Source organism: Sideroxydans sp. (assembly GCF_054604835.1).
In genome coordinates, this window is record NZ_JBTSFG010000001.1 from 1 (window position 1) to 457038 (window position 457038).

General features: G+C 57.7%; 431 protein-coding genes, 5 tRNA genes and 4 pseudogenes (1 of these 440 only partly in view). 282 read left to right on the forward strand and 158 right to left on the reverse strand.

Translation table 11 applies throughout. The annotated features are described in order from the left end of the window. Positions 1 to 414: 414 nt before the first annotated feature. The gene (locus tag ACYCZ5_RS00005) at positions 415 to 1014 is read right to left on the reverse strand and encodes a toll/interleukin-1 receptor domain-containing protein (RefSeq protein ID WP_461542718.1); all 600 of its coding nucleotides are present in this window, start codon (positions 1012 to 1014) and stop codon (positions 415 to 417) included. 429 nt (positions 1015 to 1443) lie between these two features. On the opposite strand from ACYCZ5_RS00005, the gene ACYCZ5_RS00010 reads away from it, so the two are divergent. Continuing rightward, on the forward strand, positions 1444 to 3945 hold the full coding sequence (locus tag ACYCZ5_RS00010; protein WP_461542719.1) for a patatin-like phospholipase family protein: 2502 nt from the start codon (positions 1444 to 1446) through the stop codon (positions 3943 to 3945). 121 nt (positions 3946 to 4066) lie between these two features. Here ACYCZ5_RS00010 and ACYCZ5_RS00015 read toward each other — a convergent pair whose 3' ends face one another. The 5 genes from ACYCZ5_RS00015 to ACYCZ5_RS00035 all read right to left on the reverse strand — a co-directional run bounded on the left by ACYCZ5_RS00015 (position 4067) and on the right by ACYCZ5_RS00035 (position 8479). Further along, on the reverse strand, positions 4067 to 4711 hold the full coding sequence (locus tag ACYCZ5_RS00015) for an Nmad2 family putative nucleotide modification protein (protein WP_461542720.1): 645 nt from the start codon (positions 4709 to 4711) through the stop codon (positions 4067 to 4069). Positions 4712 to 4713: 2 nt separating this feature from the next. Next, entirely contained in the window at positions 4714 to 5211 is a 498-nt protein-coding gene (locus tag ACYCZ5_RS00020) for a TIR domain-containing protein (protein ID WP_461542721.1), read from the reverse strand. A gap of 53 nt (positions 5212 to 5264) precedes the next feature. Further along, positions 5265 to 5933 (reverse strand): uracil-DNA glycosylase, encoded by a 669-nt coding sequence (locus ACYCZ5_RS00025; protein WP_461542722.1) that lies wholly within the window; start codon positions 5931 to 5933, stop codon positions 5265 to 5267. Continuing rightward, positions 5930 to 7186: a hypothetical protein gene (locus ACYCZ5_RS00030; RefSeq protein WP_461542723.1), complete on the reverse strand. Its 1257-nt coding sequence runs from the start codon at positions 7184 to 7186 to the stop codon at positions 5930 to 5932. The genes ACYCZ5_RS00025 and ACYCZ5_RS00030 overlap by 4 nt, the downstream gene beginning before the upstream one ends. A 759-nt stretch (positions 7187 to 7945) precedes the next feature. Then, positions 7946 to 8479 (reverse strand): 3'-5' exonuclease family protein, encoded by a 534-nt coding sequence (locus ACYCZ5_RS00035; protein ID WP_461542724.1) that lies wholly within the window; start codon positions 8477 to 8479, stop codon positions 7946 to 7948. Positions 8480 to 8760: 281 nt separating this feature from the next. Between ACYCZ5_RS00035 and ACYCZ5_RS00040 the strand changes: the two genes are divergently transcribed. From ACYCZ5_RS00040 to ACYCZ5_RS00090, 11 genes are all read left to right on the forward strand, one after another. Beyond that, entirely contained in the window at positions 8761 to 9120 is a 360-nt protein-coding gene (locus tag ACYCZ5_RS00040) for a helix-turn-helix transcriptional regulator (protein WP_461542725.1), read from the forward strand. Further along, positions 9120 to 9458, forward strand: coding sequence for a plasmid mobilization relaxosome protein MobC (gene mobC / locus ACYCZ5_RS00045; RefSeq protein WP_461542726.1), 339 nt, complete (start codon positions 9120 to 9122; stop codon positions 9456 to 9458). The genes ACYCZ5_RS00040 and mobC overlap by 1 nt, the downstream gene beginning before the upstream one ends. Next, on the forward strand, positions 9455 to 10870 hold the full coding sequence (locus ACYCZ5_RS00050) for a relaxase/mobilization nuclease domain-containing protein (protein ID WP_461542727.1): 1416 nt from the start codon (positions 9455 to 9457) through the stop codon (positions 10868 to 10870). The genes mobC and ACYCZ5_RS00050 overlap by 4 nt, the downstream gene beginning before the upstream one ends. Before the next feature lie 598 nt (positions 10871 to 11468). Continuing rightward, positions 11469 to 12437, forward strand: a complete 969-nt coding sequence (locus tag ACYCZ5_RS00055; RefSeq protein WP_461542728.1) for a DNA adenine methylase — start codon at positions 11469 to 11471, stop codon at positions 12435 to 12437. A 25-nt stretch (positions 12438 to 12462) separates the two neighbouring features. Continuing rightward, the gene (locus tag ACYCZ5_RS00060) at positions 12463 to 14562 is read left to right on the forward strand and encodes an ATP-binding protein (RefSeq protein ID WP_461542729.1); all 2100 of its coding nucleotides are present in this window, start codon (positions 12463 to 12465) and stop codon (positions 14560 to 14562) included. A gap of 28 nt (positions 14563 to 14590) precedes the next feature. Continuing rightward, a complete protein-coding gene (locus ACYCZ5_RS00065) occupies positions 14591 to 15919 on the forward strand; it encodes a hypothetical protein (RefSeq protein WP_461542730.1) in 1329 nt (442 codons plus the stop codon). A gap of 205 nt (positions 15920 to 16124) precedes the next feature. After that, positions 16125 to 21059, forward strand: a complete 4935-nt coding sequence (locus ACYCZ5_RS00070) for a DEAD/DEAH box helicase (protein ID WP_461542731.1) — start codon at positions 16125 to 16127, stop codon at positions 21057 to 21059. Between the two features lie 51 nt (positions 21060 to 21110). Further along, a complete protein-coding gene (locus ACYCZ5_RS00075; protein ID WP_461542732.1) occupies positions 21111 to 21647 on the forward strand; it encodes a hypothetical protein in 537 nt (178 codons plus the stop codon). Between the two features lie 797 nt (positions 21648 to 22444). Continuing rightward, positions 22445 to 23776: a tRNA (N6-isopentenyl adenosine(37)-C2)-methylthiotransferase MiaB gene (miaB, locus tag ACYCZ5_RS00080; protein ID WP_461543341.1), complete on the forward strand. Its 1332-nt coding sequence runs from the start codon at positions 22445 to 22447 to the stop codon at positions 23774 to 23776. Beyond that, positions 23773 to 24222 (forward strand): rRNA maturation RNase YbeY, encoded by a 450-nt coding sequence (ybeY, locus tag ACYCZ5_RS00085; RefSeq protein WP_461542733.1) that lies wholly within the window; start codon positions 23773 to 23775, stop codon positions 24220 to 24222. Before miaB ends, ybeY begins: the two co-directional genes overlap by 4 nt. Positions 24223 to 24229: 7 nt before the next feature. Then, on the forward strand, positions 24230 to 25090 hold the full coding sequence (locus ACYCZ5_RS00090) for an HlyC/CorC family transporter (RefSeq protein WP_461542734.1): 861 nt from the start codon (positions 24230 to 24232) through the stop codon (positions 25088 to 25090). Here the strand turns inward: ACYCZ5_RS00090 and ACYCZ5_RS00095 are convergent. The 3 genes from ACYCZ5_RS00095 to ACYCZ5_RS00105 are packed head-to-tail and all read right to left on the reverse strand — an operon-like array spanning position 25087 to position 26928. Further along, positions 25087 to 25818 carry a pseudouridine synthase gene (locus ACYCZ5_RS00095; protein ID WP_461542735.1) on the reverse strand — a complete coding sequence of 244 codons (732 nt, stop codon included), beginning with the start codon at positions 25816 to 25818 and terminating at the stop codon, positions 25087 to 25089. The two genes, ACYCZ5_RS00090 and ACYCZ5_RS00095, sit on opposite strands and share 4 nt — an antisense overlap. A 2-nt stretch (positions 25819 to 25820) precedes the next feature. Beyond that, on the reverse strand, positions 25821 to 26447 hold the full coding sequence (locus tag ACYCZ5_RS00100; RefSeq protein WP_461542736.1) for a MarC family protein: 627 nt from the start codon (positions 26445 to 26447) through the stop codon (positions 25821 to 25823). A gap of 7 nt (positions 26448 to 26454) precedes the next feature. Next, positions 26455 to 26928, reverse strand: a complete 474-nt coding sequence (locus ACYCZ5_RS00105) for a Crp/Fnr family transcriptional regulator (RefSeq protein WP_461542737.1) — start codon at positions 26926 to 26928, stop codon at positions 26455 to 26457. A 106-nt stretch (positions 26929 to 27034) separates the two neighbouring features. Here ACYCZ5_RS00105 and lnt point away from each other — a divergent pair, with 106 nt between their 5' ends. Genes lnt through ACYCZ5_RS00140 form a run of 7 tightly spaced genes read left to right on the forward strand, consistent with a single transcriptional unit; the run spans position 27035 to position 33867 of the window. Continuing rightward, on the forward strand, positions 27035 to 28495 hold the full coding sequence (gene lnt, locus ACYCZ5_RS00110) for an apolipoprotein N-acyltransferase (RefSeq protein ID WP_461543342.1): 1461 nt from the start codon (positions 27035 to 27037) through the stop codon (positions 28493 to 28495). Next, positions 28492 to 28755, forward strand: coding sequence for a GIY-YIG nuclease family protein (locus ACYCZ5_RS00115; protein ID WP_461542738.1), 264 nt, complete (start codon positions 28492 to 28494; stop codon positions 28753 to 28755). Before lnt ends, ACYCZ5_RS00115 begins: the two co-directional genes overlap by 4 nt. A 40-nt stretch (positions 28756 to 28795) precedes the next feature. After that, the gene (gene glyQ, locus ACYCZ5_RS00120) at positions 28796 to 29758 is read left to right on the forward strand and encodes a glycine--tRNA ligase subunit alpha (protein ID WP_461542739.1); all 963 of its coding nucleotides are present in this window, start codon (positions 28796 to 28798) and stop codon (positions 29756 to 29758) included. Continuing rightward, a complete protein-coding gene (gene glyS / locus ACYCZ5_RS00125; protein ID WP_461543343.1) occupies positions 29758 to 31902 on the forward strand; it encodes a glycine--tRNA ligase subunit beta in 2145 nt (714 codons plus the stop codon). The genes glyQ and glyS overlap by 1 nt, the downstream gene beginning before the upstream one ends. After that, complete coding sequence (gmhB, locus tag ACYCZ5_RS00130; protein ID WP_461542740.1) at positions 31899 to 32429, forward strand: D-glycero-beta-D-manno-heptose 1,7-bisphosphate 7-phosphatase; 531 nt, start codon at positions 31899 to 31901, stop codon at positions 32427 to 32429. The genes glyS and gmhB overlap by 4 nt, the downstream gene beginning before the upstream one ends. Then, on the forward strand, positions 32426 to 33130 hold the full coding sequence (locus tag ACYCZ5_RS00135) for a lysophospholipid acyltransferase family protein (RefSeq protein ID WP_461542741.1): 705 nt from the start codon (positions 32426 to 32428) through the stop codon (positions 33128 to 33130). Before gmhB ends, ACYCZ5_RS00135 begins: the two co-directional genes overlap by 4 nt. Continuing rightward, entirely contained in the window at positions 33127 to 33867 is a 741-nt protein-coding gene (locus tag ACYCZ5_RS00140) for a M48 family metallopeptidase (protein ID WP_461542742.1), read from the forward strand. Before ACYCZ5_RS00135 ends, ACYCZ5_RS00140 begins: the two co-directional genes overlap by 4 nt. Positions 33868 to 33999: 132 nt before the next feature. On the opposite strand, the gene cyaY is transcribed toward ACYCZ5_RS00140, so the two are convergent. Both cyaY and ACYCZ5_RS00150 read right to left on the reverse strand, forming a co-directional pair. Beyond that, positions 34000 to 34305 carry an iron donor protein CyaY gene (cyaY, locus tag ACYCZ5_RS00145; protein ID WP_461542743.1) on the reverse strand — a complete coding sequence of 102 codons (306 nt, stop codon included), beginning with the start codon at positions 34303 to 34305 and terminating at the stop codon, positions 34000 to 34002. Positions 34306 to 34318: 13 nt separating this feature from the next. After that, positions 34319 to 35623, reverse strand: coding sequence for a TIGR02281 family clan AA aspartic protease (locus ACYCZ5_RS00150; protein WP_461542744.1), 1305 nt, complete (start codon positions 35621 to 35623; stop codon positions 34319 to 34321). A gap of 38 nt (positions 35624 to 35661) precedes the next feature. Here ACYCZ5_RS00150 and lptM point away from each other — a divergent pair, with 38 nt between their 5' ends. From lptM to ACYCZ5_RS00165, 3 genes are all read left to right on the forward strand, one after another. After that, positions 35662 to 35805: an LPS translocon maturation chaperone LptM gene (gene lptM / locus ACYCZ5_RS00155; protein ID WP_459724234.1), complete on the forward strand. Its 144-nt coding sequence runs from the start codon at positions 35662 to 35664 to the stop codon at positions 35803 to 35805. Further along, the gene (gene lysA, locus ACYCZ5_RS00160; RefSeq protein WP_461542745.1) at positions 35798 to 37045 is read left to right on the forward strand and encodes a diaminopimelate decarboxylase; all 1248 of its coding nucleotides are present in this window, start codon (positions 35798 to 35800) and stop codon (positions 37043 to 37045) included. Before lptM ends, lysA begins: the two co-directional genes overlap by 8 nt. A gap of 173 nt (positions 37046 to 37218) precedes the next feature. Then, a complete protein-coding gene (locus ACYCZ5_RS00165) occupies positions 37219 to 37671 on the forward strand; it encodes a histone H1-like repetitive region-containing protein (RefSeq protein ID WP_461542746.1) in 453 nt (150 codons plus the stop codon). 189 nt (positions 37672 to 37860) lie between these two features. Here the strand turns inward: ACYCZ5_RS00165 and mgtE are convergent, their stop codons facing one another. The 18 genes and pseudogenes from mgtE to ACYCZ5_RS00255 form a co-directional block, all read right to left on the reverse strand. After that, on the reverse strand, positions 37861 to 39312 hold the full coding sequence (mgtE, locus tag ACYCZ5_RS00170; RefSeq protein ID WP_461542747.1) for a magnesium transporter: 1452 nt from the start codon (positions 39310 to 39312) through the stop codon (positions 37861 to 37863). Between the two features lie 51 nt (positions 39313 to 39363). Further along, positions 39364 to 40050 (reverse strand): annotated as a pseudogene (mtgA, locus tag ACYCZ5_RS00175) (monofunctional biosynthetic peptidoglycan transglycosylase). 8 nt (positions 40051 to 40058) lie between these two features. Beyond that, positions 40059 to 40928, reverse strand: a complete 870-nt coding sequence (gene aroE / locus ACYCZ5_RS00180; protein ID WP_461542748.1) for a shikimate dehydrogenase — start codon at positions 40926 to 40928, stop codon at positions 40059 to 40061. A gap of 11 nt (positions 40929 to 40939) precedes the next feature. After that, on the reverse strand, positions 40940 to 41698 hold the full coding sequence (gene gspN / locus ACYCZ5_RS00185) for a type II secretion system protein N (protein WP_461542749.1): 759 nt from the start codon (positions 41696 to 41698) through the stop codon (positions 40940 to 40942). Beyond that, positions 41695 to 42198 carry a type II secretion system protein GspM gene (gene gspM, locus ACYCZ5_RS00190; RefSeq protein WP_461542750.1) on the reverse strand — a complete coding sequence of 168 codons (504 nt, stop codon included), beginning with the start codon at positions 42196 to 42198 and terminating at the stop codon, positions 41695 to 41697. The genes gspN and gspM overlap by 4 nt, the downstream gene beginning before the upstream one ends. After that, the gene (gene gspL / locus ACYCZ5_RS00195) at positions 42195 to 43403 is read right to left on the reverse strand and encodes a type II secretion system protein GspL (protein ID WP_461542751.1); all 1209 of its coding nucleotides are present in this window, start codon (positions 43401 to 43403) and stop codon (positions 42195 to 42197) included. Before gspL ends, gspM begins: the two co-directional genes overlap by 4 nt. After that, positions 43400 to 44311: a type II secretion system minor pseudopilin GspK gene (gene gspK, locus ACYCZ5_RS00200; RefSeq protein ID WP_461542752.1), complete on the reverse strand. Its 912-nt coding sequence runs from the start codon at positions 44309 to 44311 to the stop codon at positions 43400 to 43402. Before gspK ends, gspL begins: the two co-directional genes overlap by 4 nt. Then, positions 44308 to 44913 (reverse strand): type II secretion system minor pseudopilin GspJ, encoded by a 606-nt coding sequence (gspJ, locus tag ACYCZ5_RS00205; RefSeq protein WP_461542753.1) that lies wholly within the window; start codon positions 44911 to 44913, stop codon positions 44308 to 44310. Before gspJ ends, gspK begins: the two co-directional genes overlap by 4 nt. Beyond that, positions 44910 to 45287, reverse strand: a complete 378-nt coding sequence (gene gspI, locus ACYCZ5_RS00210; protein WP_461542754.1) for a type II secretion system minor pseudopilin GspI — start codon at positions 45285 to 45287, stop codon at positions 44910 to 44912. The genes gspJ and gspI overlap by 4 nt, the downstream gene beginning before the upstream one ends. Continuing rightward, the gene (locus tag ACYCZ5_RS00215) at positions 45284 to 45754 is read right to left on the reverse strand and encodes a prepilin-type N-terminal cleavage/methylation domain-containing protein (protein ID WP_461542755.1); all 471 of its coding nucleotides are present in this window, start codon (positions 45752 to 45754) and stop codon (positions 45284 to 45286) included. The genes gspI and ACYCZ5_RS00215 overlap by 4 nt, the downstream gene beginning before the upstream one ends. Positions 45755 to 45768: 14 nt before the next feature. Next, positions 45769 to 46197: a type II secretion system major pseudopilin GspG gene (gene gspG, locus ACYCZ5_RS00220; RefSeq protein WP_461542756.1), complete on the reverse strand. Its 429-nt coding sequence runs from the start codon at positions 46195 to 46197 to the stop codon at positions 45769 to 45771. Between the two features lie 43 nt (positions 46198 to 46240). Further along, the gene (gene gspF, locus ACYCZ5_RS00225; protein WP_461542757.1) at positions 46241 to 47464 is read right to left on the reverse strand and encodes a type II secretion system inner membrane protein GspF; all 1224 of its coding nucleotides are present in this window, start codon (positions 47462 to 47464) and stop codon (positions 46241 to 46243) included. A 142-nt stretch (positions 47465 to 47606) separates the two neighbouring features. After that, positions 47607 to 49097: a type II secretion system ATPase GspE gene (gspE, locus tag ACYCZ5_RS00230; protein ID WP_461542758.1), complete on the reverse strand. Its 1491-nt coding sequence runs from the start codon at positions 49095 to 49097 to the stop codon at positions 47607 to 47609. Beyond that, complete coding sequence (gene gspD, locus ACYCZ5_RS00235) at positions 49094 to 51109, reverse strand: type II secretion system secretin GspD (RefSeq protein WP_461542759.1); 2016 nt, start codon at positions 51107 to 51109, stop codon at positions 49094 to 49096. Before gspD ends, gspE begins: the two co-directional genes overlap by 4 nt. Next, a complete protein-coding gene (locus tag ACYCZ5_RS00240; protein WP_461542760.1) occupies positions 51106 to 51633 on the reverse strand; it encodes a hypothetical protein in 528 nt (175 codons plus the stop codon). The genes gspD and ACYCZ5_RS00240 overlap by 4 nt, the downstream gene beginning before the upstream one ends. Positions 51634 to 51757: 124 nt before the next feature. Then, entirely contained in the window at positions 51758 to 52501 is a 744-nt protein-coding gene (locus ACYCZ5_RS00245) for a metal ABC transporter permease (protein ID WP_461542761.1), read from the reverse strand. Beyond that, positions 52498 to 53394, reverse strand: a complete 897-nt coding sequence (locus ACYCZ5_RS00250) for a metal ABC transporter substrate-binding protein (protein ID WP_461542762.1) — start codon at positions 53392 to 53394, stop codon at positions 52498 to 52500. The genes ACYCZ5_RS00245 and ACYCZ5_RS00250 overlap by 4 nt, the downstream gene beginning before the upstream one ends. 9 nt (positions 53395 to 53403) lie before the next feature. Beyond that, the gene (locus ACYCZ5_RS00255; RefSeq protein ID WP_461542763.1) at positions 53404 to 54591 is read right to left on the reverse strand and encodes a hypothetical protein; all 1188 of its coding nucleotides are present in this window, start codon (positions 54589 to 54591) and stop codon (positions 53404 to 53406) included. A gap of 14 nt (positions 54592 to 54605) precedes the next feature. Here ACYCZ5_RS00255 and ACYCZ5_RS00260 point away from each other — a divergent pair, with 14 nt between their 5' ends. Together ACYCZ5_RS00260 and ACYCZ5_RS00265 are read left to right on the forward strand one after the other, a co-directional pair. Continuing rightward, positions 54606 to 54983, forward strand: coding sequence for a hypothetical protein (locus tag ACYCZ5_RS00260; protein ID WP_461542764.1), 378 nt, complete (start codon positions 54606 to 54608; stop codon positions 54981 to 54983). Between the two features lie 116 nt (positions 54984 to 55099). Next, positions 55100 to 57877: a sensor domain-containing diguanylate cyclase gene (locus tag ACYCZ5_RS00265; protein WP_461542765.1), complete on the forward strand. Its 2778-nt coding sequence runs from the start codon at positions 55100 to 55102 to the stop codon at positions 57875 to 57877. A 14-nt stretch (positions 57878 to 57891) separates the two neighbouring features. Here the strand turns inward: ACYCZ5_RS00265 and ACYCZ5_RS00270 are convergent, their stop codons facing one another. Beyond that, positions 57892 to 58758, reverse strand: a complete 867-nt coding sequence (locus ACYCZ5_RS00270; protein ID WP_461542766.1) for an energy transducer TonB — start codon at positions 58756 to 58758, stop codon at positions 57892 to 57894. Then, a complete protein-coding gene (locus tag ACYCZ5_RS00275; protein WP_461542767.1) occupies positions 58755 to 60602 on the reverse strand; it encodes a ribonuclease catalytic domain-containing protein in 1848 nt (615 codons plus the stop codon). The genes ACYCZ5_RS00270 and ACYCZ5_RS00275 overlap by 4 nt, the downstream gene beginning before the upstream one ends. 128 nt (positions 60603 to 60730) lie before the next feature. Here ACYCZ5_RS00275 and ACYCZ5_RS00280 point away from each other — a divergent pair, with 128 nt between their 5' ends. Continuing rightward, positions 60731 to 61219 (forward strand): EF-hand domain-containing protein, encoded by a 489-nt coding sequence (locus tag ACYCZ5_RS00280; RefSeq protein ID WP_461542768.1) that lies wholly within the window; start codon positions 60731 to 60733, stop codon positions 61217 to 61219. Positions 61220 to 61285: 66 nt separating this feature from the next. Here ACYCZ5_RS00280 and ACYCZ5_RS00285 read toward each other — a convergent pair whose 3' ends face one another. Continuing rightward, positions 61286 to 61603 (reverse strand): c-type cytochrome, encoded by a 318-nt coding sequence (locus tag ACYCZ5_RS00285; protein ID WP_461542769.1) that lies wholly within the window; start codon positions 61601 to 61603, stop codon positions 61286 to 61288. Between the two features lie 154 nt (positions 61604 to 61757). Between ACYCZ5_RS00285 and ACYCZ5_RS00290 the strand changes: the two genes are divergently transcribed. The 21 genes from ACYCZ5_RS00290 to ACYCZ5_RS00390 all read left to right on the forward strand — a co-directional run bounded on the left by ACYCZ5_RS00290 (position 61758) and on the right by ACYCZ5_RS00390 (position 76517). After that, positions 61758 to 62483, forward strand: a complete 726-nt coding sequence (locus tag ACYCZ5_RS00290) for a YebC/PmpR family DNA-binding transcriptional regulator (protein WP_461542770.1) — start codon at positions 61758 to 61760, stop codon at positions 62481 to 62483. Further along, the gene (gene ruvC, locus ACYCZ5_RS00295) at positions 62483 to 63004 is read left to right on the forward strand and encodes a crossover junction endodeoxyribonuclease RuvC (protein WP_461542771.1); all 522 of its coding nucleotides are present in this window, start codon (positions 62483 to 62485) and stop codon (positions 63002 to 63004) included. The genes ACYCZ5_RS00290 and ruvC overlap by 1 nt, the downstream gene beginning before the upstream one ends. Further along, a complete protein-coding gene (locus tag ACYCZ5_RS00300; protein ID WP_461542772.1) occupies positions 63001 to 63951 on the forward strand; it encodes a UbiA family prenyltransferase in 951 nt (316 codons plus the stop codon). The genes ruvC and ACYCZ5_RS00300 overlap by 4 nt, the downstream gene beginning before the upstream one ends. Next, positions 63948 to 64529 (forward strand): Holliday junction branch migration protein RuvA, encoded by a 582-nt coding sequence (ruvA, locus tag ACYCZ5_RS00305; protein WP_461542773.1) that lies wholly within the window; start codon positions 63948 to 63950, stop codon positions 64527 to 64529. Before ACYCZ5_RS00300 ends, ruvA begins: the two co-directional genes overlap by 4 nt. Beyond that, a complete protein-coding gene (gene ruvB, locus ACYCZ5_RS00310; RefSeq protein ID WP_461542774.1) occupies positions 64526 to 65578 on the forward strand; it encodes a Holliday junction branch migration DNA helicase RuvB in 1053 nt (350 codons plus the stop codon). The genes ruvA and ruvB overlap by 4 nt, the downstream gene beginning before the upstream one ends. Next, complete coding sequence (ybgC, locus tag ACYCZ5_RS00315) at positions 65571 to 65978, forward strand: tol-pal system-associated acyl-CoA thioesterase (RefSeq protein ID WP_461542775.1); 408 nt, start codon at positions 65571 to 65573, stop codon at positions 65976 to 65978. The genes ruvB and ybgC overlap by 8 nt, the downstream gene beginning before the upstream one ends. Before the next feature lie 4 nt (positions 65979 to 65982). Continuing rightward, positions 65983 to 66660 (forward strand): protein TolQ, encoded by a 678-nt coding sequence (gene tolQ / locus ACYCZ5_RS00320; protein ID WP_461542776.1) that lies wholly within the window; start codon positions 65983 to 65985, stop codon positions 66658 to 66660. Positions 66661 to 66725: 65 nt separating this feature from the next. Further along, positions 66726 to 67076, forward strand: a complete 351-nt coding sequence (locus ACYCZ5_RS00325; RefSeq protein WP_461543344.1) for a biopolymer transporter ExbD — start codon at positions 66726 to 66728, stop codon at positions 67074 to 67076. Beyond that, the gene (gene tolA / locus ACYCZ5_RS00330; RefSeq protein WP_461542777.1) at positions 67073 to 67777 is read left to right on the forward strand and encodes a cell envelope integrity protein TolA; all 705 of its coding nucleotides are present in this window, start codon (positions 67073 to 67075) and stop codon (positions 67775 to 67777) included. The genes ACYCZ5_RS00325 and tolA overlap by 4 nt, the downstream gene beginning before the upstream one ends. Positions 67778 to 67780: 3 nt before the next feature. Further along, positions 67781 to 69034 carry a Tol-Pal system beta propeller repeat protein TolB gene (gene tolB, locus ACYCZ5_RS00335; RefSeq protein ID WP_461542778.1) on the forward strand — a complete coding sequence of 418 codons (1254 nt, stop codon included), beginning with the start codon at positions 67781 to 67783 and terminating at the stop codon, positions 69032 to 69034. Positions 69035 to 69057: 23 nt separating this feature from the next. Continuing rightward, the gene (gene pal / locus ACYCZ5_RS00340; protein WP_461542779.1) at positions 69058 to 69597 is read left to right on the forward strand and encodes a peptidoglycan-associated lipoprotein Pal; all 540 of its coding nucleotides are present in this window, start codon (positions 69058 to 69060) and stop codon (positions 69595 to 69597) included. Positions 69598 to 69599: 2 nt separating this feature from the next. Continuing rightward, on the forward strand, positions 69600 to 70376 hold the full coding sequence (ybgF, locus tag ACYCZ5_RS00345; protein WP_461542780.1) for a tol-pal system protein YbgF: 777 nt from the start codon (positions 69600 to 69602) through the stop codon (positions 70374 to 70376). Between the two features lie 13 nt (positions 70377 to 70389). Beyond that, positions 70390 to 71046 carry a 7-carboxy-7-deazaguanine synthase QueE gene (gene queE, locus ACYCZ5_RS00350; protein ID WP_461542781.1) on the forward strand — a complete coding sequence of 219 codons (657 nt, stop codon included), beginning with the start codon at positions 70390 to 70392 and terminating at the stop codon, positions 71044 to 71046. Further along, positions 71043 to 71723, forward strand: coding sequence for a 7-cyano-7-deazaguanine synthase QueC (gene queC / locus ACYCZ5_RS00355; RefSeq protein ID WP_461542782.1), 681 nt, complete (start codon positions 71043 to 71045; stop codon positions 71721 to 71723). Before queE ends, queC begins: the two co-directional genes overlap by 4 nt. Before the next feature lie 61 nt (positions 71724 to 71784). Further along, a tRNA-Lys gene (locus tag ACYCZ5_RS00360) sits at positions 71785 to 71860 on the forward strand. Between the two features lie 15 nt (positions 71861 to 71875). After that, a tRNA-Thr gene (locus ACYCZ5_RS00365) sits at positions 71876 to 71951 on the forward strand. A 176-nt stretch (positions 71952 to 72127) separates the two neighbouring features. Further along, on the forward strand, positions 72128 to 73402 hold the full coding sequence (locus ACYCZ5_RS00370) for a tyrosine-type recombinase/integrase (RefSeq protein ID WP_461542783.1): 1275 nt from the start codon (positions 72128 to 72130) through the stop codon (positions 73400 to 73402). Between the two features lie 39 nt (positions 73403 to 73441). Next, the gene (locus tag ACYCZ5_RS00375) at positions 73442 to 74635 is read left to right on the forward strand and encodes a tetratricopeptide repeat protein (protein WP_461542784.1); all 1194 of its coding nucleotides are present in this window, start codon (positions 73442 to 73444) and stop codon (positions 74633 to 74635) included. 54 nt (positions 74636 to 74689) lie between these two features. Continuing rightward, positions 74690 to 75250, forward strand: a complete 561-nt coding sequence (locus ACYCZ5_RS00380; protein WP_461542785.1) for a hypothetical protein — start codon at positions 74690 to 74692, stop codon at positions 75248 to 75250. Positions 75251 to 75385: 135 nt separating this feature from the next. Beyond that, positions 75386 to 75586 carry a helix-turn-helix transcriptional regulator gene (locus ACYCZ5_RS00385; protein ID WP_461543345.1) on the forward strand — a complete coding sequence of 67 codons (201 nt, stop codon included), beginning with the start codon at positions 75386 to 75388 and terminating at the stop codon, positions 75584 to 75586. 160 nt (positions 75587 to 75746) lie between these two features. Further along, positions 75747 to 76517 carry a plasmid recombination protein gene (locus tag ACYCZ5_RS00390; protein WP_461542786.1) on the forward strand — a complete coding sequence of 257 codons (771 nt, stop codon included), beginning with the start codon at positions 75747 to 75749 and terminating at the stop codon, positions 76515 to 76517. A gap of 274 nt (positions 76518 to 76791) precedes the next feature. On the opposite strand, the gene ACYCZ5_RS00395 is transcribed toward ACYCZ5_RS00390, so the two are convergent. After that, complete coding sequence (locus tag ACYCZ5_RS00395) at positions 76792 to 78099, reverse strand: NAD(P)-binding domain-containing protein (RefSeq protein ID WP_461542787.1); 1308 nt, start codon at positions 78097 to 78099, stop codon at positions 76792 to 76794. A gap of 223 nt (positions 78100 to 78322) precedes the next feature. Between ACYCZ5_RS00395 and ACYCZ5_RS00400 the strand changes: the two genes are divergently transcribed. Next, positions 78323 to 79219: a hypothetical protein gene (locus tag ACYCZ5_RS00400; RefSeq protein ID WP_461542788.1), complete on the forward strand. Its 897-nt coding sequence runs from the start codon at positions 78323 to 78325 to the stop codon at positions 79217 to 79219. A gap of 17 nt (positions 79220 to 79236) precedes the next feature. Continuing rightward, the gene (locus ACYCZ5_RS00405) at positions 79237 to 80289 is read left to right on the forward strand and encodes a hypothetical protein (RefSeq protein ID WP_461542789.1); all 1053 of its coding nucleotides are present in this window, start codon (positions 79237 to 79239) and stop codon (positions 80287 to 80289) included. A 3-nt stretch (positions 80290 to 80292) separates the two neighbouring features. On the opposite strand, the gene ACYCZ5_RS00410 is transcribed toward ACYCZ5_RS00405, so the two are convergent. Further along, on the reverse strand, positions 80293 to 80646 hold the full coding sequence (locus ACYCZ5_RS00410; protein ID WP_461542790.1) for a hypothetical protein: 354 nt from the start codon (positions 80644 to 80646) through the stop codon (positions 80293 to 80295). Here ACYCZ5_RS00410 and ACYCZ5_RS00415 point away from each other — a divergent pair. The 31 genes from ACYCZ5_RS00415 (at position 80617) to ACYCZ5_RS00565 (ending at position 119215) form a co-directional block, all read left to right on the forward strand. Next, positions 80617 to 81048: a cytochrome c3 family protein gene (locus tag ACYCZ5_RS00415; RefSeq protein WP_461542791.1), complete on the forward strand. Its 432-nt coding sequence runs from the start codon at positions 80617 to 80619 to the stop codon at positions 81046 to 81048. The two genes, ACYCZ5_RS00410 and ACYCZ5_RS00415, sit on opposite strands and share 30 nt — an antisense overlap. Positions 81049 to 82311: 1263 nt before the next feature. Continuing rightward, positions 82312 to 84384, forward strand: coding sequence for a tetratricopeptide repeat protein (locus ACYCZ5_RS00420; RefSeq protein WP_461542792.1), 2073 nt, complete (start codon positions 82312 to 82314; stop codon positions 84382 to 84384). Between the two features lie 122 nt (positions 84385 to 84506). After that, entirely contained in the window at positions 84507 to 85676 is a 1170-nt protein-coding gene (gene sucC, locus ACYCZ5_RS00425) for an ADP-forming succinate--CoA ligase subunit beta (RefSeq protein WP_461542793.1), read from the forward strand. Further along, the gene (gene sucD, locus ACYCZ5_RS00430) at positions 85673 to 86554 is read left to right on the forward strand and encodes a succinate--CoA ligase subunit alpha (protein ID WP_461542794.1); all 882 of its coding nucleotides are present in this window, start codon (positions 85673 to 85675) and stop codon (positions 86552 to 86554) included. Before sucC ends, sucD begins: the two co-directional genes overlap by 4 nt. 1 nt (position 86555) lies before the next feature. Continuing rightward, positions 86556 to 87308 carry a TerC family protein gene (locus ACYCZ5_RS00435; protein WP_461542795.1) on the forward strand — a complete coding sequence of 251 codons (753 nt, stop codon included), beginning with the start codon at positions 86556 to 86558 and terminating at the stop codon, positions 87306 to 87308. Continuing rightward, complete coding sequence (locus ACYCZ5_RS00440) at positions 87305 to 87733, forward strand: universal stress protein (protein WP_461542796.1); 429 nt, start codon at positions 87305 to 87307, stop codon at positions 87731 to 87733. The genes ACYCZ5_RS00435 and ACYCZ5_RS00440 overlap by 4 nt, the downstream gene beginning before the upstream one ends. Positions 87734 to 87835: 102 nt before the next feature. Next, the gene (locus ACYCZ5_RS00445; protein WP_461542797.1) at positions 87836 to 90358 is read left to right on the forward strand and encodes a CHASE2 domain-containing serine/threonine-protein kinase; all 2523 of its coding nucleotides are present in this window, start codon (positions 87836 to 87838) and stop codon (positions 90356 to 90358) included. 16 nt (positions 90359 to 90374) lie between these two features. Then, positions 90375 to 91202, forward strand: a complete 828-nt coding sequence (locus tag ACYCZ5_RS00450) for a Stp1/IreP family PP2C-type Ser/Thr phosphatase (RefSeq protein ID WP_461542798.1) — start codon at positions 90375 to 90377, stop codon at positions 91200 to 91202. Positions 91203 to 91227: 25 nt separating this feature from the next. Beyond that, a complete protein-coding gene (locus tag ACYCZ5_RS00455; RefSeq protein WP_461542799.1) occupies positions 91228 to 91962 on the forward strand; it encodes an FHA domain-containing protein in 735 nt (244 codons plus the stop codon). Positions 91963 to 92023: 61 nt separating this feature from the next. Next, a complete protein-coding gene (locus tag ACYCZ5_RS00460) occupies positions 92024 to 94255 on the forward strand; it encodes a CHASE2 domain-containing protein (protein WP_461542800.1) in 2232 nt (743 codons plus the stop codon). 11 nt (positions 94256 to 94266) lie between these two features. Further along, complete coding sequence (locus ACYCZ5_RS00465; RefSeq protein ID WP_461542801.1) at positions 94267 to 95031, forward strand: MBL fold metallo-hydrolase; 765 nt, start codon at positions 94267 to 94269, stop codon at positions 95029 to 95031. Between the two features lie 12 nt (positions 95032 to 95043). Beyond that, entirely contained in the window at positions 95044 to 96120 is a 1077-nt protein-coding gene (locus ACYCZ5_RS00470; RefSeq protein WP_461542802.1) for a cyclic nucleotide-binding domain-containing protein, read from the forward strand. 12 nt (positions 96121 to 96132) lie between these two features. After that, positions 96133 to 98529: an ATPase, T2SS/T4P/T4SS family gene (locus ACYCZ5_RS00475; RefSeq protein WP_461542803.1), complete on the forward strand. Its 2397-nt coding sequence runs from the start codon at positions 96133 to 96135 to the stop codon at positions 98527 to 98529. Between the two features lie 69 nt (positions 98530 to 98598). Beyond that, a complete protein-coding gene (locus tag ACYCZ5_RS00480; protein WP_461543346.1) occupies positions 98599 to 100206 on the forward strand; it encodes an HD domain-containing phosphohydrolase in 1608 nt (535 codons plus the stop codon). A 171-nt stretch (positions 100207 to 100377) separates the two neighbouring features. Beyond that, positions 100378 to 100827, forward strand: a complete 450-nt coding sequence (locus ACYCZ5_RS00485) for a pilin (RefSeq protein WP_461542804.1) — start codon at positions 100378 to 100380, stop codon at positions 100825 to 100827. A gap of 135 nt (positions 100828 to 100962) precedes the next feature. Further along, positions 100963 to 102582 (forward strand): tetratricopeptide repeat protein, encoded by a 1620-nt coding sequence (locus tag ACYCZ5_RS00490; protein WP_461542805.1) that lies wholly within the window; start codon positions 100963 to 100965, stop codon positions 102580 to 102582. 553 nt (positions 102583 to 103135) lie between these two features. After that, a complete protein-coding gene (flhD, locus tag ACYCZ5_RS00495) occupies positions 103136 to 103456 on the forward strand; it encodes a flagellar transcriptional regulator FlhD (RefSeq protein WP_461542806.1) in 321 nt (106 codons plus the stop codon). Positions 103457 to 103468: 12 nt separating this feature from the next. Next, positions 103469 to 104011 (forward strand): flagellar transcriptional regulator FlhC, encoded by a 543-nt coding sequence (gene flhC / locus ACYCZ5_RS00500; RefSeq protein ID WP_461542807.1) that lies wholly within the window; start codon positions 103469 to 103471, stop codon positions 104009 to 104011. 196 nt (positions 104012 to 104207) lie between these two features. Continuing rightward, on the forward strand, positions 104208 to 105062 hold the full coding sequence (gene motA / locus ACYCZ5_RS00505) for a flagellar motor stator protein MotA (protein ID WP_461542808.1): 855 nt from the start codon (positions 104208 to 104210) through the stop codon (positions 105060 to 105062). Positions 105063 to 105080: 18 nt separating this feature from the next. Continuing rightward, on the forward strand, positions 105081 to 106109 hold the full coding sequence (gene motB, locus ACYCZ5_RS00510; protein WP_461542809.1) for a flagellar motor protein MotB: 1029 nt from the start codon (positions 105081 to 105083) through the stop codon (positions 106107 to 106109). A 55-nt stretch (positions 106110 to 106164) separates the two neighbouring features. Beyond that, complete coding sequence (locus ACYCZ5_RS00515) at positions 106165 to 107796, forward strand: methyl-accepting chemotaxis protein (RefSeq protein ID WP_461542810.1); 1632 nt, start codon at positions 106165 to 106167, stop codon at positions 107794 to 107796. Between the two features lie 27 nt (positions 107797 to 107823). Then, on the forward strand, positions 107824 to 109908 hold the full coding sequence (locus ACYCZ5_RS00520; RefSeq protein WP_461542811.1) for a methyl-accepting chemotaxis protein: 2085 nt from the start codon (positions 107824 to 107826) through the stop codon (positions 109906 to 109908). Positions 109909 to 109922: 14 nt separating this feature from the next. Beyond that, the gene (locus ACYCZ5_RS00525; RefSeq protein ID WP_461542812.1) at positions 109923 to 110867 is read left to right on the forward strand and encodes a chemotaxis protein; all 945 of its coding nucleotides are present in this window, start codon (positions 109923 to 109925) and stop codon (positions 110865 to 110867) included. A 12-nt stretch (positions 110868 to 110879) separates the two neighbouring features. After that, positions 110880 to 111830, forward strand: a complete 951-nt coding sequence (locus tag ACYCZ5_RS00530; RefSeq protein WP_461542813.1) for a chemotaxis protein — start codon at positions 110880 to 110882, stop codon at positions 111828 to 111830. Positions 111831 to 111864: 34 nt separating this feature from the next. Then, positions 111865 to 112263, forward strand: coding sequence for a chemotaxis response regulator CheY (gene cheY, locus ACYCZ5_RS00535; RefSeq protein ID WP_461542814.1), 399 nt, complete (start codon positions 111865 to 111867; stop codon positions 112261 to 112263). A gap of 8 nt (positions 112264 to 112271) precedes the next feature. Next, positions 112272 to 112994: a protein phosphatase CheZ gene (gene cheZ, locus ACYCZ5_RS00540; RefSeq protein WP_461542815.1), complete on the forward strand. Its 723-nt coding sequence runs from the start codon at positions 112272 to 112274 to the stop codon at positions 112992 to 112994. Positions 112995 to 113047: 53 nt separating this feature from the next. Then, positions 113048 to 114901 carry a chemotaxis protein CheA gene (locus tag ACYCZ5_RS00545; RefSeq protein ID WP_461542816.1) on the forward strand — a complete coding sequence of 618 codons (1854 nt, stop codon included), beginning with the start codon at positions 113048 to 113050 and terminating at the stop codon, positions 114899 to 114901. 32 nt (positions 114902 to 114933) lie between these two features. Further along, on the forward strand, positions 114934 to 116598 hold the full coding sequence (locus ACYCZ5_RS00550) for a methyl-accepting chemotaxis protein (RefSeq protein WP_461542817.1): 1665 nt from the start codon (positions 114934 to 114936) through the stop codon (positions 116596 to 116598). A gap of 42 nt (positions 116599 to 116640) precedes the next feature. After that, the gene (locus ACYCZ5_RS00555; RefSeq protein ID WP_461542818.1) at positions 116641 to 117768 is read left to right on the forward strand and encodes a methyl-accepting chemotaxis protein; all 1128 of its coding nucleotides are present in this window, start codon (positions 116641 to 116643) and stop codon (positions 117766 to 117768) included. Positions 117769 to 117828: 60 nt separating this feature from the next. Beyond that, complete coding sequence (locus ACYCZ5_RS00560) at positions 117829 to 118644, forward strand: CheR family methyltransferase (protein ID WP_461542819.1); 816 nt, start codon at positions 117829 to 117831, stop codon at positions 118642 to 118644. After that, positions 118637 to 119215 (forward strand): CheB methylesterase domain-containing protein, encoded by a 579-nt coding sequence (locus tag ACYCZ5_RS00565; protein WP_461542820.1) that lies wholly within the window; start codon positions 118637 to 118639, stop codon positions 119213 to 119215. The genes ACYCZ5_RS00560 and ACYCZ5_RS00565 overlap by 8 nt, the downstream gene beginning before the upstream one ends. Before the next feature lie 40 nt (positions 119216 to 119255). Here ACYCZ5_RS00565 and ACYCZ5_RS00570 read toward each other — a convergent pair whose 3' ends face one another. The 4 genes and pseudogenes from ACYCZ5_RS00570 to ACYCZ5_RS00585 all read right to left on the reverse strand — a co-directional run bounded on the left by ACYCZ5_RS00570 (position 119256) and on the right by ACYCZ5_RS00585 (position 121218). Then, the gene (locus tag ACYCZ5_RS00570; RefSeq protein WP_461543347.1) at positions 119256 to 119780 is read right to left on the reverse strand and encodes a CZB domain-containing protein; all 525 of its coding nucleotides are present in this window, start codon (positions 119778 to 119780) and stop codon (positions 119256 to 119258) included. Further along, positions 119763 to 120446, reverse strand: a pseudogene (locus ACYCZ5_RS00575) (methyl-accepting chemotaxis protein); the annotation flags it as partial. The pseudogene ACYCZ5_RS00575 and the gene ACYCZ5_RS00570, both read right to left, overlap by 18 nt. Then, positions 120420 to 120725, reverse strand: a pseudogene (locus ACYCZ5_RS00580) (HAMP domain-containing protein); the annotation flags it as partial. The pseudogenes ACYCZ5_RS00580 and ACYCZ5_RS00575, both read right to left, overlap by 27 nt. Beyond that, positions 120700 to 121218 carry a PAS domain-containing protein gene (locus ACYCZ5_RS00585; protein WP_461542821.1) on the reverse strand — a complete coding sequence of 173 codons (519 nt, stop codon included), beginning with the start codon at positions 121216 to 121218 and terminating at the stop codon, positions 120700 to 120702. The pseudogene ACYCZ5_RS00580 and the gene ACYCZ5_RS00585, both read right to left, overlap by 26 nt. A gap of 190 nt (positions 121219 to 121408) precedes the next feature. Here ACYCZ5_RS00585 and flhB point away from each other — a divergent pair, with 190 nt between their 5' ends. The 7 genes from flhB to motD all read left to right on the forward strand — a co-directional run bounded on the left by flhB (position 121409) and on the right by motD (position 129311). After that, positions 121409 to 122581, forward strand: coding sequence for a flagellar biosynthesis protein FlhB (flhB, locus tag ACYCZ5_RS00590; protein WP_461542822.1), 1173 nt, complete (start codon positions 121409 to 121411; stop codon positions 122579 to 122581). 143 nt (positions 122582 to 122724) lie between these two features. Beyond that, the gene (gene flhA, locus ACYCZ5_RS00595) at positions 122725 to 124809 is read left to right on the forward strand and encodes a flagellar biosynthesis protein FlhA (RefSeq protein ID WP_461542823.1); all 2085 of its coding nucleotides are present in this window, start codon (positions 122725 to 122727) and stop codon (positions 124807 to 124809) included. Then, positions 124806 to 126098, forward strand: a complete 1293-nt coding sequence (gene flhF / locus ACYCZ5_RS00600) for a flagellar biosynthesis protein FlhF (RefSeq protein ID WP_461542824.1) — start codon at positions 124806 to 124808, stop codon at positions 126096 to 126098. The genes flhA and flhF overlap by 4 nt, the downstream gene beginning before the upstream one ends. After that, positions 126088 to 127017: a MinD/ParA family ATP-binding protein gene (locus ACYCZ5_RS00605; RefSeq protein ID WP_461542825.1), complete on the forward strand. Its 930-nt coding sequence runs from the start codon at positions 126088 to 126090 to the stop codon at positions 127015 to 127017. Before flhF ends, ACYCZ5_RS00605 begins: the two co-directional genes overlap by 11 nt. A gap of 77 nt (positions 127018 to 127094) precedes the next feature. After that, complete coding sequence (locus ACYCZ5_RS00610) at positions 127095 to 127805, forward strand: RNA polymerase sigma factor FliA (RefSeq protein ID WP_461543348.1); 711 nt, start codon at positions 127095 to 127097, stop codon at positions 127803 to 127805. Next, positions 127805 to 128545 (forward strand): flagellar motor protein, encoded by a 741-nt coding sequence (locus ACYCZ5_RS00615; RefSeq protein WP_461542826.1) that lies wholly within the window; start codon positions 127805 to 127807, stop codon positions 128543 to 128545. The genes ACYCZ5_RS00610 and ACYCZ5_RS00615 overlap by 1 nt, the downstream gene beginning before the upstream one ends. A gap of 1 nt (position 128546) precedes the next feature. Beyond that, a complete protein-coding gene (gene motD, locus ACYCZ5_RS00620) occupies positions 128547 to 129311 on the forward strand; it encodes a flagellar motor protein MotD (RefSeq protein ID WP_461542827.1) in 765 nt (254 codons plus the stop codon). Here the strand turns inward: motD and lipB are convergent. Genes lipB through ACYCZ5_RS00640 form a run of 4 tightly spaced genes read right to left on the reverse strand, consistent with a single transcriptional unit; the run spans position 129294 to position 132207 of the window. Continuing rightward, entirely contained in the window at positions 129294 to 129941 is a 648-nt protein-coding gene (gene lipB / locus ACYCZ5_RS00625) for a lipoyl(octanoyl) transferase LipB (RefSeq protein ID WP_461542828.1), read from the reverse strand. The genes motD and lipB overlap by 18 nt on opposite strands. Further along, on the reverse strand, positions 129938 to 130207 hold the full coding sequence (locus tag ACYCZ5_RS00630; protein WP_461542829.1) for an HP0495 family protein: 270 nt from the start codon (positions 130205 to 130207) through the stop codon (positions 129938 to 129940). The genes lipB and ACYCZ5_RS00630 overlap by 4 nt, the downstream gene beginning before the upstream one ends. Beyond that, complete coding sequence (locus tag ACYCZ5_RS00635; RefSeq protein ID WP_461542830.1) at positions 130204 to 131058, reverse strand: D-amino acid aminotransferase; 855 nt, start codon at positions 131056 to 131058, stop codon at positions 130204 to 130206. The genes ACYCZ5_RS00630 and ACYCZ5_RS00635 overlap by 4 nt, the downstream gene beginning before the upstream one ends. Before the next feature lie 9 nt (positions 131059 to 131067). Then, the gene (locus ACYCZ5_RS00640; protein WP_461542831.1) at positions 131068 to 132207 is read right to left on the reverse strand and encodes a D-alanyl-D-alanine carboxypeptidase family protein; all 1140 of its coding nucleotides are present in this window, start codon (positions 132205 to 132207) and stop codon (positions 131068 to 131070) included. Between the two features lie 205 nt (positions 132208 to 132412). On the opposite strand from ACYCZ5_RS00640, the gene ACYCZ5_RS00645 reads away from it, so the two are divergent. Beyond that, complete coding sequence (locus ACYCZ5_RS00645) at positions 132413 to 133216, forward strand: HDOD domain-containing protein (RefSeq protein WP_461543349.1); 804 nt, start codon at positions 132413 to 132415, stop codon at positions 133214 to 133216. Between the two features lie 12 nt (positions 133217 to 133228). Here the strand turns inward: ACYCZ5_RS00645 and ACYCZ5_RS00650 are convergent, their stop codons facing one another. Then, a complete protein-coding gene (locus ACYCZ5_RS00650; protein WP_461542832.1) occupies positions 133229 to 133762 on the reverse strand; it encodes a response regulator transcription factor in 534 nt (177 codons plus the stop codon). After that, positions 133759 to 135129, reverse strand: coding sequence for an ATP-binding protein (locus ACYCZ5_RS00655; RefSeq protein WP_461542833.1), 1371 nt, complete (start codon positions 135127 to 135129; stop codon positions 133759 to 133761). Before ACYCZ5_RS00655 ends, ACYCZ5_RS00650 begins: the two co-directional genes overlap by 4 nt. A 118-nt stretch (positions 135130 to 135247) precedes the next feature. On the opposite strand from ACYCZ5_RS00655, the gene ACYCZ5_RS00660 reads away from it, so the two are divergent. The 9 genes from ACYCZ5_RS00660 (at position 135248) to ACYCZ5_RS00700 (ending at position 143125) form a co-directional block, all read left to right on the forward strand. Continuing rightward, entirely contained in the window at positions 135248 to 137269 is a 2022-nt protein-coding gene (locus tag ACYCZ5_RS00660; protein WP_461542834.1) for a TonB-dependent copper receptor, read from the forward strand. A gap of 64 nt (positions 137270 to 137333) precedes the next feature. Further along, positions 137334 to 137840 (forward strand): copper chaperone PCu(A)C, encoded by a 507-nt coding sequence (locus tag ACYCZ5_RS00665; protein WP_461542835.1) that lies wholly within the window; start codon positions 137334 to 137336, stop codon positions 137838 to 137840. A 14-nt stretch (positions 137841 to 137854) separates the two neighbouring features. Next, positions 137855 to 138328 (forward strand): copper chaperone PCu(A)C, encoded by a 474-nt coding sequence (locus tag ACYCZ5_RS00670; protein ID WP_461542836.1) that lies wholly within the window; start codon positions 137855 to 137857, stop codon positions 138326 to 138328. A gap of 133 nt (positions 138329 to 138461) precedes the next feature. Next, entirely contained in the window at positions 138462 to 138884 is a 423-nt protein-coding gene (locus tag ACYCZ5_RS00675) for an Hsp20/alpha crystallin family protein (RefSeq protein ID WP_461542837.1), read from the forward strand. A gap of 94 nt (positions 138885 to 138978) precedes the next feature. Further along, complete coding sequence (argB, locus tag ACYCZ5_RS00680; protein ID WP_461542838.1) at positions 138979 to 139863, forward strand: acetylglutamate kinase; 885 nt, start codon at positions 138979 to 138981, stop codon at positions 139861 to 139863. After that, positions 139860 to 140498, forward strand: a complete 639-nt coding sequence (locus tag ACYCZ5_RS00685) for a pyrimidine 5'-nucleotidase (protein WP_461542839.1) — start codon at positions 139860 to 139862, stop codon at positions 140496 to 140498. Before argB ends, ACYCZ5_RS00685 begins: the two co-directional genes overlap by 4 nt. Before the next feature lie 13 nt (positions 140499 to 140511). After that, the gene (slmA, locus tag ACYCZ5_RS00690) at positions 140512 to 141099 is read left to right on the forward strand and encodes a nucleoid occlusion factor SlmA (protein WP_461542840.1); all 588 of its coding nucleotides are present in this window, start codon (positions 140512 to 140514) and stop codon (positions 141097 to 141099) included. A gap of 206 nt (positions 141100 to 141305) precedes the next feature. Then, positions 141306 to 142841: a 2-isopropylmalate synthase gene (locus ACYCZ5_RS00695; RefSeq protein WP_461542841.1), complete on the forward strand. Its 1536-nt coding sequence runs from the start codon at positions 141306 to 141308 to the stop codon at positions 142839 to 142841. 5 nt (positions 142842 to 142846) lie between these two features. Beyond that, positions 142847 to 143125 carry a hypothetical protein gene (locus ACYCZ5_RS00700; RefSeq protein ID WP_461542842.1) on the forward strand — a complete coding sequence of 93 codons (279 nt, stop codon included), beginning with the start codon at positions 142847 to 142849 and terminating at the stop codon, positions 143123 to 143125. Here ACYCZ5_RS00700 and ACYCZ5_RS00705 read toward each other — a convergent pair. After that, positions 143122 to 143790: a HugZ family pyridoxamine 5'-phosphate oxidase gene (locus ACYCZ5_RS00705; RefSeq protein ID WP_461542843.1), complete on the reverse strand. Its 669-nt coding sequence runs from the start codon at positions 143788 to 143790 to the stop codon at positions 143122 to 143124. The two genes, ACYCZ5_RS00700 and ACYCZ5_RS00705, sit on opposite strands and share 4 nt — an antisense overlap. Positions 143791 to 143819: 29 nt before the next feature. Here ACYCZ5_RS00705 and ACYCZ5_RS00710 point away from each other — a divergent pair, with 29 nt between their 5' ends. From ACYCZ5_RS00710 to ACYCZ5_RS00720, 3 genes are all read left to right on the forward strand, one after another. After that, positions 143820 to 145037: a YihY family inner membrane protein gene (locus tag ACYCZ5_RS00710; protein ID WP_461542844.1), complete on the forward strand. Its 1218-nt coding sequence runs from the start codon at positions 143820 to 143822 to the stop codon at positions 145035 to 145037. 79 nt (positions 145038 to 145116) lie between these two features. After that, on the forward strand, positions 145117 to 145680 hold the full coding sequence (locus tag ACYCZ5_RS00715; RefSeq protein ID WP_461542845.1) for a YqhA family protein: 564 nt from the start codon (positions 145117 to 145119) through the stop codon (positions 145678 to 145680). Then, positions 145680 to 146138 carry a TlpA family protein disulfide reductase gene (locus tag ACYCZ5_RS00720; RefSeq protein WP_461542846.1) on the forward strand — a complete coding sequence of 153 codons (459 nt, stop codon included), beginning with the start codon at positions 145680 to 145682 and terminating at the stop codon, positions 146136 to 146138. The genes ACYCZ5_RS00715 and ACYCZ5_RS00720 overlap by 1 nt, the downstream gene beginning before the upstream one ends. A gap of 1 nt (position 146139) precedes the next feature. Here the strand turns inward: ACYCZ5_RS00720 and ACYCZ5_RS00725 are convergent, their stop codons facing one another. Both ACYCZ5_RS00725 and ACYCZ5_RS00730 read right to left on the reverse strand, forming a co-directional pair. Next, positions 146140 to 146775: a lytic transglycosylase domain-containing protein gene (locus ACYCZ5_RS00725; RefSeq protein WP_461542847.1), complete on the reverse strand. Its 636-nt coding sequence runs from the start codon at positions 146773 to 146775 to the stop codon at positions 146140 to 146142. Further along, on the reverse strand, positions 146772 to 148481 hold the full coding sequence (locus ACYCZ5_RS00730; protein WP_461542848.1) for a proline--tRNA ligase: 1710 nt from the start codon (positions 148479 to 148481) through the stop codon (positions 146772 to 146774). Before ACYCZ5_RS00730 ends, ACYCZ5_RS00725 begins: the two co-directional genes overlap by 4 nt. A gap of 121 nt (positions 148482 to 148602) precedes the next feature. On the opposite strand from ACYCZ5_RS00730, the gene ACYCZ5_RS00735 reads away from it, so the two are divergent. From ACYCZ5_RS00735 to ACYCZ5_RS00745, 3 genes are read left to right on the forward strand one after another with little or no spacing between them, the layout of a single operon-like run. Further along, complete coding sequence (locus ACYCZ5_RS00735; protein ID WP_461542849.1) at positions 148603 to 149103, forward strand: RNA pyrophosphohydrolase; 501 nt, start codon at positions 148603 to 148605, stop codon at positions 149101 to 149103. 28 nt (positions 149104 to 149131) lie between these two features. Further along, on the forward strand, positions 149132 to 149728 hold the full coding sequence (locus tag ACYCZ5_RS00740) for a CBS domain-containing protein (RefSeq protein WP_461542850.1): 597 nt from the start codon (positions 149132 to 149134) through the stop codon (positions 149726 to 149728). Between the two features lie 52 nt (positions 149729 to 149780). Beyond that, positions 149781 to 150710, forward strand: a complete 930-nt coding sequence (locus ACYCZ5_RS00745; RefSeq protein ID WP_461542851.1) for a PEGA domain-containing protein — start codon at positions 149781 to 149783, stop codon at positions 150708 to 150710. Between the two features lie 68 nt (positions 150711 to 150778). On the opposite strand, the gene dut is transcribed toward ACYCZ5_RS00745, so the two are convergent. Genes dut through ACYCZ5_RS00775 form a run of 6 tightly spaced genes read right to left on the reverse strand, consistent with a single transcriptional unit; the run spans position 150779 to position 156122 of the window. Next, positions 150779 to 151228, reverse strand: a complete 450-nt coding sequence (gene dut / locus ACYCZ5_RS00750; protein ID WP_461542852.1) for a dUTP diphosphatase — start codon at positions 151226 to 151228, stop codon at positions 150779 to 150781. Continuing rightward, positions 151225 to 152469, reverse strand: a complete 1245-nt coding sequence (gene coaBC, locus ACYCZ5_RS00755; protein WP_461542853.1) for a bifunctional phosphopantothenoylcysteine decarboxylase/phosphopantothenate--cysteine ligase CoaBC — start codon at positions 152467 to 152469, stop codon at positions 151225 to 151227. Before coaBC ends, dut begins: the two co-directional genes overlap by 4 nt. Positions 152470 to 152516: 47 nt before the next feature. Further along, positions 152517 to 153332 carry a bifunctional DNA-formamidopyrimidine glycosylase/DNA-(apurinic or apyrimidinic site) lyase gene (gene mutM / locus ACYCZ5_RS00760; RefSeq protein ID WP_461543350.1) on the reverse strand — a complete coding sequence of 272 codons (816 nt, stop codon included), beginning with the start codon at positions 153330 to 153332 and terminating at the stop codon, positions 152517 to 152519. Next, positions 153332 to 154657 carry a GldG family protein gene (locus ACYCZ5_RS00765; protein ID WP_461542854.1) on the reverse strand — a complete coding sequence of 442 codons (1326 nt, stop codon included), beginning with the start codon at positions 154655 to 154657 and terminating at the stop codon, positions 153332 to 153334. Before ACYCZ5_RS00765 ends, mutM begins: the two co-directional genes overlap by 1 nt. After that, positions 154657 to 155388, reverse strand: a complete 732-nt coding sequence (locus tag ACYCZ5_RS00770) for an ABC transporter permease (protein ID WP_461542855.1) — start codon at positions 155386 to 155388, stop codon at positions 154657 to 154659. Before ACYCZ5_RS00770 ends, ACYCZ5_RS00765 begins: the two co-directional genes overlap by 1 nt. Continuing rightward, a complete protein-coding gene (locus ACYCZ5_RS00775; RefSeq protein WP_461542856.1) occupies positions 155385 to 156122 on the reverse strand; it encodes an ABC transporter ATP-binding protein in 738 nt (245 codons plus the stop codon). Before ACYCZ5_RS00775 ends, ACYCZ5_RS00770 begins: the two co-directional genes overlap by 4 nt. Before the next feature lie 81 nt (positions 156123 to 156203). Here ACYCZ5_RS00775 and ACYCZ5_RS00780 point away from each other — a divergent pair, with 81 nt between their 5' ends. The 8 genes from ACYCZ5_RS00780 (at position 156204) to ychF (ending at position 162929) form a co-directional block, all read left to right on the forward strand. Next, positions 156204 to 157949: a tetratricopeptide repeat protein gene (locus ACYCZ5_RS00780; RefSeq protein ID WP_461542857.1), complete on the forward strand. Its 1746-nt coding sequence runs from the start codon at positions 156204 to 156206 to the stop codon at positions 157947 to 157949. A 4-nt stretch (positions 157950 to 157953) separates the two neighbouring features. Then, positions 157954 to 158502, forward strand: a complete 549-nt coding sequence (gene lolB, locus ACYCZ5_RS00785; protein WP_461542858.1) for a lipoprotein insertase outer membrane protein LolB — start codon at positions 157954 to 157956, stop codon at positions 158500 to 158502. Further along, complete coding sequence (ispE, locus tag ACYCZ5_RS00790; RefSeq protein WP_461542859.1) at positions 158499 to 159362, forward strand: 4-(cytidine 5'-diphospho)-2-C-methyl-D-erythritol kinase; 864 nt, start codon at positions 158499 to 158501, stop codon at positions 159360 to 159362. Before lolB ends, ispE begins: the two co-directional genes overlap by 4 nt. A 6-nt stretch (positions 159363 to 159368) precedes the next feature. Beyond that, positions 159369 to 159443: transfer RNA gene (locus ACYCZ5_RS00795), tRNA-Gln, on the forward strand. Between the two features lie 61 nt (positions 159444 to 159504). Next, a complete protein-coding gene (locus tag ACYCZ5_RS00800; protein ID WP_461542860.1) occupies positions 159505 to 160452 on the forward strand; it encodes a ribose-phosphate diphosphokinase in 948 nt (315 codons plus the stop codon). Between the two features lie 84 nt (positions 160453 to 160536). Beyond that, positions 160537 to 161187 (forward strand): 50S ribosomal protein L25/general stress protein Ctc, encoded by a 651-nt coding sequence (locus ACYCZ5_RS00805; RefSeq protein WP_461542861.1) that lies wholly within the window; start codon positions 160537 to 160539, stop codon positions 161185 to 161187. 57 nt (positions 161188 to 161244) lie between these two features. Further along, complete coding sequence (gene pth, locus ACYCZ5_RS00810) at positions 161245 to 161823, forward strand: aminoacyl-tRNA hydrolase (protein WP_461542862.1); 579 nt, start codon at positions 161245 to 161247, stop codon at positions 161821 to 161823. A 14-nt stretch (positions 161824 to 161837) separates the two neighbouring features. Then, entirely contained in the window at positions 161838 to 162929 is a 1092-nt protein-coding gene (gene ychF / locus ACYCZ5_RS00815) for a redox-regulated ATPase YchF (protein ID WP_461542863.1), read from the forward strand. 78 nt (positions 162930 to 163007) lie between these two features. Here the strand turns inward: ychF and ACYCZ5_RS00820 are convergent, their stop codons facing one another. Next, on the reverse strand, positions 163008 to 163853 hold the full coding sequence (locus ACYCZ5_RS00820) for an HDOD domain-containing protein (RefSeq protein WP_461542864.1): 846 nt from the start codon (positions 163851 to 163853) through the stop codon (positions 163008 to 163010). 277 nt (positions 163854 to 164130) lie between these two features. Here ACYCZ5_RS00820 and ACYCZ5_RS00825 point away from each other — a divergent pair, with 277 nt between their 5' ends. From ACYCZ5_RS00825 to ACYCZ5_RS00885, 13 genes are all read left to right on the forward strand, one after another. After that, the gene (locus tag ACYCZ5_RS00825) at positions 164131 to 165477 is read left to right on the forward strand and encodes a DEAD/DEAH box helicase (protein ID WP_461542865.1); all 1347 of its coding nucleotides are present in this window, start codon (positions 164131 to 164133) and stop codon (positions 165475 to 165477) included. 93 nt (positions 165478 to 165570) lie between these two features. Then, positions 165571 to 166143, forward strand: coding sequence for a DUF1415 domain-containing protein (locus ACYCZ5_RS00830; RefSeq protein ID WP_461542866.1), 573 nt, complete (start codon positions 165571 to 165573; stop codon positions 166141 to 166143). Positions 166144 to 166202: 59 nt separating this feature from the next. Next, a complete protein-coding gene (nfsB, locus tag ACYCZ5_RS00835) occupies positions 166203 to 166859 on the forward strand; it encodes an oxygen-insensitive NAD(P)H nitroreductase (RefSeq protein ID WP_461542867.1) in 657 nt (218 codons plus the stop codon). A 26-nt stretch (positions 166860 to 166885) separates the two neighbouring features. Then, a complete protein-coding gene (locus tag ACYCZ5_RS00840; RefSeq protein ID WP_461542868.1) occupies positions 166886 to 167866 on the forward strand; it encodes a serine/threonine protein kinase in 981 nt (326 codons plus the stop codon). Beyond that, positions 167863 to 168240, forward strand: coding sequence for a YchJ family protein (locus ACYCZ5_RS00845; protein WP_461543351.1), 378 nt, complete (start codon positions 167863 to 167865; stop codon positions 168238 to 168240). Before ACYCZ5_RS00840 ends, ACYCZ5_RS00845 begins: the two co-directional genes overlap by 4 nt. Before the next feature lie 28 nt (positions 168241 to 168268). Beyond that, positions 168269 to 168847, forward strand: a complete 579-nt coding sequence (locus ACYCZ5_RS00850) for a glycine cleavage system transcriptional repressor (protein WP_461542869.1) — start codon at positions 168269 to 168271, stop codon at positions 168845 to 168847. A gap of 48 nt (positions 168848 to 168895) precedes the next feature. Continuing rightward, positions 168896 to 170245, forward strand: a complete 1350-nt coding sequence (locus ACYCZ5_RS00855) for an FAD-dependent oxidoreductase (protein ID WP_461542870.1) — start codon at positions 168896 to 168898, stop codon at positions 170243 to 170245. Positions 170246 to 170661: 416 nt separating this feature from the next. Beyond that, a complete protein-coding gene (phnC, locus tag ACYCZ5_RS00860; RefSeq protein ID WP_013294819.1) occupies positions 170662 to 171465 on the forward strand; it encodes a phosphonate ABC transporter ATP-binding protein in 804 nt (267 codons plus the stop codon). 3 nt (positions 171466 to 171468) lie between these two features. Further along, positions 171469 to 172329, forward strand: a complete 861-nt coding sequence (gene phnD, locus ACYCZ5_RS00865) for a phosphate/phosphite/phosphonate ABC transporter substrate-binding protein (RefSeq protein WP_013294820.1) — start codon at positions 171469 to 171471, stop codon at positions 172327 to 172329. 13 nt (positions 172330 to 172342) lie between these two features. Then, a complete protein-coding gene (gene phnE, locus ACYCZ5_RS00870) occupies positions 172343 to 173149 on the forward strand; it encodes a phosphonate ABC transporter, permease protein PhnE (RefSeq protein WP_013294821.1) in 807 nt (268 codons plus the stop codon). 11 nt (positions 173150 to 173160) lie between these two features. Continuing rightward, the gene (locus ACYCZ5_RS00875; RefSeq protein WP_461542871.1) at positions 173161 to 174168 is read left to right on the forward strand and encodes a phosphonate dehydrogenase; all 1008 of its coding nucleotides are present in this window, start codon (positions 173161 to 173163) and stop codon (positions 174166 to 174168) included. A 5-nt stretch (positions 174169 to 174173) separates the two neighbouring features. Further along, positions 174174 to 175043, forward strand: coding sequence for a LysR family transcriptional regulator (locus ACYCZ5_RS00880; RefSeq protein ID WP_013294823.1), 870 nt, complete (start codon positions 174174 to 174176; stop codon positions 175041 to 175043). Positions 175044 to 175332: 289 nt separating this feature from the next. Further along, on the forward strand, positions 175333 to 176802 hold the full coding sequence (locus ACYCZ5_RS00885; RefSeq protein ID WP_461542872.1) for a hypothetical protein: 1470 nt from the start codon (positions 175333 to 175335) through the stop codon (positions 176800 to 176802). A gap of 417 nt (positions 176803 to 177219) precedes the next feature. Here ACYCZ5_RS00885 and ACYCZ5_RS00890 read toward each other — a convergent pair whose 3' ends face one another. The 4 genes from ACYCZ5_RS00890 to ACYCZ5_RS00905 all read right to left on the reverse strand — a co-directional run bounded on the left by ACYCZ5_RS00890 (position 177220) and on the right by ACYCZ5_RS00905 (position 183147). Then, the gene (locus tag ACYCZ5_RS00890) at positions 177220 to 178830 is read right to left on the reverse strand and encodes a hypothetical protein (RefSeq protein WP_461542873.1); all 1611 of its coding nucleotides are present in this window, start codon (positions 178828 to 178830) and stop codon (positions 177220 to 177222) included. 79 nt (positions 178831 to 178909) lie between these two features. Beyond that, positions 178910 to 180487, reverse strand: a complete 1578-nt coding sequence (locus tag ACYCZ5_RS00895; protein ID WP_461542874.1) for an EH signature domain-containing protein — start codon at positions 180485 to 180487, stop codon at positions 178910 to 178912. Next, complete coding sequence (locus ACYCZ5_RS00900) at positions 180484 to 181203, reverse strand: flagellar motor protein MotB (protein WP_461542875.1); 720 nt, start codon at positions 181201 to 181203, stop codon at positions 180484 to 180486. Before ACYCZ5_RS00900 ends, ACYCZ5_RS00895 begins: the two co-directional genes overlap by 4 nt. A 15-nt stretch (positions 181204 to 181218) precedes the next feature. Next, positions 181219 to 183147, reverse strand: coding sequence for a hypothetical protein (locus ACYCZ5_RS00905; protein WP_461542876.1), 1929 nt, complete (start codon positions 183145 to 183147; stop codon positions 181219 to 181221). A gap of 74 nt (positions 183148 to 183221) precedes the next feature. On the opposite strand from ACYCZ5_RS00905, the gene ACYCZ5_RS00910 reads away from it, so the two are divergent. Next, a complete protein-coding gene (locus tag ACYCZ5_RS00910) occupies positions 183222 to 184139 on the forward strand; it encodes an adenylate/guanylate cyclase domain-containing protein (protein ID WP_461542877.1) in 918 nt (305 codons plus the stop codon). A 3-nt stretch (positions 184140 to 184142) separates the two neighbouring features. Here ACYCZ5_RS00910 and ACYCZ5_RS00915 read toward each other — a convergent pair whose 3' ends face one another. Continuing rightward, entirely contained in the window at positions 184143 to 185633 is a 1491-nt protein-coding gene (locus ACYCZ5_RS00915; protein WP_461542878.1) for a serine/threonine protein kinase, read from the reverse strand. A gap of 174 nt (positions 185634 to 185807) precedes the next feature. On the opposite strand from ACYCZ5_RS00915, the gene ACYCZ5_RS00920 reads away from it, so the two are divergent. Genes ACYCZ5_RS00920 through arfB form a run of 3 tightly spaced genes read left to right on the forward strand, consistent with a single transcriptional unit; the run spans position 185808 to position 188080 of the window. Continuing rightward, positions 185808 to 187448 carry a peptide chain release factor 3 gene (locus ACYCZ5_RS00920; RefSeq protein WP_461542879.1) on the forward strand — a complete coding sequence of 547 codons (1641 nt, stop codon included), beginning with the start codon at positions 185808 to 185810 and terminating at the stop codon, positions 187446 to 187448. Further along, a complete protein-coding gene (locus ACYCZ5_RS00925) occupies positions 187448 to 187663 on the forward strand; it encodes an RNA-binding S4 domain-containing protein (protein WP_461542880.1) in 216 nt (71 codons plus the stop codon). Before ACYCZ5_RS00920 ends, ACYCZ5_RS00925 begins: the two co-directional genes overlap by 1 nt. Before the next feature lie 3 nt (positions 187664 to 187666). Then, complete coding sequence (gene arfB / locus ACYCZ5_RS00930; RefSeq protein WP_461542881.1) at positions 187667 to 188080, forward strand: alternative ribosome rescue aminoacyl-tRNA hydrolase ArfB; 414 nt, start codon at positions 187667 to 187669, stop codon at positions 188078 to 188080. Positions 188081 to 188092: 12 nt separating this feature from the next. On the opposite strand, the gene ACYCZ5_RS00935 is transcribed toward arfB, so the two are convergent. The 3 genes from ACYCZ5_RS00935 to ACYCZ5_RS00945 are packed head-to-tail and all read right to left on the reverse strand — an operon-like array spanning position 188093 to position 190266. After that, a complete protein-coding gene (locus ACYCZ5_RS00935; protein ID WP_461542882.1) occupies positions 188093 to 188866 on the reverse strand; it encodes an endonuclease/exonuclease/phosphatase family protein in 774 nt (257 codons plus the stop codon). 54 nt (positions 188867 to 188920) lie between these two features. Next, a complete protein-coding gene (locus ACYCZ5_RS00940; RefSeq protein WP_461542883.1) occupies positions 188921 to 189637 on the reverse strand; it encodes a DNA alkylation repair protein in 717 nt (238 codons plus the stop codon). Then, positions 189634 to 190266 carry a class I SAM-dependent methyltransferase gene (locus ACYCZ5_RS00945; protein ID WP_461542884.1) on the reverse strand — a complete coding sequence of 211 codons (633 nt, stop codon included), beginning with the start codon at positions 190264 to 190266 and terminating at the stop codon, positions 189634 to 189636. The genes ACYCZ5_RS00940 and ACYCZ5_RS00945 overlap by 4 nt, the downstream gene beginning before the upstream one ends. Positions 190267 to 190412: 146 nt before the next feature. Between ACYCZ5_RS00945 and ACYCZ5_RS00950 the strand changes: the two genes are divergently transcribed. Further along, positions 190413 to 192629 (forward strand): TonB-dependent receptor, encoded by a 2217-nt coding sequence (locus ACYCZ5_RS00950; RefSeq protein WP_461542885.1) that lies wholly within the window; start codon positions 190413 to 190415, stop codon positions 192627 to 192629. Between the two features lie 101 nt (positions 192630 to 192730). Beyond that, positions 192731 to 192934, forward strand: coding sequence for a hypothetical protein (locus ACYCZ5_RS00955; protein ID WP_461542886.1), 204 nt, complete (start codon positions 192731 to 192733; stop codon positions 192932 to 192934). A 51-nt stretch (positions 192935 to 192985) separates the two neighbouring features. Here ACYCZ5_RS00955 and lipA read toward each other — a convergent pair whose 3' ends face one another. After that, positions 192986 to 193927, reverse strand: a complete 942-nt coding sequence (lipA, locus tag ACYCZ5_RS00960) for a lipoyl synthase (RefSeq protein ID WP_461542887.1) — start codon at positions 193925 to 193927, stop codon at positions 192986 to 192988. Positions 193928 to 194034: 107 nt separating this feature from the next. On the opposite strand from lipA, the gene ACYCZ5_RS00965 reads away from it, so the two are divergent. After that, on the forward strand, positions 194035 to 194619 hold the full coding sequence (locus ACYCZ5_RS00965) for a superoxide dismutase (RefSeq protein WP_461542888.1): 585 nt from the start codon (positions 194035 to 194037) through the stop codon (positions 194617 to 194619). 23 nt (positions 194620 to 194642) lie between these two features. Here ACYCZ5_RS00965 and ACYCZ5_RS00970 read toward each other — a convergent pair whose 3' ends face one another. Genes ACYCZ5_RS00970 through ACYCZ5_RS00980 form a run of 3 tightly spaced genes read right to left on the reverse strand, consistent with a single transcriptional unit; the run spans position 194643 to position 197714 of the window. Beyond that, positions 194643 to 196022 (reverse strand): hypothetical protein, encoded by a 1380-nt coding sequence (locus ACYCZ5_RS00970; protein ID WP_461542889.1) that lies wholly within the window; start codon positions 196020 to 196022, stop codon positions 194643 to 194645. Beyond that, complete coding sequence (locus ACYCZ5_RS00975; protein WP_461542890.1) at positions 195988 to 196785, reverse strand: D-alanyl-D-alanine carboxypeptidase family protein; 798 nt, start codon at positions 196783 to 196785, stop codon at positions 195988 to 195990. Before ACYCZ5_RS00975 ends, ACYCZ5_RS00970 begins: the two co-directional genes overlap by 35 nt. A gap of 2 nt (positions 196786 to 196787) precedes the next feature. Continuing rightward, positions 196788 to 197714, reverse strand: coding sequence for a DUF3617 domain-containing protein (locus ACYCZ5_RS00980; RefSeq protein WP_461542891.1), 927 nt, complete (start codon positions 197712 to 197714; stop codon positions 196788 to 196790). 143 nt (positions 197715 to 197857) lie between these two features. On the opposite strand from ACYCZ5_RS00980, the gene ACYCZ5_RS00985 reads away from it, so the two are divergent. Genes ACYCZ5_RS00985 through ACYCZ5_RS01000 form a run of 4 tightly spaced genes read left to right on the forward strand, consistent with a single transcriptional unit; the run spans position 197858 to position 200787 of the window. Next, complete coding sequence (locus ACYCZ5_RS00985; RefSeq protein WP_461542892.1) at positions 197858 to 198631, forward strand: 3'-5' exonuclease; 774 nt, start codon at positions 197858 to 197860, stop codon at positions 198629 to 198631. A gap of 2 nt (positions 198632 to 198633) precedes the next feature. Next, positions 198634 to 199011: a VanZ family protein gene (locus ACYCZ5_RS00990; RefSeq protein ID WP_461542893.1), complete on the forward strand. Its 378-nt coding sequence runs from the start codon at positions 198634 to 198636 to the stop codon at positions 199009 to 199011. Continuing rightward, positions 198998 to 200326, forward strand: a complete 1329-nt coding sequence (rlmD, locus tag ACYCZ5_RS00995) for a 23S rRNA (uracil(1939)-C(5))-methyltransferase RlmD (RefSeq protein ID WP_461542894.1) — start codon at positions 198998 to 199000, stop codon at positions 200324 to 200326. Before ACYCZ5_RS00990 ends, rlmD begins: the two co-directional genes overlap by 14 nt. Then, positions 200323 to 200787 carry a rhodanese-like domain-containing protein gene (locus ACYCZ5_RS01000; RefSeq protein WP_461542895.1) on the forward strand — a complete coding sequence of 155 codons (465 nt, stop codon included), beginning with the start codon at positions 200323 to 200325 and terminating at the stop codon, positions 200785 to 200787. The genes rlmD and ACYCZ5_RS01000 overlap by 4 nt, the downstream gene beginning before the upstream one ends. On the opposite strand, the gene ACYCZ5_RS01005 is transcribed toward ACYCZ5_RS01000, so the two are convergent. Both ACYCZ5_RS01005 and ACYCZ5_RS01010 read right to left on the reverse strand, forming a co-directional pair. Beyond that, positions 200788 to 201138, reverse strand: coding sequence for a HopJ type III effector protein (locus ACYCZ5_RS01005; RefSeq protein WP_461542896.1), 351 nt, complete (start codon positions 201136 to 201138; stop codon positions 200788 to 200790). 59 nt (positions 201139 to 201197) lie between these two features. Continuing rightward, positions 201198 to 201884: a Bax inhibitor-1/YccA family protein gene (locus ACYCZ5_RS01010; RefSeq protein ID WP_461542897.1), complete on the reverse strand. Its 687-nt coding sequence runs from the start codon at positions 201882 to 201884 to the stop codon at positions 201198 to 201200. A gap of 181 nt (positions 201885 to 202065) precedes the next feature. Here ACYCZ5_RS01010 and ACYCZ5_RS01015 point away from each other — a divergent pair. Next, positions 202066 to 202155 (forward strand) — tRNA-Ser (locus ACYCZ5_RS01015). Positions 202156 to 202178: 23 nt separating this feature from the next. After that, positions 202179 to 202748, forward strand: coding sequence for a YfaZ family outer membrane protein (locus ACYCZ5_RS01020; protein WP_461542898.1), 570 nt, complete (start codon positions 202179 to 202181; stop codon positions 202746 to 202748). Positions 202749 to 202824: 76 nt separating this feature from the next. Here ACYCZ5_RS01020 and feoB read toward each other — a convergent pair whose 3' ends face one another. Together feoB and ACYCZ5_RS01030 are read right to left on the reverse strand one after the other, a co-directional pair. Further along, positions 202825 to 204612 (reverse strand): ferrous iron transport protein B, encoded by a 1788-nt coding sequence (gene feoB / locus ACYCZ5_RS01025; RefSeq protein ID WP_461542899.1) that lies wholly within the window; start codon positions 204610 to 204612, stop codon positions 202825 to 202827. Further along, a complete protein-coding gene (locus ACYCZ5_RS01030) occupies positions 204609 to 204854 on the reverse strand; it encodes a FeoA family protein (protein ID WP_461542900.1) in 246 nt (81 codons plus the stop codon). The genes feoB and ACYCZ5_RS01030 overlap by 4 nt, the downstream gene beginning before the upstream one ends. 94 nt (positions 204855 to 204948) lie before the next feature. Between ACYCZ5_RS01030 and dapA the strand changes: the two genes are divergently transcribed. From dapA to ACYCZ5_RS01045, 3 genes are read left to right on the forward strand one after another with little or no spacing between them, the layout of a single operon-like run. Then, positions 204949 to 205824 (forward strand): 4-hydroxy-tetrahydrodipicolinate synthase, encoded by an 876-nt coding sequence (dapA, locus tag ACYCZ5_RS01035; RefSeq protein ID WP_461542901.1) that lies wholly within the window; start codon positions 204949 to 204951, stop codon positions 205822 to 205824. A 16-nt stretch (positions 205825 to 205840) separates the two neighbouring features. After that, entirely contained in the window at positions 205841 to 206422 is a 582-nt protein-coding gene (locus ACYCZ5_RS01040) for a hypothetical protein (RefSeq protein ID WP_461542902.1), read from the forward strand. Positions 206423 to 206431: 9 nt separating this feature from the next. Next, entirely contained in the window at positions 206432 to 207196 is a 765-nt protein-coding gene (locus ACYCZ5_RS01045; protein WP_461542903.1) for an MBL fold metallo-hydrolase, read from the forward strand. Between the two features lie 56 nt (positions 207197 to 207252). Here the strand turns inward: ACYCZ5_RS01045 and ACYCZ5_RS01050 are convergent, their stop codons facing one another. From ACYCZ5_RS01050 to ACYCZ5_RS01065, 4 genes are all read right to left on the reverse strand, one after another. Beyond that, on the reverse strand, positions 207253 to 207438 hold the full coding sequence (locus tag ACYCZ5_RS01050; RefSeq protein WP_461542904.1) for a hypothetical protein: 186 nt from the start codon (positions 207436 to 207438) through the stop codon (positions 207253 to 207255). Positions 207439 to 207725: 287 nt separating this feature from the next. Then, complete coding sequence (locus ACYCZ5_RS01055; protein ID WP_461542905.1) at positions 207726 to 208022, reverse strand: hypothetical protein; 297 nt, start codon at positions 208020 to 208022, stop codon at positions 207726 to 207728. Positions 208023 to 208104: 82 nt separating this feature from the next. Then, positions 208105 to 208596: a DUF7931 domain-containing protein gene (locus ACYCZ5_RS01060; protein ID WP_461542906.1), complete on the reverse strand. Its 492-nt coding sequence runs from the start codon at positions 208594 to 208596 to the stop codon at positions 208105 to 208107. Between the two features lie 2 nt (positions 208597 to 208598). Further along, entirely contained in the window at positions 208599 to 209732 is a 1134-nt protein-coding gene (locus tag ACYCZ5_RS01065; protein WP_461542907.1) for a JmjC domain-containing protein, read from the reverse strand. 103 nt (positions 209733 to 209835) lie between these two features. Between ACYCZ5_RS01065 and ACYCZ5_RS01070 the strand changes: the two genes are divergently transcribed. Next, positions 209836 to 210321 (forward strand): peroxiredoxin, encoded by a 486-nt coding sequence (locus tag ACYCZ5_RS01070; protein WP_461542908.1) that lies wholly within the window; start codon positions 209836 to 209838, stop codon positions 210319 to 210321. After that, entirely contained in the window at positions 210318 to 210803 is a 486-nt protein-coding gene (locus ACYCZ5_RS01075; protein ID WP_461542909.1) for an FKBP-type peptidyl-prolyl cis-trans isomerase, read from the forward strand. Before ACYCZ5_RS01070 ends, ACYCZ5_RS01075 begins: the two co-directional genes overlap by 4 nt. Before the next feature lie 62 nt (positions 210804 to 210865). Here the strand turns inward: ACYCZ5_RS01075 and ACYCZ5_RS01080 are convergent, their stop codons facing one another. Beyond that, on the reverse strand, positions 210866 to 211288 hold the full coding sequence (locus ACYCZ5_RS01080; protein WP_461542910.1) for a hypothetical protein: 423 nt from the start codon (positions 211286 to 211288) through the stop codon (positions 210866 to 210868). A 181-nt stretch (positions 211289 to 211469) separates the two neighbouring features. On the opposite strand from ACYCZ5_RS01080, the gene ACYCZ5_RS01085 reads away from it, so the two are divergent. Beyond that, positions 211470 to 211985 carry a hypothetical protein gene (locus tag ACYCZ5_RS01085; RefSeq protein ID WP_461542911.1) on the forward strand — a complete coding sequence of 172 codons (516 nt, stop codon included), beginning with the start codon at positions 211470 to 211472 and terminating at the stop codon, positions 211983 to 211985. Positions 211986 to 212000: 15 nt separating this feature from the next. Here ACYCZ5_RS01085 and ACYCZ5_RS01090 read toward each other — a convergent pair whose 3' ends face one another. Continuing rightward, positions 212001 to 212915 (reverse strand): hypothetical protein, encoded by a 915-nt coding sequence (locus ACYCZ5_RS01090; RefSeq protein ID WP_461542912.1) that lies wholly within the window; start codon positions 212913 to 212915, stop codon positions 212001 to 212003. A 138-nt stretch (positions 212916 to 213053) separates the two neighbouring features. On the opposite strand from ACYCZ5_RS01090, the gene ACYCZ5_RS01095 reads away from it, so the two are divergent. Further along, a complete protein-coding gene (locus ACYCZ5_RS01095) occupies positions 213054 to 213620 on the forward strand; it encodes a hypothetical protein (protein ID WP_461542913.1) in 567 nt (188 codons plus the stop codon). Here the strand turns inward: ACYCZ5_RS01095 and ACYCZ5_RS01100 are convergent, their stop codons facing one another. From ACYCZ5_RS01100 to ACYCZ5_RS01115, 4 genes are all read right to left on the reverse strand, one after another. Continuing rightward, positions 213621 to 214424 (reverse strand): dienelactone hydrolase family protein, encoded by an 804-nt coding sequence (locus ACYCZ5_RS01100; RefSeq protein ID WP_461542914.1) that lies wholly within the window; start codon positions 214422 to 214424, stop codon positions 213621 to 213623. It lies immediately after the preceding gene. A gap of 81 nt (positions 214425 to 214505) precedes the next feature. Further along, the gene (locus ACYCZ5_RS01105) at positions 214506 to 214736 is read right to left on the reverse strand and encodes a hypothetical protein (protein ID WP_461542915.1); all 231 of its coding nucleotides are present in this window, start codon (positions 214734 to 214736) and stop codon (positions 214506 to 214508) included. Positions 214737 to 214856: 120 nt separating this feature from the next. Further along, positions 214857 to 215543, reverse strand: a complete 687-nt coding sequence (locus tag ACYCZ5_RS01110) for a DUF2461 domain-containing protein (protein ID WP_461542916.1) — start codon at positions 215541 to 215543, stop codon at positions 214857 to 214859. A gap of 61 nt (positions 215544 to 215604) precedes the next feature. Then, on the reverse strand, positions 215605 to 216897 hold the full coding sequence (locus ACYCZ5_RS01115) for an MFS transporter (protein WP_461542917.1): 1293 nt from the start codon (positions 216895 to 216897) through the stop codon (positions 215605 to 215607). 100 nt (positions 216898 to 216997) lie between these two features. Between ACYCZ5_RS01115 and ACYCZ5_RS01120 the strand changes: the two genes are divergently transcribed. The 3 genes from ACYCZ5_RS01120 (at position 216998) to ACYCZ5_RS01130 (ending at position 218369) form a co-directional block, all read left to right on the forward strand. Then, positions 216998 to 217189 (forward strand): DUF1653 domain-containing protein, encoded by a 192-nt coding sequence (locus tag ACYCZ5_RS01120; protein ID WP_461542918.1) that lies wholly within the window; start codon positions 216998 to 217000, stop codon positions 217187 to 217189. Positions 217190 to 217200: 11 nt separating this feature from the next. Then, on the forward strand, positions 217201 to 217518 hold the full coding sequence (locus ACYCZ5_RS01125; RefSeq protein WP_461542919.1) for a DUF3301 domain-containing protein: 318 nt from the start codon (positions 217201 to 217203) through the stop codon (positions 217516 to 217518). A gap of 86 nt (positions 217519 to 217604) precedes the next feature. After that, complete coding sequence (locus tag ACYCZ5_RS01130) at positions 217605 to 218369, forward strand: GGDEF domain-containing protein (RefSeq protein WP_461542920.1); 765 nt, start codon at positions 217605 to 217607, stop codon at positions 218367 to 218369. A 58-nt stretch (positions 218370 to 218427) separates the two neighbouring features. Here ACYCZ5_RS01130 and ACYCZ5_RS01135 read toward each other — a convergent pair whose 3' ends face one another. Beyond that, positions 218428 to 219021, reverse strand: coding sequence for a 2OG-Fe(II) oxygenase (locus tag ACYCZ5_RS01135; protein ID WP_461542921.1), 594 nt, complete (start codon positions 219019 to 219021; stop codon positions 218428 to 218430). 140 nt (positions 219022 to 219161) lie between these two features. Between ACYCZ5_RS01135 and ACYCZ5_RS01140 the strand changes: the two are divergent. Continuing rightward, positions 219162 to 220271 (forward strand): annotated as a pseudogene (locus ACYCZ5_RS01140) (PilT/PilU family type 4a pilus ATPase); the annotation flags it as partial. Positions 220272 to 220553: 282 nt separating this feature from the next. Here ACYCZ5_RS01140 and ACYCZ5_RS01145 read toward each other — a convergent pair. The 6 genes from ACYCZ5_RS01145 to ACYCZ5_RS01170 form a co-directional block, all read right to left on the reverse strand. After that, complete coding sequence (locus tag ACYCZ5_RS01145; RefSeq protein ID WP_461542922.1) at positions 220554 to 221606, reverse strand: M29 family metallopeptidase; 1053 nt, start codon at positions 221604 to 221606, stop codon at positions 220554 to 220556. A gap of 123 nt (positions 221607 to 221729) precedes the next feature. After that, positions 221730 to 222671, reverse strand: coding sequence for a bestrophin family protein (locus ACYCZ5_RS01150; RefSeq protein ID WP_461542923.1), 942 nt, complete (start codon positions 222669 to 222671; stop codon positions 221730 to 221732). A 356-nt stretch (positions 222672 to 223027) separates the two neighbouring features. Further along, positions 223028 to 223423, reverse strand: coding sequence for a hypothetical protein (locus ACYCZ5_RS01155; RefSeq protein WP_461542924.1), 396 nt, complete (start codon positions 223421 to 223423; stop codon positions 223028 to 223030). A 149-nt stretch (positions 223424 to 223572) separates the two neighbouring features. Further along, on the reverse strand, positions 223573 to 224484 hold the full coding sequence (locus ACYCZ5_RS01160) for a restriction endonuclease (protein WP_461542925.1): 912 nt from the start codon (positions 224482 to 224484) through the stop codon (positions 223573 to 223575). Between the two features lie 9 nt (positions 224485 to 224493). Further along, a complete protein-coding gene (mutS, locus tag ACYCZ5_RS01165) occupies positions 224494 to 227037 on the reverse strand; it encodes a DNA mismatch repair protein MutS (RefSeq protein WP_461542926.1) in 2544 nt (847 codons plus the stop codon). A gap of 4 nt (positions 227038 to 227041) precedes the next feature. After that, complete coding sequence (locus ACYCZ5_RS01170) at positions 227042 to 227503, reverse strand: thioesterase domain-containing protein (protein ID WP_461542927.1); 462 nt, start codon at positions 227501 to 227503, stop codon at positions 227042 to 227044. A gap of 99 nt (positions 227504 to 227602) precedes the next feature. Between ACYCZ5_RS01170 and ACYCZ5_RS01175 the strand changes: the two genes are divergently transcribed. From ACYCZ5_RS01175 to ACYCZ5_RS01190, 4 genes are read left to right on the forward strand one after another with little or no spacing between them, the layout of a single operon-like run. Continuing rightward, entirely contained in the window at positions 227603 to 229759 is a 2157-nt protein-coding gene (locus ACYCZ5_RS01175; protein ID WP_461542928.1) for an HAD-IIB family hydrolase, read from the forward strand. A 30-nt stretch (positions 229760 to 229789) separates the two neighbouring features. Beyond that, a complete protein-coding gene (locus ACYCZ5_RS01180; RefSeq protein ID WP_461542929.1) occupies positions 229790 to 231049 on the forward strand; it encodes a glycosyltransferase in 1260 nt (419 codons plus the stop codon). Positions 231050 to 231062: 13 nt separating this feature from the next. Beyond that, the gene (locus ACYCZ5_RS01185) at positions 231063 to 231767 is read left to right on the forward strand and encodes a mechanosensitive ion channel family protein (RefSeq protein ID WP_461542930.1); all 705 of its coding nucleotides are present in this window, start codon (positions 231063 to 231065) and stop codon (positions 231765 to 231767) included. A gap of 16 nt (positions 231768 to 231783) precedes the next feature. Next, positions 231784 to 232992, forward strand: coding sequence for a glycosyltransferase family protein (locus ACYCZ5_RS01190; protein ID WP_461542931.1), 1209 nt, complete (start codon positions 231784 to 231786; stop codon positions 232990 to 232992). A 17-nt stretch (positions 232993 to 233009) separates the two neighbouring features. Here the strand turns inward: ACYCZ5_RS01190 and ACYCZ5_RS01195 are convergent, their stop codons facing one another. Genes ACYCZ5_RS01195 through ACYCZ5_RS01205 form a run of 3 tightly spaced genes read right to left on the reverse strand, consistent with a single transcriptional unit; the run spans position 233010 to position 235525 of the window. After that, positions 233010 to 233660, reverse strand: coding sequence for a DUF47 domain-containing protein (locus tag ACYCZ5_RS01195; protein ID WP_461542932.1), 651 nt, complete (start codon positions 233658 to 233660; stop codon positions 233010 to 233012). A 12-nt stretch (positions 233661 to 233672) separates the two neighbouring features. Further along, on the reverse strand, positions 233673 to 234707 hold the full coding sequence (locus ACYCZ5_RS01200; RefSeq protein ID WP_461542933.1) for an inorganic phosphate transporter: 1035 nt from the start codon (positions 234705 to 234707) through the stop codon (positions 233673 to 233675). Between the two features lie 20 nt (positions 234708 to 234727). After that, positions 234728 to 235525 carry an inositol monophosphatase family protein gene (locus ACYCZ5_RS01205; RefSeq protein WP_461542934.1) on the reverse strand — a complete coding sequence of 266 codons (798 nt, stop codon included), beginning with the start codon at positions 235523 to 235525 and terminating at the stop codon, positions 234728 to 234730. A gap of 62 nt (positions 235526 to 235587) precedes the next feature. Here ACYCZ5_RS01205 and ACYCZ5_RS01210 point away from each other — a divergent pair, with 62 nt between their 5' ends. The 11 genes from ACYCZ5_RS01210 (at position 235588) to ACYCZ5_RS01260 (ending at position 243216) form a co-directional block, all read left to right on the forward strand. Then, positions 235588 to 236352 carry an RNA methyltransferase gene (locus tag ACYCZ5_RS01210; protein ID WP_461542935.1) on the forward strand — a complete coding sequence of 255 codons (765 nt, stop codon included), beginning with the start codon at positions 235588 to 235590 and terminating at the stop codon, positions 236350 to 236352. After that, entirely contained in the window at positions 236345 to 237073 is a 729-nt protein-coding gene (gene cysE, locus ACYCZ5_RS01215) for a serine O-acetyltransferase (protein ID WP_461542936.1), read from the forward strand. Before ACYCZ5_RS01210 ends, cysE begins: the two co-directional genes overlap by 8 nt. Positions 237074 to 237171: 98 nt before the next feature. Next, positions 237172 to 237642 (forward strand): Rrf2 family transcriptional regulator, encoded by a 471-nt coding sequence (locus ACYCZ5_RS01220; protein ID WP_461542937.1) that lies wholly within the window; start codon positions 237172 to 237174, stop codon positions 237640 to 237642. Positions 237643 to 237664: 22 nt separating this feature from the next. Beyond that, complete coding sequence (locus ACYCZ5_RS01225) at positions 237665 to 238873, forward strand: IscS subfamily cysteine desulfurase (RefSeq protein ID WP_461542938.1); 1209 nt, start codon at positions 237665 to 237667, stop codon at positions 238871 to 238873. Between the two features lie 125 nt (positions 238874 to 238998). Then, positions 238999 to 239415 carry a Fe-S cluster assembly scaffold IscU gene (iscU, locus tag ACYCZ5_RS01230; protein ID WP_461542939.1) on the forward strand — a complete coding sequence of 139 codons (417 nt, stop codon included), beginning with the start codon at positions 238999 to 239001 and terminating at the stop codon, positions 239413 to 239415. A 9-nt stretch (positions 239416 to 239424) separates the two neighbouring features. After that, positions 239425 to 239748, forward strand: coding sequence for an iron-sulfur cluster assembly protein IscA (gene iscA / locus ACYCZ5_RS01235; protein WP_461542940.1), 324 nt, complete (start codon positions 239425 to 239427; stop codon positions 239746 to 239748). Further along, the gene (gene hscB / locus ACYCZ5_RS01240) at positions 239748 to 240290 is read left to right on the forward strand and encodes a Fe-S protein assembly co-chaperone HscB (protein ID WP_461542941.1); all 543 of its coding nucleotides are present in this window, start codon (positions 239748 to 239750) and stop codon (positions 240288 to 240290) included. The genes iscA and hscB overlap by 1 nt, the downstream gene beginning before the upstream one ends. Positions 240291 to 240292: 2 nt before the next feature. Beyond that, positions 240293 to 242158: a Fe-S protein assembly chaperone HscA gene (gene hscA / locus ACYCZ5_RS01245; RefSeq protein WP_461542942.1), complete on the forward strand. Its 1866-nt coding sequence runs from the start codon at positions 240293 to 240295 to the stop codon at positions 242156 to 242158. A gap of 1 nt (position 242159) precedes the next feature. Beyond that, the gene (fdx, locus tag ACYCZ5_RS01250) at positions 242160 to 242504 is read left to right on the forward strand and encodes an ISC system 2Fe-2S type ferredoxin (RefSeq protein WP_461542943.1); all 345 of its coding nucleotides are present in this window, start codon (positions 242160 to 242162) and stop codon (positions 242502 to 242504) included. Continuing rightward, complete coding sequence (gene iscX / locus ACYCZ5_RS01255; protein ID WP_461542944.1) at positions 242501 to 242695, forward strand: Fe-S cluster assembly protein IscX; 195 nt, start codon at positions 242501 to 242503, stop codon at positions 242693 to 242695. The genes fdx and iscX overlap by 4 nt, the downstream gene beginning before the upstream one ends. After that, positions 242692 to 243216 carry a disulfide bond formation protein B gene (locus ACYCZ5_RS01260; protein WP_461542945.1) on the forward strand — a complete coding sequence of 175 codons (525 nt, stop codon included), beginning with the start codon at positions 242692 to 242694 and terminating at the stop codon, positions 243214 to 243216. The genes iscX and ACYCZ5_RS01260 overlap by 4 nt, the downstream gene beginning before the upstream one ends. Before the next feature lie 117 nt (positions 243217 to 243333). Here ACYCZ5_RS01260 and ACYCZ5_RS01265 read toward each other — a convergent pair whose 3' ends face one another. From ACYCZ5_RS01265 to ACYCZ5_RS01300, 8 genes are all read right to left on the reverse strand, one after another. Then, a complete protein-coding gene (locus ACYCZ5_RS01265) occupies positions 243334 to 243558 on the reverse strand; it encodes a DUF2798 domain-containing protein (RefSeq protein WP_461542946.1) in 225 nt (74 codons plus the stop codon). A gap of 62 nt (positions 243559 to 243620) precedes the next feature. After that, complete coding sequence (locus ACYCZ5_RS01270; RefSeq protein ID WP_461542947.1) at positions 243621 to 245564, reverse strand: ATP-binding protein; 1944 nt, start codon at positions 245562 to 245564, stop codon at positions 243621 to 243623. A 144-nt stretch (positions 245565 to 245708) separates the two neighbouring features. Then, positions 245709 to 246230, reverse strand: coding sequence for a cytochrome b (locus ACYCZ5_RS01275; RefSeq protein WP_461542948.1), 522 nt, complete (start codon positions 246228 to 246230; stop codon positions 245709 to 245711). Between the two features lie 80 nt (positions 246231 to 246310). Further along, positions 246311 to 247525: a TIGR03862 family flavoprotein gene (locus ACYCZ5_RS01280; protein WP_461542949.1), complete on the reverse strand. Its 1215-nt coding sequence runs from the start codon at positions 247523 to 247525 to the stop codon at positions 246311 to 246313. Further along, positions 247522 to 248049, reverse strand: coding sequence for a hemerythrin domain-containing protein (locus ACYCZ5_RS01285; RefSeq protein WP_461542950.1), 528 nt, complete (start codon positions 248047 to 248049; stop codon positions 247522 to 247524). The genes ACYCZ5_RS01280 and ACYCZ5_RS01285 overlap by 4 nt, the downstream gene beginning before the upstream one ends. 10 nt (positions 248050 to 248059) lie before the next feature. Continuing rightward, on the reverse strand, positions 248060 to 248434 hold the full coding sequence (locus tag ACYCZ5_RS01290; protein ID WP_461542951.1) for a SirB2 family protein: 375 nt from the start codon (positions 248432 to 248434) through the stop codon (positions 248060 to 248062). Between the two features lie 2 nt (positions 248435 to 248436). Then, complete coding sequence (locus ACYCZ5_RS01295; protein WP_461542952.1) at positions 248437 to 249144, reverse strand: HPP family protein; 708 nt, start codon at positions 249142 to 249144, stop codon at positions 248437 to 248439. Next, positions 249141 to 249566 carry an RrF2 family transcriptional regulator gene (locus ACYCZ5_RS01300; protein ID WP_461542953.1) on the reverse strand — a complete coding sequence of 142 codons (426 nt, stop codon included), beginning with the start codon at positions 249564 to 249566 and terminating at the stop codon, positions 249141 to 249143. The genes ACYCZ5_RS01295 and ACYCZ5_RS01300 overlap by 4 nt, the downstream gene beginning before the upstream one ends. 176 nt (positions 249567 to 249742) lie before the next feature. Here ACYCZ5_RS01300 and ACYCZ5_RS01305 point away from each other — a divergent pair, with 176 nt between their 5' ends. From ACYCZ5_RS01305 to ACYCZ5_RS01410, 22 genes are all read left to right on the forward strand, one after another. Next, complete coding sequence (locus tag ACYCZ5_RS01305; protein ID WP_461542954.1) at positions 249743 to 250102, forward strand: hypothetical protein; 360 nt, start codon at positions 249743 to 249745, stop codon at positions 250100 to 250102. Further along, positions 250103 to 250696 carry a c-type cytochrome gene (locus tag ACYCZ5_RS01310; RefSeq protein ID WP_461542955.1) on the forward strand — a complete coding sequence of 198 codons (594 nt, stop codon included), beginning with the start codon at positions 250103 to 250105 and terminating at the stop codon, positions 250694 to 250696. Between the two features lie 2 nt (positions 250697 to 250698). After that, positions 250699 to 252144 carry a cbb3-type cytochrome c oxidase subunit I gene (locus ACYCZ5_RS01315; RefSeq protein WP_461542956.1) on the forward strand — a complete coding sequence of 482 codons (1446 nt, stop codon included), beginning with the start codon at positions 250699 to 250701 and terminating at the stop codon, positions 252142 to 252144. Positions 252145 to 252223: 79 nt separating this feature from the next. Continuing rightward, positions 252224 to 253939, forward strand: coding sequence for a cytochrome D1 domain-containing protein (locus tag ACYCZ5_RS01320; RefSeq protein WP_461542957.1), 1716 nt, complete (start codon positions 252224 to 252226; stop codon positions 253937 to 253939). A gap of 46 nt (positions 253940 to 253985) precedes the next feature. Then, positions 253986 to 256235 (forward strand): TonB-dependent receptor, encoded by a 2250-nt coding sequence (locus ACYCZ5_RS01325; RefSeq protein ID WP_461542958.1) that lies wholly within the window; start codon positions 253986 to 253988, stop codon positions 256233 to 256235. A gap of 17 nt (positions 256236 to 256252) precedes the next feature. Continuing rightward, entirely contained in the window at positions 256253 to 257464 is a 1212-nt protein-coding gene (locus ACYCZ5_RS01330; protein WP_461542959.1) for an NnrS family protein, read from the forward strand. A 3-nt stretch (positions 257465 to 257467) separates the two neighbouring features. Beyond that, positions 257468 to 257851 (forward strand): hemerythrin domain-containing protein, encoded by a 384-nt coding sequence (locus tag ACYCZ5_RS01335; protein ID WP_461542960.1) that lies wholly within the window; start codon positions 257468 to 257470, stop codon positions 257849 to 257851. 150 nt (positions 257852 to 258001) lie between these two features. Next, on the forward strand, positions 258002 to 258577 hold the full coding sequence (locus ACYCZ5_RS01340; protein ID WP_461542961.1) for an ANTAR domain-containing response regulator: 576 nt from the start codon (positions 258002 to 258004) through the stop codon (positions 258575 to 258577). Between the two features lie 297 nt (positions 258578 to 258874). Continuing rightward, entirely contained in the window at positions 258875 to 260164 is a 1290-nt protein-coding gene (locus tag ACYCZ5_RS01345) for a CmpA/NrtA family ABC transporter substrate-binding protein (RefSeq protein WP_461542962.1), read from the forward strand. Further along, a complete protein-coding gene (ntrB, locus tag ACYCZ5_RS01350; protein WP_461542963.1) occupies positions 260161 to 260934 on the forward strand; it encodes a nitrate ABC transporter permease in 774 nt (257 codons plus the stop codon). The genes ACYCZ5_RS01345 and ntrB overlap by 4 nt, the downstream gene beginning before the upstream one ends. An 11-nt stretch (positions 260935 to 260945) precedes the next feature. Further along, positions 260946 to 261737, forward strand: coding sequence for an ABC transporter ATP-binding protein (locus ACYCZ5_RS01355; RefSeq protein ID WP_461542964.1), 792 nt, complete (start codon positions 260946 to 260948; stop codon positions 261735 to 261737). Positions 261738 to 261747: 10 nt separating this feature from the next. After that, complete coding sequence (locus ACYCZ5_RS01360) at positions 261748 to 262017, forward strand: MoaD/ThiS family protein (RefSeq protein WP_461542965.1); 270 nt, start codon at positions 261748 to 261750, stop codon at positions 262015 to 262017. A gap of 161 nt (positions 262018 to 262178) precedes the next feature. After that, complete coding sequence (nirB, locus tag ACYCZ5_RS01365; RefSeq protein ID WP_461542966.1) at positions 262179 to 264623, forward strand: nitrite reductase large subunit NirB; 2445 nt, start codon at positions 262179 to 262181, stop codon at positions 264621 to 264623. Positions 264624 to 264634: 11 nt separating this feature from the next. Next, positions 264635 to 264961 (forward strand): nitrite reductase small subunit NirD, encoded by a 327-nt coding sequence (gene nirD, locus ACYCZ5_RS01370; RefSeq protein ID WP_461542967.1) that lies wholly within the window; start codon positions 264635 to 264637, stop codon positions 264959 to 264961. Beyond that, positions 264949 to 267615: a molybdopterin-dependent oxidoreductase gene (locus tag ACYCZ5_RS01375; RefSeq protein ID WP_461542968.1), complete on the forward strand. Its 2667-nt coding sequence runs from the start codon at positions 264949 to 264951 to the stop codon at positions 267613 to 267615. The genes nirD and ACYCZ5_RS01375 overlap by 13 nt, the downstream gene beginning before the upstream one ends. Positions 267616 to 267739: 124 nt before the next feature. Next, entirely contained in the window at positions 267740 to 268903 is a 1164-nt protein-coding gene (locus ACYCZ5_RS01380) for an efflux RND transporter periplasmic adaptor subunit (protein ID WP_461542969.1), read from the forward strand. Between the two features lie 3 nt (positions 268904 to 268906). Next, complete coding sequence (locus ACYCZ5_RS01385) at positions 268907 to 270088, forward strand: ABC transporter permease (protein ID WP_461542970.1); 1182 nt, start codon at positions 268907 to 268909, stop codon at positions 270086 to 270088. A 5-nt stretch (positions 270089 to 270093) separates the two neighbouring features. Beyond that, positions 270094 to 270801 (forward strand): ABC transporter ATP-binding protein, encoded by a 708-nt coding sequence (locus ACYCZ5_RS01390; protein WP_461542971.1) that lies wholly within the window; start codon positions 270094 to 270096, stop codon positions 270799 to 270801. Positions 270802 to 270812: 11 nt separating this feature from the next. Continuing rightward, positions 270813 to 271427: a TetR/AcrR family transcriptional regulator gene (locus tag ACYCZ5_RS01395; protein WP_461542972.1), complete on the forward strand. Its 615-nt coding sequence runs from the start codon at positions 270813 to 270815 to the stop codon at positions 271425 to 271427. A 34-nt stretch (positions 271428 to 271461) separates the two neighbouring features. Beyond that, complete coding sequence (locus ACYCZ5_RS01400; RefSeq protein ID WP_461542973.1) at positions 271462 to 271863, forward strand: hypothetical protein; 402 nt, start codon at positions 271462 to 271464, stop codon at positions 271861 to 271863. An 88-nt stretch (positions 271864 to 271951) separates the two neighbouring features. After that, positions 271952 to 273337, forward strand: a complete 1386-nt coding sequence (locus tag ACYCZ5_RS01405) for a DEAD/DEAH box helicase (RefSeq protein ID WP_461542974.1) — start codon at positions 271952 to 271954, stop codon at positions 273335 to 273337. Positions 273338 to 273367: 30 nt separating this feature from the next. Continuing rightward, on the forward strand, positions 273368 to 274264 hold the full coding sequence (locus ACYCZ5_RS01410; RefSeq protein WP_461542975.1) for an AEC family transporter: 897 nt from the start codon (positions 273368 to 273370) through the stop codon (positions 274262 to 274264). On the opposite strand, the gene ACYCZ5_RS01415 is transcribed toward ACYCZ5_RS01410, so the two are convergent. Both ACYCZ5_RS01415 and ACYCZ5_RS01420 read right to left on the reverse strand, forming a co-directional pair. Next, positions 274238 to 275572 (reverse strand): ATP-binding protein, encoded by a 1335-nt coding sequence (locus ACYCZ5_RS01415; RefSeq protein WP_461542976.1) that lies wholly within the window; start codon positions 275570 to 275572, stop codon positions 274238 to 274240. The two genes, ACYCZ5_RS01410 and ACYCZ5_RS01415, sit on opposite strands and share 27 nt — an antisense overlap. Before the next feature lie 2 nt (positions 275573 to 275574). After that, on the reverse strand, positions 275575 to 276279 hold the full coding sequence (locus ACYCZ5_RS01420) for a response regulator (protein WP_461542977.1): 705 nt from the start codon (positions 276277 to 276279) through the stop codon (positions 275575 to 275577). Positions 276280 to 276442: 163 nt separating this feature from the next. Here ACYCZ5_RS01420 and ACYCZ5_RS01425 point away from each other — a divergent pair, with 163 nt between their 5' ends. The 3 genes from ACYCZ5_RS01425 to ACYCZ5_RS01435 are packed head-to-tail and all read left to right on the forward strand — an operon-like array spanning position 276443 to position 277977. Then, entirely contained in the window at positions 276443 to 276805 is a 363-nt protein-coding gene (locus ACYCZ5_RS01425; protein ID WP_461542978.1) for a hypothetical protein, read from the forward strand. Positions 276806 to 276864: 59 nt separating this feature from the next. Further along, complete coding sequence (locus ACYCZ5_RS01430) at positions 276865 to 277176, forward strand: hypothetical protein (protein ID WP_461542979.1); 312 nt, start codon at positions 276865 to 276867, stop codon at positions 277174 to 277176. Positions 277177 to 277191: 15 nt separating this feature from the next. Next, on the forward strand, positions 277192 to 277977 hold the full coding sequence (locus ACYCZ5_RS01435; RefSeq protein WP_461542980.1) for a hypothetical protein: 786 nt from the start codon (positions 277192 to 277194) through the stop codon (positions 277975 to 277977). A 5-nt stretch (positions 277978 to 277982) separates the two neighbouring features. Here the strand turns inward: ACYCZ5_RS01435 and ACYCZ5_RS01440 are convergent, their stop codons facing one another. Further along, complete coding sequence (locus ACYCZ5_RS01440) at positions 277983 to 278348, reverse strand: YajD family HNH nuclease (protein WP_461542981.1); 366 nt, start codon at positions 278346 to 278348, stop codon at positions 277983 to 277985. 66 nt (positions 278349 to 278414) lie between these two features. Here ACYCZ5_RS01440 and dbpA point away from each other — a divergent pair, with 66 nt between their 5' ends. Beyond that, on the forward strand, positions 278415 to 279833 hold the full coding sequence (dbpA, locus tag ACYCZ5_RS01445; RefSeq protein WP_461542982.1) for an ATP-dependent RNA helicase DbpA: 1419 nt from the start codon (positions 278415 to 278417) through the stop codon (positions 279831 to 279833). A 194-nt stretch (positions 279834 to 280027) separates the two neighbouring features. On the opposite strand, the gene ACYCZ5_RS01450 is transcribed toward dbpA, so the two are convergent. Beyond that, complete coding sequence (locus ACYCZ5_RS01450; protein ID WP_461542983.1) at positions 280028 to 281371, reverse strand: hypothetical protein; 1344 nt, start codon at positions 281369 to 281371, stop codon at positions 280028 to 280030. A gap of 851 nt (positions 281372 to 282222) precedes the next feature. Here ACYCZ5_RS01450 and ACYCZ5_RS01455 point away from each other — a divergent pair. The 3 genes from ACYCZ5_RS01455 (at position 282223) to ACYCZ5_RS01465 (ending at position 284443) form a co-directional block, all read left to right on the forward strand. Further along, positions 282223 to 282945 carry a hypothetical protein gene (locus ACYCZ5_RS01455; protein WP_461542984.1) on the forward strand — a complete coding sequence of 241 codons (723 nt, stop codon included), beginning with the start codon at positions 282223 to 282225 and terminating at the stop codon, positions 282943 to 282945. 394 nt (positions 282946 to 283339) lie between these two features. Then, positions 283340 to 283846, forward strand: a complete 507-nt coding sequence (locus tag ACYCZ5_RS01460; RefSeq protein WP_461542985.1) for an outer membrane beta-barrel protein — start codon at positions 283340 to 283342, stop codon at positions 283844 to 283846. 27 nt (positions 283847 to 283873) lie between these two features. Then, positions 283874 to 284443 (forward strand): hypothetical protein, encoded by a 570-nt coding sequence (locus ACYCZ5_RS01465; RefSeq protein WP_461542986.1) that lies wholly within the window; start codon positions 283874 to 283876, stop codon positions 284441 to 284443. Positions 284444 to 284626: 183 nt separating this feature from the next. Here ACYCZ5_RS01465 and katG read toward each other — a convergent pair whose 3' ends face one another. The 6 genes from katG to ACYCZ5_RS01495 form a co-directional block, all read right to left on the reverse strand. Further along, entirely contained in the window at positions 284627 to 286822 is a 2196-nt protein-coding gene (katG, locus tag ACYCZ5_RS01470; RefSeq protein ID WP_461542987.1) for a catalase/peroxidase HPI, read from the reverse strand. Between the two features lie 213 nt (positions 286823 to 287035). Further along, complete coding sequence (locus ACYCZ5_RS01475; protein ID WP_461542988.1) at positions 287036 to 287566, reverse strand: M48 metallopeptidase family protein; 531 nt, start codon at positions 287564 to 287566, stop codon at positions 287036 to 287038. Between the two features lie 19 nt (positions 287567 to 287585). Next, positions 287586 to 288446 (reverse strand): HDOD domain-containing protein, encoded by an 861-nt coding sequence (locus ACYCZ5_RS01480; protein ID WP_461542989.1) that lies wholly within the window; start codon positions 288444 to 288446, stop codon positions 287586 to 287588. 85 nt (positions 288447 to 288531) lie between these two features. After that, positions 288532 to 291729: an EAL domain-containing protein gene (locus ACYCZ5_RS01485; protein ID WP_461542990.1), complete on the reverse strand. Its 3198-nt coding sequence runs from the start codon at positions 291727 to 291729 to the stop codon at positions 288532 to 288534. A gap of 188 nt (positions 291730 to 291917) precedes the next feature. Further along, entirely contained in the window at positions 291918 to 292754 is an 837-nt protein-coding gene (locus tag ACYCZ5_RS01490) for a peptidoglycan DD-metalloendopeptidase family protein (RefSeq protein ID WP_461542991.1), read from the reverse strand. A 77-nt stretch (positions 292755 to 292831) separates the two neighbouring features. Beyond that, a complete protein-coding gene (locus tag ACYCZ5_RS01495; protein ID WP_461542992.1) occupies positions 292832 to 296797 on the reverse strand; it encodes an LAGLIDADG family homing endonuclease in 3966 nt (1321 codons plus the stop codon). A 163-nt stretch (positions 296798 to 296960) separates the two neighbouring features. Here ACYCZ5_RS01495 and ACYCZ5_RS01500 point away from each other — a divergent pair, with 163 nt between their 5' ends. Both ACYCZ5_RS01500 and ACYCZ5_RS01505 read left to right on the forward strand, forming a co-directional pair. Beyond that, positions 296961 to 300299, forward strand: coding sequence for an ABC transporter substrate-binding protein (locus tag ACYCZ5_RS01500; RefSeq protein WP_461542993.1), 3339 nt, complete (start codon positions 296961 to 296963; stop codon positions 300297 to 300299). Between the two features lie 113 nt (positions 300300 to 300412). After that, positions 300413 to 301126 (forward strand): diguanylate cyclase domain-containing protein, encoded by a 714-nt coding sequence (locus tag ACYCZ5_RS01505; RefSeq protein WP_461542994.1) that lies wholly within the window; start codon positions 300413 to 300415, stop codon positions 301124 to 301126. A gap of 69 nt (positions 301127 to 301195) precedes the next feature. On the opposite strand, the gene serB is transcribed toward ACYCZ5_RS01505, so the two are convergent. After that, a complete protein-coding gene (gene serB, locus ACYCZ5_RS01510) occupies positions 301196 to 302035 on the reverse strand; it encodes a phosphoserine phosphatase SerB (RefSeq protein ID WP_461542995.1) in 840 nt (279 codons plus the stop codon). A 250-nt stretch (positions 302036 to 302285) separates the two neighbouring features. Here serB and ACYCZ5_RS01515 point away from each other — a divergent pair, with 250 nt between their 5' ends. Both ACYCZ5_RS01515 and rlmF read left to right on the forward strand, forming a co-directional pair. Beyond that, positions 302286 to 303101 (forward strand): GGDEF domain-containing protein, encoded by an 816-nt coding sequence (locus ACYCZ5_RS01515; RefSeq protein ID WP_461542996.1) that lies wholly within the window; start codon positions 302286 to 302288, stop codon positions 303099 to 303101. 220 nt (positions 303102 to 303321) lie between these two features. Then, complete coding sequence (gene rlmF / locus ACYCZ5_RS01520) at positions 303322 to 304290, forward strand: 23S rRNA (adenine(1618)-N(6))-methyltransferase RlmF (RefSeq protein ID WP_461542997.1); 969 nt, start codon at positions 303322 to 303324, stop codon at positions 304288 to 304290. A gap of 4 nt (positions 304291 to 304294) precedes the next feature. Here the strand turns inward: rlmF and ACYCZ5_RS01525 are convergent, their stop codons facing one another. Both ACYCZ5_RS01525 and mfd read right to left on the reverse strand, forming a co-directional pair. Then, positions 304295 to 304549, reverse strand: a complete 255-nt coding sequence (locus tag ACYCZ5_RS01525) for a SemiSWEET transporter (RefSeq protein WP_461542998.1) — start codon at positions 304547 to 304549, stop codon at positions 304295 to 304297. Positions 304550 to 304592: 43 nt separating this feature from the next. Then, positions 304593 to 307997 (reverse strand): transcription-repair coupling factor, encoded by a 3405-nt coding sequence (mfd, locus tag ACYCZ5_RS01530; RefSeq protein WP_461542999.1) that lies wholly within the window; start codon positions 307995 to 307997, stop codon positions 304593 to 304595. Between the two features lie 111 nt (positions 307998 to 308108). Here mfd and ACYCZ5_RS01535 point away from each other — a divergent pair, with 111 nt between their 5' ends. The 10 genes from ACYCZ5_RS01535 (at position 308109) to ACYCZ5_RS01580 (ending at position 323399) form a co-directional block, all read left to right on the forward strand. Beyond that, positions 308109 to 310616, forward strand: a complete 2508-nt coding sequence (locus ACYCZ5_RS01535; RefSeq protein WP_461543000.1) for an HD domain-containing phosphohydrolase — start codon at positions 308109 to 308111, stop codon at positions 310614 to 310616. 20 nt (positions 310617 to 310636) lie between these two features. Further along, entirely contained in the window at positions 310637 to 311320 is a 684-nt protein-coding gene (gene ispD, locus ACYCZ5_RS01540; RefSeq protein WP_461543001.1) for a 2-C-methyl-D-erythritol 4-phosphate cytidylyltransferase, read from the forward strand. A gap of 98 nt (positions 311321 to 311418) precedes the next feature. Next, positions 311419 to 311892 (forward strand): 2-C-methyl-D-erythritol 2,4-cyclodiphosphate synthase, encoded by a 474-nt coding sequence (ispF, locus tag ACYCZ5_RS01545; protein WP_461543002.1) that lies wholly within the window; start codon positions 311419 to 311421, stop codon positions 311890 to 311892. Then, positions 311889 to 312563 (forward strand): tRNA (adenosine(37)-N6)-threonylcarbamoyltransferase complex dimerization subunit type 1 TsaB, encoded by a 675-nt coding sequence (gene tsaB / locus ACYCZ5_RS01550; protein ID WP_461543003.1) that lies wholly within the window; start codon positions 311889 to 311891, stop codon positions 312561 to 312563. The genes ispF and tsaB overlap by 4 nt, the downstream gene beginning before the upstream one ends. After that, entirely contained in the window at positions 312560 to 313000 is a 441-nt protein-coding gene (rimI, locus tag ACYCZ5_RS01555; protein ID WP_461543004.1) for a ribosomal protein S18-alanine N-acetyltransferase, read from the forward strand. The genes tsaB and rimI overlap by 4 nt, the downstream gene beginning before the upstream one ends. Beyond that, positions 312997 to 313743 carry a uracil-DNA glycosylase gene (locus tag ACYCZ5_RS01560; RefSeq protein ID WP_461543005.1) on the forward strand — a complete coding sequence of 249 codons (747 nt, stop codon included), beginning with the start codon at positions 312997 to 312999 and terminating at the stop codon, positions 313741 to 313743. The genes rimI and ACYCZ5_RS01560 overlap by 4 nt, the downstream gene beginning before the upstream one ends. Positions 313744 to 313750: 7 nt before the next feature. Further along, positions 313751 to 318112 (forward strand): bifunctional diguanylate cyclase/phosphodiesterase, encoded by a 4362-nt coding sequence (locus ACYCZ5_RS01565; RefSeq protein ID WP_461543006.1) that lies wholly within the window; start codon positions 313751 to 313753, stop codon positions 318110 to 318112. A gap of 97 nt (positions 318113 to 318209) precedes the next feature. Then, on the forward strand, positions 318210 to 319193 hold the full coding sequence (locus ACYCZ5_RS01570) for an ABC transporter substrate-binding protein (RefSeq protein WP_461543007.1): 984 nt from the start codon (positions 318210 to 318212) through the stop codon (positions 319191 to 319193). Positions 319194 to 319204: 11 nt separating this feature from the next. Continuing rightward, positions 319205 to 322390: an EAL domain-containing protein gene (locus ACYCZ5_RS01575; RefSeq protein WP_461543008.1), complete on the forward strand. Its 3186-nt coding sequence runs from the start codon at positions 319205 to 319207 to the stop codon at positions 322388 to 322390. A 37-nt stretch (positions 322391 to 322427) separates the two neighbouring features. Beyond that, on the forward strand, positions 322428 to 323399 hold the full coding sequence (locus tag ACYCZ5_RS01580) for a diguanylate cyclase (RefSeq protein WP_461543009.1): 972 nt from the start codon (positions 322428 to 322430) through the stop codon (positions 323397 to 323399). On the opposite strand, the gene queD is transcribed toward ACYCZ5_RS01580, so the two are convergent. Genes queD through ACYCZ5_RS01605 form a run of 5 tightly spaced genes read right to left on the reverse strand, consistent with a single transcriptional unit; the run spans position 323396 to position 328076 of the window. Next, positions 323396 to 323836 carry a 6-carboxytetrahydropterin synthase QueD gene (gene queD, locus ACYCZ5_RS01585; protein ID WP_461543010.1) on the reverse strand — a complete coding sequence of 147 codons (441 nt, stop codon included), beginning with the start codon at positions 323834 to 323836 and terminating at the stop codon, positions 323396 to 323398. The genes ACYCZ5_RS01580 and queD overlap by 4 nt on opposite strands. 29 nt (positions 323837 to 323865) lie before the next feature. Then, complete coding sequence (locus ACYCZ5_RS01590; RefSeq protein WP_461543011.1) at positions 323866 to 325803, reverse strand: transglutaminase TgpA family protein; 1938 nt, start codon at positions 325801 to 325803, stop codon at positions 323866 to 323868. Beyond that, entirely contained in the window at positions 325800 to 326768 is a 969-nt protein-coding gene (locus ACYCZ5_RS01595; protein WP_461543012.1) for a DUF58 domain-containing protein, read from the reverse strand. Before ACYCZ5_RS01595 ends, ACYCZ5_RS01590 begins: the two co-directional genes overlap by 4 nt. Positions 326769 to 326777: 9 nt before the next feature. Further along, entirely contained in the window at positions 326778 to 327695 is a 918-nt protein-coding gene (locus ACYCZ5_RS01600) for an AAA family ATPase (protein WP_461543013.1), read from the reverse strand. Between the two features lie 9 nt (positions 327696 to 327704). Then, positions 327705 to 328076, reverse strand: a complete 372-nt coding sequence (locus ACYCZ5_RS01605) for an Mth938-like domain-containing protein (protein WP_461543014.1) — start codon at positions 328074 to 328076, stop codon at positions 327705 to 327707. A 132-nt stretch (positions 328077 to 328208) separates the two neighbouring features. On the opposite strand from ACYCZ5_RS01605, the gene ACYCZ5_RS01610 reads away from it, so the two are divergent. Genes ACYCZ5_RS01610 through ACYCZ5_RS01630 form a run of 5 tightly spaced genes read left to right on the forward strand, consistent with a single transcriptional unit; the run spans position 328209 to position 333740 of the window. Beyond that, positions 328209 to 329438, forward strand: a complete 1230-nt coding sequence (locus tag ACYCZ5_RS01610; RefSeq protein WP_461543015.1) for a pyridoxal phosphate-dependent aminotransferase — start codon at positions 328209 to 328211, stop codon at positions 329436 to 329438. A gap of 19 nt (positions 329439 to 329457) precedes the next feature. Beyond that, complete coding sequence (locus ACYCZ5_RS01615; protein ID WP_461543352.1) at positions 329458 to 330771, forward strand: homoserine dehydrogenase; 1314 nt, start codon at positions 329458 to 329460, stop codon at positions 330769 to 330771. A gap of 3 nt (positions 330772 to 330774) precedes the next feature. Beyond that, complete coding sequence (gene thrC / locus ACYCZ5_RS01620; RefSeq protein WP_461543016.1) at positions 330775 to 332223, forward strand: threonine synthase; 1449 nt, start codon at positions 330775 to 330777, stop codon at positions 332221 to 332223. 18 nt (positions 332224 to 332241) lie between these two features. Further along, positions 332242 to 333147 carry an AEC family transporter gene (locus ACYCZ5_RS01625; RefSeq protein ID WP_461543017.1) on the forward strand — a complete coding sequence of 302 codons (906 nt, stop codon included), beginning with the start codon at positions 332242 to 332244 and terminating at the stop codon, positions 333145 to 333147. After that, positions 333144 to 333740: an SAM-dependent methyltransferase gene (locus ACYCZ5_RS01630; RefSeq protein WP_461543018.1), complete on the forward strand. Its 597-nt coding sequence runs from the start codon at positions 333144 to 333146 to the stop codon at positions 333738 to 333740. The genes ACYCZ5_RS01625 and ACYCZ5_RS01630 overlap by 4 nt, the downstream gene beginning before the upstream one ends. 9 nt (positions 333741 to 333749) lie before the next feature. On the opposite strand, the gene ACYCZ5_RS01635 is transcribed toward ACYCZ5_RS01630, so the two are convergent. Then, positions 333750 to 334775 carry a GGDEF domain-containing protein gene (locus tag ACYCZ5_RS01635; protein ID WP_461543019.1) on the reverse strand — a complete coding sequence of 342 codons (1026 nt, stop codon included), beginning with the start codon at positions 334773 to 334775 and terminating at the stop codon, positions 333750 to 333752. A gap of 291 nt (positions 334776 to 335066) precedes the next feature. Here ACYCZ5_RS01635 and ACYCZ5_RS01640 point away from each other — a divergent pair, with 291 nt between their 5' ends. The 3 genes from ACYCZ5_RS01640 to ACYCZ5_RS01650 are packed head-to-tail and all read left to right on the forward strand — an operon-like array spanning position 335067 to position 342275. Further along, entirely contained in the window at positions 335067 to 339134 is a 4068-nt protein-coding gene (locus ACYCZ5_RS01640; RefSeq protein ID WP_461543020.1) for a two-partner secretion domain-containing protein, read from the forward strand. A 10-nt stretch (positions 339135 to 339144) separates the two neighbouring features. Next, entirely contained in the window at positions 339145 to 340740 is a 1596-nt protein-coding gene (locus ACYCZ5_RS01645; protein WP_461543021.1) for a ShlB/FhaC/HecB family hemolysin secretion/activation protein, read from the forward strand. Between the two features lie 14 nt (positions 340741 to 340754). Beyond that, positions 340755 to 342275, forward strand: a complete 1521-nt coding sequence (locus tag ACYCZ5_RS01650; RefSeq protein WP_461543022.1) for a FecR family protein — start codon at positions 340755 to 340757, stop codon at positions 342273 to 342275. 52 nt (positions 342276 to 342327) lie between these two features. On the opposite strand, the gene ACYCZ5_RS01655 is transcribed toward ACYCZ5_RS01650, so the two are convergent. The 5 genes from ACYCZ5_RS01655 to ACYCZ5_RS01675 all read right to left on the reverse strand — a co-directional run bounded on the left by ACYCZ5_RS01655 (position 342328) and on the right by ACYCZ5_RS01675 (position 345428). Beyond that, a complete protein-coding gene (locus tag ACYCZ5_RS01655) occupies positions 342328 to 342510 on the reverse strand; it encodes a hypothetical protein (protein WP_461543023.1) in 183 nt (60 codons plus the stop codon). Further along, complete coding sequence (trxC, locus tag ACYCZ5_RS01660; RefSeq protein ID WP_461543024.1) at positions 342507 to 342941, reverse strand: thioredoxin TrxC; 435 nt, start codon at positions 342939 to 342941, stop codon at positions 342507 to 342509. The genes ACYCZ5_RS01655 and trxC overlap by 4 nt, the downstream gene beginning before the upstream one ends. Before the next feature lie 179 nt (positions 342942 to 343120). Next, positions 343121 to 343957, reverse strand: a complete 837-nt coding sequence (gene nadC / locus ACYCZ5_RS01665; RefSeq protein ID WP_461543025.1) for a carboxylating nicotinate-nucleotide diphosphorylase — start codon at positions 343955 to 343957, stop codon at positions 343121 to 343123. A gap of 2 nt (positions 343958 to 343959) precedes the next feature. Then, positions 343960 to 344895, reverse strand: a complete 936-nt coding sequence (locus ACYCZ5_RS01670) for a bile acid:sodium symporter family protein (protein ID WP_461543026.1) — start codon at positions 344893 to 344895, stop codon at positions 343960 to 343962. Between the two features lie 62 nt (positions 344896 to 344957). Continuing rightward, complete coding sequence (locus ACYCZ5_RS01675; RefSeq protein WP_461543027.1) at positions 344958 to 345428, reverse strand: hypothetical protein; 471 nt, start codon at positions 345426 to 345428, stop codon at positions 344958 to 344960. Positions 345429 to 345533: 105 nt separating this feature from the next. On the opposite strand from ACYCZ5_RS01675, the gene clpB reads away from it, so the two are divergent. The 3 genes from clpB (at position 345534) to ACYCZ5_RS01690 (ending at position 349299) form a co-directional block, all read left to right on the forward strand. Further along, on the forward strand, positions 345534 to 348116 hold the full coding sequence (gene clpB, locus ACYCZ5_RS01680) for an ATP-dependent chaperone ClpB (RefSeq protein WP_461543028.1): 2583 nt from the start codon (positions 345534 to 345536) through the stop codon (positions 348114 to 348116). Between the two features lie 130 nt (positions 348117 to 348246). Next, complete coding sequence (locus ACYCZ5_RS01685) at positions 348247 to 348555, forward strand: hypothetical protein (RefSeq protein ID WP_461543029.1); 309 nt, start codon at positions 348247 to 348249, stop codon at positions 348553 to 348555. A 165-nt stretch (positions 348556 to 348720) separates the two neighbouring features. Continuing rightward, positions 348721 to 349299: a CZB domain-containing protein gene (locus tag ACYCZ5_RS01690; protein WP_461543030.1), complete on the forward strand. Its 579-nt coding sequence runs from the start codon at positions 348721 to 348723 to the stop codon at positions 349297 to 349299. 23 nt (positions 349300 to 349322) lie between these two features. On the opposite strand, the gene ACYCZ5_RS01695 is transcribed toward ACYCZ5_RS01690, so the two are convergent. Continuing rightward, positions 349323 to 350393, reverse strand: a complete 1071-nt coding sequence (locus ACYCZ5_RS01695) for an RNA methyltransferase (RefSeq protein ID WP_461543031.1) — start codon at positions 350391 to 350393, stop codon at positions 349323 to 349325. Beyond that, positions 350390 to 351064, reverse strand: coding sequence for an SIMPL domain-containing protein (locus ACYCZ5_RS01700; RefSeq protein ID WP_461543032.1), 675 nt, complete (start codon positions 351062 to 351064; stop codon positions 350390 to 350392). The genes ACYCZ5_RS01695 and ACYCZ5_RS01700 overlap by 4 nt, the downstream gene beginning before the upstream one ends. A 133-nt stretch (positions 351065 to 351197) precedes the next feature. Between ACYCZ5_RS01700 and ACYCZ5_RS01705 the strand changes: the two genes are divergently transcribed. Then, positions 351198 to 351596: a S24 family peptidase gene (locus tag ACYCZ5_RS01705; protein WP_461543033.1), complete on the forward strand. Its 399-nt coding sequence runs from the start codon at positions 351198 to 351200 to the stop codon at positions 351594 to 351596. Between the two features lie 137 nt (positions 351597 to 351733). Here the strand turns inward: ACYCZ5_RS01705 and ACYCZ5_RS01710 are convergent, their stop codons facing one another. The 3 genes from ACYCZ5_RS01710 to ACYCZ5_RS01720 all read right to left on the reverse strand — a co-directional run bounded on the left by ACYCZ5_RS01710 (position 351734) and on the right by ACYCZ5_RS01720 (position 356141). Continuing rightward, a complete protein-coding gene (locus ACYCZ5_RS01710) occupies positions 351734 to 354043 on the reverse strand; it encodes a hypothetical protein (protein ID WP_461543034.1) in 2310 nt (769 codons plus the stop codon). Positions 354044 to 354049: 6 nt separating this feature from the next. Further along, on the reverse strand, positions 354050 to 355105 hold the full coding sequence (locus tag ACYCZ5_RS01715; protein ID WP_461543035.1) for a hypothetical protein: 1056 nt from the start codon (positions 355103 to 355105) through the stop codon (positions 354050 to 354052). 76 nt (positions 355106 to 355181) lie between these two features. Further along, a complete protein-coding gene (locus ACYCZ5_RS01720) occupies positions 355182 to 356141 on the reverse strand; it encodes a class I SAM-dependent methyltransferase (protein ID WP_461543036.1) in 960 nt (319 codons plus the stop codon). 179 nt (positions 356142 to 356320) lie between these two features. Between ACYCZ5_RS01720 and ACYCZ5_RS01725 the strand changes: the two genes are divergently transcribed. Then, positions 356321 to 357781: a bacteriohemerythrin gene (locus tag ACYCZ5_RS01725; protein WP_461543037.1), complete on the forward strand. Its 1461-nt coding sequence runs from the start codon at positions 356321 to 356323 to the stop codon at positions 357779 to 357781. A 26-nt stretch (positions 357782 to 357807) separates the two neighbouring features. Here ACYCZ5_RS01725 and ACYCZ5_RS01730 read toward each other — a convergent pair whose 3' ends face one another. The 3 genes from ACYCZ5_RS01730 to ACYCZ5_RS01740 all read right to left on the reverse strand — a co-directional run bounded on the left by ACYCZ5_RS01730 (position 357808) and on the right by ACYCZ5_RS01740 (position 359457). After that, positions 357808 to 358086, reverse strand: coding sequence for a segregation and condensation protein A (locus ACYCZ5_RS01730; RefSeq protein ID WP_461543038.1), 279 nt, complete (start codon positions 358084 to 358086; stop codon positions 357808 to 357810). A 100-nt stretch (positions 358087 to 358186) separates the two neighbouring features. Further along, positions 358187 to 359068, reverse strand: a complete 882-nt coding sequence (locus tag ACYCZ5_RS01735) for a radical SAM protein (RefSeq protein WP_461543039.1) — start codon at positions 359066 to 359068, stop codon at positions 358187 to 358189. After that, positions 359065 to 359457, reverse strand: coding sequence for a hypothetical protein (locus ACYCZ5_RS01740; RefSeq protein WP_461543040.1), 393 nt, complete (start codon positions 359455 to 359457; stop codon positions 359065 to 359067). Before ACYCZ5_RS01740 ends, ACYCZ5_RS01735 begins: the two co-directional genes overlap by 4 nt. Before the next feature lie 201 nt (positions 359458 to 359658). On the opposite strand from ACYCZ5_RS01740, the gene ACYCZ5_RS01745 reads away from it, so the two are divergent. The 3 genes from ACYCZ5_RS01745 (at position 359659) to ACYCZ5_RS01755 (ending at position 362252) form a co-directional block, all read left to right on the forward strand. Then, positions 359659 to 360237: a Spy/CpxP family protein refolding chaperone gene (locus tag ACYCZ5_RS01745; protein ID WP_461543041.1), complete on the forward strand. Its 579-nt coding sequence runs from the start codon at positions 359659 to 359661 to the stop codon at positions 360235 to 360237. Positions 360238 to 360306: 69 nt separating this feature from the next. Next, positions 360307 to 361002 carry a response regulator gene (locus ACYCZ5_RS01750; protein WP_461543042.1) on the forward strand — a complete coding sequence of 232 codons (696 nt, stop codon included), beginning with the start codon at positions 360307 to 360309 and terminating at the stop codon, positions 361000 to 361002. Further along, positions 360999 to 362252: a sensor histidine kinase gene (locus ACYCZ5_RS01755; protein WP_461543043.1), complete on the forward strand. Its 1254-nt coding sequence runs from the start codon at positions 360999 to 361001 to the stop codon at positions 362250 to 362252. The genes ACYCZ5_RS01750 and ACYCZ5_RS01755 overlap by 4 nt, the downstream gene beginning before the upstream one ends. A 14-nt stretch (positions 362253 to 362266) precedes the next feature. Here ACYCZ5_RS01755 and ACYCZ5_RS01760 read toward each other — a convergent pair whose 3' ends face one another. Genes ACYCZ5_RS01760 through ACYCZ5_RS01770 form a run of 3 tightly spaced genes read right to left on the reverse strand, consistent with a single transcriptional unit; the run spans position 362267 to position 364141 of the window. Further along, a complete protein-coding gene (locus ACYCZ5_RS01760) occupies positions 362267 to 362596 on the reverse strand; it encodes a putative signal transducing protein (protein ID WP_461543044.1) in 330 nt (109 codons plus the stop codon). 16 nt (positions 362597 to 362612) lie between these two features. After that, positions 362613 to 362927: a hypothetical protein gene (locus ACYCZ5_RS01765; protein ID WP_461543045.1), complete on the reverse strand. Its 315-nt coding sequence runs from the start codon at positions 362925 to 362927 to the stop codon at positions 362613 to 362615. A 44-nt stretch (positions 362928 to 362971) separates the two neighbouring features. After that, on the reverse strand, positions 362972 to 364141 hold the full coding sequence (locus ACYCZ5_RS01770) for a GGDEF domain-containing protein (protein ID WP_461543046.1): 1170 nt from the start codon (positions 364139 to 364141) through the stop codon (positions 362972 to 362974). A gap of 165 nt (positions 364142 to 364306) precedes the next feature. Between ACYCZ5_RS01770 and ACYCZ5_RS01775 the strand changes: the two genes are divergently transcribed. From ACYCZ5_RS01775 to ACYCZ5_RS01790, 4 genes are read left to right on the forward strand one after another with little or no spacing between them, the layout of a single operon-like run. Beyond that, positions 364307 to 364735 carry a secondary thiamine-phosphate synthase enzyme YjbQ gene (locus ACYCZ5_RS01775; protein ID WP_461543047.1) on the forward strand — a complete coding sequence of 143 codons (429 nt, stop codon included), beginning with the start codon at positions 364307 to 364309 and terminating at the stop codon, positions 364733 to 364735. Continuing rightward, entirely contained in the window at positions 364728 to 365012 is a 285-nt protein-coding gene (locus ACYCZ5_RS01780) for an acylphosphatase (RefSeq protein WP_461543048.1), read from the forward strand. Before ACYCZ5_RS01775 ends, ACYCZ5_RS01780 begins: the two co-directional genes overlap by 8 nt. After that, positions 365009 to 365812: an SDR family oxidoreductase gene (locus ACYCZ5_RS01785; RefSeq protein WP_461543049.1), complete on the forward strand. Its 804-nt coding sequence runs from the start codon at positions 365009 to 365011 to the stop codon at positions 365810 to 365812. Before ACYCZ5_RS01780 ends, ACYCZ5_RS01785 begins: the two co-directional genes overlap by 4 nt. After that, the gene (locus ACYCZ5_RS01790) at positions 365809 to 366462 is read left to right on the forward strand and encodes a HEAT repeat domain-containing protein (RefSeq protein WP_461543050.1); all 654 of its coding nucleotides are present in this window, start codon (positions 365809 to 365811) and stop codon (positions 366460 to 366462) included. Before ACYCZ5_RS01785 ends, ACYCZ5_RS01790 begins: the two co-directional genes overlap by 4 nt. A 3-nt stretch (positions 366463 to 366465) precedes the next feature. Here ACYCZ5_RS01790 and ACYCZ5_RS01795 read toward each other — a convergent pair whose 3' ends face one another. Genes ACYCZ5_RS01795 through ACYCZ5_RS01815 form a run of 5 tightly spaced genes read right to left on the reverse strand, consistent with a single transcriptional unit; the run spans position 366466 to position 370580 of the window. Further along, positions 366466 to 367095, reverse strand: coding sequence for a 3'-5' exonuclease (locus ACYCZ5_RS01795; RefSeq protein WP_461543051.1), 630 nt, complete (start codon positions 367093 to 367095; stop codon positions 366466 to 366468). Beyond that, positions 367092 to 368411 (reverse strand): leucine-rich repeat-containing protein kinase family protein, encoded by a 1320-nt coding sequence (locus ACYCZ5_RS01800; protein WP_461543052.1) that lies wholly within the window; start codon positions 368409 to 368411, stop codon positions 367092 to 367094. The genes ACYCZ5_RS01795 and ACYCZ5_RS01800 overlap by 4 nt, the downstream gene beginning before the upstream one ends. 19 nt (positions 368412 to 368430) lie before the next feature. Beyond that, the gene (locus ACYCZ5_RS01805; RefSeq protein WP_461543053.1) at positions 368431 to 368850 is read right to left on the reverse strand and encodes an NfeD family protein; all 420 of its coding nucleotides are present in this window, start codon (positions 368848 to 368850) and stop codon (positions 368431 to 368433) included. 49 nt (positions 368851 to 368899) lie between these two features. Continuing rightward, positions 368900 to 370372, reverse strand: coding sequence for a 2Fe-2S iron-sulfur cluster-binding protein (locus ACYCZ5_RS01810; RefSeq protein ID WP_461543054.1), 1473 nt, complete (start codon positions 370370 to 370372; stop codon positions 368900 to 368902). Positions 370373 to 370385: 13 nt separating this feature from the next. Further along, positions 370386 to 370580: a hypothetical protein gene (locus ACYCZ5_RS01815; protein ID WP_461543055.1), complete on the reverse strand. Its 195-nt coding sequence runs from the start codon at positions 370578 to 370580 to the stop codon at positions 370386 to 370388. Positions 370581 to 370778: 198 nt separating this feature from the next. Here ACYCZ5_RS01815 and ACYCZ5_RS01820 point away from each other — a divergent pair, with 198 nt between their 5' ends. Further along, positions 370779 to 372038, forward strand: coding sequence for a diguanylate cyclase domain-containing protein (locus tag ACYCZ5_RS01820; RefSeq protein ID WP_461543056.1), 1260 nt, complete (start codon positions 370779 to 370781; stop codon positions 372036 to 372038). Positions 372039 to 372057: 19 nt separating this feature from the next. Here the strand turns inward: ACYCZ5_RS01820 and ACYCZ5_RS01825 are convergent, their stop codons facing one another. Continuing rightward, positions 372058 to 373227, reverse strand: a complete 1170-nt coding sequence (locus ACYCZ5_RS01825; protein ID WP_461543057.1) for an EAL domain-containing protein — start codon at positions 373225 to 373227, stop codon at positions 372058 to 372060. 126 nt (positions 373228 to 373353) lie between these two features. Here ACYCZ5_RS01825 and ggt point away from each other — a divergent pair, with 126 nt between their 5' ends. Continuing rightward, positions 373354 to 375075 (forward strand): gamma-glutamyltransferase, encoded by a 1722-nt coding sequence (gene ggt, locus ACYCZ5_RS01830; RefSeq protein WP_461543058.1) that lies wholly within the window; start codon positions 373354 to 373356, stop codon positions 375073 to 375075. A gap of 28 nt (positions 375076 to 375103) precedes the next feature. On the opposite strand, the gene lplT is transcribed toward ggt, so the two are convergent. Then, a complete protein-coding gene (gene lplT, locus ACYCZ5_RS01835; RefSeq protein WP_461543059.1) occupies positions 375104 to 376330 on the reverse strand; it encodes a lysophospholipid transporter LplT in 1227 nt (408 codons plus the stop codon). Positions 376331 to 376477: 147 nt separating this feature from the next. On the opposite strand from lplT, the gene alr reads away from it, so the two are divergent. Beyond that, on the forward strand, positions 376478 to 377542 hold the full coding sequence (gene alr, locus ACYCZ5_RS01840) for an alanine racemase (RefSeq protein ID WP_461543060.1): 1065 nt from the start codon (positions 376478 to 376480) through the stop codon (positions 377540 to 377542). A gap of 64 nt (positions 377543 to 377606) precedes the next feature. Here alr and ACYCZ5_RS01845 read toward each other — a convergent pair whose 3' ends face one another. Both ACYCZ5_RS01845 and mnmH read right to left on the reverse strand, forming a co-directional pair. After that, a complete protein-coding gene (locus ACYCZ5_RS01845) occupies positions 377607 to 379721 on the reverse strand; it encodes a methyl-accepting chemotaxis protein (RefSeq protein ID WP_461543061.1) in 2115 nt (704 codons plus the stop codon). Positions 379722 to 379973: 252 nt separating this feature from the next. After that, complete coding sequence (gene mnmH / locus ACYCZ5_RS01850; protein WP_461543062.1) at positions 379974 to 381026, reverse strand: tRNA 2-selenouridine(34) synthase MnmH; 1053 nt, start codon at positions 381024 to 381026, stop codon at positions 379974 to 379976. Positions 381027 to 381043: 17 nt separating this feature from the next. Here mnmH and selD point away from each other — a divergent pair, with 17 nt between their 5' ends. Further along, entirely contained in the window at positions 381044 to 382084 is a 1041-nt protein-coding gene (gene selD, locus ACYCZ5_RS01855) for a selenide, water dikinase SelD (protein ID WP_461543063.1), read from the forward strand. Positions 382085 to 382160: 76 nt separating this feature from the next. Here the strand turns inward: selD and ACYCZ5_RS01860 are convergent, their stop codons facing one another. Then, positions 382161 to 385607, reverse strand: coding sequence for a PAS domain S-box protein (locus tag ACYCZ5_RS01860; RefSeq protein WP_461543064.1), 3447 nt, complete (start codon positions 385605 to 385607; stop codon positions 382161 to 382163). A 27-nt stretch (positions 385608 to 385634) separates the two neighbouring features. Beyond that, positions 385635 to 385709, reverse strand: a tRNA-Arg gene (locus ACYCZ5_RS01865). A gap of 78 nt (positions 385710 to 385787) precedes the next feature. On the opposite strand from ACYCZ5_RS01865, the gene ACYCZ5_RS01870 reads away from it, so the two are divergent. The 4 genes from ACYCZ5_RS01870 to ACYCZ5_RS01885 are packed head-to-tail and all read left to right on the forward strand — an operon-like array spanning position 385788 to position 389896. Next, on the forward strand, positions 385788 to 386327 hold the full coding sequence (locus ACYCZ5_RS01870; protein ID WP_461543065.1) for a peroxiredoxin: 540 nt from the start codon (positions 385788 to 385790) through the stop codon (positions 386325 to 386327). Continuing rightward, a complete protein-coding gene (locus ACYCZ5_RS01875) occupies positions 386327 to 386773 on the forward strand; it encodes a hypothetical protein (protein WP_461543066.1) in 447 nt (148 codons plus the stop codon). The genes ACYCZ5_RS01870 and ACYCZ5_RS01875 overlap by 1 nt, the downstream gene beginning before the upstream one ends. Next, positions 386773 to 388671 carry a ribosomal protection-like ABC-F family protein gene (abc-f, locus tag ACYCZ5_RS01880; RefSeq protein WP_461543067.1) on the forward strand — a complete coding sequence of 633 codons (1899 nt, stop codon included), beginning with the start codon at positions 386773 to 386775 and terminating at the stop codon, positions 388669 to 388671. Before ACYCZ5_RS01875 ends, abc-f begins: the two co-directional genes overlap by 1 nt. A gap of 22 nt (positions 388672 to 388693) precedes the next feature. Next, a complete protein-coding gene (locus tag ACYCZ5_RS01885) occupies positions 388694 to 389896 on the forward strand; it encodes a murein transglycosylase domain-containing protein (protein ID WP_461543068.1) in 1203 nt (400 codons plus the stop codon). A 4-nt stretch (positions 389897 to 389900) separates the two neighbouring features. On the opposite strand, the gene ACYCZ5_RS01890 is transcribed toward ACYCZ5_RS01885, so the two are convergent. Next, on the reverse strand, positions 389901 to 390347 hold the full coding sequence (locus tag ACYCZ5_RS01890) for a bacteriohemerythrin (RefSeq protein WP_461543069.1): 447 nt from the start codon (positions 390345 to 390347) through the stop codon (positions 389901 to 389903). A 185-nt stretch (positions 390348 to 390532) separates the two neighbouring features. Here ACYCZ5_RS01890 and ACYCZ5_RS01895 point away from each other — a divergent pair, with 185 nt between their 5' ends. Continuing rightward, entirely contained in the window at positions 390533 to 390727 is a 195-nt protein-coding gene (locus ACYCZ5_RS01895) for a DUF3330 domain-containing protein (RefSeq protein ID WP_461543070.1), read from the forward strand. Between the two features lie 9 nt (positions 390728 to 390736). Here ACYCZ5_RS01895 and ACYCZ5_RS01900 read toward each other — a convergent pair whose 3' ends face one another. From ACYCZ5_RS01900 to ACYCZ5_RS01910, 3 genes are read right to left on the reverse strand one after another with little or no spacing between them, the layout of a single operon-like run. Continuing rightward, complete coding sequence (locus ACYCZ5_RS01900; protein ID WP_461543071.1) at positions 390737 to 391186, reverse strand: YaiI/YqxD family protein; 450 nt, start codon at positions 391184 to 391186, stop codon at positions 390737 to 390739. Between the two features lie 13 nt (positions 391187 to 391199). Next, positions 391200 to 391613 carry a hypothetical protein gene (locus ACYCZ5_RS01905; RefSeq protein WP_461543072.1) on the reverse strand — a complete coding sequence of 138 codons (414 nt, stop codon included), beginning with the start codon at positions 391611 to 391613 and terminating at the stop codon, positions 391200 to 391202. Beyond that, positions 391610 to 392146, reverse strand: a complete 537-nt coding sequence (locus ACYCZ5_RS01910; RefSeq protein ID WP_461543073.1) for a flavin reductase family protein — start codon at positions 392144 to 392146, stop codon at positions 391610 to 391612. The genes ACYCZ5_RS01905 and ACYCZ5_RS01910 overlap by 4 nt, the downstream gene beginning before the upstream one ends. 69 nt (positions 392147 to 392215) lie before the next feature. Here ACYCZ5_RS01910 and ACYCZ5_RS01915 point away from each other — a divergent pair, with 69 nt between their 5' ends. The 38 genes from ACYCZ5_RS01915 to tatC all read left to right on the forward strand — a co-directional run bounded on the left by ACYCZ5_RS01915 (position 392216) and on the right by tatC (position 435664). Then, on the forward strand, positions 392216 to 394141 hold the full coding sequence (locus tag ACYCZ5_RS01915) for an ATP-dependent DNA helicase (protein ID WP_461543074.1): 1926 nt from the start codon (positions 392216 to 392218) through the stop codon (positions 394139 to 394141). A 114-nt stretch (positions 394142 to 394255) separates the two neighbouring features. After that, complete coding sequence (locus tag ACYCZ5_RS01920; RefSeq protein WP_461543075.1) at positions 394256 to 395578, forward strand: HD-GYP domain-containing protein; 1323 nt, start codon at positions 394256 to 394258, stop codon at positions 395576 to 395578. Beyond that, on the forward strand, positions 395578 to 395700 hold the full coding sequence (locus ACYCZ5_RS01925) for a hypothetical protein (protein ID WP_461543076.1): 123 nt from the start codon (positions 395578 to 395580) through the stop codon (positions 395698 to 395700). The genes ACYCZ5_RS01920 and ACYCZ5_RS01925 overlap by 1 nt, the downstream gene beginning before the upstream one ends. A 288-nt stretch (positions 395701 to 395988) precedes the next feature. Beyond that, positions 395989 to 397443, forward strand: coding sequence for a DNA methyltransferase (locus ACYCZ5_RS01930; protein ID WP_461543077.1), 1455 nt, complete (start codon positions 395989 to 395991; stop codon positions 397441 to 397443). A gap of 3 nt (positions 397444 to 397446) precedes the next feature. Then, on the forward strand, positions 397447 to 398472 hold the full coding sequence (locus tag ACYCZ5_RS01935) for a phosphoribosyltransferase-like protein (RefSeq protein WP_461543078.1): 1026 nt from the start codon (positions 397447 to 397449) through the stop codon (positions 398470 to 398472). Continuing rightward, complete coding sequence (locus ACYCZ5_RS01940; RefSeq protein ID WP_461543079.1) at positions 398469 to 400517, forward strand: ORC-CDC6 family AAA ATPase; 2049 nt, start codon at positions 398469 to 398471, stop codon at positions 400515 to 400517. The genes ACYCZ5_RS01935 and ACYCZ5_RS01940 overlap by 4 nt, the downstream gene beginning before the upstream one ends. A gap of 118 nt (positions 400518 to 400635) precedes the next feature. Then, complete coding sequence (locus tag ACYCZ5_RS01945) at positions 400636 to 401481, forward strand: hypothetical protein (RefSeq protein ID WP_461543080.1); 846 nt, start codon at positions 400636 to 400638, stop codon at positions 401479 to 401481. Positions 401482 to 401605: 124 nt separating this feature from the next. After that, on the forward strand, positions 401606 to 403834 hold the full coding sequence (locus tag ACYCZ5_RS01950) for a class I SAM-dependent DNA methyltransferase (RefSeq protein WP_461543081.1): 2229 nt from the start codon (positions 401606 to 401608) through the stop codon (positions 403832 to 403834). Beyond that, the gene (locus ACYCZ5_RS01955) at positions 403831 to 405018 is read left to right on the forward strand and encodes a restriction endonuclease subunit S (protein WP_461543082.1); all 1188 of its coding nucleotides are present in this window, start codon (positions 403831 to 403833) and stop codon (positions 405016 to 405018) included. The genes ACYCZ5_RS01950 and ACYCZ5_RS01955 overlap by 4 nt, the downstream gene beginning before the upstream one ends. After that, complete coding sequence (locus ACYCZ5_RS01960) at positions 405015 to 408245, forward strand: type I restriction endonuclease subunit R (RefSeq protein WP_461543083.1); 3231 nt, start codon at positions 405015 to 405017, stop codon at positions 408243 to 408245. The genes ACYCZ5_RS01955 and ACYCZ5_RS01960 overlap by 4 nt, the downstream gene beginning before the upstream one ends. A gap of 804 nt (positions 408246 to 409049) precedes the next feature. After that, the gene (locus tag ACYCZ5_RS01965) at positions 409050 to 410138 is read left to right on the forward strand and encodes a hydrogenase small subunit (RefSeq protein WP_461543084.1); all 1089 of its coding nucleotides are present in this window, start codon (positions 409050 to 409052) and stop codon (positions 410136 to 410138) included. Between the two features lie 2 nt (positions 410139 to 410140). Continuing rightward, complete coding sequence (locus ACYCZ5_RS01970; protein WP_461543085.1) at positions 410141 to 411940, forward strand: nickel-dependent hydrogenase large subunit; 1800 nt, start codon at positions 410141 to 410143, stop codon at positions 411938 to 411940. Between the two features lie 20 nt (positions 411941 to 411960). Further along, the gene (cybH, locus tag ACYCZ5_RS01975) at positions 411961 to 412668 is read left to right on the forward strand and encodes a Ni/Fe-hydrogenase, b-type cytochrome subunit (RefSeq protein WP_461543086.1); all 708 of its coding nucleotides are present in this window, start codon (positions 411961 to 411963) and stop codon (positions 412666 to 412668) included. Between the two features lie 9 nt (positions 412669 to 412677). Continuing rightward, entirely contained in the window at positions 412678 to 413034 is a 357-nt protein-coding gene (locus tag ACYCZ5_RS01980; RefSeq protein ID WP_461543087.1) for a HigA family addiction module antitoxin, read from the forward strand. A 150-nt stretch (positions 413035 to 413184) separates the two neighbouring features. Continuing rightward, complete coding sequence (locus tag ACYCZ5_RS01985) at positions 413185 to 413796, forward strand: HyaD/HybD family hydrogenase maturation endopeptidase (RefSeq protein WP_461543088.1); 612 nt, start codon at positions 413185 to 413187, stop codon at positions 413794 to 413796. A gap of 2 nt (positions 413797 to 413798) precedes the next feature. After that, positions 413799 to 414107, forward strand: coding sequence for a HypC/HybG/HupF family hydrogenase formation chaperone (gene hypC, locus ACYCZ5_RS01990; protein ID WP_461543089.1), 309 nt, complete (start codon positions 413799 to 413801; stop codon positions 414105 to 414107). Continuing rightward, a complete protein-coding gene (locus ACYCZ5_RS01995) occupies positions 414104 to 414586 on the forward strand; it encodes a hydrogenase (RefSeq protein ID WP_461543090.1) in 483 nt (160 codons plus the stop codon). The genes hypC and ACYCZ5_RS01995 overlap by 4 nt, the downstream gene beginning before the upstream one ends. Positions 414587 to 414608: 22 nt before the next feature. Then, entirely contained in the window at positions 414609 to 415478 is an 870-nt protein-coding gene (locus ACYCZ5_RS02000) for a hydrogenase expression/formation protein (RefSeq protein WP_461543091.1), read from the forward strand. Positions 415479 to 415542: 64 nt separating this feature from the next. After that, a complete protein-coding gene (locus ACYCZ5_RS02005; RefSeq protein ID WP_461543353.1) occupies positions 415543 to 415698 on the forward strand; it encodes a rubredoxin in 156 nt (51 codons plus the stop codon). Then, entirely contained in the window at positions 415695 to 416213 is a 519-nt protein-coding gene (hybE, locus tag ACYCZ5_RS02010) for a [NiFe]-hydrogenase assembly chaperone HybE (protein ID WP_461543092.1), read from the forward strand. The genes ACYCZ5_RS02005 and hybE overlap by 4 nt, the downstream gene beginning before the upstream one ends. A gap of 4 nt (positions 416214 to 416217) precedes the next feature. Continuing rightward, positions 416218 to 417297, forward strand: a complete 1080-nt coding sequence (locus ACYCZ5_RS02015) for a nickel-dependent hydrogenase large subunit (RefSeq protein WP_461543093.1) — start codon at positions 416218 to 416220, stop codon at positions 417295 to 417297. Continuing rightward, complete coding sequence (gene hypA, locus ACYCZ5_RS02020) at positions 417290 to 417631, forward strand: hydrogenase maturation nickel metallochaperone HypA (RefSeq protein WP_461543094.1); 342 nt, start codon at positions 417290 to 417292, stop codon at positions 417629 to 417631. Before ACYCZ5_RS02015 ends, hypA begins: the two co-directional genes overlap by 8 nt. Before the next feature lie 9 nt (positions 417632 to 417640). Further along, positions 417641 to 418666, forward strand: coding sequence for a hydrogenase nickel incorporation protein HypB (gene hypB, locus ACYCZ5_RS02025; RefSeq protein WP_461543095.1), 1026 nt, complete (start codon positions 417641 to 417643; stop codon positions 418664 to 418666). 12 nt (positions 418667 to 418678) lie between these two features. Further along, positions 418679 to 420982 carry a carbamoyltransferase HypF gene (gene hypF, locus ACYCZ5_RS02030; protein WP_461543096.1) on the forward strand — a complete coding sequence of 768 codons (2304 nt, stop codon included), beginning with the start codon at positions 418679 to 418681 and terminating at the stop codon, positions 420980 to 420982. Between the two features lies 1 nt (position 420983). After that, positions 420984 to 421238 carry a HypC/HybG/HupF family hydrogenase formation chaperone gene (locus tag ACYCZ5_RS02035; protein ID WP_461543097.1) on the forward strand — a complete coding sequence of 85 codons (255 nt, stop codon included), beginning with the start codon at positions 420984 to 420986 and terminating at the stop codon, positions 421236 to 421238. Next, positions 421235 to 422374, forward strand: a complete 1140-nt coding sequence (hypD, locus tag ACYCZ5_RS02040) for a hydrogenase formation protein HypD (protein WP_461543098.1) — start codon at positions 421235 to 421237, stop codon at positions 422372 to 422374. Before ACYCZ5_RS02035 ends, hypD begins: the two co-directional genes overlap by 4 nt. Next, positions 422371 to 423423, forward strand: a complete 1053-nt coding sequence (gene hypE, locus ACYCZ5_RS02045) for a hydrogenase expression/formation protein HypE (RefSeq protein WP_461543099.1) — start codon at positions 422371 to 422373, stop codon at positions 423421 to 423423. Before hypD ends, hypE begins: the two co-directional genes overlap by 4 nt. Then, a complete protein-coding gene (locus ACYCZ5_RS02050; RefSeq protein ID WP_461543100.1) occupies positions 423423 to 425126 on the forward strand; it encodes a hydrogenase maturation protein in 1704 nt (567 codons plus the stop codon). Before hypE ends, ACYCZ5_RS02050 begins: the two co-directional genes overlap by 1 nt. 47 nt (positions 425127 to 425173) lie before the next feature. Next, positions 425174 to 426622 carry a sigma-54-dependent transcriptional regulator gene (locus tag ACYCZ5_RS02055; RefSeq protein ID WP_461543101.1) on the forward strand — a complete coding sequence of 483 codons (1449 nt, stop codon included), beginning with the start codon at positions 425174 to 425176 and terminating at the stop codon, positions 426620 to 426622. After that, positions 426615 to 427637, forward strand: a complete 1023-nt coding sequence (locus ACYCZ5_RS02060; RefSeq protein WP_461543102.1) for an NADH-quinone oxidoreductase subunit B family protein — start codon at positions 426615 to 426617, stop codon at positions 427635 to 427637. Before ACYCZ5_RS02055 ends, ACYCZ5_RS02060 begins: the two co-directional genes overlap by 8 nt. Before the next feature lie 109 nt (positions 427638 to 427746). Continuing rightward, positions 427747 to 429195, forward strand: coding sequence for a nickel-dependent hydrogenase large subunit (locus ACYCZ5_RS02065; protein WP_461543103.1), 1449 nt, complete (start codon positions 427747 to 427749; stop codon positions 429193 to 429195). 9 nt (positions 429196 to 429204) lie between these two features. Continuing rightward, positions 429205 to 429648: a nickel-responsive transcriptional regulator NikR gene (gene nikR, locus ACYCZ5_RS02070; protein ID WP_461543104.1), complete on the forward strand. Its 444-nt coding sequence runs from the start codon at positions 429205 to 429207 to the stop codon at positions 429646 to 429648. A gap of 12 nt (positions 429649 to 429660) precedes the next feature. Then, positions 429661 to 431007, forward strand: a complete 1347-nt coding sequence (locus tag ACYCZ5_RS02075) for a PAS domain-containing sensor histidine kinase (protein ID WP_461543105.1) — start codon at positions 429661 to 429663, stop codon at positions 431005 to 431007. Between the two features lie 177 nt (positions 431008 to 431184). Further along, complete coding sequence (locus tag ACYCZ5_RS02080; protein ID WP_461543106.1) at positions 431185 to 432000, forward strand: HoxN/HupN/NixA family nickel/cobalt transporter; 816 nt, start codon at positions 431185 to 431187, stop codon at positions 431998 to 432000. Between the two features lie 46 nt (positions 432001 to 432046). Beyond that, a complete protein-coding gene (locus tag ACYCZ5_RS02085) occupies positions 432047 to 434125 on the forward strand; it encodes a TonB-dependent receptor (RefSeq protein WP_461543107.1) in 2079 nt (692 codons plus the stop codon). A 194-nt stretch (positions 434126 to 434319) separates the two neighbouring features. After that, positions 434320 to 434538, forward strand: a complete 219-nt coding sequence (tatA, locus tag ACYCZ5_RS02090; RefSeq protein WP_461543108.1) for a Sec-independent protein translocase subunit TatA — start codon at positions 434320 to 434322, stop codon at positions 434536 to 434538. Between the two features lie 38 nt (positions 434539 to 434576). Continuing rightward, the gene (gene tatB / locus ACYCZ5_RS02095; RefSeq protein ID WP_461543109.1) at positions 434577 to 434936 is read left to right on the forward strand and encodes a Sec-independent protein translocase protein TatB; all 360 of its coding nucleotides are present in this window, start codon (positions 434577 to 434579) and stop codon (positions 434934 to 434936) included. Then, the gene (gene tatC, locus ACYCZ5_RS02100) at positions 434933 to 435664 is read left to right on the forward strand and encodes a twin-arginine translocase subunit TatC (protein ID WP_461543110.1); all 732 of its coding nucleotides are present in this window, start codon (positions 434933 to 434935) and stop codon (positions 435662 to 435664) included. Before tatB ends, tatC begins: the two co-directional genes overlap by 4 nt. Before the next feature lie 382 nt (positions 435665 to 436046). Here tatC and ACYCZ5_RS02105 read toward each other — a convergent pair whose 3' ends face one another. The 3 genes from ACYCZ5_RS02105 to ACYCZ5_RS02115 all read right to left on the reverse strand — a co-directional run bounded on the left by ACYCZ5_RS02105 (position 436047) and on the right by ACYCZ5_RS02115 (position 438577). After that, positions 436047 to 436766 (reverse strand): hypothetical protein, encoded by a 720-nt coding sequence (locus ACYCZ5_RS02105; protein WP_461543111.1) that lies wholly within the window; start codon positions 436764 to 436766, stop codon positions 436047 to 436049. After that, positions 436763 to 437512, reverse strand: coding sequence for a hypothetical protein (locus ACYCZ5_RS02110; RefSeq protein ID WP_461543112.1), 750 nt, complete (start codon positions 437510 to 437512; stop codon positions 436763 to 436765). Before ACYCZ5_RS02110 ends, ACYCZ5_RS02105 begins: the two co-directional genes overlap by 4 nt. Before the next feature lie 63 nt (positions 437513 to 437575). Beyond that, on the reverse strand, positions 437576 to 438577 hold the full coding sequence (locus ACYCZ5_RS02115; RefSeq protein ID WP_461543113.1) for a transposase: 1002 nt from the start codon (positions 438575 to 438577) through the stop codon (positions 437576 to 437578). A gap of 207 nt (positions 438578 to 438784) precedes the next feature. Here ACYCZ5_RS02115 and ACYCZ5_RS02120 point away from each other — a divergent pair, with 207 nt between their 5' ends. The 7 genes from ACYCZ5_RS02120 (at position 438785) to ACYCZ5_RS02150 (ending at position 447077) form a co-directional block, all read left to right on the forward strand. Next, positions 438785 to 439225, forward strand: a complete 441-nt coding sequence (locus tag ACYCZ5_RS02120; RefSeq protein WP_461543114.1) for a helix-turn-helix domain-containing protein — start codon at positions 438785 to 438787, stop codon at positions 439223 to 439225. A 214-nt stretch (positions 439226 to 439439) separates the two neighbouring features. Further along, positions 439440 to 440336, forward strand: coding sequence for a PDDEXK family nuclease (locus tag ACYCZ5_RS02125; RefSeq protein ID WP_461543115.1), 897 nt, complete (start codon positions 439440 to 439442; stop codon positions 440334 to 440336). Beyond that, on the forward strand, positions 440333 to 442363 hold the full coding sequence (locus ACYCZ5_RS02130) for a transposase family protein (RefSeq protein WP_461543116.1): 2031 nt from the start codon (positions 440333 to 440335) through the stop codon (positions 442361 to 442363). The genes ACYCZ5_RS02125 and ACYCZ5_RS02130 overlap by 4 nt, the downstream gene beginning before the upstream one ends. Positions 442364 to 442366: 3 nt before the next feature. Then, the gene (locus ACYCZ5_RS02135; protein ID WP_461543117.1) at positions 442367 to 443368 is read left to right on the forward strand and encodes a TniB family NTP-binding protein; all 1002 of its coding nucleotides are present in this window, start codon (positions 442367 to 442369) and stop codon (positions 443366 to 443368) included. Beyond that, a complete protein-coding gene (locus ACYCZ5_RS02140) occupies positions 443368 to 445470 on the forward strand; it encodes a TniQ family protein (protein WP_461543118.1) in 2103 nt (700 codons plus the stop codon). Before ACYCZ5_RS02135 ends, ACYCZ5_RS02140 begins: the two co-directional genes overlap by 1 nt. A 150-nt stretch (positions 445471 to 445620) precedes the next feature. Next, entirely contained in the window at positions 445621 to 445980 is a 360-nt protein-coding gene (locus ACYCZ5_RS02145; protein ID WP_461543119.1) for a hypothetical protein, read from the forward strand. Between the two features lie 299 nt (positions 445981 to 446279). After that, positions 446280 to 447077: an ankyrin repeat domain-containing protein gene (locus ACYCZ5_RS02150; protein ID WP_461543120.1), complete on the forward strand. Its 798-nt coding sequence runs from the start codon at positions 446280 to 446282 to the stop codon at positions 447075 to 447077. Here the strand turns inward: ACYCZ5_RS02150 and ACYCZ5_RS02155 are convergent, their stop codons facing one another. The 7 genes from ACYCZ5_RS02155 to grpE all read right to left on the reverse strand — a co-directional run bounded on the left by ACYCZ5_RS02155 (position 447078) and on the right by grpE (position 453810). Next, the gene (locus ACYCZ5_RS02155; protein ID WP_461543121.1) at positions 447078 to 447974 is read right to left on the reverse strand and encodes a hypothetical protein; all 897 of its coding nucleotides are present in this window, start codon (positions 447972 to 447974) and stop codon (positions 447078 to 447080) included. 163 nt (positions 447975 to 448137) lie between these two features. Next, positions 448138 to 448851, reverse strand: coding sequence for a hypothetical protein (locus tag ACYCZ5_RS02160; protein ID WP_461543122.1), 714 nt, complete (start codon positions 448849 to 448851; stop codon positions 448138 to 448140). A gap of 90 nt (positions 448852 to 448941) precedes the next feature. After that, positions 448942 to 449511, reverse strand: a complete 570-nt coding sequence (locus ACYCZ5_RS02165; RefSeq protein ID WP_461543123.1) for a LemA family protein — start codon at positions 449509 to 449511, stop codon at positions 448942 to 448944. Positions 449512 to 449576: 65 nt separating this feature from the next. Continuing rightward, entirely contained in the window at positions 449577 to 450017 is a 441-nt protein-coding gene (locus ACYCZ5_RS02170) for a VOC family protein (RefSeq protein ID WP_461543124.1), read from the reverse strand. Positions 450018 to 450050: 33 nt separating this feature from the next. Continuing rightward, on the reverse strand, positions 450051 to 451178 hold the full coding sequence (gene dnaJ / locus ACYCZ5_RS02175; protein ID WP_461543125.1) for a molecular chaperone DnaJ: 1128 nt from the start codon (positions 451176 to 451178) through the stop codon (positions 450051 to 450053). A gap of 64 nt (positions 451179 to 451242) precedes the next feature. Next, entirely contained in the window at positions 451243 to 453171 is a 1929-nt protein-coding gene (dnaK, locus tag ACYCZ5_RS02180) for a molecular chaperone DnaK (RefSeq protein WP_461543126.1), read from the reverse strand. A 90-nt stretch (positions 453172 to 453261) separates the two neighbouring features. Continuing rightward, positions 453262 to 453810, reverse strand: a complete 549-nt coding sequence (gene grpE, locus ACYCZ5_RS02185) for a nucleotide exchange factor GrpE (protein WP_461543127.1) — start codon at positions 453808 to 453810, stop codon at positions 453262 to 453264. A gap of 110 nt (positions 453811 to 453920) precedes the next feature. On the opposite strand from grpE, the gene ACYCZ5_RS02190 reads away from it, so the two are divergent. The 3 genes in view from ACYCZ5_RS02190 to leuD are tightly spaced (at most 26 nt apart) and all read left to right on the forward strand, a layout consistent with a single transcriptional unit that may run on beyond the window. After that, positions 453921 to 455087 carry an MFS transporter gene (locus ACYCZ5_RS02190; protein ID WP_461543128.1) on the forward strand — a complete coding sequence of 389 codons (1167 nt, stop codon included), beginning with the start codon at positions 453921 to 453923 and terminating at the stop codon, positions 455085 to 455087. Between the two features lie 26 nt (positions 455088 to 455113). Further along, positions 455114 to 456520 carry a 3-isopropylmalate dehydratase large subunit gene (gene leuC, locus ACYCZ5_RS02195; RefSeq protein ID WP_461543129.1) on the forward strand — a complete coding sequence of 469 codons (1407 nt, stop codon included), beginning with the start codon at positions 455114 to 455116 and terminating at the stop codon, positions 456518 to 456520. Beyond that, on the forward strand, positions 456517 to 457038 hold the 5' portion of the coding sequence (leuD, locus tag ACYCZ5_RS02200; RefSeq protein ID WP_461543130.1) for a 3-isopropylmalate dehydratase small subunit. 117 nt of this gene lie beyond the right edge of the window; only the first 522 of its 639 coding nucleotides appear in the window; its start codon is at positions 456517 to 456519; its stop codon lies beyond the right edge, outside the window. The genes leuC and leuD overlap by 4 nt, the downstream gene beginning before the upstream one ends.

The following is a 457038-nucleotide window of genomic DNA, read 5'->3' on the forward strand; positions in this document are numbered from 1 at the left end:
GGCGAAGGCTTCTTCTGTAATACGGTCATTTCCACTCCTTTCAATGTGATGGCAGTTTCCTGCCTTATGACCGTTTACACAAAATCTTTTACACCCCCACAAAGTTTAAGTTAGATTGCGGTTATAGCTTTAAAATCTTCATGTACGTCGTTTCATCGGCCTAAGCGGGCCTTGGCAATTTTATGAAAAGGTTGTCGGCCCATTCTGCTGCAATGTCTGCTTCCAACTTATTTTTGAATCGTTGCATTCGACGTCTTCCTGCTATTCGCAATTCCCATAATGGACTTTCAACCAAGACCGCGCAATCTGGATTCACCTAACTCTTAAGAAGATCACGGTTTCTGAATGGGGTATGGGAAAGATTTCATTAATCAGAGCAATCCAGAGTAGGCTTTCGCGAACCATTCAGGTCGTTTAGTTGCGGGTGTATTGCATCCAATTTGGTTGGCCTTTCCCAAAGTTCTTAAGCGTTGACCATTTGTTGCCGACGTCTTCAACGAAGACATCGCTCCGTCCATCCGAATATGTACTCTTTTGTACTACAGGGTAGAGGGCAAGATATTCTTGACTAGGGTAAGGATCACCTTCGTTGTCGAGAATAGGAAGCACGGCAACATTTTCCGGTTTGAAGCCATCAAAATATCCCAACTCCCAAGGCATCCATTTTGAGGAACTCGCACTTTCCGTAGCTACGTAAATTAATGATTTCGATTGCCTCATGCGCCGCCGCAAGACCATGGCAGTCTCCTTCGACACTGCGCTACGATCGAGTTGGGGGTCATCTACCCAGTCAACGTATACCTTAAATCCTTGCTTCTCCAGCAATCTTTTTACGCCGGCAATAATTTCGGCATCACGAATGGAGTGCGACAGAAATATGTCGAAGGTGTCAGTGTTTTTGGCAGCAGCCTTCTCCTCATTCAAAATTCGGCTGTAGGTCATGCCTGCACTCTTTTGAAGTGTCATAGCACTAGTTGCCGCAGCTCGTGCCTCTGATTTTGTATAGAACGACATACGACTCTCCTACTCAAAAGTTTGACAGACACATGAAGCCTCGTCCTTGGTTGATCAACCAAGGTCAATATGGCATCACGCAGCGATATTGAAATGCCGCGTACTGCTTCGAATTACTCCGTTTTAACTTTGGAAGTTTATATGCTACCAGCATTGCTGGGTAAATCGCCGGTAGTAGTCCATGAATCGCAGTAACATAATCAGCATCATTCGTATCGATTCCAGCATGCTATTGAATTAGCTGCGTAGCGTATCCTTGTCATACTTTTCAACCTATAAATTAAGTAATATCACCGTATATTCTTCAGGCAATTTCGGTGTAAGGGTAGGAAGACGCATGGTCACGAGAGAAGCAAAATATTCTGAGCGCATAGGGGGAAAGCGTCCGACTGCCGATTAGGATATCCCTGAATTGAGGAGATAATTAGGATGATCAGTACAACACCACTTTCACCGGATCAACTTGCGGCGCATTGCCTGCTTTCTGAATTGCGAACGCGTATCGCGGTGCAACCGTTGCCTTATCAATACGGTGTGGAGACGAGGGCGCTCGAAAGCCTCTGGGAAATCTTTGGCTTAGCGAGGAAAGCGATGAAAGAAAATCCTGGCTGTCAAGAGTTCGCACGGATTACGACCAACATGTTGAATGTTGATCTAAGACCCGTCACAGCGAAGTGGCATCGCGCGCACAAAACAGGTCTATTGGATTCAAAGGATGGAGCGAATGAATTCCGTGCCGATCTCGCTACGCTGCAGATTAGGCTCGTCGAATTTTCTCAAGCCTTGCAAATGATGGCCTATGGAAAAAGTTTGCCCGATGAAGTGACTCCAGCCGTCATCAGCGAAGAGGAGATTAATCTTTGTTTCTCGCCTGTTACGTTTGGATTGGAAATCTCTGCTGCAAGTGCCATTTCAAATTCAGCTGAGATTAACAATGCGGAAGCAAAGGAGATCGCCGCCCGTCGCAAGTTTTACCAGATTGAAAAAGCGGACAGGACAGACGCTGTAGGAATATCACTCTCAGGCGGCGGTATTCGGTCGGCGACCTTCTGCCTAGGAGTCGTCCAAGTGCTTGCTGAGCGTGGCCTCATGAGAGATTTTGATTACATCTCAACCGTTTCAGGTGGCGGTTATACCGGAACCTTGATTACCTCTAGCGTAGGAGGAGGTAACGATTTCAAGGACATTGGCAAACCTTATGGTCCCGATACCGATTCAATCCGACATGTTCGTCAAAATGCGAAGTATTTGAGTGCGGACGACTTGAAGCAGCGCTGGCTGATGGTTACTGGCACGATTGCAGGACTATTGCTCAACTGGACAGCGCCGCTCTGCATCCTTTCAATCTTAGCATTGGCAAGTAACTATGTTGCGCTGCACTTATCAGCGGAAATATGGCTGGTTGCCGCTGCAATGCTAGGAGCTATAACGGTCATTTCAGTGATGGTCTATGGCATAGCGCTACGATGTGGCGCCAGTGCAAGGTTGGGAAGTCTGATGCTCGCATGGGGCGCTGGACTAACGCTGCTGGCGTTAGCGTTTTATTCAGTTGAACGGGGTTATTCCTTGTTTGCAACCACCTTGGCCGCGAACTTTTCGCTCTCTGTATATATGCTTGCCTTGGTTATTACAGCCCCAGCAATCGTTCGGTTTGTGCCAATATTCAACACTCCTTCCGCCAAGAAGGTAATTTTGAATGGAGTTCTTTTGGCAGCAGGCGTTATTGTCCCTTTGCTCGCATTGGCGGCTTTCTACCTGCTCCGCATTTTAGGCAACAAACCTATTGACCCAACGTCATGGGGCCCCCTTCACTATGTAAATGGAAACCTTATCCTGATTGCACTCGCAACTTTATCTGGAGCTGTAGCTTTATTACTTCTGAACGTGAATTTAACCGGGCTTCACAAACTGTATCGGGATCAGCTTTCAAAGACTTTCGTTCAAGATACTGACGGTGCAGCCATAAATCTGCCACTAAGCGCTGTCAACTCGGAGCATCGAGCTCCTTATCATCTGATAAATACAACTATTAATTTGCCCTCTAGTGAAAATCGCGTTCTAAGGGATCGCAGAGGGGATTTCTTTCTATTTTCTAAATGCTGGTCTGGTGCGCCATCAGTTGGGTACACCCAGACTGCTGAATGGAAAAGCAATGGAAAAGAAGTAGACCTTGCGACAGCCATGGCCATTTCTGGAGCAGCTGCGTCACCCCAGATGGGGCGAAGTACGCTACGAAGTCTCTCCGCAATATTGACGTTGCTCAATGTTCGTTTAGGCTTCTGGATTGCAAATCCAAAAACTATGCAGAAAGGGGTGCCAGGTTTTTTGTGTCTTCTGCGTGAAATGACTGGCGCTGGAATGACTGAGAAAAGCTCTTGGCTGAACCTATCTGACGGAGGACATATAGAAAACATGGGGATTTATGAACTGCTCAGACGACGATGCAAGTTCATCGTCTGCGTGGATGGTGAAGCAGATTCCCAGTCCACCTTCGAGGGGCAGTTGACGCTAGTACGACATGCACAGATAGATTTCGGTGTTCGCCTAGAGCCGAGGCTTGATGATATACGGCTGGATCCTCAGTCGAAATACAGCCGAACGCATTCACATCTACTCAGAATTCATTATCCAGCAACAGGACCAGAACAACCAGCGGAGATTGGGCTCATGCTATATCTCAAACTTTCGCTTACAGGAGATGAGACAGAGATTCTCAAACGTTATCGCACGATAAATCCCGAGTTTCCTCATCAATCCACTATTGATCAATTCTACGACGAGGAACAGTTTGAAGCCTATCGACAATTAGGTGTGCACGTAGCAGAAGGTGCATTTTCGCCTGCACTACTCACCAAAGATAAACACCCTAAAGATGTCGCTAGTTGGTTCAGACAGCTTGCCAGTAACATGCTCGAGCCGACTAAGGCATAGTGTTCTCAGCCATCGATTCGTCGGTCTCACATTGCTTGCAAGAAACAAGTCGAGTACCTGTGCCCTAGGCGCTGATATGGCTAAACCCACAAACAAGAGTAAATCTCTTAGGTTATTTCATTTAACCATCAACTGTGACTTTGTTGTCTGCAGAAGAGTATCTTGAGCTTGCTGCCTCAAAATCAAAAGGATCTCCAAGTAATTTATTGGGCGTAAAGTTATTTTCAATATATGAAATTAGGAGCCGCGCATCCGCAAGAACGTAGACTCTGTGATTACGCCTATTTACATAATCCATTCCCCGAAGTATATCTGGAGGGATTTCGATGGCGGCAGCGCCAAAATAGAAGAAATATTCTGATACGAGGACGGCGTTGGTCTGGGTATCATTTTCTACATTATGAGGATTTGGAGAGCCGTCCGGATAACTATGATGAGAATTCAGTTGCTGCCAAATACCAGTCTCTAGGTGGTAAATATTATCTCCAACCATCATTTTCTTGCTGCCGTTGCGCACTGGCTTTTTGTCTCGATAGAGTGGGTTTGTCCAATACTCGTTGAAAGTAATCGACTTAGATACTTTCATCGCAAATATGCAGCGGCCGGTTGCACGTAACCGCCCCCCTCCCATTCCAATAATCCAGTCGTCCTTCTTGGCTACTCGCCGTATTCTTGGCTTACATGTCGCCAGTGTGCATAAATTGTGAAATGGATTCGGGGCAAATCCGAAATCTCGATCCACCACGTACATATATGCCTTCGACATGTTTAACACTTAGATGTTACGGATACGTTTACAGGTGAGCGAGTTGAACCATCTGGATTTTCGAATGAATTTTCCCCTCCATCGACTGCTTTTTGAATACTGTTCGCGTTCCACCCAACTATTGCTGAAGCATATTTTTCGAGACTCTTTGGAATGTCTGACGCCTTTCCTCCTTTTTCAAACACTCCAACAATTCTTTTACCTTGGGCATTCGCTTGATCAATTTCCCAATTAACCCATGGCCTTGTGTGTGTCTTTTCACCTATCAAGACTACAACTGTAGATGCCCAAGATATCTTCATGCGGAGTAAGCGTTGAATTACTACATCTTTGACCATACCTCGATCCAACCGGTCTTGGTTTGCCGGCTTCGCGCGAATCGAACTATTACGGACGTCCCAGCCTTTTCCGCCGAGTAGGCTGGTAAATTTATCGACCAATGAATCATCTTGATGATGATGGCTGATAAAGAGATGTCTTCGCTGGCCAGATGTAGTCATTTCAATATAACCTCGTAGTTGCTCTCGTACATTTATCGAATAGCGTTACGTCGTTAAAACAGGACTTTTTGCCACGCTTGCGGTGGGCGCAATTCTTTTCCATACAAATATTGTATACCTGCTCGAAATTCTCTGATGCCGCCGTAACTAGGATGTCTGACGCATTCAACTTCGACACCAAAACTTGACGCGTACGTTGCTGCATCTCGTCCAATAGAGATGATTTGTCGAATGCCCAACCAAGCGATCAGCTCATGATTTAGGTCGTTCACGATGGCAAGTTCGCGTGCATTAAAGCGCCGGTTTGAAAATTGCTGGTCAGCTTCATGCGGATGAAACGGAAAGACGTTCCAAAGCAATGGTGGATGCTCGATTTGTCTAACCATCGCCCATATTTCTGCAGCTGTGCGCTCGGCGATAGGGGGGCCACGAGTCGCACGACCTGGAGACGTACCGGGGTAGCTGCAGGAGACTTCGGATAAATGCCGCTCGTCGGTCAGCGCCAACCCAGTCCTTCGCCCGCCGCGATAGCCTAGATCACGCCCCATCCAAATCGTGTCAGTTCCAAGGGCCTCAATGGCTGCTAAGTATCCTCGTAGATTGCTTCTTCGAACAGCGGGGCCGTTGGCAAGGTCGTGTATAGAGCATCGATCAGCATAAGGATTAAAGACGCTCTCCAAACGAATATCAGCCAGAGCATTAACAAATTTACGAGGATTCATTGACCAGTCTCTTCGACGCTGCCACTGGTGGTTGGGGAGACGGCCTCCAATGAAGCTGATTCAAACCGTATGGTGCGTTGGTTTAGATCGACATGTACGAAGCCTCCCCCAGCATCTCGAAGCTGCCTGAAAATGTTAAAGCCGTCTAAAATTGCAAGTTCCCACTGCCACAAGGGACAACTTTGCACTTCATACCCCTTCACCATGTCTTGTACCTGCTTCAATAGACCATATTCCAGCTTCCCTTTCGTCACACCGGCATAGTAATCACGTTGGAATGCGTGGTTGAAGATCCAGGTCGCGATTCCTTCTTCAATAATCATTGCGCGTGCCCCATCCTCATTCTCATCTTTGATTGGATCGCTTTTCCGCTTGTACCTGAGTAGGCCGCGCAGCACCGGAGACCAACCAAGATGGGCGACGTAGGCCAAATGAAAAACATCGTGAAAACGATATCCATCAGGCTCAATACGATTGTCAGTCAATCTGTCACCGATGTTGACGTCATTGAGTTGTTGAACGACAAACTTTTTACCATTGAGCTCGCGCTCAATGAAATGGACAGTCATTTTCCGAGGCAGTTGTTCGTAAGGCTGAAAATTCATATCGAAAAGATCGATATGCTTTGCACCAGCGGGCGGCCAGCGCGATTCAATTTTCTTCAGATTCGACTCCGCCACATCATCAATCTTCAAATTGAAGATTGCAGCGACCATCATCATGTCTGCCAATATTTGAGATAGCAGTTTATTGGGCGAATGAGTGCCAGGATTACTTCCTTTGGATGCATCATGCGCAACCACCTCGCCGGTATGAGCGGCTAGGTTGCACAGAAGTCTGTCCTTTGATTCTGGCAATTTGCCATGACAAAAATCAAGCAATTCATCAAACTCATAAAATGTCAAAGGTTCGGCTGCACTCTGGTGGTCCAGCACATTCAAGCGTCGTTGCAGATCCAGAAGTGTCGCTTCGCCGACGGCCTCCAATTGGAGGTGGTGCAGTCGAACGATAGTTGCGAAATACCAGAGTGCATCTCCGAGTTCCTCCATGACCGTATCCCGCTCTTTGGCACCTAGTTCACGACGCGATTTCTTTACAGCCGAAAGCAATCCACCAACTTCGCCGAAAAACCCGTATCTGAGTTGGTTCATCGCATCAGGAGCCTGGAGAAACTGATTCGAAGCGTTCGCGCGAACTTCATATGCCGTGAGGCTAAGCTTCGGTAAAGTCACATTTCTTGCGTGTGTGGACATGTTTTGGCACCTTAAGAAGGTGAGCTATTATCCAATAAAAATGCTCGGGAGCTGAGCCTTCAACTATTTTGGAGATTTATATTTTGGGCCATGATAGTAAATCATAAACCCAGTTTTCATTTTGGTTGTGCTCCGCTTTCCTGGCGAGTCATGGGCTCTATCTGCAAGTCACATTAACATGAATGATTGAGAGAATACCTAAGGAGATTTAAATCAAGTAATACTGAGCTGCGCTCAAAATGGATGACTGCCCCTCCGAAATAGAAATAGCGCGAATTTCAGGTCACACTCAATCTTTCAACAAACTGCCAAAGTCCGGTATGGCCAAAAAATAGGACTGCTGTCTAACGAACTCTGGTGTGCAGCAGATAAGGCACTCTCGCCTAGAGGGGATAAAAGCCATTCATATCTACCTTGGTGCGTTTTAGGCATATCGACCACAGAGGGGGGGCGCAAAAGGAGTCTTCTCGGCAATCAGCGTCGGAAGAATCTGAGAATAACAATCATGAACCCGCTCCGAAATTCCGCTCTCTCAGCCTTCGTACTCCCGCGAAGGGGCAGTGAAATGAAGATTAAGACAATCAACAATGCAGACGCTGCTACCAGAGGAAATGCTTGGTATATAGGCCAGCCCTCTCTGATTACTATGAAAGCGGCAGCTGATGTAAGGTCGAGAGCGGAATTTTTATTTCCAGCTCACAGTTCCTCCAAGTTTCCTTTAAACGCCTGTGCCACCACCTGCTCAAGAAAAGTCCAGTTTCATTGGGAGTCAGCTAGCCCATAATTCCATGCATAGCGCATCGACCTTGCATCAATCAGAGCGTGATGCATTTGTTCAGAGTTACCCTTCCAGAATATAGCCAATCCGATTTGATAGCGATGCGTCTGCCGTGCTTTGTCAAAATCGACAGTGCCGCACTTCTTGCGCAGATTTGAAGGCCAGTCGTAAAAGTTAAACAAACCTGCAACGAGCTCCCAGTCGTAACTTGGTGAGTTGCAGCGCAGCACCACCTCTTCCGCCACCAGTCCTTCGATCCAGACTTTCAACTTAGAAGCCAATTGTGCTTCCATCAGCAGGTTATTGCCATCCAAAAGCGGCAACACAACGTCAAGCACGAAATCGCTGCAATCACTCTTTTGATAGGTGTCAGTCAGCTCGCAATAGAACTCGCGACCGTCTTCAGACACAAGGCCGATGCTGATCAGCTTCGGCTCATGTTCCATGTCCCTGAACTGCGTGAATTCTGTATCAAAGAAAACACTCAGAGACTTCACTTTCTTCTCATGCTCCATACCCATTTCCTTATCAATTTAGGTGTAGGCCCAGCTCCGAGGACGTCCGGAATTTTGTGTAGATCGGCCATTGGATTTTTCATTCAGACCGACAGCTTTAACCGAACTTCTGTCTTTATTACTTCGGCTGAATGGTGCTACCGACACAGGTTCAGAACATTAAAAAATAGTTTGTTGAAGCTGTGGCCCGGAATAATCTCTCACAAACTTTACAAATATTTTAGGTCCCTGTATGCCTGTCTACATGCGAATGATTTTCGCGCAATGACAAGGGATACATCATGCAGGAAAAAAACGAATGCGAGAGGACGGACAGGCTTCTCCGATTGCCAGAAGTTGAACGCATCTGTGGTCTTCGCAAAACCACTATTTACCAGCTTATCAATGATGGACGGTTCCCACCGGGATTTCGGGTCGGAAGGTCTCGTCTTTGGCGCTGGTCTGTCATTCAGGAGTGGGTAAAGAGTCATCATGACGAATGGTCGGTTAGCCCAACAGGTTCTGTCGAATATAGAGGGGTAGAAACTCACCAGAAGGTAGCTAGGCAAGTCGTAGGCGTGGTCCCTGCTGGGACGCGCCTGACTTGCCCATCCTCCCTTCGGTCGGATGGGGATGCATCGTGTTGGAAGGAGACATCCTGATGGGTAACTTTCTTTCCAAGCGCAAGCAGGATGAACCGTCCGTAGAGGAGGTTCGCTCGCATCAGGTGAAGGTCATGCTGAACGATGAGGAGCTTCGCCTTCTGGATGATATCCGGGGGCGATTGAGTCGCGCTGAGGTGTTGAGGTATCTGCTCATGAACAAGATGCCTCCAGCGATTCCTGCGCTGAATCAAACTGCATGGACGGAACTATCTCGTGCATCAGCGAACTTGAATCAATTGGTCCGCCATCTCAATACGGGTGGAGCGCTCGACGTGGAGCAGATCATCGTAATGTTGGATCAGCTCCGTGCCGCGTTGATCGGGGCAGCCAAGTGAAGCGCGGTAAAAACTCAGATGCGCGTCAAAAGCTACGTAATGCATCAGGTAGCTCACAGGGTCGAGGCCGTGGGATTGCCATTAAGGGATTCAAGAACGGCAAACAATTCGGTGCGCGTGTCGCCTATGCCACGAATCCAAAGAAAGGGGGAGAGGTCGTACTCACGAACTGCCCTCGCGATGCAATCACCAGGACGATGATGGTCGCTGCACGATTACGCCCTGATATCCAGAGTCCGGTTGGGCATCTCTCGTTGAGCCTGCCACCGGTTGTCACACCTAGAAGCTTGGAAGAGTGGCAAGGGATAGTCCAAACACTTCTGGATGAGATCGGTTTGGACGAAGCCTTTCCATATGTATGCGCCCGACACAACGATGCGAATCATGATCACGTGCATCTGGTGTTCTGTCGAGTCTCAGTGGATGGTCGGGTGCATGACCAAGCCAATCTTGGTTTGCGATTACAGGCGGCAGAGGCCGTCATCGAAGACCAGTTCAATCTACAGCTATTTCCGCGTGGTGAGGTATTGGTCGATGTGACCAAGAACGAAATCGAGATGGGGCAGCGGACGGGCAAGCTCCCACCCAGATTGGAGATCAGACGGTCGCTGGAAGAAGCACTCATCGACAAACCGACCATTGAACAACTCATCGATCGTTTGGCATTAGCGGGTATCTCGGCGCGGCTGAATGCATCGGCCACGACTGGAAAGGTATCTGGCTTCTCGTTCGTATACGAAGGGATACCGTTCCCAGCTTCAAAGGTCGGCAAGGAGTTTGGATGGGCAAGTCTTCAGAAAAGGATAACTTATGAGCAAATTACAGCAACTGAACAAGCTGCCAAGCAACGCAGCGCAGAAAGTACAGCAAGCAATGACACTGCAGGAACAGATCGACCGACTGAATGCAACGATGAAGTCAGAGATGAGCCGCATGTTCAAAGCGCAGGAAGAGAGGTTAACCAATCGCCACCAAGCAATACTCGTCCAAATGGGAAAGAGACTAGGTTGGAAAATCGCGCTTTGGATAATGGGAGCGACCTTCGTCAATATTTTGACAATCTGCCTTGTGGCGTACGTAGCTCACAAGGGCTCATAAGAGTACACAACGCTGGCTTCAAAACGCCTGCCTGGTTCGTGGCCGGAAATGTGAGTCCCGTCGCAATAGGCAGAAGTGATGGCGGGATTACATTTCCACAGCATAAGCGGCTGACCGATGAGCAACTGGGTGAGTTGATTAAGTCTGTAGGTGATCCGGTGGAATTGTTCGGGGATGATGCTTATCTGGAGCGGGCAGCCAGAATATGCGACCAGCTCGGTGTGAAGTATGACTTCGCCAACCATCAGCGCAAGCCAGCTGAATTGAATATCAAGCCGGATGTGGGTGATACGTCATGGGATATGGGAGTGTAGTGACGGTCAAGGAATCGGTGGCGATGGTGCGGCGTGCGCGCAGGCCGAAGGCCGAGCACACCCACGGTCGCCAAGCCGAGCGGCGAAGCCGCCTGTCCTTGACGGTCATGAAACGACCTATGCTTATGGCTGGTGGGGTGGGTTGGTTTTTAACCCGCCCCGGCTGCCTTGCGGCGAGCAACGCTTGTGGTGGGAATAATATGTAAGCAAATGGTGGTAGTAAGATGCGGTCACTTTTTTCATGGTGGTGCGAGGCCGGTAGAGGCCGAATCTGTCACCCTGAACCGGCAGCTATAGCTATATATATAAACAAGGCTGAGCCGGTCTATATATTTCGGCATATGGTTATTAGGAGATATTGCTGCTAGTGTTCAATCTTGATGTATTGGATGCTGGTGTTACTTGTCCAGAAAATTAAGAGCTATTGCGGCAAGTAGTTGACGGCCGTACCTTACCCGACTGCGGGTTGATTGCTTCTTAGTAGGCAATTCTGCTTGCCATTTTTTAATTTGAATATTGCTGAATTTACATGTCAGATTGACATCGCAATAATTTACGTCCTGGATTGATTGATAGTCCAACGGTATACGGAGAAAAATTGTCAACTGCTACTAGAAGTATCCTTCGTTATCCGGGCAGCAAAGCTCGTTTTGTTGATTTTATTAGACGAGCTATAAGTCTTAATGGGCTTCGCGGTTGTGTTTTTGTGGAGCCATTTTGTGGTGGAGCAAGTGCATCCATTGCGCTTCTTGAATCCGGCTCGGTTGATTATGTTGCAATCAACGATGCAGACCCTCTGATTGCTCATCTTTGGGATGTGGTTTTTTCAGAAACACATTCGGACTGGCTTATAGATCAAGTCTTGAGGGTCCCACTTACGATTGATGAGTGGCGCCGGCAAAAATCCCTTGAGCCAGCCAACCCAAGAGAATCGGCGCTGAAATGCCTATTTCTCAATCGCACCTCGTTTAACGGCATTCTCCATCGAGCAGGCCCACTAGGCGGCTGGAATCAAATCAAGCGGACAGTTGGTGTCAGGTTCAACCGTGAGCGACTCGCAGCTAGGATACGTGAATTAAATAAGCTGAGGGACAGAGTCATAGTTGTCGGCAACAAGAGTTGGGAGACATTCTGCGAAGAGATGATTCCGGAAGACAACACCTTTTTTTATTTGGATCCTCCTTACTATCATAAAGCGGAGAAGCTCTACGGCTACTATTTCGATAGTGCAGAACACGACCGATTGCGCGACTATCTGATTGCTATGGAAGCTTCTTGGATGCTTTCCTATGATGACGCACCAGCGGTCAGGGCGCTTTATCAAGGTCACGCATTGAACGCGAGAATTATTGATAGCACTTATTCTACGCACCCCATGGGGGGCGCATCACATGTTGGCAGGGAGGTTCTCTATTCAAATCTATATAAACTGCCAGCACCTGATCAACGAGATGTGATTCATAGTGGACTAACCGTTAGGAATTCAACTTTTGTAAAACCCAACGAAGTCAAACTAACTCGTATTCCTTTCATCGATCCTAACGTTATCGATTTTGCCTTAGCCTAGATAGCCAATGAAAAAAGGGACTAGCATGGAACTTCTGAATAAGATTATGGCGGACGTAAATCCGCTGGCCACTCTACTTGCGGATCCGAAAACAAACCATATCGGATATGTCTACGGCATGGGATTCAAAGAAGCTTTAGTTTTGACGAACGATGCATGGAAAGAGCGGGTTGCAGGTATACCTCACAACAGCTTCCTAATTGCAGCCTCATTTGACCCCGAAAAATTTGCGAATGCTCTTGAATTCGATAAAGAAGTGGTTCTGCTGCGAGTTCTTGGTCCATCTAATCTTCCTCAAGATATGGATATGGTTAGGACGCGCATCGAGCACAGTCAACGCCGGACTGCTGAGGAATTGTTCGGAGACGACGTTCATGACGGGCTAGATCCATTGACGCACGCGGAACTCCAATATGGTGGACTCAAGTGCCGTGTTTTGGGCACCTTCTATTTAGATAATGGACAGCTTCGATTAGGTAGTGATGTTGAAAACTACATGTGCTCCACCCGCCTTCGCGTATTTAAGCCTCGTGGCGATGCACTTTCCAAGATAGTCAATCACGTTAACCAGGAAGTGCTTGCCAAGAGCATAGAGGAGGCAAAGAAGTCTGGTTTTAAAGGACTTCCAACGCCGATTGAAATTGGAGATGTTAGATATACGTCTACAGCGCGACTGCATAGAAGTGCTACTGAACCAAAGGTGCCGGTAAAAATTCAGCCTTCTGATTTTCTGGCCCGTAGAACAGCGGTTCTGGGCATGACAAGAACAGGTAAATCCAACACTGTTAAAACCACTGTTGCAGCTGTAACCATAGCTGCAAAACGCGACGGGATAAAAGTTGGGCAGATTATTTTTGACATCAATGGTGAATATGCCAATGCAAACCATCAGGATGATGGGAGTTCCATTGCTGATGTATTTGGCTCTGACTGTGTTCGATATCGTGCAATCGAGACTGTTGGTTTTGAGGATTTACGCACCAACTTTTATGCTGAAACGGAGCAAGGTCTTAACCTGATTCAAGCCTTATTTCGGGCAGATACGTCACCATTTTCTGGGCAGGATTTGGACAATTTCATGTCTTCTACCCTTGAGGAGCCGGATGCCGCAGATCGAGGCGAGCATAATAGGTGGGAGGTGCTGCAAGCGGTTTTTCAATGCATCTTGCATAAAGCGCAATACCCAGCGCCAAGCGCATTTTTGGTAAAAATTCCAAAATCTAAAAATATCGTTAAGCAGATAGAAGATTTTGCGGCCACCCAAACGCCGCCAATCCAAGTTTCTATTCCAGCATCTGACAAAGTAAGTCTTTCAGAGGCGAATGGCTGGTTTGAAACCATAAGAACTTTCAATTTGCGCCTTAAGGAAGCTCAGAAGGAAGCTAATCAAACACCTCTGGGACTTAAGTCCAGCACAGCCGGAAACTCATGGGTGGATCCTAACCTCGAATCGTTCTTGAATATTTTAGCTCGCGAAAATAGTAAGGGCATGTCTTTTGGCGGATACCGAGCGATTGTGAAATACAAACCTTACCATTCAAGTCGCCGCTCCGCAGATGTTACCTCGGAAGTAATTCAGCACCTTCTGAATGGGAAAGTCGTAATTTTGGACCTTTCAGCCGGCCCTGTTGAAGTCAGATCTGTACTCTCTGAAAGGATCGCCCGCCAGATATTCGAGCGTTCATTTAAAGAAATGAATGAGGGCAAGGTGCCACAGAATATGGTCATTTACGTGGAGGAGGCGCATAACCTCATTGGCAAGAAAGAGGCGCTAACCACCACTTGGCCAAGAATCGCCAAGGAGGGTGCTAAGGCCAAAATTGCATTTGTGTATGCGACACAGGAGCCCTCCTCGATTCACCCAAATATTCTGGCTAACACTGAAAACTGGTTTGTGACGCATCTCAATAATGATGACGAGTTAAAAGCGTTGGGCAAGTTTTACGATTTCGCTGATTTCCAAGATTCACTCAAAACGGCCCAGGATGTTGGATTCGCGCGCATTAAAACACTTTCATCTCCATTTGTTGTGCCGACGCAAATCAAACGTTTCACGCCGGCAGACTTAATAGCCGAACTGCAAATGATTGCAGCAGCAAATTCCGGAGCTCCAAGTGCCATATAACAGGGAGCGGGGTAGTAAGAGCGGCCACATGGATTTGGTTAAGAATCCGGACGTAGAAAGTTTCCTACAAAATTGTGTCTACATGCGAGAGCCCAGTGAGGCTGATGGTCAGGAAATCGCTAATGCTTTTATTCCAGCACCACACTCTGACAGGCTGCCAGTAAAGGTCGTAGCATCAGATGCAAGTCCATATTCGGAGCCATTGACGGACAAATTTCCAAGCACTCAGCTTGGCTATGTGAAAGTTAGCTTGGTTTTAGTGGATCTTAAGGAATTTGATGCATTGACCCAACCTGGCACAAGATATGTGGACCCATTTAAGGCAGCAAAACTGCACCGAAACGCAAATGGGATCGCCTTCACGCTGCCTGGTAGCAATATTCGGTATAAAGGTGCCAATACAGTCAGGGACGGCTTCCGAAAGGCTGTTTATGAGCAATACAAAGATAGTCGCACCAATTTCAAGACAGATGGACGCTACTCACTAGCGGATACGCTTCTCTTTATTAGTGCCGGGCAGATGGAGTTGAAGAAATGTCCATCCTGCGGAGATGCTCCTGCCAGTCCGTTCAAATTCACGTCCGTCGATTCCGTACATGTATGCACAATTTGCTCTGAAGAGGTATTCCTCACCGACACACTACGTCTGCACGAGCAGCTGAGCGATTTTGGTGACAATACTTCAGCCATGACTAGATTCATGAATGTGACTGAACACTTGTTGGTTGCAAGCTGCATTAGGACGTTATTGGATGTTGATCCAGTGGGGTTATCCAATATGGGTTTCATCGTTGATGGCCCCTTGGCGATCTTTGGACAGCCTGCAAAGGTTCACGCCCCCTTGATGGCTTTCTATCATCATGTATCCACCGAGCTAATTCGCATGGGATTGACGCCCCCGATAATAGTCGGCCTACAAAAAGATGGGCAGGTGATGGAACACGCAAGATCGATAAGTCGCTTTGTCGCCCCAGGTTCATATCGCCCCGTTGATGATGATTACCGTGCCGAATTCATCAGGGGTAATGAGATGCTCAATGCCAACTTTGGCCATGAAACCTACTACGGACAAGATTTTATTTTCAAGACTGAATCTGGTCGTATTTTCACTGTTGGGATTCCATATCCGTTCTCCAATAAGCAGAACGCGGCTGAGTTTGCCAAGGAAAAGGTGGATTCTGTTAATTATGGTGAGTCACTCGCTAGAGCCTTTTCGTTAGTCAGATACTTTGAGTTTGATCTTTACGAAAATGCTGTAGTGCCTATTGCACTGGCTCATCGCCATGCGTCCATCAGTCTTGTTCCAGGAGGGAAGGTATTAGATCTTGTTACGCGTGCGGGGCTTGGAGTTCATTGACGTTCAACTTTCGATAGGAAAAGGATTTAGGCAGTTACAAAAGGAGTTGGAGCTTTTAGAAAGATTTGAGTGGTCTCCCCAATGCGGCTGCTACATTCGCACGATGCTGGTTATTGCCTAAAATTGGTGCGATATACTGGCTTGCCAGTGCGCAATACTCGCCATAACTCATGCTTCAGAATTATCTAACCTACCAAACATACAGATGATGACTTCACTGCAAAAGCTGCTCGATTCCTATCGCCAAGCTGCCACCACCGAACGCGAAAAGGGTACTTACTTTGAAGAGTTGATTCTCTGCTACTTGCGCAACGAAGCCACCTATCGCGACCTATACAGCGAAGTTTGGATGTATAGCGATTGGGCGGAGTTGCAAGGACTGGATAAGCGCGACACCGGCATTGACCTTGTCGCCAAAACAAGCGGCACGGCTGAATATCACGCCATCCAGTGCAAACTTTATGCTGAAGATTACCGCCTGCAAAAAGGCGACATCGACAGCTTCTTTACTGCCTCTGGCAAAAAGCCCTTCACGCATCGCATCATCATCGCCACCACAGACAAGTGGAGCGAACATGCCGAGGATGCGCTACAAAACCAGCAGCCCCCCGTCAGCAAGATAGACTTGCACGATTTAGAGAGCAGCCAGATTGATTGGAGCTACTACCACGCAAAATCGAAGCCGACGCTCAAGACAAAGAAGCAACTGCGCGACCACCAACGCTTTGCCCTTGATGCGGCAAAGCGCGGCTTATCAGATGCAGATCGTGGCAAGCTCATCATGGCGTGCGGTACGGGCAAAACCTTTACCGCTCTGAAAATAGCCGAAGAGTTGGCAGGCGCAGGTAAGCGCGTGCTGTTCCTAGTTCCAAGTCTTAATCTACTGTCGCAAACGCTGACAGAATGGACGCAGGAAAGCGCAACTCCGCTGCACAGCTTTGCCGTATGTTCCGATAGTGACGTGGGAAAGAAGCGCAAGAAGGATGACGACACTGTTCAAACCTTCACGCATGAACTGCGTTACCCAGCAACCACCGAACCGGCGAGGCTGGTGACAGAAATGAGAAAGCGCCATGATGCCCAGCACATGAGCGTCGTTTATAGCACCTACCATTCCATTGACGTAATCAGCCGTGCGCAGCACGAACACGGGTTAGAGAACTTCGACCTGATTATTTGCGACGAAGCTCATCGCACTACGGGCGCGACGTTTGATACCGAAGATGAAAGCAATTTCGTCAGGGTTCACGATGCTGCATACATTCGCTCAGCCAAGCGGCTCTACATGACCGCCACGCCGCGCATCTATGGGGAAGTTGCCAAGGCTAGCGCCGAGAAGGACAACGTGGCACTGTGCTCGATGGATGATGAAAACCTGTATGGCAAAGAGCTATTCGTTATCACTTTCTCGGAAGCGGTAAAGCGCGGCTTGCTGGTGGACTACAAGGTGATTGTGTTGGCCGTAGAAGAAACGCACGTCAATCGCCGCATTCAGAACTTATTAAAAGACCCTGACAATCAGCTCAAGGTGGACGATGCTGCAAAAATCATCGGCTGCTGGAAGGCTTTGTCTAAACAAGGGCTGGCTGATGATCTCGTGGGCGATTATGCCGCCATGCAACGTGCCGTCGCATTCTGTCAGGTAATTGAAGTCGCCAAGGGGGGCAAGACACACAAGGTTAGTTCCAAGCAAATCGCTGGCATGTTTCAGGCCGTAGTCGAAGCCTATCAGGAGACAGAGGAATTTGAGCAAGTCGCTCGCCTTACCTGCGAAGCGGAGCATGTGGACGGCAGCATGAATGCCGGTCAAAAGGAAACCAAACTTGACTGGCTAAAATCTGAAGTGCCAGATAACACCTGCCGCATTCTGTCCAATGTACGTTGTTTGTCCGAAGGCGTGGATGTGCCAGCTTTGGACGCAGTGCTGTTCCTGACTCCTCGCAATTCGCAAGTGGACGTGGTGCAATCCGTTGGCCGTGTCATGCGTAATGCACCCGGCAAAAAACGCGGTTATGTCATCCTGCCAGTTGTCATTCCGGTAGGCGTTGAGCCACATGAGGCATTGAATGACAACCAGACCTACAAAGTGGTGTGGCAAGTGTTGCAAGCCTTGCGTTCGCACGATGACAGATTTGATGCGATGGTGAACAAGCTGGACTTAATAGGCCGCGACACCAGTAAGATGGAAGTCATTGCTATTACCGATAAGGTCCAGAAGAAGCAAGAGAGGGCGCCTAAGGGTAAGAACAACGGCAACGCAGGAAAAAGTGGTTATGTCATTGGAGCAACACCTGAGGAAAGAAAAAATAGAGGGGAATTTTCAGAAAAATCTAAACTGGAATTCGAGATTGGCGAAATTGAGAGAGCCATCTACGCAAAACTGGTACAAAAGGTTGGCAACCGCCACCACTGGGAAGACTGGGCAAATGACATCGCCAAAATTGCCCGCACCCACATCGACCGCATCACCGCTATTCTGGAAAACTTGGACAACACAATAGAGCGGGAAGCCTTCTCCGCCTTTGCCGCAGAACTTCGCGATGACCTGAACGATAGCATCACTGATGGCGAAATCATTGAAATGCTGGCGCAGCACCTTATCACTAAGCCCGTATTTGATGCACTGTTTGAAGGCTACAGTTTCGCCAAGCACAATCCCATGTCATTGGCTATGCAAGCCGTGCTGGACATCTTACAAGAGCATAATCTGGATAAAGAAGCCGACACGCTGCAAAAGTTCTACGACAGCGTGAAGATGCGTGCCGAGGGTATCGAGAACGCCGCCGGCAAGCAAAAAATCGTGGTAGAGCTTTACGACAAGTTCTTCCGCAACGCTTTTCCCCGGATGACAGAGCGGCTGGGTATAGTCTATACGCCGGTGGAGGTGGTGGACTTCATCATTCATAGCATTAACCACATCTTGAAAACTGAATTCGGCCAGTCATTAGGTAGTGAAGGCGTTCATATCCTAGATCCGTTTACAGGCACCGGAACGTTCATCACGCGTCTGTTGCAGAGTGGGTTAATTTCTCCGGAACAACTGCCGTACAAATACCGGAACGAAATCCACGCCAATGAAATCGTGCTGTTGGCTTACTACATCGCTGCCATAAATATCGAAGCTGTGTATCACAGCATCGTCGGCGGCAACTACCAGCCTTTCGAAGGCATCTGTCTTACCGACACCTTTCAACTCTACGAAAAAGAAGACTTGGTGGACACACTGCTGGTGCAGAACAGTGCCCGTCGCAAGCGGCAGAAGAAGCTCGATATTCGGGTGGTTATGGGGAATCCACCGTATTCTTCCGGTCAAAAAAATGAGAATGATAATAACCAAAATGTCTCTTATCACTCTCTAGATCAGCGCATTGCTCAGACCTATCTAAAGGATGCTGGCAAGGGGGGTAAGAAGTCGCTCTATGACACCTATGTTAAAGCAATAAGTTGGGCGACTGAGAGAATTGGGGAGAGTGGTGTTGTTGGTTATGTTTCTGGTAGTGGCTTTATTGAGAAGCCTGCTATGGAAGGTATGCGTAAGTGTTTGCAGCAAGAGTTTTCCAATATTTACGTGCTCAACTTGCGAGGTGATATTCGTAAGAACATGCTGAGCAAGGGAGCCGCCAAGGAGGGCCAAAATATTTTTGGGAGTGGCAGCATGACTGGCATTTCCATTACCCTGTTTGTTAAAAATCCCAATGCAAATATGCCCTGTCAAATTCACTATTGCGACATTGGTGACGACCTTGGTCGTGATGAGAAGTTAAAGAAAATTGACTCGTTTGTTCGTTTTGGAGGTGTTGGTGGTGTAGAAAACTGGCAGAAAATTTCTCCAGATGAACACAATGACTGGATAAATCAACGGGAATCAGGATTCGACAATTACATTCTGCTGGGAAGTAAAAAAGATATTACGCAAGCTACACTGTTTGAAATTTATTCAAATGGCGTGGTGACTAATCGAGACGCATGGTGTTATAACTTCTCTCGACAAGACCTGTCCGCGAATATGAATGAAACCGTAAAATTCTATAATTTAGAGATGGTGCGGTACCAAAAGGCGATTGAAGGTTTGTCAAAGGATAAATATCCAGACGTCAATAGTTTCGTTAGTAATGACGCCTCTAAGATTAGCTGGTCGTTGGCTGCGAAAAATGCGATCGTCAGTGGTCGAGTTAAATCATTTAGTAATAAATCGATTGTTCGCTCTTTGTATCGTCCATTTACAAAGCAATGGATGTATTTCAATCGAGAATTCAATGAAGTTGTTTATCAAATGCCCAAGCTATTTCCTAGTCAGGAGGCCGAAAACCGATTGATTTGCGTGAGTGGTGTTGGTGCAAGAAGTGGCTTTTCTACATTGATTACGGATACATTACCTAATCTTGATAATTTAGAAAAAGGGCAATGTTTTCCTCTGTATTTCTATGACGAGTCAGAAGTAACTGAGACTTCTACGGCACAAGCAGGACTTTTTGCCACACCACCCTCTCATGCCGAAAGACTACGCCGCTACGCTCTTACTGACGGGGGGCTAGCGCATTTCCAGTCAGCATATTCTGGCGAGAAGATCGGCAAGGAGGACGTGTTCTATTACGTCTATGGATTATTGCATTCTCCAGACTACCGCGAACGCTACGCCGACAACTTAAGCAAGGAAGTCCCACGCATCCCACCCGTGAGAGCCGCCGCCGATTTCTGGTTGTTCTCCAAGGCGGGTCGCAAACTGGCCGAGCTGCACCTGAACTACGAAAAGGTAGAGCCTTATCCGCTCAAGATTGAAAGCAGCGGCAAGCTAGCTGATGTTGACTATCGCGTGGAGAAAATGAAGTACGGCAAAGCCGGCAAGGTCAAGGATCTCACTACGCTGCACTACAACGATAAGATCACCTTGACTGGCATCCCACTAGAAGCCTACGACTACATCGTAAACGGCAAGCCCGCACTGGATTGGGTGGTGGAGCGTCAATGTGTGAAGACAGACAAGGATAGCGGCATCGTCAATGACGCGAACGAATGGGCAGTGGAAACGATGATAAACCCGCGTTATCCGCTGGAACTATTCATGCGCGTGGTAACGGTGAGTCTGGAGACGATGAAGATCGTGGGCGGGTTACCCAAGCTTGATATTCTGGAAAAGTGAAATTAGTAATCTTTAAAGCCGAATTTGTACTACTTATTGGCAAGTGACTTTATGTTTGATGATATTTATTACCACGGTTCTAAACATACCTCTTTGTCGAAGCTAGATATGTCCTTTGCGTCGACAAAACTTCCATTTGGTCCTGCTGTGTACCTTACAAAGGATAAAGTTGTGGCAGGTTATTACACTGGTAATGATGGGGTGATTTATTGTGTAAGAATTTCTGGTGATGTCGAATGCACAATTAATCTTGATGAGCGGGTTGAAAGTCAGTCCGCGAAGGCAATTGAGGCTATCCAAAAACTATCCAAAATTCGTTACAAAACTATCGATATCCTTGGGAAAAATGTACGAAATGTTATTCATCCAGAATACGAATGCAGAATGTTGGCCAATTCCTTTTTGAGAAATCGTGGCATTTGGATGCTCTATGGTCATCTTGACGTGTATGAAGATAGTGGACTAATGGATAGGGGGCCGCAGTTCGCCGTGATTAACGACAATCACCTTTCTATTGCAGGTTTAATTTTGAGAAACGAAATGTTTGATGAGGTTGGTAGCTTTGACCGTAATTCAATGTCAATTTAGGTATTATTTTGACTACTAGAAGAGTGTATTATTTAGTCAGCTGAAAGTGAGCGTGGTCTAAGGTTCAAGTGCGTGTTCGTTTGAATTACGATTTGGGGGCAACTTTGGGGGCAACTGACGACTTTGCGACATATTTAATTTAATTAAATCAATCGCATCGGAAAAGTGTTTAAGTCCACCTATCCCACCAAATAAAAAAAACTCCAGCCGAAGCTGGAGTTTTTCATTTGTACCGACTGTAAAGTCGATTACTCGGAATCAGAGAACAGTTGCTTCAGCATCCACAGTGAGAAGCCGACTGCCAGGATTGCGGTGCCGACGGAAGCGAGATCTGCGACGAAAGACATATTTACCCCTCCTATTGAAGTTGAACATACCAACAAAAACTACGGGGGTAATGCTAGCACAAACTATGCGTGGCACAAATGCTTTGTGCATAGGGATACCAGCCCGGCGTGTCTGAACGCAGGCAGGTTATGGGTAACCCTGTGATTTTTTGGACCGGGCGGGAGAGCCCGGTCAAAGCTGGAGCTGCTTACTCTTTGGCGAGCAGTTGCATCACCATCCAGATGGAGAATCCAACGGAGAAGATTGCGACGCCGATGGATGCGAAATCTGCGATGAACGACATATTGTTATTCCTTTCCCTGAATAATAATGCTGGCTGCCGTACGAAACATTCGTATGGCTCGAAGCCGCAGCGATTATATTAGTGAAATAGTCGGGAATGGCCCTTGTTTGAAAAGGCTGTTTGCTTGAAGGTTATTACGGCATCGGATGCCGCAAGAAGGTGAGAGATTTTGAAGAAACTGTTTATCAAGACCTATGGCTGCCAGATGAACGAGTATGACTCGGACAAGATGGTGGATGTGATGCTGGCGGGTGCGGGGCTGGAGCAGACGGACAAGCAGGAAGAGGCGGACATCATCCTGTTCAACACCTGTTCCATTCGTGAGAATGCAGAGAATAAAGTGTTCTCAGACCTTGGCCGTGCACGGTCTTTGAAACAATCGAATCCGAATTTATTGATCGGTGTCGGCGGTTGTGTGGCGAGTCAGGAAGGCGATGCCATCGTCAAACGAGCACCTTATGTGGATGTGGTGTTCGGGCCGCAGACCTTGCATCGCTTGCCCGAGTTGATCAAAGCGCGCATCGCCAGCGGCAAGCCGCAGATCGATGTCAGTTTTCCCGAGATCGAGAAGTTCGACCATCTGCCTGCTTCGCAGACCGCGCATGGCACGGCATTCGTTTCCATCATGGAAGGCTGCAGCAAATACTGCACGTTCTGCGTGGTGCCGTTTACGCGCGGCGAGGAAGTGTCGCGTCCGTTCGAAGATGTGATGCGCGAAGTGGAAAAACTGCTTGCACAGGGCGTGGGTGAGATCACCCTGCTGGGACAGAATGTGAACGCCTATCAGGGCGTGACTGACGACGGCGACACGGTGGACTTCGCCTTCCTGTTGCGCGCCGTCGCCGCGCTGGATGGTATTCAGCGCTTGCGCTATACCACTTCGCACCCGCGCGAGATGTCGCAGCGCGTGATCGATGTCTATGCGGATACGCCCAAGCTGGTGAGTCATTTACATCTGCCGGTGCAGTCCGGTTCGGATCGTGTGCTGGCTGCGATGAAGCGCGGCTACACTGTTTTGGAATACAAATCCGTTGTGCGCAGGCTGCGTGCCGCGCGGCCTGACATCGCTATCTCTTCGGACTTCATCATCGGTTTCCCCGGCGAGACGGATGCCGATTTCGAGGCGACTATGAAACTGATTGAAGAAGTCGGTTTCGATGCGAGCTTCAGCTTCTTGTTCAGCCCGCGTCCGGGCACACCTGCGGCCGAGATGCTGGATGACACGCCGGAAGAGGTGAAGATGGCGCGCTTGCACCGCTTGCAGGCGCGCATCAGCGAACTGGAACAGGAACACAACCAGCGCATGGTGGGCACGGTGCAGCGTGTGGTGGCGGAGGGTATCTCCAAGAAGAGTGCGGGTGAATTGGCGGGGCGCTCCGAGAATAACCGGGTAGTGAACTTTGCGGGTTCGCCCGGCATGTTGGGCCGCTATTTGAATGTGCGTATCACGGCGGTTTCAAACCATACATTGCGCGGCGAAGTAGTGGAGGCGGCATGAGCGAAGCACACAAACTTTCGCTGTCTGTGCAATACGCCAGCAATGCCGGGAAGTTGCCGACACGTCAGCAGTTCCGGCGCTGGGTGAAGGTGGCGCTGGAGCAGGATGTGCACATGGCGCTGCGCATCGTGGACGAGATCGAAGGCCGTGCGCTGAACGCGAGTTATCGCGGTAAGGACTACGCCACCAACGTGCTGACATTCGTCTACGACGATACCGATCCCTTGTACGGGGATGTGGTCATCTGCGCACCCGTCGTGGCCCGCGAAGCGAAGGAGCAGGGCAAGGAATTGCTCGCGCACTATGCCCATCTCACGCTGCATGCCGCCTTGCATCTGCAAGGCTATGACCATGAAAAACAAAGGGAAGCCGTGGCGATGGAGGCGCGCGAGACTGCATTGATGCTCAAATTGCGGTATCCTGCGCCCTATCTTGTTAGTAAGTAGTCAGGTAATGGACGGTTCAGACAGTAGCAGTAGCAAACCCACCTTTTTTGAACGGCTCTCCACGATGTTGCTGCGTGAGCCGGAAGATAGCGAACAACTCATCGCTTTGTTATACAGCGCCTACCAGCGCAACTTGCTGGATGCCGACGCGCTATCCATGATGGAAGGTGTCATCCAGGTGTCGGAGCGCCAGGTGCGCGAGATCATGATCCCGCGTGCGCAAATGGATGTCATCGACATCAGTCAGCCACCCGAGCAATTCATTCCCTTCGTGGTCGAGCGTGCGCACTCCCGTTTCCCGGTTGTGGACGGCGACAAAGACAACATCATCGGTATTCTGCTGGCCAAGGATCTGCTGCGTTACTACGCCGGCGAGGAATTCAACGTGCGCGACATGCTGCGTCCCGCCGTGTTCGTGCCCGAATCGAAACGCCTCAACGTGTTGCTGCGCGACTTCCGTAGCAACCATAACCACCTTGCACTGGTGGTGGATGAATACGGCGGCGTATGCGGCATGGCCACCATCGAAGACGTGCTGGAGCAGATCGTTGGCGACATCTCCGACGAGTATGACTTCGATGAAGATGAAGACAACATCATCCGTCAGGACGATACCCACTGGCGCGTCAAAGCCGACACCGAGATCGACGACTTCAACGAACAGGCGGGGGCGGAATTCAGCGATGAGGAATACGATACCGTCGGCGGGCTGGTGCTCAAGGCTGCCGGTCAGCTACCCAAACGCGGCAGCATTTTCGTGATCGACGGTTGGCAGTTCACCGTGTTGCATGCAGACAGCCGCCGCTTGCATGCATTGCTGGTGGCGAAAGTGCCCTCAACTCAGCAGGGCGCGGAAGCGGCTTCCTAGAACTTCTCGTCCTCGCGCAGATAGCGCCACTGACCCATCGGCAGTTTTTCCAGCTTCACATTGCCGATGCGCACGCGCTTGAGGCCGGTGACTTTCAGGCCGACCAGTTCGCACATGCGGCGGATCTGGCGTTTCTTGCCTTCCTTGAGGATGAACTTCAACTGGTCATCGTTCTGCCAGCTCACATTGGCGGGCTTGAGTTGCTTGCCGTCCAGTGACAGGCCGAAGTTTAGTTTCTCCAGGCCGCCTGCCGCGAGGCGTCCCGCTACACGTACCAGATATTCCTTTTCGATGTCCGAATCTTCGCCGATCAGTTGCTTGGCGATGCGGCCGTCCTGCGTGAGCACCAACAGGCCGGTGGAGTCGATGTCCAGCCGACCGGCGGGGACGAGGCTTTTCAGATGGCGCGGTTCGAAACGTAGCGATGAGGGGTCGAGTTTCCAGTGCTTCTCCGGTTTCACCAACACGACGGCAGGCTGGTAGCCGTCCTCGGCCTGACCCGATACATAGCCCACAGGCTTGTGCAGGATCACGGTCACCTGATCCTGCTGCTGCGATTGGGCGGCCTTCTTCAGCGTGATCTTCTGTGTCGGCAATATCTTGCTGCCGAGTTCGCTGACCACTTCGCCGTCCACTAGTACCCAGCCTTTGGCGATGTAGTCGTCGGCTTCGCGGCGCGAGCAGATCCCCTGTTCGGACATCAGTTTTGAGAGTCGTATCTTTTCCATGTTCAACCTAGTGACGGGAACAGGCCGCGCAGGCCGCCCGCGATGAATTCGACCGCGATGGCTGCCAGCAGCAGCCCCATCAGTCGGGTGACGATGGTGCTGCCGATCTTGCCCAGCCGTTGTGAGACCCATGGTGCGGCGAGGAAGGTCAGCCAGACGGTCAGGCCCAAAGCGACGAGTACCAGCGACATCATGCCGTAATGGCCGGCGCTATCCGCCTTGTGCGCGTCGACGATCACTGCGCTGATCGCGCCGGGGCCGGCCAGCAACGGTGTGGACAACGGCACGATGGCGATGGACTGCGTCGAATCGGTGTCGTTGTTCTCTTCGGGGGCCGGTGGTGCCTTGTGACCGATCAGCATATTGACCGCCATCAGCAGCAACAGGATGCCACCCGCCGTGCGGAAAGAGTGGATGCTGATGCCGAAGAAAGACAGGATGGCTTCGCCCAATAAAAGGGCCGCGAGCAGGATGCCGAACATGGTGACCGAAGCGATGCGCCCCACGCGTTCTCGTCGCTGGTCGCTCATGCCGGCGGTGAACGCGATGATGAGCGGGATGATGCCGACCGGATCGATGATCGCGAACAGGCTGATGAAGATCTTGGTGTATGCGGTGAATTCGAGCATCGGCAGCCTAATCGATGTAGTCGACCAGTTGCCCCACCGCCATGCGCAGGCGGCGCGACAGACTGACCGCGATGGCGCGGATGATGCGGGCGGCCATGCGCGGGTGTTCTTCCAGCATCTTGTCCAGTGCTTCCTTGGAGAGCGTCAGCACCACGCTGTCTTCGGCCGCTTTGCAGGTGGCCGAGCGTCGTTCGCCGTCCAGAACGGCCATCTCACCAAAGGCGCGGCCGTTGCCGAGTTTCACCACTTCTATCTGTTCTTCGTTCTGGTTGCTCTTGATCACGTGCACGCTGCCTTCATGCACGATGCACATGAAGTTGCCGATCTCTCCTTCATTGAAGATCACTTCTTCGGCGGCGAGTTTGGTGATGCTGAAATAGTGCGCGGCGGTGCGCAGCTCTGCCGATGGCAGATGGTTGAAAAGGTCGCTTTCGACCAGCATGGTGCTGATCTCGTCATACAGGGCGGATTGGACGGCCATGGTGCGCAGGAGCAGGGGTTGAAGTGCGGCGGAAGTTACACCGTATAATCCTGCGAATCAACCTAATCGCCCACTCATTGTGAACAGACTCATCACCTCTCCCTCCATGCAGACCTTGCTCGCCGGTGTGCTGGCCGTATTCGGCTTCGCACCGTTCGGCATGTTTCCCCTGAGCGTGGTTGCGCTGCTCGTTCTGTTCCGCGTGTGGCATCGCTGCGAGCGTGCGGCACAGGCGGCCAAGGCCGGTTTCACTTTCGGCATGGGGCTGTTCAGCTTCGGCGTCGGCTGGATATATGTCGCGCTGCATGATTACGGCTATATGCATCCGCTGCTGGCGATCACGGCTACGCTGCTGTTCGCCGCACTGGCCTCGACGCCGCTGGTGCTGGCAGGTTATGCGCTGATGCGTTTCCGTGTATCGCCGAACGTGAAGATGTTGCTGGTCATGCCCGCGCTGTGGGTGCTGGCTGAATGGTTCAGAGGGCTGTTGTTCACGGGCTTCCCCTGGCTGGCCTCCGGTTATGCGCAAGTGCCCGACAGTCCGCTGATCGGTTATGCGCCGCTATTCGGCGTCTATGGTGTGTCGCTGGCGGTGGCGGTGAGCGCTGGTCTGTTGCTCTTCGTGTCACAGGTGCGCTGGAACGCAGCAGGGAAGCTGGCGCTCGGCGGTCTGGTCGCCCTGTGGCTGGCCGGTGCGGCGCTGCAGCAGGCGGCATGGACGCAGCCGATCGGAGAGCCGTTCAAGGTGAGCTTGCTGCAGGGCAATATCCCGCAGGATGAGAAGTTCTCGCAGGAGAAGCTGGTCTCCACCTTGGAGACATACCGGCGTCTGGCGCAGGGTAGTGATGCGCGGCTGATCGTGCTGCCCGAGACGGCGATCCCGCTATTGCGCCACAACGTGCCTGCTTATTACCAGGAGATATTGCGCGACCACGTGCGGCAGAACGGTGGCGACATATTGATCGGCGCGTTCGAGAAGGAAGGCGGCCACTATTTCAATAGCGTGTACTCGCTCGGCACTGCCGAGAGCCAGCATTACCGCAAGGATCACCTCGTGCCCTTCGGCGAGTTCATTCCGCTGCGTGGCGTGCTGGGTTGGTTCATCAACGATGTGCTGCAGATACCGATGGGTGATCTAACTAGTGGCGGTGACGCGCAAGTGCCGCTGGCCGTGGCCGGACAATTGGTAGCGGTGAACATCTGCTACGAAGACGTGTTCGGTGAGGAGATCATCCGGCCGTTGCCGCAGGCCACGCTGCTGGTCAACGTCACCAACGATGCGTGGTATGGTGGATCGAACGCCGCTGTGCAGCACAACCAGATGTCGCAGATGCGCGCGCTGGAGAGCGGGCGCATGATGTTACGTGCCACCAATACGGGGGTCACATCCGTCATCGGCACGGATGGACAGGTATTGGCGCAACTCCCGCAACACGAAGAGGGGGTGCTCACGGCCCAGGTGCAGGGATATTCCGGCAGCACGCCCTATGTGCGCTGGGGCAACATCGCAGTGTTGTTATTGCTGGCTTTGATGTTGGGCGCTGCGCTCAGCTATCCGCGCAGATGAGCTGGCACTGCTATCTTTTGCAATGCGCGGATGGCACGCTCTACTGCGGTATCACCAACGATATCGACAAGCGCCTCGCCGCACATAATGCGGGCGAGGGGGCGAAATACACGCGCAGCCGTTTGCCGGTAAAGTTGGCGTATAGCGAAGCATGCGCGGATCGCTCCGCCGCATCAAAGCGCGAACGGGCGGTCAAAACCCTGCCAAGAATGGCGAAGCTGGCCTTATGCGGGGTGACGCAAGTGCCCGAAAACCCGTAAAATGCGTTCCTTTGAAAAATCCAGCCGGTAATTAATGCATATGAGCACATTTGGCTCCGACATCACGCCCGCAAGCGGGCATGAGTCTTCACCGAAAGTCAGCCGTGGGCTGACTTTTCAGCAAGTCATCTTAACGTTGCAAAATTTCTGGGATAAGCAGGGCTGTTCCCTGCTGCAACCCTACGACATCGAGGTCGGCGCGGGCACCTTCCATACGGCGACTTTTTTGCGCGCCATCGGGCCCGAGCCTTGGCGTGCTGCTTATGTGCAACCGTCGCGCCGTCCCAAGGACGGCCGCTACGGCGAGAATCCGAACCGTTTGCAGCATTACTACCAGTATCAGGTGGTGCTCAAGCCTTCCCCCGACAACATCCAGGAACTCTATCTCGATAGCCTGCGCGCGCTGGGCATCGACACCAACCAGCACGATATCCGTTTCGTCGAGGACGACTGGGAGTCTCCGACTTTGGGCGCGTGGGGCTTGGGCTGGGAAGTGTGGCTGGACGGCATGGAAGTCACGCAGTTCACCTATTTTCAGGAAGTCGGTTCGCTCACCTGCAAGCCAGTGCTGGGCGAGATCACCTATGGTCTGGAACGTCTGGCCATGTATCTGCAGGGCGTAGAGAACGTGTTCGACCTGGTGTGGGCGAAGAACGGCGACAGCGTGGTGACCTACGGTGACGTGTACCATCAGAACGAGGTGGAGCAGTCGAAGTACAACTTCGAGCATTCCAACGTCGAGATGCTGTTCCGCCACTTCAACGAATACGAAGGCGAAGCCAAACGTCTGATGGATATCGGTCTGCCGCTGCCCGGTTTCGAGATGGTGATGAAGTGCTCGCACACCTTCAACTTACTGGATGCGCGCGGCGCGATCTCGGTGACGGAGCGTGCGGCGTATATCGGCCGTGTGCGTGCGCTGTCGCGTCAGGTGGCGCAGGCTTATTTTGATTCGCGCGAGGCGCTGGGCTTCCCCATGTGCAAGAAAGGGGAGGGCGCATGATGAAACAGACACTGTTGATCGAACTGCTCACCGAAGAGCTGCCGCCGAAGGTGCTGGAGAAACTCTCCACCACCTTCGCCAACGAAGTGTTCGCCGCGCTGAAAGAACAGGCGCTGCTGGGTGACGACAGCGCATGCACGCCGTATTGCACGCCGCGCCGCCTGGCGGTGAGCATCACCGAAGTGGAAGCGCAGCAGGCCGACCGCATCATCGAACGCAAGGGCCCGGCCGTGGCGGCGGGGCTGGATGCGGATGGAAAACCGACCAAGGCGCTGGAAGGCTTCATGCGTTCGGCCAATGTCACGCTGGCGCAATTGCAGCGTGCGGGTGAAGGCAAGGCGGAATGTTTCGTGGCGCGCATCGAGCAGAAGGGCAAGCCGCTGGATGAATATATCTCCGCCATCATCATGCAGGCATTGAAGAAACTGCCGGTGCCCAAGCTGATGCGCTGGGGTGATCAGGAACACCAGTTCGTGCGCCCGGTCCACGGTTTGACCGTGTTGCTTGGCAGCAGCGTGGTGCCTGCCGAAGTGCTGGGTCTCACCAGTGGCAACGTCACCAGTGGACACCGTTTCCTGTGCAGCGAGCGTGTCAGTATCGAGCATGCCGATGATTACGAAGCCACGCTGGCTCGCGACGGGCGCGTGGTCGCCAGCTACGCCAATCGCCGCGAAAGTATCGCGGCGCGTCTGGAGCAACTGGCGGGGGAGAACAAGGCGATCTGGATCGGTCATGCCAACTTCGACCAGTCCAGGCTGATGTCCATGTCGAACGAGGAGCGCAGCCTGCTCTCTTCCTTGCTGGACGAAGTGACCGCGCTGGTGGAATGGCCGGAAGTGTATGTCGGGCAGTTCGAAGAGGAGTATCTGGAAGTGCCGCAGGAATGTCTGATCCTTACCATGCAGCAGAACCAGAAATACTTCCCGCTGCTGGATGCGCAGACGGGCAAGCTGCTGAACAAGTTCCTGATCGTGTCCAACATGCAGATCGCCGATCCGCATCACATCATCGAGGGTAACGAGCGCGTGGTGCGTCCACGTCTGGCCGATGCCCGATTCTTCTTCAATCAGGATCGCAAGCAGAAACTGGAAACGCGCGTCGAGAAGCTGGGCAACGTGGTTTACCACAACAAGCTGGGCTCGCAGTTGCAGCGCGTGGAACGCATCACCACGCTGGCCGGCACCATCGCGCGCCTGCTCGGTGCGGACAAGGCGGATGCCGAACTGGCTGCACGTTTGAGCAAGGCCGACCTGATCACCGACATGGTTGGCGAGTTCCCGGAACTGCAAGGCATCATCGGCCATTATTACGCCCTGCATGATGGCGAGAAGCCGGAAGTGGCGAGTGCCATCGAGGCGCATTACCACCCGCGCTTTGCCGGTGATACCTTGCCGCAGGGGCCGCTGGCTTGCGCTGTGGCGCTGGCCGACAAACTGGAGACGCTGGTCGGCATCTACGGTATCGGTCAGGTGCCGACCGGCGACAAGGACCCGTTCGGTCTGCGCCGTCAGGCACTGGGCATCCTGCGTATCCTGATCGAGACGCCGCTGGATCTGACTTTGCCCGCACTGTTGAAAGCGACCGCCGACAATTTCCCGCAAGGCATGTTGAGCGCGACCGTGGCAACGGATGTGGAAGGCTTCATGATCGATCGCCTGCGTGGCTATCTGCGTGACCAGAGTTTTGAAGGCACGCATATCGAAGCGGTGCTGGCGGTGTTGGGCGGACGTTTGCACGAGGTGTTGCCCCGCTTGCAGGGCGTGCGCGCCTTTGCTGCCATGGCGGCGGCCAAGGACCTGGCGGCTGCCAACAAGCGCGTGCAGAACATCATGCGCAAGAACGCCGAAGAGTTGGGCGAGTTGTCTGCCTCCATCGATGTGACATTGTTCCAGGATGAAGCGGAGCGCGAGCTGTATCAGGCCATGCTGGATATCACGCCGATGGCGCGCGGCTATTTCGAACGCGGCGATTACAGCAACAACCTGAAGACGCTTGTCACGCTGAAATCCTTCGTCGACGATTTCTTCGACAAGGTGATGGTGATGTGCGAGGACAAGGCGCTGCGTATCAACCGTGCCTTGCTGTTGCAACAATTGGGCCGGTTGATGAACCAGTCGGCCGATATCTCCAAGCTCGCGGCATGAAACTCATCATCCTCGACCGCGACGGTGTCATCAACTACGACTCCGATCAGTTCATCAAAAGCCCGGATGAATGGAAGCCCATCCCCGGTAGCCTTGAGGCCATCGCGCGCCTGAATCAAGAGGGTTATCGCGTGGTGGTCGCCACCAACCAGTCTGGTATCGGCCGCGGTCTGTTCGATATGCCCACGCTGAATGCCATCCACGACAAGATGCACAAGTCGCTGGCGCAGGTGGGCGGTCGCATCGATGCGATCTTCTTCTGTCCGCATACCAATGAGGCCGAGTGCAGTTGCCGCAAACCCAAGAGCGGCATGATGCTGGAGATATCGGCCCGCTATGGTGTCGGTCTGGGCGACGTACCCGCGGTGGGAGATTCTTTGCGCGATCTGGAATCCGCCGCCCGGCTGGGTGCCATCCCCTATCTGGTGCTGACCGGTAAGGGAAATAGAACGAAAGAGAAGGGCGGGCTGCCGGAAGGCACACGGATATTCGCCGATCTCGCCGCGGTGACGGCCAGCCTGTTATGAATCTGATCCGTTCCGTCATCTTTGCGCTGGCCCAAGCGCTGTACACATTGTCCTATGCGCTGTTCTCGCCGTTCATCTTCCCGTTCGGCCAGCATATGCGTCACCGCCTGCTGTCCGGTTTCGCGCCCGGCATGTTGTGGCTGCTGAAAGTGATCTGCGGTATCCGTATGGAAGTGCGTGGGCGGGAGAACATCCCGCAACAGGCGTGCGTGGTGTTGAGCAAGCACCAGTCGGCCTGGGAGACGCTTGCGCTGCAACTGGTGTTGCCGGCCCATGCCTGGGTGGCCAAACGCGAGTTGTTGTGGATCCCCTTCTTCGGCTGGTTGCTGGCATTGTCCAGTCCCATCTCTCTGGACCGTAGCAAGGGCAAGGCGGCGATGAAACAGTTGCTGCAGAAGGGCAAGGAAAAGCTGGAACAGGGCTTCAGCATCGTGTTGTTCCCGGAAGGCACGCGCATCCCTTACGGGCAGCGCGGCAAATACAAGATCGGCGGGGCGATGCTGGCATCCCATGCCGGGGTGCCGGTATTGCCGGTGGCGCATAACGCGGGCAAGTTCTGGGGGCGCAATGCCTTCATCAAGAAGCCGGGCACCATCGTCATGGTGATCGGTCCGGTCATCGATACCACGGGACTCAAGGCGGAAGAGATCAATGCCCGTACAGAAGCGTGGATCGAAGACGAGATGACGCGTTTGGGATGATGTTCCTGCGCTCCCGCAGCAAGCCTGTCCCTCCCGCTGTCGAGCAGCGTTCGCTGCAACTCTCCGACCAACACATCACTTACATATTGAAGCGTAGCGGCAAGCGCCGCAGTATCGGCCTGCGCATCGACGAGCGCGGGCTGACGGTGAGCATGCCTTTGCGTGCCTCGGAGCAGTGGCTGCACAGTGTGTTGCAGGACAAGGCGAGCTGGGTGCTGGACAAGCTGGAGAACTGGCAGGTCGCCAAGGTGATGCCCATCGTCTGGCAGGATGGGGCATCCATCCCGTTTCGCGGCGAGGAGATCACCTTGCGTGTCGTGCCCGACCTGTTCGGCGCGCCGCTATGTTTGCAGGGCGAGAGCTTGCTGCTGCAATTGAATGGCGTCGCCACGCCGCAGCGTATCGAGAAACTCGTCAGTCAGTGGTATCGCGAACAGGCTTTACAGGTGTTCGAGGAATGTGTGGCGCATTTCGCGCCGCTGATGGAAGTCGCCCCGCGCACCATACGCTTGTCTTCGGCGCGTACCCAGTGGGGCAGCTGCAGTGCGCGCGGCGTGATCAGTCTGAACTGGCAACTGGTGAAGTTGTCGCTGCCCTTGATCGATTACGTGGTGATACACGAACTGGCCCACTTGAAGGAGATGAACCATTCCGCCGCATTCTGGCGTGTCGTGGCATCGGTCTGTCCGGATCACAAGGAACTCAGGACCGCGTTGCGCGATATCAGGGTCGGCTGAAGCGATCCTGACCGGATGCGACAATATGCCGCATTCCATCGCTGGGCGTGCCGGGTTACATTCCTTCCGTCAGGTGTCCGAAACTAAAGGCCCCCTCCTTGCGGATCGCACCGCCGGACATCTGGCAACCTCTCAGAATTCGAATGCGCTTCCCGATCCGGTCTGTATCAGTGCGGCCAGTTTGGTATACAGCTCGTCGCCATCGCGCTGGTTGATCCAGCTATCGTCCTGCCAGCCGAAATGAAAGCCGCCTGAACGGGCCGCCAGCCAGATCTCACGGTTGGGTACATGGCGGTTCACGATGACCTTGCTGCCGTCATCGAACTCGATCTCCATCACCATGCCGTTGCTGTCGTAGTCGATGTCGGTCGCATCCAGCGCGTGTTCGATGCGCTGGAAGACCTGGTCGGCCAGGGTGTTGAATTCGCTCTCTGTCATCATCTCTCCGTTATCAGTTGCGCCCGATCAGCAGGGTGTCTTCGTCCTGTCCGACGCGGAAGTTGCGCAGTACGTTCGCGCCGAGCAGATTGGTATCCATGTTCGGCATCACTGCCACCGTGATGTTCTTCAGTGTGAAGTTACCCAGTGTCATCTGCGGGACCAGCGCGATGCAGCCGGTCGTGCTGCCGTTGGCGGTCTGCACCTGTATCTCCTTGCAGTTGCGCACACCGGCCTCGCGCGCGATCTCGCTGGTGATGGAGGTCACCGAGGCGCCGGTATCCAGCATGAAGGTGACAGGTACGCCCGCGATGCTGCCGGGCAGATAGAAGTGGCCGTTGCCATGGCGTTTGACAGCCATGCTGCCGTCACCGCTGAACGATGGGGTGGGCAGCGGTGTTGCGGCTACAAAGGTGGAGATCAGCGCGCGAAAATCTTCCGGCCCGGCACCGGAGGATTGCATAGCGATGCGCACCGGCGCGTCATGCTGAACCGAGAGCGAGTCGTTGAACTTCAGCATGCGCCCATCGGAGAATCCGCTGCGCGCATCACACCAACGCGTACCGGCAGCGAACATCAGGTCGTATTGTCCGGGCGGTATGCGTACGCTTGCATGTTGGCGTGCATGCACCAGTACCGACAAGGAGGGGATGACGGTGCGCGGGGCGGTCAGTACCAGCAGCAGAGGGTGGGCATGCTCGTTGTGCAGGGTGAGTTCGGTGCCTGTGCCACCGATCTGCAAGCCACTCTCGGGAAAGACGGTGGTGCTGCCATTTTGCGGGAAGCCACTTTCACAGCGACGTTCGCTATCTGCGAATGCCGCAGGTTCTGCCTGAACAGCGGCAGGCTCTCCGGCAGGGGATGGCTGACCCGGTCGTTGCGTCAGCAAGAAAGCGACGGCAGCCAGCAAGATGATGATCATCGCATTGCGTAGCCCGTGCCCGCCGCCGGACTGGATATGCTGGATGATGACAGGCGTTTCCGCAGCTGACGCAGGAATCGGTGCTCGCGAATTGCGCGGGTCGCTGGCGACGGTCTGCTCCAGCAACTCGCCGAGTCGGGTGAGCAGTTCGCCATGCTGCGGTGATAGCCAGCTTGTGCCTTGCGGGACGAACTCGCTGCCGCCATCCGCCGCAGCCAACCACACATGCCGGGATTGTCGATCAAGGTTGATCAGGATGCGTTGGCCGTCGGCAAAGATCAGTTTGAGTGTAGATGCTTCCTGCTGCAGGCGGATATCCACGCCGCGTGCCGCCACCATCTGCCGGATGCGGGTAAACAAGGCGTCTCCCGCAGCGTCGCTGGCGCTTTCCGTCATATAATCCCGCTCGTTTCGAATTAAGGAAGAAGATACAGATGCGTACAGTGTGCATTATGTTGCTGTTACTTGTCGGCTTGCAAGGATGCGGACGCAAAGGACCGCTTTATTTGCCGCCGGCGCAATCCCAATTCTCGGCCGTTCCCCATCAATCCCAATCTTTAGAACTTCAACATGAGTGAATATTTCAACTACCGTGACGATGCACTCCATGCGGAGCAAGTGTCGCTGATCGACATTGCGCAGCGTTTCGGTACGCCGTGCTACGTCTATTCGCGTGCCGCCCTGGCCGATGCTTACTATCAGTTCGCCGATGCGCTCAAAGGGCGCGAACATCTGATCTGTTACGCGGTTAAGGCCAACCCGAATCTGGCCATTCTCAATCTGTTCGCCAGACTCGGGGCGGGCTTCGACATCGTCTCGGGCGGCGAACTGCAGCGTGTACTGGCCGCAGGCGGTACGGCCGGCAAGGTGGTGTTCTCCGGTGTCGGGAAAAGCGAAGAAGAGATGCGTTTGGCGTTGTCGGCTGGTATCCGTTGCTTCAATGTCGAGTCCGCACCGGAACTGGATCGGCTGAACGACGTGGCGGGAAGCGTGGGCAAGATCGCGCCGATCAGCTTGCGCGTGAATCCGGATGTCGATGCCAAGACACATCCCTATATCTCGACTGGCCTCAAGCAGAACAAATTCGGCGTTGCTTACACAGAGGCATTGGATCTGTACCGCAAGGCGGCAGCGATGCCGCATCTGCGCGTGACCGGTATCGACTGCCATATCGGCTCGCAGCTCACCGAGGTGAGTCCCTTCATCGCGGCGGCCGAAAAGGTGCTGGCGCTGGTCGATCAATTGAAAACAGAAGGCATCACGCTGCAACACATCGACCTCGGCGGCGGGCTGGGGATCTGCTACGACGACGAGACACCGCCCTCGATCGCCGAATACGCGCAAGCGTTGCTGCAGGCATTGCATGGCCGTGCGGAATCTTTGATCGTGGAGCCGGGCAGGGTGCTGGTGGGCAATGCCGGTGTCTTGCTGACGCGTATCGAATATCTGAAGCACGGTGAAGAGAAGAACTTCGCCATCGTCGATGCGGCGATGAACGACCTGATGCGACCGGCGCTTTACGATGCTTTCCATGCGATCCGTCCGGTGCAAAAAGATGCATCGCCGAAACAGCGCTACGAAGTGGTCGGACCTATCTGCGAGACGGGCGATTTCATCGGCCATGCCCGTGAAATGGCCGTGGCAGCGGGCGATGTGCTGGCAGTCATGTCGGCAGGTGCGTATGGCATGAGCATGAGTTCCAACTACAACACGCGACCGCGCGCGGCCGAAGTGATGGTCGACGGCGAGCGAGTGCAGCTTGTTCGCGAGCGTGAAAGAACAGATCAGTTGTACGCGCTCGAAAAGATCGTCGATTGATTTTTTTGCACATAAGTGCACAAATCTATTGCGTAAAAAAAATATTCGCGCATAGAATGCAATCACCGTGCGTATTGGGAGGTTTCTTTAGGTTGAAAGCGCATCGGGAGTGCAGTGGTAGCACGATAGAAATTGCACCAACTTAGTCCATCAAACTTTAATAAGGAATGAAAATGGCAACTGCAAAATCCAAAGCGAAAAGTCCTGCAACCAAGAAAGTGGCAGCAAAGAAACCGGCAGCAAAGAAAGTTGTAGCCAAGAAGCCGGTAGCGAAAAAAGCTGTCGCCGCCAAAAAACCAGCAGCGAAAAAAGTCGCCGCCAAGAAGCCGGTAGCGAAGAAGGCCGTTGCTAAGAAACCAGCAGTGAAGAAAGTCGCCGCCAAGAAGCCGGTAGCGAAAAAAGCAGTTGCCAAGAAGCCGGCAGTGAAGAAAGTCGCCGCCAAGAAGCCGGTAGCGAAGAAGGCAGTTGCCAAGAAGCCGGCAGCAAAGAAAGTCGCAGCCAAGAAGCCGGTAGCGAAAAAAGTCGTTGCCAAGAAGCCGGCAGCGAAAAAGCCTGTAGCTAAGAAGGCTGTTGCTAAGAAGCCTGCAGTCAAAAAAGTGGCAGGAAAGGGCATTCTCGGCGCCTGAGCTTGGTAGATTGGGGCGGGCGCCGAGCTGTTGCGTTTCGCCCTTTCTACCTTTTCTGTTTCACCAAGGGGCGTGAACCCCACGCATTCCCTTTCCTTTTGATTTTCTCCTGACCTTCCCGAATGGGTATACAGAGCGCGTATTTATGCGTGCGGATTCGTTGCGCCTGCTTGATGCAGGGCAAGCACTTCAGACCAGGAAGACGGTCGCCAGTCCAAGGAAGATGAAGAAGCCGCCACTGTCGGTGATGGCGGTGAGCAGGACACTGGCCCCGATCGCGGGGTCACGCCCCAGTCGTTGCATCATAAGCGGTATGCCGATGCCGACCAGTGCGCCCAGCGTAAGGTTGAGCATCATGGCTGCAGTCATCACCACGCCGAGCGGTACGCTGCGATACAGGAAGTATGCGAACAGTCCGGCAAACCCTCCCCACACCAGACCGTTCAGCCCGCTGATGGCGAGTTCCTTCAGCATCAGGCGTTTTGCATTGCTCTGATTGATCTGTCCGAGCGCGAGTGAGCGGATGATGATGGTCGTCGTCTGGTTGGCTGAGTTCCCCGCGATGCCCGCGACGATAGGCATCAAGGTGGCGAGTGCGACCATCTGCGCGATGGTCTGTTCGAATTCACCGATCACACGCGAGGCGAAGAATGCAGTGCAAAGATTGAGCGCCAGCCAGGCCCAGCGGTTCTGGGCGGATTTCCACACAGAAGCGAAGATGTCTTCCTCTTCGATCAGGCCGGCCTGGTTGAGCAGTTCGGTATCCGATTCTTCGCGGATGTAATCGAGCACCACGTTCACGGTCACACGTCCGAACAACTTGCCGTCTTCGTTCACAACCGGTGCAGACACCAAATCATAGCGCTCGAACGCCTGGGCTGCATGTTCGGCTTTTTCATCCGGATGCAACTGGATGACGTCGGTGATCATCAAGGTCCCGACTTCGGTCTCTGGCTCGTTCACCACGATCAGATTGATCGGCAACACGCCCACGAACCGTTCGTCGCGGTCGACCACGAACACCTGGTCGGTGTGGTCGGGCAGTTCATCGAAACGGCGCAGGTAGCGGGAGACGGTCTCCAGCGTGACGTCCTGTCGCACATGCACGATGTTGAAGTCCATCAAGGCGCCGACCGAATCCTCCGGGTAGGACATCGCGGCACGCAGTTGTTCGCGTTCTTCGATCGGCAGTGATTTGAACACGTCGCGGATGACGTGCTGCGGCAGGTCGGGTGCCAGGTCGGCGATCTCGTCGGTATCGAGTTGCTCGGCAGCCACACGCAGCTCGTCGCGGCTCATGCTGGCGATCAGCGATTCGCGCACCGCGTCGGAGACTTCGATCAGGATCTCGCCGTCGCGTTCGGTCTTGACCAGGTTCCACACCAGCAGACGGTGCTCGATCGGCAGTGCTTCCAGAATGTAGGCGATATCGGCCGAGTGCAATTCTTCCAGCTTGTCGCTCAGCTCGGCCAGATGCCTTTTGTGCAGCATCTTGTCCAGCAGCTCGTGGCGCTCGTCGCGCGGCAGCGCCTGATTGTGGACCACGGTTTCCACCAGCGCCTGCTTATCAAGCAGGTGCTGAACCTGATGCAGGTGTTCCTGCACATTATCGGTGTAATGGTGTTCGTGGTTCTCGGTCATGGCGCACCTCGAAAAATTGCGCGCTATTGTAAGGAAATTAACCCGGCGACGTCAGGGAATCTCGGCATCCGGCATGCGGTCGAGGATGATCTGTGTCTTGCGCAACATACCGCGCGCCTGGCGGTGGCGGTCGTAATAGCGCGGGTTGGGCACCATGGCGGCCAAGCGGGCGGCTTGCTCGGCGGTGAGCTTTGCAGCGCTGACACCAAAATAATGACGGGCCGCCGCTTCGGCGCCGAACACGCCGTTCCCCCATTCGATCACATTCAGATAGATCTCGAAGATGCGCCGCTTGTCCATCACCGCTTCCAGCATCAGCGTGATGATGATCTCCTCACCCTTGCGCCACGGCGTGCGTTTGGTGGACAGGAACAGGTTCTTGGCCAATTGCTGGCTGATGGTCGAACCTCCCGCGACGATCTTGCCCTGTTTCATATTCTTTGCGTAGGCTTTCTGGATGCCTTCCCAGTCGAACCCTTCGTGGTCGACGAACTTCGCATCTTCGGCAGCGATGAGCGCGCGTTTGAGATTGGAGGAGATATTCTTGTATGGCACCCATTTATGCTTGAGCTTCGCCTTGGGGTTGCTGTCCTGCATCACTTCCAGACGGTCAGTCATGAAGGCACTGCTGGACGGGTCGAACTTGACCCACCATCAGATATGGGCGAACAGCCACAACTGGTACAGCACGAATATCAGTAACAGCGCCAGCAGGAAGCGCCAGAAGAGACTGCGTATGGGGTTCTTCACTTGCGCAGGGCTTCGAGTACTGGGCTTGTGTCCGGGCGCACGCCACGCCAGATGAAGAACGCCTCGGCGGCTTGTTCTACCAGCATGCCTAGCCCGTCCGCCACTTGTGCGCCATGGTCACGTGCGAACTTCATGAACGGTGTCTCACGTCCATACATCATGTCGTAGGCGAGGGCGTTGGGTGCAAAGATCGTATTGGGTAGTGGTATGGTGCTATCGGTGAGCCCTGCCGAAGTAGCATTGATGATGAGGTCGAATTGCTGAGTGGCGAGTTCGTCGTAACCGCAAGCTTGAAGGCGCGTCACTCGTGCTTTGGTGACGGTTTCTGCGGCAATAAGTTGGAAATCCCTGTCGTTGATAATTTGTTGGGCCTTCGCTGGTGTGCGATTGGCAATGACAGTTATTTCTGGCGATTGTTGTGTCATCCCACTATTTACTTGGTAAATCAGAGGGAAGAGTACTCCGCGAGAGGCTCCGCCAGCACCCATCAACAAAACTCTTTTTCCTTCTAGGCTGAACCCAAGATTGTTCCGGATGTCGCGCACCAAGCCTATGCCATCTGTGTTGGTTGCTACAAGATCGCCATTTTTTTTCATGAGCATGGTGTTGGCGGCTTGAGCTGTTGTGGCAGGGAGTTCAGCAACGGTTGCTAACTGATAGGCCTCCAGTTTGAACGGCACCGTCACATTGCATCCCTTGTAGCCTTCCTTGCGCAGGCGTTCGACGGTCGCGGCGAACCCGTCCAGCGGCGCTTCGATGGCTTCATAGCTGATGTCCTGTCCGGTCTGTTCGGCGAACATGCGGTGGATCAGCGGTGATTTGCTGTGCGAGATGGGGTTGCCGATGACGGCGTAACGGTCGGTCATGCTGGATACGATCAGGGTAGGGCCACAGATTGCGGCATCAGGGTGAGAGTATAAATGCCTGGACGTGTTTCGGGGCCGATGTGATGCAGCAATGCGTTCAGTTCTTCTTCGGCACCCGCTGCAGCTTGGGCCGTGCCGTTGATCTGCACCCCTTGGACAGGATCAAGTCGCCCGTGTGCTTGCAATTGCAGTTTGCCGCCCAGCGTGCTGAGGCTGGCTTCCAGTTTTTGCCCGTCACCTGTCAGGATGATGCGGTAGTCGCCCAGCGGCGCGATGGGCGACAAGCCGGAGGCCGCATGCAGCCAATCAACTGTGACTTGGCCGAGCATACCGCGTGCATCCAGTTCCAGATGGTTGGCGTGGGCTTGCAGCGCGCCTTGCAGGCGATAGGGGTTCAGCTGTGGTGCGGCCACTTCAAGCAGGGCTGCCGGCAAGTCCAGACGCAGACGGTCTATGTCCAGACGCACAAGCAAGGGGCGAAAGCGCAAGGACATCGGTTCATATGCGCCCGCCTGAAGTTGCATGGCGGCTTTCCAGGGGTGCAGATGCCAGCGATAGGCGCCCAGCGAGCGGATACCTGAGCTGTCTTTCAACAGGAGGATGCCAGACCCTTGCCACAGGGAGCCCTGGGTGCGGGCCAGCATGAGTTGTCCGTCGGTGGCGCGTTCCAGTCCGTATCCCAACAGTGACGACGGTGCGAGCGCGAGCAGACCGATAAGGAATACGCTAGCGAACAGCAGTGTCAGCGACACACGGCGGCGTATGCTCACTGGTCTGCACCGTTGCTCAGTGTGGCCTGCATCTTGATCATGCCCGGAACGGGTGATGCGGCAAGTATGGCAGTCGATACACGGATATGCTGGGTATGACCTATGGTGTGCAGCCATTGCAGCCAGCGCTCGAAAGAGATCGCATCCGCACTGATATGGACGCTGTTCTGTTCGCCAGGGGTGACGATCAGACTCAATCCGGAACCTTCCGCGCTGCGTTCCACCGCCGACTTCAGTGCATCTCTGTCGAGCACGGCCAGTTCTGCGCGTTGGCGCAGCTCTTGTACCTCACTGGCTTGCATCGCCATCTGTGCGGCTTGGGCACGCACAGATGGCAGACTGTCTTGCAACTTTGGTAGCGCGTCGTGCGCGGGTTGCCATAACAAGCCATAGGCGAGCAGCGGCAACAGCAGCCCCGCCCCGCGGCGTATGGTCTTCTGCTCGGCGGCGCTGAGCGAGTCCCAGTGCGCGGCTTTCAATCTCTCGATCCGTGCTTTCATCGTGCACCTCCGGCAGAGATACGCAGTTGCAGGGACAGCACCGAGCCGGCGGTCTGGGTGTCCGTCACCTGCAGGGACAATCCCGCTCCGGCTACGCGCTCGCGCAGTATGTCGACGGCGTTCGCGCCGGTCAGGCGCATCTGCACATCCAGTTTGCCGCCGTCATAACGCACCGTATTCAATACACGACCGGGCAGATCGTCCGTGGCGACCGAGAACTTCTCCAGTAAGGGCAGGAAGTCTGCCTCGTCTGCCACGCCTGCCGCGTGGCGCAAGCGCGCCACGTTGCGCCGCATCTGCAAGGGCGCATCGACAACGACCGCATCGGTGCCGAAGGTCTCGCGGAAAGTGTCGGTCATCACGTTCGATAGCTGTCGCTTCTCGTGCGCGAGCACCGCCCATTCCAGATTGGTCAGCAGCACTTCCACGCAGAACAGTAACAGCAGCACCATCAGCGCGGGGCGCAGCACGGGCCACAATTCGCCGATGCGCGGCGGGGCTGCGAATTTGCCCCACAGCAGGTTGGGTGTGTCGGCGGGTATCTCCGCCTTGCGCCAGTCGAAATGCTGCCGCTCGAACAATACCGGCACCTTGATGCCCCAGTTCGGTGCTTCCACTTCGCTGCCGAGTGTGAACAAGCGCAATGCGGCTGGTGGTGCCTGTTGCAAACGCAATTGCAGCAGCGCGGGCATGCGCGTGTCGCTCCCTTTGTCGAGCGCGCCGCCCAGATGCCCGGCCATCGCCATGAAGCCCTGCGTACCGTCCCAAGCCACGCTCCATTCTTCACTGCGCTGCGGCAGCAGGCAGAACTCCGGCACGACGCGCCGCAGGCGCAGCTTGGCGGCGGAGCAGGCGGCGAGTAAGCGCGACAGCCAACCCTTATCCATCGCATAGAGCACAGTGCGCCCGTCGGCGAGCTTCATTCCCGGGGTGACGTGCACCTCGCTTACATCGTCCAGCAGACCGTCTTCCAGTACGAAGGGGAGCGCGGTCTCCAGCTTGTTGCGTTTCAGTTTGGGGAGTGCGACGGCGGTGGCGAGCACCCGGTCGGAGGCGACGATGGCGGTGGCTTGGTCGGCATGCGGCATCGAGGCCAGTGTGCCGTTGCCGCTGTCGCGCTGCTGACCTTCGTCATCGAGCAGCACCCATGTGCAGTCCGAGGCGGCATCCTGCCATTGTGAGGTGAGATAGATACGCAGTTTCATTGCAGACTTTTCCTGATTTGCTTCGCCCAGACACCGCTTCGTTTCAACAACGCATGCACCGACGATTCCCCGTCGCCCTGTGTGGCGTATCCGGTCACCATGAAGTATTGGCTGCTCACGGTGAGATGCTCCGAGCCGCTTGCTTGCATGTGCAATTGTTGAAAGAAGTCCGTCGTGCTCTTGAATGGTGTCGATTGTATCTGCAGGTGGAGGCGGCGTGCTTCCGGCAGGTCCAATCCCGGTATGACCGCGATCAACACTTCGGGCGGCGCAAAGTTCACGTTCACCGGTGTGTTCGATTCCGGCAGCACGCTCACATACGGCTCCAGTCGTTTGATGATGCTGGCATCGTAGCCTTTCACCCAAACCAGTTCGCCGACGTCGGATAGCAGGCGGTTCGCGCAGCGGTAAGGAGGGTCCTGGCGCATATAGTAGTCATCCTCGGCGCCGTTCACGGCGGATTCGCTGTTCGTGTCCAGCCAGTCAAGCAGCGTGTCGCTCAGGTCCAGCGGCAACCCCAGCGTGTCGAGCAAGCGGCGGAAGTGCAGCACATCCGCAGCGCTCGCGGCACCATCGCGCACCAGGTTGTTCAGATTGAACAGACCTTGCTGGTCATGGATGGCACCACGCACCTCACCACCTTCCAGTTGCACGGCCGGCAAGCGCATCGCCCACATCTCCTTGCCATGGTCATACTGGCTGACCGAAGCGTCATCTGCCAGCACCGCCCGCGCCCAGTCTATGCCGGCTTCGGCGATGCGCCGGGCTTGCGCGCGGTCGCGGCCGTTCTCCATCGCGCGCTGCCAGAATCCCTGCTGCTGTGCCATGAATGCGGCAAGGGTGGTCGCCATCGCCACGATCAGCAACACCATCACCAGTGCCACGCCATTTTGTGAATGGTTCTTCATGTCAGTGAGAATATCCGCGTTAGTTTTTCACCGCTCTTCAGCACCAATTCAACCTCCAGCGCTCTGGGCAGGCTGAATACCCCTGATACGGGTGGCCATTGCTGCTCCCATGTGAAACGGCTGTTCATATAACGCAGCTTGAATTCGCCGACTCCCTCCAGCACGACATCCACGCTGGGCGTAAGGTATGGGACGCGATCGAGCACAGCCCAGCGCAACATTTCCAGCTTGCCCTGTCGCAGCCGGTAACCGATACGCTGCGGCGGCAACGGCATGCCGACGGCATCGAAACCGCCATGCCGTGTGAATGCCAGTTGCACATCCTCCACGCTGGCGGTTGCCGAAGGGATACCGATCCAGGCCGGTACTTCTACACCGTTCGCTGTGCGCACCGGGCGCTGCAACACTTGTGCGGTCTCACCATCCAGTCGCGCGAAGAATCGCTCCAGCGATTGCCACTTGCGCGTCTCCTGATCGAGGTGGGCGCGCGTGTCGGTCACTGCATCAAGTCCGCGATAGGCCGCGACGGACAGCAACGCGAACACGAGCAGCGCGACCAGCAGCTCGATCAGGGTGAAGCCGGAATCTCGACCGTTGCTCATCGCGGGTACTGCACCAGATACCCGGTCAACTCGCGCAGGATATGTTGTTTGTCATCCGGCGCATTCACCCTGACGACGATACGGCGCATGGTCGGGTTGGGCGTGGCGATGATCTCTTCGCGCCAGGGGTAGACCTGACCTGCCTGTTCTTCTGCGCCGCTGTGGATGCCGGTGGGCAGCCAGTCACTGCGCGCCTGATGCAGCGCCAAACGGTTCTGCGCCACCCAGTCTGCCGTGATACGTGTGCGCATTGCTTCTGCATGATGGATGCTGGAACTGGCCGTGCGCGCAACGGCTGCCATGGTGATGGCGAGGATGAAGAGCGCAACGAGGACTTCGATCAAGGTGAAGCCCGACTGTTCGTCATGTCTCATGGTGTGGCTCCCGCGACGACTGCCACCTTGCCCAGCCCGTCGCCGACGATGGCTGTGGTCAGCTCGCCGCTGCGGAGGTGGACCTTGAAACGCTTGCTGGCGAGTTCCGGGCTCAGCATCAGCATCGAACCGGGTTCCAGGCGTCGTCCGTCAAAGCTGATCTCGCCGATGTGTACGTCCTGCGGCAACTCACGCGGATGCATCAAGTCATCGCGCTCGATGCGCACCCATTCGCCTTCTTTAGTACGCTTCCAGAAACGGTAGCTATTGCCGCTGCCCGACCATGCCAGGGATTGTCCGCCTGCTTGGGATGCCATCGCACCGTTCTCAAGCAGAAAGGCGAGCCGCTGCACCTCGTCGCGCAGCACGCTTTGTGTGCTCGGCATCAGATTGAGCGTCACCACGGACAGCATGATGCCGGCGACCACCAGCGCCACCAGCATCTCGATCAGAGTGAAGCCACGCATGGGATCGTTTTGCTTCAGTTCTGCCACGAGCCGATATCGGCGTCGCTGCCTTCACCGCCGCTTGCGCGGTCGGCCCCCAAGCTGAACACATCAATCGAGCCGTGTATGCCGGGTTGCAGATATTGGTAAGGCGTGCCCCACGGGTCTTTCGGGACGCGGTCGAGATAGCCATCGTTCTTCCAGTTCTCAGGGACGGGGGGAAGCGTGGGCTTCCTCACCAGCGCGGCCAATCCCTGTTCTGTGGTGGGATAGCGGCCGTTATCCAGCTTGTAGAGGTTGAGCGCCTGCGAGACGGTGGCGATGTCCTGTCCGGCGGCGGTGATGCGCGCCTCGTCCGGTCGGCTCATCACCTTGGGCACGACCAGCGCGGCCAGCACGCCGATGATGAGGATGACGACCATCACTTCGATCAGGGTGAAACCTTGGATGTTTCTATTCTTCATGACATTTCTCCTGGGCAGATATCTGATCAACAAGATCGTTGATTCATTTCACCATCTGGTTCATCTGGATGATGGGCAGCAAAATCGCCAGCACGATCAGCAGCACCACCGCGCCCATGAACAGGATGAGTACGGGTTCGAGGATGGAGGTGAGCGCACTGGTGAAGCCGGAGACTTCCTGCGTCTGTTGCTTGGCGACGCGATCCAGCATGATGTCCAGGCGACCGCTCTGTTCACCGCTGGCGATGAGGTGGACGAGTACCGGCGGGAACAGTCCGGAGGCGGCCAGCGCACGGCTAAGCGTCACACCTTCGCGGACCTTTTCGGCGGCCTCTTCCAGCGCGCGCTGCATCGGCAGATTGGTGAGCACGCCGCAGGCGGCATGCAAGGCGGTGAGCAATCCCACCCCGCTGCCGACCAGAATGGAGAGAGTGCTGGCCATGCGCGCGGTGTTGCTGCCGCGTATCAATTTGCCGACGACGGGCAAGCGCAACAGTTTGAGATGCAACTGGAAGCGCAGCTCCTCCAGTTGCAGCGCGCGATGCGCGACGATGCCGCCGATCACAGACAGCGCGATCAGGTACAACCAGGCGGCGGAGAAGAAATCGCTCAAGATGATCAGGGCGCGTGTGAGCAGCGGAAGTTCCTGTTTGGTTTGCTCGAACACTTCCACCACCGGCGGCACCACGAAGATGAGCAAGCCGCCCACCACCAGCACCGCGACGAAGATGACGATGGAGGGATAGACCATCGCCAGGCCGATCTTCTGCTGCAGGGCCTGCTGACCTTCGGAATAACTGGCGAGTTTATCCATCACGGTGGCCAGTTCGCCGGAGGCTTCCCCGGCGCGGATCAGGGCGCGATGGATGTCCGGGAAAGTGTCGCGATGCTTTTCCATCGCGCGCGCCAGCGTGCTGCCCGCCATCACTTCCGAGCGCAAGGCAGCGATCACCTGGCGCATGGCCACGTTGTCACCCTGCTCGATCAACACCGCCAGCGCCTGCTCCAGCGGCAAGCCTGCTTCGAGTAGCGTGGCGAGCTGGCGCAACATGAGGCTGACTTCGGATAAAGGGATGCGTTTACGGAACGGCAGGTTGAAACTTCGTGCGCTTTTTTGCGCGGTCGTGTCGGACATCGCATCCAGCCCGACCACGAACAATCCGCTCTCGCGCAGTTTCGCGCGGGCGAGACGGGCCGAGTCGGCCTCGATCATGCCTTTGCCGGGCTTGCCGGATGCGTCGAGTGTGTTGTACTGGAAGGCGGCCATGGTTTATCCAAATTCAAAAGAAAATCCAGCCACAGAGAACGCAGAGCGCACAGGGAGTGAGGTGGTGTGCACACGGCTTCGGTGATTTGAATCGGCTTTCTCTGTGATCTCTGTGCCCTCTGTGGCTAATTGGGGGGTGTTGTCAATCCCGTGTCACGCGGATAACTTCTTCCATCGATGTGTCGCCCGACATGACCCAGCGCAAACCATCTTCGCGCAGATTCTTCATGCCCTGCTGCACGGCGTATTCGCGCAAGTGTTGTTCGCTTTCGCGCGCGTGGATCATGCTGCGCAATCCCTCATCCACTTCAAGTAACTCATAGATTCCGGTGCGGCCGCGATAGCCGGTGTCGTTGCAGCGAGAGCAGCCGGTGGGGCGATACAGCACGTCGGGTTTTCCAAGGCCGGCAAGCAGTTCGATTTCAACCTCATCCGGCGCATAGGCAACGCGGCACTCTGGGCACAGGCGGCGCACCAGCCGTTGCGCCAGCACGCCGACGATGCTGGAAGACAGCAGGAAAGGCTCCACACCCATGTCGGTGAGGCGGGTGACGGCGCTCACGGTGTCGTTGGTGTGCAATGTGGCCAGCACCAGGTGGCCGGTAAGGCTGGACTGCACGGCAGTCTGTGCGGTCTCCAGATCGCGGATCTCTCCGATCATGATCACATCCGGGTCCTGGCGCAGGATGGCGCGCAGCGCGCGTGCGAAAGTCATTTCGATGCGCGGGTTGACCTGCGTCTGGCTGATTCCGTCCAAGTCGTATTCCACCGGGTCTTCCACGGTCATCACGTTGGTGGTGGTGGCATCGATACATGCCAGCGCGGCATATAAGGTGGTGGTCTTGCCCGAGCCGGTTGGGCCGGTGACCAGCACGATGCCGTGCGGTTGTTTGGTGAGGCGTAGCATGGACGCGAGGGCCGCTGCGCTCATGCCGAGTTTGGTCAGGTCGAGGCGTCCTGCTTCCTTGTCCAGCAGGCGCATCACCACGCGCTCGCCGTGTCCGGTGGGCAAGGTCGAGACGCGCACATCGACGGGGTGGCCCGCGAGGCGCAGGGCGATGCGACCGTCCTGCGGTAGACGCTTCTCGGCGATGTCCAGATCTGCCATCACTTTGATGCGTGACACCAGCGCGGCATGCAGCGCGCGGTGCGGTTCGGCGATGTCTTTGAGCGTGCCGTCGAGGCGGAAGCGTACGACGGAGCGCGTCTCGAACGGCTCGATGTGGATGTCGGAGGCATTGTCGCGCACGGCCTGCGCCAGCAGTGCATTGATCATGCGTATCACCGGCGCGTCGTCTTTGGACTCAAGCAGGTCCGCCAACTTCGGCAGGTCGTTCAGCAGCATGGTGATGTCCATTTCCTGTTCTGCATCATCAAGCAATGTGGCAGTTGAATCTTCCGCCTGCGCGTAGGCTTTGCCGAGGATGAGCTCGAAATCTCCCGCTTCGAGCAACGTGGCTTCAAGCGGTAGCGCCAGTTGACGCATCACTTCAGCGACAGCTTCCGGTCTTGCATCGATGCGTACTGCCAGTGTGGCCAGATCGTTGCAGTCGGTCAGCACCACACCCTGCGATTTGGCGAAGCTATAGGGCAGGCGGCGTGCGGCGCGGCGGTTGATTGCGGGCTGGGTCATGGCTGAGTTGCGGCGGCAGTCGAGGATGCCGGGCTGATAGAGTCGAAAACGCTATCCACTTTGAGCGACGGCATCGCTTCGGTGTCGTCGTTCGGCAACATCCAGTGGTTGCCCAAACGAGCATCTTCACGTGTCTTGCCTATCTGTTCATAGCGTTCCTCGGACAACCTTCGAGTGGCATCCGCCTGATACATGATGTAGGGACGGATGAACACCATCAGGTTGGTTTTGGAACGCTGCCGCGTCTCGTAGCGGAACAGGTTGCCCAGCAAGGGGATGTCGCCAAGGATGGGGGTCTTGCTTTGCACGTTGTTGATCGAATCCTGTATCAAGCCGCCCAGTACCACGATCTGGTTCTCGTCGACCAGCACGCTGGATTCGATCGAGCGCTTGTTGGTGATGGGACCGGTGGCGGAAGTGAGCGAGGAAGAGAGCACGCTGGATACTTCCTGGTAGACCTGCAGTCTCACCGTGCCGCCCTGCATGATCTGCGGTTTGATCCGCAGCGTGAGACCTACGTCTTTGCGCTCTATGGTCTGGAACGGGTTGGCTGCGGTGCTGCTGGAGCCGGTGTTGGTATAGGAGCCGGTGATGAACGGGACGTTCTGGCCGACCACGATCCTGGCTTCCTCATTATCCAGCGTCATCAGGTTGGGGGCGGACAGGATGTTGGCGTTGGTGTCGGTCTCCAGTGCACGCGCCAGCATGCCGAGATTGAGGATCTGCGTGCCATCCAGCAGGGTGGTCGTGCCCTTCACGATGCCGACGTTCAATCCTTGTCCGACGGTGGTGATGTTCGCCGAAGCACCCATGATGTTGTTGGCTGTGCCGAAGTTGGTGCCGCCGATGATGTTGGAACCGGACTTGTTGATGCCGTTGATGCTTTGCCATTGCACGCCGAACTCGGCCGCCTTGTCGGCGGTGACTTCCACGATGAGTGCTTCGACGAACACTTGCGGGCGGCGCACATCCAGTTTTTCGATGACAGAACGGATGTTGTTATAGACCGGTTCGGAAGCGGTGATGATCAGTGTGTTGGTGGCGGCATCCGCCTGCACCATGCCGCCGCTGTCTGCTGTGATCGCCGCATTGGCTTGCGCGGTGCCGGGTGCGGAGGGTGCGGCTGCGGCAGTCGCCGTACCGTTCAGGATCGCATTCAGTGTCTGTGCCAGCTTGGGCGCTTCGGCATTCTTCAGCGCCACGACATGGATGTTGCCGGGCACACTGGAATCACTGTCCAGACTCGCAACCAGTTGCTTCACGCGCTGGATGCGCCCCGGATTGTCCGAACGCAGCAGTAGTGCATTGGTGCGGCTGTCGGCGGTCAGTACGAAACGCTGGTTGTCGTCGCCGAGTTGGGGGGCGGTCGCTTCCGGCATCAGCTTGTTGATGAGGTTGGCCAGGTCGATGGCGGAGGCATGCTTCACCGGAATGACCAGCGGCATGTCATTACCCGCTCTGTCGATGGAATCGATCAGCTTTTCGATGCGGCGGATGCTGCTGGCATAGTCGGTGACGACCAGCGCGTTGCTGGCCGGATAAGCCACCACGACATTATTTGGCGCGATCATCGGGCGCACCACACTGACCAGTTGCGAGGCCGATTCGTTCTTCAGTATGAATACGCGCGTGACCAGTATGTCGCCCTTGCCATGCGGCGATGCGAGTGTGTCCACGTGCATCTTTGCATCGGCTTCCGGGATGATCTTGGTGATGCCGGAAGATTCAACGGACGCATAACCCTGCATCCGCAACGCGGAGAGCAGGATGTCATAGGCCAGCGACGGAGAGACCGGTGTGGACGAGACGATATTGATGGTGCCTTTTACGCGCTGGTCGACGAGGAAGTTCTTGCCGGAGATCTGCGAGATGGCACGGATGACTTCCTGAATATCGGCGTTCACGAAATTGAGCGAAACCGGTTCTTCGTTCTGTGCCGCATGAGCTGGCAGTGCGCAGCAGAGCGCGATGCCGACGGCCAGCAGCAGTTGACGGATGAAGCGTGTGATCAAGGCGATCCCCTAAGATTGTTTTGCAAAATTTGTCTCATCATGAGCTGTTGTTCCGGAGCCAACCCTTCCATCAGTGGTGCGTTCGTAGTGGCCTGCCGATCCTCCGGTGCCATGAGTGCCGACGGTGCAGCAGAAGTGATGCCGTCTGTTGCAGATGCCGCAGAAAGATCGACACGCTGTGTGATGCCGTTGCGTTCAAGGACCACATGGTCGGCGTGTGTCTCGATCAGGCGGATACCCGGCACCACTTCGCTTCCCAGTCCCACACCCCGCTGCCCAGCAGGTGTCTGCATCACGGCAAAACCGCGTGTGCCGTGCGCGAAGATTCCGACTGGCCGGATGCCGTCCAGTGAGGAAGTCGCGGTGGAGGATGCGTTCTCCGAACCGAACAATTGGCCTGTGCGATCAGACGACGGGATGGCTGTATTGCCGGGAAGTGCGCGTTCGGCAGGCGCAAATAGCACCCATGCATGCTGTGCCAGCAACGATGCCGCCAGCAATCCCCCCCATAACGGCCAGTTCATCCAGAGCCGGGTGGGGGCTGCTAAGACTTTTCTACCCAAAGACATGCTCAATTACCTATTTCGAGGGCGGATATCGCCCGCCTCTAGAGACCAGGAGGCAGGCAGGACGGACTATGCAGGGAGGTCAGGCGCGCGTATGTACGGTAAGCAACACAGCACCGCACAAGGCCATAGCCCATACGATGGCCGCACCCGCTGGCAAGTCGAACCATATCGAGAGCAGCAGGCCGAGCGCATAGCCCGCGATGCCGACGGCAAAGGCATGGCGCATGCGTTGTGTGGAGAGGCGATGCGTCGCCAGCGCGGGCACGATCAGGCTGGCGAACACGAGATAGATGCCGACCAGTTGCACCGAGGCGGTGATGGCGAGGGCGAACAGTGCGTAGAAGCTGAACTCGCCGAGACGTTGGCGGAACAGTCGCCAGACAACGAGCAGCGCGGCACTGAGCAGTGCGGTGGCGATGAGTTGTTGCCCATCCACCCACAGGATCTGCCCGACCAGCAGGTCGCGCAGATGTTCGCCCGCATGCACGTCGCGGCTCAGCAGCAGGATGCCGAGGCTGGCGGCGAGCACGAAGGTGAGCCCGATGGCGGCCTCTTTCACCTGCGGCACGCTGCGCTCTATCCAGGCCAGCAATGCGGCACCGCACAAGGCACTGCTCGCGGCGACCAATTGCACCAGCAGCGGCTGTCCCAGCAATCCCAACAGCTCGGCGATGATCACGCCCAGTCCGGCGATCTGCGCCACCGCGAGGTCGGCAAAGATCACGCCGCGCTGCAGGATGCGCATGCCGAACGGGATGTGCGTGGCCAGCACCAGCAGACCGGCGAGGAAGGCGGGCAGCAGGATGTCGAGTTCGATGTTCATTGCGCTCCTTTCAGCAGGCGGGCGAGCGTGTTATCGAACAATCCGTACAGGTCTTGTGCGGCATCGCTGCCACCCACGGTGTAGGGCAGTTCCACGGCGGCGATAGTCGCGCGTTGCGTGATCCATGCCGAGGGGCGTTCACTCTGGTAGGCGGCGCGCAGCACCATCTTGGCGGGATGTCGCTGCAAAGTGTCCAGCACCTGCGACAGCCAGGCGGCGCTGGGTTCCATGCCGGGCTTGGGTTCCAGCACCGCTACTTCGTACAGTCCCAGCCAGTCGGACAGGTAGGGGAAGCCCTTGTGTTGCACCACGACGGCGACACCCTTGAGTGGGGCAGCTTGCTTCTCCCAGCGCGCCAGTGCGGCACGCCATCTCTGTTCGAACGCGCCCAGTCGTTGTTGATAGAACGCCTTGTTGACCGGATCTTGTTGCATCAGCTTCTGTGCGAGTGCGCTGGCGATGGGCAGGAAGTTGCGCGCGTCGGTCTGGATGTGCGGATTGCCTAGCGTGTGCACATCGCCATCGCCGCGATCCAAGTGGGTCGGCACTTCCAGCATGTGCACCGCCAAAGCGGCTTCGAAATAACCGTCGCCGCCGGGCTGCACCCTGGCGTTGCCCGATTCGCGCAGCACCACCGGCAGCCAGGCCATCTCCAGCTCCGCACCGGTGCATACCACCAGATCGGCGCGGCGTGCCTTGGCGATCAGGCTGGGGCGTGCTTCGACGCGGTGCGGGTCCTGCAAAGCACCCGTCGCGGTGTAGATATTGGCTTGGTCTCCGGCCAGCTCTTGCGTGAGCGCCGCCCATTCAGGTTCGCAGGCGAACACGTTGAGAGCGGCGTGCGAGAGGCTGCTGGATGACAGCAAAACGAGAGAGAAGATCATCTTGTACATGGCGTGCTCCTAGTAGCTGTGCGCGCCATGCGCACCCAGACTCATGAGGTATTGCACGAACAGTTGATTGTCCGGCAAGCCTTGGCGCGCGCTGTCATGCGCCAGTTGCAAACGAATGCGTGAGAACTCGCTGGCGCTGTAGTCCAGCATGAAAGTGGTGCGGCTGGGTTGGAAGGCGTAGTCGGCGATGACGTTGCCAGCGTTCGTAGTGCCCACGCTGGCGATGCCGGGGTCTAGCCGGTCGTAGCGCAGCGCGCTGCGCCATTGCGGCATGAACTGATACATACCTTGCACATACCAGCCGCTTTGCGTGATGGCATAGCTGTCGGTGATGTTCGCGCCGGCGGTGTCGTAGCTCAACTCGCCACTCTCGCTGCGGCGGAAATATTCACCTTGCAGCTTCAGGTAACTTTCCTTGAGGTTGCCGTGCGGTGCGTATTTCCACACCAGGTCAAGACCGGCGGTGCGGCTGTTACCAGTGAAGGCGGTGCTCACGCTGTTGCCGTTCAGGTCCGGCACATCGTCGCTGCCGCGTTCGACAGCGCGCGTGCGGTGCAGGGAGAATCCCGCGCGCCAACTCTGTTCGATACCGATGTCGTCGCCGATGTGTGCGAACAGCACGCCCGCACCGCTGCCGTTCTTGGCCCGTTCCGTGCCGGGGAAGCCGCGACCTTTTGCTGCTTCGACACCGAGTTCGATGAACATCTCGGTCGGTGCCAGCCATTTCAATTGCACACCATCCTCACCCAGCTGGTTCTCCCACAACGCGGCATACACCAGCGGCTGATCGACGAAGTCCCAGGCATGCGCATGCTGCTCATTGAGATAGCCGAGACCGGAGAAATAGCGGCCGAACTTCAGCTTGAGGCCGTCGCCGAGCGATGTGGTCTGCACATAGGCGTTCTCGACGCTGACGCCGCCGGCCGGGTCGAGCGCGAGCGTGGCCACGCCGCGAAACTGCGGGTCGATATTGGCGGAGATGCCCATCTCCGACTCGCCGAGGTTGAAGCCCTGCTCGTGCACCGGGTTGGGGTTCATGGCGAAGCCGGTGGCTGGCGTCGCCGGGTCTTGTTGCAGGCTGCCGTAAGTGCCGGACAGGATGAGCGAGAACGCCGGATTGAAAGCGGATTCGTTGCCTGCGGCGTAAGCGGATTGGCATAGCAGCATCGCGCTGCACAGGCCGAATATTTTGAACATGGTTCACTCCTTGAATGGATAGACATTCCTCGCTGCATCATGCGGCGAGGGCAGATCGGGATTCAGGCGGAGCGGGGTGGGGCGCGAGCGGCGAATGCCGCAATGGTGAGGGTGTGAGGATCGCTGCGGGTGCGTTGGTATGCCGACGTGCACGACGCAAGGAGATCGAAATGCACGGTGCTGCTGCCGACTGCACTGCCGACCTGCGCATAGCCGGCGCACAGTTCGCACTGCGAGTCGTGCGGCAGGGATTGATCCTGGGATTGCTCGGCCAGCGCGTGCGCGATCGCGTGCGTGGCCGCCCCCTGCTGGACGAACAGCAGGGCGAGGGAGAGGAGCAGCGGCTGGAGCAGGCGGAACGTATTCATAACGGCTGGCACCATAGCAAATAGGCGGGGCGACCACAATGCGGTACAAGGGTGATGCAGTTGCATTTGCCGAGCATATAATCAACATATGTCGCATGCATGAATAGAATAACTCAGCGATTCCCGGAGGAGGGAGAGGCATGGCGCAAAACGCGTCTTACACTTCACAGTCGGTCGAACAGGCACTGGGCATGCGCTTCGTGTCCAAGCATGCCAGCATGGCATGGCTACTGTTGCTGGTCGGGCTGTTTGCGACCTCGTATGCTGTTTATGTCGCCAAGTCCGACATCGAGCAGTCGGCGATGCGAGATTTCGCCGCCGAGGCGGAGGAGGTCAGACTGAAGGTGGAAGCGCGCCTGCAGGCGCACAAGCAGGTGCTGCTGGGCGGTGCCGCGATGTTCGATGCGTCGGATTTCGTGTCGCGCGAGGAGTGGCGTGTCTATGCCAAACGGGTGCGTATCGACGAGCATTTCAACGGCATCCAGGGGCTGGGCTACGCGCAGGTCATCCTGCCCGCGCAACTGCCTGCCCATGTCGCGGCCGTCCGCAAGCAGGGCTTCCCGCAATACAGCTTGTATCCTTCTGGCCAGCGCGAGCTATACACCACCATCCTCTATCTTGAACCGTTCCAGGGCCGCAACCTGCGCGCCTTCGGCTATGACATGTATTCCGATCCGGTGCGCCGTGCGGCGATGGCGCAGGCGCGCGACGATCATACGGTCGCCTTGTCCGGCAAGGTCACGCTGGTGCAGGAGACTGACCGGGATGTGCAGGCCGGCACGCTGATGTATGCGCCGGTGTATCGCAACGGAGCTCTGCTGGATACCGTGCAACAACGCCGTGCCGCATTGCGGGGCTGGGTGTACAGCCCTTTCCGCATGAACGACCTGCTGGATGGTGTGCTGGCGCGCTGGGATGATCACACCATCCAGCATATCCATATGCAGGTCTATGACGGTGCGGCCGTGGATCCAGCTGCCTTGCTGTATGACAGCCGTCCCGGTCTCTCCAACCCGCAGCCGCTGTTCGGCGTCGTTCAGCATATCGATTTCAGCGGCAGGGTGTGGACGCTGAATTTCGAACAGCACGGCGGTGATCTGACCGGTCTGGATTACAGCAAGGCTTGGGGCTATATGTGGTTCGGGTTGGGGATGAGCCTGCTGATGTTCTTCCTGGCACTGTCTTGGTTCAATACGCGGCGCAATGCCGCGCTCATTGCGGCCGAATTGACGGCGGCCTTGCGTATAAAGGATCTGTCACTGAATGCGGCAGCGAACGCGGTGCTCATCACTGACCGGGACGGTCGCATCGAATGGGCGAACCATGCATTCGAGACGCTGAGCGGCTACGGTGTGGACGAGGCGGTCGGCCGCACGCCCAAGGAGCTGGTGCGTTCCGGAAGGCAGGATCAGGCGTTCTACGACCGGATGTGGCAGACCATACGCGCCGGGCGCATCTGGCATGGTGAACTGGTCAATCGCCGCCAGGACGGCACGCTGTACGACGAGGAAATGACCATCACGCCGGTGTCGGGCGAGGGCGGTGAAATCACGCATTTCATCGCGGTGAAACAGGACATCACCGCGCGCAAACAGGCCGAGGCGCAACTGCGCGAATTGAACCGTGATTTCGTGTCGTTCCTGGAGAACACCACGGATTTCGTGTATTTCAAAGATAGGGACAGCCGTTTCCGCTTCTGCAGCCAGACACTGGCAAAGATCACCGGGCATGCGAACTGGCGCAACATGATCGGCAAGCATGATCGCGAAGTGTTCCCGCCGGATACCGCACAGATATACATCGAGGAAGAGCTGCCGGTATTCCGCACAGGCAAGGCGTTACTGAACAAGATCGCCCCGTATTACGACGAGTCCGGACGCAAAGGCTGGGTACTGACCAACAAGTGGCCGTTGTTCGACACGGACGGCAAGACGGTGATCGGTATCTTCGGCGTCAGCCGCGATGTGTCGGCGATGGTGGAAGCGCAGAACGCCCTGCGGGAGAGCGAGAACCGTTTCCGTACGCTGGCCGACAGCGTGCCGGTGATGATCTGGATCGCCGGTGCGGACAAGGGATGTACCTACTTCAATCAGGTCTGGCTGGCGTTCACTGGGCGCCAGTTTGAGCAGGAACTGGGTGACGGATGGTTGGATAGCGTGCACGAGGAGGACCGCCTGCGCTGCCTGGATACCTATGCCTCAGCCTTCGAGGCACGGCAGCCATTCACCATGGAATATCGCCTGCGCCGACACGATGGCGAATACCGCTGGATCATCGATCATGGCGTGCCCAACCATGATGCGGCAGGCGGATTCATCGGCTATATCGGCTCCTGCCTGGACATCAGCGACCGTCATGAGATGGAGACGCTGATCCGGCAGATGGCGTTCTATGATGTGCTGACGCGCTTGCCCAACCGGCGTTTGCTGAATGACCGCCTGCAGCAGGCGATGGCTGCCAGTGCACGCAGCGGGCGTTATGGCGCGCTGATGTTCCTCGATCTGGATAATTTCAAACCGCTCAACGACCAGCATGGCCACGACATGGGCGATCTGCTGCTAGCTGAAGTGGCGCGGCGCATCACCGCTTGTGTGCGCAGGACGGACACCGTCGCCAGACTGGGCGGCGACGAATTCGTGGTGGTGCTGAGCGAACTGGAAGGGGATCGTTCATCGGCCATGCAGCAGGCTCTGCTGGTGGCGGAGAAGGTCCGCGCTGCGCTGGCCGATCCCTATCTGCTGCAGATGCGGTTGCCATCGGGAGAGACGAGGGAAGTCGAGCATTTCTGTACTTCCAGCATCGGTCTGTTGCTGTTCGGTGCAAACGAGACTGGTGTCGATGAATTGCTCAAGCAGGCCGATACAGCGATGTATCACGCCAAGCAGGCGGGACGCAACCGGGTGTATGCAGATGAATAAGCGCAGGCGCGCGACTATTTCGCTTCAAGCCGGTCGCTGGTGGTGAACGTCCAGGTGCGGGTGATGCCCAGCACGTCGACTTCCTTGCTGATGTTGGGCGGGAAGGGCGCGTAGGGGCCAGCGAGTTTGACGATGCGCTGGGCGGCGGCATCAAGGATGCGATGACCGGAAGTGCGATTGATCTCGATGTTCTCCACACTGCCGTCGGAACGGATGTTCACCGTCAGCGTGAGGCTGCCGTAGAGTTTTTGGCGTCGTGCGGCTTCGGGATAGTTCAGGTTGCCGATGCGTTCGACCTTGGCGCGCCAGTCTTCGACATATTGCGCGTATTTGTATTCCTCGGTGCGCGCGCCGATGAATTTGCGCTTGGGCAGTTTCTCATAGAGATTGATGTTCTTGCTGATCTCGGCTTCCAGTCGCGCGATCTCCAGTGAACGCTGCACCAAATCTTCGCCGCTCTTGCTGCTGTCCTGGGGCTTGGGTGCCTGCTTTTGCTGCTCCACCCGATAGTCGCTCTTGCCACGGGTGAGTAGCGATTTCACTTCCTGTTCGAGTGCCTTGACCCGTTTGGCAGCCTGCTCCGGTGTGTAGCGTGTGTCGTTGCTGACCACCGGGAACGGTGTTCCCGCGCGCATATCCTCCGGCGTGTTGCCGCCGCCGTCCAGATTGCTCTGCGCATAGGCATTGGCCTTGGTCGGTTTGTTGCGCGACTGGCTGTTGACCAGCGTGACTTCAAGCGGCTCCAGCCGTTTCGCCAGTGTCTTGGCATCCGGCACGGTGAAGGTGATGCCAAATAATACGAAAGCATGCAGCAGCAATGAAAAGCCTGTCGCGAACGAGAGGCGTTCGCGCAGCAAAGCCATGAGCAGGTAGCTCTTCATGCCTCACCGGCAGCGACCGCGACGGGCCGCGCTTCGAAGTTGAGGTCGAGCAGATCGACGGAAACGATCTCCAGTGTCACTTGTGTATTGGCTGCAGTCTCAGGCAGCGCGGAAACGCGCCCGACCAGCGGGATGTCCACGAACTTGACCAGGTTCTCGCGCAACACAACGGCATCAAGCTGCGCAATGTGCTCTTGCTGCAGCCAGCGCAGGCACCAGTAACGTTCCATGTTGCGCTGGAACTCGTTGTAGGTGGTGTAGGCGGCATCGAAATCGCGCAGGATGGCGAACAGTGCGGTGTCGTTCTTCGCGTAGGCGGGTTCTTCGCCGCGTAGCACGCTCATGATCTGGCGCTGGTTCACCAGATCGACATAACGGCGCAGCGGCGAGCTGGACCAGGCGTAATGCGCCACGCCCAAGCCCTGATGCGGCGCGGCGACGGTGCTCATTTTCACCTTGCCGTTGTTCTGTGTGCGATAGATGCCGGCGACACTGTTGTCATCCAGCAACTTCCCCCAACTGCTGTTGGCGAGGATCATCAACTCCGACACCACCTTGTCGATGGGCGAACCGCGCAGGCGGTGGCCGATGGTGATGCGGTCGTTCTCGACGTTGAAGATGTAGTCGATCTGCTGCTGATTGGTGTCAGACGACTTGCCGCGACCGGCTTCCAGCTTGTTGGCGAAGTCCCACAGCAGCTCCAGCTCGGGGCCGTAGGCGTAGTCGAACTGGCGTGCGGCCACGGATCCGTCGTTGAACAGAGGTTCCAGCGTGTCATGGCGCAGGTTGGCGGCGATGTGCAGGCGCTCGATGCGGCTATCGCTGCTCACGATCTCCAGTGCTTCGTTCACTTCGACATATAAAGACAGCGCGGGGCAGACCTTGTCCGCGCACAGCGTGAACGCTTGCACCACGTTGTCCGGCAGCATGGTGATCTTGTCGCCCGGCATGTACACGGTGGACATGCGCTGCGCGGCGATGGCGTCGATGTCCGAACCCGGCGCGATGCCGAGTGCGGGGGCAGCGATGTGGATGCCGATGCGGCGGTTGCCGTTCGAAAGTGTCTCGACAGAGAAGGCATCGTCAATCTCGGTGGTGGCGGCATCGTCGATGCTGAAGGCGTTGACTGTCGCTTTGGGCAGTTCGGGATGCTCTTCAACAGTCACCTCGGGGAAGCCGGTGCCGCGCGGGAAGTTCTCGAACAGGAACTTGTTCAGGTGGAAATCGTGCGAAGAGGGCAGCGCGCCGCACTTTTCCAGCAGGTGCGGGACGGAAAGATGCGTGGCGGCACAAGCCGCTTCCAGCGCTTTGACCTCGAGGGTGTTGCGATCCGGTTGGTACAGGATCGCTTTGAGTTTGTCGGCGAATTCGGCAGGCAATTTGAATTGCGTGAGTTCATCCGTATAGCGCGCTTGCAGTTCGGCCTGAATGCGCTTCTTCTCCACACTGGCCAATGCCGCTTTCAGCGCGTCGGGCGGGGCGGCTTTATAGCGTCCCTTGCCCTTCTTGTAGAAGTGCATGGGTGAGCCATGCAGACGGATCAGCGCACCGGCAGCCTCGATCGGCGTGGGCTTATGTCCATAGTAATCTTGTGCCAATTCCTCGAAGGCGAACTCATCCGACGGGCAAGCTTCCCACAGGAAATCGAGATCGATATCGTTGGCAGCTTGATCTGCCTTTGCCATGAATTCACTCAGGCTGGGCTGTTCAAAGCGCAGCATGACATTGGCGGCTTTGATCTTGCAGCGTTTTCCGTGGAGGTTCTCGACCTGCAGGGAGGAGGTGTTATCGGTCATGATGCTGCCGACCTTGAAACTGCCGTCTTCTTCGTAGAATATGTTCATGGGGGAGTACAGAAAAGATTGCGGAGATTATAACCTGCCGTCCGGCGGCGAACTTCCATCCTGTTCGTCTGTCCATGAACCCGGCGCCAGTATGCGGGCGTATCCATCAATCACATCAGGAGAACAGTATGAAGAAAATAATGGCATTGATCGCGGCGGGCGGACTGATGGCGATCACCCAGCAAGCCTCAGCCTGTCCCGGCAAGGCGCACGGTCAGAACGATGCCTGCCCGAAGGGGGGCGGCATGGTGCAGCAGATGGACAAGGATGGCGACGGTGCTGTCAGCAAGAAGGAATTCAATGCCTTCCATGCGGAACGATTCAAGGACATGGACAGCAACAAGGACGGCAAGATTAGTAGCGAAGAGATGGAAGGATTGCATCAAGGGATGCGCGGGCAGATGAAAAGCATGGGCAATATGAGCATCGAACAGCATTTTGATGCGGCCGATACCGACCATGACGGTGCCTTGAGCAAGGAAGAGGCTGAAAAGGGGATGCCTATCCTGTTTGCTCGTTTCGATGAGAACGATGCCAACAAGGACGGCAAGATCACCAAGGATGAAGTGATGCGCGATTCGCGTCCCATGCGCGGGCCGGGCATGATGCGCAACTGATTCAGATCCACTTGCACCATAGCAAAGGGCCGGTATTAACCGGCCCTTTTTTGTGCGGCTAAAGACTTATTTGGCGGCGAGGATGTGTGCCACCATGGCCTTGATGTCCTCATCGGATGCCTTGGCCGGTGTGGCCGGCATCGGCATGGTGCCGAAGCTGCCTGCGCCACCTACGCGCACCTTCTTCTCCAGCTTGGCAGCAGCGCCGGCATCGCCAGCGTACTTTGCCGCGATCGCCTTGACCGACGGGCCGACCGTCTTCTTGTCCATTTGATGGCAGGTGCCGCAGTTGTTCTTCTTCATCAGCGTTTCGCCGTCATCGGCCAGGACCGGTGCCGACAACATCAAACCAGCGGTCAGCATCAGTGCGTGTTGGACTTTCATGATCAACTCCTTCAGGTGGTTAACAAAACTATTGCAGGCATTCTACTCCCGATTTTTTTTGGCGGGGAAGCGCTATTGCGAATAGCGCAGCATTTGGGTCGGACAAGGAGCAGGTGTTACCATGCGCGCGGCAAATTCAGCATAAGGAAGCAACATGGCAGGACACAGTAAATGGGCGAACATCCAGCACCGCAAAGGGCGTCAGGACGCCAAGCGCGGCCAGATATTCACGCGCCTGATCAAGGAGATCACCGTTGCGGCCAAACTTGGCGGCAGTGACCCGGACACCAATCCGCGCCTGCGTCTGGCGATGGAGAAGGCTTACGACCAGAACATGCCCAAAGACAACGTCGAGCGCGCCATCAAGCGCGGCGCGGGCGAACTGGAAGGCGTGGACTACATGGAACTGCGCTACGAGGGCTACGGCATCAACGGCGCGGCGGTGATGGTCGATTGCATGACCGACAACAAGACGCGCACCGTGGCCGACGTGCGCCATGCATTTACCAAATACGGCGGCAACCTGGGCACCGACGGTTCGGTGGCGTTCCTGTTCAAGCATTGCGGCCAGATGATCTTCGCGCCCGGCACCGACGAGGATGCGCTGATGGAAGTGGCGCTGGACGCGGGGGCGGAAGACATCGTCAGCAACGACGACGGCAGTATCGAGGTCATCACCTCGCCCAACGATTTCGTGGCGGTGAAGCAGCGACTGGAAGGCGCCGGCTTCAAGCCTGAGATGGGCGAGGTCACCATGAAGCCGGAGAACGAGATCAGTTTCACCGGCGACGATGCGGTGAAGATGCAGAAGCTGCTGGATGCGCTAGAAGACCTTGGCGATGTGCAGGAGGTCTACACCAATGCGGTGATAGAGGACTGATGCGCATCCTCGGCATCGATCCCGGCCTGCGTATCACCGGTTTCGGGCTGATCGATAAAGAAGGCCAGAAGTTGCATTACGTCGCCAGCGGCTGCATCAAGACCCCCGCTGGAGAGTTGCCGGAAAGATTGAAAGTCATCCTGTCCTCGCTGGGGGAGGTCATCGCACTGCATCAGCCGGAACTGGCGGCGGTGGAGAAGGTGTTCGTGAACGTGAACCCCCAATCGACCCTGCTGCTCGGGCAGGCGCGTGGCGCGGCGATCTGTGCGGCAGTGCAAGCAGGGCTGCCGGTGGCGGAGTACACGGCACTGCAGATCAAACAGGCGGTGGCCGGTAACGGCCACGCCGACAAGGAACAAGTACAGGCGATGGTGCAGCGATTGTTGAACTTGTCCGGCCCCCCCAGTCCGGACGCGGCGGATGCGTTGGCTTGTGCCATCTGTCATGCACACGGTGGTCTGGGCGGATTGGGTGCACACGGGACCAAGGGATATCGAGTACGGGGAGGAAGACTGGTATGACGCAACCGCTGGAACCGACGCTGGAGTTGTTCGCCAACCCTGCGGCACGCTATTTTGCCGCGACCCGTCCGGCATTCCTGAGCGCCAGTCTGATGGCATGCCTGATCGGGCTGGCCATCGCCTGGCACGGCGGTCTGGCTTTCGATATCCCGCTGGCATTGGTCACTTTGCTGTTTGCGCTGTTGGCGCATGCAGGGGTGAACGTGCTCAATGATTACTACGATGCGCTCAACGGCACTGACGCGCAGAACACCGACCGCATCTTTCCTTTCACCGGCGGCAGCCGTTTCATCCAGAACGGTGTGCTGAGCCTTGCACAGACACGCAATTTCGGTTTTGCCTTGATGGCGGGTGTGGTCGCAGCCGGGCTGTGGCTGATGGCGCGCACCGATGCGCAACTGATGTATGTCGGGCTGGCGGGGTTGTTCATCGGCTGGGCCTACTCCGCGCCGCCGTTCAAACTGGTCGGTCGTGGTCTGGGAGAGTTCTGTGTGACGGCGGGCATCCTGTCGATCACGGTCGGCGCGGATTTCGTGCAGCGCAAAGGCTTCGATGCGGCACCTTTCGTGGCGGGGCTGTCATATGCCTTGCTGACCGCCAATCTGCTCTATATCAACCAGTTCCCGGATCGGGCGGCCGATACCGCAGCGGGTAAATTGCACTGGGTGGCCCGGCTGGAAGTAAGCAAGGCGCGCTGGGGCTATGTGCTGATCGTGGCGCTGGCTTATATATGGCTGCTGGCAAGTGTGCTGGTCGGCTGGTTGCCGCTGTTGGCGTTGTTGGCGTTGTTCGCTTTGCCGCTGAGCATCAAGGCTGCACGCGAATTGCTGCGTCACGCCGCGCAGCCACAACGATTGGCCGATGCGATCAAACTCACCATTGCCGCGATGATGGCGCATGGTGCGCTGCTGTCGCTGGCATTGATATTCAGTAAAGGGAACACATGATCGGAAGACTGAGCGGCACGCTGCTGGAGAAGAATCCGCCGCAGATATTGCTGGACGTGCAGGGTGTCGGCTACGAGGTGGATGTGCCGATGAGCACGTTCTACAACCTGCCTGGGCTGAATGAAAAAGTGGTGCTGCATACCGAGTTCATCGTGCGCGAGGACGCGCATCTGCTGTTCGGCTTCCTCACGACCGAAGAGCGCATCGTATTCCGCCAGTTGCTGAAGATCAGCGGTGTCGGCCCCAAGCTGGCCTTGTCGGTGCTGTCCGGTTTGAGCATGAGCGATCTGGCCACAGCAGTGGCGAACAAGGATGCGACGCGTCTGACCAAGATCCCTGGCGTGGGCAAGAAGACCGCCGAGCGATTGTTGCTGGAACTGCAAGGCAAGTTCGTGGCGAGTGTTGGCGGCGCTTCACCATCGGTGGCGCTGGAGTCGGCAGGCAATGACATCGTCAATGCCTTGCTGGGACTGGGCTACAAGGACAAAGAGGCGGAATGGGCGGCCAAGCAACTGCCCAAGGAGGTCGGACTCTCGGACGGTATCCGCCAGGCGCTTAAGTTATTATCCAAGGCATGATCCAGCACGACGACCTTACCGCGCCACCGCGCATCATCTCCGCTGCGCCAGCCTCTCCGCAGGAAGAGGCGCTGGAACGCGCGCTGCGTCCCAAGCAGCTCGACGAATATGTCGGGCAGGAGAAGATACGCGGGCAGCTGGAGATATTCATCCAGGCTGCGAAGAAGCGCAAAGAACCGCTCGACCATGTGCTGCTGTTCGGCCCGCCGGGGCTTGGCAAGACCACCTTGGCACAGATCATCGCGCGCGAGATGGGCGTGAACATTCGCCACACCTCCGGCCCTGTGCTGGAACGTGCCGGTGACCTGGCCGCGCTGCTGACCAATCTTGAGCCGCACGACGTATTGTTCATCGATGAGATCCATCGTTTGTCCCCCGTAGTGGAAGAGATCCTCTATCCCGCGCTGGAGGATTACCAGATCGACATCATGATCGGCGAAGGGCCCGGCGCACGCTCGGTGAAGATTGATCTGCCGCCGTTCACGCTGGTGGGCGCGACCACCCGTGCGGGCATGCTCACCAATCCGCTGCGCGACCGCTTTGGTATCGTGGCGCGACTGGAATTCTATACGCCGCAGGAATTGCAGCGCATCGTCACGCGTTCTTCCGGCCTGCTCGAATTGCCCATCTCGCCGGATGGTGCGCTGGAGATCGCCAAACGTTCGCGCGGTACGCCGCGTATCGCCAATCGCTTGCTGCGACGCGTGCGCGACTACGCCGATGTGCGCGCCGACGGCAACGCCACGCGCGAAGTGGCGGATGCCGCGCTGACCATGCTGGATGTGGATTCGCGCGGGCTAGATGTGATGGACAGAAAGCTGCTGCAGACCGTGATCGAGAAGTTCATGGGCGGGCCGGTCGGCGTGGACAACCTCGCCGCCGCCATCGGTGAAGAGCGCGACACCATTGAAGATGTGCTGGAACCTTATTTGATCCAGCAGGGTTATCTGCAGCGCACGCCCCGCGGCCGCGTGGCGACAGCGAATGCCTACGAGCATTTCGGCCTGACCGTGGTGAAGCGCGGCAACAAGGAGTTGTGGGATGAGTAAGTCGCACAAGCCTTTCGCCTGGCCGGTGCGGGTGTATTACCAGGATACGGACGCGGGTGGCGTGGTGTATCACACCAACTATGTGAACTTTATGGAGCGCGCGCGGACTGAGTGGTTGCGCAGCTTCGGTCACAGTAACGCCGGACTGATGAAAGAGTTGGGTGTGATGTTCGTGGTGCGTTCGATCAAGATCGATTATCTCAAGCCTGCCTTGTTGGACGATATGCTGTCCGTGACGGCCCATCTCACCAAGGTAGGTCGCAGCCAGATGACACTGGCGCAGGAAGTCAAACGCGGGGAAGAAGTGCTGACGCAAGCCGATGTGCATCTGGTTTGCGTGGGTAAAGACAGTTTCAAGCCGGTCAGTGTGCCGGAAATGTTACGTAAACAATGGGATTGAATTCATGGATCTGATACGGGACTTGTCTCTGGTGCAACTTGTCGGCAATGCCAGTCTGCTGGTGCAGCTGGTGATGGGTTTGCTGTTGGGTGTGTCGCTGATGTCGTGGTGGTACATCTTCCTCAAGATGTTCGCTGTGCGCGCGGCGAAGTCGCATACACAAGAGTTCGAAGACGCTTTCTGGGGCAACCCGAATCTGGTGGCTCTGTACCAGCAAGCAGGCAGCAAGTTGCGCCATGATCAGGGTGCGCTGGAACATATCTTCGCCGCCGGTTTCGCCGAGTTCGTCAAATTGAAGAAGACGCATGGCGTGGACAGCGCGGCACTGATGGAAGGCACGCGCCGGGCGATGCGCGCGCGCTATCAGCGTGAGATGGATCATCTGGAATCGCATCTGTCATTCCTTGCGACGGTTGGTTCGGTCAGCCCCTATATCGGTCTGTTGGGTACGGTGTGGGGCATCATGAACGCATTCCGTGGTTTGTCCAGCGTGGGTCAGGCGACATTGGCGCAAGTGGCGCCCGGCATCGCCGAGGCGCTGGTGGCGACGGCGATGGGCTTGTTCGCAGCGATCCCAGCCGTGGTGGCGTACAACCGTTATGTGCATGACGTGGCGCGGCTGTCGTCGCGCTTCGAAAGCTTCATCGAAGAATTCTCCAACGTGTTGCAGAGGCAGCCGTGAGCTACACACGGCGCACGTCCCACCGCCCGTTGAGTCAGATCAATGTAGTGCCCTATATCGATGTGATGCTGGTGCTGCTGGTGATATTCATGGTCACGGCGCCGATGATGAATCCCGGTCAGATCGAGCTGCCCAGTGTGGGGAAATCTTCGCCGCCGCCCGTCGCACCGCTGGAGGTGATGATCAAGAAAGACTCGACACTGGTGCTGCGTGACCACACGCAAGGCGGTGTCGAGAAGCCGGTTTCGGCTACAGAGTTGGCGGCGCTGATCAAGCAGAAACTCGCCGGGAATCCGGAGCAGTCGGTGGTTATTTCCGCCGACAAGAAGATCCGCTACGAGGAAGTCATCAATGTGATGGATATGCTGCAGCAGCAGAACGTCAAGAAAGTCGGACTGCTCACCAAGGTGCGATGAGCGCGACACTCCGCTACCGTGAGCCCTATCGTTTTTCGGCCGGCATGCTGGCTATGGTGGTGCACGTGGCGTTCTTTGCCATGCTAATGATGGGCGTGCGCTGGCAGACCCACCAACCGGATCGCTTCTCGGTGGAATTGTGGGATAGCCTGCCGGTGCAGCAGCCGACCGAGGAACCGACACAGGAGGTTGTGGCGCCCAAGCAGGCAGTCGAGCCTGCTTCAAATCGCCCGGCTGCACCGCAAAAGGCCGATATCGAACTGCGAGACAAGAAGGTGAGCAAGCCGCAGCCCAGTGCTAAAGAGTTGCGTCAAAAGAAGTTGCGCGAAGAGCAGCGCATGATGGAAGCGTATGTCGAGAAGCAGCGCCTGGCAGAGCGCGAGAGGGTGCGTGCGGAAGTGCTTGCTGCCACATCGGCCGAGATGGGGCGATATCAGGACATGATACGCAGCAAGATCAGGCACAACATCGTGATGCCGCCCGATGTGCAGCCACAGGCATCGGCCTTTTTCAAAGTGACCCTGTTGCCGGATGGTTCGGTGTTGGATGCGGTATTGCTGAAGAGTAGTGGCAATGCGGCGTACGACGAGGCGACCGAGCGCGCCATCTACAAGGCACAACCTTTGCCGATACCGTCTGACCCAGTGCTGAAGAAGCGCTTTCGCGAAATAAACCTGACCATCAGGCCGGAGGATAGATAAAGAATGAGACGCTGGATATTGTTGTGTTTTTCGTTTTTCGTGGTGCCGGCACATGCTGTGCTGAATATCGAGATCACCGGTGCGGGTGAGCATCAGACGCCGGTTTCGCTGGTGCGTTTTGCCGGGGATGCTGCGACTGCCCAAGGGCTGCTGGATATCGTGGGCAGTGATCTGATCCGTACCGGTCTGTTCAAACTGGTTGATCCGGCGGGGAAGACGCCGCATGAGCCGCGCGATATCCGGCCCTCCGAGTGGGTCGGCGTGGAAGCGGTACTCATCGGCAGCATCCAGTCGATGGATGACGGCAAAGTCGCGGTCAAATTCCGGTTGTTGGATCTGGTGCGCAATGCCGAACTGTTGTCGCAGGTGGTGACGGCCAAGGAGGATCAGGTACGTGCGATCGGACACCGCATCGCCGATATGGTGTATGAGCGTTTGACAGGCAGTCCCGGGGTGTTCAGTACGCGCATCGCCTATGTCAGCCGGGATGAGGGTGTCTATCGTCTGGTAGTGGCAGATAGCGACGGCGATAACGAACAGGCGCTGCTTACCTCCAAAGAGCCCATCATGTCGCCTTCCTGGTCGCCGGACGGCAGGCAGATTGCCTACGTCAGTTTCGAGAAGCGGCGTGCCATGGTCTATGTGCAATCACTGTCCTCGCGCAAACGTACTTTGATCGCCGATTTCCCCGGCAGCAACAGTGCGCCGGCGTGGTCGCCGGATGGCACGCAGATCGCTATGGTGCTGACGCGCGATGGCGAATCGCAGATATACCTTGCCAACAGCAACGGCGGCCGCCTGCGCCGTATCACCTATAGCGATGCGATCGATACCGAGCCTTCCTTTTCGCCGGATGGGCAATCGCTACTTTTCACCTCGGATCGCGGCGGCAGTCCGCAGATATATCGTGTGTCGATCGAAGGCGGGAGTGTTGAGCGGCTGACCTTCGAATCGGGCAACGCCTTCTCGCCGCGCTTTCATCCGGATGGAAAGAGTTTTGTGTTTGCACATTTTGGCGATGGGGTCTTTCATATCGCGGTGCATGATCTGGAAAGCAGGCAAACGCAGATACTTACAGCGGGTGGTTGGGAGAAAAAACCAAGTTTTGCGCCCAACGGCAAGATGATCCTGTTTGCAACCGAGGTACAGGGTCGTGGTATATTGGCGACCGTGTCAAGCGATGGTCGCGTGAAGCAAAAGATGGTTGCCCAGCGCGGTGATATCCGTGAGCCGATGTGGGGCCCGTTCCTGAAGTAGATAATTGAGAAGGAGTATGCGAGATGAAGAAACTGATCCTCAGTGTGTTGTTGTTGAACCTGCTGGCTGCTTGTAGCAGCAATCCGCCGAAAGAAGAGGTCGCAGAACCTGCAACTACTTCCGCCGCTACTACTGAAGCGCCTGCTGCAGATGCTCAGGCTGCTACTGCTACCGATGCTCAGGCTGCTGCAGATGCCCAAGCCGCTGCCGATGCACAAGCTGCCTTGATGGAAAAGAACAGCGTGTACTTCCCGTTCGATGTGGATGCCGTGCAGGATGCGGACCGCGAGACCATCATGAATCATGCTGAATATCTGGCAAGCCACCCCGATGCCAAGGTGCGTGTAGAAGGCAACGCTGACGAGCGCGGCAGCAGCGAGTACAACCTCGGCCTGGGTCAACGTCGTGCCAAGAACACCAAGCGTGCCTTGGTGTTGGGCGGCGCTTCGGATTCCCAGATCGAAACAGTCAGCTACGGCGAAGAGAAGCCGCGTTGCAGCGAGCATAACGAAGCTTGCTGGGCGCAGAATCGTCGCGCAGACATCAACTACAGCGCGCAGTAAGCGTGAAGATCACAGCCTCCCGCTTGTTGGGTGGTCTGTTGCTGGTGTGCAGCCCCGCTTATGCGGGGCTGTTCGCTGATGACGACGCCCGGAAGCTGATCCAGAAGTTGGAGGCGCGCGTTGTGTCGTTGGAGAAGCAGCTTGTTGAAGTAGAGCTGCAGAACAAACTTGCAGTGCGCTCCCTGCTCGGCTTGCAGATGCAGCTTGAGATGCAGTCCAGCGAGATGCGCAAGCAGCGCGGTCTGTTCGAAGAGTTCGGGCATGCTCAACAAGAAGCCGAGAAGCGCCAGAAGGACTTCTACATCGATCTTGATTCCCGCTTGAGGCAGATGGAGGCGGGCGGTACTGGCGGGGCATCCCGCATGGCCGCCACGCCTGCAGATGGGGGGGCTGTCGATGGCCAGTCGGGCGAGAATCGCGCATTCGAGACGGCCTACGGCTTCTATCGGGCAGAGAGTTATCGCGAGGCGGCACTCGCCTTCCGTGATTTCTTGCGCCAGTACCCGCAGTCTGTGCATGAAGCCAATGTGTATTACTGGCTGGGGAATGCGAATTTCCTCTCGAGGGAATATGCAGGTAGCTTCGCCGCTTACAAGAATCTGCTGAGCAAGTATCCCGACCACCCGCGCGCGCCCGAGGCCATGCTGAATATGGCGGAATGTCAGTTGTCACTCAAGAAAAGAACTGCTGCGCGCAGTACATTGAAGAATCTCATCTCCCAGTTCCCGGGCAGCGATGCTTCGGACAAAGCCAAGAAACGTCTGGCTACCTTAAAGTAATCCGCTGTAGTTCATGAAACCCGATTCAGGCAGTACGCTGCGCATCAGCGAAATCTTCTTCTCATTGCAAGGCGAGAGTTCCCGTATCGGCTTGCCGACCGTGTTCGTGCGGCTTACCGGCTGTCCGTTGCGCTGCGGATACTGTGACAGTGCGCACGCATTCAGTGGCGGGAAAAGTATGTCCGTACAGGAGATATTGCACGCCGTGGAAAAATACGGTGCACATTATGTCTGTGTCACCGGCGGTGAGCCGCTGGCGCAGAAGAACAGCCTGCCCCTGTTGCGTGCCTTGTGCGATGGCGGCTATGCGGTGTCGCTGGAGACCAGCGGTGCGGTGGATGTCAGCGGTGTGGATACGCGTGTGGTGAAGGTGCTTGATATCAAGACGCCGGGCTCCGGTGAGGCGCGCAAGAACCTCTGGGAGAATCTTGTGCACCTCACCGGTAAAGACGAGATCAAGTTCGTGTTGTGCGACGAGGCGGATTATCAGTGGGCGAAGCAGGTCCTGATCGAGCGGGACCTGGCGCATCGTTGCGAAGTCCTGTTCTCGCCGGTCCATGACGGATTGGCTGCACGCGATCTGGCGGAATGGATATTGCGCGATCGTTTGCCGGTGCGTATGCAGGTGCAATTGCACAAGGTATTGTGGGGTAATGAGGTGGGGCGTTGAGCGATAAACGAGCGGTGGTGTTGTTGTCGGGCGGGCTGGATTCGGCCACGGTGCTGGCGCAAGCGCGTGCGCAGGGTTTTCAGTGCCATGCCCTGAGCGTCGATTACGGCCAGCGCCATCATGCGGAGCTTGCGGCTGCACAACGTGTCGCCTCCGGTCTGGGGGCGACTGCGCACCGGGTTATCAATATCGACCTGACGGCATTCGGAGGCTCGGCCCTGACCGATGCCAGCATCGCAGTCCCCGAGACGGCTACAAGCGGGATCCCGCTGACCTACGTGCCGGCGCGCAACACCATCATGTTGTCATTGGCGTTGGCCTGGGCTGAAGTGCTGCAGGCACAGGATATCTTTATCGGTGTGAATGCCGTGGATTATTCCGGCTACCCGGATTGCCGCCCTGAATTCGTCGAGGCGTTCGAGCGCATGGCGAATCTGGCGACCAAGGCTGCAGTCGAAGGCAAAGCTTTGACATTGCACGCGCCGCTGTTGCATCTGAGCAAGGCGGAGATCATTCGGTTGGGTATGCAACTCGGCGTCGATTACGCGATGACCGTTTCGTGTTATCAGGCGGACGAGTCGGGGCGTGCCTGTGGCCGCTGTGATTCATGCCGTTTGCGACAAGAAGGATTCCGCGCGGCACAAGTAGACGACCCGACTCATTATCAAAATGCATAAATCGCATTTGATGCTTTGACTCTGGAGTGCAAACCCGTATAATGCGCGCTCTCTTTTTACCGGGTCGGTAGCTCAGCCGGTAGAGCAGCGGACTTTTAATCCGTTGGTCCCGAGTTCGAATCTCGGCCGACCCACCAGTTTCATGATTTACCGCCGCTTTAGCTCAGTTGGTAGAGCAACCGCCTTGTAAGCGGTAGGTCGTCAGTTCGAATCCGACAAGCGGCACCAATTTGCAGTATTGCCCCGTCTAGCGGGGTACACGAAACCCGCACAGAGCCTAGCTTTCTGCGGGTTTTTTGTTTCACCCCGTCTTTTCCCATCTATTGTAATCGCGTACAGAGTGGGGGTATATTTCGAGACAGATACCCCCAACACGTAAATTTGTACCCCCAATGAGGTGCGCGATGAAGCTAACAGACACGGCAATCAAGAAAGCGAAGCTCGAAGCCAAGCCTTATAAACTGGCTGATGGCGGCGGATTGTTCCTATTGGTGCAACCCAACGGCGCAAAGTATTGGCGGCTGAAGTATCGCTATGCAGGTAAAGAGAAGTTGTTGGCCTTGGGGGTATATCCAGACGTAACCCTTAAAGATGCACGCGGGCGGCGCGATGAGGCGCGCAAGCTGTTAGCCAATGGCAGCGACCCCAGTGCAGTGAAGCGAACCCAAAAGCGGCAAGAGAAAGTCTCAGCGGCTAATTCTTTCGAGGCAATCGCCCGCGAGTTTCATACGATGAAGTCACCGATCTGGACAGAGCATCACGCTACCGACTGGATCAACACCCTAGAGCGCGAAGCTTTTCCAAAATTCGGAAGCCGCCCGATTATCGAAATTGAAGCGCCGGACGTGCTGGACGTATTGCGAGGCATAGAGGCGCGTGGAGCTTTCGAGGTGAGGGGAAGGGTATTACAGCGGGTGCGTGCTGTGTTCGCTTATGCTATTGCCAGCGGAAGGGCACGCCACAACCCAGCGGCGGAATTGCGCGGCGCACTCGCGCCACGTCCCAAGGTGCAGCACTTCGCGGCCTTGTCTGAAAAAGAGATGCCGGAATTTCTGCGCGCCCTGACCGATTACCAGCAACGCGCTAAGTCTAGCCCTGTCGTGTTTGCTGCCACTCGCTTGCTGGCCTTAACCTTTGTCCGCACAGGCGAGGTGCGAGGTGCGCAGTGGAGCGAGTTTGATTTAGTCGAAGGGGTGTGGACTATCCCCGCCGAACGCATGAAAGCCCGCGCACCGCACACTGTCCCGTTATCGCGGCAGGCACTGGAAGTTATACGCGCACTGCAACCCCTTACAGGCCACCTCCCGACCTTGTTCCCTAGTCGCAATGGTAAGGGGGCGGTAATCAGCGAAAACACCGTGCTGAAGGTTATAGAGAATGTCGGCTACAAAGGCCGCATGACTGGGCACGGCTTCCGTTCTGTTGCGTCAACCTATCTCAACAACTTGGGCACGATCCGCCCCGACATGATCGAAGCGCAACTAGCGCACGGCGATAAAGACCAAGTGCGCGCTGCTTACAATCGAGCGGACTACAGGGAGTACCGCACCGCCATGATGCAATTCTGGGCGGACACGCTGGACAAGATGGAGCAAGGCGGCAAGCTGCCGAAATGGTCGGAGTATGAACCGTATGGGGCGAACTATCGGACGGCGGAAGTAATACCTTTACGTGCCTGATTAAAGCAATTTTCTACAACCTTTGAAACGGGGGCAGGCATGAAGATTCTTAAGTTAATTCTTGCAGGGCTGTTAGCTGTTAGTGCGCTACCCGCTTACGCAGGGTTTGAAGATGGGGTGACGGCGTACCAAAAACAAAATTACTCCACTGCTTTCAAAGAGTGGAAGCTACTAGGGGATCAAGGGGATGCGAGAGCGCAGGATTGCATCGGCACGATGTACCTTAATGGCTATGGGGTAAAGAGGGATTACACAAAAGCTATGCAGTGGTATTGGATGGCCGCTGAGCAGGGGTATGCAGATGCTCAAGATAACATTGGTGTGATGTACCTTAACGGCTATGGCGTAAAAAGAAACTATTCAGAAGCTATGCGGTGGTATCGCACGGCTGCTGAGAAAGGAAGCTCATCGGCCATGGTCAACATCGGCATGATGTACCGTGATGGAAGCGTAGGGGTTGCGAAGGATTATGCAGAGGCAATGCGATGGTATCGCAAGGCATTAGAAACAGAGAATGTTGAGGGCGATTTCAGTATTGCTCAAGGAGTCGCTTGGGGGCAGTTTAGCATTGGAGGCATGTACGAACATGGGTATGGTGTTGATAAGGACTATGCGGAAGCCTTGAATTGGTATCGCAAAGCCGCCGAGCGTGGTTTGAGCTTTGCACAAGAGTACGTTGGAATGATGTACGACTTCCCAATTGGCGTGCAACAAAATCACTCGGAGGCTATGAAGTGGTATCGGAAAGCGGCAAAGCAGGGGGTTGTCTCGGCCCAAAAGCGTCTTCGAGAGATGGAGAAGGCAAAGCTGAGTACAGCCCAAAGCAGTGCAGATGCTGAAAGAGTTTTTTCTTCAGACATTCACTCTGAAGATGGCGAATCTAAAATTCACATTGGCTACGAACTAGGTGGTAAGCAAATTAACAGCGTAGCTATATTGTTGCCAGAAGGGTACCTATTTTGTGATCCAAGGAAATGGGGGAGTGCCAACTCCCATAATTGTCCTAGCGATTTATTCTTTCGATTTAGTAACTCTGACACTGAGTCGCGTATGACCTTAGCAATGCCAATTTCGCAACATACAGCTTTGCTTAATGAGGCTGGGCTCCATGCCTTCGCAAGAATGTTTGATCACGTGGATAAATATGCATTGGTTGTCTATAACAAACATGGTGATAAATTTTTAGTAGAGTTTTTCAAGAGAAATCTAATTGAAAACCACAGCGTTTTCTAATGACGGGGGCATAAGGCGAGAAATGCAAGCTGGGCTGTCGCATAAGGGGGCGAGATGAAATACAGCGAAATTGAAAAGCAACTTGATGAGTTTCTGGCTGCGCCGGATGTGCTCGATAATCAAAAGGACTGGCGGCTTGCGGTTGAGTATAGCGAAAAGTTGCTTGCGGAAGATGAGGCTGCAAACAACAAAAAAAGCATGATGCGAATGTTTGCAAAAAGTCTTACCGCATATACGAAGTGCGTGCTTATGTGTGAGGCAGTTATAGCTGCTTACAAGAGCACAGAGACAATGCGAGACGATGTAAAAAAGGTGGCTGAAAAAACACTAGGCGATGCGAATAAGGTTTTTGAGGGGCAAAATAAACTTATTGGTTCACTACTCCCAGCCGCAAGCAAGGGGGTGAAATTTACGCCAAAACGTAAAGCTGGCTCAATTTCAAAGAAAACAAAACACATACGCGATTTGGCAAAAACTCATCGCAGATTATCCGGAAAAGAGCTTCTCGGAAAAGCTGATAAATCCATCATTGAGGATATGTCTGAGCGTACATTCTTTAATCGTGTAGCTGAAGCGCGCAAGTTGTACCCGAAGGAAAGTAAGTCCCAAAAATAATTTTTTTTCACGGTTTGGCGTTACCGTGATTCTGTTTGCTGGATTGCATTTTTCGTGTGTAGATAATTCAAAACCATGCAAGGCCGCGCAGGGCAGCCTTGGGCAACCTAAACAGGTGCAATCATGGCAAACACAATGCAATCCACCCAGCAACAATTCTACCGACTCCCTCACCTTACGCAGCGCCTCGGTGTTTCCGGATCTTCAATTTGGGCTTGGGTAAAAAAAGGGACTTTCCCTAAGCCGATTAAGCTATCTGAAAACTGCACTGCGTGGGACAGGGCATCAATCGAGGCTTGGGAGCAATCCAGAATTACTGCCTCTCGCGAACTGTAAGCGGGGTGCAGCATGGGCACTTACTGTTGGCTGCAAGAGCTTGAAATGTTGCTGGTGCGCTTTTCGCACCTTGGCATAGGGGCTGACCTTACCGCGCTCTCTGTAGTCGAGGCATGGGGGATGTATCTATTCCTTTCACGCCTAGCAGACGCAGGCTGATATGGCGCACGTTCAAATACTGCGAGCAAAGAAGCTGTCGGGCGGCGGCATTATCGCTGTTGCTGCTCGCCACAATCTGCGCGAGATACAAGCCGAGATGGGAGCGGATAGTCACATAGACCCAAGCAAGACTTTGCAGAACGTAATCTTGAGGGGTGCTGCACAGGCTGGTGAAGTGGTAAGGGACGCTGCCGCTCAGATGGAGGCGGCGAAGGTGGAGCAGCGACGCAAGTTGCGGAAAGATGCAGTGCGCGGACTGGAAATAATTTTCAGCTTGCCGCCTTCGTCTGGAATTGCCGAGCGGGATTTCTTCGCTGATGCAGTCGTATGGTCTGAGAGCTTTTTCGAGTTGCCGATTCTTAGCGCGGTGATCCACAACGACGAAGCCGCGCCACATTGCCACGTCATCCTGCTGCCGTTGTTCGATGGGCGAATGATAGGCAGTAGGATGATGGGTAATAGAAGCCGCCTGCTAGAGATGCAAGCCAACTTTTTCGAGAAGGTGGGAGGCCGCTACGGATTAGAGCGGCAAGCGCCTGTAAAACGCTATAGCAGGGCTGCAAGAACGAGAGCGGCGGAGATCGTGGTTAATGACCTGCGGAAGAACCCGAAGCGCCTAGATGATCCGGCTATTCGTGATGCAGTACGAGATGCGCTTGTAGAAAATCCGATGCCAGCAATGGGGGCGCTGGGTTTTGAGATGCCGCAACCCAAAGCGCCGAAGCCCAAAACATTTGCAGTAATAATGACCAAGCACTTCAAGCATGATTAAGCCTATAGGCTTTAGGATAGAGGAATATGTGAAGCCTATCCTGTGTAGGCTTTGCAAGTCACAAGCTAACTAAAAGAGGGTTTGTCCGCTTTATGTCCGCACTGTTAGCCGCTCGTAAGCATCTAGAAGCTGGGGGTATATATGGGGGTATGCTTCAAACTATTTCTTGGTAGTTCGCCTAATGGTGGGGTGTTGGTGGCTTAATGTGAATGAGACAAGCCACCAATAAAAAAGGCCTGCAAATCTTGCAGGCCTTTTGCTTTGCTACGGCGTATCAAGCCGTGCCGAACTTGGTGTCCACCATCACGCCGATCTGCTTCAGGAAAGGTGTGGGCAGGGTGCCACCGGCGCACACGATGACACCGTCATTCGGGATCTCTGCTTCCTCATCTCCGAATTTGATGACAGCTGTTCCCGGGGTGATCTGCTTGACGCCGGATTTCAGGTAGATCTTCAATTTTCCGGCATCGGACATGGCCTTCAGTTTGTCGCGGTTCTTAGGCTTGGCGCCGCCGAAAGCCTTGCCGAAGTCTTCGCCGCGTGCCAGCAGTGAAACGGTAGTGCCTTGCTCCTCTGCCACGGCCATGGCAGCCTCGACCGCGCTGTCGCCCCCGCCGACCACGATCACATGCATGTTGCGATATTGCTCGGGGTCGATCAGGCGATACACCACTTTAGGCAACTCTTCGCCGGGTGCGCCGAGTTTGCGTGGTGTGCCGCGTCTGCCGATGGCCAGCAGGACAGCGCGAGTTTTGTATTCCCCCTTGCTGGTCTTGACGATGAAGCCGTTGTCGGTCGGCGTCACGTTCTCCATGCGCTCGTTGTAATTCAGCTTGATGCCGGTCTGTTCGATGATGCCCAGCCACCATTCCAGCAAGCGTTCTTTGCTGACTTCCTTGAAATGCATCTCGCCCACAACAGGCAGCTTGACCGGTGCGGTCATGGCGATCTTGTTGCGCGGGTACTGGAAGATGGCGCCGCCGAGCGAGCTTTCCTGCTCAACAACCAGATAGCGCAGCTTGTGCTGGATGGCGCCAAGTGCCGCACCCATGCCGGCCGGGCCGGCCCCGACGATAATTACGTCGTAGTCGTTGTCGCTGCCTTTGAGTTTGGCGATGGAATCCATTGCTTGTGAACCCTGGCTGGCAGATTTGCGAATCAGTCCCATGCCGCCCAGTTCGCCGGCAATGAACAGTCCTTTGATATTGGTCTCGAAAGTCGGATCGACCTGCGGGATATCCATGCCGCGTTTTTCGGTGCCGAATACCAGAGTGATCGCGTCATGCGGACACGCAGCCGCACAAGCGCCATGGCCGATGCAGTGGGTCGGATTGATAAGTACCGCTTTGCCCTTGATCATCCCTATGGCCCCTTCGGGGCATGCTTTGATGCAGCTGCCCGATCCCAGGCACAAGCGCGGATCGATCACCGGGTGCAGTGATGATGGCTCGGTCAAGCCCTGAGTGATCGCGTCTTTCATCTGTTCGACGGAACTGGTTTCTTTCTTCTTCCTGCTGCCCAAATAAAAGAACATGATGATGATCAATGGGATCAGGTATACGGATAGATCGATGAGGTCCATAGGTTTGGTCTTTGAGTTGTTGAATGGGGCGCGCCACTGGTCTGAATGACCTAGCCGCCTGTCAGACTATTTCAAAATAAATGCGAACTTTATTGTACAAGGCGTTGTCGCAGGCAGCGGCATTCTAGGGTTGTCGCGTTATTAAGACAAATAAATTAAGACAGGTTCAGTGATCGCAGTTAAAATTTGTGCCGTTTTGGCCGGGCACTGTAGACAGGGAAAAATGAGAACGAATAAACAATCTGAACACCTGATGTGGATGATCTTCATCAGTATCGTCGGCGTGATTACGCTGGCCGGTTATTTCATTGTTTATCCTCAGACTTATTATAAGCCTGGCGAAGAGCTGTTCGATTTCGGCTACAACCTGGGGCTGATCGGCGGCACGATGATGCTGCTGTTGCTGCTGTATCCCCTGCGCAAGCGCTGGACCTTTCTGGAGAACTTCGGCTTCCTGCCGGTCTGGTTTAAGTGGCACATGGTGCTGGGTATCCTGGGGCCGCTGTTCATCATCTTCCATTCCACCTATCACGTTTACATTCCGTTCATCCATCCGACGGGCTCGATTAATGCGGCGGTCGCGATGTACTGCATGCTGCTGGTGTCGGGCAGCGGTACTTTCGGTCGTTTCTTCTACACCAAGATCCACCATGGTCTGTATGGCCGCCAGGCGACGGTGAACGAGCTGCATGCCGAAATGGAGCAGACCGGCGATATCAAGTCCATGTTCAGTTTTGCGCCGCATATCGAACAGCAACTGCAGGCATTTCACGATGAGGCTGAAAAATATGCCAAGGAGACCGGTTACGGATTCATCAGCTTTGCCAAGATGGGATTCAAGTCGGCGGTGTTGTCACGCCGCCTGCCTGCAGATTTGCACCAGGTGATGCGTGCGCAGGGTGTCGAGAAGCATTTCAATGCCGATCAGAGCAAGGGTATGGAGAAGCTGTTCGACGAATACAAGGAGAAGATCACTTCCTACTTGCATGCTGTCCGTGATGCCGCCCAGTTCCATACCTATGAGCGCCTGTTCTCATGGTGGCACATCTTCCATATCCCGCTGGTGTTCATGATGGTGTTCAGTGCCATCTATCACGTGTATGCGGTCCACGCTTACTGATTGAATTGATACCGACTATGCTGCTGCGTACCTTAGCCCTCATCTTCTTCCTGTTCGCGCTGCCCATGCAGGCGAACGCCAACAAACTGCTGATGCCCGGCGATGTCATCAAGGGACATGCCAAGGAAGAGGAGAAGTGCGAGCTTTGCCATAAGAAGTTCGACAAGAAGGCACAGAATCGTCTGTGTACGGATTGTCATAAGGATGTGGGCAAGGATGTCGCCGAGAAGAAAGGCCATCACGGTCGTATCGATACGGCGAAAGATTGCAAAGAGTGTCACGCCGAACACAAGGGACGCGATTTCAAGGCGGCGGAATTTGATCACGACAAGTTCGATCACAAACTGACAGACTTTGAGCTCAAAGGCGGCCACCTTGTCAACAGCAAACAGGACAAGGTCAAGTGCGAAAGTTGTCACAAGGCTGGCAAGAAATTCCGCGAAGCGCCGCAACTCTGCTTCAGTTGCCACAAGAAGGACGACAAGCACAAAGGCGGCCTCGGCGAGGATTGCGCCAAGTGCCACGTGGACAAGGACTGGAAGACCACCGACTTCGACCATGGCAAGACCAAGTTCAAGCTGGAAGGCAAACACGTCGACGTGAAGTGCCTGAAGTGCCACATCGACCATAAATACAAAAAAACGCCGATGGAATGTGTCGCCTGCCACAAGAAGGACGATGACAAGGCGCACAACGGCAAGCTGGGTAAGAAGTGCGAGTCATGCCATACGGCTAAGGACTGGAAACAGACCAAGTTCGACCACGACAAGACCAAGTTCAAATTGCTGGGCAAGCACAATGAAGTCAAGTGCGACAAGTGCCACATCGACAAAAAATACAAGGGTACGCCGACGAAGTGCAATGAATGCCACAAGAAGGACGACGACAAGGCGCACAAGGGCAAGTTCGGTCCCAAGTGCGAGACCTGCCACACTGAAAAAGAGTGGAAGGACATCAAATTCGATCACAACAAGGAAACGAAATTCGATCTGCTGGGCAAGCACAAGAAGGCCAAGTGTACCGACTGCCATAAAGGCGATTTGTACAAGGACAAGCTGCAGATGACCTGAGTCTCATGTCACAAGAAAGACGATGACAAAGCGCACAAGGGTAACTTCGGTATCAAGTGCGATACCTGTCACGTTGCTGATGACTGGAAGACAATCAAGTTCGACCACGATAAGCAGACCAAGTATCCGCTTCTGGGCAAGCATAAGAAGGCCAAGTGTGCGGACTGCCATAAAGGCGACCTGTACAAGGACAAGCTGCAGAAAGATTGCATCTCTTGTCACCAGAAGGATGACGACAAGTCGCACAAGGGCCAGGAAGGCAAGAAGTGTGAGACCTGCCACGTCGAGGACGACTGGAAGAAAACGGACAAGTTCAACCACAATCGCATGTCCACTTTCCCGCTGTTGGGACGCCATGCGCTGGTCGCCTGCAAGAAATGCCATGAAAAGCCAACCTTTAAGGACGCCAAGTCGGACTGCTGGTCATGCCATGAAAAGGATGACGAAGATGTCCACCGTCGCCGCTTGGGAACCGAATGCCAGGTTTGCCACTCCACGCGTTCGTGGGCGGCATGGGACTTCGATCACAACAAGACCAACTTCAAGCTGGATGGCCCGCACAAGAAGACTGCCAACAAGTGCTATGCATGCCACTCCAAGCCGATGAGCAAGAAGGTGGTGGCCTCTACGGCATGTGGTAGCTGCCATGAGCGCGACGATGTGCACAACGGCAATTTTGGTGATCGATGCGAGCGTTGCCATGAGGGCAATGATTGGAAAACGGTGAAGATGGGCGTAGTCGTGCCCCAGAAGAAATAGTAGAAAAAGTCAAGTTTGCTTTGGGCGGTAGTTGAGGCAAACTGAAAAATAGGTAGTGAACTATCGAGGAGGTTGTCATGGAGAGAAGAACGGGTTTTATCAGTGCGATGTTCGCCGTGCTGTTGGCGGTGACAACGCTGCAAGCGGGTGCCGCCCAGCAGATCGGGCGAGATTTCAATCACATGACTACTGGCTTCCCTCTTTCCGGTGGGCACGCTGCGGCAGCATGTGAGACGTGTCACGTCGGCGGCGTGTTCAAAGGCACGCCGCGTGCCTGTGATGGCTGTCATGCAGTCGGCAAGCGCGTAGTCGCCACCCCCAAGAATGACAGACACATCGTGACCGATGCGCCTTGCGAATCCTGTCACTTCAATACGGCCACATGGCTGGGTGTGCGATACAACCACGGTTCGGCTGTTACGGGGCAATGCCGTACTTGCCATAATGGGCGTCAAGCAACGGCTAAGCCTGGTGGCCACAATGCGGGCAAGAAAGCGACAGAGTCATGCGATAGTTGCCACCGTACATTTGCCTGGAATCCGGCCAACTGGAATCACAATACATCGGGCTCGAATTGTGAGCAGTCCGGCTGCCACTTGGCAGGGCAGAACCAGTGGTACAAAGGCGTAAGCACCGCACATACCAAAACCGGCATGGCGACTTACGCTTGTACGAGCTGCCATAACTTTATCAGATGGAATCCGGCCCCTTACAATCACGTAGGAGCATCCACTACGAATTGCGAGTCTTGTCACAATGGTACAGTTGCAATTGGGCAAGCAGCTACCCATTACTCACGTGGTACGGCAGACTGTAGTCAGTGTCATATAAATACCACTCGGTCGTGGACTCCTGCATTGGGTAGCAAGCCTGCAAAGCATATCCCTTATAACGCAGGGGTGGCTTGCACTGCTTGTCATACGTCAGCTACCGGCAAGGTGGGTGTGTCGGTGTTGCATGCAAATAGCACAGCAACGTATACATGCGCCAATTGCCATATAACGCCGACAACTCCATCTGACTATACTGGTCAGGGTCAAGAGACAGAAAGATCTCATGAAGGCAGTAGTGGAAATAATTGTACTGGCTGCCACGAGCACACTCAGGCTGCAAGTTATAGCAAGTGGTAATGAGTTTGGCGTGTGTCACGCTGGCTGTGCCTGCGTGACACATAACGTGCTGCAAAAATTAGAAAACATTTTGGAGTAGGGTATGCATTTCACACTGAAACGACTTTGCAAGTTTTTGCTTGCAATGGCCTTGATGGGAAGCGCAGTTGTAGGTGCTCAACCGCTGGATGATGTGACACTGGAATATCAGACCGACGGTATCGTCGCAACCATTCGCACGACATCGCCCGTACGTTATGTGCGCCATTTTCCGGCGAATAGTGGCAAGACGCTGGATATTTATTTCGAGCGAGTTGCAGGAGTTGCGGTCGACGAGAAATGGGCGGATAACGAGACGCGTAATTCACCGCCTTCCAGCCTGATTCCAGCCTTTACGGTCACATCGCGTGATACAGCGACCAAGCCCAAACTGGTCGTGGAGTTTTCTCGAGAAGCGCAATTCAGCGTCTCTGCGGGCAAGGATCAACGCAGCATCCTGATCACTATCCGCCCGGATCGCTCAAGCGGAGAGGTGGCCTTGCCATACTTGCCTGCAGTGAGCGCGGTTCGTGCAACGCCGGGCGATGCGAATCTGGCCGAGAACAACAAACAGGCTTTCGATCTGATGCAGCAGGCGCGTGCCGCCCTGTCAGCGAAGAAGAACGAAGATGCAGTTGGCCTGTTGAACAAGCTGCTGATGTTGCCCCCCAACGATTACACGGAAGATGCCCAAGAATGGGTGGGTGTGGCACGTGAACGTGCAGGGCAATACGATAAAGCCAAGACAGAATACGACCTGTATCTGAACCTGTATCCCAAGGGCGAAGGTGTGCCGCGCGTGATGCAGCGCTTGGCTGGTTTGTCAGGCACGGCAAGTGGTCCGGGCATCGTGGAAGCAACCGAGAAAAAGCGTGAGGCGCGCTGGACGACCTTCGGAAGTATCTCCGGCCATTACTACTTCGGAAAGAGCAAGATTGACTCAACGACCACATTTAATGCGGCGACTGAGACGCAATCGCTCTCTTTGACCGATCAGTCGATGCTGATCACCACTGAGGATGTTTCGGCCAGATACACGAGTGATGATTTGGATGGTCGCGTGGTGTTCCGTGGCAATAACACGAAAAACTTCCTGTCCAACAAATCCAGCCAGAATCGCATCAGTTCCTTGTATGGAGAGATCAAAGGGCGCAAACAGGATTACCTGCTGCGTGTGGGACGTCAGTCGTCAAATGGTGCCGGCGTACTGGGGCGTTTCGATGGTTTGTCCGGTTCGTATGGCGACGCGGCGGATATGCGGGTGAATGGTGTGGTCGGCAGACTGGCGGACTACAGCGATAGCACCTCGCCGTCTTTTGTTGGTGCCAGTGTGGATAGCGGTGCGTTCACCGGCTACGGCATCAATCAGACTGTGGATGGAGTGCTGGATCGCCGTGCGATGGGTGGTGAATGGCGCTATTACGAGGACAAGAAATCACTGTTTGCGCTGGTGGATTACGACATCAATTTCAAGGCATTGAACGCGGCCCAAGTGATGGGCACCATGAATGCATTCGATGCTTCCTGGAACTTCATGCTGGATCATCGCAAGACACCTTCGTTGAGCATACGCAATGCTTTGTATGGTGCAACGACATCTTCGATCAGCGTGTTGCAACAGGCGTTGTCTGCCAGCGCGGTGCGCGATCTGGCTCTGCAGCGGACGGCCACCAGCAACATGGGGCAAGTCGGTATCACCAAGCCATTGAGTTCAAAATGGCAAGTCGGTGGTGATGTGCGGCTCTCCAATACTACGAGTACGGCTGCAAGCGGCGTGCTGGATAGCATCCAGGGTTATCTGGCGGCGAATCCGAGTCGCGGTACGGAGAAGAGTGTGACTGGCCAGTTGATCGGTACTGGCCTGTACAAGGCGGGTGATATCTGGTCGTTCAGTGCTACTTTGAATACCAGCAGCACCGTCAAAGGAAACTCGTTCTTCGTGTACAACCACATGGATATGCAATATGGCTGGGGCTTGGATAGTTCGGTACAGTTGTACAAGCAGACCGATCAGTTCAATGCCGTCACGACGCGTTTCTCGCCGACGGTGCGAGGGTCATATCGCTTGAAGGAGCAACTTACATTTGATGCTGACTTGGGCTTTGAAAGCACCAAGAGCGAAGGCACAAATGTGACGACCAAGATCCTGCGTGTCTTCGGTTCGGCAGGTTTGCGCTGGGACTTCTAAACTCTGTAGAAATTTTGCACAAGAGGCTGCCGGAGCGATCCGGCAGCCTTTTTTATAGTGATCATAACGACAGGGGCAGTCCCGCTCTGGTAAATTGCGGACTCGTCTCATCAGGGGGCTTTATGAAAATCCATGAATATCAGGGCAAAGAGATACTGCGCGAATTTGGCGTGCCCACTCCGCGTGGCACGGCTTGCTTCAGCGTTGAGGAAGCACTTACCGCCGCACAACAACTGGGTGGCAAGGTCTGGGTGGTCAAGGCGCAGATCCACGCGGGCGGACGCGGCAAGGGGGGCGGGGTCAAGGTTGCGAAATCACAGGATGAGGTGCGTCAGTACGCACAGCAGATATTCGGTATGCAGCTGGTGACACACCAGACCGGGCCGGAAGGCCGGCAGGTGCGACGCTTACTGATTGAGGAAGGCGCTGCCATCGCCAAGGAATTCTATGTCGGGATGGTGGTGGATCGCGTGTCACAGCGCGTGGCGCTGCTGGCTTCCAGCGAAGGCGGCATGGAGATTGAGGAAGTCGCCAAGCACTCCCCCGATAAGATCCATACTGTGCGCATCGACCCGGTTGCGGGATTGGATGCCGGTGAGGCTGCGCGAGTGGTGCGCGCCATCGGCATCCCAGATGTGGCGAACGTCGAAGCGGTCAAGGTGTTGCAGGGGCTATATCAGGCTTTCGTGGCAAAGGATGCGATGCTGGCAGAGATCAATCCTTTGATCCTCACGGCGGACGACCGTATCGTGGCGTTGGATGCCAAGTTCAATTTCGATTCGAATGCCATGTATCGCCATCCGGAGATCGTGGCGATGCGTGATCTGGATGAAGAGGATCCCGCGGAGATCGAGGCGTCCAAGTTCGATCTTTCCTATATCTCGCTCGACGGTGACATCGGTTGTCTGGTGAATGGGGCGGGGCTGGCGATGGCGACCATGGACATCATCAAGTTGTACGGCGGCAGCCCTGCGAACTTCCTGGATGTCGGCGGCGGCGCAACCACCGAAAAAGTCACCGAGGCATTCAAGTTGATGCTGAAGAACCCGCATCTGAAAGCCATTCTGGTCAACATCTTCGGCGGCATCATGAAGTGCGACGTGATCGCGGAAGGCGTGGTGGCCGCAGCGCGGCAAGTGCATTTGACCGTGCCGCTGGTGGTGCGTCTGGAAGGAACCAACGTCGATCTGGGCAAGAAGATACTGGCCGAATCCGGTTTGCCCATCATTTCCGGTAACGATATGGCAGATGCTGCGCAGAAGGTCGTTGCCGCAGCCAAGGAGGCGAAATGAGCATCCTCATCAATAAAGATACTCGAGTCATCACACAGGGCATGACCGGTAAGGTAGGCCAATTCCATACGCAGCAATGCAAGGCTTATGCGAACGGGGCGAACTGTTTTGTTGCGGGCGTGAATCCGAAAAAAGCGGGTGAGGAGTTCGAGGGGATACCCGTGTACGCATCGGTGCGTGATGCAAAGCAGGCGACCGGCGCGACGGTGTCGGTGATCTATGTGCCCCCTGCGGGTGCGGCGGCGGCTATCGACGAGGCGGTCGAGGCGGAATTGGATCTGGTGATCTGCATCACCGAAGGCATTCCCGTGCATGACATGATCAAGACCCGCTACAAGATGCAGGGCAAGAAGACCTTGTTGATCGGACCGAACTGTCCCGGTCTGATCACGCCGGACGAGATCAAGATCGGCATCATGCCGGGGCACATCCACAAGAAGGGCCGTATTGGTGTGGTGTCGCGTTCCGGTACGTTGACCTACGAAGCGGTCGGGCAACTGACCGCGCTGGGTTATGGGCAGTCTTCGTGCGTGGGCATCGGCGGCGATCCGATCAACGGTCTGAAACATATCGATGTGTTGCGGATGTTCAATGATGACCCTGAGACGGATGCGGTGGTCATGGTGGGCGAGATCGGCGGCAGCGACGAGGAAGAATGCGCGCGCTGGATCAAGGACAACATGAGTAAGCCTGTGGTTGGTTTTATCGCGGGTATCACTGCACCGCCGGGTAAGCGCATGGGCCATGCCGGTGCCATTATCTCGGGCGGACAGGGCGGCGCGGAAGACAAGCTGGCGGTGATGGAGTCGAGTGGGATCCATATCACACGCAATCCTGCCGAGATGGGCCGTACGATGAAAAGAATTCTAAAGGGATGACATGCTGGAAATGATGCAAACCCCCCAGTTCTGGGCGGACGTGTTCAAGATCATCCTGATCGACCTGTTACTGTCTGGTGACAATGCAGTGGTGATCGCGCTGGCCTGCCGCAACCTGCCGGAGGCGCAACGCAGGAAAGGCATACTTTATGGCGTGGGCGGTGCCATTGGCCTGCGCATCGTGCTGACTTTCTTCGCGGTCGGATTGCTTTCCTTGCCTTATTTGAAGCTGATCGGCGCAGTGCTGTTGCTGTGGATCGGCATCAAGCTGCTTCTGCCTGAGGAAGAGGCGCACGGTGATGGCGGTATCAAGGCCGAGGCGCACCTGTGGGGGGCGGTGAAGACCATCATCGTTGCCGACTTCGTGATGAGTCTCGATAACGTGCTGGGGGTAGCAGCGGTAGCCAAAGACAATGTGTGGCTGCTGGTGTTCGGCTTGCTGGTCAGCATCCCGATGATCGCCTGGAGCAGCCAGTTGGTGCTCAAGCTGATCGACCGCTATCCGGTGATCATCTACGCGGGCGGTGCATTGCTCGGTTATGTGGCGGGCGAGATGTTGCTGGGCGAGGCGTTGTTCAAGCCATTGATCGAGGCGCAACATGCTTTGCATTGGATAGTGCCTGCCGTGTGTGCGCTGCTGGTGTTGGGCGTGGGCAAGTGGTTGGCTACGCGCAAGGAGGCGGTGGCAGCCGTGCGTGACCTGGCCGATGGCGAAGTGCCGGCAAAACGGATAACGCAGGAGGGGGAAGCATGATGAAGATACTGGTTCCGGTGGATGGCTCCGAGCATTCCCTGCATGCGCTGCAGCATGCCTTGAATCTGACAGACTTGTTGAAGGTGCCGCCCCAGCTGGTGTTGCTCAACGTGCAACGCAGTGTGGCGCAGGGCAACGTCAAATTGTTGATCGATGCGCAGACCATAGACGACTATCAGCGCGAACAAGGCATGACTGCGTTGCAATCGGCGCGTCAGATGCTGGACGAAAGCGGGATCGCTTATCAGTATCACCTGAGTGCCGGCCATCCGGCTGAAGCGATCGCACAGTTCGCGACCGAGCATGGGGTATCGCACATTGTGATCGGGGCACGTGGCGAGGGGGGATTGGGCAAGCGTCTGCTTGGTTCGGTAGCGGCCCAAGTGCTGGAAACTTCAACGCTCCCTGTGACGGTCGTTCGCTGAGGCAAAGCGCTGATAAATCAATCAGGTATGGATTGACATTCAAATTTGTTTTAGTATCTGCCCGGCAAGTTCACAAAAGTTGAATAAAAGCTCAGGGCAAACATGAGAAAAACGTCGTTTTGGAAGACGGACTGGTTCACTGCATTGGTGGTGGCGCTGGTCTTTCTGTTCAGTGCCAACACCGATCTGATCCAGAGTCTGGAGCGCAAAGCTTATGACTGGGGCGTGCTGGCTTCTGCCCGGCAACCGAGTGACAAGGTCGCCGTCATCGCGATAGATGATGTGAGCATCGCCAATCTGGGACGGTGGCCGTGGCCGCGCGAGATCCAGGGAAAACTGCTGGATGTGCTGGCCGAAGGCAAACCCAAAGTGGTCGGCCACACCGCCCTGTTCTTTGAGCCGCAGGTCGATGCCGGTCTGGATTACATCCTGAACATCGCGGCCGTGCTCGAACAGACCAAGCTTGCCGAGACAAACCCCGAACAGTGGCTCGAACTGCAAGGTCTGATGCAGGAAGCCTTGTTGCATCTGGATAACGACCAGAAACTGGCTGAGAGCATGGGGCAGATCCATAACGTGCTGCTGGGCATGTATTTTGAATTGGGCGAGCCGCAAGGCAATCCTGATGCGCCGTTGCCCGATTATGTATTGAAGAACAGTCTGATGAATGTGCAGGGCGGCGCCGAGGCAGCTTTCCCTATCCCGTCATTCAATGCATTGGTGCCCATTCCCATGTTGGGTCAGCAGGCGTTTGCGTTAGGTCATTTGAATGCCACGCCTGATGTGGACGGGGCGATCCGCACCGAGCCGCTGGTGTTGAGTTTTTATGACCAGTTCTACCCTTCCTTGTCGCTGATGCTGGCGGCCAAAAGTCTGAATCTCGGCGCGCAGGATATTCAGGTGACACTGGGAGAGGGGGTGCGCGTAGGTAACCTGAAGATTGCGACCGATCCCGCTCTGCGCATGAACACCTATTTTTACGCAGATCAGGATGGCCGTCCGGCATTTCAGGTGGACTCCTTCTACGATGTATTGACCGGTAAGATCCCTGCAGACAAATACCGCGACAAGATCGTGCTGATCGGCGCTACCGCCGCGGGGGTGGGCTCGTCGCAGGTCACCCCGGTGTCGGCAGTGACACCTCCGGTGGTGACCTTGGCGCATTCGGTCTCCAGCATTCTGAAGCAGGACTTCTTCGTCATTCCGTCATGGGGGTTATGGGCCGAGATCGGCGCGTTCGCAGCGGTTTCAATTTACCTGATCTTGTTGTTGCCGCGTCTTGGCGCGGGACTGGGGGCGGCGATCACAGCGGTGCTGTTCATGACATTGCTGGGCGTGCACTTTGCCTTGATGACTACGCAAGCGATGTGGCTGCAACTGATGTTGCCCGCAGCTCTGCTGCTGGTCGGCCACTTGCTGCTGACTACCAAGCGCTTCCTGGTGACCGAGAAGGGCAAGGAAAAATCCGATGCTGATTCGGCCGAGAGCAATCGCATGCTGGGTCTGGCATTCCAGGGGCAGGGCCAGCTGGATATGGCGTTCGACAAGTTCCGCAAGGTGCCGTTGGACGATAGCCTGATGGATGTGCTGTACAACCTGGGGCTGGATTTCGAGCGCAAGCGTCAGTTCAACAAGGCTGAGGCGGTGTTCAAGTACATGTCCGAACACAACCCCAAGTTCCGCGACCTGGAACAACGCATGAATCAGGCCAAGACGATGTCGGAGACCATCATCCTGGGGGGCAGTTCAGGGCGTAGCAACGACAGTACGATGAAGCTGGATCAGGCGGGCATCGCCAAGCCCATGCTGGGGCGCTACCAGATCGAGAAGGAGTTGGGCAAAGGCGCGATGGGGGTGGTGTATCTGGGCAAGGATCCCAAGATCAGCCGTGTCGTGGCAATCAAGACCATGGCGCTGGCACAGGAGTTCGAGCCTGATGAACTGGAAGATGTGAAAGCGCGTTTCTTCCGTGAAGCTGAAACGGCAGGACGTTTGAACCATCCCAATATCGTCACTATGTACGACGCGGGCGAGGAGCATGATCTGGCGTATATCGCCATGGAATTCCTCAAAGGCAAGGATCTGGTGTCCTACACCAAACCGGATGCATTGCTTCCTTTGCCGCAGGTGCTGTCGATCGTGGCGCGCGTGGCGGATGCATTGGGTTATGCGCACGGTCTGAACGTGGTGCACCGGGATATCAAGCCGGCCAACATCATGTACGACACCGAAAGCGATACGGTTAAAGTGACCGATTTCGGCATCGCGCGTATCACTGATTCTTCCAAGACCAAGACTGGGATGGTCTTGGGCACACCGTCGTATATGTCGCCGGAGCAACTGTCGGGTGCCAAGATCGAGGGGCATTCCGATCTGTTCTCGCTGGGCGTGAGTCTGTATCAATTGGCCTGTGGTAAGCTCCCGTTCGAAGGGGATTCCATGGCGCAATTGATGTTCAGGATCGCCAATGAGCCCCCCAGAGACATACTGAGTATCAAGGCGGATATTCCGCCATGTGTAGTCGCCATCCTCAATAAGGCGTTGGCAAAGAAAGTGGAAGAGCGCTATGAGAGCGGCGCCGCGATGGCAGATGCCATCCGTCAGTGTGCATCCTCGTTGCAGTGATCGACAGGGGGAACGAGTGAATCTGAACCAAGCGCTGGAAATCGTCGGGCAAACCAATCCCGGCATGGTGCGTTCTCATAATGAGGACAGCATCACATTCGATGCCGAATATGGTCTGGCAGTGTTGGCGGACGGCATGGGTGGCTACAACGCAGGCGAGGTCGCCAGCGGGATAGCGGTATCGGTGCTGGCGAGCGAGATACGACATCGTCTGGAATCGGATGCACCCGAGCAGAAAGTGGCGGGCAGTGAGGAAGAGTTGGGCGTCGTACTGTTGCGCGATAACGTCAAGAAGGCGAATCTGTCCATCTTCAATGCGGCACAAAGCCAGCCCCAATATGCAGGCATGGGCACCACCATCGTTGCAGGATTGTTCTTCGATAATAGGGTCGCCGTGGCACATGTTGGAGATTCGCGCATGTACCGACTGCGCGGCGAGGTTTTCGAGACGATCACGCGTGACCATTCCCTGCTGCAGGAACAAATCGATAGCGGCGTCATCAGCAAAGAGCTGGCGCGGCTCTCGCAAAACAAGAATCTGGTGACGCGCGCAGTCGGTATCGATGCCGATGTCGTACCGGAAGTCCATGTGTATGACGTCGCGGTGGGGGATATATATCTATTCTGCTCAGATGGTCTGAACGACATGGTGGAGGATGAAGACATCGGCGCGACTTTGCAGATGTTGCAGGGGAATCTGACATTGGCGGCCAGCCAGTTGATCGAGCAGGCGAATGACAACGGTGGCCGGGACAATGTGTCGGTCATACTGGTAAAGATCAAGGGCGGCTACGCTGCGCCGCGAGGCGTGTGGGCGAAGTTGGTATCCTGGTTCAGGAATTGAATAAAAGCTAATACGGGGAAATAAAATGCCGGCAAAATTGATACTCAGCATGGACGGTTCGGTGATCAAGGAATATCCGCTGACCAAGGAGCGGACGACCATCGGGCGCAAACCGCACAACGACATAACCATCGACAATCTTGCTGTCAGCAGCGAGCATGCCGCTGTCATCACCATCCTCAATGATTCGTTCTTCGAGGATCTGAACAGCACTAATGGTTCGATGGTGAATGGCGCGCCGACGCAGAAGCATTTCCTGCAGAACAACGATGTGATCGAGATCGGCAAATACAAGCTGAAATATCTGAACGATCAGCCGACGCAGACTTCTGCAGCGGATTTCGAAAAGACCATGGTGTTGCGTGCCCCGATCAAACCATCAGCTGCTTCAGTCGTGCCGGTGGCCGAGTCGGGCGCAAAATTCGAATCGACCACACAATACAACGCGACGGCTCCCAAGCCCGCTTCGGTCGCTGCCCCGGCAGCAGCCCCGACCCCGGTGGCGGTGATCCAGATTTTGAATGGCCCGAATCTTGGCAAGGAACTGGAGCTCAGCAAGAACCTGACCACGCTGGGCAAGCCGGGCGTGCAGGTGGCTGTCCTTGCGCGCCGACCGCATGGCTATTTCATCACCCACGTCGAGGGTGGAAGTTTCCCGTTGGTGAATGGCTCTTCCATCGGTGAGCAACCTCATCAGTTGAACGATCACGACGTGATCGAACTGGCTGGTATCAAGATGGAGTTTTACCTCAAGAACTGACAGGGGCTGATATGACCTTGTCGCCCTACTCACGCCTCATCGCCTGCCTGGCGAATGAACCATGAAGAAGCATGCGCTACTGATCATGTTGGGCATGCTGGCAGTGTTGCTGTTCCTTGGCGATGCTGCTGGGTTCTATCGTCTGGGCTTCGTCCAGTATGGCGACGCCCAGCTATATGATTATCGCCTGAGATTGTCGTTGCCCAACAAAGGTGACGATCGCATCGTGATCCTCGATATCGATGAAAAAAGTCTGAAGCAGGAAGGCCGTTGGCCCTGGGGCAGGGACAAGATGGCGAGACTGGTGGATTCGCTTTTCGACAGATACGGTGTGGCGGCTGTCGGCTTCGACGTCGTCTTCGCCGAACCGGACAACAGTTCCGGCCTGAGCGTCTTGCAGGCTTTGGGCGAAAAACAATTTCGCGATGTCGAGCAGTTCCACTCCGTTCTGAAACAGATCCAACCTGCGTTGCAATACGATGCGCTGTTCGCGGAAAAGCTCAAGGGACGCAAGGTGGTCCTCGGCTACTATTTCAGCAATAGTGAAAGCGGTTTGACTACCAGCAAATCAGGCGCCTTGCCTGCACCGGTATTTCCTGCAGACATATTCCGTGGACGTGCCGTGGGCTTGGCGACATGGGATGGATATGGCGCCAATCTGCAAGCGTTGCAGTCGAGTGCGGCTTCGGCAGGTCACTTCAATCCACTGGTGGATTTCGACGGTGTGGTTCGACGCATCCCCATGCTGGTTGAACATGATGGTCAGATCTACGAATCCCTTTCCCTCGCGGTCGTGCGTAGCGTAATGGATATGCCCAGACTGGTGCCTGGATTTGCGGGCGAACAGCGCCAGGGTTATGGAGGTCTGGAATGGTTGACGGTGGAATCCGTACAAGGCGGATTGACGATACCGGTCGATGCCGAGGTCAGTGCCTTGATCCCCTACAGTGGTAAGCGCAACACGTTTACATATATTTCGGCGACCGATGTATTGCACGGCAAGATCGAACAGGCTGCACTGCAGAACAAGATCGTGCTGGTGGGCACATCCGCCCCCGGCCTGATGGATATGCGGAGCACACCCGTCGGAGAGGTCTACCCGGGGGTGGAAGTGCACGCGAACATGATCAGCGGCATCCTCAATCAGGATATCAAACAACATCCTCCCTACATGCTTGGGGCCAATGTGGTTTTGATGTTGCTCATCGGCATCAGTCTGAGTGTCTTGCTGCCCTTGCTGAGTCCGATACGCGGCATGCTGCTGTCATTGATCTTCCTTTCAGGGGATATCGCGCTGAACCTCGCGCTCTGGAACTATGCGGATCTCGCTATGCCGATGGCGGGCGGGATACTGATCATCCTGTCACTGTTCGCGCTGAACATGAGCTTTGGCTACTTCGTGGAATCGCGTGCCAAGCGCCAGATAACCGGCTTGTTCGGACAGTATGTGCCCGGTGAGTTGGTGGATGAAATGGCCAAGCGACCGGAGAGTGTTTCGATGGAGGGCGATAGCCGGGAAATGACCATCCTGTTCTCGGATGTGCGCAGCTTCACCACCATCTCCGAAGGGCTGGATCCTAAGGAATTCTCGCAACTGATGAACGAGTTCCTTACCCCGCTTTCGCGCGTGATCTACAAGCAGCGCGGCACGATTGATAAATACATGGGCGACTGTATCATGGCATTCTGGGGGGCGCCGTTGCCTGACCCGGATCATGCGCACCATGCGGTGCTGGCTGGCATGGAGATGCAGCGCGCACTGAACGAGTTGCAGCCACAATTCAAAGCAAAAGGTTGGCCGGAGATCCATATCGGTGTCGGGGTCAATACCGGTCGGGTCAGCGTAGGCAACATGGGTTCCGAGGTGCGCGTGGCCTATACGGTGATGGGGGATGCAGTGAACCTCGCTTCACGTCTGGAGGGCATCACCAAGGAGTACGGGGTCTTGATGCTGGTGGGCGAGACGACCAAGCAGGCCACACCGCAGATCGTCTACCGTGAGGTGGATATGGTGCGGGTGAAAGGCAAAGAACAGCCCGTGGCTATCTTCGATCCGCATGGGCTGGTCGGCGAGGTCGACAAGCAGAAGCTCGACGAGATCAAGTTGTTCCATCAGGCATTGCGAACCTATCGCAAGCAGGATTGGGACAAGGCGGACCTGGAGTTGCTGAGCCTGCAAAACATGTCACCGGATTGCAAGTTGTACCGTGTCTACGCTGAGCGTGTGACGTATTACCGGAACAATCCGCCCGGCGAGGACTGGGATGGCGCGTTCACCTTCAAAACGAAATGAGCTGACGAACGATGAAACTGCGCGTGCTTGGATGTAGTGGCGGGATCGGTGGGAATTTCCGCACCACTTCGCTGCTGCTCGATCATGATGTGCTGATCGATGCCGGTACCGGACTGGGCGACCTGAGTCTGGCCGAGATGAGCGTCATCGACCATGTGTTCATCACACACTCGCATCTGGACCATATCGCCTGTCTGCCCTTGCTGGTCGATAGCGTGGGCTTTATGCGCGACAAACCATTGCTGATCCATGCGACCGCTGAAACGTTGGCTATCCTGCAAGCGCATGTATTCAACTGGGAGATATGGCCGGACTTCGCGGAGATCCCGAATCTTCACCAGCCCGTGATGCGCTATGAAGAGATCAAAGTGGGCGAAACCATCGATGTGGGGGGGCGCAAGCTGACCCCTCTTCCTGTCAATCATGTTGTGCCTGCGGTTGGATTTTGCATCGACAGCGGCAAGGCGAGTCTGGCTTTCAGCGGTGATACCACTACTTGTGATGAACTGTGGGAGGCGGTGAATCAAATACCGAATCTGCGTTACTTGATCGTTGAGACAGCATTCTCCGATGCGGAAAAAGAACTGGCTGTGCTGTCCAAACACCTTTGCCCCAGCATGCTGGCGGATGAACTCAAGAAGCTGAAGCTCGCTCCGGAGATATTCATCACTCATCTAAAACCGGGAGAGGTTGAGCTGACCATGCGTGAGATCAGCGAAAGAGTGCAGGGCGTGAATCCCAAGATCCTGCAGAACGGGCAGACGTTCGAATTTTGAGCGATTAATGATATGAACGACATACTGGACATACGAGTACTCGCCGCGTTGGAGCCCATCTCCAGCTTTAGTCCTGCGCGGCTGCGCGAACTGTTGGATTATTGCCATGTGGAGAACGTGGCGCCTGGTGAGAATCCTTTCGAGAGTCGGCCTCTGCATGGCCAGTCCGTTTATCTGTTACGGGGCGAAATCGAGCTGGATTTTGCCGACGATAACAAGGTGACGATGCGTGCAGATTCAGAGTGGGCGCGCCATCCGATAGGCAAACGCCAACCCGATATCCGCAACGCCAAGGCTGTGAGCAACGTGATGTTGCTGCGCGTGGATGACGACCTGCTGGATCGCATGGTGACCTGGGATCAGTTCGCCAGCCATGACGATATCAAACCCAGGATGGACAAAGGCGGGACGGATGCCGCTGTGCGGCGGCTGCTCAATTCCGGCATGTTCAGTGCCGAAAATCTGAACCACGGTCCGTTCGCCCACTTGCCGCCCGCCAATATCGGCAAGCTGCTCAATCGCGTCGAGGCTATCGCTGTATGGGAAAAGGACGTGATCATCCGCGAGGGTGAAGAGGGCGACTATTACTATCTTGTGGAAAGCGGGCGCGCCCAGGTCACCCGTCTGGTGGGCGGCGCAAATCTGGTTCTGGCGGAGTTGAAAGCGGGTGATGTGTTCGGTGAGGAAGCACTCATCTCCGATACCAAGCGTAACGCCACTGTGACCATGCGCAGCAACGGTGTGCTATTGCGGTTGAAGAAGCAGGATTTCCTGGAGTTGATGCAAGAGCCGCTGCTGCATCGTATCTCCTTCGAAGACGCGAAAGAAAAAGTAAAGCAGGGGGCCGTGTGGCTGGACGTGCGCCATCCGCCCGAATACCGCTATGACAAATTGCCCGGTGCCATCAATGTGCCACTCAACGACATCCGCAATGCGATCGGTGTGTTGAGCAAGGTGACGCCGTACATCGCTTATTGCCAGAGCGGACGCCGCAGCGCGGCAGCCGCTTTCATTCTGGCGCAGGCTGGATATGACGTATACGTGCTGGAAAACGGCCTCTGGTCGGTGCCCAAGGCACTTCAGCAGTAAGAAGGAGAGGAAATGAATAGTCCTGTGCAAGGCAACCCGAATGAAATGAGCGTGCGGCTTGAGTTCACCAAGAACCTCAATCACGTCACCAACAAGATCCATGCAACCAGCAACATCGACGAGATCATGCTCGATGTCAGCAAGGATATCTGCTCCCTGTTCAATGCCGACCGTCTGACCATCTATGTTGTGGGAGATGACAAAGCTTCGTTGGTCTCCAAGGTCAAAACGGGGCTGAACTCGTTCAAGGATCTGAAGCTGCCCATCGCCGAGCAAAGTATCGCTGGCTTCAGCGCGGTGAACAAGAAGTTGCTCAACATCAAGGACGTATACGACCAGCAGGAGCTGGCTGCACATAGTCCGACCTTGCGCTTCCTGCAGGATGTGGATAAACGCACCGGCTATCGCACCAAGCATATGTTGGTCGCGCCTATCGTGGATGAAGGCGGTGAGCTGGTCGGGGTGATGCAGGTCATCAACAACAAAGCAGGCGTGCCTTTCCCGAGCATGGTCGAGGAGGGCGTAAAAGAGTTGGCGCAGACATTGGCCGTGGCTTTGCGGCAGCGTCAACAACAGAGTGGTGCCATCAAGACCAAATACGACTATCTGGTGGCGGATGCGGTCATGTCGGCAGCGGAATTCGAACTAGCCACACGCACCGCGCGTCGCAAGGGCGTTGACGTTGAGAATGTGTTGATCGACGAATTCCAGATCAAGCTGGATGCGCTGGGTAATGCACTTTCTAAATTCTTCGGCGTCCCGTATGAGCCTTTCCAGGCGGATAGGGTCAAGCCCAGCGAGTTGTTGCGCAATCTGCGCCGGGAATATGTGGAAAGCAGCCACTGGGTCCCCATCGACGACACCCCGGAGGGGCTGGTCATACTGACTACCGACCCCGAGCGGATATTGGCTTCACGCGTCGTAAACAACATCTTTCCCAAGAATCGCCTGATCTATAAAGTCTGTTCCCAGCGCGAATTCAAAATGACGCTGGACCATTTCTATGGCGGCGGCAGTACTGCAGGCGAGGGAACGGGTGTTTTCGGCACCATGGATGATTCCTCGGTGGACGATCTGCTCACTTCCTTGGGCGGAGAAGAGGATGAAGAACTCAGTGGCGTCAATCAGGATGACCTGAATGCAGCTGCGGACAACGAGCTGGTCAAGCTGGTCAACAAGATCATCGTCGATGCCTACAAGATGGGCGCCTCCGATATCCACATCGAACCCGGCCCTGGCAAGATGAAGACGCAGATCCGTGTACGCAAGGATGGTTCCTTGCTGAACTACATCGAGATCCCGTCCACCTATCGAAATGCTTTGGTCACCCGTCTGAAGATCATGTGCGATCTGGATATCTCCGAGAAGCGACGACCGCAGGACGGTAAGATCAAGTTCAAGAAATTCGGCCCGCTGGATATCGAGTTGCGTGTGGCGACCATCCCCTCGCAGGGCGGCGTGGAAGACGTGGTGATGCGTATCCTGGCATCGGGTGAGCCGATCCCGCTGGACAAGATGGGCTTCTCGGATCGCAATCTCGAGCTGATCAAAAAGACGATCGCCAAACCCTACGGACTATTCTTCGTGTGTGGCCCGACCGGTTCCGGTAAGACCACCACGCTGCACTCCATTCTGAAACACATCAATACGCCGGACACCAAGATATGGACGGCGGAAGATCCTGTTGAGATCACCCAAAAGGGTCTGCGCCAGGTCCAGATCAACAAGAAGGCCGGACTGGACTTCGCCACCATCATGCGCGCCTTCTTGCGTGCCGACCCGGATGTGATCATGGTCGGTGAGATGCGCGACAAGGAAACCGTCTCAACCGGTATCGAAGCCTCTCTCACCGGTCACTTGGTGTTTGCCACCCTGCACACCAACAGCGCGCCGGAATCCATCATCCGTCTGCTGGATATGGGTATGGATCCGTTCAACTTCGCTGATGCATTGCTGGGTATTCTGGCGCAACGCTTGGCAAAACGTCTGTGCAAGCATTGCAAGAAACCGCATGTCGCGACTCAGGAAGACCTCAAATCGCTTATGGCGGAATACGCCGAAGAACTGAAGAGTACGGAAACATGGAAAAAGGATGCAGGCGCCGCGAGCAAAGCCTTGTACGCCGAATGGCTGAGACTATTCGGTGACGACAAGGGGCAGATCACGCTGTATGAAAAAGTCGGTTGTGAAAAGTGTACCAATACCGGCTATGCAGGCCGCGTTGGTTTGCATGAATTGCTGATCGGTACCGATCCGGTGAAGAAGGCCATTCAGGAGCACGCGCGTGTCGCCGAGTTGTTCGCCATTGCGCTGGAAGAAGGGATGCGTACACTGAAACAGGACGGTATCGAGAAAGTGCTACTGGGCATCACCGACATGCACCAAGTGCGTGCAGTCTGTATCAAGTAACGAGACGCCGGTTCGCCGGCGCGAAGTGAATAAAGGATTTTCGTGGACACGACCAAGGTCAAGGCCTACATGGCGCAAGAGCAGGTGCAGCGCACCACGCTGGAAAGCCTGCTCAACCGCCTGAACGACCTCAATGCGATCGGTGCGGCGCTTTCCAGCGAGCGCAATATCGACAAGCTGCTCGAAAACATCCTGAGCGCCTCGATGAAGATCACCAATGCCGATGCGGGTACGCTGTATCTGCTCGACGCGGAAAAGCATGAACTCACCTTCGAGATACTGCGCAACCGTTCGCTTGGCATCAGCATGGGTGGCACTTCCGGCGAAGCCATTCCGTTCTACCCTATCCACTTGATCGGCAAGGACGGTCAACCCAATCACGCCATGGTGGTGAGTCATGCCGCCTTGAGCGGCGAGACGGTCAACATCCCGGACGCCTACATCGCCGAGGGTTTCGACTTTACCGGCACCAAACATTTCGACGCCAAGACGGGCTATCGCTCGCGCTCTTTCCTGGCTGTGCCGATGCGTGACCACGAGCACGAAGTGATCGGTGTGCTGCAGCTGATCAACGCGCTGGATGAACAGGGGGGCGTGCTGCAGTTCTCAACTGACGACCAGAAGTTGCTGGAATCTCTCGCTTCGCAGGCTGCCATCGCCATCAGCAACCGGCGGCTGATCCTGCAGATGGAAGAACTGTTCGAGTCCTTCATCAAGCTCATCAATACCGCGATCGACGACAAATCACCCTATACCGGCGGGCACTGCGCGCGCGTACCGGCGCTGACCATGATGCTGGCCGAGGCGGCCAGTCGCAGTGATAGAGGTGAACTGAAGCAATTCAGGTTGACCGATCAGGACCGGTACGAGCTCAAGATGGCCGGCCTGCTGCACGACTGCGGCAAGATCACCACACCCGTCCACGTGGTGGACAAGGCGACCAAGTTGCACACACTGTTCGACCGTATCGCGTTACTGGATACGCGCTTCGAGGTGCTCAAACGAGATGCCGAGATATCCATGTTGCGCGGCGAACTCGATCAAGCCGAATATGAGGCGCGGGTGAAGCAGCTAGATGATGACCGGGAGTTCTTGCGCTGCACCAACATCGGCGGGGAGAAGATGTCCGACGCAGATATCGACAGGGTGCGCGCGATAGCAGCCTATCCGTGGCGCGATGTGGATGGCGCGACACGCGATTTCCTGTCCGCAGACGAAGCCGAGAACTTGACCATCCGCGCGGGCACGCTCACCGCGGAAGAGCGCGAGATCATCAATCACCACATCGTGGTGACCATCAAGATGCTCGAATCGCTGCCCTGGCCCAAGCACCTCAAGCGCGTGCCAGAATATGCAGGCGGCCATCATGAGCGCATGGACGGCAAGGGCTACCCGAAAGGCCTGACCAGAGAGCAGATGTCCATTCAGGCCAGATTGATGGGTATCGCGGACATCTTTGAAGCACTCACAGCCAAAGATCGCCCGTACAAACCCGGCAAGACGCTGACCGAATCGCTCAACATCCTCGGCAACTTCAAACTGAACGGCCATATCGATCCCGAACTGTTCGATGCATTTATTCGTGAGCGGGTCTATCTCGAATACGCGCAGCAGTTCCTGTCGCCAGAGCAGATAGACGACGTGGACGAAGGGACGATACCCGGCTACTTGCCATAAGTGACAATAAACGTCACTTCATTTCCGTTTTCGGTCACTAAGGTGGTTAATCGCTGTCGTGACGCCCCGTGATTCCGCTATTTGACCATGGCACGCAACCTGCTACTATTAACCCGCACACCTCGTGCGTGCCCACAAGGGCAACGTTAAAACCCGCAAAGGAGATAAACAATGAAACAAGTTCAAAAAGGTTTTACCCTGATCGAGCTGATGATCGTGGTCGCGATTATCGGTATTCTGGCCGCTGTGGCGATTCCTTCCTATCAGGACTATGTCACGAAGGCTAAATTCTCGAAGATTGCTACGACAGTTGCTTCGGTGAAGACTGCCTTGGCTATGTACGCACAGGACAATGGCTTGACCACATTTACTGCTAATGTACCAGCGAATGGATGGGTATCCATGGGCTTGACCGGCGCTCCTACAACTTCTGGAGAAGTGTCTGCAATTACTGTCAGTGCAGATGGTGTCATTACAGCTACAGTGGCCGGCGGCGTGATTGGATCGGCATCGTGTGGTGATGTGACTTGGACACCGACGATGGGTAGCACGAACATCGTTTGGACTATTGCAACCACTTGTCCTGCTCCCGCACCTGCGCTCGTGGCCAAATGGAAGTAATCCTTCCTGTTTGCCTGTAGTCGGCTGTTGCAAAAGTCCCCTTAATCGGGGACTTTTGCTTTTATGGATTTTGTTTTGGGTAGAGTCAATATGAGGATGCAGCTATTCTTTGCGGGTGACAGGCCTCGTGCGTTCATGCTCTTGTTGCTGACAGCAATCGTCTACGTTCCTTTTTTGAATAATCCGCTGGTGTTTGATGACGTCTCATTTTTTGATCGCACCGTCTCATTCTACGCAGACGCCCATTTTGATTTCAACCTGCGTTGGTTCCCCTATACAACGATGGGGGTCACTTGGGTCTTTGCGGGCGACGCGCCTCTGGCGTACCGAATCCAGAATTTGCTTCTCCATGGGGCAAATGCCCTGCTCATCTTGCTGCTGCTGCGCCTCTGGATATGTCTGTTTATCACTGAGCCGGCACTGCTGAAAAAGAGTTTGGTCGGGGCATGGGTGGGGGCTTTGGTATTCGCCTGCCATCCGCTGGCAGTTTATGGCGCGGGCTATCTGGTGCAGCGTAGTATTTTAATGGCAACATTTTTTATGCTGGTGATGCAGATCGCCTATTTGAAGGGATTGCTGGAGGGGAATTGGCGCCTGATGGCTATTGCAGTGGCTGCCTATTTTGTAACCGTATTCAGCAAAGAGCACGCTTTGCTGGCCCCTGCTATTTTGCTGCCGCTAACGTGGGTCTTTAGAACGAGGATCAAGGTTTCACGTGGTGTTTTGATTGCGGCGTGGGGGGCAATGATCTTGATCGGCACAATAGTCGTGATGAAGAGCATCGGGGTGCTAGGCAAGCCTTATGAGTACCATGCTGTGCAAATGCTCAGCTTGCAGGGGGCGCCGCTGGATTCCTTAAGCCTGCATGTTCTTAGCCTGTTGTCGCAAGCCGCGTTGTTTTTCAAGTATTGCGCATTGATGCTCTTGCCCAATCCGGCTTGGATGTCTATCGATATGCGCGAGCATTTTTTCTTGAGTGTATGGGAACCATCCGCCTGGCTGGGCTTGTTTGCCTATTTGATCTACGGGGGCGCCGGGGTGTTTTTGCTGTTGCGGCAGGGGCGCTTGGCGCTGTTAGGATTGGCGATGCTATACCCTTGGGTGTTATATCCCATTGAGTTTTCTGCCATAAGAATGCAGGAGATCTTTGTTCTTTATCGTGCGTACTTGTGGCTGCCCGGATATATGTTGCTTTGGGTGTTGCTTGTAACGCTATTGCCAAAAGTCAGGCTGATCTGGCTGAGCGCTTTGGTGTTTCTGGCGCATCTGCCTTTTGCATGGAATAGATTATGGGTGATGTCGGATAACTATCGCTTGTGGGATGATGCTGTGCAATTATTGCAAGGTGAAGACCGTGTCGGAGCCCAGCGCATATATTATGGGCGTGCTTTTGCATCCTTAGGAAATCTGGATTTTGAGAAGGCGAATGCCGACTTCAGGAGGTCGCTCAGCCTCGATCCAAGTAACGACAAGGTTCACATGATGCTGGCAAAGTCACTCTATCAGGCAGGACAATACCGGGAGGCGGTAGATGAGCTGACGCGCATGATTGAACTTGATCAGAATGTCGGCGAGGCTTTTTTTAGAAGAGCTGTGTCACAGAAGGCGCTGGGTAATGTTGAGGCGGCTGAACTGGATGTGCGGCGGAGTTGCGAACTTGGCTATACCTTCTCCTGTGCTGCGATAAGCCTTTCCAAGTCAAGGCTGAGCACATCAAGACCGGTGGTTGACTTGGATGGCGTTAGCTCGCAGTAAACACAAAATCCCCTTAGTGACGCTTTGGGTTTTCGTGCGGATAATGTGTAATCTTGTTTTGCTTTGCCGGGAAGGGGGGGCACTGCGTTCTCTCGGACTATCGAAATAGTAGAGCAAGCTTATGGGCGTGAATCCGAAACCGCATTTCGGCCGCGCGATCGCTTATGAGAACTTGGGCGAACTGTTCTTTTCTTGCACACGAGGACTATGAATTGACCTGCAGGCTGGCCCAGAAGGGTTGCGAGAAACTGGCGCAGTGAGCTGTCAAGGAATGAGCGGGAAATCCCCCGCTATTCACTGTTTGACATGGAATTAAATTTCCTACAATGCACTCCGTTGGCTTGAGTAAGATGTTTGCTGTGTCCCCTCGCAGTTGCGCTCAAGTCGACGATTGTCGTTGTTTGCCTGATCAGGCAGGCAAGTATGGTTCCCTGGTCTTGTAGGAACTCTTCCTACCGAAAAATCGGAAAACCTCCGATTTTCTTATTCCCATCGTCCCCGCAAAATGCAACCGTCGATTCAAGACATCAATGTTTTTTGCGAGGGGACTGCAATGAATACGAATCAAGTTCACGAAGAGATCAGAGAGATCAATCTTTCCTACATGATGCTGGCACAGCAGATGATCCGCAGCGATAAGGCCAGCGCGATCTTCCGTCTGGGTGTGAGCGAAGAATTGGCCGAGCTGATCGATGGTCTGTCGCCGGCGCAGATGCTGAAGATGACAGGCTCCAATATGCTGTTGTGCCGTTTCCGCTTCGACGAACAACTGTTGCTGAACATGATCACCGATTACAACAAGGATCGCATGATGTCCCATGCGCATGCCACCATCCTGATGGCGGGCCAGCAGGTCGAAGCACTGGCTGCTTGAGGAGATACGATCATGCGCAACAAGAGTGTGGTGAACGAGGCGCGCGAGATCCAGATCGCGGTGGACCTGATCAATCTGGGGGCGCGCTTGCAGCTCCTGCAGGAAGAGACCCACCTGAGCCGTGAGCGTCTGCTCAAGCTCTACAAGGAAGTCAAAGGTGAGTCCCCCTCCAAGGGCATGCTGCCTTATTCCACCGACTGGTTCATGAGCTGGTTACCCAACATCCACTCCTCGTTGTTCATGGGCATACACCAGTTTCTGGTCAAGAATGCGAATGTCTCCGGCGTCGAGGCGTTGATCAAGAGTTACCGTTTGTATCTGGAGCAGGCCGAAGTCGGTGAAGATGAGCCGACCCTGAGCATCACGCGCGCCTGGTTCCTGATCCGTTTCTTCGAGGCCGGCATGATGCAATTGACGCGCTGCAAGGAGTGCGGCGGTCAGTTCGTGGTGCACACCAACGAGTTGTGCGATGAATATAGCTGTGGCATCTGTCGTCCCCCGTCGCGCGCAGGAAAGACCCGCAAGGCTGCCCAGGCAGCTGCTGCAATGGCATGATCGCCTGTAAGTGATGCATGGTGCTGAAATCCCATCGCCGCCACTACCGAGGAATCATCGGTGTGGCGGCGATTCAGTTTCTGGGTGGTGAAAGTGCTGAATAGCTGTAGATATCAAGGTTTGTTCGTGTAATGAAGCCAAAACACTCCTGCTAGGATACGATTGAGCCTTGGATAGGCATACGTAGAGGTGAACCATGCTGGTGATTGTTGGATATATAGTGGTGCTGGGCGCAGTTTTTGGTGGTTACGCCATAGCGGGCGGCCATCTTGGCGGTCTGTACCAGCCGGTGGAATTGCTGATGATCGGTGGCGGTGCGCTGGGCGCATTCTTCGTCGGCAACAACATGACCACTATCAAGGCCACTTTCAAGGCGATTCCCGTAATTTTCAAGGGCTCCAAGTACACCAAAGAGACCTACATGGAGCTGATGGCACTCATGTATGAGTTGCTGGGCAAGGTGCGCAAGGAAGGCATGATGTCCATCGAGGGCGATGTCGAGAACCCGCATGAGAGCGCGATATTCGGGAAATATCCCAAGATCCTGAACGACCATCATGTGGTGGAGTTCATCACAGACTACCTGCGCATCATGGTCAGCGGCAACCTGAACGCGATGGAGATCGAGAACCTGATGGATGTGGAGATCGAGACGCACCACCATGAAGCATTGGTGCCGTCCCACGTCATCGCCAAACTGGGCGACGGCATGCCGGCTTTCGGTATCGTCGCCGCTGTGATGGGCGTGGTACACACCATGGAGTCGGTGGGCATCCCGCCCGCCGAGCTCGGTATCCTGATCGCGCATGCGCTGGTCGGTACCTTCCTCGGCATCTTGCTGGCTTACGGTTTTGTGGGGCCGCTGGCAGGTCTGCTGGAGCAGAAGGCGGATGAGGAGAGCAAGATCTATCAGGCGGCCAAGGTCGTGCTGCTGGCCAATCTGAACGGTTACGCGCCGGCGATGGCGGTCGAGTTCGGACGCAAGGTGTTGACTTCCTCCGTCCGTCCGGGCTTTGTTGAGCTGGAAGAGCACGTGAAGCAGAAGCGCTGATCCGGGAGCAGTTGAAACATGGCCGAAGACAAGAACAAGCGCCCCATCGTCATCAAGCGCATCAAGAAGGTGGCGGCCGGCCATCACGGTGGCGCATGGAAGATCGCTTACGCGGACTTTGTGACGGCGATGATGGCGTTCTTCCTGCTGATGTGGCTGCTGGGTTCGACGGCAAAAGGCGACTTGGTGGGGATCGCCGAATATTTCAAGACGCCCCTCAAGGTGGCGCTGATGGGCGGTTCGGGCAGTGGAGACAGTTCCAGCATCATCAAGGGGGGCGGGCAAGATCTGACGCGCACTGAAGGGCAGGTGAAGAAAGGTGAAATTGAGGCGCCGAAAAAGACCATCACCCTCAAAGCCGCGAAACAGGAATTCCTGCGCATGGAGGCGAAGAAAGAGATCGAACAGTTGCGCCAGCTGAAGAAGAACATCGAGGCGGCGATCGAGAACAACAAGAAGCTTGAGAAATTCAAGAACCAGATATTGCTCGATCTGACTACTGAAGGGCTGCGCATCCAGATCGTGGATGAGAAGAATCGCCCCATGTTCCAGAGCGGCAGTGCGCAACTTGAAGATTACACGCGCGACATATTGCGCGAGATCGGCAAGACCTTGAATGAGATGCCGAACAAGGTCAGCCTGTCAGGCCATACCGATGCGCAGCCCTTCGGTATAAAGGGAGGGCGCTACAGCAACTGGGAACTGTCTGCTGACCGTGCCAACGCATCGCGCCGGGAATTGATCTCCGGCGGCCTTGCAGATGAAAAGATCGTGCGCGTGGTCGGACTTTCTTCGGCGGTGTTGTTCGACAAGGATGCGCCGCTTAACCCGATCAACCGGCGCATCAGCATCATCGTGATGAACAAGAAGGCTGAAGAGGCTGCGCAGCAGGATGGTGGCACTGTGCAGATCGATGCCGAGGACGGTGATGCCGCAGGAGTGTTGGGTGTTTCGGGCGTAACCGCAGTTTCGGCAGAGGGGGTTACGGCCGTTAGTGATCTGCCGGAAACCGCATCACAGCAGGCTTTGCCAGCCGGGATGAATTAAAGAAGCCAGAAAATCGGCCGTTAGTCAGGCATAAGCGACAATTTACGCAGGGGGAATGAACATGAACAAATGGTGGAGCAAACTTTCTCTGAAGAGCAAACTTCAGATCCCGATCCAGCTGATCCTGCTGGCCATCATGGTGCTGGCGCAACGCGCGGCACTGGATACTTTCGAAGAGCGCATCCTTGAAGAGGCGCGCCAGAAGGCGGTCGTTTCAGCCGACGGTGTGTTGAACGGTCTGAATATGCTGATGCTGAACGGCATCATCAGCGATGCGGAACAGCGCAAGCTGTATGTCGAAAAGATGGGCGCTTCAAACAGGGTGGTCGATCTGCGAGTGATGCGCCATACGCCGGTCATTGAACAGTTCGGCCCCGGCTTGCCTTCCGAGCAGGCCAAGGATGAAATGGATCGTGAGGCGCTGACCACAGGGAAACAGCAGACCAGCGTACAAAAGCAGGGCGAACTGCATACGCTGCGCGTCGTAGTGCCGTTCATCGCGCAAGCAGATTTTCGCGGCACCAACTGCCTGATGTGTCACATCGTTCCCGAAGGCTCCGTCAACGGTGCAGCCAGCATCACCCTTGATGTTTCAGAGGAATTCGATCTGATGGCGCGTGCCAATACCATGCTGTGGGGAATCCAGATCGCGATCCAGGTGTTCCTGTATTTCATGATCGGTTGGTTGATCGGTTTTGTCACCGGGCCTACAAGGAATCTGCAACAAGCTATGCTGGCCATGCAGGCGACGGGAGACCTGTCCAAGCGTGCGCCGGTGAGCACTGCGGATGAGGTCGGACAGACCGTGCAGGCATTCAACGCACTGGTAAACAACTTCCAGGTGATCGTGGCACAAGTCGATGGGCAGGCCTCGCAAGTGGCGACTGCCGCACACTCCCTGTCCGGCGATGCGGCAACGCTGGCGACCAGTGTGCAGAAGCAGAGTGATGCGGCAGCTGTCGTGGCGAGCGCAGTCTCGCAAGTGAGCAGCAGCATCGGCCAGGTTGCGGAAAGCACCAGTCGCGTGGCAAAACTATCCCATGAGAGTCTGGAGCGCGCCAACCGCGGGCAGGAAAGCTTGCAGGAGATGGTGCAGGAGCTGAGCAATGTCGAGCGAGCCGTGGGCGAGATCGCCAACTCGGTCAATCAGTTCGTCGCCAATACACAGAGCATCACCAGCATGACGCAACAGGTGCGCGATATCGCCGAGCAGACCAATTTGCTGGCGTTGAATGCGGCGATCGAAGCGGCCCGTGCGGGTGAGCAGGGGCGCGGCTTCGCGGTGGTGGCAGATGAAGTGCGCAAGCTGGCCGAGAAATCCGCCCAGTCGGCCACCCAGATCGATGAAGTGACGCAATCGCTGGGCAGTCAGTCCGAACAGGTCGAGCGCACGGTTCAGACCGGCTTGAGCGCACTGCAAACCAGCCAGGCGCATGTCGGTGATGTGACCAAGATCCTGATCGAATCCAACCAGTCGGTCGGCGGTGTGAATGACGGATTGGAAGAGATATCCCGCTCCATCAATTCGCAACGCGATGCAGCACAGGAGATCGCCCGCAACGTCGAGAACATCGCCACCATGGCGGAGCAAAGCAATGCCGTGGTGCAACGTACCGTGACTTCGGCGCAAACGATGGAGCAGGTTGCCGAGAGCCTGAAATCGACCGTAGGGAAATTCAAGGTCTGATGCACCGATAGCACCAGGAGGAAGATCATGCAAAATAAGAACGCATATGTGTCGCAAAAGGAGGTCACCTTTCCGGATGGAGAGGTACTGATCACCAAGACCGATACCAAGGGCATCATCACCTACTGCAACGACGCCTTCGAGCGGCTGTCAGGTTATTCGCGGTCAGAACTGGTCGGCAAGAGCCACAATATCGTGCGGCATCCCGATATGCCGCCACAGGCATTCAAATGGCTGTGGGATACCCTTAAAACCGAACGCCCGTGGCGCGGCTTGGTGAAGAACCGCTGCAAGAACGGTGACCACTATTGGGTGCGCGCCACGGTCGCCCCCATCCTAGAAGGCGGAAACATCATCGGCTACGTCTCGGTGCGCCGGCCGCCCACTCGCGCCCAGATCGCCAAAGCAGAATCGGTGTATCGCGAACTCAATCAGAGCGGTGGCGAGGTCGTTTCCCGCTATGAGAAACTCAAGGTCAAGAACTGGTCGTTGAAAGCCAAATTGCAAGCCGCGATCCAGATCCCGCTACTGCTCATTCTGACCGTGGCGCAGATGTACCTGACCGGTAGCATGCAGGATGAGGCGAAGCTGCAGGCGGAATCCAAGGGGGCGCAGGTCGCCACCCAGATCATCGATAACGCCAATATGTTGATGGTGACCGGCCAGATCGGTATCGAAGAGAATCGCAAGCTGCTGCTAGAAAAAGTCACTTCATCGGGTCATGTGCAGTCGGCAGTCATTCTGCGTTCTGACCTGCTGGTGTCGCAATATGGCGCGGGCTCGGCCAACCAGCAGGCCAAGGATGACGTGCAGCGCGAAGTGCTGAAATCGGGCCAGCAAAAAGTGATATTCGGCTCGGATGCTTCCGGTTCTCCGGTGCTGCGTATCATCACGCCCTATCTGGCCAGCAAGGATTTCCACGGCACCGACTGCACCTTGTGCCACGCCGGGCCGGACAATTGGGTGACAGGTGCATCAGATATCTCCATCGATCTCAAGGATGATTTCGACCGTATCCATCTGATGGAGATGAAGGTGATGGCTGGGCAGATCGTGTTGCAACTGTTCCTGTTCTTCTTCATCGGCTACTGTGTGGATCGCTTCATCCATCGCCCGCTGTCGCAGGTGGAAAAAGAGTTCCGCAATATCATGGAAGGCAATCTGGACACCGAACTGGACATCACCATCCAGGACGAGATGGGCAAGCTGCTGTGCGCGATACAGACCATGCAGACCTATCTGCGCACCATGGTGGACGAGATCGTCACGCCGGTGGTCAAGATGCGGGAGAGGGTCAAGTCGGTGGATGAGAAGGTGGGTGTGGTGGCGAGCAATGCCGTGACCGAGCAGGAACAGATACAGAGTATCGCAGCGACCATGGAGCAGTTCAGCCAGTCCATCGCCGAGGTGGCGAACATGGCCGCCGATTCGCTGACCGAGATGAAGCGTACCCAGGGCATCGTGGAACTGAACAACGTCAACATGGGACGCAGCATCGATGCGACCACCAAGGTGGCAGAGACTGTGCAGCGCTCCAGCAAGACCATCTCGGATCTGGGGGCTTCCATAGAAAGAATCGGTAAAATAGCCAATTCGATCAAGGAAATTGCTGACCAGACCAACCTGTTGGCCTTGAATGCGGCCATCGAGGCAGCGCGTGCCGGCGAGCAGGGACGCGGCTTCGCAGTGGTGGCGGACGAAGTGCGCAAGTTGGCAGAGCGTACGTCTTCAAGCACCAAAGACATCACCAAGACCATTGCCGATATCACGGCCATCTCCAATGAGGCGGTTAAATCCATGGGTGAGGCGGTGGTCGAGGTCGAGAGCGGCATCACGCTGATTCGCGACAACGGTGAGCGGCTGACAGAAGTGATGGAGGCCACGGTCAGCATGTCCCAGCGTATCGACCACATCACCATGGCGTCCAAGGAGCAGTCCGTAGCCGGGGAGAATGTGGCCAAGAGTCTGGAGCATATCTCCGGATTGGTGGACGAGAATGCCCGTTCTTCGCAGCAGACGCGTGATGCGGCTGTGGAACTGGCGAAATCGGCCGATGAATTAAGCAAGGCAGGTTATCCGCTGACCAAATGCGGCATGCGGAACCAAGGCTGAGCAAGGAGAGAGAGATGTCAGAACTGTTAAAGAATATTGATGCGCGTACCAAGCTGGCGGGCACCAACAAGCTGGAGATCCTGATGTTCTCGCTGGGCAAGGATCTGCGCACCGCTCGCGAGGAGACCTTCGGCATCAACGTGTTCAAGGTGCGCGAAGTGATGCGCATTCCGGAGATCACGCGCGCCCCCGAGATGCCGCCTTCGGTCGAAGGCATGGTGAGTTTGCGCGGCGCTCTGGTGCCGGTGATCGATCTGGCCAAGTACATCGGCATGGAGTCCGACAGCAAACCCGACATCATGATCGTGACCGAATACAACGGGCATACCCAGGGTTTCCTGGTGAAGTCGGTGGACAATATCCTGCGCTTGGACTGGTCGGCGATGCGCGTTCCGCCCGAGATGCTGGCGGCGGAGATGGGCGGTCTGGTGACCGCCATCACGGAACTGAAAGACAAGCGGCTGGTGATGATGCTGGACGTGGAGAAGGTGCTGGCCGAGACCGGACATTTCGGTTCGGACGAGATGATCTTCAAGGCAGTCCAGCCGATCAGCAAGGCGGATCGTACTGTTTTCTACGCTGACGATTCGTCCGTGGCCCGCAACCAGATCGCCCGCACTTTGGAGGCGATGGGGGTTAAATCCATCTCCGCCATCAACGGACGCAAAGCTTGGGAAGAGCTGGCGCGCATGGCGGACTATGCGGAATCATCCAACACGCCTCTGAAAGATATGGTGCAGGTGATCCTGACCGATGTGGAGATGCCGGAGATGGACGGTTATATGCTGACGCGCAAGATCAAGTCGGACAAACGTTTCAACGGTATCCCGGTGCTGATGCATTCATCGCTGTCCAGTAATTCCAACCAGCAGTTGGGCAAGGCGGTCGGCGTGGATGAATATGTGCCCAAGTTCGAGCCGCAGAAATTGTCGCAGACGCTGGCGCGTCTGCTGGGATAAGGGGAGCACGAGATGGCATACAACGAAGACATGTTGGCAAGCAGCGAATACGACGGCTTGCTCGATCATATCGATGCGCGCACGAATCTGGCCGGCACCAACAAGATGGAGATCCTGCTGTTCAATCTGGGCACGGATGAGAAGTTTGGCATCAATGTATTCAAGGTGAAAGAGGTGTCCCAGGCCGGCAAAATCACGCGTACGCCCAACATGCCGCAGGGCGTGGACGGCATCGTCAGCTTGCGCGGCCATGTGATGCCGGTGCTGAATCTGGCGAAGTTCATGGGGATACGGGAAGAAGAGCCGCACCAGACCATGATGGTGGCTGAGTACAACAACCATATCCTCGGATTCCTGGTGAAGGATGTGGATCGAATCATCCGCGTCGATTGGGATAAGGTGCGCCCAACCGAGGGCATGCTATCCGACAAGGATGCGCTGATTACCGCCATCACCAATCTGGATGACGGTTCCTTGGTGTCCATTCTCGATGTGGAGCAGATCCTATCCAACGCCTTCGGGGAAGCTATCGTCGGCAACGTCGAGCGCATCGAATCCGCGCATGATCTGTGCGTGTTCTTCGCCGACGATTCCATGGTGGCGCGGCGCAAGATCATCGAGGTGCTGGACCGTATGGGCGTCAAGCACATCCAGTCCAATAACGGGCAGGAAGCGTGGGATCGTTTGCGCGCGATGGCGGACGCTGCCCAAAGCAGCGGACAGAACTTGCATGACCAGATACAGGTCATCCTGACCGATGCCGAGATGCCCGCGATGGACGGATATGTGCTGACCCAGTACGTGAAGAACGACAGGCGCTTCGAAGGTATCCCGGTGGTGATGCATTCCTCATTGTCTTCCGACGCCAATCGGGCGATGGGCAAGCGTGTGGGCGTCGATTATTACGTGCCGAAGTTCGATTCGATGGTGTTGTCGTCGACTCTGAGACCGTTACTGACATAACAAGCTGTATGGAAGTTGTATTAAGGAGATTGAGATGGGAATAGAGAATACAAAATTTCTGGTGGTGGATGATTTCTCCACGATGCGACGCATCGTGCGCAATCTTCTGAAAGAGCTGGGGTTTGTCAATGTGCAAGAGGCGGAAGATGGCGTGGATGCGCTGAACAAACTGCGCGGAGAGCCGTTCGAATTCGTGGTGTCTGACTGGAACATGCCGAACATGACGGGTATCGAACTGCTGCGCGCGATCCGTGCCGACGCGGCGCTCAAGCATCTGCCCGTATTGATGGTGACGGCAGAAGCGAAGAAGGAAAACATCATCGAGGCGGCACAAGCAGGCGCGTCCGGGTATGTGGTCAAGCCGTTCACTGCCGCGACGCTGGACGAGAAATTGAAAAAGATATTTGCGGCAAATCCGCATTTGAATAAGTGAGGTGAATCATGGCTAATCCTGCAAATAACGACTCGGACGATCTCGAAGCACTGTTCGATAGCATCATCTCTGCCAACACCGATGAACCCAAGGCTGCTGCCAAGGTGATCCAGTTGAACGCCGATGCGGAGCCCGCAAAGGTCCTCAATCAGGTCGGTCATATGGCACGCAAGCTGCACGACACGCTGCGTGAACTTGGCCTGCACAAGGAGATCGAGAAGGCGACGTCCTCCATCCCCGATGCGCGCGACCGTCTCAACTATGTGGCGACTCTGACGCAGCAGGCTGCCGAACGCGTGTTGACCGCCACAGAATCGGCGCAGCCGCTGGTCGACAAACTTTCCGACGATTCGCAGCGCTTGGCTGCGCAATGGGATCTGCTGTTCCAGAAGAAACTGGATGTGCAGCAGTTCAAGGCGCTGGTAACGCAGACACACGCCCATCTGCACGATATGCCCAAGCAGGGCAAGGAAGTTAATGCCTATCTGCTGGAGATCATGATGGCCCAGGATTTCCAGGATCTGACTGGGCAGGTCATCAAGAAGATCATCCAGTTGACGCAAGAGATGGAAAAACAACTGGTCGAACTGTTGCTTGAGAACGCGCCGCCAGCGGTACGTGCTGAAAACTCGGGTCTGTTGAATGGCCCGGTGATCAGCGCAGCAGGCAGGAACGATGTGGTCACCAGCCAGGATCAGGTCGACGATCTGCTGGAGAGTCTGGGATTTTAAGCGGTGCTGGATGCTGAGTACGCAGTGCTGCGTGTTCGATTGAGGAGATGAACATGAATGATTTTGCCGGAATGGAAGACCTGCTGAGCGATTTCCTGATGGAAGCCGGAGACATGTTGTCCGATGTGGACAGCAAGCTGATGGAACTGGAAAAATCTCCGGGTGAGAGCGGTCTGCTGAACGAGATATTCCGCGGTTTCCACACCATCAAGGGCGGTGCCGGATTCCTGAATGCGGGTGAGCTCGTCACCTTGTGTCATCTGACCGAAAACCTGTTCGACAAACTGCGCAACAAGGAACTCACCTTGAGCGCGGAACTGATGGATGTGATCTTCGCCGCTACGGCGGAAGTGCGCCATATGTTCGGCGCCCTGCAGAAGAATCAACAGCCACAGGCAGCGCCAGTCGAGATCATCAGTGCATTGAAGGATGCGCTGGAGGGTAAGGCAGTCGCTGCCATCAAGTCCGCCTCGCCTGCGACAGTCCAGGCAGCAACCGAAGCTACGGCAGGTCTGCCTGTCATCGAGGCTGAGAACGTCGACTGGGACGCCTTGTACAAGGCGCTCACAGGTAGCGACATCGTCGAGCAGGTCGGTGCCAAGCGCGATCCGGAAGTGATTAAGCAGGCCATCAACGAGGAAGAATCGACGCGCAAGGCCTTCGGCAGACGCTCTACCGATGTCCCGGGCAGCACGGTGGGGCGGCGCGGCGGGGATGTACCGGCAACCGAAGCAAAAGAGACTACCATCCGCGTAGATACCGAACGTCTGGACCAAGTGCTCAACCTGTCCGGCGAGATCGGCCTGACCAAGAACCGTTTGACTCATCTGCGCTCCGATATCCTGCAGGGGCGCAGCGATAGCGACACGCTGCGCGAGCTGGACTTGTCGGTGACCCAACTCGACATGCTGGTCGTGAATCTGCAGAACGCCGTCATGAAGACGCGCATGCAACCCATCGGCCGCCTGTTCAAGAAATATCCACGTTTGGCGCGCGATCTGGCGCGCTCTTTGAACAAGGATGTGGAACTGGTGCTGATCGGTGAAGAGACCGAGATGGACAAGACCATGATCGAGGACTTGAACGATCCGCTGGTGCACCTGGTGCGCAATGCGGTCGATCACGGTGTCGAAACCATAGTAGAGCGTCGTGCCGCGGGCAAACCCGAGAAGAGCATGGTCGAGCTGGCCGCGCGCCAGGAAGGGGACCACATCCTGATCACCATCACCGACGATGGCAAAGGGATGCGTCCGGAAGTGATCCGCAACAAGGCAGTGGAAAAGGGTTTGATCACCAATGAGGTGGCCAACACGCTGGACGAGAACCAGTGTCTGGAGTTGGTGTTCCTGCCAGGTTTCTCCACCAAGGACGAGATATCCAGTGTGTCCGGACGCGGTGTCGGCATGGATGTGGTGAAAACCAATATCCAGAAGCTGAACGGCAGCATCCAGATCCAGTCCGAACCCGGCAAGGGTTCGATCTTCTCCATCTCGCTGCCGCTGACGCTGGCCATCCTGCCTGTGCTGGTGCTGCGTCTTGGCGACCAGTCGTTCGCGGTGCCGCTGTCCATGGTGCGCGAGATCCTGCCTGTCACGCGCGATGCGCTGCAACAAGTCTCCGGCAAGGCCACCATGATCGTGCGCGGCGAAGTGCTGCCGGTACTGCCGCTCACCCAGCTGATCGGCTGGGGTAACAACGAGCGCTCGGAAGTCGGCGTGCTGATGCAGTTCGGCAGTAACAGCTTCATCCTGACTGCAGACGGTTTTGTCGGCCACGAAGACGTGGTGATCAAATCGCTGGATACCTTCCGTCCCAAGGGTGTGGCGGGCGTCACCATGTCCAGCGAGGGCGATATCGTGCTGATCCTGGATATCAAGGAACTGCTCAGCGATGTGCGCGGCAACTGATCCGATAATAAGAACAATAACCGGAGGAAGAGATGTTTGCCGCACTGTCGTTGAAGAAGAAGTTCCTGGCGCTCGAGTCGACGTCGTTCGCCATGTTCGTGGCCATGGCATTCTTTGCGCTGTTCATGCTCAAGGGCTCGGTTGATGCAGAGAAGGAAGGAGTTGAAAGGCTGAAAGCGGACATCATGGTGATGGAGCACATCAGCACCATGGATATCACGTTCCTGAAACAGACCAAACATGCCAAGAACGTGTGGATGCGCGGTGAGGATGCGGAAAAGAAGAAGAAATACCGTGCCGGCTTCGTCGAGGAACGCGAGCGTTTCGAGCGCAGTCTGCAGGCGGCGAGCGCCGGATTGAAACAGCTCGCATTGGGTCATGAGCAGGAGTTCACCGGGTTCATCGGCAAGCTGGGTGCGCTGGCGGAAATGCACCAGACTGTCAGCGACCAGTACCTCGCCCAGATCGATGCGCACCGCGCGGATGCTATGGGCTCCGATGCGAAAGTGGAGGGACTCGACCGGCCGGTATTGGCACAAGTCAGCGAACTGCGCGATGGTTTTGTGGCCTTCACCGAGCAGAAGGCGGCAGAGAAGATCACCATGGCGCAGGAAGATTACGAGCACCGGCGCAACGTGATCGTCGCTTGGGTACTGGCCTCGCTGGCTATCTCCTTCCTGCTGGCGACCGTCATCATCCGCCAAGTCATGCGCCAGTTGGGCGGTGACCCGCGTGATGTGGCGGCCGTGGTGAATACGATGGCGCAAGGTGATTTCTCGCGGCAGCCGGCGGGGCAGCCAGTGCCGGGCAGTCTGCTGGCGAACGCCTATCAGATGCAGGCCAGCCTGCGCGACATGATCGGTCAAGTTAAGTCGCAGGCCCATCATGTCGGCGATATGGCGCACAGTCTCGCGACCTCGGCCAACCAGATCGCCAAAAACGTCAATCATGAATCCGATGCTGTATCCGGCATGGCCGCTGCGATCGAGGAATTGAGCGTCTCTACCACGCATATCAGCGACCAGGGCAGCAATGCCAAGCAGATCGCGAACAATTCGCGTGACAGCGCACAGGAAGGCGCGAAAGTGGTGAACATGACCGTCTCCGGTTTGCTGGAGATCGCCAATGAGATCGAGAGTGCGTCAGGAGAGGTCTCCCGACTGGGTGAAGATGCGTCACGCATCAGCGATGTGGTGAAAGTGATCAAGGAGATCGCCGACCAGACCAACTTGCTGGCTTTGAACGCGGCCATCGAAGCAGCGCGCGCCGGGGAGCAGGGACGTGGTTTTGCCGTGGTGGCAGACGAGGTGCGCAAACTGGCCGAGCGTACCGCCGGTGCCACCAACGAGATCAGCCAGATGTCTTCCAAGATCGGGGAAGTGGCCGGCAATGCGCTTTCCGGTATGGACAAAGTTGTGCAGACGACCCGCAAGGGCGTGGGAGATGCCGAGACAGCCCAGGCATCGATCAAACATATCCAGAACAGTTTCAGTGAAGTCTCCGGCGTGATCGATGACATTGCCGGAGCGCTGCAGGAACAGAATGCGGCGGCAGCGGAACTGGCGAAGAGTACCGAGCAAGTGTCGCAGATGTCCGAGGAGAACGCAGGTGCAGCCAAAAGTCTGCTGCAGTTGGCGACTGAACTGGAAGACAAGGCCAGTGCTGTGCGGCAGTCGGTTGAAGTTTTCAAGGTCTAAGCCGTTCGCTTATAGAACAACAACATCAATCTGGAGGAAGTCATGTTTGGCGGAAAGATCAAGCAGGACTATCAAACGGCACAGCGCCGTCTGGTAGAAACGGAACGTGACATCGGCAATCTGCGGGACGAACTGGCCAGGCTGGAGAGCCAGCGCGAGTCGTACCGTCAGGAAGCGGAGCAGGCCAAGCTGAAATGCGAAGTGGCTGACCAGATATTCGTCAACATGCAGGGTTTTGGCGAATCGTTCATCGCCCTGCAAACATCGCAGGTCGCGGCGGCGACTTCCTTGCGCGAAGAGAAGCAGCACGCGGTCGAAGCGGCTTCTGTTTCGGTGAACAACCGTGCAGCGGTGTTGAATATCGCGTCCAGTCTGGAATCGCTGTCCGGCGACACGCTGCGCACTTCAAAGAACGTGCAGGGGCTGACCGAACGGGCAGCGCAGATCGGCAGCATCGTGAAGCTGATCAAGGAGATCGCGGATCAAACCAATCTGCTGGCGTTGAATGCGGCCATCGAAGCCGCCCGTGCCGGCGAGCAGGGGCGCGGTTTCGCGGTGGTGGCGGATGAAGTGCGCAAGCTGGCGGAACGTACCGCCAAGGCGACCAGCGAGATATCGGTCATCGTGACGGCGATCCAGGACGAGACACACCATGCGCGCACCCAGATGGAAGAATGGGCCGCGAAATCGCAGACGTTCAGCAGCGACGTGGGTACCGTGATGGGGAACATGAAGCATCTGCTGGATCTGGCCCACACCATGGAGGGCACCATCTCGGCGGCGGCCCTGCGTAGCTTCGTCGAAGTCGCCAAGATCGACCATATCCTGTACAAGTTTGAGATTTACAAGGTGTTCATGGGCATCTCCGACAGGGAGCCCGCGAGCTTCGCCTCGCATACCGCTTGCCGTCTGGGCAAATGGTATTTCGAGGGTGAAGGCAAGGATTGCTTCTCGAAACTGGACGGATATCAGGCGGTCGCTGCACCGCACCAGAGCTTCCACAACAACGGCAAAGAAGCCGTGGCGGCCTTCCATGCTGGCGATCCGTTGCGCGGCATGGCACTGGTGGGCAAGATGGAATCGGACAGCATGGCCGTTCTGTCCGCGCTGGAGCGTATCGCCATCGCCGGGGAGGGGGACAACAGTCTGTTGTGCGCTTCCACAAAATGACACCGGTACTGAGTTCCGGTTGTTCGATACATGACAGCCGGAACCGGGTTTTGTCCCAGCATGATGAATCGTGAATTTGTTTTTACCGATCAGGATTTTCAGAAGATACGTGACCTGATCCATCGCCATGCCGGCATTGCGCTGGCGGACAGCAAGCAGGAACTGGTCTACAGCCGCTTGGCGAGAAGGCTGCGCGTGACCGGGATCAAGACCTTCTCGGAATATCTGTCTTTCCTGCAGAAAGGTCACGAGGATGAATGGGAAGCCTTCGTCAATTCCCTGACCACCAATCTCACCTCGTTCTTCCGCGAGGCACATCACTTCAACCTGCTAGCGGATTTTCTGCGGCAACTCGGTCCGTCCCGCCCGATACATCTGTGGTGTTCGGCCTGTTCCACAGGCGAAGAGGCGTATTCGATGGCGATCACCGCCGCGGAGACGTTCGGCGGTTTCGATCATGCGGTGCGCATCATCGCTTCGGATCTGGACAGTCATGTGTTGGTCACGGCAAAAGCCGGACGCTACAAGGCGGAAGCCGTGCTCAAGCTGGGCACGGAACGGGTGGAGCGTTTCTTTCTCCCCGATGGAGCGGGTTATTTCAAGATCCGTCCCGAATTGCAGCGTTGCATCGAGTTCAAGCGTATCAATCTGCTCGATGCGAACTATCCGGTCCGTGAAAAGCTGGATGGCATCTTCTGCCGCAATGTGATGATCTACTTCGACAAGGATACCCAGCTCGGCATTTTGAAGAAGTTCGCGCCCTTGCTGCACCCGCACGGTTTGCTATTCGCGGGGCATTCGGAGAGTTTCTATCATGCCGCCGCCTATTTCAAATTGCGCGGCCAGACCGTCTACGAGTTGGCCAAGCATGCCTGAGGGGCGCATCATCGTCGTGGGCTCTTCCACCGGCGGGACGGATGCCTTGCGCATATTCCTGTCGAAGATGCCGGTCGATGCACCGCCTATCCTGATTGCGCAGCACATGCCGGAGTCGTTCGTGCCTTCTTTCGCCGAGCGTCTGGATGGACTGTGCAAGTTGAAGGTCAAACTGGCTGAGCAGGGCGAAGATATCCGTGGAGGTACGGTATACCTCTCCCCGGGCAATGCACATCTGCAGATCGCCAGACATGGCACCGGCTATCGCATCCAGCTGAACGATGCGCCCCCTGTGAACTTCCATCGTCCTTCGGTAGAGATGCTGTTCCGCTCCGCTGCCAGGGTATTGGGCGCGCGTGCCGTCGGTGTGATGCTGACCGGTATGGGCAAGGACGGGGCGGTCGCCATGCTGGAGATGAAACAGGCCGGTGCCATCAATCTGGCCCAGGATGAAAACAGCTGTGTGGTGTTCGGTATGCCGCGTGCAGCGATCGAGCTGGGCGCGGTGGATGAGGTGTTGCCGCTGGAGAGGATCGCCGAGCGGGCGATCATGCGCAGCCGGGAATACTGAGCGGGTGGCGATGCGCGGACGCGTCGCCACCCGTTAACGATCAGCTTCGTTTCGCTACTTGAGGATGTTTGTCGGCGACCATCTGGTCGATGACTGACATAACCTCCAGGCTGGCATCTTCCGCCACCTTCAGTTGTGCCAAGATCTGGTCCTGCAGGGATTCGTCGTGTGCCCAGTTCAGTTCCATCAGCGACAGCATGCGTTGCACGGATCCGTGCACCTTGCTGTGCGGCACATCCAGTTTGCGGAACGACGGCATCTCGCCGAACACCTCTTTACCCGCACCTTCGTACCACTTACCCAAGCGGCAGTTGTGATGATCGACCCCGACCGCGGTCTTGTATTCCTCGTTGTCCCAGTCGTTGACCAGTACATAAGCGCGCTGTTTGTAGATGACGTGGTCGACCTTCACCAGCGACGCGAAACTCAGGTCCTGCGCGTAGCGGGCGCTGGCCAGCGAGGTCACAGCCGATTCGTAGAACTGGCCGAACTTGTGTTCCAGCTTGCCGATGACACTTTGCGAGGAATTGGCGATCTCGTGCATCTCCTGCGAGTCGGTCAGCATCTTGGCCGATTCGCTCTGCAGCATCAGCATGATGCGGCCTATGGATTCCGAAGCGTTCTTGGTGTTCTCGGCCAGCTTGCGCACCTCGTCTGCCACCACGGCGAAGCCGCGTCCGGCTTCGCCCGCACGGGCCGCCTCGATGGCGGCATTGAGTGCGAGCAGGTTGGTTTGGTCGGCGATGGAAGTGATCAGGCCGACCGCCTTGGTGATCTCGCTGCTGCGCGCATTGAGGTTGGTGATCGCCTCGTTGGCATGGTTCACCCGCGCCACGATGCCCGACAGGCGCTGCACCACATCCTTCACCGATGCGCGGCTTTCCTCGGCATCCTCTCGCGTGCGGCGAGAGATACGCGCCAACTCTTCCATGTTGTCGGTGATGGTCTTCAGATCGCTCTGGTTGGAGACCAGGTTCTTCAGCAGGTTGTCGGTGTTCAGATGGTGGGCGCGCGACAACATATGGGTGCGCATGGCACTGCGTTTCTGTTCGGCCATACCCTCCAGCAGGATGTTCTGGTTGATCAGCCCTTTCTTGAAACCGCCATGCACGCCGCCGCTCATCGCCTGGCGTTCAAAGTTGCCTGCCAGATTGGCGCGGAAGCTGGTCTCCTGTTCGCGGAAGAAGGTGGCCAGCTGGTCCAGCATGTCGTTGACGTCCCAGCACAGCATGCTGATCTCGTCGCTGGAGTGGCCGATGCCCGTCACGCGGGAATTGAACTTGCCTGCTGCGACAGCATGCACCACATCTTCGACCTTTTTCAGCGGCAACAGCCAGCGACGGGTCAGCATTTGTCCTGCCGCCGAGACGGCGATGCCGACGACCAGAAAGGTGATCATGAACGCATCGAAACCGTGACGCGCGAAGCTGGTCAGGATGATGACCAGCGTGCCGAAAGAGAACGCCCATAGCAGGGCGGAGAATCTAGATTGCAAGGACCAGTTCGTCATAGCTCATTCCTTTATCGTTCAGGATATCCACCAGGATCTTGGTGGATGCCGCGATGGCATTGGCCGGACCGGCCTTGCGCTCCGCTTCCAGCATGGCCGCATACAGCGGCATCACCGCGTCGATGCCGCTACGCTTGGGTTTGCGGCGCACCGAGAAATAACCGTTGATGTTGCCGGAAGAGTCGAAGGTCGGTGTCACGTTGGTGAACACCCAGTAGAAAGCGCCGTCCTTGGACATGTTCTTCACATAGGCGAAGCACTCTTCCTTCTTCTGGATCTTGTCCCACAGCAACTGGAACACAGCGCGCGGCATATCCGGATGGCGGATGATGTTGTGCTGGGTACCCAGCAGTTCTTCTTCGCTATAGCCGGAGAATTCGATGAAGATGCGGTTGCCGTAGGTGATGCGCCCTTTGGTGTCGGTCATGGAGACGATGAAGTCGTCGTCCCGCATCACTTTCTCGACCGTGGTCGGTGTGATATTCCTTTTCATACTTCCCCCTGATGCATATGTCTGATGATTCTTATCGGCCACCTCTGTAGTTGCTTGAGGTGCCTGCCGCAATGATGCCATCTTATGTCGGTCCGGTGCATTGGAATCTATGCAATAGGGCTGAAAAACCCCTTCATTTCGCGCCCTTGCCACGCGCGAACCCGTCCTATGATCGCCGCACCGATAAAGGATGGACGACATGGCCGGTCAGGACAGCGATCTCGAAAAGACAGAATTACCCTCGCAACGCAAACTTGACAAGGCGCGCGAGGACGGTCAGGTTGCGCGCTCGCGCGAGCTGTCCACTTTCATGGGCCTTGTGGCCGGTGGTGCCGGGCTGTGGATGATGGGTGAGGTGCTGGGCCAGGGGATGCTGCGGCTTCTGCATAACGGGCTGACCCTGGATCGGGCGCTTGCTTTCAACATCGAGCTGATGGTGCCAAGGCTGCATGATCTGTTCATGGACATCCTGCTCACCTTCGTGCCATTCCTCGTGATGCTGGTGCTGGTGGCGCTACTCTCGCCGCTGCTGATGAGTGGCTGGCTGTTTTCGCCCAAGGCTTTACAGCCGAAATTCGGCAAACTCAATCCTTTCAGCGGTATCAAGCGCATGTTCTCCGCGCATAGCCTGATCGAGCTGGTCAAGGCGCTGGGCAAGGCGATCCTGGTCGGCGGCATCGGAGCCTGGGTGGTGTGGGCCAATCGCGACGAAGTGATGCAACTGGTGAGCGAGCCGGTCGTGCGCGCCATCCCGCATCTTAACAACATGATCTGGTGGAGCTATGCCGCCATCATGGCGGGCATGGTATTGATCGTGATCCTCGACGTGCCGTTCCAGCTTTACGAACACACCAAGAAGCTGAAGATGACCAAGGAAGAGGTCCGCCAGGAAGGTAAGGAGACCGAGGGGAATCCGCAGGTCAAGGGACGCATCCGCAGCATGCAGCGCGAGATTGCACGCCGCCGCATGATGTCCGAGATCCCGACCGCCGACGTGGTGGTGACCAACCCGACCCACTATTCGGTCGCACTCAAATACAGCGAGGACAAGATGCGCGCGCCTATCGTGGTAGCCAAGGGTTCACACCTGTTGGCGGCCAAGATCAAAGAGATCGCCAAGGAACACAACGTGCCTATCCTCGAAGCACCACCGCTGGCGCGTGCTTTGCATAAACACAGCGAGTTAGGTGCGCCTATTCCAGAAGCGCTTTACACGGCCGTCGCGGAAGTGCTGGCCTATGTCTACCAGCTGCGTCGCTACAAGAAGCAGGGCGGGGTCAAGCCGGTGAAGCCGGGCGAGTTGCCCGTGCCCAAGGAACTCGACCCGCTGACCAAAGAGCTGGCCGAAGCGGCTGCTGATTGATGCAGTGCCCAGGCACTGCGATTAATAGCCGCACAATTCCCCTTCTATTCCCACCTTTGATTTGACGCACCCTCCAGATAATACGTACGAGCCATGAGCCCCCTTTGGGGCGCGGCGAAACGGATAGCAGAACGGGGCGCGACATGAACGACATCATCAATACACTCAAGGGATCACTTACCAGTACCGGCGTGCGCGGTTTGGCCGGGCCGTTGCTGATCGTGATGATCTTGTCGATGATGGTGTTGCCGTTGCCGCCGCTGCTGCTGGACATGCTGTTCACCTTCAACATCGCGCTGGCCATCATGGTGCTGCTGGTGGCGATGAACACCACTAAGCCGCTGGACTTCGCGGTGTTCCCTGCGGTGCTGCTGATCTCCACCCTGCTGCGTCTGTCGCTCAACGTCGCTTCCACGCGCGTGGTGCTGCTGGAAGGACACACCGGCCCGGCTGCGGCCGGCAAGGTGATCGAATCGTTTGGCCACTTCCTGGTCGGCGGCAACTACGCCGTCGGTCTGGTGGTGTTCATCATCCTGGTCATCATCAACTTCGTGGTCATCACCAAGGGTGCGGGTCGTATCGCCGAGGTCGGCGCGCGCTTCACTCTGGATGCCATGCCCGGCAAGCAGATGGCCATCGATGCCGACCTGAACGCGGGTCTGATCGGCGAGGATGCGGCACGCAAGCGCCGCGCCGAGATATCGCAGGAAGCCGAGTTCTACGGTGCCATGGACGGTGCTTCAAAATTCGTGCGCGGTGATGCCGTGGCCGGCATCATGATCATGCTGATCAACGTGGTCGGCGGTCTGGTGGTCGGCATGTTGCAGCATGATCTCGATCTGGCGACTGCCGCCAAGTACTACACCCTGCTCACCATCGGCGACGGTCTGGTGGCGCAGATCCCGGCGCTGGTGATCTCCACTGCTGCCGGTATGGTGGTGAGCCGCGTTGCTTCCGAAGACAACATCGGCCAGCAACTGAGCAAGCAGCTGATCTCCAATCCCCATGTCATCGTGCTGACTGCCGCCATCATCGGCCTGATGGGCATGATCCCCGGCATGCCGCATTTCGCCTTCCTGATGCTGGCCGGCGCAATGGGCTGGTTCGCCTATTTCCTGATGCAGAAGGGCAAGCAGGCGCAGGTGCAGGAGCAGGAAGTGCATGCCCAGGAAGTGGTGATCCCCGAAGCGGCCGAAGCCAGTTGGGAAGACGTGTCCCAGGTGGATGTGCTGGGTCTGGAAGTGGGTTACCGCTTGATCGCGCTGGTGGACAAGGCGCAGGACGGCGACCTGCTGCGCCGCATCAAGGGTATCCGCAAGAAATTCACGCAGGACATGGGCTTCCTGCCGCCACCCGTGCATATCCGTGACAACCTCGATCTGTCGCCGAACAGTTATCGCATCACGCTCAAGGGGGCCGAGATCGGCAGTGGCGAAGCCTATGCGCAACAACTGCTGGCAATCAATCCAGGTAACGTGAGCGGCCAGTTACCCGGTACGCCGACCAAAGACCCGGCCTTCGGACTGCCCGCTATCTGGATCGAACAGAACCTGCGCGACCAAGCGCAGGCCATGGGTTATACCGTGGTCGATGCCGGTACCGTGGTGGCGACCCATATGAGTCACCTGATCCAGACCTACGCCGCCGAGCTGCTCGGCCGTCAGGAGCTGCAACAATTGCTGGACCATCTGGGCAAGCTTGCGCCCAAGCTGACCGAAGACCTGATCCCCAACCTGCTGCCGTTCACCACCGTGCAGAAGGTGCTGCAGAACCTCCTCGACGAAGGCATGCATATCCGCGATATGCGCACCATCCTTGAGACACTGGCCGAGCATGCCCCGAGAACGCAGGACGCAACCGTACTCACCTCATTGGTGCGGGTCGGATTGGGGGCCGCCATCGTGCAGCAATACTATCCGTCGTCGCAGGAGCTGCAGGTCATTGGTATGGACAAGGAGCTGGAATACGTGCTCGGTCAGGCCTTGCAGGCGGGCGGTTCCGCCATCGAGCCGGGACTGGCCAATACCCTGCTCAATGAAGCACGCGCCGCCGCCGCCGCCCAGGAGCGGCTGGGTCTGCCCACCGTATTGCTGGTGCCCGGCGGCCTGCGCGATCTGTTGGCACGCTTCCTGAAACGCGCCGTACCGCAACTCAAAGTCATTTCCCAAGAAGAAGTACCCGGTTTCAAAACGATCCGGGTGACAGCCATGGTAGGAGGTAGAGCATGAACGCAAGAAAATTCATCGCAGGTAGCTCACGCGAGGCCCTGAAACTGGTACGCATCGAACTGGGCGAGGACGCCGTCATCTTGTCCAATCGCAAAGTAGCCGAAGGTGTCGAGATCGTTGCCATCCTGGGTAGTGAACTGTCACATCTGAACGAGACGCGCGTGGTCGAATCCCGCGCCTCCTCCAAGCCGCGCCTCGACAAACGCATCGAACAGCGCCCCGCTCTTTCCGATCGTGCACAGAACCAGGCCGCCACACTGGGCGCGAAAGTGCTCGCGGCGGAAACGCAGCGTGTTGTGACACAGACACCGTCTCCCGCTGTCGCTGAAGTGGCGCAAGAGCCCGCCGAGCAACAGCGCCTGTTGAGCGAACTCAAGTCCATGCACAAACAGATGCAGGAGCAGATGGCCACACTGGCCTGGGGCAACATCCAGCAGCAGGACCCGAAACGTTCCGGCCTGATGCGTGACATGGTCAATGTCGGTTTCAGTCCGGCCTTGTCGCGCCGCTTGCTGGACAAGATGCCGGCCAACGCCGATCTGGATTGGGTCAAGCGCATCCTCGCGCACAACCTGCGCGTGGCCGGTGTACAGGACGATGTGGTGACGCGCGGCGGTGTGTTTGCATTGGTCGGCCCCACCGGCGTGGGCAAGACCACCACCACCGCCAAGCTGGCCGCACGTGCGGTGGTGCGTTACGGCGCGGACAAGGTGGCACTGGTCACCACCGACAGTTACCGTGTCGGTGCCTATGAACAACTGCGCATCTACGCCAAGATCCTCGGTGTGAGCGTACATGCCGTGCGCGATGCCAACGATCTGAAACTCACCCTGTCCGGTCTCAAACACAAGCATCTGGTACTGATCGACACCATGGGTGTGGGCCAGCGCGACAGCCGCGTGGCCGAGCAGAATCGCATGTTCGACGAAGCCGGCATCGGCCGTTTGCTGCTCCTGAACGCTACCAGTGCAGGCGGCACGCTGGATGATGTGGTGAAGATGTACGGCGGACCGGGTGTGATCGGTTGCATCCCGACCAAATTGGACGAAGCGGTCACGCTGGGCACGGTGCTCGATGTGGTGGCGCGCCACAAACTGGCCATGCATTACATCGCCAGCGGCCAGCGCGTGCCGGAAGACCTGCATGAGGTGAAGCTGGACTATCTGCTGCACCGCACCTTCAAGGACGTCGGCAAGGCATCCAACTTTGCACTGCCGGAAATGGATTTCCCGGCCTTCATGGCCGGGCTGACCAGCGGTGTCGCCGCAGGGAGGGAGTATGCGCACTGATAGCCAGACCTTCGGCTTCGGCGATCAGGCCGCCGGACTGCGCAAACTGCTGGCACGCGGCAATGCCCAGGTGATCACCGTGCTGGGCGCGCGCGACGGATTGGGCGCGACCAGTATCGTCACCAATCTGGCGGCGGTGTTCGCCCATGCCGGCAAAGACGTGCTGGTGTTGGACGAGAACCTGTCGCACGACAATGTGGCCAACACGCTGGCGCTGCGTCCGCGTTACGACCTGCTGCATGCGGCACGCGGCGACAAGACTTGGCAGGATGTGCTGCTGCAGGGCATGGCCGGTCCCGGCGTGTTGCCGGTGGCGCGCGCGATGCAGGCACTGCCCAAGATGGAGGAGGCCGAGCGCGAACGTCTGCTGGAATCGTTGCTGGGGGCGGCAGTGGGGCGAGATGTGGTGCTGGTGGATGCGGCCCGCGATGGCAATTCGGTGTGCGCCAGCCTGTCCGGCGACGAACCCTTGCTGCTGGTATTGAACGCGACCGCCAGCGGCATCACCGAAAGCTATGCCTTATTGAAGAAGATGGCGGTGCACAACGGCCGTCAGGCCTTTGATATCGTGGTCAACCGTGTCGGCAGCGAACGCGAGGCACTGGCAGTGTTCGACAACATGGAAAAGGTCGCGCGTCATCATTTGCAGGTAAGCCTTTCGTATCTGGGCTATATTCCAGTTGATGAAAAGTTGAAACGTGCGACACAATTGTGCCGTCCGGTAGTGGATGCGTTCCCCTCGGCAGCATCGTCGATGGCGATGCGCGAGATCGCACAAGGACTGCTGCGCGCACCTGGCGTCAGTGAACATGTGCAGGACCGTCTGAGCAGCGTCATGCAAAGACTGATGCGCATGTCGCAGCCGCGCAGTGCGCAGGCGATGCGTTCGCACACAGGCGGCATGGCAGCGCTGACATGAGCCCCGTTGCCGTCGCTGAGGCGCCGGTAACGCGCCAGGCACAGTCCACTGCCGGCAAGATCGGAAGAATAAAGAAAATGTACACGCCCAATGGACTGAACGATAAGAACCAATGCCTGCAGGAACATGCGGCATTGGTGAAGCGTATCGCTCACCATATGATGCTGAAACTGCCTGGCAGTGTGGATGTGGACGACCTGATACAGGCCGGCATGATCGGTCTGCTGGACGCAGCCAGCCGCTATGACGAATTGCGCGGCGCACAGTTCGAGACCTATGCGGCGCAACGTATACGCGGTGCGATGCTAGACGAACTGCGCGGGGCGGACTGGTTGCCGCGCAGCATGCGCCGCGACACGCGCCGCATCGAGAACGCCATCAGCAAGCTGCAGCAGAAGTTGGGACGCGCGCCGACCGAGACCGAGATCGCCAAAGAAATGTCGGTCAGCCTGACCGAATACCAGCAGTTGTTGCAGGAAGCGCGCGGCGCGCAGCTGGTCTACTACGAAGACTTCCACAACGAAGACGATGAGGGTTTCTTCGACCGGCATGATTACAGCACCGAGGCCAACCCGCTGGAGCTGTTGCAGGACGACCGTTTCCGCACGGCACTGGTGCAGGCCATCGAACGCCTGCCGGAACGCGAGAGATTATTGATGGGCATGCACTATGAGCAGGAGATGAATCTGCGCGAGATCGGCGAAGTGATGGGTGTCTCGGAATCGCGCGTGTGCCAATTGCATAGCCAGGCCGTGGCACGCTTGCGTACCACTTTACGGGGACATTGATGGACATACTCAGCCTGTTTGGACTGGTCATTGCCGTCGCCGGTATCCTGGGCGGCCAGTTCCTCGAAGGCGGTTCGGTCGATGTGCTGCTGCAGGCGGCAGCCTTCCTCATCGTGTTCGGCGGCACGCTGGGCGCGGTGATGGTGCAGCATCCGATGAATGTGTTCATCAGTGGCGTGAAGATGGCCAAGTGGGTGTTCGTCACGCCCAGGAGCGAAGCACAGCAACTGGTCTACCGTCTGACTGCCTGGGGCAATGTGGCACGCAAAGACGGCATCCTTGCCCTCGAAGGGCAGATCAAAACCATCAACGATCCCTTCGTACAGAAGGGTTTGCAGTTGCTGGTGGACGGGCACAGCGCGGAGAAGGTGCGCGAAGTGCTGGAGATCGACCTGAACAGTTACGAGACATTGCACTGGCAGAGCGCGCGCGTGTGGGAGGCCGCCGCCGGATATTCGCCCACCATCGGTATCCTGGGGGCGGTACTGGGTCTGGTGCACGTGATGCAGAATCTGGGCGAACCCGCCAAACTGGGCGCCGGTATCGCGGTCGCTTTCATCGCCACCATCTATGGTGTGGGTTTCGCCAATCTGGTGTTCCTGCCTATCTCAGGCAAACTCAAGATTCTCATCCAGCGTGAGGTGAACAAGCGCGAGATGGTGATCGACGGGCTGTGCATGATCGCCAACGCGGAGAATCCGCACTACATCGAGAACAAGCTCAGGGGTTACCTGCACTGATATGGCACGCCGGGCTAAAAGACAAGGGCCGGACAATCATGATCGCTGGATGGTCTCCTATGCCGACTTCATCACCCTGCTGTTCGCGTTCTTCGTGGTGATGTACGGCATCTCTTCGGTCAATGAAGGCAAATACAAAGTGTTCAGCGGTTCCATGACCCAAGCCTTTGGTAAACAGGCGGGAACAGGGGATGCCGGCACCGGTCTGAGCGAAGAGGAGATGTACTTCAAGGCGCTGATCGAACGCCGCAACGCGCGTCTGGCCGAAAAATACATCAAACAGCAGGAACGCATGAAACGCCTGAGCGCGGCGCTCAACAGCAAACTGGCGAGCTTCGTCAACAAGGGGGCGATGAGCGTCACCCAGACCGATCGAGGCGTCACGCTGGACATCAACGCCAGCATGCTGTTCCAGCAGGGCGATGCGACGCTGCAAGCTGAAGCAGTAACGACGCTGACGGATGTCGCAAAGATACTGGCGGAAGAGGCGATGCCGGTGGAGGTGGAAGGCTATACCGACAACCTGCCTATCGCAACAGCACAGTTCCCGTCCAACTGGGAACTGTCATCTGCCCGTGCCAGCAGCGTGGTGCGACTGTTCATCGAGCAGGGGCTGACCGCAGATCATCTCAAGGCCATCGGCCATGCGGACAATGATCCCGTGGCATCTAACGATACGATCGAAGGCAGAGCCCGCAACCGCCGTGTGACGGTCACCGTGCTGGCACCGCCGCCCGAGGCGGCGATCTCAACCGGCGCTAACTGAGCCCTTTGCCAGCAGATGCTGCTGCAAACCATGCACCAGGTTCTGCGTCAGTTCCGCCTGTAACTCCTCGAATTCCGGTGCGATACCCAGTTCTAGACATTGCGTCACACGCAGTCCCTGATAACCGCAGGGATTGATGTTGTCGAACGGTGTCAGGTCCATGTCCACATTGAATGACAGCCCGTGGTAGCAGCAACCATTCTTGATCTTCAAGCCCAGCGCGGCGATCTTGGCGTCATGCACATACACGCCGGGCGCATCGGTCCGTCCTTCCGCTTGTACGCCGTGTTCCGCCAGCAGGTCGACCACGGCCTGTTCCATCAGACGCACCAGATCGCGCACGTTGATTTTCCAGCTGCGCAGATCGAGCAGCAGATAGATCACGATCTGGCCAGGGCCGTGGTAGGTGATCTGCCCGCCACGGTCGATCTTCACGACCGGGATGGAAGTCGGATTCAGCAGATGCTCGGGCTTGCCTGCCTGGCCTTGCGTGTAGGTCGGCGGGTGTTGCACCAGCCAGATCTCATCCACGGTATCGGCTGTGCGCTCGGCAGTGAACTTTTGCATGGCGCGCCAGGTGGGTTCGTAGTCGACCAGCCCCAGCGCGCGGATGTGGATGGGCGGTGTCATAACACCATCTTCACCATCGGGTGGCTGCTGAGTGCGCGGTAGATGTCGTCGAGCTGCTCGCGCGAGGTGACATGCACCGTGCAGGTCAGGCTGAGATATTTCGCCCCGCTGCTGGCGCGCATCGCAATGTCGGCGGCATTGAAGTCCGGCGCGTGCTGCTGCACGGCTTCGGCCATCGCTTGCGCGAAACCCTGCTGTGCGACGCCGAACACCTTGATGGGGAAGTCGCAGGGAAAGTCGATCAGGGAGTCTTTTTGTTCGTTCATTTGCGCATGATCTCTTTTTTGAATGTCTGGTAGAGCGGATATAGCTGCGCGAACATCGCGCCGGGTTTGCCGTTGCCGATGGCTAGGCCGTCCAGCGAGGTGATGGGCATCACTTCGCGAGTGGAGGAGGTGAGCAGCAGTTCGTCCGCGCTGAACAGTTCTTCTTTCATGATCTTGCGTATCACGGCCTTGATGCTGTGGGCGGCTGCCAGTTCGAGGATCACGTCGTAGGTGATGCCGGGCAGCATCAGATGATCTTTCGGGGGGGCGAGCAGTACGCCGTCCTTCACCATGAAGATGTTGCTGGCCGAGCCTTCGGTCATGAAGCTGTCATCGCGGATCAGGATCGCTTCGCCGCAGCCTGCATCGACAGATGCCTGACGCATCAACACATTGGGCAGCAGCGAGATGGACTTGATGTCGCAACGAAGCCAGCGGTTGTCCTGCACCGTGATGCAGGCGACGCCGCTGGCGATCGCTTCAGCCGGGGGATGCGTCAGCGGGCTGCTCATCACGAATACGGTGGGTGGCACCGGCGGATTGGGGAATGGGTGATCGCGCTTGGCGACGCCGCGCGTGATGTGCAGGTAGAGGTAATGGTCGTCCAGCGAGAGTTGCGCGATCAACACAGCTAGGATCGCTTCCCATTCTTCCGCGCTGTGCGGGTTGGGTAGGCGGATGCCGTCCAGACTGTGTTGCAGACGCTGCAGGTGGTCGCGCATGCGGAACGCATTGCGCGCATAGACCGGGATGACTTCATACACGCCATCGCCGAACAGGAAACCTCGGTCCAGCACCGGCACTTTGGCTTCTTCGATGGGCATGAACGCCCCGTTCAGATAGACATCCATCGTCGCCTCCTATTGGAACAACAATCGTATCGCATCCACCCCGCGCGAGAACACATTGGCCAGCGGTACGGTTTGCAAAGCCACCACGGGCAGGTCGAGGAAAGGCTGGCCGTTCAGCGTCAGGTGCAAGGTGCCGACCTGCTGCCCAGCATTCACCGGTGCGACCAGCGGCTGCATCGTTTCCAATTGTGCGCTCAACTGTTCGCGTTGTCCGGCGGGGATGGTGACATAGCGATCTTCGCGGAAACCGATGTCGAGCTGGTCCTGCGTGCCTTTCCAGACCGGCATGCTGCGCACTGCCTGCTGTTTTTGATACAGCTGCAGCGACTCATACTGGCGGAAGCCGTGGTTGAGCAGACGCTGTGTCTCGGAGGTGCGCAATATCTCCTTGTCGGCGCCGATCACCACGGCGATCAGGCGGCGCGGTGCGCGCAGGGCAGATGCTGCCAGCGAGTAGCCGAGCGCTTCGCTGTATGCGGTCTGCATGCCGTCCACATGCGGATCCAGCCACAGCAAACGGTTTCGGTTGAACTGGTTGATGCCGTTGTAGCTATACTCGCGCAAGGCATACAAACTGTAGAACTGGGGAAAGTCGCGCACCAGTGCCGCCGCGATCAGCGCCAGATCATGCGCACTGCTGTAATGCTGTGCATCGGCCTCGCCGGTCGCGTTGGTGAAATGCGTGTCGCGCAGCCCCAGCCGCTGGGCTTCGCTGTTCATGCGGTCGGCGAAGGCGATCTCGTGGTGGGCGACTCCTTCGGCCAGTACACGTGCGGCATCGTTGGCCGATTGCACGATCAGTCCGCGTAGCAACACCTCGACTGTCACCTCCTTGTCCGCCTCCAGGAACATGCGCGTTTCCTCGTTCTGCAAGCGCAGCGCATAGGGCGTAGGGGCGAGGCGCTGGCTGGCTGACAAGTCACCGCGTTGGATCGCGCCGAACACCACATAGGCGGTCATCAGCTTGGTCAGGGAGCCGGGAGCGATATGTTCATGCGCCGCTTCGGACACCAGCATCTGGCCGCTGCTGGTGTCATACAACGCGTAGTGTTTCGCCGCCAGCGTGGGGGCGGGCGGGAAGGCATGGGCGGAAGTGAGCATGCCGGACAACAGGCAAAGCAGAAAGAAAGGGAATCGCATATCGGTCATGACAGAGTGAGGCGCGGATTATACAGTGCCATGGCAGCCCCTATGCCTGCCGGTCCTGCCGACATGCTTGAGTTGCACGCTTTCTGCACGTATCCTCCTCACCACTATGACAGTCGATAACTCCCATAATCTGGATTTCACTCAGGAAGTGAGTGGATCTGTTGATCTGCGACAAGGTATCCGCCATCTGGATTCACTCCCGGCTATGCCGGTCATTGCGCAAAAACTCATGTCTCTGGATCTGAATAGCGATGAAGGGGAACAGCAGATGATGCTGCTGATCTCGCAGGACCCGCTCATTTCGGCCAAGATCATCGGCCTGTCGAACTCGCCGCTACTCGGTCTTTCACACAAGGCCAGCTCGGTCAAGGAAGCCGCCATGCTGCTCGGACTCAACCGGGTCAAATCGGTGGCCACCGGCATCGCCGTGATGTCTCTGGTGAGCAAATCCATCGGACGTTTCGATCCGCAGGAACTTTGGCTGCACAACCTGAGTGTCGCGTTCGCCATGTTGCCGGTGGTGCGCGCCATGCCGTTCAAGTCGCGCCCGCAGGACGATCTCATCTTCCTTGCCGGCATGTTGCACGACATCGGCTTTCTGGCGCTGGCGCATCTGGATGTGCAGCGCAGCGATGACTTACATACGCGTATCGCCATCGAGCCGGATCGCCCTTCCATCGAGATCGAACGGGAATTGCTGGCGGCGACGCATGACGAACTGGGTGCAGAGCTGGCCAAATATTGGAATCTGCCGGAAGAGCTGGTTGCGGTGATCCGTTATCACCACAGCCCTGATGCGCCCGAGGCAGCAGCAGGACTGCCGCTGGCACGCATCATCCATGTCACCGAAAAACTGATCCCCCCCATGGGGCTGCGCGAATTCGTCGGCAATCAAGTTACCGACGAAGAATGGGCGGCTTTGGGTATCGACCCTGATAAGGCCGACGAGGTCGCTGCGCAAGCTGCTGAGCAGGCTGAACAGGCGATACAGTTCGTCAGCTCACTCTGAGCTGCGCACCGTTCAATCCACCACGTGCCGTTTCGCCAGCTTGCGCTGTAAGGTGCGGCGGTGCATGTTGAGCAGGCGGGCCGTGGCGGAGATGTTGCCGTGCTGTTCCAGTAGTACGCGGTTGATGTGTTCCCATTCCAGGCGGTCGACGGTGGCGGGTTGCGCATCCACCGCTTTGTCCGGATCTGCGCTGTGGCCGAAGGCGGCCACGATCTCGTCGGCATTGGCAGGCTTGGAAAGATATTGCGTGGCCCCCAGTTTGATCGCTTCCACTGCGGTGGCGATGCTGGCGTAGCCGGTGAGCATGACGATGCGCGTGTTGGGGTCGAGTTCGTGCAGGCGCTGCACCAGCACCAAGCCTGAAGCGCCGTTCATCTTGAGGTCGATCACCGCAAACTCCGGCGGATTTTCTTCCGCCAGCGGCAAGGCATTTTCCACACTGTTCGCGTCGCTCACGGTATAGCCGCGTTTTTCCAGCGCGCGTCTCAACACACCTCTGAAAGTGTCATCATCGTCCACCAGCAGCAGGGTTGGCAGGTCGCTCATGTGTTCACCTTGGCACGGGGCAGGATCACTTCGGTGGTCGCGCCGCCGCCTTCGCGGTTGGACAGTTGCACGCTGCCGCCCAGCCTTTCCAGCGTGGCATTGGCGAGGAACAGACCGAGTCCGCGACCTTCCGCCTTGGTGGTGAAGAACGCGGCACCGGCGCGTTCCGCCGCTTCCGGTGTGAGGCCGGGGCCGTGGTCGCGTATCTCCAGCACGGTGCGCTCATCGTTCCAGTGCAGCAGGATGTCCATCTCGTCCGGCGAGGCATCGGCGGCGTTGTTGAGCAGGTTCAGCAAAGCGGCGCGCAATGCGGGGTCGGCACTCATGCGCGGGGCGGGTTGCGCGCCATCGACCTGGTGGCGGTAATGCACGGTGGGACGCAGCAACTGCCATTCGTCCAGCACATCGTGCAGGAAAGTCTCCACATCTACCTCGTCCGGTGTCTCCTGCGCGTGACGGATCAGCGTGTCGAGGATGCGTTTGCAGTTTTTCACCTGATCATCGAGCAGGTTCAGATTCTCTTTCTGTTCGGGAATCTCGCATTCATCGCGCATCTCGCCGATCACCACTGCCATGGTGGACAGCGGCGTGCCGAGCTCGTGTGCGGCACCGGCGGCCAGCGTGCCGAGCGCCACGATGCGTTCGTTGCGCAACGTGTCTTCGCGCACACGGTTGAGCTGGGCGTCGCGCAATCGCACCGCCGCCGCCATCTCTACCGCGAAATAGGCGATCACCGCCGCGCTGATGAGAAAGCCCAGCCACATGCCGATCACGTGGGTGTTGAAGGCATCGCCTAGCGGCGAGGTGTCGGAGGCAGCAGCGGCGACGGGTTCTGACTCGGTGCGGCAGAAATCGGGGTCGTCATGGCCGGCATGCTGATCCGGGGCGATCTGTGTCATCGCTGGGGTGTGTTGCGCATGGGCATCGCCTGTCGGCAGTGGCACATACCACACCATCAGCAGGCTGTAGCAGGCCAGCGTCAAGGTCGCCATGCCCCAGGTATAGCGGCGCGGCAGGATGGCGGCGGCCAGCACCAGCGGCAACAGGTAGAGCGAGATGAAGGGATTGGTAGAGCCGCCCGCGTAATAGAGCAACACGCTGAGTATGGTCACGTCCAGCGTCAGTTGCACGAACAGTTCCAGATGGCTGACCGGGTAGTCGCGCGACAGCCGCCACCAGGTCAGAGCGTTCGCCAGCGTCAGCACGCCGACCGTGGAGAGCATCGGCAGCCAGGCGAGATCTGTGCTGAGGAAGCGGTGTACCAAGATCAGCGTGGCCAGCTGCGCGAGGATGGCCCAGTTGCGCAACATGAACAGGCGGCGCAGATGAGAGTGTCCGGTCTGGGAGGCGAGCAGGGAAGAATGCATGGCGCGGATTCTACCGGATGCCCGTGTTTACAGGCGTGCGACAAAATGACGCAGGGGCGCGCAGCGCGAACTCCCTACAATCTTTTCCGCTTGAATTTGATAAATCGGAGGAGATGAGATGAAGTTGAAGATGATCGCGGTGAGCGTCGCACTGGCATTGAGCCATGCAGCGATGGCAGTAGACGAGACCATGGACGAAGTGGTGGTGACCGCGCCGCAGAGCAGCGCACCCCTGACAGTGAAGACCGACCCGAGGAAGCCGCGCCAGCCGGTACCTGCCCACGACGGGGCCGATTATCTCAAGACCATCCCCGGTTTCTCGGTGATCCGCAAAGGCGGCACGGACGGCGATCCTGTGCTGCGCGGCATGGCCGGTTCGCGTTTGAATATCCTGTTGGACGGCGAGCAGATCTTCGGCGGATGCGGTGGCCGCATGGACCCGCCCACGGCGTATGTGTTTCCTGGTTCGTATGACCGCATCACCGTGCTGAAAGGCCCGCAGACCGTGCTGTACGGTGCGGGTAACTCGGCAGGGACGGTGTTGTTCGAACGCAGCATAGATCGCGATGCGCAATTCGGCACGCATGGTCAGGCATCTCTGATGCTGGGCAGCTTCGGCCGCAACGACGAGATGTTGAGCGCCACCACCGGCAGCGAGAAATACTATGTGCGCGCCGATGCGACGCGCACCCATGCCAACGACTACAAGGACGGCAGCGGCGTGGCCGTACATTCTTCCTATACACGCTGGAGCGGCAACGCGGCACTGGGCTGGACGCCGGATGACGTGACACGCATGGAAGTGACGCTGGCCAAGAGCGACGGACAGGCCGCCTATGCGGACCGTGCCGTGGACGGTTCCAAGTTTGCGCGTGATAACTTTGGCGCGAAGTTCGAGAAGCGCAACATGGGCGGCATGCTGGAAGCCGTCGAGGCGCAGGCGTATTACAACTATGTCGACCATGTGATGGACAGCTACACCCTGCGCAGCGGTAATCCCGCTTCGATGATGGCGGCGATGAACCCGGATCGCAAGACCACCGGTGGTCGTGCAGTCGGAACGCTGCAGTTGGCAGACGACAGCCAGCTCAAGTTGGGGCTGGATACGCAATACAATGTGCACACCAACCGCATGGGTGCGGCGCCCGGCTACATGGGCGATTACACGCTGAAAGCGCGCACCAAAGATGCAGAGTTCAAGAACCTCGGCGTGTTCGGTGAATGGCATCAGGATGTGAGTGACACGCGCCGCGTGATCGCCGGTCTGCGTGCCGACAGCTGGCAGGCGACCGACTTCCGGATCATGATCATGCGCGGCATGACGTCGGTGATGAATCCGACAGCCAACCAGACCCGCAAGGAGACACTGGCCAGCGGTTTTGTGCGCTATGAGCAGGATACCTCCGCGACACATACCTGGTATGTCGGGGCAGGGCGCACTGCGCGCGCACCGGATTACTGGGAATTGTTCAACAAGGAAAGCCTGACCACTGCCAGTTCGTTCAATACCTTCAGTGAGAAGACCTCGCAACTCGATGTCGGCATGAACTACCGTGCGGGTGACTATCTGTCGGGTTCCGTGTCCGCGTTCTATAGCAAGATCACCGACTTCAACCTAATCCAGTCGAACGTGATGAAGGGTATGACGGCCGTCACTGTGACGCGCAATGTCGCCGCGACGACCTATGGTGCCGAGGCGGGTGTTGCCTATGCGTTGCTGGACAACTGGAAGGTGGACGGCAGCCTGGCCTATGTGCGCGGCAGCAATGATACCGATGGCACCGCGCTGGGGCAGATGCCGCCGCTGGAAGTGCGTGTCGGCCTGAACTACGACGACAAGGTGTGGTCGTTCGGTGCGCTGTTGCGTGCCGTAGCCGCACAGGATCGCGTGGCGGTGAATCAGGGCAATATTGCCGGTCAGGACATCGCGGCTTCTAGCGGTTTCGGCGTGTTCTCGCTGAACGGTGGCTGGCATGCGGATAAGGCTTTCAAGGTGAGCGCCGGTGTGGACAATCTGTTCAACAAGACCTATGCCGAGCACATCAGCCGCGCCGGAACGATGGTGACAGGCTACACGCAGACCACGCGCGTGAACGAGATGGGTCGCAATCTTTGGCTGAAAGGTGATTTCGCGTTCTGAAGCGGAATCGGGGCTAGAATAGTGCGCCACGGAAATGTGGCGCCTCATTTACAAGGAGTATCAAATGCGTAAGGTTCTTTTTGCAGTGTTGTTCGGTCTTTCTTTTGCTGCGCAAGCGGCCGATGTGGAGGTTTCCCAAGCATGGACGCGCGCCACGGCACCGGGGCAGGACAGCGCGATGGTGCAAGCCGTCATCACCAGCAAGCAAGCGGCGGAGTTGGTCGGCGTCAGCTGCAAGTGTGCCGACACCGCAGAATTGCACAGCATGGTGCACGAGGGCGGCATGATGAAGATGCGCCAGGTCGAGGCTATCGATCTGCCGGCCGGCACAGCAGTCGATCTGGGTGCGGCTGGATATCACCTTATGCTGATCGGCTTGAAACAGCAGATCAAGGAAGGCCAGCAGATCGAGCTGATGCTCACGCTGCGCCACAAAAACGGCAAGACCAAGAACGTGAAGTTCAAAGCACCGGCCAAGGCCTTGAATGCCAGTGCCAGCAAGCCCATGCACGACATGCCTGCAGCCGGCGGACATGACATGGGCAATATGCACCAGCATATGCAGCATTGATAGCGGAGGGCGGCATGCGCAGAATCCTGTTTCTTATCCTGAGCTTGCTCGTTGCGCCGCAAGCCTATGCGGCCAGCGATGTGCTGGTGGATAAGGTCTGGATGCGCGAGAGCGTACCGGGGCAGACAGCCGCCACCGTGCAACTCAATCTGTATGTGACCAGGGAAGCAAAACTGCTGGGCGTGAGCAGTCCGCTGGCAGCATCCGGCGAGATACGCCACGTCATGAAACGCGGCGGCAAGATGCAGCAACGCACATTGCGGGACCTGAAGCTGGCGGGGCACAGCAACACGCTGTTCGGCGAGCGCGGCTTGTACCTGATGCTGGTAGGGCTCAAACAGCCGCTCAATGTGGGTGACAAGGTGCCGGTGACCTTGTCCCTCAAGATAGGCGGCAAGACGCGGGATGTCGAAGTGCAAGCAGCGGTACGTGCATTGGAGCTGAGCTACAAGCACTACAACGATCCGGCAGTGATGGATCACCAGTAGCACCCATCGTTGCACATGAAAAAGGCGGCTGAAAGCCGCCTTTTTCATGCCCTTGAAATTCTCCTTGGCGACCATAGATTGCAAACAGGCGGGCTGTCCCGCCAGTCTGTGAACGAAATTCAAGGAGAACGAAATGGCCAACATCAGCAGATACAACCCGACCCGCGATGCCCTGGACGACCTGTTCCGGGGTTTCTTCATGCAGCCCGTGCGCCTGGAAGGGCAGCAGGAGGTGCAGATCAGGATGGATGTCAGCGAGGACGACAGGGCTTACAAGGTGCATGCCGAGATACCCGGCGTGAAGAAGGATGACATCCATGTGCATATCGACGGCAATCAGGTGTCGATCAGTGCAGAGGTCAAAAATGAGAAAGAAGTGAAGGAAGGTGAAAAAGTGCTGCGGAGCGAGCGCTACTACGGCAGTGTGTCTCGAGCTTTCACGCTGGGGCAGGATGTGGATGAGAACGCTGCCCAAGCGAAATATCAGGATGGTGTGCTGGAATTGATGCTGCCGAAGAAGGTGGCGGTCAGCGCGAAGAAGCTGGTCATCCAGTAATTACTCCCTCATCAACATGCATGCGGGCGGCGCTTTGCCGCCCGTTTTCATTCTGTCTGGAGTAGAATTCGCGGCAATTTCTTCAGGAGTCGCCATGCCATTAACTGCTGCCACCGCCGCGCAAAAAGCCCACACCCTGTCCGAAGCGCTGCCCTATATCCAGCGCTTCTTTGACAAGACCATCGTCATCAAATACGGTGGCAACGCCATGACCGATCCCAAGTTACAGGAGGGATTCGCGCGCGATGTGGTGCTGCTCAAGCTGGTCGGTATGAACCCTGTGGTGGTGCACGGCGGCGGTCCGCAGATCAACGACCTGCTGCAGAAGGTGGGCAAGAAGGGTGAGTTCATCCAGGGCATGCGCGTCACCGATGACGAGACCATGGACGTGGTCGAGATGGTGCTGGGCAAGGTCAATAAGGACATCGTCAATCTCATCAACCGTTACGGCGGCAAGGCGGTCGGTCTGACCGGACAGGACGGTGCGTTCATCCGCGCCGACAAGATGATGCTGGAGAGCAACGACGAACCGGGCAAGATGCTGGATATCGGCTTGGTCGGCGAGATTAGCAAGATCGATCCTTCCATCATCACTTTCCTCGATTCCGGCGATTTCATCCCGGTGATCGCGCCCATCGGTGTCGCCCCGGACGGCGAGACGCTGAACATCAACGCCGATCTGGTGGCCGGCAAGCTGGCCGAAGTGTTGCGTGCCGAGAAACTGGTGCTGATGACCAACACGCCCGGCGTGCTGGACAAGGACGGCAAGCTGCTCACCGGCCTGACACCCAAGCTGGTCGATGATCTGGTGGCGGACGGTACTTTGTCCGGCGGCATGCTGCCCAAGATCGGCTCCGCGCTGGATGCGGCGCGTAGCGGCGTGAAGGCAGTGCACATCATCGACGGACGCGTGGCCCATGCGCTGTTGCTGGAGATCCTGACCGACGAAGGCGTCGGCACGCTGATCAAGAGCAAGTGAGCGAGCGCGTTTGGGTCTTCGATCTTGACAATACGTTGCATAACGCGACGCCGCATATCTTTCCGCACATCAATCGCAGCATGACGGCCTACTTGCAGGAGCACCTGAAGTTGAGTGCGAAAGCGGCGAACGATCTGCGCGTCGATTACTGGCAACGCTATGGTGCGACGCTGACCGGCCTGATGAAACATCACGGCACCGACCCGGACCATTTCCTGTGGCATACCCACCAGTTTCCCAAACTGCCCGAGATGGTGCTGCGCGAGCCGCGTTTGCGCTGGGTGTTGAAACGTTTGCCGGGACGCAAGCTGGTCTATTCGAATGCCCCCGCGCACTATGCGCGGGCGGTGCTGAAGCTGATGCAGGTGGATGACCTGTTCGATGATGTGTTCGCCATCGAGAGCGCGCGTTACCGTCCCAAGCCGGAAGCGGCAGGGTTCCGTCACTTGTTGCGCAAGCATAAGCTGCAGGCCGCGCAGTGTGTGATGGTGGAAGACAGCGCGGAGAACCTGCGGACCGCAAAACAACTGGGCATGCACACCGTATGGGTGAGCCGTGCGCCGCGCACGCCGCGCTTTGTGGACGTGAAGATAAGCGGTGTGCTGGAATTGCCGCGCATGATGAACCGTCTTTAAGAAAGGAAGAATTATGGCGACCAAGCAAACGGGTGAAAGAAAGCTACAGATCCTGCAAACCATCGCGGAGATGCTGGAACAACCCAAAGGCGAGAAGATCACCACTGCCGCCCTGGCGGGGCGATTGCAACTGTCCGAGGCGGCGCTGTACCGTCACTTCGCCAGCAAGGCGCAGATGTATGAAGGGCTGATCGAGTTCATCGAGCAGACCGTGTTCGGTCTCATCAACAAGATCGTCACGGAAGAGCAGGACGGGTTGCGGCAGGTGGAGGGCATCCTTGCGCTGCTGCTCGGCTTCGCGCAGAAGAACCGAGGCATGACGCGCGTGCTGATCGGCGATGCGCTGGTGAACGAGGATGAGCGCTTGCAACTGCGCATCAACCAGTTCCTGGATCGCGTCGAGACCACGCTCAAGCAATCGCTGCGCATCGCCTCCACGCAGGGCAGATTGTCCGCGGATGCAGATGTCGGGGCGCATGCCAACCTGCTGCTGTGCTATGTGGTCGGCCGCTGGCAGCAGTTCGGCAAGAGCGGCTACAAGCGACTGCCGATGGAGCAGTGGCCGCAGCAGTGGGCGATATTGCTGCTGCAGTTCAAATAAGCTCGGTTGCGGCCCCCAATAAAAGCCGCTATATTGCGGGCCATGCATTTCTCCCGCCACATATCGCTTTTGCATTCCACCTTCAGCCTGCTGGCAGCGCTGAAGCTGCGCTCGCGCGCATACTGAACCTTACCCCACACGTATCAAAGCAGGCGGCTCGGTAGGCGTGAGCCGTGGATGAACAATTGCGATGGAGCATCATAAAAATGACTGACAAACTGATCATATTCGACACCACCTTGCGCGACGGCGAGCAGAGCCCGGGCGCATCAATGACCAAAGAAGAGAAGTTGCGCATTGCGCGCCAGCTGGAGAAGCTGGGCGTGGATGTGATCGAGGCCGGTTTCGCGGCGGCTAGTCCGGGCGATTTCGACGCGATCCGATCCATCGCCGAGGTCATCAAGGATTCCACTGTCTGTTCGTTGGCGCGTGCCAACGAGAAGGATGTGCGTGCGGCAGGGGAGGCGATCAAGCCGGCCAAACGGGGGCGTATCCACACCTTCATCGCCACCTCGCCCATCCACATGCAGCACAAGCTGCGCATGACCGAGGATCAGGTAGTGGAGCGCGCGGTGCAGGCGGTGAAGTGGGCGCTGGAATACACAGATGATGTGGAGTTCTCGGCCGAGGATGCGGTGCGCTCCGAGATGGACTTCCTGATACGCGTGTTCGACGCGGTGATCCAGGCGGGTGCGAAGACACTGAACGTTCCGGACACAGTGGGTTACAGCATCCCCGCCTTGTGGGGGGAGCGCTTTAAGGATCTGATCGCACGTGTGCCGAACAGCGACAAGGTGATCTGGTCCACCCATTGTCACAACGATCTGGGGATGGCCTCCGCCAACTCGCTCTCCGCTGTGATGAACGGCGCTCGCCAGGTGGAGTGCACCATCAACGGTCTGGGCGAGCGCGCGGGCAATGCTTCGCTGGAGGAGATTGTGATGGCGATCAAGACCCGCCGCGATGTGTTCAGCTGCGACACGGGCATCGATACCGCGCAGATCGTGCCGACCTCCAAGCTGGTGTCCAGCATCACCGGTTATCCGATCCAGCCGAACAAAGCCATCGTCGGCGCGAACGCCTTCGCGCACGAGTCGGGCATCCACCAGGACGGCGTACTCAAGCACCGCGAGACATACGAGATCATGCGCGCCGAAGATGTGGGCTGGGGCGCGAACAAGATGGTGATGGGCAAGCACTCCGGCCGTGCCGCGTTCCGCGCGCGCCTGCAGGAATTGGGTATCGTGCTAGACGGCGAAGAAGCGGTGAATGCCGCTTTCGCGCGCTTTAAGGATCTGGCCGACAAGAAACACGAGATCTTCGACGAGGATCTGCAGGCGCTGGTAAGCGACGAGGAAGCGGCACAGGTGAGCGAGCATTACCGCCTGACGGCCATGGGGGCGCATTCCGAGACCGGCAAGCTGCCGGTAGCACGTGTGGTGTTGAGCATCGGGGGCAAGGAAGCGCATGCCGATGCACAGGGCGGCGGTCCGGTGGATGCGATATTCAAAGCCATCGAGCAGATCGCCAAGAGTGGCACCGAGCTGCTGCTTTATTCGGTGAACAACATCACCAGCGGCACCGATGCGCAGGGCGAAGTGACCGTGCGTCTGGCCAAGGGCGGGCGCGTGGTGAACGGGCAGGGTGCGGATACCGACATCGTGACTGCTTCGGCCAAGGCCTATCTGAATGCGCTGAACAAGCTGCATACCGGTACTGAGCGGGCACATCCGCAGGTCTGAGATGCATGACTGAGGCGAGCAAGCAGAGCTGTCGCCTGATCCTGATGTTTGGGGTGGCGCTGGCTTTTGCTGCTACAACAGCAGGGGCGGTGCCGCTTGCCGAGAAAGTCTCCAGTCCAAAGCCTGAGAAAGTCAGCAAAGGTAAGGCGGTGCACTTTATCGAGAGCCGTCCTGAATCGGGTTCAAAAGTGCATGCGGAAAAGCGGGGGGTTGAGCTTCCTTCTCCGGAGAAACTGCCTGCCAGCGAGCCGCAGCCACTGGAGTTGAAAGGTGTGCGCGGCTAGCTTGGGCCGTCCGCAATGGCTGTGCGGGCTTCTGCTGCGGTCCGGGCGACTCCCTTGAACGCATGGCGCTGTGTCTTGCCGTCTATCTTCAGATCGTAACCATCGCAATCCACTCCTAGCCATTGTGTGGTCGATCCTGCTGTTCGGGCGTTCGACTCGGCAAGCAGTATCTCTTCCTCTTCCATCAATGCATGGCGCGGCACCAGATAGTTCTCGGTCTTGACCCAGTGTATGTCGCCGAAGCCGCCGATGTAGCGGATCGCCAGCGGGGTGATGCGGTAGAAGTTGAAGTCGGCCATGTCGAAGTAGGTCTGCGCTTCTGGGAAGTAGCGCAGGTAGCGTTTGCCGCAACGTTCTCTGTCGGGCTGGAACACGGCATGTCCGACTAAGGTGACTCTTCCCTGCGTCTGGATGTGCGGGTCATCCTGATTGTGGGTGATCAGGCTGACACGAGAATCGTTGAGGATGTTCTTGGTGTGTTCCGCCAATCCGCTGATCAGGATCAGCAGGCTGCCATCGTGATCGACCATGTAAGGCGTGATGGATGTGAAGGGATGGCCGTCGAACTTTTTCGATAGCGTGCCCAGTGCGCCGTAGCGATGTGCCCGCAGTAACTGGCGTGCCGTGCGGCCGTGGTCATGCGGAGTGATTTTGTCGGTTATCATGGGCGCATTGTATTGAGTCGGGTTGGAATATGGAACGTCTAAAACAGGATGTGCTGGACGCGTTGCGTTTCTTGCGCTTTGTCTCCGTGCGCCTGCGTGATGACCGCTGCATGGAGATGGCGGCCAGCCTGACTTTCACCACCTTGCTGTCACTGGTGCCTTTGATCACCATCATGCTGACGGTGTTCGCCGCCTTCCCCGTCTTTTCCGACATGTCGAGCGCGATCAAGTCTTATGTGCTGTCCAACATGCTGCCCGAGACGGGGGGCCGGATGATCACGCGCTACGTGGAACAATTCGCGCAAAGCGCCTCCAGATTGACGGCGGTGGGCATCGTATTCCTCGGCATAGCCGCGATGATGATGATGATGACCATAGACAACGCATTCCATCGTATCTATCGCGTATCCAGACAGCGCAAGCTGGTGCAACGTATCTTGGTTTACTGGGCGGTCATCACCCTCGCGCCCTTGCTGGTCGGCGCCAGCCTGTCCTTGACCTCATGGTTGACCAGCGTGTCGGCCGGCTATGCACAGCATGTGCCGTTTGGCGGCATCTCTATCCTGAAGGTGTTTCCGCTGATCCTGACTGCGGCAGCCTTCACTCTGCTGTTCAGCGTCGTGCCCAATCGCTATGTACCCATCCGGCATGCGCTGATCGGTGGTGTGATTGCGGCTTTCGCCTTCGAATCCATGAATCTGGCGTTCGCTTACTACATCACCCATTTTCCGTCCTACAAGCTGGTGTATGGCGCATTTGCCAGCCTGCCGATATTCCTGCTGTGGATATACCTGTCCTGGTTGATGCTGCTGTTCGGCGCCATCATCTCCTCTGCCATCCCGCACTGGCGTAGCGAACATTCATTCGGGAAGGATCAGCCGACTCAGCTTTATTTCGCGCTGCATATGCTCAAACTCATGGACGAAGGCCTGAAGACAGGTGAGGTCCAAGTCCTGCATAGTCTTTCGCGCCAGCTGCGACTCGGCTATGAAGATGTCGAGCATATCCTGCAGAAGCTGGGCGATGCGAAGGTCGTGAGCAAGCTGTCCGAGCAGGGGTGGGGGATGGTGCGTGCGCCGGAATATGTCACCGTATCCGAGCTGATACGCCTGTTTCTGCTGGATACATCTGGCATGCCCAAACAGGCGGCCGATCCGCATATAACGGCCTGGTTCGCCGCGCTGGAACAGCGCATGCACGGATCAGCGCAGCAGACCCTGCGCGACATCTGGGCAACCCCGGTCTGAACGGTTGCTGTCGCCGGGCTTTTCGGTTTTAATGCGCGCCGCTTGAATCCCGCCACATGAATCAACCAGGAGAGAAGAAATGAAATTCATTGAACAACTGTTCGAAGGCGTACTGTGGAACAGCCGCTTTGTGGTGCTGACCGCGGTCATTGGCAGTCTGCTGGCGGGCTTCGCTATCTTCTACATGGCCACGGTCGACGTGATCTATCTGTTCCAGCATGCGCTGCACTATGCCGATTCCTCACTGAGTGAGGAGGCGCGCAAGGCGCTGCATGACAGCACCGTGTCGCATATCGTCGAGGTGGTGGACGGTTATCTGCTGGCAACGGTGATGCTGATCTTCTCGCTGGGTCTGTATGAGCTGTTTATCAGCGACATCGACCAGGCACATGGTAGCAAGGCCGCAAGCAAGATTATGGTGATCAACAGCCTGGACGATCTGAAATCCAAACTGGCCAAGGTGATCCTGATGATCCTGATCGTTACCCTGTTCGAAGAGGCGATCACCATGCACATCGCGACGCCGCTGGATCTGGTCTATCTGGGTGCGAGCATCGCGCTGGTGGCATTGGCCTTGTACTGGACGCATGCTTCCGAAAGTCACGCCGCGAGCGGCGATGAAGGCGACAAGGCGGGGCACTGATGTCTTTCCGGTCGGCGCTGACGCTACTGGTGCTGGCCTTCTGGCTGGCGCCACTGCAGGCACAGCCCTTCGTGTTCCAGGACATCAAGGGCAAGCCGCAGCGCCTGTCCGACTATCAGGGGAAATGGGTGCTGGTGAACTTCTGGGCGACCTGGTGTCCGCCCTGTCTGGAAGAGATCCCCGATCTGGTCGAACTGCATGAGGCACACCGACGCAAGGATCTGGTGGTGATCGGCGTCGCGCTCGATTCCACCGAGAAGTCGGTGCGCGAGTTCGTCAACCGTTTTGCGATCTCATATCCTGTGGCGGTCAGCGACTACGATCAGGCCGCGCAAGTGGGCGAGGTGAGCGTGTTGCCCACATCCTACCTTTACGATCCCAAAGGGGAGTTGGTCAGTTATCAGGAAGGCATGTTGACGCGCAGCAGCGTCGAGTCCTACATCAAGAGCAAGCAGTGATCTAGCCTTCCTGGCGCGGGGTGCTGAACGGCGATTGCCAGTGCTTCTGCCAGGCTGATTTGACCAGGTTCGGATATTTGGATTTTCCCAGACTGCCGTTGTAACGCCCCAGTGCACGGTACAAGTTGCCTTTTTCGATATCCAGATAGTGTCGCAGGATGGTACAGCCGTAACGCAGGTTGGTGCGCAGGTGGAACAGGTTCTGGTCGCGCGTGCCGATGGCTTTGGTCCAGAACGGCATCACCTGCATGTAGCCGCGCGCACCGGCTTTTGAAACCGCATACTTCTTGAAGCGACTCTCCACCTCGATCAACCCCAGCACCATGTGCGGATCCAGTCCGGCACGCGTCGCCTCATAGTGCACCGTGCTCAGGAAATCAAATCGGTAGTTCGCATCGGGCATACGTTTTTCCAAGCGCCGCGACATCTCGTCCAGCCAAGCCTGCGCTTCCTGCTGCGAGGCGAAGGCCAGTTTTGGGGCAGCCTGGTCGGATACCGCGCGATGCAGCATCGCACGTACGCTGGCAGAAAGCTGTTCCTCCTTCTGCGCACCGGCCTGGGCCGAGAACGACAGACACAAACCCACCGCCGCAAGCGACAGTAACAAGCTGGATCTGTTGAGGGTTTTCAATTTCATAGTTTGGATTGTACGAGCTTGAGCACATCTTGCAAGGCGACGACTTGGGCGGCTTCGTCCTTGCGGCCCTGATACTCGACGTTGCTTTCTTTCAAACTGCGGTCGCCGATCACGATGCGGTGCGGGATGCCGATCAGTTCCAGATCGGCGAACATCACCCCGGGGCGTTCGTCGCGGTCGTCCAGCAACACTTCGATACCGGCTGCCTGCAACTCGGCATAGAGTTGGTCAGCGGCGGCTTTCACCGCCTCACTCTTCTTGTAGCCGATCGGCGCGATGGCGACCTGGAAGGGCGCCATGCCGGCCGGCAGCGCGATGCCGCGTGCATCGAAGTTCTGTTCGATGGCGGCGGCCACGATGCGCGACACGCCGATGCCGTAGCAGCCCATCTCTATAACTTGTGCTTTGCCGTTCTCGTCCAGATAAGTGGCTTGAAGCGCTTCGGAATACTTGGTGCGCAACTGGAAGATGTGGCCGACTTCGATGCCGCGGCACAGTTCCAGCGTGCCTTTGCCGTCCGGCGACGGGTCGCCAGCGACCACGTTGCGGATATCGGCAACCAGATCCGGCTCGGGCAGATCGCGTCCCCAGTTGATGCCGGCGGTGTGGAATTTTGGCTTGTTGCTGCCCGCCACGAAATCGCTCATCGCGGCGACGCTGCGATCTGCGATCACGCGCGTCAGGCTGCGGTTGATTCCGACCGGCCCGAGGAATCCCGGCGGGCAGTTGAAGAAGGCGCGGATCTCGTCTTCGCGTGCGAAGCGGAATTCGGACAGACCGGGCAACTTGTTCACCTTGATCTCGTTCAGGCTGTGGTCGCCGCGCAGTAGCAGGATGACCAACTTATCTTCGGCGATCACCGCCAGCAGTTTCACCGTGCGCTGCAGTGGGATGTCGAGCAACTTGGCGACATCTTCACAAGTGGTTTGGCTCGGTGTGGCGACATCGCGCATCTCTTCGCTTGCTGCGGCACGAGACGTTGCAGGCGCAAGCGCTTCGGCCAGCTCCACGTTGGCGGCGTAATCCGAGTTCGGGCAGAAGGCCAATCCGTCTTCACCGGAATCGGCCAGCACATGGAACTCGTGCGAGCCGGAACCGCCGATTGCGCCGGTGTCCGCGGCTACGGCGCGGAACTGCAAGCCCAGACGGGTGAAGATGCGCGAGTAGGTCTCGTACATCACCTGATAGGTCTGTTCCAGACTCTCGAAGTCGGCGTGGAAGGAGTAGGCATCCTTCATCATGAACTCGCGCGCGCGCATCACGCCGAAACGGGGGCGTACCTCGTCGCGGAACTTGGTCTGGATCTGGTAGAAGTTCAGCGGCAGCTGGCGGTAGCTCTTCACCTCGCGGCGGGCGATGTCGGTGATGACTTCCTCGTGCGTGGGGCCGAAGCAGAACTGGTGGTCGTGGCGGTCGCGGATCTTCAGCATCTGCGGGCCGAACACATCCCATCGGCCGGTCTCCTGCCACAGTTCGGCGGGCTGCACGGCAGGCATCAGCAGCTCGATGCCGCCACTCTTGTCCATCTCTTCGCGCACCACGGCTTCGACTTTGCGCAGCACGCGCAGTCCCAAAGGCATCCAGGTGTACAGTCCGCTGGCAAGTTTGCGGATGTAGCCCGCGCGCAGCATCAGGCGGTGACTGGGCAGTTCGGCCTCGGCAGGAGCTTCCTTGAGGGTGGAGATGAAGAATTTTGAAACGCGCATGTTATCGACTCGTGGGGCGTAAGTAAGAGGGCGCGATTCTACTGCAAGCGGCCAGTCCCGTCTTTCCTGCAGGGCTGAAATGTGGAACAATCCGGCCATCGAAAAATGTATGGGGCGAATCATGATAGACCGTGAAGGTTATCGCCCGAACGTCGGCATCATTCTGACCAACGCAAAGAATCAGGTATTCTGGGGCAAACGTATCAGGCAGGACGCATGGCAGTTCCCGCAAGGGGGCATTCAGCACGGTGAGACGCCGGAACAGGCGATGTACCGTGAACTGCACGAAGAAGTGGGCCTGCATGCCTGCCATGTGAAGATATTGGGCCGGACCCGGGATTGGATGCGTTACGATGTGCCGCAAAGTTGGGGTAAGTCGCGTTCGCATTACAAGGGGCAAAAGCAGATCTGGTTCCTTTTGCGTCTGACAGGACGGGATTGCGATGTGTCGTTGCGCGCATCCGGACATCCCGAGTTCGACGCCTGGCGCTGGACCGAGTACTGGATAGAGCTGGACACTGTGATCGATTTCAAACGGGACGTATATCGTTTGGCGCTCAACGAACTGGTGCGTTTCCTGCCCGCCCTGCGCGGTCAGGAGCATCTGGTAACGCAAAAATAGCAGCTGTTCATTTCAATCAGGAGGACTCATGATCACCCAGTACAAGCCGTTGGCATCCGCAGCATTGAAGACCGGTTCTTCCTTCGTACGACCGACTCAGGTCTTGCCGGAGCGCGTCAAACTCAGCAGCCCGGCGACGGATGTCATGACGGACCTGACCAAGGTCTCGGTGGTCAGCGTGCGTGCCAAGACCTCGATGGACAAAGCCAACGCCAAGATGATCAAGTACGGCGTGCGTATGTTGCTGGTGCTGGACGACAACGAACAGATCGCCGGACTGATCACCGCCACCGATGTGCTGGGCGAGAAGCCGATGCGTTTCCTGCAGAGCATGGGCGGCACGCATGCCGACATCATGGTGCGCGACATCATGACCACGCAGCGCGAGATGGAAGTGCTGGATATCGAAGATGTCAAGAAGGCCAAGGTCGGTGACGTGGTGATGACGCTGAAGGCGGCACATCGCCAACACTCGATGGCGGCTTCGACGGCACCTGACGGCACGCAGACCATTTGCGGTTTGTTCTCCATCACCCAGATCGCTCGCCAGCTCGGTGCGCAAGTGCAGAGTTTCGAGCTGGCTAGCACTTTTACCGAGATCGAAGCGGTCATCGCCCAGAGTTAAGTTCGCTCGCCCGTTTTCAGGGCTTGCGCTACCAACATACAAGGAACGTTCAATGTTGAAATTGCAGTGGCTATTCTCAGCGGGCTTTCTGGTTGCAATGCTTGCTGGGTGTGCGGGTACCCAGGAGCCGGGGAATGCGATCTATATGCATGTCGACGAGAAACCTTCGCCTACCGCCCGTCAGCAGAAATATCCGGTGTTGGTGCGACTGTCGACATACCAGGATGCGCGAGATGTATCCGATCCGCATCTGCTGGGTGTGGCGACTACCCGTGTGTTGGGCATGACAGGTAAGGACATCATGCTGGATAGCGAGGTGGCGGCGGTGGTCGGTGCCAGCATGAAGAAGCGTTTGAGCGACGATGGCTTGCAATTCGTCGAGGCCGACCAGGCGCAGTTCCAGTTGAGCGGAGTGGTCAAGACGCTGTCAGTGGACATCAAGGAACGAGATTATCTGAGCATCGCCATCGAATCGACCTTGACCGATGCTACCAGCGGGCGCGTCATCTGGTCCGGCGTGGTAGCTGAAAAGAAGGAACGCTATGCCGGGGTCTCGGGTAACAGCAAAGGCGATGTGGCAGCCTTGCTGAAATCTGGATTGGCTACGGTCAGCCATAAGACCAGCGAGTCGATCCTGTCTGTGCTGATGGCGACCCGCCCTGAACTGTTCGGTGCGGCGGGTGTGGCCAAAGCCGCGCCGGGTGTGACGGTCTATACAGGTGCACCACCGGTCGTCGCTCCGCCGGCCGCAGCGACTATCAAACCGGTCGCCGCAACCGGCATGCTGGTGCTGACTTCGGTGCCTGGTAACGTCAAGGTCTATGTCGACGATGTTTATTACGGCTTGACGCCGCTGGAAGCCGAGATGCCGGCGGGTATCTACCAGCTGCGTTTCGAACTGGATGGCTATGCCAAGAGCAGCGAAAAGGTTTCGGTGCGTCGTGGTGATCGCACCGAACTGAAGGTGGAGTTGCATCACTGATTGAGCAGCCCAGCCGCCAAACAAAAAAGCCCGCGATGCGGGCTTTTTTGTTTGGTCTGTCCGATGTGTCAGTGCTTGCCGGTACTGCCGAATCCGTTCGCACCGCGATGGCTGTGCGGGAACTCTTCCACGATATTGAACTGCACCTGTGCCACCGGCACGATGACCAACTGCGCGATACGCTCCATCGGCATCAGTTCGAAGGGGTGTGAACCGCGGTTCCAGACCGAGATGAAGATCTGGCCCTGATAGTCGGAGTCGATCAGGCCGACCAAGTTGCCGAGCACGATGCCATGCTTGTGGCCGAGGCCGGAGCGGGGCAGGATCATCGCGGCATAGTGGGGGTCGTTGAGGTGCAGCGCGATGCCGCTGGGAATCAGTTCGCATTGTCCCGGCCGAATGGTGACGGCTTCGTCTATGCAGGCGCGCATGTCGATGCCGGCAGAGCCCGGTGTGGCATACATCGGCGGATGATCGTGCAGGCGCGGGTCGAGTATCTTGACGTCCACTTTCTTCATGTCTGGTTCCCTTTCTTGTAAAGCATGGCGGCATGACGCAACAGGGCGCGAGCCAGAGTCGATTTGTCGGTGCGCGGTAATACATGTTCACCCGCATCGTCGAACAGCTCGAGTTCGTTGTCATCGGCGCCGATGGCGTCCTGCGCCAGATTGGCGGCGAGCAACGGGATGTTCTTCTTCTTGCGTTTGGCCGTGGCGTGCTCGCGCAGCTTCTCACTCTCCGCAGCGAAGCCCACGCAGAACGGGGCTTTGGGCTGACTGGCGACCCAGCCGAGGATGTCCGGGTTAGGCACCAGCTGCAGATTCAGGCTGGCGTCGCTCTTCTTGATCTTTTGTTCACTCGGCTGGGCCACACGGTAATCCGCAACCGCAGCGACACCGATGAACATGTCGCTCGATGGTACGGCCTGCTGCACCGCTGCGAACATCTCCGCTGCCGAGGTGACATCCACCACGCGCGCACCGGCGGGCGGCGTGAGCGAGACCGGGCCGGAGACCAATGTGACTTGCGCGCCCATCTCCAGCGCAGCCTGCGCGACGGCGTAACCCATCTTGCCGCTGCTGCGGTTGGTGATGCCGCGCACCGCGTCGATGGCTTCATAGGTCGGGCCGGCGGTGATGAGCAGGCGTACGCCCGCCAGTTCACCGGAGCTTGCTACGGACAAGGCAGTCAGGATGTCCTGTGCCAGCGCTTCCGCTTCCAGCATGCGGCCCATGCCTTCCTCGCCGCAGGCCTGCACCCCGCTGACCGGGCCGAGCAGCGTCACGCCGTCCGCAGCCAGTTGTCGGACGTTGCGCTGTGTCGCGGCATTCGACCACATCTGCTTGTTCATGGCCGGTGCGACCAGCAGCGGGCAATCGCGTGCCAAGCAGAGCGTGGATAGCAGATCGTCGGCCAGGCCATGCGCCAGCTTGGCGATGAAGTCGGCCGTGGCGGGCGCGATCACGATGGCATCGGCGATGCGGCTGCTGTGGATATGCGACATACCCTTGTCGTCCTGCCATTGGTCGAGCAGCACGGGCTGACCGGTGAGTGCCTGCAGGGTGGCGGGCGTGATGAAATGTGTCGCTGCATCGGTCATCGCCACTTGCACCTCGACACCCTGCTTGATCAGCAGACGCGCCAGTTCCGCCGCCTTATAGGCCGCGATGCCGCCGGTGATGCCGAGTACGATGCGTCGATGGGGAGTGGCAGGTGTCATGCCGCGCATCTTAACAAGAAAGTGTTGCGTTTGTTGCATGGGGGTAGTGATCAGGACGGCCGAAACATCATGATCGGAACCGCCGTTCAACGTTGGCATTGCGGGCAATAGAAGGTCGAGCGCTGTCCTTGCTTGATGATGCGGACAGGCGTCCCGCAGCGGAGGCAAGCTTCGTTGCCGCGTCCGTAGACGAAATAATGCTGTTGGAAATAGCCGCTGGAACCGTCGCTGTGGATGAAGTCGCGCAGTGTGCTGCCGCCTTTCTCAATGGCGGCGCGCAAAACCTCCTGCACGTTCTGTACCAGAGCCGCGCAGCGGGCGCGGGACAACTTCCCGGCTGCCAGTTGCGGACGGATGCCGGCGCGGAACAATGCCTCATTGGCGTAGATGTTGCCCACGCCGACCACCAGATGATTGTCCATCAGTGCCAGTTTGATGGCGACGCTGCGTGTCCGTGTCGCGCGATAAAGGTAGTCCGCATGGAATGCTTCGCTCAGCGGCTCCGGCCCGAGACGACTCAGCAGCGGGTGTGCGGCGATATCGCCCTCGTGCCACAACACCGCCCCGAAGCGGCGCGGGTCGCGCAGGCGCATCAGCTTGCCGTTGTGCAGGACTAGGTCGAAGTGGTCGTGCTTTTCCGGAGGGGTGCCGTGCGGCAGGATGCGCAGGCTGCCGCTCATGCCCAGATGCAGGATGAGCGTGCCGTGCTCGAATGCGATCAGCAGATATTTCGCGCGGCGCTGCAATGCGAGGATCTCGCGTCCCAGCAGCAGAGCAGGCAATTCAGCGGGGATCGGCCAGCGCAGTTGCGCATGGCGCACGATGACATCTGTGACTTGCGCGCCATGCAGATGCGGCGCGATGCCGCGCAGCGTGGTTTCGACTTCGGGTAACTCGGGCATCAGGCGGTGTGATGTCTGCGCCACCACAGCCAGCCGCCGATGGCGATCATTAGCAGCGGCAGCACCAGCAGCAGGCTGTACGTGAATACAGTCAGTTGATGTCTGCTGAAGGTGAGCGCGCCATCCTTGGCGGTGTGCGGGGCGAGGGTGATGAATTGCTCGTCGCCTGCCAGCCAATTCACCATGTTCATGCCCAGATCAAGGTTGCCGCCGTTGCCTGAATACGCGTTCGATAGAAAAGCAGCACTGCCGACCACCACGATGCGTTGCTCATGTTCCGGGCCGTCGCGTTGCAGGGCGAGAGCCAGACTGAACGGGCCGGGCACATCCTGGGTCGCATCGAAACGCATGTCGCGTCGCTGGCTCACCCAGCCGTTGGCCGCGCCTTCCACCAGAGTGTGATGCGTCCAGCTTTCGCTGTCGTCCACGCTCAAGGCAGCGGCATAGGGGAAGGCGGTGATCAGATCGAAGTCGCGCGTGACGGGATGCGGCGGATAGCCGCCTCCCAGTGTCCAGTCCTTGGGCGCATCCAATTGCTGCGCTGCTGGGTCGATGATCATGCCCGGCAGTGGTTCGATATGCAGTTGTTCGGCCAGGCTCTCCAGGCCGCGCAGCGGCTCGGCATCCAGCAGCCACAGCAGGTTGCCGCCGCGTTCCACGAAGCGCAGCAATTTTGCGATCTCACCTTTGAACAGCTTCTTTTGCGGCTGGGTGATGACCAGCAGGCCGATGTTGTCCGGCACTTCCTGCGCGACGGTCAGGTTGAGGGAGGTGACGCGATAACCGTTCTGCGTCAGCCTGCGGCCGAATTCGCCCAGATCGTGGTTGGCCTCACCGTCCAATTTGCGTTCGCCGTGGCCGCTCACATACATCACCCATTGTTCACGGTTGCGGGCGAGGCGCATCAAGGCGCTGGTCAGCGTTTGCTCGTTCAGCGTGGTCAAGTGCTCGCTGCGGCCGGCGTAATTCACCACCATCTCGCCGTTGCCGCGTATGCCGGACTTGCGCACGGCTTCCGGCTCTTTCAAAGGGTCGACAAAAGTGAGGCTGATGTCAGGTTTGTAGCGCTGGTACAGTGCGACAAAATCACTCACCAGTTTGCGTACGTCGCCCTGCTTGGCATCCTGCTCTGTGGCGTAGACGGTGATGTCCAGCGGCTTGTCGAGCTGGGACAGTATGTGCACGCTGCCTGCTTCCAGACTGTTCAACTCGTTCTGCGTGAAATCACGCTGCAACGGAAAACGTGCCGCCAGTTGGTACAGGGCGACACAGACTACGATCAGGGCTATGTAGAACAGGCTGCGATAGATCAACGGGCGAGTCATCAATGGCCTCCCCGTTCTCGCCGCAGATGATGGATGGTCAGCATCAGGAAGAAGGTGCAGAACAGCACGAAATAGGCGATGTCAGCACTGCTGAGCAAGCCCGAGTTCAGATTCTGGAAATGCGTGTTGGGTGACAAAGCGCGCAACAGACCGCCCGCCATATCGAGCAGCCACAGCGTGACCGAGACGGCCAGTGCAGTGAAGGCGGCGACCACCGGCTGGCGGCTGACAGCGGAGAAATACAGGCCGAGCGCGGCATAGGCGGCGGCCAGCAGCCACAGGCCGAGCAGATTGCACAGGATCAGTCCGACATCGGCTCGCGTACCCAGCGCCAGCAGCGCCATCATCGCCACGGCGGCCAGTATGACTAGGGAGAGCAGCACCAGCAGGCCGGCGAACTTGCCGAGCACGATCTGTGCGGAAGAGAGCGGGGAAGTCGCCAGCAGCAGCCAGGTCTGGTTGCGCCGCTCTTCCGCGATCAAGCGCATGCTGAACAGGGGCGTCAGCATCAGCAGCAACAGGGCGAGCAGGTTGGCCAACGGGGCGGCGATGGAGATGGTCGCACCCGGTGCGTCGTCCATCTGCGCCAACTGGGTTTGCACTTGCAGGTAATCGTCCAATCGTGCGAGGAAGAACCAGCCGAGGATGAACTGCAACAGTGCCAGCATCATCCAGGTCGAGGGCGCGCTGAACAGGGTGTGCAGGTCTTTGCGGGCGAGGGTGCGGATCATGCGTGCTCGCTTTCCGCATCGGCGTTCAGGCGCAGGAAGCTGGATTCGATGTCGCTGTGCGCGCGCAATTCGTCCAGCGTGCCATTGAAGATCGAGCGTCCCTCGCGCAGGATCACGGCGCGATCACACACTTGCTCGACCTCGTGCAACAAGTGTGTGGACAGGATCACGCTGCTGCTGTCGCCTAATTCACTGATCAGTGCGCGGATGTCGCGGATCTGCGCCGGGTCCAGGCCGACCGTGGGCTCATCCAGTATGACCACGGCGGGCTGGTGGATGATGGCCTGTGCGATGCCCACGCGCTGCTGGTAACCTTTGGAAAGTTCGCCCACCAGCCGTCGTCCCCAGTCCAGCAGGCCGCAACGTCGTTTCGTCAGTTCCAGATATTCGGGTAGTTGTGCCTTGCTCACCTTGTGCAAGCGGGCGGCGAACAGCAGCTGGTCATCCACGCGCATATCACGATACAAAGGGGGATGTTCCGGCAGAAAACCCAGACAGGCCTTTCCCAGATCAGCTCGCCGCGCCAGATCGAAATCACAGACCGCTACGCTGCCGCTGTTCGGTTGCAGCGCGCCGGACAGCATCATCAGCGTGGTGCTTTTGCCTGCACCGTTGTGGCCCAGCAATCCCAGTACCTCGCCGCGGCGCAGTTCCAGTGACACATCGTCCACGACCCGGCGTTTGCCGTGAAAGCGCACCAGATTGCGGGCGGAAAGCGTGGTTGGAGCAGGCATATGGGGCGGGAGTCGCGCGGTTTTGAGTTGCGACGAATATAACCTAATATGTCGGCTCGCATCAAAACACTCGGGCCCTAGATGATCTTTCCGACACGAATCCTTGCCCTGCCGCTGATACTCATGCTGGCAGCCTGCGCGAACACGCCGCAGAGATCGGCTACTGACGAGCCAGCCAGCGATAGCTCGCAGCATGGTCGTCTGGAGCAGATCGCTCCCGAACCCAGACTGGATCTGCCCGATGTCGAACTGACGGATCGCCTGATGTATGGATTCCTGCTGGGCGACATCGCGGCACAACGCGGCCGTCCCGAACTGGCAGCGCAAGCATATCTCGATCTGGCACGTACCACCCGCGATCCGCGTGTGGCGCGCCGCGCCGCGCAACTTACCTTCGAAGCACATCAGTATGACCAGTCGCTGGAGGCGTTCAAGCTATGGCAGGAGCTGGAACCAACCTCGCCGCTAGCGAAGCAGATGCTGGTCTCGTTGCTGCTTTCCGGCGGAAAGCTGGACGAGGCGCGTCCCCTGGTTATCGAGATGCTGGCGGCTGAACCGCAGAAGGGGCGTGCCTTCATGAGTCTGTATGGCTTGCTGGCGCGCGTGCAGGACAAGGCCGCCGCATTGGACTGGCTGACCGAAGTGGCGCAGCCTTATCTTGAGGTCGCCGAGGCGCATTGGGCGCTGGCGCAGACCGCTATCACCGCCGGCAAGCAGGAAGTGGCACTGGCAGAAGCGAACAAGTCGCTGGAGCTGAAACCGGACTGGGATCTGGCGGTGATGCTCGCCGCGCAGCAGACACAGCACAACGACCCGCAGCGCGCTGTCGCGATGCTGTCGCGCTTTCTGAAAGCACATCCGGAACGTAACGAGGTGCGGCTGTTCTACGCGCGCATGTTGCTGGAACAGAAACAGTATCAGCCGGCACGCGACCAGTTCGCCAAGCTGCTGGAACAGCGGCCGGGCAGTGCCGAGCTGGCATTCGCCATCGCCATGATCTCGCTGCAGCTGGGCGAGCTGGACAGGGCAGAACAGGAACTGCGTCAGGCTTTGTCCGGTAAGGGGGGCGACAACGACACGCTGCGTTTCTATCTCGGCCAACTGTACGAGGCGAAGCAGGACTGGCCGGCCGCGCTGCAGCAATACCGCGAGATACAGGGTGGCGACAGGCTGTATGCCGCGCGCTTGCGCATCGCCTATCTGCAGAATAAACAGGGCGAGTTGCAGGCTGCACGCAAGACGCTGGCGCAGACCGAGGCGAAGGAGGATGCACAGCGCGTGCAACTGCTGATGGTGGATGCGCAGTTCCTGCGTGAAGCCGGCCAGTATGCTGAAAGTTTTCAGACGCTGATGCGCGGACTGAAGAATTTCCCCGAGCAGCCGGAATTGCTTTACCAGGCCGCCCTGCTGGCCGACCGGCTGGACAAGCATGAAGACTTCGAACGGTTGATCCGCAAGTTGATCAAGATCGAGCCGGACAATGCGCATGCCTATAACGCACTGGGTTACGGCTGGCTGGCGCGCAACATCCGCATCCCGGAAGCCCTGGCGCTGGTTGAGAAAGCCTACCGGCTGGCACCGGATGATGCGGCCATCATCGATAGCATGGGGTGGGGCTACTACCGTTCTGGGCAACTGGACAAGAGTCTGGAATTCCTGCGCCGCGCCTATGCGGCCAATCCCGATCCCGAGATCGCCGCCCATCTGGGTGAGGTGCTGTGGGTGAAGGGGGAGCGCGAAGCCGCGCAGAAAGTCTGGCGCGCCAGCGAACAAGCGCATCCCGACAACACCCTGTTGCGCGATGTGATCCACAAGTTCCTGCCTTGACCCGATGCGCCGGTTAGTCCTGTTGTCCTTGTTGCTGTCCGCCTGCGCCACGACGCCGACCGTCGTGCAGCGACCTGTTGCAGTCGATGCGCCATTCGTCATAAATGGACGAATCGCGATCATCCAGCCTGAACGGCGCGACAGTGCTGGTCTGCGCTGGACGCATGATGCAGCTTCGGACGAAGTCCTGTTGCTGGCCCCGCTGGGGCAAGTCGTGGCACGCATCACTTCCGACAAACAGGGCGTGACGCTGGAAGCGGAAGGCAAGACCCATGTCGCGCAGGATGCCGAGACGCTCACGCAAGACTTGCTGGGCTGGCAGTTGCCGCTTTCCGGCTTGCGTTACTGGATTGCGGCCTTGCCCGCACCGGGTGGGGAATTCCTTCGGGAACAAGATGCGGCAGGCCGCATCTCCATGCTGTATCAGCAGGGCTGGACCATCCGTTACATGCGCTATGCGGGCGAAGGACGTGACGCGTTGCCCTTGCGTCTGAGCTTGCAGCGCGCAGGCATGGAAGTGCGCGTGCTGATCGACGAATGGGAGGCGCGATGAAAACGCTGGTATGTCCCGCACCTGCCAAGCTGAACCTATTCCTGCATGTGGTCGGCCGCCGCGAAGACGGCTATCACTTGCTGCAGACTTTGTTCCGTTTCATCGACCTGAACGACACACTGCATTTCACGCTGCGCGACGACGGCCAGGTGTGTCGACTCAATGCCTTGGAAGGCGTGCCGCCTGAGCAGGATCTGTGCGTGCGTGCCGCGCGTCTGTTGCAACAGGAGACCGGCTGCAAGCTGGGGGTGGATATCGAGGTCGAGAAACGCATCCCCATGGGCGGCGGTCTGGGTGGAGGCAGCTCGGATGCGGCCACCACTTTGCTGGCCCTGAACAAGCTGTGGGGACTGGGTTTGAGCCGCGAACGACTGATGGCGCTGGGCCTGACGCTGGGGGCGGATGTGCCGGTGTTCGTGTTCGGCGACAATGCCTTTGCCGAAGGCGTCGGCGAGCGTCTGCAGGCGTACGGCCTGCCGGAAGCCTGGTATGTCGTGCTGTGTCCGCCGGTGCATGTGCCGACGGCAAAGATTTTTACGCATTCCGAATTGACACGAAATACGATTTCGATGACAATGCGCGCCCTTCCGAAGGGGGAAGTATTTCGGGCCGGTCGACAAGCCGGTTTGAACAACGATCTGCAGGCCGTGGCCTGCAAGTTGTACCCCGAAGTTGCGGAACATCTTGCCTGGTTGGCGCAGTTTGCCCCGGCGATGATGACAGGCTCAGGCGCTTGCGTTTTTGCCGAGTTCGCAACGGAATCGGAAGCAAAAGCGGTATTGCAGCAGTTGCCGCCGGATATGCGCGGATTTGTCGCGCACGGCTTGCAACAGCACCCTCTCAGGGAATTCGCTGCATAAGGTTTTTGGGGAGTCGCCAAGTGGTAAGGCATCGGATTTTGATTCCGACATTCGTAGGTTCGATCCCTACCTCCCCAGCCAGTTCATTCAAGTATCGACGGGCGTTCGCGCCCTTTTCATTTTTCTACTAGAGGTGCTCCCGATGTCCGGCGACATGATGGTTTTCACCGGCAATGCCAATCCCAAGCTGGCTGAAAGCGTAGCTAGGCATCTGGGTATCCATCTTGGTCGCGCAACCGTCAGCCGTTTCTCCGACGGCGAAGTGATGGTGGAGATCCTTGAACATGTACGCGGCAAGGATGTGTTCATCCTGCAATCGACCTGTGCCCCGACCAACGACAATCTGATGGAAGTCATGGTGATGGTCGATGCCTTGCGCCGCGCCTCGGCCGCCCGCATCACCGCCGCCATCCCTTATTTCGGCTATGCCCGCCAGGACCGCCGTCCGCGTTCTGCACGTGTGGCGATCACCGCCAAAGTGGTAGCGAACATGTTGAGCAGCGCGGGTGTAGACCGCGTGCTGACCATGGACCTGCACTCCGACCAGATCCAGGGTTTCTTTGATATCCCGGTGGACAACATCTACGCCAGCCCCATCCTGCTGTCCGATGTGTGGCGCAATGATTATCCCAACCTGATCGTGGTGTCGCCCGACGTCGGCGGTGTGGTGCGTGCGCGTGCACTGGCCAAACAGCTGGACGCCGACCTCGCCATCATCGACAAGCGCCGTCCCAAGCCGAACGTGGCCAAGGTGATGAACATCATCGGTGACGTGGCTGGCCGTACCTGTCTGATCATGGACGACATGGTCGATACCGCCAACACACTGTGCGAAGCCGCCAATGCGCTGAAAGAGAAGGGCGCCACCCGCGTGCTGGCCTACTGTACCCACGGCGTGCTGTCCGGTCCGGCCATCGAACGTATCGAGAAGTCCGCCATCGACGAGTTGGTCGTGACCGACACCATCCCGTTGCAGGAGAACGCGCGTAACTGCAAGCGTATCCGCCAGCTCAGCGTCGCCGAGCTGATGGCCGAGACGCTGCGCCGCATCAATGCGGAAGAGTCCGTCAGCTCCCTGTTCGTAGATTGAGTTTCAAGTGGTGACCATGTCGGTCATCACACAACCCGGAATGCTCTGGTCGCGGAGCGTTCCAATTGAAGTGGAGAAGTAAAAATGTCTATCGAAATCAGCGCAACAAAACGCCAAGTGCAAGGAACGGGTGCGAGCCGCCGTCTGCGCAAAGCGAACCGCGTCCCCGCCGTCGTGTACGGTTCCGGCGATGCAGTCATGATCGAACTCGATCACAACACCATCTATTTCGCACTGAAGAACGAAGCGTTCCACGCTTCCGTGCTGTCGCTGGAAGTGGAAGGCAAGAAGGAATCCGTGCTGCTGCGCGACTTCCAGATGCACCCGTTCCGCCAGCAAGTGCAACACGTTGACTTCCAGCGCGTCGATGCCAAGAAGAAGGTGCACATGAAGGTGCCTCTGCACTTCGTGAACGCCGAGATCGCACCGGGCGTGAAGCAAGGTGGCGGCATCATCACCCACGTGCTGAATGAACTTGATATCGCTTGTCTGGCAAAAGACCTGCCGACAGCCATCGAGATCGATCTGGCCGGTCTGGAACTGGGACACTCCATCCACATCTCCGACGTCAAGCTGCCCAAGGGCGTTGAAGTGGCGACCCATCACCACGCTGCCGATGCAGTGGCGACGGTCACAGTGCCGCGCGGCCATGTCGAAGCTGCTGCCGAAGCTGCCGCTGCAGCAGACGCGTCCGCCGCTTCTACTGCTGCCGCCGCACCTGCAGCCAAGAAGTAATACGCAACAGGAACAACCCGCCATGTCATCTGACGGTGCATGGCGGGTTTTTTCATTATGAGCGAACCGATCAAACTCATCGTCGGGCTGGGTAATCCCGGCAAGGAGTATGAATCCACGCGCCACAACGCAGGTTTCTGGTGGGTGGATGAGCTCGCGCGTATGCACAACGCCAACTTCAAGGCCGACAGCAAGTTCCACGGCCTTGTCGCCAAGACCAATCTACACGGGCATGAGGTGCATCTGCTCAAGCCGCAGACCTTCATGAATGTGAGCGGCCGCGCCGTGGGGGCGCTGGCACAGTTCTACAAGTTCGTCCCGGCACAGATACTGGTGGTGCATGACGAACTCGACCTGCCGCCGGGCAGTGCCAAGCTCAAACTGGGCGGCGGCCATGGTGGACACAACGGCCTGAAGGACATCATCGCGCATCTTGGCAGCAAGGACTTCTGGCGTTTGCGTATCGGTGTAGGCCATCCGGGTGATCGCGCGGAAGTGGTGAATTTCGTGCTGAACGCACCGCGCAAGGAAGAGCAGGGTTTGATCGATGAGGCATCGCAACGCGCACAGGATGTTGCCGCGCTGATCATCGAAGGCAAACTGGAAGCGGCGATGTTGAAGCTGCACAGCAATTAACCAAGGAAACAACCATGAGTCTCAAATGCGGAATCGTCGGTCTGCCCAATGTGGGCAAGTCCACCATGTTCAATGCCCTCACCAAGGCGGGTATCGCGGCGGAGAACTATCCCTTCTGTACCATCGAACCCAACGTCGGCATCGTCGAAGTACCCGATCCGCGTATGGATGGTCTGGCCAAGATCGTCAATCCGCAACGCATGCAATACGCCATCGTCGAGTTCGTCGATATCGCGGGTCTGGTGGCGGGCGCGTCCAAAGGTGAAGGTCTGGGCAACCAGTTCCTCGCCAACATTCGCGAGACGGATGCCATCGTCAACGTCGTGCGCTGTTTCGACGACGAGAACGTGGTGCACGTGGCCGGCAAGGTCGATCCCATCTCCGACATCGAAGTCATTCTGACCGAGCTGGCGCTGGCCGATATGGCCGTGGTGGAGCGCACCATCCACCGCGACGGCAAGAAAGCCAAATCCGGCGACAAGGACGCAATCAAGTTGGTTGCGTTGCTGGAAAAGCTGCTGCCGCATCTGAACGAAGGCAAGCCGGCGCGTACCTTCGGCCTGAGCGGTGAAGAGATCGAGCTCATCAAACCATTGTGTCTGCTCACCATCAAACCGGCGATGTATGTCGGCAACGTGCTGGAAGACGGTTTCGAGAACAATCCGTATCTGGATCGTTTGCGCGAACATGCCGCGAAAGAGGGCGCACCGGTGGTGGCGCTGTGCGCCAAGATCGAACAGGAGCTGGCCGATCTCGACGATGCCGACAAAAAGGAATTTTTGGCAGACCTCGGTCTGGAAGAGCCCGGCCTGAACCGTCTGATTCGTGTCGGCTACGACTTGCTCGGCCTGCAGACCTACTTCACCGCCGGTGTGAAGGAAGTGCGCGCATGGACCATCCACAAGGGTGACACCGCACCGCAAGCGGCAGGGGTCATCCATACCGACTTCGAGAAGGGCTTCATCCGCGCGCAGACCATCTCCTACGAGGATTTCATCGCCTGCGGCGGTGAAGCCGGTGCGAAGGAGAAGGGCAAGATGCGTGTGGAAGGAAAAGAATATGTCGTGCAGGACGGCGACGTGATGAACTTCCTGTTCAACGTGTAACCTCAGCGCATCGTTCGATGCAAAAAGGCCAAGCCGGAATCCGGCTTGGCCTTTTTGCATTTAAGGATCCGGGCGAACTTACTCGCCGTTCAGGAAAGCCAGCATGTCCCATTTGAGCTCTGAGAACTCCTGCTCGGACAGCTCGAAGTGCGCCAGTACAAGCTCGCCATGCTTGTCCCAATCCTTGTCGCGGACATGCAGATGCTCGTCCGTGACATTCTCTGCCATATGTATCAGTCCGATCAGGTCTCGGACGTCTGCACCGGCACGGTTGTCGGGCGAGGTGAAGATCGTCTCGTCATGATGGAGAAGAATGGCCATGCTGACCCGGGCCGGCAGCGCCCAGGAGCGCGTTAGCATATTGCCGACCACGGCATGATTGGTGGAGTAGTGTTTATCCTCTGTTTCGCAGAGTGGAATGCCTTGCTTGCCATCCGCCATGACAGTGGCACGGTAGTCCGGGTACTTCTGCATCAGCACCGGAATGCCGCAGTCGTGGAACAATGCTGCGATATAGCTTTCCTCGCGCGATACCGTCGGGAACTTGGCTGCCATCTTTTCGGCGACGCTGGCGGCGATGGTGGAGCGTTCCCAGAACTTGTCGAAGCTCTGCCCCTCGCCGCCCAGACTCTGCCGCAAGGCGATGTTGTGCACCAGATTCATGATGTTCCGCAGGCCCAGTATGTTGGCCGCATGCATGACCGAGGTCACTTTCGTGCGCAGGCCTACGAAGGGCGAATTGGCCAGTTTCAGCAAGGGAGCGAGCATGCCCGCATCCCTGCTGATCAGCTGCGCGATCTTTTCCAGGCTGGCTTCCGGATGTTTGATCTCGCGCATGAGTTCGGTCAGCGTGGCGGGACAGGGCGGGATGAAGATGCCATTCAGGGTCTGTTCGGTGGCGGAGAGCGACAATTCTGTGTTCATCGTGGTTCCTGAGTCTGAGTGATTGATACGCTTGGGCGCATCATGCATAAATATCCGCTGCCATGCCATATGCCGAAATGCATATGCATAGGTATAGATGAGCGGGGCCTGGAATTGCTTCGTTGAGAATGACAGGCTTCTGTTACACTCCGCGCCGCAATCTCGTTTCAGTCTAGTGATTGCCGCCGATTCCGGTTCGCAACACCCACCTCATTCAGCCTCAGACTGGCGCCCCATCAGGGCGACAGGCCGTTTGTACCAAGAAGAAAGCACAACTATGTCATTCGCATCCCTCGGCCTGTCCGAAGAACTCGTCCGCGCCGTCACCGAGCGCGGTTATACCGAACCAACCCCCATTCAAGCCCAAGCCATCCCTGTCATCCTCAAAGGCGGTGACCTCATGGGCGGCGCGCAGACCGGCACCGGCAAGACCGCCGGCTTCACACTGCCGCTGTTGCAACGCCTGATGGAAAAGAATGTCGTCGGCAAGGCGCCCATCCGCGCACTGGTGCTCACGCCCACGCGCGAGCTCGCCGCCCAAGTAGAGGAGAGCGTGCGTTTGTACGGCAAACACCTGCCGCTCAAATCCATGATGATGTTCGGCGGCGTCAACATCAATCCGCAGATCAAGCAACTGCACGGCCGCGTCGACATCCTGGTGGCGACCCCCGGCCGTCTGCTCGATCACCTGCAACAGAAGACGGTGAACCTGTCTCAAGTCGAGATACTGGTGCTGGACGAAGCCGACCGCATGCTGGACATGGGCTTCATCCGTGACATCAAGAAGATCCTCGCCGTGTTGCCGAAGCAACGCCAGAACCTGCTGTTCTCCGCCACCTTCTCCGATGAGATAAAGATACTGGCCGACGGTCTGCTGACCAACCCGGCGCTGATCGAAGTGGCGCGTCGCAACCAGGCCAACGAGCTGATCGAACAGCGCGTGTACCCGGTTGACCGTGAACGCAAGCGTGAACTGCTGACGCATCTCATCAAGGAACACAACTGGTTCCAGGTGCTGGTGTTCACGCGCACCAAGCACGGTGCCAACCGTTTGGCTGAACAGCTCGACAAGGACGGCATCTCCGCCATGGCGATCCACGGCAACAAGAGCCAGGCTGCCCGCACGCGCGCGCTGGCCGAGTTCAAGACCGGCAAGCTGCAAGTGCTGGTCGCCACCGACATCGCAGCACGCGGCATCGACATCATCGAACTGCCGCATGTGGTCAACTTCGAATTGCCCAACGTGTCGGAAGACTACGTGCACCGCATCGGCCGCACAGGCCGTGCGGGCAGCGAAGGCGAAGCCAGCTCGCTGGTATGCGTCGACGAACATAAACTGCTGCGTGACATCGAGCGCCTTATCAAGCGCGAGATCCCGGTGGTGAATGTGCCTGGTTTCGATGTCGACCCGCGCATCAAGGCCGAGCCTATCCTGAACGGTTCGAATCGTGGCGGTGGTCAACGTCAAGGACAAGGTCGCGGTCAATCCGCACCGCGTAGTGGCGGCGGTCAGGCTCGCGCAGGCGGTGCTCCGCGCACAGGCGGCGCCAAACCGGCGGGTGGTGCAGGGCGCGGTAGTGCGCCATCAGGTGCACAGCACCGTTCCGGCGGGCGTGGCCGATAAACATCAATGACCGTTCGTGGTGAGCTTGTCGAACCACTTGTAATATCAGCAAGCCCTTCGACAGGCGCGGGGCGAACGGACTATGGAGTATCTATGAACACAACCGTAAGCAACGAACAAGCCATCGCCGACACCACGCTGTGGCTGGAAAAGGCCGTCATCGGCCTCAATCTGTGCCCGTTCGCCAAGGGCGTGCACGTCAAGAAACAGATACGCTATTTCGTGAGCGCCGCACAGACGCCGGATGAACTGCTGGTCGATGTGTTGCGCGAACTGGAGCTGCTGGCCGAGACGCCGCGCGACAAGATCGACACCACACTGCTGATCCATCCGCAGGTGCTGACCGATTTCCTCGACTACAACGATTTCCTCGCCGTGGTGGATGCCGCGCTGGAAGAGGTCGATCTGGCGGGCGAGCTGCAAGTCGCCAGCATGCACCCCGACTACCAGTTCGCCGATACCGAAGCGGACGACATCACCAACTACACCAACCGCTCGCCGTATCCCACGCTGCACCTGATCCGCGAAGACAGCATCGACGAGGCCGTGGCCGCTTTCCCCGAGGCCGAAATGATCTTCGAGAAGAACATGGAGACCATGCGCAAGCTGGGGCACGAAGGGTGGGATGCGTTGGGTCTGGCGGAAGTGCAAAGAAGCAAAAAGTGATTCAGGCATAATCCTGCCCGGCCTCAAGCTATCAGCTCATCTTGAACTTGGAGACTCGCATGGACATCGCCCGCATCGCCCTGAACCGCCACACCTGCAAAGCCTACGATCCCGCACGCAAAATACCCGCAGCGCAGGTCGAGCAACTCAAGACCCTGTTGTGCTACTCCCCCTCGTCGATCAACTCGCAGCCTTGGCACTTCATCATTGCAGCCAGCGAAGTCGGCAAGGCGCGCATCGCGAAGGCCGCGCAGCAAGGCGCTTACGCAGCCAATGGCACCAAGATACTCAACGCCTCCCACGTCGTCGTGTTCTGCGCCCGCACCACCATGGATGACGCCCACCTCGCCAGCCTGCTCGCGCAGGAAGAAGCCGATGGACGCTATCCCACGCCCGAAGCCAAGGCGGCACAAAGCAAGGGCCGCAGCTTCTACACCGGCCTGCACCGCTACGACTTAAAAGACACGCAGCACTGGATGGAAAAGCAGGTGTACCTCGCCCTCGGCACCCTGCTGTTGGGTGCCGCCGCACTGGAGATCGACGCCACGCCCATCGAAGGCTTCGACATGCGCATCCTCAACGAAGAACTCGGCCTGCGCGAACAAGGCCTGACCAGTGTGGTGATCGCCGCACTGGGTTATCGCAGCGCGGAAGACTTCAACGCCAATCTGCCGAAATCACGATTCCCGATGGAGCAGGTGATTTCGGAGTTGTGATGGGTGAATGACGGTATCCTTGATCCATGACCACACCCGACTATTCGCAACTCACCCCCGACTGCGTACTCAACGCGCTGGAAAGTATCGGCCTGCGTTGCGACGGGCGGCTGCTTGCGCTCAATAGCTACGAGAACCGCGTATATCAGGTCGGCATGGACGAGGGCGCACCGCTGGTCGCCAAGTTCTATCGACCCGCGCGCTGGACCGATGCCGCCATCCTCGAAGAGCATGCTTTCGTGCAGGAACTGGTCGAACGCGAGATACCCGTCGTACCCGCTTCGACCATCAACGGCACAACGCTGCATCACTTCGACGGATTCCGTTTTTCGGTCTTCGCCAAACACGGCGGCCGCGCGCCTGAACTGGAAGACCGCGACACGCTGGAATGGCTGGGCCGCTTTCTGGGGCGCATCCACGCCGTCGGCGCGATCAAGGATTTTGAACATCGCCCGATCCTGAATATCGAGACCTTCGGTATCGAGCCGCGCGAATTCCTGCTCTCCAACGACTTCATCCCGCCCGACATCCTCGAAGCATGGCGTACCGTGTCGCAACAGGCGCTGGACGGCGTGCGCCACTGTTTCGACCGGGCAGGCGATGTGAAGCAACTGCGCCTGCATGGCGATTGTCATGCAGGCAACGTGTTATGGACGGACGAAGGCCCGCACTTCGTCGACTTCGACGACAGCCGCATGGGCCCAGCCGTGCAAGACCTGTGGATGCTGCTTTCCGGCGAACGCGAAGACCGTGTGCGCCAGATGGGCGATGTGCTGGCCGGCTACGAAGACTTCTGCGAATTCGACGCGCGCGAACTGCACCTCATCGAAGCACTGCGCACCTTGCGTCTCATCCATTACTCCGCATGGCTCGCACGCCGCTGGGACGACATCGCCTTCAAGCAAGCCTTTCCCTGGTTCAACACGCAGATCTACTGGCAGAACCGCATCCTGGAACTGCGCGAACAGATAGCACTGATGGAAGAACCGCCACTGTGGCAAAACTGATCGAGTGCCCCTGCGGGAGCAGCAAGCCCTACACGGAATGTTGTGCCCGCTACATCGAAGGCGGAACACCAGCGCCGACTGCCGAAGCCCTCATGCGCTCGCGCTACACCGCCTACACCCAGCTTAAAGAAGACTACCTGCTGGCAAGCTGGCATCCCGCCACACGTCCCGCTGCTTTAGGCCTTGCCGATGAAGCACCGACCAAGTGGCTAGGCCTGGAAGTGAAACGTCACGCCCAACAAGACGCCGAACACGCCACTGTCGAATTCGTCGCGCGCTACAAGGTGAACGGGCGTGCGCATCGCCTGCACGAGGTCAGCAGCTTCGTGCAAGAAGCGGGGCGCTGGTTCTACGTGGACGGCGACATCCAGTAAGGTCACTTCGGCACACTCAGGCGCTAAAATGCCTTCACATCCAACGCACAACGACGGTCACAACAACATGCAATCCGAGATAGAGAACACCCATCTGGTCATCACCGCCGCCGGCCCGGATCGCACCGGTCTGGTCGAGCGGCTCAGCGGCAGCATCACCGACAGTGGATGCAACATCGAAGAGAGCCGCATGTCCGTGCTGGGCGGGCAGTGCATCATCATCATCCTCGCCACCGGCCCCTGGCATGCGCTCTCCAAACTGGAAGGGCAACTGGATGCGCTCGGTTCATCGCTAGCGCTGAACCTGCATCACGAACGCACCGGCAAGCGCGCCGAACCTGCCATCCCCTACAGCGTCGAGCTCGTCACGCCGGATCATCCCGGCATCGTGCGCAACCTCGCGGCGTTCTTCGCGCGCAGCGGCATCAACATCGAAGACCTGCAGACCAGCACCTATCCCGCGCCGCACACCGGCTCGACAACTTTATCCGTGATGATGACGGTGGGCATCCCGGCCAAGATGCACATCGCCACGCTGCGCGGCGATTTCCTCGATTACTGCGACAGTCTCAATCTGGACGCGACGCTGGAGCCGGTGCGCGGCTGACGCAGGGCGGGAACGACAAAACCATACAGAAAGCAGAGGAGGTTGCTCATGCGTGTTGCGATCGTCGGTTCCGGCCCCGCCGGGTTTTACGCCGCCGAAGCGCTGCTCAGGCGCACGGACGAAGTGGTGCAGGTGGACATGTTCGACCGCCTGCCCACGCCCTACGGTCTGGTGCGGGCCGGTGTCGCGCCCGACCACCAGAACATCAAGGCAGTCACCCGCGTCTACGAAAAAACCTCGGCGCGTCCCGAATTCCGCTTCTACGGCAATGTGCGTCTGGGTAAGGACCTCACCGTGGCAGATCTGCGCCGCCACTACCACCAGATCGTCTACGCCGTGGGCAACGAAGCCGACCGCCGCATGGGCATCCCCGGCGAAGGCATCCCGCGCTGCACCCCGGCCACCGTGTTCATCGGCTGGTACAACGGCCACCCGGATTACCAACACGCCATGATCGACCTGACGGTGCCGCGCGTGGCCGTGGTGGGCAACGGCAACGTCGCGGTCGACGCGGCGCGCATCCTGTTGCGCTCGCCTGCCGAACTGGAAAAGACCGACATCGCCGCCCACGCGCTCGCGGCATTGCGCAACAGCCAGGTGCGCGAGGTATACATCCTCGGCCGACGCGGCCCCGAGCAGGCCGCCTTCACACCGGTCGAACTGAAAGAGCTGGGCGAGATGGAAGGCGTCGAGCCCGTCGTCGCACCGGACGAACTCGCCGACTGCGCCAGCGTCGAGCCCGGTTCGCAGCAGGACAAGAACCTCAAGATCCTTCAATCATTCGCAGCACGCGAACGCGGCCGCGACACCAAGAAACTGCACCTGCGTTTCCGCGTCTCGCCGACCGAAGTGCTGGCCGACGCTGAAGGCAAAGTGTGCGGACTCAAACTGGAGAAGAACAGCATCGAGACTCAAGCCGATGGCAGCACGGTCGCGCGCGGCACAGGCGAGTTCGAAGTGCTGGATGTGGGGATGGTATTGCCCGCGATCGGCTTCAGCCTCGACCCCATAGACGGCGTGCCCTTCGACGAAGCAGCACGCATCGTTGCGAACGAGGATGGGCGCGTGGTCGATTCGGCCAGCCGCGCCGTGGTCGCCAACGAATATGTCGTCGGCTGGGCGCGCACCGGCCCGCGCGGACTCATCGGCTCACACAAAGCCGCCTCCGCCCACGTGGTCGCCCACATGGCGGCGGACGGCGCCGGACTATCGGCCCGCGAGCTGCCACCGCGCGACGCCATCATCGACCTGCTGCGCGAACGCGGCGTGCAGTTCATCTCTTTCGAAGACTGGAAGCGGTTGGACGATGTGGAAGTATCACGCGGCGAAAGACGCGCCGCCCCGCGCGACAAGATCGTCGATGTGGAATCGATGCTTGCTTTGTTGGGGCAGGGCTGAGCAGGGTTGTGTAGGAGCTGCGAGGGTGGAGCGGTTGCGAGAATGTCGTTAGCTTCTGCTGCTCGGCCATAAGAGACGCTGGGGAATTGCTGAGAAGGCTGCTTGAGAATTCTAAAGGGTGGTCCGTTTCACTCCTGACAGCGGTCGTTCAAAACTAAGAGTTTGATGATGCTTGGCCGTAGCTTGCTAACCCCAAGCAGTCATATAGATTTCCTGATGGCGGATGCTCAGTGGCCTTCTTTCCCTCAATGGCCCGCCTTCGTAATTCGTCTTCTAGAAGGCAGACAAAATAATTCATCTCTCCGTAATCTCTCTGTCACTTTCATCTCCTAGCATTCGCACTGTTTAGAAATTCTTAACTTAATGGCGAGACGATTCGAAATATGAATCGTCATCAAGGCTTGTGGGGGTGACTTGTGATCGAACTCAAAAATGTATCCGTCAGGTATGGAGCCGATGCGATCGGGCTGCATCCGACCTCGCTGAGTTTCAAGCGCGGTGAATTTAATGTCCTGCTTGGCGCTTCGGGCGCGGGTAAGTCGACGTTGCTTCGCTGTCTCAATATGCTTACTCGTCCGACAACGGGTTCTATTCATGTTCAAGATGTTGGGGTTGTCGACACTGCTGCAGCCCTCAGACTACACCGGCGTCGTACCGGCATGATCTTCCAGCAGCATCAGCTAATCCGGCGACATACGGCGCTACAGAACGTACTTCTTGGCCGTATCGGCTATCACACCACCCTGCGTTCCATGTTCCCATTGCCCCGTGCTGAACAGCATATCGCGCTTGAATGTCTGGAGCGTGTTGGTTTGCTGGAAAAGGCCACCGAGCGGGTTGACCGTTTGAGCGGAGGTCAACTGCAGCGTGTTGGTATCGCGCGTGCATTGGCGCAGCAGCCACGTTTGATGCTGGCGGACGAACCTGTTGCCAGCCTAGATCCGGCAACTTCGCGTCGTGTGTTGTCGCAACTGAAGCATATTTGCCTTGAAGATGGCATCACGACAGTGGTGAGTCTTCATCAAGTCGATCTGGCGCGTGAATTCGCCGACCGGATCATTGCCATCGCACATGGTCGGGTCGTCTACGACGGCTCACCGAACGAACTGAGTGACGCCCTGTTGCAGGATATCTACGATCAGGCGCCAACCAGTGGCCGAGAAGAAATACCCGTGCCCCCTTTACCTTCATTTACCCAACTAGCCATCAACGAGGAGTGAATCATGAAACGAATGCTAAAACTGCTTACCCTGCTTGCCGCGCTGTCCGTTCCGTTCGGAGCACAGGCCGCGCCCAAAGCCGATCCGGATACTCTCAAGGTGGCTCTGCTGCCGGACGAGAACGCCGGCACCATCATCAAGAACAACCAGGCGCTGAAGGAATATCTTGAGGTGACGCTGGGCAAGAAGATCGAACTGATCGTCACCACAGACTACTCGTCGATGATTGAGGCGATGCGCCACGGTCGTCTTGATCTGGCCTATTTTGGCCCGCTCTCCTATGTGCTGGCCCGTCAGAAGAGCAATATCGAGCCATTCGTTGCGCTCAAGAGCAAGGGGAGCACGACCTATCAATCCGCAGTCATCGGAAACGTCGAGGCTGGTGTCAATAAGATTGAGGACATCAAGGGCAAGAACATGGCATATGGCGATAAAGCTTCCACCTCTAGCCATCTGATTCCCAAGTCCGTGCTGGCCGAGAAGGGCTTACTTGCTGGCAGCGACTATAACGAGCATTTCGTCGGTTCGCATGATGCTGTCGCAATGGCCGTGCAGAATGGTCATGCACAGGCCGGTGGTCTGAGCCGTCCAATCTTCGAGTCGCTGGTCGAGCGCAAAATCATCGATGGCAACAAGGTAAAAGTGCTCGAGTATTCCAAACCGTTCCCGCAATATCCGTGGACCATGCGCTCCAATCTCAAACCAGAGTTGAAGGAGAAGATTCGCCAGGCGTTCTTGGACATCAAGGATCCGGCCATCCTCAAACCCTTCAAGGCGGACGGCTTCGACGTGATTACCGACAAGCACTACGATGTCGTGCGCGATTTGGGTCATCTGCTGAAGATAGATTTGTCCAAGTTCTAATCGAAAACAGTATATGAGCGACCATAACAGTCAATACGACCAACTGCTCGACGAAGCTCAGCGCGACTGGATGTACAACGCGCTGCGCTTCGGCGCAGCCATGCTGGTCATCCTGATATGTGCGCACTACGTCGGTCTATTCGATGCAGAGCGTCTCTCGGAAGGTGTGCCGAGCCTGTTCAGTCTGGTCGGCGAAATGATGCCGCCGAACTTCAATGAGGTCGCCAACTGGTGGAAGCCGCTGTTGGACACGCTGGCCATGAGTATTGCGGGCACTGCGCTGGCGGTTGCTTTCTCGCTGCCGCTGGCTTTTCTGGCTGCACAGAACACTTCTCCGCATCCGCTGGTCTATCAAATGGCGCGCGGCTTGTTGAATACCTTGCGTTCCATACCAGAGTTGATACTTGGCATCATCTTCGTGGCGGCAGTCGGCTTCGGCGCACTGCCCGGCGTACTTGCACTTGGTCTTCATTCGATCGGCATGGTTGGCAAATTCTTCGCCGAAGCGATTGAGCATGCCGATCCAGCACCGATAGAAGCAGCACGTGCAGCAGGTGCGTCGCCGCTACAGGTATTGCTACATGGGGTATTGCCGCAAGTGCTACCGCAGCTCGCCGACACATCCATCTACCGATGGGAATACAACTTCCGTGCATCCACGGTGATGGGAATGGTTGGGGCGGGAGGGATAGGCTTCGAACTGATGGGGTCCTTGCGCATCATGCAATACCAAGATGTGTCAGCAATATTGCTTGTGATCTTGGTCATGGTTACGCTCGTGGATGCTTTCAGCGGATATCTCAGGAAACGTTTTAAATAATTGGAGACAAGATGAAACCGAAAATCGTCATTACCAGTTGGGTGCATCCGCAGACACTGGACATGCTTAGACCTCATTGCGATGTTGTTGCCAACGAAACGCGTGAGCGGCTGAGTCGCGAAGAGATAATCAAGCGGTGCAGTGATGCGGTCGCGGTCATGACCTTCATGCCGGACAGCATAGATGACGCGTTCCTCGCAGAATGTCCGCAATTGCGATTGGTCGCCTGCGCGCTCAAGGGATATGACAACTATGATGTGGCGGCCTGTACACTCCGAGGGGTCCGCATAACCAACGTCCCCGACCTGCTGACCATCCCGACCGCAGAACTGACCGTTGGGCTGTTGATCGGCCTGACGCGTAAAGTCCTGCAGGGCGACCGCTTCGTGCGTTCAGGACAATTCACTGGATGGCGTCCTATGCTGTATGGCGCAGGCTTGACAGGTCGCACACTTGGCATCATCGGCATGGGCGCGGTCGGTCGCGCTATAGCCGCTCGCCTGCAGGGTTACGAGATGGAACTGCTCTACACCGACCCGCAACCGTTGCCACCTGAGCTCGAGGCGCGCTTGGGGTTGCGCAAGGTGGGGTTGGTGCAGTTGTTGGCCGAGAGCGACTATGTGGTGCCCATGGTGCCCTACACGCAAGATACGTTGCATATGATCAATGCGGCATCACTGTCGATTATGAAGCCAGGAGCCTATCTGGTGAATACCTGCCGTGGCTCGGTGGTCGATGAGAAAGCAGTAGCCGATGCTCTCGATTCCGGCAAGCTGGCGGGCTATGCAGCTGACGTGTTCGAACTGGAAGAATGGATGCGACCGGACCGTCCAGAATCTATTTCTGAACGCCTGTTGTCCAACACGGAGCTTACGCTTTTCACACCTCACATTGGCTCTGCCGTGGATACGGTGCGGTTGGCAATCGAGATGGAAGCTGCGACCAATATTCTGCAAGTGCTCAAAGGGCAGATTCCGCAAGGGGCGATCAACCATCCGCTGGACAAGGTGGCGGTCTGAGTACCTTGAACCTAGATCAGGTGGCGAGCTTTCTCGCCATCTTCCGACATGGCAGCTTCCGCGCCGGTGCGCGAGAAAGAAGTCTTTCCCAGGGCGCGATATCGCAACAGATGCAGAAGCTCGAGATGCAACTCGGGGCACGACTGATCGAGCGGGATGCTGCGGGTTGCCGTCTGACGACGGAAGGGATGGCGTTCAAGCCCTATGCTGAGAATCTGCTGAGACTGAGCACGAATGCCGCCGGCATCTTCCTGAGCAAGCCTGTAGTCATCGGGGCGAGCAGCAATATAGGTATTTATCTACTGTCTGGGTATGTGAAGGATTTTCTGGACCTGCAGGAAACACCGAAAACACAACTGGATGTCCGCATAGACAAGAATCCGTCCATTGCGCAGCAACTTGATTCGGGAGATATCGACGTCGCTGTAATGGAATGGTGGGACGGTCGCGAGGGTTACGAAGCTCGCCCGTGGCGGCAGGAAGAACTGGTCGTTATCGTTCCGCCGAGTCACCCTTGGGCCGATAAACATAGCCTTTCTCACGGGGACCTGATGGGTGTTCCCCTGCTCGGCGGCGAGCCGGGTACGGGAACAGGTCGGATACTTACTGATTACTTTGGAAGCGGGGAGAGTGGCTTGTCTGTCGGTATGCAACTGGGATCTACCGATGCTGTGAAGCAGTGGGTGAAAGCGGGGCTGGGAGTGTCGATCGTACTGGTTGGCACTGTGTCCGAGGAGGTCCAATCCGGCACCTTGGTTCCCATTGCACTCGAAGGCGGTAATCTGCGTAAAGAACTTTATGTAATCTGGCGCGATACGCTGTCTCTCGGGCACCCGGCACGAAGGTTTGGAGAATGGTTGGCAGGGAAAGGTTGAGACTTAAGTTCGTTGTGTGATTAATCCCTTGTATGGTTTGAATCGCCCCCGATTCTTAGTTTTGAACGACCGCTGTTAAAAGTGAAGCGGACAACCATTCAGAACAATCAATCAGCTATTTCAGCAATTCATCAGTGTCTCTTATGGCCGAGTTGCTGTCCTGGCAGGTCATTGGTCAGCAATGGTCATTCAGATATATAGGCCGGGTATAGATATTTCGGCATATTGACCGCGACGCAAGAGCGTGATAAATTTCGGTTCCTGAAACTTTTACAAGTTGGACGCGCTAATGAAAATTTTTCAAAATTTGCTCTTTGTAGTCGCCATTATTTCGTTTGGTGGGTGCGCAACATCCTCAAAGATTCAACCGTTCAACCAGACTTCAGTTGAATCTAACAAAGAAAATTTCGCAACTGCGCTAGATACTTGGATCCGGCCGCAACTTGTTAAAGATAGCATTTATGGATGGGGCATCGCCTTCGCTGAAGGTGAAGACGCAACTCAGACAGTTAATTTTGTGGCAAAAGAATTTAATAATGCGTGCAGTTCTGTTGGGGGAAGGCCAGTATCAACAATCTGCAGTGAGAGGCCAGGGGGATACGGACCCATGGTGATTTGCGAAGATAGCAATGATCCAGGGATGAATGCGGGTATTCCGATCCACATACAAAGTTTACCTCCAGGATACCCATCTCAAACGCATAAATGCTTTGCAGAAAATTACAGATATCTTGGCGGAGTGAGCACCATTCCTCATGGTCGGATTTTATCTATTGCTATAGATTCGCCTACGGCATTAGCAAAATATCAGGCAAAATTAAAATTTCTCTCGAAGAAATTCGAAGAAGAAGGGCCAACCGGTTGGATTAAGACTGTGGACGGACGTGAAGCCTTCGTGAGAATTGGGGACACGAATTATCCCATTGTTCTTTACGCAAAATGCTGCTCAGAAAATTCCGACGAGCTCACTTCCATAGACGAAATATCTACCATCACGTTTCAAAAGGATGGGCGAAGTGTAGTGACCATGCGTGATGGGAAAAAATATCAGCGCGAGACAAAAGGGATGTTGAAACAAGCAACAACGGCAAATGCAACGTATGAGGGAAACCCCAGAGGATCTGACGTGTCAGGAGTTCCATTTGTTGTGGTAGATGGGGATGGGCTTACTTACTTTAAATATATTTCGTTAGAAAACCTAAGAAATGATGTGGAGATATCTTTCAATGATGTGGCGGCTTGGGCAAACAAGCCGCGGACTGGAAAAAAATATGCAGACTATTCTGACTATGCGGAGCTGAAGAGCTCAAATTCTAAAGACAGGTTGTGGGAACTGATTTTCAAATATAAGGATAACGACCCTAAAGGTTTAGTTGAAGCAGCCAAACTTAAACGTGAGGCATTGTTAGCTGCAAGCAATTCGGCATACCAAGATAAATTGGCTGCGAATCAGCAACGGCTTGAGAAAAAGCAGATTGGCGATCAAGTATGTGCGTCCGCATCTGGTAGCATCAATCAAAGTACAGGTTTGATTATCAGAGGTGAGCCTCAATACAAACAAGTACATGGCTCGGCTCGGTTTGTGGGCTTTGTTGAAAAGATTGCTGGAAAGAAGGTGCAAATCAGAATTTCTGGGATCAACTTCTCTGGCGGAGGAATTAATGAGTCCATGGACTCATTTTCAAACTGGAAGGGCGGCTCCACTTTAAAAGTTAACAATTTGATATGGGATAGCGTGTACGACTGGGAAGGTTGTTAGCTGATAACAATCCGTGTAGCTCCGCTGTGTAACCTGAGAAGACTGCAAGACGCCTCACTTCGGTGGGGCGTTTTTTCTGGTGTAGCCACATTACGCCAAAGCATCATTGCTGATACAGAGCGGGAGCAAAAAATTTGTTTAGGCAATTAGCTTTCCTAGGTAAATTGGGTGTGCGGCTCCATAAAGAAATCGCCGATAGCCGTGACTAGGTGAGTGCCAAAGGGGTCAGCTCAGCTTCGAAATTATTCGAAACTGACCTCAAGGACCGCTTCGGGTTAAGAGTACGCAGTCACGTTTTGAGAAAGCCGCCATTCAAGATGATCTCGGCGCCTATGACCGGTGACCGCTCCATACCCGCCACTGACATAGCGAATACCACTGGCGGCTCAGGCCGAGCAGCAGCCCAACTCAATCGGCTCACAACCACTCAAACCCCGCCTGCTCGAAATCCTCTCCCTCCGCGATCAATGACGTGAGTTTGATGTCGCGGCTCTTCTCGCCCATCATCATCTGGTGATGGGTGTCGATCACGAACTTGCCGGATTCCATCAGCAGGGTGGCGTGCACATATGAGTTGTGTTCGTCCGGCAGCAGGATGACGGGCAGGTAGTCGTAGGAGAACGAGCCGGAGCTGCTTTCCCAGTTGGATACGCGTTCGGCACCTTTGCCGAGCACGCGTATCCACACCGAGGCGGGGCGTTTGGTGAGGATTTCGATGCCGACGTGGACCTTGCCTGCGCTGTCGGTGTGCAGGCGGCGGATCATGCCGACCCACCATTGCTGCGCGTTCGCCGGTTTGAGGGCGCACAGGTCGCCGATCTTGATCCATTCCCCTTGTGTGCCGCCGAGTATCGCGCCCAGTCCGGTGGCGCTCATGTCGGTGACGTTCCATGTTTCGGTGGTGTAGGCGATCTCTTCCTGTGCGACGAGGTCGATCCTCGCGCGTTTGCGCGCGTCGTCGGCATCCTGTTCGGCGTCGTGTCCGGCATCGATGTGGGTAACCAGTTGGCTGATGGCGCGGAAGCTGTGCGCGACTTCGATACTGGCGTGAATCTCGCGCCGTTCCAGGTGGCGCTGCGGCGGCTGGGCGGCCCAGTAGGTCATCAGGTGTTTGAGCACGGTGAGCTTGCCCGCCGGGGTGAACTCGCTGCCGAAGCGGCGCTCACGCCAGATAGGGTCGTTCTCGTTCTGGGTGACGATCTTTTGCAATGCGGCCACGGCTTTGGCGGCGCTGAAGAAGCGTGTGTTTTCCGCGACGGGTTTATCGCGCTCGGCACGGTGCGGCGGGGCAGAACCGGCGAGGTCGAACTGGTAGGGGAAGTCGTTCTCTGCCGTGTTGGCGATCTCGAAGAAACTGTTCATGCGTCCGGCGATGCGGTAGCTCACTTCCAGTTGATCGGCGGCTAAGGTATCGGGCGAGGAGGTGAACATCACCAGTGCGTGTAGTAATTCGCGCTGCGGGCTGGTGTGGATGACATGGCCGGGATAGGCCAGCACCATGGTCTCGGTGCATTGCGTGGTTTCGGCGAAGCGGTAACCGGCATACAGCATGGCCCAGGTCGCGGCATCGATGTCGATATAACGTATCAGCTCCAGCTTCATCTGCGTCGCCACTGCCAGCAACTGGCGCACGCAGATCAGCGGCATGCGTTCGATGAGTTCTCGGGAATGTTTGGCGGTCTTTTGATATTCGCTCAGGCAGGCGCTGTAGGCGCCGGCAAGCGCCTGAGTGTAGGCATGGATGCCTTGCCACAGGTGCAGCCCCTGGAAGTCGCGCAGGTGGGGTGCTTCCAGATAACGATGCAGTAGTTCGGTTTGCAGGATCTGTCCGGACTGATCGACGCGCATGATGACGTCGCTGCGCAGCTCAGGGCTGAATCCTTGCGCATCCTTGATCGATTCCAGCCAGAAGCTGATCTCTTCCAGTGCCTTGCGCGGTTCATCCTGCGGCAGTTCACCGATGAGGCGCTGCGTCTCGTCCAGATTGAACAAAGGGTGATCCGGTCTTTCGCCGAAAAGTTTGAACATGGTGAGCGCTGCCTTTCGTGTGCCGACGCGGGGATGATATAGCAGGGTTCAGCAAACCCAAAGACAGATAATCGAAGGCTCAGTAGTTCAATGATCGGAAATAGCCATTCACCTCTGGCGACCACGTATAGCCCCAGCCTTGCAGCACCGAGCCGATCTCTTTGGTGTAGCGCTGCTGGTCGTTAGGCTTGATCCAAGCCTTGCCTGAGGCTTCGCTGTAGGTGGCATGGTGGCGTTCGCAGAAATGTTGTCTTGCGCTGTCCGAGCGCCCAAGTTCCTGCGCGAAACGGCCTTCCCAGCTCAGATGTTTCTCGTCGCTGTGTTGCATGGGGCGTGCCGGTTGTGACAGCGTGTTGCCTTTCAGTGCATTGCCCACACTCAGCGCGCCGACATTCACCCAACCCTTGCTCAGATAGAACTCCGGCGTACCTTTGGCGGTGTCGTAGAAATAGGCGACGTTGATCTGCTGGTTGAATTCCACGATGTGGAATTTTTCGAACTGCAGGATGACGGCATGCAGGTTGTGTTTGCTGTCGTTCAGTTTGACGACCAGACCTTTTGCGTCGTTCCTGAATTTCAGGAAAGCGCGGTTGCTGATCTCGAAGGCATCGCTGCCCAGCGCGAAGTACATGCCTTTGAGGTCTTCGCTGTAAAGGTTCCAGAACGCGGCGCGGCGCGTGTTGTCTGCACCTTTCGCGGCGAACAGGTGGAAGAACTCATGCACCAGATGTTTCTTGCCCCAGTTGGCGATCATGTCGCGGGCGGTCTGACTGCATAGCCAGTTGCTCTCGTTCTGCGCGATCCACGGTGCGCCCCATTGTTCGATGGCGAAATCGCGCAATGCGTCATTGGTGCGCTTGTTCTGACTTTGGCTGTAGCGGTCGAGCAGCATGCCCAGCAAGCGCGGGATGTAGAGCGGATATTGCACCAGCAGCTGCAGCGCTTCGCTCACTTCGTCCTGAAACTTCGCATCCGGCAGAGCCATGATGCGTTCGATATGGGATTGCACGAAGGTGCGGATGAACCAGGAGTCGACGCCGATGTTGAGTTCGAAACGGAAGGATTCGATGCGTTCGATATCCGCCGCGCCGCCCCGGTAGTCGTCGCAGGGTACGGTGCCGAGCAATCCTTTGTTCGCCGACAGCACGCGCACCCATTGCGGGGTGTGGCCGTCGCTGGCGAGACGATCCAGTGCGTTTTGCAGGAAGGTGTGCAGCGATGCCCAGTTGCTGCGGCCGCTGCCGATCACGCTGTCCGCGTCGGGATCATAGGCAAAGTAGGCGTTGAGCAAGCCGCGATAGCACTTGCGGAAAGCGCGTGTGCGTTCCTGATGCTGGGTGAGGTAAGCGAGCAGGGTGGTGAACAGTTTGAGATTCTCGATCAGCCGTTCACCCTGTTCGGAATATGCCTGCGTGCAGCCATAGCACAGCAGTCTGGCCTGGCGCAGGTCGCGCACGAAACCGGCCTCGGCGAAATGACGCAACGCGACCAGGATGCGGTCGTCGCCGAGCGCTTCCATGTCCACTTCGCTACCCAGCCATGCGATCAGTTGTTCGCGTTCGTGCTGGATGGGCAGCAGGTCGCCGGCACGCATGGTGGAGAGCGCGATGCGGCTCATGCGCGCCATGGTGTCGGCAAGCTTGTCCAGCGTGTTCATCTGATGCGGCACTGCCCGAAGTCGTTGCGCGGGATGTCATCGGTCCTGGTGTGCGCTTCGTCGATGCCGTAGAACTCCAGTCGCAGTTCGATACGTCGGCTTTCTTCGAGCGACTTCTTGGAGGAGTTGAATGAATAACCGCCGACCAGGAACAGGTCGCGCACCTGCTCCATCTCGTCGCGGGAAAGTGTCTTCTGTTGGTTGGACGCGGGAGAGAGCAGGGTGCACAGTACGCGTTCGCTGCGTTGCAGGCTGAGGTTCAGATTGAGCAGGTAGTCGCCGCGCTGGTCGGCGAAACCTTCCACCACCACGCGCTTCAACCATCTCTGCGCCAGATCGTCGCGTGCCAATGTGAGCATGTCGCTTACGAAGGCGCTCAGATATTCCACCTGTTCGGTGGTCAGTCTTGAACTGCCGGTGTCGAAACGGGCGCGGTCGCCGAAGTCGATCACGTTGCGGTTGCGGTCGACGGTGATGCCGGGGTGGCCCTGAGCGGTCTGCTCGATGCGCTCCCACAGCGTGTCGATCTCATGCACGCGGTCGGCCTGTTTCTTCTCGGCCTCGCTCACGTTCTTGGTGATGGCGAGCAGCGCCACGCTCATCACCAGCAGGAACATCACCATGAGTGCAGTCATCAGGTCGGCGAACGAGATCCAGAAGGGTTTTTCGCCTTCGTCTCTGTTGCGCCGCTTAACGGGAATGTACTTGCCCAGCATGTTCTGTTTCCCGTTTTAGTTGGAGATCGAACCGAGCGTGTCTTCCAGTTCCAGTATGCCTTCACGCAGCAGCTTGACCGAATCGGCCAGCGCCTGATGGAAATCGCGGTTGGCTTCGCCGACAGCCTTGGTCATGCCGGTGCTGAACGATTCGTGGGCCTGGCCGATGACATCCGATACCTTTTCCAGATAGCCGTCCGCCTGTTGTTGCGCTTCGACCAGTTTCGCCGTGGCTGCTTCGATGCGTGCCACCACATCGTGTGACATCGCTGCATCGCGGCGTGCCTGTTCGACGATGAGTTGCATGGAGCCGACCAGCTCGGTCATCGCATCGCGTGCTTTCTGGTAATCGGCGAACACGCTGCTCAGACTGTTGGTGGCCGAACCGATGGCACCGGCTGCCTGCGTCAGCTCCCCGGCGAGGCTTACGGACTTGTCCAGTGTGGACGTCACGCCTGCGCCTGCTTTGGCGAAATCCTTGGAAGCGAGATACAGCGTGTCCGCACCGTTGTTCATCTTGGTGAGCGCTTCGCCGGTGGTGCTGCGCATGGCTTGCACGGCGGCCTTCATCTCCACAACGGCGAGGTTTACGCCCTCCACCAGCGCGCTGACCTGTCCGCCGAACTGGCCCACCATCGCCTGGCTGCTGGCGGCGAGCGCTTCCTGTTGCTGCTTGCTGGCGGAACCGGCCGAGCGCACCTGTGTGCCCAGCTCCTCGATGATGACGCCCATGCGGTCGGACAGATTGTCCAGCGCCTGCTGCAGGCCCTGCCGGGTGTCGCCTTGCGATTGTTCCATCAGTGAACGTACCTGTTCGATGAATTCGCCCAGCTTGTCGTTCATGGTGCGCTGGCGCGCTTCGGCACCTGCCATGGTCTCGGCCAGCATGTTGGCCAGCGTCTCGTTGCCGTGCTTGCTGGCGCTTTGCATCTCGGCCGCCATCTGTTGCAGGGTGTGGGTGGCGGTCTGCAGCGATTCGATGGTCTGCTGTTGCAGGCTGTTGATGCCGCCGACCTGTGAGCCGAACATGTCCTTGAGCTGGTCGCTGAACTGGCTCAACACACCGGCAAGCATCTTGTGCACCGCGTCCTGCTGGTCGTTTCGCGTTTCCTTGAGCGCACTGGCGATCTCGCTCAGCGGCTGCTTCAGGCTGGCTTCCAGTGTGTTCGCCAGACTTTTGCTGAGCGCTTCGGATTGCGCGTTACTGGCAGCGATCTGCTTCTCGAACATCTCGCCCATCATCTGCTGCATCTCGTTGCGCAGCATGGACGCAGTCTGGCCGGAGGAGGCTTCGGTGGCTTTGACCAGACGTGCCAGATATTCCTCGCTGGCGCCGCCTTCGAACAGGTTGTCGAGCAATTGGGTGAGTTGTTCGACCTGTCCGTTCAGGCGCGTGATGGCGACTTTCTCGATGAAGGTGATGACCATCGCCAGCGTGATGGCGATGGCGGAAACGAGGAAGGCTTCCCACACGCCGTGCAGCAGATGATTGAGACTCTCGCGCACGATGGCTGGATTCTCGGATACCTGGAAGGCCTGCAGGCCCATGATCAGGCCGTAGAAGGTGCCGATGATGCCGACGCCGGTGAACAGGCCGGGCAAGTGCTTGAAGAAGTCGGCGCGCAGCGGCGTGTCGATGATGGTCTCGTGCGGGAACATCAGGTTGGCCGGTACGGTGGAGCGCCAGCGCGCATCGGACTGGCGATGCAGCGAGTCGGCATATTCCTGCCACAGATGTTCCAGCACGCCGGTGTTGGCGAAGATCGACGGCATATCGTTCGACGGTTTGCCTTCCAGCGCGCGCAACTGTTTGACCACGCGCGAGATGCGCCAGGAGACGATCAGCGAGGGCAGGAAGAAGAACAGCAGGAACGAGATCGTGAGCAGGCCCAGAATGCCGGCGAATACATAGATGTGGGGTGGGAGCTGGTCTATCGTGAACATGTTCGAATATGACGTCAGAGGGTAAAAAAGCGGCTTGTATAATACACCGCATGATGCAGACGACCGGGCCGAATATGGACAAAAAAGCACAGCAGACGACGCATGACAAAGTGGTGTTGTTCGCCGATGTCAGCGGCAGCACGCGCTTGTACGAGGTGCTCGGCGACGCGCGCGCTTTTGCCGCCATCAACCAGTGCATCGAATTGTTGCGGCGCGTGACGGAGATGTTCAAGGGGCGGGTGGTGAAGACCATCGGCGACGAGATCATGGCTGTCTTTCCTTCCGAACTGAGCGGCGTACAGGCCGCGTGCGCGATGCAGGCCGATGTGGAAGCGATGGTGCCGCTGGATGACGCGGTGCGGCTGGCGATCCGCATCGGTCTGTATCACGGCCCGGTGCTGATGCAGGACGGCGACTCGGACGTGTTCGGCGACACCGTCAATGTGGCGGCGAGATTGACCGAGTTGGCCAATGCGGGACAGATACTTTCCGACGCTTCCACGGTGCAGGCGTTGCCGCCTTTGCTGCGCACCTCCACGCGCAGTCTCGATCTGCTGCCGATCAAGGGCAAGGCTTCCAATATCAAGGTGGTCGAAGTGCTGTGGCAGGAGGGTGACGATGCGACGCTGATGGTGGGGCGTACACACGCGCCCGTAGCCTCTTCCGGCGTATTGCGTTTGCAGCACCACGGGCGCGAGGCGGTGGTGGATGCGGCGCACAGCAAGCTGGTGCTGGGGCGCGATGCGCAGGCGGGCTTTGTGGTGGAGGACAAGCGCGCTTCGCGCCTGCATGCCACCATCGAATTGCGGCGCGACAAGTTCGTCTACATCGATCAAAGCTCGAACGGCAGTTACATCACCTTCGCCGGGGAGGGTGAGTTGCAGTTGCGGCGCGAGGAGATCGTGTTGCGCGGGCGTGGCACGATCTGTCTGGGGCATTCGTTCGGCAAGGATGCGGCGGGCGCGATCACTTTTTCCTGCGAAGGTTGCTGATCCTTACTTCCCGACGTCGCGCGGGGGGCGGCGGCGCAATCTGCGGGGTGATTCTGTGCCCAGATCTTCTTTTGCCTGTGCCTCGGCGGTTCGTCTGGACATGATCTCCGCAAAACCTTTTGCGCGATCGTCTGCGAGATCGGCAAGTTGTTTTTGTCTGAGTGCCTGCGCGGCGGCAAGCTTGGCCTGATTCTCGGCGGCAGTCTGGCGCTCGATCTTGCCGATGTCCTTGATCTTGGCAAGATGCTGCGCTAGCAGCGCTTTGCGTGCCTGATCCTCTTTTTGTCGGGCTTCTGCCGCGGCTCTGGCGCGGGCTGCCGCTTCCATTTTTGCCAGTTGGGCGGCTTCCGCTTTCTGTTGTGCCAGTTGCAGTTGTTTCTTGCGTTCGGCTGTCGCCAGCAATGCCAGACGTTTCTGTTCCTTTTCTCGCGCGGCTTCCTGTTCGAGCTTGTCGATATTCGCCAGACGGCGTTTTGCCAGATCGATGAACTCTCCCTTGGGGAACTCTTTCAGGTATTGCTCGAAGCTTGCGCGTTGCGTGCTGTCGCTGATCTCGCGCCACAGTTTGATGTCGCGCTGCCGTGAAGCGAAATCGTTCGCGCCGGTTTCTTCGGCAGCCAGACTGTCTGCCGGGGTGACCAGTGTCGTATCCGAAATGGCGGGGGACGGGGCATTGCGGGTGATGGTGCGCTTGAGCGCGCGCATGAATTCGCCGGCATTCTGGAAACGTTCTTCAGGCGTCTTGGCCAGACTTTGCATCACCACCAGGTCCAGTTCCGGCGATACCTTGGGGTTGAAGTGCGAAGGGGGTGTCGGTAATTGGTGCATTACCTTGTTCATGATGGTGATCGGGCTGCCGGTGAAGGGGCGTTCGCCGGTCAGCATCTGATACAGCATCACCCCCGCCGAATACAGGTCGCTGCGCCCGTCCACATCCTTGCCCATGAACTGCTCGGGCGACATATAAGTCGGGGTGCCCAGCACCATGCCCGCCTGGGTAAGGTGGCTGGAATCCATCTTGGCAATGCCGAAGTCGGCGATCTTGATGCTGCCATCGGCGGTGATCATGATGTTGGCCGGCTTGATGTCACGATGGATGACACCGCGCTGGTGCGAATACTCCAGCGCATCCAGCACTTGCAGCATGATGCGCAGACTGTCGGCGATGGGCAGGGTTTCGCCCGCTTCCAGATGGTCTTTGAGTTCGTCACCGTCCACATATTCCATGGCGATATAGGCCAGATCGCCTTCTTCGCCGTAGTCGTAGATGGAGATGATCTTGGGGTGGGAAAGCCGGCCGGCAGCCTGTGCCTCGCGGCGAAAACGTGCGAAGGCTTCCTCCATCTCGGAAGCATCCACCAGCGATTTCTGGATGGTCTTGACGGCGACGGTGCGCTGGATAAAGGGGTCGAAACCTTCATAGACGATACCCATCGCACCCTTGCCGAGTTCGCGGCGTAATTCGTATTTACCTAGTTTGTCCGTGGTGGGCATGCGTTTGTTTGTGTGAGATGCGGGTGAGGCGTGTTTTTCAGGTGCGATTCTACTACGGCAGGCTGCGTGCATAGCTCGGACATGGCGATGGGCAGGCAAGGTATAAAGCGCTTTCTGGTTAGACATTGCAGCACTAAGCCTTTAGACTTGCGGCCTTTTTTACAGGTCAGCATCATGTCCGCAGAACTCCAACCCACTTCGAAAGAATCCGCTGCTGCATCGCGCGATCCGATCACGCGCGAAGTTTCTCGCCGCCGCACCTTCGGCATCATCTCCCACCCGGATGCGGGTAAGACCACGCTGACCGAGAAGCTGCTGATGTTCTCAGGCGCGATCCAGTTGGCCGGCGCGGTGAAGGCGCGCAAGAGCGGGCGCCATGCCACCTCGGACTTCCTTGAGATCGAGAAACAGCGCGGCATCTCGGTCGCCTCTTCGGTGATGCAGTTCGAGTATCGCGACCATGTGGTGAACCTGCTGGACACGCCGGGCCACCAGGATTTCTCCGAAGACACATACCGTGTGCTCACTGCCGTCGACTCGGCTTTGATGGTGATCGACGCAGCCAAGGGCGTGGAGACACAGACCATCAAACTGCTGGATGTGTGCCGCATGCGCGACACGCCCATCGTCACTTTCATGAACAAGATGGACCGCGAGGTGCGCGATCCGCTGGAGCTGCTGGACGAGGTCGAGTCGGTGTTGAAGATCCAGTGCGCGCCGGTGACCTGGCCGTTGGGCATGGGCAAGACCTTCCGTGGGGTGTATCACCTGATGAAGGATGAGATCCTGCTGTTCACGCCGGGCGAGGAGCGCGCCGACGGCGAGGTGGAAGTCATCAAGGGCATCGACAATCCGATACTGGCCGAACGCTTCCCGATGGAGATCGAGCAGCTGAAGATGGAAGTGGAACTGGTGCACGGTGCTTCACATCCCTTCGATTTGCAACGCTTCCTTGACGGCAAGCAGACACCGGTGTTCTTCGGTTCCGCCATCAACAACTTCGGCGTACGCGAGATTTTGAACGCCCTGCTGGAATGGGCCCCGGCGCCGCGCGAGCGCGATGCCTCGGTACGTAACGTGAACCCTATCGAGCCGAAATTCTCCGGTTTCGTGTTCAAGATCCAGGCCAACATGGATGCCAACCACCGCGACCGCATCGCCTTCTTGCGCGTGTGCTCCGGCCATTTCGAACGCGGTATGAAGATCAAACACCTGCGTCTGAACCGCGAGATCAAGGTGTCCAGCGTGGTGACCTTCATGGCATCCAGTCGAGAGCAGGTGGAAGAAGCCTACGCAGGCGACATCATCGGCCTACCCAACCACGGCAACATGCAGATCGGCGATAGTTTCTCAGAAGGCGAGCTGCTGCAGTTCACCGGCATCCCGTATTTCGCGCCGGACCATTTCCAGTCGGTGCGCATCCGCAACCCGATCAAGATCAAGCAGCTGCACAAGGGCTTGCAGCAGCTCGGCGAAGAGGGCGCAGTGCAGGTGTTCAAGCCGGTGGACGGCGGCGACCTGATCCTCGGCGCGGTCGGTGTGCTGCAGTTCGATGTGGTGGCCAGTCGTTTGCATGGTGAATACGGCGTGGATGCGATGTTCGAAGGCGCCAGCGTCAGTACCGCACGCTGGGTGACCTGCGACGACGCAAAGATTTTTGCCGATTTCCAGAAAGCGCTGTCGCACAATCTCGCCATCGATGCGGCGGGCAATCTGGCCTACCTTGCGCCGAACAACGTAAACCTCAAACTCACCCAGGAACGCTGGCCCAAGGTTGTCTTCCATACGACGCGCGAGCATGCGGTGAAACTTTGATGGAACAAATTGACTTCCAACTGCGCGGCGAATTCATCGCGCTGAACGATCTACTCAAGCTGACCGGCGTGAGCGACAGCGGCGGTGCGGCCAAAGCATTGGTGGCAGACGGGGCCGTTTCCGTCGATGGTCAGGTGGAATCGCGCAAAACCGCCAAGATCCGTGCAGGGCAAGTGGTGGCGCTGACCGGCGTGCGAATACGAGTGGTTGCCTGAGTCATGCTGTATATCTCGCACAACGTCATCATTCCGGAGTGCGAGATCGAATTGACTGCCGTGCGCGCGCAGGGCGCGGGCGGACAGAATGTGAACAAGGTATCGAGCGCAATGCATCTGCGTTTCGATATCCGTGCCTCTTCATTGCCGCAGGAGATGAAAGAGCGTTTGCTGCAGGTCAACGATCAGCGCATCACCAAGGACGGCGTGGTCGTCATCAAGGCGCAGGAATTCCGCAATCAGGAACAGAACCGCAACGAGGCACTGCGTCGACTCAAGGCTTTGCTGCAATCGGCGGCCGAGCGGCCCAAGCCGCGTATCGCGACCAAGCCGTCGCGGTCGGCCAAGAAGAAACGTGTGGAAGGTAAGGTGTTGCGCGGCAGGGTTAAGGCTCTGCGCGGCAAGGTCAACGACTGAAGGACGCCTGAATCAGTCTTTCAGTTCAAGCTCCACCCGCAACAGGTGGTGATCGGAACTCGGTGTCGGGATGACTTGCTGGTTCACGCAACGCAGCTGCTCATTGAAGAAGACATGGTCCAGCACCAGCGGCATGCGCCGCCAGGTGATCTCACTGATCTGGGCAGTAGAGAATCCCGCTTCCTCGAATTGCGCCACCAGCGTCTCATGGCCGCTGACGTTGAAATCCCCGCCCAGCAGCGCCGGCAGATCGGATTGCCGCAACTGATCGACTACTATCTGGCGTTGCTCGGGATGATTTGTGCTGGAGGACTTGAGCATGAAGAACGCCAGCAGGTGGGTGTTGAACAGTTGTACGGTCTTGCCGCCGATCTTGGTTTTGGCGCCGATCAGCAGGCGGTCGGTCGGCGTTTTGGTTTCGCCGTTGAAGTTGAATTCGATAGGCGGCGAGGGCAGGTCGAGTCTGGTTGTGTCGAACAATTTGCTACGCGAGAAGATGGCGAGGCCGATGCCGAAAGGCAGTTCGCGTACGTCCGGCTTGGGGTAGCTGAAGTAACTGTCGTAATCTGAGAGCGCCGCTTTCAGTCGCGTGTAGTTGGGCGGCGGGTCGATCTGCTGGCCGCCGGGCTCGGCGTGCTCCACTTCCTGCAGTAGCACGATGTCCGCATTCTGACGCTTGATCTCGGCAATGGTCTGTTCAAGGTCAATCGGGGCGTGATCCGGATAGGCGTCATCCCAGACCTGGCCGAATTGCATATTGAACTGAAGGACGCTGAACCGTGACATGCTGGCTTGCGGGCGTTTAAGATTGGCGAACTTTATAGAAACAGTAGGTTGGAATCAAGCAATAGAGAACGTTCTTTTTAGATATTGTTCGCGAAGCGCTGGATCGAAGCGTTCGATCGCATAGCGCAGGGACGTACGGGGCAGTCGCGGGTAATGGCGCTGCAGGAATGTTTCGAGGATCTTTTGGTCGCGTTTCCCCACTTCGCGCAGCATCCAGCCCACGGCCTTGTGCATCAGATCATGTCGGTCATCCAGCAGCATCCCGGCTATGTGCAGCGTGTCTGTGAAGTCTTTCCCGCGTATGAAATGCAGGGTGGCGACCATGGCGATGCGCCGTTCCCACAGCGATTCCGACTTGGCCATACGCTGCAGCACCTTGCGCGGACGGTCTTCCAGATGCTTGCCGACGATGTGCGGTGCCGAGATATCCACCAGGTCCCAGTTGTTGATGTGCCGTGTGCTACCGAGATAGAGGTCGAAGGCGGTTTGCTTGCCGGCCTCATCCGCCGTTGCGTAGAACTGCATCAATAGCAACAAGGCGAACAAGCGTTCCTCGTGATATTTCGAACTCAGCAATGCTGCGATGGTGGCGAGGTCTGCATCACGATGCTGTTTAGCCAGTGCGCGCAAGGGCGGTATCTTGATGCCGAGGAACAAATCCCCTTCTCCATACTGTCCCGGCCCAGTCTTGAAGAAGCGCTGCAGAATGCTCGCAGTGTCGGGGGATGCGAGGGCATGTAGCCTTGCGCTGATCGCTTTTGCCTTGTTCATGACGCCTTGCGGGCAACGATGAGGAAGATGGGGAATTCGCGTTGTTGTCCTTCGACTTCCTTGCTCACCGAAGTCGCGGTGCTGTCGCGCACCTCGATGAAGCCGGCCTTCTGCAACAGCTCGCCTAGGTGCGCGCGATCAAATCCCAAATGGAACACGCCGGTGTTGTCGCCGTGGAAAGCGCCGTCCTCGCTGTCGAGGTCGGCAAAAGCGACCTGTCCGCCGGGATTCAGCAAGCGGAACCATTCGGCGAACAGCGCGGCGGTGTCCGGCACATGATGCGTCACCATGCTGCTCACGATCAGGTCGTAGCTGCCGCTCGCATGTGCGCCGTGCTCGAAATCGACGAACTGGGTGCGGGCGTTGGAGATGCCTTGTGCCGCGATCTTGCCGGCCATCACTTCCAGCATCGCGGGCGAGCTGTCCGCGCCGCATAGCGAACCGACTTGCGGCAGCAACTGCAGGGACAACAGGCCGGTGCCGCAGCCGTAGTCGAGCACGGCCATGTGCGGCGACAGGGCAACGCTGCGCCGGATGGCGGTGGCGACCTCGTTGGCGATCCTGACCCGGCCGGGATTGCTGTCCCAGCGGGCGGCGACCGATTCAAAATCCCTGCGTTCTTTTTCCATCGCTGTGTGTTCGTATGGTGGTGTCGATAACGCCGATTATCAGGGCAGGGCATATTCACCGCAATGCGGCTGATGCTGTAATGGCTGTGTGGCGGTAGTGCCACTTGGATAGAATGCAGGTTGATAGAACGTCCGGGGTTGAAGCGATGCGATGGCTGGTATGTGTGATGGCGTGGCTGGTGCTGATCGTACCGGCGCAGGCTGCGGGCTGGACACTGAGCGGGACGGTGCTGGAAAAAGGCACGGGCAGGCCATTGCCGGGGGTGGTGCTTGCCGTGTCTGGTCAACCCGATCCCGCTGCCAGGTCGGATGACGCTGGCGCGTTCCGCTTAGAGCTGGATTCAGCAGGGGACGTCGAACTGGTCGCCCGCTACATGGGTGTCAGCGCCGTCCGGCAACTACGTCTTGAAGCGGGCGTAGAGGTGATGCCGCAGATCATCTATCTGCGCTTGCCGGAGACCTTGCGCGAGATGGTGGTGACGGCGCCGCGTTCGCCGGACCGGGTGAGCAAGAGTGTCATCAGCGGCAAGACCTTGAGCAGCATCGCCGGTTCGGGCGGTGATCCGCTGGCGGGTCTGCAGGCTTTGCCCGGCGTCGTGGCCGTGAACGGCAGCAGCGCACCGGCAGTGCGCGGTTCCGGGCCCGGCGATAACGTGTATTACGTGGACGGTCTGGTGATCGGCAAGTTGTTCCATTACGGCAGCCTCAGCGTGTTCAACGCCGACCTGATCGAGGATTTCAACCTGCACAGCGCGGCGTTCAGCCCGCACTATGGTGATGTGACCGGTGCGGTGATCGATGTCGCCCTGCGCAAGCCGCGTACCGACAGGATAGGCGGCAAGGTCAACGTCAGTTTGATGGGCGCGGACTTTCTGGTGGAAGGGCCGCGCAACGAAGACCAGTCGTTCTATTTCGCAGCGCGCCGCAGCTATATCGACCTGTTCATCAAACAGATAGAAGACAAGGGCGTGACCATCCAGATCCCGCGTTACTGGGACTATCAGGGCAAGTATCTGTGGAACCTGAACGATGCGCACAAGCTCAGCTTCCATCTGCACGGTGCAGGTGACCAGCTCGCGTTGAATTTCTCTCCGACCTCCAATGCGGCGATCCGCGAACCTGTTCTGGCAGGGGATCTGTCTTTGTCCGATTCGGGGGCATCGCAGGCCGTGATACTGGACAGCGTGGTGTCTGATACGACACTCAATACCCTGACCTTGCAGCACCGGACGCGCAATGCCAGCAACCGCATCGCACAGGCAGGCACTCTGGACTTCACCCAGGAAAGTCTGCTGTTGCGCGATCAGGTTCGGTTGGAGCTATCTGCGGGGCATGAGCTGACGCTGGGGGCGGAACTGGGTCAGACCAAGGTCACGGTGGATGCCGACCTGAACAATACTCCATGCACGCAGTTCGACGCCAACTGTGACCTCACCACCGGCACGCGATTAAAATTGCAGGATGCTTTCACCAGCCGCTTGCTGGCGATGTCAGTGCAGGACAGGAAGCGTGTGCGGGACGATCTGACGCTGGTCGGCGGTGTGCGCTATTCGAAAGAGGATTATCTGGATCGCGCCTATACGGAACCGCGCATCGGTGTGGAATGGGAGTGGAGTCGCGACACCCTGCTCACGGCAGGATGGGGTAAACACAACCAGATGCCGACCGGCCAACAGATTGTGCGCATGTTCGGCAATCCCGGTCTGGACCATATCCGTGCCGACCATCGCGTGGTCGGCATCGCGCAAAGACTGGATGCGGACTGGAACTGGAAGAGCGAGGCCTATTACAAGAAATTCAGCAATCTGGTGGTCAGCGACACGGCGCTCAATTACATCAACGCGGCCAGCGGCAAGGCCTACGGCCTCGAATTCCTGCTCAAGAAGGAAGAGACCGAGCGCATCTCCGGATGGTGGGTGATCAACCTGGCCAAATCGCAACGCCGCAATGACGTGACCGGTGAAGCCTTCCGCTTCGAGTATGACCAGCCGGTGAACACGACACTGGTCGGCCAATACAAGCTGAACGAGGACTGGAGTTTCGGGATGAAATGGAACTATCACTCCGGCTTGCCCTATACGCCAGTCATAGGAACCAAGGTGGAAAAGTATACGGACGGCAGGTTTAAGCCCATATATGCCGGGATCAATTCCGGCACCTTGCCGGTCTATCACAAGCTCGATCTGCGTGCGGATCGAACCATATTGATGGATAGCTGGAAGATGAATGCCTACTTCGAGCTGAACAACGTCTACCGGCGCAAGAACATCGCGGGCTATACCTACAGCGCGGATTACTCGACACGCGAACCGGTCTACACCTTCGAATTGCCGATATCGTTCGGGGTGCAGGGAGAATTTTGAAAGATTTTGAAAAAAGGCCTAAAGTATCCGCCAGACGTGCCGATAAGTTGTCCATAGATGAGCGGAATTCCGTCTATGGAATATTAATATAGGAGGTCATCATGGCGATTAATCCAGTAGATTCAAGCAGTAACTATGTTTCTCAAGTGCAGCCGCAGCCGCAACCTCGGGAAGAGCGTGAGGCGGTGAAAGATCGTGATGATGCTGCCAAGGTTACTGCCGCCACTCAGGAAGCGCAGGCACCGAAGCCGACTGTGAACACCCAGGGGCAGACCGTAGGCTCTGTCATCAACGTACAGGCCTGAGTCGGAACAGCACTTTGAGCGTAGCGGGGGCGCAGGGATGCGCCCCCGTTTTTATATGGCGATGCCGGCTTCCTCTGCCTGGATGTCGGCGAAATAACTGCTTCTGACCATGGGCGCGCAGGCGGCGTGCGAGAAGCCCATCTTCTTTGCTTCTTCCTCGAACATCTTGAACGCTTCCGGCGTGACGTAGCGCAACACGGGCAGGTGGCCGTCCGAGGGCTGCAGGTATTGCCCTAGCGTCAGCATTTCCACATCGTGCTCACGCAGGTCGCGCATCACTTGCAGCACTTCTTCGTCGGTCTCGCCCAGACCCAGCATCAGGCCGGATTTGGTCATCACCTGCGGGAAGCGCGCCTTGAATTCCTTGAGCAGCTTGAGCGAGTGCGCATAGTCGGCACCGGGGCGCGCCATGGGATACAGGCGCGGCACGGTCTCCAGATTGTGGTTGAGCACGTCGGGCAGTTCGCTGGCCATGGCGTCCAGCGCCACTTCGAGACGGCCACGGAAGTCCGGCACCAGTGTCTCCAGCTTGGTGGTCGGTGAGGCGGCGCGGATCTCGCGCAGGCAATCGGAGAAATGCTGTGCACCGCCGTCGCGCAGGTCGTCGCGGTCCACACTGGTGATGACGACGTAGCGCAGTTTGAGCAGACCGATGGAGTGAGCGAGGTTCTTGGGTTCGTCCGCATCGGGCGGCAGCGGCTTGCCGTGCGCCACATCGCAGAACGGGCAACGGCGGGTGCAGATGTCGCCGAGGATCATGAAGCTGGCCGTGCCTTTGCCGAAGCATTCGCCGATGTTGGGGCAGGAGGCTTCCTCGCACACGGTGTGCAGGCTGTGTTCGCGCAGCATGCGCTTCACTTCGTTATAGCCCGCGCCGCTGCCGGATTTGACGCGTATCCACTGCGGTTTGCGCAGACGCTCCTGCAGGGGGATGATCTTGATCGGGTTGCGCGCGGTTTTGGCCGCGCCGGTCTGTTTGGTGGTGTCGTTCATGGGGCGGATTGTAAAGCATCCCGAATACCCAAGTATAAAAGTATGGTATATTTCCGCCCCGTGGCGATGCCATCACCGCTCATCGAATTCACTACAAGGAGACTCTCATGGAACACCAACTGCCAGCTCTTCCCTATGCCAAAGACGCACTCGCGCCGCACATGTCCGCCGAGACTTTCGACTATCACTACAGCAAGCACCATCAGGCGTATGTGACCAATCTGAACAACCTGATCAAGGGCACTGAGTACGAGAACCTCGATCTGGAAGCCATCGTCAAGAAGGCACCGGCTGGCGGCATCTACAACAACGCAGCGCAGGTTTCCAACCACACTTTCTTCTGGAGCTGCATGAAGCCCAATGGCGGCGGCGCACCTTCCGGCGCACTGGCCGACGCGATCAACAAGAAGTGGGGTTCGCTGGACGAATTCAAGAAGGCATTCCAGACTTCCGCCGTGGGTAACTTCGGTTCCGGCTGGACTTGGCTGGTGAAGAAGGCCGACGGTTCCGTGGACATCGTCAACATGGGCGCAGCCGGAACACCGCTGACCACCGCCGACAAGCCGCTGCTGTGCGTGGACGTGTGGGAGCACGCTTACTACATCGACTACCGCAACATGCGTCCCAAATTCGTCGAGACATTCCTCAACAATCTGGTGAATTGGACATTCGCGGAAAAGAACTTCGCGTAAGTCTGCAGTAGATCAACTCCACATCAAGGCCGGGGCGATGCCCCGGCCTTTTTGTTTGCCAGCTTGCGCAGATTGGAGAGCGCTTCGGGTTGTTGCGGGTCGAGCTGCAATGCGGATTTGAATTGCTGTCCGGCTTCATCGTCGCGCCCGGCCAGCAGATAGGCATGGCCAAGGTTGTTGTGCACGCGAGCCTTGTTGGGGGATCTCTGCACGGTGTCTTCCCATAAAGCGATCTCGCTGCGGTAGTCCTGATTGCGCTGGATGGTGAGCAGGGCGCAGACGAGCAACAGCGCGGTGATGGCGTATCTGGCTTGTGCGGGTTTGAGCAGTAGGGTGATCTCGATGACTACCGCCATGCAGAGCGGCCAGGCAGCCAGATAGAGTTGGCGTTCGTTGGCGACATCAAGGCGCGGCAGCAACAGATAGAGCGGTAGCCATTGCAGCAGTGCCCAAGCCAATGCGAACGTGATCCACGGGCGATTTAAATGGAAGCGCCAGCTTGCAGCCAGCAGCAGCGACACGGTGAACAAGGCGAGCGGGGCATCCAGCACCTCGCGGTACACGGGCAAGGTGGGATCGATATTGAGCCACAAGGGCATGGCCCACTGTTTGAACAACCAGACCGCCCCGGCCAGCTGTGTGGAAAAGTTGCCGCCCAGTTCGTTGAAGTTGGCGCTGTGCAGCATCTGCGACTGGTAGCTGTCGCTGAACAGGAAGAACAGTGCGGCGACAAGCAACAGCAGCCAGCTGCTCCATTGTTTGGCGAAGGCGCTACGCCAACATTCTCCTTTGCACAGCTCCCATAGCAAGAGTGCGACTGGAAAGGTCACGGCAGTTTCCTTGCTCAGTAGCGCGAGCGCGAAACAGAGCGGTGTCAGCAGGTGCAGCAGTGATAGATCGGTTTTGCTGCGTCCATGCACATAGGCCAGCAGTCCGCCCAGATAGAACAAACTCATCAACGAGGCAGAGCGGCCGCTGATGTAAGTCACAGCCTCGGTATTGGCAGGATGCAGGGCGAACAGCATGGCGATGAGCAAAGGCAGCGACGTGAGATCGCGTAGTCGAGCGTGCTGTGTGATGAAGTGGCGGGAGAGCAGGAAGACCAGCCAGCTAACAATCAGGTGGATCAACAGATTAGTCAGATGGAAGCCAACGACACCCCAGCCCAGCGTCCAGTCCAGCGTATAGCTCGCTTTGAGCAGGGCGCGGATGCCGTGGCCTAGACCTGCTGCCCAGGCTGTCCAGCTGTGTACACCTGAACGGTGAGCGATGACGTTGTAGTCGTCGAACTGGAAAGGGCCGGTGAGCGCGTTGGTATATGCCAGTGCGATGGCCAGCGCCAGCCAGCCCAGCGCGCGCAGGTCACAATCAATGCGACGGGTGGGCGTGTTCAAAGGCGACATCGAGGATATCGACTGCGTCCCACCAGCGATCGTTGCCGTGCAACAGTACCAGCAGAACAGTGGTGTCGCCGCGCTTGGCGTAGGCGATCAGGCATTTTCCGGCGCGCGCGGTATAGCCGGTCTTCAGTCCGAATGCGCCGCGATAGCGACCGACCAGCGCGTTCTTGTTCTCGAAACGGATGTCGCGCTTTCCGTCCGTGCTGCGCATGCTGCTGTCGATACGAGAGGTCAGCAGCAACAAGGGGCGGTGACGGACGATCTCCTTCGCTAGCAAGGCCAGATCATGTGCACTGGAGTAGTGCCCCTTGGCATCGTGTCCGCACGCGTTCTCGAAATGCGTGTCGCGCATACCGAGTTCGGCGGCACGCCGGTTCATGCGCTTCACGAATTCGACTTCGCTGCCGGCCAGTGCATCGGCCAGTGCATGACAGGCATCGTTGGCGGAGGCCATCAGCGTGGCCGCCAGCAGGTCTTGCAGTCGATAGCTTTCGCCAGCCCTGAGTTTGAGACGCGCACCGGTCTCGCGGGCGGCGGCAGGGGAAATGGTGGTGAGCTGTGCCAGATCGCCCTGTTCGACGACGAGCAGGGCGGTCATCAGTTTGGTCAGGCTGGCAGGCGGGAGGCGTGTCTGTGCCTTGCGTTCCCAGGTCGGGGTGCCGTCAATCTCGACCCGGTAGGCGCTCGCCACATCGGGGAACAGATCGGGCAGGGCGGCGGCCAACGTGACGTGGCACAGCAGCCACAACCCGATCAGGTAGCGCATGGTCAGAAGCCGAACAATCCTTTCAGTTTCTTCGCGCCATCGATGGCGCCGCCGACCGGGTTGTCGGTGACCATGTTTGCCGAGCGTGAGGAGCTGGTGTAACTGCGTCCTTCCAGCTCAGAGAACTTTTCATACTCTTTCGGGCAGGCGTCCTCGAAATCTTCGTAGTTGTTTCCATCCACCTTCTTGCAGATGGTTTTTGTGAGGGACTTCATGTCGATCTTGCAGGCTGCGGCGATGGAGACGTCCGAGGTGTCGTCATGCTTCACCAGCGCGAGATAGACGTCGGCCTTCTTCGCCGCATCCTTGCTGATGACTTTGCACGCATACTTCCGGTTCTTGGCGCACATCGCGTCCGGTCCGAAGAACTGGTTGCCCATCAGTTCAGTGGCTTTGTAGCGGCCTACTTCACACTGTTCGGCCATGCCTGCCGCCATCTGCGCCTTGGCCATGCCCATCATCTCGTTCATGTCTTCCATACCCTTGCCGCCAACGACCACCGGGTCGGAGGTGTCGCAGGAACTGCCGATGCGTTTGCCGCGATAGGTGGCAGTCATATCGAACTTCTCGCCGTCTGCAGTGCCGCTCATGCGGCTTTTGCCCTGATAACTGTTCTTGCTGTGGCTGATCTCGCCGCTGCCGCTCATCTTCTGCCCGTCACCGTCACAGCGCATCTTCCAGGTGGTCTTGCTACCTGAGTGCTTGACGTCGGTCACCTTACAGTTTCCGTCCCGCTCCATCATCTGCTTCGGGTCTGGTTCACCGTTCTTGGGTTGGCAGACTGTCATGGTTGTCTCCGGCATCGCATACGGCATGCCGGCCATCTCCGACTTGGTAGTGATCTCCCATGTCTCGCCTGCGGCGGCATGGGCGAGTGACGTGTGCATCGTCACCAATAGCGTGAACATCAAGTATGAGAGTCTTTGCATGACAACCTCCGAAGCGCTGGGTTTAAGTGCGGGAATTCGCTGGGGATTCTTTACCTTCCGGGGCCGGGCGTCAAGATGAGCGGATAGGAAGCCGGCGGCGGCTCGGGTATCATGCACGCCCTCCCCAGATTCGTATTTTTGCCATGAATCCTACACTTGTCTTTGACATTGAAACCATTCCCGACATCGCCGGCCTGCGTACCTTGTATGAGCTGGATGCCGAAGTCAGCGACGTTGAGGTCGCCGAGATGGCGTTCCAGATGCGTCGCCAGAAGACAGGCAGCGATTTCCTGCCGCATCATCTGCAACGTGTGGCGGCGATCTCCTGCGTGCTGCGCGAGGGCGACAACTTCAAGGTGTGGTCGCTGGGCGAGCCGGGCGAGGACGAAGGCAGCATTATTCAGCGTTTCTTCGACGGCATCGAGAAATACACGCCGCAGATCGTGTCGTGGAACGGCAGCGGTTTCGATCTGCCGGTGCTGCACTATCGCGGCCTGATCCACGGCATCCAGTGCCCGCGCTACTGGGACATGGGCGAAGATGACCGCGATTTCAAATGGAACAACTACATCAGCCGCTATCACACGCGCCATCTCGACCTGATGGACCTGCTGGCGATGTATAGCGGTCGCGCCAATGCGCCGCTGGATGATCTGGCCAAACTGATCGGCTTCCCCGGCAAGCTGGGCATGGACGGCAGCAAGGTGTGGGAGGCATACCAGCAAGGAAAGCTGGCCGAGATACGCAACTATTGCGAAACGGATGTGGTGAACACCTATCTGGTGTTCGCCCGCTTCCTGCTGATGCGCGGCCAGTTCAGCAAGGCGCGCTATGAGCAGGAGATCGAGCTGGTGCGCAGCAACTTGGCAAAGTCTAGCGAAGCGCACTGGGCGGAGTATCTGGCGGCCTGGAAGTAAGCATGTCCGGCTTGCACAAGGTCTGGCTGGGTTTTGGCTGGCTGTGGATCTTGCTGGTGTGCTATCTGTCGCTGATGCCGCACCCACCGCAGCCGGTCTCCTTCGAGGGTGTCGACAAACTTGAGCATCTGCTGGCCTATGTCGGGCTGATGCTGTGGTTCTGTCAGGTGTATGTGACACGCGCATCGCGCATCGGAGTGCTGGTCGGTCTGGTGGCGCTGGGTGTCGGCATCGAGATATTGCAGGGCATGGGTGGTTACCGATATTTTGAATATGCAGACATGCTGGCAAATACCGGCGGCGTGTTGATGGGATGGGGTTTGGCGCACACCCGCATGGGGCGCGCGATTTTATTGTTGGAACGAAATGGCAAACATTGAACAGGCAGTGGTGATCGAATCCATCGATCAGGAAGGGCGCGGCATCGCGCATCATGAGGGCAAGGTGATCTTCATCGAAGGCGCACTGCCGGGCGAGCGGGCGACATACGCCTCGTATCGCAGGAAACCCAGTTTTGAGATGGCACAGGCGACTAGTGTGACCAATCATTCCTACATGCGCGTGCAGCCCAAGTGCATCCACTTTGGCATGTGCGGCGGCTGCGCCATGCAGCATATGGATTCCGGTGCGCAGGTCGCGGTGAAGCAACGCATCCTGGAAGAGAATCTGGCGCGTATCGGCAAGGTCGCGCCGGAAAATATCCTGTCGCCCATCCACGGCATCTACTGGGGCTATCGCCAGCGTGCGCGCATCGGCGTGCGCCATGTGCTGAAGAAGGGGCGCACGCTGATCGGATTCCACGAGAAACGCAGCAGCTTCATCGCGGACCTGTCGCGCTGCGAGATACTGCCGCCCAAGATCTCCGCGCTGATCCCTTTGTTGTCGGAGCTGATCGATGGACTATCCATCCGCGAGCGTGTGCCGCAGATCGAGATCGCCTGCGGCGACAACGTCGATGTGCTGGTGCTTCGCATCATGGAGGCGATGTCACCTGCGGACGAAGCCGCCTTGCGTGCTTTTGCCGATGCGCACGACATCCAGTTCTGGCTGCAAACCAAAGGACCGGAGACCGTAGTGCCTTTCCATCCTTTGCAGGCACCGCCGCTCACCTACAGCCTGCCGGAATTCGATGTCGAGATGCCGTTCGCGCCGACCGAGTTCACTCAGGTCAACCACCAGCTCAATAGAGTGATGGTGCACCGCGCCCTGCGTCTGCTCGATCCGCAAGCGCACGAGAACATCGCCGACTTTTTCTGCGGACTGGGCAACTTCACTTTGCCCATCGCGCGCAGCGGCGCGCAGGTGCTGGGCATCGAAGGCAGTACGGCGCTGGTGAAGCGCGCTATGCAGGGCGCCGAACATAACTGTCTGAGCGCCAACACGCGCTTCATGGACATGAACCTTTTCGAGATGGACGAAGAGAGATTGAAGAAGCTAGGACATTTCGACAAATGGTTGGTCGATCCGCCGCGCGACGGTGCCATCGAATTGATCAAGGCCATCACACCTGAGACCGCACCGCAGCGCATCGTCTACGTGAGCTGCAACCCGGCCACACTGGCGCGCGACGCGGAAGTGCTGGTGCATGAGAAGGGCTACACGCTGAAAGCGGCAGGCGTGATGAATATGTTCCCGCAGACGGCGCATGTGGAGTCCATCGCGATATTCGAGAAGATTGCAGGCGGTCAGGCATGAAACGCTATGACGAACTGGTTGAAGAAGCGCTTGCGCGCGTGAGGGAAGTCACGCCATGGGACTTTGGGCGGCGCTACCAGTCGGGCGATGTGCCTTTGTTGCTTGATATTCGTGAACCTGCTGAATTCGACGCCTTGCGCATCCCCGGTTCGATCAATGTGCCGCGCGGCATACTGGAGCAGTCCTGCGAATGGGATTACGACGAGACCGTGCCGGAACTGGTTGCGGGACGCGAGCGCGAGATCGTGGTGATCTGCCGCTCGGGAAAACGGTCGGTGCTGGCTGCGGATGTGATGCAGCAGATGGGTTTTATCAATGTCGTCTCGCTCAAGCTCGGCATACGCGGCTGGAACGATGCCGAGTTGCCGATGGAAAACGCCAACGGCAATGTGGTGGATGCTGACGCGGGCGATGAGTTGCTCGCATCGCGCGTGAAGCCGGAACAACGCAGACCCAAGTGATCAGGCGCTTTTCTGCGCTAATGCATCGCCCTCGAACGAGATACCTTCCCAGCCTGTCTTCATGAAATTGCGGATGTTGGCATGATCCGCTCCCTCTGGATTACCGAGCACATCCTTGCGGTAATAGTCGCCGAAGCAAGCCAACGTCTGTTGCGGTGACAGCCCGTTCAGCATCGCGAAAGAAAAGAGTTTGCACGAGCCGTTGTTCTGTCCCGCCTCGTTGCGTGCCGCGCCGTTGCTGAAGGCGGTAGGGGTGAAATCGTAATGCGCGTCGATCACCGCTATCGTGTCGTTGAAGCAGACGCTGTCCGGTGTCTCGTCCAGTTTTTTCAGAAATTCGTTCAGTTCCATCTTGTCTCCGTGAAAACAAAAGGCGGCCGCGAGGCCGCCTTGTTGTGTGTGTGGAATGCTTATTCGCGTTCGCCTGTGAATGCCATCAGCAGTTGCAACAGGTTGATGAACAAGTTGTAGATGCTCAGATACAGGCCCAGCGTCGCCATCACATAGTTGGTCTCGCCGCCGTTCACGATTTGGCTCACGTCATACAGGATGTAGGCGGAGAAGATCAGCACCGCGATGGCGGAGATGGTCAGCGACAGCGCGGGGATCTGGAAGAACAGGTTGGCCAGCGAAGCGACGATCAGCAAAATCAGTCCGATGAACAGGAACTTGCCCATGAAGCTGAAATCCTTCTTGGTCACGGTGGCGATGGTGGCCAGCGAGAAAAAGATGATGCCGGTGCCGCCTGCTGCCATGCCGATCAGCTGCGCGCCGTTCTTCAGATGCAGGGCGACTTGCAGGATGGGGCCGAGGAATACGCCTGCGATGAAAGTGAAACCGAGCAGGGCGGCGATGCCCCATACGCTGTTGCGCAGCGCGGACACCGCGAACAGCATGCCCAGCATCACGCCGAACATCACCAGCGAGGAGATGATGGGGCTGGCAGCCATGAACGACAGGTTCAGCGAGGTGCCGATGAAAGCGCCGATCACGGTCGGGATCATGGTCAGCGACAGCATCATGTAGGTGTTGCGCAGGACCTTGTTCCGTTCGACGGGTAGTGTTCCGATAGGTGCGGTTTGGGTCTGGAAGTTCATTTCTGCTCCGTTCAAATAAAGTGCGACTTTGCGCACGGCGAGCGTGAGACTACGCAAGCTGCGAAAAAGTTGCAACCGCAGATGAAAGCCGGTTTTTGGAAGGCCTGATGATTTCGGGTATCATGCGCGGCGCTGCTTGCGTGTGGTTACAGGCCGTTTGCTGCAAGTGTTTGAAGAATAAGGAAGCGTGGCCGAGCGGTTGAAGGCACCGGTCTTGAAAACCGGCAACGATGCGAGTCGTTCGTGAGTTCGAATCTCACCGCTTCCGCCAATTTCCCAATAAAGGAGCTCAATATGTTGCGTCGTTTCGTTGCTGCTGCACTGATCATGGTCGGTTCGACGGCCTTTGCGGATACGCTGGATATCAATCTGAGCAACAGCACCGCTCAGTTCAAGTACACGGTTCCTAGCGGTATCGCCGGCAAGTCCGATCTGTTCGCCTCAGTGGCTTACAACGATCTGAACGACATCATGGTCGATGCCGGTCTGCTGGTGTTGAACGAAGAAGGCAGCGTGTCCGGTCTGTCGCTGGGCGTTGGCGCCAAGGTCGTGGCAGCTTCCCTGAGCAAGGTGGCTTCGTCGCGTAAGCTGGTCTCCGGCGTGGCGCTGGGGGCGCAGGTGCGTTTCGAATTGCCTAACGACCGTCGTTTCGCCCTGGTGGGTGAATACAACTATGCACCGCGCATCATCAGCTTCGGCGATGTGGATCATTTCACACAGGGCATGGCGCGTTTCGAGTTCGCCATGTCTCCGCTGACCCAGGCTTACATCGGCTACCGCTCCAGCAAGTTCATCATGAAGAACGGTTTCCCCGAAGGTCGCGTGGATAATGGTGGTCACATCGGTGTGCGTCTTTCCTTCTGATCACATCGGTGCCAAGCTGCAAACGAAACGCCCCGGTCAAGCCGGGGCGTTTTGCTTTGGTACATGATGAATCGCTTCAATAGCCGAGTGCCCGTGCCGACTGGTAGAACACGAAACTGATGGCCCAGGCCAGCGCCAGCGACCAAGCCAGCGTGAACAGGGTATATCTCATGTCCTTGGCCTCGGTGCGTAGGGTGGCGATGGTGGACAGGCAGGGTGTGTAGACCAGCGTGAACAGCATGAAGCTGTAGGCCTGTACCCAGTCCAGCTGCTGGCCCAGCGCGCCGCTCAGCGCATCACCGCTCATGCCATAGATCACCGCCAGCGAACCGATCACGATTTCCTTGGCGACGAAGCCGAAGATCAGTGCGATGGTCAGTTGTTCGTTGATGCCGATGGGTGCAAAGATCGGATGCAGCGCGCTGCCTATCATGCCGGCCAGCGTGTCCGGGCCGCCCGCTGCAGCGGAGGCCGGCAGATTGGTGAGCAGCCAGACCAGCACCACGCCGGCGATGATGAACTGCGTGGCGCGACTGAGGAAATGGCGCACTTCGATCCAGCCGCGCAACAGCATCTGGCGCAAGGTTGGGAAGCGATACGGCGGCAATTCCAGCACGAACGGTTCGCTGCTCTGGAACTTGTTACGGAACAGCAGCGCCGTGAGGATGGCGGCGGCGAAGCTGAATAGGTACAGGCTGAACAACACCAGCGGGGCATGCTGCGGCGAGAACAGCGCGGCCGTGATGAACACGAACACCTGCAGTCGCGCCGAGCACAGCGAGAACGGGATCACCAGCATGGTCAGCAGGCGCATGCTGCGGGAGCGCATCACGCGTGTCCCCATCAGCGCGGGCACGTTGCAACCGAAACCCATCAGCAACATCACGAAGCCGCGACCGTCCAGTCCCATCTTGGCCATCAGTGCATCCATCAGGAACGCGGCACGCGACAGATAGCCGCTGTCTTCCACCATGGCCATGAACAGGAAGAACAGCACGATGATGGGCACGAAAGCCGCGACCGTCGCCACGCCGTTGTAGATGCCATCCAGCAGCAAGCCGGATAACCACGACGGCGCGCCGGCCACAGCCGCTTCCAGCGCCGTGACGCGCAGCCAGCTCAGTGCTTCGGCGACACCGCCCTGCAGCGGTTGGCCGAGCAAGAAGATGCCCTGGAACAGCAGATACATGATGCCGAAGAAGATAGGCAGGCCGAGCCAGGGGTGCAGCATCACGCGGTCGAGCTTGTCGGTGAGATGTTCGGGCATCTGCACCGGCACCTGCACCGCATGTTTCAACACGCGCGCCATCTCGGATTCGATGTGCTCGTCCTGCTCCAGTTGCGAGCGCAACTGCTCGGCCATGCCGGGAGTCGGGTAGCGCAGGGCTTTGGTGACGGCCTGCAACGCATCCTGATAACCGGCACCGTATTTACCGCTGAGCAGATAGATAGGCAAGCCCAGCATCTCTGACATCTTGCCGCTGTCGATGGTGATGCCGTATTTGCGCGCCTCGTCCGACATGTTGAGTAGCACCACAACGTTCATGTTGAGCTGTTTCAACTGCAGTAACAGGCTCATCTGGCGTTCGATCTGCGTGGCGTTGAGGATCACCAGTGCCAGGTCGGGCACGTTGTCGTGCAGGAAGTGGCGCACCACCTGCTCGTCGTCCGAGAAACCGTGCAGGTCATAGATGCCGGGCAGGTCGATGATCTCCACCATGTCGCCGCCCAGCAGGATCTTGCCGGACAGCAGCTCGACCGTGATGCCAGGCCAGTTGCCGACACGCGCCGCGCCGCCGGTCATGCGGTTGAACAGGGTGGACTTGCCGGTGTTGGGCATGCCCAACAATGCGATGCGTTTCATGCGCAGCCGGCTCCTTTGCAAACTTCTATCTTGCTGGCCTCGTTGCGGCGCAAGACGACATCGGTGGTGCCCAGCCGTACCTGCAACGGGCCGGAGAAGACGGCCTGGCGCACCAGTTCGATCTGTTTGCCCTTGCGGAAGCCCAACGCGAGCAGGCGCTGATGCAAGGCCTGATCGGCGTGGATGGCAACGATGGTGGCGAGATCGCCTTGTTGCAGGGTGGCTAAAGTGGAGGCTGACATGGTCTATGCATTATTCCACAGCCGTTGCGCTCCTGTCGCGTAAGCCTGCGTGATTAAGGTAGAATGCGCGCTTCCAAAACGTATCGATAAGATCATGATTACTGGCAGTCTCGTAGCGATCGTCACGCCGATGCATGCGGATGGCAGCCTCGACCTTGAGGCATTCCGCGCGTTGATCGATTTCCATATCGCCGAAGGCACCGACGCCATCGTGGTGGTCGGCACCACCGGTGAATCCCCCACTGTCGACCTGGAAGAGCATGAATTGCTCATCGCCGAGGCGGTGAAGCATGCCAACAAGCGCGTGCCCATCATTGCGGGTACCGGCGCGAACTCCACCAAGGAAGCCATCGAGCTGGCCACCTTCTCCAAGAAGGTCGGCGCGGATGCATCGCTGACGGTGGTGCCTTACTACAACAAGCCGACCCAGGAAGGTCTGTACCTGCACTTCAAGGCCATCGCTGAAGCGGTGGACATGCCGCACATCCTGTACAACGTGCCTGGGCGTACCGGTGCGGACATGAGCAACGACACCGTGCTGCGTCTGGCGCAGATCCCCAACATCATCGGTATCAAGGATGCGACCGGCGGCATTGAGCGTGGCAGCGACCTGTTGAAGCGCGCCCCGAAAGACTTCGCCGTTTATAGCGGTGACGATGCCAGCACGCTGGCGCTGATGCTGCTCGGCGCGCACGGCACCATCTCGGTGACGGCCAACGTCGCGCCGAAGTTGATGCACGAGATGTGTGCGGCTGCGCTCAAGGGCGATGTCGCCACGGCGCGCGCGATCAACTTCCGCCTGCTCGGTCTGCACCAGAAACTGTTCATCGAAGCGAACCCGATCCCGGTGAAATGGGCGGTCGCGCGCATGGGCAAGATGAACAACGTACTGCGTTTGCCGCTCACACCGCTCACAGCTGCCGCCCAACCTGCGGTGGAAGAGGCGATGCGTCAGGCCGGCGTCATTTGAACTCACTGGAATCACTATGAAAACAAGCAATGCGATCACAGCCGTCCTCGTCCTCACCCTGCTGGCCGGGTGCGGTCTCATGCCAGAGCGCAAGCCGGTGGACTACAAGAACGGCGGAACGCCCGCTCCCGCACTGGAAGTGCCGCCCGATCTGACACTGCCGGGTAGCAGCCAGCGCTATGCTATCCCTGCTGCCGACGGCACGCAGGTGGCCAGCTACTCCGATTATTCGCGTGATGTGCAGGCTGCCGGGCAACCTTGTGCAGAACCCGTACCGGCGGCTGTTGCGGTGGCAGAGGCTGCACCGGCACGCCTGATGACGGTGGAAGGTCAACGCTTCGTGCTGTTGTCCGAGCCGTTCGACCGCGCCTGGCGCAAGGTCAGTCTGGCACTGGAGCGTGCCCAGCTTGCCGCTGGTGATGTGAATCGCAGCAAGGGCGTGTTCTACCTGAAGGGCACTGAAAAACAGCCGTCTGAACTGCGCGTGCTGGTGCAAGAGACGAAGGGCGTCAGTGTTGTGACGGTTGCTGCGGATGCAGTGGCACAGGCAGAAGCGACTCGCATCCTCGACCTGTTGTTCCAGCGACTGGAGAAATAAAGCGCAGTGATGCGTTTCGCGTTCCTCGGCAGCGGCAGCGAGGGCAACTCGCTGCTAGTGCAAGCCGGTAACACCACCCTGATGCTGGATTGCGGTTTCTCCGTCAATGAGACCGTGTCACGTCTGGCGCGTCTCGGCCTGCAGGCCGAACAGATCAACGGCATCCTCGTCACCCACGAACACAGCGACCATATCGGCGGTGTGGCGCGGCTGGCGCGCAAGTTCAAACTCCCGGTGTGGATGACCCACGGCACCTTGCTGACGCAGCAGGCTGCGTTCGCGGACATCGCGGTCGCCGAACTCAATCCCCATCACCGTATCGCCATCGGCGACATCGAGGTGCAGCCTTTTCTGGTGCCGCACGACGCCCGCGAGCCTGTGCAATATGTGTTCAGCGACGGCACGCGCCGCTTGGGCGTGCTGACCGATACTGGGCATATCACGCCGCACATCGAGGCATCACTGGCGGGTTGTCACGCACTGGTGCTGGAATGCAATCATGACGAAGAGATGTTGCGTACCGGGCGTTATCCGCCCTCGCTCAAACAGCGCGTCGGCGGACGTGTCGGTCACCTGAGCAACCGTCAGGCGGCAGGTCTGCTGGCGAGCATGGATATCAGTCTCCTGAAATACATCGTGGCTGCGCACCTGAGCAAGCAGAACAACCAGCCTGAATTGGCCGCGCAGGCACTGAGTGAGGTGCTGTCTTGCAATCAGGATGAGATCACGATCGCGTCGCAGTCCGAAGGGTTGGACTGGATAACTATCGATTGATGCGGTGCGAGAAATAGAAAAAGCCGGCTTGCGCCGGCTTTTTTGTCGTACGGGTGTTACTTGGCAGCAGATTGCGGAGCTTCTGTAGCCGGTGCAGCTGCTTCGGTTGCGGAAGCTGCGACAGGTGCTGCAACTTCGGTTGCTGGAGCAGCGGCAACAGGAGCAGCAGTTTCGGCAGACTTCTCACCACAAGCAGACAAAGACAGAGCCAACAGAGCTGCGATCAATGCGGAGCGTTTCATTTTCAATTTTCCAATCGTATAGATAGGTACTACTAGACTTTAAGTGAAGGTTTGTATTGAGCTGCCTTTTCTGCAACCTTCCCAAAGAAAAGGCGGCGCATTCTAGCGCTTCCAAAGGGAAATACAAGCGGGATGTTGTGGCGAAAAATCCCTTTTATTTCAGGTGGAAAGCACTTCTTCAGGCCGCTGTCAAAAGCGTGCAATTTCTGTGATTGTCTGGCAATTTCTGAAAGGGCGGGTGAGGGCGGCGAATCGGGCTTGCCCGACTCACCGGTAAGGCGAAAAGCTTACTTGTTTACCGCGTCGGCAGCCTCGTTGACGGCCTTCTTGGCAACATCCTTGGCGGCGGCGGTGGCATCGTTAGCAACTTCCTTGGCTTTGTCGGCAGCGGCTTGAGCGGCGTCCTCGGCTGCGTTCTTGGCCGCATCCCCTACATCCTTGGCGGCTTCCTTTGCCGCATCCGTGGCCTTGTCGGCAGCCTCCACTGCAGCTTTCTTGGCAGCGTCCAGAGATTCACTGGCTTGTTCGCCGCAGGCGGTCAGGGAGAGGGCGAGCAAAGCGGCGATCAGAGTGGAGAATTTCATTTGCGGTTTCCTATGGTTCGATGTGTACAAGATATGAAGTGACGGAATGCTGCAGCGTGATTCTAGCAAAGCATGCGAAATATCAAAGTCCCAGCCGGGTTGGCGTCGCCCCGGAATGGGATGCCAGCCACATCTCCTGGAAGCGTGAATTCAATTCGTGCGCGCCCTCCGGATCGTTCTTCGCCAACAGTCCGCGCGTATCGTCGAAGTGATAGCGGCGCACGAAATGGTGGCCATCGGCGACGGCGAACGGCTCGGTCACGCCGAGCATGTGCGGCGGGGTCTGGTAGATCGACATGCTGTGGCTGAACTCGCGCAACAGCATCATCATGCGCGGACAGAAACGGATCAGATGTTGTGTATCGTGCGCCAGCAGTTGCAGGCGGTTGTTGCTGCTGAGCAGCAGGTAATGGCGCAGCGCATCGTAGCGCGCTTCGGAATTGAAACCGATGTCCGAGAAATCCTTTTCGAAGATATTCAGCGAGTGCTGTGCAGAACTGCATACCGTGTCCAGCGCCGCGATGTAATCGGCTATGCCGTCGAAAGTGGTGTGCTGCAAGGTCTCATCGTTCATGGTCAGCGTCTCCGGGTTGCGGGGGCCAGGTATCCATCCAGATACCATTCGTACAACAATTCCTGCGCTTCATCCGTCAAGGCCGTGTCGGCGGCGAGTCTTCGTGCATCGGCCAATTCACGCAGCACGCGATAGTCGTTCTTGCGCACCGGGTAGGCCTCTCCGTTGACGAACACCGTGCGATCCTGACACAACATCAATGTCTTCAGATCCAGCGCCACACCGTTCTTTCGCACTGCGTCGGCAAAGCGTATAGCGGACAGCGGTCGGGCCGGGCCATCGAAGAAGATATGCGGCTTGGGTTCGGACAGATAGCTGCCGAGGAAATTGGCGATATCCTCATCATCCCAACGGATCTTGCGGATCGCGCTGCCGACCTGCTTCAACATCGCCGGCCCGAGCTCGGAAGGATGTTTTTGCAACTTCAGGTCCGGGTCGGCGTATGTACCTTTGATATCGATGCGGTCTTGCAGGTAGACGAGGAACTGCTCCGCGAGCTCCTGATACCAGGGCGTGCGGAAACCGATGGAATACGTCATGCAGTCGTCTTCCGCGATGCCGTTGTGCGCGCAGTGCGGCGGCAGGTAGAGCATGTCGCCAGGTTCCAGTACCCACTCCTGTTCCACCCTGAAATTTTTCAGGATGCGCAGCGGAGCGCCTTCGATCAGGGTCTGGTCGGCCTGGGTGGAGATCTGCCAGCGGCGATGTCCGTGGCCTTGCAGCAGGAACACGTCATACGCGTCGAAGTGCGGACCGACGCCGCCACCTTTGGGTGCGTAGCTCACCATCAGATCGTCCAGTCGCGCATGCGGGATGAAGTCGAAACGATTCAGCAACTCGCCGGCCTCGGGCAGAAAATGGTTCACGCCTTGCACCAGCACCGACCATTGCCCTTTCTTCGTCAGTCCGGTGAAATCCTTCGCGACGAATGGCGAGTGACGCAGATCGAATTCGCCGCGCTGGTACGTGACCAAACGCGCCTGCGCATCTTCGTCGCAAGCCAACGCCATCAGTTGCTTGGGGTCGAGCAGGCCCTTGAAGCCGGGCACCGCCTGACGGATCAGCAGCGGTTTCTTTTGCCAGTAGTCGCGCAGGAATCTTTGCGGAGTCAGTCCGCCGAGCAGAGTGTTTTTCATGCGGAGATTATAGCCCTGCCGCATGCATTGAAAAGTGCGGGAAAAATAAAATTCCGGAGGGCACCGCGCGAGAATTTCGATAGAATGCGGGCAGGAGGACGTTATGCCCACACAAGCTGTACCACTACAAGCTGGAATGGAGGCGCCGCACTTCGAGTTGCCGGATGCCGACATGGAGACGTTCAAACTGGTCGCGCAACAAGGCAAGAACAACGTCGTTCTGTATTTCTATCCCAGAGACGACACGCCGGGTTGCACGATGGAAGCGAACGAATTCAGCGATCTTGAGGAAGCGTTCGCAAAGCTGGATACCATCGTCGTTGGGGTCAGTCGCGATGATTGCATCAGTCATGCATGCTTCCGCGACAAATATGGGCTCTCGGTTCTGCTGTTATCCGATCCCGAGGCACGCATCTGCAGGAAATACGGTGTCATGTACGAGAAGGAAGTGGATGGTCACAAAAAACTCTCCATCCGACGCTCCACTTTTGTCATCGACAAGACCGGTACGTTGCGTCACGCCCTCTATGCAGTTCAGGCCCACGGGCATGCACAAGAGATACTTACACTGATAAAGGAAATGAAATGAAGATCGAAAAGAACGCTGTCGTCACACTGACCTACGCATTGAATGACGCCAGCGGCGCATTGATCGAGCAAGCCAACGAGCCTATCAGCTACCTGCACGGCGGTTTCGACGGCATCTTCCCCGCCGTCGAAGAAGCGCTGCACGGCAAGGATGTGGGCGAGAAGTTCACCGTCAGTATGACGCCCGATGAAGCCTTCGGCGAATACGAACACGACTTGGTGCGCGTCGAGCCGCGCGACATGTTCCCGGCAGAAGTCGAGGTTGGTATGCAATTCGAGGGCGGCGCGGAAGGCGACGATGACGAAGACTTCATGCTGTACACCGTGACCGAAGTCACCGACAAGGAAGTGACCGTCGACGGTAACCATCCGCTGGCCGGCAAGACACTGACCTTCTCCGGCACCGTCACCGGCGTGCGCGCTGCGACGGCAGAAGAGCTTGAGCACGGCCACGTGCACGGCGACGGCGGTCATCACCACTAAACCGGAGTAGCTGAACAAAAAAGCCCGCTTGCGGGCTTTTTTGTTGTCCGGAGATCAGCGGCTCAGCCTTGTTCGGCTTTTCTTTCCGCCAGGATGTGGCACAAGTGATCGTCCGCCGGTTCCAGCGTGTAGCGGGCCACATCGTTGAGCAGCGTCTGGATCTCTTCCAGCGTGAAGTGCGCCATGAGACGGTTCGCCATGTCCGGCTCTATCGGTAGCAGACGCGCCTCGCCGTTGGGCAGTTTGAAGCCGAAGCCGGCCAGCCTGTGCAGATCGCCGTCTGCCGCGCTCATATCCTCCTGCTCATCCTCCAGCGACTCGTAAAAAGTCTCGATCTCATCCGAAAGTGCTTCCGGGATGTCCTCGGGGATGGCGACCACCAGACCGAGCGGGTCGTCGCTGCTCTCGCTGTTCAGGCCATGCTGTTGCACAAAGGCGACGAAGCGGTCACGCAGCTCGGTGGAGAAGAAGATATATTCGATCATGCTGGTCGGTCAGGGGTGGGAAGGCTGACATGGTGACGGCTGCAGAGCTTGCTGGCAATCACCCGAAGGGGAGGTCGCGTCGTATCTGGCTGATAGTCAGGCGATTTTGTTGTTAGAATCGCCCACAGACAACTGTTTCGGCGCACCGCCGCCGACCACCCGAGATAACGGAAACGACATCATGGATAAGACCGTCAAGATTCGCGCCTACACCGACCCCGCATCGGGACAGCCTGCTTCCAGGCAAAAAGAGCAGGACATCGAACTCGCCGCGCGTGAAGCGCAGCTTGATGATGAGCGCAAGAAATCGCTGGAACAGCTCAAGACCATCGTGCAACTGCGCGAAGCGCTGAAGCTGGAACAGGCCAAGACCGCCGAAGTCAACAAGCGTGTGAACGAACTGGAATCCGGTCTGCAGCAGATCAGTGCTTCCAGCGCGAATGAACTGGCACGCAAGGATGCGCAACTTGAAGCAGAGATGAAGAAGGCGGTCGAGGCCGAGAGCAAGTGCAAGGAACTGCAGGCTCAGCTCAAACAGGAGCAAGCCAAGCTGGCCAACATGCCGGACCAGAGCCGCATGCTGGAAGCCAAAGACAAGGAACTGGCCGACCTGAAGAGCAGAATGCAGGATCTGAGCGGTGTGCTGAGCAAGATCATCAGCATCGCGGAAGCCGCCAAGCTGGTCGGTAAGCCGTAACTTCCGCTGCCCGCGTCAGATCGGGCAGCTCTCTGTACCGCGCAGGAACAAAAGATACTCCTCCAGCCGTTCGCGCAGGTGCTGCGGTGCTGTCACGATGTCATGTGACAAGGCGAACAGCGGATAAGCCTGCCAATCGAACACCCCGAACTTCTCCACCATGTGCAAGGTGTGCACACCTTCTCCGGATATATCGTCCCACTCGCCGCGTACCAGTTTGCGCCCCAGTGAATGGTGATGTGAATCCTCGCTGGTCGCCGTCGTGATCAGATCGCCCAGTCCGGCGTAGCTGTAAGGCGTATGTGCCTGGCCACCGAAAGCCTGCACGATGCCGCTCAACTCCGCGATGGACGCCGCCACCAGATGGCCGCGCATGTTGTCACCCAGCTTCAGTTCATCCGCCATGCCGAACAGGATGGCGTACACGTTCTTCAGGATCACCGACCAGCTGCGCCCGTGCAGGTCGCTCGCCTGCTGGCAAACCAGACCGCTGCCACGGAACAGACTGCGCATCACCTCGAAATCCGCCGTATCCGACAGCACGGCATCGGCGAAGCCCAGTTTCCCCGCGCGCAGTTCTTCCGAGATCATCGGGCCGTAGATCACGCCGAAGTGGTGCCGCCCGTCGAACACTTGGTCGAACACCTGTGCCGCCGTGCGGCCGGATTCGTCCAGTCCCTTGGCGATGGTGAGGCAGACACTATCCGCGCTGAGGAAAGGGGCGATGCGTTGTGCGATCTCCCAATGCGGATTCACCGGCAGGCAGAACAGCACCACCTGCGCCTCGGCCACTTCCTCTTCCAGCGTGGCATGGCTGCCTTTCACCACTTCGCCCATGTTCCAGATGCGCACATCATGGCGATCCGCCAGCAGAAACTCCATGGCATGGCCCATCTCGCCGTATCCCAGAATCAGTATGCGCAGTTTCATTCCGCGTCCTCGGTCATGTTGTACAGGTTGTCATCTTAAATCGAAGTGTGCAGATCACGTTGCCGACCATTATGGATTATTGCTTGATATTATCTGCCCGCGCGGTACCGATCCGAGGGGAGAAACATGCAGTACGACATGGCAAGATTCGATCAGCCGCTGGTGGATGAAACGCAGCCGAAAGCGCATGTGTGGACCGACATCGGCGATGCGGAGGTGGAGTATTCGATATTCGGCAATGCCAAGGTGCGTGTCTATCGCCAGAAGGACGAGGTGCGCGGTGCATTGCGCTGGACGTTGCTATTCATGAGTCTGCTGGTCGGTGCGGTGTGGCTGGTCAGCGATGCCTCGCGCCAGCCAGAGATCGTCTATATCGCACCGCCCAAGCCTGTCGTTGAGATCGCCAAGCCACTGCCGCAGGTGCCGGTGCGTGTCGCGCCCCAGAACAAACCCCAAGTCGCGCCACCCATCGCCACCGCGAAGCCGGTGCCGGTGCCGCTGCCGCAAGCATCCTCCGCCCCTGTAGCGGCTAAACCGTTGCTTCGTTCCCCGGTTGTCGTGTCCGGGGCGTCTGCACCTGTGGTGGCGAAACCAGCTGCTGCGCCTGTAGCTGTGACGGCCAAGCCGCTCGCACCTGCCGCAGTCGCGCCTGAAGTGTTTCAGGCGCCCATTGATGCCACCACACCAGTGAAGGCGACCGATTGATCAACGGACGGTTGCACCCTGCTGCAGCACCTCAGCCAGGAATCTTTGCAGCTGCAGCCATGAATCCTTGTCCGCTGCCGCGTCATAGGCCAGCGGCAGGTTGAACTGCTTGCCGTAGGCATCCGCATCCGGGTTGGTGAAGCTGTGCATTGCGCCGGGGTACACCACCGCCTTGTAGTCCACACCTGCCGCTTTCATCTCCTGCTCGAACGCTTGCACTTGCGCGGGCGGGATCATCTTGTCATCCGCGCCGGTGAAGGAACGTATCCTGGCTTTGACTTTGCCTTTCTGTGCGGGGGTATCGGTCGCCAGCCCGCCGTGGAAACTCGCCACGCCCAGCAAAGGCTCGCCCTCGCGCGCCATGTTCAGCACCACCGAGCCGCCGAAGCAATAACCGATGGCGGCCAGCTTGCTGCTGTCCACGCGCGGATCATCGCGCAGCACTTTCATCGCCGCCTCGAAACGGGCTTTTGTCAGGGGACGGTTCTTTGACACCTCGCCGGAGAACTTCCCGGCATCGGAAGGGTGCATCGCCTGCTTGCCGTCACCGTACATATCCACGGCCAGTGCCACATAACCAAGCTCGGCCAGCATGTTCGCCCGCTTGCGCGCATAGGCATTGTGTCCCCACCATTCATGTACCACCAGCACCGCCGGGCGTTTGCCCATCGCATGTCCTTCGTAAGCCAGCCAGCCTTTCAGTGTGGTGCCATTGGCAGAGTAGGTGACCTCTTCACCTTCGACAGCCGCCAAGGCAGGCACGGTCAGGCAGAGCAGGGCGAGGGAAATCAACAATCGTTTCATAAGGGCCTCCATCGTTGTGTGGGCAGAAAACAGGAAGCCCGCACAGGCGGGCTTCAGGATTCTATCTGTTGTACAGGGAGGTCACATCCCGACCATCGAAGCGGCGGGATCGACTTTGCGTACCATATGCAATAACTCGATACCTTCCACTTCTTCGGGGTCATATCTCACCAGCAAGGAATGCGGATGCGGCTTGTGCTCGAACTCGGCGCAATCCACGCCGATGCGCCCCATGATCTTCCTCTCCAGATCCATCCTCATCTGCGATTCCAGTTCGGGATGCACGTAGATCAACATGTCTGCTGTATGCATGGTCATCTCCTTCACGGTAATTGAAGAACGAGAGTCGCGGGCTTGATCTCCGCGAGTACGAACCATGCTACGCCTTTGCCCAGCCGATAAAAATGGCTACACGCAACAGGGTTGTTCGGATCAGAAGCGCAGTTCCAGCGCCTGGCACAGGAAGCGCATCAAAGGGGCGGCCTGCCGGTAATGCTCGACCACCAGCGGGCGCAGTTTGGCCGACGTGACAGTGGCTTCAGTCAGGTTCGCGAGCGCGATGAAATCCTTGCGCTTGAGGTCTGACACCTGCGGGTGATCCTTGGCGAAACCGCGCGGCGCGTTGGCCAGCGCATCGCCGACCAGTTCGTATTGTTTGCTGAAAGCCGCATCGTCGCGCGCCGCCAGCCATGCCTCCGGTTTTTTCACGATGGCCTCGCGTATCTTGAGCAAAGCATCCGCATCCGGATGCCACAGGCCCACGCCCACGAAACACTCGCCCGGCGAGATGTGCAGGTAATAGCCCGGCGCGTGGATGTCCTTGCCCAGCTCATGCCGGAACTGGATGCCGATGTTGGTCTTGTAGGGCGTCTTGTCGCGGCTGAAACGCGTGTCGCGATACACGCGCATCAAGGAGCCGCCCACCTTCTTCGGCTGCGCCAGAAAGTGGCGCGAGATCGCCGGCATCTCGTCCGACATATCGCTGATGAGATCCAGCGCGGGCGTGCGCACCAGATCTTCGTATTCCTGTTGATGTTTCTCGAACCACTCGCGGTTGTTGTTCTGCTCCAGGGCGGAGAGGAAAGCGAAAGTCTGTTTGCTGAAGTAGCGGTCTGACATGGCATTCACCTGCGGAGGAATGAGTGCAGTGATTCTAGAACAATTCCATTTCGAGTCGCGATCAGGTTTGTTCCTGTAGCGCCGCCCGCTGTCCGCGCGCGGCATCCACACCGCGCAAGATCAGCAGCCCCGCCACAAAGAACGCGCCGGTGAAGAGGATGGCCGTGCGGTGGTCGCCCGCAGTCAGCCAGCTCACCATGCCGTAGGTCACCGGGCCGAGGATGGCGGCCAGCTTCATCGCCAGCCCCCACAGACCGAAGAACTCGGCCCGACGCTCAACGGGCGAGAACGAGCCTATCAGCGCCCGCCCGGCAGACTGACTGGCACCCATGCACAACCCCGCCAGATTCGCCGCCGCCCAGAACAGCCCAGGTCCTTCGGATGCCCATGCCATCAACACCATCCCGATCCAGCCGACCAGCGTCAAGGCGATGGCCGGCACATGGCCGACGCGATCCTGTAGATAGCCGAAACTGAACGCACCGATGGCGGCCGTGATGTTGACCACGAAGATCAGCCCCAGCGTCTGCTGCATGGTGAAGTGCATCGCCTGCTGGGCGTAGATCGCGGCCAGCGTGATCACGGTCTGGATGCCCGCCTGATAGAACACCGTACAGATCAGGAAGCGGCGCAGGTCGCGGTAATGCCGCGCATGGTGGATGGTCTGCAGCAGGCGCGCGAACGATTCCTGCAGCATGTTCTTGCCAAGCAGATGCGGCTGCGGCTGGGCGCGTTCTTTCAGGATGAGGAAGGTGGGCAGGCTGGCCAGCGCGAATAGCGCCGCCGTGATCAGCATGGTCACCGGCACGAAATCCGCCGCCGTGTCGCCGCGCGCCTGCGCCCAGCTCACATAAGCGAGACAGATACCCAGACTGAGCAGGCCGCCCACATAGCCCAGACTCCAGCCCCAGCCCGATACCTTGCCCAGCGAACCCTCGCGCGCCAGTTCCGGCAGAAAGGCCGCGATCAGGTTCTCGCCAGTGCCGTAGAAGAAATTTGACAACACGATCAACGGGATCGCCAGCCACAGCATGCCCGGCCCGGCGAAGTAGAGCGCGGCAGTGAACAGCACGCAGCCTGCGGTGGTGATGAGCAGCAAACGCTTCTTCGCCGCATAAGCATCCGCATACGCACCCAGTAAGGGCGCAGTCAGCATGATCAATGCGTAGGAGAGCGCTAGCGACAGCGTCCACACCAGCGTCGCCCACGGTGCGCCACTAGCTACTACCGATACGAAGTAAGCATTGAAGATCGCCGTGATAACGATGGTGGTGTAACCCGAGTTGGCGAAGTCATACATCGCCCAGGCCCAGGCTTCGCGGCGGTTCACATCGGCGGCAAGGTTATGGCGCATGAATGTAATAAAAGTTATGACGGAATGAAGCGGATGTTAACTGCTAGGGCGGGCAGACAGTATAAGATTCGCGCTGAACGGGTTCACATGGATAAGCAAGATGAGATACAGACACTACAAAGGCGGCATCTACGAGATCGTATGCGAGGCGAAGCTGGAAGCCGACCCGAATGTCACGCTGATGATTTACAAATCGGATAACGGTCTGATCTGGGCACGTCCCAAAGATATCTTCTTTGAGTCAGTGCAGCACGAAGGGCAGAGCGTGCCGCGCTTCGCCCCCCTGAACTGAACGGAGACTTCATGGACTTCGCGAGTTTATTGGTACTTGCTGTACTGGGCTTGGTGGTCTGGTTCTGGCTGCACAGCATCCGCATCCTGGAGATCGCGCGCGAAGCGGGTCGGCTGATCTGCAAACAGACCGGCGTGCAGTTCCTCGACGACACCGTCGCCAGCACCAAGCTGCAACTGGCACGCAACAGCAACGGACGCCGCACCTTGCGCCGCACTTATCGTTTCGAATTCACTGAGACGGGCAACACCAGACGGGAAGGGGAAGTGGTCATGCTGGGGGAGCGGATCGAATCGGTTACCATGGAGCCATATCAGATATTGGAATGAACTGAGTCATTGCGTTCATATTGCTCTGAAATTGGTTTGGAGAATGGAAGACAAACGAAAGCAGTAATTTTGCATAGGATACCGCCATGTTTCGTGATCAAGTTATTCGTCTGGGTTTGGTATTGAGCGTTATATTTGCCACAGCGCTGGCAATCGTTCTGTCGGTCAGTATGACCTACACCCTGATGAAACTCCGAGGTGTCCCGTTTACCGACAATTCCCTGCTGATATCGATCTTTGCTCCGCTGTTCAGTGCGCCGATTATGCTGACGCCGCTGTTCAAAGCTTTCATGAAGATCGATTCCCTCGAACATGAAATGCGCAAGCTCGCCATGCTCGACGAGCTCACCGGCATCATGAATCGGCGGGCTTTTTTTTCGAATGCCGAACAAGTCATAGGCATGGCGAATCAAAACAATGTGGAGATGTCGCTCGCCTATATCGACTTGGATAATTTCAAGTCCATCAACGACACATACGGTCATGCTGTCGGTGATCAGGTGATCATGGAATTCTCCAGGATCATCCGCGGCATCATTAGAAAAAGTGACTTGGTCGGACGGGTGGGGGGCGAGGAGTTCGCGCTACTGGTCCATGGGGCAGGCGCGAAAGATGCCCACCAGCTGCTCGAAAGGCTGCTGGCGGAGATACGACTGCAACAGATCGAAACACCCGCTGGGAAGCTCAACTTCACTGCCAGTGCCGGTTTGGTACATATCTCAAGCTACGAACAGAAACAGATACACATATTGCTAGCGGATGCAGACAAAGCGCTCAATCATGCGAAGCGCACGGGCAAAGATCGTGTGGTGGCCTTCGAGGCGAACTTGGGTGTTTCAATGCCAGCTTGAATGAATAACCGAACTAAAGTCGGAGCAAGTCTGGCTGATTGGCGATATTGAAAACGATTCAACTGCCGCTGACGCGGAACCAACCAGCGATGCTGCGTCGTGTCTTGTTCGAGATGAGTACTTCGTGCGGGAATGATTCACTGAGGAAGATGATCATCGTGCCGAATGTCGGCTGAACTTTGAGGATGGGTGTCTCACCGCTTGGATCGTAGACGACCAGTTCGCCGCCATACTCGGGTTGCCAATCCTCGTTCAGGTACAGCACCGTGGTCAGGATGCGGTTCTTCTTGCCTTGCAACACATCGGAATGTTTCGCGTAGCCATAGCCACTGTTGTAGATGGCGTAGTGGCTTTCATAGTCGAACATACCCAGAAATAGCCGGGCATTCAATTCCCGTCGCAGCGTTTCCATCTGTTCCAGAAAAGCACAGTCGACGGGGGCGTTCGCTTCTATCCAGCTGATGGCGTCGCCGCGTAGCGACTCGATCTGTTTCTTGGCTGCACCGCGCCCCACATGTGCAGGCTGGAAACGCTCCGAACCATCGTCCTCGCAGCGCCTTTGCAGTCCATGCAATAGCTCATCCGCCAGCGCGTTTGCCAGCACGATATAGCCGGTCTGTTCCAGCTCTTTTGCGATGAGGTCGATGTCCATGGGGCGCGCAGTCTAGCACTGAAGAATGGGGGCGGGCAGTAGATTTTCCGGCAGTCCAAAGCCTACCAAGCTGCTGCTAGAATGCGCCCTCAAATCAATTCGCAGTGATAACTGTAACGGGGAAAAAGATGTCGACAGGCCTGACCGATCAGCAAGCATACGAATACATCATCAAGCTGCTCACAGCCATGAGCAAGGCGGGAGGTTCCGACCTGTTCATCGCCAACGACTTTCCGCCAAGCATGAAGTCGCACGGCGAGATGCAGCCGATGACCTCGCAGAAACTCAACGGCAAGATCACCCGCCAACTGGCTTACGCGCTGATGAACGATACACAGCGCGCCGAGTTCGATCAGGAGATGGAATGCAACTTCGCCATTTCGGTGCCCGGTGTGTCGCGCTTTCGCGTCAACGTATTCGTGCAGCAGCAGCATGTCGGCATGGTCATCCGCACCATCGCTGCCGAAATCCCCAACTTCGAGAAGCTCAATCTGCCCGAAGTGCTGAAAGAAGTCATCATGAACAAACGCGGCCTCGTGCTGGTGGTCGGCGGAACAGGCTCCGGCAAATCCACCTCGCTCGCCGCCATGATCGACCACCGCAACCGCACCTCCAAGGGGCACATCATCACTGTCGAAGACCCGGTGGAATATGTGCACCAATCCAAAGAATCACTCATCACCCACCGCGAAGTCGGCGTGGATACGCATAGTTGGCATCACGCGCTGAAGAACACGCTGCGCCAAGCACCGGACGTCATCCTCATCGGCGAGATCCGCGATGCCGAGACCATGGAGCACGCCATCGCATTCGCCGAGACCGGCCACCTCTGCCTCGGCACACTGCACGCCAACAGTACCAACCAGACCATCGATCGCATCATCAACTTCTTCCCGGAAGAACGTCGAAACCAGTTGCTGATGGACTTGTCGGCGAACATGCGCGCACTCATCTCGCAGCGCCTCGTGCGCACACCGGATGGCAAAGGACGCAGGGCCGCCATCGAGATCCTGCTCAACACACCCACCATCGCCGATAAGATCTTCAAGGGTGAGTTCCATGAGATCAAAGGCATCATGGAAAAGTCGCGCGAGCTGGGCATGCGCACCTTCGACTGGTCGCTGTTCGAGCTATACAACGACGGCCACATCTCCTATGAAGAAGCCATCCGCAACGCCGACTCCGCCAACGAACTGCGACTGAACATCAAGCTCAAGAGCCAGCGCGGCGAACCGGGAGACGCGTCAAGCGTCGTGCTCTCGATGCAAGAACACAAGAGCGAAGAAGAACTGGAAGAAGAACGCAAGCAAGAACTGGCCGCGCAGGAAGAGAAGAAGCGTCAGTTCGAAGCCGATAAGCTCCTTAAGCAACAACAGGAAAAGCAGGCACAAGCAGCTGCCGAGGCTGAGAAGTCGAAGCCGGCAATTTCGCTGGATAAGTTGGAGTTGAAGCTGGACGACTAAGGTTCACCGAGGGTGGGCTAAGGATATCTGAAGCCCGTCCTTAAGCTTTTGTGCTGATGATGCCGCGAATCAGACCTGCCACGCTCCGTCGCGATACACCTCTGTGTCACCGAGCATGACCGATTCAGTGATGGCAAAGACATCAACGTGGAATCGCGCATCCGCGCGTTTGATATTGGGCTTGATGTAGCTGGCGTGTTTCGCCCCCAGCGATAGATGGATACCGCACATGCGCTCGTAAGTGCCGATATCGCTGACCAAAATATCGCGTGTGAAAGTGCGGTTCAGACCGAAGCCCACTTCGCGCACCCAGATATCCCCCTCGACTGCGCGTATCTGCGCCAGCACCTCGTCGAACTCCGGTGTGGAATCGATGGTGTCGGTGACGCGCCCTTGGCTGACCACCAGCGTGATCGGCTGCTCGGGTTTGTTCACGGTGAACTTCGTATCGCCGAATACGAAGATCCGCACCCGGCCATTCACCGCCTCCAGATCCAACGATTCGGTGAACACCTCACCGATAGGGAACTGGCCGCCGACGTTCCTCATCTCGCGGTAATCGCCGATGTTCAACTTCGCGGGTTCAAAGCCGGAGGCGAACAGCAATTGCTCGCCACCGCTCTCGATAACCCCTGTTGGAGCGCGGTCGATGATGGCCTTCAAACCGCGACCCACGCGGCGCACATAAGCCGGGTCATAAGCTAGCGAGTCGATGTAGAGCAGCGCCTCATCGCCGGGCATGCGGCCCAGATGCGGATGCTCGATCACCTTGAGCGAGAGTTTGAACAACTCCACCCGCAAGCGGAACGCATCCAGCCGGAAGCTGCTGGTTTGGATCAGCACCACCAGATCACCGGGTGCGAGTCGTTTGAAGGCGTCGAGCACAGTCTCAGGTTCGGCCGTATCGAAATCGATGAAAGTTGCATCCGGCAGACAGCGCTGATAGGCCTCGGCCAGCGCCAGCGAAAGCGCGCATTGCCCATCCCAAACCACCAGCGCGGCATGTGAAGCGTCATGCTCGAAAGCGATGGTCAGAATATCGTGCACATGCTTCTGGGCGGTATCGATCGCCGAATCTGGCAAGTGCGTGAAAGGCGGAGCAGTGGGGGAATGCGTCATCATCGGGGGAGGGCAGCGGGTCAGCTGTCCTGCAAAGTGCATAGGGAATGGCCGCATGTTACTACAGGCCTTTCCAAAGGCTGACAGGGGGACGCTTAAAACAGATGCCTAGCGTCCCCCGTCGCCTTACATCAAACAATAATTCTTCGGCTGCAGCGGTGTCAGCCCGTGTTCCTCGCCCAGCGTGTCGCGCAGATTGATCTCGACCCCGCGACAGATCGAGTCCAACGCCAGATCGTTGGGCAGGTCGCCGAACGGCTCCTCGATCTCGTCACCCAGCGCATCCAGCCCGAAGAACGTGTAGGCCACGATACCCACCACGAATGGCGTCATGAAGCCGATGGTGTCGACCAGCCCGAAGGGCAACAGGAAGCAATAAAGATAAGCCGTGCGGTGCAGCAGCAAGGTATAGGAGAACGGGATCGGCGTGCTCTTGATGCGCTCGCAGGCAGCCGCTGCCGCCGTGATCGCCGACATAGTCGTATCGATGTTAGTCGCCAGACAACCGTCCAGTCGCTTCTCATCCAGACACAGTCGCAGGTCGCGGCCCATCTGGTGCATCAGATGGTCGGGCACGTTCACCGCCTTGCTGCTTTGCTGCCACTCATCGGGCGTGAGCAGCGGCTTGGTCTCGGCGTGGGTGTCGGTGCCGCGCAGCAGATGGCGCAACGCATGCGTGAAAGCGATGGTGCGGTAGATCATGCGCACCCGCACATCGTTCAGACCGGCACCGGGCTTGAGCGGCTCGCTGTGTTCGATCAGCGTCAGGCATTGGCGCGCGAAGTTACGGCTATGCAATACGATATCGCCCCACAGCTTGCGACCCTCGACATAGCGCTCATAAGCCGCACTGTTGCGAAAGCCGAGAAAGATGGCCAGCGGCAAACCGATCAAGGTGAACGGGATCGCGGTCAGCGTGATCTTGTGGCTGAACAGGTCACCGTGCGTCATCGTCACCACTGTGGCCAGGATGACGTTGACCGTCAGTACTATCCATATCTGCGATAACACCGAACCGCGAAAGATAAAGAACAACCGTAAACCGGAAGGCCTGCTGCGAACGATCATGGGATGACTTTCTGTGGGTAAGTGAATGGAGCGAGTTCAAACAAAAAAAGCCCATTTTCATCAAATGGACTTTGGGGGTGATTGCACCAATGCATCGTTGAACGATCCATGTGAATCTGCACTGCGGTCAGCATAGTGAGTAGCGCGCCTGAATTTGCACCGGCAGGGGCCTGACGGTCTAGCGCGCTTTAGTGTGGGGACGATCTTATAAGTTCACTGCGCAAGAAAATATATGCGCCAACATCATCCATCGGCATTGCTGGAGCCTGATTCGTCAGGGTTGAAAACAGGAGGGCGGTACTGCTGGTCGCAGTACCGCCCTCCTGTGAGGCTAGGCTAGGGTGCAGCTTAGATGATCAGTTGCCCCCGCCTTGGCGCATCCCGCCGCCAGGCCCCATTCCACCTCCCATGCCACCACCGGGACGCATACCGCCGGGCCCCATCATTCCACCGCCTGCAGGCGGCATATCCGGCAGCGTCACGCCGCGTTCTTTCGCGCGAACCTTCATTTGTTCATGATGCTCATTGCGGATGCGTTCACGCTCCTCGGCAGTCTTGGCAGCCCGCATCTTGGCGCGATACGCGCTACGTTCCTTCTGCGTCATCAACTGGCTGCCATAGATGCGCTCTTGATCCTGTGCTTGTGTCTGATCCTGCGTCTTGTCACGAACCTGATCCGCTGCAAACAGCGGCCCTGCCAACACTGCCAAAGCACCGGCTAATACAGAAATTGAGATGGGTCGTTTAAACATGATGCGCTCCTTTCCGAATGGACAAGCGGGGGAGCACTATGCGCTTAGCCGGACGAAGGTGCAAGACGGGGGGGAACTGATGCGGTAAGCAGAGGGGTGAAGCTGACGCGTTTAGCTGATTTTCAGCCTCCGTGACTGAAATCTGCCCACTATTGTTCTGGCCAGCAGTCGAGTCCCATTAATTTTAGAACTGGGACCACAGGCGGTGATTCGCCTGGCTCAAGTTTTCTCCAGTTGCGTTCTACATCTTCAGGGCTGAGCAAGCCTGTAGTGAACGAGTTTGTGACAACGAGCCCAGTATGCGCATCAAGAAATCCACTTATTTTATTGAGAGCCAGTTGCCCAAAATGAAGGGTTTGCCGAACATGCAAATCGACAAAAAAGTGTATAGGCGCAAGCGTTCCATATCCGTTATCAACCAGAGTTTCCTGTTTTCCAAATAAGGAGCATTCTGTGAATATCCCAGGTTCGGTTGGAAACTCGCCGCTATTCCATAGTGAGGTTGCTTTTTCTAAAGGGGTGCCAAGTTTTTCTCCCGCACTGTTGAATACAGACAAGTTTGCAGGATGCACCTTGAGTGTGAATGGAAGTGGCGCAGAGAATTTAAAGCCAAAGGCAAGCGAGGCTGATCTGAAATCACAGAGTGCGGGAATCGATGCTCGGATTTTCCATTTGTGGTCTCCGGTATCAACTGGTCGATACAACTCGATCTGATGGTGCTTGGCTGTTCTTAATGCGGCTTTTGTAAATCCTGAAGGGCAAACAAGTACTCCTTTGTTTGCGCCGATATCAGCTACTAGTCCGGCAAATTCCTCTACACCTTTTGTGTCGATGGGGCGCTTGGTGTCTTTGCAATCTAATGCAATTGTCATTTTGTATTGGCCAATCATCTGGGTGACCAATACATCAACTTGGCGGTCGACGTCAGTGATTCGCCCTCTAATGTGAACATTGTGTTCAACAATAGCTGCAGGGGCCAACTGCCTTTGGATGCTAGCAACCAACTCCTCTAAGAGGAGCCAATCTTCTTTTCTAGCTTTTTGTTTATCTTTTTCGGACATTTTGAATTGTCATACAAGATTTATTAGCTGATATATCTTCTCCAGCGCTTCCTTAGGACTCATCTCATCCGGTTGTAGATCGCGTAGCGCAGACAGCAGCGGATGCTCTTCCGGCTCCGGCGCTTCCGGTACGGCGGCGAACAGGTCGCCTTGCGGGTTCTGCGCGGCGCTGTTCTGTTCCAGCTTCACCAATTGTTTCTTCGCACTGCGGATGACGCTGCCGGGTACGCCGGCGAGGGCGGCGACTTGCAGGCCGTAGCTTTGGCTGGCGGCACCTTCGTTCACAGAGTGCAGGAACACGATGCTGTGTTGGTGTTCGACTGCGGCGAGGTGGACGTTGGCGAGTTGTTTGAATTCTTCAGCCAGTCGCGTGAGTTCGAAATAGTGTGTGGCGAACAAGGTGTAGCTGCGGTTGAGTTCCAACAGGTGGCGCGCGATGGCGTAGGCCAATGCCAAGCCGTCGAAGGTGCTGGTGCCACGCCCGATCTCGTCCACCAGTACCAGACTCTTCTCGGTGGCGTTGTGCAGGATGTTGGCAGCTTCGGTCATCTCGACCATGAAGGTGGAACGTCCTGATGCCAAATCGTCCGATGCGCCGATGCGCGTGAATATCTGGTCGATCTCGCCCAGCACGGCTTCCTGTGCAGGCACGAAGCAGCCGACATGCGCCAGCAGCGTGATGATGGCGACCTGACGCATGTAGGTCGATTTGCCACCCATGTTGGGGCCGGTGATGAGCAGCATGCGGCGCGCATCGCCCAGCGCGGTGTCGTTCGGCGTGAAGGTGTCCACTTGCGCTTCCACCACCGGATGGCGACCTTGCTTGATTTGAATCTGCGCATCATCGCTGAATTGCGGTGCGCAGAAGTTGAGCGTGGCGGCGCGTTCGGCGAAGGTGGCGAGCACGTCCAGCTCGGCGATGGCGGCAGCGATGGTTTGCAGTTGCGGGATGCTCGGGGCGAGCGTGTCCAGCAACTGGTCGTACAGATGTTTCTCGCGTGCCAGTGCGCGGTCGTTGGCGGACAGCGCCTTGTCTTCGAAGGCTTTCAGTTCCGGCGTGATGTAACGCTCGACGTTCTTCAGCGTCTGGCGGCGGCGGTAGTCGTCCGGCACTTTGTCGGCATTGGCGGTGCTGACTTCGATGTAGAAACCGTGCACGCGGTTGTATTCCACCTTCAGTTTGTCGATGCCGGTGCGTTCGCGTTCGCGCTTCTCCAGCGCCAGCAGGAAGTCGCCGCAGTTGGACTGGATGCCGCGCAGCTCGTCCAGATCGGCATCGTAACCATCGGCGATCACGCCGCCTTCGCGCAGTACGGAGGAAGGTTCGTCCTTAATGGTGTTTTGCAGCAGATCGACCAGTGCGCTGTCGGCTTTCAGTTCTTTGCTCAGTTGTTGCAAACGCGGTGCGCTGATGCCTGCCAAAGTGTTATGCAGTTCGGGCAGTTGCTTGAGCGTGTCGCGCAGGCCGGAAAGGTCGCGCGGTCTTGCGCTCTTCAAAGCGATGCGTGCAGTGATGCGTTCCACGTCCACGCTGGGTTTGAGCTGCTGGTGCACGGCGCTGTATTTCTCATCCAGCTCATCCACGGCATCCAGCCTTGCACGCAGTACGTCGCGATTCCGCAGCGGGTGATGCAGCCAGTGCGCCAGCAGGCGGCTGCCCATGTTGGTCGCACAAGTGTCGAGCAGCGAGAGCAGGGTCGGTGCGGGTTCGCCGCGCAGTGTCTGGGTGATCTCCAGATTGCGTCTTGTTGCGGCATCCATGCGCACGTATTCGTCGGCGTGATAGACCTGCGCGCTGCGGATGTGGGTGATGCTCTGGCCTTGCGTGAGCTTGGCGTAGCCGAGCAATGCACCGGCCGCTTCGAGACCGACGGTGAAATCGTCGCAGCCGAATCCGGCGAGGTCGCGCGTGCCGAACTGCTGGCACAGGGCGCGGTGCGCGGTGTCGCGTTCGAAGTGCCAGTCGGGCAGGGATTTGTTCGCGGCGTTCTTGAACTGCGGCGCAGTTTTGCTTTCGGCGAACAATATCTCGGAGGGTTGCAGACGTTCCAGTTCGGCGGGCAGTTGTTTGGCGGCAACTTCGGCGAGGGTGAATTGGCCGGAGGCGAGATTGAGCCAGGCGAGGCCGACTTCGTTGCCGCGCTGGTGCAGCGCCAGCAGCAGGTTGTCGCGCTTCTCTTCCAGCAGGGCGGAATCGGTGACGGTGCCGGGGGTGACGATGCGCACCACTTTGCGTTCCACCGGGCCTTTGCTGGTGGCGGGGTCGCCGATCTGTTCGCAGATGGCGACGGACTCGCCCATCTTCACCAGACGCGCGAGGTATTGCTCGGCCGCGTGATACGGCACGCCGGCCATCTTGATCGGTTGGCCGTTGGATGCACCGCGCTGGGTGAGGGTGATGTCGAGCAGCTTGGCGACGCGCACGGCGTCGTCATGGAACAGTTCGTAGAAATCGCCCATGCGGTAGAACAGCAGCTTGTCCAGATGGTCGGCCTTCAGCCGCAGGTACTGCTGCATCATGGGGGTTTGTTTTTCGAGGGCGTTGTCTTTCATGCGTCTAATCGAGTACGACGTAATTGCCGGTGAATTCCACGGCAGGCTGGTCTTGTTGATGGATGGCGACGGTCAGCGTGATGCGCGCGCGGCCTTTCTTTTGCAGCGGCTGCATGAACTCGGTCAGCGCGTCGGCGGTGAGGGTGCAGGCGGCGCGCAGTTCGCCGGTGACAGGCAGCAGGTAGCGCGTGTTCGCCTCCTGGATGACGATGTTCTTTTCGTTCAGTCCGGCTTCGTTCAGCTTGAGGCGCAGCAGGCTCCAGCCGCACAGCACGGCGATGTTGTACAGACTGCCGCCGAACGCGGTGCCCTTGTCGTTGACGTTGGGGGCGAGCGGGGCGGCGAGGCGCAGGGTCAGCCCGTCATAGCCGAGCACGCGGAGATCCATGCCGCGTGTGAGCGGGATCTCCTGATGCAGCATCTGCTGCAGTTGTTCGGCGGTCTGCTGGTGGGCGGTGTCGGTCATCGGTATTGCACGGGCGCCGGGCCTGTCCCGGTCGATCTGTCGCGAGGCGGAGGAGTATACTTTCTCTGCGGCAGGGATACACCTACGGAGTGAGTACGGATGCCAGAGACCCTCATCATCACCGACCTGGATGGAACGCTGCTCGACCGTGCGAATTATTCCTTTGCACCGGCGCGGCCCGCGCTTGATCTGATCCGCGCACGCCGCATCCCGCTCATCCTTTGTTCCAGCAAGACGCGCGCCGAGATCGAAGCGCTGCGCGAGACGCTGGGCAACCCCCATCCTTTTATCAGCGAGAACGGCGGCGGCGTGTTCATCCCGCACGGCTATTTCACCGTGCCGTTCGACGGCGACGACGTCGGCGGCTATCGCCTGATCACCCTTGGTACAGCCTATGCGGAGATACGCCGCCGTTTCGTGCGGCTGCGCGATGCTTTGCAGGTGAAAGTGCGCGGTTTCGGCGACATGACGGCGGAGGAAGTGGCCGCACTGACCGGACTTTCACCGGAGGCGGCGCAACGTGCGCGGCAGCGTGATTTCGACGAGCCGTTCGTGTTCGAGGGCGAGCCGGATGTGCGTTTCCTGCACGCCATCGAGGCGGACGGACTGAGCTGGACCGAGGGCCGTCTGTTCCACATTCTGGGACGGCACGACAAGGGACGCGCGGTGCATCTGCTGCAGGCGCTGTATGAACGGCAGTACGGCGCGATCGAGAGTATCGGGCTGGGTGACAGCCTGAACGATCTGGCGATGCTGCAGGCGGTCGATCAGGCGCTGCTGGTGATGCACGACGACGGTACGCACGACGCGCGCATCGACGTGCCGGGCATGATAAAGACGCGGCTACCCGGCCCGGCCGGCTGGAACGAGAGTGTGCTGCGCCTGCTCGCCGCGCGCAGTGTCGGTGTGCCGGGTGAGTTGTTCGAAGCTGCGCTGGCGGCGGTCGATCCATTTCACGCGGTGCTCAATGAGGCAAAGGTGGTGGATGGACGATTGCAGCTGGCAGATGCGGGCTACGATTTGAATGCGTTCGAGCGCGTGCTGGTGGTCGGCGGCGGCAAGGCCACGGCGCGCATGGCGCAGGCGGTGGAATCTTTGCTTGGGGCACGCATCTCGCAGGGCTTGGTGGTGGTGAAGTATGGGCATGGCGTGCCGCTGCAGTTCATCGAACAGGTGGAGGCGGCGCATCCGGTGCCGGACGCGGCCGGTGAAGCGGGCGCGCTGCGCATGCTGGACATGGTGCGTGCGGCCGATGACAAGACGCTGGTGATTTGCCTGCTGTCGGGTGGCGCATCCGCCTTGCTGGTAGCGCCGGCTGCCGGGCTGACCTTGCATGACAAGCAGCATGCGACCGATCTGCTGTTGCGCGCCGGTGCCGCTATCGGCGAACTTAATGCGGTGCGTAAACACCTTTCCGCGCTCAAGGGCGGCCGGCTGGCGCAGGCGGCTTATCCGGCGCAGTTGCTCACGCTGCTGTTGTCCGATGTGATCGGCGACAAGCTGGATGTGATCGCTTCCGGCCCCAGCGCGCCGGACGCTTCGACCTTCGCTTATGCGCTGGATGTAATCGCGAAATACGAGCTGGCCGACAGGATGCCGCCGCGCGTGATAGCCCATCTGCAGCAGGGCGCGGATGGCGGGATAGCCGAGACCGCGAAGTCGGACGATGCCTGTTTCGCGCATACCCGCAATGTGGTGGTGGGCGCGCTGGCGCTGGCGCTGCAGGCAGCTGATGCGCGTGCCCGGCAACTGGGTTTGGCGACGCGCATCATCAGCGCGGAGCTGCAGGGGGAGGCGCGGGAGGCGGCACATTTTCTGGCGCAGACAGTGCGCGACACGCTGGACGGCATGGCTGCGGGCGAACGCTGTTGTCTGCTGTGCGGCGGCGAGACTACGGTCACTGTTCGCGGCAAGGGGCTGGGCGGAAGGAACCAGGAGCTGGCGCTGGCGTTCGCGTTGGAGATCGAGGGGTTGGACGGGGTGACGTTGTTGTCCGCAGGCACCGACGGCAGCGACGGCCCCACCGAGGCGGGCGGTGCCTGGGTGGACGGACACACTGCGGCCGAAGCGAGAGCACTCGGCATCGACCCGCAGCATTATCTGGATGACAACGACTCCTGTCACTTCTTCCGTCGCTACGATGCCGCCGCTGCCGGGCAACACCATTTCATCACCGGACCGACCGGCACCAATGTGATGGATATACAGATCGTGTTACTGCAGAAGGCGCGTGCGTATGACGCCCTAAAGTGCTAAGGTGATTTCCAGCAAGGAGGTATCCTGGCTATGGAAGCTGTCACGCTCAGAGCTGATAAACATCAGCAGATCGAACAGGTAGGGAATGCCGACATCATCGTGGGCATCCCCAGCTTCAACAGCGCGCACACCATCGCCCATGTGGTGCGTGCGGTACAGGCCGGTCTGGCCAAATATTTCCCCGATCACAAAGCGGTCATCGTCAACTCCGACGGCGGCTCCAGCGACGGCACCATGGAGGTGGTACACCAGACCTCCATCGCCGATTTCGACACCATCCTGCTGCATCACCGCATAGAACCCGTACTCAAGATGGCATTCCCGTATTCCGGCATCCCCGGCAAGGGCAGCGCTTTCCGCGCGGTGTTCGAAGTGGCGCAGGCGCTGGATGCGAAAGCCTGCGTGGTGGTCGATTCCGACCTGCGCAGCATCACACCGGAATGGATTGAGTTGCTGCTCAAGCCGGTGCTGAACGGTGGCTTCGATTACGTCGCACCGCTCTACCACCGCCACAAGTTCGACGGCACTATCACCAACAGCATCGTCTATCCGCTCACCCGCGCGCTGTATGGCAAGCGCGTGCGCCAGCCTATCGGCGGCGATTTCGGTTTCTCCGGCAAGCTGGCGCAGTTCTATCTGACCAAGGATGTGTGGGAGACGGATGTGGCGCGCTTTGGCATCGACATCTGGATGACCACCACCGCTCTGGCCAACGGCTTCCGCGTGGCGCAATCCTTTCTCGGTGCCAAGATCCATGATGCCAAGGACCCCGGCACAGACCTGGGCAACATGCTGTACCAGGTGGTCAGCGCCAACTTCCAGTTGATGGAGGATTACAGCGCGGTGTGGTCGCCGGTGCGCGGGTCGCAGCCGGTGCCGACTTTCGGTTTTGAATACACCGTGGGGCTGGAGCATGTGAATGTGAACACCGCGCGCATGCTCGCACTGTTCCGCGAGGGTGCGCTGAACTTGCGCGAGATATGGCTGGGCATCCTCGGTGCGGGTGACCTGAAAGAGGTGGAGCGACTGGCGACGCTGGACGACGCGTCGTTCCGTTTTCCGCTCGCGCTGTGGACGCGCATCATCTTCGACTATGCACTCGCCTTCCATCGCAGGCAGTTGCCGGCGGAGCATCTGCTGAAATCGCTGTTGCCGCTGTATGTCGGCAAGACGGCCTCGTTCGTTCTGGAGGTGACGCCGCTGGAGGCGCGCGAGGCGGAGGACGAGATAGAAAAACTGTGTCTGGAGTTCGAGCGCGGCAAGGACTACCTGTCCGGCCAATGGAAATGACAAGGAGGCGATCATGAAAGACTTTTTCGAACTGATACTGGAGCCACTACAGGACGTGTTCATGAAGTTCAAGGATTTCCTGCCCAACCTGCTGGCGATGTTGGTGATCCTGCTGCTCGGCATCCTGCTGGCCAAGCTGTTGCGCTATGTGCTGGTGAAGTTCCTGCTGGCGATCGAGTTCGACAACTGGTCGGACCGCATGGGTTTCACCACACTGATGCGCAAGGGTGATCTTTGGGTGAAGCCCTCCGCAGTGATCGGCGGCATCGTGTTCTGGATACTGATCATCGTCACGCTGATGGCCGGTCTGGGGGCGCTCAACGTGGCGGCCATCGACATGCTGGTGGCGCAGTTCTTCAGCTATCTGCCGCGCGTGTTCTCGGCGGCGATCATTCTCGCCATCGGTTACCTGTTCACCAGTTTCATCAGCCGCGCGGTGTTGATCGCGGTGGCCAACGGCGGCTACCACTACGCGCGCCTGCTGGCCGAGGCTATCCGAGTGATGCTGATGCTGATGATCCTGGCCATGGTGATGGAACAGCTGCAGATCGCGACCAGCATCGTGCTGGCGGCGTTCTCCATCCTGTTCGGCGGCATCGTGATCGCGCTGGCCATCGCCTTTGGCGTGGGCGGCATCGCCACGGCGCGGCGCATCGTGGAGCAGAAGTTCACCGAACAGGAGGCGCCGAAGCCGCCTGAGGATATCGAACACTTGTGAGCGAAAGGAGGCTGCCATGTCTGACTTTTTCCAGAGCGGCATCATCACCACCTTGCACCAACTGGGCCAGCCTTCGCTGGAGCGGCTGGAGTCCGAGTTGGCGGGCTTCGCCAAGACGCGGCCTATCGCGCTGGTGCTGCCCGCGCTTTATTCCGAGTTCGAGGGGCCGGCGATGCCGGGCATCGTGCAGGAACTGACCAAGGTGAAATACCTGAACGAGGTGGTGCTGGCGCTGGATCAGGCGAGCGAGGAGCAGTTCCAGCGCGTGCGCGGCATCATGGCGGCCATCCCCACGGATGTGAAGATCGTGCACAACAAGGGCAAGCGCATCGCCGAGGTGTACGAGACGCTGAAGCGCAACGGGCTGGATGCCGGGCCTCAGGGCAAGGGACGTTCGGCCTGGCTGTCATACGGCTACGTGCTGGCGCGCGGCAAGTCCGAAGTGATCGCGCTGCATGATTGCGACATCATCACTTACAGCCGCACGCTGCTGGCGCGGCTGTGTTATCCCATCGCCAGCCCGACCTTGAATTATGTGTTCTGCAAGGGCTACTACAGCCGGGTGACCGACAAGATGAACGGGCGCGTGACGCGCCTGCTGGTGACTCCGCTGGTGCGTTCGCTGCAGCAACTGACCGGGCCGCACGGCTTCCTCGCTTTCCTCGACAGTTTCCGTTATCCGCTGTCGGGTGAGTTCAGTATGAGCACCGACTTGGCGCGTATCAACCGCATCCCGTCCGACTGGGGGTTGGAGGTGGGCTCGCTGGCCGAGGTGTACCGCAACTATTCGCCGCACCGGGTGTGCCAGGTGGATATCGCCACCACCTACGAGCACAAGCACCAGATCCTGTCGTCGGAAGATGCGCAGAAGGGGTTGATGAAGATGGCAGTGGATATCTGCAAATCAGTGTTCCGCACACTGGCCTCAGACGGCGTGGTGTTCTCGGAAAGCCTGTTCCGCTCGCTGAGCGTGACCTATCTGCGTCAGGCTGAGGACACGCTACTGAAATACGAATCGGATGCGAAGATCAACGGGCTGGCGTTCGACCGTCACGAGGAAGCCAAGGCGGTGGAGGCATTCACCCGCGCCATCGCGATGGCGGCGCAGGCTTTCGTGGAGAACCCCATGGGCACGCCGCTGATCCCCAACTGGAACCGCGTCAGCGCGGCCATCCCGGATATCTTCGAGATGCTCATGCTGGCGGTGGACGAGGACAACAAGTAGAGGCCGCCTAGAACAGATCAGCTGATCTTGACCACGATGTCGTGCAGCGTGTTGGCGCACTGGGCCATGTGTTCGGCGGCGTTGGTGAGATGACGGTAGATCTCGCGCCGCTTGAACATGTTGATGTAGTCGTCGCCCTCGAACAGCTCGGGCAGCGCGAAGCGGTAGAGTTTCTCGGCATGGCGTTCGGCCTTGCGCGCGATGTCGGCATCCAGCGCGGCGGTGGCGGGGGTGGTGCCCAGTTTGGCAAAACCGTTGGCCAGCGCATCCACGCCTTCCTTGATGCGCAGCGAGATGTCGCGCATGAATCTGTCCGGCGTCACCCCCAGCACATCCATCTCGTGCACGGTGGTTTTGCAGTACATCACGATGTCGTCCAGCGCCATGATGGCGCGGTAGATGTCTTCGCGGTCGATGGGGGTGGAGAAGGCATCGTTCAGTTCGTGCAGGTTGCGCACCTTGAGCAGGTCGGCCTGATGCACATTCTCTTTCAGCGACTCGGCAATGGCTGGGTCGCCGTGTTTCATGTAGTCGACCAGCAGGCTGACGGTGAGCGCGACTTCTATGGTCTGCTCGGTGAGCATGTGGAAGAAGTCCGGCACCTTGGGAAACACCCGGTCAAGGATGCGGGCCAGCATGGTTTTGGAGGCTTGCATGGGTGGGGTCATGGTCTCGATTTCTCAGACGAACAACTGGACGACAAGATAACACCCTATCGCCATCAATGCTGCGCCGGGGATGGTGATGATCCAGGTGGCGACGATCTCGGCCGCCTTGCCCCAGCGCACCGCCTTGGGACGTTCCGAGGCACCGATGCCCATGATGGACGAGGCGACCACGTGCGTGGTGGAGACCGGCGCGCCGCCCAGCGACGAGGCGAAGATGACGCTGGCGGCGGTCATCTGCGAATCGAGGGCGTGCAGCGGGCGTATCTTGTAGATGGAGAAGCCCAGCGTGCGCACGATCTGCCAGCCACCGGACAGGATGCCCAGCGTGATGGCGAGCGAGCAGGCCAACATCACCCAGAACGGCACCTCGAATGAGGGGATGAATCCGCCCAGCACCAGCACCAGCGTAAGCATGCCCATGCTCTTCTGCGCGTCATTCGCGCCGTGGGCGAAGGCGAGGCCCGCCGAGGTGACGTATTGCAGATGACGCAGGTCGCGATTGATGGATGGGCGTGCGCCGCGCAGCAGCGTGAGCATGACGCGGTGCAGTACGTAGCCGACCCAGAAACCGATGATGGGCGACAGGATGAGGGCAGCGATGACTTTGGCGACACCGTGGAACTCGCCATGCAACAGATCGGCAAAGCCCCATTCCACATGATTGGCACCGGCTGCCACGATCACCACGCCGGCCAGTCCGCCCACCAGCGCGTGTGAGGAAGAGGAGGGGATGCCGAACCACCAGGTGACCAGGTTCCACGCGATGGCACCGATCAGTCCGCACAACACCACCACCAGACCGAGCACCGCGTCGAGGTCGTCCAGTGTGACGAAGGTGCCGATGGTGTTGGCGACGGCGGTGCCGCCCAGCAGCGGGCCGAGGAATTCGAAAAAGGCGACCAGCAGCACGGCCTGCACCGGCGTCATCGCGCGCGAGGCGATGACGGTGGCGATGATGTTGGCGGCGTCGTGGAAACCGTTGGTGTACTCGAACACCAGCACGATGACGATGGTCGTGATGGCGAGGACGAGCAGGGAGGTATCCATCGTGCCGCCTGTTCGGGGAGTTAGCCCCTCAGACCGTCGGTGAGATGCGGCGCGATCAGTTTTAGCAGTTGTTCCTGGATGTGCGGGTTGCCGGCACAGATGTGGCCGCTCTCCAGTTGGTTCTGATTGCCTGCCAGATCGGTGACGATGCCGCCCGCTTCAGAGATCAGCAGTGCACCTGCGGCGAGGTCCCAAGGCTTGAGGCCGGTCTCGAAGAAACCGTCAAAGCGTCCGGCTGCAGTCCAGGCCAGATCGAGCGAAGCAGCACCGGGACGGCGCAAGCCGGCAGTGTGCTGCATCACATCCTTGAAGATGTTGAGATAGGCGTCCATGTGTTCAAAGCGGGTGTAGGGGAAGCCGGTGCCGATCAGGCTGTCGGCCAGTTCCTTGCGCTTGCTCACGCGGATGCGTTTGTCGTTGAGGAATGCACCGCGTCCGCGCGTGGCGGTGAACAGGTCGTTCTTGGTCGGGTCGTAAATCACGGCCTGCGTCAGCACGCCGTTATGCTGCAGCGCGATAGAGACGGCGTACTGCGGCACGCCATGCAGGAAGTTGGTGGTGCCATCGAGCGGATCGATGATCCACAGGTATTCCGACTCGCCTTGGGCGCCGCCTTCCTCTGATAGAATCGCATGGGTCGGATAGGCCTGCAGCAAGGCCTCGACGATGGTGCGCTCGGCGGCGCGATCCACTTCGCTGACGTAATCCGCATGGGATTTTTTGGTCACGGTGAGGTGATCGATGTTATCGGCGGCACGGTAAATCAACTTGCCGGCGCGAATGGCGGCCTTCACCGCGATGTTGAGCATGGGGTGCATATCAGTACGACCTTTTTAATGAGCTGGGGAAATCCGGCCCGCATTTTAGTTGGTATTGCCTTTTGAATAAACCTAATCCTTTAAGTAATGTTCGTGTGGTGCTCAGCCACACCTCCCATCCGGGCAATATCGGTGCGGCGGCGCGGGCGATGAAAGTGATGGGTTTGAGCCGTCTATACCTTATCAATCCGCGTTTCTTCCCTGATGCACAGGCCAGTGCCATGGCTTCCGGTGCGGACGACATCCTTGAGAATGCCGTGGTTTGCGGGTCCATCGACGAGGCTTTGCAGGGCGTGGTGTACACCGTGGCGATGACGGCGCGCTTGCGCGACATCTCTATCGAGGTGCAGACGCCGCGCGAGGCGGCACCGCAGGTGATACAGGAAGCATCCGCCGGGCCGGTGGCTTTGCTGTTCGGCACCGAGATGTCCGGTCTGACCAATGACGAGATGGGCCGTGCCCAGCTGGGCGTGAACATTCCGGCCAATCCCGAGTTCTCTTCGCTCAACGTGGCGTCCGCCGTGCAGTTGATGGCTTATGAGTTGAGCGTGGCGGCATCTTCATTCCAGCCCGCCTTGCCGGAGATCAACCCGGCGACGCATGAACGCGTGGAAGGCCTGTACGAACATCTTGAAAAGACGCTGGGCGAGATCGGCTTCTTCACCACGCAGAACCCGGAGCGATTGATGCGCCGTCTGCGCCGCTTGTTCTCGCGTACTCGGCTGGAAGATGAGGAGGTCAACCTGCTGCGCGGTATCCTGAGCGTGACGACCGAGTACAATGCGCGCCTCAGGAAGCGTTATCAGGAAGAGCATCCAGATGTTTAAGAATATCCGTGAAGACATCGCCAGCGTATTCGCCCGCGATCCCGCCGCCCGCACCACGTTCGAGGTGCTGACCTGCTATCCGGGGCTGCACGCGCGCATCTTCCATCGTCTTTCCAATACCTTGTGGCATGCCGGTCTTAAATGGATGGCGCGCTTCGTTTCGCATTTCGCACGCTGGTTCACCGGTATCGAGATCCATCCCGGTGCGACCATCGGCCGCCGCTTCTTCATCGACCACGGTATGGGGGTGGTGATCGGCGAGACGGCCGACATCGGTGACGATGTGACGCTGTATCACGGCGTGACGCTGGGCGGTACATCCTGGAAAGAAGGCAAGCGCCACCCGACATTGGGTAACGGCGTGGTGGTGGGCGCGGGGGCCAAGATCCTCGGCCCCATCCATATTGGTGCGAATGCCAAGATCGGCTCCAACGCCGTGGTGGTGAAAGATGTGCCGGCCGGGGCGACGGCGGCGGGAATCCCGGCGCGTGTGCTGGATGACGCGAAAAAAACCACTGGATTCAACGCCTACGGCATCAGCTCTGACCAGAACGACCCGGTTGCCAAAGCCCTGCATGGCTTGATCGGTCACAGCGTAACAGTCGATCAACGTATCGAGCATATTCTTCAACAATTAGAGAAGCTTGGCGTGCGTATGGAAGACGAGCAGGCGACCGCCGACAAGTTCGATCCGAACTACCTGAACAAGATAGTTGATTAAAACTCTCGGGTATCCTATGATTCTTTTCAGAGGGGGTCATTTCATTGCGGTGGGATGGCTTGAGCGAGTAGGTCTGACATTCTGAGGAGAGAAACAACATGCGCCTGACAACTAAAGGACGTTTCGCAGTAACGGCAATGGTCGATCTGACCCAGCGCGGCGGCAAAGGCCCGGTCACACTGGCTGCGATCAGCGAACGCCAGCAGATCTCGCTGTCGTATCTGGAACAATTGTTCGCCAAGCTGCGCAAGAACAACGTGGTCGCCAGCGTGCGCGGCCCGGGCGGCGGTTACTGTCTGGCGCGCCCCGCCAGCAAGATCACCATCGCCGACATCGTGGTAGCAGTGGATGAGCCGCTGGATGCCACCAACTGCGACCGTCAAGGCAACTGCAAGGACGGCAAGCCGTGTTCCACGCACGACCTGTGGTTCGGTTTGAGCGAGCGCATCTATGAGTACCTGCAACAGGTCAATCTGCAACAGCTGGCCGACGGCGAACTGAGCAAGAAAGACGAAGGATCTCCGATCCGCATGACGCGCGGGGCAGCCTCGGCGACCGCAGCTGTCTGATATAAAAAAGGAAGCTAAACCCATGCAACTGCCTATCTACATGGATTACTCGGCCACCACGCCGGTAGACCCGCGTGTGGCCGAGGCCATGATCCCCTACCTGACCGAGAAGTTTGGCAATCCGGCTTCGCGCTCGCACTCCTTCGGCTGGACGGCGGATGAGGCGGTTGAGCGTGCACGTGCACAGGTGGCAGCCTTGGTGAACGCCGACCCGAAAGAGATCGTGTGGACTTCGGGCGCGACCGAGTCGAACAACCTCGCCATCAAGGGCGCGGCACATTTCTACCAAGACAAGGGCAAGCACATCGTGACCGTGATGACCGAGCACAAGGCTGTGCTCGACACTGTGCGCGAACTGGAGCGGCAGGGTTTCTCCGCAACCTATCTCGATCCCGAGCCGAACGGCCTGGTCGATCTGGAAAAACTGAAAGCGGCGCTGCGTCCCGATACCATCATCGTCTCGGTGATGCTGGTCAACAACGAGATCGGCGTGGTGCAGGACATCGAAGCCATCGGCGAACTGTGCCGCAGCAAAGGCATCCTGTTTCATGTCGATGCGGCACAGGCGACCGGCAAGGTCGGCATCGACCTGCAGAAGCTGAAGGTCGACCTGATGAGTTTTTCCGCGCACAAGACCTACGGCCCCAAGGGCATCGGTGCCTTGTATGTGCAGCGCAAACCGCGCGTGCGCCTGGAAGCACAGATGCATGGTGGCGGTCACGAGCGCGGTTTCCGTTCCGGCACACTGGCGACACACCAGATAGTCGGCATGGGTGAAGCGTTCCGCATCGCACAGGAAGAGATGGCCGCCGAGAACGAACGCATCCGCATGTTGCGTGACCGTCTGTGGGCGGGCCTGTCCAGCATGGAAGAGGTCTATCTGAACGGCGATATGGAAGCGCGCGTGCCGCACAACCTGAACGTCAGCTTCAACTTCGTCGAAGGCGAATCGCTGATCATGGCGGTGAAAGATGTCGCGGTATCCAGCGGCTCGGCCTGTACCTCGGCCAGTCTGGAACCTTCCTACGTATTGCGCGCCCTGGGGCGTAACGACGAACTGGCACACAGCTCCATCCGTTTCACCGTGGGACGTTTTACCACTGTGGAAGAAGTGGATTATGTAGTGAAGCTATTGCAGGACAAGATCGCCAAACTACGTGACCTATCCCCCTTATGGGATATGTACAAGGACGGCATCGACCTGAATACTATCAAGTGGGCGGCACATTAGAGAACTGCCCTTTGTCTGCCTGGCAGCGTTGTCGGGCTGCTTGTTTACTAGAGTAAACGGCGCGGCCCTCCGCCTTGCCAGACAGACAAATCATCAGTTCTCTGAAGAAACTTAAGGAGCACAAAATGGCATACAGCGAAAAAGTACTGGATCACTACGAGAACCCTCGCAACGTCGGGTCCATGAACAAGGACGACGAGATGGTCGGCACCGGCATGGTCGGTGCACCGGCTTGCGGCGACGTGATGAAGTTGCAGATCAAGGTGGGCAAGGACGGCGTGATCGAAGATGCGAAGTTCAAGACCTACGGTTGCGGTTCGGCCATCGCGTCGAGCTCGCTGGTGACCGAGTGGGTCAAGGGCAAGACCGTCGATCAGGCGCTCGCCATCAAGAACACGCACATCGCCGAAGAACTGGCATTGCCGCCGGTGAAGATCCACTGTTCCATCCTCGCGGAAGACGCGATCAAGGCGGCCGTGGCGGACTACAAGGCCAAGCACGGCGCGAACGTCGAAGCAGCGGCCTGCAACGCGAACAAGTAGGAGTTGAAGATGAGCATCTCGTTGACTGAGAACGCGGCCAAGCATGTGCAGAATTTCCTGGTCAAACGCGGCAAGGGCGTCGGCCTGCGCATCGGTGTGCGCACCAGCGGTTGTTCCGGTATGGCATACAAGCTGGAATTCGCCGATGCGGCAGAGAACGAAGACCTGCAGTTCGTCAGCAACGGCGTGACCGTGCTGGTCGATCCGCAAAGCCTGCCGTACATCGACGGCATGGAACTGGACTACACGCGCGAAGGTTTGAACGAAGGCTTCAAATTCAACAATCCGAACGTGAAGGATGCGTGCGGGTGTGGAGAAAGCTTTACAGTGTGATGAGCGCTCCGGCAGTCGATCTCCAGCAAGACTTCTTCACCGTTTTCTCACTTCCCCGCAGCTTCCTGCTCGATAACGCCGCGCTCGACCAACGTTATCGCGAGCTGCAATCGCAAGTCCATCCCGACAAGTTCTCCCACCTCTCCGATGCCGAGAAGCGTCTGTCCATGCAATGGGCGACGCGCGTCAACGAGGGGTATCAGACCCTGCGCGATCCGCTCAAACGCGGCCGCTATCTGCTGACGCTGCACGGTGTCGACACGCAGGAAGAGAACAACACCGCGATGCCGATGGACTTCCTGATGCAGCAGATGGAATGGCGCGAAGGCTTGCAGGACGCCATCGCTGCTAAAGACATCGATGCACTGGATGTATTGGCCGACACGGCACGCAACGAGACGCGCAACTTGCAACAGCGGCTGGCCGAACAGCTCGACACCACACATGAGTTCGTCGCCGCTGCCGGCACTGTGCGAAAATTGCGCTTCCTTGAAAAACTGGCGGAAGAGATCGCTGACGCCTACGACGAGCTGGATTCCTGAACATGGCATTGCTGCAAATCTCCGAGCCGGGTCTTTCCGCCGCACCGCACCAGCATCGACTGGCAGTCGGTATTGACCTCGGCACCACCAACTCACTCGTTGCCACCGTGCGCAACGGCATCAGCGTGGTGCTCAACGACGATGAAGGCATCGCATTGCTGCCATCGGTCGTGCGCTATCTGGCCGACGGCTCGCTGCAGGTCGGTATGGCTGCGCAGGCTGTGCAAAGCGAAGATCCGCAGAACACCATCGTGTCGGTGAAGCGTTTCATGGGGCGCGGCTTGAAGGATGTCGGCGATGTGGTCGATCTCCCATACCGTTTCGTGGACACGCCCGGCATGCTGCAACTGCGTACCGCAGGCGGTGTGAAGAGCCCGGTCGAAGTCTCTGCAGAGATACTGAAAGTGTTGCGCGACCGTGCCGAGCGTTCGCTGGGCGGCGAGCTGGTTGGCGCGGTGATCACCGTGCCTGCCTATTTCGACGATGCGCAGCGTCAAGCCACCAAGGATGCAGCCAAGCTGGCCGGTCTGATTGTATTGCGCCTGTTGAACGAACCGACTGCAGCGGCCATCGCCTACGGTCTGGATAACGCCTCGGAAGGTGTGTACGCGGTGTACGACCTTGGCGGCGGTACCTTCGATATCTCCATCCTGCGTCTGTCCAAAGGCGTGTTCGAAGTGCTGGCGACCAACGGCGATTCGGCATTGGGCGGCGACGATTTCGACCAGCGCATCTATTGCTGGGTGCTGGAACAGGCCGGCTTGTCGCAGCTCGGCGTCAACGATGTGCGCCTGTTGCTGACCCATGCGCGCACTGCCAAGGAACAACTGACCGATAACCTGCAGGCGCAGATCACCGCCGTGTTGAGTGGCGGCGAACTGGTGGACGTGACGCTGACGCGCGATACGTTCTACGACATGACCAAGAACCTGCTGGCGCGCACCATGCAGCCGACGCGCAAAGCTTTGCGAGATGCCGGGCTGGGGGTGGACGCAGTGCAGGGCGTGGTGATGGTGGGCGGCTCCACGCGCATGCCGCAGGTGCAACGCGCCGTGGCCGAATATTTCAAACAGACACCGCTTACCAATCTCGATCCGGACAAGGTGGTTGCGCTGGGTGCGGCCATCCAGGCCAATGTGCTGGCGGGCAACCGCAGTGCCGACGACTGGCTGCTGCTGGACGTGATCCCGCTGTCGCTCGGCATCGAGACCATGGGCGGTCTGACAGAGAAGATCATCCCGCGCAACAGCACCATCCCCACCGCGCGGGCGCAGGAGTTCACCACCTACAAGGACGGTCAGACCGCGATGAGCATCCACGTGATGCAGGGCGAGCGCGAACTGGTGAGCGATTGCCGCTCGCTGGCGCAGTTCGAGCTGCGCGGCATCCCGCCCATGGTGGCCGGTGCGGCCCGCATCCGCGTCACCTTCCAGGTGGACGCCGACGGACTGCTGAGCGTATCTGCGCGCGAGATGATCAGCGGTCACGAATCCAGCATCGCGGTGAAGCCTTCCTACGGCCTGAGTGACGAAGAGATCACACAGATGCTGAAAGACTCTGCGCAGCATGCGAAAGACGACATGCAGGCCCGTGCCCTGCGCGAACAGCAGGTCGAGGCGCGCCAGTTGCTGGAAGCGGTGGAGAACGCCTTGCAGGAAGATGGCGCTTTGCTCGACGCCGACGGCATCGCGGCCATCCGCGCCAGCATGGAAGGCGTGCGTTTCCTGCTGGAAGGTGTAGACCAGACCCCGATCAAGCGTGCGGTGGAAGCACTGAATCAGGCGACGTTGCCGTTCGCACAAGCACGCATGGACAAGAGCGTGTCGGGTGCGTTAAAAGGACACAAGATGTCCGATCTGGAAAGTTGATATGACTCAAATCATTGTATTGCCCCATGAAGAGCTTTGCCCCAAGGGCACCCTGTTCGACGCCGCGCCGGGCACCTCAATCTGCGACGCTTTGCTGGAGAACGGCATCGAGATCGAGCATGCCTGCGAAAAATCCTGCGCCTGCACCACCTGTCACGTCATCGTGCGCGAAGGTTTCAACAGTCTGGAAGAAGCGACCGAGCTGGAAGAAGATATGCTGGACAAAGCCTGGGGGCTGGAAGGCAACTCTCGGTTGAGCTGTCAGGCCATCGTCGCCGATGCGCCGCTGGTGGTCGAGATCCCGAAATACTCGATCAATATGGCGAAAGAAGGGGGGCATAAATGAAATGGATAGACGTGCGCGACATCGCGATCGCACTGACCGAGAAACATCCCGATGTCGACCCGCTCAAAGTGAATTTCGTCGACCTGCATAACTATGTGGTCGAACTGGACGGTTTCGACGACGACCACAGCCGCGGCGGCGAGAAAGTGCTGGAAGCCATTCAGGCTACGTGGATCGAAGAGGCGGAATGATGCTGCAACGCCTCAACGCACTTTCCAATCGCTGGTTGTTCCTGAGCGGTGCCGTGGTGGTGGCCGGGTTGTTCAGTGCGGCGATGGTTCTGCAATACGTGCTGCGCGAAGAGCCGTGCCCGCTGTGCATGTTGCAACGTGTGATCTTCATCGTCATCGGCGTGCTGTTCTTCGTGGCCGCCTTGCATCATCCGCTGCGCCTCGGCGCGCGCATCTACTCCGGTCTGATCGCCTTGTTCGCACTGGGCGGCGTAGCCACCGCCTCGCGCCATATCTGGTTGCAGAACCTGCCCAAGGATCAAGTGCCCGCCTGCGGCCCCGGCCTCGATTACATGTTGCAGAACTTCCCCTTGGCCGAAGTGTGGCAGGAGCTGATGCACGGCTCCGGAGAATGCGCGGAGAAGGGCTGGACTTTCCTCACCCTCGGCATCCCCGAGTGGTCGCTCATCTGGTACGTGCTGCTCGGTGCGTGGGCCATCTACATCGCCATGAAAAAACCGCCCGCAGGCGGATCACTCTGATTCAAGACAGGGCGCCGTATGGTGCCCTTTTTACTTATGGAGCAACCGTAGGATGGGTATCGCTATGCTCAACCCATCCTACGCGCTTGCCTAAGCGAAACGCGGCAATCTGCCGTCTCAAACAGTAACCTTCGCCACCACCCTCCGCACAAACGGAGCAACGAACAGCACAGTGGGGAAGGCGATGGGCCAGGCGGTGGCGAAGCCTTTGAACCAGCGCGCGAAGAACTCAGGGTCGTAGCCCTGATTGATGAGTACCACGGTGGCCGAGATGATGCTCACCATGATGAGCGAGAGCAGGGCGCCGAACAGGATGTGGCTATAGCGGGCGGGTATCTTCATTGTTGCGCTTTCCTTGTTTCCAACATTCCAATGATTCGAGCGGCTGTCAGAAGTCGATAGCTTCAGTGTGCTTGTGCTTTGAGGCTGGAGACCAGTTTGGACAGATGCACCGGTTTGTGCAGGATGGGCCAGTCGCAATCGACTGCGCTCCTGATGAAGCTGCTGGATGTGTCGCCGGTCATCAGCACGGCTCGGATAGGTCTGGCTAGTTGCGGCCGCAACTGGTTCAGGAGCTCGATGCCGTTGAGCTTTCCAGCCAGCATGAAATCCACGATGTAATAATCGGCTCGTCCGGCATTGGGGTCGATGAGTGCTTCTTCCGCACTAGCAAAGCAGTGCACCTGTCCGCCCAGACTCTCCAGTAATCCCTTGAGCGCTTCGGCAACCATGCCCTCGTCCTCGATCACGACGAAATGCTTGCCACTGGCAAATGATTCATCAGTACTGTAGATATCGGATGGGGTGATCTCGACATGCTTGCTCACAACAACCGAGGCACCGGTCAGCGGCAGGCTGAATTCGAAGACCGAGCCGCGTTCCGGGATCGATCGGCAGGTGATCGCGCCGTCGAACAGCGCCAGCGCCCGCTTGGCGATGGCCAATCCCAGTCCGACTCCGCGTGTCCGGTCACGCTGCGGATTGTTGACTTGATAGAACTCGTCGAAGATGTGCACCAACTGGTCGTTCGGTATGCCAACGCCCGTGTCCCATACCTGGAACAGCATATTGCCGCCGCGCTTGCGTGCGCCGATCAGGACATTCCCGGCGGGGGTGAATTTGATCGCATTGGAAACGAGATTCATCAGTACCGACTTGAGAAGATCGAAATCGGCGCGAACCAGCGCCGGCTTCGTAGTCGGGAAGAACAGCCTGAATCCCAACCCTTTGTCGCGCGCCAGCGGCTCGAAACTCTGCTCCAGCCATGAGAATATCTCGGCGACCTCGATCGGAGTGAAGGACGGTTTGATCATGCCCGCATCCAGTTTGGAAACATTGAGCAGGGCATCAAGCAGCTCATTGAAGCTGGACATGGTTTGGGTCAAACGCATGATGACCCGCTCCTGCTCCGCAGTGGGCTTGGAAAGCCGGAGCGCATCGATGAACAGATTGGCGGCTGCCAGCGGCTGCCGCAGATCGTGACTCGCGGCGGCAAGGAAGCGGGATTTGGCCAGCTCCTTCTGTTCCAGCTTTTGCATCAAAGCCGCGAGTGCGTGCTCGGATTCTTTGCGCTGGGTGATGTCTTCGCCCACCGCCTGGAAGCCGGTCACTTTGCCGTGGGTGTCAAAGAACGCGCGGTTGGTCCATTGATGGAAGATAGGTGTCCCGTCCTCTGTCCGGTATTGCTGCAGGTGGGATTCGATCGGGCTATCCGGAGTGAGCGAGTTGAGGCGCGTACGAACCATTTTCCGGTCGTCATCTGACAGGAAATCGTAGAAGTTCATGCCAATCAGTTCTTTCGCCGCGATATTGGCGGATCTTGCGATGGCCGAGTTGGCAAAGGTCAGGGTGCCGTCCGGCAGGAAGGTCACGACAAACAGCGGCATGTCCTCGGCCAGGCGGCGGAAATGCTCCTTGCTTTCGTACAGGGTCTTCTCGGCTTCTTTCCGGTTGGTGATGTCTTCAAAGATCGTGACGAAGCAATCCTTGTCGGGCGAGAACACGTTGATCAGGAAATGTTTCCCCAGCGGCGGGAAGTACTGCTCGAACTTGGCCGGCTGCTTTGTTTGCGCCACTCTGGAATAGATGTCCAGAAACGGAGCCGTGCCTGTACCGTAAGCGATGGAGGCCAGTATTCCCTTGACCGTATCCTTGTGCAAACCTGTCTGCCGCTCGAATGAATCGTTCACATCGAGGATCAGGTAGTCAACGGCCTTTCCGTCGGCGTCCCGAACCAGTCGATGGATCGCCATGCCTTCCGACATGGCGGCAAATGACGCGCGCAGAAGCCCATCTTTGCTCAAGGCGTCAGCAGGCGTATTTGGAGTGTCGTGTTCATCAGAAGACATAGAACGGTTGCACCATGACAGTTATTCAGCGTGGCTGAAGAAATGACTTGCAGTGCCATTCTGATGCAGAAAGCCAGGTCTATCAATCAATGGCTTACAAAATCAGCTCAAGGCGGTCGCGGAAATCGACCGCCTTGAGGGTATTCAGTCTTCGAAACGCCTCACCATGATGCGGCGCAGCAGGTTGTCCTTGACGATGAACTGGTGATACAGCGCGGCCGCGACGTGGAAAACGATCAGCAGCATCATCACGGCGATGAACATCTCGTGGAATTCCTTGGCTGCCACTGTTTTGAAATCGGGGATCAGTTCGGCGTTGCCAGTCTTCAATGCTTCGATCACGCCCGAGGTGGCGGCGGTGGTGATGCCGGAGATGACCACGGCGATCACCGACAGGTTGAGCAGCTTGTGGGTGGCGGCGGCGACCTTGTTCAGCAGCGGGTTGGCGTTGGCGGGAGCGGGTTCGCCGTCCTTCTTGCGGAAGTAGAGACGGATCAGGGTGAGCAGCAGAACCAGATCGCCGATCAGGAAATGCACCGGGTACATGGACAGTTTCTCTGCCCCGTTCTGCGATTCATGCAGCTCATGGCCCAGATAGAAAGCGATGCACACCAGTGCGAAGATGATCCAGTGGAACAGTGCGATGCGTTTGCTGTATTGCTTCATTATCGATCCTTGATGTGTGAAAAAGACGGCGAGCATTGTAGCGCAGCAATTCCCCGGAAACTGTCACAGCCCTGTAACGATCAGGGCCTTTGCAGCCAGCGCGACACGCCGTTCCCTGCGGCATGGCCGCTGGCGAAACAAGCTGACAACAGGTAGCCACCGGTGGGTGCTTCCCAGTCCAGCATCTCGCCGGCGACGAACACGCCGGGCAGCTTGCGCAGCATCAGCTTCGCATCTACTTCTTCGAAACACACACCGCCTGCCGTGCTGATTGCTTCGGCCAGCGGGCGCGTCGCGGTGAGGTGCAGCGGCAGTTTTTTGAGGGTCTGCGCCAGCAGTTTCGTATCCTGCATCTGTTCGGCACTCAACACTTCGCGCAGCAGATTGGCCTTCGCGCCTTTCAATCCGAGGCGGCTTTGCAGATGGCTGGAGAGCGAACGCGAGCCGCGCGGATGCGCGACCTCTTTTGCTATGCGCTCCGGTGTCAAGTCCGGCAACAGGTCGAGATGCAGCGTGGCATGGCCGTTTGCTTCGACCTCGTCGCGCAACGCGGCCGACAGCGCGTAGATCAATCCGCCTTCGATGCCGTGCGCATCGATCATGCATTCGCCCTGTTTGCGCATCGCACCGAATTCGGCGACCACTGATTTCAGCGGCTCGCCCGCATGGCGCTCGCGGAAGTGTGGACTCCACGCGACTTCGAAGCCGCAGTTGCTTGGGCGCAGCGGGGCAATGGTGATGCCGCGCTGTGCCAGCTGCGCCGTCCATGCGCCGTCCGAGCCGAGCTGCGGCCAGCTTGCGCCACCCAGTGCCAGCACCACGGCATCGGCCGTTAGGCTGTGTTCGCCGTCCACGGTGGCGAAACGCAGCGCGCCCGCTGCATCCCAGCCCAGCCAACGATGGCGCATGTGGAAGCGCACACCGTGTTCGCGTAGCCGGTGCAACCAGATGCGCAGCAGCGGTGCGGCTTTCATCTCTTTGGGGAACACGCGGCCGGAGGTGCCGACGAAGGTCTCGACACCGAGACCGTGTATCCAGTCGCGCAGCGCCTGCGGCGGAAAGGCTTGCAGCAGCGGTGCGATCTGTTCGCGCCGTGCGCCGTAGCGCGTCAGAAAATCCTCGAACGGTTCGGCATGGGTGATGTTCATGCCGCCTTTGCCTGCCATCAGGAACTTGCGCGCCACGCTGGGCATGGCGTCGTAGACATCGACTTGCAGGCCGCGTTGCGACAGCACTTCGGCGGCCATCAGTCCGGCGGGGCCGGCACCGATGATCGCGACACGCGCCCCATTCATGGCGTCACGCCGCGCCGTGCTGCCATGTTGCGTCCGATGCGCTGCAAAGCGGCATCATCCAGCAAGGTCTGGGCGAGCGGCAGCAGCGTACCGTTCTCGAACACGATGTGGCGCGCATAACAGTCGATGAAACGCGCGGCCACGCCGCTGTCTAGCGTGTCGGAACGGTCTTCCGCGATGGCGAGCAGCAGGGGGCGCAACGCCCGCCATGCATCGTTCATCTGCGTGTGTTCACCCAGCAGACGTTCGATGTGCGCGGCTGCGGACGGGTCGCCGCTGGCCAGCAGCGCGGGGAACAAGTCCTGCTCTTCATCCTGATGGTGATGCTGGCCTGCAGTATCGAAGTAACGCAGGATGGCGCGCGCCGCCTGTCCGGCCTGTTCGTCGTTGCCCTGCATCTGCAAGTGCGCAACCAGTCTCTGCAGGGTGTCGCACTGTGCCGTGATGCGGCCGTGGCAGGCTTGTAGCATCTCCAGCGGATCGTCGAAGCCGGGTGCGGCCGGGGTGTTGAATGGATCGTTCATGGTTCGGACTTTACAGTGTAAGTAGCGGGTCGTGCGTGATCGCGGCGGCCACGATGTAGCCGAACACGAGCAACGCACCCAACCATGCGGTGAGACGCTGCGCAGTCGTGCGCGCGAAGCGGAACGCCATCATGCCTAACGCTATATACACCAGAAGTGCAACGATCTTTGCAGTCAGCCAGGGGGAATTGAACGGCGTGACGCCGAGTTGCCAGGCGAGTGCGATGGCGCTGACGAGCAACACGGTATCCACGCTGTGCGGGGCGACCTTCACCCAGCGCTGCTGCATGATGGGCGAGGCGCGCAACAGCCACACGCCGCGCAGGAAGAACAGCGCGAAACTGACGGCTATCGCGCTGACATGGATGAGTTTGAGCGTGGACATGCTCAGCCTTTGCGGGTCGCGGCCTCGAAACGGGATTGCGCGCGGCGCTGTGCCTCGTTGAACAAGCCGGTCAGGTCATCCGCGCTGATGTCCAGCATGCTGTCTTCCTGCGCCAGTGCCCATTCGATGTCCTGCTGCTCGGGCAGCACGCGTATTGCCGGTGGTGGCTTGATCGGTGCGGCAGGTGCCTGCGGATAGTGACGGCGCGGCAGGGCGTTGTTGATGGTCAACGCCAGCAGCAGCGAGATGAAGGCATTGGCGCCAACGATGGTCAGTGTCCAGCCCGCGCCCATCTGCAGGAACTGCGTTGCGCCCAGCACCAGCGTCAGCGCGGTGGCTGCGCCGGGCGGATGCAGGCAGTCCAGCACATACATCAGGAAGATGGCGCTGCCCACCGCGACACCGGCCGCAGTCAGCGGGTCATGCACGAAGCTGATGGTGACCCAGCCGGCCAGCGCGGAGATCAGGTGGCCGCCAATCAGGTTCCACGGCTGTGCCAGCGGACTATGCGGGACCGCGTACAGCAACACTGCCGACGCGGCCATCGAGCCTAATAGCAACAGGGGAAGATCCGGCTGCGGCAACAGGTGCAGCGCCCAGGCCAGCAGGAAGATGCCCAGTCCGCCGGCGAAGCCGCTACGCAGGCGCTCGGCGAACGGGGCGGGGGAGCGGTGCGGGGCGAACGCTCTTAGCAAGGCGGGGATGTTCATGGTTTCACCTTGATGGGTTTGCTTGGCAGCAGATCGCTCAGGGTGCTTTCGTTGAGCGAGGCCAGGAACGCCTTTTGCGCCTTGCCGAAGGTCTTCTTCAGTTTGCAGCCGGGCAACAGCGGGCAATCCGCTTCGGTCGCGTCAGGCCGCATGCAATACACCAGCGCCATGCTGGGTTCCATAGTCTGCACCACATCGCCGATGCGTATCTTGGCGGCGTCGCGCGCGAGGCGGATGCCGCCATTGCGGCCGCGCTCGCTGGTCACCAGCCCCTGCGCGACCAGCGTCATCGCCACCTTCATCAAATGGGTCTTTGCGATGCCGAAGGCAGTGGACACTTCGGAGATGGTGGCGGGCCCACCCTTCTGACCCAGATAGATCAGGGTGCGCAGCGCGATGTCGGTGGAAAGGTTGAGTTGCATGTCGATTCACTCCTGTTTGGTCGGCGCGATTATAGGCGGGCAGCCGCTATCGGTGACGCCGAATATTAATACATTCATAACGCTTGCATAATTAAAAAAACAGGAATACATTGACGCGCAGTGAATCATTGAATGATACAGGGCGGGTCACTCGATCCGCCGCACAAGGGGGCAACATGATTGAGCCGGCCGGTCTTGCCGATTTCTTCACCATCTTCTTTTCCTCGGCCATGGTCATCCTGCTAGGCGCGCTGTACGCGCTGCTGTTCGCCTACGCGCGCATCCGCGCCATGCCGGTGCTGATGCCGCTGGCCTATCTGGCCTATGCCGGCCTGTCCGTCTCCACGCTGTTCCTGGCGCAAGCCGCCAACCTTCTGTCGCACCCGCTGTGGGCGACGGTGGTGGCGTGCATGCTGCTGGGCTATCTGCTGGCACCGCACGGCATCTGGCATCTGTGTGTGGGGACGCATGCGGCGGGCGCGGAGAAAGATGCAGTAACGGAAGTGATCCCTGAATCAATGACTAAGGAGGCGTAAATGGCGACGAATCAATGGTGGGCGTCGGAATCGTTCTGGCGCAAAACGGCGATATGGGTGACGGGCGGTTCGTTCGTTGTGCTCATGCTGCTGACGATGGATACGATATCGCAGATAAGTGTGGGCACGACGCGTGTGCCGGCGTATTCGGTGATCAATCACCGCATCGAATACAAGTTCGACGAGCAGCGCCGCGTGCAGGTGCCGGTGATCGGCGTCAAGGAACCACTGTTCGGCAAGGAGCTGAACGAAGAGGAGGCCGAGGCGCTGGTCAAACTTGGCAAGCTGACCACGCAGGCCAAGAACTGCATGAACTGCCACACCCTGCTCGGCAACGGCGCCTACTACGCGCCGGATCTGACCAAGGCATGGCTGGACCAGTACTGGGGAACCTCCGAGATCCGCGAGGTGCAGATGGTCGAGTTCATCAAGGACCCTTCCGACAAGCTGCACAACAGCATGGGGCGTCGCATGCCGAAGCTCGGTATCACCGACGAGGAAGCACGCGGTGTGGTGGCCTTCCTGAAATGGATGTCCAGTATCGACACCAACGGCTTCCCCTATAACTTCAAATCCATCGAACAGGAGAATTGATCATGGCTATGCCAGGAATATGCGACAGCGCCAACCTGAACGGTGGGCAAAAACTGGCGGTGAAGTATTTCACCGTCGCAATCACCCTGTTCGGCGCGCAGGTGCTGTTCGGCCTGCTGGCCGGACTGCAATATCTGATGCCGGACTTCCTGTACGGCGTGCTCGACTTCAGCGTCAACCGCATGGTGCATATCAATGCGCTGGTGGTGTGGATGCTGTACGGCTTCCTCGGCTCGGTGTACTGGCTGCTGGAAGAGGAATCCCAGCATGAGGTGGTCGGTCTGAAACTCGGCAACCTGATCTTCTGGGTGCTCACCTCGGCGGTCACCGTGGTGGTGCTGGTCTATCTGCTGGTGCAGGTCGGGCCGGGCAAGGAATCCACCATCTGGCTGATCAACGAGGGCCGCGAATACATCGAGGCGCCGCGCTGGGCGGACATCGGTATCGTGGTCAGCGTGCTGGTGGTGTTCTACAACGTCGCCGCCACCTTCTCCAAAGGTCGCTACACCGGCATCGCTGGTGTGCTGGTGCTGGATATGCTGGCGCTGTTCGGCATCTATCTGGCCGGCATGTTCTACACCACCAATATCTCCATCGACCAATACTGGTGGTGGTGGGTGATCCATCTGTGGGTGGAAGCGACCTGGGAAGTGATGGTCGCCTGCATCATGGCCTACGGTCTGATGAAGGTGCTGGGTGTGCGCCGCAAGATCGTCGAGACCTGGTTGTACATCGAGGTGGCGCTGATGTTCGGCTCCGGCATCCTCGGTCTCGGTCACCATTACTTCTGGATCGGCACGCCGGAATACTGGTTCAGCATCGGCGGTTTCTTCTCCGCGCTGGAACCCATCCCGCTGGTGGCGATGGTGGTGCATGCGGTGTTCGACGCGGGCGCACGCCATGCCAAGAACTCCAACCACCCGACCATGGCCTGGCTGATCGCGCACGCATTCGGCAACTTCTTCGGTGCCGGTGTGTGGGGCTTCATGCACACGCTGCCGCAGATCAATCTTTACACCCATGGTACGCAATGGTCCGCCTCGCACGGTCACCTCGCCTTCTTCGGTGCTTACGCCACCATCATCATCGCCATGTTCTACCTCGCCGTACAGCACTGGCGTGGCGGCGTGTGGATGTCGGGCGATCTGCCGGGTAACGGCTGGAAGTGGAAATGGTCGCTGGGCTTGCTCAATCTGGGCATGGTGGGCATGACCATCTCCATGCTGGTGTCCGGTTATGTGCAGTCGCAGATCGAACGCGCCATCGAAGGTTCCAGCTGGATAGGCTACTTCGCCGCGCAGGCGCATCCGTGGTTCACGCAGGGCATGTGGTGGCGCGAACTGTTCGGTGTGATGTTCGCGGTCGGTTTCGTGTTGCTGGTGTGGGACCTGATGACCATAGGTCGCGGTGAGAAGCGCACGCTGGTGCCGGCTGAGTCGGAAGCATAACTGCCAACACGACGCTCCCGCACCTTGTGAGGGAGCGTCGCGATGGCAACGGATACAGATTCAACTTCAGGAGACGATGATGAGAACGTACACAGGCAAGACACTCGCGGCACTGGCGGTCCTGGCCGCGCTGCCGTTCATGGCACAGGCCGCACCGCGCGTCGCGGCGGAAGATGCCGCGCACCATACCGGCACCTCGCCGGTCGGCTCGGCACTCATGCACAAGAACGCGAACACCTCGGCGCCGCCGATGACCGTGGCCGAGTTCGATCAGGCGCGCCAGCTCTATTTCGAGCGCTGCGCGGGATGCCACGGCGTGTTGCGCAAGGGCGCGACCGGCAAGGCATTGACGCCGGAGACCACGCTGAACCAGGGCACGGAATATCTCAAGGCCTTCATCGGTTACGGTTCGCCCGGCGGCATGCCGAACTTCCTGACCTCGGGTGATTTCAACGAGCAGGAAGTCGACCTGATGGCACGCTATCTGCAGCAGGAGCCGCCCATCCCGCCGGAGTGGGGCATGAAGGAGATGACCGAGAGCTGGAAGCTGGTGGTCAAGCCGCAGGACCGCCCGAAGAAGCAGATGAACAAGATCAACCTGAAGAACGTGTTCTCGGTGACCCTGCGTGATGCGGGCGAGGTTGCGCTCATCGACGGTGACACCAAGAAGATCTGGGGCATCGTCAAGACCGGTTACGCCGTGCATATCTCGCGCGTCTCCGCCTCGGGTCGTTATGTGTATGTGATCGGCCGTGACGGGAAACTGGACCTGATCGACATGTGGTACAAGCAGCCGACCGTGGTTGCAACGCTCAAGGTGGGCATCGAAGCGCGTTCTGTCGAGACATCCAAGTTCAAAGGGTTCGAGGATAAGTATGCCGTCGCCGGCTCCTACTGGCCGCCGCAATACGTGATCACCGAGGGCGACACGCTCAAGCCGCTGAAGATCGTATCCTCGCGCGGTATGACCGTCGACGGCGAATACCACCCGGAGCCGCGCGTCGCGTCCATCGTGGCTACGCCGCACAAGCCGGAGTGGGTGATCAACCTGAAAGAGACCGGCATGATCCAGTTGGTGGATTATTCCGACATCAAGAACCTGAAGACCACCACCATCGAATCGGCAAAGTTCCTGCATGACGGCGGCTGGGATTCGACCAAACGCTATTTCCTGGTGGCGGCCAACGCGTCCAACAAAGTGGCGGTGGTAGATACCAAGCTGGGCAAGCTGGCCGCGCTGGTGGATACCGCACCCAAGCCGCATCCAGGGCGCGGGGCGAACTTCGTGCATGCCAAGTACGGTCCGGTGTGGGCGACCTCGCATCTGGGGTCCGATGTCATCACGCTGATCGGCACCGATCCGGTGAAGCACAAGAAATATGCCTGGAAAGTTGTGCAGGAGCTGAAGAACCACGGTGCCGGTTCGCTGTTCGTGAAGACGCATCCCAAGTCGAAGAACCTGTGGGCGGATGCACCGTTGAATCCGGACAAGGAATTGTCCGAGTCGGTCTCCATCTACGACATCGGCGATCTGAACAAAGCCCCCGAGGTGCTCAATCTGGTCAAGCTTTCCGGTCTGCCGGAGAGCAAGCTGGTGAAGCGGGTGGTGCATGCCGAGTACAACGAGGCAGGGGACGAGGTGTGGTTCTCGCTGTGGGCCGGCAAGGATGAGCAGTCGGCCATCGTGGTGATGGACGACAAGACGCGCAAGGTGAAGACAGTCATCACCGACCCGCGCCTGATCACGCCGACCGGCAAGTTCAATATATGGAACACGCAGGAAGACGTCTACTGAGCCGCCCTTAAACAACCAGAAGGGCGGGGGATCCCCGCCCTTTTTTATGAGACAGACCGCTATGCACATCCCCCGAATACGAATCGCCTTTTGCAGCTTGTTGCCTGTCGTGTGCTGCACACCGGCGCTGGCGCAGGAGACGCAGATACTGCCCGAACTGGTAGTGACGGCGACCCGCAGCACCAGCGCGGCGGAACGCGTGCCGGCGGCAGTGACCGTGGTGGCGGCGGATGACATCGCCGACCGGGATGTGACGCGCCTGGGCGATGCGCTGGAACAGGTGCCCAGCCTGTACCTGCGCGGCGGTGCGCTCGGGCAGTCGCAGGGCACACAGGGCACGAGCAGCATGTCGCTGCGCGGCATCGACCAGTCGAGGACGCTGGTGCTGCTGGACGGGCAGCCGCTGCAGGATGCCGGGTCGGGCAAGGTGAACTGGCGCGTACCGTTCGTCGACGACATCGAACGCATCGAGGTGGTGCCAGGTGCTTACTCGGCCCTGTATGGCAGCAATGCCATCGGCGGTGTGATCAACATCATCAGCAAGCGTCCGGACCGCGAGGAACACAGTGTGCGCATCCGTCAGGGCTGGGGCGATGCGCAGGGCACGGATGCGAGTCTGTATCTGCGCAACAGGCTGGACGAAAAATGGGGCATCGTCGCCGGTCTGGGCTATCAGGAACGCGCCAGTTATGTGAACGAGTTCGTGGTGAAGTCGCCCTCGTGTCCGCCGTCGCCAGCCCCCTGCACACCGGGCATCCCGGTCAGCGGTGCACAGGCGATCACCACGCGCGACGGCACGCCGGCTTATCTGGTGGGTGACCTCGGCAGGACGCCTTGGCGCACCCTGAACGCCACGGCCAAACTGTTCCACGAGCTGGATGCGCGCTCGACGTTATACACCGCCATCAGCCACCAGCAGACCGATCAGCACCAGACGATGTTCAATTCCTACCTGCGCGATGCGGCGGGCGATACAGTCAGTAGCGGCACACTGGATATCAATGGAGAGCGCGTCGCGCTGAGCGCTTATGATTTCACCCTGTTCTCCTTCCAGCCGCTGCACGAGGCCAGCTCGCAGTATCGGCTCGGTTACGACGGCACGCTGGGCGACGATATGCTGCTGAAAGCCGAACTGGCGAGCATGGTGCGCGAATACCGCTATGCCCTGGCCAGCCCGACCGCCACATGGGACAGCGGCAGCGGCACGCTCGCCGACACGCCCAACCATGCGCTGGATGGCAATGTGCAACTCAGCTTCCCGCTGGGGGAACGCCATTTCATGGTGAGCGGTGTGGCGCTGCATCAGGATGCGGTGGACCAGAATCTACTCGCGCTCTCCGCATGGCGCGACCCTTCCTCGGTCACCGCTGTGAACGGCGGTTATCACGGCCGGTCCATCACATGGTCGCTCTTCGCGCAGGACGAGTATGGCGCGACGGACAAGCTCACGCTCTATCTCGGCGGGCGCTGGGATTCATGGCGCACGCGCGGCGACAATTTTAGCAATGGCACGACGCCGGTGAGTAACGTCTACGCGGAACGCACAGTGGACGCCTTCAGTCCCAAGCTGTCGGCTGTCTATCGACCCGACCCGGCGCTGACGCTGCGCACTTCGTATGGCCGTTCTTTCCGCGCGCCCACCCATCAGGATCTGTACACCACCTCCACCAGCCGTGGCCGCACCACCTCCGGCGATCCGGACTTGCAGCCGGAGCAGGGCACGACCTGGGAAGTCGGCGGGGACTGGCGACCACAAGCGGAGAGCAAGCTGAGTGCGACGTTGTATTCGACAGAGTTGCGCGAGCTGATCTATCTGCAGCAGTTGTCCACCACGCAGTCGCTGCGTATCAATGCCGGAAGGGCGCGCGTGAACGGGGTCGAGCTCGCGTTGGAGACACGGCTGGCGAACTGGCTCACCCTGGGCGCGAACTATGCGCGCATCGATACCCGCATGCTGGAGAACACGGCCGACCCGGCCAGCGTCGGCAAACGTCTCACCGATGTGCCAGAGCGCATCGCTGGCCTCATGCTGAAGGCGCAGCAGGGCGCATGGGACGGACGACTGGAAGTGCGGCATGTCAGCCATGTGTACTGGACGGCGCAGAATACGGATGTGGTCGAGGGCGTGCCGGGCAGTTATGACGGGCATACCCTGGTCGATCTCGGTGCCGGTTACGCGCTCACGAAACAACTCCGCGCCAGTCTGGCCATCAACAATCTGTTCGACCGCAAGGCCTATGCCTATTTCCTGTTGCCGCGCCGCACGCTGAGCGCCGAACTTCGCTTTACGTACTGAACCACTGGAAGGTAATCATGTTGAAAAGTTTTATCGCAGCACCTCATCGTGTCATGTTTTTCGGCGGAGCCGTGCAGACCCTGCTCGCCATGTCGTGGTGGCTGTTCGAACTGGGCACCCGTTATCTGTTGCCGCAATACAGCGTGAGCTGGCCGCTGTTCCCGACCGCCGCCCATATCTGGCTGCTGCTGTTCGGCATGTTGCCGTTCTTCTTCTTTGGTTTCTTGATGACCACTTTTCCGCGCTGGATGGCGGGGAACGAGATTCCCGTGCAGCGCTACGTGCCGGCCTTCGTCTTCATGTTCGCTGGCGTGTTGCTGTTCTATGCCGGGCTGTTCTTCGCGCCTGTGTTGCTGATATTGGCGAGCGCATCCATGCTGGTCGGCTGGGGCGGCGGACTGTACGCACTTTGGCGCGTACTGCGCGATACACGGCCCGGCGACAAGCGCCATACCAGCGTGCTGTTCGCTGCATTCAGCATCGGCTGGCTGGCGCTGGCGGTCTTCCTGTATTGGCAAGTGACCGGCAGGCACGAAGCGCTGCAGCTCGCGCTGCGTGCCGGACTGTGGGGTTTCGTGCTGCCGGTGTTCGCCACCGTGGCGCACCGCATGATCCCGTTCTTCACCTCCAGCGCGCTGCAGCAAAAGGAAGTGCCGCGCCCGTTCTGGCCGTGGTGGGCCATATTGGCGATGAGCTTGGGGCACGGCGTGCTGGAATTTTTTAATTTGTCTTCCTGGTTGTGGCTGGCAGACCTGCCGCTGGCGTTCTCTGCCCTCACGTTGAGCTGGCTGTGGGGCTTCCGTCGCAGTTTCAGCAACCCGCTCTTGGCCGTGCTGCATGTGGGATTTTCCTGGCTGGGCATCGCCATGTTGCTGTACGCAGTGCAAAGCCTGTGGCTGTTCACGCACGACGGCACCGGTTTCATCCTCGGGTTGGCACCGCTGCACGCGCTGACCATAGGCTGCTATGCCACGCTGGTGATCGGCATGGGCACGCGCGTCACGCTGGGTCACTCCGGCTTGCCGTTCGCCATCGACACGCCGGTCCAACTGATGTTCGCCGGCATCCAGCTCACCGCGGTGCTGCGCATCGCGGCCGACCTGTTGCCGGCGCAATCAAGCTGGCTCTATCTGGCCGCCACACTGTTGTGGCTGGCCTGCTTCGGCCCGTGGGTGTGGCGCTACCTGCCGGCCTACTGGCGTCCGCGCGCGGACGGGCAACCGGGTTGAGTGATGCAACGGAGTCCCTTGCTGCAGCCGTTGTCGCGTGAACATCACCAGGCGCTGAAGCTGGCGAAACGATGCGCGCGTGCGGCCGCAACGGGCGATGCGGAGCAGATCGCGCAGGCTTGCGAAGCCGCCTTGCAAGTGTTTGCAGCGGAGCTGGAGCCGCATTTCCAGGTCGAGGAGCGCGAGCTGTTGCCAAACTTGCGTACGGATGCGGGTCTGGCACTGGTGCAGCGTACGCAGGCGGACCATCGCGTCTTGCGCGAACTGTGCACAGGCTTGCAACATCGCGAAGGGGCGGCACTGGCCGAATTTTCCAGGTTGTTGCATGCGCATGTGCGTTTCGAGGAGCGCGAACTGTTTCCCTTTATCGAGGCATTACCGGGCTAAAGCAACTTGGCTTCGAGTCCTTGCACCAAGCGCATGCGCGGCGCACTGTAATCGTGCATTTCCCCCACTGTTTTCCTGCTCCCTTCCTCCCGGATTCAACGCCTCATTGCTCTGGCTCACTTATTGCTCGGGTATGGGGCAGGGGGCTTCTTGAAAAAAATTCTGATCATCGATGATGTAAGGGACCGTGCGGCATGGTTGAAAGCCAGTCTTGAATTGGCTGACTTCCATGTTGCCGGGGTGCTGACATGGGAGCAGGTGGACGAGCACGCGATACAGGCGGCCTCGGCCGACGTGATCATCGTGGATGCCGATGCGCCGGGACGGGACACGCTGGAGCAGATCAGCCTGATGTCTACCACGCTGGAGAAACCGGTGGTTGTGCTGGGCGGCCAGAAGGACCAGCAGAGCATCCAGGAGGCGATGCGCGCCGGGGTCAGCGCGTACGTGGCGCACACCATACAGGGCGAGGACTTGAGCGGGATCATCCATGTGGCGGCGGCGCGCTTCCTGGAACACAAGCGGCTGCGCGACGAATTGAAGGAAGCCCGGAACGAATTGGTCGAGCGCAAGACGGTGGATAAGGCCAAGGGCATCCTGATGGCTGACAACGGCTATAGCGAAGCGGATGCCTACAAGCGCATGCGCAGCATGGCGATGAGCAAAGGCAAGCGCATGGCGGAGATCGCTGAGGCGATCATCTTGGCCAAGGAATTGAGTGCCTGACGGGCGGCATGCAGTGTGCAAGCGCACCGTTATGGCATGAGTGGTGCACCAGAATGGGACGGTCGATGCTTCCGCTGCACGAACTCACGAGGGCAGTGAGATCGATATTCCCATAGATAACAATGAGTAATGGCTAGAAGCATTTGCTGGCACGGCTGTTGCTTATAACAAAACATCAACGGATCAACGGCGATTCGAAGGATTTGCAACAAAGGACAAAGGCGTCCCACTGCGTACAGCGCAGTCGGACGCCTTTTATATTTTCGAGCCAAAGGTTTTCTAAAAGGAGATTTGAAGATGGACAAGTCAAAACTGGAAACGGTCGTTGCGAGCGCGCAAGCGCCAGAACAGAACAGTCGGAGGGAATTCATGAAACAGACGGGTGCAGTACTGGGTGCGGCGGGGATCATGTCCATGGTCCCCATGGGAACACGGGCTGCGGCCTGGGCGGCGGGCTCGGATGCGCCCGAGTTGAAGGAAGTGAAGGTCGGCTTCATCCCGTTGACCGATTGCGCGTCGGTGGTGATCGCCTCGCTGATGAAGTTCGACGAGAAATACGGCATCAAGATCATCCCCTCCAAAGAGGCATCCTGGGCGGCGGTGCGCGACAAGGTGGTCAACGGCGAATTGCATGCCGCGCACATCCTGTACGGCATGGTGTACGGCGTGCATCTGGGTATCGGCGGCAACCAGAAAGACATGGCCGTGCTGATGACCATAGACAACAACGGCCAGGGCATCTCGCTTGCCAATCAGCTCAAGGACAAGGGCGTCACCGACGGTCCCTCACTGGCGAAGCTGATCAAGGCCCAGCCGCGCGAATATACCTTCGCCCATACTTTCCCGACCGGCACCCACGCCATGTGGCTGTACTACTGGCTGGCGAACTACGGCATCAATCCGATTTCCGAGGTCAAGACCATCACCGTGCCGCCGCCGCAGATGGTGGCCAACGCGCGCGTCGGCAGCATGGACGGTTTCTGCGTGGGCGAGCCGTGGAACGCGCGCGGCATCTACGACAACGTCAGCTTCTCGGTGGCGTCATCGCAGGATGTCTGGCCGGACCATCCGGAAAAGGTGCTGGGCGCCACGGACGAATTCGTGCAGAAATATCCCAACACCGCGCGCGCGCTGGTCATGGCGATGCTGGATGCGGCGAAGTTCATCGATGCCGAATCGAACCGCGCCAAGGTGGCGCAGATCATCTCCGCCAAGTCCTACGTCAATGCGCCGGTCGATGTCATCGAGGGCCGCTTCTTGGGCAACTATGAAGACGGCTTGGGCAAGAAGTGGCACGACCCCAACCACATGAAGTTCTTCAACGACGGCAAGGTGCCGTTCCCCTACCTGTCCGACGGCATGTGGTTCCTCACCCAGCACAAGCGCTGGGGCCTGCTCAAGGATGATCCGGATTATCTGGGCGTTGCCAAACAGATCAACAAGATCGAGCTGTACAAACAGGCCGCGTCGCAGGTCAAGGTGGCCGTGCCAAAGGACGTGATGCGTTCCTCCAAACTGATCGACGGCAAGGTATGGGACGGCAAGGATCCGAAGGGTTATGCGGCCAGCTTCAAGGTGCGTGCATGATGAAGATCAGGAACCTTTTTGCGGAACACTTGTTCCCGCCGGCCATCGGCATCGGCGTGTTCATCTTGGTGTGGAGCCTGATCGCGCAGACCGGCGACAACCTGCCGGGGCCGCTCAAGACCTGGGACTCCGCGGTGATCCTGTTCAGCGATCCGTTCTACCAAAACGGACCGAACGACCAGGGCATAGGCTGGAACGTGCTCGCTTCGCTGGGGCGTGTCGGTATCGGCTTCGGTCTGGCAGCGCTGGTCGGGATACCGCTGGGCTTCCTGATTGGGCGCGTCGACTTCCTCAACAAGATGAGCGCGCCGGTGGTGAGCATGCTGCGGCCGGTGTCGCCGCTGGCGTGGCTGCCAATCGGCCTGCTGGTGTTCAACGCATCGAACCCGGCCGCCATCTGGGTGATCTTCATCTCCAGCATCTGGCCGATGATCATCAACACCGCGATGGGCGTGCGCCAGCTGCCGCAGGATTACCTCAATGTGGCGCGCGTGCTGAACCTGTCCGAATGGAAGGTGTTCGCCAAGATCCTGTTGCCCGCAACGCTGCCCTACATGCTGACCGGCATCCGTCTGGCCATAGGCACAGCGTGGCTGGTGATCGTCGCAGCGGAGATGCTGACCGGCGGCGTGGGCATCGGCTTCTGGGTGTGGGATGAGTGGAACAACCTGAACGTCGAACACATCATCATCGCCATCTTTGTGGTCGGCATCGTCGGCCTGTTGCTGGAAATGATGCTGATCCAGATCGCCAAACGATTCAGTTACTGAGCGGGGATGTCATGAGTAAATACGTGCAAATCGAGAATGTGCAGATGTCGTTCGAGACCAAGCAGGGTACGTTCGTCGCGCTCAGGGACATCGACCTGAAGATCGATCCCGGCGAGTTCATCACGCTGATCGGCCACTCCGGCTGCGGCAAGTCCACCTTGCTCAACCTGATCGCCGGACTGCTGCTGCCCAGCGAGGGCGTGATGCTGTGTGCCAACCGCGAGATCACCGGGCCCGGCCCGGATCGCGGCGTGGTGTTCCAGAACCATTCGCTGCTGCCGTGGCTGACCTGTTTCGATAACGTGCACCTCGCGGTCGAGCGCGTGTTCGGGCAAACAGAGAGCAAGGCGCAACTCGCGCAGCGCACAAACGACGCGCTAGAACTGGTGCACCTGTCGCATGCGGCGCAGAAATTGCCACACGAGATCTCCGGCGGCATGAAGCAGCGCGTCGGCATCGCGCGCGCGCTGTCCATGCAACCCAAAGTGCTGCTGATGGACGAGCCGTTCGGGGCGCTGGATGCGCTGACCCGCGCCCACCTGCAGGACGAACTGATGAAGATCGTGGCCGACACCAAGAGCACCGTGGTGATGGTGACGCACGACGTGGACGAAGCGGTGCTGCTGTCAGACCGCATCGTGATGATGACCAACGGCCCGGCCGCCACCATAGGCGAAATACTGACGGTCGATCTGCCCAAACCGCGCGACCGTCTGGCGTTGGCCAATGATGCGAGATACCACGGCCTGCGCGGCGCGGTGCTGGAGTTCCTGTATCAGAAGCAGGCCAGGAAAGCGGCCTGATGCGATGGGAATGAACATGACCTGCGTCGACATCCTGTACATCGGGCGTCCCAGCGAGTTCCTGCTGACGACCTCGGAACGGCTGGAAGTGCCGGATGCGGCCCCCACGCTGCAGCAGGTGCTGGGCAGCTTGCGGGCGCGCGGCGCGCGCTGGGCCTACGAGCTTGATGCGCGGCATGTGATGTGCACGGTCAACCGGGTCCCCGCTGTCGCGTCGGCACGCCTCGCGGCGGGAGACGAGATCGGCATCTATTCGCGCAAGTCCATCTTCGAGGCGTAGTGCGTCGCAGCGGAACGTTTGAATTGAACGGCAGTACGGCAGGCGAAGGATCGCACCCAACGGCGGGCGCGATCCGGCAGGTAATAACGACAAAGGCGTCGTTTCGGCCCATCCGGACGGGTAGGGATCGGACGACGTTTTTTTATTGAGAGGAGTGCAAGATGGAACAAGAAAAGAAGCGGCTGGTGGTGGTCGGCAACGGCATGGCGGGCATACGCACCATCGAGGAATTGCTCAAAATGTCGGCGGATGAATTCAACATCACCGTGTTCGGTGCCGAGCCGCAGCCCAACTACAACCGCATCCTGCTCTCGCCCGTGCTGTCCGGCGAGATGCCGTTCCAGGACACCGTACTGAACGACTGGAGCTGGTACGAGGAGAACGATATCACCCTGCACACGGGCAAGACGGTGACGAAGATCGACCGCATGCGCTGCACGGTGGAAACGGATGACGGCATCGTTGTGCCCTACGATCGCCTGCTGATCGCCACCGGTTCCAATCCCATCATGCTGCCGGTCCCCGGCATCGATCTGCCCGGCGTGATCGGCTATCGCAGCATCGCCGATGTGGAGCAGATGCTGGCAGCAGCGCAGCCGGGCAAGCGCGCCGTGGTGATCGGCGGTGGCCTGCTCGGGCTGGAAGCGGCGAATGGTCTGTCGCTGCGCGGCATGCAGGTGTCCGTGGTGCATCTGTGCGAATGGCCGATGGAGCGCCAGCTGGACAAGGTCGGCGGCGGGCTACTGAAAGAGGCGCTGGAGAAACGCGGCCTGAAGTTCTATCTGTCGCGCCAGACCGACGCCATTCTCGGCGAGACGGCGGTCACCGGACTGCGTTTCAAGGACGGTGAAGAGATCGCGGCCGACCTAGTCGTGATGTCGGCGGGTATCCGCCCCAACATCGCGCTGGCCAAGTCGGCCGGCATCCATTGCGAGCGCGGCATCATGGTGAGCGACACCATGCAGACCTACGACCCGAAGATCTATGCGGTGGGCGAGTGCGTGCAGCATCGCGGCCAGACCTACGGGCTGGTCGCGCCGCTGTTCGAGCAGGCCAAGGTGGCGGCGAACCATCTCGCGCAATACGGCAGGATGCGCTACGAAGGCTCGTCCGTCTCGACCAAACTCAAGGTGACCGGCATCGACCTGTTCTCCGCCGGCGATTTCAATCCCGCCGCAGGGGATGACGAGCTGTTGCTGCAGGATGCGGCGCGCGGCGTGTATAAGAAACTGGTGCTGCGCGACAACAAGCTGCGCGGTGCGGTGATGTACGGAGACACCGTGGACGGCCCTTGGTATTTCCAGATGATGCGCGACGGTACCGATGTGTCGGAGATGCGGGAACATCTGTTGTTCGGCCAGATGCACATCGGTGATTCCGGTCATGGCGGTACTTCGGCCGTGGCAAACATGCCGGATTCTGCCGAAGTCTGCGGCTGCAACGGCGTGTGCAAGGGCACCATCGTCAACACCATCATCGACAAGAAACTGTTCACGCTGGACGAGGTGCGCGCCCATACCAAGGCGTCCGCATCGTGCGGCTCGTGCACCGGCATGGTGGAGGCGATCCTGGCGAACACACTGGGCGGAGATTATTCCGCCAAGCCGAGTAAGAAGCCGATCTGCGGCTGCACCGAATACGCGCATCAGGATATGCACAAGACGATACGCGAGCGCAGCCTGAAGACCATCCCCGAGGTGATGAAGGCGCTGGAGTGGAAGACGGCGGACGGCTGCCATGTTTGCCGCCCCGCTCTCAACTACTACCTGCTGGCGGCATGGCCGGGCGAATATGTGGATGACAGCCGCTCGCGCTTCATCAACGAGCGCGTGCATGCCAACATCCAGAAAGACGGCACCTACTCGGTGATCCCGCGCATCTGGGGCGGCGTCACTTCGCCGTCCGAGCTGCGTTCCATCGCGGAGATCGCCGAACGCTATGAAGTGCCCACGGTACACATCACCGGCGGACAGCGCATCGGTCTGTACGGCATCACCAAGGAGAACCTGCCGAAGATGTGGGCCGAGCTGGTCGAGGCGGGTTTCGTTTCCGGCCATGCTTACGGCAAATCGCTGCGTACGGTGAAGACCTGCGTCGGTTCGGAGTGGTGCCGCTTTGGCACGCAGGACTCCACCGGCTTGGGCATCAGGGTGGAGCAGATGACCTGGGGGTCGTGGACGCCGCACAAGTTCAAGATCGCGGTGTCCGGCTGCCCGCGCAATTGCGCCGAAGCCACCATCAAGGATTTCGGCGTGGTATGCGTGGACTCCGGTTACGAGATCCATGTAGGCGGCAACGGTGGCGTCAAGGTGCGCGTCACCGATTTCCTGTGCAAGGTCGCAAGCGAAGCCGAGGTGCTGGAATATTGCGGCGCCTTCATGCAGCTGTACCGCGAGGACGCCCATTACCTGGACCGCACCGCACCGTGGATAGAACGCGTCGGCCTGCCTTTCGTCAAGCGCCACATCGTCGATGATGCGCAGGGCCGTGCCGAGTTGTACGCGCGCTTCCTCAAGTCGCAGCAATATTCGCAGGACGACCCGTGGAGAGAGCGCGCCGAAGGCAAAGAAGCGCATGAGTTCACCGCACTCGCCACCATCGTATAAGGAGAACTGGAATGAACTGGATACAAGTCGGCAATCTGGAAGACATCCCGCGTCAGGGTTCGCGGGTGGTCAAGACCGCAACAGGCGAGATCGCGCTGTTCCGCAGCGTGGACGATCAGGTGTTCGCACTCAACAACCGCTGCCCGCACAAAGGCGGGCCGCTGTCGCAAGGCATCGTGCATGGCAAGCGTGTCACCTGCCCGTTGCACAGCTGGGTGATAGATCTGGAGAGTGGCGAGGCCATCTCACCGGACATCGGATGCGCACACCGGCTTGAAGTGCGCGTCGCCCACGGCGAACTGTTTCTCGAAGCCGAGGCGGGAGTATGCAAAGCATGACTGCGCCGCAGGCCATACGCACCACCTGCCCGTATTGCGGCGTGGGTTGCGGCGTGCTGGCCACGGTGGCGGAGAGCGGCGAAGTGAAAGTGTCGGGCGATCCGTTGCATCCAGCCAATTTCGGGCGCTTGTGTTCCAAGGGCGCCGCGCTGGCCGAGACGCTGGGCAGCGCAGGGCGTCTGCTGCATCCCGTTGTGGACGGTGCGCAAGTCACTTGGGAGGCGGCGCTGGATCGCGTTGCTGATGGCTTCAATAAGGTCATCGCCGAGCATGGCCCGGATGCGGTGGCGTTCTATGTCTCGGGGCAACTACTGACCGAGGATTACTACGTCGCCAACAAGCTGATGAAGGGCTGCATCGGCAGCGCGAACATCGACACCAATTCGCGCCTGTGCATGTCCACGGCGGTGGCGGCGCACAAGCGCGCCTTCGGTGCCGATGCGGTGCCGGTGTGTTATGAGGATGTCGAGGCCGCGGATCTGGTGGTTATCGTCGGTTCCAATTATGCGTGGGCGCATCCGGTGCTGTACCAGCGCCTTGCCGCCGCAAAAAAATCCCGCCCGCACATGCGGGTGGTGGTGGTCGATCCACGGCGCACAGCGACCTGTGACATCGCCGACCTGCATCTGGCCATCGCGCCCGGAAGCGATGCCTACCTGTTCAACGGCCTGCTGCATCACCTGCGGCGCGAGGATGCACTCAACCTGACTTACGTCGAGCAACATGTGGCGGGATTCGCCGCCGCGTTCGAGGCGGCGCGTGCCGTCGCTTCGATCCCCGCGGTGGCGCAGGTTTGCGGCGTGGCCGAAACCGATGTTGGTGAATTCTTTCGCTTGTTCGCGCGCACCGAGCGATGCGTGACCATCTTCTCGCAGGGCGTCAACCAATCCTCCAGCGGCGTGGACAAGGCCAACGCGATCATCAACGTGCATCTGGCCACGGGCAGGATCGGGCGTCCCGGCATGGGGCCGTTCTCGGTGACCGGCCAGCCGAATGCGATGGGCGGACGCGAGGTGGGCGGGCTGGCCAATCAACTCGCGGCGCACATGGATTTCTCCGATGCGGCGAGTGTGGAACTGGTGGCGCGTTTTTGGGATGCACCGAACATCGCACATGCCCCCGGTTTGAAAGCGGTAGACATGTTCCGGGCCATCGCGGATGGCAAGATCAAGGCGGTGTGGATCATGGGCACCAATCCGGTGGTGAGCATGCCGGATGCGGATCGTGTGCGCGCCGCTTTGCTGGATTGCGAATTGGTGGTGGTGTCCGATTGCGTGATGCATACCGACACTACGGCCTGTGCCGACATACTGTTGCCGGCTGCAGGCTGGGGCGAGAAGGATGGTGCAGTGACCAATTCCGAACGGCGCATCTCGCGTCAGCGATCCTTTCTGCCGGCGGCAGGGGAAGCGCGACCGGACTGGTGGATCATCACGCAGGTGGCACAGCGCATGGGCTTTGCTGCGGCGTTCGCATACACGAGACCGGCGCAGATTTTCAACGAGCATGCCCGGCTGTCCGGGTTTGAGAACAACGGTGAACGAGCATTCGACATCAGCGCGCTGAGTGACTTGGACGATGACCGCTACGATGCCTTGCAGCCGCTGCAGTGGCCATTCAATGCGCAGTCGCCCGCAGGGACGCAGCGTTTGTTCGCCGACGGAAAGTTCTTCACCCCGAGCGGCAAGGCACGCATGGTCGCAGTCGCGCCGCGCCTGCCTGCCGTCGCGACCGATGCCGACTTTCCGCTGGTGCTGAACACCGGCCGTATCCGCGATCAGTGGCACACCATGACGCGCACCGGCAAAGTGCCACGCCTGAATGCGCATCAGTTCGAACCTTTCGTGCAGGTCCACGCACAGGATGCGGAAGCCTGTCGGCTGCAGGACGGCGGGCTGGCGCGCCTTGGCAGTCGACATGGCTCGATGCTGGCCCGAGTCCAGCTCAGTCAGGACCAGCGGATCGGTTCGGTGTTCGCACCCATGCACTGGAGCGAAACGTATGCAAGATTGTCGCGGGTGGATGCGCTGGTCGCTCCCATCACCGATCCGATCTCCGGACAACCGGAATCCAAACATACGCCGGTGCGGATCGAGCCCTATCTGCCCGCCTGGCAAGGATTCGTGCTGAGCCGCAACAGGCTGGAGCTGTCTGGAACCGGTTATTGCGCCTGTTCGCAGGGTGACGGCTATTGGCGGCATGAACTTGCGGGCGACATGCTGCCGGAAGACTGGCGCGCATGGGCAAGGGCGTCTCAAGCAGGTACCGGCGAATGGATGGAATTTCACGATGCGGCGATGGGGCGTTACCGGGCTGCATGTGTCCAGGATGGACGGCTGGAGAGTGTGTTCTTCATCGCTGCCGATCACAGGTTGCCGGAACGTGAGTGGTTGGGCGGATTGTTTGCCAAGCGTGAACTGTCCACGGCTGAGTTGGCGGGGTTGCTATCTGCGCGTCCTCCCAAAGGCGATGCATCGGAAACCGGACGTATCGTGTGTGCCTGCTTTAGCGTGGGTGAGAAGTCGCTAGTGAACGCTATCCAAACGCGAGGTTTGACCAGTGTCGAAGCAGTCGGAGCGCACCTCAAGGCCGGTACAGGTTGTGGTTCGTGTGTGCCGGAGATACGACGATTGATTCCGAAAGTGACGATCTAGAACCGGTTCTGCATACGGTCTCCAATCATCCGTAATGCCTCTCATGCGCCTCATTGCTTGTTAATTTGGCTGAGATCATAGTTCGCTGTTAAGATAGTAACCAATTACTTAATTGGTGGCAGACATGTCCGGGCAAAAGATCAAACTTCTGGTGGTTGGTGGCGCTGTGCTGGCGCTGTTCTTGTGGGTCATCATGACGCAGGGACCGCTGGCGTCGGTCAAGGTCACGGTCGAGCAGGTGCAGACTGGCGACCTGACGAACAGCGTGTTCGGTGTGGGTACGGTACAGGCGCGGCACCGCCACGATCTGGCACCGACCATGACCGGCAGAGTGAAGAACGTGCGTGTCGATCAGGGCGATACGGTCAAGGCCGGACAGGTGCTGGCCGAGATGGACCCGGTCGATCTGGACGACAAGCAGGCGGGTGCGCGGCGCATGGTCGACAAGTCGCTCAATGCGATCCGTGCGGCGGAAGCGCAACTGAGCGAGGCACAGAGTCGGCTCAAGACCGTGGAGGCCACCATGGTGCGTTATCAGGAGTTGCGCAGCGGCGGATTCATCAGCAAGGAAATGTTCGATGCCAAGTTGCACGAACAGAACGCGGCACAGGCTGCGGCTGTCGCAGCAGTAGCCAATCTGGCCTCTGCCCGCGATGAGAATGCACGGGCTGAAGCAGAGTTGCGTGGCATCGGCAAGGCGCGTGCGCAGATGCAGTTGATCAGCCCGATAGACGGTATCGTCACCTTGCGCCGCATCGAGCCGGGCAGCACCGTGGCCGGTGGGCAGCTCGCGTTGCAGGTGGTCGATACGTCCAAATTGTGGGTCGAGACGCGCATCGCGCAACAACAGGCCGGACAGGTGCATGCCGGTCAGACGGCACAGATCGTGCTGCGTTCCCGCCCGCATGCGCCAGTCGCCGGCCAGGTCGCGCGCGTGGACCGGGTGAGCGACGCGGTGACCGAGGAGCGCATCGTCAACGTCACGCTCGACGTGCCGGATGCCAGCCTCGGCGAATATGCGGAAGTCACCATCGCGCTGCCGGTCATGAAACAGGTGCGCAGCATCCCGAGCGCCGCCGTGAAGTCGGTGAGCGGACAGACCGCCGTGTGGGTCCTGCAGGACGGCGAAGTGCGCTTCAAACCGGTACGGATCGGCCTAGCCACCCTCGATGGCCGCAGCCAGATCCTGGAGGGGCTGGATGACGGTGAGACAGTCATCGTGCACAGTCAGCAATCCCTGCGCGCGGGCCTGCCGGTGAAGGTGGTCGCCGCGCTGGTGCGGGGCTGATCCGTGATCAATCTGGCGAGTCGCGACATCCTGCACGGCTGGGGGAAGTTCGTCTTCACCGGCGTGGGCCTTGGTCTGCTGATCGGCGTGACGCTGACCATGGCCGGCGTCTATCGCGGCATGGTGGACGATGCGCGTGTGCTGATCGAGAACGCGGGTGCCGACCTGTGGGTGGTGCAGCAGGACACGCTGGGGCCTTATGCCGAGCCGTCCAGCGTGCGCGATGATGTGGCGCGCGATCTGCTGGGGCTGCCGGGCATACGCGAGGCCGGCAACGTGACTTACCTGACCATGCAGATGAACCATGCCGGCAAGGATATCCGTGTGATGGTGGTCGGTTTTGAAACCGGCAAGCCGGGCGCGCCGGGCTATCTGGTGGCGGGCCGTCCGGTCACCCGCTCGCATTACGAGGCGGTGGCGGACATCAAGAGCGGTCTGGCGCTGGGCGACCGGGTCAACATCCGCCGCCACGAATACACGGTGGTCGGCCTGACGCAGCGCATGGTCTCGTCCAGCGGTGACCCGATGATCTTCATCCCGCTGAAGGATGCGCAGGAAGCGCAGTTCCTGAAAGACAACGATGCGCTGGTCAACGAGCGTGCGCGCACCGCCGCCAATCCCGCCTTCAATCGTCCCGGCGTGTTGGAGGCGGTGCAGACCAGCCAGACATCCAGCCATCTGGTGAACGCGGTGCTGGTGCGCACCGCACCGGGCGAGGAAGCGGCGGTGGCCGCGCAGATCGAACGCTGGAAACATCTGCAGGCCTATACCAAGCCGCAGATGGACGAGATCCTGGTGGCGCGTCTGATCGCCACCTCGTCCAAACAGATATTCATGTTCCTGGTGATCCTCGCCGTGGTCAGTGCGGCCATCGTCGCCTTCATCATCTACACCATGACGCTGAACAAGGTGCGTGAGATCGCGGTGCTGAAACTGATCGGCGCGACCAACATCACCATCAGCGGCATGATCCTGCAGCAGGCGCTGGGCCTTGGGCTGATCGGCTTCATGGTGGGCAAGCTGTCTGCCACGCTGTGGGCGCCGCTGTTCCCTAAGTTCGTGCTGCTGCTGCCGGGCGACGCGGTGACCGGTTTCATCCTGGTCATGCTGATGTGTGCCGTCGCCAGTGTCTTCGCCATTCGCGCCGCTTTAAGTATCGATCCGGCTACGGCCATCGGAGGATAGCCATCATGCGCGAACCCGCTATCCATATCGAAAATTTGAAGAAACGCTACGGCGAGGGCGAGACCGCCGTGGACGCGCTCAAGGGTGTGGACATGACCATCTGGCCGGGCGAGGTGGTGGGACTGGTCGGCCCCAGCGGCTCAGGCAAGAGCACGTTGCTCAAATGTCTGGGCGCGGTGATCGAGCCCACCGCCGGGCGCATGACGCTGGGCGGGCAGACCATCTTCGACGGGAAGTGGCTGATCGACGATCTGCGCGAACTGCGTCGCGACCGCATCGGCTTCGTGTTCCAGGCACCGTACCTGATTCCCTTCCTCGATGTTACCGACAACGTCGCCATCCTGCCCATGCTGGCCGGCATGGCGGATGCGGACGCGCGCAAGCGTGCACTGGAACTGCTACAGGCGCTGGACGTGGGCCACCGCGCACGGGCCGCCGTCTCGCATCTGTCGGGCGGCGAGCAGCAGCGCGTCTCCATCGCGCGCGCACTGGCCAACCATCCGCCGGTCATCCTCGCTGACGAGCCGACCGCGCCGCTGGACAGTGAACGCGCGCTGAACGTGGTGCGCATCCTCAACCAGATGGCGGAGCAGTACCAGACTGCGATCATCGTGGTGACGCACGACGAGAAGATCATCCCGACCTTCAAGCGCATCTATCACATCCGTGACGGACGCACCTATGAGGAAGCGGGCGAGGGCAAGCAGGTCTAGGGAGGCAGGATATGAACCAGGAAACAGTGAAGCGAAGACTTAGTTCAGAGGAACGGCAGAGCGAGATCATTCGCGTGTCGATCGAGCTGGCGGCCGAAAAAGGTGTGGATAGTGTTACCACGCAGGACATGGCTAACGCCATGAACCTGACACAGGGTGCGATTTTCCGCCACTTCGCGACCAAGGACGATATCTGGGTCGCGGTCATCGTGTGGGTGCGCGAACGGCTGATGAAGGTGTTGGACAAAGCAGCTGCCGATGCCTTCAACCCCCTTCAGGCTATCGAGCTGATGTTCTTCGCGCACATCGCGTTCATCAGCAAGCATCCGGCCATCCCCCGCCTGCTGTTCTCTGAACTGTTGCACAAGAAGAACAGCAAACTGCGGCAACTCATCGAGGGCATCATCTCCGGCTACGAGGCCAAGGTGGCCGGCTTGCTGGAGCAGGGCAAGGCGCAGTCGCTGGTGCCCGCCGACCTCGACAGCCAGAGTGCGGCCGTACTCTACATCGGCATGATCCAGGGGTTGGTCATGCAGTCGTCCATCTTCGGCGGCAAGCGCGCCTTGCAGCGGGAAGCGGAAAAGATATTCCCGATCTACCTGCACGGCGTACGCGCCCGCAGTTGAACCTGATTTTTTCGCAACTCACCAAGGAGGCAACATGGAAGCAGCAGCACAGCAACGCGGTATCGCAGTCTGGCTCATCGCACTGGTCGCGGTCGGTTTCGGATTCATGACACTCAAGGGCGGCGGCGCGGTGCTGTTCGGCGACGAGGCGGCACGCATCGCCGCCGGCAACTATGTGCCGCTGCTGCTGTGGTTCAACTTCCTGTCCGGCTTCGTCTACATCGCCGCCGGCGTCGGGCTGTGGCTGCAGCAGCGTTGGGCGATGCAGCTGAGTATCGCATTGGCCGCGGCCATCGCGCTCGCTTCCGTGGCGTTCGGTCTGTACATCCTCTCCGGCGGTGCCTACGAGCAGCGCACCGTCATCGCCATGAGCGCGCGTCTGGGCGTGTGGGTCGTGATCGCGGCAGTGGCTTTTCGCCTGTTGCGGCGCGGTTGACCGCTGTCAGGACGGCAGATGAAGGCGGCGGGCGCAGGGGGCGTATAATGCCCCCACTTTTTCGACCACGACCCAAGAGACCCTTACATTGAATACAGTCAGTTTTGCCGACCTGAAGCTCGCCCCGCAAATCCTTAAAGCTTTGACCGAAGCCGGATACAGCACACCCACGCCTATTCAGGCGCAGGCCATTCCGGTGGTGCTAAGCGGCGAAGACCTTATGGCGGGCGCGCAGACCGGCACCGGCAAGACCGCCGCGTTCGCCCTGCCGCTGTTGCAGCAGTTGATGCCACACGCCAGCGCCAGCACTTCGCCCGCCAAGCATCCGGTGCGCGCGCTGATATTGGTGCCGACACGCGAACTGGCGGTACAGGTCGAAGAGAGTGTGAAGATGTATGCAAAGTACACCAACCTGCGTTCGCTGGTGGTGTACGGCGGGGTCGACATCAAGACGCAGACGCCGCACCTGAAGACCGGCGTGGAGATCCTGGTGGCGACACCGGGCCGTTTGCTCGATCACATCGAACAGAAGACCGTGCTGTTGAATCAGGTGCAGATGCTGGTGCTGGACGAGGCTGACCGCATGTTGGACATGGGCTTCATGCCCGCGCTCAAGCGCATCCTCGCGTTGCTGCCGCGCCGCCGTCAGAGCCTGATGTTCTCGGCCACCTTCTCCGACGACATCAAGAAGTTGTCCGAAGATTTCCTCATCTATCCCTCGCTGATCGAAGTGGCGCGCAGCAACGCGACCTCGGAGAACATCAAGCAGAAGGTCTATCTGGTCGCGAGCGAAGACAAACATGCGCTGCTGGCGAAACTGCTGAAGGGCGACGATGCCAAGCAGGTGATCGTGTTCACCAAGACCAAGCTCACTGCCAGCCGTCTGACGCGACAGTTGCAGCGAGAAGGCATCGCTGCCGATGCCATCCACGGTGACCGTAGCCAGCTGGAACGCCAGCAGACGCTGGAAGCGTTCAAGCAGAACAAAGTGTCCGTGCTGATCGCCACCGATGTGGCCGCGCGCGGTCTGGACATCGACCATCTGCCGATGGTGATCAACTACGAGATCCCGCATGCGGCGGAAGACTATGTGCACCGCATCGGCCGTACCGGTCGCGCCGGGGCGTCGGGTACGGCGCTGTCGCTGGTGTCGCCGGAAGAAGAAAAATATCTGGTCGAGATCGAGAAGCTGATCAAGACCACCATCGAGAAAGAGCAGGCCAGCGTGCCGCATGCACCGCGTGGCGAACACCGTGCACAGAGCGAGCCGCGTCCGCAGAGCGAACCGCGCGAGGCGAGCGAACCGCGTAAGGCGTATCACAAGCCGTCGCTGAGCAGGCCGGCACATGATCCCTGGTTCGATCAGCCTTATGTGCCCAAGGTCACCGAGCCGGCACCCTCGACCAGCAAGCCGGATCTGCCTGCAGCCAAGCCGAAGGCGGCGATCCCGGCCTTGTTCAGGCGCTCCAGCTAAAGCGCTCTTCCACGCGGCACTCATCCAGCCATGACCGTCGCGCAGATTATCGTCCCTATCTTTCTGTTGATCCTGGTCGGCGCTGCGATGCGCCGTTGGTTCGGTCTGCGCGACGAATTCTGGCCGCAGCTCGACCGCCTCATCTACTACGTGTTCTTTCCCGCGCTGTTGTTCCACACGCTGTCGCACTTCACCATCGATCTGGGGACGGCGGCACCGATGATGGGGGTGGCGATCTTGTACATGGGCGCAGGTATCCTGCTCGGGCTGCTGGCGAAACCCTTGTTCCATGCACCGCCCAAGGTTTACGCCGCCACTTTCCAATCCACGTTCCGCTTCAATAGCTATGTCGGTCTGTCCATCGCGGGCAGTCTGCACGGCCCGACCGGCCTGGCCGCCATCGGTTTGCTGATGGGTTTCATGGTGCCCATCGCCAATGTCGCCAGCGTGCTGATGCTGGCGCGCCATAGCGAGAGCCACTGGTTGCGCGAGATCATGCTCAACCCCTTGATCATCGCCACGGCAGGCGGCATCGCGTTCAGCCTGAGCGGGCTACACCTGCCCGCCATGTTGAATACGACACTCGGTCTGTTGTCGCAGGCATCGTTGCCGATGGGTCTGATCGCAGTCGGTTCTGCACTGCGCCTGAAGGGGCTGCATCAGCAGCGCGGCACACTGTGGTACGGCGTGCTGGTGAAATTGCTGCTGCTGCCAGCCATCGCCTGGGGATTGGCGACGCTGTTCGGGCTGCAGGGTGTGTATTTCAATATCCCGGTGCTGATGGCCGCGCTGCCTGTTTCCACCATGGCCTATGTGCTGGCGACGCGCATGGGTGGTGACGGCGACACCATCGCGGCGCAGGTGGTGTTGAGCACCTTGCTGGCCGCGCTGACGCTGCCCTTATGGCTTTTCCTGCTGGGCTTCTGACAGCGGTAATCTGAGTTCGGCCACCGTGCCGCCGCCGTCGCGCGCATGCAGCGCGACCTGCCAACCGTTGGCCGTACACAACTGCTGCACGATGGCCAGTCCCAGTCCGCTACCGCCGGTATCCGCGTTGCGCGAGGATTCGATGCGGTAGAACGGGCGGAACACTTTTTCCATCTCATGCGGCGGGATGCCGGGGCCGCGATCCAGTATCTCGATCACTGCTTCGTTTTCTTTCTGTTGCGCTTCGATCTGCACCGGCTTGCCTTCGCTGTAACGCAAGGCGTTGCCGAGCAGGTTCTGCAGCACGCGATGCAGCGCGAGCGGACCGGCGCGTACTGTCAGGCCGGGCTGCACATGGCAGGCGACTTGTGCGCCTTGTGCGTGCTTCTCTTCCGCCATCTCGCGCAGCATCTCTTCCAGTTCGATCTTCTCCGCTGCTTCCTGTTGCAGGTCACGGCTCAACGTCAGGAACTCGCCGATCAATCCATTCATGTCTTCGATGTCGCGGCGCAGACGTTCGACGGTCTTTGTGTCGCTGTTGTCGGGCAACATCTCGACTGCCAGAAGCATGCGTGCCAGCGGTGTGCGCAAATCGTGCGAGATACCGGCCAGCAGCGTGGTGCGGTTGGCCAGCAGTTCGCGCACTTGCAGCGCCATCTGGTTGAAGGTGGCGGCAAGTTCGGTCAATTCCTGTACACGATTCTCCGGCATATCTTCGGGGATGTTGCCTGCGCCGATGCGTCGCGCGGCTTGCGAGAAGTGCGCCAGCGGCCGCGTGATGCGGCGCGCCAGGATGTATGCAGTGAGCAGGCTGAGCAACACGGTGGCTATCAGCGCGAGCAACAGCATCGTGGGCGGGTCGGTATGCAGGCGCGACTTGGGGAAACCGATGCGTATCAGTTTGCCGCCGGCTGGGATGTCCGCCCAGAACCAGGTGGTGTCGAGGTCGGTCATCTTCACCGACACCGCCTCGCCCAGACGGGCCGACAGCGCATCGTCCAGCAGTGCGAGATAGGGCAGCGGGATAGTGCGTTCCGCCAGCGGTGAGACATCCTCGAACAACATGAACTGATGTTCGCGGATCAGTTCCAGCTCGAAATCCTTGCGTGTCTCGGGCGGCAGCTCCACCCATGTCTTGGCAGACAGGATCAGCAGTGACGCCAGATCGTCCGCGCTGCGTTTTGCCATAGGCAGCATGACGTAATGCACCGTGGCGGCGATGAGGAATATCTGGAACACCAGCAGCGCGGCGGCCACCGTGCGTACCGTGCCGTAGAACAGGGAATGCGGTCTGTCGCGCGCGGCCATCGCTAGTTCGTGCCGTTGGGCGAGAACAGATAGCCTTCTCCCCACACGGTGCGGATGAACACCGGCGCGTTCGGATCGTCCTCGATCTTGCGCCGCAGGCGCGTCACGCGCACATCGATGCTGCGGTCGAATGGCGAGCGTTCATAGCCTTTGAGCATGTCCATCAGGTTGTCGCGCCCGAGTACGCGGTTGGGGTGCTCGGCGAAGATACGCAGCAGATTGAATTCGCCGGCAGTGAGTTGTACGGTCAGATCATTCTTATGCAGTACACGCGCATCCACGTCCATGCTGAACGGCCCGAAACGGCGCACGTTGTTCTCGTCCTGCTTAAGTTGTCCCTGCTCGTTGCGGCGCAGCAGGGCGCGGATGCGTGCCAGCAATTCACGCGGGTTGAACGGCTTGGCCAGATAATCGTCCGCCCCCACTTCCAGTCCCACGATGCGATCCACATCCTCGCCGCGCGCGGAGAGCATGATGATGGGCAGGCTGCTGCGCGTGCGCAGGCGGCGCGCTAGTGACAGGCCGTCTTCGCCGGGCAGCATCAGATCGAGGATCAGCAGATCGACCGGATGCTGCGCCAGATGCGCGTCCATCTGCACACCGTCGGCCACGGTCGCCACCTGCAAGCCCTGCGCGGAGAGATATTCCTGCAACAGCTCGCGCAGGCCGGCATCATCGTCTACCACCAGTATGTGTCTGCTTTCCATGTGTCCACTATAACCGAAGCAGATGGCGCAGGGCAGGGGCGGGATCTGCGCGGTAACACTCTGTTACAAACTGTTGCATATCGGAAATCGTCGGGTAACGGCTGGCGCGCACCATGCAGCCATCAGAGAACGCTCTGATCTTCCAACAACCAAGGAGAACATCATGAAAACCACCACAATCTTGCTGAACAGCCTGCTCGCTTTGGCCCTGGCCGGCATCGGCAACGCCTACGCCGCCGAAGAGGCACAGGTGCAGACCCGCGAAGAGATCCGCGCCCAGCATCTTAAAGAGACAGCCGGCATGACTGCCGAGCAGCGCGAGCAATACCGCCTGCAGAAGCAGGAAGAGATGACCGATGAGCAACGTGCGGCCCTGCGCGCCGAGAAGCAGAAAGCAAAAGCTGAGCAGAAGAAGAACAAGTCTGCGACCAAACAAGGTTCAGGTAACGGTACCATGTTGCGCGACGGCTCCGGTGCCGGCTCGCAACGCGGTAGCCAGAGCGGTGGTATGGGTATGGGCCGCTGATCACGAAAGCGCGCGAACTGCTGAAAGAGCGGTTCGCGCCATTTTTCCAGGAGTATTAAATGAACATCCGTTATGCATCTCTCTTCGCCTCACTGTTGTTAGCCCTGTCGGCGAGCGCCCCGGTGCAGGCGAGTGAAGATGCATCTTTGCCAACGGCTCCCAGTGAGATGACGCAGGAAGAATATGATGCCTACCGTGCACGCGTCCGCGAACAGATGGAAGCGGCGCAGCAGGCAGAAAACAAGGACGAAGCAGCAGCAACGACGACACGTCGCAACACCGGCAATGGCTACGGCCAAGGCTATCATTCCCGGCAGGAACGTGCGGGAGGCGGTGGTGCGATGGGCCGGACCGGCGGCCGTGGCCGCTGAAACAGGAGAGAGACGATGAAACAATGGATATTTCCGGCAGCGATACTGCTGGCGATGAGCGGCAGTGTCTGGGCCGAGGACGACAGCTATCTGGCGATGAGTGTCGGGCTGGAACGCAGCTCCGGCAAATACGGCGGCACCAGCACCACGGACACCACCTCGATCCCGGTGTCCCTGCGCTATGCGACGGACGATTGGTCGGTGAAACTGAGTGTGCCCTATCTGTTCGTCACCGGCGACGGCAGTGTGCTGGTCAGCGGCAGTCGCGGCGGCAGACGCGGTTCCGTGACGACCACGACAACGACCACCACGACGCGCACCACCAGCAGCGGCTTGGGCGATGTGGTCGCCTTCGCCAGCTACGGCCTGTTGCGCAGCGAGGAAGGCGATGCCGGTCTGGATGTGGCGACGCGCATCAAGTTTGGCACAGCCAGCACCAAGTTCGGCAGCGGTGAGAACGACTATGCCGTGCAGGCTTCCACTTGGGCCGCCTTCGGTGACTTCACCCCCAGCCTGATGCTGGGTTATGAAAAGCTGGGCAGTACAGCCACGGTGCCGCTGGATAACGCCGCTTATGGCTCGGCCGGTCTCGATTATCTGCTGAGCGATGAATCGAACATCGGCACGGAATACTGGTACGCGCAGCAAGCCTCGGCCACCGGTTATGCGCAGAAAGAGTTGTCGCTGTATGCCGCGACGCAGGTCGGCGATGACATCACCTTGCGCGCCTTTGTCATGAAAGGTCTGTCAGATGGCAGCCCGGACACCGGCTACGGCGTGTCGCTGTCGAGCGGATTCTGATCGGTTTACTTTTTGAGCAACGCCTTCAGGTCGGCAAAGGGGTTGTGCGTGGCCGTTGCAGGGCCGCTCTCCTTGCGATCGCGCACCACCTCATCCATCACGCGCGAATGCTCGTTGTCGTGACAGTAAAGGCATAACAACTCCCAGTTGCTGCCATCCGGCGGATTGTTGTCGTGGTTGTGGTCGCGGTGGTGCACCGTCAACTCGCGCAACCGTTGCCCCTCGAATTCCCGTCCGCAGCGCCCGCAGATGTGCGGATAGATCTTGAGCGCGCGTTCGCGGTAACCCGCTTCGCGTTGTTCACGTTGCTTGCGTGCATCGGCCACGACACGGTCTAAGCGGGCATGGTCAGGTGTGGTGTGCTTGGGCATGGCGGTTCACCGGTTAAATGTTGGAAGAACTATAGCAGCCAACGCTGCAGACGAGGATAATCGCGCATGACCAAAACAAGCCAAACCACCACCCCGACCGCCACCGGTCCCGCTTTCAACACACTGAAACTGCCGTCTGCCATGCTGGACAACCTGCAGCAGCTCGGCTACCTCACCATGACGCCGATCCAGGCCGAGAGCCTGCCCATCACCCTGGCCGGCCAAGATCTGATCGCACAAGCTAAGACCGGCAGCGGCAAGACCGCCGCCTTCGGTCTGCCGTTGCTGACCAAGCTCAATCCCAAGCACATGGGTGTGCAAGCCATGGTGCTGTGCCCCACGCGCGAATTGGCCGACCAGGTCACGCAGGAGCTGCGCCGTCTGGCGCGCTACATGCACAGCATCAAGATCCTCACGCTGGTCGGCGGCAGCACCATGCGCCCGCAGCGCGAGAGTCTGGGCTTCGGCGCACACATCGTGGTCGGCACGCCGGGCCGCATCATGGACCACATCGAGCGCGGCACGCTGGAACTGAACGCGATCAACACGCTGGTGCTGGACGAAGCCGACCGCATGCTGGACATGGGCTTCTACGACTACATCGCATTCGTGGCGAAGCGCTGCCCCGACCGTCGCCAGACCATGATGTTCTCCGCCACCTATCCGGACGGTGTCACCAAACTGGCGCGCCAGTTCATGCACCAGCCGCAGGAAGTGAAACTGGTCGAACAGCACGACGAGAACAAGATCCGTCAGCGTTTCTATGAGATACGCCACGAGACTCGCCTGCCTGCCGTCGCCGCCTTGCTCAAGCATTACCGCCCGGTCAGCACGCTGGCCTTCTGCAACACCAAACAACAATGCCGCGACCTGCTCGACGTGCTGCAGGCCGAGGGCATCCACGCACTCACACTGAACGGCGACATGGAGCAGCGCGAGCGTGACCAGGTGCTGATCCAGTTCGCCAACCGCAGTTGCTCGGTGCTGGTCGCCACCGACGTCGCCGCGCGCGGGCTGGACATCGCGCAACTGGAAGCCGTCATCAATGTCGACGTCACCCCCGATCCCGAAGTCCACATCCACCGCATCGGCCGCACCGGCCGCGCCGACGCAGAAGGCTGGGCGCTCAATCTGGTTAGCCCCGCCGAGATGAGCCGCGTCTCCAACATCGCCAAGATGATGGGCATCGAACCCGAGTGGGAAGAACTGGACAAACTGCAGCGCGAACACAACGACCCGCTGGTGCCGCCCATGGTCACGCTACAGATACTCGGCGGCCGCAAGGAAAAGATGCGCCCCGGCGACGTGCTGGGTGCACTCACCGGTGAAGCGGGCTACACCCGCGAACAAGTCGGCAAGATCACTGTCACCGACATGTCAACCTACGTCGCCGTCACCCGCGACATCGCGCGCGAAGCAGTGAAGCGACTGAACGCGGGCAAGGTGAAGGGCAAGTCGGTGAAGGTGAGGGCGCTGGAGGATTGAGGTATTAGAGGGGCTGCTGCTCGGCCAAAGCAGACTCTGGGGTTTCGAGCCCAGATAGGCAGCAATGGGCTACATACCAGCCTTCGGACGTTGTTTGGTGTCGAACGTTTGATTACATCTTCAGCGAAGTCATTCTCCTGCCCCTGATTGGTCATCCATGCTTTCAGAGGTGGCCTTTCAGCATTGCGTACAGTCTATAAATCAACGCTATTTGTAACGACACCATAGTAATAATGGTCTTCAAATTGGGTGCTGATGGCCACCCCATTTGCATTGAGCATCTGGTAATACGTCCGCACCTGCCTTAATACCTTCTCTAAAAGGACTCGATGGCGGTCATACAGTGTGCGGCCATTTATTGTGAAGCCTCGTTTTAGAAGGCCCATAGCAACATCATCGGTAATCGTTCCATTGTTGTCGAGTTCGTTGTACAGCGTTTTTGTGTGATGCCGAGATTGGTCAATTTCTACCATCACGGCGCCTATCGCACCAAGCCGGCCTGCCAATGTGCCTTTAACGATACGGAAATGTGTGCAAAACTGACTAGCATTAGTATAAAACCCTATGATATAGGCCTTATCGCGCAACCTTTCGGTGTCGAAGAATAGAAACGTGTTTCTTAGCGAGTCGAGTTGGATTTGCTTGTCGATTAGGCTTTTCTGCGTGAGCAGTAACGTTTTCGCGCCCTCGGATAGCTTGCCTGCGCTATTCTCCAGCGCAATGTCGGCGATATTTCCTGTATTGGTTAACCGGCCGATGTAGTTTCGGAGCGTTTCAAATTCGCACAGCAAGCCGATTCGAGCAAAAACCGCCTCTCCCTGTAACTCTGCCAGCTTGTCCGGCGGATATTTACTACTGCGGATGACCTCTGACTTTGCCAGCCAGCTGAGGCAATCGAGCGGCGCCTGCTGGAATTCATAGACCAAGCAGCGCTCTGTTAAGCGGTATCGTACCGTGGAAGGAGCTTGGCGAAACAATTCCGCGAGATTTGCCGCGATCTGATACGCCGGCTCCATTGAATTTCCGTGAGCTTTTTTCAAAACAGCCATGACACATGCCAGAAAATAATCGCGTGTATAGTTTCTGCAACGCCTTACTTCTTCTTCGCTTAGACCTTCCGGGTGTTTGATTTGAGCTAACCCCGTTGCCTGGAGCTTGTCTATGTCATCGGACAGGAGAATTTCCATGAGACACAAGACGCCATGCTTCAGGCATTCCTTTTGGAGGCCCGTCGCGCCTGCCTCGCGAACTGCGTTGATAACGCCATTCATAATTCGCGTGAGCCAATCCCGCTCAATTTCGCTATACGCGCAGAACACCAGTATCTGGTTGAAAAGTAGCCGATCCAGAACATCGATCGCCGCAGTTTGGCATGAAGGAATACGCCCCAATTTCTTCCCCAAGAAAAAACGGACGGCGCACCGCGACGTCCATGCATTTATCAGTAATTTGTTACGCCCCCGATGAGGCACGATCAGACGTAAGGGCAGCCCACCGCCCGAAGCCACAGCCCCGACGGCTGCGCCTGTCTCTGCCATGACGGTTGTACCAGCAGCTATGCTACCACCTGCGACTGTGATCGAACCACCGCCAATAGCTGTCAGCGAGGCATTAGTGAAGCGTCGCCCCCCCCTAAACTGGTAACAGTCCTCATACTTTCAGCCCCCAGCACACCAGCACTTCACCACGTTACCTCAATCCAGAATTGCGCTTGAGCTCAACCAAACAGTGTGGAAAAAGGTACGGTGAATTTCCCAATTTTGTTTCTTGCTCCGGCTCGCTAGTATGGCGCAGGAAGTCTGGCGGGGTTGTCCTGCCGGCTTCGATGCAGCGATCGATAGGTGTTTTTTTATTGTTTTTTTAAGGAGAATTTCATGGGACTTTGGGATAGTTATTTTTTACCAGCTGTTGATTTCGTTATGGAACACCCGGGCAAATGTATCACTGTGGCAGCAGTGACCCTCGCAACTGGTGGTGCAGCTTTCGCAGTTGCTGGGCCGATTGCAGCCGCTGCAGGTGGGGCAGGACTTCTTGGGGCAACCGCCACGACGGGAACCGCAATCAGCACACTGTCCGGTGTCGCTTTGACTAACGCATCGCTGGCAGCTATTGGCGGTGGTGCCTTAACTGTCGCTGGTGGCGGCGGAATGGCAGCTGGCACAGCCGTTGTTGCTTGTGCAGGTGCAGCTACTGGAGCAGCCGTTTCGGCGGGCACAGTAGCTACCGTGAGCTAAATCACGCAACCCTGCATTCGAGAGGGGCAGCCCACAAGTGGGCTGCCCTTCAATTAGAACGTTGATGTCAGCTTTGGTAGGTTAAGTGGTCTGATTACATTAGATGATGAGAAGATCTCTCAGGTTGAAAAACCACCGAGTTCAAAGGAGTAGCTATGCATACCCAAACGAATCAACCTTTCGCACAATCCATTGCATCAGCACAAAGCCTCGTCCACGATGAGAGTGAATTGCTCTCGTTAGCCAGTAACCCGGCCATTAGATACAAGCAGCAAGCTCACCTGGCGGCGAACGGCAGCTTAACGGTGAAGTGCGCGCTGGCAAGCAATCCTTTACTACTGCCTTCCATACAGAGAATTTTCGCTGAAGGAAATATCCCTGAACTCAGGGAAGCATTGGCAGCCAATCCAAAGCTTGATCCCGCGTGCCAGCCGCTGCTCCGGATATTCAGTAGTGAACTTAAACCAAGGCGGCTCTTGACATTGATACCACTGGCTAGCAATCCAGCTCTGACAGAGGAAATGCTGAATCAACTGGCCCACTTAGTAGATATTGAGGTTATAGCGGCGTTAGCCAGAAATCCCTCCTTACCCGAGTCGATCATGATTCCGCTATCCAACTGCAATTTGCGTGAAATCACGATTGGGCTGGCGTGCAACCCCGGTCTGCCGGAACACTTGCAGGCAAAGCTGATCGCAAGTGGCGATGCTGAACTCATGGAAAACATCGCACGTAATCCCGGGCTCACTGTTACGCAGCAGGAAATGCTCGCACTAAAAGGTAGCAATGCGATTCATCTAGCCTTGCTGGGAAATGCCGCGCTCGATGGAAAGATCAATGAACAACTCAAAGCTTCATTGGCGAACAACGTTAAGTAGTGCTGCGTAGAAGCTGAATGGTAATGGATGCATTCAATGTGAAAAATCGCACCTTGTCTGTCTCTGTTCTCTGCGCGCCAGTACCGCGCCACCGGCCATGTGCCACATGGTGTGGCGAATGAAAAAATAGTAAGGATGATGGTGTCCGGAAATGCAGGTAAAGCAGCCGCTGTCATGACGTGCTTGGGCTGACTGTTTAGGCCGAGCTGCCGTCCTGGCGGGTCATCGGCCAAGGTCGTCTGAATGAATAGCTGATTTAGTCCGCTTCCAATCAATGGCGGTCATTGTGATTAGTTCTTATAAGAAGCGCACCTATGGTTTAGTCGTACTCATTGATTAAACAACTATAGTTGCTGTACATTCCACTAACTCATTCTATACAGGGAATTACAAAGTGAAACTTAAGAACGTAATGGCGTTTGCTTCAACTGCAGCACTGTTCTTCGCAATGCCGTCTTTTGCTAGCGACAACTCTGGACTCTATATCTATGGCGCTTTAGGGCAATCACAAACCAGCGCACCGCAGCCTGAATCTAATCAATTCTTTGTGGGCTACCAGGTATCCAACAATTGGGGGATTGAGGCTGGCAATACCAACTTGGGACAGCTGCCGGCACTAGCTAGCGCATCGGCAACAAGCATTTTTGCTGTGAAATATTGGAACATCCGCGAGTTCAGCAAAGAAAGTCGCTTCTCCTTCATCACTAAAATTGGAGCCTCCAAAGTAACTACCAAGTTGACACCAAGCTTTTCGAAGTCTGGTGTAGCTTATGGTATTGGTGGTGCATATAGAATTGATGACGAATGGTCGATGCGAATTGAAGGTACTTCTTTTAAAACAGGGAATGTAACTGAAGCGCGCGTTTCTATGCTGTCTGTTGGTTTTAGCTACCTGTTTTAACTAAAGAGCCCCCCTCAAGTAACTCTCATGAGCGATTGGGATTTTCTTTATGAGATGAACGAGCGGGGCTATAGCTCAGAGGAAATAGCTGATGCCGCCGGCTCTGGCGCAGCGCCGTGGGAATGGGAATGCATAAGCAAAGAATGGGTCGATGCTCAGCTTGAAGATGAGCCAGTAAAACCCTTTCAGAGCAGAGATGGATATCCTTTTAGCACCTTAGAGCAAACAGAAATTTTTTACGATCTAATTGATTGCGCTAAACGACACTTCGAGAACACCGGCAGGTACTTACAAGTATGGGGGGAGCTCGGTGAGATTTACGCGGAGATCAAGTTCGGTCTTCGCCGTCATGGGACACACACGGCCGGTTCTGACGGCACAATTTCCGGAAAGCTTGTTGAGGTAAAGACTATCTCGCCTGAGAAAACGAACGACCGTGTACTCGTCAAGAGTCAAGGAGACTTTGAGCAATTGCTCATCGTTCAAATAGATCTGGATTTTGAGTTCACAGGTAAGCTCTTTGATAGAAGCGAGCTAAATGGAGTTACCGGAAAGTTCCTTAGTCGGCGACTCAATGGTGACGCGAGCAATATCTAACAACTCATTCAAACTTCACTTTCTAAAGCCAGTCCATATTAATCATTGACGTCTGCTTTGCTCAGCAAAGTTGCCAGAGTCCAATGCATTATGGGATGTCCGCTATGGCCGACGAGGAGACTGCTAAAGTTCGCAGCTCAAACTTTCGCTTGGGACAGTCCCCTGGTTATTGATCCTTCCGGCTTACGCCTGATCGAAGCGATCCAGATTCATCACCTTGTCCCATGCCACCACGAAATCGTGTACGAATTTCTGCTGCGCGTCGCTGCTGGCATAGACTTCCGCCAGTGCGCGCAACTGGGCGTTAGAGCCGAACACGAGGTCGACGAGGGTGCCCGTCCATTTTAGTTCACCAGTTGTGCGGTCTCGGCCTTCCAGCACGCTGGTCGATGTGGCGGATTTCTGCCACTTGGTGTGCATGTTGAGCAGGTTTACGAAGAAGTCGTTGCTCAGCGTTTCGGGCCGCGTGGTGAACACGCCGTGTTTCGACTGGTCGACGTTCGCGTTCAGCACGCGCAGGCCGCCGATCAGCACGGTCATCTCGGGCGCGGTCAGCGTCAGCAGTTGCGCCTTGTCCACCAGCATTTCGGGTGCCATATCTTCGAGTCCCTTGCGCACGTAGTTGCGGAAGCCGTCGGCTTTCGGTTCCAGCACGGCGAACGCATTCACATCGGTCTGTTCCTGCGTCGCATCCGTGCGTCCCAGCGTGAAAGGGACTTGCACCTCGACGCCTGCTTTCTTCGCGGCAGCTTCGACGGCGGCACAGCCGCCCAGCACGATCAGGTCGGCCAGCGACACTTTCTTGCCGCCGCGCTGCGCGTTGTTGAATGCCTGCTGTATGCCTTGCAATGTCTTGAGCACATGCGCCAGTTGCGCCGGCTGGTTGGCTTCCCAGTCCTTTTGCGGTGCGAGGCGGATGCGCGCGCCGTTCGCCCCACCGCGCAGGTCGGAGCCGCGGAAGGTCGAGGCCGAGGCCCAGGCGGTCGCGACCAGTTGCGGGATGGACAGTCCTGATGCGAGCAGCTTGCCCTTGAGGTCTGCGATGTCCTGCGCGTCGATCAGCTTGTGGTCGACGGCGGGGACGGGGTCTTGCCAGATGAGATCTTCCGCAGGCACCTCCGGGCCGAGGTAACGCGCACGCGGCCCCATGTCGCGGTGCGTTAATTTGAACCATGCGCGCGCGAACGTGTCCGCGAGCTGGTCGGGATGTTCATAGAAGCGCCGCGCGATCTTCTCGTAGGCGGGATCGACGCGCAGCGAGAGGTCGGTGGTGAGCATGGCTGGTGCGTGCTTCTTCGACGGGTCGTGCGCATCCGGTACGGTGCCAGCACCCGCGCCATCCTTGGGTGTCCACTGTTGTGCGCCGGCTGGGCTCTTGGTCAGCTCCCACTCGTAGCCGAACAGGTTCTGCAGGAAGCTGTTGCTCCATTGCGTCGGTGTGTTGGACCAGATCACTTCCAGTCCGCTGGAGATGGTGTCGCCGCCCTTGCCGCTGCCGAAGCTGCTGTGCCAGCCCAGCCCTTGCTCTTCGATTTCGGCCGCTTCCGGCTCCGGACCCAGCAGCGTCGCGTCGCCCGCGCCGTGCGTCTTGCCGAAGCTGTGGCCGCCGACGATGAGCGCCACCGTCTCTTCGTCGTTCATCGCCATGCGCGCGAAGGTCTCGCGGATGTCGGTGGCGGCGGCGAGCGGGTCGGGCTTGCCGTTCGGGCCTTCCGGGTTCACGTAGATCAGGCCCATCTGCACGGCGGCGAGAGGATTCTCAAGGTCGCGTTCGCCGCTGTAGCGTTCGTCCGCCAGCCACTTTCCCTCGGCACCCCAGTAGATGTCGTCTTCCGGTTCCCAGATATCTTTGCGCCCGCCACCGAAACCGAAGGTCTTGAAGCCCATCGATTCCAGCGCGACGTTGCCGGCGAGGATCATCAGGTCGGCCCACGAGATCTTGCGGCCGTATTTCTGTTTGACCGGCCACAGCAGACGGCGCGCCTTGTCGAGGTTGACGTTGTCGGGCCAACTGTTGAGCGGGGCGAAACGCTGGTTGCCGGTGCCCGCGCCGCCGCGCCCGTCGCCGATGCGGTATGTGCCCGCGCTGTGCCACGCCATGCGGATGAACAAGGGGCCGTAGTGGCCGAAGTCCGCCGGCCACCAGTCCTGAGAATCGGTCATCAGCGCCAGCAGGTCCTGTTTCACCGCCTTCAGATCGAGACTGTTGAATGCCTTCGCATAATCGAAATCCTCGCCCATGGGATCGGATAACGAGGAATGCTGGTGCAGGATGTCCAGCTTGAGTTGCTCGGGCCACCAGTTTGCATTGGTTCGCGAACCTGCGACGGTGCTGCTGCGGGGGTGGCCGTGGAATGGGCATTGTTGTTCGGTCGACATGGCGTTCTCCTTTCGGTGGCAGGATAGGATTACGGGGCCAGTATAGGACGCGAACTGCAAGCTGGCTAATTGGTTCTGTATATGTGCGCCATTGGTTTTATTTATTGCACGAATCTGCCGCCTTGTCGGCAGAGCGACTGCGGGGGCACTGCTCATACACTGCGGGAAGCGCTGGATGGCGCGGCGTCGTGACGCCGTTTGCAGCCTTGCGTCCTAGGGAGCAACGACACCCCAGAGACCGGCACCGCCCGCGTCGCGATAAGTCAAATACACCCGCAGGTCGAACTCGAGTTGTCCGTAGTCCGGTTCCATGTGCATGCAAAGTTGGTAGAACGCCTTGTCGTGCTCGCGCTGTTTCATGTGTGCGAGTTCGTGTACGACGATCATGCGCAGGAATTCGGGCGGGGCGTCCTTGAACAAGGATGCGATGCGTATCTCTTTTTTCGCCTTGAGGTTCAAGCCCTGCACACGTGAGTGGGTGGTGTGCGTGCCGAGTGCGTTGCGCAGTACATGCAGCTTGCTGTCGAACATCACTTTGCTCATTTGTCCGGTGTTGCGCATGTACGCGTTCTTGAGTTGCTGAACGTAGTCGTATAGCGCCTTGTCGGTGCGGACATCATGTGAGTCGGGATATTTCGTGCGCAGCAGATCGGCTAGCTTTCCCTGCGCGATCAGTTGCCGCACTTGTTCGACCAGCGGAGCGGGGTAGCCGGCAAGGTAATCGGGCTGCTGCTGGGGGCGCATGAAGCAGGTTGGCTCGCTGTCAGAGGTGGGTTGAGGCCGCGACTTCCTGCGCGTGTTCCAGTACACGCGCTCTGGCTTCCTCTGCATGTGCCGGGTCGATACCTAGTGCCAGCCAAGCGCTGTCGTCTATTTCCAGCATGACCGGCTCCACGATACCGAAGGTGGGCAGCAGTTTCTCCGCCATGCAGGCCATGCTGACCAGTGGCTGTCCAGCGGCGGCATGCGGGTCTTCCGGGGTATGGTGGTAGCGCAGCACGGTGATGATGGATTCCGGCAGGTTCCAGTGCCGCGCCAGTTCTGCCCCCAGCTCACCGTGGCTGGTCTCCAGCATCTCGGTTTCGATCTCTTCCACCGTGCGGTCGGATGCATCGGCCAGACGCGCGTGGAAACGGTTGCTGAGGTCAGTGTCCAGGTAATCCAGCACCAGGAAGCCGATGTCGTGCAGCAGCCCGGCAAGATAGATCTCATCGTCCGCCGGGCGCAGTTCGCGCGGCATCATGCGCGCCAGTGTGTCCATGGTCAGCGCGACCGACAGGCTGTGCTGCCACAATTTGTGTGCATCCAGATGGCTGCCTGCCTTGCGCGACATGGCCGCCATCATGGCGAAGCTCAGCGCGACCATTTTCACCCGCTTGTTGCCGAGTATCGCCGTCGCATCGTGCAGGCTGAGGATCTTGCGGCTGGTGCCGAACAGCGGCGAGTTGGCGAGGCCGATCACCTTGGCCAGGATGGGTGGATCCCGTTCGATCAGTTGCAGCAGGGCGCGCTCGCCTTCGTCGGTGTTGATCTTCAGCGACAGGATGCGTTGCGCGACCAGCGGGATGGGCGGCAGCGAGCCGATGCGTTCCAGAGTCTGGCGCAGGGTGGGGGAGGCTTTCATGTATGCACCTTTCCGGCAGCAGGCATGTGCAGGCGCGTACGGTCTGCGTGATCGGTGCGTGCCGTGACGATGTTGAGGGCGGCCATCATACGAAGCTCCAGCGGCGCAGCTCCGCGGCCGGCATCGGGCGCGCGATCAAATACCCTTGGCCGTGGCCGCAACCCATGTCGAGCAGGGCGCGGTATTGCGCCTCGGTCTCGATGCCTTCGGCCACGATCTGTCGCTCGAAAGCGTGTGCCAGCCCGATGATGCCCTGCACGATGGCCAGATCGCCCTTGTCTTCCAGCATGTCGTGCACGAAGGACTGGTCGATCTTCAGCACGTCCACCGGCAGCCTGCTCAGATAGGACAGCGAGGAGTAACCGGTGCCGAAATCGTCCAGCGCGAAACGCACGCCGAACTTGCGGCAGGCCTCGATCACGTCGCGCACGGTGGCGATGTCGTTCAGCGCCGCCGTCTCCAGTACCTCGATCTGCAGCCTGCCCTGCGGCAGTCCGGGATGGCGCGCCAACTGGCGTTGTAGCTTGTCGGCGAAATCGCGCGACTCCAGGTGGTGGGCCGAGATGTTGATGCTGACTTCTATGTCCAGCCGGTCCTGGCGCCAGCGGTCGAGTTGGGCCAGCGCGCTGGCTATCACCCAGTCGCCGATCTCGATGTCGAGTTCGGTGTTTTCGATGGGGCGCAGGAACTCTGCCGGGAACAGCAGGCCGCGCGTCGGGTGACGCCAGCGGATCAACGCTTCGGCGCCGGCTAGTTGGCGCGTGTGCAGGTCGATCTTGGGCTGGTAGTGCAATTCGAACTGCTGCAGTTGCAGTGCCTCGCGGATGTTGTTGAGGAAGGCATGCTGGTTGCGCGTGCGCACGTCCAGCGCGGCATCGTAGATGTGGAAACGGTTCTTGCCCGACTGCTTGGCGACGTACATGGCTTGGTCGGCATGGCGCAGCAGCGTGTCCGGGTCCTCGTCGTCCAGCGGGTAGAGGCTGACGCCGATGCTGGTGCTCAGCGCCAGTGATTGCTCCTTGATCAGCATGGGTTCGGCGATGGCGGACAGCAGGCGTTCCAGCGTCGCCATGCATTCCTCGCCTCTCTCCAGTCCGAGCAATACCACTACGAACTCGTCGCCGCCCAAGCGCGCCACGGTGTCGCCGCCGCGCAGGGTGGCGCCGATGCGGCGGGCGATCTCGACCAGTACCTGGTCGCCGGCGTCGTGCCCCAGCGTGTCGTTGATGTGCTTGAAGCCGTCCAGGTCGAGATAGCAGACGGCGACCATGTTCTGCTCGCGCGCGGTCTGCGCGATGGCCTGTTTCATACGGTCGGCCAGCAGCACCCGGTTGGGGATGCCGGTCAGCGCGTCGTAATGCGCGATGCGGCTGAGCTCGGCCTCGTGTGCCTTCAGGTGGCTGATGTCGGAGAACACGCCGACATAGCGCTGCACCTTGTCTTCGCTGTCGCAGATGGCCGAGATGGACAGCAGTTCCACGTAGATCTCGCCCGATTTGCGCCGGTTCCATATTTCGCCGCGCCAAGCCTTGTTCTGCTGCAGTGACTGCCACATGCCGGCGTAGAAGTCGCGGTCGTGGTGGCCGGAGCTGAGCAGGCGCGGATTGAGCCCCAGCACTTCCTCGCGGCAGTGGCCGGTGATGTCGACGAAGGCCGGATTGACGTCGACGATGTTGTTGTCGGCATCGGTGATCATGATGGCCTCTTGGCTGTTGTCGAACACACTGGCGGTGATGCGCAACGCATCTTCCGAGCGCTTGCGCTCGGTGATGTCGGTACCGATGCCGACCAGATAGGAATGGCCGTCGCTGCGGCTGAGGTGACCGGTGAAGTAGTAGGGGATCTTGTGTCCAGATTTGAGCACGAGTTCCGCTTCAGCCGAGGCGGAACCGTTGCGGAACACATCCTGCATGCGCTGGGCGATCAGGGATTGGTCGTCGCCCTCGAACAGATCCAGCGCCGTCATACCTTCGATCTCCCGCTGCGAGTAGCCGGTCACCTGCAGGAACAGCGGGTTCACCCGCACGAAGTTGCCGGCGTCATCGAGCATGTAGAAGATGCCGGGCAGGCTGTTGATGATGTCGTCCAGGAACTGCTTTTGCTGGTGCAGCGCGGTTTCCGCCTGCTTGCGTTCGGTGATGTCGCGGATCAGGCCCAGCGCATGCCAGCTATCCTGCAAGCGGAAGGCGGAGATCGACAGCTCGACCGGGAACTCCTCGCCGCTCTTGCGCAGTGCGCTGATCTCGAACGTGCTGCCGATGATGTTGCCCTCGCCGCTGTGGCGGAAGAGGCTGAAGCCGCCGTGTGCCTTGTCCCTGTAGATCTCGGGCGTCAGCAGTAAGTGCAGGTTCTTGCCCATCGCTTGGTCCGCCGTATGGCCGAAGATATCCTCGGCGGCGGGGTTCCAGTAGATGATCTGTTCGTCCGGGCCGACGATCACGATGGCGTCCTTGGCGAAGGTGCTGATCAGGCGGAACTTCTCCTCGCTCTCGGCCAGTTCCTCGCTCCTGAGCTCAAGTTCCTGCGTGCGCCGACGCACCAAGTGTTCCAGGTGTTCCTGGTGCAGGCGCAATTGGTCTGTCACTTGCTGCAACTCGCCGATGATGCTGCGGACGTGGCGGGTGAAGGGATGGAAGATGAGCGCGGCTTCAAACAGCAGTAGCAGCAGGGTGATCACCCAGAACACTGTCTCCGCCTGTTTCAACCGGGCGATCGACGCTTCGCCTTCTTCCTGGTACTGCTGCACCATGTCGTCCAGCGCGCTGACCAGTGGGCCGGGCGCGGTACGGGTGATGTATTGCAGCAGCGGATGGTCGTGGCTGAGCTCGGCCTCGCTCAGCTGCAGAAGGTCGCGCACAGCCTTGATATAGGTCTGTACTTGCGTGTCCAGCGCATCGGGGCCGTCGAAATACATGGCCTGCACGGTCGGTGACAGGATGCCGGGTAGACCCATCTGTGCATCGCCGTGGATCAGACCACGGTGCGAGACGTCCATCAGGTCGATGGCTTCCTGCAATTTGGCACGGAAAGCCGGACGCTCGTTCTTGCGCGCATCCGCCAGCAGGTTGGAGAACAGCGCGGTGCGCTGGCTCAGCATGCGCTGGCGTCCGCTCACGTTGACCACCGCCGCCGTGCTCTTCTGCTCGGTAATCACTAGGTCGAGGCTGATCCAAGCTGCCGTCGACAGCGTCGCCACCAGCGTGAGCGCAATGGCGTAGCGCCAGGTCAGCGCACGGGCGACACCGGAATGGCCAGCGTGTTCAGATGAGACGGATGGGATCATGGCACCCCGCGTCTATAGGCGTTGGCACATGCGTGCCGGCCGCAATGGATTGCATGACATGAAGCTTACTCTCTCTCCGGTTCGGCGCGATCCGGTCGTTGACTGCCCGCGTCTTTAATAGTGTGGTACTGCACGAAGTTTACACCATCAGCCCCACGTTCCATGAGGTCTATCTGGGGCGGGGGGCTTTATTCCAGCTGCGTTGGCAGAAACAGTTTGGGGTCGACCATCGCCCCGTTGAGGATCACGCTCCAGTGCAGATGCGGACCGGTGGCGCGGCCTGTCTTGCCGGAAAGGCCGATCTGCTGTCCTTTGCTCACCGTCAGATCTGTGGCGACGTCGATGCGGTCCAGATGGCAGTACATGGTGAGCAGGCCGTTGCCGTGGTCGAGGAACACTGTCTTGCCGTTGAAGAAATAGTCGTCGACGGCGAGTACCTTGCCTGGCGAGCTGGCGACGACCTCGGTGCCTGTCGGGACGGCCACGTCTATGCCGGCGTGCGGCGCGCGCGGTTGGCCGTTGAAGATGCGGCGCAGGCCGAAATGGCCGGACAGCCTGCCTTGGGCGGGCTGGATGAAGGTGGTGTCGGTGTTGGGACTCGGCTGCCAGTGCAACTTGAGCTGCTTGATGCGTGCGATCTCGCCGATGGCGCGCGCTTCGTCTTCCGGCGAGAGTTCCACCTTGCTTTTATCCTTCAGCGTGATGCGCTGCTCGGGATAACGCTTGGGCCTGACCTTGAAGGTGAGTTTCTGCGCGGCTTCGTTGCGTTTGACCTGCAGCACATGCGTGCCCGGTTTCATGTCCAGCGGCAGGCCGACCACGGCATACCATTTGCCTTTGTCAGCGGTCACGAGGATGGGCTGTTGGCCCAGCCAAGCCTGCGGCGTCTGCGCATTTGCAACGACGCTGCCCAATGGGACGAGCGCGACGCCGCCGGGTACGTTCGATGCCTGTGGCAGGGCGGCGTGTGCGTTCAGGGGCAGAGCGAGGTACAGCAGGAAAAGTTTGAGGCAGAGACGGTTCATGGTTGTGGCATTCGTGTAGTGCGTGGTTGGAACGTACCGCACTCAGGCGGCACGTTCAACAGTGAATTTCTTTCAGGTCAACCGCACGCCCCAATCGCGCCGCAACTGGTGCAGAACTCGCAGCCGTCCTTCTTGATCAGCGTGGCGTTGCCGCATTCCTTGCAGAGCTTGCCGGTGATCGTGCGGATGGCGGTGGGTTTGAGCTGGCCTTCGGGGATCTCCAGCACGCCCATCTGCTGCACCGGATAACCGTGTTCGTCCAGCACACCGAGCATGGCGTAGCGGTGGATGATGAGCTTGGCGACATACGAGACGGTCGACGGATAGCTTTCCATCTTGTTGCCGCCCGGCACGCGCGCCATGAAATCGCCCAGCGGCTCGCCGAAGTTGAGCAGCTTGCGCAGTTTCATGCCGATCCAGGCCGGGTCGATTACGCGCATGTCCAAGCTGAGCACCTTGCACAGTCCGTCCAGTGCGCGCGGATACACGCCGGACAGCCACATCGAATACGGGCGACGCTGGCCGTCTGGCAGCACCAGTTCTTTCAGGCCCAGCACGAAGTCGTCGCCGCTGCCCGCGTTGGAGATGTCCACCGTCCAGCTCATGGTGCCGTCCACGCCGGTCTTTGGTTCCTTCTTGGCGAACAATGCATCCATCATCGGCGTGGTCGCGCCGTCGCACACTTCCAGCGCGCCCAGTTGTTCGATGCGGTATTTCAGCAGGTGCGCGAAGGCGGCCACCAGGCTGGGCATGCGTTTCACTTCGCCGTCCGGCGGCATCGCCATGTCGAAGCCGTCGTCGCCCGCCGACTTCATCAGCATCTCCAGTTTCATGCGTATCCACACCGGGTCGCGCGTGCGCATGTCCATCGACAGCGATTTCGCCAGCGCACCCAGACCACGCGGCTGCTCGGACCCGTTCACCCACACCTCGAACGGATGGTTGCAGCCATTCGTAGTGTGCGACACGAAGGCCACGAAGCTGCCGAGCGGGTGTTTGACGACTTGCGACACCCAGCCCTCGCTGCCGGCGGGCAGTTCGGGACGGCCCGGCCAGCGCAGCGAGGCCAACGCAGGTTCTGGTGCGGATTCCAGCACGATGCGGCGGTCCTGGTCGAACACGAAATCCTGCGGCTGTTCTTCGGTCTTCTTCTCTGGTGTGACCGACAGCACCGAACCCAGCACGCTGTTGGGACGATAGGTCGCCAGACCTTTCAGTCCGGCCTTCCAGGCTTCGGTGTACAGGTCCTTGAAATCCTCGTAGGGATAGTCGGCCGGCACGTTCACCGTCTTGCTGATCGAGGTGTCGATGTAGGGCGCGACGGCGGCCACCATCTTCATGTGATCGATGGCGCTGATCTCCAGCGCGGTGACGAAAGCGGGCGGCAGCTTGTCCGTGTCACCGCCCAGTTTCTTGTACAGACGCCAGGCGTGGTCTTCCACCGAATAGTCTTTGGTGGTGCCGTCCGGCATGCGCTTCTTGCGCGTGTAGAACCAGGAGAACGGCGGCTCGATGCCGTTCGAGGCGTTGTCGGCGAAGGCCAGCGAGATGGTGCCGGTGGGCGCGATGGAGAGCAGGTGGCTGTTGCGCAGGCCGTGCTTGCGTATCTTGTTCTTCAACTCGTCCGGCAGGCGCGAAGCGAAGCGCGGTGCGTCCAGATATTTGTCCGCATCCAGCAGCGGGAACGCGCCGCGTTCGATGGCTAGATCGACCGAGGTGGCATAGGCCTCGTCGCGCATGATGCGAGTGATGTCGGCGGCGAAATTTCGTGCTTCGTCCGTGTCGTAACGCAGTCCAAGCATCGCCAGCGCATCGCCCAGCCCGGTGAAACCCAGACCGACACGTCGCTTGCTGCGTGCTTCTTCCTGCTGCTCCGGCAAGGGCCAAGCGGTCACATCCAGCACATTGTCCAGCATGCGGATCGAGGTGCGCACCAGATGCTTGAACGGCTCGTGATCGAAGCCCGCATGATTCGTGAACGGATTCTTCACCATGCGCGTCAGGTCGATGGAGCCGAGGCAGCAGCAGCCGTAAGGTGGGAGGGGTTGCTCAGCGCAGTTGTGCACATACAGACCGTTGGCATCGAAGGCATGCACCTCGGCTACGGTCACGTCGTACACATCTTCCACGCCATCATCTTGTAATGCGGCAACCGTCGCGACGAAGCGTTCCGCATTCTGCTTGCGCTGATAATTCGCCAGAGATGCCAGGAGCTTGTCCATCTTGTCGCTGTCGGCAAAACCGATCTGCTCGGCGTAGCGCGCGATGTTGTCGCCGCTGATGATGAGTTCGTGCAATGCCTGACATGCATATTCTTTTGCGCTGCCTTTGCCGTCGGGCAATAGCTTCATGCCTGCCGGGCGGCGATTCTGATAGATGGTGGACACGATGCCGAGTCGTTGCAGCATGCGTTGTGCGGCCTGCAGGTTGCTAAGGTCGATCTGCGTCAGGCGTACGCTGATACCTTTCTCCTGCGTTCCTTGCACGGAACCATCGGCGTCGAACATGCCGCGCAATGCGCCCCGGTAGAAATCGGATGAGGCATTCTCCATCGCGGGCGTGAAGCGTTTGTTGCCGGGCGACAGCCCCAGTTGCAACGCCAGCGAACGCAACGCGCCTGTCGCCAGTCTGAATTCGCCGCGTCCGTCTACTGGTCGCTGCCAGCCCTTGAAATCGGCACGGTGCGGCAGTGTGCGCGCGGCCTGTTCCGCCGCCAGCATCACGCTGGCGATAGCGTTCGAAGGCTGTATCTCTTCACCGTTGGCTTGCTTCAGCGCGGCGGCATCCCACACGCTCAACACTGCCTTGTCGGTTTTCAGCGTGCCGTCGCCGATCAGCAGACCGATCAGATAACCCTCGGCTTCGGTGTGCGCGCCGCCCCATGCATGCAGGGCACGATGGTCGTGCAGCACGATCTGGTCACCGGATATCAGATCACCCGCTTTGACCCATTCCGTTTCGCGCACGTAGCGTGTCATCCTGGATACGCGCAGTACTTGATGGTCGGCGGTCAGACGCAGGGTGTGGCCTTCGGTGGTGTTCAGGCGCAGCACCGGTTTGTGGCCGGTTAGGAAGAAGCCCTGCGATTCGGTGGGATAACACTTGCCGTCTACGACAGCCTCGAAAGGTTGCCCGATCAGATCGCGCACTTGTCGTGCACCGTCCTTCGTCATCACCCAAGCGTCAGCTGTAACGCAAGGGTTGGTCGCCTCGATCACTTCGCAATACGACAGGTTGTTGTCACGATTCATCAGGTCGATGAACAGCACGCCGGGCTCGGCGTGGTCGTAGGTGCTGGCGATGATCTGTTTCCACAGGTCGGTGGCGCGCACCTTGCGATATACCCACTTGCCGTCGGCGCGTTGTGTCGCACCGGCTTCCTTGATCGCTGCGGAGGGTTCGGCGGCATGCACCAGTTCGAACTCCTCGTCTTTCTCCACGGCCTGCATCAACGCATCGGTCACGCCGACCGAGATGTTGAAGTTGCGCAGGTCGCCCTTGTCCTTGGCGCTGATGAATTTCTCGATGTCGGGATGGTCGCAACGTAGCACGCCCATCTGTGCGCCGCGACGTGCACCGGCAGACTCAACCGTCTCGCAGGAGCGGTCGAACACACGCATGTAGGAGATGGGGCCGGAAGCGCGCGAGTTGGTGCCTTTGACGTGCGCGCCTTCTGGGCGGATGGTGGAGAAGTCGTAACCGACGCCGCCGCCACGCCGCATGGTCTCGGCCGCCTGTTGCAGCGCGTCGTAGATGCCGGGGCGGCCGTCGCTGAAACCGGAGATGGCGTCGCCCACCGGCTGCACGAAGCAGTTGATGAGCGTGGCCTGGATCTTCAGTCCGGCGGCGGAATTGATACGGCCGGCGGGGACGAAGCCGTTTTCCTGCGCCTGGAAGAAAGCCTCTTCCCATTGCGCGCGTTGCTCCGGTTTCTCGGCCTGCGCCAGCCCGCGCGCCACGCGGCGGCGCACGTCCTGCACCGTGTTTTCGTCTGCTTCCGCGTATTTTTCGAGGAGGACTTCGGTGCTGATCTCTTGCGTCATCTCTGGGCTTTCTGATGGTTTCCCTTGTTATAAAGGAAGGGAAGGGGTGAACTGGACGCTAATTATACGGACAGATGCCGTGCAAACACAGGGCGCAATTTTGTGGCCGATGCGGTAATGTACTTGATGTTTATGTTAGGGCGATTTAGCTGGAGCGTAGTAGATGAGCGATAACACATTGAAACCTATCCGTTTGGGCCTGATGCCGCCGTTGACCGGCCTAGTCGGTCTGTATGGTGCCGAGATATGCAATGCGGCCATGATCGCTTGTAACGAGATCAATGAGGCAGGCGGCTTGTTGGGGCGAAAGCTGGAACTGATCATCGAGGATGACGGTAGTTTGCCGGATACCGCCGTGCCTGCCGCATTGCGCTTGGTCGAACAACATCATTGTGATGCCATCATCGGCAACCTGTTGTCGAACTCGCGCATCGCCGTCGCCGCGCAGGTGGCCGAGCCGAAACGCATTCCTTATTTGAATTTCTCGTTCTACGAAGGAAGTATCTCCGGGCGCTACTTCTTCCACTTCGCCGCGCTGCCCAACCAGCAGATCGACAAGATGATCCCCTACATGGCCAAACACCACGGCCTCAAGATGTTCTTCGCGGGCAACAACTACGAATGGCCGCGCGGTTCTATCGATGCGGCCAAGCGCTCGCTGTTGGCACTGGGTGGTGATGTCGTCGGCGAGGAGTACCTGCCCATAGGGGCGAACCCGCAAGAGATAGATGCTTTGCTCGAACAGGTCGCCCGCTCAGGCGCGGATGTGTTCGTACCGTATTTCGCGGGTAACGACCAAGTGCATCTGCTCACGCAATTCACCGAGATGGGCTTGAAGAATCGCATGACGGTGGTGATGGGGCATTACGACGAGATGATGGTCAGCCAGTTGCCGGCGAAGGTGCGCGAGGGTTTTTATTCCAGTAACAGTTATTTCATGTCGGTGGAAACAGCGGAGAATCGCAGCTACCTTGAGCGTCTGGCGCAACTGCCCGACATCACCGGCATCTGGCCGAACGGCAACGGCATCCTCACTAATTTCGGCGAGGGTACTTATCTGTGCGTGAAGGCTTTTGCCAAGGCTGTTGAAGCTGCGGGTACGAGTGAGCCGGAAGCCGTGGTGGATGCGCTGGAGAACATCCGCGTAGGCTCGCCGCAGGGCGAAGTGGTGATGGATGCCGCGACCCACCATGCCAGTGTGAACACCTATCTTGCCCGCTGCAATGCGGATGGCACGTTCGATATCGTTGAGTCTTTCGGGCGCATCGCGCCGCAGATTCCCGAGCGCTATCGCGAACAGGCACAACAGTCGAAGCTACATGAGTCGCCACCTTCGCCGCAGGTGATGGAACAGATATCGGCGGAAGCGAATGCCGCTATGCAAAGACTCAGTACGGCACAGCAGATATTGTCCATCGCAGACATGGCCGTCATCGCCACCAATGGTCAGGGCTTCATCGTTGAAGCCAATCCCAGTGCCTGCGGGCTGTTCGGTTATACCTTGCCCGAGATGATCGGTATGTCGGTGCATCTGCTGTTGCCGCCGCATCTACGCCAGCGGCATGTCGATATGGTGCGGGTATTCGTCGAGGGAGATGAGATGGAGCGGCGCATGTCGTCGCGTCGCGAGATATCTGGCTATCGCAAGGATGGCTCGTTCTTTCCGCTGGAAGCGGCGATCGCGAAATTCAAGAATGGTGACGATTGGATGTTGGTCGTCACCATGCGCGACATCTCCGAACGCAAGCGTGCCGAGGATGAGATGCTGTGGCGGGCGACACATGATGTGCTCACACAATTGCCCAACCGGGCGTTGATCCGCGAACGGCTGGTGAATGCTTTGCTGCGTTCGCAACGACAGGGATTGAGTATCGCGCTGTTGTTCATCGATCTGGACGGGTTCAAGTTGGTGAACGATACCCACGGACATCAGGCGGGCGATGCCTTGCTCAAGGCGGTGGCCGCACGCCTGATCGAGCAGGTGCGTCCGGGTGATACGGTAGCGCGTCTGGCGGGCGACGAGTTTGTGGTGTTGTGCGAACAACTGGAACAACCCAGTACCATCTCGGCGCTGGCCGAGCGGATCAATGAGGCGATGCGCCAACCTGTCAACTTCGACAGTACGCCGCTATTCGTCACCGCCAGTATCGGTATCGCGGTGGGACATGGCAGCACGCATTCTGCCGATGATCTGCTGCGTTCTGCCGATACCGCCATGTATGAGGCGAAGCAGAAAGGGCGCGACGGCTGGCATTTTTTCAGCGAGAGTCTGGAAGAGAAAGTTCGCCAGCGTTTGTCGGTGACCGAGGGGCTGCGACAAGCATTGGCGCGCAACGAATTCTCCTGTCGTTTCCAGCCCATCGTCTCGGCGGAGAATCGGCGCATCGTCGGTGCTGAGTTGCTGCTGCGCTGGCATCCGCCGAGGGGCGAGATATCGCCCGCTGTGTTCATTCCCATCGCCGAGATGACAGGCCCTATCGTGGCCATCGGCTTGTGGGTGTTCCGTCAGGGCTGTCTGGCCGAGGCCAAGTGGCGCCAGCGCTGGGGTGCGCAGGCACCGTCCTATGTGTCGGTGAACGTCTCCACACGTCAGTTGAATGAAGAGACACTGGCGCAGGATTTTGCGGAGATATTGCGCGAGACAGGTGCCGATCCGACCCGCATGCTGATCGAGATCACTGAGACTTCGCTGATGGCCGATGTGGAGAGAAATCTGCATGTGCTGCGCCAATTGGCCGAAATGGGCTTGCGTGTGGCGGTGGACGATTTCGGCACCGGCTATTCGTCGTTGGCACAACTGACGCGCATGCCGGTCAGCGTACTGAAGATCGACAAGGCTTTCGTCGACGGCGTGGACAAGCAGGCCGATAGCCGCACCATCATCCGCGGCATCATCGGGCTCGGACGTTCGCTCGGACTGAAGCTGGTGGCCGAGGGGGTGGAGAACGAGGCGCAGATGCTGGAGTTGCGTTCTAGTGGATGTGATCTTATTCAAGGCTATCTTTGCTACCGTCCGCTTGATGAACAGTCCTTCATCGAGGCAGTGGACAAAGAGCTGAGCAGTGACAATAAAGACGAGCAGCTGTCTTTATATTTCCTGTTGTATGTCAGCCAAGCGAGTGAGGGCATGGACGAGGAAGGCTTGGCGCAGCTCAAGAAGGTATCGCAACATAACAACCAAGTGACCGGTATCACCGGTTGCATGCTGTATCAGAATGGCTGCTTCATGCAGATGCTGGAGGGGAGCCGAGAGAACGTGCTGAAGTTGATGGAGTGCATCCGGGCTGATAGTCGACACAAGAATGTGCGCATCGTCATTGAAGGGCACGAGCAGCAGCGTGTGTTCCTGGACTGGAACATGCAGTTCCATGATATGTCCAGCATCGCGGGGGCACCCGATTTCAGTGCGTGGAACCACAGAACCATCAGCTTCCTCGAACTCGCCGAAGATGCGCGCATCTGCTACAGCTATATCACTGCCTTCAGGGGTGGCCATTTTTAGGGAATCAAGATTGATCAGTACTTCCTAAGATCATTCCCGAGTAAGGATTGGGGTGTTTGTTTGTGTCTGGTGTGGGTAAAGTCTGTAACGCCTATAGTTATGTGGAGGTTAGCTTGAATCAACGTATTCCAATGCGTCATTTCTTCTTGTTGTTGGGCCTCATTGCCTTGGCTGAGATGTTGCTGATGCTGACCGTCGATCCGATGATGGAATCATATGGTTATCCGGTCTGGATACGTGCCATAGCGGATGCCGGATTGCTTGCCCTGATCTGTGTTCCTTTCATGCTTAATTTCCAACTGCGTCCTATGCAGATGGCTTATCACGATCCGCTGACCGGTTTGCCCAACCGTCAGTTGTTCAACGACAGGCTGGAACATGCGCTGGAAATCGCCAAGCGCGAACAACGCAGTTTTGCCGTAGTGTTCCTCGATCTCGATAATTTCAAACCTATCAATGACCGTTTCGGTCATCGCATCGGCGATGTGGTGTTGAAACTGGCAGCAGTACGTATCGAAAGTGGCATACGCGAAAGCGATACCGTGGCCCGCATTGGCGGCGATGAATTCGCCATACTGTTAAGTAATGCAGAAAACACTACAGATGCAGAACAAGTGATTCGCAAAATTTCAGATGCTTTGTCTCGCCCGTTCGAGGTGCGCGGTCATATTCTGGAACTGGGTGTCAGCGCTGGGGCCGCCTTCTATCCGGCTGATGGAGTGAGTGGGATTGAATTGATCGATGCCGCGGATGAGGCGATGTATCGTAACAAGGGGCTGAGAAAGTCTTTGGAGGCGATGCCGGAAATCGCACTCCGTGCCCGATAACTATAGTTGAGGTTGCAGCGTATCGCGAACGTCAGTCTGCCCGGTCAATACGCTGCATCAGGCCTGAACTCATGCCTGATCGAATAGTGTGGGCAGTCCATCCAAGCCAACGAAATTCAGCGCGTAGCTCGCCTGCGCACGCACCACCGGTTTGGCGTGATAGGCGATGCTCACACCGGCCTGCGCCATCATCTTCAGATCGTTCGCGCCGTCGCCCATCGCGATCACCTGTTCGCGGCTGAGGCCCAATTCTTCACGCACGCGGTTGAGCCAGTCGGCTTTGGCCTGAGCATCCACGATGTCGCCCAGCACCTTGCCGGTGAGCTTGCCGTCCACGATCTCCAGTGTGTTGGCATGTGCGTAGTCGAGGCCGAGGCGTTCTTTCAATCGCTCGGTGAAGTTCACGAAGCCACCGGACACCAGCATCGTTTTGATGCCGTGTTGTTTCATGGTGGCCAGCATCTTCTCGGCACCGGGGTTGAGTTGCAGTCGTTCGTCGTACACGCGCAGTAAGGCGGATTCATCCAGCCCTGCCAGCAATGCCACGCGGCGGCGCAGGCTCTCTGCGAAATCCAACTCACCGCGCATCGCGGCTTCGGTGATCTCCGCTACCTGTGGCTTCAGGCCCTGCATGTCGGCGATCTCGTCGATGCATTCGATACTGATCAGCGTGGAATCCATGTCCATCACCAGCAGGCCGAAATCTCCAAGATGTTTTCCCTCTGGCACATAACCGAAGTCGATCTGATGTTCGTAGCAATATGCGCCTATGATCTCGTGCGGTTCGATGCCGCGCAGACGGTAGGCGTGCGGCGTGATCTGCTCTGTGCGTTGCGCAGACGCAAGACTGGCGATGTGTTCGACCTGGACAGAAGGGATGGCGTGCAGGGCATGGAGGATGAGGTTCATAGAGACGTACGTGGGCGTAGGGTTGTCAATGTTCGGGGCGGTATTTTAATTCAATCGGCTTCAGCTTCCCGAAGAAGTTCTGCGTGCGCAAGGCAGGACATTCGGTTAGCGCCTTGACGGCAGGCGCTAACCTGCCTATTGTCCGTCACGACCATTCGCACTTGGCGTCGTTGATGTTCGTATTTGCTGGATCGGCGACCAGTGGCTGAGTTTGTAGCGCATATGTTCATGCCACAAGGGACAGGAGTCCATGAGCAGGCAATGGAAAAAATATCTGATCCTGATCCTGATCGCAGCAGAGGTGCTGCTGATCACCGTTCTGGATTATCTCGTGCGGGAAACCTTCTTTTCGCTGGAGGTTCTGTATTGCCTGCCTGTCATTCAGGGGGCACGCTTGGGCGCGATACAGGCCATGCGCCGTACCGATTCTTACTACCCGACGATCGTCGCTATCGCCGTGGCACTGGTGTGGAGTTCGGCGGAGTTGCTTATCGCTTGGCCGGACTTCCCGTGGCAGGCGTTTTTGCTGAATATGTTCACGCGCAGCGTCACTTTTACCGTCATCGGTCGTGTCGTGACCAAGCTATGGAAGGAAAGGGAGTATGCCTACAAGGATTCTCTGACCCAGCTGGCCACTCGCTACGATTTCTTCAACCGATTCGAGGTCGAGCAGGCTCGCAGTGAACGTTCCGGCAGTCCCTATTCGGTGCTGTATATCGATATCGACCACTTCAAGAGGCTCAATGACAAAAGAGGGCATCAGGCCGGGGATGCTGCCTTGCAGACCCTCGCCAACATCTTGCGGGAGAATTCCAGAGTCGTTGATATTGTCGCCCGTTTCGGCGGGGACGAGTTCGTGCTGGTCTTCCCCGATACGGATGAGTCGGCTTGTGTCGAGCTGGTGAAGCGCATACAGCATGCTGCAAATATCGAGTTCAGGAAACGAGGTTGGCAGATATCACTCTCGGTGGGGCACCTCACCGAGACCGGCAGCCGCCTGAATATGAACGATATCCTGCATGAAGCCGACGTCAAGATGTATGCCGACAAGAATGGCAAACACTAGCAGGGCGGCCATTGCGCAGTAGTGTTTTTCCTTGAAGCGGAGCGCCACCGCATCACTCCATTGTGATTCGATACGCCGCTTGTCCTGAACGCTCATCTTGCTGGGCCGTGTGCGCTGGATCGTGGTGTGCTGATCTGATACGTGCTGAAATACTGCGTCTCACCGCCCCGATTGTTTAGAATGGCGCGCTTCAGCTTTGTGCTCACTAGCCATTCCATTCATGACTCAAGTCCCGACCAAAACCAATCTGCACCCGCGCAATCTGCACCGGGAACGTTATGACTTCGCGCAACTCATCGCGAGCAGTCCCGAACTGGCCGCCTTCGTGTCCGTGAACAAATACGGCAACGAATCCATCGATTTCGTCGATCCCGCAGCTGTGAAAGCGCTCAACCGCGCACTGCTGAAACAGCATTACCACATCAAGGAATGGGACGTCCCCGAGCAATACCTGTGTCCGCCCATTCCCGGACGTGCCGACTACATACACTATCTCGCCGATCTGTTGGCCGAGAGCAACGGCGGTGAGGTCCCGCGCGGAGAGGCGGTGCATGTGCTCGACATCGGTGTGGGCGCGAACTGCATCTACCCGCTCATCGGCCATGCCGAATACGGCTGGCATTTCGTCGGCACGGAAGTGGACGAGGTCGCGCTGGCTAATGCCCGATACATCGTCGATGCCAACAAATTGAGCGGTGCCATCGAACTGCGCCTGCAATCCTCGACTGCGGACGTCTTCTCCGGCGTCACCTATGCCGATGAATACTTCGCACTCACCCTCAGCAATCCGCCGTTCCATGCCTCGCTCGCCGAAGCCCGCAAAGGTTCACAACGCAAATGGCAGAACCTCGGCAAGGAGAACAACAAGCACAAGAAGCCGGTACTGAACTTCGGCGGACAAAGTATGGAGCTGTGTTGCGAGGGTGGTGAAGAAGCCTTCGTCACCCGCATGATCGAAGAGAGCGCAGACGGCGGCGACCACTGCCTGTGGTTCACCACCCTGATCTCAAAGTCTGCCAGCCTGCCGCGAGCCTACGATGCGTTGCAACATTATTGCGCGGTGGATAGCCGCACCATAGAGATGTCGCAAGGCCATAAAAAGAGCCGCTTGTTAGCTTGGACGTTTATGGATCAGAAGCAGCGGCGGGAGTGGTGGGCGTTGCATGGTGCAAAGGATGCGCAGATTTAATCCCTTAGCCGAAACGTATCTTCATCACCAATACAGCACCCGCCAGCACCAGTGTGATGCTGTTGGCGATGATTATGGGCCATGCTTCCAGCAGGATGCCGTATGCCAGCCACGATGCGACGCCGAGCGTGAACATGGCATACATGCCCAGCGAGATGTCTGCAGTGTGGCGCGTGTGCCATACCTTTAGCGCTTGAGGTATGAATGCGGTGGTGGTCAGTGTCGCAGCGATGCTGCCTACCCAATCGACAGCGTTCATGAGTGATATTCAACGTTGTGAACGCAGTTTGAAATACTGAGCTTCAAGACAATTCCCCAAAGAAGTTTTTGATCGCCAACACCCGCTGTTTCAACTCCCCATACTTCAACTCGATGCGCAGCTTGTCCTGACCGGCCATCTTGATGTGCCGTTTGCTCTGGATCATGGTGATGACCTTCATCGGGTCGATGGGTGGTTCGGGGACGAACTGGATCTGGATCGCTTCGCCGGAGGCATCCACTTTGCTGATGCCGAGCGGCTTGGCGAGGATGCGCAGGCGGTGGCAGTCGAACAGTGTCTGTGCGGGCTCGGGCAACAGGCCGAAGCGGTCGATGAGTTCCTGCTGCATGTCGTCCAGCTCTTCCTGCGTGTTGCAGTTGGCGAGGCGTTTGTAGATGACCAGACGCTGGTGGATGTCGCCGCAGTAGTCGTCCGGCAGCAGCGCAGGCGAGTGCAGATTGATCTCGGTGGTGACGCCCAGCGGGTGCGCCATGTCCGGCTCGTGTCCTGCTTTCAGCGATTTGATGGCGGCGTTGAGCATGTCGTTGTAGAGCGAGAAACCGATCTCCTGCATCTCGCCGCTCTGCGATTCGCCCAGCACTTCGCCCGCGCCGCGTATCTCCAAGTCGTGCATGGCGAGGTAGAAACCGCTGCCCAGTTGTTCCATGGCCTGGATGGCTTCCAGGCGTTTCTTGGCCTGCGCGGTGAGACCTTCCTTGTTGTCCACCAGCAGATAAGCATAAGCCTGATGGTGCGAGCGTCCGACGCGGCCGCGCAATTGGTGCAACTGCGCGAGGCCGAAGCGGTCTGCGCGGTTCATGATGATGGTGTTGGCGGTCGGCACGTCGATGCCAGTCTCGATGATGGTGGAGCAGAGCAGCACATTGAAGCGCTGGTGGGTGAAGTCGCGCATCACCGCTTCCAGATCGCGTTCGCCCATCTGGCCGTGCGCCATGCGGATGCGCGCTTCGGGCAGAAGTTCGGTCAGTTTCTCCAGCATGTTGGGCATGGTGTCCACTTCGTTGTGCAGGAAGTACACCTGCCCGCCGCGCTTGAGTTCTCGCAGCACAGCCTCGCGGATCACACCCGCGCTGTAGTTGCTGACGAAGGTCTTGATGGACAGACGGCGCTGCGGCGCGGTGGCGATCACCGAGAAGTCACGCAGGCCTTCCAGCGACATGGCTAGCGTGCGCGGGATAGGCGTGGCGGTGAGCGTGAGCACATCCACCTCGGCACGCAATGCCTTCAGTCTTTCCTTCTGCTGCACCCCGAATCGGTGTTCTTCGTCGAGGATGACCAGCCCCAGATTGTGGAACTTCACATCCTTCTGGATCAGCTTGTGCGTACCGATGACGATGTCCAGTCTGCCATCCGCCAGGTCCTTCAGCGCCTGCGTCGTTTCCTTGGTGGAGCGGAAGCGCGACAGTTCGGCGAGCTTGATCGGGAAGTCGGCGAAGCGGTTGGAGAAGTTCTGGAAGTGTTGCTCGACCAGCAGCGTGGTCGGCGCGAGCACGGCCACCTGCTTGCCTTCCATCGCGGCGATGAAAGCAGCGCGCAGCGCCACCTCGGTCTTGCCGAAGCCGACGTCGCCGCAGATCAGGCGGTCCATCGGCTTGCCGGATTGCAGGTCGAGGATGACGGCCTCGATGGCGGCGGCTTGGTCGGCAGTCTCGTCGAAACCGAAACCGGCGGCGAAGGCTTCGTAGTCGTGATAGTTGAACTTGAACGCATGGCCTTTGCGCAGGGCGCGCTGCGCATACAGGTTGAGCAGTTCGGCGGCGGTGTCGCGCACCTGTTGCATGGCGCGGCGCTTGGCCTTGTCCCACGCGCCGCTGCCCAGCTTGTGCAGCGGCGCGGTCTCGGGTGCGCCGCCGCTGTAACGACCGATCACATGCAGTTGCGAGACCGGCACATACAGCTTGGCTTCGTCCGCATATTCCAGCAGCAGGAACTCGTTCTCGCCTTCGCCCATGTCGAGATTGACCAGCCCGTGGTAGCGCGCGATGCCGTGCTGTTCGTGCACCACAGGATCGCCCGGCTTGAGCTCGGACAGATCGCGCAGCATGCCTTCGACGTTGCTCTTCTTCGCGGTGCGCGAGATGCGCGCGCGCGACGGCGTGGCATACAGCTCACTTTCGGTGACGATGGCGATGTGTTCGTCGCTGAGCAAGAAGCCGTTGCCGACGGTTGCCACGCCGAGCATGAACTTCTGTTTGCCGGCGAGGAACGCGGCGTAGTCTTCGCACACCGCCGGTGTCAGTCCGTATTCCTCAAGGTAGTTGGACATGATCTCGCGGCGGCCAAGGCTGTCGGCCAGCAGCAACACGCGCCCCTCGTAGTCGCGAATGAAGTCGGCGAACTTCTGCGTGGGGATCTCGGCGCGGCGGTCTACGGCGATGTCGGGGATGGCGGCGATAGGGCAGCGCGTCAGCGAAGCACCGCTCTCGTCAGCGGCGATGTCGATGCGCCCGAATTCCTTGGCGCGGATGAAGAACTGCTCCCCATCCATGAACAGTTCCTTCGTCTCCAGCAGCGGGTGCTGCGGATCGCCGCGCAGCAACTTGTAGCGCGAGGCTGTGTCCTGCGCGAACTGTTGTATCGCGGCGGTCACGTCGTGATGCAGACACAGCGTGGCGTCATTGGGCAGGTAGTCGAACAGATTCGCGGTCTGTTCGAAGAACAGCGGCAAGTAATACTCGATGCCGGCCGGCGCGATGCCTTTGCTCACGTCTTTATAGATGCGCGATTTGGACGGATCGCCCTCGAAACGCTCGCGGAAGTTCTGGCGGAAGGTGGCCTGACCTTTTTCGTCCATGGGGAACTCGCGCGCGGGCAGCAGGCGGATCTCCGGCACCGGGTATAGCGTGCGCTGCGTGTCCACGTCGAAGGTGGCGATGGTCTCGATCTCGTCGTCGAACAGGTCGATGCGGAAAGGCAGCGCGCTGCCCATGGGGAACAAATCGATCAGTCCGCCGCGCACGCAGTATTCGCCCGGTGTCAGCACCTGCTGCACATGGGTGTAACCGGCAAGCGTCATCTGCTGGCGGAAAGCGTCGAGGGCCAGCGCCTCGCCCTTCTTCAGGAAGAAGGTGTAGGCCGCCATGTAGCTCACCGGCGGCAGTGGGTAGAGCGCCGTGGTGATGGGCACGATGACGACGTCGAAGGCCTGGGTGCGGATATGGTGCAGGGTCGCCAGTCGCTCGGAGATCAGGTCCTGATGCGGCGAGAAGTGGTCGTAGGGCAGCGTCTCCCAGTCCGGCAGCAGGTGCACTTTCAGGCTCGGGTCGAAGAACGGGATCTCGTCCACCAGTCGTTGCGCTTCCAGCGCATTGGCAGCGATCACCACCAGCGGGGCTTTCTGTTTTGCGAGTTGCGCGATCCCGAGCGCGTCGGACGAGCCGATCAGGTTGGCGTAGCGGGGGCGGGAATGGGGTGAGGCGAACAGCATGGCGGTACTCGAAGCAAAGGGCGCGCATTATACCCTTGCCGGGATGACCACCTTGTTGCGGATGGTGTTTGTAATATCATGCGTCACTCTTAAATAGCGGCTTGCCGATACATGAAGCGATATCTGGATATTTCCCGTCTTGGTCTGTTGAAGCGCAACTTTCGTTACCTGACCATTGCTTGGTCGGTCATCGTGGCGGCTTCGCTGGGCTGGACCCTGTATTTCCAGAACGACACGTTCCAGAAGACACTCTACAGCCGGGCCGTGGCGATCCATGCCATGGACATGGAATACCGTAATTGGGTCATCCACAGCGGCGGTGTCTATGTGCCGGTCAGCGACCAGGTCGTTCCGAGTCCGTGGTTGAGTGAAGTGCAGGATCGGGACATCACCACGCCTTCCGGCCAAAAGCTCACCCTGCTGAATTCTTCCTATGTGGTGCGCTTGGTGCATGAGGGCATGGCCGCCCATCAGAGCGAGCTGCGCGGGCATATCGCCAGCCTGCGCCCGATCAATCCGATCAATGCGGCGGACGACTGGGAGCGTCAGGCGCTGGGAGCCTTCCAGCGCGGTGCCGGAGAATGGTCGTCGTTCGATGTCATGCAAGGGCAGCGTTACTTCCGCTACATGAAGCCGATGGTCACGGAGCAGAGTTGCCTCAAATGCCATGCACAGTATGGCGACAAGCTGGGTGATATCCGTGGCGGGGTTAGCATCGCCATCCCGGTCGAGCAGCAGCTTCGTATCGAAAGCGGTGAGCGCAGTGCGCTCGTCGCCGGACACGGACTGATTTGGGGGCTGGGACTGTTCGGTCTGTTCTTCAGTGCGCGGTGGCAAACAGCCTCCATACGCCGGGCCGAACAGAGCGAGGCGGAGGTCACGCTGCTGACCAACTCCATCGCGCATGCCATCTACGGGCAGGACCGGGACGGCTTCTGTACCTTCGCCAACGAGGCCTGTGTGAAGGCGCTGGGTTACGACTCGGCGTCCGAACTGCTGGGGCAAGATATGCATGCGCTGGTGCACCACACCCGCATGGATGGCACGCCTTATCCCTATCGTGAATGCCCTACGTATTCTTCCATCCGCGACGGTCGCTCCTATCATATCGACGACGAGATACTGTGGCGCAAGGACGGCACAACCTTCCCGGCCGCCTACTGGTCGTATCCCGTCAGCCGCGACGGGGTCATCCACGGTGCCGTGGTGACCTTCATGGATATCAGCGAACAGTTGCGTGTCAAGGATGAGTTGAGAAGCTCGAAGAAGTTGCTCGAATCCATCGTCGAGAACATCCCGGCGATGGTGTTTCTGAAAGATGCAAAGGAATTACGCTTCGAGTTGTTCAATCGGGCCGGGGAACAGTTGCTGGGCTACCAGCGTAAGGACTTGATCGGCAAGAACGATCTAGATTTTTTCCCCAGTGAACAGGCCGAGTTCTTTATGCAGAAAGACCGTGCGGTGCTGGAGAGCAGGCAGTTGCTGGAGATACCTTCTGAGCCCATCAAGATTGCGGACGGTAGTCAGCGCTGGCTGAATACCTTCAAGATCGGCCTGTATGACGATGCGGGCCAGCCTACCCACCTGTTGGGCATCTCGGTCGATATCTCAGAACGTATCGCGATGGAAGAGGTGTTGCGGGCCAGCCAGCAGCGACTGACCGAGGCACAACGCATGGCTCACCTGGGGTATTGGGAACTTGATCTGGTGAAGAATGCCTTGAATTGGTCGGATGAACTGTATCGCATCTTCGAGATCGATCCGCAGCGGTTCGGCGCGACCTATGAGGCGTTCTTGGATGCCATCCATCCGGAAGATCGCGAGATGGCAGATCAAACCTATAAGAAGTCGTTGCAAGAACATACGTCCTCCTATCAGATCGAGCATCGTCTATTGATGAAAGATGGGCGCACCAAGTATGTACAGGAGAAGATCAAGACAGTATTCGATGCTGGCGGAAAACCCTTGCACTCCATGGGTACGACACAGGATGTGACGGCGAGCATGTTTGCCGATAAAGCTTTGCGTGAGCAGCAACAGATGCTGGAACAGGCACTGGAAGGCACCATCCATACCGTGTCGATGGCGGTTGAACTGCGCGATCCCTACACCGCAGGCCACCAGCGCCGGGTGGCCGAACTTTCCTGCGCCATCGCTCGTCAGCTCGGGCTGGATGATGAGCGCATCCGTGGTATCCGTCTCGGAGCCACCATCCACGACATCGGCAAGATCGGCATCCCCGCCGAGGTGCTGAGCAAACCCTCGCGCCTGACCGACATCGAGCTGCGCATCGTGCGGGAACATGCGCGCATGGGATACGACATCCTCAAGGATGTACGCTTCCCGTGGCCGGTGGCGGACATCGCCTGGCAGCATCACGAGCGCATGGACGGCTCCGGCTATCCGCAAGGCTTGAAGGGTGAAGAGATTTCACTGGAAGCGCGAATCGTGGCCGTTGCGGATGTGGTGGAGTCGATGGCGAGCCACCGTCCTTACCGCCCCTCCCTGGGTATCGAAGCGGCGCGGGAAGAGCTGGTCAACGGGCGTGGCACCTTGTATGACGCACAAGTGGTGGATGCCTGTCTGCATGCGTTGGATAGTGGCTTCACGCTCAGTTGAGTTTTGGTAGACTCGCGCCCATGTCTGAATTCCACGCATTAGTTCCCGCCGCCGGTTTCGGCGCACGCATGGGCCACGAGTTGCCCAAGCAATATCTCGACCTCGCCGGTCGCCCGATGATCTGGCATGCGCTCACCACTTTGTGCGCCAGTCCGCAGATCAAAACGGTGTTCGTGGTGCTGGCGCCGGACGACGAATATTTCGCGCGTTACGACTGGTCGCATTGCGGCGAGAAGCTGGAGCCGCTGTATTGCGGCGGTGTGACGCGTGCCGAGAGCGTGGCCAACGGCCTGCTCGCTTCCGAGCTGGAACCGGACGATTGGGTGCTGGTGCACGACGCAGCGCGACCCTGTCTGAGCAGCCACCTGCTGACGCGCATGATCGTCGAACTGCGCGACGACCCGGTGGGCGGCATCCTCGCGGTGCCGGTGGCGGACACGCTCAAGCGTGCCGATTCCCAGCAGCGCATCGCCCACACCGAACCGCGCGAAGCCCTGTGGCAAGCGCAGACGCCACAGATGTTCCGCGCCGGACTGCTGGCCGAAGCCCTGGCACGAAGCGTGACGGTCACCGACGAAGCGTCGGCTATCGAAGCGATGGGTCTGCAACCGAAACTTGTGGCCAGCGATTCGTCGAACTTCAAAGTGACTTATCCGCAGGACATCGAACTGGCGGAGTTGTTGTTAAAGCAGAAAAACAATTAGCCACAGAGTACACAGAGGTCACAGAGAGGTGTGGCAGGTTTTCTCTGTGGTCTCTGTGTACTCTGTGGCAATAGGTTTGAATTTGAGTGAGAGTGAATATGAGAATCGGACAAGGTTTCGACGTTCACCAACTGGTCGAGGGGCGCAAGCTCATCATCGGCGGGGTGGATATCCCTTATGAAAAAGGACTGCTCGGCCACTCCGACGCCGACGTGCTGCTGCACGCTATCTGCGACGCGCTGCTGGGGGCGGCGGCGCTGGGCGATATCGGCCGCCACTTCGCCGATACCGATGCCAAGTTCAAGAACATCGACAGCCGCATCCTGCTGCGCGAGACGCTGCATCTGGTGCGCGAAGCGGGCTATCGCGTCGCTAACGTCGATGCCACCATCATCGCGCAAGCGCCCAAGATGGCGCCGCATATCCACCAGATGGTCGAGCACATCGCGGCCGACCTGCGGCTGGAAAAGAGCGCCGTCAACGTCAAGGCCACCACCACCGAGAAGCTCGGTTACACCGGGCGCGGCGAAGGCATCGCGGCGCAGGCTGTCGTATTGTTGCTCGCCGAATGAAGCTGCTCGCTATAGAGACCTCCACCGAATACTGTTCCGTCGCCCTGTGGCAGGAGGGCGTGGTCAGCGCGCGCAGCGAAAAGGTGGGGCAGAAACATTCCGAAGTGCTGATGGCGATGGTGGATGGCGTGTTGCAGGATACGGGATGCAAGATCAAGGACATGGATGGCATCGCTTTCGGCAAAGGGCCCGGTTCGTTCACCGGCGTGCGCATCGCTTGCGGGGTGACTCAAGGTTTGGCGTTCGGTGTCGATGTGAATGTGGTGGGCGTGTGCACCTTGCAGGCGCTGGCCGAGGCGAGCGGCAAGGATAAAGTCATTGCCGCACTGGATGCGCGCATGGGCGAGCTGTATCTGGCGGCGTATCAGAAGGAAGGCGATGTCTGGCGGACGGTGATCGAACCTTGTCTGTGCAAGGCCGAGGATGCGCCTGAGATGGAGGGTGAGGGCTGGTTCGGATGCGGCAGCGGCTTCGCGGTGAGCGAGGCCTTGCAGCAGCGTTATACAACGCGGCTGAATGGTGTGGATGCGCAGGCCGTGCCGCAGGCCGATGCCGTGGTGCGACTGGCGGCAGTCGAATTCGCACATGGCAACGCAGTGGATGCCGCGCTGGCCTTGCCGCTCTATCTGCGCGACAAGGTTGCGCTGACCACACGCGAACGCGCGGCATGATCCTGCGCGATATGACAGAAGCCGATCTGGAAGCCGTGCTCGCCATCGAGCGCACGGTGCATGCGCACCCCTGGACGCTGGGTAATTTCAGTGATGCGTTGCGCAGCAGATACCAGTGCAAAGTATATGAATCGGCAGCGCGGGAAATGATCGGCTATGCGGTGATGATGCTGGCGGTGGATGAAGCTGAATTGCTGGATATCGCCATCGCCACCTCGCAGCAGCGCAAGGGGCAGGGCAGGAAGTTGCTGAACGAGATGCTGGCGCTGGCCAGACACCGCGCGATGCGGCGCATGGTACTGGAGGTGCGCGCTTCCAATGTGCCTGCACTAGCCCTTTACCGGAGTATGGGCTTCAGTGACATCGGTCTGCGCCGCGATTACTATCCGGCAGGTAGTGGCCGTGAAGATGCGATCTTGATGGGGAGGGGACTTTGAACGTTCGGGATGAACAGGTATTGCGCGAATTGAACCTGTATCCGCTCTGGGTGCGGCGTGGTGTGCCCGCGCAAGAAGAATTCGTCGCTGCATCCGTCGCGATCGAAGTGTCTGAGGTGATGCCGGAAGTGCAGGCCGAAGCACCTGCCGCGATACCTCCAACAGTTGAGAAACAAAACATCCCCGATGTCGCCACGCTGGATTGGCCTGCGCTGAAGGATAAAGTGCGCGACTGCGTAGCCTGCAAGCTGCGCGCGGGTTGCACGCAGACCGTGTTCGGCGTGGGCGACGAGCAGGCCGACTGGTTGTTCGTTGGTGAAGGGCCGGGCACGGAAGAGGATGCGCAGGGCGAACCGTTCGTGGGGCAGGCGGGCAAGCTGCTCGACAACATGTTGTTCTCCATCGGACTCAAGCGCGGCGACAACGTGTATATCGCCAATGTCGTCAAATGCCACCCGCCCGATAACCGCCATCCCGCAGCGGATGAGATCGCCACCTGTCTGCCTTATCTGCACCGGCAGATCGCATTGATCAAACCCAAACTCATCGTCGCGCTGGGCAAGACCGCCGCCACGGCGCTGCTGGGGCGTGACGCCACGCTGGGTTCGCTGCGCGGTACGACCCACGACTTTCACGGCACGCCGTTGCTGGTCACCTATCACCCCGCCTACCTGCTGCGCAGTCCCGCCGAAAAGGCCAAGGCCTGGCAGGATCTGAAATCCGCTGTCGCACTCATGAATTAAGCATCGTATGAGATTCCCCGCCCTCAGCCTCTCGATCCGCATCACCTTATTGGGATTGCTGTTGGTGGTGGCGGGGGGGGCGTTCTGGACTCTGGACGAGAATCAGCGCATCAAGGCCGATTATCTGGTGGAACGCGAGTCCGTGCTGGATGCGGACCTGCATGTCGAGCGCGAGCGTCTGCAACTGCAGGTGGCGGCCCTGAAGCGCGATGTGTTGTTCCTGTCCAATACGCCGCCGGTCAGCGGCATCATACGGGCTGTCCACAGCGGCGGCATCGACCCGCGCGAGAACAATTCGCGTCAGGTGTGGGCGCGGCGTCTGCAGGAGATATTCAGCGCCTATCTGGACGCCCATCCGGAGTATTTCCAGGCGCGCTACATCGGGCTGGCCGACAGCGGGCGCGAATTGGTGCGCGTCGAGCGCAAGGACGGGCGCATCGTCGTGACACAGCCACGCGACCTGCAACGCAAGGGCGACCGTGACTATTTTTGGGCCGGCCTCGCCTTGGCGGCAGGGCAGGTCAACCTGTCTGAGATCGATCTGAATCAGGAAAATGGGCAGATCGAAGTGCCGCACCGTCCGGCCATGCGTGCGGTGGTGCCGGTGTTCGATACACAGGGACGCCGCTTCGGCATGCTGGTGCTGAATATGGATGTGACGGTGCTGCTGTCTTCCATCAACAAAGGGCTGCCAGACGGCATTCAGGCCTACATCGCCAACCGTAACGGCTACTATCTGCTGCACCCAGATGCGGGGCGCGCCTTTGCCTTCGACACCGGTGCCGATCCGCAAGACATCCGCGATGATTTCCCCATCCTGCGCAGCAAGTTCGCTCCGCATGCGGGTGCCTGTTCTCCGCTGCGACAGTCGCCCGATGGCCGAGGTGGTTTTCTGGCGGCGGAAAGGGTGATCCTTGATCGGGACGACCCCGCGCGCTTCCTGCTGCTGGCCTACCACGTCCCGCAACAGGCGCTGGGTATGGATGCGGTCGGTATCCCTTGGCGTAGTCAGCTCAATGCACTGTTGCTCATGGTGCTGGCATCGGGTGTATTCATGCTGGCGCTGCGTGTCATCCTGCGCCCACTCAAACGCATCGCACTCACCGCCCGAGAGATCGCAGACGACCATCGCAGACCGCACCTGAGCGAAAAGGCCTCAGGTGAGATCGGTGAGCTGGTGCAGTCCCTGAACATCATGCTGGAAAAGTTGACCGCCGGTGACGCGATGGAGCGCGAAAACGCCTTTCGCAAGGAACTGATCGAGTCGCTGCCCGGGGTGTTCTACATGATCGGCATAGACGGGACCTTCCTGATGTGGAACCGCAACTTCGAGCAGGTGCTGGGAGTCGGCGAGAACGGGCTGGCTGACAAGAACGCGCTGGAGCTTTTCGAGGGCGAGGACAGGCAGGTGATCGAAGCGCGCATACGCGAGGTGTTCGAGCGCGGCGAATCTGAGGCGGAAGCCTCGCTGGTGAACGCATGGGGTGCGCGCATCCCTTATCACTTCACCGGGCGGCGGGTGATCTTTGACGGTAGTCCGGTGTTGGTCGGCCTGGGTGTGGATATCTCGGCACATCGTAGTTATCTGCGGCAGATCGAAGCACAGTTGAAGCGCAACATGACCCTGCGCGACAACTCCATGGAGGGCGTGCATGTGATGGATGCGCAGGGCCGGGTGATCGAGGTCAATGCCGCCTTCTGCGATATGCTGGGCTATACGCGCCACGAAGCGATGCAGCTCAACGTGCGCGATTGGGATGATCAGTTCAGCGGGGAAGAACTGACCGAACGCTTCAGCATGCTGACCGGCAAGAGCGCCATCTTCGAGACGAAACACAAGCGCAAGGACGGCAGCTTGCTTGATGTCGAGGTATGCGCCACCGGTGTGGAGATCGACGGTGCGCTCTACATGTATGCCGCCAGTCGCGACATCACCGAACGCAAGAAGACGGAAGAAGTGCTGTTGCGCCATCACGATGTGATCGAGACCGCCATGGATGGCTACTGGATGACCACGGTCGACGGAATCGTGCAAGAAGCGAACGAGACTTATGCACACATCACGGGCTACACGGTGCAGGAGCTTGTGGGGATGCATATCAGTCAGCTGGAGGCGAATGAACAGCCGGAGGACGTCAAGGCACACATCGAGAAGATCATCGCGCAGGGGCGCGACCGCTTTGAGACGCGGCACCGGCGCAAGGATGGCAGCGTGGTCGATATCGAGATATCGACAACCTTCCGCGATGGCCGTTTCTATGTGTTCTGCCGCGATATAACGCGCAGAAAACGGGATGCCGCCCGTCTGCAGCATCAGCAGGACATGCTCAGCGAGGCTCAACGCCTGGGCAAACTGGGCAGTTGGGAATTCGAAGTGTCGAACGGCGATCTGATCTGGTCGGACGAGACCTTCCATATTCTGGAGCTGGACGCGTCGCTTGTGACGCCCACCTATGAACTGTTCCAGCAAGCCATCCATCCGGACGACAGGGAAAGCGTGAATCAAGCCTATCAGCGTTCCCTGCGTGAAGGTGTGCCATACGACATCGAGCACCGGCTGCTGTTCGCGGACGGGCGTATCAAGTGGGTGCGCGAACATTGCCTCACAACCTATGACGATGCGGGCGTCGCACTGCGTTCGGTGGGTATGGTGCAGGACATCACCGCGCGCAAGCGCGACGAGGAACAGCTGCGCGTGGCCGCGGCCACCTTCGAGACGCACGATGCGATCCTGGTCACCGATGCGCAGTCCAACATCCTGCGTGTGAACAGCGCCTTCACCCAGATCACCGGTTTCCAGTCATGGGAAGTGCTGGGGATGAATCCCCGCATCATGAGCTCGGGCCGCCACGATCAGGAGTTCTACAGTGAGATGTGGCGGAAGTTGCTGGAGCAGGGCACCTGGTCGGGCGAGATATGGGATCGGCGCAAGAACGGCGAGATCTATCCCAAGTGGATGACCATCACAGCTGTGAAGGACGAGGACGGCAACACAATCAACTATGTCGCCATCTTCAGCGATATCACCGAGCGCAAGCGCAACGAGGACGAGATACGCGGGCTGGCATTCTACGACGCGCTGACGCAGCTGCCCAATCGCCGACTGTTCATGGATCGTCTGCACAATGCCATCGCCGCTTCGGCGCGCAATGGCGACTTCGGCGCATTGCTGTTCATCGATCTGGATCGTTTCAAAGTACTGAACGATACGTTGGGCCACGACTACGGCGACCTGCTACTGATCGAAGTGGCGGAACGTATCAAGCGCTGTGTGCGCGAGGTCGACACGGTCGCGCGCCTGGGTGGTGACGAGTTCGTGGTGGTGCTGGAGGGGATCGGCGAGCATAGGGAAGAGGCCTCGCACAAGGCCGGACTGGTGGCGGAGAAGATCAGGGAATCCCTCGCGCATCCCTATCAGCTCAAGGAGCATGAACATTACAGTTCGCCCAGTATCGGCGTGGAGTTGTTCCACGAGGGAGTGGAGTCTTCGGATGAGCTGATCAAACATGCGGATGTGGCGATGTATCAGGCCAAGAACGCGGGTCGCAACACCGTTCGTTTCTACGACCCCAGCCTGCAGCATGATCTGGATACCCGCGCTATGCTGGAGAACGATCTGCGACGCGCCATCGAGAACAACGAGTTGCAGTTGCATTATCAGGTGCAGGTGGACAACGAACGCAAGCTGGTGGGCGTCGAGGCGCTGTTGCGCTGGCAACATCCGGTGCGGGGCATGATCCCGCCCGCCCGCTTCATCCCGGTGGCGGAAGAGAGCATGCTGATCCTGGAGTTGGGGGATTGGGTGCTGCATCATGCCTGTGCGCAGATGGCCTTGTGGGCGGGTGATCCACGCATGGCGGCACTGACGATGGCGGTCAATGTCAGCGCCCATCAATTCGCCATGCATGATTTCGTGGATCATCTGGGCTCCATCCTGCAGCGGCACGGTGTTGAGCCGCACAAGCTGAAGCTGGAACTGACCGAAGGCGTGGTGCTTAACGACATCACCGACGTGGTGGAGAAGATGCGCAAACTGAAGGAACTCGGCGTGCAGCTGTCGCTGGACGATTTCGGGACCGGCTATTCCTCGCTTTCCTATCTGAAGAAACTGCCGTTGGACCAGCTCAAGATAGACCAGAGTTTCGTGCGCGACATCACCCTCGATCCCAGTGATGCGGGCATGGTGCAGAGCATCATCGATATGGCCAAGAATTTCAAACACGACGTCATCGCCGAGGGCGTGGAGACCGAAGCCCAGTTGAGCTTCCTCAAGCACCATGCCTGTATGGCCTATCAGGGATTCTTCTTCAGCAAGCCCGTGCCTTTGGATGAGCTGGAACGACTGATCGCCGATTGGAAATCGGACTGAAGGAATAGCCCGTATAATCTTTTCAGGCTTGTTGCCGAGCGATCTTATTGGGTACGAGACCGTCAGAGTCTCGGCCTACCCCCAGGAGGAATGCAGGTTGAAGTCTCATCCCAAGCGACAGACGTATTCATGGCTGCTACCGCTGGCCTTGCTCTTGCTGCCGCTATTGAGCGCGTGCGATAGCAGGCACGAGCCGCCATTGCGCATCGCCAGCAGTCCCTGGCCGGGCTACGAACCGCTGTATCTGGCCAGGGAGATCGGCTATCTGCCTCCCGACAAGGCGAGTGTTTTCGAATTGCCTTCTTCCGACATCACGCTGGAATCGTTCCGCAACCACTCCGCCGATATCGCCACCCTGACACTGGACGAGACGCTGGATCTGTTGGCCAGCGGCGAGAAGCTGCGCGTCATCACGGTGCTGGATGTCTCACACGGGGCGGATGCGGTGATGGCCAAGCCCGGCATCAGGAAGCTGGCCGATCTGAAGGGCAAGCGCATCGCCATCCTCAATATCCCGCTGGGGGTCTATATGCTCAGCCGTACGCTGGAAGCGGCCGGACTCGAGCGCAAGGATGTCACCGTCATCCCCAGCGCCGAGAGCAAGCATGAAGAGATGTACCGTCTGGGTCGGGCCGATGCCTTCATCACCTTCGATCCGTTCAAGACCGCGCTGGCGAACCGCGGGGCACATGTCCTGTTCGACAGCAGCCAGATCCCGAACGAGATATTCGATCTGATGCTGGTGCGCGAGGAGGTGTATCAGACAAGGCGTGCCGATGTCTGCAATGTCGCCCGTCAATGGTTCCGTACCCAGACATACATGCGGGAGCAGCCGGATGCTGCTGCGGCATCCATCGCCAAACGGCTGGGTGTTAAGCCGCAGGAATACCGGGATATGGTGCTGGGTATCAAGACACCGACCCTGCAGGAGAATCTGTCGATACTCGGCGGCAAGGCTCCCGGTATCCTGGCTGCCGCCAAGCGACTCAACACTGTGATGGTGGGTGAAGGGCAGCTTGAACGCGAGGTCGACATCAGCCCGGCGCTGCTGCCTGATCTGCAGGCCTGTATCTCGGAGTAGGACGCCTGCCGATGAAAAGACGCCTTTCATTTCTGATCCCGTTGATCTTGATGACCTTTTCGGTCGTCAGTTCACTGCTCATCTATTTGCAGGAGGACAGGGAGAACCGGCGCACGATCGAGGCACACATGGTGCGCGAGATCGGGCTGGAGATGGGGCAGTTGCAGAACATCCTGTACAACCGTCTGACCGAAGGCGACGAAGCCGAGGCCTTGCTGCACCTCTCGCTGGTCGCCATGCGTCCGGGTATCCGCACGCTGGCGTTGGCGGATAGTGAACATCGCGTGATCCTGTCGAATTTCTTCAGATGGAAAGGCGAATCGGCCGCCAGCCATTCGCACTATTCGGAGGCCGACGCGCAAGGGGTCAGGCGGGGCGAGCACAGCCGGCTGCAGTTCAATGCGCAGCAGCCCGCGCTGTTGCAAGGGTACTTTCCGCTGGTGGTGGCCTACCGGCATGGCGGGCTGGAGAAGCAGATGGGCGTGCTGTATGTCGAGGCGGATATCAGCGATCAGGTGCAGGCGGCGCGCCGCGCCGCGCTGGAGCAGTCGCTGGTGTTCGGCCTGATCACGCTGCTGGCCGCTACGCTCATCGCCTATATCCTGCACCGGCTGGTCAGCAGGCGTGTGGGGGTGCTGGCCAATGTGGCGAGTCATTTTGCCGCCGGTGACTTCAGCGCGCATACCGGCTTTAAAGGGAACGACGAGCTATCGGAGCTGGGCAAGAGTTTCGACCACATGGCACAGCGAGTGGGCGAGAACATCGTGTTGCGGGAACAGGCCTTGCAGTGGCAGAAGCGCATACTGGAAACGACAGCAGACGGATACTGGCTGACCGACGGAGAAGGCAGACTGCTTGATGTGAACGATGCGTATTGCCGGATGTCCGGCTACAGCCGTGAAGAACTACTCGGCATGCGCATCCCGCAACTGGAAGCCCGTGAAGAGACGACGGAACAGGTTCAGGCGCATATGGCGCGCATCTTTTCGCAGGGCTCGGAACGTTTTGAAACCCAGCACCGACGCAAGGACGGCAGCCTCATCGACGTGGAGATGTCTGTCTCCTACTGGCAGGATGAGGATCGTTTCATCGCGTTCGCGCGCGACATCACGGAACGAGTCTTGTCGCAGAACGAACTCAGGCGGGAGAAGATCACGCTGGCCGAAGCGCAGAGGGTCGGCCACTTCGGCAGCTGGGAACTGGACCTGCTCGCGGGCAAGCTGGCCTGGTCGGAACAGATCTTCCAGATCTTCGAGATCGATCCGACCCGGTTCGCCGCCTCGTATGAGGCGTTCCTGGCCGCCGTCCATCCGGATGACCGGGACAAGGTGAGCCAGGCCTATACGGATTCACTGGTGGACCGCAAGCCCTATCAGATCATTCACCGTTTGCAGTTTGAGGATGGCCGCGTCAAGTGGGTTGAAGAGCGCTGTTCTTCCACTTTCAATGCTGCAGGCGATCCGGTGCGCTCGATAGGCACGGTGCAGGATGTGACCGAGCGCGAGATGCTGGCCGAGCAGAACCGCATCGCCTCGGTGGCGTTCGAGACGCAGGAAGCCATCATCGTGACCGACCGGAACGCGAACATCATCAAGGTGAACCATTCCTTCGAGGTGACCACCGGCTACTCGCAGGAAGAGGTGCTGGGCAAGAATCCGCGCATCCTGGCTTCCGGTCGGCATGACCGAGAGTTCTACCAGAAGATGTGGAAGGCCGTGCTGATCGAGGGACGCTGGTCGGGCGAGGTATGGGACCGGCGCAAGAACGGCGAGATCTACCCCAAGTGGCTGACCATCACCGCCGTGAAGCACATGGATGAGGTGACGCATTTCGTCGCGGTGTTCGTAGATATCACCGAGCAGAAGAAAGCAGAGGAGGAGATCAGGAGCCTCGCCTTCTACGACCCGCTCACCTCGCTGCCCAACCGGCGTTTGCTGCAGGATCATTTGCAGCGCGCCCTGAGCCAGAGCGCACGCAGCGATCATTTCGGCGCGCTGATGTTCATCGATCTGGACCATTTCAAGGTTTTGAACGACACCAAAGGCCATGAATACGGCGACAGGATGCTGGTGGAGGTCGCGCGCCGTCTCGGCATGTGCGTGCGCGACACCGACACCATCTCGCGCTTCGGCGGCGACGAGTTCGTGGTGTTGCTGGAAGACTTGAACGAGTTCAAGGAAGAGGCCATCGCGCAGTCCGGACGCATCGCCGAGAAGATCCGTGTCTCGTTATCGCAGCCATACGAGTTGTCCGGCACCATGCATCAGAGTTCTCCCAGCATCGGTATCGTGTTGTTCCGCGGGGATGGCGTCGGCAGCGAGGAATTGCTCAAGCAGGCCGATCTGGCGATGTACCAGTCCAAGGAAGGCGGACGCAACAAGGTGAGTTTCTTCGAGGCTTCCATGCAGGCTGTGCTGGAATCGCGCACCTTGCTGGAGGGCGCGCTGCGGCAGGCGCTGGCCAAAGGCGAACTGGAGATGTTCTACCAGCTGCAGACTGATGATACGAAGGCGCTGCTCGGTGCCGAGGTGTTGCTGCGCTGGCGCAGCGCGGAACTGGGCATGGTGTCGCCGGCGCAGTTCATCCCCATGGCCGAGCAGACCAAACTGATCCTGCCCATTGGAAAGTGGGTGCTGGAGAACGCCTGTCGCCAGCTTAAGATATGGGAATCGCACCCCGTGTTGGGGGGGATGCATCTGGCGGTGAACATCAGTCCGGTGCAGTTCCACCAGCCGGACTTCGTGCGGCAGATCAAAGAGATACTGCACGATAGCGGTGCCGATCCGCGCAGACTGGAACTGGAGCTGACCGAGAATCTGGTACTGGAAGACATCGACGAGGCGACACGCAAGATGGCGGCATTGAAAGAGATCGGCGTGCGTTTCTCGATGGACGATTTCGGTACCGGCTATTCCTCGCTGCAGTACATCAAGCGCCTGCCTATCGACCTGCTCAAGATCGACCAGTCCTTCGTGCGCGACATCCTTACCGATCCGGGCGACGCCATGATGGTGCAGACCATCGCCGGTATGGCGCACAACTTCGGCTTCGGCGTCATCGCGGAAGGGGTGGAGGAGCACGCGCAGATCTTGCCACTGGTCGAACGCGGCTGCGTCAAGTTTCAGGGCTACCTGTTCAGCCGTCCGGTGCCGCTGGCTGAATTTGAAAAGCTGGTAGAGCATTGGCAGCCGGATTGAGCGTACTCACTCGAATCGACTACAGGGATAGCCGCACATGAATAACAACGTGGAAGCACTCAAGATACTGGTGGTGGAGGACAGCAAGGTCACGGTCAAGGTATTGCGCAACTACCTGGCGGCCATGCATGTCAGCGAGCCGCTGATCGCGGAGAACGGCAGGCAGGCGCTGGAGATCTACGAGCGCGAACGTCCCGATGTGGTGCTGCTCGATATCAAACTCCCGGACATCGACGGTTTCGAAGTGGCTCGCCAGATACGCAAGATGGAAGGCGAGCAAGAGTGGGCCGCCATCATCTTCCTCACGGCGATGAATACAGATGAAGATCTGGCGCGCGGCATCGCTGCCGGCGGCGACGACTATCTGGTCAAGCCGGTCAGCGAGATCGTGTTCCATGCCAAGGTGCGTGCCATGCAGCGCCTGGTCGGCATGCAGCGCAAGCTGGTCGATGTGACGCAACAGCTGGACGGCGCCAATGCCGAGTTGCAGCGCCTGTCCACCACCGATGCGCTGACCGGCATCGCTAATCGCAGATCGCTGGATCACTTCATGGAACGTGAATGGCGGCGCTGTCTGCGCATGAAGAAGCCGTTGGCACTGGTGATGATGGATATCGACTACTTCAAGTTGTTCAACGACAAATACGGCCATCAGGCGGGTGATGACTGCCTGAAGAAAGTAGCCGATCAGATCGCGCGTGCCGCCCCGCGCGCGACCGATCTTGCGGCGCGTTATGGCGGGGAAGAGTTCACACTGGTGCTGGGCGAGACGGATCAGGATGGCGCGATGTGGATCGCCGAGCGGGTGCGACAGATGGTGGCCGAGCTCAAGGTGCCGCACTACGCGACCGGCAGCAAGTTCGTGACCATCAGTTGCGGTGTGGTATCCGTGCTGCCGGAAGAGAAAGTATCGCTGGAGATACTGGTGAAATCGGCGGATACGGCGTTGTATCAGGCCAAGCGCAGCGGCAGGGACAGAGTCGTGGCAGGGGCGTACGGCAAGTTCTAGCGCGTGTGGTCGGCCCAGTTGTTCGGCGTCTCATAGAGGCGCACGCGTTCCAGTCGCAGATGGTTGCCGTAGGTATCCTGGTACGCGCCGTCGAGCAGATCGAATGCCACGCGCGCCAGATTCTCCGCGGTCGGCACCACATCAAGCACCACCGTCTTGTGTCCAGGTAGGGTCCCCAGAAAATCCAGTACCGTCTTGTCGTTGCGATACACGATGAACGCGTGGTCCCACGCATCCACCACTTGTTCCTTGGCGATGCGCTTCACATCCGAGAAATCCATCACCATGCCCTGTTCCGACACGCCCTCGGTCGTCACCACCTCGCCCGACAGGGTGATCTCGATGGCATAGCGGTGGCCGTGCAGGTGTCTGCACTGGCTGTTGTGGTTGGGGATGCGATGACCGGCATCGAATTCCAGTCTGCGGGTGATCTGCATGATGCGGGCCTCGTTGAAAGTGGCGCGGATTATAGCCTGAATGATGCAACGGCACGCTTGAAGGCAAGCAGCGCGGTGTCCTCGCCGGGTGCCCGGTAGCGCAAGGCGACATAGCGTGCGGCAAGGTCGTCCATGCTTGCCGCGATCTCGGGATGCGCTGCACCGACACGCGACGCGTAGTCCTGCGGCCCTTCATGCGGCATGCGCGGCAGCCCGACCTTGGCCAGTTTGCGGCACAGCTTGAGCCAGACAGCCTGCACCGGGTCGGTCTGCCGCACGACCAGACGGCGCAACAGCAGCAGCGTGAATATGCCGACCAGTGTGAAGACGCCAGCGAGCATGTTCAGCGCCATCTTCTGCCAGCTGATGTCTTCCATTCCGAGGCGTGTCAGGAAGGCGAACTGCGTCTCGGTGTTGTAACCGAGCACCCACTGGTTCCATTGGTTGGCCAGCGCATCCCAGTTGAAGCGCAGGTTGCGCAACCAGGGCGGCGGGTTGCGTGCCATGAAAGGCAGGGCGGCCGGGTTGCTGACTGCTGCGGAAAGGCCGCTCTCGATACGGGCCGGGGCGATGGTGGCGGTGGGGTCGTAGCGCACCCAGCCGCGTTCGCCCAACCACACTTCCGCCCAGGCATGCGCATCCGCCTGGCGCAGGATGAAGTAATCCCCCAGAGCGTTGTATTCGCCGCCCTGATAGCCGGTGACCACGCGCGCAGGTACACCGGCAGCACGCAACAGATAGACGAAGCTGCCCGCATAGTGCTCGCAGAAACCCTGTTTGCTCTGGAACAGGAACTCGTCTATGCCGTTCATGCCGAGCAAAGGCGGCTCCAGTGTGTATTCGAATCCGCCTTGATTGAAATGGCGCAACACCTCGCGCACGATGGCGGCATCATCACGCGGATGCTGTGTGCGCCAGTCTTCGGCCAGTTGCTGTGCTTGCGGATTCAGCCCGCGCGGCAGGGCCAGTGCGCGTTGCAACTGTTGTGGCGGTTCATCCGGATTGGCGCGGTAGCTGAGGAAGGAATCGGCTCTATAGCGTATGCGCGCATTCACCGGTTTGTCGCTGAGCAACTGGAAATCTGGCATGAGTCGGTGCGGGATGGAAAGCTTGTCCGGCATGTCCAGCGCGAACAGCCAGCGTTTGTTGTGCGGTTCCAGCGTGACGGTGTAGGCGAGCGGCATGCCGCTGTCTTCCAGCACGCCATTGCGTGTGGTGGCGTTGCGTCCGCGTGTCCAGGTCGTCCCGTCGAAATCCCACAACACCGGGCCGCGCCAGTACATCTTGTCTCGCGACGGTACAGCCCCGTCGAAGTTGACGCGGAATGCCACCGCGTCGTTCAGCGAGAGTTTGCTCATGCTCCCCGGTGACATGGTGTCGGACAGGCCGCTGCTGGCATAGGCATCCTGCGGCAGTCCCCACAGCGGCCCCTGCACGCGCGGGAACAGCACGAACAGGATCAGCGACAGCGGGATGGCCTGCAACAACAGCATGCCGCCGATTCGCAGTCTGGGCTTGAAGGTGAGTCCGCCGGTTTGCAGATGCACCCAGGTCGCCAGGATGACCAGCAAGGTCGCCAGCATGAACAGCGCGGTGGGGATGCTCTGCGAGTAGAAGAAGTTGGTGATGATGATGAAGCACGACAGATAGACCACGATGGTCGCGTCGCGCACGGCTTTCAGTTCCAGCAGCTTCAGCGTGGATAGCAGGATGAGCAGGGTGACGCCGACCTCGCGCCCGAACAAGGAACGGAAACTGAGGGCGATGGCCGCGACACTGAGCAGGGTGAGGCCCAGCAACAGCCAGCGCGGCGGCAGCGCCTTGCCGCTGCGCGCGAGATAAGCGCGCCACAGCAGCAGTGCGCCGCTCTCCGCACTGACCCACAGCGGCAGATGGTCGGCATGCGGGGCACTGACCAGCAGGATGCAGGCGATCAGACCGTAGGTGAGCGGGGCGGAGAGCTTCATGATGCTGGCATCCCGAACAACGCCAACCTGCGCAGACATTCGGCGCGATGGGCCGTGCCTTGTTGCGGCATGACTTCGCCATCAGGCAATCGCAATCCGTAATGCAGCCCCCGCGCATCGGCATCCAGCACCCAGCGCGTGAGCAGTTCCAGTTTGCGCTCCTGCGCGATGTCGGGCAGCTGCGACCAATCCAGCCACAGTTGCTGGCCCTGCAGTGCCGAGAACTCTTTCACTTGTAGCCCCTGTTCGCGTGCCAGCGCCTTCCACGCGATGCGCGGCATGGCATCGCCCGGCACGTAGTTGCGCAGCCCGGCGAAGTCCTCGTCGCCGCGTATCGAGGTCTTGCCGCTACCGTCCGGTGCGGCAGCGATGGGTAAGGCTTGTGGCGGGGCGGGTTTTGGATAGACCAGTGCGCGCACATCGAAATGGATATAGCTCCAGGCGTTGAACAGCCCCAGTGGGAAACGGGTGTAGAGCGTCAGGCGGCCGCTGTCCAGCCAGCCGCGCTTTGTGGCCGGAAGGGCGAGTTCCACCGGGGTGGATGTCTGCGCGGGCAGATCGAACACTGTCTCGTGCCCCTCGTCGTCGTGCAGATGGATCTGGTGCCGGGGCAGACCGCCGGGATTGTTGAAGTGGAACACGAAGCGCGCCTGCTCCCCCGCGAACACCGGCTCCACGTAACCGGCATGGATTTCCAATTGTGCCATGTTGCGAAAGGCGTACAGCATGGACAGCCCACCAGTGGTGGCGAGCAGAAAGGTGAGCACGTAACCCAGACTGAGGTTGTAGTTGATGTCGCCCAGCAACATCAGCACCAGCACGAATGCGAAGCCGAAGAACTGGCGCGTGGGCAGGATGTAGATGCGGCGCTGGTTGAGCTGCACCGTGCCGGTCTCGACGGTGCGGCGGAAGGCCCAGTTACGGAACTTCTGCTTGAGCACGCCGCGAAAGTTGGGAAGCTTCATCGCGTTCCCTCAGGGGATAGCGACCGCCTCGATCAGTTCGCGCGCCAGTTTCTCGCCGTCCGAAGCTTGCGTGTCGTGCACGCTCTGCAGGCGGTGACTGGCGACGCCGGGTAGTACGGCTTGTACGTCCTCCGGGATGACCGCGTCGCGCCCGTCCAGCAGCGCCCAGGCGCGGGCGGCAGCCAGCAGGGAAAGTCCCGCGCGCGGTGACAGGCCGTGAACGAAGCGCGCGGATTCGCGGGTGTGGCGCAGGATGGCTTGCACATAGTCGAGCAGGGCGGGGGAGACGAACACCTTGCGCACTTGCGCCTGCAGTTCAAACAGTTCGCTGGTGTGCATCTGCGGCTGGAGATCGGCGATCAGGTCGCGCCGGTCCACACCGGACAGCAGTCCGCGCTCGGCAGCGGCATCCGGATAGCCGAGCTGGATACGCATCATGAAACGGTCGAGCTGCGACTCGGGCAGCGGGAAAGTGCCGATCTGGTTGGTCGGGTTCTGCGTGGCGATGACGAAGAAGGGCGCAGGCAGCGGGCGCGTCTCGCCTTCGCTGGTGACCTGATGTTCCTCCATCGCTTCCAGCAGGGCGCTCTGCGTCTTGGGTGTGGCGCGGTTCACCTCATCGGCGAGGATCATCTGCGCGAAGATCGGCCCCGCATGGAACTTGAACTCGCCGCTCTCGCGCTGATAGATGGAGACGCCCAGGATGTCGGCCGGCAGCATGTCGCTGGTGAACTGGATGCGCTGGAACTGCAGGCCCAGCGTGCGCGACAGCACATGCGCCAGCGTGGTCTTGCCCACGCCCGGCATGTCCTCGATCAGCAGGTGGCCGCGCGCCAGCAGACAGGTCAGCGCGAGGCGGATCTGCTGCGGTTTGCCGAGGATGACCTGTTCGGTCTGGGTGATGACGTCATTCAGGGCTGCGTTCATGGGATTTCCTTAAGATGGCAATACCGCCGCCACGACTTTGCGGTCTTCTGCGACGAGGATGTTATAGGTGCGGCAGGCGGCGGGGGTATCCATGAATTCGATGCCGATACCGGCCCGGATGAGGTTTTGCAGCAGTTGCGGATGGGCGAACTGTTGCTGTCTGCCGGTGCCCAGCAGCAGCACTTCGGGCTGCAAGGGCAGGAAATAGTCGAAATGTTCGGCAGTCAGGCTGGCGAAGTCGGTGGCCGGCCAATCGGTCAGGACCGCACCGGCGGTGACGACCACGGCCTGTTCATAGCGCCTGTCGTTGACGGTGACGTAGCCGTCGCCGTGTCCGGTGAAGGTCTTCAGGTGCGATACTTTCTCCAGGTGCAGGGCCAATCTTCTCTCCAATCGTTTGCCGCGGCAGGGCTGGCACAGGTAAAATCCCGACCCTTGCGGAAATAGCGAGTACGCGCCGGATTCTACCATCGGCTGCCGCTCCTGTTTTCGGGCCAATTCGAGTGAGTGACCGTGAAACCCATATTGAAATCGTCCAAGCTTGCCAACGTCTGCTACGACATCCGCGGGCCGGTGATGGAGCGCTCCAAACTGATGGAAGAGGAAGGCCAGCGCATCATCAAGCTGAACATCGGCAACCTTGCGCCGTTCGGCTTCGAAGCGCCGGAAGAGATCCAGCAGGACGTGATCCTGAATCTGCCGAATTCGTCGGGCTATTCCGATTCCAAAGGCATGTTCGCCGCGCGTAAGGCGATCATGCATTATTGCCAGTCCAAGAAGATCAAAGGCGTGGGGCTGGACGATATCTACATCGGCAACGGGGCTTCCGAGCTGATCGTGATGGCGATGCAGGGCATGCTCAATCCCGGCGACGAAGTATTGGTGCCTGCACCGGATTACCCGCTGTGGACTGCAGCCGTGACACTGGCCGGCGGCACACCGCGTCACTATCTGTGCGACGAGGCCAAGGAGTGGAGTCCCGACCTGAACGACATGCGCAGCAAGATCACCGAGAACACGCGCGCCATCGTCATCATCAATCCGAACAACCCGACCGGCGCGCTGTATTCGGACGATATCCTGAAAGAGATCATCCAGATCGCACGCGAACACCAGTTGGTGATCTTCGCCGACGAGATCTACGACAAGATGTTGTACGACGGTGCCAAGCACACCTCTATCGCCTCGATGGCTGATGATGTGCTGTTCGTCACGCTGAACGGTCTGTCCAAGAACTACCGTGCCTGCGGTTACCGCTCCGGTTGGATGGTGATCTCGGGCGAGAAGAAACATGCACAGGATTACATCAACGGTCTGACCATTCTCGCGTCGATGCGTTTGTGTTCCAACGTGCCGGGGCAGTTCGCGATCCAGACCGCATTGGGTGGCTATCAGAGCATCGACGATCTGGTAGCACCGGAAGGGCGCCTGGCCAAACAGCGCGATATGGCATACCAGATGCTGACGGCCATCCCCGGTGTGAGCTGCGTCAAACCCAAGGCCGGTCTGTACCTGTTCCCGCGCTTCGACCCCAAGGTCTATCCGATCGAGAACGACCAGCAATTCATCCTTCAACTGTTGGAAGAAGAGCGGGTGCTAGTGGTACAAGGTACCGGTTTCAACTGGCCGACCCCGGATCACATGCGCATCGTCTTCCTGCCCAATGCGGATGACCTGCGCGAAGCTTTTAATCGTCTGGCGCGCTTCCTCGAGAACTATCGCAAGCGTCACGGCACCAACTAAGAGAAAGAGAACCATGAGCATCAAGGCTATCAATGTAGGTCTTCTGGGTATCGGCACCGTCGGCGGCGGCACCTTCACCGTGTTGCAGCGCAACGCGGAAGAGATCACCCGCCGCGCCGGTCGCCCCATCCGCATCACCATGGTGGCGGACCGCAATGTGGATTTGGCAAGGAAGATCACCGAGGGTGCTTGCCGCGTGACGGACGATGCGTTCGCGGTGGTGAGCGATCCGGACGTGGATATCGTGGTCGAGCTGATCGGTGGCTACGGTGTGGCGAAGGAACTGGTGATGAAGGCCATCGCCAACGGCAAGCATGTGGTCACCGCCAACAAGGCGCTGCTGGCGACACATGGCAACGAGATCTTCGAGGCGGCGCAGGACAAGGGCGTGATGGTTGCGTTCGAAGCGGCGATCGCCGGCGGTATCCCCATCGTCAAGGCGGTGCGCGAAGGGCTGACCGCGAACCGTATCGAGTGGGTGGCTGGCATCATCAACGGCACCACCAACTTCATCCTGTCCGAGATGCGCGACAAGGGACTGGCTTTCGACGTGGTGCTGAAAGAAGCACAGCGTCTGGGTTACGCCGAAGCTGATCCGACCTTCGACATCGAAGGTGTGGACGCGGCACACAAGATCACTTTGCTGGCTTCGCTGGCGTTCGGCATCCCGGTGCAGTTCGACAAGGCGCACATAGAAGGCATCTCCAAACTGGATGCCATAGACATCAAGTACGCCGAACAACTCGGTTACCGCATCAAGCTGCTGGGCATCAGCAAGCGCACGGAAGAAGGTGTCGAGCTGCGCGTGCATCCGACCCTGATCCCCACCAAACGCCTGATCGCCAACGTGGAAGGCGCAATGAATGCCGTGCTGGTGCAAGGCGACGCCGTCGGCCCCACGCTGTATTACGGCAAGGGTGCGGGTGCGGAACCGACCGCCAGCGCGGTGATCGCCGACTTGGTGGACGTGACGCGCATGCACACCGCCGATCCCGAGAATCGCGTGCCGCATCTGGCCTTCCAGCCCAACGCGATGTCTGACCTGAAGATATTGCCGATGGACGAGGTCATCACCAGCTACTACCTGCGCCTGCGTGTGCAGGACAAGCCGGGCGTGCTGGCCGACATCACGCGCATCTTGGCTGACGAACAGATATCCATCGGCGCCGTGATCCAGAAAGAGCCGGGCGCAGGCGAAGCACAGGCCGACCTGATCATGCTGACGCACCAGACACGCGAGAAAAGCATCAACGCGGCGATCGCCAAGATCGAGAAACTGGGTGTGGTGGCGGGGCAAGTGACCAAGCTGCGGATGGAAGAATTAGGGAAATAAGCAATGAAATACATCTCCACCCGCGGCAATGCGCCCGCCAAGACCTTTACCGAGATCCTGCTGGGCGGCCTCGCGCCGGACGGCGGGCTGTATCTGCCGGAGCAATATCCGCAGGTGACGCGCGAAGAACTCGATGCGTGGCGCCCGCTGTCGTATGCCGACCTCGCTTTTGCGGTGCTGTCCAAGTTCGCCACCGATATCCCCGCGGCCGATCTGAAAGCCATCATCAGCAAGACCTACACCGCCGAGGTGTACGGCAACGGTCGCCCCGACAGCGATGCGACGCAGATCACTCCGCTGCGCAAAGTGAGCGAGGGCGTGTTCATTCAGGAGCTTTCCAACGGCCCGACACTGGCGTTCAAGGACATGGCCATGCAGTTGCTGGGCAATCTGTTCGAATATGCGCTTGCGAAGCAAAACGAGGAACTGAACATCCTCGGCGCGACTTCGGGTGACACCGGCTCTGCCGCCGAATACGCGATGCGCGGCAAGCGCGGCATCCGCGTGTTCATGCTGTCGCCGAACGGCAAGATGAGCGCCTTCCAGCGCGCGCAGATGTATTCGCTGCAGGACCCGAACATCCACAACATCGCCATCAACGGCATGTTCGACGATGCACAGGACATGGTGAAGGCGGTGTCCAACGACCACGCCTACAAGGCCGCGCACAAGATCGGCACGGTCAACTCCATCAACTGGGGACGCGTGTCGGCGCAGATCGTGTATTACTTCAAGGGCTACTTCGCTGCGACCAGATCCAACGACGAGCAGGTCGCGTTTTCGGTGCCGTCCGGCAACTTCGGCAACATCTGCGCCGGCCACATCGCACGCATGATGGGGCTGCCTATCGGTCAGCTGATCCTGGCGACCAACGAGAACGATGTGCTGGACGAGTTCTTCCGCACCGGCATCTACCGTCCGCGCGGTACGGCGCACACCTACGAGACCAGCAGTCCGTCGATGGATATCAGCAAGGCGTCCAATTTCGAGCGTTTCGTGTTCGACCTGGTCGGACGCGACGGTGCGAAAGTGCGCGAGTTCTGGAGCAAGGTGGATGCAGGGGCCGCGCCCGATGCGGCGGCCTTCGACATCAAGCACACAACCTACTGGGATGCGCTGCCCAAGTTCCATTTCTCTTCCGGCAAGAGCACCCATCAGGATCGCCTGAAGACAATTCGCGAGATATGGGAAGAGTATGGCGTGATGATCGACACGCACACAGCCGACGGCCTCAAGGTCGGCCTGGAGCAACGCCGCCCCAGTCTGCCGCTGATCTGTCTGGAGACAGCCTTGCCCGCCAAGTTCGCCGAGACCATTCGGGAAGCGCTTAATCGTGAACCCGAGCGTCCGGAATCCATGGTGGGCATCGAAGATCTGCCGCAACGCGTGGAAGTGATGGACGCGGATGTGGTAAAGCTGAAGGCGTTCATCTCCGAACACATCGCACACTGATCCAGTACTGGCAGAGGCATGAACAACCTCATCCTGCTCATCCTCTGCTTCCTCGCGGGCATGCTGCTGCGCCGCATGCGGCGCATGCCGGACAATGCGCCGGCCACGCTCAATAGTTTCATCATCCACGTCTCGTTGCCCGCGCTGACGCTGCTCTACATCCACGAGATACAGCTGTCCGGTGATGTGCTGCTGACTGCGCTGATGGCGTGGGTCGTGTTCGGGCTTTCTGCGGCTTTCTTCTGGGCGATAGGACGCTGGCTGTCTCTGCCGCGCAAGACGACGGGGGCGCTGATCGTGGTCGGCGGGTTGGGCAACACTTCTTTCTTCGGCCTGCCCATGGTAGATGCCTTCTACGGCAAGGAAGGGTTGGCCACGGCTATCGTGGCCGATCAGCTCGGTTCTTTCTTTGTGCTGTCCGTATTGGGCATCACCGTCGCCGGTATCTATTCATCCGGGCGACCGAGCGCGGTGCAGATCGTGAAGCGCATCGCGAGCTTTCCGCCGTTCATCTCACTGGTCATCGCTTTCTTGCTGATTCCGGTGGAATACGCGGACTGGTTCACGGTGTTGTTGAAACGACTGGGCGACACGCTGGCACCGCTGGCACTGCTTTCTGTTGGTCTGCAATTGCGTCTTGGGCATATCGCGGAACACAAACGCAATCTCGCATTGGGTCTGGGCTTCAAGCTGATCCTTGCGCCGCTGGCTATATATCTTCTGTATGTGCAATGGCTCGGTGCGCAGGGGCTGGCGATACAAGTCACCCTGTTCGAGGCGGCGATGCCGTCCATGATCACCGCTGCCATCGTGGCGAAAGAGCATGACCTCGATCCTGATCTGGCCAATTTGATGGTGGCAGTGGGATTGATCCTGTCCTTTTTCACGCTCAGTGCGTGGTGGTATCTGTGGAGCGGTGTATGAGTATCTGGGACGAACGTTATGCCGGAGAGGATTATTTCTACGGTACGGAGCCGAACGCATTTCTGATCTCGCAACATGAGTTGCTCAAGCCCGGCTTGCGATGTCTGGCCGTGGCTGATGGTGAAGGGCGCAACGGCGTGTGGTTGGCGGAGCAGGGGCTGGATGTGCTGTCACTGGACGCCTCCCCCGTGGCGCAGGCGAAAGCGAAGCGATTGGCGCAGATACGGGGTGTGACGATGCGCTTCGAAAAGGACGATCTGTTGAGCTGGCGCAGCGACGAGCGCTTCGATGTGATCGCGGCCATCTTCATCCAGTTCGTCGGGCCGGACCTGCGGCGGGCACAGTTCGAGAATCTGCAACGTCACCTGAAGCCTGGCGGGCTGTTGCTGTTGCAGGGCTACACGCCGCGCCAACTGGAATTCAAGACCGGTGGGCCTTCGCAGGTGGAGAACCTCTACACTGAAGCGATGTTGCGCGAGTTATGCGCAGATATGGATGTCCTGCAACTGCGTGAACACGACAGCGTCATCCACGAAGGAGCGGGTCACAGCGGGATGTCTGCGTTGATCGATCTAGTGGCGAGCGTCCGTTAGCGCCTATCCTCAGTCAAGGATGGTGATGCGGTTGCGGCCTTCCTTCTTGGAGGTATAGAGCGCCTTGTCGGCGCGGGCGATCAGGTCCTCCAGCTTCTCGTTCTTCTTTTTGTGTGAGATGCCGATGGAGATGGTGATGCCTTCGATGTTCGCATTCGAATCCAGACGGCGGATCTTGCCGCGTTCGATAGCCTGGCGGATGTGTTCGGCCACGGCGAAAGCACCGTCCAGATTGGTGTTGGGCAACAGGATGGCAAACTCTTCACCGCCCAGACGCCCGACGAGGTCCTGCCCCTGTACCTTGATGCGCAGCGTGTTGGCGATGGCGGCCAGCACCTTGTCTCCGAGCAGGTGGCCGTAGGTATCGTTGATGTGTTTGAAATGGTCCACATCCAGCATCAGCAGACAATGGCCCTTCGGGCTTGACGCTTCGGGATTAGTGAACAGAGCTTCGGCATTGCTCTCGAAACCGCGCCGGTTCAGCACGCCGGTCAACGGGTCGGTCATGGCCGCCCCTTTGAGTATCTCCATCTCTTTGTTCAATCGTTCGACTTCGTGATGACTGGCCTCCAGTTCCTCGTGCATCTGCTGCATCGAGGCATGCATCTTGTCCGTGTCCTTGGAGATGTCTTTCACCAGCAGATCGAGCTCGGCCACGCTCACTTCATTCTTCAGTTTCTTGCCGAAGTCCTGCAGGGTGTTGCCGTAGTCCGAGGTCTGTCTGTCGGCTTCGGTGGTGAGCTGGTTGAGTTTGCCTAGCAGCAGTTTCAGATCTTCACGCAGCGTCAGCTGGATCTTCGATCCGCATTCGGACACATGATCGATGTACAGCTGCTCGATATGCCGGTCGTCTAGTTTGGAATGTTCGCGCAACAGGGTTTCGATCTTGCCGGACAGTTCCGGATTGATGCCTGATACGTGCTCATACCAGACAGCGAAACTCATGGGATTGAGGGCGGCAAGCTGTACGGCCATCTTTTGCAAGGCAAGGCGAGAGATCTCCGCACTGGCATTGCGTTCCTGCGTGTATTTCATTTGATCCTCCTGAGCCGCTGTCTGTTTTTGTCGTTTTACGTGTTCTTCTGGCTCGATTGCGGCGGAGTATATGCCACCTCGGTATGGAGATAAATGCCGGGCTGATCTGGGGCGCTTTAAAGCACCGGAAATATTGTCAGGTTATCCTTATTCCGAGTCGGGCCAAGTTATATACTCTAGTCATTCGGCATATGGTCATAGCTTGCATATGCGTGTAGGATTTTCCGTACATTGAAGATATCGTCAGGATTTACGCTCGGATAGCCCCAGCGGTTCGCTAGAGGGGATTGTATGCATGCACTGAACAAAATCTACAGAACCATCTGGTCTGAAGCGCTAGGTGCTTGGGTGGCCGTGTCGGAACAGGTCAGGTCGAAAGGCAAGCGTGCCAGTTCCATTCTGATGTGTTTCCTGAATGTTGGCGGCGTAGATGGTGCTGCGGACGACATCCATCATCATCGTTTCAAGCTGTCGACGATGGCTGTGCTCTGCCTGCTGAGCTTTGGCGCGCAGGCCAACCCTACGGGAGGCAACGTCGTCAACGGTAGCGCGACTTTCAATGCCAGCGGCAATACACTCACCGTCACCAACACCCCCGGCACCATCATTAATTGGCAAGATTTCAGCATCCAGCAGAACGAAATCACCCGATTCAACCAGCAGAGCGCCAGCTCCGCCGTGCTCAACCGCGTGGTCAGCGGAAACACCAGCCAGATCCTCGGTAGCTTGCAATCCAACGGACGCGTGTTCCTGGTCAATCCCAATGGTGTCGTATTTGGCGCGGGCTCTACGGTAGATGTAGCAGGGCTGGTCGCAACATCACTAAACCTTTCCGATGCAGACTTCCTAGCGGGACGTAATCGCTTCACCAGCAACCCGAACGCACAGGCTATCAGCAACGCCGGCAACCTTACCGCGCAGCAAGGCGGCGAGATATGGCTCATCGCACCCAATGTCGAGAACAGCGGCGTCATCACGGCACCGGACGGCGAGATCCTGCTTGCTGCAGGCAGCAGTGTAGAACTCGTCAACAGTCTCGATCCCAATCTGCGTGTGAACATCACCGCCCCGGCGGGTGACGCCACCAACGTCGGCCAGCTCGTTGCCAGTGCAGGCCGCCTCGGCCTGTTCGGTACTATCGTCAGGAACAGCGGTCAGGTCAGCGCAGACAGCGCGACGATGCAGGGCGGCAAGATCGTGTTCAAATCCAGCCAGCGAACAGAGATAAGTGGCACGGTCAGCGCATCCGGAACGACAGGTGGCACGGTGGCGGTGCTCGGCAATGAAGTGGGGGTGATGGAGGGCGCAGTCCTCCGAGCAGATGGTACGCAAGGCGGTGGAGTCGTGCTCATCGGCGGGGACTATCAGGGCAAGAACCCGGATGTACAGAATGCGCAGGTGACTTATGTCGCACCCACGGCAACGATCAGTGCGGATGCAATCGATGCGGGAGATGGCGGCAAGGTGATCGTGTGGGCGGATGACACGACCCGAGCTTACGGAGATATTTCGGCCAAGGGCGGTGTGAACGGCGGCGATGGCGGTTTTATTGAAACATCTGGACATTATCTTGATGTCGCCGGAATCAGGGTCAGCACTGCCAGTCCAATCGGTTCGGGTGGAAGCTGGTTGCTGGATCCTTATGACATTGTCATTGGCGCCACTGATACGCCCGCGAGTTATACAGGATCACCCAACTTTGTCGGGGCCGGCGGCGCAACCTCCTACATTGGAGCTACTGTGATCGCAGGCGTGCTGGATGGTGGTACTAGTGTGATCGTGGACACTACGGGCGCAGCTGCCGGTGCCGGGAATATCACGGTTGATGCTTCGATTAATACCGCAAATGCCGGCGCAACCACACTTACGCTCAAGGCGCACAACGACATTGTCATCAATGCGCCTCTCAGCATGAACAATAACCTGGTTCTAACTGCCGATCAGGATGTGTCAGGTGCTGGAAGTGTCATGCTCAACAAGTCCGTGATCGCAGGGAGCAGCATTGTAGCCAGTGGTCAGGACATCATCTTCGATAGTCTGGACGGCGGCACCACGTATGGGCAACTCAATGCGAACTCGGTCGCGCTGACTGCGGCTAATGTGATTACACCGAGCAACTGGGGAGCTGCAACAGAGGTCATCGCTCAGAGCCTGTCCTTGAACGCCGTAAATGGCATCGGGAATAGTGGGAAAGTGTTTGTCGCCAATGTATTTGGCGCGATCAACTTCAGCAATACCAACAATGCCGTCAATATCTACAACACATCCGCCGGCATCAGTCGTAGCTTTACGGGCACAAATACCAACGGTCCTGTGCGACTGGAGTCATTTGATTCCACTTATGCCACCACGCTAGACAACATTACCAGCGGCGGCACCCTGCTGCTCCGGATGAACAATCTGACGACAGGTGCAAGTGCCGTGATCAATGCAGGCGCGAACACGGTTTACATCAATCCCTATACGATCTCCCCATCTGTACCAGCGATTAGTATTGGTGGTGCGAGCACCTTCAATCTGACCGGCGCGGATATCTCGAAGATCGCGGCGGGAAATATCGTCATCGGCACGGATACGTTCGGCAACTACGCATCCACGGTGAATATCGCAACCAGTGCGCCGGTCACGATCACCAATTCTGCCAATCTGGAGATCTTTGGAACGGCTGTTATCAATACCGGCACCAGTGCCTTCACTAATACGGGCGGAACACTTAGGTTAATCGGCGATTCGATGGTTATCGGTGGGACGATAGACGTTGGCGCATCGGGCAAGGTATCTATCGACCCCAACACTGCAACTCAAAACGTCGATGTGGGCGGTGCCGACAGCGCAGGGGTCCTAGGGGTGTCAGCTACGGAATTGAGTCTTATCACGGCAGGTACGCTGTTGGTGGGTGATCCGCTGAAGTCGGGGAGCCTGAACGTCAGCAGCTCGATCGCCCCGGCGGGGGTCTCGGTTTTGGGGCTGGGGGCGGGCGGCGCGGTCACGCAGAGTGCGGGGGCCGGCATCACCGTTAATGAGCTGGTGATTGATTCGCGCACCTCGGTCAATTTGAGTGATTCAACCAACGCGGTCGGCAATCTGGCGGCGTTCAGCAGCGGCGACTTCATTTTCAACAGTTCGACCGCCCTGAATCTGGTGGCGAACAATGTTGAATTCATCAATGGTGTGTCCGCAACCGGCATGATCGCACTGACCAGCGCCGGTGCCTTGACCCAGTCTGCGGGGGCAACACTGAACAGCACATCCGCCTATGTAAAGGGCAGCAAGGTGATCCTGAATGAAGCCAACACAGTCGGAGTGATTGCCGGCAGTGCTACCGGTGCGACTACCGGAGATATCTTCAGCTATAAAAGCAGTAACGCGATTTTTGTGACAACTGTTAACGGGTTTTCCGGTATTCAAACCGGTTTTTCGCAACCGGATGCCGTGACCGTCATTTTGAATGCGGGTAGCGCCGGTATTACGCAGGATGCCCCCATCGATGCTGGAGCCAAAGGAGTGAGCCTGACTACAACTGGTTCAGTGAATCTGGTGAATCCTAGCAATTCTATGGGTGCAGTGACGGCGACTGGGATCAGCTCTCTGGCGCTCTACGGGGCATCCACTGTTGATGTGGTCACCAGTGTGCCCACCTTCACTATTTTGGACCAGCTGACTGCCTGGGGGGCCATTAATATCACGAACAATGGCGGCAGCATCGCCGTCAACAACGCACAGGTGACGTCCTACGGTATCGCAACTTTTACTGCGACAGGCAGTTTGAAGATCGATGCGACCAGCGCTAATTCGTACATTATGGGGGCGCCCGATGTTGATCTCTTCCTGGGCGGGGATATTAGCTTTGTGACATCCGGTGGCTTTAATGCTTATGTATCTTCACAGCTACCGGTAACGACACATTTGACCTTTAGTAATAGCACCGCCAGAGCATTTTTCAACGGCACACAGGCCGCCGCCACGACCTCCGGGAACACTGGGTTCTTCTATGGTGGTGATCCCCTGCAAGGCGGGCTACCTGCTGAATTGGGCGTTAACCTGGTCCTGGTAGGAGGCGACACGAACAATTTTATCCCCATCCCGACAACGACCACACCGGTCACAACGACCACAACGACCACAACGGTTACTCCAACGCTCACGGAATGTCTCGCGGGCACCTCTGCTACTGGATGCACGGAAGTACTGCAAACTGCAACGCAGGACATTACGCAGACCTTGCCGGTAGCGAATGCGCCGGCAAAGGATACAACTGAAGAAGAGAAGAAAAAAGAAGAAGAGCAGATCTTGGCTGAAGCCGAAATCGGCAATGGACAGGGTAGTGGCCTGCCTGACAACCTGCCGGCCTGCCGCTAACGGGGTGACGATGAGACTAAGTACCGAATACTCTAGGATAGGACGTGTTTTGCTGGCTGGGCTGATGCTGGTCCTGCCGCAAGTCGCTGTATCAGCGGATGACGATACACCTGCCGTATTGAAATTCCCAATTGAGCGTTATGTGGTGGAAGGGGCGAAGTTGCTCACCAAGGAAGATTTCGACATCGTGGTCGCACCGTATGTAGGCAAGGAAAAAGATTTCTCCGATGTTCAATATGCGCTGGAGGCGGTCGAAGAGTTGTATGCAGAACGCGGCTATTCTGCCGTGCATGTATTGTTGCCGGAGCAAGAGTTGGAAGCAGGCACAGTACGTTTCGACGTGATCGAGAGCCGCTTCGGGAAAGTCGAAGTCAAGAACAATAAGTTCTTCTGGAAGGCGCATGCACTCAATGCCTTGCCGTCGGTTCGCGTCGGTGGCGTGCCACGTGCCAAGGACATCGCCCGCCAGTTGCGTCTTGCCAACGAGAACCCCGCGAGGCAACTGAATGTCGTGCTGAAAGCAGGCGAGAATGATGATGAGGTCGATGCTAGCGTGCTGGTCAACGACACCAACCCCAAACAATGGGTGCTGACATTGGACAATACCGGCTCCAAGGAGACCGGCGTATCGCGCCTCGGTATCTCCTTCCGTGACGCGGGCATGTTCAATCGTGATCATGTGGGGCAGGTGCAGATGCAGATCTCGCCGCAATATGTGAGTCGTGTGAAGGTGCTCGGCGGCAGTTACAAGATACCGCTGTACAACCTTGGGCACAGCGTCGAGTTCTTCGGTGGCTATTCCAATATCAATTCGCTGGTGGGCGGCTTGTCGAACTTTCAGGGCGGCGGTCTCATACTCAGCTCGCGCTACAACATCCCGCTGGATCGTATCGGTAGTTTCGATCCCAAGCTGTCCATTGGGCTGGATTGGCGCAAGTTCACCAAGATCCAGCTGACCAGCCCGACCACGACGGTGTTGTATGACGATATCGTGGTCACGCCCCTGAGTCTGGCGTATGCCGTGCAGGGCAAGCTGGCCAAGAGCGATGTCAGTGCCAATATATCTTTAGCGGCCAATATGCCGATCGCAGCCAAGGGCAAGGCTGCGGATTTCGCTGCCTACGACCTGGTGAATTTCTCCGATCCCACGCCTGCCTACAAGGCGTTGCGTTTTGGAGGCGGCTTCTTTACGCAATTCGGCGGGGAGTGGCAGTTCCGCGCGGCGTTCAATGGTCAATGGAGTAAAGACAAATTGATCCAGGGCGAGCAGATGCGCCTCGGTGGCGCAGACGGCGTACGCGGATTTTCGGAAGGCAGTGAAACGGGCGAGCAGGGCGCTAAATACAATCTTGAAACCTATACGCCCGCTTGGGAGCGTGGCCAGATGAATGCGCGCGGTCTGCTGTTTCTGGATGGCGGCAACGTAAGTTCTTCCAGTGCCAATAGTTCGACCAATATCGCCGGCGCGGGATTCGGTTTACGTGCCGGTTACGCTGAACACTATGGTCTGCGCATGGATGCCGGGCGCATCATGAAAGAAGGTAGCGATCCCGCGCAGCTCAAAGGCGACTGGCGTATCCACGCCACGCTGACCGGGACGTTCTGAAGGTGAGGTGTGAATTGAAAAAGATATTTCAGGGATTGATATTGGGTTGCCTCCTGATTGCGGGTGGCAATGCTTATGCGGCCGAGGACGCCGGCACGATCCGTTACATGAGCGGCACACTGGTCGCGCAACGTGGCGATGGCACGATACGTGTATTGACTCCAAAGTCCACCGTGCAGCCCGGCGATCTGCTGGTGACGGGAAGGAAGAGCTATGCGCAGGTGATGATGCGAGACGGCACCAAGATGACCATGCGCCCCGATTCCAACCTCAAGATCGAGGCCTACGAGTTCAAGCAAAGCGCCCCCAAGGCTGACAATGCAGTATTCAGGCTGCTAAAAGGCGGCTTCCGCACGGTCACTGGCCTGATCGGTAAACGCGGCAACAAGGATGCCTACAAGCTGCGCGCCTCCGGTGCCACCATTGGTATCCGTGGTACGGACTTCACTTCGCGTCTGTGCGCTACCAAAGGATGCGAGGATGCTGCGGAATCGGTAGCGCCAGCGCCGGTGGTGAAGCCCAAGCCGGCCGGCCGCGTGATGCGCATCACCGGGCAGATGGTCGCCAAACAGTCGGACGGCCAGATCAGGAAACTGACCTTGGGCTCACCCGTATTCGAGGGCGATACATTGCAGAGCGATGCTGCATCGCATGCCGTGGTGGCATTCCGCGATGGTGGTCGTATCACGCTGCAGCAAAGCAGTATCTTCAAGGTGGAAGCGTTCAAGTATGAGAAGAAGGGCGGCGTACAGGAGAACATCGCACTGCGTTTGATCAAGGGCGGTGTACGTGTAGTCACCGGCCTGATCGGCCGCGCTAATCGTGACAACTACAAGTTCCGTATGTCCGGCGCCACCATCGGCATCCGTGGGACCGGCTTCGATGCATGGTGTAATGGATCCTGCGCTAATGGAGACGACAGTCCTGTAGCAGTGTTTGGCGGTCCATCTGGGGCACCGATCAGACATAATGTACTTTGGTCTCAATATGCAGAAGCGCAAGTGGATGGTCGCCTGAACGATGCGGGGATGCAGACATCAGTGAGCGGTCAATATACACAGTTGGCTGAAGGTCCGGCCGACCCGATGAATGGCGCGGGGGTTTATGTCTGGTCGGGTGAAGTGGTGATGGTTGGTCCCGGTGGGTCTTTTACCGTGGCGGTCAATCAGGCGGCCATGCTGGCCCAGCAGACCGGTAAGCCGGTGCGGATCATGAACATCCCCGCCTCTGTGCTAACAAATGATGCGCCGCGTCCTGACTCGGTACCAGTCGATCTGGAAAAGATATTCGAAGAGGTGGATGCCAGCGCTGAAGCAGGAGCCGGTTTGTACGTCACGGTGCATGACGGGCAAGTGATCCTTGAGAAGGGTGATCAGAAAGTCGATCTGGGCAAGGGCGAGAGTGGCTTCACCAACGACCAGATCATGACCCGACTTGCAGCGACCCCGGACTTCATGGGCGGTGATGCCAAGATGGATAACATCGAGCAGAATGGCGACGGTGGAGGTGGCGATCAGGGTTGCGTCGTGCGCTGATCCTGCAGAGTTAAATCATGTACAGGAACGGGAAGCCAGGCGGCTTCCCGTTTTACTTTGCGGCGTCGCTTTCCAGCGATTTGCGATAGGTGTCGTAATCCGGCGCTGGCTGCGTCGCCCGTTCCAGCGGTGTTCTCTTCGCATCATTGTTTTGCTTGATGCCTTCGTACAGATTGTGCGCCGGGTCGGCACACCCGGCGAGGAGCAGCAAAGCGGATAGAGCGAGCAGCCTCATAGCTTCGAGCGCGCCCAAGCCACGATGTTCTTCGCATCCATCGCACCGGCCTGTCGCGCCACTTCACGACCACCCTTGAACAAAGCCAGCGTTGGGATGCTGCGGATGTTGAACTGCGCGGCGAGGTTCTGCGCCTGTTCGGTATCCAGCTTTACCACGCGTACCTGTGGTTCCAGCATCTGTGCCGCTTGTGCGTAGGCGGGGGCCATCATCTTGCACGGGCCGCACCAGGGCGCCCAGAAGTCCACCAGCACCGGCACATCGCTGTTGCCGATGTGGCGCATGAAGTTGGCTTCGGTAAGTTCCACCGGATGGGCTTCGAACAAGTCTTGTTTGCATTTTCCGCAGGTCGGGTTCGCTGCCAGCTTGTCGGCGGGTACGCGGTTCACCGCATCGCAATGCGGGCAGACGATGTGTTTCGGGTCAGACATGATCGCTCCTTTATTGATTAGCGGTTACTAATATATGGGCGAACTAAATAAACTCAAGAGGAAAATCGTAGCGAGCGCTCGAAGTGCAAGGCGCACGGAGCGGAGGAGCCGGAATGTACAAATGGTACATGAGGATTCCGAGCACCGCGCAACGCCGCAATTCGAGTGCGCAGTAGATTTTAGGGCAGCATCACGCGCATCGACAGGTCGATGGCCTTCACATCCTTGGTCAGCGCGCCGATGGAGATACGTTCCACGCCGGTGGCCGCGATCAGCGGGATGTTCTCCAGCGTGATACCGCCCGAGGCTTCCAACTCCGCGCGCCCGGCGGCGTGTTCCACCGCCAGCTGCATGTCTGCTACCGAGAAGTTGTCCAGCAGGATGAGTTGGGCACCGGCCAGCAATGCCTCGTCCAGCTGTGCCATGTTCTCCACCTCGATCTGGATGGGGATATGCGGCGGCGTCACCTGGAACGCCAGCTCCATCACCTTGCCGATACCGCCTGCCGCCGCGATGTGGTTCTCCTTGATCAGCACCCCGTCGAACAGCCCCACGCGCTGGTTATGTCCGCCGCCCACCGTCACTGCGTATTTCTGCGCGTGGCGCAGGCCGGGCAGGGTCTTGCGTGTGTCCATGATCTTCGCCTTGTGGCCGGCAGCAGCCTCCACATAACGCCGCGTCTCGGTCGCCACGGCGGAGAGCGTCTGCAGGAAGTTCAGCGCCGGACGCTCGCCCGACAAAAGCGCGCGCGCATTGCCGTGTATCTCGCACAGCGTCTGATTCGCAACGGCGCGCTCGCCTTCCCGCAGCTTCCATTCGATGCGGCAATCCGGGTCCAGCGTCAGGAAACATTCCTCGAACCACAACGTACCGCACAGCACCGCATTCTCGCGCGTGATGACGGTGGCGCTGGCGCGCGCGTCTTCGCCGATCAGTTGTGCGGTGAGGTCGCCGCTGCCGATGTCTTCTTCCAGCGCTGCTTTCACGTTGGCGCGGATATGCGGGGTAATGCTCATGTTCACTCCTTGTGTGCCGGACGCGACCGCCACCAGGCGGCCAAAATGCTACCGATGATCGAATGGAAACTGGCCGAGATGGCGGAAGGCACAGGGGCCAGCGCCATCTGCGGGAAGCTGCTGCGCGCCAACACCGCGCCCAAGCCGGAATTCTGCATGCCCACCTCGATGGAGATGGTGCGCGCCGACAGTTCGTTCAGGCGCAACAAGCGCGCCAGCGCATAACCCAAGCCGAAGCCGCCCGCATGCAGCAAAGCCACCGCCGAGAACAGCACGCCCGCAGAATGTTTCACCGTATCCGCGTTGCTGCCGATGATGCTCGCGCAGATCAGCGCGATGAAGATCACCGACACCAGCGGCGCGACCGGCAGGATGAACTGCACGCTGCGGTGCGCGTAGCGGTTGAGCAGCATGCCGATCACCACCGGCAGCAGCACCACCTTCACTGTGCTGGTGAACAGGCTCCATGCATCCACTGGCACATAGGCACCGGCCAGCCATTGGGTCAGCAGCGGCGTCATCGCCACCGCCGCGAAAGTGGAACACATGGTCATCAGCACCGACAGCGCCACATCCGCCTTCGCGATGTAGCTCACCACGTTGGAAGCCGTGCCGCCGGGGCAGCAGGCGACGAGTATCAAGCCCACCGCCAGTTGCGGCTCCAGCTCCAGCGACAGCGCGATGAACCAGCCCAGGAAAGGCATGATGGCGAACTGCGCGAACACGCCGATCATCACCTGGCGAGGCATCCGTGCCACACGGCGGAAATCGTCCAGACTCAGCGTGATGCCCATGCCGATCATGATCATCGCCAGCCCGAACACGATCATCTGGCCGCTGAACCACGTGAACCAATGCGGTAAGATCAGCGCAAGGCCGCTGCAGGAAAGCACCCACAGCGGGAACAGGTTGGCGAGCAGATCGAGCAGACGGGCCACGGGCAGTTACAGGGTAGGGTTGGACGAGGGCGCGAAGGCTATCACAGCACACATGCTCTGAATCATGACGGAGCGCGCTCCTCGGCCAGCCGTTGCAGATAAGCCACGAAATCCGGATCCTCGCCGCCCAGTTGGTCGGCCAGCGCCATGCGGAAATCCTCGCGCTGACACCACTCGCGCATATAGTCATCCCACGAGCGCCAGCGCCGCCACTGCCTGGGCGACATGTCATCCTCGTACAGCAGCAGGTAGGCGCGCTCGAACAGCGAGATCAGCATGCTGAACACGATATACATGCGTTCCTTCTGGATGTCGTCCAGATCGCCGGTCTTTTCGTTCGAGAACAGGCGCAGGTCGGAGTTTTCCAGCGCCACCTTGAGGAAATCCTGGTAGTTGTCCGACAGCAGCTGGTACACCTCCTCGTCCTCGTTGTCGCGCTCTTTGCGCTGCTCGAACACGAACACGGAGATCGCCAGCGGCAAGCCAATCACCGTGACGACATAACTCATCAATTCCCAGGTTTCGAGGTTCATAATGGGAACGTAACCCGCCGCCTGTGCCCGGTCAATAGCCACTTGAAATCCGGGACGACTGCCCCATCTACCCGGCAGACAACTATTCCCGTCAAGGAGTGCACCATGCGTTTCGACAAATTCACCACCAAGCTGCAACAAGCCCTGTCCGATGCCCAGAGTCTGGCCGTCGGCGCCGACAACCAGTTCATCGAGCCGCAGCATCTGCTGCTCGCCATGCTCAACGATGCCGACAGCGGGGCAGGCTCGCTGCTGGCCCGCGCGGGCGGCAACGTCAACGCGCTCAAGGCCGCGTTGGGCGAGGCCGTCACCCGTCTGCCCAAGGTGGAAGGCCACGGCGGCGAAGTGCAGGTCGGTCGCGACCTGACCAACCTGTTCAACCTCACCGACAAGGAAGCGCAGAAGCGCGGTGACCAGTTCATCGCCAGCGAGATGTACCTGCTCGCGCTCACCAACGACAAGGGCGAGACCGGCCGTTTGCTCAAACAGCATGGCGTCACCCGCGCGCCGTTGGAAACCGCTATCGCCGCAGTGCGCGGCGGCGAGTCGGTGGGCTCGCAGGAAGCCGAAGGCCAGCGCGAATCGTTGAAGAAATTCTGCGTGGACCTGACCGAACGTGCGCGGCAAGGCAAGCTCGACCCTGTCATCGGTCGCGATGACGAGATCCGCCGCGCCATTCAGGTGCTGCAACGCCGCACCAAGAACAACCCGGTGCTGATCGGCGAACCCGGCGTGGGCAAGACCGCCATCGTCGAAGGCTTGGCCCAGCGCATCATCAACGGAGAAGTGCCCGATTCGCTCAAAGGCAAAAAAGTCCTCAGTCTGGATATGGCCGCACTCGTGGCTGGTGCCAAGTATCGCGGTGAATTTGAAGAACGCTTGAAAGCGGTGCTCAAAGAGTTGGCACAGGATGAAGGCAACAACATCGTGTTCATCGACGAGCTGCACACCATGGTCGGCGCCGGCAAGGCAGACGGCGCGATGGATGCGGGCAACATGCTCAAGCCCGCGCTGGCGCGCGGCGAACTGCATTGTGTCGGTGCGACCACGCTCGACGAATACCGCAAGTACATCGAAAAAGATGCCGCACTGGAACGCCGCTTCCAGAAGGTGCTGGTGGACGAACCCTCCGTGGAATCCACCATCGCCATCCTGCGCGGTTTGAAAGAAAAATATGAGGTACACCACGGCGTCGAGATCACCGATCCGGCCATCGTCGCGGCGGCCGAGCTGTCGCACCGTTACATCACCGACCGCTTCCTGCCGGACAAAGCGATCGACCTGATCGACGAAGCCGCCTCGCGCATGAAGATGGAGATCGACTCCAAGCCGGAAGTCATGGACAAACTCGAACGCCGCTTGATCCAGCTCAAGATCGAGCGTGAAGCGGTGAAGAAAGAGAAGGACGAAGCCTCGCGCAAACGCATGGGCCTGATCGAGGACGAGATCAAGAAACTGGAGCGTGAATACGCCGATCTGGACGAGATCTGGAAATCGGAAAAGGGTGCCGCACAAGATTCGGCCACCTCGAAAGAAGAGATCGATCATGTGCGCGCCGAGATCGTGCGTCTGCAACGCGAAGGCAAGCTGGAGAAGGTGGCCGAGCTGCAATACGGCAAGCTGCCGCAACTGGAAGCCAAGCTGAAAGAGGCCGCACAGCGCGAGGCCGAAGGCACGGGTACCAAGAACAAACTGCTGCGCACGCAGGTCGGCGCGGACGAGATCGCCGAAGTGGTGAGCCGTGCCACCGGCATCCCGGTGAGCAAGATGATGACAGGCGAGCGCGACAAACTGCTCAAGATGGAAGAGAAGCTGCACGAGCGCGTGGTGGGTCAGGACGAAGCCGTGCGCCTCGTGTCCGACGCCATCCGCCGTTCGCGTTCCGGTCTGTCCGACCCCAATCGTCCCTACGGTTCCTTCCTGTTCCTCGGCCCCACCGGCGTGGGCAAGACCGAGCTGTGTAAGGCGCTGGCCGGTTTCATGTTCGACTCGGAAGACCATCTCATCCGCATCGACATGAGCGAATACATGGAGAAGCATTCCGTCGCGCGTCTGATTGGCGCGCCGCCGGGCTATGTCGGCTATGAAGAAGGCGGCGGCCTCACCGAAGCCGTGCGCCGCAAACCGTACAGCGTCATCCTGCTGGACGAAGTGGAGAAGGCGCACCCGGACGTGTTCAACGTGCTGCTGCAAGCGCTGGACGATGGCCGCATGACCGATGGCCAAGGCCGCACCGTGGACTTCAAGAACACCGTCATCGTGATGACCTCCAACCTGGGTTCGCAGATGATCCAGCAGATGCAGGGCGACGATTATCAGGTGGTGAAGCTGGCCGTGATGGGCGAGGTGAAGACTTATTTCCGTCCCGAGTTCATCAACCGCATCGACGAAGTGGTGGTGTTCCACGCGCTGGACGAGAAGAATATCAAGTCCATCGCGCGCATCCAGTTGCAGTATCTGGAGAAACGTCTGGCCGCGATGGAGATGAAGCTGGAGATCTCGGAAGCCGCACTGGCCGAGATCGCCAACGCGGGCTTCGATCCGGTGTACGGTGCGCGTCCGCTCAAGCGCGCCATCCAGGCACAGCTGGAGAACCCGCTCGCCAAGCACATCCTCGAAGGTCAGTTCGCCGCGAAGGACACCATCAAGGTGGATTGCGACAGCGGCATCATGCAATTCAGCAAGTAAGCGATACGCTTGTGCGGCCTCTCCGATCGATGGAGAGGCAGCGCAAGTTTTCCCCGTTGAATATGGGGCAGGGTTGTTCAGTGCTTCTTAATCCAATACGGTGCTTTACGTGCCCAACTCAGGAACACCCATGCAAATAAAATTCGTAATGCCCCCTCCCGCCAAATCACCCGGCCCCTTGCGCAAGATCGTGGGAGTGGCCGTCACCGTGGCGGTCGCCATCGTCGTCCTGATGTTCTCTGCGGTGTTCTTTGCAGTCATCGCCGTAGTCGGCTTGATCGCCTGGGGTTATCTATGGTGGAAGACGCGCGAGGTACGCAAACAGATGCGCGCATTCGCAAATCAAGACCAGTCCGTGATGCGCGAACAGCGTGCCAGCAACGACGAGGTTTTCGAAGGTGAAGTGATACGCGTGGTCGACCCCAAAGAAGTGAAATGACAGAAGCCCGGCATGTCGGGCTTCATCGTTTGTTGTAAAACAACAAAATGCTCGCGCAATATCAATAACTTAGCGTAGAATGCGCCCGTGTCGTAAACGGCACGGCATCTTGCCGCATGACGCGACCCTTTTGCGCAGTCAAATCACAACACAGTATGGTGGTCGATGAAAAAGCTCTCGTTCATTATCAACGTAGTCATCGTATTCGGCATCAGCGTAGAACTGGTGTTGATCCTGTTCGGCAAACTCAGTGCCGATCAATTGCTGATCTCCAGTGCGGTATCGGGTTTGGTGATCCTGGTCTCGGTCAAGCTGCTCAAAGATGCGCTGATCAAACTCTTCGGTCTGACGGACGACCAGAAAGAGGTGCTCAAGAACGAGATCAACGTCATGGACGAGATCGAGGCGCACATCGCCTGGAAGCTGAGCCTGCAGAACTATCTGGATGGAAAATCGCAGGGTGACATCGGTCTTGACCAGATCATGCGCGACGACCTGTGCGATCTGGGCAAGTGGCTGCATGGCCCGGCAAAGACCGTTTTCGGCCCCAACAACAAAGGCATCCAGATGCTGACCGAGCAGCACTCCCGTTTGCATACGGCGGCCGGCTTCGTAGTGAAGAATATCCAGGAAAAGAATCTCGCCGCCGCGAAGCAGATCATGGACGGCGAAGTACGCATAGCCTTCCACGAAGTCATGCGCACCTTGAACGTATTGAACACGGTGCTCGCAACCTCGAAATGATCGCGACCCGAACGGGTTGCCGATCAGGAACCTTGTAGCAACACTTTTCCCTGTTTTTCCATCCGTGTGACGGTCTGTCCGGCCGTTGCATGCCGCGCCCGCAGCTGGCCGCAAGCGCCTTCCACCTCCTGACCCGCCGAATCGCGCAACTGCGTCACGATGCCGTTCTGCTTCAGCGTGCCCACCATGCGCGCCATGCGTTCCGCCGAAGGGCGACGGTAGGGCAGGCCGTCCACATCGTTGAATGGGATGAAATTCATGATCGCGTATTTACCGGTGAGCAATTCGACGAGGCGCCTCAGTTCTTCATCGCTGTCGTTCACACCCTCGATCAACGTCCACTGGTACTGTGTCGGATAACCCGTCGCGCGTGCATACGTTTCGCAGCGCTCCATGAGTTCGGCCACCGGGATCTGCGGCGCATGCGGCAACAGCGTCGCGCGCAACGCATCGTCGGTGGAATGCAGCGAAAGCGCGAGCGCGGGTTTAACGGTTTCCTGCGGCAGGCGCTCGAACACTCGCAGATCTCCCACCGTCGAAAGCACCAGATTCTTGTGCGGGATGTTGCCCTGCATGCCCAGCACCTCGATGGCCTCCAGCACGTTGTCCAGATTGTGCGCCGGCTCGCCCATGCCCATGAACACCACCTTGCCCACCGCGCGGCGCCTGCGTGCCAGCACCACCTGCGCCACGATCTCAGCGCTACCGAGCTGGCGGGTCAAACCATTGCGGCCGCTCATGCAGAACACACACCCCACCGCGCAGCCCACCTGCGTCGAGATGCACAGCCCGCCGCGCGGCAGCAACACACTCTCCACCATCTGCCCGTCGTTAAGTTCAACCAGTAATCGCGCCACTTCCTCATCGGCGGGATATTCCCCATGCAAGCGCGCCAACCCCTCCAGCTCCGCCAAGATGGCAGGCAAGGCCTCGCGCATCGCGGCAGGGAAGAAAGTCGCAGCCGGGCTGCCCTTCACGTCAAACGAACGGACCTGACTCCAGCCGCGCAGCAGACGGTCTGTATGGCAGGGCTTTGCGCCCAGGTCGTGCAGGCGTTGGCGGAGGTCGGCGATGCGTAGCGCAGCTTGGCTCACTGTGTCTCGATCGTCCCGTTGATCTGCACGGTCATGCGGCTGTCACCCCCGGCGAACTCCGGTGCCGAGATGGAAGAACTCACCTTGGCTGCGCGCATCATCGGCATGGGGTAGTTCGGCATGCCGCTGTTGATGCCCATATGCACGGTCTTGTAAGCCTTCGCGCCCACGGCCGCGCGTATCGCCTCGGCACGCTGTTGGAAAGCTTTGATCGCCTCGGTGATCAGTCCATTCTCGATCCGCGCACGTGTATCGGGTGACACGGAAAACTGCACGCCGCCCAGTTGCAGGGTGGACTGCAACTGCATGATCAGCTCGCCCGCCGCCTTGAAATCGCGCGACTCGATGCGTATCTCGCCGTGGCCGCGCCAAGCCTCGATCTGATTGTTCCGGCCATACACCGGAAAGGTCTGCTGGTTGCCGCTGCTCGCCTTCACCGTACTGAACTCCGCCGCCTTCTTCAGCGCATCGTTCAGCGCGGCATTCATCTGCTGCGCGATCCGCGCGGGCTGCTTGTCCTGGATATCCACCACCAAGGTCGCGGTCAGCAGATCGTTCGCCACCTCGCGCGCCGCCTCCACCTGGAAATCCACGCGGTTGTACACCGCCGGTTCCGCCAACGCCCACCCACTGGTAAAGAAACACCCGATCAACAAAGCAACACGCAACATGGCAACCTCCCGGAATTGAACGCCCCGTATGCTAAAGCAAATCGGGGAGGGAAGGGCCGCAGCCCCCTAACGGGTCATTCAACCGCCGCCGGATAGACGTTATCATCCGCCCAATCCAAACAGAGCGAGCCCCATGCAAACGCGTAAACCCATCGACATCCCCGTCATCTCCGCCGACATGCCAACCGGAGAACCGACCGGCAGCAACTGCGACGGCAAAGAGATCGTCGCGCTCATGGTGCTGGGCGACAGCATGGCACCCGAATTCACCGAAGGCGAGATCCTCGTCATCCAGATGGGCGCCCCCGCCACCGAAGGCGCATACGTCATCGCCGAAGTCGAAAAGGAAGACTTCATCTTCCGACAGCTCAGGCGCGACGAACACGGCGGCTGGCGACTCACCGCCCTCAACTGGCTATACCCCGACACCCCGCTTGCGGGGCTGGAATCGATCAAGGGCGTGGTCACGCACAAGCGCAACGCAAGGTCGCGGAAGTCGGTGAAGAGTTATGTGCCGCAGGCGGAGGGGTGAGGCTGGATATTGCTTTGTAGATATTAAAAAAGCCCGGTGATGCCGGGCTTTTGTTTGTGAGGGGTAATGCGATGCTGGCCCCTTTGATTCTCTGAAATCAATTCGACTCCGGTACCTTTGGCTACCCTCTCGAAAGGTCACTCCATTAATCCAATAAAGTGATATGCAAAACTATCGTCATCTATGTTCTTTGCAATTACCAAACATTGCTTCACATGTTCAGGTTCGAGGCCAAACATAGCAGCCTTTTCGATAAATTCATTTCTTCTAACAGCGTTATCATTGTTGAACATGACATAACAAATAGCATATTGAGAAGCTTTAGGAGGTATGTAGATAACCATATTTTTGTGATCATCCAACATCCAATTCGTCTTAACTCTTTCCTTGAGTACATCAATCATCTTGGATAGTTTGCGCTGATCATCTGGGGAGAATCTATTCAAGACCACACCAATTTCTGTCCACCTAGGAGTCTGCCGCTTTTCTAGTTGTTCCATAAATTTGGAAAAAAGGGGGCTAACTAGTGGGTGGGGTTTAGCTATGTTTACACCAGCATCTCTTGAGTTGTAGTAAGTGTCCAGTGGAGCAGACATTTCAGAAATATATAAATTTACGTCAGTATCAAGGTCACCCATATTGAAAAGGGTTTGGATGTACAAGCCCATTAAATCTAGCTCGTCCCCCATATACTCCAATCTGCCTTCCAGTTCCTGGCGTGTCTCCAGATAATGAATAATCTGAACGGGATGCTCTAAAAAGTCGAATAGCGTTTCAAAATCAGCCAAATTCATGGTGGGGCAAGGCACAAAAGTATCAGGTAACCAGCCGGTTTCAGTTAACTGAGCAACATTTGCTTGGATTGTGCCAAGACTTTCTAATGAAACGGAGATGCGGATAATTTTGTGGATGTTACATAAATTTATTGGCAGCTTCTTGCGGAGGTCGTCATCAATATCGGGGTGAGCTATTAGTTCCTCTAGTCGTTCTTTTAACCGCTTTGATTGATTGTTTGGTGAGATAAGGAGTTCATCAATATGCTTCTTTAATCGATCAGGAGCTCCCCTTAAAGCGGGGTCTGTGACTTTTCCAGATTTGGCTTCGACAATGATTGCGTGTGAATCAATAAATGTAATTAAGTCGGTCTCATACTCGACGCCACCTAATTTCCACTTCAGGCTAGACACGGTATTAGATTCAGGGAACCGTCTATTTATTATCTCGACTATTTTTTCTTCAAGATAATCTGCTCGCATCTTTCTTAGAAGAGGCGAATCAACTTCTTCAACAAGTCTGTCGAGTGAAGGCAATACGAAGCTAAAAAACATCTGCGGTAGCGCACAAAAATATTTCTCATTTTCAATTTTGATTATTGGACGCTGCCAAATGGGGTTGGATAAATATAAATGCTCAGTCTCATATTCCCTTAGTGCACCAAGCTCATATGAAAAAATATCTAGTATTCCTATGGTCGCAGTTACATCAGCTTCGAGTTTATCTGCCAAGTATTTTGGTGAGAATTCATAGGATTCATGGAGACGTAAGTCGTGATGAGACATCAGCATGAAAAATAATGCCTTAAATGACATTTTTCGAAAATGCTCAGTCTCGATAAATTGTTCAGCAGCGGCTGGGGTAGAACCAATTAATTCATGGTACTTAATTGCCAACTTTGTTTTATCTTTTAATTTGTATAGATCCTTAAAAGATTGCAGGCGTATTGTGTTGGCATGCTCGGTGTCATCTATTAGTCTTTGGAAAAGCGCGATTACGTTGCTACAGCTAAATCCGTATCGATTCTTTATCAGATCGTCAAAGTGGCTATATAACTCATATGCAATCGATTTTACTTGCGAAAAATAGCCCCAGTTTCGGACTGCCTGAGTGTGGCCCATCATCATACGTTGTATCTGTTTTATGGAGACTTCCTGTGTTGAAGATCCTTCAGAGAATTCAAGTCCTCTAAAATGACTTGCGGACATAAGTTCAGAGAGTGCTGTCCACATCTCTTGAACATTGTCAGTTGTTACAGGTTGGTGTTGAAAATTGTTCGGATTGATTTGGAGTGCAAGTGCTTGGCAAATCTCTACGTGAAATTGCTGCAACTTTCGTTCGCTATCTTTTTCTTGAATACCATTATCGCCAACACCCACAGTGAGGCCATATGATGCCAAGATGGACAGCATAGAAATTGGGTCGCAACTAACTAATAATTCTTTGATCTTGGCTAGTGACTCCTGATATTTATTTTCGCTGTTGTGAGCAAGCTCGCTTACGATTTTCTTACGCTGCTCGTCATTTAGTTCTGCAAATGGATTGGGCAGCATTTTGAATGCTGGGTTGAGCGAAGAACTATTTTTCTCGGATTGCCTCTTTTTATGTGCGCTCAACCTCCGGGCAGTTTTGAGCTTCTTTTGAACTCGCTTGATCTTGTTGTTTTTACCCATGGGCTGCTAGTCATTAATGAATTCTTCAAATACACGATGTAAATGCACATTTGGAGTGGCGGAAAGTTTATCTACCGAAACCAAATACGATGGTAGCCCCTTGTCGAGAGGAATCATCTCTCGTGTAGCCAACGCCGACACCGCGCCGAACAAAAGCCCTGTACAAATTCGAATGGGGTCATAAGGATCGCCGCCTCCGATAGGTGGCAAAGAAAGCATGCCGACTGTGGCCGATAATCCGCCAGAAATGATGCTGCACAGTTCCCGCTTACTAAATGGTCCAATTGCTTTTCTGTAGTCTTCTTTTGCGCGTTGAAATGCAGTTATAAAATCTGACACGATGTACCGTGCATGTTCCTTATTGTTGCACTTCGAAATTTCTAACCGAAGATTTTCGAGCTCACGCAGAAACACAGCTTTTTCTTCATGATGATCTTCAACAAATCGTAGTATTTCGTCCATGGTGAGATGCGCCATCTGATCAGGCAATAAATCGGTAATAGCCATATTGCACAGAAATGCATCAGCCCCCTCTTTATATACTTGTTCATCGAAATTGCCCGCATGTGCGAAAAATGAACCTACAGCCCAAGTATCTGGTGAGTCTGAGAGCAAGTGAAGGCCGCGATTCTGGGCGACCTCCTTAGCTAGGTAGAACATGTAGCCACCAGCAAGATCGGGAGGGACTTGCATAAAACCATCTTTCGTCCACTTTGTTGTTAGTTGCTCAAATAGTGGTAGAAGGCGAGCCTCGATCTTTTCAGGGTTAATGCGAACAAAGCTCTCCGAATCTAATCCGGCAGGCCAAGTCAACCTATTGGTTGACTTGCGGCGGGCCCAGTAAAAATCTAAGAAACCTTCTGCAGCTTTAGCTTTTTCAATGTCTTCAATGTGCAAGTTGATTACTGCCTTTTCTGCAACTGCCGTTTTTATCGAGTGTTCATCTGCGGGGATATATCCTGTTGGCACTATCCGAAATATCCGATCCCAGACGAGTAAAGACCTTTTGATGAAATCAGGGTCGCGAAACTCAATGCTCGGGTAATAAAGTGCGTGACTCATATCAGTTGCCTTTGCCAAATGATGACGCGTATTGCAAACGAACAAACGGGAACAGACTGCGGCTTCTTTTCAGCCATCACTTCACCCCCACCCCCAGCCAAGCATTCGAAGTCAGCGGCCCCTTCAGCGTCGGCAGTGTCTCTTCCAGCCAAGCCAGCGCCAGCTTTTCCTTCTCGCGCCACTCCTCTTCGCCCAATCCCTTTTTCATCATCTGAATCGGCGCGCTGCCCTTGACCATGCTTTCCCAGAATTCGGCGGTGCTGCCGACGGGGAAAGCTTTGGTGACTTTGCGTATCTCGACGTTGCGGAAGCCGGCTTCTTCCATCTCTTGTTTGAAGCGCTCGGGGTTTTCCAGTGTGGTGACGGAGCGTTGCGGTTGCGGCAGGTCGGGCTTGATGGCGCGCAGTGCGCCGAACATGGTTTGCATGGCGGGCGATTGGTCCACGGGCGCCCAACTGGTGATGGCGACGCGGCCGCCCGGTTTGAGCGTGCGGTGGATCTCGGCGAAGCCGCGTTGCCTGTCGGGGAAGAACATGAGGCCGAACAGCGAGAAGGCGGCGTCGAAGGTGTTGTCCGCATAGGGCAGGGTTTGCGCATCGCCGCAGTGTAGGGCGATGTTGCGGTGTCCGGCTTGTTCGATCTTTTTGTTGAAGATGGCGAGCATGGCTTCGGAGAAGTCGATGCCGTGGATTTGTTCGGCATGCTGCGCGAGCCTGAGCGCGAGTGTGCCGGGGCCGCAGGCGACATCGAGCACAGTGGAGTTGGGTTTGAGCTGGCTGGCAGCGATGGCTTCGTCGGCGAATTGCTCGAACACGAGCATGGTGGTTTCCGCGTAGCCGTCGGCGACGAGGTTCCAGGGTTCGCTGGCGGAGAGCGGATTGCTAGCTTGCTGCTGCGACAAGTGTTTCCCCTTTTCAGTGGTGTGGCGGCTTCGCCCGCTGTGCGGGTTCTTGTCTTGCGCCGCCTCCTGAACGGGGTTGCTGCCTTGTGCCTCGCGCCGATCGTGCGGCGCGATGTGCGTGGGGCAGCCCTGCAAGTGGCCGGACTTTATGTGAGCGGGGCGGTGAGTGTCAATGCTGATGACAGGGTTGATATGGGGCCCGCGTCGTATTTGATCATTCAAACCACCAGGCGCGCTGCTGCATAGTTGTATATTAAATGCGGCATTAGTAGGACAATTAGATTGTCGTCCACCAACGTTTGGACAGCACGCAAATGAATCTCAACGTATTACCTTCCGACATATTCCCCTGGAACGAGAATTTCCAGACGGGGATTCCTGTCATCGATGAGCAGCACCGCAAACTGGTCGAGTTGCTGAACAAGCTCGCCAGTCATCTGGCTTATGGCGAGGGGAAGCCCGAGCTGAATGCGATCTTCGGCGAATTGACCGAGTATGCGCAGTACCATTTCAAGACCGAGGAAGGTTTCTGGAATAAATATCTGGCGGTGGATGAACTGTCCACCGACCATGCCGAGACCCACAAGAGCTTTGTGACCGAGGTGCTCAAACTCAGGGGGGCGCTGGATACTTTAGCCACCGAGCAGGTGATCGAAGAGATCGTGGTGTTCCTCTCGCACTGGCTGGCTTTCCATATCCTCGAATCCGACAAGCACATGGCCAAGATCGTGCTCTCCATGCAGCTCGGGCTGTCGCTGGACGAGGCCAAGGACAAGGCGCGCACAGAGATGAGCGGCGCGTTGCGCGTGCTGATCGAAACCGTCCTGAACATGTACGACTCTTTGTCCACGCGCACCCTGCAACTGATGCGCGAGGTCGCCGAGCGGCAGCGGGCGGAAGACAAGTTGCGCCTGTCCAGAAAAGTCATCGACAGCACGCTGGAGGCGATCTTCATCACAGATGAGAACGGCATGATCATCGATACCAATCCTTCGTTCTGCCTCGATGTGCAACTCGAGCATGCGCAGATCGTCGGCAGGGATGTGCGGCAGTTGAAGCCGAGTCTGTTCAGCCAGGACAAAGCCGACGAGATATGGAGAACGGCGACCGAAAGCGGCCATTGGGCGGGTGAGACGGTGGGGCGCGATGCGCAAGGCGAGGTCGAAGGGGCATGGCTGGCGCTCTCTTCGATCCAGGATGCGCAGGGCGTCATCACCCACTACGTCGGCGTGATCTCGTCGATCACCCATCTGGTGAAACGCCAGCAGATACTGGAAGTGGAGGCTAACCACGATGCGCTGACCGGGTTGCCCAACCGCCGGCTGCTACAGGACCGGCTCGATCAGGCGATCACGCACAGCGATCGCGCCGGCCGTGTGATGGCCTTGTGCTTCCTCGATCTGGATGGTTTCAAGCAGATCAACGACACGCTGGGGCACGATGCTGGCGACGATGTGTTACGACTCGTTGCCGCGCGTCTGGGCAAAGCACTGCGCGCGGAAGATACGGTGGCGCGTATGGGCGGCGATGAATTCGTGCTGCTGCTGAGCGATCTGGATGGCGAGGAGAGTGCGGTGCAATTCCTGAACAGGCTGCTGAAAGATATCGCCCAGCCGATGTCGATATTCGGCAACCCCGCCAAAGTCACCGCCAGTATCGGGGTGACCTTCTATCCGCGTGACCAGAGTTCGCCCGAGCAGTTACTCAAGCATGCCGATGCGGCGATGTTGACGGCGAAAAGAGAAGGCAAGTCGCGTTATCACTTCTACGCCTGAGCGTATCCCGCGCAGGTTCGGATTCCCTAGTGCTTTGAAGGTTTGATCAGGCTGATGATATGCGCGCTCGGCGGTTCGCTGCCGTCGTTGTAGTAAGGCTTGGATTCATCGAAGCCGAGTTGCGCGGCGAGTTCCCGCTCTCGTTCCGAGATCAGCGCGAAGCATTCCTTGATCTCTTCGATGGTGGCATCCGCGAGCGGGTTGGGGCGGCCGCCGAGCGGCGTGGCATCGCGCACGACGCTGCCCAGTGTTTTGCGCATCGCGCGCAGGATGCGTTGCTCCTTGCTCAATTCTTCCGTGCTCATGTCGGCTTCCTCTTGAAGTGTCAGACGGGACTTTAACCGGAATCGCGCGGGAGAGGGCCTGAACGTGACAGGGGAATCTCGCGCGGCATGCCTTTCACCTTTACAAGCCGCGCATGAACAGCGGCCGCAACGGGCGGTGGCCGGCTATCGCTTCTTGCAATTGTTGCAGCAACTTGTCTTTGTCCCTGGGCAGGTTGCCCGCCAGTGCCAGTGCGTTGGAGGCATGGTTGGAACGGAAGATGACGGGCTGCGGCGGGTTGAGGCCGCTGATGAGTCTTTCTTGTTCTTTCAATATCGCGAGGTCGTCCGGCATCTGGAACGGTTCGCCGAACTTGCGCTGGAATTCTTCGGCCACGCTGTCGTCCAGATACAGTTGCAGCGTGGAGAGGTAGGTGACGGGCGCGCGGTTGAGCAGGTCTATGGTGCCGTCTATATGTGCGTCGCTCTGCTGCGTGCCGCCCAGACCGAGGATGACGGTGGCGGAGACTTTCATGCCGCTGTCTTTCGCTTTGTGCAGCACTTCGGCCATGCGCTGTTGCGTCGCGCCTTTGGTGATCTTCTTCAGGATGAGGTCGGAACCGGATTCGATGCCGAAGTAGAGCAGGTTGAGTTTGTGTTCGCGCAACTGCGCCAGCTCTGCGCTGCTTTTGCGCGCGAGGTTTCCCGGCGTGGCGTAACAGGAGACGCGCGTCAGGCGCGGCAATGCCGTCGCCAGTTCGCGCAGGATGGCGAGCAGGTGTTCGGTCGGTAGCGCCAGCGCATCGCCATCGGCGAGGAACACGCGCTGCGCATCCGGCCAGTCGGCGGCGGCAATGCGGATGTCTGAGAAAACATCATCCAACGGGCGTTCGACATATTGCTTGCTTCGATACATGGCGCAGAAGCTGCACTGGTTGAAGCTGCACCCCAGCGTGGCCTGGATGATGAGGTTGTCGCCCTCGGAGGGCGGACGGAACAGCGGCATGTCGTAGTGCAGGCTCATGCCGCATGCTCCGGCGGGTGTTCATCCAGAATGCGTTCGCACTCGACCATGATGGCCTGGCCGATCTCCGATTCGTAGCGTGTGTCCAGCGATTCCTGCATCTCATGGCTGATGGTGAGCCCGGTCTCGCGGCTGGTGGTGGTGACGATCTGTTTCGCCACCTGATCGCTCAGCGCGGAAAGGTGTTTGCGCAGTTTCAGCGGCAGGCTGCGTTTGGAACGGGCGAGCCAGTCGGTGGCGAGCGTGGCGCCCTGTGCTTCGGTCAGCCATGCGCCATGTTCATAGTGAATGGAGAGGCGTTCGGATACGAGAGCGAAGATCAGGGCAATGTGGGTGCCGCGTTCGGTGGAGGGCAGGGTGGGCGCGTTCAATGGGGGCTTTCTTGTCACAGCGGATTCATGCGTGGGGGCTAAGCGCAATCTTACGCTAGCGCACCGGTTGCCGCAGCAGTGAGGTGCCGACATTGAGGCGACCGAGTGGCACCCGCTTCACAAATCTTTACCTTCCCCACACATCCCGGCAACGGCTCGCTCATAAAGTGACATCCAGCCGCCAACACGGTGCGGCGTGTAACCATTCAGGAGACAGACATGAGCGAGCATACACAGGGAACGAACAACGAAACCAAGGCCGGTTGCAACGGTAGCCACGACCATCATTGCCACGGCCGTCGCGGCCATTGTGTGGCGCGGGTGATCGGCATCATGGCGGTATTCGGCATCGGTTTTTTCTCCAGCCAGGTGATGGCTTGTGGGCATGGTAAGGATCACGGCGGTCCGCAGGCGTTCATGTTCGGCGGGCAGATAGATACGGAGCGCATGGGCAAGTTCGCCGACAAGCGCCTTGAACGCATGCTGGACGATGTGAAGGCGAGCGATGCGCAGAAGGAGAAGGCATCCGCCATCGTGAAGGCGTCGCTGGAGCAGGGCGCACCGCTGGCCGAGAAGATGCGCGACAACCATATCCAGATGCGCAAGCTGATGGCCGCGCCGACGCTGGACAAGGCCGCCATCGAGGCGATGCGCGCCGAGCAGATCAAACTGGCGGACGAGGCGAGCCAACGCATGACATCGACCATGCTGGCGGTGGCGGAGGTGCTGACACCCGAGCAGCGCGCGAAGCTGGCCGAGAAGATGGAGAAGCGTCGCGGCTGGATGCATCGCGAGTGATCTGAGCGTAACAGCGCCCCGCATCCATACCGCTTGGTATGATGCGGGGCGAGTCTTTTGGAACGATACATGAACCACCACATCCTCATCATCGACGACGACGAACGCCTGTGCGGCATGTTGCAGCACTACTTGGGCGATGCGGGTTATCGCGTCGATGCGCGCTACACCATCGCCAGCGGTTTGCAGGTATTGCAGCAGACGCATTACGACGCGCTGGTGCTGGACCTGATGTTGCCCGACGGCGATGGGCTAGATGCCTGCCGCCAGTTGCGCGCTTTCTCCGACATCCCGGTGCTGATGCTGACCGCGCGCGGCGAGGCGATGGATCGCATCCTCGGCTTGGAGATGGGTGCGGATGATTACTTGCCCAAGCCTTTTGAGCCGCGCGAGTTGCTGGCGCGGCTGAAGGCTATCCTGCGGCGCGGCAAGGCGGCGAACGGTGATGTGTTGCGTTTCGGTCGGCTGGAGATCGACCGCGCGGCGCGGCTGGTGCGCGTTGACGGTAAGCCGTGCGAGATGACCGCTTACCAGTTCGATCTGTTGCAGGCGCTGGCGGACAAGCCGGGGCGGGTGATGAGCCGCGAGCAGTTGCTGGATGCTGTGAAGGGCGCGCCGCTGGAGGCGTTCGACCGTTCCATCGACGTGCACATCTCGCGCATCCGCGCCGCCATCGAGGACGACCCCAAACATCCGCGCCGCATCATCACGCTGCGCGGTGCGGGCTATGTGTTTGCGCGCAGTCAGGATGGGGAGGCGGCATGAGGAAACTCTATTTCCAGATCTATCTGGGTGTGGTCGCCAGCTTGGCGCTGCTGGTGGTGCTGGCGGCGACGTTCTGGCATTACCAGGGCAAGAACTCGCCGCAGAACCAGATCTTCCAGACCGTGCGCGATGTGATCGTGATGGCATTGCCGCCGGCGGATGCGCCGCGCGAGCAACAGCAGGAGGTATTGGAGCGGCTGGCGCGGCCCGCCTTGCCGCGTCTTTCTTTGTATTCCGCCGACTATCGTTTGCTGGCGCATACCGGTCGCCGCCTGAAACCGCCCGGCCCGGGCGCGCAGGAGAACGAGTGGCTGCACCGGCCCGACCATCAATCGGCCTGGGTGATGCAGTTGCCGGACGGCCGCTGGCTGCTCGCTCAACCGCCGCACGAGCGTCCGCGTCCGCCGCTGCCCATCCTGCTCACGCTGCTGCTGATCGGTCTGGTGGTGGCGGTGGTGGCGTATCCGATGACGCGGCGCATGACCAAGCGGCTGGAGCGTTTGAAGCAGGCGGTGGAGGCGCTGGGCGCGGGCGATTTCAAGACGCGTGTGGAGGCGAAGGGCTGCGACGAGGTGGCTTCGCTGGCGACCAGTTTCAACCAGGCGGCGGAACGCATCGAGTCGCTGTTGCTGGCGCACAAACAGCTGCTGGCGAACGCCTCGCACGAACTGCGCTCGCCGCTGACGCGCATCCGCCTCGCGCTGGAGATGCAGGCCGAACGCCCCATCCCCGAGTTGCAGGACGAGGTGCGGCAGAACATAGCCGAGCTGGACCAATTGATCGAGGAGATCTTGCTGGCCAGCCGGCTGGATGCCTCGCGCGAACCGCTGCATGCCGACGACATCGATCTGGCCGCGCTGCTGGCCGAGGAATGCGCGCGCAGCGAGGCGCAGTGCGAAGCCGTGCCGCTGAACATCAAGGGTGACGAGCGTCTGCTGCGCCGCCTGTTGCGAAATCTGCTGGAGAACGCGAAGCGGCATGGCGGCGATGCGGTGCAGGCCGTTCTGCGCAGTGATGCAGGGCATGCCGTCATTCAGGTGTGCGACAACGGCAAGGGCATCGCGCCGGAAGAACGCGAGCGCATCTTTGAACCGTTCTATCGTCCTGCGGGTAGTCGCGAGAAAGAAGGCAGCTATGGGTTGGGCCTGTCGCTGGTGCGGCAGATCGCCGAGCGGCATGGCGGCAGCGTGCGCTGTGTGGCTGGCCCAGCGGGCGGTGCGTGTTTCGAGGTGAGGTTGAAGCTGGCTTGAAGTGTGCGGCGGTGTCAGGCCGCAGGCAGTCGCATCCACCAATACATCAGTGCCGCACCGAGGATGAAGCCGGCGATGAACAACTGCAGGCCCAGCGTGTCGCGCGGCGCGGGTGTCTTTGACTCGTCCGGTGGCTGTAGCGCTTCCCATTCTCGGATGATCTGTCTGGCCCGCTCGTAATCTTCTTCCGCCACCATCACGCGCACGAATCCCAACGCTTGCAACTCGCCCATGCCGCCTTGCAGGTGCTCGCCTTCGATGCGTCCGGCGATGCGGTACTGTTCCAGCAGGTTCAGGATCATGTGGCCGTCCAGTCCGCTGGCGGCTTCGTAGACGCTTTTCATTCCCATATCGGCCCGCTCAGTTGATCAGCACGATGCTTAGCGCGCTGAGCGACAGGATGAACGAGGCGATGCCGAGCAGCATGGCATGGCGATAGCCTTTCTCGGCGAGACGGGTGCCTTTCTCCAGTGCCTCGATGGCGACCTGCATCTGTGCCGCGAGGTCTTTGATGTGCGCATCGTTGGCCGAGGCTGCGCTCTGCAGCTCGGTGATCTGTTGCTGCAGGGTGGCGTTATCGCCGCTCTTGCGCGTGAATACCGGGGACGCTGCGGAGATGATGGTGCCGATATGCGGCAGCACGGTTTTGATGACGGGAATGAGCCAGCCGACCATGTGAGACTCCTGATTATGTGGGGGATATCCCCCGCCGTTGCGCGCTAGGCATCGGCGAGCGGCGTGGGGGCGTTTTGTGTGTGCGTGTCTGCTGCCGAGACGAAGCGGTTTCGACCTGCATGCTTGGCCTGGTACAGCATCTGGTCGGCGGCCTCTCTCAATACGGAATCATTGTCCGGTTCATCCGGACTCATGCTGGCGATGCCTATGCTCACCGTGACATGATCGGTCACGGTCGAACCCGTATGCGGGATATGCAAGTGAGCCAGGTCATTGATGATGGAGGCGGCGATCCTTTCGGCGTCCTGTTTGCCGGTCTCGGGCAGGATCAGGGCGAACTCCTCGCCGCCGAAACGTGCCGCCATGTCGCTGGAGCGCAGGGCATGGTTGTGCAACAGTTTGGCTATCCTGATCAGACACTGGTCGCCCGCTTCGTGGCCATAGGTGTCGTTGTACTGCTTGAAGCAATCCAGATCGATATACAACAGCGAGAGCATGGTGCGGCTGCGGAAATGGCGGTTCCATTCGTTGACCAGACGGTTGAACATCGAGCGCCGGTTGTACAGGCCGGTCAGTTCGTCGGTGTCGGCCAGTGAGCTGAGTCGCTGGTTGGAAGTTGAGAGTTCGTCCGCGAGCCGCTCGTTATCGAAGCGCACTTCCAGCGCGCGCGTGAGGCTGCGGTGGTAACGCAGGGCAGACAGGTACATCAACACGATGTAGATGGCGAACAGTGCGGTGAGCGCCTGATAGCCTTCGCCATGCTGCTGGAACAGTGTGAAGGTGAGCCAGCTTGCCGGCGGCAGATAGAAAGCGGGGAAGGCGATGAAGTAGGGCGTGTGCGTATTGAACGAGCCAGCCGTGATGCCGGTGTAGATGACGATCAGGATGATCTGGTAGGAAGCGGGCCATGACGGGTCGTAGAACAGGGACAGGCTGCCCCAGATCAGGCCCGAGATGAATGTGCTTGCGACATAGAGCTTGCCCCATCTATTAAGGGCGCCGGCGTCGGTGGGCTGCTGGCGGGTGAACCATGCGTTGAAGCCGAGCCTGAGCAGTGTGAGCGAGACATGTGCACCCAGCCAGAGCAACAGCATGTCGTGATCGACCAGGTCCCAGAACACGCCGACCGCGATCAAACCGGTGAGCAAACCGAGCAACTGGATGGTCGGCCCTTGTTCGTAGAGCATGTGTATCTGCTCTGCGCGTACTTGCATACTGGGCTTCTTCGGGAAAAGACTGATCATCATGCGTTCATGGATCGTGTGTTTTGCGTTGTAATAGACGCCGGGAAGAGATAGCCTTTTCACTACGCGGCCAACTCCCGTTGCGCCGATATTACATGAAGCAGCGACCCGATTGTTATTTCAGGCTTTATTACCATGTGGTTACAAAAAGAGATCAGACTGCAACCCCGCGCGCGCGGCTTCCATCTGGTGACAGACGAGGTGCTGCGCGCCTTGCCGGAATTGCGTGAGTTCAGGATAGGTATGATGAACGTGTTCATCCGGCACACGTCGGCATCGCTGACGCTGAACGAGAACGCCGACCCGACCGTGCGGCTGGATCTCGAGCAGTGGTTCAACCGCGCCGTGCAGGAAGATGAACCTTACTACCGGCATCAGGATGAGGGTGCAGACGATATGCCCGCGCATATAAAATGCAGTCTGCTCGGCGCGAGCCTGAACATCCCCGTGGCGAACGGTCGCCCGGCATTGGGCACCTGGCAGGGCATCTATCTGTGCGAGCATCGCAACCACGGCGGCAGTCGTAACATCGTGGTGACGGTGCAGGGAGAGCGGGATGCGTGATGAGGTGAAGACCTTGCATATGGTGATGCACGGCCGTGTGCAGGGGGTGTGGTATCGCGATTCGATGCGGCGCGAGGCGGAGAAGCTGGGTGTGAATGGCTGGTGCCGCAACCGCAGCGACGGCACGGTGGAAGCGATGGTGCAGGGTGAGGCGGCCGCAGTGGACGCGTTGCTGGCTTGGGCGCATCGCGGGCCGGAATTGGCACAGGTGTCGCGCGTGGACGTGGCTGAGGGCAGCGGCAGCTTTGAGGATTTTGCAATACGGAGTGATGCATGAGCACGATACTGGTTACCGGTGCGACGGACGGCATCGGATTGGAAACGGCAAGGGAATTGGCGCTACTCGGTCACGAGGTGGTGCTGCATAGTCGTGATGCGGTGAAAGCGCTGCAGGCGGCGGACAAGATCAGGCAATCAGTGCCGGATGCGAAATTGCAGACCGCTTGTGCCGATCTGGCCGATCTCGGGCAGGTGGTGCAGATGGCGCAGGAACTGAATGCGCGCCTGCCCAGGCTGGATGTGCTGCTGCACAACGCGGGCGTTTACATGGCGGAGCGGCAACTGACGCCGAACGGTTTCGAGAAAACGATGGCGGTGAATTATTTTGCGCCGTTCGTGCTGACGCGCTGGCTGATGTCGCTGCTGAAGCGATCGGGCGATCCGAGGGTGGTGACGGTGAGTTCCGTCGCCCATCAAAGCGGACGCATCGCGTTCGACAACATGAATTCTGAACGCGAGTTCGATGCCTATCACGCTTACGCCAATTCCAAACTGGCCGACACCCTGTTCGCCAACGCGCTGGCGGAGCGCGAATCATGGCTGTGTTCCAACAGTCTGCATCCGGGCGTGATCGATACCAAGTTGTTGCACACCGGTTTCAACATGAAGGGCGATACGCTGGAGAACGGTGCGCGCACCTCGGTCTATCTGGCGACCTCGCCCAAGGTGCAGGGCGTGACAGGGCGTTATTTCGAGGATCGCCAGGAGACTCCCTGCTCCGCACTGGCCGCCGACCATGAACTGGACGATGCGCTGTGGCGCTGGACGGAGCGCGCGCTGGACGACTGGCTGCCATGACCAACTATCCGCCCGACGCCCTGTTGTTCGTGACGCCCGACTGCCCGCATTGTGCGACGGTGAAGCACGCGTTGCAGACCTTGCAGCATGAAGGGCAGGTGGCGGATGTGCGGGTGGTGGATGCCAGCGCGCAACCGGAACTGGCACGGCAGTATGAGGTGCGCAGCGCTCCCTGGTTGAAGCTGGGCATATTCACTTTGACAGGCGCGCACACCCTGGGCGAGTTGCGGCAGTGGGTAGACTGGGCACATGGCGAAGAGGGTAAGGCGCACTACGTCGCGCACCTGCTGACGCAAGGCGGTTATGTGCAGGCGAGTGCCTTCATCCACGCCGACACCCAGCGACTGAAACCTTTGCTGTCCATCGTGGCCGATCCATCGGCGAATCTTGAAGTGCGGCTGGGTGTGAGTGCCTTGCTGGAATCTTATGGCTACTCACCCGCTTTGCAGGCATTGCTGCCCGAACTGGCGGAACTCAGCTGTCATGCCGACCATCGTGTGCGTGCCGATGCCTGTCATCTGCTCGGACTGACGGGGAGTGCGGCCGCGAAGCCGTATGTGGAAGCCTGTCTGCATGATGCGCACGAAGAGGTTCGCGAGATCGCGGTCGACGCGATGCACAACCTCAAACAGAAGCGCGCTGTTGCATGAGTCTCAGTCAGTCTGGTCGGCGTACATGACCGGCAATGACTCGCGTGGCAGTTGCAGCGCTTCCAATACCTTCAGTGCGGCATAGGCATCGTTCGCCGCATACAGCATCTGTTGCGCGCTCAATTCCGGCAATGCCCAGTTGGAAGTGGTGACCTTGCGTGACTTGATGAAACGCTGGCCGAACATCTGCGCGACCGCGTTGCGCACGCCCATCTCTTTCTGAAAACCATCCTTGCTGAACACCTGATTGAGATCGACCAGTGCGCCGGGGCGTATGCCCAGCTTGTTGCGGATGTGCTTGCCGTCCGAGCGCAGTCCGAAGCCGACCTTGAGTAACTGCGGTGACTGCAACAACTCGATCAGGAAGGGAAGGCTATCCTTGCGGTGGGTCTGGAACAGGTAGGCTTTGTCGTGCAGGGCGAACTGCACCACATGCGGCCCTTCGCTCACATCGCCGACAGAGAAGGTAGGTTTCGATTCGGTATCGAAGCCGGCGATGCCCGCCGCCAGGATATCTGCCATGGCGGCGGCATAGCCTTGCTGTGTGGTGGGCAAGTGGATGCGTTCCAGCGGCAGGCCGCTGAAGGGTTCCATCAGGGCGATGTCGGTCTTGCTCGGTGCGGTTCTTGTCATGGCAGGGTGTCGGTCCATCCAGTGAGTTCGCGATGGATGTCGGCGAACAGGGGTCTGCTGTTTACATCTTTGCTGTCGCAACGCTGCTGCAAGTCGCGTAGCGCCAGCACGGTCGCAGCATCTGTGCTCTCGCAACGATCCAGCAGTTCTTCCAGCAGGCAGGCGTAGGCGCGCACCTCGATGTGCTGCATGGCCGCGGCTTGCTGTGCATCCAGCGGCAGGAAAGAGGCCGCGCCGAAATCGCCCAGCAGACAGTCGCCCGCGTCGTCCCACAGGATGTTATGCGCGTAGAGGTCGCCGTGCATGATGCCCTGCGCATGCAGATGCTCGGCCACGGCCGCGATGCCGCAGGCGATGTTGAGCGCGATCGGCAGGGTGAAGCGCAGGTCTTCTGCATAGATGTCGCGCGTGCAGGAAGCGAGGCTGGGCGGGCCGGCCAGGTTGCGGAAGGCAGGATCGATCAGCGACATCACAAGTCCCGGCGTCTGCTCGGGATGCTCGCTGATCCTGCCGATGACGGGGATCAGGCCCGGATGCGCACCGGCCGCGATGCTGGCCGCTTTCTCGCTGCGCGGCAGGCCGTCGCTGGTGAGCGTGCCCTTGAACATCTTCACCGCGACGGCTTCGTTCCGTTCGCGGTGGTGCGCGCGATGGATCACGCCGGAAGCGCCTTCACCCAGTTGGTGATGCATCTCCAGTTGATGCCACTCGACCGGCGTGATGTGTAGATGTTCCAGTGCGGCCGCTTCGTTGATGTCGCTGCACGGATTGCCGGCGCAGGCCAGCCAGGCCAATCGCGGCATTTTGAACAACCAGTCGGGCAGATGCTCGAAACGGTTGGCGGCGATGCGCAGCAGTTCCAGGTCTTTACAGTGGCTCAGTGCGTCAGGCAGGTGTTGCAGCTGGTTGCCCGCCAGCATGAGTTTCTGTAAACGGACGCAGTTTCCCAGTTCAGGTGGCAGTTCGCGCAAGCGGTTGTCGGTGAGGATGAGCCAGCGTAATTTTGGCGGCAAAGCGGCGGCGGATAGCGTTTCGATTCTATTGGCTTTGAAGCCGATCATCTCCAGTTGCGGGCAGCGGCCCAGCACTTCCGGCACATGCGTGAAATGATTGTCGGAACAGAAGATGACGCGCAGCTTGTGCAGACGCGGCAGGTCGTCAGGTAATGCACTGAGCGCATTGCCGGACAGGTTGAGGATCTCCAGCGAGTCGGCCAGCGCGAATATCTCGCGCGGGAATCCGTTCAGTCCGCAACTGAGGTCAAGACGTTGTACGCCGGCCAGCTCGCCGGCGCGCAGGGCTTCAATGGTGTGCATCAGTGCGGACTGAACAAGCTCAAGCGGCTTGCTCGGTGGTGATGATGAGGCGGCTGCCCTGTACGGAGTGGATGGTGCCATGCATGGCGTCCGGCATGCGGCTGTCGAACTTGTCGGCCTGCCATTCACGGCCGTGACAGATCACGCGCGCACTGCATTCGTCCAGCCATTCGATCACGTCGACTTGCTCGCCGATCTGGGGACGGGCGGGCGCGGGGCCGTCGCCGTGTTTGCGCGCGCGCAGGAGGTACACGACCAGCGCATGGACTGCCGCGCCTGCGGCCAGGGCCGCGAGTTGCATATTGGTCGCAGCACCGTTGTACTGCGCGATGGCGGGATAGATGAACGCCAGACCGATGGCGAGCAGATACATGGAGCCGTACAGGAACTCCGCAAGCATGAACAGCACGCCATACACCAACCATGAGACCAGATCCATCCAGACACCCTCCGCTACGTTGTTCGGTGCGCCAGCGGCGCGCAGGGCGTCATTTTACGCGAGACACGGACAAGCGGGTCTTGGGCAATCCGAATTCCAGAAAGAATCTTTCGGCGACGGTGACGGCTTCGTCCGGCCCGGCGATGTAGATGTCCCCCTGCAGCATGGCGGCATCCGCGATCTGGATGTCCTGCAACAGTTTGACCAGCGTGTCTTCGCGCTTGCCGCTCACGTTGCGCAGATCGAATCCGGCGATATGTTCCTGATAGTGGAAGTCGTCCAGTGCATCGTCCCAGGAGTGGGCGATATTGGGCAGGTAGATGTGCTGTTTGCTCGATCCTATCCAGTGCAGATAGATGTCTTCCGCCTCCAGCGATATGGCGTGTTCGATCAGGCTTTTGATCGGTGCGAAGCCGCAGTCGAGCGCGAAGAAGAACTGCGGACGGGCGGATCTTTCGTGCAGGATGAATTCACCCTGCGGCCCTTCGATCTCCACCACCTCATGTGTCTTGAGCTTGTCGAAGGCGTAATCGGAGAACAGATTGCCGGGCTGGCGATGGATGTGGAACAGCAGGTTGCGGTCGTCGCACGGGCAACTGGCGATGGCCTGCAGGGCGGTGAACGACAGGCCGAGCCGCAGTGTGACACCTTGTCCGGCGAGGAAACGCAGACGCTTGGTGCGCGGCGTCTGCAGATGCAACAGCAGGATGTCGTCGTTGATATGGCCGATGGCCTTCACGTGCGCTTCGATCTGCTGGAACGGGATGTCTTGCACGCTGTCCGCCACCGGTGCTTCGATCACCACATCGCTGACGGCAGTGTTGCTGCACAAAAGCACATAACCCGCTGTCTTCTCCGCCTCGGGGATGATGAAGTCGTGGTTGCGCGTCTTGCGCACTTCGCCCGAGACGACCTTCGCCTTGCACAGGCCGCAGTTGCCGCCGCTGCAACCGTAACTGAGCGGGATGCCGGCGCGCATGGCGGCTTCCAGCAGCGAGTCGTGGCCTTCGACCATGAAATCGTGCCGGCTGGGCAGTATCGTCACCTGTGCCGTCATCACGCGCAGGATATTGTCTTTGATCGCGAGCGGGTTGATGAAGCCGGGTTCGATCGCCAATTCAACCTCCTGTGCTAACCATTTCTTCAGTTCTGCCGTCGATATTTGGGGCGTGCTGTCGAGCTTGTCCCAAAGTCTGCCCAGCAGCGCTTTGAAGCTATCCACCTGCGCCTGGCTGGTGGCCAGTGTCTTACTCAATTCGGTGAGGCGCGCGGCCAGTACTTCCGGTTCCGGCAGGGCGCGCTCGAACACACGCTTGCCGAAGGCGCGTTCCTTGATCTGCGCGATGCGCTGCGTTTCGGCGGTGTCCTCAAGTTTTGCATCGGGATAGCAGGCCAGCAGTTCGCCGACCGTGATCATGCCGTCGTGCGAGACCATCTCGCCGCGCTTGATGCGGCTTTGCAGTTCGGCCCGTGTCACGCCTGTCAATCTGGCGGCGCGGGTCAGGCTGAGCGATCTGGTCATGACGGGCGCCCGGTCACTGGGTCTGTTGTTCCATCGCCTTGCGTTGCTGCTCGGCCGCTTCCAGTTGCATGGCGGATACGTCTTTGGTTTTGTCGAGTGCGTCGCGCTGTTCTGCGAAGAGCTTGGGAACCGGTGGCGGCGGCTCGTCGCGACTGCAGGCACCCAGTGTCAGGATGAGGGATGCGGCGATGGCAAAAGGTGCAAGCATGCTATTCTCCCCGTTACATGTAGGTACATCTGATACGTCCATGATAATCACTATGCATGGGATGGTCACGCGGTGTCTGCAAGGGGCAACGTCAGGCGGGATGCATGTTCATCGGTTATGCGCATCTTGCAGTCTGGCGTAAAGAGAATCGGGGTGTCGATCAATAAGAATCGGCCCGCAGCACCTGGGAGAGAGATTATGAAAGCAAGGAACGTTTCGGGACATCCGGTGGTGATCATCGGGGCAGGGCGCGGTGGTTCCGCCTTGCTTGAGATGTTCATGGCGGACAATCTGGCGACCGTGGTCGCCATCGCGGACACCGATCCCGACGCGCCCGGCTTCGCGCTGGCGGCAAAGTACGGTGTGCCGGTCTATCACAGTGCGGCGTCCGCCCTGCAGGCATGCAAGGCCTGGCCGGATTGCATCGTCTACAACCTTTCGCATGACGATACCGTCGCTGCCGAAGCGCGCAAGGTGTTCGGTGATAAGCAAGTGACCAGCGGGCCGGAAGTGAAACTGTTCTGGCAGATGGTCACCAACCTTAAACAGACCAAGAACGAGTTGGAGAAGAGCCAGGGGCAATTGCAGGCCATCATTCAGAACGTGATGGACGGCATCATCACCATCGACGAGTCGGGCCTCATCCAGGGGTTCAATCCGGCTGCCGAGAGCATCTTTGGCTATATGCAGGATGAGGTGCTGGGGCAGAACGTGAAGATGTTGATGCCGGAACCGGATCGCAGCGCGCATGACGGCTACCTGCGCCGCTATATGAACAGCAACGAAAGTCACATCCTCGGCACCCGAGGGCGTGAAGTGACAGCGGTGCGCAAGAATGGACAGGTCTTCCCGATGGAGCTTTCCGCCTCGGAGATGATGCTGGGCGGACACCGCTATTTCATCGGCATCGTGCGCGACATCACCGAACGCAAGGAAGCGGAAGCGCGTATCGCACACATGGCGCATTTTGACTTCCTGACCGGTCTGCCCAACCGCGCTTCGTTCCTGAACATCCTCGACCATTCCATCAATCTTGCCAAACGCACACAGCACCATCTTGCCGTGCTGTTCATCGATCTGGATGGTTTTAAACAGATCAACGATACGCTGGGTCACGAAGCGGGCGACTTGTTGCTCAAGGGCGTGTCCGCGCGCTTCCTTCAGACGGTGCGAGAATCGGACACGGTGGCGCGATTGGGCGGGGATGAGTTCGTCCTGTTGCTGGAGAACATCGAAGCGTCACAGAACGCAGTGTTCGTGGCAGAGAAGATCGTGCAAGCCCTGACAGAACCTTTCGATCTGAATGGGCAGTCAGGCAAGGTGGGGGCAAGCATCGGCATCGCCCTGTTCCCTGATGATGCCGAGGATGCCAAGGAACTGGTGATGCGGGCCGACGAAGCGATGTACCGTGCCAAACACAGTGGCAAGAACATCTGGAAGTTGTATAGCGAAATGTGAGCGGCGACTCGGGTCGCACTCAGGCTAGCGGCATGGGTTTTCCGAACAGCCAGCCCTGGCCGTAATCGCAACCCAGATCGGCCAGCGCATCGCGCGTCTCGCGGGTCTCGATACCTTCTGCCACCACCGACATCCCCAGCGTGTGTGCCAGCGCGATCGAGGAGCGCACGATCTCCAGACTCTGCTTGGATGTCAGCATGGGGGCGACGAAGGCGCGATCCAGCTTGAGCGTGCCGATGGGATAACGCTGCAGATTATCCAGTCCAGAGTAGCCGGTGCCGTAGTCGTCCAGTGCCAGTTTGAACCCGAGCTCGATCAGCCGACTCAGGATGTTCATGGCGAGTGCGGGCTGTTCCACCATCACCGTCTCGGTCAGTTCCAGCTTCAGCGATTCGGGCGGCATGCCGTGGCGGGTGATGATGGCGATCACATCGTCCACCAGGTTGTCGCCGGTCAGTTGCCGGGCGGACAGATTGACGCTGACGAAGGGAGTGTCATGCTTGGTCATCTCGCGCAGACGCGGCCAGTCGCGTGAAGCGCGTTCCAGCGTCCACAAACCGAGTTGGCGGATCTGTCCGGTCTGTTCGGCCAGCCACAGGAAGTCCATGGGCGGGATCAGGCCATCGGTCGGATGATGCCAGCGGATCAGCGCTTCGAAGCCCGCCACGCTGTCGTCCTTCAGGTCGCAGATCGGCTGGTAATACATCTCGAACTCGTTCTGGTTGAGCGCGCGCGTGATGCCGTGTGCCATCGACAGTTTCTGCGTGGCGGCACCTTGCAACTCTCTGCGTGACTGCACGCTTTCCGGGCTTTGATCCGGTGTCGATGTGTGATGTGTTTCGTGTCCGGGATTGTTGCGGAAGCGCTCCAGGATGACTTGCAACAGATGACGCAGGATGGGGTCGCTGCGATCCAGCAGTTCCTGCACCAGCTGCCGCTCGATCTGGATCAATATGGTGTCGGATGTGGTGCGGGCCGTCGCGGTGCGGGGGTGTTGATCGAGCAAGGCCACTTCGCCGAACAGTTCACCCGCCTTGAGCAGGCTCAGACGCAGATCGCCGGTGCCCGAAGTCTGGATGATCTCCACTTCACCGGATTCGATGATGTATGCGCAACCGCCTTCATCCCCTTCGGAGAAGATGTATTGGTCTTTGCTGAAATGCTTTCTATCTAGCCTGTCCAGTGTCATGGTATTTTTGCCGTCAGCCAGCGATAAGGTGCGCGTACATTCGCACCTTTGCCGGATTCAATCAAGAAGAACGATGGCCTATATATTCCGCCGGGGATGATGGGTCACAACACATTGGAGTGCGCCATGAGACTACGTTTATCCGCCAGAGTACTGCTCGCTGCATCGATCATTCTGCACAGCAGTGCTTGGGCCGCTTCGCCCGCACCGGTCGCGGCGGAGCACGGCATGGTGGTGACGGCGCATCATCTGGCCACGCAGGTCGGCGTGGATGTGCTGAAGGCGGGCGGCAATGCAGTGGATGCCGGGGTGGCGGTGGGCTATGCGCTGGCGGTGGTGTATCCCGTGGCGGGCAATCTGGGCGGTGGCGGCTTCATGACGCTCATGCTGGCGGATGGCCGCAAGACCTTTCTTGATTTTCGCGAGAAAGCGCCTCTGGCAGCGACAGCTGGTATGTATCTTGACCGTGACGGGAATGTGGTGCAGGGGGCGAGCACGGACGGGCATCTGGCAGTTGGCGTGCCGGGTACAGTGTCCGGCTTGCAATATGCGCTGGAGAAGTACGGCACATTGCCGCGCAGCAAGGTGATAGCCCCAGCGATCAAACTGGCGCAGCGCGGATTCGTGTTGGGGCAAAGCGATATCAATATGCTGGGTATGGCGACGCAGGCATTCAAAAAAGATGCGCCATCCGCGGCGATCTTCCTGAATCGTGGACAGCCTTATCAAGTCGGTCAGCGCTTGGTGCAGAAAGATCTGGCGCGCACTTTGCAGCACATCAGCAAGCGAGGTAGTGCCGGGTTCTATCAGGGACCGGTGGCTGCCGCGCTGGTGGCAAGCAGTCAGACGAACGGCGGCATCATCGCGCAGGCCGATCTGGATCAATACCGTACGCGCGAACTGGCGCCCATTGAATGCAGCTATCGCGGCTACGGCATCGTCTCCGCGCCGCCGCCAAGCTCGGGCGGGGTGACGATGTGCGAGATGTTGAACATCCTCGAAGCCTATCCATTGCCTGCACTGGGCTTCCATTCGGCGCAGGCGGTGCACTATCAGATCGAGGCGATGCGCCATGCCTATGTGGATCGCAACAGCTATCTGGGTGATCCGGACTTCGTGGACAACCCGCTGTCACGTCTGCTCGACAAGGACTATGCCGCGCAGATACGCGCCAAGATCGAGAATGACAAGGCGGGCATCTCCATGCAGATCAAGCCCGGTGTCGCGCCGCATGAAGGCGATAACACCACGCATTACTCCATCGTGGACAAGTGGGGCAATGCGGTGTCGGTCACCTACACTTTGAACGGCGCGTTCGGTGCCAAGGTCACCGCAGCGGGGACGGGCGTGCTGCTCAACAACGAGATGGACGATTTCACGGTCAAGGTCGGCGTGCCGAACAGTTATGGTCTGGTACAGGGCGAGGCGAACGTGATCGCGCCGGGCAAGCGCCCGCTGAGTTCGATGAGCCCGACCATCGTCACGAAAGACGGCAAGCCGCTGATGGTGGTGGGCACGCCGGGCGGCAGCCGCATCATTACCGCGGTGATGCACGTGATCCTTAACGTGATTGACTACGGCATGGATATCCAGGAGGCGGTGGATGCGCCGCGCTTCCACCAGCAGTGGTTGCCCGATACGACCTTCGTCGAACGATACGCGCTCAGTCCGGATACCCGCAGTGTGCTGGAATCATGGGGGCAGAATTTCAGCGATACCGGCTATGCCAACCATGTGACGGCGATCCTGATCGGTGCGCCCAAGCTGGGCGGTGCAGCGGTGGGGGAAAATCGTTACTACGGCGCGAACGATCCGCGTCACAACACGGGACTGGCCTTGGGATACTGAGCGATAGCCGAACAGCTATCGCATCCGATCACATCGCGCCGCTATCCTGATCGTGGCGGTGTTTCTTGTACAGCAGGCTCATCACGCCGGAGAGGATGAGACCGAACACGGTGAGGATGATGAAGATGTGCAGCTCCATCTTCTCCATCACGGCGTACAGGCCGAGCATGGCGAAGATGCTGATGTTCTCGTTGAAGTTCTGCACCGCGATGGAACGGCCGGCGCCCATCAGCAGGTGGCCGCGATGTTGCAACAGCGCATTCATCGGTACCACGAAGAAACCGCCCATCGCGCCCATCACGATCAGAAGTAGAACGGCCAGCATGCTGCTGGAGATCGGGATCATCAGCAGCACGACCAACCCCATCGCGATGCCGACCGGCAGCACGTTCACCGAATGTTCCAGCGTGATGTAGCGCGCCGCCAGCACCGAACCGATGGCGATGCCGATGGCGAACCATGCGGTGAGTTGGGCGGCCTGCCCGATGTCGTAGTTGAGGGCGACCGCCGCCCAGCCGATCAGCAGCAGGCGCAGCGTCGCGCCCGCGCCCCAGAACAGCGTGGTTACCGCCAGCGAGACCTGCCCCAGCGGATCCTTCCACAGCAACTTGAAGCAGTGCCAGAAGTCCTTGGTGAGCGCGATCGGGTCGCGGCTCAGCGGCTTATGGTCGATGGGGACGTGCGGGATGTACAGGTTGAACACGGCCGCGATCACATAGAGCACCAAGATGATGGCGATGGCGAACATTGGCACGCTGTCCAGCAGCGGGATGTTCAGCGATTCGACCAGCGGTGCGAACATGGTGGGCGAGATGAGGATGCCGCCGATCACCGCACCGAGCACGATGGCGGCGACGGTGAGGCCTTCCATCCAGCTGTTCGCCTTCACCAGTTGGCTGGGCGGCAGGTATTCGGTGAGGATGCCGTACTTGGCGGGCGAATAGGTCGCGGCACCCAGCCCGACCAGTCCATAGGCGAGCAGGGGATGCAATCCAGCCAGCATGGCGATACAGCCGGCGAGCTTGATCAGGTTGCTGATGAACATCACTCGCCCTTTGGGCAGCGAGTCGGCGAAAGCCCCGACAAAGGGGGCGAGCAGGATGTAGGAGAAGATGAAGAACTGTTGCAGGACCGGGGTGTGCCAGCTGGGTGAGGCAAGGTCTTTCAGCAGTGCGATGGCGGCGAACAGCAGAGCATTGTCGGCGAGCGCACTGAAGAACTGCGCTGCGAGGATGGTGTAGAAGCCGCGATTCACGATAGGTATGGGTTGGAGTGACGGCGTTTTATAACATGAAATTTCCGGGTGATTGTTAAATTCTCGATACAGCAGGCACTTTTCGAATCTCGCCCGAAATGAGGCCTGCTATCATTCGCGCCACGATTTATTCACTGCAGAGTATCCATGTCACGCCCTATCCAGGCTCATATCGACCTTTCCGCATTGCGCAACAATCTGCGTGTGGTACGCCGTGCTTCATCGGCGCGCGTGATGGCGGTGGTAAAGGCTAATGCCTACGGGCATGGTCTGCTGCAGACTGCCAGGGCCCTGAACGATGCCGATGGCTTCGCCTTGCTGGATGTGCGCGACGCGGTGGCCTTGCGTGACGCCGGTTTCCGCCAGCCCATCCTGCTGCTGGAAGGTTACTTTTCGCGCGACGAACTGCCTTTGCTGGCCGAGTACGAACTGACGACCGTGATCCATAGTCATCAACAACTGGAATGGCTGGATGCCTACCCGCGCAAGAACGGGCTTTCGGTGTGGCTCAAGCTCAACAGCGGCATGAACCGGCTAGGTTTCTCGGCCCAGGAGTTCCCCGCCGTGATGGAGCGCCTGAAGTCGCATCGCGCCGTGCGCGAGGTCACCCTGATGACCCATTTTGCGCAGGCGGACGAAGCACCCGGCGTGTCGGCACAACATGCCCTGTTCGAACAACTCACTGCGAATCGCCACCATCCCCGCTCGCTGGCCAACTCCGCCGCCATCCTGCGTCATCCCGCCGCGCATGCGGACTGGGTGCGTCCCGGCATCATGCTCTATGGCAGTTCCCCGTTCGGCGATGCCAGTGCGGAAGCGCTGGGATTGCAGCCGGTGATGACGCTGAGCAGCGAGCTCATCTCGGTGCGCGACATCAAGGCGGGGGAGGCGGTCGGCTACGGTGCGACCTTCCGTGCCGAGCGCGCCATGCGCATAGGCACAGTGGCCTGCGGTTATGCCGACGGTTATCCGCGCCATGCCGCGACCGGCACGTCCATCCTGGTGGACGGGCAGCGCACGCGCACGCTGGGGCGGGTGTCGATGGATATGCTGAGTGTCGATCTGAGCGCATTGCCGAATGCGCGCGTCGGCAGTCGTGTGGTGTTATGGGGAGAGGGCATGCCGATCGACGAGGTGGCGCGCTCCGCCGGTACCATCAGTTATGAATTGCTGTGCGCATTGGCACCGCGCGTGCCTGTATCGCAGGCGTAATCAGTAACGCAGACGTAAAAAATACCCGCCAATATTCGGCGGGTATTTTTTGGAGTCAAACAGACTAGGCGATACGGAAGCGTCCCGCCAGTTCGTCCAGTTGCTTGCTGAGCGCAGTCATCTGTTGCGCGGAGGAGGCGGTCTGGGCAGCGGCCATGCTGTTCGTTTCCGTCCCTTGTGCGATCTTCTCGATGCGCTCCGCGATGTCGCGTGCGGCCAATGATTGTTCCTGTATCGCCGCCGTGATGTCGTCCACCGCGCGCGCCGCTTGCTGGGCCGCTTCGTTGATGCTGCTCACCGATTTGCCGGCCTGACGTGCCAGATCGACGCCGCCGCTCACCCGTTTGACGCTGACTTCCATTTCCTGGGCTGCCTGCTTGGTGCCTTCCTGTATCTTGCCGATCATGCTGCCGATCTCTTTGGTTGAGGTCGCGGTACGTTCGGCTAGCTTGCGCACTTCATCGGCGACCACGGCGAAACCGCGACCCTGTTCACCGGCGCGTGCCGCTTCGATGGCGGCATTGAGCGCGAGCAGGTTGGTCTGGTCGGCGATCTCGCGGATGGTGTTGACGATGCTGGTGATCTGGTCGGAATAGCCTTCCAGACTGCGTATGCTGGTCGCGACATGGTTCACGGCGGTGGCGATGAGTTCCATCTCCGATGCCGTGTTCTGGATGATGCTGCCGCCTTCGGTCGCCTGTTTGCTGGAGGTCTGGCTGACCGCATAGGCTTCCTTGGCGTGCTCGCTCACCTGGTCGATGGAGACGGAAAGTTGTTCCATTGCGGCGGCCATGCCGGAAGCGGCTTCGGACTGCATCTCGGTGACCTTGGAACTGCTCTGGGCCGAGCTGGAGACTTCGCCGGACGTGATGTTCAGGGCGGAGATGCCCTCTCTCACGTTGGCGATCAGTTCATGCAGGTTGTTGCGCATCACCGATAGCGAGGCGACCAGATCGCCCAGTTCGTCCTTGCTGGCGGCCGGCAGCGGTTTGGTCAGGTCGCCGGCGGCGATGGCGTTGGCTGCATCGATCGCGGCTTGCAGACCGCTGCGGATACGACGGATGATGAACCAGGATTGCAGCAGGAGTCCGAGTGTGCCTGCAACCAGCAGGATCTCGAAGATCAGGGCATCCAGTTTCGCGGTAGTCAGAGCCTGCTCGTATTCGCTCTTGGCGACTGAGGTCTGGTAAGAGACCAGCTTGTCCAGCGAAACGTGGAATGCCGCACGTTCCTCGCGTCCGGCGACCAGCAGGTTCTGCAGGGCATCCTTGCTGTAGTTGTTCTGTGACAAGGCGTTGACCGTCTCGGCGATCTTCTTCTGCCAAGCCGTGCGCTGGGCATCGACATCGGCCGCCAGCACCTTCTCTTCCTCTGTCAGGGTGGTCGCCATGTATTTCTGCCACAGCGCGTTGATCTCGTCCTTGCGCTTGCTGACGTTCTCCAGATGACGCGTTACGGGATGGCCGTGCAGCGATGCCAGCGCGCCGGACGGGTCGTGCTGGAACGCCAGCACCAGATCGTTGTAGTTCTCGCGTATCTTGGAATCTATCTGACTCAGGTCGTACATCGGTACGGCGCGATCCTCATATACGCTTTGCAGGCCCTTGGTGGCAGCGTTCACGCCCATCCAGCCGACGCTGATAGCCACCACGAAGCCCGCCAGGGCACTGAGAGAGAGTAGCCACAGGCGCGAGACCATGCGCATGTTGCCGAACATGGCACCGAGTTTGCCGAGCAGGGAGCGCGGGGCGAGTTGACCTTCATCCAGCTTGATACGGTCATCGTTCTGCATGCGGCCATAGAGCGCCTCTGCCGCGCTGATCTCCTGCCGCGTCGCGGCGACACGGACTGAGACATAACCGCTACCGTCCGCCAGCGGCGATGCATAGGCGCGCACCCAGTAATGATCGCCGTCCTTGCGCCTGTTCTTCACCAGACCGCTCCACGGGCGTCCTTTCTTGATCGTGTCCCACAGATCGCGGAAGGCTTCCGGCGGCATGTCGGGATGGCGCACGAGGTTGTGCGGTTGCCCCATCAGTTCCTTTTCAGTGAAGCCGGAGAGCGCGATGAAGGCTTCGTTGGCCCGGGTTATCTGGCCCTTCTGGTTGGTGTAGGAAATAACGGTCTGCCCCTGCGGGAAAGGGTACTCGCGTCCGGTGACGGGCTGGTTGTTGCGCATGGCTTCTCCTTCAGTTTGATGCTGACTATGTAGCTATCGACCGCAGTAGGGGTAAGTTGAATCCTGATGAACAGTCTATCCACGGTGCCGCAAGGCAAAGCACGGAGTAGCGAGGGAAAACGGTGTCAGTTTGACATGCGAAAGGTCGCCAAAACCACTTTATTGACAAGGGGATGCGTGCGCAAGCAAGGATGGCCGCGTGGTGTGCGGAGACGAAGGGATGCAGAAAGACTAGGTGGCGCGATGCGCCGCTCAGGCGCTGATCGCTTGCAATAGTTCGCTGGCGGCTTTTCGCATGGCGGCCGTAGATGTGTCGGTCAGCACAAGCGGATGCGCATGTTCCATATCGCCGTAATGGCTGTCGTGTGAGCGCTGGTAGCCGGGGTCGTAGTGCAGCGTCAGCAGTTCATCGACCAGCGTCTCGAAGTTCCCGGCTCGTATCAAACCTTCCCATTCCTCGATGCGCTTCGCGCCGTGGAAGGGCTTGAGGATCTCGATCTTTTTGATCAGTGTCTCGGGATCGTTGATGAAGTGCTGGTATTCCTCCATCAACAGCGCGATGCGCGCTTCACGCGAGGTATCCAGCAATACGCATGCGCTGCTGTGCATCGCAGCGATCAAGGGGGCGGGGACGGTGAGGCGGCCGATTTTGCTGCTCTCGGACTCGACGAACACCGGGCGCACTGGGTCGAATCTGCTCATGGCCTGTACCAGTGCCGTCTCGAACGATTTGGGTGAGGGTTGCGGCTGCGATGGAATGCCGCCCAACACCGAGCCGCGATGATGGGCCAGTGCTTCGAGGTCGAGCACTTGCGCACCCTTTGCGGTCAATGCATCCAGCAAGCGGCTCTTGCCCGAGCCGGTCGGCCCGCAGACGATGCGGAAGCTGAAGCGCGCGGGCAGTGTTTCCAGCTTGTCCAGCACGTCGCGCCGGTAGGTCTTGTAGCCGCCTTCCAGCTTGTGCGCGGCCCAACCGACCTGTCCCATGATGATGCTCATCGCGCCGCTGCGCTGCCCGCCGCGCCAGCAATAGACCAGCGGCTTCCACGACTTGGGCTTGTCCATGAAGCGTGTTTCCAGATGCCGGGCGATGTTCTTCGCCACCAGCGCCGCGCCCACCTTGCGTGCCTCGAACGGCGAGACCTGCTTGTACAGGGTGCCGACGGTGATACGCTCTTCGTCCGATAAAACGGGGCAGTTGATCGCGCCGGGGATATGGTCGTCGGCGAATTCCGCAGGGGTACGCACATCGATGATTTCGTCAAAGTCACCGAGCTGTGATAGGTTCGCGGTCTTGAATAACATGAGTGGTGGGAGTGAAGATGTCTGAAGTGAAATTGACCCGATTGTCGCACGGCGGCGGATGCGGCTGCAAAATCGCACCGGGTTTGTTGCAGGAGATACTGGGCAAGACCAAACATGCGATGCCGTTCCCCGACTTGTTGGTGGGTATCGAGAGCAGCGACGATGCTGCGGTCTATCGTCTGAACGACCAGCAGGCGATCATCGCCACCACCGATTTCTTCATGCCGATCGTGGACGATGCGTTCGACTTCGGGCGCATCGCGGCCACCAATGCCATCTCCGACGTGTACGCCATGGGCGGTACGCCGATCATGGCGCTGGCCATCGTCGGCATGCCCATCGACAAGCTGCAGCCGGACACCATCCGCCGCATCCTGGAAGGCGGCGAATCCGTGTGTCGTGATGCGGGCATCCCCATCGCGGGCGGCCATTCCATCGATGCGCCGGAACCGATCTATGGACTGGTCGCGCTTGGCATCGTTCATCCCGACCATGTGAAGAAGAACAACGCGGCCCGTGACGGTGACGTGCTGATCCTCGGCAAGGGGCTGGGGGTGGGCGTACTGGCCGCCGCGATGAAGAAAGAGCTGCTGAGCGACGCCGGTTATGCGCAGATGATGGAGACCACGACCAAGCTGAACCGCGTGGGCAGCGAGCTGGCCGCGATGCCGGACGTGCATGCGCTGACCGATGTGACCGGTTTCGGTCTGTTGGGTCATCTGCTGGAGGTTTGCCGCGGATCCAGTCTGGGGGCGACGATACGTTTCGATCAGGTGCCGACCTTGTCCGAGGCGTTGCCGCTGGTGCAGCAGGGCATCGTGGCCGGTGCCATCGCGCGCAATCTGGCGAGCTACGGTCATGAGGTGGATTTCGCGGCAGGGTTGCCGGAATGGCAGCGTCAGTTGGTCGCCGATCCGCAGACCAGCGGCGGCTTGCTGGTGTCGGTCGCGCCGCAAGGCGTGGCGGCTGTGCTGGCGGCATTCGCTGCGGCGGGATTTGCGCAGGCGGCGGTGGTCGGTGAGATGCGCGCCGGGGCTGCACGCGTCGCGGTGGTCTGAGCTGCCGTCGTTGCCTCCTCCAGCAGGGAACGGCGTTCCGTTCGTTTTTCTTCCGCGTCCGTAAGTGAGGATCGGGTCAGCGTTTCCGCCGCATGCTTGGCAAGACGTTCTCTGCCGGCTCCGGCCTGCTGTACAGATAGCCCTGATGGATGACCTTGCCGCGCTGATTGAGGAAGTCCGCCTGTTCCTGCGTCTCCACGCCTTCCGCCACCACTTTGAGGTGCAAGTGTTTCGCCACCGATAGCATGATCTCGACCAGTGCCGCATCGTTCGGGTCGGTCGTCATGTCCTGCACGAAAGTCTTGTCTATCTTGAGCTCGTGGATGGGCAACTGTTTGAGGTAGGATAGCGAGGAATATCCGGTGCCGAAATCGTCCATCGAAAAATGGATGCCCAGCGCACTGAGTTCAACCATCTTGGCGACCACGTCCTGCAGGTTGTCGATCAACATGCCTTCGGTCACTTCCAGCGTGAGGTGGGTCGGGTCAGCACCGCTACTGGTCAGTGCCTGTTTGATCTGATCGACGAAGTTGGACTGGCGGAAGTGGCGCGGGCTGATGTTGACCGCGATCCTTCCGCTGCAACCGATCATGTCCGCTCGCGCCAGCATCCCGCACACCTGGTTTAGCATCCAGTTGCCGATGTCGATGATGAGGTTGGACTCCTCCGCGATCGGGATGAAAGCGTTGGGCGCGATCAGGCCGCGCTGCGGATGCTGCCAGCGTATCAGCGCTTCGGCACCGACGGTCTTTCCGGTCGCATCCACCTGCAGTTGCAGGAACGCGCGCAGCTCGCCTGTGTCAATTGCATGGCGCAGGTCGCGCTCGATCTCGAAGCGATAATGCGCAGCCTCGTCCAGCGCGCCCTCGTAGAAGGAGGTCTGGTCTTTGCCGCGCGATTTGGCGTGGTGCAAAGCGGTGTTGACGCGGCGCAGCACATCCAGCGGCGCGTCTTGCTCGTCATCCGGGAACAGCGCGATACCAAGGCAGGCCGTGATGCTGGCGGGTTCCTGCCCGACCTCGAAGGCCTGGTGCAGGCTGGAATGGATCTTCTCCGCGATATGCTGCGTAAAGTGCGCGGCTTCCTCGCGGGAGGAGGAAAGGTCGGTCAGCAGGATGCCGAACTCGTCGCCGGATACACGAGCCACCACATCGCCTTCCCGCATGATGGCAGCCAGGCGTTGGCCGACGGCCTGCAATAGCGCATCGCCCAGTACCTGCCCGCCGGCATCGTTGATGGTCTTGAAGTTGTCGATGTTGAACAAGATCAGTGCGCTGCAATGCCGCGAGCGGCGGGTGAGGGCGATCATCTGCTCCATGCGTTCGAGCAGCAAGGGGCGGTTGGGCAGGCCGGTGAGCGTGTCGTAGAAGGCCAGCCGGTGGATCTCTGCCTCGTTGCGCTGCTTCTCGGTGATGTCCTGCTGCACCGACACGAAGTGGCTGATGCTGCCGTCCGGTTGGCGGATCGGGCTGACAATGGCATGCTCGGTATATTCGCTGCCGTCCTTGCGCTTGTTGACGAAATCGCCCTGCCACACCCGGCCAGCCGCCATCGTCGCCCACAAGTCGCCGTAGGTCTGCCGTTCGGTCTTGCCGGAGTGCAGCATGCTTGGGTTCCTGCCCAGCACTTCCTCGCGGGTGTAGCCGGTGTTGTGCTGGAACGCCTCGTTCACATACTCGATCCTGGCATCGATATCGGTGATGAGGATGCTCTCCGGACTCTGTTCGACCGCCAGCGACAGCTTGCGCAGTTGATCCTCGGCCAGTTTGCGTGCGGTGATGTCGAGCAGGATGCCGATGATGGCGGGTCTCCCCTCATAACTGTACGCGCGGCCGTAGACCTCCAGCTCAATTAGCGTGCCGTCGCGGCGTACACCCTGGGCTTCGTAATGGATGACATCAGCCTCGCCCGTTTCGCGCTTGCGGATGTTCTCCTGTACTTTTGCCATATCTTGCGGAGAGACAAGGGTAGAAGAAGGGATGTTGTCGATCAGGTTTTCAGGCGAGTCGTAACCGAAGATGGTGGCGAAGCCCTGATTGGCGTAACGGAAGCGGTTGTCCTGGATGATGTAGATGCCGGCCATGGATTGCTCGACCAGCGCACGGTAACGCGCCTCGCTGTCGCGCAGCGCGAGTTCGGCCCGGTTGCGTTCCGTGATGTCGTCGCCGGCGCTGAGCACACCGACGATGTTGCCGACATCGTTCTTTAAATAGCCGTTGTGCCAGGAGATCAGGCGCCGGCTACCGTCCCGGCACAGTACTGTATTTTGGATGAACTCGGCTGTCTCCAAGTCGCCGCCGATGATCTGGCGGAATAGCGGAAACATGACTTCCATACCTTCAGGCTGTGGTAAGCAGTGCTTGAACCAGTTCTGCCCGAGCAGCTCTTTTTCGTCGTAGCCCAGCAGTTCGCAGCCGTAGCGGTTGATCATGCGGATGCGGCCCTCGTCATCCAGCGCCAGCATGACGTTCAGCACGCTGTCCAGATAGCTCTGGTTGGTGTCGCGCTCGCGCCGCAGCGCCTGCTCGGTGATCTTGAGGGCAGTGATGTCGCGCGAGATGCCGAACACGCCGATGACGTTGCCGTCCGCGTCGTGCAGCGGCCCTTGCGTAGCGGAGAACACCCGCTCGCCGTCGGCCATGGCGAGTTTGTGCTCCCAGGTGACGACCCGGTTCGCTTCCATGGTGCTCTGGTCGTCTTTCATTACGCGCGCTGCATCCTCGGCGCTGAAGACGGCGGTGTCGTCACGGCCGAGCACGGCTTGCACCGACTTGCCGGTGTTGCGCTCCGCGGCGTGGTTGAACAGCAGGTAGTGGCCTTCGCGATCCTTGGCAAAGATGGCGTCGGTGGAGCTTTGTGCGATATCGTGGAGCAGTTGCAGTGCCTGCGCCTTTTCGGCCAGATTGGTCTCGGCCATTTCCTTCGCGATTTTTTCGCGCTGGCGTGCGTCGTGCAGCATCATGCTGAGGAAGCTGACCAGTAATCCGTTGAGGAACAGGATGCCGAGTTGTATCGCGTAGTCCGGCTGGGCGATCTCGAAACTGCCGATCGGCGGGATGACGAAATAGGCCAGCGCAATGCTCGAAACGAACGTGGCGAACAGACCGGGTCCGAACCCGCCCAGTGCGGCACTCAGGATGATCGGGAACAGCAGCAGGATCATCAGCGGCCGATCGGTGAATATCGGGGCGATGTCGTTGCGAACCAGAAAGGTGAGCAGGGTGACCGAGGCAGCGAACAGGTAGAGCTGCCAGCGCGGCCAATCAACCAGCGCGCCGCTGCGTATGGGCGTCTGCGCGCTCGCCGTCAGCCTCTTCAATAGCAGGTAGAGCAGCACCGAGGTGACCGCGACGAAGGACAAGCCTTTCAGGGTCTGGGAAAGATGCAGGGTGGCCGTATCGCCGATGAGGTGCCGTATCGCTTCGTCAGAGAACAGTATCCACAGGGCGGCGAAGACGGCATAGAGCAGGACGATCCTGAAGATGTCGATGCGGGCAGAATTGTTGGTGCCTTGGTCGTGCATAGCGAAGCCCCCGATCCGGTGCACTACTGGTGTCCTCGACAGGAATCGAACCTGTAATTGCCCCTTAGGAGGGGGCGGTTATATCCATTTAACTACGAGGACCTGCGTGATTCACGCTGAGTGGGCCGCATTCTAACGTAAAATCCCGCCCTCGCTTGCTTGTGCCTGTGGAGATTCGATATGAAATGGCTGCTTCTGTTCGGCTTGTTCGCGGCGTTGAGTTTTTTAATGGTCAGAATGGCGCGCGCGGGAGAATTGCCCCAAGTCGGTGCGGCGGCCCCGGCTTTCGAACTGCCCGATCAACACGGGGCGGTTCACGGTTTGCAGCAGTATGCGGGCAAATGGTTGGTGCTGTATTTCTATCCCAGGGACGATACGCCCGGCTGCACGCAGGAGGCGTGCGCCTTCCGCGACGATCTGCACAAGTTGACGGCGATGGGGGCGGTCGTCATCGGCATCAGCGTGGATGACAGCGCGAGCCATGCCGAATTCGCGGAGAAATATCACCTGCCGTTCCCCCTGCTGGCGGATAGTTCCGGTACGGTGGCGGCGAGTTACGGGGCATTGCTGGATCTGGTGTTGTTCAAGGTGGCCAGGCGTTACACATTCTTGATCGATCCGCAGGGCAGGATCACCAATGTCTATACGAAAGTGGAGACTTCGAGACATTCGACAGAGGTCATCGAAGATTTGAAAGCAATGATTGCGAAAGGGAAGTGATGAAGTATCCGAATGTTAATATCTTTGCCGCATGGTTCTTCATGCCGCAGACCATCTTCATGGGCTGGGTCGCGGCGGCGGGCGGTATGTTGCTCAACGTGCTGGGCGTGGCGACGATAGAGGGTGATATACCGAGCCGGGCTGTCGGCGCACTGCTGCTGTTGGCCGGGGTGTTTACGGTGTGGTACATGCTGCGCGGCTTGCCGCCGCAAGGGAAAGAGGGCGGTAACGGCTATAAGTTCGGTCACCGTCTGATACTGGTTGGCAATGTGCTGGCGGCTTGTCTGTTCGTGTTCCACTTCTTTGCGTTGCAGATCACCGACTACAACACACATCTGGTGCTTGACAAGTTCACCACCATGTTCGGCTATGTGTGCATGGGTTTCTTTGCAGGCGGTTTTTCATTCGTCTATCAGTCTTCGATGCCGCAGGAAGAGAATAGTTAATGCCGTATATCACGCTGGATAAGGCCTCTCTGGCCTTTGGTCATGTCGCACTGCTGGATCATGTGGAATTCCAGCTCGATGAGGGCGAGCGCGTCGGCCTGATCGGCCGCAACGGCGGCGGCAAGTCCAGTCTGCTCAAGGTGCTGGCCGGGCAAGCGCATCTGGATGACGGCACGCTATGGCGTCAACCGACTGCGCGCATCTGCTACGTCAGTCAGGAGCCAGTGCTGGACGCCAAGGCGACCGTGTTCGACGAAGTCGCGCGCGGGCTGGGCGAACTGCATCAACTGCTCACCGACTATCACCATCTGTCGCACCAGTTGGCCGAGCCGGATGCCGATTACGAAAAACTGCTGGAGGCGATGCAGCCTTTGCAGACAGCGCTCGAGGCACAGGATGGCTGGTCGGTGCAGGCGCGTATCGAGACGGCCATCCAGCGTCTGGCGCTGGACCCTGATGCCTTGGTCGGCTCACTTTCCGGTGGTGTGCGCAAGCGTGTGGCCCTGGCGCAGGCCTTGGTGGCCGAGCCGGAAGTGCTCATCCTCGACGAGCCGACCAACCATCTGGACTTCGCTTCCATCGAATGGCTGGAAGGCCTGCTCAAGGATTTTCGCGGCAGCGTGCTGCTGGTCACCCACGACCGGCGCTTCCTCGATAACGTCGTCACCCGTATCGTTGAACTGGATCGCGGCAAGCTGGCGTCCTTCCCCGGCAACTTCGCGGCCTATCAAAAGCTCAAGGAACGCATGCTGGCGGACGAGGCGGTGCTGAACGCCAAGTTCGACAAGGTGCTGGCGCAGGAAGAGGTGTGGATACGCCAGGGCATCAAGGCGCGTCGTACCCGCAACGAAGGCCGTGTGCGTCAACTTGAAGCGTTGCGCCTGGAGCGCGCGGCGCGGCGCGAGAAGGTGGGCAAGGTCGAGATGAGTCTGGAGGCGGGCGACCGCTCCGGCAAACTGGTGGCGGAACTGGAGCATGTCTGCAAGTCCTTTGGCGACAGAAAGATCATCAACGATTTCTCCTGTCGCATCCAGCGCGGCGACAAGATCGGCCTGCTCGGCCCGAACGGCGCAGGCAAGAGTACGCTGCTCAAGATCATTCTGGGCGAGCTACAACCGGACGGCGGTGACGTGAAGTTGGGCACCAAGATATCCGTCGCCTATTTCGACCAGCTGCGTGCGAAGTTGGATGACAACGCCACGCTGGCCGACACCATCAGTCAGGGTTCGGATTTCATCGAGATCGGCGGGCAGCGCAAACATGTCATCAGCTATCTCGGCGATTTCCTGTTCCCTCCGGAGCGCGCGCGTTCGCCGGTGAAGAGCTGCTCTGGCGGCGAGCGCAACCGCTTGTTGCTGGCGCGCCTGTTCACACAACCGTCCAACGTTCTGGTGCTGGACGAGCCGACTAACGATCTGGATATCGAGACGCTGGAGTTGCTGGAGGAGTTGCTGGCGAACTATCAGGGCACGCTGTTCCTGGTCAGCCATGACCGCTCTTTCCTGGATAACGTGGTGACGCAGGTGATCGCCTTCGAGGGTGACGGCAAGTTGATGGAATACGTCGGCGGTTACGAGGACTGGGTGCGTATGAAGCAGTACGAGGCGAAGAGCCGCGTCACAGCCCCTGCGCCGGCCAAACCACAATTCAAGCCCGATGTCGCCAAAGCCAAGACTGCCAGCAAGCTGAGTTTCAAGGAACAGCAGGAGCTGGAAGAGATGCCGCGCCGTATCGAGGTGCTGGAGCGCGAACAGGAAGATATCGCTGCGGTACTTGGCTCCGGGACGTTGTTCCGCGACAATCCGGCCCATGCCAAACAGTTGAGCCAGCGTGCTGCCGAGATCGAAGAACAGATGCTGGACCTGATGACGCGCTGGGAGGCGCTGGAATCGCGCTGAATCGAGTGAAAGGGAGGTGGGGATGCGACGCAAACTCTTTATACTGATCGGAGCGGGGCTGCTGTGTCTGCCCGCCTGTTCCACCAGGCAACTGATCGATATCGCCAGCGCCAGCGATCCCAAGCAGGCTTTGCGCAGGGTCGCCACGAACCGCGTCGAGGCATACAAATACAATCCGCAACTGATCCTGTCTGATCTGCGCAAGGCCGAGGCGGAGTACAACCGCCTGATGGGGAATGTGCAGAAGGAGAGCGGGGCGAAATGGGGCAAGAAGGAATCCCGCACCCTGCCCAGCAGCAAGCGTTACGTCAAATACACCGAGAACTACAAGAACCGCGTGGTGGTGGATTACGACGCGGGCAGCATACTCATCGAGCATCTGGATGAGGCGAGCGTTAAGGGCAAGCTGCGCAATGCGGTGGTGGTTGCCCTGCTGACGCCGAGCGATCCGGGCGCGGTCGATCTGTTCTCGGACAAGGAAGTCACGCTCAATGGCGATCCCTATCTGGAGCAGATGGTGGCCGACCAGAACGGCAACATGCTCAAGTCGCGCGAGGATGTGGAGCGCTACGCCGACTATCTGGTGGATAACCGATTGCAGTCGCGCAGTATCGATGCCAACGGCACGCGCAAGAACGTGTACTTTGTGCGCTTCGATATGGTGAATTCGCATCTGGACAAACGCGCGGTGCAATATGCCGCGACGGTGCGCCGCCATTCCGAAAACACTCAGGTCAGCCGCAGCCTGATCTATGCGGTGATCAAGACCGAGAGCGCGTTCAATCCCTATGCCGTTTCCAGCGCACCCGCCTACGGCATGATGCAGCTGGTGCCCTCCAGCGGCGGGCGTGAAGCCTATCGCAAGGCCAAGGGCCAGGATGTGATGCCGAGCAAGGAGTATCTGTTCGATGCGAACAACAACATCGAGCTGGGCTCCACCTATCTGGGCGTGCTGCTCAAGGATAGTCCGCTACGCGAGATCAGAGACCCGGTTTCGCGCGAATACTGCGCCATCGCCGCCTACAACACCGGGCCGTCCAATGTGATGCGGGCATTCAGCCAGCTCAAGAGCAGCCGCGACAGGCAATATGACGCGATCAACAAGATCAATACGATGAAGCCAGAGCAGGTATATGAGGCATTGCGCACCAAGCTGCCTTATGAAGAGACGCGCGGTTACATTGTGAAGGTGGTGGCGGCGAAGAAGTTGTATGCCGTGATGTGAGGTGTCAATCGTACTTTCTGAGGTACAGCGCGTAGCACTCTTCGGCGATGGGGCGGTAGGAGGAGCTCTTCACATATTCCGCGATCTTGAGGTCCTCGCTGATCACATGGTTGGCGACCCAGGAAACGATCTGCGGCAGGATGTCTTCCGGTGTTTCCTGCTTGCGGTTGATCTTGGCGATGAACATGTTCAATACCCCGAGCAACTCGGAATGGATGCGTTCGTGATCAGCTAGGCCGGGAAAATGTAGCTCGGTCATCAGGTTCTCTTCACTCAGGAAGTGGAACTCGGTGAACTTCTTGACCTCCAGCAGGATGCCCATAATCACCTTTTCGCCCATTCGGCTGGTGATTGCGAGGTCGAGCTTCTTTAGCAAGAGCACCAGCATGCGATGCTGGCTGTCTATCATCTCGTTGCCGATCTCCAGTTCTTTTTTCCAGGCGATTTGCATGATCGTCTCCCCCATTGGTATGGATCATTGCGGCATTGCGGCATTGCGGCATTGCGGGATGATTGTACTCCCGGAAAGCGGCTCCGTTCACCATGCGCGCATCATGGCGGCGAGATTTTGCGCTTGCCAGTTCGATGCGACAGGAATAGTCTGCAATTTCATATACACCCAGCAGGAGGTGTGCCATGACTACCCATCCCCAAGCTCTTCCTTTATCCGAGCAAGTCAGTTGTGAAGTCTGCAAGAAAGAAGTGCCGCAGTCGGCTGCCGTGAATTTCGAGGTGAATGACTATGTGGCGCATTTCTGCGGGCTTGAATGCTATGCGCAGTGGAAAGGTCGCGGCACTGCAGAAGGGGCTTCCGAAGACGGTGACGAGTAGCCCTGAGGTTCAGGGCGCGTGTCTCGCCAGAAAACGGTCCAGCTGATTCGCGAACGCCTGCCGGTCCTTCTGATTCAAAGCGGCCGGACCGCCGGTCTCCACACCGCTGCTACGCAGCACATCCATGAAATCACGCATCGCCAGTCGTTCCTTGATGCTGTCTTTGCTATACAACTCGCCGCGCGGGTTCAGCACGTGTCCGCCTTTAGCGATCACCTCGGCAGCCAGCGGGATGTCCGCCGTGATGATCAGATCGCCCGCTTCGGTCATCTCCACGATCTTGTTGTCCGCCACATCGAAACCGGCAGGCACTTGCATGGCATGGATGAAGGGAGAAGGCGGGCAGTACAGCAATTTGTTCGCCACCAGCGTGGTGTGCATCTGGCGTCTATCCGCCACGCGGAACAAGATCTCCTTGATGACTTTGGGGCAGGCGTCGGCGTCGATGAGTATCTTCATTGGGCGTTCGTGTTCAATTGTGAGTGGTTGTGCCGCGCGACCGGGCAAGGCGGAAGAAGAGATAGGGTGCGACGGCGACCCAGAGCAGTAGCAGCGGCCATAAACGTCCCTTGCCTATGTCGTAATTCGCCAGCAACACCTGCCAGGGATGTCCGCCCACATAGTGGAAGAACAGGAACTCGAAGGCCACGGTAAGTGACAACCAGAACAGCCCGATGTACCAGGCTTCGCGTGCCGTAGCAGGCGGCCAGCGCCGCACGTAGCGATGGATCACCAGTGCGAATAACAGGATGCCGATCAGCGTGGAGAGTTGGTGGGCCGACAACTCTGACATATGTCTGCCATAGGTGAAGTCGCGCAGCGTGCCATTGAGCATGGCGACCCCCAGCAACACCAACCATGCAAGGAGAGTGCGCAGCCTGATCATGCCATCTTCGAGGGCAGCTTGAGCCTGTCCCCATCCACTACAAATACGCCCTTGCCCTGGTGATGCAGCGTGCGCGGACTCTTCTGCGCGGTATCGACCCAGGCCTTGATCACCTCCAGCACGAAGAAGTTGTATTTGTTCACCATGCGTCTATCCACCACTTTGCATTCGAGATTGGCGTAACACTCCGCGATCAGCGGCGCATCCACCAGCGCGGCCGGCGATGCCGTCAGTTTGAACTTCTTGAACTTGTCCATCTTGCTGCCCGTATTGTTGCCCACTTTCACTACCTGCTTCGCCAGTTCCACCGTCGGGATGTTGAGCACGCATTCCCCGGTCTTCTGCAAAGCCTCGAAACTATAGTTGCGCCCGCTGATCACGCAGCCCACCAGCGGCGGCTCGAACTCCATCATCGTCAGCCAGGACATGGTCATGATGTTAGCCTTGCCTTTATGCAGGGTGGACACCAGCACGACCGGGCCCGGTTCCAGCAGGCGGTAGACCTTGGGTAGGGGAAAGTTCTTCTTAGCCATAGCCGGCACCTCGCGTAAAATCGCCACCGCACTATAGCGCTGTCCCCTGCCAACAACCAAGCCCACATTGTGACCACTGAAGTAGAACGTTTCTTTTCCGAACAAAGTCCGCTTGCCACTGAAGTCGCCTCTTTCCGGCCGCGCGCGCAACAGCGCGAGATGGCGCTGGCCGTGGCGGAGGCGATCCGCGACAACGCGATCCTGATCGCGGAGGCGGGCACGGGCACGGGCAAGACCTTCGCTTATCTGGTACCCGCGTTGCTCAATGGTGGCAAGGTGGTGGTCTCCACCGGCACCAAGAACCTGCAGGACCAGTTGTTCCAGAAGGATCTGCCCATGGTGCGCGATGCGCTGAAGGCGCCGGTTTCGGTGGCGTTGCTCAAGGGGCGCTCCAACTATGTGTGTCACTACCATCTGGAATTGGCTCAATCGAACGGCCTGTTCAAGACGCGCGAGGATGTGAAGCATCTGGCCAAGATCGTGAACTACGCGAAAGTCACGCAGAGCGGCGACAAGAGCGGGCTGGCGGATGTGCCCGAGACGGCACCGATCTGGATGCATGTGACCTCGACGCGCGATAACTGTCTGGGTCAGGAGTGCCCCATGCACAAGGATTGTTTCGTGCTCAAGGCGCGCAAGGAGGCGATGGAGGCGGACATCGTGGTGGTCAACCATCACCTGTTCTTCGCCGATGTGATGTTGCGCGACGAAGGCGTGGCTGAGTTGCTGCCCGCCTGCAATACGGTGATCTTCGACGAAGCACACCAGTTGCCCGAGACCGCCAGTTTGTTCTTCGGCGAGAGTCTTTCCACTTCGCAACTGTTCGATCTGGCGCAGGATGCACGTATCGAAGCGCTGACCTCGGCCAAGGATTTTGCGGCCTTGCCGGTGGCGTGTGACGAGCTGGACAAAGCGGCACGTGACCTGCGTCTGGTGTTCAAAAGGGAAGGCCGCATGGCGGCGCAGGCGACAGCGGATCTCAAGGATTTCACGCCGGCACTGAAGACCCTGGGCGAGAAACTGGGGAAACTCTGTGGACTATTGGAGAAGCAGGCGGAGCGCAGCGAAGGGCTGGAGAACTGCTGGCAACGCGCGCAGGCATTGGCGCAGCAATTGAAGCACTGGCAAGACGGTGATGTGCCGGAGACGGTGCGCTGGCTGGAAGTGTTCCACCACTCCCTGCAACTCAACAGCACGCCGCTCTCCATCGCCGAGATCTTCAAGAAGCAGATCGGCGGCCATCCGCGTGCCTGGATATTCACCTCTGCGACCTTGGCGGTGAAACAGAACTTCTCTCATTACCAGGCCGAGATGGGCTTGCAGGAGGCACGCACCGCCTGCTGGGACAGCCCGTTCGACTATCCGGAACAGGCCTTGCTGTATGTGCCGCAAGGCCTCCCTGAGCCCAATACCGATGGCTATACCGATGCGGTGGTGCAGGCTGCGTTGCCGCTGATCGAGGCGAGCAAAGGCAGAGCCTTCCTGCTGTTCACCAGCCTGCGCGCGATGCAGCGTGCCTATGAGATCTTGCAGGCGGAGTTCGAACGCAAGAATCTGAAGTATCCGCTGCTGATCCAGGGCGAGGGTTCGCGCAACGAGTTGCTGGCGCGCTTCCGCGAACACGGCAATGCGGTGCTGCTGGGCAGCCAGTCGTTCTGGGAAGGGGTGGATGTGCGCGGCGAGGCGTTGTCGCTGGTGGTGATCGACAAGCTGCCGTTCGCGCCGCCGGACGATCCGGTGCTGGCGGCGCGTATCGCCGAGATGAACAAGCAAGGACGCAACGCTTTTATGGAGTTCCAGTTGCCGCGCACCATCATCAATTTGAAACAGGGGGCGGGTCGTTTGATCCGCGACGAGAGCGACCGGGGCGTGCTGATGATCTGCGACCCGCGCCTCATCTCCAAACACTACGGGAAACGCATCTGGCAGAGTCTGCCGCCGTTCAAGCGCACGCGCATCGAGGCGGAGGCGGTGGCGTTCTTCGAGCCTGAATGAACGGTCGGTGCGTTGGCGCATTGACGTGTCTGACGGATTGTTGTCCACTGCATGCAACGTTTAAGGGAGTAGTGTCGGTATATGGCGGCGGTCGAGAATTTCCTTGATGAACTGATGTTTCGCATCGATTCGGGCAACCTTGCCGTGCGTGCGGAACAGTTGCGTGCGCGCCTCAAGCTGTTCCCCTACATGGTGCTGGGACAGGTATTTGCCGAACCCATTTTCGTCTGGTTGATGTGGGACACGGACGCCCACCGGGATCTGTTGCTATGGATCGGTTGCGCATACTTGCTGCATGTGGCTGAGCTGGTGACCTGGGTGGGATATCGCGACCGTGTCGATACGCTTGGCGAGTGTCAGGACTGGAGTCGGCGATTCTTCTGGTTCGCGCTGGTCGTCGGCATGATGTGGGGTTTCGGCACATTGTTCTTCTTCCCTGTCGCTTTGCTGGATCAGGTGTTGTTGATTTGCGTGATGCTGGGTCTTGCTGCCGGGGCGACCTCCATGAATGCCACCCATCTGCCGGCTTTCTACGCTTATCTGCTGGGTTTGATGTTGCCTTTGATCTTTCGCGTCGCGGTCGAGCAGGATGAGACGCATGCCGCATTGGCTGCCATGCTGCTGCTGTTCATGTTCGTGATGCTGGGGGCTGGGCAGTTTCTGGGCAAGCTGGTCATGCGCTCGCTGCATCAGCGCTTCGAGAATCTGTCTTTGGCGCGGCAACTGGCGCGGCTGAACGACGGTCTGGAGAGCAAGGTGCGCGAACGTACCGAACAGTTGCAGCACCAGACCGAAGAGGTGTCGCGCATACGTGATGTCACCATCATCGCGATGGCCACCATGGCGGAGACGCGCGACAACGAGACCGGCAATCACCTGCGCCGCACGCAGACCTATATTCGGGCTTTGGCGATGAAGCTGCGCTCGCATCCCCGGTTCAGTGATTTTCTCAACGACGACAACATAGAGTCCCTGTACAAACTCGCCCCCCTGCACGACATCGGCAAGGTCGGCATCCCGGATTACATCCTGCTCAAGCAGGGCAAGCTCACGCCGGAAGAATACGAGATCATGAAGACGCATCCGACGCTGGGCGGCGATGCGCTGGCCGCGGCGGAAGCGAGTCTGCCGGCTCCCAGCCGCTTCCTGCATATCGGGCGCGAGATCGCCTCGGGTCATCATGAGAAATGGGATGGCAGCGGCTATCCGAAAGGACTCAAAGGCGATGACATCCCCATCTCGGCAAGACTGATGGCGCTGGCTGACGTCTACGATGCCTTGATCTGCAAGCGCGTCTACAAAAAAGCTTTCAGTCACGAGGATGCCGTGGCATTCATCGTGGACGGGCGCGGCAAGCATTTCGATCCGGATGTGGTGGATGCCTTCCTGGTTATCCAAGATGAGTTCAGGCAGATCGCGGAAAGGTTCAGCGACTGATGGATACGCGCCTGTTGATGCTGCTGGGGAATGACAAATCGTTGTATCCGGAGATCCTGGAGGCACGCTTTCCCCGAGTGTTCAGCAAGATCGTCGAGTTGATCGCGTTGACGGACACATAACGCTTCCTTTTGGACAGAAAACGCTTCCTTTTGTGACGCGTAATCCTTCCTTGCTTTATAAGGGGAGCAACACCAAGGCCCGCCAACTTTGTTGGCGGGCCTTTTATCTTTGTGGCCGGGCGTGGCACAAGGGATTCAAGCTGGCGTTTGGGGCAGATGAGCGCGCCAAGGAAAGACTTAGAGAGATATCAATATATCGTCCAAAACAAGTTACAAAGGTTAGTATTCGCTCCAGCACTGACTGACAATAATAACTAGTTCGATATGGAATTGAAGGGAAGGGGCATTGTGAATCTGGATGAGGCGAATTTCCGCGCCCATAACGAAGCGGAACAATCCAATAGCGACGAAAAATCCGTAGGTGCTACAGGATTCAACCCATATCCGGAGCATACGACGCAAACGCTTGCAGATATGATTTCTCGCTACGAACGGACGGGAAGAGCGCAAAACGTTTCGTTTAGAGATCTTGTTCCGTGGGTCAAGATGGGTGAGCGAGCCACACACTACATTCACTCTTACCCTGCGAAGCTGCTCCCGCAGATTGCTCATTTCTTTCTTTCAGCGCAGAGCCTCTCCAAGGAGGGAGATATCGTGCTGGATCCCTTCGGAGGATCAGGGACCGTTGCACTAGAGGCAATATTGGCAGGCCGGAAAGCGTATTATGCTGATGCAAACCCTTTAGCTCGCTTGATTGCAGGTGTCAAAACTCGTTGTGTACAAACTGAGGCAATTATCCAAGCTGCCGACCGAGTTGAACGGCGATATAGTAATGCTCGCATACCGACGGGTTCCGCCCCTTCTGTTGTTAATCTCGAATACTGGTACGAACCTGAAGTTATAAAAAGTTTGTGCCGCATTAAAGATGCCATCGAAGTCGAAACTGATTGCGCGATAAAGAACTTTTTGCGCGTTTCTTTTTCCTCAGTTTGTCGAAAAGTCAGTCTTGCTGATCCTCGCTTGTCAGTACCAGTCCGCATTAAGACTTCTACTACACATGCCCCTGATGGTTTTCCGGACGTCTGGAAAGGGTTTTATAGCCAGGTTTCCAATAACTTGCGGCGAATGCAGAATCTTTTGCAGATGGTGAATGGATTCGATAGTGCGTTCTATGTGGGTGATAATGCGAGGTCTTTGAGGGCACCGACTGCAAACTTTGACCTGTCTCCCGAAGCGCTTGGCGACAAAAGTGTCGACTTAATCATTACATCTCCACCATACGCAGGGGCTCAAAAGTATATACGAGCCTCCAGTCTTAGTCTTGGTTGGCTGGGTTTGGCAAACAAAGACGGATTGAAGCCGCTTGAAAATGCATCCATTGGCCGTGAACATTTTCCGACTTCGTCCCATAGGGAGTGTCCACAGACCGGCCTTGATGTGGCGGATCGGATAATTAAAAGGATCTTCAAAGTAAACCCGCTCAGAAGCGTGATTGTCGCTACGTATATTATCGAAATGGATGCGGCGATTAAAGAAATGACACGTGTACTTAGGCCTGGTGGACATTTGGTTCTAGTGATTGGAAACAATGAAGTCTGCGGGCTTCCGTTCAAATCGTCTGAATATCTAGCTCTTATATGTGAAAAATATGGGCTATCTCTGAAGCTCAAGTTAATTGATGAGATTAAATCGCGCGGTCTTATGACAAAGCGAAATAAGACGGCTAGCGTGATTACCCGGGAGTGGGTGCTTCTGTTCGAGAAAAAGGCAGCAAAGCAACGCAAAAGGGTCGATAGGCACTAGTTTATGTCAGAGTCGTTTGAGAATTTGAAGAAACGCATACTCATACTTAATGAAAAAGTATGGGAGGGTCGACTGACATGGCCCTCTATAGAGGAGTGGCTCGAAAATTTTACAGGGAAGGTGACGGACAAAGACGCTGAGCGGTTACATGCGGTATTTTGGCTATCTCAATTTATGTATTTTGGCGGGAGAGAAATTCGCGTTTTGCTTAAATCGATGTACCGGGATTTATACCTGTATCCAATAATTCAAGAAGTGCGTTCTAGGCTTTCGCCAACTGCGACTGAAAGCGAAATAGAGTTGGCAGTTCGCGATGAATTGAAGCACACAAGGTTCATTGGAGTTGGCAATCCATCCGAAAGCGGTGTCCATTTGCTGTATTACTTTCGCCAAGAGAATGGGTTATCGAAGAAGCTATTTATAGATTCTGTACAAATATTCACCAGATCTTCGGATCGATCGGCTTCGTGGCCAAAGAAGACGTTCAAAATAATCGCTGACTTAGTAAGAGGCCGCACGAGACGGCTACGGAGTCCCGAAGTGCGACGCTATGTGTTCTTGGATGACATCTGTGGCTCAGGGGATACCGCAATCGACTATTCTGATGAGATCCTAACGGAGTTGATGAGGCTTAACCCCACGGCAAAAGTTTCGTATTACAGCCTATTTGCAACGAAGATAGGACTGCAAAAGGTTGAGCAGGGCTCGTTATTTGGTGAGAACTGTGGCGCAGTTTACGAACTAGATTCCAGTTATCGATGCCTGTCAGACGCATCTAGGTATTTGAAGATCCTTCCAAAGGATATCGATCGTGATTTAGCCGTGCAGCTAGTGAAGCACTATGGGATGCTATTAAATCCAGATTATGCATCTGGCTATAAAGATAGTCAGATGCTTATGGGATTTCACCATAACACTCCGGATAACACAGTTGGGATTATTTGGAACGACAGTCTAAACGGCCGCGCTGCCATACCATGGAAACCCGTGTTTAAACGCTATCCGAAGATATACGGAGAAAGTGTATGAATACCACACGCATAAGTGGCAACCCCTTCGATCTGACAAAGGCGAGTGACTTTTCGGATGAGCAAATTCAGCAATTCTGGGTTGATTTGGCTGGGCCAGGGGGGCTTGAAGATCTGTTTAAGCCTAGGCTGATGATGCCTATGCTGTTGTTGGGAGGCAAGGGGAGCGGCAAAACGCACCTCATGAGGTATTTTTCGTCCGCAGTTCAGAAGTTGCGCTTCAATGGAAGTTTACTGAGTGCGGCACAACAAGAAAAGCACATTGGCATATATGTGCGAGCCGACGGTTTGAATGTAGGTCGATTTGATGGAAAGGGGCAAAGTGATGATGCTTGGGCCGCCGTCTTTAGCTACTACTTTGAGCTATGGTTAGCGACACATCTCTTGAAACATGTTCAAGATTGTCTGACTGAACGCGCTGATACCATAGATCAAAGAAAGCTAGTTGCAGGGGCAAGAAGCCTATTTACTTCCGATTTGCCATCGTCAATTGAAACGATAGCGGCGCTTATCGATTATCTGGCCGAGCTTCGCCGGCACGTTGACCACATTGTTGCGAACTGCGCTATTCATCAGAGTTTGAGGGATATTGATATCTGTATCTCTCCAGGAGCCTTGGTTTACAAGCTTCCAGTGCTGCTTAATTCGTGCACAGATATTTTTAAGGATGTGCTGTTCGTTTTCATGATCGATGAAATAGAGAACTTCACCGTTACTCAGCAGAAGTTTCTAAACTCGCTCATTCGATATCGAGAAGGTCCTGTTTCAATTAAGATTGGTGCACGGTTGTACGGTCTTCACACGAAGAAGACACTTGGTGCTGGGGAGGAGATTAAGCAAAATTCCGAATATGAGAAAGTGGAGCTTGACGCGTGGCTCCGCGAGCACGTAAAAGGCTACAAAGGGCTGGCGGAGGCCTTAATTCTAAAACGGCTCCAACAATTTCATTTTGCTCCCGCCGGAGGAGATGCTTCAAATTGGCTTAGGAATCAGTTTGAGGAACTCGATTCCAAAAATAACTACAGAGTTCCAACACTCGCACTAGTAAAGAAGTACGATGAAAAAGGTGAGCTGCGGCCGTATTTCAAAAAATTGAAAGAAATTATTTGCAGCCTAGAAGATCGGGGTGCAGAGGCACCGATTCAAACAATTGCCGACAACATTATCCAACTGCTTCAACTGCCAAACGATCCATTGCTTGAAAAAGTAAACCTGTATCTCTTGTATAAAGAATGGCGTAACACATCAAATTTGGTCGCATCGGCGACTGCGATTGCAGAGCAGGCAAGAAACTTTCTTGAAAATGGGAAAGAAGCGGCCCCAAAATATTTTGACTCCTTGGATCATTTCAAGTCGGATCTGCTGGCTCAAATTTATCAAGACTGTAATAAGCAGCACGTCGTATACGCGGGTCTCGATACATTAATACACCTCTCACAAGGTGTCCCTCGAAATCTTCTTGGGATACTTAAACAAATATTTCGTCGTTCACACTTTGCAGGTGAGCGTCCGTTTTCGGAGGCTGGGAAAATTTCAATTTCCTCTCAAGGGGAAGGTATTCGCGATGCAGCAGCGTGGTTCTGGGATGATGCGCAGCCGGATAGGCACGGATCAGAGGTTAGGGCGGCAATTGAGTCATTGGCAAAGCTGTTTCGGGGTGTCCGCTATAGCCTCAAGCCAGCAGAGTGTGATTTGGCAACGTTTTCAGTAAATCCAAAAGTTGGATCCGAGATGGCTCGGGACGTTCTAGCGCATGCGGAAAACTGGTCTTACCTTGTCCGTGTTCGAGATGGTGGGGTCAGCCGTAATGACAGCAACTCAATTGACGATAAATTCCAACTTAGTCCAATGCTGGTAGCTCGTTGGGAAGTGTCTGAGCACAGGCGTGGTGCAATCGAGCTTCAGGAGAATCTTTTTAATGCATTATTTGATCCGGTATGCCGCCCTCAACTGAATACACTCTTGGCCGAACGGCTAAAGGGAATGGAGGAGCCGTACATTAAGGGGAGTATTGGCGCCAGTAGCTTTCAAAACAAACTATTCTAAGTTGAAGAAAGTAATGAATCTTCGGTATCTATTAAATCGGAAGTGCATATTAACTTTCGCTAAGCCCGCTAGCCGCTCGTGGGACATCTTTATATCCGCATACAACGGCGCGGAACGAGTGCAGCAAGTATTTGAGCAAATAGTGGCAGGCAGGAAATTTTGGGTAGTGCTACCAGAATACGGTTACACAAATGATGAATTGCCAAAGCAGCCAGAAGTGATTTCCTTTACGGGAGGCAATGAGGCAGACGTAATCATAGGACTAATAAAAGAACGTATCGGTATAGATGCCCTCAGAGGGAAGGCAATCTGCATAGACATCACTGGCTTTATGCGACCGCACATTCTTTTCCTTGTCCAGTACCTACAGACAGCAGGCATAACATCATTCGACATGATTTATACAGAGCCGGAGCAGTATGGGCGCAAGGAAGATACCGATTTCTCACAAGACGTGTGCATGGTGCGCCAAGTTTCCGGATTTGAGGGCACTCATAATGATGACATTGCAGACGACATATTAATCGTAGGTGTTGGATACGATGACCAGCTTATTTCTAGAGTCGTAAATGAGAAAGATGGCGCAAAACTTTTTCAACTGCGAAGCTTACCTTCCTTGAGCGCTGATATGTACCAAGAAAGTATCCTGCGGCTTGATAAGACCCCTCTAGCGGACAACCCCGATATGGAAGATCGGGTGTTTTTTGCTCCAGCAAATGATCCGTTTGTGGTAGCAACGGAACTGTCCGATAAACTGCAGCATCTTCGTGCTCGGAATTCGGTCGGCAATATTTACCTTAGCCCACTCGCCACAAAGCCGCAAGCTCTTGGGTTCGCTATTTTTTTTATATCAGAGCTAAAGGCCGAGCCGGCTAGCATCATATTCCCCTTCTCTACATCTTACTCAAAAGAGACAAGTGCAGGGGTTGGGCGAACTTGGTGTTACGAGATTCGATTAGCCTGAGCCCTTGCTGTCAATCTTAGTTAGGAATCGGTATATAAGCCGTGCTAACTACTGGGTCGTTCTTTTCGCATTGAAGACTTGATGCATTATCCCGATTTAGGCATATAGGCGCTGGGGATGACTGATGATAGTCTTCGGCAATGTCTGCCTTGCCTTCAATAGGTATAAGAACTTCGCAGTAGCACTCAAACAGAAAAAACAAAAAATGTCCCAACTCCAGCACATCGAAGCTATCGAAAAACGCCTGTGGAAAGCCGCTGACACTTTGCGCTCCAACTCGGAACTGGCCAGCAACGAATACTTCATGCCCGTGATGGGCCTGATCTTTCTGCGCCACGCCTACAGCCGCTATCTAGGCGTTAAGGATGAGATCGTCAAAACCTTGCCTAGCCGTGGCGGTAAAACCCGCGACTTGACCAAGGAAGATTTTTCCCAGAAGGGCGCGATCTTCCTTAACGCCGCCGCCCAGTTCGACCATCTGGTAACCCTCAGCGATGCCGACGACCGCGCCGAGGCAATCATCACTGCGATGGAGTCGATCGAGAAAGACTATACAGGCCTTACTGGTCAGCTGCCCAAGGAGGAGTATCGCAATATTCCCAATGACGTACTGGGCCAATTGTTGCGCACCCTCAACCCTGATGAACTGAAGAAGGCAGACGGCGACATCTTTGGTCGCATCTATGAATACTTCCTCACTCAATTCGCCGATGTGGGTGCGCATGATGGCGGAGAGTTTTTCACACCTGTCTCTCTGGTACAGTTGATTGTCAACATTATCGAGCCCAGCCACGGCAAGGTGCTCGACCCCGCTTGCGGCTCCGGGGGCATGTTTGTGCAGAGCGCGCACTTTGTAGAACACCAGCACAAGAACCCCGGCACCGAGCTCACTTTCTACGGCCACGAAAAAAACAAAACTACCACCCGTCTGGCCAAGATGAATCTTCGCGTTCACGGTCTGGAAGGCAACATCGCAGGTGGCGTACTGACTTATTACGACGATCCGCACGATGGTTTGTGGAGCAATGTCGATTTCGTCATGGCCAATCCGCCGTTCAACATCGACGAGGTAGACGCCGGCAAGATCAAAACCGACCGCCGGCTGCCCTTCGGCCTACCCGGAGTCAATAAAGGTGGCAAGGTCTCCAACGGCAACTACCTGTGGATTTCCTACTTCTACAGCTACCTGAATGAAAAAGGCCGCGCCGGATTCGTTATGTCCTCCCAGGCCTCAAGCGCCGGGGGCGGCGAGGCGGCGGTGCGCCAGGCATTGGTCGAGACCGGCCACGTGGATGCGATGGTGGACATCCGTTCCAACTTCTTCTACACCCGCACCGTGCCGTGCCAGTTATGGTTCCTCAACAAGGACAAACCCAAGGCACATAAAGACAAGGTGCTGATGCTCGACGCCCGCCAGGTCTACCGCAAGGTTACGCGCAAAATTTACGATTTCAGCCCCGAGCAACTGGCCAACCTCACCAGTATCGTCTGGCTCTACCGTGGTGAACGCGAGCGGTTTATCGAACTGGTGCAAAGCCACATCCAGAATTGCCTAGACCACGCTTGGTATGCCTACGTCATGGATGTGGAGCAAGACGGCGAGACGCTCGAAGTCCGCCCCATGGACGATTGCATCGGGGTGCTGCAAGAGATCGAGCAGGCCATCACCCCGTTCTATGAAAAACAGGGCGACGAGCAGCGGGCACATCTGAAGGAGTTCAGCGCCGTCCTATCTACGCTCAGTGAAGACAGCATTGCCTTCGACAAGGCCATCGACAAGGCTGTTGCCAAGTGGGAAAAGGGGGGCTTCGACAACGCTGAACAGCTCAACAAACTGATCGAGCAAGGCGGCATGGTTGAGCAATCGGCCGAGACCGCTCGCGACCTGATCAAACAACTGGACCTCACCTGCAAGCTTGCCGGCCGCCTGATTGATGCTGCGGAAAAAGAACTCGCCGCTAAAGACGATGAAAGCTGGGACAGCAAACACATCAGCTCCGGCCGCGACAGCCTGAAAAAACAGGCCGAGGCCACCCGCGTCGAGGCAGTGGAACAGCTCAAGCAGCTGCGCTACTTCTATAAACAGGCTCACTGGCTGTTAAGCCGCTTCCCCGATGCCGAGCTGGTGGATGTGGAAGGGCTGGTCAAGTTGGTGGACATCAAGGAAATCAAGGCCAACGACTGGAGCCTCACTCCTGGTCGCTACGTCGGTGTCGCCCCGGAAGAAGAGGATGATGACTTCGACTTCGAAGAGACCCTGCGCGATATCCATGTCGAGCTGCAAGGCCTGAATGAAGAGGCGGTGGCGTTGGCGGAGAAGATTGCCCAGAACTTTCGGGAGTTGGGGGTATGAGTTGGGAAGTGGTTACATTAGATGAGGTTTGCTCTACTCAATATGGATACACTGCTTCAGCAACGGAAGATGCAGTTGGCCCCAAGTTTTTACGAATTACAGATATTGTTCCAGATGCGATCGATTGGCGAAGTGTTCCGTATTGCCAAATTGATGAAAGTAGTTACAAAAAATACAAACTAAATGTAGGTGACATAGTAATTGCAAGAACAGGCAATACGACAGGATATGCAAAACTAATTCGTGAACAAGAAAATGCCGTTTTTGCATCCTACTTAGTCAGGTTAAAGCTAGACTTGGCGAAGTGTGTTCCAGGATTTGTTGGGAGACTAATAGAGTCGAGCCACTACAAACAGTACGTGAATAGCGTTAAGGGTGGTGCCGCGCAAGGGAATGCAAATGCAAGGACTTTGACACTATTTAAGTTTCGGCTGCCACCAACAGATGTGCAGGAAAGAATTGCTGAGATACTTGAATACTACGACGACCTAATCGAAAACAACCGCCGCCGCATTCAGTTGATGGAAGAGTCCGCTCGTTTGCTTTACAAGGAGTGGTTCGTGCAGATGCGCTTCCCAGGTCATGAGCATGTCAAAATTATTGATGGTGTGCCGGAGGGATGGGAAAGGAAGAATCTCGATGAACTGTGTTATCAAGTCAAGGTGAGCATTGATCCATCTGAAGTTGAAGAAGGTACACCTTACATTGGCTTGGAACATATTCCGAGGCGTTCTATTACCCTGTCTGAGTGGGAAACTGCTGAGAAAGTGACTAGCGGGAAATATTCGTATCAGGAAGGCGACATCATTTTTGGGAAAATCAGGCCCTATTTTCACAAAGTTGGTTTTGCGCTTACGAGTGGCATTACCTCTTCCGATGCAATTGTTATCAGACCACATCAGGCTAAGCATTACGCTTATCTTTTGATGTTAATTTCAAGCGATCAATTTGTTGCTTTGGCATCCCAGACAGTGAAAGAGGGTTCGAAGATGCCACGCGCTGATTGGACGTTCTTATCTCAACAATACTTTTTAGTTCCGAGCGGTTCTCTGCTGGAAGTTTTTCAAGAGCAAATTGCAACAATTGTTAAACAGCTAAAGGTTCTATCCTTTCAGAATAAGCAGCTCGCCCAAGCCCGCGACATCCTCCTCCCACGCCTGTTGAATGGAGAGCTGGCTGTATGAACACCATGACGGAAGACGCCCTGGTGCAGCAAACCACTGCGGACTATCTACTCCGCAATTTGCACTGGAATGATTCCGTCTACGCCATGGATGAGACGCTGGGCAAGGAGGGCACGCTCGGGCGCGAGAGCGAGAAGGAGCTTGTGTTGGGCCGCTACCTGGGTGAGGCGTTGATGCGTCTGAACCCCGGCTTGCCTACAGAAGCATATCGCGACGCGATGCGCCAGATCATGGATGTGAATCTGGCTCTGTCACTACTCTCCATTAATCAGGAGAAGGACAAACTCTACAAGAGCGGGGTTCTGGCGAGCTACCGCGACGACAATGGCGAACGCCAGCGCAAGACGCTGCGCATCTTCGATTTCGACAAGCCGGACAACAACCATTTTCTGATCGTGCGCGAGCTGTGGGTGAAGGGCGACATCTACCGCCGCCGTGCCGATCTGGTGGGTTTTGTGAATGGCATCCCGCTGCTGTTCATGGAGGTGAAAAACCTGCACAAGGATGTGAAGGCAGCCTTTGAGCAGAATTTCTGCGACTACAAAGACACCGTGCCCCATCTGTTCCACCACAACGCCTTTGTCATTCTCGGCAACGGCGTGGAGGCCAAGCTCGGTTCGCTCTCGTCCAGATATGAACACTTCAACGACTGGAAACGGCTCGAAGAGGATGAGCCTGGCGTGGTGGATATGGAGACGCTGCTCAAGGGGGTGTGCAGCAAGGCCAATCTGCTCGACTTATTTGAGAACTACACAATCTTCGATGACTCAAGCGGCAGGCTGATCAAAATCGTCGCCCGCAATCACCAGTACCTCGGCGTGAACCGCGCCATCGAGGCGGTGAAAAATCGTGAAAACCTGGAAGGCAAGCTGGGGGTGTTCTGGCATACCCAGGGCTCGGGCAAATCATATTCCATCGCCTTCTTCGCCAAGAAGGTGCATCGCAAGCTGGGCGGTAACTTCACCTTTCTGGTGCTCACCGACCGTGAAGATCTGGATACGCAAATCTACAAGACATTTGCCGGGGTCGGGCTGGTGGATAACGACCGCGATCCTTGCCGCGCAGCCAGCGGCAGACATCTGGATGAGTTGCTGGGCCAGCACAAAGCCTTTGTCTTTTCGCTGATCCAGAAATTCAATGATAAGGATATGACCGGTTCGGAGCGTGACGACATCATCGTTATCACTGACGAGGCCCACCGCACTCAGTACGGCGATCTGTCACTCAACATGCGCAATGCCCTGCCCAATGCCAGCTACATGGGCTTTACCGGCACGCCTTTGCTGAAAGACGACGAGATCACCCGCAAGGTGTTCGGGGAATACGTCTCCACCTATGATTTCCAGCGGGCGGTAGAGGATAAGGCCACCGTGCCTTTGTACTACGATGCCCGTGGCGAGAAACTGCATTTTAGCTATGAGGGTGAAGAGTATTCGGTGGCCGACCCAAAGGGGCTGAATGAGAAGATCGCCGAAAAGATCGAAGAGTTTGATATTCAAGATGTGGATGTGCAGCAGCGGCTGGAACGTGAGCTAAAGCGCGATTACCACATCATCACCTCCACCAGCCGCCTAGAGCAGATCGCTGCCGATTTTGTCGAGCATTATGTGACGGGATGGGAGAGCGGCAAGGCGATGATGGTCTGTATCGACAAGCTCACCTGTGTGCGCATGCATGACCTGATTATGGTGAAGTGGCGCGAGAAGCAACTGCAACTGGACAAGCGCCTGCGCACAGAGCGTGTGGACGAGCAGGAGATGATTTTCCGCGAGCGCCAGGTGCGCTGGATGGATGAGACCAAAATCGCAGTGGTGGTGAGTGAAGAGCAGGGCGAGGTGGCGAGGTTCGAAAGATGGCATCTGGACATCACACCGCACCGCAAGCTGTTGAAGGATGGCTTCAAGGGCGAAGACGGCAAGCGTATCGATCTCGAAGAAGCCTTCAAGAAAGAGGATCACCCCTTCCGTGTCGCCATCGTCTGCGCCATGTGGCTCACCGGCTTTGATGTGCCGACGCTTTCGACCTTGTATCTGGACAAGCCGCTCAAGGCCCACACCCTGATGCAGGCGATCGCACGCGCCAACCGCGTGGCTGAGGGCAAGAACAATGGTCTGATCGTTGACTACTGCGGCATCCTGAAAAACCTGCGCAAGGCACTGGCCGATTTCGCAGGGGCAGGAGACGATGGACGCCTAGGGGGAGATAACCCGCAAGACCCGACACGCCCCAAAGAAGAGCTGCTGGCTGAGTTGGGCGAGGCGATCATGATGGTAAAGACCTTCTTGTCGGATCGCGGCTTTTCAACAAGCACAATTACTGGGGCCGAGGGCTTTGGTCGCAATGCCGCCATCATGCAAGCCAAAGAGGCGATCAATGAAGACGACCAGACCCGCAAGCAGTTCGAGGTGATGGCGCGGGAGGTATTCAAGAAGTTCAAGGCCTGCATCAACATCCGCCCGCAGATCAACGACTTCCGTATCGACCGCGATGTGATCAACATCATCTACAAGGCCTTGCAGAAGGACAGGGAGAGCGCGGACATCAGCCAGATCATGATGGAACTGCACAAGCTGGTGGATAACTCTGTCGAAGTAACGAGATCAGAGGTGGGTGAAAGCAAGGTGTACGACATCAGCCAGATCGACTTTGAGCGCCTGCGCCAGGAGTTCGCCCGCATTGCCAACAAGAAGACCACAGTGGTCAACCTGCGCGATGCCTTGGCAGCACGCTTGGCCCAACTGATGCAGCAAAACCCGCTGCGTACCGATTTCCAGAAGCACTTTGAAGAGATCGTGGACGGCTACAACAGCGAAAAGGATCGAGTCACTATCGAACGTACCTTTGAAGCCCTACTGAAGTTTCACAATGAACTGACAGAGGAAGAATCTCGCGCCATGAGTGAAAATCTCAGCGACGAGACGCTGGTGTTTTTCGATATGCTGAAAAAACCCACGCTATCCAGAAAAGAGATCGACCGCATCAAAAAGGTGGCGGTCGATCTGCTCGATACCCTGAAAAAAGAGAAGCTCAACATCGACAACTGGCGCGAAAAAGAGAGCACCCGCGATGCGGTGCGGCAGCGTATCTATGATTATCTCTACGATGACAGAACAGGCCTTCCGGTAGACAGCTACGAGGAAGATGAGATCAAAGGCATTACAGAACTGCTGTTTAACCACGTTTACCGGGTTTACCCAAAGGTTCCTTCGCCGATATATTTTAATTAGGCCGAAAGGATTCTAGTTTTCTCATCCCTGCTGTGTTGTCGATCTAATATCTATTGTGAGCCATCAAGTTGCTCCTTTAGGAAAGGCCGGCTAATTGCATTCAGAGGTTGGATAGCGAAGATTTCAAAGTCCAGCTCGATTCCGTGTACAGGTTGGAATCGGCCTCTCATATGCAACCTAACTAAACTCCAATTGGTTGAACTTAGCACATGGTGGATACGCCAGCTTCAGACTGACAACGGACGCTCAGGCTTCGCGGCCCACCGACAGCAGCTCGGCCGTAGCTGCCGGTGGCATCTAGATTCGCCAACGGCCTGTATGTAATCAACACCCGCCATAGGCACTGGGGAAATACCTAACGGCTGCTTTCTCGAAACAAGACTGCGTGCCTTTAACCCACTTCCATCCTTAGCGAATTGCTGCAATGTGGCAGTCCAATCACGATTGCGCACTTCAGAAGTGTGAGTCTTCTTCGTATTTATATTCATCAGGATTGACACAAATCATTCCTTCGGTTTTTCAAAACCGCTACTTCCGTTATTGGCAGACTTTACTGACGTGCGCTTTGTGATGGGTGGAAGCAAACTTTCCACTCTCTTCGTATCTATGCCTGTCCGATTGGCAGGACTTCAAAATGCTTACTCGCCGTGGATGTTCGCTAACTCTCTAATTAAATGAATAAACTCTAATTACCTTCGGAGTGGCACAGAACTTGTTCTATCAAGAGCGCAAGGATGATTTTCCGTCAGGGGCGGACGGTTGATTGTGAGAGTGATTGCCTATGCTGATAAAGGGAGAAGAGAAATGTCGATCGAAACATTTTATGAGGTGATGCGGAGGCAGGGTATTTCGCGCCGTAGTTTTTTGAAGTTTTGTAGTTTGACAGCCGCATCTTTGGGGCTGGCACCGTCGTTTGCGCCCAAGATCGCGCATGCGATGGAAACCAAGCCGCGTACGCCAGTCATTTGGTTACATGGTCTGGAATGTACCTGTTGTTCAGAATCCTTCATTCGTTCGGCGCATCCATTAGCAAAAGATGTGGTGCTGTCGATGCTCTCGTTAGATTACGACGATACCTTGATGGTTGCAGCGGGTCATCAAGCTGAGGAGATCCTTGCCGAGATCAGAAAGAAATACAAAGGCAACTTCATCTTGGCGGTGGAAGGCAATCCACCTTTGAATGAAGATGGGATGTTCTGTATCCATGGTGGACGTCCTTTTGTTGAAGTGCTGAAAGAAACTGCTGCTGATGCTAAAGCAATCATCTCGTGGGGTGCCTGTGCTTCTTGGGGGTGTGTGCAAGCGGCCAAGCCGAATCCGACTCGTGCCACACCAGTACATAAAGTTATTACTGATAAACCCATCATCAAAGTACCAGGATGTCCACCTATCGCTGAAGTGATGACGGCAGTGGTCACCTACATGTTGACCTTTGATCGCATCCCCGAGTTGGATCGCCAAGGTCGTCCGAAGATGTTCTACGGGCAGCGTATCCACGATAAATGTTATCGCCGTCCACACTTTGATGCGGGCCAGTTCGTCGAAGAGTGGGATGACGAAGCCGCACGCAAAGGATATTGCCTCTACAAGATGGGTTGTAAAGGGCCGACCACCTACAACGCTTGTTCTACGGTGCGTTGGAATGGAGGCGTTTCTTTCCCGATTCAGTCTGGTCATGGATGTATTGGATGTTCAGAGGATGGGTTCTGGGATAAGGGTGGATTCTATGATCGCGTCACAGACATCAAGCAGTTTGGCGTGGAGTCCAATGCCGATACGATCGGCGCAACGGTGGCAGGCGTGGCTGGAGCAGCAGTTGTTGCCCATGCCGCAGTAAGTGCCTTGAGTCGTGCGCGTAGCGGTTCGAATGATCAGAACAATGGAGGCAAGTAATCATGTCAGTTTATGAAACTCAGGGCTTTAAGCTCGACAACAGTGGCAAGCGCGTCGTCGTCGATCCGGTATGTCGTATCGAAGGTCACCTACGTGTCGAAGTGAACTTGGACAGCAACAATGTGATTCGCAACGCTGTATCCACTGGCACCATGTGGCGCGGTCTGGAAGTGATCTTAAAAGGCCGTGATCCACGTGATGCATGGGCATTCACCGAGCGTATCTGCGGTGTGTGTACCGGTACTCATGCATTGACATCAGTGCGTGCCGTCGAGGATGCATTGGCGATTCAGATTCCAGAGAACGCCAACACCATTCGCAACATCATGCAGTTGAATCTGCAAATCCACGATCACTTGGTGCACTTCTATCACCTGCACGCTTTGGACTGGGTGGATGTGGTTTCTGCACTCAAAGCTGATCCTAAGCGGACTTCAGAGTTGGCGCAGAGCATCTCGTCTTGGCCGCTGTCCTCGCCCGGTTATTTCCGCGACGTGCAGAATCGTCTGAAGAAATTCGTCGAATCGGGTCAGTTGGGTCCGTTCAGCAATGGTTACTGGGGGAGTCCCGCCTACAAGTTGCCTCCAGAGGCGAACTTAATGGCGGTCACACACTACCTCGAAGCGTTGGATTTTCAGAAGGAGATCGTCAAGATTGTCACCATCTTTGGTGGCAAGAACCCGCACCCGAACTGGTTGGTGGGCGGCGTTCCCTGTGCGATCAATATCAACGACACCGGTGCTGTGGGCGCAATCAATATGGAGCGCCTGAATCAGGTGAAGAGCATCATCGATCGCACCAAGGAGTTCATTGATCAGGTATACATCCCAGATATATTGGCGATTGGATCCTTTTACAAAGGATGGACATACGGCGGCGGATTGTCGTCCAAAAACTTCATGTCTTACGGCGATATCCCGCAACGTGCCAACGATTATACGAAGTCGAATTTATTGTTGCCGTCTGGCGTAGTCATCAATGGCGATTTAAGCAAAGTGCAAGAAGTCGATCTGCGCAATCCCGATGAGGTCCAAGAGTTTGTTTCTCATTCTTGGTACAAGTATGCGGACGAGAGCAAAGGGCTACACCCTTGGGATGGTGTCACTGAGCCGGATTATTCGCCTGAAGGACCGAACTTCAAGGGGACGCGCACTAAGATCGAGAACCTTGATGAGAGCTCCAAATATTCTTGGATCAAGGCGCCGCGCTGGAAAGGCCACGCGATGGAAGTTGGGCCGTTGTCTCGCATGGTGTTGGGTTACATCCAGCCTAAGCAGTATCCAATCATCAAGGATACTGTCGATAGTGCCTTACGCAAACTCGATCTGCCCGTGACTGCCTTGTTCTCTACCTTGGGGCGTACGGCCGCACGGGGTCTCGAGGCTGGATACTGTGCCGATTTGCAAGTACAGCAATTCGATAAGTTGATGGCGAACCTGAAGGCGGGCGATACCTCTACCGCCAATGTCGAAAAGTGGGATCCGTCCACTTGGCCCAAAGAGGCCAAGGGCGTGGGCTTCACCGAAGCGCCTCGGGGCGCTTTGGGGCACTGGCTCAAGATCAAGGACACCAAGATCGACAACTACCAGTGTGTCGTACCAACCACTTGGAACGGCAGTCCTCGCGATGCTAAAGGGCAGATCGGTGCATTCGAAGCTTCATTGATGAATACACCAGTGGCAAAGGCCGACCAACCTTTGGAAATCTTGCGCACGATCCATAGTTTCGACCCCTGTCTAGCATGCTCGACGCATGTGATGTCACCAGACGGGCAAGAGCTGAGCAAGGTCACTGTCCGCTAACGTGAAAATAGGAGGCTGTCATGACTGTCAAAACACAAGACGATGAGTATTCGGCGCTAACCGCTGCCGGAAATACGGTATACGTCTATGAAGCACCTGTGCGACTGTGGCATTGGTTGAATGCGTTGAGTATCGTCATATTGGCGGTAACGGGATATTTCATTGCGAGCCCGCCGCCAAGTGTCGCGGGTGAGGCAAGCGAGAATTTCCTGATGGGATACATTCGCTTCGTTCACTTTGCGACGGCTTATGTCTTTACCATCGCATTCTTGGTGAGAATCTACTGGGCATTCGTGGGGAACCACCATGCACGGCAGATGTTCAAGCTACCCGTTACAGATCCCGCATGGTGGAGTGGGATATGGCAGGAGTTGCGCTGGTACCTGTTCATCGTCAAATTGCCTAGAAAATATATTGGCCATAACCCGCTGGCGCACTTGATGATGTTTTTCTCGATCACCTTGGGGGCGATCTTTATGATTGCAACTGGATTCGCGCTTTATGGCGAAGGTGCGCAAGAAGGGCATTGGTCGCACATGATATTCACTAGCTGGGTGATACCACTGTTTGGTCAGAGTCAGGATGTTCACACTTGGCATCACATGATCGCTTGGACCTTCGTGTGGTTCGTGATGATTCATGTCTATGCGGCGATACGTGAAGACATCATGTCGCGTCAAAGCATGATTAGCGCGATGATTAGCGGCGAACGTACCTTTCGTGAGTAGCAGTTGAGCTTGTTTGCGACACTCCCCTCTGAAGTGATTCAGATGTCGCAGCGAGTTCAATTGAACGCGGGCAGATGCCCGCGTTTTTTTTGGTCCGCGCATCGTGTACCCATTCATCCGGGGCGATTCTTGGATACGCGATATCTTCAGCCGGGCAATATCTCGCAAGAAGCGTTGGCGTTGGGTATCTCACGACGCCGCATCAATGAATTGGTGCGCGCTAAGCGCGCTGTCACCCCCGATACTGCAGTTCGCCTTGCACTGCATTTTGGTTCGGATGTGGCGTTCTGGCTGGAGATGCAATTTGCTTGGGACTTGTATCAGGCTAGGCAGCTGTACTTCAAAAAGGCAAGAAACCTTCCGTAATCGACATTTACTGGCAACCAGATTGCCGGTCGTTGTTGTGCGCAGTGTCTCGATAATTTTCAACCAATTGATTAATAGAGGATATGCGTCTTTATGCCTGTGGCACGAGACATGCTGTGTTACGGGTGTAGTTACACATGGGGGTGTGAATTGAAAAATACGAAATTGTTAGTACTGGGCATCGGAAATATCTTGTGGGCCGACGAGGGCTTCGGTGTTCGATGTGTCGAGGCGCTGAATGCGGCTTACCAATTCGGTGACGATGTGACCGTGTTGGATGGAGGGACGCAGGGGCTTTATCTACTGCCATTTTTGGAAGATGCGCGCTATCTGATCGTCTTTGATGCGGTCGACTACAGCAAACAACCTGGCGAGATGGTCATTGCGCGAGACGATGAAGTGCCCCGATTCATGGGGGTGAAAAAGATGAGTTTGCATCAGACGGGGTTTCAGGAAGTCATCTCGTGTGCGTCATTGGCAGGCCGCTTGCCAGAATCCATGATGCTCATCGGGGTGCAACCTGAGCAACTGGAAGATTTTGGAGGCAGTCTGCGCGATATCGTCAAAGCGCAGATACCGCGTGCGCTTGAAGTCGCGTTGGAGCAGGCCAAGCAATGGGGGGTAACGTATACGCCACGCACGACTAGCTTGGTCGAAGCGCATCGGCAAGTCCTGCAAATGGATAACTACGAAGCAGGCCGTCCGTCGGCTGAATTGGCATGCCGCATCGGCGATGATCGCTTCATGAGAGAGCAAGCCTGATTATGTGTTTAGGCATACCGATGCGGGTGATTGAGGCGCATGAGAATTCAGCCCTGTGCGAAGGGCGTAATGGTCAGCAGTTAATCGACACCATGTTGCTTGGGCCGGTTGAAGATGGGCAATGGTTGCTGACTTTTCTGGGGGCGGGACGCGAGGTGATCGATGCCGAAAGGGCGGCATTGGTGGATGCAGCGCTTGATGGATTGCAGGTGGTAGCGGATGGGGGGGAGATCAACCTTGATCTCTTTTTTGCGGATCTGGTGAATCGGGAGCCGACTCTGCCGGAATTTTTAAGGAAGGATAAGGGATGAGTGAGACGATTGAATTCTCCGCGATACGTGCGGAAGAGATGAAAGAAAGCTTTAATAAGTTGCTAGATCGCTTGCGCGCGGAAAGCAATATCACCTTGCTCGACGAGGGAGGCTTGGAGTCCTTTGTCATGGCCGGCGGTGATGGCATGGTGCTGTTTACGCAAGAGCCGGATCAGCAACCTGAGACGTGGGATGTGGCGGTCATCTTGCCTGAGGTGCTCAAGTTAACCGGCGACCGTTTGCGTGCAGCGATTATTGCTCCCGATTTGGCGCGTAAAGAGAAAGCGCGTTATGGCATCACGCGCTGGCCGTCACTGGTCTTTGTGCGCGATGGGGGGTATGTTGGCGTGATAGATGGCATGCGCAACTGGGATGAATACACGCACGAGATCGCGGAGATGTTGAAAAAGCCTATTGGGCGAGCACCTTCAATCGGTATTCCCGTGGTATCCACTGCCGAGCCATCCGCTTGTCATTAATCCAAATCAGGAGCGCTATATAATGAAAGACTTTCCAATCCCCGTCGTCGCCTACGGTCCCGGCTCGCAGCCTGAAGACGAAGAGCTGCAATTTATGGAACTCCCCAGTTCCATGACGATGTTCGAGTTGCCGAGCCTGAATGTGGAAGCCGACCCCGTGGTGGTGGCTGCGGCTTGTAAGATCGTGGAGACTTTGCGCGATGCGATGCAAGCGACCCCGCTGAGTTCTACACAGATACCCATGATCGAATTCAGCGACAAATCCCCTGATGTCGTGCGTTTGCTTAACCAGACGATGGGCGAAGGCGAAGTGAGTATCGCAGTGCGAGGCTCGGGGCAATTCCGTATACAAGAAACGGTATTTGCCAGCGTGTGGCGCGTGAATGAGTACGCTGCTGACGCTCGTCTCATCGGCGACACGCTCATGGCCTGTGCGATCCCTCCTATGGTGACGCGTTGGGCGAAAGAAGATGTCGTATCCGATTGTCCGCTACCAGAAAAGTCACCCGGCATCATGAATGCACTATCGGTGTTGTCCGAAATCGTGGATAAATCCAAAGCATATAAAGTGGGTGATGAGACGCATGTGGTCAACCTTACCTTGTTGCCGATGTCGCCTGAAGATATGGATTGCGTCACCTCGATACTGGCGGTGGGCGCGGTGACCATCCTTTCGCGCGGGTATGGCAATTGCCGCATCTCAAGTACGAAGTTGGCGAACGTGTGGTGGGTGCAATATTTCAACAGTATGGATACCTTGATCCTGAACACCATTGAGGTCGGTGATGTGCCGGAAGTGGCGCAAGCCTCTCAGGAAGATTACGAGGACAGCATCGAGCGTTTGGGTGAATGGTTGATGGTCATGCAAGAACCCGAAAAGATGGAATCTTGATATGAGCCTATTCGAAGGATCATTCATGGGGGACGCCAGTAAGCTATCCGATGATGACGTGCGGATGGAATGCGGTATATGTTGGGAAGTGTACGACCCGGCAATCGGGGATCAAGTGTGGCAAATCGATCCGGGGACGCCCTTCTCAAAATTGCCGGATCACTGGACTTGCCCGAACTGCGATGCAGCTAAACACAAGTTCATGGTGTACAAAGAATGATCTCCGCAGCCGACAAGCTGCAAGCGGTGTTTAGCCATATCGCGGATACGCGCATGGCAGGGCTACCCATTTGTAATCCTGAGTTGCGAGTTCAAGTGGTAGGGTGTCGTGAGTGGCAGGGATATTGGCTGAGCGTATTGATCACCCCTTGGATGATCAACTTGATCCTCATGGCGGGAGAAGAAGCACAGCTTGCGACGCTGTCGCTTGATCAGAAAGTGACATGGGAATTCCCTTCGGGCAGATATGAATTCATGGGGTTGAACGAGCCGGAACTAGGCGCATGCCACATCTGTTCCTTGATTTCGCCAGTCATGCACATCGAAAGCCACGCAGACGCAGTCAGCATCGCCGAGGCGGCGATGCTGGAGTTGTTTGTGGCGGAGAGATCGGATGCGCAACGAGATGCCGATAACAAGGCGATGTTCGAAGCTGCGCGCATGCAGGGGGAGCCTATCAAAGACAAGCAGTTATCTCGCCGCGATTTTTTACGCGGATCATTCTTGGGGACGTGACTTGTTGGATACAGGCAAGTTGTCGCTTGGTGTGGCGTGGGATGGTGGTGCAGTGCGCTCAACTGAGATACGCTCCACGCGAAGATTAGCGGCACAATTGTTTGTGGGGAAGAATCAAGCCCAAGTGGTACAGCTTGCTTCATTATTGTTCGGCGTGTGCGGTCAGGCGCAAACCGCAGCAGCTAAGGGGGCTTTGCAGGCGGCAAGAGGGGATGCATCACCCCTCGATGCGGCGATTCACGAAGCGGTCACCTGCGAGGCCATGCAAGAACATCTTTGGAGATTGATGCTCGATTGGCCAAAGTGCTTAAGTTTGCCGCAGGCGGAACAAACGTTTGTCATGCGTCATGCTTTGTTACGCAAGATCGCAAATGGTGAAAGTGAAATGAGCGACTTTCGTCATATTTTGGAGCGTGAGGAATTGGGGCTCACCATTGAATCTTGGAGTCAGATCGAGCGCTATGCTGTGTTGCAGGAATGGTGGAGCAAGACCGATAGTTCATTGGCGCGTGTATTGAGAACGCTGGCGGCGCAGTCAGATGTAAAGCAAGACTCGATTCCGGCAAGGCTAGTGCCAGCGTGGACGGGCGAAGAGGTAATAGGTGCATGTGCAGGAAGATGGAGCAATGAATTTGCGCTACGCCCAGACTACCGAGGCGTGGCGATGGAAACAGGGGCGTGGTCCTATTATGCGGATAGCCCGCTATTGGCCGATGTGTGGGCGCAAACCCGATCCAAGCCATTGATGAGGCTGCTCGCACGGGTGATGGATCTGGTTGCAATGGCCCGCGAGGTCGACCAGCCAAGGTTGGATAGTGCAAGTGATGAAGCGGGTGTGGGTGTATCAGTCGTACGCACCGCGAGAGGATTGTTGATGCATCATGTACGCTTGGCTGAAGCACGCGTGGCGGAATACGTGATCGTGGCGCCGACTGAATGGAATTTTCATGCAGAGGGTGCTTTCACTCAGGGTTTGAAGGGGTTGCTTGAGCAGGACAAAACGCGGTTGTTGCAATTGGCGCATATCGAGGTTCTCTCACTTGATCCTTGTGTGGCCTACGAGGTGGAGATACACGATGCATGAGATGTCATTGGCGGAAGGCGTGCTGCAACTGATTGAGGATTCGTCAAAGAAAGAGCATTTCAGTCACGTCAAAACAGTGTGGCTGGAGATCGGGGAGTTGGCAGGTGTTGAAGTCGAGGCAATGAGATTCTGTTTCGATGCGGTGGTGAGAGATAGCATCGCGCATGATGCGAAGTTGGTGGTCATCGAAACGCCGGGGCAAGCTTGGTGTCTGCATTGTGCCGAGGTGGTGCATGTAAATGCATTGTTCGATGCGTGCCCTAAGTGTGGCAGTCATCAAGTCCAAGTGACGGGTGGCAATGAGATGCGAGTCAAAGAACTCGACGTTGAATAGGAGGAAGCGATGTGTAACGTATGCGGTTGCGGAACAGGTGAAACGACCATTGGCGGAAAAGCGGTGGTTAACGACGAACATGGCCATGAGCACGGTGCACATTTTCATGTGCATGCCGACGGTACCTCTCACGATCACGACCATACTCATGACCATGAGCACAGCCACTCGCATGAGTCGACGCAAGGTGAGCACAGGCACTACCACCTACATGAAGCGGGTTCTGCGCATGAGCATTTCCATACGCACCATGACCATACTCATGACCATCAACATGCTTATGGTCACACCCATGAAGCGACCGTTCATTACGGACTGGGTCCCGCCGGTGCCCATGCACCCGGTATGAGTCAGTCGCGCATGGTGAAGATCGAGCAGGACATCCTGTCCAAGAACGATGGGTATGCGAATGAGAATCGCGGCTATCTGGCCGAGCATGGCATCTTCGCGCTCAACCTCGTATCCAGTCCAGGTTCGGGTAAGACCACCCTGCTGGTGAAGAGCATCAGTGCCTTGAATGGGAGTGTTCCCCTCGCTGTTATCGAAGGCGACCAACAGACCGATAACGATGCCGCCCGCATTCGTGCCACCGGCGCGCCCGCATTGCAGATCAATACGGGCAAGGGTTGCCATCTGGATGCGTTCATGGTGGGCAAGGCGATGCAGCAACTCGGCTTGCAGGACGATAGTTTGTTGTTGATCGAGAACGTCGGCAATCTAGTGTGCCCAGCCAGCTTCGATCTGGGCGAAGCACATAAGGTCGCCATCCTTTCGGTGACCGAAGGGGAAGATAAACCGCTCAAATATCCCGATATGTTCCGCGCGTCCGATCTGATGCTGCTGAATAAATGTGATCTTCTACCGTATCTCACATTCGATGCGGATCTGGCCATCGCCAACGCGCGTCGAGTGAATCCTGATATCAAGGTGATCCGCATCTCAGCCACCAGCAGTGAAGGTATGGATGAATGGCTGGACTGGATCAAGGCCGGTTGCAGCAAGGCGATAGATAGAAAATCAATCGACAGCTACTAGGATGGACTGAGCATGATCCACGCACAGATCAGAGTGTCAGGCCAAGTCCAAGGGGTGGGTTTCCGTCCCTTTGTGTACAAGCTGGCGCATGAACTCGGGTTGGCGGGCTGGGTGCGTAACGATAGCGAAGGCGTAGAGATATCTGTTGAAGGAGAGCATCTCCAAGTGATGCGTCTGCTCGAGCGTTTGCAAAGCGATCAACCTGCCTTGGCGCGCGTCGAAAACATCACTCACGATTTTGCACAATCGACCTCTGGCATGGCGGGGTTCAACATCACCGCGAGCCAATCCGGCAAGGTGCAGACAGGTGTCACTCCCGACATGGGAATCTGCGCGGACTGCCTGTCGGAGTTGTTCGATCCGGCTGACCGTCGTTATCGCCATCCCTTCATCAACTGCATCCACTGCGGTCCTCGCTACACATTGATTGCGCATCTTCCTTATGACCGTGCGCACACCAGCATGGCGAAATTTGTGCAATGTCCTCAATGCCAAGCTGAATACGATACGCCGACTACACGCCGCTTCCATGCGCAACCGAATGCTTGCCCCGAGTGCGGGCCGCAGTTGTCTTTGTTTGATGCGCAGTGGAATAGGATCGACAGTGACGATCCTATCGCTCATGTTGCCGACCATATTCGTGCCGGGAAAGTGATTGCGCTCAAAGGAGTCGGTGGTTTCCATTTAGTTTGCGATGCGCGCAACGCTGAGGCTGTGGCCAGATTACGCAATGGAAAACAGCGTGAAGAAAAGCCGCTTGCGGTGATGGTGTTGAATCGCTCCTCCGCTACACACTACGCGGCATTCACAGCGCACGAAGGCGCGCTGATGGAGATCAGCGAGCGTCCTATCGTGCTGCTGCGTCAAACGGAAACGTGCGAGTCGGAGTTGCAGGGAATCGCGCCGGGACTCTCAAGCATCGGCGTGATGTTGCCCTACACACCGCTGCATTATCTGCTGTTCCATGAGTTGCTCGGTCGACCAACAGGCACAGATTGGTTGCAACAAGAAGCGCCGTTGGCATTGGTGATGACCAGCGCCAATCCAAGTGGTGAACCGCTGGTGAAAGATGAAGCAGAAGCGCGCGAATCGCTCGCGGAATTGGCGGATGCCTTTCTTACGCATGATCGGGAGATATTGCATCGTTGTGACGATAGCGTCATGAAGTGGCAAAACAACACGCCCACCTTTATCCGCCGTGCCCGTGGTTATACTCCGCGTCGTATCGTGCTGCCGTTCACAGGCCCCTCGGTGCTGGCGTGTGGAGCCTGGCTGAAGAACACCGTTTGCCTGACCCGTGGCAATGAGGCTTTTGTGTCGCAACATATCGGTGACCTCGGCCACCCCGCCACGCGCGCCATGTTGGACGAGACCGTGAATTACCTGAGCGACATCCTCGATGTTCACCCACAGGCAGTGGCGCACGACCTGCATCCCGATTTATATAGCACCCAGTTTGCCCAAGATTACGCGGCACAAAATGATCTGCCTCTGATCGGCGTACAGCATCACCATGCCCATATCGCTGCAGTCTGTGCCGAGCATCGCGTGCGAGTTCCAGTGTTGGGATTGGCGCTGGATGGAGTGGGTTTGGGTACAGATGGTAGTGCATGGGGCGGCGAGTTGTTGCGTGTCGAAGAGGGTCAGTGCGAACGCTTGGGACATCTAGCGCCATTGAGCCTCCCCGGTGGTGACCGTGCTGCACGTGAACCCTGGCGCATGGCAGCAAGCGTGCTGTTCGATCTACAACGGGGAGATGAGATCACTCATCGATTTACTTCGCAGGCAGGTGCGCAGACGATACAGGGTATGTTGGAGCGCAAGCTGAATTGCCCACCGACCAGCAGCATGGGGCGCTACTTCGATGCGGTAGCAGGTTTGCTTGGTGTGAGTGAGATGCAGAGGTATGAAGGTCAGGCAGCGATGGAGCTAGAAGCCTTAGCGCAACGGCATGGCCGAGTTGCCGCTGTGCCAGATGGTTACATCCTCAGCCAAGACGGCGTGCTGAGCTTCCTTCCACTATTCGCATTGCTGGCTGATAGCGAAGACGCAATGCGTGGCGCGGCGTTGTTCCATGCCACGCTGGTTGCAGGACTGAGCGCATGGGTGCAACGCGCCACTCAGTTGACGGGCATCCGCACTGTCGCTTTGGCTGGAGGCTGCTTCCTCAATGACATATTGACGTGTGGATTGACCGACAGTCTTGCATCGCACGGCATTCGCGTACTGACTGCGCAACAGTTGCCGCCAAACGATGGTGCGATCTCCCTAGGTCAGGCGAGTGTCGCGCTGCAACGAATCATAAAAGGAGTTTGATATGTGTCTAGCCATTCCCGCTCGCATCGAAGAGCTGACGACTCCCGGCAACGCCATCGTCAATCTTGGCGGTGTGCGCAAAGAAATCTCACTGGCGCTGGTGGATGATGCCGCTATTGGAGAATACGTCATCGTGCATGTCGGCTACGCATTACAGAAGGTGGACGAGCAAGAAGCCATACGCACGCTGGAGATGTTCGCCGAGATGGGGCAGTTGGATGAACTGCATGCAGAATTGAATGGGACAGTATCATGAAATACATCGACGAATTCCGCGATGGCGAACTGGCCAAGAACATCGTCGCCAACATTCGGCGTGAAGCGGCCACCGACAAGAACTATAGCTTCATGGAATTTTGCGGCGGCCATACTCACGCCATCTCCCGTTACGGTATCGCCGATCTGCTTCCCGCCAATGTGCGCATGATTCACGGCCCAGGTTGCCCGGTGTGTGTGCTGCCCATCGGTCGCGTCGATCAGGCAATACGCCTCGCACTGGAGTTGAATGTCATCGTTTGCACCTATGCCGACACGATGCGTGTGCCCGCTTCCGACAATCTTTCACTGATGCGCGCCAAGGCACGCGGCGGCGATGTGCGCATGATCTATTCGCCGCAAGACGCATTGAAGATCGCGCGCGACAATCCTCTGCGCGAAGTGGTGTTCTTCGCCATTGGCTTCGAGACCACTACGCCGCCCACCGCATTGATCATCAAGCAAGCCAAGGACGAGGGCGTCACCAATTTCAGCGTGCTGTGTAATCACGTGCTAACACCCGCAGCGATCACGCACATTCTGCAATCGCCTGAAGTGCGTCAGTACGGCACCGTGCCGCTTGATGGATTCATTGGTCCGGCACATGTGAGTGTGGTGATTGGCAGTCAGCCGTACGAGCATTTTTCGAGCGAGTATCGCAAGCCGGTAGTGATTGCTGGATTCGAGCCCTTGGATGTATTGCAGGCAATTCTCATGCTGATTCGCCAGATCAATGATGGACGTGCAGAAGTGGAAAATGAATTCACCCGCGCCGTCACGCGCGAGGGCAATCTAAAGGCACAAGCCATGGTGTCGGAAGTGTTGGAATTGCGGCGCAGCTTCGAGTGGCGCGGTCTGGGTGAAGTGCCCTATTCAGCGTTAAAGATTCGCTCTGCTTACGCCCTTTATGATGCCGAAACGCGCTACGGTATCGGCTACAAGCCGGTGGCCGACAACAAGGCCTGCGAATGTGGGGCAATCTTGCGCGGTGTGAAGAAACCGCAGGACTGTAAAGTGTTCGGCACGGTGTGCACGCCGGAGAATCCCTTGGGGTCGTGCATGGTGTCGTCGGAAGGTGCGTGTGCTGCACACTACAGTTATGGACGATTCAAGGACATCGAGGTGGTCTCGGTATGAATGGAGAAGTGAAAAAAGGTTACGTGCGCGGTCTGGACATCAAGAATGGCCGTGTGGATATGAGTCACGGTTCCGGTGGACGGGCGATGGCGCAGTTGATCGAAGAGTTGTTTGCGAGCGCCTTCGATAATGAGTATTTGCGCCAAGGTAATGACGGCGCATTGTTGCCGGCGGCAGGTGGACGTCTGGTGATGGCGACCGATGCGCATGTGGTGTCGCCCCTGTTCTTTCCTGGTGGCGATATCGGCTGTTTGTCGGTACACGGCACGATCAACGATGTGGCAGTGATGGGAGCGAAGCCGCTTTACCTCGCCGCATCCTTCATTCTGGAAGAAGGATTTCCGTTGGTCGATCTACAGCGCATCGTACAGTCGATGGCGGCGGCAGCGCGCGATGCAGGCGTGCCGGTGGTGACAGGCGACACAAAAGTCGTCGAGCAGGGCAAAGCCGACGGCGTGTTCATCACCACCACCGGTGTGGGCGTGGTGATGGATGGCGTGGATTTGACCGGTGCCAATGTGCGTCCCGGCGATGTCATTCTGATTTCCGGCAGCATGGGTGATCACGGCATGGCGATCATGAGCCGCCGCGAGAATCTGGACTTTGATGTGCCCATCGAATCGGATACTGCTGCCTTGCACCATCTGATCGCGGCCATGCTGGAATCGGGTGCGGACATCCGCTGCCTGCGTGATCCAACGCGCGGCGGACTGGCCACGACCTTGAACGAGATCGCCAAACAATCCAGGGTCGGATTGACCATCAACGAGGAGGCCATCCCAGTGAAGCCGGTGGTGGCTGCCGCGTGTGAATTCCTCGGCCTCGATCCTTTGTATGTCGCCAACGAAGGCAAGCTCATCGCTATATGCGCCGCATCCGATGCCGAGCGTCTGCTGGCCGTCATGCGCGCACATCCGCTGGCGGGGGATGCGGCCATCATCGGTGCGGCGCATGTCGACCCTCATCATTTCGTGCAGATGAAGACTTCTTTTGGCGGTCGCCGCAATGTGGACTGGCTGGCTGGCGAACAACTGCCCCGAATCTGCTGATGCGCATCCTGCTCCTGACCCACTCATTCAACAGTCTCTCCCAGCGTCTGTGGCTGGAATTGAAGGCGTGCGGTCATGCTGTCAGCGTAGAACTCGACATCGCCGATTCGGTCGCGGAAGAAGCGGTTGCGTTGTGGCAGCCGGATGTGATCGTTGCGCCGTTTCTGAAGCGCGCCATCCCCGAGTCGATCTGGTCGCGTCTTGTATGCCTGATCGTGCATCCCGGCATCGTGGGGGATCGCGGTCCGTCTTCACTCGACTGGGCGATACAGGAGGGCGTAAGTGAGTGGGGTGTGACGGTGTTACAGGCCAATGCAGTGATGGATGGCGGTGACATTTGGGCTACGCATACTTTCCCGCTACGAACGGCAAAAAAATCCAGCATCTATCGCAGCGAAGTGGCCGATGCTGCGGTACGCGCTGTGTTGGAAGCACTGGCGCATTATCCTGATTATCTGCACGGTGACTGGAAGCCCACTCCGCCGAACGATTTCAAAACAGCTGTGCGCGGCAGCGAACGCCCCTCCATCCAACAGGCACAGCGCGCCATCGATTGGCAGTATGACGATACGGCCACCGTGCTGCGCAAACTCAACGCGGCCGATGGTTGCCCGGGCCTGAAGGACAGGTTGTTTGGTCAGCCCTGCCATCTGTTCGATGCCCACGCTGCGATGGAATATCGCGGTGCGGCGGGTGAGGTAATCGCTCGTAGTGGCGATGCCGTGCTACGCGCCACCACCGACGGTGCGGTCTGGATCGGCCATGTGCGCCGCCTCGAGCACGATTCCGGATTCAAACTGCCTGCGGTCGTCGCCTTTGCTGCTGAAGCTGCAGCCTTGACGGAATTGTCGTTTGCCGCAGACGAGATACGCTACGAAGAACACGGCAGTGTTGGTTTCCTACACTTTGATTTCTACAACGGTGCGATGTCCACGGAGCAATGCCAGCGGCTGCGGCAGGCCTATCGGGATGCATGCAAGCGGTCGACGCGAGTGCTGGTGTTGATGGGGGGCGTAGATTTCTGGTCTAACGGTATCCACCTCAATCGCATCGAAGCAGCAGCGAGTCCCGCTGACGAATCCATGCGCAACATTGAGGCGATGGACGATCTGGCGCTGGAGATTTTGCGCACGACCGATAAGCTGACTGTGGCAGTGATGCAGGGCAATGCGGGTGCGGGGGGTTGCTTTTTGGCACTGGCAGCCGATCAGGTGTGGGCGCGGCGGGCGGTGGTGCTCAATCCGCACTACAAGAACATGGGCAATCTGTATGGTTCCGAATACTGGACTTACCTGTTGCCCGCCCGTGTCGGTAAGGAGCGGGCGCAGGCGATCATGCAGAATAGGCTACCGATCTCGGCGGTTGATGCGGCCCGAGAAGGGCTGATCGACGCCTGTTTCTACGATGCACGGGACGCTTTTCTCACACGGGTAAGACGCATGGCGCTTGAGTTGTCGATCTCGCCAAACTACACGCAGCAGCTTGCCGACAAATGCGCACGCCGTGCCTGCGACGAGGCGAAGAAACCGCTGGCTGAGTATCGGGCAGCAGAACTTAATGAGATGCGACGCAACTTTTATGGCTTTGATCCTAGTTATCATTACGCACGCCATCATTTCGTGTACAAGATTTCGCATGCTTTCACGCCACGCCATCTGGCAGTGCATCGTGAATTGCCCTTGTCCGTTAAAGAGTTCGCCTGATGGGACAACGACTACTACGTCAGGTTTTATAAGGAGGCCACTGATATATGGCGACACTACCTACACTACTGGTCATCGATGATGAAGTGCGTTCGCAGGAAGCGATACGCCGTACGCTGGATGAAGAATTCAATGTGCTGACGGTATCAAGCGCAGAAGAAGGACGTGCGGTGATGGAGCGTGAGCGCGTCAATGTAGTGCTATGTGACCATCGCATGCCAGGTGTGACGGGCATAGACTTTCTCAAGGAGGTGCGCGAAAGTTGGCCAGACACCGTGCGTATGATCATCTCTGGCTATGCCGATGTGGAGGACATCATCGCGGGCATCAATGACGCGGGTATCTATCAATACATCCTCAAACCCTGGCATCCGGATTCGCTGCTGCTCAATGTACGCGGTGCCGCGCAGTTATACGATATGCAGCAGCAGAGCAGCAATATGGATCTCGAGTTGCGAACAGCGCAGCCTGTCCTGCAGCGGCGCGTGGCGGCCAAGCATGAGAAATTGCGCAGTCATTATGAGTTCGCACGTATCGTGCGTTCGGCGGCGAGCCCTTTGAATCAAGTGATTGATCTGGCAGCACGAGTCGCGGACTGTGACATCGCGGTGCATATTTCTGGCGAATCCGGATCGGGGAAAGAGTTGATGGGGCGTGCCATCCATTACTCCAGTCCGCGTGCAACGAAAGCTTTTGTCATCGAGAACTGTGGGGCGATGTCGGATCAGTTGTTGGAATCCGAACTATTCGGTCACAAGCGCGGCAGTTTTACGGGGGCATATGAAGACCGCATCGGGCTGTTCGAGCAAGCGGATGGCGGGACCATCTTCCTAGACGAGGTGGGGGATACTTCACCTTCGTTCCAAGTTAAATTATTACGTGTGTTACAGGAAGGTGAGATTCGCCCTGTCGGTTGTTCGCGTTCGCGCAAGGTTGATGTGCGAGTGCTGTCAGCCACCAATCGCGATTTGGAAGAAGAGGTGCGTAAAGGACGTTTCCGTGAAGACTTGTTTTATCGTTTGACGCAGTTCGTGTTGCCCATGCCGCCGCTACGCGAGCGCAAGATGGACAATGCGCTCATTGCGTTTGCTTTGTTAAGTGATGCTGCACCAGCCATGGGCAAGGAGATATTGGGATTCACCCCCGAGGCCTTAGAATGTCTGAGCAACTATCAATGGCCAGGCAATGTGCGCGAGATGCAGAACGAGATTCTGCGTGCGATTTTGCTGTGCGATGGTGACTACATCGGAGCACATCTGTTCTCGCCTAAAGTGCTACGCGCTGCGCCAGAAGAGCAACAGCAAGATATGGGCATCCTCGCTGGGCTGGATGGAAGCCTCAAAGACAGGATGGAAGCACTGGAAGCGCGTGTGTTGAATGAATGCCTGATTCGCCATCGTTGGAATAAGACGAGAGCAGCGACCGAGTTGGGTTTGTCGCGTGTTGGGTTGCGGAGTAAATTGGCACGCTATGGCATGGAGAAGAAAAGTGAATGAACTGGCAGTCCGCAAAGAATCACTCAATCTGCTGTGGCTGCAGTCGGGTGGTTGTGGAGGTTGCACGCTGTCCCTGTTAAATGCCGATTGCCGTAATCTTTTCGACACCCTCAAAGCGATAGGCATCAATCTGTTGTGGCATCCCTCCTTGTCAGAGCAGAGCGCAAACGAAGCGCGTGAAATCTTCGAAGCCTGTGCAAGTGGTGCGACCCGATTGGACATATTGTGTCTTGAAGGGGCGGTGCTAAAAGGCCCGAATGGGAGCGGCGGCTTTCATCGCATGACTCACGGCGAATCAATGATGAACCTGGTCGAGCGCTTGGCAAAAGTAGCGGGACATACCGTAGCCGTGGGCAGTTGCGCGGCATTTGGTGGCATCACGGCGGGCGGCGGGAATCACACGGAAGCGTGTGGCTTGCAATATGAAGACGACACCCAAGGTGGGTTGTTGGGCGAAGATTACCGTGCTCAAGCTGGATTGCCGGTGGTCAATATCGCTGGGTGTCCTACCCATCCCAACTGGGTCATCGAAACGCTTTCGGCTTTGGCATCTGGGGATATGCGGGACAAAGATTTGGATGTGTTCCATCGACCTCGGCTCTATGCAGACCATCTGGTGCATCATGGTTGTACGCGAAATGAATATTACGAATTCAAAGCAAGTGCGCTTAAACCCTCTGACTTAGGGTGTCTGATGGAACACATGGGATGTAAAGGTACGCAAGTCCATGCTGATTGCAACATCCGCCTGTGGAACGGTGAGGGTTCGTGTACGCGTGGCGGGTATGCCTGCATCGCTTGCACCGAACCCGGTTTTGAGGAGCCGGGCCATGCATTTGGAATAACTCCCAAGATCGCAGGCATCCCCATAGGCTTACCGACGGATATGCCCAAGGCGTGGTTCGTAGCGTTGGCCTCCTTATCTAAATCAGCAACGCCAAAACGCGTCAAAGAGAATGCCGTGTCCGACCATCAAGTGATCACGCCTGCCACCAAAAGGTTGCGTCCAAAATGAAAAAAGTCTCAAAAACAATTCACCACAGAGATACAGATACACAGAGGGAAAATGGAGCACGCTTTTGCATTGCTCTGTGTATCTGTGTCTCTGTGGTGGAGGGGGGGGCATGAGTCGCAGAATTATTGGCCCCTTCAATCGTGTCGAAGGCGATCTGGAAGTCACCCTCGAGATCGAATCTGGACGCGTTCGCGCTGCTTATGTGAACTCCCCCATGTATCGAGGTTTTGAGCAAATTTTGGCAGGTAAACACCCGCTCGATGCCTTGGTCTATGTGCCACGTATCTGCGGCATCTGTTCTGTGGCGCAATCAGCTGCGGCGGCGCAGGCCTTAGCGCAAAGCATGGGGATACAAGCGCCGCAGAATGGGATTTTGGCAGCCAACCTGACCTTGGCAGCAGAGAATCTGGCGGATCATCTCAGTCACTTTTATCTTTTCTTCATGCCGGATTTCGCGCGCGAGGGCTATCGTGGGCGTGCTTGGTTCGCAGATGCAGAAAGCAGATTCAAGTCAGTATCGGGATCGGCCACGGCGGATGTATTGCCAGTGCGTGCCAAATTCATGAACACGATGGGGTATCTGGCAGGACGTTGGCCGCATACGCTGGCTTTACAACCTGGTGGCTCCTCGCGTCCTTTGGAGGAAGCGGAGCGATTGCGCTTGAAGATATTGCTGGCGGAGTTTCGAACATTTTTGGAACGGACGCTGTTCGGTGATCGCTTGGAGTCAGTGGCAGCATTGCATTCTGAAGCGGCGCTCTTCGCTTGGATGGAGTCACGCTCACTAGGTGCCGACTTCCCGAGATTCTTGAGCATCGCGCGCGATCTGGAAATGCACACCATGGGGCGCGCTACAGATCGCTTCATGAGCTTCGGAGCGTATTCAGATGGAGAGCAGCATGTATTTAAATCGGGCGTGTGGCAGGATGGACAGTTGCAGGTGTTGGACACGAACGCTATCCGTGAGGATGTAACGAGCAGTTGGATGGCGGGCAACGACGCACTGTCACCAGATGAGGGTTTAACCGTGCCACAGCCAGATAAAGAGGGGGCGTATTCGTGGTGTAAAGCGCCAAGACTTTCTGGGCAGGTGGTGGAGACGGGTGCTTTGGCTAGGCAGATGGTGGCGGGGCATCCTTTGGTGCGCGACTTGGTTGCGCGACACGGGGCCAGTGTCATGGCGCGTGTCGTGGCGCGTCTGTTGGAATTCACTTTGGTGTTGCCTGTCATGGAATCTTGGTTGCGTCAGATTCAGCCGGGCGCTGCATTTTGTTTGCCAGCAACCGAGATCGAAGATGCACGGGGTGTCGGTTTGATCGAAGCAGCAAGAGGTAGTCTGGGGCATTGGCTGGATGTGCGTAACGGCAAGATACATAATTACCAGATCATCGCACCGACCACTTGGAACTTCTCACCCCGCGACGCGGCAGGTGAACCCGGCGCGCTGGAACAAGCGCTGGTCGGGCTGGTCGCGCAAGAGGGAAGTGATGCCGCACCGTTGGCGGTGCAGCATGTGGTGCGCTCGTTCGATCCGTGCATGGTGTGCACGGTGCATTGAGGAGGATATATGGAACGCTTCACCATCTCATTAGATGAACGACTCGCTAGCGAATTCGATCGCTTGATAAAGGAGCGTGGCTATCTGAATCGTTCAGAAGCTGTGCGTGATATGTTGCGTGGAAAGTTGGACACGCTGCGGTTGCAAGAGAAGCAGGCACCATTCTGTGTCGCGAGCCTTTCCTATGTATACAACCATCATGAACGTGATCTGTCGGAACGACTCACCGAGCTTCAGCACCAACACCACGACTTGGTCGTTGCATCGACGCATGTACATCTGGACCATGAGAATTGTCTGGAGACGGTGATGTTGCGCGGCAAGACCGAGGTCGTGCGCCGCTTCGCTGACGCCTTGATCGCTGAAAGAGGTGTGCGACATGGGCAGGTCAATCTCGTACCCGTCGATGTTGAAGCAGGGCATGGACATGTCCATAGCCATCCGAAAACCTAGCAGCCCCATTCGATGAGCCTACGTGATAATCAATCCCCCGTTCGATTACCCTCACCCGAGGTGATGGAGCCCTTCTCCGAGTCTGCATGGATAGATGTCGTGCGCTCGATGGATGAGGTTTACAACGAGCTGTTGCAATACGAGGTGGTGCTGGAGCAGAAGAACACTGAACTGGAGGAATCTCAACAATTCATTTTCAGCATCCTGACCTCGATGTCTGACCTTTTGGTCGTATGTGATCGTAATGCGGTGATCGAGGAAGTGAATCATTCACTGCTCGCTTTTACGGGTAAGACAGAGAGTGAGTTGAAGGGGGCCAAGCTGGGTTCGTTATTCGCGGAGGTGAGCGGGTGTGAGGCCGCTAAGCGTGTGATTGCCAGTCTCACCACGGCCCCAGCGAATGATGTCGAGTTGCAGTTTCTCACTAAAGAAGGAAGTGCTACTCCCGTGGCGCTCAATTTCACGCCGAGATTGTCCAGCGTGGGGAAATTGTTGGGCGTGGTCATCACAGGACGACCTGTGGGTGAATTGAGGCGTGCCTATCACAAGCTGCGTGAGGCACATGAGGAGCTTAAGCGTACGCAGCAACAATTGCTGCAATCCGAGAAGATGGCTTCACTCGGCAAGTTGGTGGCGGGTGTGGCGCATGAATTGAATAATCCAATCAGCTTCGTGCTAGGCAATGTGCATGCGATGCAGCGCTACACGCCGCGTATGAAGCGATATCTGGATGCGGTGCATGACCATGCACCCCAAGCGACACTCGACAAACTCAGAACCGAATTACGTATAGACCGAATGTTGGATGACCTTGATCCGCTGTTGTCTGGTGCGGTCGAAGGGGCGGAGCGAACGCGCGATATCGTCGATGGTTTGAAGCGATTCTCTGCCTCAGATCGTAATGAGAACGTCGAGTTCAATCTGGCTGAAACGATAGAACGTTCGGTACATTGGGTGACGCGTGCGACCCCTGCGAATTTCCGTGTGAAGATGGAAATGCCCAAGGAGATTCTAATTGCGGGCTCGCCTGGGCAGATCCAGCAGGTCATCATCAATCTGGTACAGAACGCATCAGATGCGACCGAAGGAATTCCTGAGCCCACATTGATCATTGAAGCAGAACTGGGCGATGAGATCGTCATTCAGTTTCGCGATAACGGACTGGGGATATCCGAGCATGCGTTGAGCAAGATATTCGATCCTTTTTACACCACCAAACCAGTTGGAAAAGGAACAGGGTTGGGGCTGTCTATCAGCTACGGCATCATCGAGCGGCACGGCGGTAAGTTGGAGGTGAGTAATGCTCCCGAGGGAGGGGCTGAGTTTCGATTGCATTTGCCTCGCTCAGTTGGACGTTAAAGCGGTAAGTATTTAACCAGTTATCTGCGTCAAACCACACCGCTGGACGCGCCGTCAATTCAATCTCTCCAATCTATTCTAATGATATTCAGGTAGTTATATAGCCGAAGGGGGGAGTACGCTTATTTGGCATAAATCTTGTTAAGAAGATATGGGAAATCATCTTACGGGGGTGTTATGGAATCGCTAAATAGCAGTATCTATCCTTTAGTTGCACTGGCCTTTGTATTGGGAATGAAGCACGGCATGGATGCTGATCATCTCGCTACCATTGACGGCTTGACTCGGTTCAATGCCGCAGCAGGACGTCCAAGGCTTGCGCGACTGTGCGGTTTCCTGTTCTCACTTGGCCATGGTGCGGTGGTCTGTATCGTTGCAGTCGTTACGGGTCTGCTGTTCCAGCAGGGCATCGTCCCTCAATGGATGGATGATGTCGGTGCTTGGGTATCGGCATTCTTTCTTATCTTGCTGGGCGCACTCAATTTGTATGCGGTGTTCACCACCCCTTCGCATGAAATGGTGCAGATGGTCGGCATCAAAGGGCGCTGGCTAGGAAATCTTAAATGCGCAGGACATCCCTTCCTGATTGCATTGGTGGGTTCATTGTTTGCATTCTCATTCGATACGCTATCTCAGGCAGCCCTGTTCTCGGCGACTGCGACACAGTATGGAGGTGTGTCGCATGCATTTTTATTGGCAGTATGTTTCATGCTGGGCATGATGCTCACTGATGCCGCCAACGGGCTGTGGATCTCGCACCTATTGCAACGAGCAGATGCCACAGCGCGTACTGCCTCACGCGTGATGGGGGTGACGGTCGCACTATTGAGCCTCTCGGTCGCGATACTGGGTCTGTCACGCCGCTTTTTCCCAGAAGCTTCCGCTTGGCAGGATGGGCGCGAGTTGTTCATCGGAGCTTCCATCATTTTTATCATCGCTTGTAGTTTTCTATTTGCTCGCTATTCCCAGCAGCGCGTTTCTGCTCCAGCCTGATTTCCTTTGTATTCGTTTGTTGTTAATTGATTTCGGGGGGGGGGTTATGAAGAAAAACTATTTCGTCTTAACGCTATTTCTGCTATTGGCACAACGCGCCTTTGCAGCAGGGGTGCCGACTCTGGACGAAGTATCTGTCACCGCCAAAGCAACTGACCAACTCGGCGTTGCGTCCACCTCCAGCGAAGGCACGGTGACTGCCGAACAATTGGAGAATCGACCACTGTTGCGTCCCGCCGAAGTGCTGGAAGTCGTGCCCGGCCTCATCATCAGCCAACATTCGGGCGACGGTAAAGCCAACCAGTATTATTTGCGCGGTTTCAACTTGGATCATGGCACAGATTTCTCCACCTCGTTGATGGGCATGCCGGTGAACATGCCTACGCATGCACACGGGCAGGGTTACACCGACCTGAACTTCCTGATTCCTGAACTGGTGGAGCGCGTGCAGTACCGCAAAGGGACTTACTATGCGGGTGACGGCGATTTTTCGGCGGCGGGCTCGGCGCGCATCGACTATGTGCGCAAGCTGGATGCGCCCTATGCACAGGTGACGCAGGGCGATGGAGGATTCTCGCGCCTACTGGCGGCAGCCTCACCGAAAGTCAACGAGGGTAATCTGCTGATTGCGGCCGAGGGCTACCACAACGACGGGCCGTGGACGGTACCGGAACATCTGCGCAAGGATAATCTGTTGGTGCGTTACGGCCAGGGGCAACGCGACGAAGGTTGGGTGGTGTCTCTGCTGGGCTATGACGCGAAGTGGACTGCGACCGACCAGATCGCGGAACGTGCGATGGCGACGGTGGGGCGCTATGGGAGTCTCGATTCCAGTACAGGCGGAGACACGCACCGCTACAGCTTGTCCGGCGAGTGGGCGGATGTGGAGGCCAACGGTGCCAGCCGCGCCAACGTCTACCTAATCGACTACGCGCTGAACCTGTGGTCCAACTTCACCTACGCCACAGATACCGTGCATGGCGACCAGTTCCTGCAGGCCGACAAGCGCACCATCATCGGTGCGAAAGCGTCGCACAACTGGCTGCAGGAGATGCACGGCACACCGGTCATCACCACCATCGGCACCGATGTACGCCACGACGACATCGGCGTTGGACTGTTTTCAACGCAGAACCGACAGAAGTGGGGGACGGTGCGCGACGACAAGGTCAAGCAGACCAGCGTGTCGCTGTGGGGGGAAACGCAGATACAGTGGGGCGAGAAGTTCCGCTCCATCCTTGGCATGCGCGGCGACAGTTATCAATTCGACGTGAACAGTGATACCGCAGCCAATGCAGGCAAAAAAAATGATGCCATCGTCTCGCCCAAACTGTCGCTGGTGTTTGGCCCTTGGGATAAGACGGAGTATTACCTGAATGCGGGGCGCGGCTTCCACAGCAACGATGCGCGCGGCACCACCATCCGCGTCAACCCCGATCCGCGCCCCGGCGCCCGGCCGGGCTGCTCAGGTGGGGCGGGTGAATGTTCCGGTGATTCCGTCGATCCGGTTCGCCCTCTGGTTCCCGCCACTGGGTATGAGGTTGGCGTGCGAAGTGCCGTGCTGCCGGGGTTGCAGACTTCCCTCACGCTCTGGCGACTAGATATCGATTCGGAACTGGTCTTCGTCGGCGATGCGGGCACAACCAGTGCTTCGCGCCCCAGCCGACGTCATGGCGTGGAATGGGCGAACTACTGGAATCCGGTTGCGTGGTTGCTCATCGATGGTGATGTGTCCTTGTCCAGTGCGCGCTTCACCGATGGCGACCCGACGGGTGACCGAATTCCCGGTGCGATTGAACATGCCACTTCTATCGGTGTGATTTTGCAAGACAGCGCCCCGTGGTCTGCAGGTTTGCGCCTTCGCTATTTCGGCCCGCGTCCGCTGATCGAGGACAACAGCGTGCGCTCAAAGTCATCCACGCTGGTCAACATGCTGGTCGGCTACCGTATCACGCAGCGGGTTAGATTGAACATGGAAGTGCTGAATCTGCTCGACACGCAAGTGAGCGATATCGATTATTACTATGAGTCTCAACTTCACAGCGAAACAACATCCGTAGCAGACATCCATACCCATCCGGCTGAACCAAGAACCTTGCGGGCAAGTGTGAACGTGAAGTTCTAGTAGTGGAAAGCTACTTTCTACTCCTGCAATCAAAGCGGATGGTGGGTGAGTGATGAGCGGAGCAGGAAGTCACGCAACCCCCTTATTGCACCGCAAGAAACGCAATTATTCAAATCGGCACAAAGGTTGCTGTCATTGTGTGTTGATTCGGTTCGAATGATGCGGAATTGTTTAAATCTAAATAGGAGATGAAGATGGGCTCGATGAGTATTTGGCACTGGATGATTGTTTTGTTAGTGGTGGTGCTGGTCTTTGGCACCAAGAAGCTACGCAACGTAGGGAGCGATCTGGGCGGGGCAGTGAAAGGATTTAAGGAAGGCATGCGATCTGAAGAAGATGCTACGAAGCAAATCGTCGAATCTGGCCAAACAGTTGAAGGCGAAGTGAAAGCTAAGTCGCACAGCATTGCTTAAATTTGATGAAGAAAATAAATTGAGGAGGGGCTTGCTGCATGTTTGATTTTGGCTTTTCCGAAATTGTGGTCATCATGTTGGTCGCACTGGTGGTGATCGGGCCGGAGCGTCTACCCAAGGTGGCCCGTACGCTTGGTCATCTGTGGGGACGCGCGCAACGTGTCGTCTATAGCGTCAAGCAAGATATCAACACGAGTGTCGAGTTGGAGGAATTGCGCAAAGTACAAAGCGAGGTCAAATCAGAGGCCGATGCATTACAACTCGCGATGCAGCAGACAAGTAACGATATTGATCAGGAAGTGAGACAGGTCGAACATGACCTGGCGCAGCCCGTTCATGATGCGAAGCTGATCGACGCGACCGCACATGGCAACATTGTTCCCGCTAATCAAGCATGAGTTCACAGCAAGCCCTCATCGCGCATCTGATCGAACTGCGTGTGCGCCTGACGCATGCAATGGTTTGTTACATGTTGGTGTTCATCTGCCTGTTTCCGTGGGCGTCGGACATGTACGCCGTGTTGGCGCAACCGCTGCTCGCGAAGTTGCCCCAAGGCGGGCAGATGATCGCTACCGATGTCACCACCCCATTCTTCGTTCCCATCAAGTTAGCAATGATGGCCGCCTTCTTAATTGCCCTGCCCTACATTCTTTTGCAAATGTGGAAGTTCGTCGCACCTGGTTTGTATGCGCATGAAAAACGCTTCCTGCTCCCAATCATCATTGCCAGCGTGCTGTTGTTCCTAGCGGGCATGGCCTTCGTCTATTTCGCTGTGCTTCCCGCCGTGTTTGGCTTCATCACCGCATCCGCCCCCATTGGAGTGGCTGTGATGACCGACATCGACAAGTATTTGAGCTTCGTGCTGGGCATGTTTATGGCATTTGGCGTGGCATTCCAAGTGCCAATCGCGGTGGTCGTGATGGTGCACTTAGGCTGGGTGACGACTGAGAAGTTGCGTGAGAGTCGCCCCTACGTCATCGTGGGGGCTTTTGTCGTGGGTGCAGTACTTACGCCGCCTGATGTTATCTCGCAATTCATGCTGGCGATGCCCATGTGGCTGCTTTTTGAGGTCGGCGTATTCGTGTCGGACAGAATGTATCTGCCTGTGCAGAAGGTTGCTTCGTGAAAGCAATATTTGCTTGACGTTCAGTTCGGCCGTGAAGACAACCTATGATGAGCAAATATTAATTGGAGTCGAAGAATGTTCTGCATGACTTCAGTGACTATGACCGGTGACCATTCCACAGCGGTCGTTGGCCCATCTGAATGCCGCCGACAGTTATGGCCGACCTGCTGTCGGTGGATTCCCAGACTGGGATGACCGCTACCGCTGCTTTGCCGCACCTGGTCCTTCGCATCCAACCCTATATGGCACGCAACAGATTGCTGAGCTTCTTACTGAGCAACCAAGTTTTGCACAATACGGCTTAGTTCGACGGTGCCGTTGAAACCATGTTTCCAACAACAGAATGCAAATAGCCGAAAGACCTTCAGGCGAATTAGCCCAATCAGTAAGTTTTCTTTAGATACGGCGGCATTACTACTGGAAGTGACTCTGGTTGTTCATTTTGGAGAGTCGTGTCCAAAGGCCCGCTTTGAGCATTAGTCTTCATGTCTATCCTGCGAAGCGGGATTCTGTTCGGGTTCGCCTTGAATAGGCGATCAATTACTTCCAATCCAACCTTTGCTTCCTTTTCAAATTCAATTAGAGCAGAGCTACCACTCTGTCGATTTCTTACGTCCCTCATGAGGGTATCTATCGCTTCTGCCAGATGAGTTACCTCATCCCAGAATACAAAGTCACAAAGCGTATCTTTCTGCTCTTGGTGGTCATTGAATTGCCTCAATACCTCCATTTGAGCCATTAACACAGGCTCTGAAAGGTTTTTTTGGGGATCGGGCTTTCTGGTTACAGCTAATTTAACTTCATCCCACAAGCGCCTTGATAGCGGCTTATTTGTAAATGGATCTTTAGCAATCCCGTTTAGTCCAAGTATTTCCCTTTTGTATGAGTTTGAAATTGGGGCAGTTGCAAACGCGAATTTGTACGCCACCGATCGGTCGCCCGTACATTCAAGAAGGTAGCTTTCAACGACGTTACTTTGATAGACAAAGTCGTAGAACGAGCCGTACTGCTGTGCATCTTCAAAATTACCGTATGTGGATTCAGCAAATGCTGGAATATGCATATTCAAGGAGATGAACAGAAATGTAAAAAGAGCTCTCATTTTTCCCCCTCAAGCACAGAGCGGAAATATTCAGCACGTTTCTTCATTTGTGCATCTTGTGATGGAGACGTAAGCCAGTCAGCGGCCCAACCTGCAGCCATGACTGCCTCAATTGCTAGACCTACTCCTATTGCATAACCAACTGCACGTTTTCCGACATATACAACGGTCTTCTCACCGACTTTCCGGTAAGTCAGTCTATTACGGATAGATTCATTTATTGACGCGAGGGGAATACGAATGTGCTTTGATCCACTTGTGGCATAAAACAAAAAACGATCTGAAAGCAGTTGTGATTTGGTTTTAATTCGATACTCGCTCATGATCACTTCGGCATCACGAGTAACCTGTCTGGCAATTGCGTCGCTTCGTGTTTTAGCAAATACCTCTGGTTGCAAATATCCCTTTGCTCTATTCGTCTGCCAATAGGTAAACCGAAGGTTTCTAGGATCATTGGCAAGGCGCTTCAAATCATCTCCACAAACACCGCTATCCCATGCTTGCCTGAGTGACACAAGGTGATCAACTTCCATTTCCTCGCAGGCAATCTCACGGTCAAGCTCATAAGCATCGCGCACCATTTGTCCTGGGGTGCAGTAAAACCCACGAGTTTTATAAGATGGCCTGCTGAATTTCTCTTCGCAGATAGATGCAAATACTTCCGCGCTATAGGTAAGGCAGACGAGTGCACTTATAAGCATTAAAAATGTGCACTTCATGAATACAAGTGAAGGTCTATAACTCATGGAATGGATATCGGTATTGAGTGAGCTGATGGACTCAGCATAAGCCGGTGAGATTAATTCAATTTAGGTAATCCTGAATGGGTCTACTCGATCTCCTGGGCACATCCCGAAGTTGGGAAAGCCATGGACCTTTGTCGCACTGTAGACTGCAAACGACTTCATTCTTCTAATGACCTCAGTAGTTTTTGCAGGATCCATTTCTTCTGACTTCAATGGCTCGTACTTATGGAAGAAGTATTTTTTGTAGCTTTCTATAAAGCCATTCCAGTTTCTGCTATTCCCACTATAAATCTCGTGCGCGATCGCCCGGGAGGCTAAGTATGCTGAGTAATCCTTCCCATGCCTCGTAAACATATAGGCACTGCTAGTATAGATTTTTTTAATAGGATAACTGTCTCGTCTGATTCCCTTAAACGCCAGGAGTTTTATAACATCGATAGCAATGGAGGGCGTTTTTTCAAACCACGGATACGCAAATGCTGACGAAGAATAGGTATCTATCGCCACATGAACATAGCAGCCAGGAATCAGCTGGAAAATCGGGAAGCAATCCTGAACAAGGATCTCGCCTGGATAACTTCCTATCTTGTAACGTTCTCTAAGACAGGGATCATTCCTGTGTATCTGTTCAAGCAGCCTGTCTGAAACTGGCCACCCATCAAGAATATGGTGCTTTTCCAGCCGGTAGAGTCGCTTGCTCACGGTTCCAAGGTTGTTCGAATTCAGAATCTTCTGAACCGTGGGGGGGGAAAGCGAGAATCCTTTCTTTAATAGCAGCTCCGCTATCTTTGAGCATCCATCATCAGGATGGCGTATAGCCAGATCTATAACTAGGCCAGCTATATCTTGCGGGGTCTTGTTTGGATTATTTGGGGCTCTTTTCTTTGAAGTCAGGCCTGCATGCGGGTTTTCTTTATGCTTTCGTAGCCAGGCGTAATACGAAGCACGGCTCACTTCGTGCTGCAGGCAAGCCTGAGAAACATTGCCGCTTGTCTCAATGGCCCTTAAAACCTCCAGTTTCTGGCTGGAGGCCAAGTGTTTTTTTATCCCCTTAATTTTAGCCATAGTGAGAGTCTATCCGTTACGGGCGGGAAAAGCCGCGCTCATTGAAATTTATAGGAAGTTCAGTTTCACGACTGTCTATTAATAATATTAATTAATCACATGCTGCGAGCAAATGCACAGTTACAAATACCAATAAAAACAGATAGTTATTGACATTCAACGAAAAATTCATATACTTCGTCTCATATTGCTGAGATGGGTTAAGAAATGAGTCCGTTTGCAAAATGGTTAAGAGGGTTTCGGAAGGCAAGAGGGCTCAAGCAAAAGGATCTGGCAGAGAAGCTGGGATATGAGCAGAGTTACTTGTCTTCATTGGAGACCGGGCTCAAAGGACCGCCGACGAAGGAGCTCGTTGGAAAACTGGTGAATAAATTTGAATTAACTGACTTTGAAGCAGAACGGATTCACAGGGCAGCAACCATGTCAGATAGAAAGCTGATGATTCCTGTGGATGCCGAAGAACAGGTTTACTGGCTGGTTCACGAGATGCGGCAACGAATAACCACTTTGCTGCCGAGCCAGATTTCCATGATGACGGAAATTCTAGGTATGCCTGAGAGGTTGACTGAGGAAGCAAAGGGCCTGGCCATCAAGAATGCAGGCAAGGCAAAAATGAAACGAAAAGTGGAGGAACACAACATGAAATAAAAAAGGCAAACCTTACGGCTTGCCCTCCTTATAGGAAGCTGATGACAGCCCCCCGATTCGCACTCGTATTGTCATCTCCCTTCCTACTGGTCGTCAAGCCCATTTATCCAAATCACCAAAATTGAGCGGGATTTCCTCGGCTCCAGGGCGGCTTTATTCCTGAATTTGGTGATATCGAGATCAGGAGGCCGTGATCGGCCGGAAAGGAAGAGGCATGTCAATTCATGCAGAGCAAGACAACTTGAAATTTGCATCAGGAATAGGTGCAAGCAATTTTCAGCAAAGCATCAACCAAGACATTTGGTTGAAACACAAACACCAGAAATCTGCTGGGCATTCTATATATATAGATAGGGAGCTCAGTGCTCGTAGCCTGCTGTATGCGGATCAACTTCCGACATTCGCGGAAATGGCAGTACGGCGGAGCCTGTTCGAACAGGTAGACCTCGCCTTTTCAAAAGAACCAACGTTGAGTGGGGTAATAGACGGTTGCCGTGAGATCAAGCTCGGGAAACGTGGTGGAGGCCGAGCAAGCTATTTTCCAAGCAAGAAGAACGCGAAGTCAGGTCTACCTGCAGTAGCGATTCCTGTCGAGAGTCGAGCGGAATCTGCGTTCGCCCTCGAATTGGAGCGTAATCCTTCCGTTCAGGCATTCAGGACGCAAGCTCTTGCACTGGACATACCAGGATCAAACCATCCGATCTATCCGGACTTCCTGTATGTCGATACGGGTGGCAGGCTGCATGTTCGAGAAGTAAAGGCGAACAAGGAGTATCTGAGCAGTGAGTTCCGCGAGCGCATCGAAGTGATTACTGGGATTCTACATAAAGAAGGAATCAGCTATGCCGTCGTTGATTTGAATGACATGCCGAGCGGAATGAAGTCAGCAAATCTGTTCTGGCTGCACAAGCAATATGACCGAATCCCTCACATGGATGAAATCAAGGCGTTCTTTGCGCTCGATTTTGAGCGTTCAACTTATGGTGAGCTTCAGGAGCTCTGCAGGAGCAATGGACTTCCAGCCTCGCTCGTTCCCTACCTCCTGATGTGCGAATGGCTCCAGACAAACTGGAAGTGCCGGATCGACAACCTGATGGAGGTGTGGAAATGAATGAACCAGCAATTTTCAAACCGCGAGTAGGCATGCGCTTCAAAATGCAGGGCAAAGAATATGAGATTTGCTACACCCAGTTCGGACAGATCAGATATGCATCTGTTAAGGGTGGGAGCCAATACAAACTAAGAATCAGCAAGTTCTTAGACTATCAGGAAAAATGTAAAATTTTAGTTTCGAATCCTGACCTGAATACAGAATATCAGGTTCGAGAAAGCGATGACGGTGGTTACGCTCCAGCGAATCTCTCACAGAAGGAGCTGACAGAAGGTATGCGCCGTATCCGATACGCAGAAGCAGCAACTGCGGAGCTGCTCCATCCAAACTCCTTTAAGGAGCTGAAAGCTTGGCTCCCTGAATGTGCAATTCTACTTAAGGATGCGAAACCGCCTGTTCCAAGGTCAGTGTCTTCATGGGTGAAAACATATCGGGAGAAAGGGCGTGACGCTTTGTTTGCTCCTGAGCGGAAGCGCGGAAACAGAACGCTAAGATTTCCTCCTGAAGTACACATTGATATTCAGGATGCACTCGATGAGTATATAAATACGAAGGAGCAGCGCGATGCATTAGATGTTCTTTCGCATATTAAAGACCGTTTAGAAGAAAAAGATTTACTCAGCAAAGATGGTGAGACTGTCGCAGTCCCAAGCGAGAGAACCATCCGTCGCTATCTAAAAAAGATCGACCCATATCTCCTGATTAGAATCAAACAGGGACCTTTGGCGGCTGAGCGAGCAGCTCGTGCAGCAGGACAAAAGATTTCGAGTCCGGGGCCAATGCATCTGGTGCAGATCGATACACACTTTCTGAAGGTCTTTGTGGTTGATCCTGACACTGGAGAAATTCTTGGGAAGCCTTATCTGGTCTGCGCATTTGATGTCAGAACGCGATGTGTAGTTGGTGTCTATGTCAGTTTGATGCCCGCATCAGCAGCAACAACATTGGGTGTGGTTAAGGATATGCTGACCCGTCCAACCTCAGGTTTGCCAGGAGGTATTCCTGTCTATTTGATTCCTGACAACGGGGTCGAGTTTAAAAACTCGGCGGTTGAAAGATTGTGCACCACTCTATCAATTCACTTCGAGCCTGCCCAAGTGCGCGATCCAAACGGGAAAGCTCATGTGGAAAGGTTCTTCAGCACACTTTCAAACAACCTGATTCAGAAAATCAGTGGCCGTACCTTTACTAATATAGATGAGCGTGGTGAATACAACTCTGAAAAAGAAGCCACCTGCACACTAGCTGATATTGAAAAGTATGTCCGCATCTGGATTGAAGAGGTGTACCACCAGCGCGAGCACAGTGGCACCGGGCAAGTGCCAATCATGCACTGGAAGCGCGAGACAGAAAATTTGCCAAAACAAGGTTTGACGGATGACGATGTTGATGCGCTCGCGCGCACGCCCTATCAGGTCAAGATCAATCGCGGGCGAGTTCGAGTTGAGAAGCTTGAGTATTGCAGCCATTCCTTGAGGACGCTCGAGTCAGAGCACAAAGGCTCTGTAACGGTTCTCCTTAACGAACTCGATATGTCCTATGTATATGTCCAAGATCCATATAAAAGTAAAAATCTCATCAAAGCAGATTCCGTCGAGCCAGACTACACCGATGGGCTGACGCTATTCGAGCACAAAGAAGCTCAGACACTCAAGAAAAAAATGGCTGAGGAAGATCTTAAATCCTTGGGTAAAAACGCGAGCCTACTGGCACGGTATCAGTTGATGGAGATGATCCAGAAGGATTCGAAAGTTGCTCGCAAAAAGATTGCAAAACTGACGAACGGGTCTGGTCGCCTAGGTTACAGGCAGAAAGAAGCTTCAGCTCCAATTCAGGATGACACACCGCCACCATCTACGGTCAGGCAAGTGACTGAGCAATACCGTGAGCCTGAGACTTTCCAAACCAAGCTGAAAGGACGAAGTGATGAATCAGGAACGCCAGCAGAAGACATGCCGTGTACGAAACCCTTGACCGAAACGGCCACTGGGCAAGTCAAAAAAACGAAATTCTACAATTTGGATTAGAAAATGAGCACGAACACACAACCCCTCGAACTCTTTACAAGCCAATCAGAACAACAGGCTTATGAGGTTGTTGCCAAAATCGACAAGATTCGGGTGGGGCATCCGTTTTTTGAAGGAGCACTGAACAGGATCAATGAGTGCTTGAAGGCATCCGTTTTCTCTGTTGAGCCGGTGAATTGCATGTTACTAGGCGACGGAGGTATGGGGAAAACATCTGTGGCCAATACGATATTGAAATCGATGAAGCCGGAGGTCATTCGCGAAGACGACTTGGAAACTATAACGGTTCCGGCTTTCTATGCAAGCTTCAAGTCCTCTACTAGCTTAGATCTCTTGCTGACAGACATGCTTTCAAAACTTGGGGATCCTCATCCCAATATTGGAAAAGAGACTGACAAGGCTTCACGCTTCTACAAATTACTTATTCAATGCCGCACAAAGATCATATTCCTTGATGAATTGCATGATATCGAGGGATTTGATGCCAGAAAGAAGAAAGTTATGAAAAAGTTCTTCAAGGTTATGAAGTCAATCTCCAATACACGCGGCCCCGTTACTTGCTTGATGGGGATCCCCGAGTGCCATGACATCTTCAGAGGCGATAAAGAAATGTCCCGGCGATTCAAACGACAGGCCATTATGAGAGAACTAGCTCCTGGAACCGAGGGGAATCCCGGGATGCTGCAAAACTTTGTAAGTGATGTTTACGGCAAAATCATCGAGTCTACGGAGATCAAAGGATTCCCTACACTCTCATATGCAAGTGCTCTGCAGATATATACGGCCACGGGAGGCAGTCCGGACTACATCATGACCCTCATTAAGGAGTCGGTGTTGCATGCGATGCTGAACAATCGGCTAACGGTTGAGATCGGCGATTTTGCAAAGACGTGGGATGCAGGACTTTTGAATGGCTCTTTTCTTGGCACAAAGATTGTAGTGGGTTTCAACCCCTTCCTCGCTAAGCAGGAGAAGCTTGCCAAGCTATTCAGGGGGGGGGTGTGATGGCAGCACATCTGGTTTCTCGCCCAATTCCAATTCCAGAGGAATCGCCCGCAAGCGTATTGATGCGTGCGGTCGAAGGGAATGGATATCCAAATTTGCAGTCACTCATCTGGGCATTTGTGAAGAATGCTAATGGCAAAGTATGGGCCAAAGCATCGTTCATCGATCCAGCAAGATACACACATTTCATCGCGGAGCTTGGCATCGACATGCCCCCCGAGGTTTTTCCGGTGGCTAGCAGATCAGGGCCAACTGCAGAAAGCGATCGACTGGTGGATGGAATGAAAATACCGGAAAAACTGTTTCGTGATGACGGGCGATATTTTTGTCCAGAATGTTTGCGTGATCGAAAATATTGGCGCAAAAGTTGGTCGCTCCGCCCCTACTCGGTATGCCCAATTCATAGCAAATTTCTTATCAAGGACTGTCCGGCATGCGGCGGAGAACTTCATTCGTGGCGTGGAAAGCTGGCCGAATGCGCATGTGGAGCCGATCTTCGGAAAGCAACAAGTGAGTCCGAAGACCCCGCGCCAATCAATTGGTGGCTGGAAGTTCACCGAAACGGTGAGTCTAGAGCCGAGGCCATTGATGCGGCTCTGATAGCGTTTTGCTGCCTTGATGGTGGGGATTTTCATCCAAAATCGGAATATCGTTGGCTCAGTGCTGTATTCAAGTGGTTCGCAATGGGAAAGGTTGATCAATACGCTCAAGAACTGGTCGATAAGCAGTCCCACTTAATACATCCGCGGATTCAGTTGTTGCCATTGCTACGGTGTGAGCATCTGACTGTCCAAGCCTTGGCTAAGGCAATACTGTCGCGCTGTATGCCAGACCAGTCGTTTGAGGTGCCTGAAACTGGCAAGCCCATGCAGGCTCTCGAAGCTCAACTTGCCTTGGGTATTACCCGGCGTGCATTTACAAAATTCAGGAAGATTGATCTGGTCAAGCTGCATCCGGCAGGTAATGGCAGTGTCAATCTGGACGATGTAAATCGGCTGCTTTTTGCTGTTCATGCGGTACCTGGGGAAACTATGCACAGCGTCGGAAGAGCACAAACGACGAGTCTCGCGTCAATGGTACTGGAAGCGATGTCAGGGAATAGGGTCTCTGCTGGATATGACATCGAACAGGGACTGACCACATTGCGACTTTCGCCAAAAAAGCCGAACGGGGAAGCTGATTCTGGGACAAATGGCGAATGGCTAGATGTGCATCAAGTGGCGAGCTTATTCAAAACTTACCCAGACACGGTGAGGTTTAGTGCCCGCAAGGGGTGGATGTTGTCGCGAGATCGGGATCTGACGGGACGCAAACGACTGATTGTGAGCCGCACCTCCGCAGAGGAGTTCAATCGCAAATATGTTTTTGGTGGCGTATTGGCTAAGCAATTGGCCATGAATCCGAAAAAGCTATTGAAAATACTTATGGCGCTAGACATACAAGCAGTTTCCGGACCTTGGGTAGATGGAACGCTGATTTCACTATTCCGCCGAGAGGATGTGGAATGTCTGGATTCGACTTTGCTCAAGAACATGAGTGAGAACCCAAAGTTGATTAAAGGGAAGCGAAAAGCTATATCTGCACAAGTAAAAGCAACCACTTCAGACACCGTTCCGGCAGTGGAGGCGGCTAAAATCCTAGGGATTGGAGTGCAACAGCTCCAAGTCCTATTCAAGAAAAGTATCCTTCGGCGCTCAGACACCATGGATCGTGCGGTTATGGTCGATCGTGTTTCGCTGGAGAAACTACACGAAACCTTGACTAGGCAGGACATGATTACTGTGGCAGAGGCTGCAGCAAGGCTAGACCTTTTGCCCAATATATTTGAATCCCGCTGGGTAAAGCGAGGTGCAATTAGGGTGTTTGATCTCGGGTGGTGGCGCCTCGTCAGGCTTGACGATTTTGAGAAACTTAGGGGCTTGCTCCATGGGCGCGTGACTGCGGCCGAAGCGGGGAGGATGCTGGGTATACACCCATCTTACTTCCCGGCTATGGAGCGGCGCGGGAAGGTGCGTGGAATCAAATTGGGCACAAAACACGGGGGAGTAAGGCTATACAAACTTAATGATGTAGAGGCGCGAATCCTGAATATGCATCGATAGTATCTAACGAACCTAGAGGGGAGTGGAGCTATTCAATCCAAAAAGAACGTAATTTGGCAGGGGTGCGGCTGTATGCCCGGGCAGATGTAATCAACTTGAAGGGGGGATTTCTGAAACCCGCGAATCTCTAACAGAAGAAACGGAATAATAATGACCAATGTTTATCGAAAGACACTGTTCAAGCATTTGGCTTCGAATGCCAGCGACTGTCCAGTCGAATGGCTAGTAGATTTTGTGGCTAAAGAGATCAGACTTCGCGCCAGTTTCATCTCTCCGGCACTGATTATCGATTGCATACGGCATATGTCGCAGGCAGATGAGCGTTTCAAGCTTGCCGGTATCACCGACACTCATCAAATCAGCAACAATTTTCAAATTCAACTACAGCTTGTGCACGGGGATATGCCCACCGTGCAGTTCAAATTGAACGTTTACAAACTTCAAACGGGCAGTCAAAGTCTGGACAGACTAGAAATCGAACTGACTCCAACAGAATTCCGCTTTAATTAGGCAGTCCGCGTTCAACGCGGGCAGTGAAAATGCCGTCCTCTTTGTGAGGGCGGCATTTTTTTCGCCGAAAAAATGCCGGTAGTTTTGGCGAATATTGAAGGGTGTCGCCCATCTGAAGCGGGGAATATTGATTTTGAAGCCCTTCAATTAAAGCCCAAATTTAGGCGAGGAAGGGTTATGTGTCATTAATGTCAACGAGAGAAGGATAACGTGCCTTGGGAGGAAATGTTGATTGTCACGGACCTTTCTAACCCGTTGTTTGCTGGATATGGCCAGGGAAAGCTTATCTGACCGCCAACGTGATCGATACCCCGCATATCGATGTCTATCTGCAGGATCTGATGGTGGACAAGCGCAGTGGCGACCGTGCGGGATTCCCGCCGGAGGCTGCGGCTGAGATCATCCGCTTGAGCAACTATTTGGACAGATTGCACAATGCCGACAAAAAGGTCGGTGCCTGGGATGGCGTGCCCGAATACAAACGTCACGAACTGGAAAGACTGGGATACGACTTCAGTCCAGGAGGGCTGATCAAATCCATAGAGGAGAACAACCAGAACGCAGTGCATGAATTCCTGTCCTGCGGTGTCGACCTCGAAGTCAGGGACGAACGTCACTGGACGCCGTTGATGATCTCGTCATTCAACGGTAACGAAGAGTTCGCGCTGCTGCTGATCAAATGCGGCGCAAAGATCACAGCCTGCGACAAGAACGGCTATAACCCGCTGCATTGGGCGGCTTTCAACGGCTACTCGAACGTGGTCAAACTGCTGATCGACAAGGGTGCCGACCCTAACTATCAGAGCCAGTTCGGCTGGACTGCGCTGATGCAGGCGGCGACACGCGGACACCTGATCGCTTGCGCCTATCTGATCCTGCGCGGTGCCGATGTGAATCTCGCCACGGTGGACGGCTGGACGGCGCTGCACAAAGCCGCCAACAACGGCCATACGCAGGTGGTCAAGTTGCTGCTGGATAAGGGCGCCAATCGCTATGCAAAATACAGTGATGGCCGAACCGCGCTAGATCTGGCCGAGCGTGCGGGTCATCAGGATATCGTCGCCATGCTCAATCCGGGCGGTGCCTACGCGGTGTGATCAGTCCGGCAGTGAGGTCAGTACCCAGGCTATGCCTGCCAGCGCGCTGAAGAAGAAGGTCAGATGTGCCCATGTCCACACCGCGTAACGCCGGGCCAGTCTGGCCGGTGACAGGTTGCTGAGCAGAAACAAGCGATTTCGCGATTGGCGCAGGAAGTGGGTGTCCGGCTCGTTGCGCGCAGCGGTCAGGCGCTTGTCAGCCTCGCGTTTTGCAGCCTGCCTGGCCAGCCCCCACTCATCGATGTTCAGGTGCCCGTTGCCATCCAGATCGAAGCGCTTCATCAGATCGGCGTTGTCCATCTTCCATTCGGCGATGACTTGTTTGATCAGTTCGTTTCGGGTGATCGGATTGTTGCTCCCGCCCATGGTTCTGAACTCGCCCAGCGCATACAGGTTGTCCTGCTGGATCAGCTTCCATTCCGTGTAACGATGATCGGCGACCTGCCAGGTGTCCTTATGCTGCGTGAGGATCTCCGCACCACGCGGGTCGACCACGCATATGCCGCTGCCATCGTCGATGCAGAACGGCGCTTCACTTTCGCCGCTGGATTCGGTGCTCCATTCATTTTTGCTGTTTTTGCGCTCGACCTTGTAGCGGTACCACAGGCAAGGCAGCATCGAATATTTGCCTAGTATGGGATCGCCGTGCGGACGGGCGCGGCCGACCAGCTCGACATAGCCTTGTGCAGCCGAGGCGATGCGCGAAGTGGGGGTGCCGCTGATCATGCGGTAGCGGTGCAGCGCGGAGAACCACGCGAACAGACTGATGAAGGCGATGCCGCCCAGACTCCACAACCAGCCGTCCCGGGTGCTCAAATGAAAACCGGCGAACAGCAAGATAAGCTGTCCGCCGGAGGTGATGAGTTGCGCGTATTGCCGCCGCAGGGAGTTCAGCATGACTGTCGGGCACCTCTAAAAAGCCAAACTTCGTCGCAATACTGCGTTGCTCTCAAAAAATCACTCCTTGCATATCAGGTATATGCTGCGTCGCAATTTTTTGTTCGCGCCTTGTCTTGCTTAGAATTTTGGCTTTTTAGAGGCACCCTGTTCTCCGTGCGGATTAGAAGCGGAAACCCAGTTTGAAGCTGGTGGACTGGGCCGCACCGGTCTTGTCGAACTCGATGGCCAAGTTGGTCAGGCCGAAGTTCAGGTTGGCGCCGGCGAACAACTTGCTTTGCGTGAAGCTCTCGGCTGTGAAGCCGGTCGCCGCATCCGGCGTGCTGTTGGTCCATACCTGACCGATACCGGCATACGGCGTCAGCATGGCGAAGCCTTTGGAGATGGAGAAGTCCACGCTCTTGGTGTCCAGCGTCAGCTGGTTCACGCCGGACAGCTTGGTCAGCGCGCCGCGTACCGCGATGGCAGGCATGGTGGTGCTACCGGGCATGAAGGCCCAGCGCAGTTCGCCGCCCATCAACTTGATATCGGTAGTAGGTACGACGGAGTAGAAGGCGCCGATGTCGATATCCAGCGGCAGACCTTTGGTCACGTGCAGTTTGGGCACATACAGCTTGCTGAAGTCGCTGCCGGTCAGGCTGTTCCACAGTGCTGCGCTTTTTGCCAGATCGGTCTGGGTCACTTCCAAACCGATATCGAAACCGGTGACGCCCATCGATTCGGCAGGAACCACGCCTTTGTAGCTCAGTGCGGAACCCAGGTCTTCAGATACGTTGCGGAAATCCGCTTGGGTGCCGAGGTTGCCGATGTTGATGTTGCCAGCCATGGCGGGTTGGGCGATAGCCAGAGCACAGGTCAGTACGAGCAGTTTCTTCATGTTGTGTTTCCTTTTGTGTTTAAAAGTATCGTCCGCTACACAGCAAGCCGCGCGGGCATGGCCTGTGAGTGCGCGATTTGATTTTGGTTCCTAGTCGAACAGTTTCTTGATGTCGACATCCGCTTTTTCGGCGGCGGCGAACTCCAGTAATGGCTTGCTTTGATAGGCGAACATGTTGGCAATCAGTACAGCCGGGAACTGCTCGATGCCGACGTTATAGATGTTCACCGACTCGTTATACAACTCGCGGCGGTCGGCGATGGTGTTCTCCAGTCCGCTGATGCGCGTCTGCAACTGCATGAAATGTTCGTTGCTCTTCAGTTCCGGGTAAGCCTCGGCCACCGCGAATATACTGCCCAGTCCCATGCGCAGCATGCCTTCCGCTTTTCCCAGTGCGGCGATGTCCTGACCTTCGCGTGCGCTCTGCACCATGGAGCGCGCTTCGATCACACGTTGCAGTGTCGTCTGCTCGAACTGTTTGTATTGTTTGCACACCTCGACCAGTTTGGGCAGCTCGTCGTGGCGCTGCTTGAGCGCGACATCTATATTGGCCCAAGCCTTGCCGACGGCATGCTTGAGGCTGACCAGATGGTTGTACAGGCTGATGCCGTAGATCAGTGCGACGAGGCTGACGCCGAGCAGTAGCAGGGTAGAGGTCATGTGCGACTCCTGTTTTTGAAAGTTATCGCGGCGCATCATAGAGCAAACCGACTGTCGATGCTCGCCTAGAGTTGGAGTCGTTTGGTGGTCAGCACCGCACCGGGATCGTCGCGCCAGATGGCGGGGTCGGCATCGACATACAGTTCGATCTCGATGCCGTCCGGATCATGCAAGTAGAGCGACTGGCTCACACCGTGGTCGCTCATGCCGAAGATGCTGACGTTGTTCGCTTCAAGGTGCGCTTTGCATGCTCGCAACTCATCCAGACTATCGCCTACCTTGAATGCCACGTGATAAAGACCGACGCTGCCGGCATCCGCCTCCGGCGCGTGTGCGCCGATCTGCATCAAACCAAGGTCGTGATGGTTGTCGCCTAGTGAGAAGAAGGCCATCACGTCGCGGTAACGCGCGACTTCTTTCATGCCCAGCACATCGCGATAGAAGGCGACGGAGCGCTCAAGGTCGCGGACCTTGAGCACTACATGGCCGAGTGCTTTGACTTGCATGTGCGCCTCCTTGCCGACGGGCGGTGAAGGCCGTTACTGACCGAAGAAGTCCTTCACCTTGCCCATCCATGATTTTGCGCGCGGGTTATGGCGCGCGGAATCGGACTGGCTGATCTCCTCGAACTCGCGCAGCAATTCCTTCTGGCGATCAGTCAGGTTGGATGGCGTTTCCACGATGACGTGGCAATGCAGGTCGCCGTGCTGATGCGTGCGCATGCCCTTGATGCCCTTGCCGCGCAGGCGGAACTGCTTGCCGCTCTGTGTCTCGGCCGGGATCTTGATGCGCGCCGCGCCGTCCAGCGTGGGGATCTCGATCTCGCCACCCAGCGCCGCCGTGGTGAAGCTGATCGGCATCTCGCAATGCAGGTCGTCGCCGTTACGTTCGAACACGCTGTGCGGCTTGATGTGGATCTCCACATACAGGTCGCCGTGCGGTGCACCGTGCGAACCGGCTTCGCCATGGCCGCTGTGGCGCAGGCGCATGCCGGTGTCAATACCGGCGGGGATCTTGATCTCCAGCGTCTTTTGTTTTTTCACGCGACCGCTGCCGTGGCAATCCTTGCATGGCGAGCTGATCTGCTTGCCGCTGCCGTGGCAGCGCGGGCAGGTCTGTTGCACCGAGAAGAAGCCCTGCTGCATGCGTACCTGACCGTGACCGGCACAGGTCTGGCAGGTGGTGGCCGTAGTGCCGGGTTTGGCGCCGGACCCATCACAGGTTTCGCACTCTTCCATCACCGGGATGCGAATCTGTTTCTCGGCACCGCGTGCGGCTTCTTCCAGCGTGATCTCCAGGTTGTAGCGCAGGTCGGCGCCACGATGCGCCTGCTGGCGTCCGCCGCGTCCGCCCCCGAAGATGTCGCCGAAGATGTCGCCGAAATCGAAACCGCCCGCACCGGCCCCTCCGCCGAACGGGTTGCCGCCACCCATGCCACCCGCTTCGAATGCTGCGTGGCCATATTGGTCATAGGCGGCACGTTTCTGCCCGTCGGACAAAGTCTCGTAGGCTTCCTTGGCTTCTTTGAAGTGTTCCTCCGCCTTCGGGTTGTCCGGATTGCGGTCGGGGTGATGCTTCATCGCCAGCTTGCGATAAGCCTTCTTGATCTCTTCCTCCGACGCGTCACGGTTGACGCCGAGGACTTCGTAATAGTCGCGCTTGCTCATGTTTTTTCCATGTGACGATGGGGCGCATGCGCCCCACCGGTTACAGCATCAAGAAAGGTGAGGCTTACTTCTTGTCGTCCTTGACTTCGGTGAATTCGGCATCCACCACATCGGCATCGTCGGCTTTTGCACCGGCTTCTGCTTGCGCGCCGCCTGTAGCCTGCGCCTTGGCTTGCTCGGCGGCGTACATCTTCTCGCCCAGCTTCTGTGCGGCAGTCGCCAGTGTTTCAGTCTTGGCCTCGATGGCTTCCTTGTCGTCGCCTTTCACTACTTCCTCGGCATCCTTCACAGCAGCTTCGATGGCGGCTTTCTCGTCAGCGGACAACTGCTCGCCGTATTCCTTCATCGACTTGTTGGTGGAGTGGATCAGCGCGTCCAGCTGGTTGCGCGAAGTCACCAGTTCCACGGCCTTCTTGTCTTCGTCGGCATGCGCTTCGGCATCCGCCACCATGCGCTGGATCTCTTCTTCGGAGAGGCCGGAGCTGGCCTTGATGGTGATGTTCGCTTCCTTGCCGGTGGCCTTATCCTTCGCGCCCACATGCAAAATGCCGTTGGCGTCGATGTTGAAGGTCACTTCGATCTGCGGCATTCCTCGCGGTGCCGGCGGGATGTCGGACAGGTTGAACTGACCCAGGCTCTTGTTGCCGGAGGACATCTCGCGCTCGCCCTGCAGCACGTGGATAGTCACGGCGGACTGGTTGTCGTCGGCTGTGGAGAACACTTGCGATGCCTTGGTCGGGATGGTGGTGTTCTTCTTGATGAGCTTGGTCATCACGCCGCCCATGGTCTCGATACCCAGAGACAACGGGGTCACGTCCAGCAGCAGCACGTCCTTGACTTCACCTTGCAACACGCCGCCCTGGATGGCCGCGCCAACTGCCACAGCTTCGTCCGGGTTCACGTCCTTGCGCGCTTCCTTGCCGAAGAACTCCTTAACTTTTTCCTGCACCATCGGCATGCGTGTCTGGCCGCCGACCAGGATCACGTCGGCGATGTCGGCATTCGACACGCCCGCATCCTTCATGGCGATCTTGCACGGCTCGATGGTACGTGCGACCAGATCTTCCACGATGCTTTCCAGCTTGGCGCGGGTGATCTTCACGGCCAGGTGTTTCGGGCCGGTCGCGTCTGCTGTGATGTAGGGCAGATTGACTTCGGTCTGCTGCGCGGAAGACAGCTCGATCTTGGCTTTTTCTGCTGCGTCTTTCAGGCGTTGCAATGCCAGCATGTCCTTCTTCAGGTCAACGCCGCTTTCCTTCTTGAACTCTTCCACCAGAAACTCAATCACGCGCATGTCGAAGTCTTCGCCGCCGAGGAAAGTGTCGCCGTTGGTGGACAGCACTTCGAACTGGTGTTCGCCGTCGATCTCGGCGATATCGATGATGGAGATGTCGAACGTGCCGCCGCCCAAGTCATACACCGCGATCTTGCGGTCGCCTTCCTGCTTGTCCATACCGAAAGCCAGCGCAGCCGCAGTCGGTTCGTTGATGATGCGTTTCACATCCAGACCGGCGATGCGGCCCGCATCCTTGGTTGCCTGGCGTTGGCTGTCGTTGAAGTAGGCTGGAACGGTGATGACGGCCTCGGTGACCGGTTCGCCCAAGTAGTCTTCGGCGGTCTTCTTCATCTTCATCAGCACTTCGGCGGAGATCTCCGGAGCGGAGATCTCTTTGTCGCGCACCTTCACCCATGCGTCGCCGTTCTTGGCCTTGACGATGGAGTAGGGAACCATGGCGATGTCTTTCTGCACCATCGGCTCCTCGAAACGGCGACCGATCAGACGCTTCACGCCGTACAGGGTGTTCTTCGGGTTGGTCACGGCCTGACGCTTGGCGGGCGCGCCCACCAGCACTTCACCGTCTTCCATGTAGGCGATGATGGAGGGCGTCGTGCGCGTACCTTCCGCGTTCTCGATCACCTTGGTTTTGCCGTTCTCCATGATGGCTACGCAAGAGTTGGTGGTGCCCAAGTCGATACCGATGATTTTTCCCATGATGCTTTCCTTTCAGTTGAATGCTTGAATTGGTTGGTTTCTGTTGCCTCGGAGCCTGATATCAGGGCGATGGCGGAAATTTCAAGTGCCTTATTCTTTTCCTTTTGACACCATCACCAGCGCCGGACGTAGCACGCGCTCGTTCAGGGTGTAGCCCTTCTGCATCACGCTGACCACGGTGTTGGTCGCTTGCTCGCTTTCCACCATGCCGATGGCTTGATGTTTATGCGGGTCCAGTTTCTCGCCGACCGGGTTGATCTCGGTGATGTTGAACTTCTCGAACACAGTGGATAGCTGCTTGAGGGTCAGTTCCATGCCGCTCTTGAAACTTTCCACGTTCTCGGTCTCGACGGCCAGACCGGCTTGCAGGCTGTCCATCACTGCCAGCATCTCGCCGGAGAAGCGTTCCACCGCGAACTTCTGTGCCTTGCTCACGTCTTCGGCCGCGCGGCGGCGGATGTTCTCACCCTCGGCCTTGGCGTACATCCAGGCGTCATAGTGTTCCTGTGCCTTGCGCTCGGCTTCCTGCAGCATCTCTTCCATGCTGGGTGTCTTGTCGGTGTGTTGTTGGGCGGCGGATTCGGCGCTGGCCGCAGCTTCGTGTTGTTCGATCTGCGGCTGATTCTCTTTCTGTTCCATGTGCTTCTCCTATTTTCGACTGTTGCTTGATGGGGGCACGATTTTCGTTTTCAAGGGGCAGCGCGAAAAAAATTTGGTGCGATAATGCGCGCCGTTCAAGACAGCCCGCCATGACCACCCGCAACTACCACTGGCGTATCGCCGGTTTCTATTTCTTCTATTTCGCCTTCGTGGGGATGTTCTCCCCGTATTGGAGTCTCTACCTGCAATCGCTGCATTTCGATGCCATCGAGATCGCCATCCTGATGAGTTTGCAGCCTGTGATGCGTATGGTCGCGCCCAGCCTGTGGGGCTGGCTGGCCGACCATACGGGCAAGCGGCAGGAAGTGGTGGTGGCTGCGGCGGGGCTGAGTGCGCTGTTCTACACGGGCGTGTTCTTCACTGAAAGCTTCTGGGGGCTGTTCGCGGTGATGCTGCTGATGAACTTCTTCTGGAGTGCATCGATGCCGCTGGTGGAGGCGACCACGCTTACCTATCTGGGCAAGAATACGGCGCACTACGGGCGTTTGCGTTCCTGGGGGTCGGTGGGATTCATCGTGGCGGTCGTTGGTTTGGGCTATGCCTTCGACTACGTTGCCATCGCCTGGCTGTTGTGGGCTGGGCTGCTATGCGAGATCGGCATCCTGCTGTTCGCGCGCGAGATGCCCAAGACCGAAGTGCTGGCGCATCACACCGATCATCAGCCTATCCGGCAGATCGTGATGCAGCCGCGCGTGCTGGCCTTTCTGGGTGCCAGTTTTCTGATGGCCGTGGCGCATGGTCCTTATTACACCTTCTTCTCCATCTATCTGGTGGAGCACGGTTATGCCAAGAGTGCCGTAGGCGGGCTGTGGGCGCTGGGCGTGATCTGCGAGATCGGCGTGTTCTTCCTGATGCCGGCTCTGGTGCAGCGCTTCGGGTTCGCACGCATACTATTGTTCAGCTTTGCGGCTGCTGCCATGCGTTTCCTGCTGATAGGGTGGGCGGTGGATGTCGTTTATCTGCTGTTATTTGCGCAGGTGTTGCATGCCTTCACCTTCGGTTCCTTTCATGCGGCATCGGTGGGCATGGTGCATGAGTTCTTTCAGGGGCGGCATCAATCGCGCGGGCAGGCGCTGTTCGGTAGCGTGACTTATGGCGCCGGCGGTGTCTTGGGCGGGCTGGCCAGCGGGCCGATCTGGCAGCACTGGGGCGGCTCGGCGTTGTATACCTTTAGCGCGCTGATGGGGTTCGCAGGGTTGCTGCTGATGGTGTGGAAGGTGCGTCGCATGGCGGAAAAGCCTGACGCTGTGGCATAATCCGGCGCTCCAATGGAAGCATGCAAATGAGCTCAAAAACCTTATACGACAAACTCTGGGATTCTCACGTGGTGCGGCAGGATGCCGACGGCACCGCGTTGATCTATATCGACCGTCAATTGGTGCACGAAGTCACCAGCCCGCAGGCATTTGAGGGCCTGAAACTGGCCCATCGCAAGCCGTGGCGTACCGCCTCCATGCTGGCGGTGCCGGATCACAACGTGCCGACCACCAATCGCGCGGCCGGTATCGCCGACCCGATCTCCCGTTTGCAAGTGGAGACGCTGGATGCGAACTGTGCCGAGTACGGTATCGTCGAATTCAAGATGGGCGATATCCGCCAGGGTGTGGTGCACGTGATGGGACCCGAACAGGGCGCGACCTTGCCCGGCATGACCGTGGTGTGCGGCGATTCGCATACCAGTACGCACGGCGCTTTCGCTGCATTGGCACACGGTATCGGCACTTCCGAGGTCGAGCATGTGATGGCGACGCAGTGTCTGGTGGCGAAGAAATCCAAGGCCATGCTGGTCAAAGTGGAAGGCAGGCTGGGGCGCGGGGTGACTGCCAAGGATATCGCGCTGGCAGTGATCGGCAAGATCGGTACGGCGGGCGGCACGGGTTTCGCCATTGAGTTCGCCGGTGCTGCCATTCGTGACCTGAGCATGGAAGGCCGCATGACCCTGTGCAACATGGCCATTGAGGCTGGTGCGCGCGCCGGCATGGTGGCGGCTGACGACAGGACCATTAACTATGTGAAGGGCCGTCCGTTCGCGCCGCAAGGCGAGAACTGGGACAAGGCGGTCGCGTATTGGAAGACATTGCATTCCGACGACGGTGCAAAGTTCGATGCGACGGTGGAACTGGACGCGTCGCAGATCAAGCCGCAAGTGACCTGGGGAACGTCTCCTGAGATGGTGACTGACATCAATGGTCGCGTGCCGGATCCGGCTTCTGCTCCCGATGCGGTCAAACGCGGCGACTGGGAGCGTGCTTTGCAGTACATGGGCTTGCAAGCCAATACGCCGATCAGCGAGATCAAGGTGGACAAGGTGTTCATCGGTTCCTGCACTAACGGACGCATCGAAGATATGCGCGAAGCAGCAGCAATCGCCAAGGGAAAGAAGGTCGCGGCCAACGTCAAGCTGGCGATGGTGGTGCCCGGTTCCGGTCTGGTGAAAGCGCAAGCCGAGCAGGAAGGTCTGGACAAGGTGTTCATTGATGCCGGTTTCGAATGGCGCGATCCTGGTTGTTCAATGTGTCTGGCGATGAATGACGATCGTCTGGAAGCGGGCGAGCGTTGCGCCTCCACTTCGAACCGCAACTTCGAAGGCCGTCAAGGCCAGGGTAGTCGTACGCATCTGGTGAGTCCGGCAATGGCTGCGGCTGCGGCGATCGCGGGGCATTTTGTGGATGTGCGGGAGTGGCAATGAAAAAATTCGAGACTTTTGATGGCTTGGTGGTGCCGTTGGATAGGGCCAACGTGGACACCGATGCCATCATTCCCAAGCAGTTCCTGAAGTCGATCAAGCGTTCCGGCTTCGGCCCCAATGCGTTCGACGAATGGCGTTATCTGGATCACGGTGAGCCGGGCATGGACAACAGCAAACGTCCTGTGAATCCGGATTTCGTGCTGAACCAACCGCGCTACCAGGGTGCGCAGGTTTTGCTGGCGCGCGAGAACTTCGGTTGCGGCAGTTCGCGCGAGCACGCGCCGTGGGCGCTGGAAGACTACGGCTTGCGCGTCATCATCGCGCCCAGTTTCGCCGACATCTTCTTCAACAACTGCTTCAAGAACGGTTTGCTGCCGGTCAAGCTGGCGGCGGACAAGGTTGATGCGCTGTTCAAGGCGGTGGAAGCTGGCGTCGGTTACAAGCTGAAGGTCGATCTCGAACAGCAGACAATCACCGCGCCTGACGGTGCGGTGTACCCGTTCGAGGTGGATGCCCAC

Bases quoted from the DNA above. Each gene is read 5' to 3' on its own strand.
- ACYCZ5_RS00070 (WP_461542731.1), top strand. From the start codon at position 16,125: ATGATGACTTCACTGCAAAAGCTGCTCGATTCCTATCGCCAAGCTGCC.
- alr (WP_461543060.1), top strand. From the start codon at position 376,478: ATGTCACGCCCTATCCAGGCTCATATCGACCTTTCCGCATTGCGCAAC.
- ACYCZ5_RS02135 (WP_461543117.1), top strand. From the start codon at position 442,367: ATGAGCACGAACACACAACCCCTCGAACTCTTTACAAGCCAATCAGAA.
- hscB (WP_461542941.1), top strand. From the start codon at position 239,748: ATGAGCGCTCCGGCAGTCGATCTCCAGCAAGACTTCTTCACCGTTTTC.
- hypA (WP_461543094.1), top strand. From the start codon at position 417,290: ATGCATGAGATGTCATTGGCGGAAGGCGTGCTGCAACTGATTGAGGAT.
- ACYCZ5_RS00025 (WP_461542722.1), bottom strand. From the start codon at position 5,933: ATGAATCCTCGTAAATTTGTTAATGCTCTGGCTGATATTCGTTTGGAG.
- ACYCZ5_RS01295 (WP_461542952.1), bottom strand. From the start codon at position 249,144: ATGAACATCCCCGCCTTGCTAAGAGCGTTCGCCCCGCACCGCTCCCCC.
- ACYCZ5_RS01205 (WP_461542934.1), bottom strand. From the start codon at position 235,525: ATGCACCCCATGCTCAACATCGCGGTGAAGGCCGCCATTCGCGCCGGC.
- selD (WP_461543063.1), top strand. From the start codon at position 381,044: ATGTCTGAAGTGAAATTGACCCGATTGTCGCACGGCGGCGGATGCGGC.
- ACYCZ5_RS02050 (WP_461543100.1), top strand. From the start codon at position 423,423: ATGCGCATCCTGCTCCTGACCCACTCATTCAACAGTCTCTCCCAGCGT.
- ACYCZ5_RS00445 (WP_461542797.1), top strand. From the start codon at position 87,836: ATGAGAAAAACGTCGTTTTGGAAGACGGACTGGTTCACTGCATTGGTG.
- ACYCZ5_RS01170 (WP_461542927.1), bottom strand. From the start codon at position 227,503: ATGACCGACACCGCCCACCAGCAGACCGCCGAACAACTGCAGCAGATG.
- tolA (WP_461542777.1), top strand. From the start codon at position 67,073: ATGAGCGCGACACTCCGCTACCGTGAGCCCTATCGTTTTTCGGCCGGC.
- ACYCZ5_RS00980 (WP_461542891.1), bottom strand. From the start codon at position 197,714: ATGCAAAGACTCTCATACTTGATGTTCACGCTATTGGTGACGATGCAC.
- ACYCZ5_RS00525 (WP_461542812.1), top strand. From the start codon at position 109,923: ATGTCAGAACTGTTAAAGAATATTGATGCGCGTACCAAGCTGGCGGGC.
- ACYCZ5_RS01390 (WP_461542971.1), top strand. From the start codon at position 270,094: ATGCGCGAACCCGCTATCCATATCGAAAATTTGAAGAAACGCTACGGC.
- ACYCZ5_RS00465 (WP_461542801.1), top strand. From the start codon at position 94,267: ATGAAACTGCGCGTGCTTGGATGTAGTGGCGGGATCGGTGGGAATTTC.
- ACYCZ5_RS00530 (WP_461542813.1), top strand. From the start codon at position 110,880: ATGGCATACAACGAAGACATGTTGGCAAGCAGCGAATACGACGGCTTG.
- ACYCZ5_RS01020 (WP_461542898.1), top strand. From the start codon at position 202,179: ATGTTGCGTCGTTTCGTTGCTGCTGCACTGATCATGGTCGGTTCGACG.
- ACYCZ5_RS01355 (WP_461542964.1), top strand. From the start codon at position 260,946: ATGAGTAAATACGTGCAAATCGAGAATGTGCAGATGTCGTTCGAGACC.
- ACYCZ5_RS01070 (WP_461542908.1), top strand. From the start codon at position 209,836: ATGCCCACACAAGCTGTACCACTACAAGCTGGAATGGAGGCGCCGCAC.
- ACYCZ5_RS01200 (WP_461542933.1), bottom strand. From the start codon at position 234,707: ATGGATACCTCCCTGCTCGTCCTCGCCATCACGACCATCGTCATCGTG.
- dbpA (WP_461542982.1), top strand. From the start codon at position 278,415: ATGACCAAAACAAGCCAAACCACCACCCCGACCGCCACCGGTCCCGCT.
- arfB (WP_461542881.1), top strand. From the start codon at position 187,667: ATGCTGTATATCTCGCACAACGTCATCATTCCGGAGTGCGAGATCGAA.
- motA (WP_461542808.1), top strand. From the start codon at position 104,208: ATGCTGGTGATTGTTGGATATATAGTGGTGCTGGGCGCAGTTTTTGGT.
- ACYCZ5_RS00480 (WP_461543346.1), top strand. From the start codon at position 98,599: ATGGCGCAAGAGCAGGTGCAGCGCACCACGCTGGAAAGCCTGCTCAAC.
- gspJ (WP_461542753.1), bottom strand. From the start codon at position 44,913: ATGAGCAACGGTCGAGATTCCGGCTTCACCCTGATCGAGCTGCTGGTC.
- ACYCZ5_RS00695 (WP_461542841.1), top strand. From the start codon at position 141,306: ATGACTGACAAACTGATCATATTCGACACCACCTTGCGCGACGGCGAG.
- ACYCZ5_RS00975 (WP_461542890.1), bottom strand. From the start codon at position 196,785: ATGCGCTACCTGATCGGGTTGTGGCTGCTGTGCCACGTCACGTTGGCC.
- cheZ (WP_461542815.1), top strand. From the start codon at position 112,272: ATGGCTAATCCTGCAAATAACGACTCGGACGATCTCGAAGCACTGTTC.
- nfsB (WP_461542867.1), top strand. From the start codon at position 166,203: ATGGACATCGCCCGCATCGCCCTGAACCGCCACACCTGCAAAGCCTAC.
- ACYCZ5_RS00135 (WP_461542741.1), top strand. From the start codon at position 32,426: ATGAATCTGATCCGTTCCGTCATCTTTGCGCTGGCCCAAGCGCTGTAC.
- ACYCZ5_RS01745 (WP_461543041.1), top strand. From the start codon at position 359,659: ATGAGCGAGCATACACAGGGAACGAACAACGAAACCAAGGCCGGTTGC.
- ACYCZ5_RS00250 (WP_461542762.1), bottom strand. From the start codon at position 53,394: ATGTACAAGATGATCTTCTCTCTCGTTTTGCTGTCATCCAGCAGCCTC.
- ACYCZ5_RS01775 (WP_461543047.1), top strand. From the start codon at position 364,307: ATGTGGTTACAAAAAGAGATCAGACTGCAACCCCGCGCGCGCGGCTTC.
- ACYCZ5_RS01590 (WP_461543011.1), bottom strand. From the start codon at position 325,803: ATGAAGCTCTCCGCCCCGCTCACCTACGGTCTGATCGCCTGCATCCTG.
- ACYCZ5_RS01430 (WP_461542979.1), top strand. From the start codon at position 276,865: ATGAACATCCGTTATGCATCTCTCTTCGCCTCACTGTTGTTAGCCCTG.
- nikR (WP_461543104.1), top strand. From the start codon at position 429,205: ATGGAACGCTTCACCATCTCATTAGATGAACGACTCGCTAGCGAATTC.
- ACYCZ5_RS01770 (WP_461543046.1), bottom strand. From the start codon at position 364,141: ATGCAAGTACGCGCAGAGCAGATACACATGCTCTACGAACAAGGGCCG.
- ACYCZ5_RS00150 (WP_461542744.1), bottom strand. From the start codon at position 35,623: ATGACGGAAAGCGCCAGCGACGCTGCGGGAGACGCCTTGTTTACCCGC.
- flhD (WP_461542806.1), top strand. From the start codon at position 103,136: ATGAATACGAATCAAGTTCACGAAGAGATCAGAGAGATCAATCTTTCC.
- ACYCZ5_RS01120 (WP_461542918.1), top strand. From the start codon at position 216,998: ATGAGATACAGACACTACAAAGGCGGCATCTACGAGATCGTATGCGAG.
- flhF (WP_461542824.1), top strand. From the start codon at position 124,806: ATGAACGCAAGAAAATTCATCGCAGGTAGCTCACGCGAGGCCCTGAAA.
- ruvA (WP_461542773.1), top strand. From the start codon at position 63,948: ATGATCGGAAGACTGAGCGGCACGCTGCTGGAGAAGAATCCGCCGCAG.
- pth (WP_461542862.1), top strand. From the start codon at position 161,245: ATGAGCGAACCGATCAAACTCATCGTCGGGCTGGGTAATCCCGGCAAG.
- ACYCZ5_RS00730 (WP_461542848.1), bottom strand. From the start codon at position 148,481: ATGCGCGTTTCAAAATTCTTCATCTCCACCCTCAAGGAAGCTCCTGCC.
- pal (WP_461542779.1), top strand. From the start codon at position 69,058: ATGAAGAAACTGATCCTCAGTGTGTTGTTGTTGAACCTGCTGGCTGCT.
- slmA (WP_461542840.1), top strand. From the start codon at position 140,512: ATGGCGACCAAGCAAACGGGTGAAAGAAAGCTACAGATCCTGCAAACC.
- ACYCZ5_RS00765 (WP_461542854.1), bottom strand. From the start codon at position 154,657: ATGACTCGCCCGTTGATCTATCGCAGCCTGTTCTACATAGCCCTGATC.
- ACYCZ5_RS01810 (WP_461543054.1), bottom strand. From the start codon at position 370,372: ATGACCAGATCGCTCAGCCTGACCCGCGCCGCCAGATTGACAGGCGTG.
- ACYCZ5_RS02140 (WP_461543118.1), top strand. From the start codon at position 443,368: ATGGCAGCACATCTGGTTTCTCGCCCAATTCCAATTCCAGAGGAATCG.
- ACYCZ5_RS00140 (WP_461542742.1), top strand. From the start codon at position 33,127: ATGATGTTCCTGCGCTCCCGCAGCAAGCCTGTCCCTCCCGCTGTCGAG.
- ACYCZ5_RS00855 (WP_461542870.1), top strand. From the start codon at position 168,896: ATGCGTGTTGCGATCGTCGGTTCCGGCCCCGCCGGGTTTTACGCCGCC.
- ACYCZ5_RS01480 (WP_461542989.1), bottom strand. From the start codon at position 288,446: ATGAAAGCCTCCCCCACCCTGCGCCAGACTCTGGAACGCATCGGCTCG.
- phnE (WP_013294821.1), top strand. From the start codon at position 172,343: ATGAGCGACCATAACAGTCAATACGACCAACTGCTCGACGAAGCTCAG.
- ACYCZ5_RS00005 (WP_461542718.1), bottom strand. From the start codon at position 1,014: ATGTCGTTCTATACAAAATCAGAGGCACGAGCTGCGGCAACTAGTGCT.
- ACYCZ5_RS01640 (WP_461543020.1), top strand. From the start codon at position 335,067: ATGCATGCACTGAACAAAATCTACAGAACCATCTGGTCTGAAGCGCTA.
- ACYCZ5_RS01995 (WP_461543090.1), top strand. From the start codon at position 414,104: ATGAGTGAGACGATTGAATTCTCCGCGATACGTGCGGAAGAGATGAAA.
- hscA (WP_461542942.1), top strand. From the start codon at position 240,293: ATGGCATTGCTGCAAATCTCCGAGCCGGGTCTTTCCGCCGCACCGCAC.
- ACYCZ5_RS01515 (WP_461542996.1), top strand. From the start codon at position 302,286: ATGAGCAGGCAATGGAAAAAATATCTGATCCTGATCCTGATCGCAGCA.
- hypC (WP_461543089.1), top strand. From the start codon at position 413,799: ATGTGTTTAGGCATACCGATGCGGGTGATTGAGGCGCATGAGAATTCA.
- ispF (WP_461543002.1), top strand. From the start codon at position 311,419: ATGAGAATCGGACAAGGTTTCGACGTTCACCAACTGGTCGAGGGGCGC.
- ACYCZ5_RS01225 (WP_461542938.1), top strand. From the start codon at position 237,665: ATGCAACTGCCTATCTACATGGATTACTCGGCCACCACGCCGGTAGAC.
- ACYCZ5_RS01925 (WP_461543076.1), top strand. From the start codon at position 395,578: ATGGATACGCGCCTGTTGATGCTGCTGGGGAATGACAAATCGTTGTAT.
- ACYCZ5_RS00710 (WP_461542844.1), top strand. From the start codon at position 143,820: ATGGAACGTCTAAAACAGGATGTGCTGGACGCGTTGCGTTTCTTGCGC.
- ACYCZ5_RS01075 (WP_461542909.1), top strand. From the start codon at position 210,318: ATGAAGATCGAAAAGAACGCTGTCGTCACACTGACCTACGCATTGAAT.
- ACYCZ5_RS02080 (WP_461543106.1), top strand. From the start codon at position 431,185: ATGGAATCGCTAAATAGCAGTATCTATCCTTTAGTTGCACTGGCCTTT.
- tolB (WP_461542778.1), top strand. From the start codon at position 67,781: ATGAGACGCTGGATATTGTTGTGTTTTTCGTTTTTCGTGGTGCCGGCA.
- ACYCZ5_RS00910 (WP_461542877.1), top strand. From the start codon at position 183,222: ATGGACAAAAAAGCACAGCAGACGACGCATGACAAAGTGGTGTTGTTC.
- phnD (WP_013294820.1), top strand. From the start codon at position 171,469: ATGAAACGAATGCTAAAACTGCTTACCCTGCTTGCCGCGCTGTCCGTT.
- mfd (WP_461542999.1), bottom strand. From the start codon at position 307,997: ATGCTGTTCGCCTCACCCCATTCCCGCCCCCGCTACGCCAACCTGATC.
- ACYCZ5_RS00605 (WP_461542825.1), top strand. From the start codon at position 126,088: ATGCGCACTGATAGCCAGACCTTCGGCTTCGGCGATCAGGCCGCCGGA.
- ispE (WP_461542859.1), top strand. From the start codon at position 158,499: ATGAAAACGCTGGTATGTCCCGCACCTGCCAAGCTGAACCTATTCCTG.
- ACYCZ5_RS00830 (WP_461542866.1), top strand. From the start codon at position 165,571: ATGAACACAACCGTAAGCAACGAACAAGCCATCGCCGACACCACGCTG.
- ACYCZ5_RS01125 (WP_461542919.1), top strand. From the start codon at position 217,201: ATGGACTTCGCGAGTTTATTGGTACTTGCTGTACTGGGCTTGGTGGTC.
- ACYCZ5_RS01655 (WP_461543023.1), bottom strand. From the start codon at position 342,510: ATGAGGCTGCTCGCTCTATCCGCTTTGCTGCTCCTCGCCGGGTGTGCC.
- motD (WP_461542827.1), top strand. From the start codon at position 128,547: ATGGCACGCCGGGCTAAAAGACAAGGGCCGGACAATCATGATCGCTGG.
- ACYCZ5_RS00075 (WP_461542732.1), top strand. From the start codon at position 21,111: ATGTTTGATGATATTTATTACCACGGTTCTAAACATACCTCTTTGTCG.
- ACYCZ5_RS01285 (WP_461542950.1), bottom strand. From the start codon at position 248,049: ATGAACGATCCATTCAACACCCCGGCCGCACCCGGCTTCGACGATCCG.
- ACYCZ5_RS00940 (WP_461542883.1), bottom strand. From the start codon at position 189,637: ATGAACAAGGCAAAAGCGATCAGCGCAAGGCTACATGCCCTCGCATCC.
- ACYCZ5_RS01195 (WP_461542932.1), bottom strand. From the start codon at position 233,660: ATGACCCCACCCATGCAAGCCTCCAAAACCATGCTGGCCCGCATCCTT.
- ACYCZ5_RS00105 (WP_461542737.1), bottom strand. From the start codon at position 26,928: ATGGCCGTCCAATCCGCCCTGTATGACGAGATCAGCACCATGCTGGTC.
- ACYCZ5_RS01130 (WP_461542920.1), top strand. From the start codon at position 217,605: ATGTTTCGTGATCAAGTTATTCGTCTGGGTTTGGTATTGAGCGTTATA.
- ACYCZ5_RS01155 (WP_461542924.1), bottom strand. From the start codon at position 223,423: ATGTTTAAACGACCCATCTCAATTTCTGTATTAGCCGGTGCTTTGGCA.
- ACYCZ5_RS01870 (WP_461543065.1), top strand. From the start codon at position 385,788: ATGAAATGGCTGCTTCTGTTCGGCTTGTTCGCGGCGTTGAGTTTTTTA.
- ACYCZ5_RS02075 (WP_461543105.1), top strand. From the start codon at position 429,661: ATGAGCCTACGTGATAATCAATCCCCCGTTCGATTACCCTCACCCGAG.
- ACYCZ5_RS00100 (WP_461542736.1), bottom strand. From the start codon at position 26,447: ATGCTCGAATTCACCGCATACACCAAGATCTTCATCAGCCTGTTCGCG.
- cybH (WP_461543086.1), top strand. From the start codon at position 411,961: ATGACTGTCAAAACACAAGACGATGAGTATTCGGCGCTAACCGCTGCC.
- ACYCZ5_RS01090 (WP_461542912.1), bottom strand. From the start codon at position 212,915: ATGAAACTGCGCATACTGATTCTGGGATACGGCGAGATGGGCCATGCC.
- ACYCZ5_RS00925 (WP_461542880.1), top strand. From the start codon at position 187,448: ATGGAACAAATTGACTTCCAACTGCGCGGCGAATTCATCGCGCTGAAC.
- ACYCZ5_RS00955 (WP_461542886.1), top strand. From the start codon at position 192,731: ATGGCGATTAATCCAGTAGATTCAAGCAGTAACTATGTTTCTCAAGTG.
- ACYCZ5_RS01765 (WP_461543045.1), bottom strand. From the start codon at position 362,927: ATGGTCGGCTGGCTCATTCCCGTCATCAAAACCGTGCTGCCGCATATC.
- glyQ (WP_461542739.1), top strand. From the start codon at position 28,796: ATGAGCACATTTGGCTCCGACATCACGCCCGCAAGCGGGCATGAGTCT.
- ACYCZ5_RS01645 (WP_461543021.1), top strand. From the start codon at position 339,145: ATGAGACTAAGTACCGAATACTCTAGGATAGGACGTGTTTTGCTGGCT.
- ACYCZ5_RS01600 (WP_461543013.1), bottom strand. From the start codon at position 327,695: ATGAACGCAGCCCTGAATGACGTCATCACCCAGACCGAACAGGTCATC.
- ACYCZ5_RS01325 (WP_461542958.1), top strand. From the start codon at position 253,986: ATGAGACAGACCGCTATGCACATCCCCCGAATACGAATCGCCTTTTGC.
- ACYCZ5_RS00400 (WP_461542788.1), top strand. From the start codon at position 78,323: ATGAGAACGAATAAACAATCTGAACACCTGATGTGGATGATCTTCATC.
- hypB (WP_461543095.1), top strand. From the start codon at position 417,641: ATGTGTAACGTATGCGGTTGCGGAACAGGTGAAACGACCATTGGCGGA.
- ACYCZ5_RS01495 (WP_461542992.1), bottom strand. From the start codon at position 296,797: ATGACGCAAGAGATCAGCACCGAAGTCCTCCTCGAAAAATACGCGGAA.
- nirD (WP_461542967.1), top strand. From the start codon at position 264,635: ATGAACTGGATACAAGTCGGCAATCTGGAAGACATCCCGCGTCAGGGT.
- ACYCZ5_RS02130 (WP_461543116.1), top strand. From the start codon at position 440,333: ATGAATGAACCAGCAATTTTCAAACCGCGAGTAGGCATGCGCTTCAAA.
- ACYCZ5_RS01475 (WP_461542988.1), bottom strand. From the start codon at position 287,566: ATGCGCCCCCAGCAGCAGCCCGATTACCTTGCCGGCTACCCCGCTCCG.
- coaBC (WP_461542853.1), bottom strand. From the start codon at position 152,469: ATGCAACAAACGCAACACTTTCTTGTTAAGATGCGCGGCATGACACCT.
- ACYCZ5_RS01030 (WP_461542900.1), bottom strand. From the start codon at position 204,854: ATGTCAGCCTCCACTTTAGCCACCCTGCAACAAGGCGATCTCGCCACC.
- ACYCZ5_RS01160 (WP_461542925.1), bottom strand. From the start codon at position 224,484: ATGTCCGAAAAAGATAAACAAAAAGCTAGAAAAGAAGATTGGCTCCTC.
- ACYCZ5_RS01735 (WP_461543039.1), bottom strand. From the start codon at position 359,068: ATGAGCCTGCACTACGACATGCCGCTGTTCCGTCCGCCCTCCGAGGGC.
- ACYCZ5_RS00885 (WP_461542872.1), top strand. From the start codon at position 175,333: ATGAAAATTTTTCAAAATTTGCTCTTTGTAGTCGCCATTATTTCGTTT.
- ACYCZ5_RS00570 (WP_461543347.1), bottom strand. From the start codon at position 119,780: ATGCTGACCGACTCGCAGGAGATGCACGAGATCGCCAATTCCTCGCAA.
- ACYCZ5_RS01060 (WP_461542906.1), bottom strand. From the start codon at position 208,596: ATGAACGATGAGACCTTGCAGCACACCACTTTCGACGGCATAGCCGAT.
- ACYCZ5_RS01750 (WP_461543042.1), top strand. From the start codon at position 360,307: ATGAACCACCACATCCTCATCATCGACGACGACGAACGCCTGTGCGGC.
- ruvB (WP_461542774.1), top strand. From the start codon at position 64,526: ATGATCCAGCACGACGACCTTACCGCGCCACCGCGCATCATCTCCGCT.
- ACYCZ5_RS01135 (WP_461542921.1), bottom strand. From the start codon at position 219,021: ATGGACATCGACCTCATCGCAAAAGAGCTGGAACAGACCGGCTATATC.
- ACYCZ5_RS00875 (WP_461542871.1), top strand. From the start codon at position 173,161: ATGAAACCGAAAATCGTCATTACCAGTTGGGTGCATCCGCAGACACTG.
- ACYCZ5_RS00030 (WP_461542723.1), bottom strand. From the start codon at position 7,186: ATGTCCACACACGCAAGAAATGTGACTTTACCGAAGCTTAGCCTCACG.
- ACYCZ5_RS00900 (WP_461542875.1), bottom strand. From the start codon at position 181,203: ATGCTGGGCAAGTACATTCCCGTTAAGCGGCGCAACAGAGACGAAGGC.
- sucC (WP_461542793.1), top strand. From the start codon at position 84,507: ATGAAAATCCATGAATATCAGGGCAAAGAGATACTGCGCGAATTTGGC.
- ACYCZ5_RS01440 (WP_461542981.1), bottom strand. From the start codon at position 278,348: ATGCCCAAGCACACCACACCTGACCATGCCCGCTTAGACCGTGTCGTG.
- trxC (WP_461543024.1), bottom strand. From the start codon at position 342,941: ATGTCTGACCCGAAACACATCGTCTGCCCGCATTGCGATGCGGTGAAC.
- queE (WP_461542781.1), top strand. From the start codon at position 70,390: ATGAAACCCGATTCAGGCAGTACGCTGCGCATCAGCGAAATCTTCTTC.
- ACYCZ5_RS01450 (WP_461542983.1), bottom strand. From the start codon at position 281,371: ATGGCAGAGACAGGCGCAGCCGTCGGGGCTGTGGCTTCGGGCGGTGGG.
- ACYCZ5_RS00550 (WP_461542817.1), top strand. From the start codon at position 114,934: ATGTTTGCCGCACTGTCGTTGAAGAAGAAGTTCCTGGCGCTCGAGTCG.
- ACYCZ5_RS00010 (WP_461542719.1), top strand. From the start codon at position 1,444: ATGATCAGTACAACACCACTTTCACCGGATCAACTTGCGGCGCATTGC.
- ACYCZ5_RS01905 (WP_461543072.1), bottom strand. From the start codon at position 391,613: ATGATCAGGCTGCGCACTCTCCTTGCATGGTTGGTGTTGCTGGGGGTC.
- ACYCZ5_RS00985 (WP_461542892.1), top strand. From the start codon at position 197,858: ATGAATCCTACACTTGTCTTTGACATTGAAACCATTCCCGACATCGCC.
- ACYCZ5_RS00015 (WP_461542720.1), bottom strand. From the start codon at position 4,711: ATGTCGAAGGCATATATGTACGTGGTGGATCGAGATTTCGGATTTGCC.
- hypE (WP_461543099.1), top strand. From the start codon at position 422,371: ATGAATGGAGAAGTGAAAAAAGGTTACGTGCGCGGTCTGGACATCAAG.
- ACYCZ5_RS00420 (WP_461542792.1), top strand. From the start codon at position 82,312: ATGGGAAGCGCAGTTGTAGGTGCTCAACCGCTGGATGATGTGACACTG.
- queD (WP_461543010.1), bottom strand. From the start codon at position 323,836: ATGCAGATCACCCGCAGACTGGAATTCGATGCCGGTCATCGCATCCCC.
- ACYCZ5_RS01415 (WP_461542976.1), bottom strand. From the start codon at position 275,572: ATGGCCGCGCGCGACAGACCGCATTCCCTGTTCTACGGCACGGTACGC.
- ACYCZ5_RS01900 (WP_461543071.1), bottom strand. From the start codon at position 391,186: ATGAAGATACTCATCGACGCCGACGCCTGCCCCAAAGTCATCAAGGAG.
- leuC (WP_461543129.1), top strand. From the start codon at position 455,114: ATGAGCTCAAAAACCTTATACGACAAACTCTGGGATTCTCACGTGGTG.
- ACYCZ5_RS01010 (WP_461542897.1), bottom strand. From the start codon at position 201,884: ATGAACTTCCAGACCCAAACCGCACCTATCGGAACACTACCCGTCGAA.
- flhA (WP_461542823.1), top strand. From the start codon at position 122,725: ATGAACGACATCATCAATACACTCAAGGGATCACTTACCAGTACCGGC.
- lysA (WP_461542745.1), top strand. From the start codon at position 35,798: ATGAGTGAATATTTCAACTACCGTGACGATGCACTCCATGCGGAGCAA.
- lptM (WP_459724234.1), top strand. From the start codon at position 35,662: ATGCGTACAGTGTGCATTATGTTGCTGTTACTTGTCGGCTTGCAAGGA.
- ACYCZ5_RS01820 (WP_461543056.1), top strand. From the start codon at position 370,779: ATGAAAGCAAGGAACGTTTCGGGACATCCGGTGGTGATCATCGGGGCA.
- ACYCZ5_RS01220 (WP_461542937.1), top strand. From the start codon at position 237,172: ATGCGCCTGACAACTAAAGGACGTTTCGCAGTAACGGCAATGGTCGAT.
- flhB (WP_461542822.1), top strand. From the start codon at position 121,409: ATGGACGACATGGCCGGTCAGGACAGCGATCTCGAAAAGACAGAATTA.
- ACYCZ5_RS02190 (WP_461543128.1), top strand. From the start codon at position 453,921: ATGACCACCCGCAACTACCACTGGCGTATCGCCGGTTTCTATTTCTTC.
- tatA (WP_461543108.1), top strand. From the start codon at position 434,320: ATGGGCTCGATGAGTATTTGGCACTGGATGATTGTTTTGTTAGTGGTG.
- ACYCZ5_RS00615 (WP_461542826.1), top strand. From the start codon at position 127,805: ATGGACATACTCAGCCTGTTTGGACTGGTCATTGCCGTCGCCGGTATC.
- ACYCZ5_RS02085 (WP_461543107.1), top strand. From the start codon at position 432,047: ATGAAGAAAAACTATTTCGTCTTAACGCTATTTCTGCTATTGGCACAA.
- ACYCZ5_RS01410 (WP_461542975.1), top strand. From the start codon at position 273,368: ATGACCGTCGCGCAGATTATCGTCCCTATCTTTCTGTTGATCCTGGTC.
- ACYCZ5_RS00560 (WP_461542819.1), top strand. From the start codon at position 117,829: ATGATGAATCGTGAATTTGTTTTTACCGATCAGGATTTTCAGAAGATA.
- ACYCZ5_RS00460 (WP_461542800.1), top strand. From the start codon at position 92,024: ATGAAGAAGCATGCGCTACTGATCATGTTGGGCATGCTGGCAGTGTTG.
- nadC (WP_461543025.1), bottom strand. From the start codon at position 343,957: ATGAGCATTACCCCGCATATCCGCGCCAACGTGAAAGCAGCGCTGGAA.
- feoB (WP_461542899.1), bottom strand. From the start codon at position 204,612: ATGAAACGCATCGCATTGTTGGGCATGCCCAACACCGGCAAGTCCACC.
- ACYCZ5_RS00740 (WP_461542850.1), top strand. From the start codon at position 149,132: ATGATCACCCAGTACAAGCCGTTGGCATCCGCAGCATTGAAGACCGGT.
- ACYCZ5_RS00820 (WP_461542864.1), bottom strand. From the start codon at position 163,853: ATGAACACAGAATTGTCGCTCTCCGCCACCGAACAGACCCTGAATGGC.
- ACYCZ5_RS01725 (WP_461543037.1), top strand. From the start codon at position 356,321: ATGAATCTCAACGTATTACCTTCCGACATATTCCCCTGGAACGAGAAT.
- ACYCZ5_RS01180 (WP_461542929.1), top strand. From the start codon at position 229,790: ATGGAAGCTGTCACGCTCAGAGCTGATAAACATCAGCAGATCGAACAG.
- ACYCZ5_RS00630 (WP_461542829.1), bottom strand. From the start codon at position 130,207: ATGAACGAACAAAAAGACTCCCTGATCGACTTTCCCTGCGACTTCCCC.
- ACYCZ5_RS01335 (WP_461542960.1), top strand. From the start codon at position 257,468: ATGCAACGGAGTCCCTTGCTGCAGCCGTTGTCGCGTGAACATCACCAG.
- iscX (WP_461542944.1), top strand. From the start codon at position 242,501: ATGAAATGGATAGACGTGCGCGACATCGCGATCGCACTGACCGAGAAA.
- ACYCZ5_RS01595 (WP_461543012.1), bottom strand. From the start codon at position 326,768: ATGAAGCTTCCCAACTTTCGCGGCGTGCTCAAGCAGAAGTTCCGTAAC.
- clpB (WP_461543028.1), top strand. From the start codon at position 345,534: ATGCGTTTCGACAAATTCACCACCAAGCTGCAACAAGCCCTGTCCGAT.
- ACYCZ5_RS00060 (WP_461542729.1), top strand. From the start codon at position 12,463: ATGGAACTTCTGAATAAGATTATGGCGGACGTAAATCCGCTGGCCACT.
- ACYCZ5_RS01150 (WP_461542923.1), bottom strand. From the start codon at position 222,671: ATGATCGTTCGCAGCAGGCCTTCCGGTTTACGGTTGTTCTTTATCTTT.
- iscU (WP_461542939.1), top strand. From the start codon at position 238,999: ATGGCATACAGCGAAAAAGTACTGGATCACTACGAGAACCCTCGCAAC.
- gspM (WP_461542750.1), bottom strand. From the start codon at position 42,198: ATGAAAGCACGGATCGAGAGATTGAAAGCCGCGCACTGGGACTCGCTC.
- ACYCZ5_RS02000 (WP_461543091.1), top strand. From the start codon at position 414,609: ATGAAAGACTTTCCAATCCCCGTCGTCGCCTACGGTCCCGGCTCGCAG.
- ACYCZ5_RS01875 (WP_461543066.1), top strand. From the start codon at position 386,327: ATGAAGTATCCGAATGTTAATATCTTTGCCGCATGGTTCTTCATGCCG.
- ACYCZ5_RS01380 (WP_461542969.1), top strand. From the start codon at position 267,740: ATGTCCGGGCAAAAGATCAAACTTCTGGTGGTTGGTGGCGCTGTGCTG.
- ACYCZ5_RS01755 (WP_461543043.1), top strand. From the start codon at position 360,999: ATGAGGAAACTCTATTTCCAGATCTATCTGGGTGTGGTCGCCAGCTTG.
- gspI (WP_461542754.1), bottom strand. From the start codon at position 45,287: ATGAGACATGACGAACAGTCGGGCTTCACCTTGATCGAAGTCCTCGTT.
- iscA (WP_461542940.1), top strand. From the start codon at position 239,425: ATGAGCATCTCGTTGACTGAGAACGCGGCCAAGCATGTGCAGAATTTC.
- ACYCZ5_RS00850 (WP_461542869.1), top strand. From the start codon at position 168,269: ATGCCTTCACATCCAACGCACAACGACGGTCACAACAACATGCAATCC.
- rimI (WP_461543004.1), top strand. From the start codon at position 312,560: ATGATCCTGCGCGATATGACAGAAGCCGATCTGGAAGCCGTGCTCGCC.
- ACYCZ5_RS00735 (WP_461542849.1), top strand. From the start codon at position 148,603: ATGATAGACCGTGAAGGTTATCGCCCGAACGTCGGCATCATTCTGACC.
- ACYCZ5_RS00905 (WP_461542876.1), bottom strand. From the start codon at position 183,147: ATGTTCACGATAGACCAGCTCCCACCCCACATCTATGTATTCGCCGGC.
- ACYCZ5_RS00800 (WP_461542860.1), top strand. From the start codon at position 159,505: ATGTCCGGCGACATGATGGTTTTCACCGGCAATGCCAATCCCAAGCTG.
- ACYCZ5_RS00705 (WP_461542843.1), bottom strand. From the start codon at position 143,790: ATGATAACCGACAAAATCACTCCGCATGACCACGGCCGCACGGCACGC.
- ACYCZ5_RS00395 (WP_461542787.1), bottom strand. From the start codon at position 78,099: ATGGACCTCATCGATCTATCCGTATACCTGATCCCATTGATCATCATC.
- ACYCZ5_RS01630 (WP_461543018.1), top strand. From the start codon at position 333,144: ATGAGTATCTGGGACGAACGTTATGCCGGAGAGGATTATTTCTACGGT.
- ACYCZ5_RS01895 (WP_461543070.1), top strand. From the start codon at position 390,533: ATGACTACCCATCCCCAAGCTCTTCCTTTATCCGAGCAAGTCAGTTGT.
- ACYCZ5_RS00095 (WP_461542735.1), bottom strand. From the start codon at position 25,818: ATGGAAAAGATACGACTCTCAAAACTGATGTCCGAACAGGGGATCTGC.
- ACYCZ5_RS02145 (WP_461543119.1), top strand. From the start codon at position 445,621: ATGACCAATGTTTATCGAAAGACACTGTTCAAGCATTTGGCTTCGAAT.
- ACYCZ5_RS00585 (WP_461542821.1), bottom strand. From the start codon at position 121,218: ATGAAAAGGAATATCACACCGACCACGGTCGAGAAAGTGATGCGGGAC.
- ACYCZ5_RS01490 (WP_461542991.1), bottom strand. From the start codon at position 292,754: ATGAACCGTCTCTGCCTCAAACTTTTCCTGCTGTACCTCGCTCTGCCC.
- ACYCZ5_RS00455 (WP_461542799.1), top strand. From the start codon at position 91,228: ATGCCGGCAAAATTGATACTCAGCATGGACGGTTCGGTGATCAAGGAA.
- ACYCZ5_RS01970 (WP_461543085.1), top strand. From the start codon at position 410,141: ATGTCAGTTTATGAAACTCAGGGCTTTAAGCTCGACAACAGTGGCAAG.
- lolB (WP_461542858.1), top strand. From the start codon at position 157,954: ATGCGCCGGTTAGTCCTGTTGTCCTTGTTGCTGTCCGCCTGCGCCACG.
- ACYCZ5_RS00890 (WP_461542873.1), bottom strand. From the start codon at position 178,830: ATGTTCAAACTTTTCGGCGAAAGACCGGATCACCCTTTGTTCAATCTG.
- ACYCZ5_RS00065 (WP_461542730.1), top strand. From the start codon at position 14,591: ATGGATTTGGTTAAGAATCCGGACGTAGAAAGTTTCCTACAAAATTGT.
- ACYCZ5_RS00775 (WP_461542856.1), bottom strand. From the start codon at position 156,122: ATGCCTGCTCCAACCACGCTTTCCGCCCGCAATCTGGTGCGCTTTCAC.
- ACYCZ5_RS00380 (WP_461542785.1), top strand. From the start codon at position 74,690: ATGAAATACAGCGAAATTGAAAAGCAACTTGATGAGTTTCTGGCTGCG.
- ACYCZ5_RS00215 (WP_461542755.1), bottom strand. From the start codon at position 45,754: ATGCGTGGCTTCACTCTGATCGAGATGCTGGTGGCGCTGGTGGTCGCC.
- ACYCZ5_RS00635 (WP_461542830.1), bottom strand. From the start codon at position 131,058: ATGGATGTCTATCTGAACGGGGCGTTCATGCCCATCGAAGAAGCCAAA.
- gspE (WP_461542758.1), bottom strand. From the start codon at position 49,097: ATGACCCAGCCCGCAATCAACCGCCGCGCCGCACGCCGCCTGCCCTAT.
- ACYCZ5_RS01705 (WP_461543033.1), top strand. From the start codon at position 351,198: ATGCAAACGCGTAAACCCATCGACATCCCCGTCATCTCCGCCGACATG.
- ACYCZ5_RS00670 (WP_461542836.1), top strand. From the start codon at position 137,855: ATGCGCAGAATCCTGTTTCTTATCCTGAGCTTGCTCGTTGCGCCGCAA.
- cyaY (WP_461542743.1), bottom strand. From the start codon at position 34,305: ATGACAGAGAGCGAATTCAACACCCTGGCCGACCAGGTCTTCCAGCGC.
- ACYCZ5_RS00895 (WP_461542874.1), bottom strand. From the start codon at position 180,487: ATGAACACGCTGGACAAGCTTGCCGACACCATGGCGCGCATGAGCCGC.
- gspG (WP_461542756.1), bottom strand. From the start codon at position 46,197: ATGAAGAATAGAAACATCCAAGGTTTCACCCTGATCGAAGTGATGGTC.
- gspK (WP_461542752.1), bottom strand. From the start codon at position 44,311: ATGAAGAACCATTCACAAAATGGCGTGGCACTGGTGATGGTGTTGCTG.
- ACYCZ5_RS00920 (WP_461542879.1), top strand. From the start codon at position 185,808: ATGTCCGCAGAACTCCAACCCACTTCGAAAGAATCCGCTGCTGCATCG.
- ACYCZ5_RS01780 (WP_461543048.1), top strand. From the start codon at position 364,728: ATGCGTGATGAGGTGAAGACCTTGCATATGGTGATGCACGGCCGTGTG.
- ACYCZ5_RS01815 (WP_461543055.1), bottom strand. From the start codon at position 370,580: ATGCTTGCACCTTTTGCCATCGCCGCATCCCTCATCCTGACACTGGGT.
- ACYCZ5_RS00410 (WP_461542790.1), bottom strand. From the start codon at position 80,646: ATGGCGTCCCAACAGCGGGAAAGTGGACATGCGATTGTGGTTGAACTT.
- ntrB (WP_461542963.1), top strand. From the start codon at position 260,161: ATGATGAAGATCAGGAACCTTTTTGCGGAACACTTGTTCCCGCCGGCC.
- ACYCZ5_RS01800 (WP_461543052.1), bottom strand. From the start codon at position 368,411: ATGCACACCATTGAAGCCCTGCGCGCCGGCGAGCTGGCCGGCGTACAA.
- ACYCZ5_RS01910 (WP_461543073.1), bottom strand. From the start codon at position 392,146: ATGGCTAAGAAGAACTTTCCCCTACCCAAGGTCTACCGCCTGCTGGAA.
- gmhB (WP_461542740.1), top strand. From the start codon at position 31,899: ATGAAACTCATCATCCTCGACCGCGACGGTGTCATCAACTACGACTCC.
- ACYCZ5_RS00840 (WP_461542868.1), top strand. From the start codon at position 166,886: ATGACCACACCCGACTATTCGCAACTCACCCCCGACTGCGTACTCAAC.
- ACYCZ5_RS01435 (WP_461542980.1), top strand. From the start codon at position 277,192: ATGAAACAATGGATATTTCCGGCAGCGATACTGCTGGCGATGAGCGGC.
- mutS (WP_461542926.1), bottom strand. From the start codon at position 227,037: ATGAAAGACAACGCCCTCGAAAAACAAACCCCCATGATGCAGCAGTAC.
- ACYCZ5_RS01965 (WP_461543084.1), top strand. From the start codon at position 409,050: ATGTCGATCGAAACATTTTATGAGGTGATGCGGAGGCAGGGTATTTCG.
- ACYCZ5_RS00945 (WP_461542884.1), bottom strand. From the start codon at position 190,266: ATGGAAAAAGAACGCAGGGATTTTGAATCGGTCGCCGCCCGCTGGGAC.
- ACYCZ5_RS01065 (WP_461542907.1), bottom strand. From the start codon at position 209,732: ATGAAAAACACTCTGCTCGGCGGACTGACTCCGCAAAGATTCCTGCGC.
- ACYCZ5_RS01455 (WP_461542984.1), top strand. From the start codon at position 282,223: ATGCATACCCAAACGAATCAACCTTTCGCACAATCCATTGCATCAGCA.
- ACYCZ5_RS00385 (WP_461543345.1), top strand. From the start codon at position 75,386: ATGCAATCCACCCAGCAACAATTCTACCGACTCCCTCACCTTACGCAG.
- hypF (WP_461543096.1), top strand. From the start codon at position 418,679: ATGATCCACGCACAGATCAGAGTGTCAGGCCAAGTCCAAGGGGTGGGT.
- serB (WP_461542995.1), bottom strand. From the start codon at position 302,035: ATGAACCTCATCCTCCATGCCCTGCACGCCATCCCTTCTGTCCAGGTC.
- ybeY (WP_461542733.1), top strand. From the start codon at position 23,773: ATGAGCGAAGCACACAAACTTTCGCTGTCTGTGCAATACGCCAGCAAT.
- ACYCZ5_RS01100 (WP_461542914.1), bottom strand. From the start codon at position 214,424: ATGAAACGATTGTTGATTTCCCTCGCCCTGCTCTGCCTGACCGTGCCT.
- ACYCZ5_RS00545 (WP_461542816.1), top strand. From the start codon at position 113,048: ATGAATGATTTTGCCGGAATGGAAGACCTGCTGAGCGATTTCCTGATG.
- ACYCZ5_RS00700 (WP_461542842.1), top strand. From the start codon at position 142,847: ATGACTGAGGCGAGCAAGCAGAGCTGTCGCCTGATCCTGATGTTTGGG.
- ACYCZ5_RS00290 (WP_461542770.1), top strand. From the start codon at position 61,758: ATGGCAGGACACAGTAAATGGGCGAACATCCAGCACCGCAAAGGGCGT.
- ACYCZ5_RS00970 (WP_461542889.1), bottom strand. From the start codon at position 196,022: ATGTCGCCTTTGAACACGCCCACCCGTCGCATTGATTGTGACCTGCGC.
- tsaB (WP_461543003.1), top strand. From the start codon at position 311,889: ATGAAGCTGCTCGCTATAGAGACCTCCACCGAATACTGTTCCGTCGCC.
- ACYCZ5_RS02125 (WP_461543115.1), top strand. From the start codon at position 439,440: ATGTCAATTCATGCAGAGCAAGACAACTTGAAATTTGCATCAGGAATA.
- ACYCZ5_RS01110 (WP_461542916.1), bottom strand. From the start codon at position 215,543: ATGTCAGACCGCTACTTCAGCAAACAGACTTTCGCTTTCCTCTCCGCC.
- ACYCZ5_RS01500 (WP_461542993.1), top strand. From the start codon at position 296,961: ATGAGCGATAACACATTGAAACCTATCCGTTTGGGCCTGATGCCGCCG.
- ACYCZ5_RS01935 (WP_461543078.1), top strand. From the start codon at position 397,447: ATGTCAGAGTCGTTTGAGAATTTGAAGAAACGCATACTCATACTTAAT.
- katG (WP_461542987.1), bottom strand. From the start codon at position 286,822: ATGTCGACCGAACAACAATGCCCATTCCACGGCCACCCCCGCAGCAGC.
- ACYCZ5_RS00040 (WP_461542725.1), top strand. From the start codon at position 8,761: ATGCAGGAAAAAAACGAATGCGAGAGGACGGACAGGCTTCTCCGATTG.
- ACYCZ5_RS01175 (WP_461542928.1), top strand. From the start codon at position 227,603: ATGCCAGAGACCCTCATCATCACCGACCTGGATGGAACGCTGCTCGAC.
- ACYCZ5_RS01580 (WP_461543009.1), top strand. From the start codon at position 322,428: ATGAATAACAACGTGGAAGCACTCAAGATACTGGTGGTGGAGGACAGC.
- ACYCZ5_RS01360 (WP_461542965.1), top strand. From the start codon at position 261,748: ATGAACATGACCTGCGTCGACATCCTGTACATCGGGCGTCCCAGCGAG.
- ACYCZ5_RS00805 (WP_461542861.1), top strand. From the start codon at position 160,537: ATGTCTATCGAAATCAGCGCAACAAAACGCCAAGTGCAAGGAACGGGT.
- ACYCZ5_RS01270 (WP_461542947.1), bottom strand. From the start codon at position 245,564: ATGTCTTCTGATGAACACGACACTCCAAATACGCCTGCTGACGCCTTG.
- gspF (WP_461542757.1), bottom strand. From the start codon at position 47,464: ATGGCCGCCTTCCAGTACAACACACTCGACGCATCCGGCAAGCCCGGC.
- ACYCZ5_RS00265 (WP_461542765.1), top strand. From the start codon at position 55,100: ATGGCGCAAAACGCGTCTTACACTTCACAGTCGGTCGAACAGGCACTG.
- ACYCZ5_RS01045 (WP_461542903.1), top strand. From the start codon at position 206,432: ATGCGTTTCGCGTTCCTCGGCAGCGGCAGCGAGGGCAACTCGCTGCTA.
- ACYCZ5_RS02170 (WP_461543124.1), bottom strand. From the start codon at position 450,017: ATGCAAGTCAAAGCACTCGGCCATGTAGTGCTCAAGGTCCGCGACCTT.
- ACYCZ5_RS01715 (WP_461543035.1), bottom strand. From the start codon at position 355,105: ATGAGTCACGCACTTTATTACCCGAGCATTGAGTTTCGCGACCCTGAT.
- ACYCZ5_RS01040 (WP_461542902.1), top strand. From the start codon at position 205,841: ATGAAAACAAGCAATGCGATCACAGCCGTCCTCGTCCTCACCCTGCTG.
- ACYCZ5_RS01115 (WP_461542917.1), bottom strand. From the start codon at position 216,897: ATGCGCCATAACCTTGCCGCCGATGTGAACCGCCGCGAAGCCTGGGCC.
- ACYCZ5_RS01145 (WP_461542922.1), bottom strand. From the start codon at position 221,606: ATGATGACGCATTCCCCCACTGCTCCGCCTTTCACGCACTTGCCAGAT.
- ACYCZ5_RS01950 (WP_461543081.1), top strand. From the start codon at position 401,606: ATGATAGTCTTCGGCAATGTCTGCCTTGCCTTCAATAGGTATAAGAAC.
- ACYCZ5_RS01825 (WP_461543057.1), bottom strand. From the start codon at position 373,227: ATGACACTGGACAGGCTAGATAGAAAGCATTTCAGCAAAGACCAATAC.
- ACYCZ5_RS01300 (WP_461542953.1), bottom strand. From the start codon at position 249,566: ATGCAACTCAACCTTTCCACCGACATCGCGCTGCGCACCCTGATCTAT.
- ACYCZ5_RS00610 (WP_461543348.1), top strand. From the start codon at position 127,095: ATGTACACGCCCAATGGACTGAACGATAAGAACCAATGCCTGCAGGAA.
- ACYCZ5_RS02165 (WP_461543123.1), bottom strand. From the start codon at position 449,511: ATGACCTCTACCCTGCTACTGCTCGGCGTCAGCCTCGTCGCACTGATC.
- ACYCZ5_RS01920 (WP_461543075.1), top strand. From the start codon at position 394,256: ATGTTTCGCATCGATTCGGGCAACCTTGCCGTGCGTGCGGAACAGTTG.
- ACYCZ5_RS01005 (WP_461542896.1), bottom strand. From the start codon at position 201,138: ATGGAACTGAACGAATTTCTGAAAAAACTGGACGAGACACCGGACAGC.
- ACYCZ5_RS01265 (WP_461542946.1), bottom strand. From the start codon at position 243,558: ATGAAGATACCCGCCCGCTATAGCCACATCCTGTTCGGCGCCCTGCTC.
- ACYCZ5_RS01190 (WP_461542931.1), top strand. From the start codon at position 231,784: ATGTCTGACTTTTTCCAGAGCGGCATCATCACCACCTTGCACCAACTG.
- ACYCZ5_RS01790 (WP_461543050.1), top strand. From the start codon at position 365,809: ATGACCAACTATCCGCCCGACGCCCTGTTGTTCGTGACGCCCGACTGC.
- ACYCZ5_RS01845 (WP_461543061.1), bottom strand. From the start codon at position 379,721: ATGCGCAACAACCAGCCCGTCACCGGACGCGAGTACCCTTTCCCGCAG.
- ACYCZ5_RS00240 (WP_461542760.1), bottom strand. From the start codon at position 51,633: ATGAACTGGCCGTTATGGGGGGGATTGCTGGCGGCATCGTTGCTGGCA.
- ACYCZ5_RS01575 (WP_461543008.1), top strand. From the start codon at position 319,205: ATGAAAAGACGCCTTTCATTTCTGATCCCGTTGATCTTGATGACCTTT.
- ACYCZ5_RS01955 (WP_461543082.1), top strand. From the start codon at position 403,831: ATGAGTTGGGAAGTGGTTACATTAGATGAGGTTTGCTCTACTCAATAT.
- ACYCZ5_RS00825 (WP_461542865.1), top strand. From the start codon at position 164,131: ATGTCATTCGCATCCCTCGGCCTGTCCGAAGAACTCGTCCGCGCCGTC.
- ACYCZ5_RS00435 (WP_461542795.1), top strand. From the start codon at position 86,556: ATGCTGGAAATGATGCAAACCCCCCAGTTCTGGGCGGACGTGTTCAAG.
- lnt (WP_461543342.1), top strand. From the start codon at position 27,035: ATGCAGACCTTGCTCGCCGGTGTGCTGGCCGTATTCGGCTTCGCACCG.
- ACYCZ5_RS00745 (WP_461542851.1), top strand. From the start codon at position 149,781: ATGTTGAAATTGCAGTGGCTATTCTCAGCGGGCTTTCTGGTTGCAATG.
- ACYCZ5_RS01280 (WP_461542949.1), bottom strand. From the start codon at position 247,525: ATGAATGGGGCGCGTGTCGCGATCATCGGTGCCGGCCCCGCCGGACTG.
- ACYCZ5_RS00020 (WP_461542721.1), bottom strand. From the start codon at position 5,211: ATGACTACATCTGGCCAGCGAAGACATCTCTTTATCAGCCATCATCAT.
- ACYCZ5_RS00915 (WP_461542878.1), bottom strand. From the start codon at position 185,633: ATGCCCACCACGGACAAACTAGGTAAATACGAATTACGCCGCGAACTC.
- ACYCZ5_RS00660 (WP_461542834.1), top strand. From the start codon at position 135,248: ATGAAGTTGAAGATGATCGCGGTGAGCGTCGCACTGGCATTGAGCCAT.
- ACYCZ5_RS01375 (WP_461542968.1), top strand. From the start codon at position 264,949: ATGCAAAGCATGACTGCGCCGCAGGCCATACGCACCACCTGCCCGTAT.
- rlmD (WP_461542894.1), top strand. From the start codon at position 198,998: ATGGCAAACATTGAACAGGCAGTGGTGATCGAATCCATCGATCAGGAA.
- ACYCZ5_RS00300 (WP_461542772.1), top strand. From the start codon at position 63,001: ATGACGCAACCGCTGGAACCGACGCTGGAGTTGTTCGCCAACCCTGCG.
- dapA (WP_461542901.1), top strand. From the start codon at position 204,949: ATGATTACTGGCAGTCTCGTAGCGATCGTCACGCCGATGCATGCGGAT.
- tatB (WP_461543109.1), top strand. From the start codon at position 434,577: ATGTTTGATTTTGGCTTTTCCGAAATTGTGGTCATCATGTTGGTCGCA.
- ACYCZ5_RS01320 (WP_461542957.1), top strand. From the start codon at position 252,224: ATGAGAACGTACACAGGCAAGACACTCGCGGCACTGGCGGTCCTGGCC.
- grpE (WP_461543127.1), bottom strand. From the start codon at position 453,810: ATGGAACAGAAAGAGAATCAGCCGCAGATCGAACAACACGAAGCTGCG.
- ACYCZ5_RS02110 (WP_461543112.1), bottom strand. From the start codon at position 437,512: ATGAGTTATAGACCTTCACTTGTATTCATGAAGTGCACATTTTTAATG.
- ACYCZ5_RS01305 (WP_461542954.1), top strand. From the start codon at position 249,743: ATGATTGAGCCGGCCGGTCTTGCCGATTTCTTCACCATCTTCTTTTCC.
- mobC (WP_461542726.1), top strand. From the start codon at position 9,120: ATGGGTAACTTTCTTTCCAAGCGCAAGCAGGATGAACCGTCCGTAGAG.
- ACYCZ5_RS00165 (WP_461542746.1), top strand. From the start codon at position 37,219: ATGGCAACTGCAAAATCCAAAGCGAAAAGTCCTGCAACCAAGAAAGTG.
- ACYCZ5_RS00515 (WP_461542810.1), top strand. From the start codon at position 106,165: ATGAACATGAACAAATGGTGGAGCAAACTTTCTCTGAAGAGCAAACTT.
- ACYCZ5_RS01710 (WP_461543034.1), bottom strand. From the start codon at position 354,043: ATGGGTAAAAACAACAAGATCAAGCGAGTTCAAAAGAAGCTCAAAACT.
- ACYCZ5_RS01795 (WP_461543051.1), bottom strand. From the start codon at position 367,095: ATGACAAGAACCGCACCGAGCAAGACCGACATCGCCCTGATGGAACCC.
- ACYCZ5_RS00260 (WP_461542764.1), top strand. From the start codon at position 54,606: ATGGATAGACATTCCTCGCTGCATCATGCGGCGAGGGCAGATCGGGAT.
- ACYCZ5_RS00770 (WP_461542855.1), bottom strand. From the start codon at position 155,388: ATGATCCGCACCCTCGCCCGCAAAGACCTGCACACCCTGTTCAGCGCG.
- argB (WP_461542838.1), top strand. From the start codon at position 138,979: ATGCCATTAACTGCTGCCACCGCCGCGCAAAAAGCCCACACCCTGTCC.
- ACYCZ5_RS00035 (WP_461542724.1), bottom strand. From the start codon at position 8,479: ATGGAGCATGAGAAGAAAGTGAAGTCTCTGAGTGTTTTCTTTGATACA.
- ACYCZ5_RS00935 (WP_461542882.1), bottom strand. From the start codon at position 188,866: ATGTCACGGTTCAGCGTCCTTCAGTTCAATATGCAATTCGGCCAGGTC.
- ACYCZ5_RS02160 (WP_461543122.1), bottom strand. From the start codon at position 448,851: ATGAAGAAACTGCTCGTACTGACCTGTGCTCTGGCTATCGCCCAACCC.
- ACYCZ5_RS00655 (WP_461542833.1), bottom strand. From the start codon at position 135,129: ATGCATTCTTCCCTGCTCGCCTCCCAGACCGGACACTCTCATCTGCGC.
- ACYCZ5_RS01690 (WP_461543030.1), top strand. From the start codon at position 348,721: ATGAAAAAGCTCTCGTTCATTATCAACGTAGTCATCGTATTCGGCATC.
- mgtE (WP_461542747.1), bottom strand. From the start codon at position 39,312: ATGACCGAGAACCACGAACACCATTACACCGATAATGTGCAGGAACAC.
- ggt (WP_461543058.1), top strand. From the start codon at position 373,354: ATGAGACTACGTTTATCCGCCAGAGTACTGCTCGCTGCATCGATCATT.
- ACYCZ5_RS01095 (WP_461542913.1), top strand. From the start codon at position 213,054: ATGGCAAGATTCGATCAGCCGCTGGTGGATGAAACGCAGCCGAAAGCG.
- ACYCZ5_RS00370 (WP_461542783.1), top strand. From the start codon at position 72,128: ATGAAGCTAACAGACACGGCAATCAAGAAAGCGAAGCTCGAAGCCAAG.
- ACYCZ5_RS01055 (WP_461542905.1), bottom strand. From the start codon at position 208,022: ATGAAATTCTCCACTCTGATCGCCGCTTTGCTCGCCCTCTCCCTGACC.
- ACYCZ5_RS02005 (WP_461543353.1), top strand. From the start codon at position 415,543: ATGGAATGCGGTATATGTTGGGAAGTGTACGACCCGGCAATCGGGGAT.
- tatC (WP_461543110.1), top strand. From the start codon at position 434,933: ATGAGTTCACAGCAAGCCCTCATCGCGCATCTGATCGAACTGCGTGTG.
- ACYCZ5_RS00965 (WP_461542888.1), top strand. From the start codon at position 194,035: ATGGAACACCAACTGCCAGCTCTTCCCTATGCCAAAGACGCACTCGCG.
- ACYCZ5_RS01675 (WP_461543027.1), bottom strand. From the start codon at position 345,428: ATGAACCTCGAAACCTGGGAATTGATGAGTTATGTCGTCACGGTGATT.
- ACYCZ5_RS01275 (WP_461542948.1), bottom strand. From the start codon at position 246,230: ATGAAGCAATACAGCAAACGCATCGCACTGTTCCACTGGATCATCTTC.
- ACYCZ5_RS01310 (WP_461542955.1), top strand. From the start codon at position 250,103: ATGGCGACGAATCAATGGTGGGCGTCGGAATCGTTCTGGCGCAAAACG.
- ACYCZ5_RS00950 (WP_461542885.1), top strand. From the start codon at position 190,413: ATGCGATGGCTGGTATGTGTGATGGCGTGGCTGGTGCTGATCGTACCG.
- ACYCZ5_RS01400 (WP_461542973.1), top strand. From the start codon at position 271,462: ATGGAAGCAGCAGCACAGCAACGCGGTATCGCAGTCTGGCTCATCGCA.
- ACYCZ5_RS00255 (WP_461542763.1), bottom strand. From the start codon at position 54,591: ATGTTCAAAATATTCGGCCTGTGCAGCGCGATGCTGCTATGCCAATCC.
- ACYCZ5_RS01535 (WP_461543000.1), top strand. From the start codon at position 308,109: ATGAAGCGATATCTGGATATTTCCCGTCTTGGTCTGTTGAAGCGCAAC.
- ACYCZ5_RS00490 (WP_461542805.1), top strand. From the start codon at position 100,963: ATGCTCTTGTTGCTGACAGCAATCGTCTACGTTCCTTTTTTGAATAAT.
- ACYCZ5_RS00245 (WP_461542761.1), bottom strand. From the start codon at position 52,501: ATGAACATCGAACTCGACATCCTGCTGCCCGCCTTCCTCGCCGGTCTG.
- ACYCZ5_RS02155 (WP_461543121.1), bottom strand. From the start codon at position 447,974: ATGCTGAACTCCCTGCGGCGGCAATACGCGCAACTCATCACCTCCGGC.
- ACYCZ5_RS01635 (WP_461543019.1), bottom strand. From the start codon at position 334,775: ATGAAATACACGCAGGAACGCAATGCCAGTGCGGAGATCTCTCGCCTT.
- abc-f (WP_461543067.1), top strand. From the start codon at position 386,773: ATGCCGTATATCACGCTGGATAAGGCCTCTCTGGCCTTTGGTCATGTC.
- ACYCZ5_RS01885 (WP_461543068.1), top strand. From the start codon at position 388,694: ATGCGACGCAAACTCTTTATACTGATCGGAGCGGGGCTGCTGTGTCTG.
- aroE (WP_461542748.1), bottom strand. From the start codon at position 40,928: ATGACCGACCGTTACGCCGTCATCGGCAACCCCATCTCGCACAGCAAA.
- ACYCZ5_RS00780 (WP_461542857.1), top strand. From the start codon at position 156,204: ATGATCTTTCCGACACGAATCCTTGCCCTGCCGCTGATACTCATGCTG.
- ACYCZ5_RS01395 (WP_461542972.1), top strand. From the start codon at position 270,813: ATGAACCAGGAAACAGTGAAGCGAAGACTTAGTTCAGAGGAACGGCAG.
- ACYCZ5_RS01730 (WP_461543038.1), bottom strand. From the start codon at position 358,086: ATGAGCACGGAAGAATTGAGCAAGGAGCAACGCATCCTGCGCGCGATG.
- mnmH (WP_461543062.1), bottom strand. From the start codon at position 381,026: ATGTTATTCAAGACCGCGAACCTATCACAGCTCGGTGACTTTGACGAA.
- ACYCZ5_RS01805 (WP_461543053.1), bottom strand. From the start codon at position 368,850: ATGGATCTGGTCTCATGGTTGGTGTATGGCGTGCTGTTCATGCTTGCG.
- ACYCZ5_RS02105 (WP_461543111.1), bottom strand. From the start codon at position 436,766: ATGAGAGCTCTTTTTACATTTCTGTTCATCTCCTTGAATATGCATATT.
- ACYCZ5_RS00665 (WP_461542835.1), top strand. From the start codon at position 137,334: ATGCGTAAGGTTCTTTTTGCAGTGTTGTTCGGTCTTTCTTTTGCTGCG.
- motB (WP_461542809.1), top strand. From the start codon at position 105,081: ATGGCCGAAGACAAGAACAAGCGCCCCATCGTCATCAAGCGCATCAAG.
- ACYCZ5_RS00485 (WP_461542804.1), top strand. From the start codon at position 100,378: ATGAAACAAGTTCAAAAAGGTTTTACCCTGATCGAGCTGATGATCGTG.
- ACYCZ5_RS02035 (WP_461543097.1), top strand. From the start codon at position 420,984: ATGTGTCTAGCCATTCCCGCTCGCATCGAAGAGCTGACGACTCCCGGC.
- ACYCZ5_RS01685 (WP_461543029.1), top strand. From the start codon at position 348,247: ATGCAAATAAAATTCGTAATGCCCCCTCCCGCCAAATCACCCGGCCCC.
- ACYCZ5_RS00565 (WP_461542820.1), top strand. From the start codon at position 118,637: ATGCCTGAGGGGCGCATCATCGTCGTGGGCTCTTCCACCGGCGGGACG.
- sucD (WP_461542794.1), top strand. From the start codon at position 85,673: ATGAGCATCCTCATCAATAAAGATACTCGAGTCATCACACAGGGCATG.
- ACYCZ5_RS00715 (WP_461542845.1), top strand. From the start codon at position 145,117: ATGAAATTCATTGAACAACTGTTCGAAGGCGTACTGTGGAACAGCCGC.
- ACYCZ5_RS01890 (WP_461543069.1), bottom strand. From the start codon at position 390,347: ATGCAAATCGCCTGGAAAAAAGAACTGGAGATCGGCAACGAGATGATA.
- ACYCZ5_RS01345 (WP_461542962.1), top strand. From the start codon at position 258,875: ATGGACAAGTCAAAACTGGAAACGGTCGTTGCGAGCGCGCAAGCGCCA.
- ACYCZ5_RS01625 (WP_461543017.1), top strand. From the start codon at position 332,242: ATGAACAACCTCATCCTGCTCATCCTCTGCTTCCTCGCGGGCATGCTG.
- ACYCZ5_RS01785 (WP_461543049.1), top strand. From the start codon at position 365,009: ATGAGCACGATACTGGTTACCGGTGCGACGGACGGCATCGGATTGGAA.
- dut (WP_461542852.1), bottom strand. From the start codon at position 151,228: ATGAAGAAAGTGGACGTCAAGATACTCGACCCGCGCCTGCACGATCAT.
- thrC (WP_461543016.1), top strand. From the start codon at position 330,775: ATGAAATACATCTCCACCCGCGGCAATGCGCCCGCCAAGACCTTTACC.
- ACYCZ5_RS01080 (WP_461542910.1), bottom strand. From the start codon at position 211,288: ATGATCGAATATATCTTCTTCTCCACCGAGCTGCGTGACCGCTTCGTC.
- ACYCZ5_RS01290 (WP_461542951.1), bottom strand. From the start codon at position 248,434: ATGTCCACGCTCAAACTCATCCATGTCAGCGCGATAGCCGTCAGTTTC.
- ACYCZ5_RS01525 (WP_461542998.1), bottom strand. From the start codon at position 304,549: ATGAACGCTGTCGATTGGGTAGGCAGCATCGCTGCGACACTGACCACC.
- ACYCZ5_RS00650 (WP_461542832.1), bottom strand. From the start codon at position 133,762: ATGAGCGACCTGCCAACCCTGCTGCTGGTGGACGATGATGACACTTTC.
- fdx (WP_461542943.1), top strand. From the start codon at position 242,160: ATGACTCAAATCATTGTATTGCCCCATGAAGAGCTTTGCCCCAAGGGC.
- cheY (WP_461542814.1), top strand. From the start codon at position 111,865: ATGGGAATAGAGAATACAAAATTTCTGGTGGTGGATGATTTCTCCACG.
- ACYCZ5_RS00470 (WP_461542802.1), top strand. From the start codon at position 95,044: ATGAACGACATACTGGACATACGAGTACTCGCCGCGTTGGAGCCCATC.
- ACYCZ5_RS01000 (WP_461542895.1), top strand. From the start codon at position 200,323: ATGAAACGCTATGACGAACTGGTTGAAGAAGCGCTTGCGCGCGTGAGG.
- ACYCZ5_RS01420 (WP_461542977.1), bottom strand. From the start codon at position 276,279: ATGGAAAGCAGACACATACTGGTGGTAGACGATGATGCCGGCCTGCGC.
- nirB (WP_461542966.1), top strand. From the start codon at position 262,179: ATGGAACAAGAAAAGAAGCGGCTGGTGGTGGTCGGCAACGGCATGGCG.
- mutM (WP_461543350.1), bottom strand. From the start codon at position 153,332: ATGCCCGAGTTACCCGAAGTCGAAACCACGCTGCGCGGCATCGCGCCG.
- lipA (WP_461542887.1), bottom strand. From the start codon at position 193,927: ATGAACGACACCACCAAACAGACCGGCGCGGCCAAAACCGCGCGCAAC.
- ACYCZ5_RS02120 (WP_461543114.1), top strand. From the start codon at position 438,785: ATGAGTCCGTTTGCAAAATGGTTAAGAGGGTTTCGGAAGGCAAGAGGG.
- ACYCZ5_RS00415 (WP_461542791.1), top strand. From the start codon at position 80,617: ATGTCCACTTTCCCGCTGTTGGGACGCCATGCGCTGGTCGCCTGCAAG.
- ACYCZ5_RS00275 (WP_461542767.1), bottom strand. From the start codon at position 60,602: ATGAACATATTCTACGAAGAAGACGGCAGTTTCAAGGTCGGCAGCATC.
- gspL (WP_461542751.1), bottom strand. From the start codon at position 43,403: ATGAAACTGCGTATCTATCTCACCTCACAATGGCAGGATGCCGCCTCG.
- ACYCZ5_RS01485 (WP_461542990.1), bottom strand. From the start codon at position 291,729: ATGATCCCATCCGTCTCATCTGAACACGCTGGCCATTCCGGTGTCGCC.
- ACYCZ5_RS00280 (WP_461542768.1), top strand. From the start codon at position 60,731: ATGAAGAAAATAATGGCATTGATCGCGGCGGGCGGACTGATGGCGATC.
- ACYCZ5_RS01465 (WP_461542986.1), top strand. From the start codon at position 283,874: ATGAGCGATTGGGATTTTCTTTATGAGATGAACGAGCGGGGCTATAGC.
- ACYCZ5_RS01565 (WP_461543006.1), top strand. From the start codon at position 313,751: ATGAGATTCCCCGCCCTCAGCCTCTCGATCCGCATCACCTTATTGGGA.
- lipB (WP_461542828.1), bottom strand. From the start codon at position 129,941: ATGACACCGCCCATCCACATCCGCGCGCTGGGGCTGGTCGACTACGAA.
- ACYCZ5_RS00270 (WP_461542766.1), bottom strand. From the start codon at position 58,758: ATGAAGAGCTACCTGCTCATGGCTTTGCTGCGCGAACGCCTCTCGTTC.
- hybE (WP_461543092.1), top strand. From the start codon at position 415,695: ATGATCTCCGCAGCCGACAAGCTGCAAGCGGTGTTTAGCCATATCGCG.
- dnaJ (WP_461543125.1), bottom strand. From the start codon at position 451,178: ATGAGCAAGCGCGACTATTACGAAGTCCTCGGCGTCAACCGTGACGCG.
- ACYCZ5_RS01050 (WP_461542904.1), bottom strand. From the start codon at position 207,438: ATGAAACGCTCCGCATTGATCGCAGCTCTGTTGGCTCTGTCTTTGTCT.
- ACYCZ5_RS01940 (WP_461543079.1), top strand. From the start codon at position 398,469: ATGAATACCACACGCATAAGTGGCAACCCCTTCGATCTGACAAAGGCG.
- ACYCZ5_RS01960 (WP_461543083.1), top strand. From the start codon at position 405,015: ATGAACACCATGACGGAAGACGCCCTGGTGCAGCAAACCACTGCGGAC.
- ACYCZ5_RS00645 (WP_461543349.1), top strand. From the start codon at position 132,413: ATGCCGGTCATTGCGCAAAAACTCATGTCTCTGGATCTGAATAGCGAT.
- ruvC (WP_461542771.1), top strand. From the start codon at position 62,483: ATGCGCATCCTCGGCATCGATCCCGGCCTGCGTATCACCGGTTTCGGG.
- ACYCZ5_RS00375 (WP_461542784.1), top strand. From the start codon at position 73,442: ATGAAGATTCTTAAGTTAATTCTTGCAGGGCTGTTAGCTGTTAGTGCG.
- ACYCZ5_RS00675 (WP_461542837.1), top strand. From the start codon at position 138,462: ATGGCCAACATCAGCAGATACAACCCGACCCGCGATGCCCTGGACGAC.
- cysE (WP_461542936.1), top strand. From the start codon at position 236,345: ATGTTTAAGAATATCCGTGAAGACATCGCCAGCGTATTCGCCCGCGAT.
- ACYCZ5_RS00520 (WP_461542811.1), top strand. From the start codon at position 107,824: ATGCAAAATAAGAACGCATATGTGTCGCAAAAGGAGGTCACCTTTCCG.
- ACYCZ5_RS01330 (WP_461542959.1), top strand. From the start codon at position 256,253: ATGTTGAAAAGTTTTATCGCAGCACCTCATCGTGTCATGTTTTTCGGC.
- ACYCZ5_RS01760 (WP_461543044.1), bottom strand. From the start codon at position 362,596: ATGAAAAGCGTCTACGAAGCCGCCAGCGGACTGGACGGCCACATGATC.
- ACYCZ5_RS01105 (WP_461542915.1), bottom strand. From the start codon at position 214,736: ATGCATACAGCAGACATGTTGATCTACGTGCATCCCGAACTGGAATCG.
- ACYCZ5_RS00990 (WP_461542893.1), top strand. From the start codon at position 198,634: ATGTCCGGCTTGCACAAGGTCTGGCTGGGTTTTGGCTGGCTGTGGATC.
- ACYCZ5_RS02115 (WP_461543113.1), bottom strand. From the start codon at position 438,577: ATGGCTAAAATTAAGGGGATAAAAAAACACTTGGCCTCCAGCCAGAAA.
- ispD (WP_461543001.1), top strand. From the start codon at position 310,637: ATGTCTGAATTCCACGCATTAGTTCCCGCCGCCGGTTTCGGCGCACGC.
- ACYCZ5_RS01085 (WP_461542911.1), top strand. From the start codon at position 211,470: ATGGATAAGACCGTCAAGATTCGCGCCTACACCGACCCCGCATCGGGA.
- hypD (WP_461543098.1), top strand. From the start codon at position 421,235: ATGAAATACATCGACGAATTCCGCGATGGCGAACTGGCCAAGAACATC.
- ACYCZ5_RS01860 (WP_461543064.1), bottom strand. From the start codon at position 385,607: ATGCACGACCAAGGCACCAACAATTCTGCCCGCATCGACATCTTCAGG.
- ACYCZ5_RS02065 (WP_461543103.1), top strand. From the start codon at position 427,747: ATGAGTCGCAGAATTATTGGCCCCTTCAATCGTGTCGAAGGCGATCTG.
- rlmF (WP_461542997.1), top strand. From the start codon at position 303,322: ATGACTCAAGTCCCGACCAAAACCAATCTGCACCCGCGCAATCTGCAC.
- ACYCZ5_RS00725 (WP_461542847.1), bottom strand. From the start codon at position 146,775: ATGAAATTGAAAACCCTCAACAGATCCAGCTTGTTACTGTCGCTTGCG.
- ACYCZ5_RS00115 (WP_461542738.1), top strand. From the start codon at position 28,492: ATGAGCTGGCACTGCTATCTTTTGCAATGCGCGGATGGCACGCTCTAC.
- ACYCZ5_RS00285 (WP_461542769.1), bottom strand. From the start codon at position 61,603: ATGAAAGTCCAACACGCACTGATGCTGACCGCTGGTTTGATGTTGTCG.
- ACYCZ5_RS01425 (WP_461542978.1), top strand. From the start codon at position 276,443: ATGAAAACCACCACAATCTTGCTGAACAGCCTGCTCGCTTTGGCCCTG.
- ACYCZ5_RS00640 (WP_461542831.1), bottom strand. From the start codon at position 132,207: ATGACCGATATGCGATTCCCTTTCTTTCTGCTTTGCCTGTTGTCCGGC.
- ACYCZ5_RS01315 (WP_461542956.1), top strand. From the start codon at position 250,699: ATGGCTATGCCAGGAATATGCGACAGCGCCAACCTGAACGGTGGGCAA.
- ACYCZ5_RS02055 (WP_461543101.1), top strand. From the start codon at position 425,174: ATGGCGACACTACCTACACTACTGGTCATCGATGATGAAGTGCGTTCG.
- ybgC (WP_461542775.1), top strand. From the start codon at position 65,571: ATGAGTAAGTCGCACAAGCCTTTCGCCTGGCCGGTGCGGGTGTATTAC.
- ACYCZ5_RS00440 (WP_461542796.1), top strand. From the start codon at position 87,305: ATGATGAAGATACTGGTTCCGGTGGATGGCTCCGAGCATTCCCTGCAT.
- ACYCZ5_RS00475 (WP_461542803.1), top strand. From the start codon at position 96,133: ATGAATAGTCCTGTGCAAGGCAACCCGAATGAAATGAGCGTGCGGCTT.
- glyS (WP_461543343.1), top strand. From the start codon at position 29,758: ATGAAACAGACACTGTTGATCGAACTGCTCACCGAAGAGCTGCCGCCG.
- ACYCZ5_RS01185 (WP_461542930.1), top strand. From the start codon at position 231,063: ATGAAAGACTTTTTCGAACTGATACTGGAGCCACTACAGGACGTGTTC.
- ACYCZ5_RS01260 (WP_461542945.1), top strand. From the start codon at position 242,692: ATGATGCTGCAACGCCTCAACGCACTTTCCAATCGCTGGTTGTTCCTG.
- dnaK (WP_461543126.1), bottom strand. From the start codon at position 453,171: ATGGGAAAAATCATCGGTATCGACTTGGGCACCACCAACTCTTGCGTA.
- tolQ (WP_461542776.1), top strand. From the start codon at position 65,983: ATGGATCTGATACGGGACTTGTCTCTGGTGCAACTTGTCGGCAATGCC.
- ACYCZ5_RS00405 (WP_461542789.1), top strand. From the start codon at position 79,237: ATGCTGCTGCGTACCTTAGCCCTCATCTTCTTCCTGTTCGCGCTGCCC.
- ACYCZ5_RS00090 (WP_461542734.1), top strand. From the start codon at position 24,230: ATGGACGGTTCAGACAGTAGCAGTAGCAAACCCACCTTTTTTGAACGG.
- ACYCZ5_RS00555 (WP_461542818.1), top strand. From the start codon at position 116,641: ATGTTTGGCGGAAAGATCAAGCAGGACTATCAAACGGCACAGCGCCGT.
- ACYCZ5_RS01700 (WP_461543032.1), bottom strand. From the start codon at position 351,064: ATGTTGCGTGTTGCTTTGTTGATCGGGTGTTTCTTTACCAGTGGGTGG.
- flhC (WP_461542807.1), top strand. From the start codon at position 103,469: ATGCGCAACAAGAGTGTGGTGAACGAGGCGCGCGAGATCCAGATCGCG.
- ychF (WP_461542863.1), top strand. From the start codon at position 161,838: ATGAGTCTCAAATGCGGAATCGTCGGTCTGCCCAATGTGGGCAAGTCC.
- ACYCZ5_RS00390 (WP_461542786.1), top strand. From the start codon at position 75,747: ATGGCGCACGTTCAAATACTGCGAGCAAAGAAGCTGTCGGGCGGCGGC.
- ACYCZ5_RS00720 (WP_461542846.1), top strand. From the start codon at position 145,680: ATGTCTTTCCGGTCGGCGCTGACGCTACTGGTGCTGGCCTTCTGGCTG.
- ACYCZ5_RS00325 (WP_461543344.1), top strand. From the start codon at position 66,726: ATGCTGGTGCTGCTGGTGATATTCATGGTCACGGCGCCGATGATGAAT.